Origin of the sequence: Hydrogenophaga sp. UC242_53, from assembly GCF_042696965.1 — a bacterium.
Classification (GTDB): Bacteria; Pseudomonadota; Gammaproteobacteria; order Burkholderiales; family Burkholderiaceae_C; genus Hydrogenophaga.
The window spans coordinates 1,448,039-1,900,222 of the sequence record NZ_CP170552.1 but is presented as its reverse complement, the minus strand read 5'-3'; the positions used below and the strand labels follow the sequence as shown (position 1 = coordinate 1,900,222).

At 68.0% G+C, this 452,184-nt stretch carries 386 protein-coding genes, 5 tRNA genes, 68 pseudogenes and 4 riboswitches (2 of these 463 only partly in view); of the genes and pseudogenes, 226 read left to right on the top strand and 233 right to left on the bottom strand.

What is annotated here, in order from left to right:
* The 11 genes and pseudogenes from ACFJI0_RS09750 to ACFJI0_RS09700 all read right to left on the bottom strand — a co-directional run.
* A pseudogene (locus tag ACFJI0_RS09750) lies at positions 1–859 on the bottom strand (XrtA/PEP-CTERM system amidotransferase); it reaches 990 nt to the left of the window's first position.
* Positions 760–2,157, bottom strand: a complete 1,398-nt coding sequence (locus ACFJI0_RS09745; protein WP_382324567.1) for a TIGR03087 family PEP-CTERM/XrtA system glycosyltransferase — start codon at positions 2,155–2,157, stop codon at positions 760–762. The pseudogene ACFJI0_RS09750 and the gene ACFJI0_RS09745 overlap by 100 nt, the downstream one beginning before the upstream one ends.
* Positions 2,158–2,178: 21 nt before the next feature.
* Positions 2,179–3,232: pseudogene (locus ACFJI0_RS09740) on the bottom strand (FemAB family XrtA/PEP-CTERM system-associated protein).
* A complete protein-coding gene (locus ACFJI0_RS09735) occupies positions 3,225–4,094 on the bottom strand; it encodes an XrtA system polysaccharide deacetylase (RefSeq protein WP_382324565.1) in 870 nt (289 codons plus the stop codon). Before ACFJI0_RS09735 ends, ACFJI0_RS09740 begins: the two are co-directional and overlap by 8 nt.
* Positions 4,095–4,110: 16 nt before the next feature.
* Positions 4,111–5,229 (bottom strand): XrtA/PEP-CTERM system-associated ATPase, encoded by a 1,119-nt coding sequence (locus ACFJI0_RS09730; protein ID WP_382158260.1) that lies wholly within the window; start codon positions 5,227–5,229, stop codon positions 4,111–4,113.
* A gap of 3 nt (positions 5,230–5,232) precedes the next feature.
* Positions 5,233–6,762, bottom strand: a complete 1,530-nt coding sequence (locus ACFJI0_RS09725) for a TIGR03016 family PEP-CTERM system-associated outer membrane protein (protein ID WP_382324563.1) — start codon at positions 6,760–6,762, stop codon at positions 5,233–5,235.
* A 48-nt stretch (positions 6,763–6,810) separates the two neighbouring features.
* Positions 6,811–7,785: an XrtA-associated tyrosine autokinase gene (locus tag ACFJI0_RS09720; RefSeq protein ID WP_382324561.1), complete on the bottom strand. Its 975-nt coding sequence runs from the start codon at positions 7,783–7,785 to the stop codon at positions 6,811–6,813.
* Positions 7,786–7,800: 15 nt separating this feature from the next.
* A complete protein-coding gene (locus ACFJI0_RS09715; protein WP_382324559.1) occupies positions 7,801–8,499 on the bottom strand; it encodes a GNVR domain-containing protein in 699 nt (232 codons plus the stop codon).
* Positions 8,438–9,130, bottom strand: coding sequence for a hypothetical protein (locus tag ACFJI0_RS09710; protein WP_382324557.1), 693 nt, complete (start codon positions 9,128–9,130; stop codon positions 8,438–8,440). Before ACFJI0_RS09710 ends, ACFJI0_RS09715 begins: the two co-directional genes overlap by 62 nt.
* Positions 9,112–9,360 (bottom strand): hypothetical protein, encoded by a 249-nt coding sequence (locus ACFJI0_RS09705; RefSeq protein ID WP_382324555.1) that lies wholly within the window; start codon positions 9,358–9,360, stop codon positions 9,112–9,114. The genes ACFJI0_RS09710 and ACFJI0_RS09705 overlap by 19 nt, the downstream gene beginning before the upstream one ends.
* 81 nt (positions 9,361–9,441) lie before the next feature.
* A pseudogene (locus tag ACFJI0_RS09700) lies at positions 9,442–10,078 on the bottom strand (XrtA/PEP-CTERM system exopolysaccharide export protein).
* 255 nt (positions 10,079–10,333) lie between these two features.
* Here ACFJI0_RS09700 and ACFJI0_RS09695 point away from each other — a divergent pair.
* A pseudogene (locus ACFJI0_RS09695) lies at positions 10,334–11,531 on the top strand (amino acid aminotransferase).
* Between the two features lie 60 nt (positions 11,532–11,591).
* Here ACFJI0_RS09695 and ygiD read toward each other — a convergent pair.
* Positions 11,592–12,473, bottom strand: coding sequence for a 4,5-DOPA dioxygenase extradiol (ygiD, locus tag ACFJI0_RS09690; RefSeq protein WP_382324553.1), 882 nt, complete (start codon positions 12,471–12,473; stop codon positions 11,592–11,594).
* A 232-nt stretch (positions 12,474–12,705) separates the two neighbouring features.
* On the opposite strand from ygiD, the gene ACFJI0_RS09685 reads away from it, so the two are divergent.
* Positions 12,706–14,100: a polyhydroxyalkanoate depolymerase gene (locus ACFJI0_RS09685; protein WP_382324551.1), complete on the top strand. Its 1,395-nt coding sequence runs from the start codon at positions 12,706–12,708 to the stop codon at positions 14,098–14,100.
* 46 nt (positions 14,101–14,146) lie between these two features.
* On the top strand, positions 14,147–14,809 hold the full coding sequence (gene rsxB, locus ACFJI0_RS09680; protein ID WP_382324549.1) for an electron transport complex subunit RsxB: 663 nt from the start codon (positions 14,147–14,149) through the stop codon (positions 14,807–14,809).
* 9 nt (positions 14,810–14,818) lie between these two features.
* Here rsxB and ACFJI0_RS09675 read toward each other — a convergent pair whose 3' ends face one another.
* The 8 genes and pseudogenes from ACFJI0_RS09675 to scpA all read right to left on the bottom strand — a co-directional run bounded on the left by ACFJI0_RS09675 (position 14,819) and on the right by scpA (position 24,925).
* A complete protein-coding gene (locus ACFJI0_RS09675; protein WP_382324547.1) occupies positions 14,819–16,339 on the bottom strand; it encodes a methyl-accepting chemotaxis protein in 1,521 nt (506 codons plus the stop codon).
* A 78-nt stretch (positions 16,340–16,417) separates the two neighbouring features.
* Positions 16,418–16,705, bottom strand: a complete 288-nt coding sequence (locus ACFJI0_RS09670; RefSeq protein WP_382324545.1) for a hypothetical protein — start codon at positions 16,703–16,705, stop codon at positions 16,418–16,420.
* Between the two features lie 149 nt (positions 16,706–16,854).
* Positions 16,855–17,346, bottom strand: a complete 492-nt coding sequence (locus ACFJI0_RS09665) for a VOC family protein (protein ID WP_382324543.1) — start codon at positions 17,344–17,346, stop codon at positions 16,855–16,857.
* Positions 17,347–17,349: 3 nt separating this feature from the next.
* Complete coding sequence (locus ACFJI0_RS09660; RefSeq protein WP_382324541.1) at positions 17,350–17,886, bottom strand: class I SAM-dependent methyltransferase; 537 nt, start codon at positions 17,884–17,886, stop codon at positions 17,350–17,352.
* A gap of 134 nt (positions 17,887–18,020) precedes the next feature.
* Positions 18,021–20,069 (bottom strand): acetyl-CoA carboxylase biotin carboxylase subunit, encoded by a 2,049-nt coding sequence (locus ACFJI0_RS09655; RefSeq protein WP_382324539.1) that lies wholly within the window; start codon positions 20,067–20,069, stop codon positions 18,021–18,023.
* 137 nt (positions 20,070–20,206) lie between these two features.
* Positions 20,207–21,740, bottom strand: a pseudogene (locus ACFJI0_RS09650) (acyl-CoA carboxylase subunit beta).
* A gap of 26 nt (positions 21,741–21,766) precedes the next feature.
* Complete coding sequence (gene meaB / locus ACFJI0_RS09645; RefSeq protein WP_382325593.1) at positions 21,767–22,741, bottom strand: methylmalonyl Co-A mutase-associated GTPase MeaB; 975 nt, start codon at positions 22,739–22,741, stop codon at positions 21,767–21,769.
* A 26-nt stretch (positions 22,742–22,767) separates the two neighbouring features.
* A pseudogene (gene scpA, locus ACFJI0_RS09640) lies at positions 22,768–24,925 on the bottom strand (methylmalonyl-CoA mutase).
* Between the two features lie 131 nt (positions 24,926–25,056).
* On the opposite strand from scpA, the gene ACFJI0_RS09635 reads away from it, so the two are divergent.
* Both ACFJI0_RS09635 and ACFJI0_RS09630 read left to right on the top strand, forming a co-directional pair.
* The gene (locus tag ACFJI0_RS09635) at positions 25,057–25,692 is read left to right on the top strand and encodes a GntR family transcriptional regulator (protein ID WP_382324537.1); all 636 of its coding nucleotides are present in this window, start codon (positions 25,057–25,059) and stop codon (positions 25,690–25,692) included.
* A 103-nt stretch (positions 25,693–25,795) separates the two neighbouring features.
* Entirely contained in the window at positions 25,796–26,680 is an 885-nt protein-coding gene (locus ACFJI0_RS09630; protein ID WP_382324535.1) for a Dyp-type peroxidase, read from the top strand.
* A gap of 3 nt (positions 26,681–26,683) precedes the next feature.
* Here ACFJI0_RS09630 and dusA read toward each other — a convergent pair whose 3' ends face one another.
* Positions 26,684–27,709, bottom strand: coding sequence for a tRNA dihydrouridine(20/20a) synthase DusA (dusA, locus tag ACFJI0_RS09625; protein WP_382324533.1), 1,026 nt, complete (start codon positions 27,707–27,709; stop codon positions 26,684–26,686).
* 271 nt (positions 27,710–27,980) lie between these two features.
* Here dusA and ACFJI0_RS09620 point away from each other — a divergent pair, with 271 nt between their 5' ends.
* Complete coding sequence (locus ACFJI0_RS09620; protein ID WP_382324531.1) at positions 27,981–28,454, top strand: hypothetical protein; 474 nt, start codon at positions 27,981–27,983, stop codon at positions 28,452–28,454.
* 140 nt (positions 28,455–28,594) lie between these two features.
* On the opposite strand, the gene ACFJI0_RS09615 is transcribed toward ACFJI0_RS09620, so the two are convergent.
* The 5 genes and pseudogenes from ACFJI0_RS09615 to ACFJI0_RS09595 all read right to left on the bottom strand — a co-directional run bounded on the left by ACFJI0_RS09615 (position 28,595) and on the right by ACFJI0_RS09595 (position 35,354).
* Positions 28,595–29,524, bottom strand: coding sequence for a hypothetical protein (locus ACFJI0_RS09615; RefSeq protein WP_382324529.1), 930 nt, complete (start codon positions 29,522–29,524; stop codon positions 28,595–28,597).
* 108 nt (positions 29,525–29,632) lie between these two features.
* The gene (gene ybaL, locus ACFJI0_RS09610; RefSeq protein ID WP_382324527.1) at positions 29,633–31,351 is read right to left on the bottom strand and encodes a YbaL family putative K(+) efflux transporter; all 1,719 of its coding nucleotides are present in this window, start codon (positions 31,349–31,351) and stop codon (positions 29,633–29,635) included.
* A gap of 126 nt (positions 31,352–31,477) precedes the next feature.
* Positions 31,478–32,214 (bottom strand): annotated as a pseudogene (phbB, locus tag ACFJI0_RS09605) (acetoacetyl-CoA reductase).
* 80 nt (positions 32,215–32,294) lie between these two features.
* Complete coding sequence (locus tag ACFJI0_RS09600; protein WP_382158302.1) at positions 32,295–33,473, bottom strand: acetyl-CoA C-acetyltransferase; 1,179 nt, start codon at positions 33,471–33,473, stop codon at positions 32,295–32,297.
* Positions 33,474–33,509: 36 nt separating this feature from the next.
* A pseudogene (locus ACFJI0_RS09595) lies at positions 33,510–35,354 on the bottom strand (PHA/PHB synthase family protein).
* Positions 35,355–35,485: 131 nt separating this feature from the next.
* On the opposite strand from ACFJI0_RS09595, the gene ACFJI0_RS09590 reads away from it, so the two are divergent.
* Positions 35,486–35,800, top strand: a complete 315-nt coding sequence (locus tag ACFJI0_RS09590; RefSeq protein WP_382158306.1) for a hypothetical protein — start codon at positions 35,486–35,488, stop codon at positions 35,798–35,800.
* Here ACFJI0_RS09590 and pgeF read toward each other — a convergent pair.
* From pgeF to ACFJI0_RS09570, 4 genes are all read right to left on the bottom strand, one after another.
* Positions 35,720–36,493: a peptidoglycan editing factor PgeF gene (gene pgeF / locus ACFJI0_RS09585; RefSeq protein WP_382324525.1), complete on the bottom strand. Its 774-nt coding sequence runs from the start codon at positions 36,491–36,493 to the stop codon at positions 35,720–35,722. The two genes, ACFJI0_RS09590 and pgeF, sit on opposite strands and share 81 nt — an antisense overlap.
* Positions 36,493–37,134: a maleylacetoacetate isomerase gene (gene maiA, locus ACFJI0_RS09580; RefSeq protein WP_382324523.1), complete on the bottom strand. Its 642-nt coding sequence runs from the start codon at positions 37,132–37,134 to the stop codon at positions 36,493–36,495. The genes pgeF and maiA overlap by 1 nt, the downstream gene beginning before the upstream one ends.
* A gap of 35 nt (positions 37,135–37,169) precedes the next feature.
* Positions 37,170–38,273, bottom strand: coding sequence for an alkene reductase (locus tag ACFJI0_RS09575; protein WP_382324521.1), 1,104 nt, complete (start codon positions 38,271–38,273; stop codon positions 37,170–37,172).
* A gap of 140 nt (positions 38,274–38,413) precedes the next feature.
* Positions 38,414–39,133 carry a GntR family transcriptional regulator gene (locus ACFJI0_RS09570; protein WP_291116596.1) on the bottom strand — a complete coding sequence of 240 codons (720 nt, stop codon included), beginning with the start codon at positions 39,131–39,133 and terminating at the stop codon, positions 38,414–38,416.
* A gap of 80 nt (positions 39,134–39,213) precedes the next feature.
* Between ACFJI0_RS09570 and ACFJI0_RS09565 the strand changes: the two genes are divergently transcribed.
* The 7 genes and pseudogenes from ACFJI0_RS09565 to ACFJI0_RS09535 all read left to right on the top strand — a co-directional run bounded on the left by ACFJI0_RS09565 (position 39,214) and on the right by ACFJI0_RS09535 (position 46,142).
* Entirely contained in the window at positions 39,214–40,593 is a 1,380-nt protein-coding gene (locus ACFJI0_RS09565; RefSeq protein WP_382324519.1) for a Rieske 2Fe-2S domain-containing protein, read from the top strand.
* The gene (locus ACFJI0_RS09560; protein ID WP_382324517.1) at positions 40,590–42,068 is read left to right on the top strand and encodes a glutamine synthetase family protein; all 1,479 of its coding nucleotides are present in this window, start codon (positions 40,590–40,592) and stop codon (positions 42,066–42,068) included. Before ACFJI0_RS09565 ends, ACFJI0_RS09560 begins: the two co-directional genes overlap by 4 nt.
* Before the next feature lie 8 nt (positions 42,069–42,076).
* Complete coding sequence (locus ACFJI0_RS09555) at positions 42,077–42,400, top strand: 2Fe-2S iron-sulfur cluster-binding protein (RefSeq protein WP_382324515.1); 324 nt, start codon at positions 42,077–42,079, stop codon at positions 42,398–42,400.
* A gap of 69 nt (positions 42,401–42,469) precedes the next feature.
* Positions 42,470–43,174: a fumarylacetoacetate hydrolase family protein gene (locus tag ACFJI0_RS09550; protein ID WP_382324513.1), complete on the top strand. Its 705-nt coding sequence runs from the start codon at positions 42,470–42,472 to the stop codon at positions 43,172–43,174.
* Between the two features lie 106 nt (positions 43,175–43,280).
* On the top strand, positions 43,281–44,327 hold the full coding sequence (locus ACFJI0_RS09545; RefSeq protein ID WP_382324511.1) for a TRAP transporter substrate-binding protein: 1,047 nt from the start codon (positions 43,281–43,283) through the stop codon (positions 44,325–44,327).
* 72 nt (positions 44,328–44,399) lie between these two features.
* Positions 44,400–44,954, top strand: coding sequence for an NUDIX hydrolase (locus ACFJI0_RS09540; RefSeq protein WP_291116575.1), 555 nt, complete (start codon positions 44,400–44,402; stop codon positions 44,952–44,954).
* 8 nt (positions 44,955–44,962) lie between these two features.
* Positions 44,963–46,142 (top strand): annotated as a pseudogene (locus ACFJI0_RS09535) (MFS transporter).
* A gap of 10 nt (positions 46,143–46,152) precedes the next feature.
* Here the strand turns inward: ACFJI0_RS09535 and ACFJI0_RS09530 are convergent.
* Genes ACFJI0_RS09530 through ACFJI0_RS09520 form a run of 3 tightly spaced genes read right to left on the bottom strand, consistent with a single transcriptional unit; the run spans position 46,153 to position 47,474 of the window.
* On the bottom strand, positions 46,153–46,476 hold the full coding sequence (locus ACFJI0_RS09530) for an ATPase with chaperone activity (protein ID WP_100054371.1): 324 nt from the start codon (positions 46,474–46,476) through the stop codon (positions 46,153–46,155).
* Between the two features lie 12 nt (positions 46,477–46,488).
* Complete coding sequence (locus tag ACFJI0_RS09525) at positions 46,489–47,127, bottom strand: AAA family ATPase (RefSeq protein WP_382324509.1); 639 nt, start codon at positions 47,125–47,127, stop codon at positions 46,489–46,491.
* Positions 47,124–47,474, bottom strand: coding sequence for a hypothetical protein (locus ACFJI0_RS09520; RefSeq protein ID WP_382158332.1), 351 nt, complete (start codon positions 47,472–47,474; stop codon positions 47,124–47,126). Before ACFJI0_RS09520 ends, ACFJI0_RS09525 begins: the two co-directional genes overlap by 4 nt.
* A gap of 88 nt (positions 47,475–47,562) precedes the next feature.
* Between ACFJI0_RS09520 and ACFJI0_RS09515 the strand changes: the two genes are divergently transcribed.
* Positions 47,563–48,252: a DUF1294 domain-containing protein gene (locus ACFJI0_RS09515; RefSeq protein WP_382324507.1), complete on the top strand. Its 690-nt coding sequence runs from the start codon at positions 47,563–47,565 to the stop codon at positions 48,250–48,252.
* A 3-nt stretch (positions 48,253–48,255) separates the two neighbouring features.
* Here ACFJI0_RS09515 and ACFJI0_RS09510 read toward each other — a convergent pair whose 3' ends face one another.
* The 5 genes from ACFJI0_RS09510 to ACFJI0_RS09490 all read right to left on the bottom strand — a co-directional run bounded on the left by ACFJI0_RS09510 (position 48,256) and on the right by ACFJI0_RS09490 (position 53,510).
* A complete protein-coding gene (locus ACFJI0_RS09510) occupies positions 48,256–50,598 on the bottom strand; it encodes a YgiQ family radical SAM protein (protein WP_382324505.1) in 2,343 nt (780 codons plus the stop codon).
* A gap of 92 nt (positions 50,599–50,690) precedes the next feature.
* Positions 50,691–51,269, bottom strand: a complete 579-nt coding sequence (locus tag ACFJI0_RS09505; protein WP_382324503.1) for a GAF domain-containing protein — start codon at positions 51,267–51,269, stop codon at positions 50,691–50,693.
* Between the two features lie 24 nt (positions 51,270–51,293).
* Positions 51,294–51,746: a MarR family winged helix-turn-helix transcriptional regulator gene (locus ACFJI0_RS09500; RefSeq protein ID WP_382158340.1), complete on the bottom strand. Its 453-nt coding sequence runs from the start codon at positions 51,744–51,746 to the stop codon at positions 51,294–51,296.
* A complete protein-coding gene (locus tag ACFJI0_RS09495; RefSeq protein ID WP_382324501.1) occupies positions 51,736–51,933 on the bottom strand; it encodes a hypothetical protein in 198 nt (65 codons plus the stop codon). The genes ACFJI0_RS09500 and ACFJI0_RS09495 overlap by 11 nt, the downstream gene beginning before the upstream one ends.
* Entirely contained in the window at positions 51,930–53,510 is a 1,581-nt protein-coding gene (locus tag ACFJI0_RS09490; protein ID WP_382324499.1) for an FAD-dependent monooxygenase, read from the bottom strand. Before ACFJI0_RS09490 ends, ACFJI0_RS09495 begins: the two co-directional genes overlap by 4 nt.
* Positions 53,511–53,645: 135 nt before the next feature.
* Here ACFJI0_RS09490 and ACFJI0_RS09485 point away from each other — a divergent pair, with 135 nt between their 5' ends.
* The 5 genes from ACFJI0_RS09485 to ACFJI0_RS09465 all read left to right on the top strand — a co-directional run bounded on the left by ACFJI0_RS09485 (position 53,646) and on the right by ACFJI0_RS09465 (position 58,470).
* Entirely contained in the window at positions 53,646–54,560 is a 915-nt protein-coding gene (locus ACFJI0_RS09485; RefSeq protein ID WP_382324497.1) for a crotonase/enoyl-CoA hydratase family protein, read from the top strand.
* 102 nt (positions 54,561–54,662) lie between these two features.
* Positions 54,663–55,241 carry a polymer-forming cytoskeletal protein gene (locus ACFJI0_RS09480; protein WP_382324495.1) on the top strand — a complete coding sequence of 193 codons (579 nt, stop codon included), beginning with the start codon at positions 54,663–54,665 and terminating at the stop codon, positions 55,239–55,241.
* 86 nt (positions 55,242–55,327) lie between these two features.
* Positions 55,328–57,040: an ExeA family protein gene (locus ACFJI0_RS09475; protein ID WP_382324493.1), complete on the top strand. Its 1,713-nt coding sequence runs from the start codon at positions 55,328–55,330 to the stop codon at positions 57,038–57,040.
* Between the two features lie 13 nt (positions 57,041–57,053).
* Positions 57,054–57,836 (top strand): general secretion pathway protein GspB, encoded by a 783-nt coding sequence (locus tag ACFJI0_RS09470; protein WP_382324491.1) that lies wholly within the window; start codon positions 57,054–57,056, stop codon positions 57,834–57,836.
* Between the two features lie 4 nt (positions 57,837–57,840).
* Positions 57,841–58,470: an ATP-binding cassette domain-containing protein gene (locus ACFJI0_RS09465; RefSeq protein ID WP_382324489.1), complete on the top strand. Its 630-nt coding sequence runs from the start codon at positions 57,841–57,843 to the stop codon at positions 58,468–58,470.
* Here the strand turns inward: ACFJI0_RS09465 and ACFJI0_RS09460 are convergent.
* Positions 58,467–59,630, bottom strand: coding sequence for an acyl-CoA dehydrogenase family protein (locus ACFJI0_RS09460; protein ID WP_382324487.1), 1,164 nt, complete (start codon positions 59,628–59,630; stop codon positions 58,467–58,469). The two genes, ACFJI0_RS09465 and ACFJI0_RS09460, sit on opposite strands and share 4 nt — an antisense overlap.
* Before the next feature lie 98 nt (positions 59,631–59,728).
* Between ACFJI0_RS09460 and ACFJI0_RS09455 the strand changes: the two genes are divergently transcribed.
* From ACFJI0_RS09455 to ACFJI0_RS09405, 11 genes and pseudogenes are all read left to right on the top strand, one after another.
* Positions 59,729–60,934: an acetyl-CoA C-acetyltransferase gene (locus ACFJI0_RS09455; protein ID WP_382324485.1), complete on the top strand. Its 1,206-nt coding sequence runs from the start codon at positions 59,729–59,731 to the stop codon at positions 60,932–60,934.
* A 3-nt stretch (positions 60,935–60,937) separates the two neighbouring features.
* Complete coding sequence (locus ACFJI0_RS09450; RefSeq protein ID WP_382324483.1) at positions 60,938–63,091, top strand: 3-hydroxyacyl-CoA dehydrogenase NAD-binding domain-containing protein; 2,154 nt, start codon at positions 60,938–60,940, stop codon at positions 63,089–63,091.
* Positions 63,092–63,161: 70 nt separating this feature from the next.
* The gene (gene fabG / locus ACFJI0_RS09445) at positions 63,162–63,905 is read left to right on the top strand and encodes a 3-oxoacyl-ACP reductase FabG (RefSeq protein WP_382324481.1); all 744 of its coding nucleotides are present in this window, start codon (positions 63,162–63,164) and stop codon (positions 63,903–63,905) included.
* 206 nt (positions 63,906–64,111) lie between these two features.
* Positions 64,112–65,746 carry an ATP-binding protein gene (locus tag ACFJI0_RS09440; RefSeq protein ID WP_382324479.1) on the top strand — a complete coding sequence of 545 codons (1,635 nt, stop codon included), beginning with the start codon at positions 64,112–64,114 and terminating at the stop codon, positions 65,744–65,746.
* A complete protein-coding gene (locus tag ACFJI0_RS09435) occupies positions 65,743–66,129 on the top strand; it encodes a response regulator (RefSeq protein ID WP_382324477.1) in 387 nt (128 codons plus the stop codon). Before ACFJI0_RS09440 ends, ACFJI0_RS09435 begins: the two co-directional genes overlap by 4 nt.
* A gap of 59 nt (positions 66,130–66,188) precedes the next feature.
* A complete protein-coding gene (locus ACFJI0_RS09430) occupies positions 66,189–67,118 on the top strand; it encodes a GNAT family N-acetyltransferase (protein ID WP_382324475.1) in 930 nt (309 codons plus the stop codon).
* Positions 67,119–67,204: 86 nt separating this feature from the next.
* Positions 67,205–67,666, top strand: coding sequence for a GyrI-like domain-containing protein (locus ACFJI0_RS09425; RefSeq protein ID WP_382324473.1), 462 nt, complete (start codon positions 67,205–67,207; stop codon positions 67,664–67,666).
* Positions 67,663–67,944: pseudogene (locus ACFJI0_RS09420) on the top strand (helix-turn-helix domain-containing protein); the annotation flags it as partial. The gene ACFJI0_RS09425 and the pseudogene ACFJI0_RS09420, both read left to right, overlap by 4 nt.
* Positions 67,945–68,153: 209 nt before the next feature.
* Positions 68,154–68,534 carry a GyrI-like domain-containing protein gene (locus ACFJI0_RS09415; RefSeq protein ID WP_382324471.1) on the top strand — a complete coding sequence of 127 codons (381 nt, stop codon included), beginning with the start codon at positions 68,154–68,156 and terminating at the stop codon, positions 68,532–68,534.
* Positions 68,535–68,541: 7 nt separating this feature from the next.
* Positions 68,542–69,162 carry a chromate transporter gene (locus ACFJI0_RS09410; RefSeq protein WP_382324469.1) on the top strand — a complete coding sequence of 207 codons (621 nt, stop codon included), beginning with the start codon at positions 68,542–68,544 and terminating at the stop codon, positions 69,160–69,162.
* A 2-nt stretch (positions 69,163–69,164) separates the two neighbouring features.
* Positions 69,165–69,758: a chromate transporter gene (locus tag ACFJI0_RS09405; RefSeq protein WP_382158369.1), complete on the top strand. Its 594-nt coding sequence runs from the start codon at positions 69,165–69,167 to the stop codon at positions 69,756–69,758.
* A 34-nt stretch (positions 69,759–69,792) separates the two neighbouring features.
* Here the strand turns inward: ACFJI0_RS09405 and ACFJI0_RS09400 are convergent, their stop codons facing one another.
* Both ACFJI0_RS09400 and ACFJI0_RS09395 read right to left on the bottom strand, forming a co-directional pair.
* Positions 69,793–70,452, bottom strand: coding sequence for an alpha/beta fold hydrolase (locus tag ACFJI0_RS09400; RefSeq protein ID WP_382325592.1), 660 nt, complete (start codon positions 70,450–70,452; stop codon positions 69,793–69,795).
* Positions 70,453–70,592: 140 nt separating this feature from the next.
* The gene (locus ACFJI0_RS09395) at positions 70,593–72,149 is read right to left on the bottom strand and encodes a long-chain fatty acid--CoA ligase (RefSeq protein WP_382324467.1); all 1,557 of its coding nucleotides are present in this window, start codon (positions 72,147–72,149) and stop codon (positions 70,593–70,595) included.
* Positions 72,150–72,353: 204 nt separating this feature from the next.
* Between ACFJI0_RS09395 and ACFJI0_RS09390 the strand changes: the two genes are divergently transcribed.
* The gene (locus ACFJI0_RS09390; protein WP_382324465.1) at positions 72,354–73,331 is read left to right on the top strand and encodes a Bug family tripartite tricarboxylate transporter substrate binding protein; all 978 of its coding nucleotides are present in this window, start codon (positions 72,354–72,356) and stop codon (positions 73,329–73,331) included.
* An 8-nt stretch (positions 73,332–73,339) separates the two neighbouring features.
* On the opposite strand, the gene ACFJI0_RS09385 is transcribed toward ACFJI0_RS09390, so the two are convergent.
* On the bottom strand, positions 73,340–74,233 hold the full coding sequence (locus ACFJI0_RS09385) for a LysR family transcriptional regulator (RefSeq protein WP_382324463.1): 894 nt from the start codon (positions 74,231–74,233) through the stop codon (positions 73,340–73,342).
* 100 nt (positions 74,234–74,333) lie between these two features.
* Here ACFJI0_RS09385 and ACFJI0_RS09380 point away from each other — a divergent pair, with 100 nt between their 5' ends.
* Positions 74,334–75,494, top strand: a complete 1,161-nt coding sequence (locus ACFJI0_RS09380) for an acyl-CoA dehydrogenase family protein (protein ID WP_382324461.1) — start codon at positions 74,334–74,336, stop codon at positions 75,492–75,494.
* On the top strand, positions 75,491–76,645 hold the full coding sequence (locus tag ACFJI0_RS09375) for a CaiB/BaiF CoA transferase family protein (RefSeq protein ID WP_382324459.1): 1,155 nt from the start codon (positions 75,491–75,493) through the stop codon (positions 76,643–76,645). The genes ACFJI0_RS09380 and ACFJI0_RS09375 overlap by 4 nt, the downstream gene beginning before the upstream one ends.
* An 8-nt stretch (positions 76,646–76,653) precedes the next feature.
* On the opposite strand, the gene ACFJI0_RS09370 is transcribed toward ACFJI0_RS09375, so the two are convergent.
* The 7 genes and pseudogenes from ACFJI0_RS09370 to ACFJI0_RS09340 all read right to left on the bottom strand — a co-directional run bounded on the left by ACFJI0_RS09370 (position 76,654) and on the right by ACFJI0_RS09340 (position 81,098).
* Positions 76,654–77,043, bottom strand: coding sequence for a nuclear transport factor 2 family protein (locus ACFJI0_RS09370; protein WP_382324457.1), 390 nt, complete (start codon positions 77,041–77,043; stop codon positions 76,654–76,656).
* Positions 77,044–77,097: 54 nt separating this feature from the next.
* Positions 77,098–77,802, bottom strand: a pseudogene (locus tag ACFJI0_RS09365) (NAD-dependent deacetylase); the annotation flags it as partial.
* Between the two features lie 23 nt (positions 77,803–77,825).
* Positions 77,826–78,570 (bottom strand): annotated as a pseudogene (gene rlmB / locus ACFJI0_RS09360) (23S rRNA (guanosine(2251)-2'-O)-methyltransferase RlmB).
* Positions 78,571–78,596: 26 nt separating this feature from the next.
* Positions 78,597–80,022: pseudogene (locus ACFJI0_RS09355) on the bottom strand (PLP-dependent aminotransferase family protein).
* 56 nt (positions 80,023–80,078) lie between these two features.
* Positions 80,079–80,267: an LrgB family protein gene (locus tag ACFJI0_RS09350; RefSeq protein WP_382325590.1), complete on the bottom strand. Its 189-nt coding sequence runs from the start codon at positions 80,265–80,267 to the stop codon at positions 80,079–80,081.
* Positions 80,268–80,361: 94 nt separating this feature from the next.
* Positions 80,362–80,733, bottom strand: a pseudogene (locus ACFJI0_RS09345) (LrgB family protein); the annotation flags it as partial.
* Between the two features lie 23 nt (positions 80,734–80,756).
* Positions 80,757–81,098, bottom strand: a complete 342-nt coding sequence (locus ACFJI0_RS09340) for a CidA/LrgA family protein (RefSeq protein WP_382324455.1) — start codon at positions 81,096–81,098, stop codon at positions 80,757–80,759.
* Positions 81,099–81,308: 210 nt separating this feature from the next.
* Between ACFJI0_RS09340 and ACFJI0_RS09335 the strand changes: the two genes are divergently transcribed.
* Genes ACFJI0_RS09335 through ACFJI0_RS09320 form a run of 4 tightly spaced genes read left to right on the top strand, consistent with a single transcriptional unit; the run spans position 81,309 to position 84,373 of the window.
* On the top strand, positions 81,309–82,001 hold the full coding sequence (locus ACFJI0_RS09335) for an acyl-CoA dehydrogenase family protein (RefSeq protein ID WP_382324453.1): 693 nt from the start codon (positions 81,309–81,311) through the stop codon (positions 81,999–82,001).
* A complete protein-coding gene (locus ACFJI0_RS09330) occupies positions 81,998–82,741 on the top strand; it encodes a c-type cytochrome (protein WP_382324451.1) in 744 nt (247 codons plus the stop codon). Before ACFJI0_RS09335 ends, ACFJI0_RS09330 begins: the two co-directional genes overlap by 4 nt.
* A complete protein-coding gene (locus tag ACFJI0_RS09325) occupies positions 82,738–84,036 on the top strand; it encodes a c-type cytochrome (RefSeq protein WP_382324449.1) in 1,299 nt (432 codons plus the stop codon). Before ACFJI0_RS09330 ends, ACFJI0_RS09325 begins: the two co-directional genes overlap by 4 nt.
* A complete protein-coding gene (locus ACFJI0_RS09320) occupies positions 84,026–84,373 on the top strand; it encodes a thioredoxin family protein (RefSeq protein WP_382324447.1) in 348 nt (115 codons plus the stop codon). Before ACFJI0_RS09325 ends, ACFJI0_RS09320 begins: the two co-directional genes overlap by 11 nt.
* Positions 84,374–84,380: 7 nt before the next feature.
* On the opposite strand, the gene ACFJI0_RS09315 is transcribed toward ACFJI0_RS09320, so the two are convergent.
* Positions 84,381–85,067, bottom strand: a complete 687-nt coding sequence (locus ACFJI0_RS09315) for an ABC transporter ATP-binding protein (protein ID WP_291113326.1) — start codon at positions 85,065–85,067, stop codon at positions 84,381–84,383.
* Here ACFJI0_RS09315 and ACFJI0_RS09310 point away from each other — a divergent pair.
* Together ACFJI0_RS09310 and mnmH are read left to right on the top strand one after the other, a co-directional pair.
* A complete protein-coding gene (locus ACFJI0_RS09310; protein WP_382324445.1) occupies positions 85,066–85,746 on the top strand; it encodes an arylesterase in 681 nt (226 codons plus the stop codon). The two genes, ACFJI0_RS09315 and ACFJI0_RS09310, sit on opposite strands and share 2 nt — an antisense overlap.
* A 6-nt stretch (positions 85,747–85,752) precedes the next feature.
* Positions 85,753–86,832, top strand: coding sequence for a tRNA 2-selenouridine(34) synthase MnmH (mnmH, locus tag ACFJI0_RS09305; RefSeq protein WP_382324444.1), 1,080 nt, complete (start codon positions 85,753–85,755; stop codon positions 86,830–86,832).
* Between the two features lie 36 nt (positions 86,833–86,868).
* On the opposite strand, the pseudogene ACFJI0_RS09300 reads toward mnmH, so the two are convergent.
* The 22 genes and pseudogenes from ACFJI0_RS09300 to ACFJI0_RS09195 form a co-directional block, all read right to left on the bottom strand.
* Positions 86,869–87,057: pseudogene (locus ACFJI0_RS09300) on the bottom strand (hypothetical protein); the annotation flags it as partial.
* Between the two features lie 37 nt (positions 87,058–87,094).
* Complete coding sequence (locus ACFJI0_RS09295) at positions 87,095–88,291, bottom strand: PLP-dependent transferase (RefSeq protein WP_382324443.1); 1,197 nt, start codon at positions 88,289–88,291, stop codon at positions 87,095–87,097.
* Between the two features lie 5 nt (positions 88,292–88,296).
* On the bottom strand, positions 88,297–88,821 hold the full coding sequence (locus ACFJI0_RS09290) for a phosphoribosyltransferase (protein ID WP_291113316.1): 525 nt from the start codon (positions 88,819–88,821) through the stop codon (positions 88,297–88,299).
* Between the two features lie 66 nt (positions 88,822–88,887).
* Positions 88,888–90,276, bottom strand: a complete 1,389-nt coding sequence (locus ACFJI0_RS09285) for an adenylosuccinate synthase (RefSeq protein ID WP_382158409.1) — start codon at positions 90,274–90,276, stop codon at positions 88,888–88,890.
* Positions 90,273–91,466 (bottom strand): ATP phosphoribosyltransferase regulatory subunit, encoded by a 1,194-nt coding sequence (locus ACFJI0_RS09280; RefSeq protein WP_382324441.1) that lies wholly within the window; start codon positions 91,464–91,466, stop codon positions 90,273–90,275. Before ACFJI0_RS09280 ends, ACFJI0_RS09285 begins: the two co-directional genes overlap by 4 nt.
* Positions 91,467–91,570: 104 nt before the next feature.
* Positions 91,571–91,756 carry a DUF2065 domain-containing protein gene (locus ACFJI0_RS09275; RefSeq protein WP_382158413.1) on the bottom strand — a complete coding sequence of 62 codons (186 nt, stop codon included), beginning with the start codon at positions 91,754–91,756 and terminating at the stop codon, positions 91,571–91,573.
* A 30-nt stretch (positions 91,757–91,786) separates the two neighbouring features.
* Positions 91,787–92,680 carry a protease modulator HflC gene (hflC, locus tag ACFJI0_RS09270; protein ID WP_291113308.1) on the bottom strand — a complete coding sequence of 298 codons (894 nt, stop codon included), beginning with the start codon at positions 92,678–92,680 and terminating at the stop codon, positions 91,787–91,789.
* A 26-nt stretch (positions 92,681–92,706) separates the two neighbouring features.
* Positions 92,707–94,020 (bottom strand): FtsH protease activity modulator HflK, encoded by a 1,314-nt coding sequence (gene hflK / locus ACFJI0_RS09265; RefSeq protein ID WP_382324439.1) that lies wholly within the window; start codon positions 94,018–94,020, stop codon positions 92,707–92,709.
* A gap of 134 nt (positions 94,021–94,154) precedes the next feature.
* Positions 94,155–95,339, bottom strand: coding sequence for a GTPase HflX (gene hflX / locus ACFJI0_RS09260; RefSeq protein WP_382158417.1), 1,185 nt, complete (start codon positions 95,337–95,339; stop codon positions 94,155–94,157).
* Between the two features lie 79 nt (positions 95,340–95,418).
* Positions 95,419–95,688, bottom strand: a complete 270-nt coding sequence (gene hfq, locus ACFJI0_RS09255) for an RNA chaperone Hfq (RefSeq protein ID WP_084360358.1) — start codon at positions 95,686–95,688, stop codon at positions 95,419–95,421.
* A gap of 65 nt (positions 95,689–95,753) precedes the next feature.
* Positions 95,754–97,088, bottom strand: a complete 1,335-nt coding sequence (der, locus tag ACFJI0_RS09250; RefSeq protein ID WP_382324437.1) for a ribosome biogenesis GTPase Der — start codon at positions 97,086–97,088, stop codon at positions 95,754–95,756.
* A gap of 50 nt (positions 97,089–97,138) precedes the next feature.
* Positions 97,139–98,295, bottom strand: a pseudogene (bamB, locus tag ACFJI0_RS09245) (outer membrane protein assembly factor BamB).
* Between the two features lie 5 nt (positions 98,296–98,300).
* The gene (locus ACFJI0_RS09240; protein WP_291113297.1) at positions 98,301–98,966 is read right to left on the bottom strand and encodes a tetratricopeptide repeat protein; all 666 of its coding nucleotides are present in this window, start codon (positions 98,964–98,966) and stop codon (positions 98,301–98,303) included.
* A 91-nt stretch (positions 98,967–99,057) separates the two neighbouring features.
* The gene (hisS, locus tag ACFJI0_RS09235) at positions 99,058–100,362 is read right to left on the bottom strand and encodes a histidine--tRNA ligase (RefSeq protein WP_382324435.1); all 1,305 of its coding nucleotides are present in this window, start codon (positions 100,360–100,362) and stop codon (positions 99,058–99,060) included.
* A gap of 49 nt (positions 100,363–100,411) precedes the next feature.
* Entirely contained in the window at positions 100,412–101,692 is a 1,281-nt protein-coding gene (gene ispG / locus ACFJI0_RS09230) for a flavodoxin-dependent (E)-4-hydroxy-3-methylbut-2-enyl-diphosphate synthase (RefSeq protein WP_382163996.1), read from the bottom strand.
* Positions 101,693–101,694: 2 nt separating this feature from the next.
* On the bottom strand, positions 101,695–102,639 hold the full coding sequence (locus ACFJI0_RS09225) for a helix-turn-helix domain-containing protein (RefSeq protein WP_382324433.1): 945 nt from the start codon (positions 102,637–102,639) through the stop codon (positions 101,695–101,697).
* On the bottom strand, positions 102,632–103,492 hold the full coding sequence (gene pilW / locus ACFJI0_RS09220) for a type IV pilus biogenesis/stability protein PilW (RefSeq protein ID WP_382324431.1): 861 nt from the start codon (positions 103,490–103,492) through the stop codon (positions 102,632–102,634). Before pilW ends, ACFJI0_RS09225 begins: the two co-directional genes overlap by 8 nt.
* Positions 103,489–104,637 carry a 23S rRNA (adenine(2503)-C(2))-methyltransferase RlmN gene (rlmN, locus tag ACFJI0_RS09215; protein WP_382158427.1) on the bottom strand — a complete coding sequence of 383 codons (1,149 nt, stop codon included), beginning with the start codon at positions 104,635–104,637 and terminating at the stop codon, positions 103,489–103,491. Before rlmN ends, pilW begins: the two co-directional genes overlap by 4 nt.
* A gap of 7 nt (positions 104,638–104,644) precedes the next feature.
* A complete protein-coding gene (gene ndk, locus ACFJI0_RS09210; RefSeq protein ID WP_086123506.1) occupies positions 104,645–105,070 on the bottom strand; it encodes a nucleoside-diphosphate kinase in 426 nt (141 codons plus the stop codon).
* Positions 105,071–105,184: 114 nt separating this feature from the next.
* Positions 105,185–106,525, bottom strand: a complete 1,341-nt coding sequence (locus ACFJI0_RS09205; RefSeq protein WP_382324429.1) for a pseudouridine synthase — start codon at positions 106,523–106,525, stop codon at positions 105,185–105,187.
* Entirely contained in the window at positions 106,491–107,237 is a 747-nt protein-coding gene (gene scpB / locus ACFJI0_RS09200; RefSeq protein WP_382324427.1) for an SMC-Scp complex subunit ScpB, read from the bottom strand. Before scpB ends, ACFJI0_RS09205 begins: the two co-directional genes overlap by 35 nt.
* A gap of 200 nt (positions 107,238–107,437) precedes the next feature.
* A complete protein-coding gene (locus ACFJI0_RS09195) occupies positions 107,438–108,448 on the bottom strand; it encodes an RluA family pseudouridine synthase (protein ID WP_382324425.1) in 1,011 nt (336 codons plus the stop codon).
* A gap of 116 nt (positions 108,449–108,564) precedes the next feature.
* Between ACFJI0_RS09195 and ACFJI0_RS09190 the strand changes: the two genes are divergently transcribed.
* Positions 108,565–109,329 carry an outer membrane protein assembly factor BamD gene (locus ACFJI0_RS09190; protein WP_382324423.1) on the top strand — a complete coding sequence of 255 codons (765 nt, stop codon included), beginning with the start codon at positions 108,565–108,567 and terminating at the stop codon, positions 109,327–109,329.
* Here ACFJI0_RS09190 and ACFJI0_RS09185 read toward each other — a convergent pair.
* Positions 109,292–111,325, bottom strand: a complete 2,034-nt coding sequence (locus ACFJI0_RS09185; protein ID WP_382324421.1) for an ATP-dependent DNA helicase — start codon at positions 111,323–111,325, stop codon at positions 109,292–109,294. The genes ACFJI0_RS09190 and ACFJI0_RS09185 overlap by 38 nt on opposite strands.
* A gap of 164 nt (positions 111,326–111,489) precedes the next feature.
* Here ACFJI0_RS09185 and ACFJI0_RS09180 point away from each other — a divergent pair, with 164 nt between their 5' ends.
* Entirely contained in the window at positions 111,490–112,248 is a 759-nt protein-coding gene (locus tag ACFJI0_RS09180; RefSeq protein WP_291119577.1) for a PP2C family serine/threonine-protein phosphatase, read from the top strand.
* A gap of 8 nt (positions 112,249–112,256) precedes the next feature.
* On the opposite strand, the gene zapE is transcribed toward ACFJI0_RS09180, so the two are convergent.
* The 8 genes and pseudogenes from zapE to ACFJI0_RS09140 all read right to left on the bottom strand — a co-directional run bounded on the left by zapE (position 112,257) and on the right by ACFJI0_RS09140 (position 123,188).
* A complete protein-coding gene (zapE, locus tag ACFJI0_RS09175; protein WP_291119574.1) occupies positions 112,257–113,354 on the bottom strand; it encodes a cell division protein ZapE in 1,098 nt (365 codons plus the stop codon).
* Between the two features lie 9 nt (positions 113,355–113,363).
* Positions 113,364–114,791: a dihydrolipoyl dehydrogenase gene (gene lpdA, locus ACFJI0_RS09170; RefSeq protein ID WP_382324419.1), complete on the bottom strand. Its 1,428-nt coding sequence runs from the start codon at positions 114,789–114,791 to the stop codon at positions 113,364–113,366.
* Between the two features lie 62 nt (positions 114,792–114,853).
* On the bottom strand, positions 114,854–116,134 hold the full coding sequence (odhB, locus tag ACFJI0_RS09165; protein WP_382324417.1) for a 2-oxoglutarate dehydrogenase complex dihydrolipoyllysine-residue succinyltransferase: 1,281 nt from the start codon (positions 116,132–116,134) through the stop codon (positions 114,854–114,856).
* A gap of 89 nt (positions 116,135–116,223) precedes the next feature.
* Positions 116,224–119,115: a 2-oxoglutarate dehydrogenase E1 component gene (locus tag ACFJI0_RS09160; protein ID WP_382158437.1), complete on the bottom strand. Its 2,892-nt coding sequence runs from the start codon at positions 119,113–119,115 to the stop codon at positions 116,224–116,226.
* 178 nt (positions 119,116–119,293) lie between these two features.
* A complete protein-coding gene (locus ACFJI0_RS09155; protein ID WP_204731485.1) occupies positions 119,294–119,668 on the bottom strand; it encodes a helix-turn-helix transcriptional regulator in 375 nt (124 codons plus the stop codon).
* Positions 119,669–119,775: 107 nt separating this feature from the next.
* Positions 119,776–121,670: pseudogene (locus ACFJI0_RS09150) on the bottom strand (propionate--CoA ligase).
* A 126-nt stretch (positions 121,671–121,796) separates the two neighbouring features.
* Positions 121,797–122,405 (bottom strand): isochorismatase family protein, encoded by a 609-nt coding sequence (locus ACFJI0_RS09145; RefSeq protein WP_382325588.1) that lies wholly within the window; start codon positions 122,403–122,405, stop codon positions 121,797–121,799.
* 78 nt (positions 122,406–122,483) lie between these two features.
* A complete protein-coding gene (locus ACFJI0_RS09140) occupies positions 122,484–123,188 on the bottom strand; it encodes a TetR/AcrR family transcriptional regulator (protein WP_382324415.1) in 705 nt (234 codons plus the stop codon).
* Between the two features lie 167 nt (positions 123,189–123,355).
* Between ACFJI0_RS09140 and ACFJI0_RS09135 the strand changes: the two are divergent.
* Together ACFJI0_RS09135 and ACFJI0_RS09130 are read left to right on the top strand one after the other, a co-directional pair.
* A pseudogene (locus ACFJI0_RS09135) lies at positions 123,356–125,016 on the top strand (4-hydroxyphenylacetate 3-hydroxylase family protein).
* Between the two features lie 82 nt (positions 125,017–125,098).
* Complete coding sequence (locus ACFJI0_RS09130) at positions 125,099–125,653, top strand: C40 family peptidase (RefSeq protein ID WP_382158445.1); 555 nt, start codon at positions 125,099–125,101, stop codon at positions 125,651–125,653.
* Between the two features lie 42 nt (positions 125,654–125,695).
* Here ACFJI0_RS09130 and ACFJI0_RS09125 read toward each other — a convergent pair whose 3' ends face one another.
* Together ACFJI0_RS09125 and ACFJI0_RS09120 are read right to left on the bottom strand one after the other, a co-directional pair.
* Positions 125,696–126,682, bottom strand: coding sequence for a Bug family tripartite tricarboxylate transporter substrate binding protein (locus ACFJI0_RS09125; RefSeq protein WP_382324413.1), 987 nt, complete (start codon positions 126,680–126,682; stop codon positions 125,696–125,698).
* The gene (locus ACFJI0_RS09120; protein ID WP_382324411.1) at positions 126,679–127,614 is read right to left on the bottom strand and encodes a LysR family transcriptional regulator; all 936 of its coding nucleotides are present in this window, start codon (positions 127,612–127,614) and stop codon (positions 126,679–126,681) included. The genes ACFJI0_RS09125 and ACFJI0_RS09120 overlap by 4 nt, the downstream gene beginning before the upstream one ends.
* A 98-nt stretch (positions 127,615–127,712) precedes the next feature.
* Here ACFJI0_RS09120 and ACFJI0_RS09115 point away from each other — a divergent pair.
* Positions 127,713–129,066, top strand: a pseudogene (locus ACFJI0_RS09115) (hypothetical protein).
* Between the two features lie 70 nt (positions 129,067–129,136).
* Here the strand turns inward: ACFJI0_RS09115 and lpdA (ACFJI0_RS09110) are convergent.
* Genes lpdA (ACFJI0_RS09110) through aceE form a run of 3 tightly spaced genes read right to left on the bottom strand, consistent with a single transcriptional unit; the run spans position 129,137 to position 135,388 of the window.
* Positions 129,137–130,978: a dihydrolipoyl dehydrogenase gene (gene lpdA / locus ACFJI0_RS09110; RefSeq protein WP_382324409.1), complete on the bottom strand. Its 1,842-nt coding sequence runs from the start codon at positions 130,976–130,978 to the stop codon at positions 129,137–129,139.
* Between the two features lie 12 nt (positions 130,979–130,990).
* Positions 130,991–132,661 carry a dihydrolipoyllysine-residue acetyltransferase gene (gene aceF / locus ACFJI0_RS09105; protein ID WP_382324407.1) on the bottom strand — a complete coding sequence of 557 codons (1,671 nt, stop codon included), beginning with the start codon at positions 132,659–132,661 and terminating at the stop codon, positions 130,991–130,993.
* Between the two features lie 15 nt (positions 132,662–132,676).
* Positions 132,677–135,388, bottom strand: coding sequence for a pyruvate dehydrogenase (acetyl-transferring), homodimeric type (gene aceE, locus ACFJI0_RS09100; protein WP_382324405.1), 2,712 nt, complete (start codon positions 135,386–135,388; stop codon positions 132,677–132,679).
* 216 nt (positions 135,389–135,604) lie between these two features.
* Here aceE and ACFJI0_RS09095 point away from each other — a divergent pair.
* The 3 genes and pseudogenes from ACFJI0_RS09095 (at position 135,605) to folD (ending at position 139,724) form a co-directional block, all read left to right on the top strand.
* Positions 135,605–138,161, top strand: a pseudogene (locus tag ACFJI0_RS09095) (PAS domain S-box protein).
* Positions 138,158–138,784 carry a response regulator transcription factor gene (locus ACFJI0_RS09090; protein ID WP_291119523.1) on the top strand — a complete coding sequence of 209 codons (627 nt, stop codon included), beginning with the start codon at positions 138,158–138,160 and terminating at the stop codon, positions 138,782–138,784. The pseudogene ACFJI0_RS09095 and the gene ACFJI0_RS09090 overlap by 4 nt, the downstream one beginning before the upstream one ends.
* Before the next feature lie 87 nt (positions 138,785–138,871).
* Positions 138,872–139,724 (top strand): annotated as a pseudogene (folD, locus tag ACFJI0_RS09085) (bifunctional methylenetetrahydrofolate dehydrogenase/methenyltetrahydrofolate cyclohydrolase FolD).
* A gap of 4 nt (positions 139,725–139,728) precedes the next feature.
* On the opposite strand, the gene ACFJI0_RS09080 reads toward folD, so the two are convergent.
* From ACFJI0_RS09080 to rpsB, 20 genes and pseudogenes are all read right to left on the bottom strand, one after another.
* Positions 139,729–140,166 (bottom strand): DUF4149 domain-containing protein, encoded by a 438-nt coding sequence (locus tag ACFJI0_RS09080; protein ID WP_382324403.1) that lies wholly within the window; start codon positions 140,164–140,166, stop codon positions 139,729–139,731.
* A gap of 6 nt (positions 140,167–140,172) precedes the next feature.
* Positions 140,173–140,649, bottom strand: coding sequence for a transcription elongation factor GreA (gene greA / locus ACFJI0_RS09075; RefSeq protein WP_382158465.1), 477 nt, complete (start codon positions 140,647–140,649; stop codon positions 140,173–140,175).
* A 148-nt stretch (positions 140,650–140,797) separates the two neighbouring features.
* Positions 140,798–144,055: a carbamoyl-phosphate synthase large subunit gene (gene carB, locus ACFJI0_RS09070; RefSeq protein WP_291121637.1), complete on the bottom strand. Its 3,258-nt coding sequence runs from the start codon at positions 144,053–144,055 to the stop codon at positions 140,798–140,800.
* Positions 144,056–144,079: 24 nt separating this feature from the next.
* Complete coding sequence (gene carA / locus ACFJI0_RS09065; RefSeq protein ID WP_382324401.1) at positions 144,080–145,246, bottom strand: glutamine-hydrolyzing carbamoyl-phosphate synthase small subunit; 1,167 nt, start codon at positions 145,244–145,246, stop codon at positions 144,080–144,082.
* 197 nt (positions 145,247–145,443) lie between these two features.
* Entirely contained in the window at positions 145,444–146,220 is a 777-nt protein-coding gene (locus tag ACFJI0_RS09060) for a TrmH family RNA methyltransferase (RefSeq protein WP_382324399.1), read from the bottom strand.
* A complete protein-coding gene (rnhB, locus tag ACFJI0_RS09055; RefSeq protein WP_382158471.1) occupies positions 146,217–146,864 on the bottom strand; it encodes a ribonuclease HII in 648 nt (215 codons plus the stop codon). Before rnhB ends, ACFJI0_RS09060 begins: the two co-directional genes overlap by 4 nt.
* Complete coding sequence (lpxB, locus tag ACFJI0_RS09050; RefSeq protein ID WP_382324397.1) at positions 146,836–147,981, bottom strand: lipid-A-disaccharide synthase; 1,146 nt, start codon at positions 147,979–147,981, stop codon at positions 146,836–146,838. Before lpxB ends, rnhB begins: the two co-directional genes overlap by 29 nt.
* Before the next feature lie 7 nt (positions 147,982–147,988).
* Positions 147,989–148,783: an acyl-ACP--UDP-N-acetylglucosamine O-acyltransferase gene (lpxA, locus tag ACFJI0_RS09045; RefSeq protein WP_382324395.1), complete on the bottom strand. Its 795-nt coding sequence runs from the start codon at positions 148,781–148,783 to the stop codon at positions 147,989–147,991.
* A gap of 19 nt (positions 148,784–148,802) precedes the next feature.
* Complete coding sequence (gene fabZ, locus ACFJI0_RS09040) at positions 148,803–149,243, bottom strand: 3-hydroxyacyl-ACP dehydratase FabZ (RefSeq protein WP_291121647.1); 441 nt, start codon at positions 149,241–149,243, stop codon at positions 148,803–148,805.
* A pseudogene (lpxD, locus tag ACFJI0_RS09035) lies at positions 149,240–150,293 on the bottom strand (UDP-3-O-(3-hydroxymyristoyl)glucosamine N-acyltransferase). Before lpxD ends, fabZ begins: the two are co-directional and overlap by 4 nt.
* A gap of 19 nt (positions 150,294–150,312) precedes the next feature.
* Complete coding sequence (locus ACFJI0_RS09030) at positions 150,313–150,831, bottom strand: OmpH family outer membrane protein (RefSeq protein WP_382158478.1); 519 nt, start codon at positions 150,829–150,831, stop codon at positions 150,313–150,315.
* Positions 150,831–153,155, bottom strand: a complete 2,325-nt coding sequence (bamA, locus tag ACFJI0_RS09025; RefSeq protein ID WP_382324393.1) for an outer membrane protein assembly factor BamA — start codon at positions 153,153–153,155, stop codon at positions 150,831–150,833. Before bamA ends, ACFJI0_RS09030 begins: the two co-directional genes overlap by 1 nt.
* A 13-nt stretch (positions 153,156–153,168) precedes the next feature.
* A pseudogene (gene rseP, locus ACFJI0_RS09020) lies at positions 153,169–154,532 on the bottom strand (RIP metalloprotease RseP).
* Positions 154,533–154,581: 49 nt separating this feature from the next.
* A complete protein-coding gene (ispC, locus tag ACFJI0_RS09015) occupies positions 154,582–155,766 on the bottom strand; it encodes a 1-deoxy-D-xylulose-5-phosphate reductoisomerase (RefSeq protein WP_382324391.1) in 1,185 nt (394 codons plus the stop codon).
* A gap of 5 nt (positions 155,767–155,771) precedes the next feature.
* Complete coding sequence (locus ACFJI0_RS09010; RefSeq protein ID WP_382324389.1) at positions 155,772–156,593, bottom strand: phosphatidate cytidylyltransferase; 822 nt, start codon at positions 156,591–156,593, stop codon at positions 155,772–155,774.
* Positions 156,586–157,305 (bottom strand): polyprenyl diphosphate synthase, encoded by a 720-nt coding sequence (gene uppS, locus ACFJI0_RS09005; RefSeq protein WP_382324387.1) that lies wholly within the window; start codon positions 157,303–157,305, stop codon positions 156,586–156,588. The genes ACFJI0_RS09010 and uppS overlap by 8 nt, the downstream gene beginning before the upstream one ends.
* A gap of 74 nt (positions 157,306–157,379) precedes the next feature.
* Positions 157,380–157,940 (bottom strand): ribosome recycling factor, encoded by a 561-nt coding sequence (frr, locus tag ACFJI0_RS09000; RefSeq protein ID WP_382158489.1) that lies wholly within the window; start codon positions 157,938–157,940, stop codon positions 157,380–157,382.
* 43 nt (positions 157,941–157,983) lie between these two features.
* Positions 157,984–158,693: pseudogene (gene pyrH / locus ACFJI0_RS08995) on the bottom strand (UMP kinase).
* A 147-nt stretch (positions 158,694–158,840) separates the two neighbouring features.
* Complete coding sequence (tsf, locus tag ACFJI0_RS08990; RefSeq protein ID WP_291121863.1) at positions 158,841–159,734, bottom strand: translation elongation factor Ts; 894 nt, start codon at positions 159,732–159,734, stop codon at positions 158,841–158,843.
* A gap of 114 nt (positions 159,735–159,848) precedes the next feature.
* Entirely contained in the window at positions 159,849–160,604 is a 756-nt protein-coding gene (gene rpsB, locus ACFJI0_RS08985; RefSeq protein ID WP_291121864.1) for a 30S ribosomal protein S2, read from the bottom strand.
* Between the two features lie 226 nt (positions 160,605–160,830).
* Here rpsB and ACFJI0_RS08980 point away from each other — a divergent pair, with 226 nt between their 5' ends.
* The 3 genes from ACFJI0_RS08980 to ACFJI0_RS08970 all read left to right on the top strand — a co-directional run bounded on the left by ACFJI0_RS08980 (position 160,831) and on the right by ACFJI0_RS08970 (position 163,886).
* Positions 160,831–161,811 carry an FAD-dependent oxidoreductase gene (locus ACFJI0_RS08980; protein ID WP_382324385.1) on the top strand — a complete coding sequence of 327 codons (981 nt, stop codon included), beginning with the start codon at positions 160,831–160,833 and terminating at the stop codon, positions 161,809–161,811.
* Entirely contained in the window at positions 161,723–162,229 is a 507-nt protein-coding gene (locus tag ACFJI0_RS08975) for an FAD-dependent oxidoreductase (protein ID WP_382324383.1), read from the top strand. The genes ACFJI0_RS08980 and ACFJI0_RS08975 overlap by 89 nt, the downstream gene beginning before the upstream one ends.
* A gap of 106 nt (positions 162,230–162,335) precedes the next feature.
* Positions 162,336–163,886 (top strand): NAD(P)H-hydrate dehydratase, encoded by a 1,551-nt coding sequence (locus ACFJI0_RS08970; protein WP_382325586.1) that lies wholly within the window; start codon positions 162,336–162,338, stop codon positions 163,884–163,886.
* Positions 163,887–163,894: 8 nt separating this feature from the next.
* Here ACFJI0_RS08970 and ACFJI0_RS08965 read toward each other — a convergent pair whose 3' ends face one another.
* From ACFJI0_RS08965 to rnr, 3 genes are read right to left on the bottom strand one after another with little or no spacing between them, the layout of a single operon-like run.
* Positions 163,895–164,446 (bottom strand): YggT family protein, encoded by a 552-nt coding sequence (locus tag ACFJI0_RS08965; protein ID WP_382324381.1) that lies wholly within the window; start codon positions 164,444–164,446, stop codon positions 163,895–163,897.
* 41 nt (positions 164,447–164,487) lie between these two features.
* The gene (locus ACFJI0_RS08960; RefSeq protein ID WP_291121867.1) at positions 164,488–165,423 is read right to left on the bottom strand and encodes a type 1 glutamine amidotransferase; all 936 of its coding nucleotides are present in this window, start codon (positions 165,421–165,423) and stop codon (positions 164,488–164,490) included.
* Positions 165,424–165,446: 23 nt separating this feature from the next.
* Positions 165,447–167,729: a ribonuclease R gene (gene rnr, locus ACFJI0_RS08955; RefSeq protein ID WP_382324378.1), complete on the bottom strand. Its 2,283-nt coding sequence runs from the start codon at positions 167,727–167,729 to the stop codon at positions 165,447–165,449.
* 47 nt (positions 167,730–167,776) lie between these two features.
* Between rnr and ACFJI0_RS08950 the strand changes: the two genes are divergently transcribed.
* Positions 167,777–167,861 (top strand) — tRNA-Leu (locus tag ACFJI0_RS08950).
* Between the two features lie 161 nt (positions 167,862–168,022).
* Here ACFJI0_RS08950 and rimO read toward each other — a convergent pair.
* Positions 168,023–169,405 carry a 30S ribosomal protein S12 methylthiotransferase RimO gene (gene rimO / locus ACFJI0_RS08945; protein ID WP_382324376.1) on the bottom strand — a complete coding sequence of 461 codons (1,383 nt, stop codon included), beginning with the start codon at positions 169,403–169,405 and terminating at the stop codon, positions 168,023–168,025.
* Between the two features lie 163 nt (positions 169,406–169,568).
* Here rimO and ACFJI0_RS08940 point away from each other — a divergent pair, with 163 nt between their 5' ends.
* Positions 169,569–170,339 carry a DUF72 domain-containing protein gene (locus ACFJI0_RS08940; RefSeq protein ID WP_382324374.1) on the top strand — a complete coding sequence of 257 codons (771 nt, stop codon included), beginning with the start codon at positions 169,569–169,571 and terminating at the stop codon, positions 170,337–170,339.
* Here the strand turns inward: ACFJI0_RS08940 and phaR are convergent.
* The 4 genes and pseudogenes from phaR to ACFJI0_RS08920 all read right to left on the bottom strand — a co-directional run bounded on the left by phaR (position 170,329) and on the right by ACFJI0_RS08920 (position 174,501).
* Positions 170,329–170,871 carry a polyhydroxyalkanoate synthesis repressor PhaR gene (gene phaR, locus ACFJI0_RS08935; RefSeq protein ID WP_297401674.1) on the bottom strand — a complete coding sequence of 181 codons (543 nt, stop codon included), beginning with the start codon at positions 170,869–170,871 and terminating at the stop codon, positions 170,329–170,331. The genes ACFJI0_RS08940 and phaR overlap by 11 nt on opposite strands.
* 222 nt (positions 170,872–171,093) lie before the next feature.
* Positions 171,094–171,170, bottom strand: a tRNA-Val gene (locus ACFJI0_RS08930).
* Positions 171,171–171,233: 63 nt separating this feature from the next.
* Positions 171,234–173,558, bottom strand: a pseudogene (locus tag ACFJI0_RS08925) (RelA/SpoT family protein).
* Between the two features lie 22 nt (positions 173,559–173,580).
* Entirely contained in the window at positions 173,581–174,501 is a 921-nt protein-coding gene (locus ACFJI0_RS08920; RefSeq protein WP_382324372.1) for an alpha/beta fold hydrolase, read from the bottom strand.
* 91 nt (positions 174,502–174,592) lie between these two features.
* On the opposite strand from ACFJI0_RS08920, the gene ACFJI0_RS08915 reads away from it, so the two are divergent.
* Complete coding sequence (locus ACFJI0_RS08915; protein ID WP_382324370.1) at positions 174,593–175,363, top strand: 3-hydroxybutyrate dehydrogenase; 771 nt, start codon at positions 174,593–174,595, stop codon at positions 175,361–175,363.
* Between the two features lie 114 nt (positions 175,364–175,477).
* Here the strand turns inward: ACFJI0_RS08915 and ACFJI0_RS08910 are convergent, their stop codons facing one another.
* The gene (locus tag ACFJI0_RS08910) at positions 175,478–176,230 is read right to left on the bottom strand and encodes an SIMPL domain-containing protein (protein ID WP_382324368.1); all 753 of its coding nucleotides are present in this window, start codon (positions 176,228–176,230) and stop codon (positions 175,478–175,480) included.
* Complete coding sequence (locus ACFJI0_RS08905; RefSeq protein ID WP_291121875.1) at positions 176,227–176,520, bottom strand: hypothetical protein; 294 nt, start codon at positions 176,518–176,520, stop codon at positions 176,227–176,229. Before ACFJI0_RS08905 ends, ACFJI0_RS08910 begins: the two co-directional genes overlap by 4 nt.
* 169 nt (positions 176,521–176,689) lie before the next feature.
* Here ACFJI0_RS08905 and ompR point away from each other — a divergent pair, with 169 nt between their 5' ends.
* Both ompR and ACFJI0_RS08895 read left to right on the top strand, forming a co-directional pair.
* Positions 176,690–177,421 carry a two-component system response regulator OmpR gene (gene ompR, locus ACFJI0_RS08900; RefSeq protein WP_291121876.1) on the top strand — a complete coding sequence of 244 codons (732 nt, stop codon included), beginning with the start codon at positions 176,690–176,692 and terminating at the stop codon, positions 177,419–177,421.
* A pseudogene (locus ACFJI0_RS08895) lies at positions 177,421–178,825 on the top strand (ATP-binding protein). The gene ompR and the pseudogene ACFJI0_RS08895 overlap by 1 nt, the downstream one beginning before the upstream one ends.
* Here the strand turns inward: ACFJI0_RS08895 and ispF are convergent.
* Together ispF and ispD are read right to left on the bottom strand one after the other, a co-directional pair.
* On the bottom strand, positions 178,809–179,312 hold the full coding sequence (gene ispF, locus ACFJI0_RS08890) for a 2-C-methyl-D-erythritol 2,4-cyclodiphosphate synthase (RefSeq protein ID WP_382324367.1): 504 nt from the start codon (positions 179,310–179,312) through the stop codon (positions 178,809–178,811). The pseudogene ACFJI0_RS08895 and the gene ispF overlap by 17 nt on opposite strands.
* The gene (gene ispD, locus ACFJI0_RS08885; RefSeq protein ID WP_382324365.1) at positions 179,309–180,031 is read right to left on the bottom strand and encodes a 2-C-methyl-D-erythritol 4-phosphate cytidylyltransferase; all 723 of its coding nucleotides are present in this window, start codon (positions 180,029–180,031) and stop codon (positions 179,309–179,311) included. Before ispD ends, ispF begins: the two co-directional genes overlap by 4 nt.
* 119 nt (positions 180,032–180,150) lie before the next feature.
* Between ispD and mfd the strand changes: the two are divergent.
* From mfd to ACFJI0_RS08865, 4 genes and pseudogenes are all read left to right on the top strand, one after another.
* Positions 180,151–183,643: pseudogene (gene mfd, locus ACFJI0_RS08880) on the top strand (transcription-repair coupling factor).
* Between the two features lie 125 nt (positions 183,644–183,768).
* Entirely contained in the window at positions 183,769–184,746 is a 978-nt protein-coding gene (locus ACFJI0_RS08875) for a Bug family tripartite tricarboxylate transporter substrate binding protein (protein WP_382324363.1), read from the top strand.
* Between the two features lie 31 nt (positions 184,747–184,777).
* Positions 184,778–185,515: a phosphoserine phosphatase SerB gene (serB, locus tag ACFJI0_RS08870; protein ID WP_382158516.1), complete on the top strand. Its 738-nt coding sequence runs from the start codon at positions 184,778–184,780 to the stop codon at positions 185,513–185,515.
* A gap of 14 nt (positions 185,516–185,529) precedes the next feature.
* A complete protein-coding gene (locus tag ACFJI0_RS08865; protein WP_382158518.1) occupies positions 185,530–186,081 on the top strand; it encodes a redoxin domain-containing protein in 552 nt (183 codons plus the stop codon).
* A gap of 9 nt (positions 186,082–186,090) precedes the next feature.
* Here ACFJI0_RS08865 and ACFJI0_RS08860 read toward each other — a convergent pair whose 3' ends face one another.
* Positions 186,091–186,456: a translation initiation factor Sui1 gene (locus ACFJI0_RS08860; RefSeq protein WP_382324361.1), complete on the bottom strand. Its 366-nt coding sequence runs from the start codon at positions 186,454–186,456 to the stop codon at positions 186,091–186,093.
* Between the two features lie 40 nt (positions 186,457–186,496).
* Between ACFJI0_RS08860 and ACFJI0_RS08855 the strand changes: the two genes are divergently transcribed.
* Entirely contained in the window at positions 186,497–187,744 is a 1,248-nt protein-coding gene (locus ACFJI0_RS08855; RefSeq protein ID WP_382324359.1) for a DEAD/DEAH box helicase, read from the top strand.
* A 1-nt stretch (position 187,745) separates the two neighbouring features.
* Here the strand turns inward: ACFJI0_RS08855 and ACFJI0_RS08850 are convergent, their stop codons facing one another.
* Positions 187,746–188,666, bottom strand: a complete 921-nt coding sequence (locus tag ACFJI0_RS08850) for a LysR family transcriptional regulator (RefSeq protein WP_382324357.1) — start codon at positions 188,664–188,666, stop codon at positions 187,746–187,748.
* Positions 188,667–188,832: 166 nt separating this feature from the next.
* On the opposite strand from ACFJI0_RS08850, the gene ACFJI0_RS08845 reads away from it, so the two are divergent.
* The 16 genes and pseudogenes from ACFJI0_RS08845 (at position 188,833) to ACFJI0_RS08770 (ending at position 203,759) form a co-directional block, all read left to right on the top strand.
* On the top strand, positions 188,833–190,071 hold the full coding sequence (locus ACFJI0_RS08845) for an NAD(P)/FAD-dependent oxidoreductase (protein WP_382324355.1): 1,239 nt from the start codon (positions 188,833–188,835) through the stop codon (positions 190,069–190,071).
* 9 nt (positions 190,072–190,080) lie between these two features.
* Positions 190,081–192,036: a hydantoinase/oxoprolinase family protein gene (locus ACFJI0_RS08840; RefSeq protein ID WP_382324353.1), complete on the top strand. Its 1,956-nt coding sequence runs from the start codon at positions 190,081–190,083 to the stop codon at positions 192,034–192,036.
* A pseudogene (locus ACFJI0_RS08835) lies at positions 191,976–193,070 on the top strand (hydantoinase B/oxoprolinase family protein); the annotation flags it as partial. The gene ACFJI0_RS08840 and the pseudogene ACFJI0_RS08835, both read left to right, overlap by 61 nt.
* Positions 193,054–193,635, top strand: a complete 582-nt coding sequence (locus ACFJI0_RS08830) for a hydantoinase B/oxoprolinase family protein (protein WP_382325584.1) — start codon at positions 193,054–193,056, stop codon at positions 193,633–193,635. The pseudogene ACFJI0_RS08835 and the gene ACFJI0_RS08830, both read left to right, overlap by 17 nt.
* 13 nt (positions 193,636–193,648) lie before the next feature.
* Positions 193,649–194,629 (top strand): Bug family tripartite tricarboxylate transporter substrate binding protein, encoded by a 981-nt coding sequence (locus ACFJI0_RS08825; RefSeq protein ID WP_382158532.1) that lies wholly within the window; start codon positions 193,649–193,651, stop codon positions 194,627–194,629.
* A gap of 7 nt (positions 194,630–194,636) precedes the next feature.
* Positions 194,637–195,038: a RidA family protein gene (locus tag ACFJI0_RS08820; protein WP_382324351.1), complete on the top strand. Its 402-nt coding sequence runs from the start codon at positions 194,637–194,639 to the stop codon at positions 195,036–195,038.
* Positions 195,039–195,088: 50 nt separating this feature from the next.
* Positions 195,089–195,505 (top strand): annotated as a pseudogene (locus ACFJI0_RS08815) (TetR family transcriptional regulator); the annotation flags it as partial.
* 43 nt (positions 195,506–195,548) lie between these two features.
* The gene (locus tag ACFJI0_RS08810) at positions 195,549–195,812 is read left to right on the top strand and encodes a TetR family transcriptional regulator C-terminal domain-containing protein (RefSeq protein ID WP_382325582.1); all 264 of its coding nucleotides are present in this window, start codon (positions 195,549–195,551) and stop codon (positions 195,810–195,812) included.
* Positions 195,813–195,934: 122 nt separating this feature from the next.
* Positions 195,935–196,954: a PDR/VanB family oxidoreductase gene (locus tag ACFJI0_RS08805; RefSeq protein ID WP_382325580.1), complete on the top strand. Its 1,020-nt coding sequence runs from the start codon at positions 195,935–195,937 to the stop codon at positions 196,952–196,954.
* Between the two features lie 11 nt (positions 196,955–196,965).
* The gene (locus tag ACFJI0_RS08800) at positions 196,966–198,225 is read left to right on the top strand and encodes an amidohydrolase family protein (RefSeq protein WP_382324349.1); all 1,260 of its coding nucleotides are present in this window, start codon (positions 196,966–196,968) and stop codon (positions 198,223–198,225) included.
* 21 nt (positions 198,226–198,246) lie between these two features.
* Positions 198,247–199,104: a creatininase family protein gene (locus tag ACFJI0_RS08795; protein WP_382324347.1), complete on the top strand. Its 858-nt coding sequence runs from the start codon at positions 198,247–198,249 to the stop codon at positions 199,102–199,104.
* Positions 199,105–199,174: 70 nt separating this feature from the next.
* Positions 199,175–200,173 (top strand): ABC transporter substrate-binding protein, encoded by a 999-nt coding sequence (locus ACFJI0_RS08790; RefSeq protein WP_382158540.1) that lies wholly within the window; start codon positions 199,175–199,177, stop codon positions 200,171–200,173.
* A gap of 98 nt (positions 200,174–200,271) precedes the next feature.
* Positions 200,272–201,081 (top strand): ABC transporter ATP-binding protein, encoded by an 810-nt coding sequence (locus ACFJI0_RS08785; RefSeq protein ID WP_382158542.1) that lies wholly within the window; start codon positions 200,272–200,274, stop codon positions 201,079–201,081.
* Positions 201,078–201,889: pseudogene (locus ACFJI0_RS08780) on the top strand (ABC transporter permease). Before ACFJI0_RS08785 ends, ACFJI0_RS08780 begins: the two are co-directional and overlap by 4 nt.
* 26 nt (positions 201,890–201,915) lie before the next feature.
* A complete protein-coding gene (locus ACFJI0_RS08775) occupies positions 201,916–203,274 on the top strand; it encodes an FAD-binding oxidoreductase (protein WP_382324345.1) in 1,359 nt (452 codons plus the stop codon).
* Between the two features lie 29 nt (positions 203,275–203,303).
* Complete coding sequence (locus tag ACFJI0_RS08770; RefSeq protein WP_382324343.1) at positions 203,304–203,759, top strand: RidA family protein; 456 nt, start codon at positions 203,304–203,306, stop codon at positions 203,757–203,759.
* Between the two features lie 168 nt (positions 203,760–203,927).
* On the opposite strand, the gene ACFJI0_RS08765 is transcribed toward ACFJI0_RS08770, so the two are convergent.
* Together ACFJI0_RS08765 and ACFJI0_RS08760 are read right to left on the bottom strand one after the other, a co-directional pair.
* Entirely contained in the window at positions 203,928–205,130 is a 1,203-nt protein-coding gene (locus ACFJI0_RS08765) for an HD-GYP domain-containing protein (protein ID WP_382324341.1), read from the bottom strand.
* Positions 205,131–205,232: 102 nt separating this feature from the next.
* Entirely contained in the window at positions 205,233–205,913 is a 681-nt protein-coding gene (locus ACFJI0_RS08760) for a TetR/AcrR family transcriptional regulator (protein WP_382324339.1), read from the bottom strand.
* A 169-nt stretch (positions 205,914–206,082) separates the two neighbouring features.
* Here ACFJI0_RS08760 and ACFJI0_RS08755 point away from each other — a divergent pair, with 169 nt between their 5' ends.
* The 3 genes from ACFJI0_RS08755 (at position 206,083) to ACFJI0_RS08745 (ending at position 210,553) form a co-directional block, all read left to right on the top strand.
* The gene (locus tag ACFJI0_RS08755) at positions 206,083–208,206 is read left to right on the top strand and encodes a gamma-glutamyltransferase (protein WP_382324337.1); all 2,124 of its coding nucleotides are present in this window, start codon (positions 206,083–206,085) and stop codon (positions 208,204–208,206) included.
* 36 nt (positions 208,207–208,242) lie between these two features.
* Complete coding sequence (locus tag ACFJI0_RS08750; protein WP_382324336.1) at positions 208,243–209,217, top strand: Bug family tripartite tricarboxylate transporter substrate binding protein; 975 nt, start codon at positions 208,243–208,245, stop codon at positions 209,215–209,217.
* A 64-nt stretch (positions 209,218–209,281) separates the two neighbouring features.
* A complete protein-coding gene (locus ACFJI0_RS08745; protein WP_382324335.1) occupies positions 209,282–210,553 on the top strand; it encodes an amidase in 1,272 nt (423 codons plus the stop codon).
* A 59-nt stretch (positions 210,554–210,612) separates the two neighbouring features.
* Here the strand turns inward: ACFJI0_RS08745 and ACFJI0_RS08740 are convergent.
* The 11 genes from ACFJI0_RS08740 to ACFJI0_RS08690 form a co-directional block, all read right to left on the bottom strand.
* Positions 210,613–210,687 (bottom strand) — tRNA-Val (locus ACFJI0_RS08740).
* A gap of 56 nt (positions 210,688–210,743) precedes the next feature.
* Positions 210,744–211,451, bottom strand: a complete 708-nt coding sequence (dnaQ, locus tag ACFJI0_RS08735; RefSeq protein WP_382158552.1) for a DNA polymerase III subunit epsilon — start codon at positions 211,449–211,451, stop codon at positions 210,744–210,746.
* Entirely contained in the window at positions 211,451–211,789 is a 339-nt protein-coding gene (gene fdx, locus ACFJI0_RS08730; RefSeq protein WP_382158553.1) for an ISC system 2Fe-2S type ferredoxin, read from the bottom strand. The genes dnaQ and fdx overlap by 1 nt, the downstream gene beginning before the upstream one ends.
* 15 nt (positions 211,790–211,804) lie before the next feature.
* Positions 211,805–213,676: a Fe-S protein assembly chaperone HscA gene (hscA, locus tag ACFJI0_RS08725; RefSeq protein ID WP_382324334.1), complete on the bottom strand. Its 1,872-nt coding sequence runs from the start codon at positions 213,674–213,676 to the stop codon at positions 211,805–211,807.
* Between the two features lie 31 nt (positions 213,677–213,707).
* Complete coding sequence (gene hscB / locus ACFJI0_RS08720) at positions 213,708–214,226, bottom strand: Fe-S protein assembly co-chaperone HscB (protein WP_382325578.1); 519 nt, start codon at positions 214,224–214,226, stop codon at positions 213,708–213,710.
* A gap of 64 nt (positions 214,227–214,290) precedes the next feature.
* Positions 214,291–214,614 carry an iron-sulfur cluster assembly protein IscA gene (gene iscA / locus ACFJI0_RS08715; RefSeq protein ID WP_066272849.1) on the bottom strand — a complete coding sequence of 108 codons (324 nt, stop codon included), beginning with the start codon at positions 214,612–214,614 and terminating at the stop codon, positions 214,291–214,293.
* Between the two features lie 16 nt (positions 214,615–214,630).
* Entirely contained in the window at positions 214,631–215,017 is a 387-nt protein-coding gene (gene iscU, locus ACFJI0_RS08710) for a Fe-S cluster assembly scaffold IscU (protein ID WP_382324333.1), read from the bottom strand.
* Between the two features lie 13 nt (positions 215,018–215,030).
* Entirely contained in the window at positions 215,031–216,248 is a 1,218-nt protein-coding gene (locus ACFJI0_RS08705) for an IscS subfamily cysteine desulfurase (RefSeq protein WP_382158559.1), read from the bottom strand.
* A gap of 71 nt (positions 216,249–216,319) precedes the next feature.
* The gene (gene iscR, locus ACFJI0_RS08700; RefSeq protein ID WP_066272853.1) at positions 216,320–216,856 is read right to left on the bottom strand and encodes a Fe-S cluster assembly transcriptional regulator IscR; all 537 of its coding nucleotides are present in this window, start codon (positions 216,854–216,856) and stop codon (positions 216,320–216,322) included.
* A gap of 217 nt (positions 216,857–217,073) precedes the next feature.
* Complete coding sequence (uvrB, locus tag ACFJI0_RS08695; protein ID WP_382324332.1) at positions 217,074–219,194, bottom strand: excinuclease ABC subunit UvrB; 2,121 nt, start codon at positions 219,192–219,194, stop codon at positions 217,074–217,076.
* A complete protein-coding gene (locus tag ACFJI0_RS08690; RefSeq protein ID WP_382324330.1) occupies positions 219,152–219,523 on the bottom strand; it encodes a DUF6172 family protein in 372 nt (123 codons plus the stop codon). Before ACFJI0_RS08690 ends, uvrB begins: the two co-directional genes overlap by 43 nt.
* 40 nt (positions 219,524–219,563) lie before the next feature.
* On the opposite strand from ACFJI0_RS08690, the gene ACFJI0_RS08685 reads away from it, so the two are divergent.
* Positions 219,564–220,166 (top strand): 3'-5' exonuclease, encoded by a 603-nt coding sequence (locus ACFJI0_RS08685; protein ID WP_382324328.1) that lies wholly within the window; start codon positions 219,564–219,566, stop codon positions 220,164–220,166.
* 3 nt (positions 220,167–220,169) lie between these two features.
* On the opposite strand, the gene ACFJI0_RS08680 is transcribed toward ACFJI0_RS08685, so the two are convergent.
* On the bottom strand, positions 220,170–220,382 hold the full coding sequence (locus tag ACFJI0_RS08680; protein ID WP_291118552.1) for a DUF3820 family protein: 213 nt from the start codon (positions 220,380–220,382) through the stop codon (positions 220,170–220,172).
* Positions 220,379–220,999, bottom strand: coding sequence for an alpha/beta fold hydrolase (locus ACFJI0_RS08675; protein WP_382324326.1), 621 nt, complete (start codon positions 220,997–220,999; stop codon positions 220,379–220,381). Before ACFJI0_RS08675 ends, ACFJI0_RS08680 begins: the two co-directional genes overlap by 4 nt.
* Positions 221,000–221,362: 363 nt before the next feature.
* On the opposite strand from ACFJI0_RS08675, the pseudogene ACFJI0_RS08670 reads away from it, so the two are divergent.
* Positions 221,363–223,067: pseudogene (locus ACFJI0_RS08670) on the top strand (AMP-binding protein).
* On the opposite strand, the pseudogene chrA reads toward ACFJI0_RS08670, so the two are convergent.
* Both chrA and ACFJI0_RS08660 read right to left on the bottom strand, forming a co-directional pair.
* Positions 223,068–224,412 (bottom strand): annotated as a pseudogene (chrA, locus tag ACFJI0_RS08665) (chromate efflux transporter).
* A gap of 68 nt (positions 224,413–224,480) precedes the next feature.
* Complete coding sequence (locus tag ACFJI0_RS08660) at positions 224,481–224,687, bottom strand: hypothetical protein (protein ID WP_382324324.1); 207 nt, start codon at positions 224,685–224,687, stop codon at positions 224,481–224,483.
* A gap of 258 nt (positions 224,688–224,945) precedes the next feature.
* Here ACFJI0_RS08660 and ACFJI0_RS08655 point away from each other — a divergent pair, with 258 nt between their 5' ends.
* From ACFJI0_RS08655 to ACFJI0_RS08640, 4 genes and pseudogenes are all read left to right on the top strand, one after another.
* Entirely contained in the window at positions 224,946–227,030 is a 2,085-nt protein-coding gene (locus ACFJI0_RS08655; RefSeq protein WP_382324322.1) for a PAS domain S-box protein, read from the top strand.
* Positions 227,031–227,051: 21 nt separating this feature from the next.
* A complete protein-coding gene (locus ACFJI0_RS08650; RefSeq protein ID WP_382158573.1) occupies positions 227,052–227,693 on the top strand; it encodes a response regulator in 642 nt (213 codons plus the stop codon).
* A gap of 142 nt (positions 227,694–227,835) precedes the next feature.
* A complete protein-coding gene (locus tag ACFJI0_RS08645; RefSeq protein ID WP_382324320.1) occupies positions 227,836–228,234 on the top strand; it encodes a hypothetical protein in 399 nt (132 codons plus the stop codon).
* A gap of 25 nt (positions 228,235–228,259) precedes the next feature.
* A pseudogene (locus ACFJI0_RS08640) lies at positions 228,260–229,376 on the top strand (saccharopine dehydrogenase NADP-binding domain-containing protein).
* A gap of 11 nt (positions 229,377–229,387) precedes the next feature.
* Here ACFJI0_RS08640 and ACFJI0_RS08635 read toward each other — a convergent pair.
* A complete protein-coding gene (locus tag ACFJI0_RS08635; RefSeq protein WP_382324318.1) occupies positions 229,388–230,932 on the bottom strand; it encodes a methyl-accepting chemotaxis protein in 1,545 nt (514 codons plus the stop codon).
* Between the two features lie 161 nt (positions 230,933–231,093).
* On the opposite strand from ACFJI0_RS08635, the gene ACFJI0_RS08630 reads away from it, so the two are divergent.
* Entirely contained in the window at positions 231,094–231,345 is a 252-nt protein-coding gene (locus ACFJI0_RS08630; protein ID WP_382324316.1) for a hypothetical protein, read from the top strand.
* A gap of 29 nt (positions 231,346–231,374) precedes the next feature.
* Positions 231,375–232,003, top strand: a pseudogene (locus ACFJI0_RS08625) (LysE family translocator).
* A 30-nt stretch (positions 232,004–232,033) separates the two neighbouring features.
* Here ACFJI0_RS08625 and ACFJI0_RS08620 read toward each other — a convergent pair.
* Complete coding sequence (locus tag ACFJI0_RS08620) at positions 232,034–232,450, bottom strand: NYN domain-containing protein (RefSeq protein ID WP_382324315.1); 417 nt, start codon at positions 232,448–232,450, stop codon at positions 232,034–232,036.
* A 443-nt stretch (positions 232,451–232,893) separates the two neighbouring features.
* Between ACFJI0_RS08620 and ACFJI0_RS08615 the strand changes: the two genes are divergently transcribed.
* The gene (locus tag ACFJI0_RS08615; protein WP_382324313.1) at positions 232,894–233,667 is read left to right on the top strand and encodes a hypothetical protein; all 774 of its coding nucleotides are present in this window, start codon (positions 232,894–232,896) and stop codon (positions 233,665–233,667) included.
* A 75-nt stretch (positions 233,668–233,742) separates the two neighbouring features.
* Here the strand turns inward: ACFJI0_RS08615 and ACFJI0_RS08610 are convergent, their stop codons facing one another.
* Positions 233,743–233,916, bottom strand: coding sequence for a hypothetical protein (locus tag ACFJI0_RS08610; RefSeq protein WP_382324311.1), 174 nt, complete (start codon positions 233,914–233,916; stop codon positions 233,743–233,745).
* A gap of 198 nt (positions 233,917–234,114) precedes the next feature.
* On the bottom strand, positions 234,115–234,807 hold the full coding sequence (locus tag ACFJI0_RS08605; RefSeq protein WP_382324309.1) for a hypothetical protein: 693 nt from the start codon (positions 234,805–234,807) through the stop codon (positions 234,115–234,117).
* Between the two features lie 119 nt (positions 234,808–234,926).
* Here ACFJI0_RS08605 and ACFJI0_RS08600 point away from each other — a divergent pair, with 119 nt between their 5' ends.
* Positions 234,927–235,916 (top strand): phosphotransferase enzyme family protein, encoded by a 990-nt coding sequence (locus tag ACFJI0_RS08600; protein ID WP_382324307.1) that lies wholly within the window; start codon positions 234,927–234,929, stop codon positions 235,914–235,916.
* 160 nt (positions 235,917–236,076) lie between these two features.
* The gene (locus ACFJI0_RS08595) at positions 236,077–237,072 is read left to right on the top strand and encodes an alpha/beta hydrolase family protein (protein WP_382324305.1); all 996 of its coding nucleotides are present in this window, start codon (positions 236,077–236,079) and stop codon (positions 237,070–237,072) included.
* A gap of 24 nt (positions 237,073–237,096) precedes the next feature.
* Here the strand turns inward: ACFJI0_RS08595 and ACFJI0_RS08590 are convergent, their stop codons facing one another.
* The 5 genes from ACFJI0_RS08590 to ACFJI0_RS08570 form a co-directional block, all read right to left on the bottom strand.
* The gene (locus ACFJI0_RS08590; RefSeq protein ID WP_382158590.1) at positions 237,097–237,678 is read right to left on the bottom strand and encodes a malonic semialdehyde reductase; all 582 of its coding nucleotides are present in this window, start codon (positions 237,676–237,678) and stop codon (positions 237,097–237,099) included.
* 31 nt (positions 237,679–237,709) lie between these two features.
* Positions 237,710–238,729, bottom strand: a complete 1,020-nt coding sequence (locus tag ACFJI0_RS08585) for a Bug family tripartite tricarboxylate transporter substrate binding protein (RefSeq protein WP_382324303.1) — start codon at positions 238,727–238,729, stop codon at positions 237,710–237,712.
* Positions 238,730–238,793: 64 nt separating this feature from the next.
* Positions 238,794–239,237 carry a nuclear transport factor 2 family protein gene (locus tag ACFJI0_RS08580; RefSeq protein ID WP_382324301.1) on the bottom strand — a complete coding sequence of 148 codons (444 nt, stop codon included), beginning with the start codon at positions 239,235–239,237 and terminating at the stop codon, positions 238,794–238,796.
* A 222-nt stretch (positions 239,238–239,459) separates the two neighbouring features.
* The gene (locus tag ACFJI0_RS08575) at positions 239,460–239,762 is read right to left on the bottom strand and encodes a Dabb family protein (protein ID WP_382158596.1); all 303 of its coding nucleotides are present in this window, start codon (positions 239,760–239,762) and stop codon (positions 239,460–239,462) included.
* A complete protein-coding gene (locus ACFJI0_RS08570; RefSeq protein WP_382158598.1) occupies positions 239,759–240,613 on the bottom strand; it encodes an intradiol ring-cleavage dioxygenase in 855 nt (284 codons plus the stop codon). Before ACFJI0_RS08570 ends, ACFJI0_RS08575 begins: the two co-directional genes overlap by 4 nt.
* 103 nt (positions 240,614–240,716) lie before the next feature.
* On the opposite strand from ACFJI0_RS08570, the gene ACFJI0_RS08565 reads away from it, so the two are divergent.
* The 3 genes from ACFJI0_RS08565 to ACFJI0_RS08555 are packed head-to-tail and all read left to right on the top strand — an operon-like array spanning position 240,717 to position 242,695.
* Positions 240,717–241,646 carry a LysR family transcriptional regulator gene (locus ACFJI0_RS08565; RefSeq protein WP_382158600.1) on the top strand — a complete coding sequence of 310 codons (930 nt, stop codon included), beginning with the start codon at positions 240,717–240,719 and terminating at the stop codon, positions 241,644–241,646.
* Positions 241,647–241,671: 25 nt separating this feature from the next.
* Entirely contained in the window at positions 241,672–242,154 is a 483-nt protein-coding gene (locus ACFJI0_RS08560; protein WP_382324299.1) for a GNAT family N-acetyltransferase, read from the top strand.
* A gap of 22 nt (positions 242,155–242,176) precedes the next feature.
* Positions 242,177–242,695 carry a class IV adenylate cyclase gene (locus ACFJI0_RS08555; RefSeq protein ID WP_382324297.1) on the top strand — a complete coding sequence of 173 codons (519 nt, stop codon included), beginning with the start codon at positions 242,177–242,179 and terminating at the stop codon, positions 242,693–242,695.
* 2 nt (positions 242,696–242,697) lie between these two features.
* Here ACFJI0_RS08555 and ACFJI0_RS08550 read toward each other — a convergent pair whose 3' ends face one another.
* Entirely contained in the window at positions 242,698–243,756 is a 1,059-nt protein-coding gene (locus ACFJI0_RS08550) for a maleylacetate reductase (protein ID WP_382324295.1), read from the bottom strand.
* A 172-nt stretch (positions 243,757–243,928) separates the two neighbouring features.
* Between ACFJI0_RS08550 and ACFJI0_RS08545 the strand changes: the two are divergent.
* A pseudogene (locus ACFJI0_RS08545) lies at positions 243,929–244,646 on the top strand (3-oxoacid CoA-transferase subunit A).
* A pseudogene (locus ACFJI0_RS08540) lies at positions 244,643–245,286 on the top strand (3-oxoacid CoA-transferase subunit B). Before ACFJI0_RS08545 ends, ACFJI0_RS08540 begins: the two co-directional pseudogenes overlap by 4 nt.
* Positions 245,287–245,293: 7 nt before the next feature.
* Here the strand turns inward: ACFJI0_RS08540 and ACFJI0_RS08535 are convergent.
* Positions 245,294–246,217, bottom strand: coding sequence for a LysR family transcriptional regulator (locus tag ACFJI0_RS08535; protein WP_382324293.1), 924 nt, complete (start codon positions 246,215–246,217; stop codon positions 245,294–245,296).
* 131 nt (positions 246,218–246,348) lie between these two features.
* Here ACFJI0_RS08535 and ACFJI0_RS08530 point away from each other — a divergent pair, with 131 nt between their 5' ends.
* Positions 246,349–247,341, top strand: a complete 993-nt coding sequence (locus tag ACFJI0_RS08530; protein WP_382324291.1) for a tripartite tricarboxylate transporter substrate-binding protein — start codon at positions 246,349–246,351, stop codon at positions 247,339–247,341.
* A gap of 2 nt (positions 247,342–247,343) precedes the next feature.
* Positions 247,344–248,981, top strand: a complete 1,638-nt coding sequence (locus tag ACFJI0_RS08525) for an FAD-dependent oxidoreductase (protein WP_382324289.1) — start codon at positions 247,344–247,346, stop codon at positions 248,979–248,981.
* A 10-nt stretch (positions 248,982–248,991) separates the two neighbouring features.
* Here ACFJI0_RS08525 and ACFJI0_RS08520 read toward each other — a convergent pair.
* From ACFJI0_RS08520 to ACFJI0_RS08510, 3 genes and pseudogenes are all read right to left on the bottom strand, one after another.
* Positions 248,992–249,829, bottom strand: a pseudogene (locus tag ACFJI0_RS08520) (shikimate dehydrogenase family protein).
* A 2-nt stretch (positions 249,830–249,831) separates the two neighbouring features.
* Positions 249,832–251,136: an FAD-dependent oxidoreductase gene (locus tag ACFJI0_RS08515; protein WP_382324287.1), complete on the bottom strand. Its 1,305-nt coding sequence runs from the start codon at positions 251,134–251,136 to the stop codon at positions 249,832–249,834.
* 2 nt (positions 251,137–251,138) lie between these two features.
* On the bottom strand, positions 251,139–252,152 hold the full coding sequence (locus tag ACFJI0_RS08510; RefSeq protein ID WP_382324285.1) for a Bug family tripartite tricarboxylate transporter substrate binding protein: 1,014 nt from the start codon (positions 252,150–252,152) through the stop codon (positions 251,139–251,141).
* 73 nt (positions 252,153–252,225) lie between these two features.
* On the opposite strand from ACFJI0_RS08510, the pseudogene ACFJI0_RS08505 reads away from it, so the two are divergent.
* From ACFJI0_RS08505 to ACFJI0_RS08405, 21 genes and pseudogenes are all read left to right on the top strand, one after another.
* Positions 252,226–252,390, top strand: a pseudogene (locus ACFJI0_RS08505) (LysR family transcriptional regulator); the annotation flags it as partial.
* Positions 252,391–252,595: 205 nt separating this feature from the next.
* Positions 252,596–253,192, top strand: a complete 597-nt coding sequence (locus ACFJI0_RS08500; protein ID WP_382324283.1) for a LysR substrate-binding domain-containing protein — start codon at positions 252,596–252,598, stop codon at positions 253,190–253,192.
* A gap of 91 nt (positions 253,193–253,283) precedes the next feature.
* Positions 253,284–254,297, top strand: a complete 1,014-nt coding sequence (locus tag ACFJI0_RS08495; protein ID WP_382324281.1) for a sulfate ABC transporter substrate-binding protein — start codon at positions 253,284–253,286, stop codon at positions 254,295–254,297.
* A 57-nt stretch (positions 254,298–254,354) separates the two neighbouring features.
* Positions 254,355–254,941, top strand: a pseudogene (ssuE, locus tag ACFJI0_RS08490) (NADPH-dependent FMN reductase).
* Positions 254,942–255,064: 123 nt separating this feature from the next.
* The gene (locus tag ACFJI0_RS08485; protein WP_382158630.1) at positions 255,065–256,099 is read left to right on the top strand and encodes a sulfonate ABC transporter substrate-binding protein; all 1,035 of its coding nucleotides are present in this window, start codon (positions 255,065–255,067) and stop codon (positions 256,097–256,099) included.
* 142 nt (positions 256,100–256,241) lie between these two features.
* Positions 256,242–257,204 (top strand): sulfonate ABC transporter substrate-binding protein, encoded by a 963-nt coding sequence (locus tag ACFJI0_RS08480; RefSeq protein WP_382325576.1) that lies wholly within the window; start codon positions 256,242–256,244, stop codon positions 257,202–257,204.
* Between the two features lie 14 nt (positions 257,205–257,218).
* A pseudogene (gene ssuD / locus ACFJI0_RS08475) lies at positions 257,219–258,485 on the top strand (FMNH2-dependent alkanesulfonate monooxygenase).
* Positions 258,482–258,862, top strand: a complete 381-nt coding sequence (locus tag ACFJI0_RS08470) for a VOC family protein (protein WP_382324279.1) — start codon at positions 258,482–258,484, stop codon at positions 258,860–258,862. The pseudogene ssuD and the gene ACFJI0_RS08470 overlap by 4 nt, the downstream one beginning before the upstream one ends.
* Positions 258,859–259,749, top strand: a complete 891-nt coding sequence (gene ssuC, locus ACFJI0_RS08465; protein WP_291115351.1) for an aliphatic sulfonate ABC transporter permease SsuC — start codon at positions 258,859–258,861, stop codon at positions 259,747–259,749. The genes ACFJI0_RS08470 and ssuC overlap by 4 nt, the downstream gene beginning before the upstream one ends.
* 25 nt (positions 259,750–259,774) lie before the next feature.
* Positions 259,775–260,737 carry an aliphatic sulfonate ABC transporter substrate-binding protein gene (locus ACFJI0_RS08460; RefSeq protein ID WP_382324276.1) on the top strand — a complete coding sequence of 321 codons (963 nt, stop codon included), beginning with the start codon at positions 259,775–259,777 and terminating at the stop codon, positions 260,735–260,737.
* Between the two features lie 4 nt (positions 260,738–260,741).
* Positions 260,742–261,578, top strand: a complete 837-nt coding sequence (locus tag ACFJI0_RS08455; protein ID WP_382324274.1) for an ATP-binding cassette domain-containing protein — start codon at positions 260,742–260,744, stop codon at positions 261,576–261,578.
* Positions 261,579–261,612: 34 nt separating this feature from the next.
* The gene (locus tag ACFJI0_RS08450) at positions 261,613–261,828 is read left to right on the top strand and encodes a molybdopterin-binding protein (protein ID WP_382158642.1); all 216 of its coding nucleotides are present in this window, start codon (positions 261,613–261,615) and stop codon (positions 261,826–261,828) included.
* A gap of 14 nt (positions 261,829–261,842) precedes the next feature.
* Positions 261,843–262,883 (top strand): methionine ABC transporter ATP-binding protein, encoded by a 1,041-nt coding sequence (locus tag ACFJI0_RS08445; protein ID WP_382324272.1) that lies wholly within the window; start codon positions 261,843–261,845, stop codon positions 262,881–262,883.
* Complete coding sequence (locus tag ACFJI0_RS08440) at positions 262,876–263,553, top strand: methionine ABC transporter permease (RefSeq protein ID WP_382324270.1); 678 nt, start codon at positions 262,876–262,878, stop codon at positions 263,551–263,553. Before ACFJI0_RS08445 ends, ACFJI0_RS08440 begins: the two co-directional genes overlap by 8 nt.
* Positions 263,554–263,614: 61 nt before the next feature.
* Positions 263,615–264,424, top strand: a complete 810-nt coding sequence (locus ACFJI0_RS08435; protein ID WP_382324268.1) for a MetQ/NlpA family ABC transporter substrate-binding protein — start codon at positions 263,615–263,617, stop codon at positions 264,422–264,424.
* A 1-nt stretch (position 264,425) separates the two neighbouring features.
* On the top strand, positions 264,426–265,787 hold the full coding sequence (locus tag ACFJI0_RS08430) for an LLM class flavin-dependent oxidoreductase (RefSeq protein ID WP_382324266.1): 1,362 nt from the start codon (positions 264,426–264,428) through the stop codon (positions 265,785–265,787).
* Between the two features lie 26 nt (positions 265,788–265,813).
* Entirely contained in the window at positions 265,814–267,109 is a 1,296-nt protein-coding gene (locus ACFJI0_RS08425) for an O-acetylhomoserine aminocarboxypropyltransferase/cysteine synthase family protein (RefSeq protein WP_382324264.1), read from the top strand.
* A 35-nt stretch (positions 267,110–267,144) separates the two neighbouring features.
* A complete protein-coding gene (locus ACFJI0_RS08420; protein WP_382324262.1) occupies positions 267,145–267,453 on the top strand; it encodes a c-type cytochrome in 309 nt (102 codons plus the stop codon).
* A 29-nt stretch (positions 267,454–267,482) separates the two neighbouring features.
* Positions 267,483–268,750: pseudogene (locus ACFJI0_RS08415) on the top strand (FCSD flavin-binding domain-containing protein).
* A gap of 10 nt (positions 268,751–268,760) precedes the next feature.
* Entirely contained in the window at positions 268,761–269,699 is a 939-nt protein-coding gene (locus ACFJI0_RS08410; protein WP_382158650.1) for a CysB family HTH-type transcriptional regulator, read from the top strand.
* 70 nt (positions 269,700–269,769) lie between these two features.
* Entirely contained in the window at positions 269,770–270,612 is an 843-nt protein-coding gene (locus ACFJI0_RS08405) for a phosphodiesterase (RefSeq protein ID WP_382324260.1), read from the top strand.
* Between the two features lie 574 nt (positions 270,613–271,186).
* Here the strand turns inward: ACFJI0_RS08405 and ACFJI0_RS08400 are convergent.
* Positions 271,187–272,746, bottom strand: coding sequence for a tetratricopeptide repeat protein (locus tag ACFJI0_RS08400; protein ID WP_382324258.1), 1,560 nt, complete (start codon positions 272,744–272,746; stop codon positions 271,187–271,189).
* A gap of 1,077 nt (positions 272,747–273,823) precedes the next feature.
* On the opposite strand from ACFJI0_RS08400, the gene ACFJI0_RS08395 reads away from it, so the two are divergent.
* From ACFJI0_RS08395 to ACFJI0_RS08370, 6 genes are all read left to right on the top strand, one after another.
* The gene (locus tag ACFJI0_RS08395) at positions 273,824–274,711 is read left to right on the top strand and encodes an AAA family ATPase (RefSeq protein ID WP_382324256.1); all 888 of its coding nucleotides are present in this window, start codon (positions 273,824–273,826) and stop codon (positions 274,709–274,711) included.
* A complete protein-coding gene (locus ACFJI0_RS08390) occupies positions 274,641–275,780 on the top strand; it encodes a hypothetical protein (protein WP_382324254.1) in 1,140 nt (379 codons plus the stop codon). Before ACFJI0_RS08395 ends, ACFJI0_RS08390 begins: the two co-directional genes overlap by 71 nt.
* Positions 275,704–276,465, top strand: a complete 762-nt coding sequence (locus ACFJI0_RS08385) for an AAA family ATPase (protein WP_382324252.1) — start codon at positions 275,704–275,706, stop codon at positions 276,463–276,465. Before ACFJI0_RS08390 ends, ACFJI0_RS08385 begins: the two co-directional genes overlap by 77 nt.
* Before the next feature lie 461 nt (positions 276,466–276,926).
* The gene (locus tag ACFJI0_RS08380) at positions 276,927–277,205 is read left to right on the top strand and encodes a hypothetical protein (protein ID WP_382324250.1); all 279 of its coding nucleotides are present in this window, start codon (positions 276,927–276,929) and stop codon (positions 277,203–277,205) included.
* Between the two features lie 26 nt (positions 277,206–277,231).
* The gene (locus tag ACFJI0_RS08375) at positions 277,232–277,594 is read left to right on the top strand and encodes a hypothetical protein (protein WP_382324248.1); all 363 of its coding nucleotides are present in this window, start codon (positions 277,232–277,234) and stop codon (positions 277,592–277,594) included.
* A 539-nt stretch (positions 277,595–278,133) separates the two neighbouring features.
* The gene (locus ACFJI0_RS08370) at positions 278,134–278,304 is read left to right on the top strand and encodes a hypothetical protein (RefSeq protein ID WP_382324246.1); all 171 of its coding nucleotides are present in this window, start codon (positions 278,134–278,136) and stop codon (positions 278,302–278,304) included.
* 12 nt (positions 278,305–278,316) lie between these two features.
* On the opposite strand, the gene ACFJI0_RS08365 is transcribed toward ACFJI0_RS08370, so the two are convergent.
* The 3 genes from ACFJI0_RS08365 to ACFJI0_RS08355 are packed head-to-tail and all read right to left on the bottom strand — an operon-like array spanning position 278,317 to position 280,939.
* Positions 278,317–279,261: a hydroxyacid dehydrogenase gene (locus tag ACFJI0_RS08365; RefSeq protein WP_382324244.1), complete on the bottom strand. Its 945-nt coding sequence runs from the start codon at positions 279,259–279,261 to the stop codon at positions 278,317–278,319.
* Complete coding sequence (locus ACFJI0_RS08360) at positions 279,258–279,944, bottom strand: RraA family protein (RefSeq protein WP_382158670.1); 687 nt, start codon at positions 279,942–279,944, stop codon at positions 279,258–279,260. Before ACFJI0_RS08360 ends, ACFJI0_RS08365 begins: the two co-directional genes overlap by 4 nt.
* A 23-nt stretch (positions 279,945–279,967) precedes the next feature.
* Positions 279,968–280,939, bottom strand: coding sequence for a Bug family tripartite tricarboxylate transporter substrate binding protein (locus tag ACFJI0_RS08355; protein WP_382324242.1), 972 nt, complete (start codon positions 280,937–280,939; stop codon positions 279,968–279,970).
* 105 nt (positions 280,940–281,044) lie between these two features.
* On the opposite strand from ACFJI0_RS08355, the gene ACFJI0_RS08350 reads away from it, so the two are divergent.
* Positions 281,045–281,803, top strand: coding sequence for an IclR family transcriptional regulator (locus ACFJI0_RS08350; RefSeq protein WP_382324240.1), 759 nt, complete (start codon positions 281,045–281,047; stop codon positions 281,801–281,803).
* Positions 281,803–282,978: a putative sulfate/molybdate transporter gene (locus ACFJI0_RS08345; protein ID WP_382324238.1), complete on the top strand. Its 1,176-nt coding sequence runs from the start codon at positions 281,803–281,805 to the stop codon at positions 282,976–282,978. Before ACFJI0_RS08350 ends, ACFJI0_RS08345 begins: the two co-directional genes overlap by 1 nt.
* Positions 282,979–282,988: 10 nt before the next feature.
* Here ACFJI0_RS08345 and ACFJI0_RS08340 read toward each other — a convergent pair whose 3' ends face one another.
* Positions 282,989–283,627, bottom strand: coding sequence for a response regulator transcription factor (locus ACFJI0_RS08340; RefSeq protein WP_382324236.1), 639 nt, complete (start codon positions 283,625–283,627; stop codon positions 282,989–282,991).
* Between the two features lie 90 nt (positions 283,628–283,717).
* Entirely contained in the window at positions 283,718–284,614 is an 897-nt protein-coding gene (locus ACFJI0_RS08335; RefSeq protein WP_382324234.1) for a LysR family transcriptional regulator ArgP, read from the bottom strand.
* 72 nt (positions 284,615–284,686) lie between these two features.
* Between ACFJI0_RS08335 and ACFJI0_RS08330 the strand changes: the two genes are divergently transcribed.
* From ACFJI0_RS08330 to ACFJI0_RS08320, 3 genes are all read left to right on the top strand, one after another.
* Positions 284,687–285,307 (top strand): LysE/ArgO family amino acid transporter, encoded by a 621-nt coding sequence (locus ACFJI0_RS08330; RefSeq protein WP_382324232.1) that lies wholly within the window; start codon positions 284,687–284,689, stop codon positions 285,305–285,307.
* Positions 285,308–285,316: 9 nt separating this feature from the next.
* Complete coding sequence (locus tag ACFJI0_RS08325) at positions 285,317–285,958, top strand: FMN-binding negative transcriptional regulator (RefSeq protein ID WP_382324230.1); 642 nt, start codon at positions 285,317–285,319, stop codon at positions 285,956–285,958.
* 64 nt (positions 285,959–286,022) lie between these two features.
* Positions 286,023–286,316 (top strand): DUF1330 domain-containing protein, encoded by a 294-nt coding sequence (locus ACFJI0_RS08320; protein WP_382324228.1) that lies wholly within the window; start codon positions 286,023–286,025, stop codon positions 286,314–286,316.
* Between the two features lie 15 nt (positions 286,317–286,331).
* Here ACFJI0_RS08320 and ACFJI0_RS08315 read toward each other — a convergent pair whose 3' ends face one another.
* Positions 286,332–287,201: a hypothetical protein gene (locus ACFJI0_RS08315; RefSeq protein WP_382324226.1), complete on the bottom strand. Its 870-nt coding sequence runs from the start codon at positions 287,199–287,201 to the stop codon at positions 286,332–286,334.
* Between the two features lie 414 nt (positions 287,202–287,615).
* Between ACFJI0_RS08315 and ACFJI0_RS08310 the strand changes: the two genes are divergently transcribed.
* Positions 287,616–289,130 (top strand): ATPase domain-containing protein, encoded by a 1,515-nt coding sequence (locus ACFJI0_RS08310; RefSeq protein WP_382324224.1) that lies wholly within the window; start codon positions 287,616–287,618, stop codon positions 289,128–289,130.
* On the opposite strand, the gene ACFJI0_RS08305 is transcribed toward ACFJI0_RS08310, so the two are convergent.
* The gene (locus ACFJI0_RS08305) at positions 289,072–289,551 is read right to left on the bottom strand and encodes a hypothetical protein (RefSeq protein ID WP_382324223.1); all 480 of its coding nucleotides are present in this window, start codon (positions 289,549–289,551) and stop codon (positions 289,072–289,074) included. The genes ACFJI0_RS08310 and ACFJI0_RS08305 overlap by 59 nt on opposite strands.
* A gap of 98 nt (positions 289,552–289,649) precedes the next feature.
* On the opposite strand from ACFJI0_RS08305, the gene ACFJI0_RS08300 reads away from it, so the two are divergent.
* The 12 genes from ACFJI0_RS08300 to ACFJI0_RS08245 all read left to right on the top strand — a co-directional run bounded on the left by ACFJI0_RS08300 (position 289,650) and on the right by ACFJI0_RS08245 (position 303,349).
* Positions 289,650–290,675 carry an ATP-binding protein gene (locus ACFJI0_RS08300; RefSeq protein ID WP_382324221.1) on the top strand — a complete coding sequence of 342 codons (1,026 nt, stop codon included), beginning with the start codon at positions 289,650–289,652 and terminating at the stop codon, positions 290,673–290,675.
* An 81-nt stretch (positions 290,676–290,756) separates the two neighbouring features.
* Positions 290,757–291,800, top strand: coding sequence for a phosphatidylserine/phosphatidylglycerophosphate/cardiolipin synthase family protein (locus ACFJI0_RS08295; protein WP_382324219.1), 1,044 nt, complete (start codon positions 290,757–290,759; stop codon positions 291,798–291,800).
* A 60-nt stretch (positions 291,801–291,860) separates the two neighbouring features.
* Positions 291,861–292,097 (top strand): hypothetical protein, encoded by a 237-nt coding sequence (locus ACFJI0_RS08290; RefSeq protein ID WP_382324217.1) that lies wholly within the window; start codon positions 291,861–291,863, stop codon positions 292,095–292,097.
* Positions 292,098–292,128: 31 nt separating this feature from the next.
* Entirely contained in the window at positions 292,129–293,412 is a 1,284-nt protein-coding gene (locus ACFJI0_RS08285) for a PQQ-dependent sugar dehydrogenase (RefSeq protein WP_382324215.1), read from the top strand.
* Positions 293,413–293,432: 20 nt separating this feature from the next.
* Positions 293,433–294,911, top strand: coding sequence for a superoxide dismutase family protein (locus ACFJI0_RS08280; RefSeq protein WP_382324213.1), 1,479 nt, complete (start codon positions 293,433–293,435; stop codon positions 294,909–294,911).
* The gene (locus ACFJI0_RS08275) at positions 294,902–297,370 is read left to right on the top strand and encodes a ligase-associated DNA damage response DEXH box helicase (protein WP_382324211.1); all 2,469 of its coding nucleotides are present in this window, start codon (positions 294,902–294,904) and stop codon (positions 297,368–297,370) included. The genes ACFJI0_RS08280 and ACFJI0_RS08275 overlap by 10 nt, the downstream gene beginning before the upstream one ends.
* Positions 297,363–298,028, top strand: a complete 666-nt coding sequence (pdeM, locus tag ACFJI0_RS08270; RefSeq protein WP_382324209.1) for a ligase-associated DNA damage response endonuclease PdeM — start codon at positions 297,363–297,365, stop codon at positions 298,026–298,028. Before ACFJI0_RS08275 ends, pdeM begins: the two co-directional genes overlap by 8 nt.
* Before the next feature lie 130 nt (positions 298,029–298,158).
* Positions 298,159–299,040, top strand: coding sequence for a TauD/TfdA dioxygenase family protein (locus ACFJI0_RS08265; RefSeq protein ID WP_382324207.1), 882 nt, complete (start codon positions 298,159–298,161; stop codon positions 299,038–299,040).
* Positions 299,041–299,051: 11 nt separating this feature from the next.
* Positions 299,052–300,059, top strand: coding sequence for an ABC transporter substrate-binding protein (locus tag ACFJI0_RS08260; protein WP_382158706.1), 1,008 nt, complete (start codon positions 299,052–299,054; stop codon positions 300,057–300,059).
* A gap of 1 nt (position 300,060) precedes the next feature.
* A complete protein-coding gene (locus ACFJI0_RS08255) occupies positions 300,061–300,957 on the top strand; it encodes an ABC transporter ATP-binding protein (RefSeq protein WP_382324205.1) in 897 nt (298 codons plus the stop codon).
* A complete protein-coding gene (locus ACFJI0_RS08250; protein ID WP_382324203.1) occupies positions 300,954–301,829 on the top strand; it encodes an ABC transporter permease in 876 nt (291 codons plus the stop codon). The genes ACFJI0_RS08255 and ACFJI0_RS08250 overlap by 4 nt, the downstream gene beginning before the upstream one ends.
* On the top strand, positions 301,826–303,349 hold the full coding sequence (locus ACFJI0_RS08245; protein ID WP_382324201.1) for an FAD/NAD(P)-binding protein: 1,524 nt from the start codon (positions 301,826–301,828) through the stop codon (positions 303,347–303,349). Before ACFJI0_RS08250 ends, ACFJI0_RS08245 begins: the two co-directional genes overlap by 4 nt.
* On the opposite strand, the gene ACFJI0_RS08240 is transcribed toward ACFJI0_RS08245, so the two are convergent.
* The 4 genes and pseudogenes from ACFJI0_RS08240 to ACFJI0_RS08225 all read right to left on the bottom strand — a co-directional run bounded on the left by ACFJI0_RS08240 (position 303,268) and on the right by ACFJI0_RS08225 (position 306,442).
* Complete coding sequence (locus ACFJI0_RS08240; protein ID WP_382324199.1) at positions 303,268–303,702, bottom strand: tetratricopeptide repeat protein; 435 nt, start codon at positions 303,700–303,702, stop codon at positions 303,268–303,270. The genes ACFJI0_RS08245 and ACFJI0_RS08240 overlap by 82 nt on opposite strands.
* Positions 303,671–304,498 (bottom strand): annotated as a pseudogene (locus ACFJI0_RS08235) (ABC transporter ATP-binding protein); the annotation flags it as partial. The gene ACFJI0_RS08240 and the pseudogene ACFJI0_RS08235, both read right to left, overlap by 32 nt.
* Positions 304,499–304,503: 5 nt before the next feature.
* Positions 304,504–305,343, bottom strand: a complete 840-nt coding sequence (locus tag ACFJI0_RS08230) for an ABC transporter permease (RefSeq protein WP_382324197.1) — start codon at positions 305,341–305,343, stop codon at positions 304,504–304,506.
* Between the two features lie 7 nt (positions 305,344–305,350).
* Positions 305,351–306,442: an ABC transporter substrate-binding protein gene (locus tag ACFJI0_RS08225; protein WP_382324195.1), complete on the bottom strand. Its 1,092-nt coding sequence runs from the start codon at positions 306,440–306,442 to the stop codon at positions 305,351–305,353.
* 176 nt (positions 306,443–306,618) lie between these two features.
* Here ACFJI0_RS08225 and ACFJI0_RS08220 point away from each other — a divergent pair.
* From ACFJI0_RS08220 to ACFJI0_RS08195, 6 genes and pseudogenes are all read left to right on the top strand, one after another.
* A pseudogene (locus ACFJI0_RS08220) lies at positions 306,619–306,897 on the top strand (hypothetical protein); the annotation flags it as partial.
* A gap of 136 nt (positions 306,898–307,033) precedes the next feature.
* Complete coding sequence (locus ACFJI0_RS08215) at positions 307,034–307,465, top strand: hypothetical protein (RefSeq protein ID WP_382324193.1); 432 nt, start codon at positions 307,034–307,036, stop codon at positions 307,463–307,465.
* A pseudogene (locus ACFJI0_RS08210) lies at positions 307,405–307,809 on the top strand (cytochrome-c peroxidase); the annotation flags it as partial. The gene ACFJI0_RS08215 and the pseudogene ACFJI0_RS08210, both read left to right, overlap by 61 nt.
* 130 nt (positions 307,810–307,939) lie before the next feature.
* The gene (locus tag ACFJI0_RS08205; RefSeq protein WP_382324191.1) at positions 307,940–308,473 is read left to right on the top strand and encodes a cytochrome-c peroxidase; all 534 of its coding nucleotides are present in this window, start codon (positions 307,940–307,942) and stop codon (positions 308,471–308,473) included.
* Positions 308,474–308,590: 117 nt separating this feature from the next.
* Complete coding sequence (locus tag ACFJI0_RS08200) at positions 308,591–309,364, top strand: SDR family oxidoreductase (protein WP_382324189.1); 774 nt, start codon at positions 308,591–308,593, stop codon at positions 309,362–309,364.
* 148 nt (positions 309,365–309,512) lie between these two features.
* Positions 309,513–310,412, top strand: a complete 900-nt coding sequence (locus ACFJI0_RS08195; protein ID WP_382324187.1) for a LysR family transcriptional regulator — start codon at positions 309,513–309,515, stop codon at positions 310,410–310,412.
* Here the strand turns inward: ACFJI0_RS08195 and ACFJI0_RS08190 are convergent, their stop codons facing one another.
* Complete coding sequence (locus ACFJI0_RS08190; RefSeq protein WP_382324185.1) at positions 310,413–311,765, bottom strand: LLM class flavin-dependent oxidoreductase; 1,353 nt, start codon at positions 311,763–311,765, stop codon at positions 310,413–310,415.
* 339 nt (positions 311,766–312,104) lie between these two features.
* On the opposite strand from ACFJI0_RS08190, the gene ACFJI0_RS08185 reads away from it, so the two are divergent.
* From ACFJI0_RS08185 to ACFJI0_RS08170, 4 genes are all read left to right on the top strand, one after another.
* The gene (locus tag ACFJI0_RS08185) at positions 312,105–312,572 is read left to right on the top strand and encodes a rhodanese-like domain-containing protein (RefSeq protein WP_382324183.1); all 468 of its coding nucleotides are present in this window, start codon (positions 312,105–312,107) and stop codon (positions 312,570–312,572) included.
* A gap of 115 nt (positions 312,573–312,687) precedes the next feature.
* Complete coding sequence (epsC, locus tag ACFJI0_RS08180; protein ID WP_382324181.1) at positions 312,688–313,635, top strand: serine O-acetyltransferase EpsC; 948 nt, start codon at positions 312,688–312,690, stop codon at positions 313,633–313,635.
* A 108-nt stretch (positions 313,636–313,743) separates the two neighbouring features.
* Entirely contained in the window at positions 313,744–314,673 is a 930-nt protein-coding gene (locus ACFJI0_RS08175; RefSeq protein WP_291112362.1) for a family 2A encapsulin nanocompartment shell protein, read from the top strand.
* Positions 314,648–316,462, top strand: a complete 1,815-nt coding sequence (locus ACFJI0_RS08170; RefSeq protein ID WP_382324179.1) for a family 2A encapsulin nanocompartment cargo protein cysteine desulfurase — start codon at positions 314,648–314,650, stop codon at positions 316,460–316,462. The genes ACFJI0_RS08175 and ACFJI0_RS08170 overlap by 26 nt, the downstream gene beginning before the upstream one ends.
* A gap of 9 nt (positions 316,463–316,471) precedes the next feature.
* Here the strand turns inward: ACFJI0_RS08170 and tam are convergent, their stop codons facing one another.
* The gene (tam, locus tag ACFJI0_RS08165) at positions 316,472–317,236 is read right to left on the bottom strand and encodes a trans-aconitate 2-methyltransferase (protein ID WP_382324177.1); all 765 of its coding nucleotides are present in this window, start codon (positions 317,234–317,236) and stop codon (positions 316,472–316,474) included.
* A gap of 169 nt (positions 317,237–317,405) precedes the next feature.
* Here tam and ACFJI0_RS08160 point away from each other — a divergent pair, with 169 nt between their 5' ends.
* Positions 317,406–318,368: a tripartite tricarboxylate transporter substrate-binding protein gene (locus ACFJI0_RS08160; RefSeq protein WP_382324176.1), complete on the top strand. Its 963-nt coding sequence runs from the start codon at positions 317,406–317,408 to the stop codon at positions 318,366–318,368.
* A gap of 3 nt (positions 318,369–318,371) precedes the next feature.
* Here ACFJI0_RS08160 and ACFJI0_RS08155 read toward each other — a convergent pair whose 3' ends face one another.
* From ACFJI0_RS08155 to ACFJI0_RS08145, 3 genes are all read right to left on the bottom strand, one after another.
* On the bottom strand, positions 318,372–319,292 hold the full coding sequence (locus ACFJI0_RS08155) for an MBL fold metallo-hydrolase (RefSeq protein ID WP_382324174.1): 921 nt from the start codon (positions 319,290–319,292) through the stop codon (positions 318,372–318,374).
* 82 nt (positions 319,293–319,374) lie between these two features.
* Positions 319,375–320,712, bottom strand: coding sequence for an LLM class flavin-dependent oxidoreductase (locus tag ACFJI0_RS08150; protein WP_382324172.1), 1,338 nt, complete (start codon positions 320,710–320,712; stop codon positions 319,375–319,377).
* Positions 320,709–321,275: a hypothetical protein gene (locus tag ACFJI0_RS08145; protein ID WP_382158744.1), complete on the bottom strand. Its 567-nt coding sequence runs from the start codon at positions 321,273–321,275 to the stop codon at positions 320,709–320,711. The genes ACFJI0_RS08150 and ACFJI0_RS08145 overlap by 4 nt, the downstream gene beginning before the upstream one ends.
* 183 nt (positions 321,276–321,458) lie before the next feature.
* Between ACFJI0_RS08145 and ACFJI0_RS08140 the strand changes: the two are divergent.
* The 7 genes and pseudogenes from ACFJI0_RS08140 (at position 321,459) to ACFJI0_RS08110 (ending at position 328,092) form a co-directional block, all read left to right on the top strand.
* Positions 321,459–322,107: pseudogene (locus tag ACFJI0_RS08140) on the top strand (peroxiredoxin).
* 11 nt (positions 322,108–322,118) lie between these two features.
* Positions 322,119–322,685, top strand: a complete 567-nt coding sequence (locus tag ACFJI0_RS08135; RefSeq protein WP_382324170.1) for an RBBP9/YdeN family alpha/beta hydrolase — start codon at positions 322,119–322,121, stop codon at positions 322,683–322,685.
* Between the two features lie 155 nt (positions 322,686–322,840).
* Positions 322,841–324,052: a response regulator gene (locus ACFJI0_RS08130; protein WP_382324168.1), complete on the top strand. Its 1,212-nt coding sequence runs from the start codon at positions 322,841–322,843 to the stop codon at positions 324,050–324,052.
* 30 nt (positions 324,053–324,082) lie between these two features.
* Positions 324,083–325,081 (top strand): sulfate ABC transporter substrate-binding protein, encoded by a 999-nt coding sequence (locus ACFJI0_RS08125; protein ID WP_382324166.1) that lies wholly within the window; start codon positions 324,083–324,085, stop codon positions 325,079–325,081.
* Between the two features lie 130 nt (positions 325,082–325,211).
* Entirely contained in the window at positions 325,212–326,093 is an 882-nt protein-coding gene (cysT, locus tag ACFJI0_RS08120; protein ID WP_382158758.1) for a sulfate ABC transporter permease subunit CysT, read from the top strand.
* On the top strand, positions 326,090–327,007 hold the full coding sequence (gene cysW / locus ACFJI0_RS08115) for a sulfate ABC transporter permease subunit CysW (protein ID WP_382158760.1): 918 nt from the start codon (positions 326,090–326,092) through the stop codon (positions 327,005–327,007). Before cysT ends, cysW begins: the two co-directional genes overlap by 4 nt.
* Entirely contained in the window at positions 327,004–328,092 is a 1,089-nt protein-coding gene (locus tag ACFJI0_RS08110; protein WP_382158762.1) for a sulfate/molybdate ABC transporter ATP-binding protein, read from the top strand. Before cysW ends, ACFJI0_RS08110 begins: the two co-directional genes overlap by 4 nt.
* Positions 328,093–328,152: 60 nt before the next feature.
* Here the strand turns inward: ACFJI0_RS08110 and ACFJI0_RS08105 are convergent, their stop codons facing one another.
* On the bottom strand, positions 328,153–328,365 hold the full coding sequence (locus ACFJI0_RS08105; RefSeq protein WP_382158764.1) for a hypothetical protein: 213 nt from the start codon (positions 328,363–328,365) through the stop codon (positions 328,153–328,155).
* A 163-nt stretch (positions 328,366–328,528) separates the two neighbouring features.
* Here ACFJI0_RS08105 and ACFJI0_RS08100 point away from each other — a divergent pair, with 163 nt between their 5' ends.
* Together ACFJI0_RS08100 and ACFJI0_RS08095 are read left to right on the top strand one after the other, a co-directional pair.
* The gene (locus ACFJI0_RS08100; protein ID WP_382324164.1) at positions 328,529–328,777 is read left to right on the top strand and encodes a hypothetical protein; all 249 of its coding nucleotides are present in this window, start codon (positions 328,529–328,531) and stop codon (positions 328,775–328,777) included.
* A 71-nt stretch (positions 328,778–328,848) separates the two neighbouring features.
* Positions 328,849–329,622 carry a hypothetical protein gene (locus ACFJI0_RS08095; RefSeq protein ID WP_382324162.1) on the top strand — a complete coding sequence of 258 codons (774 nt, stop codon included), beginning with the start codon at positions 328,849–328,851 and terminating at the stop codon, positions 329,620–329,622.
* On the opposite strand, the gene ACFJI0_RS08090 is transcribed toward ACFJI0_RS08095, so the two are convergent.
* From ACFJI0_RS08090 to cadR, 3 genes are all read right to left on the bottom strand, one after another.
* A complete protein-coding gene (locus tag ACFJI0_RS08090; RefSeq protein WP_382158768.1) occupies positions 329,597–330,361 on the bottom strand; it encodes a Crp/Fnr family transcriptional regulator in 765 nt (254 codons plus the stop codon). The two genes, ACFJI0_RS08095 and ACFJI0_RS08090, sit on opposite strands and share 26 nt — an antisense overlap.
* A gap of 133 nt (positions 330,362–330,494) precedes the next feature.
* Entirely contained in the window at positions 330,495–330,827 is a 333-nt protein-coding gene (locus ACFJI0_RS08085) for a YnfA family protein (protein ID WP_382158770.1), read from the bottom strand.
* A gap of 35 nt (positions 330,828–330,862) precedes the next feature.
* On the bottom strand, positions 330,863–331,294 hold the full coding sequence (cadR, locus tag ACFJI0_RS08080; protein ID WP_382324160.1) for a Cd(II)/Pb(II)-responsive transcriptional regulator: 432 nt from the start codon (positions 331,292–331,294) through the stop codon (positions 330,863–330,865).
* 67 nt (positions 331,295–331,361) lie between these two features.
* On the opposite strand from cadR, the gene ACFJI0_RS08075 reads away from it, so the two are divergent.
* The 6 genes from ACFJI0_RS08075 to ACFJI0_RS08050 all read left to right on the top strand — a co-directional run bounded on the left by ACFJI0_RS08075 (position 331,362) and on the right by ACFJI0_RS08050 (position 334,443).
* On the top strand, positions 331,362–332,018 hold the full coding sequence (locus ACFJI0_RS08075; RefSeq protein ID WP_382324158.1) for a cation transporter: 657 nt from the start codon (positions 331,362–331,364) through the stop codon (positions 332,016–332,018).
* A complete protein-coding gene (locus tag ACFJI0_RS08070; RefSeq protein ID WP_382324156.1) occupies positions 332,008–332,385 on the top strand; it encodes a DUF3703 domain-containing protein in 378 nt (125 codons plus the stop codon). The genes ACFJI0_RS08075 and ACFJI0_RS08070 overlap by 11 nt, the downstream gene beginning before the upstream one ends.
* The gene (locus tag ACFJI0_RS08065) at positions 332,385–332,720 is read left to right on the top strand and encodes a hypothetical protein (RefSeq protein ID WP_382324155.1); all 336 of its coding nucleotides are present in this window, start codon (positions 332,385–332,387) and stop codon (positions 332,718–332,720) included. The genes ACFJI0_RS08070 and ACFJI0_RS08065 overlap by 1 nt, the downstream gene beginning before the upstream one ends.
* A 141-nt stretch (positions 332,721–332,861) precedes the next feature.
* The gene (gene lspA, locus ACFJI0_RS08060) at positions 332,862–333,377 is read left to right on the top strand and encodes a signal peptidase II (RefSeq protein ID WP_382324154.1); all 516 of its coding nucleotides are present in this window, start codon (positions 332,862–332,864) and stop codon (positions 333,375–333,377) included.
* Positions 333,374–333,790, top strand: a complete 417-nt coding sequence (locus ACFJI0_RS08055; protein WP_382324153.1) for a disulfide bond formation protein B — start codon at positions 333,374–333,376, stop codon at positions 333,788–333,790. The genes lspA and ACFJI0_RS08055 overlap by 4 nt, the downstream gene beginning before the upstream one ends.
* Positions 333,787–334,443 (top strand): DsbA family protein, encoded by a 657-nt coding sequence (locus ACFJI0_RS08050; RefSeq protein ID WP_382158783.1) that lies wholly within the window; start codon positions 333,787–333,789, stop codon positions 334,441–334,443. The genes ACFJI0_RS08055 and ACFJI0_RS08050 overlap by 4 nt, the downstream gene beginning before the upstream one ends.
* 18 nt (positions 334,444–334,461) lie before the next feature.
* Here the strand turns inward: ACFJI0_RS08050 and ACFJI0_RS08045 are convergent, their stop codons facing one another.
* Entirely contained in the window at positions 334,462–334,773 is a 312-nt protein-coding gene (locus ACFJI0_RS08045) for a high-potential iron-sulfur protein (protein ID WP_382324152.1), read from the bottom strand.
* 96 nt (positions 334,774–334,869) lie between these two features.
* Between ACFJI0_RS08045 and hpnD the strand changes: the two genes are divergently transcribed.
* The 3 genes from hpnD (at position 334,870) to ACFJI0_RS08030 (ending at position 337,683) form a co-directional block, all read left to right on the top strand.
* Positions 334,870–335,736, top strand: coding sequence for a presqualene diphosphate synthase HpnD (gene hpnD, locus ACFJI0_RS08040; RefSeq protein ID WP_382324151.1), 867 nt, complete (start codon positions 334,870–334,872; stop codon positions 335,734–335,736).
* A gap of 37 nt (positions 335,737–335,773) precedes the next feature.
* Positions 335,774–337,135: a hydroxysqualene dehydroxylase HpnE gene (hpnE, locus tag ACFJI0_RS08035; protein ID WP_382324149.1), complete on the top strand. Its 1,362-nt coding sequence runs from the start codon at positions 335,774–335,776 to the stop codon at positions 337,133–337,135.
* Positions 337,136–337,221: 86 nt separating this feature from the next.
* Positions 337,222–337,683 carry an SH3 domain-containing protein gene (locus ACFJI0_RS08030; RefSeq protein ID WP_382324147.1) on the top strand — a complete coding sequence of 154 codons (462 nt, stop codon included), beginning with the start codon at positions 337,222–337,224 and terminating at the stop codon, positions 337,681–337,683.
* 476 nt (positions 337,684–338,159) lie between these two features.
* On the opposite strand, the pseudogene ACFJI0_RS08025 reads toward ACFJI0_RS08030, so the two are convergent.
* Both ACFJI0_RS08025 and ACFJI0_RS08020 read right to left on the bottom strand, forming a co-directional pair.
* Positions 338,160–338,345: pseudogene (locus ACFJI0_RS08025) on the bottom strand (glutathione S-transferase N-terminal domain-containing protein); the annotation flags it as partial.
* Positions 338,346–338,347: 2 nt separating this feature from the next.
* On the bottom strand, positions 338,348–339,064 hold the full coding sequence (locus tag ACFJI0_RS08020; RefSeq protein ID WP_382324145.1) for an HAD family hydrolase: 717 nt from the start codon (positions 339,062–339,064) through the stop codon (positions 338,348–338,350).
* A gap of 12 nt (positions 339,065–339,076) precedes the next feature.
* Here ACFJI0_RS08020 and hemH point away from each other — a divergent pair.
* From hemH to ACFJI0_RS08005, 3 genes and pseudogenes are all read left to right on the top strand, one after another.
* Positions 339,077–340,175 (top strand): annotated as a pseudogene (hemH, locus tag ACFJI0_RS08015) (ferrochelatase).
* Positions 340,176–340,202: 27 nt separating this feature from the next.
* Positions 340,203–340,553, top strand: coding sequence for a DUF2200 domain-containing protein (locus ACFJI0_RS08010; protein WP_382324143.1), 351 nt, complete (start codon positions 340,203–340,205; stop codon positions 340,551–340,553).
* Positions 340,554–340,659: 106 nt separating this feature from the next.
* A complete protein-coding gene (locus tag ACFJI0_RS08005; protein WP_382324141.1) occupies positions 340,660–340,923 on the top strand; it encodes a hypothetical protein in 264 nt (87 codons plus the stop codon).
* Here ACFJI0_RS08005 and ACFJI0_RS08000 read toward each other — a convergent pair.
* Complete coding sequence (locus ACFJI0_RS08000) at positions 340,920–341,813, bottom strand: YihY/virulence factor BrkB family protein (protein ID WP_382324139.1); 894 nt, start codon at positions 341,811–341,813, stop codon at positions 340,920–340,922. The genes ACFJI0_RS08005 and ACFJI0_RS08000 overlap by 4 nt on opposite strands.
* A gap of 134 nt (positions 341,814–341,947) precedes the next feature.
* Between ACFJI0_RS08000 and ACFJI0_RS07995 the strand changes: the two genes are divergently transcribed.
* Positions 341,948–342,406, top strand: coding sequence for a nuclear transport factor 2 family protein (locus ACFJI0_RS07995; protein WP_382324137.1), 459 nt, complete (start codon positions 341,948–341,950; stop codon positions 342,404–342,406).
* A gap of 9 nt (positions 342,407–342,415) precedes the next feature.
* On the opposite strand, the gene ACFJI0_RS07990 is transcribed toward ACFJI0_RS07995, so the two are convergent.
* From ACFJI0_RS07990 to ACFJI0_RS07960, 7 genes and pseudogenes are all read right to left on the bottom strand, one after another.
* On the bottom strand, positions 342,416–343,303 hold the full coding sequence (locus ACFJI0_RS07990; protein WP_382324135.1) for an alpha/beta fold hydrolase: 888 nt from the start codon (positions 343,301–343,303) through the stop codon (positions 342,416–342,418).
* The gene (locus tag ACFJI0_RS07985) at positions 343,300–344,403 is read right to left on the bottom strand and encodes a branched-chain amino acid ABC transporter permease (protein ID WP_291112288.1); all 1,104 of its coding nucleotides are present in this window, start codon (positions 344,401–344,403) and stop codon (positions 343,300–343,302) included. Before ACFJI0_RS07985 ends, ACFJI0_RS07990 begins: the two co-directional genes overlap by 4 nt.
* Positions 344,404–344,417: 14 nt before the next feature.
* A pseudogene (locus ACFJI0_RS07980) lies at positions 344,418–345,405 on the bottom strand (branched-chain amino acid ABC transporter permease).
* Positions 345,402–346,139, bottom strand: a complete 738-nt coding sequence (locus ACFJI0_RS07975) for an ABC transporter ATP-binding protein (RefSeq protein ID WP_382158814.1) — start codon at positions 346,137–346,139, stop codon at positions 345,402–345,404. Before ACFJI0_RS07975 ends, ACFJI0_RS07980 begins: the two are co-directional and overlap by 4 nt.
* Complete coding sequence (locus ACFJI0_RS07970; protein ID WP_291112282.1) at positions 346,136–346,897, bottom strand: ABC transporter ATP-binding protein; 762 nt, start codon at positions 346,895–346,897, stop codon at positions 346,136–346,138. The genes ACFJI0_RS07975 and ACFJI0_RS07970 overlap by 4 nt, the downstream gene beginning before the upstream one ends.
* 141 nt (positions 346,898–347,038) lie before the next feature.
* On the bottom strand, positions 347,039–348,247 hold the full coding sequence (locus ACFJI0_RS07965; protein ID WP_382324133.1) for a substrate-binding domain-containing protein: 1,209 nt from the start codon (positions 348,245–348,247) through the stop codon (positions 347,039–347,041).
* Between the two features lie 167 nt (positions 348,248–348,414).
* A pseudogene (locus tag ACFJI0_RS07960) lies at positions 348,415–349,903 on the bottom strand (sigma-54 interaction domain-containing protein).
* A 300-nt stretch (positions 349,904–350,203) separates the two neighbouring features.
* Here ACFJI0_RS07960 and ACFJI0_RS07955 point away from each other — a divergent pair.
* Positions 350,204–351,418: a hypothetical protein gene (locus ACFJI0_RS07955; RefSeq protein WP_382324131.1), complete on the top strand. Its 1,215-nt coding sequence runs from the start codon at positions 350,204–350,206 to the stop codon at positions 351,416–351,418.
* A gap of 19 nt (positions 351,419–351,437) precedes the next feature.
* Here ACFJI0_RS07955 and ACFJI0_RS07950 read toward each other — a convergent pair whose 3' ends face one another.
* From ACFJI0_RS07950 to ACFJI0_RS07925, 6 genes are all read right to left on the bottom strand, one after another.
* Positions 351,438–352,307: a DUF6882 domain-containing protein gene (locus tag ACFJI0_RS07950; RefSeq protein WP_382324129.1), complete on the bottom strand. Its 870-nt coding sequence runs from the start codon at positions 352,305–352,307 to the stop codon at positions 351,438–351,440.
* A gap of 348 nt (positions 352,308–352,655) precedes the next feature.
* A complete protein-coding gene (locus ACFJI0_RS07945) occupies positions 352,656–354,155 on the bottom strand; it encodes a tripartite tricarboxylate transporter permease (protein WP_382325574.1) in 1,500 nt (499 codons plus the stop codon).
* A gap of 22 nt (positions 354,156–354,177) precedes the next feature.
* A complete protein-coding gene (locus ACFJI0_RS07940) occupies positions 354,178–354,708 on the bottom strand; it encodes a tripartite tricarboxylate transporter TctB family protein (RefSeq protein ID WP_291112259.1) in 531 nt (176 codons plus the stop codon).
* 93 nt (positions 354,709–354,801) lie between these two features.
* A complete protein-coding gene (locus tag ACFJI0_RS07935) occupies positions 354,802–355,761 on the bottom strand; it encodes a tripartite tricarboxylate transporter substrate binding protein (RefSeq protein WP_382158825.1) in 960 nt (319 codons plus the stop codon).
* Between the two features lie 116 nt (positions 355,762–355,877).
* Positions 355,878–356,417: a porin gene (locus ACFJI0_RS07930; protein ID WP_382324127.1), complete on the bottom strand. Its 540-nt coding sequence runs from the start codon at positions 356,415–356,417 to the stop codon at positions 355,878–355,880.
* The gene (locus ACFJI0_RS07925; protein WP_382324125.1) at positions 356,389–356,895 is read right to left on the bottom strand and encodes a porin; all 507 of its coding nucleotides are present in this window, start codon (positions 356,893–356,895) and stop codon (positions 356,389–356,391) included. Before ACFJI0_RS07925 ends, ACFJI0_RS07930 begins: the two co-directional genes overlap by 29 nt.
* 140 nt (positions 356,896–357,035) lie before the next feature.
* Here ACFJI0_RS07925 and ACFJI0_RS07920 point away from each other — a divergent pair, with 140 nt between their 5' ends.
* The 3 genes from ACFJI0_RS07920 to ACFJI0_RS07910 are packed head-to-tail and all read left to right on the top strand — an operon-like array spanning position 357,036 to position 359,613.
* Positions 357,036–357,710 carry a response regulator transcription factor gene (locus ACFJI0_RS07920; RefSeq protein ID WP_382158829.1) on the top strand — a complete coding sequence of 225 codons (675 nt, stop codon included), beginning with the start codon at positions 357,036–357,038 and terminating at the stop codon, positions 357,708–357,710.
* A gap of 56 nt (positions 357,711–357,766) precedes the next feature.
* Complete coding sequence (locus tag ACFJI0_RS07915) at positions 357,767–359,158, top strand: sensor histidine kinase (RefSeq protein WP_382325572.1); 1,392 nt, start codon at positions 357,767–357,769, stop codon at positions 359,156–359,158.
* Positions 359,155–359,613, top strand: a complete 459-nt coding sequence (locus ACFJI0_RS07910) for an RNA-binding S4 domain-containing protein (RefSeq protein WP_382324123.1) — start codon at positions 359,155–359,157, stop codon at positions 359,611–359,613. The genes ACFJI0_RS07915 and ACFJI0_RS07910 overlap by 4 nt, the downstream gene beginning before the upstream one ends.
* 100 nt (positions 359,614–359,713) lie before the next feature.
* On the opposite strand, the pseudogene ACFJI0_RS07905 reads toward ACFJI0_RS07910, so the two are convergent.
* The 10 genes and pseudogenes from ACFJI0_RS07905 to cysS form a co-directional block, all read right to left on the bottom strand.
* Positions 359,714–360,364: pseudogene (locus ACFJI0_RS07905) on the bottom strand (EamA family transporter); the annotation flags it as partial.
* 197 nt (positions 360,365–360,561) lie between these two features.
* The gene (locus ACFJI0_RS07900; protein ID WP_382325931.1) at positions 360,562–361,227 is read right to left on the bottom strand and encodes a hypothetical protein; all 666 of its coding nucleotides are present in this window, start codon (positions 361,225–361,227) and stop codon (positions 360,562–360,564) included.
* A 376-nt stretch (positions 361,228–361,603) separates the two neighbouring features.
* Positions 361,604–362,284 (bottom strand): annotated as a pseudogene (locus ACFJI0_RS07895) (tetratricopeptide repeat protein); the annotation flags it as partial.
* Between the two features lie 151 nt (positions 362,285–362,435).
* Positions 362,436–362,528, bottom strand: a tRNA-Ser gene (locus ACFJI0_RS07890).
* A gap of 53 nt (positions 362,529–362,581) precedes the next feature.
* Entirely contained in the window at positions 362,582–362,704 is a 123-nt protein-coding gene (locus ACFJI0_RS07885; RefSeq protein WP_382325570.1) for an ACT domain-containing protein, read from the bottom strand.
* A 91-nt stretch (positions 362,705–362,795) separates the two neighbouring features.
* A pseudogene (locus ACFJI0_RS07880) lies at positions 362,796–363,650 on the bottom strand (aspartate kinase); the annotation flags it as partial.
* A complete protein-coding gene (gene tilS / locus ACFJI0_RS07875) occupies positions 363,572–364,936 on the bottom strand; it encodes a tRNA lysidine(34) synthetase TilS (RefSeq protein WP_382324121.1) in 1,365 nt (454 codons plus the stop codon). The pseudogene ACFJI0_RS07880 and the gene tilS, both read right to left, overlap by 79 nt.
* Position 364,937: 1 nt before the next feature.
* Positions 364,938–365,924, bottom strand: coding sequence for an acetyl-CoA carboxylase carboxyltransferase subunit alpha (locus ACFJI0_RS07870; protein ID WP_382324119.1), 987 nt, complete (start codon positions 365,922–365,924; stop codon positions 364,938–364,940).
* A gap of 52 nt (positions 365,925–365,976) precedes the next feature.
* A complete protein-coding gene (locus ACFJI0_RS07865; protein WP_382324117.1) occupies positions 365,977–366,555 on the bottom strand; it encodes a DNA-3-methyladenine glycosylase family protein in 579 nt (192 codons plus the stop codon).
* 72 nt (positions 366,556–366,627) lie between these two features.
* A complete protein-coding gene (gene cysS, locus ACFJI0_RS07860) occupies positions 366,628–368,013 on the bottom strand; it encodes a cysteine--tRNA ligase (RefSeq protein ID WP_382324115.1) in 1,386 nt (461 codons plus the stop codon).
* 341 nt (positions 368,014–368,354) lie between these two features.
* Between cysS and ACFJI0_RS07855 the strand changes: the two genes are divergently transcribed.
* The 6 genes from ACFJI0_RS07855 to ACFJI0_RS07830 all read left to right on the top strand — a co-directional run bounded on the left by ACFJI0_RS07855 (position 368,355) and on the right by ACFJI0_RS07830 (position 373,708).
* Entirely contained in the window at positions 368,355–369,392 is a 1,038-nt protein-coding gene (locus ACFJI0_RS07855) for a tetratricopeptide repeat protein (RefSeq protein WP_382324113.1), read from the top strand.
* Positions 369,393–369,475: 83 nt separating this feature from the next.
* Complete coding sequence (locus ACFJI0_RS07850) at positions 369,476–370,876, top strand: murein L,D-transpeptidase family protein (protein WP_382324111.1); 1,401 nt, start codon at positions 369,476–369,478, stop codon at positions 370,874–370,876.
* Positions 370,876–371,478, top strand: coding sequence for a peptidylprolyl isomerase (locus ACFJI0_RS07845; RefSeq protein WP_291112228.1), 603 nt, complete (start codon positions 370,876–370,878; stop codon positions 371,476–371,478). Before ACFJI0_RS07850 ends, ACFJI0_RS07845 begins: the two co-directional genes overlap by 1 nt.
* Positions 371,479–371,502: 24 nt before the next feature.
* Complete coding sequence (locus tag ACFJI0_RS07840; RefSeq protein WP_382325568.1) at positions 371,503–371,988, top strand: peptidylprolyl isomerase; 486 nt, start codon at positions 371,503–371,505, stop codon at positions 371,986–371,988.
* 30 nt (positions 371,989–372,018) lie between these two features.
* Entirely contained in the window at positions 372,019–372,837 is an 819-nt protein-coding gene (locus tag ACFJI0_RS07835) for a UDP-2,3-diacylglucosamine diphosphatase (protein WP_382324109.1), read from the top strand.
* A 22-nt stretch (positions 372,838–372,859) separates the two neighbouring features.
* Entirely contained in the window at positions 372,860–373,708 is an 849-nt protein-coding gene (locus tag ACFJI0_RS07830; protein ID WP_382324107.1) for a zinc-dependent peptidase, read from the top strand.
* A gap of 3 nt (positions 373,709–373,711) precedes the next feature.
* Here ACFJI0_RS07830 and ACFJI0_RS07825 read toward each other — a convergent pair.
* A pseudogene (locus ACFJI0_RS07825) lies at positions 373,712–376,445 on the bottom strand (DUF349 domain-containing protein).
* 112 nt (positions 376,446–376,557) lie between these two features.
* Complete coding sequence (locus ACFJI0_RS07820) at positions 376,558–380,244, bottom strand: DUF748 domain-containing protein (protein WP_382324105.1); 3,687 nt, start codon at positions 380,242–380,244, stop codon at positions 376,558–376,560.
* A gap of 709 nt (positions 380,245–380,953) precedes the next feature.
* On the opposite strand from ACFJI0_RS07820, the gene ACFJI0_RS07815 reads away from it, so the two are divergent.
* The 23 genes and pseudogenes from ACFJI0_RS07815 to tolA all read left to right on the top strand — a co-directional run bounded on the left by ACFJI0_RS07815 (position 380,954) and on the right by tolA (position 401,702).
* The gene (locus ACFJI0_RS07815) at positions 380,954–381,850 is read left to right on the top strand and encodes a transglycosylase SLT domain-containing protein (RefSeq protein WP_382324103.1); all 897 of its coding nucleotides are present in this window, start codon (positions 380,954–380,956) and stop codon (positions 381,848–381,850) included.
* A gap of 34 nt (positions 381,851–381,884) precedes the next feature.
* A riboswitch (ZMP/ZTP riboswitch) is annotated at positions 381,885–382,056 on the top strand.
* 36 nt (positions 382,057–382,092) lie between these two features.
* On the top strand, positions 382,093–383,337 hold the full coding sequence (glyA, locus tag ACFJI0_RS07810) for a serine hydroxymethyltransferase (RefSeq protein WP_382324101.1): 1,245 nt from the start codon (positions 382,093–382,095) through the stop codon (positions 383,335–383,337).
* 34 nt (positions 383,338–383,371) lie between these two features.
* Positions 383,372–383,822: pseudogene (nrdR, locus tag ACFJI0_RS07805) on the top strand (transcriptional regulator NrdR).
* 150 nt (positions 383,823–383,972) lie between these two features.
* A complete protein-coding gene (locus tag ACFJI0_RS07800; RefSeq protein ID WP_382325566.1) occupies positions 383,973–384,500 on the top strand; it encodes a GspH/FimT family pseudopilin in 528 nt (175 codons plus the stop codon).
* A gap of 27 nt (positions 384,501–384,527) precedes the next feature.
* Positions 384,528–385,112, top strand: coding sequence for a type IV pilus modification protein PilV (pilV, locus tag ACFJI0_RS07795; RefSeq protein WP_382324099.1), 585 nt, complete (start codon positions 384,528–384,530; stop codon positions 385,110–385,112).
* The gene (locus ACFJI0_RS07790; RefSeq protein ID WP_382324097.1) at positions 385,109–385,918 is read left to right on the top strand and encodes a PilW family protein; all 810 of its coding nucleotides are present in this window, start codon (positions 385,109–385,111) and stop codon (positions 385,916–385,918) included. The genes pilV (ACFJI0_RS07795) and ACFJI0_RS07790 overlap by 4 nt, the downstream gene beginning before the upstream one ends.
* Positions 385,915–386,676: a PilX N-terminal domain-containing pilus assembly protein gene (locus tag ACFJI0_RS07785; protein WP_382324095.1), complete on the top strand. Its 762-nt coding sequence runs from the start codon at positions 385,915–385,917 to the stop codon at positions 386,674–386,676. Before ACFJI0_RS07790 ends, ACFJI0_RS07785 begins: the two co-directional genes overlap by 4 nt.
* Before the next feature lie 216 nt (positions 386,677–386,892).
* Positions 386,893–390,003, top strand: coding sequence for a pilus assembly protein (locus tag ACFJI0_RS07780; RefSeq protein WP_382324093.1), 3,111 nt, complete (start codon positions 386,893–386,895; stop codon positions 390,001–390,003).
* A 29-nt stretch (positions 390,004–390,032) separates the two neighbouring features.
* On the top strand, positions 390,033–390,470 hold the full coding sequence (locus tag ACFJI0_RS07775; protein WP_382324091.1) for a type IV pilin protein: 438 nt from the start codon (positions 390,033–390,035) through the stop codon (positions 390,468–390,470).
* A gap of 12 nt (positions 390,471–390,482) precedes the next feature.
* Positions 390,483–391,641 (top strand): annotated as a pseudogene (gene ribD, locus ACFJI0_RS07770) (bifunctional diaminohydroxyphosphoribosylaminopyrimidine deaminase/5-amino-6-(5-phosphoribosylamino)uracil reductase RibD).
* A gap of 107 nt (positions 391,642–391,748) precedes the next feature.
* Positions 391,749–392,324 carry a GspH/FimT family pseudopilin gene (locus ACFJI0_RS07765; protein WP_382324089.1) on the top strand — a complete coding sequence of 192 codons (576 nt, stop codon included), beginning with the start codon at positions 391,749–391,751 and terminating at the stop codon, positions 392,322–392,324.
* A complete protein-coding gene (gene pilV, locus ACFJI0_RS07760; RefSeq protein ID WP_382324087.1) occupies positions 392,321–392,908 on the top strand; it encodes a type IV pilus modification protein PilV in 588 nt (195 codons plus the stop codon). The genes ACFJI0_RS07765 and pilV (ACFJI0_RS07760) overlap by 4 nt, the downstream gene beginning before the upstream one ends.
* Complete coding sequence (locus tag ACFJI0_RS07755; RefSeq protein WP_382324085.1) at positions 392,905–394,533, top strand: PilC/PilY family type IV pilus protein; 1,629 nt, start codon at positions 392,905–392,907, stop codon at positions 394,531–394,533. The genes pilV (ACFJI0_RS07760) and ACFJI0_RS07755 overlap by 4 nt, the downstream gene beginning before the upstream one ends.
* Complete coding sequence (locus ACFJI0_RS07750) at positions 394,530–394,982, top strand: type IV pilin protein (RefSeq protein ID WP_382324083.1); 453 nt, start codon at positions 394,530–394,532, stop codon at positions 394,980–394,982. The genes ACFJI0_RS07755 and ACFJI0_RS07750 overlap by 4 nt, the downstream gene beginning before the upstream one ends.
* A gap of 61 nt (positions 394,983–395,043) precedes the next feature.
* Positions 395,044–395,688, top strand: coding sequence for a riboflavin synthase (locus tag ACFJI0_RS07745; RefSeq protein ID WP_382324081.1), 645 nt, complete (start codon positions 395,044–395,046; stop codon positions 395,686–395,688).
* Complete coding sequence (gene ribBA, locus ACFJI0_RS07740) at positions 395,685–396,815, top strand: bifunctional 3,4-dihydroxy-2-butanone-4-phosphate synthase/GTP cyclohydrolase II (RefSeq protein ID WP_382324079.1); 1,131 nt, start codon at positions 395,685–395,687, stop codon at positions 396,813–396,815. Before ACFJI0_RS07745 ends, ribBA begins: the two co-directional genes overlap by 4 nt.
* A 47-nt stretch (positions 396,816–396,862) precedes the next feature.
* A pseudogene (gene ribH / locus ACFJI0_RS07735) lies at positions 396,863–397,328 on the top strand (6,7-dimethyl-8-ribityllumazine synthase).
* Between the two features lie 5 nt (positions 397,329–397,333).
* A complete protein-coding gene (nusB, locus tag ACFJI0_RS07730; protein ID WP_382158889.1) occupies positions 397,334–397,852 on the top strand; it encodes a transcription antitermination factor NusB in 519 nt (172 codons plus the stop codon).
* On the top strand, positions 397,849–399,069 hold the full coding sequence (locus ACFJI0_RS07725; RefSeq protein ID WP_382324077.1) for a pyridoxal phosphate-dependent aminotransferase: 1,221 nt from the start codon (positions 397,849–397,851) through the stop codon (positions 399,067–399,069). The genes nusB and ACFJI0_RS07725 overlap by 4 nt, the downstream gene beginning before the upstream one ends.
* A 95-nt stretch (positions 399,070–399,164) precedes the next feature.
* Positions 399,165–399,593, top strand: coding sequence for a tol-pal system-associated acyl-CoA thioesterase (ybgC, locus tag ACFJI0_RS07720; RefSeq protein ID WP_382324075.1), 429 nt, complete (start codon positions 399,165–399,167; stop codon positions 399,591–399,593).
* Between the two features lie 48 nt (positions 399,594–399,641).
* Positions 399,642–400,341 (top strand): annotated as a pseudogene (tolQ, locus tag ACFJI0_RS07715) (protein TolQ).
* A 1-nt stretch (position 400,342) separates the two neighbouring features.
* Entirely contained in the window at positions 400,343–400,786 is a 444-nt protein-coding gene (locus tag ACFJI0_RS07710) for a biopolymer transporter ExbD (RefSeq protein ID WP_291112118.1), read from the top strand.
* A 16-nt stretch (positions 400,787–400,802) separates the two neighbouring features.
* Positions 400,803–401,702: a cell envelope integrity protein TolA gene (tolA, locus tag ACFJI0_RS07705; RefSeq protein ID WP_382324073.1), complete on the top strand. Its 900-nt coding sequence runs from the start codon at positions 400,803–400,805 to the stop codon at positions 401,700–401,702.
* Between the two features lie 187 nt (positions 401,703–401,889).
* On the opposite strand, the pseudogene dnaE reads toward tolA, so the two are convergent.
* The 5 genes and pseudogenes from dnaE to ACFJI0_RS07680 form a co-directional block, all read right to left on the bottom strand.
* Positions 401,890–405,461, bottom strand: a pseudogene (gene dnaE, locus ACFJI0_RS07700) (DNA polymerase III subunit alpha).
* A gap of 9 nt (positions 405,462–405,470) precedes the next feature.
* Positions 405,471–406,211, bottom strand: a complete 741-nt coding sequence (locus ACFJI0_RS07695) for a DUF599 domain-containing protein (RefSeq protein WP_382324071.1) — start codon at positions 406,209–406,211, stop codon at positions 405,471–405,473.
* Positions 406,212–406,383: 172 nt separating this feature from the next.
* Positions 406,384–406,911 (bottom strand): annotated as a pseudogene (locus tag ACFJI0_RS07690) (flavodoxin family protein); the annotation flags it as partial.
* 59 nt (positions 406,912–406,970) lie between these two features.
* On the bottom strand, positions 406,971–407,381 hold the full coding sequence (locus ACFJI0_RS07685; protein ID WP_382324069.1) for a DoxX family protein: 411 nt from the start codon (positions 407,379–407,381) through the stop codon (positions 406,971–406,973).
* Between the two features lie 45 nt (positions 407,382–407,426).
* On the bottom strand, positions 407,427–408,128 hold the full coding sequence (locus ACFJI0_RS07680; RefSeq protein ID WP_382158905.1) for a pirin family protein: 702 nt from the start codon (positions 408,126–408,128) through the stop codon (positions 407,427–407,429).
* A 214-nt stretch (positions 408,129–408,342) separates the two neighbouring features.
* Here ACFJI0_RS07680 and ACFJI0_RS07675 point away from each other — a divergent pair.
* The 7 genes and pseudogenes from ACFJI0_RS07675 to ACFJI0_RS07645 form a co-directional block, all read left to right on the top strand.
* Positions 408,343–408,414, top strand: a pseudogene (locus ACFJI0_RS07675) (hypothetical protein); the annotation flags it as partial.
* Positions 408,415–408,544: 130 nt separating this feature from the next.
* On the top strand, positions 408,545–409,213 hold the full coding sequence (locus ACFJI0_RS07670) for a LysR substrate-binding domain-containing protein (RefSeq protein WP_382325564.1): 669 nt from the start codon (positions 408,545–408,547) through the stop codon (positions 409,211–409,213).
* 23 nt (positions 409,214–409,236) lie between these two features.
* Positions 409,237–409,542: pseudogene (locus tag ACFJI0_RS07665) on the top strand (FAD-dependent oxidoreductase); the annotation flags it as partial.
* 157 nt (positions 409,543–409,699) lie between these two features.
* On the top strand, positions 409,700–410,428 hold the full coding sequence (locus tag ACFJI0_RS07660) for an NAD(P)/FAD-dependent oxidoreductase (RefSeq protein ID WP_382325562.1): 729 nt from the start codon (positions 409,700–409,702) through the stop codon (positions 410,426–410,428).
* A 20-nt stretch (positions 410,429–410,448) separates the two neighbouring features.
* Complete coding sequence (gene gluQRS / locus ACFJI0_RS07655) at positions 410,449–411,330, top strand: tRNA glutamyl-Q(34) synthetase GluQRS (RefSeq protein WP_382325561.1); 882 nt, start codon at positions 410,449–410,451, stop codon at positions 411,328–411,330.
* A 31-nt stretch (positions 411,331–411,361) separates the two neighbouring features.
* Positions 411,362–412,090 (top strand): tRNA (guanosine(46)-N7)-methyltransferase TrmB, encoded by a 729-nt coding sequence (gene trmB, locus ACFJI0_RS07650; RefSeq protein WP_382324067.1) that lies wholly within the window; start codon positions 411,362–411,364, stop codon positions 412,088–412,090.
* A 12-nt stretch (positions 412,091–412,102) separates the two neighbouring features.
* A complete protein-coding gene (locus ACFJI0_RS07645) occupies positions 412,103–413,056 on the top strand; it encodes a pseudouridine synthase (RefSeq protein WP_382324065.1) in 954 nt (317 codons plus the stop codon).
* A 326-nt stretch (positions 413,057–413,382) separates the two neighbouring features.
* Here the strand turns inward: ACFJI0_RS07645 and ACFJI0_RS07640 are convergent.
* The 3 genes and pseudogenes from ACFJI0_RS07640 to alaS form a co-directional block, all read right to left on the bottom strand.
* Positions 413,383–413,862, bottom strand: a pseudogene (locus tag ACFJI0_RS07640) (transglutaminase family protein); the annotation flags it as partial.
* A 351-nt stretch (positions 413,863–414,213) separates the two neighbouring features.
* Positions 414,214–414,741 carry a TlpA disulfide reductase family protein gene (locus tag ACFJI0_RS07635; protein ID WP_382324063.1) on the bottom strand — a complete coding sequence of 176 codons (528 nt, stop codon included), beginning with the start codon at positions 414,739–414,741 and terminating at the stop codon, positions 414,214–414,216.
* Positions 414,738–417,360 (bottom strand): annotated as a pseudogene (gene alaS, locus ACFJI0_RS07630) (alanine--tRNA ligase). Before alaS ends, ACFJI0_RS07635 begins: the two are co-directional and overlap by 4 nt.
* 267 nt (positions 417,361–417,627) lie before the next feature.
* Here alaS and ACFJI0_RS07625 point away from each other — a divergent pair.
* Together ACFJI0_RS07625 and ACFJI0_RS07620 are read left to right on the top strand one after the other, a co-directional pair.
* Positions 417,628–419,120 (top strand): annotated as a pseudogene (locus ACFJI0_RS07625) (NAD-dependent succinate-semialdehyde dehydrogenase).
* A gap of 25 nt (positions 419,121–419,145) precedes the next feature.
* A complete protein-coding gene (locus tag ACFJI0_RS07620; protein WP_382324061.1) occupies positions 419,146–420,753 on the top strand; it encodes a gamma-glutamyltransferase family protein in 1,608 nt (535 codons plus the stop codon).
* Positions 420,754–420,882: 129 nt separating this feature from the next.
* Here ACFJI0_RS07620 and ACFJI0_RS07615 read toward each other — a convergent pair.
* The 11 genes and pseudogenes from ACFJI0_RS07615 to ACFJI0_RS07565 all read right to left on the bottom strand — a co-directional run.
* Positions 420,883–421,602, bottom strand: a pseudogene (locus ACFJI0_RS07615) (tripartite tricarboxylate transporter substrate-binding protein); the annotation flags it as partial.
* A 219-nt stretch (positions 421,603–421,821) separates the two neighbouring features.
* Complete coding sequence (locus tag ACFJI0_RS07610) at positions 421,822–422,481, bottom strand: 4-carboxy-4-hydroxy-2-oxoadipate aldolase/oxaloacetate decarboxylase (RefSeq protein ID WP_382324059.1); 660 nt, start codon at positions 422,479–422,481, stop codon at positions 421,822–421,824.
* Complete coding sequence (locus tag ACFJI0_RS07605; protein ID WP_382324058.1) at positions 422,481–423,137, bottom strand: RraA family protein; 657 nt, start codon at positions 423,135–423,137, stop codon at positions 422,481–422,483. Before ACFJI0_RS07605 ends, ACFJI0_RS07610 begins: the two co-directional genes overlap by 1 nt.
* A complete protein-coding gene (locus tag ACFJI0_RS07600; protein WP_382324056.1) occupies positions 423,134–425,062 on the bottom strand; it encodes a Rieske 2Fe-2S domain-containing protein in 1,929 nt (642 codons plus the stop codon). Before ACFJI0_RS07600 ends, ACFJI0_RS07605 begins: the two co-directional genes overlap by 4 nt.
* 18 nt (positions 425,063–425,080) lie before the next feature.
* Positions 425,081–426,097 carry a protocatechuate 3,4-dioxygenase gene (locus ACFJI0_RS07595; RefSeq protein ID WP_382324054.1) on the bottom strand — a complete coding sequence of 339 codons (1,017 nt, stop codon included), beginning with the start codon at positions 426,095–426,097 and terminating at the stop codon, positions 425,081–425,083.
* A 23-nt stretch (positions 426,098–426,120) separates the two neighbouring features.
* Positions 426,121–427,200, bottom strand: a complete 1,080-nt coding sequence (locus ACFJI0_RS07590; RefSeq protein ID WP_382324052.1) for an amidohydrolase family protein — start codon at positions 427,198–427,200, stop codon at positions 426,121–426,123.
* Positions 427,201–427,346: 146 nt separating this feature from the next.
* On the bottom strand, positions 427,347–428,144 hold the full coding sequence (locus ACFJI0_RS07585; protein ID WP_382324050.1) for a FadR/GntR family transcriptional regulator: 798 nt from the start codon (positions 428,142–428,144) through the stop codon (positions 427,347–427,349).
* A gap of 37 nt (positions 428,145–428,181) precedes the next feature.
* Positions 428,182–428,255, bottom strand: a tRNA-Gly gene (locus ACFJI0_RS07580).
* A 35-nt stretch (positions 428,256–428,290) separates the two neighbouring features.
* On the bottom strand, positions 428,291–428,869 hold the full coding sequence (locus tag ACFJI0_RS07575) for a TMEM165/GDT1 family protein (RefSeq protein WP_382324048.1): 579 nt from the start codon (positions 428,867–428,869) through the stop codon (positions 428,291–428,293).
* Positions 428,870–428,873: 4 nt separating this feature from the next.
* Positions 428,874–429,049: riboswitch (yybP-ykoY riboswitch) on the bottom strand.
* A gap of 26 nt (positions 429,050–429,075) precedes the next feature.
* Positions 429,076–429,712: pseudogene (locus ACFJI0_RS07570) on the bottom strand (3-oxoacid CoA-transferase subunit B).
* 2 nt (positions 429,713–429,714) lie between these two features.
* A complete protein-coding gene (locus ACFJI0_RS07565; protein WP_382324046.1) occupies positions 429,715–430,422 on the bottom strand; it encodes a CoA transferase subunit A in 708 nt (235 codons plus the stop codon).
* Between the two features lie 96 nt (positions 430,423–430,518).
* Between ACFJI0_RS07565 and ACFJI0_RS07560 the strand changes: the two genes are divergently transcribed.
* Entirely contained in the window at positions 430,519–431,073 is a 555-nt protein-coding gene (locus tag ACFJI0_RS07560; RefSeq protein WP_382158943.1) for a LuxR C-terminal-related transcriptional regulator, read from the top strand.
* Positions 431,074–431,091: 18 nt separating this feature from the next.
* Here ACFJI0_RS07560 and ACFJI0_RS07555 read toward each other — a convergent pair whose 3' ends face one another.
* The gene (locus tag ACFJI0_RS07555; RefSeq protein WP_382158945.1) at positions 431,092–432,063 is read right to left on the bottom strand and encodes a Bug family tripartite tricarboxylate transporter substrate binding protein; all 972 of its coding nucleotides are present in this window, start codon (positions 432,061–432,063) and stop codon (positions 431,092–431,094) included.
* A 57-nt stretch (positions 432,064–432,120) separates the two neighbouring features.
* Positions 432,121–432,506, bottom strand: a pseudogene (pcaC, locus tag ACFJI0_RS07550) (4-carboxymuconolactone decarboxylase).
* Between the two features lie 283 nt (positions 432,507–432,789).
* Here pcaC and ACFJI0_RS07545 point away from each other — a divergent pair.
* From ACFJI0_RS07545 to ACFJI0_RS07530, 4 genes are all read left to right on the top strand, one after another.
* On the top strand, positions 432,790–436,737 hold the full coding sequence (locus tag ACFJI0_RS07545) for a filamentous hemagglutinin N-terminal domain-containing protein (protein ID WP_382324044.1): 3,948 nt from the start codon (positions 432,790–432,792) through the stop codon (positions 436,735–436,737).
* A gap of 89 nt (positions 436,738–436,826) precedes the next feature.
* The gene (locus tag ACFJI0_RS07540) at positions 436,827–438,497 is read left to right on the top strand and encodes a ShlB/FhaC/HecB family hemolysin secretion/activation protein (RefSeq protein ID WP_382324042.1); all 1,671 of its coding nucleotides are present in this window, start codon (positions 436,827–436,829) and stop codon (positions 438,495–438,497) included.
* Positions 438,498–438,551: 54 nt separating this feature from the next.
* Positions 438,552–439,136, top strand: coding sequence for a peroxidase-related enzyme (locus ACFJI0_RS07535; protein ID WP_291115254.1), 585 nt, complete (start codon positions 438,552–438,554; stop codon positions 439,134–439,136).
* A gap of 95 nt (positions 439,137–439,231) precedes the next feature.
* Positions 439,232–439,537 (top strand): DUF5666 domain-containing protein, encoded by a 306-nt coding sequence (locus ACFJI0_RS07530; protein WP_291115256.1) that lies wholly within the window; start codon positions 439,232–439,234, stop codon positions 439,535–439,537.
* Positions 439,538–439,552: 15 nt separating this feature from the next.
* Here ACFJI0_RS07530 and ACFJI0_RS07525 read toward each other — a convergent pair whose 3' ends face one another.
* The 4 genes from ACFJI0_RS07525 to ACFJI0_RS07510 all read right to left on the bottom strand — a co-directional run bounded on the left by ACFJI0_RS07525 (position 439,553) and on the right by ACFJI0_RS07510 (position 443,004).
* Complete coding sequence (locus tag ACFJI0_RS07525) at positions 439,553–440,767, bottom strand: PQQ-dependent sugar dehydrogenase (RefSeq protein WP_382324040.1); 1,215 nt, start codon at positions 440,765–440,767, stop codon at positions 439,553–439,555.
* Positions 440,768–440,837: 70 nt separating this feature from the next.
* Positions 440,838–441,257, bottom strand: coding sequence for an acyl-CoA thioesterase (locus ACFJI0_RS07520; RefSeq protein WP_382158955.1), 420 nt, complete (start codon positions 441,255–441,257; stop codon positions 440,838–440,840).
* A 16-nt stretch (positions 441,258–441,273) separates the two neighbouring features.
* Positions 441,274–442,176, bottom strand: coding sequence for a DMT family transporter (locus tag ACFJI0_RS07515; protein WP_382324038.1), 903 nt, complete (start codon positions 442,174–442,176; stop codon positions 441,274–441,276).
* Positions 442,177–442,221: 45 nt separating this feature from the next.
* On the bottom strand, positions 442,222–443,004 hold the full coding sequence (locus ACFJI0_RS07510; protein ID WP_382158959.1) for an SDR family oxidoreductase: 783 nt from the start codon (positions 443,002–443,004) through the stop codon (positions 442,222–442,224).
* Positions 443,005–443,194: 190 nt separating this feature from the next.
* On the opposite strand from ACFJI0_RS07510, the pseudogene ACFJI0_RS07505 reads away from it, so the two are divergent.
* A pseudogene (locus tag ACFJI0_RS07505) lies at positions 443,195–444,881 on the top strand (electron transfer flavoprotein-ubiquinone oxidoreductase).
* Positions 444,882–444,887: 6 nt separating this feature from the next.
* On the opposite strand, the gene ACFJI0_RS07500 reads toward ACFJI0_RS07505, so the two are convergent.
* Genes ACFJI0_RS07500 through ACFJI0_RS07475 form a run of 6 tightly spaced genes read right to left on the bottom strand, consistent with a single transcriptional unit; the run spans position 444,888 to position 449,566 of the window.
* Positions 444,888–445,865 carry a Bug family tripartite tricarboxylate transporter substrate binding protein gene (locus ACFJI0_RS07500; protein WP_382324036.1) on the bottom strand — a complete coding sequence of 326 codons (978 nt, stop codon included), beginning with the start codon at positions 445,863–445,865 and terminating at the stop codon, positions 444,888–444,890.
* Positions 445,866–445,890: 25 nt separating this feature from the next.
* Entirely contained in the window at positions 445,891–446,538 is a 648-nt protein-coding gene (locus tag ACFJI0_RS07495) for a 2-dehydro-3-deoxy-6-phosphogalactonate aldolase (RefSeq protein ID WP_382324034.1), read from the bottom strand.
* Positions 446,535–447,455 (bottom strand): 2-dehydro-3-deoxygalactonokinase, encoded by a 921-nt coding sequence (locus tag ACFJI0_RS07490; RefSeq protein WP_382324032.1) that lies wholly within the window; start codon positions 447,453–447,455, stop codon positions 446,535–446,537. Before ACFJI0_RS07490 ends, ACFJI0_RS07495 begins: the two co-directional genes overlap by 4 nt.
* Positions 447,452–448,636, bottom strand: coding sequence for a mandelate racemase/muconate lactonizing enzyme family protein (locus ACFJI0_RS07485; protein ID WP_382324030.1), 1,185 nt, complete (start codon positions 448,634–448,636; stop codon positions 447,452–447,454). Before ACFJI0_RS07485 ends, ACFJI0_RS07490 begins: the two co-directional genes overlap by 4 nt.
* A complete protein-coding gene (locus ACFJI0_RS07480) occupies positions 448,633–449,442 on the bottom strand; it encodes a dihydrodipicolinate synthase family protein (protein ID WP_382324028.1) in 810 nt (269 codons plus the stop codon). Before ACFJI0_RS07480 ends, ACFJI0_RS07485 begins: the two co-directional genes overlap by 4 nt.
* Positions 449,411–449,566, bottom strand: coding sequence for a dihydrodipicolinate synthase family protein (locus ACFJI0_RS07475; RefSeq protein WP_382324027.1), 156 nt, complete (start codon positions 449,564–449,566; stop codon positions 449,411–449,413). The genes ACFJI0_RS07480 and ACFJI0_RS07475 overlap by 32 nt, the downstream gene beginning before the upstream one ends.
* A 124-nt stretch (positions 449,567–449,690) precedes the next feature.
* Here ACFJI0_RS07475 and ACFJI0_RS07470 point away from each other — a divergent pair, with 124 nt between their 5' ends.
* A complete protein-coding gene (locus ACFJI0_RS07470; protein WP_382324025.1) occupies positions 449,691–451,403 on the top strand; it encodes an SMP-30/gluconolactonase/LRE family protein in 1,713 nt (570 codons plus the stop codon).
* Positions 451,404–451,435: 32 nt separating this feature from the next.
* Here the strand turns inward: ACFJI0_RS07470 and ACFJI0_RS07465 are convergent, their stop codons facing one another.
* Positions 451,436–451,777: a hypothetical protein gene (locus ACFJI0_RS07465; protein WP_382324023.1), complete on the bottom strand. Its 342-nt coding sequence runs from the start codon at positions 451,775–451,777 to the stop codon at positions 451,436–451,438.
* Between ACFJI0_RS07465 and ACFJI0_RS07460 the strand changes: the two genes are divergently transcribed.
* Positions 451,776–452,000 (top strand): hypothetical protein, encoded by a 225-nt coding sequence (locus tag ACFJI0_RS07460; RefSeq protein ID WP_382324021.1) that lies wholly within the window; start codon positions 451,776–451,778, stop codon positions 451,998–452,000. The genes ACFJI0_RS07465 and ACFJI0_RS07460 overlap by 2 nt on opposite strands.
* A gap of 31 nt (positions 452,001–452,031) precedes the next feature.
* Positions 452,032–452,146, top strand: a riboswitch (glycine riboswitch).
* Positions 452,147–452,158: 12 nt separating this feature from the next.
* A riboswitch (glycine riboswitch) is annotated at positions 452,159–452,184 on the top strand; it runs 79 nt beyond the window's last position.

The window sequence follows — 452,184 nt, the reverse complement described above, 5'->3', positions numbered from 1 at the left end:
GCTGGGCGAACTCGGACTCGTTGAAGCGCGGGTCGTCGAAACCGATCGCGCAGGTCTGCACCGGTGTGTCGGACAGGCCGGCCATGGTCGCGACCACGGCGCTGGAATCGACCCCACCCGAGAGGAAGGCACCCAGCGGCACGTCGGCGATCAGACGCAGCTTGACGGACTCGCGCACGCGGTCGCGCAACTCGACCTCGGCATCGGCCTGCTCGATCGGGTTGTCGTTGGTGAACTGCACGTCCCAGTACGGCACGGGCGCGGGTTGGTCGGCTTCGCCCCGGCGCAGCAGCAGCGTGTGCGCCGCCGGCAGTTTGTGGGCGTTGCGGTAGATGCAGCGCGGGTCGGGCACGTAGCCGAACGAGAAATAGTCTTCCACCGCCTTCGGATCGATCTCGCGCACGAAGCCCGGGTGGGCCGTGATCACCTTGAGTTCGGAGCCGAAGATGAAACTGCCGTCGGGCAACCAGGCGTAGTGCATGGGCTTGACGCCCATGCGGTCGCGCGCGAGGAACAAGGACTGCTGCGCGCGGTCCCAGATGGCGAAGGCGAACATGCCACGCAGGCGGTGCACGCAGGCCGTGCCCCAGGCCGACCAGGCGTGCACGATCACCTCGGTGTCGCTGCGCGTGCGGAACACGTAGCCCAGGGCCTTGAGCTCGGGCACGAGTTCCTGGAAGTTGTAGATCTCGCCGTTGAACACGATGCCCACGCTGGCGTCGGCGTTGAACTGCGGCTGCTGGCCCGTGGCCAGGTCGATCACCGACAGGCGCCGGTGGCCCAGCGCCAGGCCGGGTTCGAGGTGCAGGTCGTCTTCGTCCGGCCCCCGGTGGGCTTGGATGTCGTTGATGCGGGACACCAGCGCGCGGTCGTAGCTGCGCAGACCCTGGGTGTCGAACAGGCCGGAAATGCCGCACATGTCAGTGGGCCTCCTGAACGGTGGCGTTGAGTTGGTGGGGGTCGTCCAGGCAGGCGTCGATGCCGCTCAGGTGGGCCTGCCAGCTGAAACCCTGCAGCACGAAGCGGCGGGCCTCGCGGCCGAGCGCGGCGGCCTGGGCTGGCGGCGCATCGAGCAGTTGCTGCAGCGCCTGCAGGAAACCGTCGGCATCCTCGGCTCGCAGCAGGCCCTGCGCGCTGCTGGCGCCGATGGCTTCGGCGCAGGAAGGCACGGTGATCACCGCCTGCTCCATGGCCGATGGCTTCGAGGATCTTGTTCTGGATGCCGCGCGCCACGCGCAGCGGCGCCACGACCGCGGCGGCGTGCTGCAGGTAGGGCCGCACATCGGGCACGGTGCCGGTGACCACCACGTGCTGGCCGGCCAGGGCCTGCACCTGCGGCGAGGGGCTGCGGCCCACGATGTAGAAGCGCGCCCGCGGCCAGTGCGCGCGCAGGCGCGGCAGCATGTCCGAGACGAACCAGCTCACGCCGTCGATGTTGGGCCAGTAGTCCATGGCACCGGTGAACACGATCGCCTGCTCGTTCGCCGCGAACGGGTTGGCGCGCGCGGGATCGGGGGTGAAGAAATCGGCGTCCACGCCATTGCTGAGGGACTGCACATGGCCTTGGGCCTCGGGCGCGTGCGAGAGAAACAGCGCGGTCTCGTTCGGCGTGACGAAGAAGGAGCGGCGCGCCTGCGAGGCCACCTCGCGTTCGTAGGCCAGCAGGCGTTCGCCTTCGCGCCGGTACACAGCCGACATCGGCCAGCGGTGCGCGGGGGCGTATTGCGTCCACTTGGCCGAATCCACATCGACAAAATCAACCAGCATGGGCACGGCCGGCGCCAGCGGCTGCGCGTACTGCGCCATGGCGCCCGAGAACACCACGCTGGCCTGCAGCTCATGGGCCTGGGCCACCTGCTCGACCCAGCGCCGCATGCCGGCGTTGCGGTAGTAGGCCAGCGTCAGCGCCTCGCCGCGCAGCAGGCCGGTGGCGCTCATCAGCTTGGCCCGGCGCGGCGCGATGCGCTCGACGTGCAGGTCCGGACACAGGGCCTTCAGCGTGGGCAGGTGCTGCTCGTCGTCAGGGTCGTCGATGAAGGTGCCCAGGAACACGCGGTGTTTCTGCAGCAGGTGGCGCAACAGGTGGTACGAGCGCACCTTGTCGCCCTTGTTGGGCGGATACGGAAGGCGGTGAACGAGGTACAGCAGGTTGGCCATGGTGCGTCAAGGTGGCGTCGCTCAGCCCAGATTGCGCACGATGAACGGGCCCAGCCAATTGGCGACGCCAATGGGCAGGCGCCGCCAGGTCGCGATCAGCAGCTTGTACTTGGCGTTGGCCGGGTTGTTCTGCGGAATGCCCTCGCGCTTGTACAGGCGGTACTCGTAGTTCAGCGGCGTGGGCTCGAAGCCCCAGTTCTTCTTGAACGCGTAGGGGCCGGTGCCCTCCTTGCTGCGCCCGTAGTCGAACACCTTGAGTCCGCGCGCGCAGGCCAGGCGCATGAGTTCCCAGTACTTGAAGTCGTTGGCAGCGAGGTCGCGGGCGGCCTCGTCGTCGCCCGCGTAGTACGGCAGCACCTCGTCGCGGAAGTAGAAACTGAGCACGCTGGACAGCGGCGTGCCTTCGGCCGAACACACGGTCAGCACCTCGGCGTCGGCACCGAAGGTCTTGAGCAGGGTCTGGAAGTAGCGCTTGGGCATGGCCGGCGTGCCGTGGCGGTGCACGTTGTCGGCGTACAGGGCGAAGAAGCGGTCGACGGTCGGGTCGATGTGCGAGGTCAGGCCGTTCTTGATGCCCTTGCGCACCATCGCGCGCTGCTTGCGCGGGATGGCCAGGCATGTTGTCCTCTTCCTTGGGCAGGATGGCCTTGCGGAAGGTGACGTAGAGCTCCTGCACCGGCCAGTCGGTGTGGCGGCGCTCGATGTGGCGCAGCTCCAGGTGGTCGGTGCCGAGCTCGACGGCCAGGCGCTGGGCCTCGGCTTCGAGCGCCGTGGCGGCCTCGGGGGTCGCGGCGGCCGCGCCGCCGTACACCGCGAACGGCAGGCCGGTCAGCGCGTTGCCGAACAGGCGGCTGTTGACATGGGCCAACGGCAGCACGCCCTGGATCTCGCCGCCGGACTCGGCGTAGAGAAAGTAGGTGTCGTGGCGGAAGACGTCGCGGATGACCGTCTGCCAGCCCGCGCGGTGGAAGAACGTGGCCTGCGGTTGCGCCAGGACGAAGGCGTCCCAGCGGGCGATCTGGTCGGCTTGGGCGCTGTCGAGGCGGTGGATGCGAAGAAGAGCAGGCTCAGACAACGGACACCTCTTTCTTCACGCGGCTGCCGATGAAGATGTTGTCCATGCGGTCCCATTGGAAATCGTCCAGCAGGCGCGCGAGGCGCTGTTCCGTGCGGCCGATGTTGACGTAGTGGCGAAAGCGGGTCTTGAGGTCGATGCCGGCCACGCGCGGTTGCCCGGGGTCGATCTCCCAGGGGTGGAAGTAGAAGATGGCGGATTGCTCGTCCTGCCTGTTCACCTGCTGCAGCATCCAGCGCGAGAGCGCATAGGGCATGAGGCGGAAATAACCACCGCCGCTGGACGGCAGGTTGCGGTTGAACATGCGCAGCGTGGTCGGCGGCACTTCCATCATGCCGCCCGAGGTCTCGTAGGCGAAGCGCGGCGCATCGGGCATGCCGTAGTGGTCGTGCTTGACCGGGTAGATGCTGGAGCTGTAGCGGTAGCCCGCGCGCTGCAGGGTGTCGAGCGCCCACAGGTTCTTCGCACCGATGGAGAAGCTCGGCGCCCGATAGCCCCAGACCGCCTGGCCGCCCAGGTCTTCCAACAGGCCCTTGGAGCGCGTGATGTCGTCGAAGAACTCGGCCTCGGTGAGGTCGCTCACCCGCTGGTGCCCATAACCATGGCTGGCGAGTTCATGGCCTTCGCGCACGATGCGGCGCACCATGTCGGGGTAGCGCTCGGCGATCCAGCCCAGGGTGAAGAAGGTGGCGTGGGTGTTCTTCGCCGCGAGCAGCTGCAGGATGCGGTCGATGTTGTGTTCGACCCGGCACTCGCAGCGGTCCCGATCGGCGCGGTCGATGTAGGGCGCCATGGCCGAGACCTGGAAGTAGTCTTCGACGTCGATGGTCAGCGCGTTTTCGATGGGTGCGTTGGATGGCATGGGAACCCCCTTGGGATCAGTTGCTGCCGTTGTTGCGCGACTTGCGGGTGGCCGCGACGATCTTCCTCAAGGCACCGAGGATCTCCAGGCTCACCCGCTCCTGGCGCAGCACGCTGCGCTCCATGCGCAGCAGGCGGGTGCTGAGCTGCTCGGCCGTCACGCGGGTGAGCTCTTCGCCGATGCCGTCCACCACGCCCGGGTCCAGGTCGAGGTCTTCGGGGCCGATGCCATCGACCAGCGAAGGGCGGGCCTCGGCGCCCTCGCCCGCCTTGGGCAGGTGGGCCCAGCGGTCGTCGCTGCCCTGGTGGTCCGGCGCGGGCACCGCGCTCTCGGCGTGCATCTCCGCGACCACCTCGTTGAGCGCATCCAGCGTCAGGGTCGGCGATTCGGACAGGTAGCCCTGCAGCAGCAGGCGGTCGCACAGGGTGTTGATGCGGCGCGGAATGCCGCCGCTGTGCTGGAAGATGCCGGCGAACACCGCCGGCTCGAAGACCGGCTTGTCCACCGCGCCGGCGCACTTGAGCCGGTGCTCGATGTAGGCGCGGGTGTCCTCCTCGTCCAGCGGGCCGAGGTGGCAGCGCGCGGTGACGCGCTGGCGCAGTTGCAGCATGCCCGGGCCCTGCAGGATGGTGCGGAACTCGGGCTGCCCGACCAGGAAGGTCTGCAGCAGGGCCTGTTCGCCGAACTGGAAGTTCGACAGCATGCGCAGCTCTTCCACCGCCAGCGGTTGCAGGTTCTGCGCTTCGTCCACGATCAGCAGGCAGCGCTTGCCCTGGGTCGTCTGGGTGATGAAGAAGGCTTCCAGCGCCATCAGCATGTCGGCCTTGCCGGTCCCGCGCACGGGCACGCCGAAGGCCGCGCAGACCAGTTTCAGCGCGTCTTCGGCGCCCAGCTGGGTGCTCACAAGATGGGCCGCCACCACCGAGCCGTTTTCCAGGCTGTCGAGCAGGTCGCGCACGATGGTGGTCTTGCCGGCGCCCACCTCACCGGTGATGACGATGAAGCCCTCGCCGCGCATGACGCCGTACACCAGGTACGAGCGCGCGCGCCGGTGCGGCTTGCTGCTGTAATAGAAACGCGGGTCGGGGTTGAGTTGGAAGGGTTTGCTGGTCAACCCGTAATAGGCTTCGTACATGTATCAGAACCGGTGGGTGACCACGCCCAGGATGGCGGTTTCCTTGTAGGGGAAGGTGCCGCTGTAGAGCGAACGCCGGAGCTGCACGCTGCCGCTGGTGCGAGCGGCCAGGCGCGTGCTGACGCCGAACGTCAAGGTCTTGAGGGTGTTGCTGAACGAGGTGTTGATGCCTTCGTTCGTCTGCCGCGTGAAGGACACGTTGGCCGAGGTCAGCCGCGTCAGGCGGTGGGCGTAGGTGACCCGCCAGGCCTTCTCGACAATGTCGGAGGCGATGTTGAAGTCGTCGCTGAGCGTGATCACCGGATTGAGGCGGCGCCCCGTGTTGCGGGCCACGGCCACCACAAAGGCATCGCGGGGACCGAACAGGCCCAGCGAAAGCTCCTGCAGGCGTTGCACCGACGCCGACGAGGTGAGGAAGCCCGGGTTGAGCTGGAAATCGGCCGGCAGGCCCAGGCGCTGCAACTCGGCATTCACCTGCTGCGCCCGCCGCACCGGGTCGGACTCGTTGGACAGCGCGTCGATCAGGCCATAGAGCGAACCCTGGGACGCGCCCGCGGCATCCAGCTGGCTGGTGACCACGTCGCGGGTGTCCACATAGCGCCAGATCGCGCGCCGGCTGCGGTACTCGACCTCGACGTTGTGGCCGTTGCCGAAATAGCGGTTGGACCGCTCGGCGAAGACGCGCGTGCGATCGGAGGGCCGCCATTCGACACCCAGCCCGGTGGAGCGGTACGACTTCATGTCGGGGGTCAGCAGGTCGTTGGACTCCACGCCGACCAGCGCCGACAGGGTCAGCGTCGGGTTCAGCGCGTAGAACAGGCGGCCATTCACCGCGTCCAGGGTCTGCCGCTGTCCGAAGCTGTAGTCGAGCTGCGTGCGACCCGCTTCGAGCGTCCAGCCCAGCGATTGCCCGGTCACCTGGCGCGACAGCCGCGCCAGGCCCTCTTCGGAGCTGATGTCGGAACGCAGCCGCGTGTCGGTGCGGGTGGTCTGGTAGGCGTAGCGCAGCTCGTAGTCCACCGAACCCATCAGGCTGCCGCGCAGGTAGGGCGAGAACCGGAAACTCGAGGTCTCCGACAGGTTGTCGTTGCCCAGGGCGTCGATGCTCGGCGACTCGAATGCCGAGATGGCCTGCTGGCCGATGATCCCGGAGAAATCGATGAAGGCGCGGTTGTCCCAGGCCTCGAAGGTGCCATTGGTGTTCAGGGACTGCTGGATGTTGTCCTGCACCGTGTTGCGCGCGTCGTAGATGCCGCGCAGCGAGTAGTCGAAGAAGCCCTTGAGGCGCGGCTTGTTGACCACCACGCCAATGCCCGGGCTGATTTCGGTGATCTGCTCGCTCTGGCGGTTCTGCGTGGAGAGATCGCCGTTGTTGGAAAAGCCCTGGCTCACGGAGATGCGGGGCGTCACCCAGATGGCAGGGGGCGGGGCCACCGGCGTCTCCACCTCCACCAGATCCCCTGCGGGAGCGACTTCCTGCGCCCTCACCTGGGCATGCAGCGACAGCACGAGCAGGCCCGACAAGGCCTGCACCAGCGTGCGCCACCGGGAACGATGTGGGCCGGCGGGATGATCGATGTGTCACTGGGAAACCTCCGTGAACCGATTCAAGCCGGCGTGGTCTCTGAGACCTGGGCGTCGCTCGACGCCCCGTGCCCGTAGCCGTAGCCGTACCCATAGGCATCCTGATCGCCACCATGCACCTGGTTGAGCACCATGAGCTTGATCGGGCACGACTCGATCGTCGTCAGCGCGTGCCGGACCTGGGACTGCAGGGTCTTCTCGGCCTGCACCACCACCACGATCTGGCCCATGTGCGTTGCGCAGCACGCGGGATTCGGTGGTCAGCAGCAGGGGTGGCGAATCAAAGATGATGATGCGGTCGGGGTAACGGTGGCCCATCTCTTCAATCAGATCGGTCATCGCGTCGCTGGCCAGCAGCTCCGTGGCGCGCGGATGCGGCGTGCCGCTGGGCAGCAGGCTGAGCTTGTCGATGTTGGTGCGCAGCAGCGTGTCCGACATCTCCATCTGCTTGTTCGTCAGCAGGTCCAGCAGGCCGGGGCCGGGCGGCAGGCCCAGCGTTTTCATGATCGAAGGGCGGGACACGTCGGCATCGACCAGCAGGACCGTGTAGTCCAGCTCCATGGCGATGCTCATCGCCAGGTTGATGGCGGTGAAGCTCTTGCCTTCGCCGGGCATGGCGCTGGTCACCATGATGCGGTTGCCATGCTGCACGACCGAGGCCCCCTTGCCGGTTGCATTGGCGATCAGGGGGCGTTTGATGACACGGTACTGGTCGGCGATGGCGGCGCGCGGCGCGTTCGGCGTGACGAAGCCCGCCTCGGTGAGCCCGGCCAGATCGAGGCGCACGCTCTTGGAGACGGTCTTGGCGGCCTCTTTCATCACGGGCGCAGGCTTGGCGGCAGCGGCCACAGGCGCCGTGGTTTCGGGTGCGCTGGTGGGCGCCGCGGCGGCATCGGGCACCGCCGGCATGTCGGCGCCGGCCTGTCGCAGTTGCTCAAGCCGTTGGGCTGCTTTTTCAATCAAGCTGGACATGTTTTCAGATCACCTTCAAAGGCTCGATCGGTACGACAAGGTCACCATACCGATGAGGAACAACACGACCAAGGCCATGATGGCCAGCAGGAAACGCCGCAGGCTTCGGGATTCGCGCCGGCGCATGGCGTCGTTCTTGACCAGGGTCACCACGCCCAGCAGGGGCAGCTCGGTGGCACCACGCAAGGCCGAGGCATCGAAGAACACCGGGCGCAGCTGACTGACCAGGAAGGTCACGCCAACACCCGCGGCCAGCGCGGCCAGCAGGGCCACGGGCAACAGCAGTGCGCGGTTGGGGGCCACCGGGCGGCGCGAGACCTGCGGCGGTTCGACCACGCGGAAGTCGGCCAGGTTGGAGGTGCTTTCCAGCTCGCCGCTCATCAACACGGTCTCGCGGCGCGACACCAGGTCCTGGTAGTTCTTGCGGTGGATTTCGTAGTCGCGGTTGAGCTGGGCCAGCTCGGCTTCCATCTGCGGCGCCACCTTGAGCTGCTCGCGCAGGCGGGCCGAGCGGCCTTCGTATTCGCCGACGCGGGCGCGCAAGGACGCCACCTGCACTTCGGCCGAGGCCAGCGTGCGCGTGATTTCCACGATGGCCGGGTTGTTCTCCACCACCGGCGAGGCGGGCGAGGCCGCGGCGGCGCGGCGCATTTCAGCGATCTCGCGGCGCTTCTGGTCTTCCAGTTCCTTGATCAGGCGGCGCGTGTTGAGCACGTCCGGGTGCTGGTCCGTGAAGCGTTGCAGCAGGGCGTCCAGGCTGCGCTTGAGCGCATCGATGCGGGAATCCAGGTCGGGCGTTGCGCAAGTTCAGCGACGAGGTGTCGGGCGCGGTCCGCGCCATGCTGCGCGCCTGCTCCAGCTGCTTGCGCGCGGCCTCGCGGGCGCTCTCGGCTTCGCGCAGCTCCAGGCGGGCCTGGCTGAGCGTGCTCAGCATCTCGGCCATGCGGCCGGCCACATCGAGACCCCCCTGCCCTTGCATGTCCAGGTTGCGCAGGCGGAAATCCTTCAGGCGGGACTCGGCTTCGGACAGCTTGTTCTCGTAGTTCTTGATCTGCTCTTCGATGAACTTGCGGGCGTTGTCGGAATCGGTGCCGGCGGCGCCCTTGCCCGACTCGACAAAGATCGTCAGCAGCGACTTGACCACCTGCAGCGAACGCTCCGGGTTCTCGTCGCGGTACGACAGGGTGTAGAGGTTGTCGCGCCCCGTCGAGCGGATGGCGAGCGACTTGAACAGGTTGTCCACCAGGGCATCGCGCTGCGCCTTGGTTTGGCCCGCGGTTTCCAGCTGGGCCATCTGCATGAGCTTTTCCACCGTCGGCCGGTTGATCAGCGTGCGGCTGAGCATTGCGCAGCCTGCTGCTCCACATCGGGCTGGATTGCCAGACCGGTCATGAGCGGGCGCAGGATCGACTGGGTGTCGACGTACACCCGCGACGTCGCCTCGTAGCGATCGGGGATCATCAACACGCCGGCGGCGCCCACGGCGGCCACGATCCAGGCGATCAGCACCCCGAGTCGGCGGTATTTCCACATGCCCCGCAGGGTGGTGGAGATTTGGTTCAGGAGATCGTGCATGCAGAAATCTGTGTGTGACAGCAGAACAGCGAGGGACTGGCTGGTCGCCCGACCAACCCCGAGGCCGACCGGACGGCGGCCTTAGAACCAGCCCTGCGGGATGATGAGAATGTCGCCGGGCAGCATTTCCACGTTGGCGGAAATGTCGCCGCGCTTGACCAGGTCCTGCAGCCGCACGCTGTAGCGCTTGTTGCTCTCAGCGGCGCGCACGATGGTGGCCTTGTTGCCGTCGGCGAAGTCGGTCAGCCCGCCCACCGCGATCATCACGTCCATGACCGTCATCTTCTGCTTGTAGGGCAGGAACTGCGGCTTGGTGGCTTCACCCACCACACGGATCTGCTCGCTGTAGGGGCCGACGAAGTTGGTGACGATCACCGTCACGACGGGATCGCGCACGAACTTGCCCAGCGCCTTCTCGACGTCGCGGGCGATTTCGGAGGACGTCTTGCCCTGCGCGACGAGTTCGTCGACCAGCGGCGCGGACACCTTGCCATCGGGGCGCACGGGCACCGTCAGCGAAAGCTCGGGGTTGCGCCACACGGTGATGTTCAGCGTGTCGCCCGGTCCCACCAGGTAGTTGTAGTTGGCGGTGCTGCGCCACCACCGGCGCGGCCGGCAGGTTGCTGTTGCTCGCGCAGCCACTGACACCCACCAACAACGCGGTTGCAGCGGCGCCAATGGCGAGAACACGAACGAGACCGGAAGTATGTTTTCGCATGACCCATTTCCTCCATGGAACGGTGAAATGTTAATAAAAGTTAACGCCCTTTTGAATATACCGCAGACATGCGGCAATGGAACGCTTGTAAACGGTAACGAATACCCAAACCCTCCTCTGTCATGAGGAAGCGCACGCTTGTGGCGAAAACATGCATGCGAAGGCCACAACGGGCACACCATTTGGCATCAGGAACGCAACACGCCCGGCCGCTAAAATGCCGGTTGCTCCCGACCTCAACCCAGGAAACCCAGCATGTCCCTCTTCTCCGCCGTCGAAATGGCGCCGCGCGACCCGATTCTGGGTCTGAACGAACAGTTTGCCGCCGACACCAACCCCAACAAAGTCAACCTCGGCGTCGGTGTCTACTTCGACGACAACGGCAAGCTGCCCCTGCTGCAATGCGTGCAGGCGGCCGAGAAGACCATGATGGACAAGCCTGCCGCGCGCGGCTACCTGCCCATCGACGGCATCGCGGCCTACGACGCCGCCGTCAAGAGCCTGGTGTTCGGCAGCGATTCGGAGCCGGTGAAGTCCGGCCGCGTTGCGCACGGTGCAAGCCATCGGCGGCACCGGCGGCCTCAAGATCGGCGCTGACTTCCTCAAGCGCCTCAATCCGAACGCCAAGGTCCTGATCAGCGACCCGAGCTGGGAAAACCACCGCGCCCTCTTCACCAACGCGGGCTTCACGGTCGACAGCTACGCCTACTACGACGCCGACAAGCGCGGCGTCAACTTCGACGGCATGCTGGCCAGCCTGAACGCCGCGCAGCCCGGCACCATCGCCGTGCTGCACGCCTGCTGCCACAACCCGACCGGCTACGACATCACCCCGGCCCAATGGGACCAGGTGATCGCCGCCGTCAAGGCCCGCGGCCTCACGCCTTTCCTGGACATGGCCTACCAGGGCTTTGGCCACGGCATTGCCGAAGACGGCGCGGTCATCGGCAAGTTTGTCGCCGCCGGCCTGACCTTCTTCGTCTCGACCTCGTTCTCCAAGAGCTTCAGCCTGTACGGCGAGCGCGTGGGGGCCCTGTCGGTGCTGTGCGAAAACGCCGAGGAAGCCTCGCGCGTGCTGTCGCAGCTCAAGATCGTGATCCGCACCAACTACTCCAACCCGCCCATCCACGGCGGCGCGGTGGTGGCCGCCGTCCTGAACAACCCGGAGCTGCGCGCCCTGTGGGAAAAGGAACTCGGCGAGATGCGCGTGCGCATCAAGGCCATGCGCCAGAAGCTGGTGGACGGCCTCAAGGCCGCCGGCGTGAAGCAGGACATGGGCTTCATCACCAGCCAGATCGGCATGTTCAGCTACTCCGGCCTGAACAAGGACCAGATGGTGCGCCTGCGCAGCGAGTTCGGCGTCTATGGCACCGACACCGGCCGCATGTGCGTGGCCGCGCTCAACAGCAAGAACATCGACTACGTCTGCCAGGCCATCGCCAAGGTGGTCTGAGTCGGGTCTGACGCAAAAAAGCCGCTCGATGAGCGGCTTTTTTCATGGGCCGTCCCGGGTTCAGCTCCAGATGACCGAGCGCATGGAGATGGAGGCGCCCTGGAAACCGTCGTTGAAAAAGCGCGGCTCCTCCTTGTCGGTGACCGCACCCGCCGTGTACAGCAGCGGCAGGTAGTGCTCCCAGCTGGGGTGCGCCATCTGCGCCACGGTGCCCAGCTGCTGGAAGTCGTTGAGCGCCTCCAGCCGCCCCTGAGCGAGGTGCTCGGCCGTGATGCGGTCGAACTCGATCGCCCATTCGTAGGCCTGGTTGTCGGCCGCGTCCCGGCGCATGGTGCGCAGGTTGTGCACGATGTTGCCGCTGCCCACGATCAGCACACCGCGCTCGCGCAACTGGGCGAGCTGGCGGCCGACAGCGAAATGCTCGGCCGCGGGCCGGCGGTAGTCCATGCTGAGCTGGATGACCGGGATCTCCGCGGCCGGGAACATGGGCTTGAGCACCGACCAGGTGCCGTGGTCCAGGCCCCACTCGCGCTCGTCCAGGTCCAGCGCGCGGCCAGAGCCGGGCTGCCTGACCACCCCACTGATGGCACGGGCCATGGCTGGCGAGCCCGGCGCGGGGTACTGCTGGTCGAACAGGGCCTGCGGAAAGCCGCCGAAGTCGTGGATGGTGGGGGGCTGGCTCATGGCCGTGAGCTGCCAGCCCGGGGTCAGCCAATGCGCCGAAACGCACAGGATCAGGCTGGGCTGCGTGCCCCGCGCGCGCAGTTCCTGGCCCAGGGCCTGCCAGCTGCGGCGCCAGGCGTTGTCCTCGATCGCATTCATGGGGCTGCCATGCCCCAGGAACAGCACCGGCAGGCGCTCGGTGGCAGGCAGCGCGGCGGCCAGGTCGGCCAGACCGGCGGCGGCGGACGTGGGTGAAGGGACGGAGGCCGAAGTGCTCATGTAGGTTCCGAGGGCGGTGGCCGCGAGGGCCCCGCCGGCGATCAATAGGGGGCGACGTTGCATGGGGGGTGGCGATCGGCGGAAAAGCCATGGAGCCCGCCGCCGCGCACGAAGTTCCGGCAGGATTCTTTCACGAAGGTGACAACAACACCCGGGGGTATAGTGTTTTCACCCTTATAGGGACTTGCACATGCTGCTATATTGCACTGCAACATAACCAGATTCGACGCCCATGCTGTACCAGATTTACGAAACCCAGCGCTCGATCATGGAGCCGTTCGCTGACCTGGCCGAGGTCGCGTCCAAGCTCTTCACCAACCCCATGCTGCCGCTGGCCCAACTGCCGGGTGCCCAGCGCATCTCCGCCGGTTACGACCTGATGCACCGGCTGGGCAAGGACTACGAGAAGCCGGTGTTCGGCATCCACACGGTGGATGTGGACGGTGTGGACATCGCGATCCACGAGCGCATCGAGATCGACAAGCCATTCTGCGAGCTGCGCCGCTTCAAGCGTTTCTCCGACGACACCGAGACGCTGGCCAAGCTCAAGGGGCAGCCGGTGGTGCTCATCGTCGCCCCGCTCTCGGGCCACTACGCCACGCTGCTGCGCGACACCGTGCGCACCATGCTCAAGGACCACAAGGTCTACATCACCGACTGGAAGAACGCCCGCCTCGTGCCGATGGCCGATGGCGAGTTCCATCTGGACGACTACGTGAACTACATCCAGGAGTTCATCCGTTACCTGCAGCAGGGCTACGGCAACTGCCACGTGATGAGCGTCTGCCAGCCCACCGTGCCGGTGCTCGCGGCGGTCTCGCTGATGGCCAGCCGGGGCGAGACCACGCCGCTGTCCATGACCATGATGGGCGGCCCCATCGACGCGCGCAAGTCGCCCACGGCGGTGAACAACCTGGCCACCCAGCGCAGCTACGAGTGGTTCGAGAACAACGTGATCTACCGCGTGCCCGACAACTTCCCTGGCGCCGGCCGCCGCGTGTACCCGGGCTTCCTGCAGCACACCGGTTTCGTGGCCATGAACCCCGACCGCCACGCGTCGAGCCACTACGACTACTTCAAGGACCTGATCAAGGGCGACAACTCCAGCGCCGAGAGCCACCGCAAGTTCTACGACGAGTACAACGCCGTGCTCGACATGGACGCCGACTACTACCTCGAAACGATCGAGACGGTGTTCCAGGAATTCAAGCTGGTCAACGGCACCTGGGACGTGAAGAACGAACAGGGTGAGCTGGAGCGCGTGCGTCCGCAGGACATCAAGCGCACCGCCCTGCTCACGGTGGAAGGCGAGCTCGACGACATTTCCGGCTCCGGGCAGACGGCCGCCGCGCACGACCTGTGCACCGGCATCCCGAAGACGCACCAGATGCACTACGAGGCGCAGGGCGCTGGCGACTACGGCATTTTCAGCGGCCGGCGCTGGCGCGACATGGTGCACCCGGTGGTCAAGACCTTCATCCGCGCGCACCAGCCCGCCGCGGATGCCGCGCCTGCCGCAGCGAAGCCGGCCGTGAAAGCGGCCCCCAAGGCCGTGGCGCGCAAACCGGCCGCCAAGGCACCGGCAGCGGCCCGCAAGACGGCCAGCCGCAAGACCACCAAGGCCTGAGCGGCGAAGCCCACGGCGCCCTGGCGGCGCCGGTATATTCGCGGGCATGAACGACCTCGCCCGGCGCATCGACGCCGCCCTGCCGCAGACCCAGTGCACGCGTTGCGGTTACCCCGACTGCGCGAGCTATGCGCAGGCCATCGCGGACGGCGAAGCGGGCATCAACCAGTGTCCCCCCGGCGGGGCCGAAGGCATCGAGCGGCTCTCCGCCCTCACCGGCCAGCCCGTGCAGGCGCTGGACCACCGCTTCGGCATCGAAGGCCCGGTCACCGTGGCGGTGATCGACGAGGCCTGGTGCATCGGCTGCACGCTGTGCATCCAGGCCTGCCCCACCGACGCCATCCTCGGCATCCACAAGCGCATGCACACCGTGGTGGAGCCCTATTGCACCGGCTGCGAGCTGTGCCTGCCGGTCTGCCCCGTGGACTGCATCTCGCTGGAAATCGTGAGCGGTGAACGCACCGGCTGGCAGGCCTGGTCGTCCGAACAGGCCGCGCAGGGGCGCGAGCGCTACAGCCTGCGGCAACAGCGCCTGGCGCGCGAGAAGCGGGAACACGAAGTGCGGCTGGAAACGAAGGCGCGCGAGAAACTGGCCGATCTGGCCGCGCACTCGAAGATCAGCGACGAGGCCGTGCTGGACAAGAAGCGCGCCGTGATCGAAGCCGCGCTGGCCCGTTCCCGAGCCAGGCGCGGGCAGACCGGCGGCTGACCCGCCCCTTCAGGCGCCCTGGCGCGCGGCCACGGTCTTGTAGACGCCGCAGCCCACGTAGAGATCGTCGATCTTCATCACGTAGGACATCTTGGCCTGGATGGCGCCGGTGACCGGGTTGGCGATGTCGTACTCCACCCAGCCCTCACCCGCCTCACCCTGCGCGACGATGGCGTTGAGCAAGGCCTGCCCGTCGACACCCGCGATGTCCTGCACCCGGCTGCCCACCTTCTCCGGCTTGCCGCCGAAGGCGCGGTAGACGCCCGTGCTGTCGAGCGCGAACACGTACATGTCGCGGTCGTGAAAGCCACTGGAGGGCTCGGTGATCGAGCGCGAAAACGCCTCGCGCCCACCTTGTTTGCGCTGCGCCAAGGCACGGCTCACCAGTTGCATGGCCTCATCGGCCGTGCCTTGCTGCAGCATGAAGGAGGACACCGCTTTCGACAGGTGGGCCGCGCGCTGCTCCAGCTGGTTGGCCTGCTGCACCGCGCGTTCCACCATCTGGGCGTTGTGCTGGGTGATCTGATCGAGCTGGGTCACGGCCGCCGAGATCTCGCTCAGGCCGGTGCTCTGCTCGGCGCTCGACGCGGAGATCAGCGACATGTTGGCCGCCACGCCGCGCACGCCGGTGACGATCTGACCGATGCTGTTGCCGGCCGTGCGGATCTGGGCCACGCCCGCCTCCACCTGGCTGCGCGAGGCTTCGATCAGCTCGCGGATTTCCTTGGCCGAGGCGGACGAGCGCTGGGCCAGCGTGCGCACCTCGGCGGCCACCACCGCGAAACCCCGGCCCTGTTCACCGGCCCGAGCGGCTTCCACCGCCGCGTTCAGCGCGAGGATGTTGGTCTGGAACGCGATGCTGTCGATCACGCCGATGATCTCGTTCATCTGCTGCGCGCTCTTCTGGATGCCTTCGACCGACTCGACCGCATGGCCCATGTACTTCGCACCCGACTCGGCCACGTCGCGCACCTGCGCGGCCTGCTGGTCGGACTCGCCCGCGGTGCGGGCGTTCTGCTGCACCGTGCCCGAGAGCTCGTGCACGCTGGCCGCCGTCTGCTCCAGGTTCGCGGCCTGCTGCTCCGTGCGGTCGGCGAGGTCGCGGTTGCCCATCGCCAGGCTCTTGCCGGCGTGGGCGACGAGCGCGGAATTGCTGCGCACCTCGGCCACCATGGCCGAGAGGTTGCCGATCGTGCGGTCCAGCAGGCGCGCCAGCTCGGCCAGTTCGTCGCTGCCCTGCACGCGAATGGTGGACCGCAGGTTGCCCGACACCGTCTGCCCCATGGCGCCGAGCACCTGCTGGAAGTCCGCGGTGAAGCTGACGTAGAACGAGACCATGAGGTAGGCCAGCAGGGCCAGGCCTGCGATCGCGACCATCAGGGCGCCGCCGTGCAGCCCGTCAGGGCCTTGCAGGCCCCAGGCGAGCAGCAGGGGCAGGACCGACGAGGCCGCGAGCAGCAGAAGCTTGCCGCGCAGGCGGAACCGGCGCATCAGGGCGATGCCGGGCAACAGCGGATGGAATCCGGACATGGGTGTACCGCTCCTCGGTGTGAATGGGTTCTTATCGGTGCCGCGCCATCCGCCTTGAGCCGGGGAAACCCCGTGGGCTCAGTGCAGACCGGCGATGGCGGACTGGCGGGCTTCGAAATGCCGGAACAGCTGCACGGCCATCATCCGCAGCGTGTCGTCGGCCATGTTGTGGGCATGCGCAAGTTGTTCCAGCGCGTAGCGGCGGTCGCAGATCATCAGCGCCCGGCTCACGCACATGCCCTGGGACGACATGCGCAGGCAGAAGTGCTCCAGCAGTTCGGCGGGCCAGGCGGGCGCCATGCCCCGCCCCAGCCAGCTGGACGCGCTGGCAAGGTCGTTCGAATCTTGGCCGGGTGACGGGTTCATGCGGAACTCCTGCGACAAGGGGTGGGCCGCGCCACCCTTGGCACAGCCTTCACAGGTCACAAGATTAAGTTCGCGGCCCGGGCCGCGGTGCGCCGAACAGCGCCCGAAAAGCCGCCCTGCTCCGGGCGCTCGGCCGCTCGTCCCGGGAATCAGGCCGGCTGGGCGGCCAGGCGCGCGAACGCGTCCACCACTTCGGGGGGCGCCTGCACCAGTTCGATCAGCACGCCCTCGCCCGCGATGGGGAATTCCTCATTCGCCTTGGGGTGCAGGAAGGTGATGTCGAAGCCCGCCGCGCCCTGGCGGATGCCGCCCGGCGCAAAGCGCACGCCCTGGGCGCCGAGCCACTGCACGGCGGTGGGCAGGTCGTCGATCCACAGGCCGATGTGGTTGAGCGGCGTGGTGTGCACCGCCGGCTTCTTCTCGGGGTCCAGCGGCTGCATCAGGTCGACCTCGACCTTGAACGGGCCGGCGCCGATGGCGCAGATGTCCTCGTCCACGTTCTCGCGTTCGCTGCGGAAGGTGCCCGTGACCTCCAGGCCCAGCATGTCGACCCAGAGCTTCTGCAGGCGCTGCTTGTCGGGCCCGCCGATGGCGATCTGCTGGATGCCCAGCACCTTGAAAGGACGTGAGGAGGAAGGCATGTCTCAATGAACTCCGTTGAGGGAAACGGGCGCGCGCTCCAGCGCCCAGACCGTGGCCGGTGGCAGGTTGGCCCAGACCGAGGCCGAGCGCCGCCAGTGCCAGCCCGGGGGAATGCCGTTGAAGGGCCGCAGGTGCGGCGCCGCGTAGGTGTACTGGATCAGGCGCGAGCCCGGCTGGCGGCCGATCAAGCTCAGCATGGCGTTCACGCACTCGCGGGCTTCGTCACGCGGCATGGACAGCAGCGGCAGGGACGACACCAGCGTGACGGGCGAGCGCGCCTCGATCGTGAGCTGGTTCACGTCGGAGGCACAGTGGTTGAGCACCTCGGCCAGCGGGAAGGCGTGGCGCAGCAGGCGGGCGAAGTCGGGGTCGCGCTCGATCACCACGAAACGCTCCAGCGCCGCGAACGACATGGCCAGCTCGCGCGTGATGGCACCGGTGCCCGCGCCCACCTCGATCAGCACGCCAGGCTGGCTGCGCCAGACCTCGCTCACGATGGCCCGGGCCAGTGCCCGGGAAGCCGGTGCGATGGCACCCATGCGGCGCGGATCGCGCAAACATCCCAGGGCGAAAGCCAGACCATGCTTCATGCGAATCCTTCAGAGCCGGGTGGCTTTGCAGGTTAGCGCATTTCACGGCCCGCTGTCCGTATCCAAAGGTGCCCACCCGCGCCTCAACCGAATTCGACGATCGGCTGGTCCACCACCAGCGACTCGCCCATCTTCGCCAGCACCTTGGAGACCACGCCGTCGGCGGCGGCGAACAGCACGTTTTCCATCTTCATGGCCTCGATCACGGCCACGCGCTCGCCGGCCTGCACCTTCTGGCCCGGCTGCACCGCCACCTCGACCAGCAGGCCCGGCATGGGCGAGAGCACGTATTTGCTCATGTCGGCCGGCGCCTTGAACGGCATGAGGGCGTGCAGCTCGGCCATGCGCGGCGACACCACCATGGTCTCGATGCGCGTGCCGTTGTGCTGCACCACCAGGGCCAGCGGGTTGCGCGGCGTGCCGCGCTCGATCTGCGCCGTGTAGGGCTGGCCGTTGCAGGTGCCGGTCACGCAGATGTCGTTCAGGCGCGAGGGGCTGGACATCGCGTAGCGCTTGCCGTCCACGGTCACCACGGCCGAGCCGAGCTGGCCCACCACCTCGTCCACATGCACGGACTTGTAGGCGTGTTCGCCCTGGGCGTCGAGCACGATCACCGAGTAGTCGTGGCCCACCTTCACGCCATAGCCGGGCAACTGGCCCGACAGGCCAGCCGCGCGCTCGCGCGACTTGCGCCGCACGAAGGCGGCCAGGGCGACGAGGAAGTCCGGGTCGCTGTGCGGCACGTCTTCGGCGCGGAAACCCTGGCCATAGTGCTCGGCGATGAAACCGGTGTTGAAGTCGCCCGCGACGAATTTCGGGTGCGCCAGCAGCGCGGCCTGGAAGGGAATGTTGCTGCTGATGCCCCGGATCACGAAGCCATTGAGCGCCTCGCGCATCTTGGCAATCGCGTCCAGCCGGTCCTTGCCGTGCACGATGAGCTTGGCGATCATCGAGTCGTAGAACATCGGAATCTCGCCACCGTCCTGCACACCGGTGTCCACGCGCACGCCGAGCAGATCGGCGGTGTTGCCCTGGAACATGGTCTGCGCCGGCGGCGCGAAACGCACCAGACGGCCGGTGCTGGGCAGGAAGTTGCGGAACGGGTCCTCGGCGTTGATGCGGCATTCGATGGCCCAGCCGTTGCGCTGCACCTGGGCCTGCGTCAGCGGCAGCTTCTCGCCGGCCGCCACGCGGATCATCAGCTCCACCAGGTCCAGCCCGGTGATGCACTCCGTCACCGGGTGCTCGACCTGCAGGCGCGTGTTCATCTCCAGGAAGTAGAAGTCCTGGTTCTTGCCGACCACGAACTCCACCGTGCCCGCGCTCTGGTACTTCACCGCCTTGGCCAGGGCCACGGCCTGCTCGCCCATGGCCTTGCGCGTGGCCTCCGAGATGAAGGGCGATGGCGCCTCTTCGATCACCTTCTGGTGGCGGCGCTGGATGGAGCATTCACGCTCGTTGAGGTAGATCACGTTGCCGTGCGAATCGCCCAGCACCTGGATCTCGATGTGGCGCGGCTCCTGCACGAACTTCTCGATGAAGATGCGGTCGTCGCCGAAGCTGTTGCGCGCCTCGTTGCGGCAACTGGTGAAGCCCTCCAGCGCTTCCTTGTCGTTGAAGGCCACGCGCAGGCCCTTGCCGCCGCCGCCCGCGCTGGCCTTGATCATCACGGGGTAGCCGATGTCGCGGGCGATCTCCACCGCGCGGTCGGCGGATTCGATCGCGTCGTTCCAGCCCGGGATGGTGTTGACCTTGGCGGCGTTGGCCAGCTTCTTCGAAGCGATCTTGTCGCCCATGGCCGCGATGCTGAAGTGCTTGGGACCGATGAAGGCCATGCCCTCGTCTTCCACGCGCTTGGCGAAGGCCTCGTTCTCCGACAGGAAGCCATAGCCCGGGTGGATGGCCTGGGCGCCGGTGCGCTTGGCGGCCTCGATGATCTTGTCCGCGACCAGGTAGGACTCGCGCGAGGGCGCGGGGCCGAGCAGCACGGCCTCGTCGGCCAGCTGCACGTGGCGCGCCTCCTTGTCGGCCTCGGAATACACCGCCACCGTGGCGATGCCCATCTTCTTCGCGGTGGCGATCACGCGGCAGGCGATCTCGCCGCGGTTGGCAATCAGGATCTTGGTAAACATCATTTGTCCAATCTGTTCTTTACCGACTCATGTCCGGAGCAACATTCCAGAAGTGCCGCGGAACCGGCTTTGCCGGGCCGCTGGCGCTGCCCCCTTGAGGGGGTGACGCGCGAAGCGCGGCGCGGTGGTGGGCCTGTTCACAGCGGAATGTTGCCGTGCTTGCGCCACGGGTTCTCGAGCTTCTTGTCCTTCAGCATCACCAGGCTGCGGCAGATGCGCTTGCGCGTCTCGTGCGGCAGGATGACGTCGTCGATGAAGCCGCGCGCGCCCGCCACGAAGGGGTTGGCGAAGCGGGCCTTGTACTCGGCCTCGCGCTGCGCGAGCTTGACCGGGTCCTTCTTCTCTTCGCGGAAGATGATCTCCACCGCGCCCTTGGCGCCCATCACCGCGATCTCGGCGTTGGGCCAGGCGAAATTCACGTCGCCGCGCAGGTGCTTGGAGCTCATCACGTCGTAGGCGCCGCCGTAGGCCTTGCGCGTGATCACGGTGATCTTGGGCACTGTGCACTCGGCGTACGCGTAGAGCAGCTTGGCGCCGTGCTTGATGATGCCGCCGTACTCCTGCGAGGTGCCGGGCATGAAGCCGGGCACGTCCACGAAGGTAACCACCGGGATGTTGAAGGCATCGCAGAAGCGCACGAAGCGCGCGGCCTTGATCGAGCTCTTGATGTCCAGGCAGCCGGCCAGCACCAGCGGCTGGTTGGCCAGCGATGCCCACGGTCTGGCCGTCCATGCGGGCGAAGCCGATCAGGATGTTCTTGGCGTACTCGGGCTGCAGCTCGAAGAAGTCGCCGTCGTCCACCGTCTTGACGATGAGCTCCTTCATGTCGTACGGCTTGTTCGGGTTCTCGGGCACCAGCGAGTCCAGGCTCAGTTCCATGCGGTCGATCGGGTCGCCGCTGGGGCGCACCGGCGCCTTCTCGCGGTTGTTGAGCGGCAGGTAGTTGTAGAGGCGGCGCAGCATCAGCAGCGCCTCCACGTCGTTCTCGAAGGCCAGGTCGGCCACACCGCTCTTGGTGGTGTGCGTGATGGCACCGCCCAGTTCCTCGGAGGTCACCTCCTCGTGCGTCACCGTCTTCACCACCTCGGGGCCGGTGACGAACATGTAGCTCGAGTCCTTGACCATGAAGATGAAGTCGGTCATGGCGGGTGAGTACACCGCGCCGCCGGCCGAGGGGCCCATGATCATGCTGATCTGCGGCACCACGCCCGAGGCCATCACGTTGCGCTGGAACACGTCGGCATAACCGCCGAGCGAGGCCACGCCTTCCTGGATGCGCGCGCCGCCCGAGTCGTTCAGGCCGATCACCGGCGCGCCGACCTTCATCGCCTGGTCCATCACCTTGCAGATCTTCTCCGCGTGCGCTTCGGACAGCGCGCCGCCGAAGACGGTGAAGTCCTGGCTGAACACGAACACCAGGCGGCCGTTGATCATGCCGTAGCCCGTCACCACGCCGTCGCCGGGGATCTTGTTGTCCTGCATGCCGAAGTCAGTGCAGCGGTGCTCGACGAACATGTCCCACTCTTCGAAAGTGCCCTCGTCGAGCAGCACCTCCAGCCGCTCGCGCGCGCTCAGCTTGCCCTTGGCGTGCTGCGCGGCGATGCGCTTCTCGCCACCGCCCAGCCGCGCCGCGGCGCGCTTGCGTTCGAGTTGTTCAAGGATGTCCTGCATGGTGGTTCTCCGGAGGAAACGGTCGGTCAGTCAAAGAGGTCGAGCAGCTGGCGCGCCGCGGTGGACGGCGGCAGTTCGCCCGCCAGCACCCGGCGGGTGGTCTCGTCGAGGTCGGCGCGCACCTGGGGGTGCGCGCGGAAGCGTTGTTTGAGGCCGGCGTCGATGCGTTCCCACATCCAGGCGCGGGCCTGTTGCTGGCGGCGCTGGGCGAGCTGGCCGTTGCCGGTCTGCAGCGCGCGAAAACGCGAGACTTCGGCCCAGAAGGCGTCCACGCCCCGGCCTTGCAGCGCGCTGAGCTGGATCACCTGCGGGTGCCAGAGGCCGTCGTTGTGGTGCGCGTGCTCGGGGTGGCGATGCAGGCCGAGCAGGCGCAGCGAGGAGGTGATCTGCGCGCGCGCGCGCGTGGCGGCGTCGGGGTCCAGGTCGGCCTTGTTGATGACCACCAGGTCGGCCAGCTCCATCACGCCCTTCTTGATCGCCTGCAGGTCGTCGCCCGCGTTGGGCAGCTGCATCAGCACGAACATGTCCGTCATGCCGCTCACCGCGGTCTCGCTCTGGCCCACGCCCACGGTCTCGACGATCACGATGTCGTGGCCGGCCGCTTCGCAGACCATCATGGCCTCGCGCGTCTTTTCGGCCACGCCGCCCAGCGTGCCGCTGCTCGGGCTGGGCCGGATGTAGGCCTGGTCGTGCACCGAGAGTTTTTCCATGCGCGTCTTGTCGCCCAGGATCGAGCCGCCCGAGACGGAAGAGGACGGGTCGATGGTCAGCACCGCCACGCGGTGCCCCTTCCCGATCAGGTACAGGCCCAGCGCCTCGATGAAGGTGCTCTTGCCCACGCCCGGCACGCCGCTGATGCCCAGGCGCAATGCGTTCCCGGTGTGCGGCAGCAAGGCGGTGAGCAGCTCGTCGCCCTGGGCACGGTGGTCCGCGCGGGTGGACTCCAGCAGCGTGATGGCCTTGGCCATGGCGCGGCGCTGCGTGGCAGGCGCGCCACGCACGATGCCTTCCAGCAATGCCTGAGGGGTCACCCCAAAGCCTTCCGGATCTGCTCCAGCACGTCTTTCGCGCTCGCCGGGATCGGCGTGCCCGGGCCGTAGATGCCCTTGACGCCCGACTCGTACAGGAAGTCGTAGTCCTGGCGCGGGATCACGCCGCCCACGAACACGATGATGTCGTCCGCGCCCTGCTTCTTCAGCTCGGCGATGATGGCCGGCACCAGGGTCTTGTGGCCGGCGGCCAGGGTGGACACGCCCACCGCGTGCACGTCGTTCTCGATCGCCTGGCGCGCGCATTCTTCGGGCGTCTGGAACAGCGGACCCATGTCGACGTCGAAGCCGAGGTCGGCGAACGCCGTGCGCCACCACCTTGGCGCCCCGGTCGTGGCCGTCCTGCCCGAGCTTGCTGATCATCACGCGCGGCCGGCGGCCCTGCTCCTCGGCGAAGGTGTTGATCTCGGTCTTGAGGGCTTCCCAGCCCTCGGCGGAATCGTAGGCAGCTGCGTACACACCGGTCACCTTTTGCGTATCGGCGCGGTGGCGCCCGTAAATCTTCTCCAGCGCATCGCTCACCTCGCCCACCGTGGCGCGCAGGCGGATGGCCTGGATCGACAGGTCCAGCAGGTTGCCCTCGCCGCTGTCGGCCGCAGCGGTCAGCGCCTCCAGCGCGGCCTGCACCTTCGCCGCGTCGCGCGTGGCCTTGATCTGTTTCAGGCGGGCGATCTGCCCGTCGCGCACCGCCACGTTGTCGATGTCGCGCGCCTCGATCGGGTCTTCCTGCTTGAGCTTGTACTTGTTGACGCCGACGATCACGTCCTTGCCGGAGTCGATGCGCGCCTGCTTCTCGGCGGCGGCGGCTTCGATCTTGAGCTTGGCCCAGCCGCTGTCCACCGCCTTGGTCATGCCGCCCATGGCCTCGACCTCCTCGATGATGGCCCAGGCCTTGTCGGCCATCTCCTGCGTGAGGCTCTCCATCATGTAGCTGCCGGCCCAGGGATCCACCACGTTGGTGATGTGCGTCTCTTCCTGGATGATGAGCTGCGTGTTGCGCGCGATGCGCGCGCTGAACTCGGTGGGCAGCGCGATGGCTTCGTCGAACGAGTTGGTGTGCAGCGACTGCGTGCCGCCGAACACCGCGGCCATGGCCTCGATGGCGGTGCGCACCACGTTGTTGTAAGGGTCCTGTTCGGTGAGCGACCAGCCCGAGGTCTGGCAGTGCGTGCGCAGCATCAGGCTCTTGGGGTTCCTGGCGTTGAAGCCCTTCATGATGCGCGTCCACAGCAGGCGGGCGGCGCGCATCTTGGCGATCTCCAGGTAGAAGTTCATGCCGATCGCCCAGAAGAAGGACAGGCGCCCGGCGAAGTCGTCCACGTCCATGCCCTTGGCGATCGCGGTCTTCACATACTCCTTGCCATCGGCCAGCGTGAAGGCCAGCTCCAGCGCCTGGTTGGCGCCGGCTTCCTGCATGTGGTAGCCCGAGATCGAGATCGAGTTGAACTTCGGCATGTGCTGCGCCGTGTACTCGATGATGTCGCCGATGATCTTCATCGACGGCTCGGGCGGGAAGATGTAGGTGTTGCGGACCATGAACTCCTTGAGGATGTCGTTCTGGATGGTGCCGCTGAGCTGGTCCTGCCCCACCCCCTGCTCCTCCGCCGCCACCACATAACCCGCCAGCACCGGCAGCACCGCGCCGTTCATGGTCATGGACACGCTCACCTTGTCCAGCGGGATCTGGTCGAACAGGATCTTCATGTCCTCCACGCTGTCGATCGCCACGCCGGCCTTGCCCACGTCGCCGGTGACGCGCGGGTGGTCGCTGTCGTAGCCCCGGTGCGTCGCCAGGTCGAACGCGACCGAGACGCCCTGCCCGCCCGCGGCCAGGGCCTTGCGGTAGAAGGCGTTGCTCTCTTCGGCGGTGGAGAAGCCCGCGTATTGGCGGATCGTCCACGGCCGCACCGCGTACATGGTGGCCTGCGGGCCACGGATGAAGGGCTCGAAGCCCGGCAGGGTGTTGGTGTGCGGCAGCCCGGCCGTGTCTTCGGCGGTGTACAGCGGCTTGACGCGAATGCCGTCGGGCGTGACCCAGTCCAACGCCGAGACATCGCCACCGGGCGCGGATTTGCGGGCCGCCTGAGCCCAGGCTTCCAAGGTGGCTGCGTTGAATTCGGGCTGTTTCTGGCTCATGGCAAAACTCGGTTTGGACGGGATCAGGACCGCCGAGATTCTACATGATTCATAATTATTGATGCAAAATATTCCTATTGGCTTACAATGCCGGCCTGTGTCCCACACCCCCGATTGACCCCTCCCTGACCATGTCCGCTTTGTCGCTTTCGCCCCGCGCCCTGTACGAAGAAGTCGCCGAGCTGCTGCGCCAGCGCATCTTCCGCCGCGAGCTCGAGCCCGGCAGCTGGATCGACGAGCTCAAGCTCGCCGAGGAATACGGCATCAGCCGCACCCCGCTGCGCGAAGCGCTCAAGGTGCTGGCCGCCGAAGGCCTGGTCACGATGAAGGTGCGGCGCGGCGCCTACGTCACCGAAGTGTCCGAGAAAGACCTTGCGGATGTCTACCACCTGCTGGCCCTGCTGGAGTCGGACGCGGCCGGCGTGGTGGCCGCGCGCGCCAGCGACGAGGAGCTGGCCAGCCTGCAGGCCTTGCACCAGGAACTGGAAGCCGCCGTGGGCGAGCGCGACCGCTTCTTCGCGCTCAACGAGCAGTTCCACATGCGCGTGCTCGAACTCGCGCGCAACCGCTGGCGCGAGCAGATGGTGGCCGACCTGCGCAAGGTGATGAAGCTCAACCGCCACAACTCGCTGCTCAAGAGCGGGCGCATCGAAGAGTCGCTGGCCGAGCACCGCGCCATCGTGGCCGCGCTCACGCAGCGCGACGCCGCGTTGACGGTGCAGCGCATGCGCGAGCACTTCGAGAACGGCCTGGAAGCCGCGGCCTGACCGGTCCCGGCCCACGGGCCGCTGGTAAAGTCCCGCCTGCCTTTCTGCCGCGCGGCTTGCGCCCGCGCGGCGCGCCGCCATCGCCCCATTCCCAGAACAACCCATGTCCGTTCCACTCCCTGCCCAACCCGGCATCCTCCAGCCCATTCCCACCCAGGCCCGCTACCTCAGTTGCCAATTGCGCATCGGCGCCACCCCCCAGGCCGTGCTGCGCGAACTCGCTGCTTTCGCCGATGGCGAAGCGACCGTCGTCGGCCTGGGCGAGTCGCTGGTGCGTGCGCTCGGCACGCAGGTCCCTGGGCTCAAAAGCTTCCCTCAGATCGAGGGCGCGCTCGTCAAACTGCCGGCCACGCCCATCGACCTCCTGATCTGGTTGCGTGGCAGCGACCGCGGGGAACTGTTGCTGCGCAGCCGCCAGCTGGAGGCCTTGCTGGCGCCGGCCTTCGAGCTGCGCGCCATCACCGACGCCTTCAGCCACCGCACCAACCACGACCTCAGCGGCTACGAAGACGGCACGGAAAACCCGCAGGGCGAGGACGCGCTCGCCGCGGCCCTGGTGGCCCAGGGCCCGCTCGCGGGCAGCAGCTTCCTGGCGGTGCAGCGCTGGCGCCACCAGTTGAGCCATTTCGCCGCCATGCCCGAGCTGCAACGCGACCACGTCTTCGGCCGCGCCCACCACAACAACGAAGAACTCGACGACGCACCGGCCTCGGCGCACGTGAAGCGCACGGCCCAGGAAGACTTCGAGCCGCCGGCGTTCGTGCTGCGCCGTGCCATGCCCTGGGCGGAGGGCAACGAAGGCGGCTCCATGTTCACCGCCTTCGGCCACTCGTTCGATGCCTACGAAGCCCTGCTGCGCCGCATGTCGGGCGCGGAGGACGGCGTGGTCGACGCCCTCTTCTCCTTCACGGAACCGGAAACCGGGGCCTACTTCTGGTGCCCGCCCCTGCACCAGGGCCGCATCGACCTGCGCGCCGTGGGGCTCTGAGCCTCAGGCGCCCACCAGGCCGTCGGTTTCGGCTTCCTGGCCCACGTGGGCCTGGGCCATGGCCCACACCTCGCGCGGAGGCAGTGGTTTCAGGCGGTGGTCGCTCCAGACCTGGCGCCAGCGGCGCGCGCCGCGAAACCCGTGGCGCAGGCCCAGCATGTGGCGCGCGATCGCGTACCAGGGGCAACCGTCTTCCAGGAAGGCTCGCTCCATGTAGGCCACCATCTGCTCTTCCACCGCTTCGCGCGTCACGGTGGACGGCGCGGCGCCGAAGAAGGCCTCGTCCCAGCCGGTGAGCACCCAGGGGTTGTGGTACGCCTCGCGGCCGACCATCACGCCATCGACCGCACTCAGGTGCTCGGCGATCTGCGCGTTGGTGGTGAAGCCGCCATTGATGGCAAAGGTGAGTTGCGGAAAGTCCTGCTTGAGGCGGTGCGCGAGTTCGTAGCGCAGCGGCGGAATCTCGCGGTTCTCTTTCGGCGAGAGGCCGTCCAGCCAGGCGTTGCGCGCGTGCACCAGGAACACGCCGCAGCCGGCCTCGCTCACGGTCCCGACGAAATCGCGCACGAAGTCGTAGCTCTCGACCCGGTCGATACCGATGCGGTGTTTGACGGTGACGGGAATCGAGACCGCGTCCACCATGGCCTTGACCCCGTCGGCCACGGTTTGCGGCTCGGCCATCAGGCAGGCGCCGAAGGCCCCGCGCTGCACGCGGTCGCTCGGGCAGCCGCAGTTGAGGTTGATTTCGTCGTAGCCCCATTGCTCGCCCAGGCGCGCGGCGCTTGCCAGCTCGGCGGCGTCGCTGCCCCCCAGCTGCAAGGCCACCGGGTGTTCCTCGGCGTTGAAACGCAGGTGGCGTTGCACGCTGCCGTGGGTGAGCGCGCCCGTGGTCACCATCTCGGTGTACAGCAGGGTGTGCTTCGAGAGCAGGCGATGCAGGTAGCGGCAGTGGCGGTCGGTCCAGTCCATCATGGGCGCGACGGACAGGCGCCAGGGACTCGGAGCTTGCAGGGTGGGATGTGGTTGCACCCCGGTATTTTCTCACCCCGGCGAGCAGGCAAAAGAAAACCCGCCGAAGCGGGTTGAACCTCCTGGCGGAGGGAAGCTCGGGGGGGAGGGAGCTTCGGAGACTTGGTGTGACAGTCACGCCAGTATTCCGGCGCTGCCGCAGGCCCCTTGTCGGAGAGTTGCCGACGCGCTTGTAGGACGGGAGGAGATTCGCCGCGCCAGGGGTGGAAGCGGCCGGGTTGCACCACCACAATGGGCCATGCATACACCAACACGACCCCATCTGAACCTCTTGGCTTGCGCCCTCGCCGCGCTGGCGCTGGCCGGCTGTGCCGCCGCAGAACAAAGGGTGGATCTGCAACCGCCTGTGGCCAGCGGTGCCGGTGTGCAGGTGCAGGACTCGCGGCATGACACCGATCTGAAACTCAAGACGGACACCGGCACCCTGCCTGTCGAGATCCGGCCCCCGGTCGCCGAGGCCCTGCGGAACTGGGTGGCCGCCAGCTACACCGGGCCTCAACCCTTTTACGTGGGCTTGCAGCGCCTGGAGCTGCAGCACCAGGGCGGCCTGGCCTCGGGAGACGAACTGTCCTGCACCGTGGAATCGCAGGTGCGCGTGGGTGGTGAGGTGGGGCGGCCCGTGCGCACCCGGGTGCACAACAACGCCCGGCTGACACCCGATGCCACCAGCGCGGTCCAGCTCATCGTCTCGCAATGCCTGGAAGCCCACGCCAGGGACATCAACGCGCCGACGGGCAGCCGCTAGGCTGCCCGCCTTCGTGATCGTCCGATCAGAACATCAGGGCGATCAGGATGATGATGGGAATGGGGACACCGAGGAAAAACAGCAGCAGGGATTGCATGGAAGGCTCCTTGGAAAGGTAAAAGGGTGTGCAGGGCGGGAACTCAGGCCCGATCGCGCTGGCGGCCACCGAAGGTCGCGGCCAGGCTGGCAAAGAAGGCGCCGATCAGCAAGGAGACGAACAGCCACAGCGCGCCATAGGCCGACGCCTTGCGCGCCTTGTCGGCCGCCTCGCGCGCGGCGGTTTCGGCTTCGCGGGCCTTGATCTGCATCCGCCCGAAGGTGTCGGTCACGCGCTTCTGTGCGTCCTGCGCGCTGACGCCGGTGCGCAAGGCCACCTGCTGGCCGAGGTAGCTGGCGTCCTCGGGCGGCAAGGCGCCGTTCTTCAGGGCCGTGAGGAAGATGCCCGAAGCATCGGCAGCGATCGCGGCAGGCGACGGGTTCACCATCAGCAAGCCCGGGGCGCCGGCCGTCGACGCCGCCGCCGCGTCGGTCCGGAACAGCGTGCCGACAAAGTAGTCCAGATCGGCCTCGCCGTCCTTTTCACCATCGGCCTTGTCCGCCACCTGGGCCACCGCCGCACCCGCGCCACCGGCCGCCACCGTGGCGCCGGCGTTCACACCGGTGCCCACGATCGCACCGATCACCGAGGTGAGCAGCGTTGCCGTGGCCAGGGTCGCCACCGCCCAGGCCAGGAAGCCGTGCGCGGTGTCGCGGAAGTAGACCTCGTCGGCCTGCGTGCCGGCCCAGCGCGTGCGCAGCCGACCGGCCAGATAGCCGCCCATGCCAGAGGCCACCAGTTGGGTGAAGGAAATCCAGAGGATGGTCGAGACGCCGAAGGTGGCGGCACCGATGCCCTGCTGCACCCAGGGCGAGACCGATGCCAGCCCCAGGCCCGTGCCCAGGATGAGCAGGATCAGCGAGAGCGCGGCCGCGCCGGCCGCGCCGGCGAACACCGCGGGCCAGGACACCGCGTGCTCGGATGCCGGCGCCACGGCGATGTCGTCGAATGTGGGCGAATGGGTCAATGCCATGATGGGCCTCCTGTTGGAATGTCAGGCCATCATGGGTGGCGTCCTCATGGGCGCCTGTCGGACGGGTGCGCGAAGGCGTGTAGGACCGGCCCTGGTGCCGATCCGAGGTCAGGCCGCGGCGCGCGCGCCCGGGTTCGCGAGCTTGGAATGCTCGATCACGTAGCGCGTCATCGACTGCGCCAGCTCTTCCTCACCCAGGAAGACCTTGCCGGCGACTTCTTTCTCGAGCAGGCCGGCCTCTTCCTCGCTGTGCGTGCGCACCACGGTCTGAATCTCGGGATTGAGGGCGCGGGCGGTGGCGATCATCTGCCGCACGTTGAGCGTGTCGGGCGTGGCGATCACCAGCATGCCGGCGCGCGCGATGTGGGCCTGGATCAGCACCGCCGGGTCCGCCGCGTCGCCGAACACGGCGGCAATGCCGCGCTCGCGCAGCCGCTCGACGATGTCGCGGTTCTCTTCGGCCACCACATAGGGCAAATGCTGTTCATCCAGCGCGGCGGCGATGCGCCGCCCCACCCGGCCGTAACCCACCAACACCACCTGGCGCGAGAGAAATTTCTCGTGCGTGGTCATGGGCAGTTCGGCCAACGGGTCGTCGCGCTGTTCCAGCTTGCGCGCGAACTCGGAGTTCTTGCGCAGCCATTCCTGCAGCGGGTTGATGGCCTTGAACCACAGCGGGTTGGTGGCGATGGAGATGAGCGCACCCGCCAGCACCAGGCTCTGCCCCTCGGGCGGCAGCAGGCCCAGCGATGCCCCCAGGCCGACCAGGATGAAGGAGAACTCGCCGATCTGCGCCAGGCTGGCGGAGACGGTGAGCGCGGTGTTGAGCGGGTAGCGCATCGCCACCACCAGGGCGGCGGCGGCCACCGACTTGCCCACGATGATGATCAGCACCACGCCGAGCACCTGCAGCGGACGCTCGATCAACACGGCGGGGTTGAACAGCATGCCCACCGAGACGAAGAACAGCACCGCGAAGGCGTCGCGCAACGGCAGCGACTCTTCGGCCGCGCGGTGGCTGAACTCCGATTCGCGCAGCACCATGCCGGCGAAGAAGGCACCCAGCGCGAACGACACGCCGAACAGCGCCGCCGAGGCGAACGCGATGCTCACCGCCGCCGCCACCACGCACAGCGTGAACAGCTCGCGCGAACCGGTGCGCGTGACCTGCCACAGCAGCCAGGGGAACACCCGGCGCCCCACCACCAGCATCAGCGCCACGAAGCCACCCACCTGCAGCAGGGTGAAGCCCAGCGTGCGCCAGATCGAATCGAGATCGCCGTCCGAGCCCTTGCCGCCCAGAAAGCCCGCCAGCGGCGGCAGCAGCACCAGCACCAGCACCATCGCCAGGTCTTCCACCACCAGCCAGCCCACCGCGATGCGGCCCGTGAAGGAATCGAGAATGCCCAGGCTCTCCAGCGCCCGCAGCAGCACCACGGTGCTGGCCACCGAGAGCGACACGCCGAAGACCAGCGCCGAGCCGAAGCTCCAGTCCCACCACCACATGGCCATGCCGATGCCCATCAGCGTGGCGACCGCCATCTGCACCACCGCGCCGGGCAAGGCGATCTTGCGCACCGAGAGCAGGTCTTCCAGGGAAAAATGCAGGCCCACGCCGAACATCAGCAGCATCACACCGATCTCGGCGAGCTGGGCGGCGATGCCGGCGTCGGCCACGAAGCCCGGCGTGAACGGTCCGATGATCACACCCGCCAGCAGGTAGCCCACCAGCGCGGGCAGGCGCACCTTGGCCGCCAGGAAGCCGAGGATCAGTGCCAGACCCAGGCCCGCAGCAATGGTGTTGATCAGTGAAACGCTGTGCGGCATGGGCCGGAAACTCCTTGGCGGAAAGGGGGTGGGGGTGCGGTCGAATTTACACCACGCTTTCGCAGGAACCATGCCCGCAACAAAAAACCCGCCGAAGCGGGTTTCTCTTGGAGCGCGTGAGAGTGTTCAGCCCATGTGCAGGCCGCCGTTGACAGAGAAGTCCGCACCGGTGGCGTAGCCGCCCTCCTCGCTGGCCAGCCAGGCGATGATGGACGCGATCTCGCTCGGCTCACCCAGGCGCTTGACGGGCACGGTGCCACGATCTTCTCCAGCACGTCGGGCCGGATGGCCTTGACCATGTCAGTGCCGATGTAGCCCGGGCTCACGGTGTTGACCGTGACACCCTTGGTCGCCAGCTCCTGCGCCAGCGCCATCGAGAAGCCGTGCATGCCGGCCTTGGCGGCCGAGTAGTTGGTCTGCCCAGCCTGGCCCTTCTCGCCGTTGACCGACGAGATGTTGATGATGCGGCCCCAGCCCTTTTCCACCATGTCGGCCACGACCTGCTTGGTCACGTTGAACATGGAGTTCAGGTTGGTCTCGATCACCGCATCCCAGTCGTCGCGCGACATTTTCAGGAACATGCGATCGCGCGTGATGCCGGCGTTGTTCACCAGCACGTCGATCGTGCCGTGCTCCGCCTTGGTCTTGGTGAAGGCTTCCACGGTGGAATCCCAGTCGCCGACATTGCCGACCGAGGCGTGGAAGCTGTAGCCCTGAGCCTTCTGCTCGTCGAGCCACTTCTTGAAGTCGCGCGTGGGGCCGCAGCCCGCAATGACCGTGAAACCTTCCTTGTGCAGGCGCTGGCAGATGGCCGTTCCGATGCCACCCATGCCGCCTGTGACGTACGCGACTTTCTTGCTCATTTCTTGTGCTCCTTGTGCCTTTGGCGATGGTGACCGGAAGGCCCTCCCTCCGGTCATCCGTTGTTGATTTAACCGTGAATTCAGCGTTCGACCGCGAGGGAAACCCCCATGCCGCCACCGATGCACAGGGCCGCGAGACCTTTCTTTGCATCGCGGCGCTGCATTTCATGCAGCAGCGTCACGAGGATGCGGCAGCCGGACGCACCGATGGGGTGGCCGATGGCGATCGCACCGCCGTTGACGTTGACGCGCGCCGGATCGATGTCCAGCGCCTTGTTGACGGCGCAAGCCTGGGCCGCGAAGGCTTCGTTGAGCTCGAACAGGTCCACGTCGCTGGCCTTCCAGCCAGCGCGCGCCAGGGCCTTCTTCGATGCCGGCACCGGGCCCATGCCCATGGTGGCCGGGTCCAGGCCGCTGGTGCCGAAGGCGGCGATGCGCGCCAGCGGCTTGAGGCCCAGCGCCGCGGCCTTCTTGGCGGTCATCACCACCACCGCGGCGGCGCCGTCGTTGATGCCCGAGGCGTTGCCCGCCGTCACCGAGCCGGCCTTGTCGAACGCGGGGCGCAGGCCGGCCAGGGCTTCGGCGCTGGTCTTCTTGTTGATGAACTCGTCGGCATTGAAGAGGATGGGGTCACCCTTGCGCTGCGCAATGCTCACGCCCACGATCTCGTCCTTGAACTTGCCAGCGTCCTGCGCGGCGCTGGCCTTCTGCTGGCTGCCCAGCGCGAGCGCGTCCTGCGCGTCGCGGCTGATGCCGTGCTCCTTGGCCACGTTCTCGGCGGTGATGCCCATGTGGTACTGGTTGTACACGTCCCACAGGCCGTCGACGATCATGGTGTCGGTCATCTTCCAGTCGCCCATGCGCTGGCCGTCGCGGCTGCCGTTGAGCACATGCGGCGAGGCGCTCATGTTCTCCTGGCCACCAGCGATCACGATCTCGCTGTCGCCCCAGGCCACGGCCTGCGCGGCCAGCATCACGGCCTTGAGGCCGGAGCCGCACACGGCGTTGATGGTGAGCGCCGGCGTTTCCTTGGCGACGCCGGCCTTCATCATGGCCTGACGGGCCGGGTTCTGACCCACGCCAGCGGCCAGCACCTGGCCCATGATCACTTCACCGATGGCGTCGGCCGGCAGGCCGGTGCGCTCCAGCAGCGCCTTGATGACGATGCTGCCCAGCTCCGTGGCCGGTGTCTTGGCGAGCGTGCCGCCGAACTTGCCCACGGCGGTGCGGGCGGCTGAAACGATGACGATGTCTTCCATGCAATGTCTCCTGGGGGTGCGGATGAAAAAAAATGTTCAGGCTTTGGCTTTGACGTAACGGCCGGGTGCGGGCTCGATGGCGGTGTAGCGCTTGGCCTTGCCATACGCCTTGGGCGCAGCAATTTGCTTGCCAGCCAGCGGCTTGAGCCAGGCGGACCAGTCGGTCCACCAGCTGCCGGGGTGTTCGGTGGCGCTGGCGATCCAGTCCTTCACGTCGGCCGGGAACTTGCCCGCCGGGCCGATCCAGTGGCTGCGCTTGTTCTTCGACGCGGGGTTGATCACGCCCGCGATGTGACCCGAGGCGCCCATCACGAAGCGCTTCTTGCCCGGGAAGATCTGCGTGCTGCCGTAGGACCCGCCGATGGGCACGATGTGGTCTTCGCGCGAGCCGTAGATGTAGACGGGGAGCTTGACCTGGCGGAAGTCGATCTTCTCGCCGCACACCGTGGTCTTGCCCGGCTTCACCAGGTTGTTCTCCAGGTACATCTGGCGCAGGTACCAGGCGTAGTACGGGCCCGGCAGGTTGGTGCTGTCGGAGTTCCAGTACAGCAGGTCGAATGGCGGTGGCGTCTCGCCCTTGAGGTAGTTGCCCACCACGTAGTTCCACACCAGGTCGTTCGGGCGCAGGAAGCTGAAGGTGGTGGCGAGGTCGCGCCCGGGCATGAGGCCGCCATCGGCGAACTGCATCTCGCGGAACTTCACGAAGTTCTCGTCGATGAACACGTCGAGGATGCCGGTGTCGGTGAAGTCGAGCAGCGTGGTGAGGAAGGTCGCGCTGTTCACCGGCGTCTCGCCCCGCGCGGCCAGCACGGCCAGCGCGGTGCCCAGCATGGTGCCGCCCACGCAGAAGCCCAAGGCGTTGATGGTCTTGGCGCCGGTGATGTCCTGCGTGACCGCGATGGCCTTGACGACCGCGTCTTCGATGTACTCGTCCCAGGTCTTCTTCGACAGCGATTCGTCGGGATTGCGCCAGCTCACCACGAAGGTGCGGTGGCCCTGCTCCACGCAGTAGCGGATCAGCGAGTTCTCGGGCTGCAGGTCGAGGATGTAGAACTTGTTGATGCAAGGCGGCACCAGCAGGAAAGGCCGCTCGTACACCTTGGCGGTCAAGGGCTTGTACTCGATGAGTTGGAACAGCTCGTTCTCGAACACCACGGCGCCTTCGGTGGTGGCGACGTTCTTGCCGACCTCGAACACGCTCTCGTCGGTCATGGACACGTGGCCCTGCTTCATGTCGTGCAGCAGGTTCGCCACGCCCTTGGCAATGCTCTCGCCCTGCGTCTCGATCGCCTTCTTCTGCGCTTCCGCATTGAACGCCAGGAAGTTGCTGGGCGCGCTGGCGTCGATCCACTGCTGCACGGCGAAACGGACGCGCGTTCGCGCCTTGGCGTCGCCCTGCATCGCCTCGGCCATCGCATGAGGGTGCGGGCGTTGAGCAGGTAGGTCGCGGCCGCGAAGGCCGCCATGGGGTTGCTGGCCCAGGCGTCGGACGCGAAGCGCCGATCGCCCGCGGGCTTCACGTTCGGCCCCTGGTTCCACAGCCCGGCCAGTTCCTGGAGGTAGGTGTTCTGGATCTCCAGCAGCTGGGCCGGGTCGAAGCTGACCGCCTGGCCCTGGCTGGCCTGGCTGAAGATGTCGCCCACGGCCGGCATGCCGGGGAAGCCGGCGGCGCCCGTGGGCATGGCCGATCCCGAAGGGGCTGGCCGCGCCCGCTTTCGGCATGAACGCCTTGAACGCGGCAAAGGGGTCGCTGGCGGCGGATGGGGGGGCAGAGGCGCCGGGGAAAGCCTGGGCCATCTGCGTCCACTGTTGAACGAGGTTCTGCTGGAACTGTTGCGCGGTTTCCAGCCAGTCTGAAGAAGGGTTCTTGCCCGATGTCATGCTGGTCTCCTAGGGTGTTGCCTGCGACTTATCATGGGCAGCCCTCGGGGGAGAGATTCCGGATCTTCCCCAGGTTTTTCGTATCAGCATCCAGCAGGCTGACACGGGTGGTCCGGGCTGCAAGGAATGTTGTGTATCTGGTGGTGATCGGTTGGATGTACGTGGTGCTCATGATGTCGGTGGCCGAAGCGACCAACACCACAGGCTCTGTGCTGGGAGCCATTGTGACCTTTTTTCTTTACGGTTTGCTGCCGGTCGCACTGGTGGTTTACCTGATGCTCACGCCACAAAGGCGCAAAGCGATCAAGGCACGCGAGGCCGCGGAGCTCGAAGCACAGCGGGCCGCGACGACCTCGACCACAGCCTCAGTCGATCCAGACGCAGGCGGCCATGCGCCCGGTGCTGCCGAGGCGGACGGCATCGCGCCGGTGCGAAAAGAACCGTGAGGCCTGCGTGACGGTGCACCACGCGGCGCTGCCGTCGTTGCCGTGCACCTGTGCCACGCCCGCGGCCTGAAGCCGGCGCCGCGCGAGCGCGGGCAGGTCCGCCAAAGATTTGCCGTCTCGCCCATGAGACCGAAAACAGGAAGCGGCTTCGACATCGGCCGACACGAAGGCGCCCTTCACTTCCGCGCCGACTTCGAACGCCGACGGACCGATGCAGGGGCCGAGCCAGGCCACCACCTCACCCTCGCCCGCCGCTTCGCGCAAGGCGCGCAGCGTGGCCTCGAGCACACCGTTCGCCAGCCCGCGCCAGCCCGCGTGCGCGGCGGCCACCACCTGGCCCGAGGCATGGGCGAACAGCACCGGCAGGCAATCGGCCACCATGATGGTGGCGGCCAGGCCGGGCCCTTGCACCACACAGCCATCGGCCTCGGCGCCGTCCGGCGTCGCGCGGTCCAGCCGCACCACCCCGGTGCCATGCACCTGCTGAAGAAACACGGGACGTGCGGGCGCGGTCAGCGAGGCCAGGCGGGCGCGGTTGGCGGCCACCGCAAGCGGGTCGTCGCGCACGTGGTCGCCCAAGTTGAAGCGGTCGAACGGCGGGGCCGACACACCACCATCGCGCGTGGTGAACAGCGCCCGCACGCCCGGTGGTGCGGGCCAGTCGGGAACCAGGCTGTCCGGGGACTGGGGCATCAGGCCTCGGCGTCCGGGCAGGCCGATGGCTGGGCCTGCTGAAACGCGGGCAAGGCCATGCAGGCCTCGAACGCGGCCATGGTGCGCGGCAGGCCGCTGAAGTCGGTGTTGAAGCGCTGGCCGTTGAAGATCTGCGGCACCAGGCAGCAATCGGCCATGGTGGGCGTGTCGCCCGCGCAGTAGGTGGACTGGGGCTGCAGCGCGAGCTGGCGCTCGAAGGACTCCAGACCGCTGCGCACCCAGTGGCGGTACCAGACGTTCTTGGGCTCCTCTTCCACCTTCAGTTCCTTGGTCAGGTACTTGAGCACGCGCAGGTTGTTGATGGGGTGGATCTCGCAGGCCACGATCTGCGAGAGCGCGCGCACGCGCGCGCGGCCCAGTGCATCGGCCGGCAGCAGCGCGGGCGCGGGCTGCACCTCGTCCAGGTACTCGATGATCGCCATCGACTGCGTCAGGCGCGTGCCATCGTCGAGCTCGAGCAGGGGCACCAGGCCTTCGACCGCCTTGTCGGTGAAGGCCGGCAGCTTGTGGTCGCCGCGCGCGATGTGCACGGGCACGTAGTCGTAGGCAATGCCCTTGAGCGCGAGCGCGATGCGCACGCGGAACGAGGCCGAGGAGCGGAAGTAGTTGTAGAGCTTCATGGGCTCCAAGGATAAACCCGCAGCGGCCAGGCCCCTCAGGCCGTCAACGCCGGGTAGTCCGTGTAGCCCTTTTCGCCGCCGCCGTAGAAGGTGGTCTTGTCGGGCTGGTTGAACGGGCCACCCTGCTGGAGCCGGGCCACGAGGTCGGGGTTGGCGATGTAGCTCTTGCCAAAGGCCACGAGGTCGGCGCCGTCGTCCAGGGCGTTTTGCGCCAGCGAGAGGTCGTAGCCGTTGTTGACCATCCAGGCCGCACGGCCGCCGGCCTCGCGGTAGGCGGCGCGCAGCGCGGCGTAGTCGAACGGGCGATCGGGAATCTCGCGCGGGCCACCCGTGGCGCCTTCGATGACATGCACATAAGCCAGATCGAAACGCGCCAGCTCGCGCACCACGCAGGTGAAGAGCGGCTGCGGGTCGGCGTCGACCACGTCGTTGGCCGGCGTCACGGGCGAGAGGCGGATGCCAGTGCGCGCCGCGCCGATCGCATCGGTCACGGCCTGGACCACTTCCAGCAGCAGGCGCGCCCGGTTCTCGATACTGCCTCCGTAGGCGTCGGTGCGCTGGTTGCTGCCGGTCTTCAGGAACTGGTCGATCAGGTAGCCATTGGCCGCGTGGATTTCCACCCCGTCGAAGCCAGCCTCGATGGCGGCCAGCGCGGCCTTGCGGTAGTCCTCGACGATGCCAGGCAATTCGGCCGCGTCGAGCGCGCGCGGCACGGAGGTTTCCACGAAGGTGGGCACACCGTCCTTGATCAGCACCGTCTTGGTCTTGGCGGCAATGGCCGAGGGCGCCACGGGGGCACCGCCCTTGGGTTGCAGCTCGGTGTGCGAAACGCGGCCCACGTGCCAGAGCTGGGTGACGATCTTGCCGCCGGCGGCGTGCACGGCCGCGGTCACGCGTTTCCAGCCTTCGATCTGTTCGGCCGCGTACAGGCCCGGCACATCGGCATAACCCTGGCCTTGGTGGCTGATGGCGGTTGCTTCGGTGATCAACAGGCCGGCGCTGGCGCGCTGCTGGTAATAGGTGCGCATGAGCGGCGTGGGCACGGCGTTGGGCGCGCGGTTGCGCGTGAGCGGTGCCATGACGATGCGGTTCGCCAGCGACAGCTGGCCGGCGGTGGTGGGTTCGAAAAGGCGGGTCATGCGGATGGGTCAGCGGGGTTGAACGATGGCCCATTGTGCGCAGCCACCCCCGTCGACTCCTCGGGATGGCGCAAATCCCCACGGCCGCAAGGTCGTTGCGGCCGTCCCTGCAAACCCGCCGCGCTTGTGCTGCTGAACGCTCAGCCCACCACCAGGCGGATGCCGGGCAGCACCTGCTCGGACTCGGCGCGCCGCTCCAGCGCCAGGCGCATGTTCATCTGCGCCACTTCGGTGTGTTCCACCGCGAGCGCCTGGGCGCGCGCGCTTTCGCCGCGCCGCAGGGCATCGAACAGCATGTGGTGCTGGCGGTGCGCGTACAGCATCCAGTCGCGGTCCATGGTCACCGTGCCCTGCATGGGCAGCATGGCCGAGGCCGGCGCGAACGGCAGCTTGTCGTTGAGTTCCACCGAGCGTTGCAGGGCCCGGTTGCCGCAGGCATCGAGGATCAGCGCGTGGAAGCGGTCGTTCATCAGGGCGTAGGCCGCGTAGCTTTCGATGGTCAGCGGGTTGTCCGCGAGCAGGCGGTCTCCCTCATCGAGCACGGTCTGCAACTGGCCCTGCAACTGGCGCGACACGCCGTGTTCGGCCACCAGCCGTGCGGCCATGCCTTCGAGGTGGCCGCGCACCGCGATGGCGTCGATCACCTCCTGCGCGGTGAACTGGCGCACCAGGTATTTGCCGGTCTCGTTGGCCTGCACGAGCCCCTCCTGCTCCAGCGTGACCAGCGCGGCGCGCACCGGCGTGCGCGAGGCGCCCAGGCGTTCGGCCAGCTGTTGCTCGGCCAGGCGCTGGCCGGGTTCGAACTGACCGCTCAGGATCAGGTCGCGCAATTGCATCAAAACGGTTTCTTGCAGGCTCATGGCACAAAATGTACACCGAAATCAAAAAACGGTATACCATTTCGATACCCCACCCCGTTTTATTGCCGGAGATTCCCCACATGAAAGCCGAACTCAATCAACGCATGACCCAGGTCGGACCGGGCACGCCCGGTGGCGAGCTGCTGCGCCGCTACTGGCAGCCGGTGGCGCTGATGGACGAATTCAACCCCGCGCTGGACCCCCAGATGGCCGTGCGCCCCGTGAAGGCGGTGCGCGTGCTGGGCCAGAACTTCGTGCTGTTCCGCGACGCCCTGGGCGAGTTCGGCCTGCTCGATCGCGACTGCCCGCACCGCGGCGCCGACCTCGCCTTCGGCCGCAACGAAGGCGATGGCATCCGCTGCCCCTTCCACGGCTGGAAGTTCGACACCACGGGCCAGTGCATCGACACCCCGGCCGAGCCCGCCGGCAGCAAGATGTGCACGCGCATCAAGCAGCGCAGCTACCCGCTGGTGCAGCGCAGCGGCGTGCTGTTCGGCTGGTTCGGTCCCGAGGACCAGACGCCCCCGCCCTTCCCCGAGCTGGACTGCTTCACCGCGCCCGAAAGCCACACCTTCGCCTTCAAGGGCCTGTGGCACTGCAACTGGCTGCAGTCGCTGGAAGTGGGCATCGATCCGGCGCACGCCTCCTACCTGCACCGCTTCTTCAACGACGGCTCGCTGGAAGACAGCTACGGCAAGCAGTTCCGCGGCGCCAGCGCCGGTGACGTGGGCGGCGAGCGCTGGCCCATGACGCGCGTGATGCGCGAATTCGGCCAGCCCCTCATCAGCTTCGAGCCCAAGCCCTATGGCCTGCAGCTCACCGCGCTGCGCCCCATGACCGACGAGCTGACCCACGTGCGCGTGACCAATGCCGTGTTCCCGCAGACCTTCGTGATCCCGCTGTCGGAGACCATGACGATCACGCAGATGCACGTGCCGGTGGACGACACCCACAACTACTGGTACGCCTTCTTCACCAGCTTCACCGGCCCGGTGGACAAGGACGCCATGCGCACGCCGCGCCTGCAGGCCGTGACCCTGCCCGACTACATCCCGAAGTCGGGCCGCCACAACAACTGGGGCTTCAACGCCGAAGAGCAGCAGACCCGCACCTACCTCGGCATGGGCGAGGACGACATCAACGTGCACGACCAGTGGGCCTGCGAGAGCATGGGCCCGATCCAGGACCGCACGCGCGAACACCTGGGCACCACCGACAAGGTGGTGATGGCCAACCGCCGCATGCTGCTGCAGGCCATCGACGCCGTGGAGCAAGGCGGCACGGCCCCCGGCGTGGCCGACCCGGCCTTGCACGGCGCCATTGCAGGCCCCGACACGGTGGACGGCATCGCCCCCGCGCAGGGCTGGGAAACCTGGTGGCAGGACGCGGTGCGCGACAAGCGCGAAGGTGCGCCCTGGCACGCGAAAGCCTCCGCCGAGGAAACGGCGGGCGCCAAATGACGTCGTTCGCCCAACGCTGCGGCCTCGAATCCCCCGAACGCGACGCCGAATGCCGGCGCGTGGCCCAACTCATCGAAGCCAGCGGCATCGAGCTGGTGCGCTTTGGCTGGTGCGACGCCCACGGCATGCTGCGCGGCAAAACGCTCACCGCCAAGGCAGCGCTGCGCGCGCTGAACGACGGCGTGGGCATGGTGGGCACGCTGATGCTCAAGGACACGGCCGACCGCACGGCCTGGAAGGTGTTCGAGCCCGGTGGCGCCGACGGCCTGCCCGGCTTCGCCGGCGCGGCCAACCTCATGCTCATGCCCGATCCGCAGAGCTTCACCGTGCTGCCCTGGCTGGAGCGCACCGGCTGGCTGCGCTGCCAGCCCTGGTTCGCCGACGGCACGCCCGTGCCGCTGGACGCGCGCGGCATGCTGCAGACCGCGCTGGCGAAACTGGGCCAGGCCGGCTACGGCCTCAAGACCGGGCTGGAGGTGGAGTTCCACATCTACCGCATCACCGACACCCGCCCCCAACTCGACCCCGAACTCGCGGCCTGGCCCGGCCTGCCGCCCACGGTGGAGATGATCCACCCCGGCTACAACCTGCAGGCCGAAGCCATGGGCGACATGAGCGACGAGCCGCTGCGCATCGTGCAGCGCACCGCGCAGGCGTTGGGCCTGCCGCTGCAGTCGCTGGAAATCGAACTCGGCCCGAGCCAGGTGGAGGCGGTGTTCGACGCCACCGACGCCCTGACCGCCGCCGACCAGATGGTGCTGTTCCGCAACGGCGTGCGCCAGGCGCTGCGGCGCGCGGGCTACCACGCCACCTTCATGTGCCGCCCGCCGTTCCCCAACATCATGTCCAGCGGCTGGCACCTGCACCAGTCGCTGGTGGACCTGAAGACCGGCCGCAACGCCTGCGTGCGCGACACGCCCGCACCCGGCACCACCCGCACCGACGCCACGCACACGCTGTCCGAGGCCGGTGCGCACTGGCTCGCCGGCCTGCTGTCACACGCGCGCGGCATGACGGTGCTGTGCACGCCCACCATCAACGGCTTTGCCCGCTTCCGGCCCAACGCGCTGGCACCGCAGGCCGCGCTGTGGGGACAGGACAACCGGGGCGCCATGCTGCGCGTGGTGGGTGCGGCCGGCGACAACGCCACCCGCATCGAGAACCGCGTGGGTGAGCCCGCCGCCAACCCCTACCTCTACATGGCCGCGCAGATCCACGCGGGGCTCGACGGCCTGGCGCGCGCCACGCTGCCGCCGCCCGCGAGCGAATCGCCCTACGCGGCCGACAACCAGAAGCTGCCCTCTTCGCTGGGTGAAGGCCTGGATGCGCTGCGCGCCGACAGCGCGCTGTGCGCCGCGCTGGGTGAGGACTTCGTGCGCTACTTCTGCCGCATCAAGCAAAGCGAGATCGACCGCCACGCGCAAGCCGAGGACAAGACCGACTTCGAGCGCCGCGAGTACTTCGCCAGGACTTGAGCCCGCCCATGATCTCGATCCGATTCCTCAACGCCGATGGCACGGTGCAGGCCATCCAGACCGAGCCGGGCCAGAGCCTGATGAAGGCCGCGGTGGACGCGAACATCCAGGGCATCGAGGCCGACTGCGGCGGCAGCCTCACCTGCGCCACCTGCCACGTGATGATCGGGGCGCCCTGGGCCGCGATGCTGAGCGCCCCGGTGCCTGACGAGATCGACATGCTGGACTTCGCGTCCAGCCCGGTGGAGGCCGACAGCCGCCTGAGTTGCCAGGTCAAGCTCACGCCGGAGATGGATGGCATGGAGGTCCGGCTGCCCGCGTCCCAGCACTGAGGACGCACCGAAAAGCGGTCTGCGCCCATGGCACACTGGTGATCTTCGATTCCAACGAAACCACCTGCCATGCCAGACACCACCTACCTCTTCGCCCCCCCGGCCACCGTGAGCGTGCCCGTGGTGGGGCGCGCCGAGCGCTTCCCCGTGCACCGCATCTACTGCGTGGGCCGCAACTACGAAGAGCACGCCAAGGAGATGGGCTTCACCGGCCGCGAGCCGCCCTTCTTCTTCCTCAAGCCGGCCGATGCCATCGTGGTCGCCGAGGCAGGCCAGACCGCTTCCATGCCCTACCCCAGCCTCACCGGCAACCTGCACCACGAGATCGAACTCGTGGTCGCCATCGGCGTGGGCGGCAAGAACATCCAGGCCGCCGACGCCGCGAAGCACATCTGGGGTTATGCCGTGGGCCTGGACATGACGCGCCGCGACCTGCAGAACGACATGAAGAAGCAGGGCCGCCCCTGGTGCATCGGCAAGGCCTACGACCAGTCCGCGCCCATCGGCCCCATCACCCCGGCCGCGCAGGCCGGCAACGTGAACGAGGCGCCGATCTGGTTGCAGGTCAATGGCGCGGACCGCCAGCGCAGCACCGTCGCCAAGCTGATCTGGAACGTGGCCGAGACCATCGAACACCTGTCGGCCGCCTGGGAACTGCAACCCGGCGACCTGATCTACACCGGCACGCCCGAAGGCGTGGCGGCCGTGGTGAAGGGCGACACCCTGCACGGCGGCGTGGACGGCCTCACACCCATTTCGGTGCGCGTGGCCTGAACGAGAACGTGACGCAGGTCGCATCCGAGGGTTAGACCTCTCACGAAAACGACCTGGCCTGACATATGCTTTTCCCGTTTTTCTTTGACCCCAGGAGACTTTCAACATGATTCAACGCAGAACCCTGCTCCAGTCCGGTGCGGCCGTGGCCCTCGGCGCACCCGCGCTCACAGGCTTCGCCCAACAAAGCGTCACGCTCAAGTTCCACACGTTCATGGCACCTCAGTCCAACGTGTACATCAACATGCACAAGGCATGGATGGACAAGGTCGAGAAGGACTCCGGCGGCCGGATCAAGTTCGAAGGTTATCCCGCCATGCAGCTGGGCGGCACGCCCGTGCAGCTGTTCGACCAGGCGCGCGACGGCGTGGTCGACATCGTCTGGACGCTGCCGGGCAACACCCCGGGCCGCTTCCCGCGCACCGAAGTGTTCGAGCTGCCGTTCATGATGAACAACGCCGAAGCCACTTCCAAGGCGTTCTGGGAGTACATCACCACGATGGCCCCCGACGAGTACAAGGAAGTGCAGCCCATCGCCCTGCAGGTGCACGGCCCGGGCATGTTCCACATGCGCAGCAAGCAGATCAAGACCGCGGAAGACCTGCGCGGCTCCAAGGTGCGCGGCCCGACCCGCCAGATCACCAAGATGCTGGGCTACCTCGGCGCCATCCCCGTGGGCATGCCGCTGCCGCAGATCCCCGATGCGCTCTCCAAGGGCGTGATCGACGGCTGCGTGATCCCCTGGGAAGTGGTGCCCTCGGTCAAGGTGCACGAGCTCACCAAGTTCCACAGCGAGTTCGACCCCGCTGGCGGCGCGCTCTACACCACCACCTTCGTGATGGGCATGAACCGCAACAAGTACGCCTCGCTGCCGCCCGACCTCAAGGCCGTCATCGACAAGAACTCGGGCATCGAGACCTCCGGCTGGCTGGGCAAGGTGCAGCAGGCCGGCGATGCGCCCGGCCGTGAAGCCGCCGTCAAGCAGGGCAACACCATCTACACCATCCCCTCGGCCGAAGCGCAGGAATTCAAGCGCAAGGCGCGCCTGGTGGAAGTGGAGTGGGTGCAGGACATGGACAAGCGCGGCTTCAAGGGCCAGGAGCTGTTGAACGCAGCCAAGGCCCTGATCGCCAAGCACGGCAAGAAGGCCTGAGTCTCCCCTCCTCGAAAAGCCGGGCCCAGCCCGGCTTTTTTTCGCCCTGTGACGGCCCGCTAAACTGCGCTGATGCTGCGCACACCCCCCAAACACTGCCGCAACTGCGGCACCGCCGTCGACATGCGCCTGCCCGACGACGGCGATACCAAGATCCGCGCCGTCTGCCCCACCTGCCACACGGTGCATTACGAGAACCCGCTCAACGTCGTCGGCACCGTGCCGGTGTGGGGCGAGACGGGCGAGTACGTGCTGCTCTGCAAGCGCAACATCGAACCGCGCTGGGGCAAATGGACGCTGCCGGCCGGCTTCATGGAGCTCGGTGAAACCACCGCCGAAGGCGCGGCCCGCGAGACCGATGAAGAAGCCGGCGCGCAGTTCGAACTCGGCGACATCTTCACGCTGATGAACGTGGCGCGCGTGGGCCAGGTGCACATCTACTACCGCGCCCGGCTGCTCAGCGACCGCTTCGACCCCGGCCACGAAACCATCGAGGCACGGCTGTTCACCGAAGACCAGATTCCCTGGGACGAGATCGCCTTTCGCACCGTCAAGGAAACCCTGGAACACTACTTCGCCGATCGCCGGCAAGGCCGCTTCGGCTTCCACGCCTTCGACATCGCCTGAGCAGCGGCATGGGCTCGGCACGCGACTGGCCCCTGGTGCTGCGCCTGGGCACGGCGCAGACGCTGGCCTGGGCCTCCACCTACTACCTGCCGGCCCTGCTGGCCGCGCCGATGGCCCGGGGCCTGGGCGTGCCGGCGTCCCACGTCTGGGGCGCGGTCACGGCCGCGATGCTGCTGGCGGCGGCACTGGGCCCCTGGGCCGGCCGCGCCATCGACCGCTGGGGCGGTCGCCCGGTGCTCACGGGCACCAGCCTGCTCGCCGCCGCGGGCCTGGCGGTGCTGTCGCAAGCGCAGGGCACGGCAGGGCTGGTGCTGGGCTGGCTGCTGCTGGGCATCGTCATGGGCAGCGGCCTCTACGAAGCCGCCTTTGCCGCGCTGGTGCGGCTCAAGGGACATGACGCCCGCGCGTCCATCACCGGCATCACCCTGCTGGCCGGCTTCGCCAGCACCGTGGGTTCGCCGACTCAGCGGCTGGATGGAAACTGCCTGGGGCTGGCGCGGTGCCTGCCTGGGCTGGGCCGGCCTGCACCTGTTGCTCGGCCTGCCGCTGAACGCCAGCCTGCCCCGCGCCTCCCCCTTGCCCGAGCCAGCCCGCAACGCGGCGCCACCCTCCCCCGATGCGCCCGCACCGCAGGCACCGCCGCACCGCTGGACGGCCGGTGTGCTGGCCTATGTGTTCGCCGCCACCTGGTTCGTGAGCACGGCCATGGCGGCGCACCTGCCGGCCCTGCTGATGGCCGGGGGTGCCACCCTGGCCGGCGCGGTTGCCATCGGCGCCCTGGTCGGGCCCGCGCAGGTGGCGGGCCGGCTGCTGGAGTTCGGCCTGCTGCGGCGGCTGCACCCGGTGTTCGCCGCGCGCGCCGCGGCCCTGGGCCATCCCCTGGGGGTCGCCTGCTGGATGCTGCTGGGCCCGGTGGCCGGGCCGCTGTTCGCCATCCTGCACGGCGCGGGCAACGGCATCATGACCATCGCCAAGGGCACGCTGCCACTGGTGTACTTCGGCCCCGCGGGCTATGGCCGGCGGCAAGGCCTCATCATGCTGCCCTCGCGCCTGGCGCAGGCTTTTGCGCCGCTGGTGTTCGGCGCCTGCCTCGAGCGCTGGGGCGAAGGCGCGCTGTGGATCTCCAGCGCACTGGGCCTGAGCGCCTTCGCCTGCCTGGTGTGCCTGCGCGCCACCAAGTCGCGCTGAGTCGCGGCCGTCAGGCCACGGGCGCACCGCCCTCGGGTGCTCGCCAATCCAGCAGTTCGGCCAGGCGGTGCACCACCCACACCGACTCGGCCTCGCTCACCACCGTGGGCTCCACCCGCAAACCCTGCAGGCAGCGCGCGAGCACGTCGGCCTCGGTGATGCCGAGGCCGAATTCCATGTTGCGCGCGGTCTCGGTGAGCATCTGCGCCATGTCCTCGCACAGCTCATAGCGCGCGGCCAGCTCGTCGCGCGGCAGGCTGGGTTTCTGGCGCCCGGGCGCCACATACAGCGCCAGGAAGGACGGGGGAATTTCGATCTGCGATTCGTCGGACATGCCGCACTGTAATCAATGGGCGGCGGCCGGCGGGCCTTCGGGCACCTCGGCCAGCAGTTGCTCGGCCCAGGCCGGCCAGCGCACCGGGTTCTTCCACAGCGCGCGCCCGGCACGGCAGCGCGCCACCAGGCGCGGTGGCTGCACCACGCGGTTGCGCGGGCCGGAGGTGTCGTACAGCAAGGCCAGGTCGGCGAGCGCGACCGCCTTCGCCAGGTTCGCCAGCGTGCGCGGGTAACGCGCCAGGATGCGCTCGGGCGGCACGCTGTGGCCGCCCTCGCTTTCGCGCTGCTGCACGCGCGCGAGCAGTTGCCGCGGTTCGTCCACGCAGACCACCAGCAACACGACCGCGAAACCGGCCGCCTTCGCCGCCGCCAGCAGATCGAGCTTGGACGGGTGCGAGAAGACAGTTTCGCTCACGAAGGACTCACCCGCCGCCAGGCAGGCCGCGCGCTGCTGGTCGGCCCATTGCCGCGCCATCTGCGAACGCTTCAACGGGTGGCTGATGTGCTGCAGGTGCGCGGCCTCGTGCAGGTCGGCGTTGACGAACTCGGCCTCGGGCGGGATCAGCCCGGTGGCCAGCGCGGCCCGGTACAGCGTGGACTTGCCGGCACCGTTGGGGCCGGCGAGCAGGTAGAAAACCGGCTGGGTCACGCGGCGCGGCGAGCGGCCGGTGCCTTGCTGCGGTTGTCGAGCACGGTCTGGCGCACGGCCTGGGCCAGGCGGCCGCTGGATTCGGCGGCCAGGAAGCGGGCCTCGATCGCATCGACCGGATCGGCCGCCGCCTCGGCGTGGCGGGCGGCGGCGTCGTACCGGGCGATGGCTTCGCGGGCTTCCTGCACCGTCAGGCCCGTTTCTTCGGCGATGCGGCCCAGCGTGGCCCAGTATTCGATCTGGCCCGCCACCGAGCGGCGCTGGGGCTGCGCGGCCTCACGCGCCTGCCGGACCAGGCCGGCGGGCAACTTGACCGAGGAAAATGCGCTGCTGCTGGAAGACGACATGGAAATCTCCTGGATGGCGCATTTTGCGCCATTTCGGATACCATGGCAACCGAGCGGATTTTCCACCCGACACCTTTCACACGCGATCATGAAAAAACAGGGAACCGTGGTGCGCTGGGACAGCGAGAAGGCCTTCGGCTTCATCCGCTGCCCACAGATCCCCGCCGACGTCTTCTTTCACCTGCGCGATTACAGCGGCCCGTCCAAGCCGCGCGAAGGCATGCAGGTGATGTTCGACGACATCCACGTGGGCGGCAAAGGCCCGCGCGCGCTGTCGGTGGAGCCGGCCCGCAACGCCATCGTCACCGAGGCGCCCGCGCCGCCTCCGCCGCCGGCCGGCGCCGAGCTGCTGCCACCCCGCCAGCCGGCGGCCCGCTCGCGCTCGCAATGGCAGAAGCGGCGCGAGGAACGCCCCTTGTGGATCGGCCTGGGCCTGATCGCCTTCTGGCTGCTGCTGTGGCTGGTCGGCATCGGCATGGGGCGCTTCCCCTGGGTGATCCTGACCGCCGTGGTGCTGATCAACCTGGTCACGTTCTACATGTACTGGCGCGACAAGCACGCGGCCATCAACGAAGTCCAGCGCACGCCCGAAGACTGGCTGCACGGCCTGGCCGTGGCCGGCGGCTGGCCGGGCGCGTGGTTCGCCCAGCAGATCCTGCGCCACAAGACGAGCAAGCGGCCGTTCCGCCTGATCTACTGGGGCACGGTGGCGGTCAACATGCTGGCCCTGCTGGCCTGGATCCTGTGGCCGGCGTTCCTCGGCGCGCCGGCCGCCTGAGTTTCAGCGCGGCTTGCGCTTGCCCGCACCGGCCGGCGCGGAACCGGTGACACGCGGCGGCAGGCCGGTGTGCTGCGTGAGCAGGCGGCCCTTGCCCGGCTGGGCGCCCGGCACCTTGTTGCCCACCGGCGTGCTGTTCTTGCGGCGCGCGCTCTGGTAGCTGCCGTCCGTCATCGGCTGGAAGGTGGGGATGAGGTGGTGCTTGCCGTTGCCGATGAGGTCGGCGCGGCCCATGGTCTTGAGCGCTTCGCGCAGCAGCGGCCAGTTGTTCGGGTCGTGGTAGCGCAGGAAGGCCTTGTGCAACCGGCGGCGCTTGTCGCCGCGCACGATGTCCACGCGCTCGGCGCGGTCGTCGCGGTGGATGCCCTTGAGCGGGTTCAGGTTGGTGTGGTACATGGCCGTCGCGGTGGCGATGGGGCTGGGGTAGAAGGTCTGCACCTGGTCGGCGCGGAACCCGTTCTTCTTGAGCCAGATCGCGAGGTTCATCATGTCCTCGTCGCTGGTGCCCGGGTGGGCCGCGATGAAATACGGGATGAGGAACTGCTTCTTGCCCGCCTCTTCGCTGAACTTCTCGAACAGCTGCTTGAAGCGGTCGTAGCTGCCGATGCCGGGCTTCATCATCTTCGACAGCGGCCCGCCCTCGGTGTGCTCGGGCGCGATCTTGAGGTAACCCCCCACGTGGTGCTGCACCAGCTCCTTCACGTACTCGGGGCTCTTGACCGCAAGGTCGTAGCGCAGGCCCGAGCCGATCAGGATCTTCTTGATGCCGCGCAACTCGCGCGCGCGGCGGTAGATCTTGATCAGCGGGCCGTGGTCGGTGTGCAGGTTGGAGCAGATGCCGGGGTAGACGCAGCTGGGCTTGCGGCAGGCGGCCTCGATCTCGGGCGACTTGCAGCCCAGGCGGTACATGTTGGCCGTGGGGCCGCCGAGATCGGACACCACGCCGGTGAAGCCTTCCACCTTGTCGCGGATGTCCTCCACCTCCTTGATGATGGACTCCTCGGAACGGCTCTGGATGATGCGGCCCTCGTGCTCGGTGATCGAGCAGAAGGTGCAGCCGCCGAAACAGCCGCGCATGATGTTCACGCTGAAGCGGATCATTTCCCAGGCCGGGATCTTGGTCGCGCCGTCGTGCCTGCCGTGTTCGTCGGCGTAGGCCGGGTGCGGGCTGCGCCCGTACGGCAGATCGAACACGTGATCCATCTCGGCCGTGGTCAGCGGGATCGGCGGCGGGTTGATCCACACGTCGCGCGCGGTCGTGCCTTCGCCGTGCGCCTGCACGAGCGCGCGCGCATTGCCGGGGTTGGTCTCGAGGTGCAGCACGCGGTTGGCGTGGGCGTAGAGCACGGCGTCGCTCTTGACCTGCTCGTAGCTGGGCAGGCGGATCACCGAGCGCTCGCGCGGAGGCACCTTGAGCCGGCCCTTGCCTTGCAGCGCGGGGTTGGGCACGAACTTCAGCGTCTGGATGGCCGGGTTGACCTCGGCCGGCGCCGCGGCGGCCTCGCCCTCTTCCTTGGCGCAGCTCTGCCCCTGGGCCTGGGCCTGTTCGCTGGTGGTCTGGTAGGGGTTGATGTGGCTTTCCACGCGCCCGGGCGTGTCGACCTCGCTCGAATCGATCTCGATCCAGCCCGCGGCCGTCGGGTCGCCGGGCCGGCGCACGAAGGCGGTGCCGCGCACGTCGGTGATCTGCTCGATCGGTTCGCGCGCCGCGATGCGGTGCGCCACCTCGACCAGCGCGCGCTCGGCGTTGCCGTACAGCAGCAGGTCGCACTTGCTGTCGACCACCACGCTGCGGCGCACCTTGTCGCTCCAGTAGTCGTAGTGGGCGATGCGGCGCAGGCTGCCTTCGATGCCGCCGAGCACGATGGGCACGTCCTTGAAGGCCTCGCGGCAGCGCTGGCTGTAGACGATGGCGGCACGATCGGGCCGCTTGCCGCCCACGTCGCCCGGCGTGTAGGCGTCGTCGCTGCGGATCTTGCGGTCCGCCGTGTAGCGGTTGATCATGGAATCCATGTTCCCGGCGGTCACGCCCCAGAACAGGTTGGGCTTGCCCAGGGCCTTGAAGGCCTCGGCGCTGGTCCAGTCGGGCTGGGCGATGATGCCCACGCGAAAGCCCTGCGCCTCCAGCACACGCCCCACCACGGCCATGCCGAAGCTGGGGTGGTCCACATAGGCGTCGCCCGTCACCAGGATGATGTCGCAGCTGTCCCAGCCCAGCTGCTCAATTTCGGCGCGGCTCATCGGCAGGAACGGCGCCACGCCGAACCGCTTGGCCCAGTAGGGGCGGTAGCTGGTGATCGGCTTGGCGGCGCGCGCGAAGAAGGAGACGTCGATGGGGGCGTTCATGGGGCTGGCACAGACCCGGAGCGCGGGCGGCTGGAAAACCCCTGATTTTACGTGCCCACCCCCTTTTCAGGGGCCTTCAACCCCATTCCCCTTCATTTGGGCCTGAGCTGCCATTCCGGCACCGACTCGGGCGCCTTGCGCACCACGCGCCGCTGATCGAGCTTCTGGGCCGCCAGCCGGGCCGTGAACTCCAGTTTCTTCAGGTCTTCCGTGTTGGGCTTGTCCTGGGGATGGAAGCTGAAGCAGCACAGCGTGCCGTAGATGTCGCCGTTCTCCAGCACGATGGGCGTGCTGATGTGCGTGCCGATGGGAAAAGGCACGCTCCTGAGCAATTCCGAGGCGAGCGGATGGGCGGAGGCGTCGGCGATGAACCTGGGCAGGCGGCCATCGACCACACGCTGGCACCAGGAGCGCTCCAGCGGCTCCGAGCCGCCTTCGCCGATCACGGGCGAGTCGGGCGCCTGGGACACATGGCGGAACACGCGCTGGCCATCGGTGAATTCGGAGACGAACACCACGTCCATCTTCATGCGTTCGCGCAGCAGGCGCAGCACGTCGGAGACGGCGTTGTCGATGAGTTCGTCGGAGCCGTCGGAGGTGCGCCCCAGCAGTTCGGTGACCTGGACCAGAAGGTCGTCGGCCTTGTAGCCGAGATCGTTGAGCGGATTCATGCCGCTTTTATAAACCGCGTCAGGTCACTCGCTGGCGCAGTCCTTCCGGGAATGGGCAATCAGTCGGTCAAAAAATGTTTCCAACTGTCGCTGCTCGTGCGCGGACAAGCAACCAAAGATGTCGGCATTGCGTTGCGCGATCAGGCGCATCACCTTCTTCCACAGGGCCCGCCCGCTGCGCGTGGGCACCAGCACCACACCGCGCGCGTCCGCGTCGCTGGTGGACTTGAGCACCAGTTCGCGGTCCACCAGCATCTGCGCCGCCCGGCTGGCCTGGGCCTTGTTCAGGTTGGCGCGCGCCGCGAGGTCGTTCACCGACAACGGCGCGAATTCACCGATGGCGGCCAGGCAGCGCGCCTCGCTCACACCCAGGCCCATCGCCGCGTAGGCCTCGCTGCTGTGGCGGTCGGTGATCTTGTTGAGCTTGTGCAGGCGGTAGGTGAGGAAGTCCTGCAGCGAGGTGGTTTCAGCGCCCATGGTCCGTCCCCTCCCCGCTTTGCGCCAACGCGTTCGCGATCAGCGGCAACACCTGCTCGGCGCGCTCGAATCGGCTCATGAGCGAGAGGCTGAGCATGGCGAGGAACAGCGGCGCGCGCGCCTCGCCGACTTGCGAGAGCGCCTCGCAGACGGCGCTGTAACTCTGGTCGAGATCGGTATCGGTCATGCGAACACTCCGGTGTCTTTCAGGGCGGCGCGCAGGGGCGCGGGGTCCAGGCCGTGCCAGCGGCCCATCACATAGCCGTCGGGCCGCACGAGCACCAGCGCGGGTTCATCCGGACGGCGCAGGCCGTAGCGCCGCCAGGCCTGGCCGAGGGTGTCGATGTCGGGTGGTATCTCCAGCACCGTGACACCGGCGTCGCTCAGGCCAGGGCCCGCGCCCCCGAAAGCCAGGCACACGAAACCCTGGCCGAACCGTCCACTCAGATGCCAGGGTGCGGCCCCCTGGCCCTGCAGCAGGGCTTCGGGGGCGGGCGCGCCGGGCCGCGCGCGGTCGTCCGCCCATTCGCCGGCCTGCGCCGCGTTCAGCGGCGAGCCCACGTAGGTGATGGGAGAGGACTGGCGCGGGTTGATCAGCGAGCGCACCTGCTCGTCGCTCACCGCCAGGCGCAGCGTGGCCTCGCGCATGAGCTGGTAGGCGAAGTTCGGCGGTGCCATGAACTCGGTGCTCTTGGCGCCGTAGGCGATGTTCTCGCGCGTGGCGTGCACGCGCTCGGTGGAGTAGGAGTCGAGCAAGGCGTCGGGCGATTCGCCGCGCAGCACGCGGGCCAGCTTCCAGGCCAGGTTGGCCGCATCGTCCAGGCCTGAATTGAGTCCTCGCACACCGAAGATGGGCACCAGGTGCGCGGCATCGCCGGCGAAGAACACACGGCCCTGGCGGTAGCTCGGCAGCGTCAGGCACTTGGCGTTGTAGATCGAGATCCACAACGGTTCCCAGGGCTCGTTCTCGCCGATCATGGCCAGGTGGCTGCGCACACGCGGCAACACGTTCTCGGGCTTGACCGCCTCCACCGGGTCTTCGTCGTCGCGGATCTGGTAGTCGATGCGCCAGACGTCGTCGGGCTGGCGGTGCATGAGGATGGTGGAGCCGGGGTTGGACGGCGGATCGAACCAGGCCAGGCGCTCCACCGGGCGCTGCGTCTTCTGCACCACGTCGACGATCACGTACTTGCCGTCGTACTGCGTGCCTTCGAGCTGCAGGCCGAGCTGCTCGCGCACCGTGCTGCGGCCGCCGTCGCAGGCGACGACAAAGCCGGCCTGCACCGTCTGCCGCCCCTGCGGCGTGTCCACCTCCACCTGCACGCCATCGGTCTGCGGGCGCACCGCCACCACGCGGCTGGCCCAGAGCACGCGCGATGCCTCGCCTTGTGCCTGGGCGGCCTGGTGGGCGAACGCTTCCACATGGAACTGCTGGATGTTGACCATGGGCGCGAAGCGCTGGCTGGGTTCGGCGGGCATCTCGAAGTGCAGCACCTCGGTGTCGCGCCAGTGGCTGCGGCCGCCCGTCCAGCTCAGGCCCTTGGCCACCAGCGGCGCATCGGCACCCACCCAGCCCAGGATTTCCTGCGACCGCCGCGAGATGCAGATGGCGCGGCTGCCGGTGCAGTAGCCCTCGTCGGCTTCGATCACGAGGTGGGCGATGCCCTCTCGCGCGAGCAGGGCCGAAAGGGTCAGGCCCACGGGACCGCCGCCAGCGATCAGCACGGGAATGGAAGAAGGCAATTCTGGGTTCATGGCGTTCATATGGTTGCGTGCGCAACTTTATCCATTTTCGGTTGCGTGCGCAACCATATGAAATCGATACCACTGTCTCCGAGGCAACTGCGGCAGGCCCGGGTGCTGCCTATCATGGGGAAAACAACCCCAGGAGACATGACCATGCCCAGCTTCAACACCCTGCGCATCGAGAAGGATGCGAACCAGCCGCGCGTCGCGCGCCTGCTGCTCAACCGCCCCGAGCGCCTCAACGCCATCAACGACGAAACGCCGCGCGAGATCCGCGCGGCGGTGGAATGGGCCAATGCCGACGACGAGGTGCACGTGATCGTGGTCGAAGGTGCCGGCAAGGGCTTCTGCGGCGGCTACGACCTCTCGATGTTCGGCGAGGGCGAAATCGACCACCCCTGCCAGCAGGAACGCCACCCCTGGGACCCGATGGACGACTACGCCTTCATGAAGCGCAACACCGAAGACTTCATGGCGCTGTGGCGCAGCCCCAAGCCCACCATCGCCAAGGTGCACGGCGCGGCGGTGGCCGGCGGCAGCGACATCGCGCTGTGCTGCGACCTGCTGCTGATGGCCGATGATGCGCGCATCGGCTACATGCCCACGCGCGTCTGGGGTTGTCCCACCACCGCGATGTGGACCTACCGCCTCGGCGCCGCGCGCGCCAAGCAGATGATGTTCACCGGCAACGTGATCGACGGCCGCACCGCCGCGGCCTGGGGCCTGGCCAACGAGGCCGTGCCGGCCGACCAGCTGGAGGCCACCACCATGCAACTGGCCGAGCGCATCGCGGGCGTGCCGCGCTCGCACCTGGCCATGCACAAGATGGTGGTGAACCAGGTCATGCTCACCATGGGCCTGGAACAGACGCAGCAGATCGCCGCGCTGTTCGACGGCATCACGCGCCACAACCCCGAGGGCCTGTGGTTCCGCCGTCATGCGCAGGAAGCGGGCTTCAAGGACGCGGTGCAATGGCGCGACAGCGGCCGGCCGATTCCCGAAGGCGACGAAGCGCGCGCCTTGATCCGCGAGATGGAAAACCGCAAGAGGTCATCCCCGAAAAAATGAAACCGCATGTACGGTTCATCTCGTTACCCCTCTTACGGGACGGCCGAGAATGTAATCGGCCTGCCGCTTAGCATGACCGCTTCATTTACAGAAGGAGCTGGCATGGCACTGCATTTTGGCAAACGAGACGATCAACCCAAGACCCTGAACACCGGCATCGCGCGCAACGTTACGGCCAGCCCGCGAGCAGCAGCACCAGCGCCTCGCAGGCCCAGCCGCAGACCCCGGCCCCCTCCACCCCCGACCTGGACCTGGCAGCCCCCCGCCGCCACGAGCAGCGCCAGCGCCTCGTCGTCCACCCCCGAAGGCGGCAGCAAGCTCACCGTCGGCCCGAACATCAAGCTCAAGGGCGTGGAGATCACCGACTGCGACACGCTCGTGGTGGAAGGCCTGGTCGAGGCGACCATGGATTCGCGCGTGATCCAGATCGCGGAACAGGGCGAATTCAAGGGCTCGGCCGAGATCGACATCGCCGAAATCCGCGGCGTGTTCGATGGCAACCTCACGGTGCGCCAGAAGCTGGTGATCTACGCCACGGGCAAGGTCACCGGCAAGATCCGCTACGGCAAGGTCGTGATCGAGGAAGGCGGCCAGCTCTCCGGCGACATCGAATGCTCGTCCTCGGCCAGCGCGAAGTACCCGGCCTCGTCGTCGCAGCGCTCCATGGCCCTGGCGGCCTGACCGTCCGCTAGCACCGCGGCACACGCCCGGCCCGGCTCGGCCGGGCGTCGTTGCCCGCCCTCGGCGGCCCCGTTATGCTCGGGGCCATGTACGCCGAATTCTTCGGGTTGAAGCAGGACCCCTTCTCCATCGCGCCCGACCCGCGCTACCTCTTCATGAGCGAGCGCCATCGGGAGGCCCTGGCGCACCTGCTCTATGGCATCCGCGGCGGCGGCGGCTTCGTGCTGCTCAGCGGCGAGATCGGTGCCGGCAAGACCACCATCTGCCGCTGCTTCCTGGAGCAGATCCCCGAGCAGTGCCGGGTGGCGTACATCTTCAACCCCAAGCTCACGGTCGGCGACCTGCTCAAGACGATCTGCCGCGAGTTCCACATCGAGGTCCAGCACGAAGGCATCGGCCCGGCCACGATCAAGGACTACCTGGACCCGCTCAACGAGTACCTGTTGCAAAGCCACGCCAAGGGCGAGCGCAACGTGCTCATCATCGACGAAGCGCAGAACCTCACGCCCCACGTGCTGGAGCAGCTTCGCCTGCTGACCAACCTGGAAACCAGCGAGCGCAAGCTGCTGCAGGTCATCCTGATCGGCCAGCCCGAGCTGCGCGAGGTGCTCGCGCGGCCCGAGCTGGAACAGCTGGCGCAGCGCGTGATCGCGCGCTTTCACCTGGGCACGCTCAACGAAGCCGAAACCCGCCAATACATCCAGCACCGCATGCAGGTGGCCGGTCTGCGCGGGCCACTGCCCTTCTCCAACCAGGCGATCCAGCGCATCCACGAGATCACGCGGGGCGTGCCCCGGCGCGTGAACCTGCTGTGCGACCGTGCCCTGCTCGGCGCCTACGCCACCCACCAGGCCCGTGTGGAGCGCGCCGTGGTCGAAAAGGCGGCGAGCGAAGTGTTCGAGACCGATGCGCCCATGCCCAAGCTCCGCCGTGGGCAGGCCGCCGCGCCGCTGGCCGCCTGGGCTTCGCCGCTGGGCACTCTGGGCATCGGCCTGGTGGTGGGCGCGCTGGTGACCGGCGCGCTGTTCTGGTTCTGGAGCCACAGTGCGCCCAGAACGGCCGCGGCGACACCGGCCCCCGCCGCCCCTCTGCCCGCCCCCGCCGCGGTGGCCGCCCCACCCGCGCCAACGCCCGGCGCAGCAGCCCCGGCCGACACGCCCGCACCGGCGCCTGTCGCGGCGCCCCGCCCCGACCCCTTGCCCGGCCCACCCGAGGCGTCGGCCCTGCTCAAGAACGAAACCGAGGCCTGGCGCGAACTGGGCCCGCTCTGGGGACAGCCACTGGCCTCGGGCGAGCCCTGCACCGCCGCACAACAAGCCCAGTTGCAGTGCTACCGCACCGACCGCATGACCCTCAACGGCCTGCGCCAGCTCGACCGGCCCGGCATCATCACCCTGCGCCAGGCAGGCCAAGGGTCGGGCCTGGCGCTGGTGACCGCGCTCACCAACGACACCGCCACGCTGCAGGCGGGCGACCAGCGCTGGCGCATGCCGCTCAGCGCCCTGGCCGAGAGCTGGCGCGGCGACTTCGCCACCCTGTGGCGCACGCCGCCGGGCCAGACCACCCGCCTGGTGGACGGCCGCACCGGCCCGGCCGCTGACTGGCTGGGTGAGCGCATCGCCGGCCTGCAGACGGCGGGCAAGGTGCCGCCTTCGGCCCACCAGCTCTCCGCCCGCATCCAGGCCTTCCAGCGCGCCAACGGCATCGACGCCGCCGGGCTGGCCGGCCCCATCACCTTCATGCAGGTCAACCTGGCCAGCGGCGTGGACGAGCCCCGGCTCTCGCGCCCCGGCTCCTGAGGGCCATTCCACGATGTCCTACATCCTCGATGCCCTTCAACGCGCCGAAGCGGAGCGCGAGCGCGGCCACGTGCCCGGCCTCAACAGCCAGATCGTGCCGCCCCCCAGCCGCAAGGCCAGACCCGTGCGCCGTCGCGGCGTCTCCCGCGCCGCCGTGGCGGGGGCGGTGCTGGCCGCGCTGCTGATCGCCGCCGGCCTGTGGTGGTGGCTGGGTCAGGCCGACGAAACGCCGGTCGCCGCACCAGCGCCGGCATCCGCCGTGCCACCGCCACCCGCCACGCCCCCGGTGGCCGCCGTGACCCCAGTCCCTGCGGCCCCCAGCCCCGCCATGCCCGCGCCCGAACCGGTGCAGCCCATCCTGGCGCCGCCCCGCGTGGAACCCGCACCCAAGCGGCCCCAGGCCAGCAACCCGCCGGCGCCCGCGCCGGCCGCCACCCCTGCCGCGTCATCACCGGCCAACGCGCCGCCTGTGGCGGCCACGCCAGCCCCCGCCGCGACGGCCAAGGCGCCCGCCGTGGCACCGCCTGCGGCCCCGGCCGCCGCCAGCCCCCCGGAGGCCAACGCCGCACCCGTGCGCAGCTTTGCCGAGCTCTCGCCCGAAGCCCGCGCGCAGTTGCCGGCCGTCAACGTGAGCGGCTCGACCTACTCCAAGAACCCGGCCCTGCGCATGCTGATCGTCAACGGCAAGGTGCTGCAGGAGGGCCAGGAAATCTCGCCCGGCTTCAAGCTGGAGACCATCGGCCAGCGCAGCGCGGTGCTCAACCACAACGGCTTGCGTTACTCCATCGGCTACTGACGACATGAACGCCGACCCGGAAGAACCCGTCCTGCAGGTCAAGGGCCTGCGCTTCGGCTGGGCCGAGCCGCCCCTGTTCGATCGGCTGTCGTTCGACATCCCGCCCGGCGTCAGCCTGGTGCGTGGCGACGACGGCAGCGGCAAGAGCACCCTGCTGCGGCTGCTGGCAGGTGCCCAGAACGCCGATGCCGGCTCGCTGGTGATCCACGGCATCCACCTCGATGAGCACCACGATGCTTACCGCCACCAGGTGTTCTGGATCGACCCGCAGACCGAGGCGCACGACGCACTGGCGGCCAAGGGCTACCTGGACAGCCTGAGCCACCACTACCCGAACTTCGACGCCGATTCCATGGCCGAACTGGTGCAGGGCTTCGGGCTGGGGCCGCACCTGGCCAAGCCGATGTACATGCTCTCCACCGGCAGCCGGCGCAAGGTCTGGCTCACTGCGGCGTTCGCGTCGGGCACACCGCTCACGCTGATCGACCAGCCCTTCGCCGCGCTCGACGCGCCCTCGATCCGCTTCCTGCGCGAGTTGCTGCAGGACGCCGCCGACCACCCCAGCCGGGCCTGGCTGCTGGCGGACCACGAGGCGCCCGAAGGCATCGCTCTGAAGAAGACGGTCTCGCTCTAGCGCCCGCCCAGCCCCATCCCGCGCGAGATCACCTCTTTCATGATCTCGTTCGTGCCGCCGTAGATGCGCTGCACGCGCGCGTCGGCGTAGGCACGGGTGATGGGGTACTCCCACATGTAGCCGTAGCCGCCGTGCAGCTGCAGGCACTCGTCCATCACCTTGCACTGCAGGTCGGAGCACCAGTACTTGGCAATGCTCGCGGTGGCGGTGTCGAGCTTGCCGTCCACGATGAGCTCGCAGCACTTGTCGACGAACACGCGCGCCACCTGCACCTCGGTCTGCAACTCGGCCAGGGTGTAGCGCGTGTTCTGGTACTGGGCCACGGCCTGGCCGAAGACCTTGCGGTCCTTGGTGTACTGCACCGTCCAGTCGATCGCGGCCTGCGCCGACGCCACCGCGCCGATGGCGATCTGCAGCCGCTCCCAGGGCAGTTGCTCCATGAGGCAGATGAAGCCCCGGCCTTCCATGGCCGGGCCACCCAGCAGGTTCTCGGCCGGCACCTTCACGTTGTCGAAGAACAGCTCGGAGGTGTCCTGCGCCTTCATGCCCAGCTTCTTCAGGCGCTTGCCTTTTTCGAAACCCGGCATGCCGCGCTCGACCAGCAGCAGGCTGGTGCCCTTGGCGCCCGCGCTCGGGTCGGTCTTGGCGACCACGATCACGAGGTCGGCGTGCCAGCCGTTGGTGATGAAGGTCTTGCTGCCGTTGAGCAGGTAGCTGCCGTCAGGCTGCTTGATGGCGGTGCTCTTGACCCCCTGCAGGTCGCTGCCGGCGGCGGGCTCGCTCATCGCGATCGCGCCGACCATCTCGCCCGTGGCGAGCCGGGGCAGGTATTTTTTCTTCTGTTCCTCGGTGCCGTAGTGCAGGATGTACGGCGCCACGATCTCGCTGTGCAGGCCGAAGCCGATCCCGCTGAAGCCGCTGCGCGCGATCTCCTCCATCTGCACCACCGAATAGAGCTTGTCGGCTTCCGAGCCACCATAGGCCTCGGGCAAGGTCATGCAGAGAAAACCGTTCTCGCCGGCCTTGCTCCAGACCGCGCGGTCCACGTAGCCCTGCTCCTCCCAGGCCTCGTGGTGTGGCGCGACCTCTTTCTCCACGAACTTGCGGAAACTGTCGCGAAAGGCCTCGTGGTCGGCGTTGAACAGGGTGCGTTCGATCATGGTGTCACCTATCAGACTGCGGCGAAGAATTACAGAAAGCAAATGCTTGGCAAAAGTCTATACTGATTCGCGGCATCCGCCTTCCCCCAGGAGACACCATGAGCGAAGCATTCGTATTCGATGCCGTGCGCACGCCGCGCGGCAAGGGCAAGAAAGACGGCAGCCTGCACGAGGTCAAGCCGATCGACCTGCTGGCCGGCGTGCTCACCCAGCTGCAGCAACGCAATGGCTTCGACACCGGCGCGGTGGACGACGTGGTCATGGGCGTGGTCTCGCCCATCGGCGAGCAGGGTTCGGTGATCGCCAAGGTGGCCGCGCTCAAGGCCGGCTGGGACTGGCGCTGCTCGGGCGTGCAGCTCAACCGCTTCTGCGCTTCCGGCCTCGAGGCGGTGAACATGGCGGCGATGAAGGTGCGCAGCGGCTGGGAAGACCTGGTGGTGGCCGGCGGCGTGGAGAGCATGAGCCGCGTGCCCATCGGCTCCGACGGCGGCGCCTGGGCGCAAGACCCGCAGACCAACAGCGACACCCTGTTCGTGCCGCAGGGCGTTGGTGCCGACCTGATCGCCACGCTCGAAGGTTTCACGCGCGAGGACGTGGACGCCTTCGCCCTCGAATCGCAGAAGCGCGCGGCGGCGGCGCGCGCAGCCGGGTACTTCAAAGGCTCGGTGGTGCCCGTCACCGACTTCCTGGGCCAGACCATCCTGGACGAGGACGAGTTCATCAAGCCGCAGACCACGATGGACGGCCTGGCCTCGCTCAAGCCCGCGTTCGAACACCTCGGCGGCATGGGCTTCGACGCCGTGGCGCTGCAGCGCTACCCGCAGGTCGAGCGCATCCACCACGTGCATCACGCGGGCAACTCCTCGGGCATCGTCGACGGCGCGACCGCCGTGCTGATCGGCAGCGACAGCGCGGGCAAGGCGCACGGCCTCACGCCGCGCGCGCGCATCGTCTCGGTGGCGCTCTCGGGCGCCGACCCCACCATCATGCTGACCGGCCCCATGCCGGCGGCGCGCAAAGCCCTGGCGAAAGCCGGCCTGACCATCGAGCAGATCGACCTGTTCGAGGTCAACGAGGCCTTCGCGGCCGTGCCCATGAAGTTCATGAAGGAGATGGGCGTGCCCCACGAGAAGGTGAACGTGAACGGTGGCGCCATTGCCATGGGCCACCCGCTGGGCGCCACCGGCGCCATGATCCTGGGCACGCTGATCGACGAATTGCACCGCCGCCAGTTGCGCTACGGCCTGGCCACGCTGTGCGTGGGCGGCGGCATGGGCATCGCCACGATCGTCGAAAGGATCTGAGGCATGAAAACCATCCGCTACGAACTCGCCGACGGCATCGCCACCATCACCTTCGACGAGGAAGGCTCGCCCGTCAACACCATGTGCGCCGACTGGCAGCAGGACCTCACCGAGGTCACGGCGCAGGTGATGCGCGACTGCGCCGACATCAAGGGCATCATCCTGGCCTCGGCCAAGAGCACCTTCTTCGCCGGCGCCGACCTCAAGGGCACGATGCGCCTGCAGCCCAGCGACGCGCCGCGCGTGTTCGCCGAGATCGAGCAGACCAAGAAGAACTTCCGCACGCTGGAGACGCTGGGCGTGCCGGTGGTGAGCTGCATCAACGGCACGGCGCTGGGCGGTGGCTGGGAGGTGGCGCTCGTGGGCCACCACCGCATCGCGGTGAACGATCCCAAGATCCAGCTCGGCCTGCCCGAGATCACGCTGGGCCTCATCCCCGGCGCCAGCGGCATCACGAAGATGGTGCGCCTGCTCGGCCTGATGGGCGCGCAGCCCTACATCCTGGAGAGCAAGCTGTTCAACCCGCGCGAAGCGCAGGAGCTCGGTCTGGTGCACGAACTCGTCTCGCCCGAGGGCGACGTGGCCCATGCGCTGCGCAACGCCGCGCTGGACTGGATCGCGGCGCACCCGCAGTCGCGCCAGCCCTGGGACGACAAGAACCACAAGATTCCCGGCGGCACGCCGAGCAGCCCCAAGGTCGCCGGCATGCTCACCGTGGCGCCGGCCATGCTCAAGCAGAAGACGCGCGGGCTCTACCCGGCGCCCGAGGCGGCGCTCGCCGCCATGGCCGAAGGCGCCATGGTGGACTTCGACACCGCGCTGCGCATCGAGAGCCGCTACCTCGCGAAGCTCATCGTGAGCCCGGTGGCGAAGAACATGATCAACACGTTCTTCTTCAACCTCAACGCGATCAAGAGCGGCCAGTCGCGTCCCAAGGGGATCTCGCGCTACAAGCCGAAGAAGGTGGGCGTGCTCGGTGCCGGCATGATGGGCGCGGGCATCGCCTACGTGCAGGCCAGCCGGGGCATCCGCACCGTGCTGGAGGACGTGAGCATCGAAACCGCCGAGCGCGGCAAGTCCTACAGCTTCAAGCTCACCCAGACCCGCGTGGACCAGGGCCGCATGAGCCCCTACGACCAGCGCGAGCTGCTCGACCACATCCTGCCCACCGACCACCCTAGCGACCTCAAGGGCTGCGACCTGATCATCGAGGCGGTGTTCGAGAACCGCGAGGTCAAGGCCGCCGTCACCAAGGAAACCGAGCCCATGCTGGCCGCCGGCGGCTTCTTCGCGAGCAACACCTCCACCCTGCCCATCTCCGGCCTGGCACAGGCCAGCAGCCGGCCGCAGCGCTTCGTCGGCATCCACTTCTTCAGCCCGGTGGACAAGATGAAGCTGGTGGAGATCATCCGCGGCAAGGAGACCGACGACGAGACCATCGCGCGCGCCTTCGACTACGTGCAGGCCCTGGGCAAGCTGCCCATCGTGGTGAACGACTCGCGCGGCTTCTACACCAGCCGCACCTTCGGCACCTTCGTGATGGAAGGCGCGGCCATGCTGGGCGAAGGCATTCCGGCGCCGGTGATCGAGAACGCCGCCATGCAGGCGGGCATGCCGGTGGGGCCGCTGGCCGTGCTGGATGAGACCGCGCTCTCGCTCTCGGTGCACGTGATGGACCAGACCCGCGCCGATTTCGAGAAGGAAGGCCGCCGCTACGCCGCCACGCCGGGCGAGCTGCTGGTCGAGCGCATGGTCAAGGAATTCAAGCGGCCGGGCCGCGCCGCCGGCGGCGGCTTCTACGACTACCCCGCGGGCCAGAAGAAGCAGCTCTGGCCCGAACTCAAGGCGCGCTTCGAGAAGCCCGGCGCCGCCTGGGACCTGCAGGACGTCAAGGACCGCCTGATCTACCGCCAGTCGGTGGAGACCGCGCGTTGCCTCGCCGAAGGCGTGCTCACCACCGTGCACGACGGCAACATCGGCTCGATCTTCGGCATCGGCTTCCCGGCCTGGACGGGCGGTGCGCTGCAGTTCATCTACGGCATGGGCATCGAGGCCTTCGAACGGCGCTGCGCCGAGCTGGCGGCGCGCCACGGCGCGGGCTTCGCGCTCGACGAGGCGGCGAAGAACGCGATCCGCCAGCACCAGCCGGTGTACTGAACACGTCCGCTCCCACGCGCCGGCGGCCACCCCGCCGGCGTTTTTTTGAACCACCCTCCCCCTCTTCCCCATGAAACGACTCGAAGGAAAAGTCAGCCTCATCACCGGTGCGGCGCAAGGCATCGGCCTGGCCACCGCGCTCAAGTTCGCGCAGGAAGGCGCCACCGTCATCGTGTGCGACGTGAAGCAGGCCGCGGTGGACAGCGCCGTGCGGCAGTGCGAGGCGCTGGGCGCCACCGCCCTGGGCTTGGTGATGGACGTGACCCAGCGCGAGATGGTCGACGCGGTGGTGGCCCAGGTGAAGGCGCGCTTCGGCCGCATCGACGTGTTGGTGAACAACGCCGGCATCACGCAGGACGCGCGCCTGCAGAAGATGACGCTCGAGCAGTTCGACCGCGTGATCGACGTCAACCTGCGCGGCGTGTTCCATTGCGCGCAGGCCGTGGCCGACACCATGACCGCGCAAGGCAGTGGCGTGATCCTCAACGCCTCGTCGGTGGTCGGCATCTATGGCAACTTCGGGCAGACCAACTACGCCGCGAGCAAGTTCGGCGTGATCGGCTTCACCAAGACCTGGAGCCGCGAACTCGGCCCCAAGGGCGTGCGCGTGAACGCGGTGGCACCCGGCTTCATCGCCACGCCCATCCTGGACACCATCCCGGCCAAGGTCATCGCCGAGATGGAGCACCGCGTGCCGCTGCACCGCCTGGGCCGGCCGGAGGAGATCGCCAACGTCTACGCCTTCCTGGCCAGCGACGAAGCCAGCTACATCAACGGCGCCGTGATCGAGGTCTCGGGCGGCATGTCGGTGTAGAGGAGCCGCCCTGCGCCGCCACGTGCTCTGGAGGCTGGCGCCGTTCGCCTGGTTTTTTTGGTCTGGCGGCGAATTGCGTCAGGAACGTGACGAAATCACGTGCGGGACTGCCCCAGTGCCGCCGCAGGCCGCCTGCCGGCGGCTCACATCCCTGGCGGGTATGCAATCATCGGGGCCTCGCTCCGTCCCGTTCCGTTCCGGCCCGCATGCAGACTGCTCCCCTTCCCTCCAACGAGGAACAACGCCTGGCCCGGTTGCGGGGCCTGGGCGTGCTCGACACCCTGCCCCAGAAAGCGTTTGACGACATCTCCGCCCTGGCGCAGGTGATCTGCGGCACGCCGGTGGCGTTGATCACCCTCATCGACCGCGATCGCCAGTGGTTCAAGTCCCGCGTCGGCGTTGACGTGAGCGAAACCCCGCGCGAGGTGGCGTTCTGCTCTCATGCCATCCTCGACCCGGAGCACGTCATGGTGGTCGAGGACATGAGCCAGGACACGCGCTTCCAATGCAACCCGCTGGTGACCGGCCCGACCAACGTGCGTTTCTACGCCGGTGCGCCCATCGTCACCAGCGACGGCTTCGCGCTGGGCACGGTGTGCGTCATCGACCAGATGGCGCGCACGCTGCATTCGGTGCAACTCAGCGCCCTGAGCCGCCTCTCGGCCCTGGTTGCCACGCTGCTCGAACACGAGCGGGCGCGCCAGCTCGAGACCCGGCGCTCCGCCAACGAGGCCCAGCAGGCGCACGAGGAGCTCACCGCGATGGCCGCCGCCGGGCTGGACCTGCAGGCCTACATCGATGCCGACGGCGTCTACCGCCACGTCAACCAGACCTACCTGAACTACATCGGCAGCACGCGCAGCGAAGTCATCGGGGTGGCCGTGAAGGACCGCCTGGGTGAGGCGACCTACAACAACATGGTCGGCTCCAAGATGGCGCGCGCCATGGCCGGCGAGACCGTGATCTACCAGCGCGTCTCGCATTTCAAGGTCGCCGGCAACCGCCACATGGAGATCGCCCTGCTGCCCGTGCGCGGCGCGGACGGGAAGGTCAGCGGCGTGGTCATGCGCGGGCGCGACATCCAGGAACTCAAGAACAAGGAACGCCAGCTCGGCGAAACCATCGTCCAGCTCGAGAAGAAGACGCTGGAGCAGGAGCGCTTCATCCACATCCTGTCGCACGACCTGCGCGAGCCCATCAACGCCATCAACAACTTCACCTCGCTGCTGGAGGCCGACCACCAGCACGAACTCTCGCCCGATGCGCGGCGCTACCTGGGCTTCGTGCGCACGGGCGGCCAGCACATGGCCTGCCTGCTGGACAGCCTGCTGAAGTACGTGCGCCTGGACCGCCACCCGCTCGACAGCGGGCCGGTGGACGTGACCGTGCTGGTCGGCCAGGTGGGCGACGACCTCGGCGACGCGCTGACGAAGACCCAGGGCCAACTGCAATGCGATTCGCTGCCCACCGTGCAGGCCGATCCGTCCCTGCTTCGCATCGCGCTGCAGAACCTGGTGGCCAACGGCCTGGCCTTCGCGCGGCCCGGCGTGCCGCCGCACGTGCGCGTGAGCGCCACGCGCGAGCATGGCTTCGACCAGATCCACGTGCTCGACAACGGCCTGGGCATCGCCCCCGAGCATCAGGCCAGCATCTTCGACATGTTCAAGCGCCTGCACCCGCGCAAGACGCACGCCGGCTCGGGCCTGGGCCTGCCGATCTGCCGGCGCATCGCGGCGCTGCACGGCGGCCACCTCTCGGTGCAGTCGGTGCCGGGTGAAGGCAGCCGCTTCACGCTGCACCTGCCGGTGCCGCACGGCACGCCGTCCCGAGGCGCCCCATGACCATTCCACAACGTTTCATCCTGGTCGACGACAACGAGGCCGACAACGTCTACCACGAGATCATGATCCGCCGCGCCGGCTTCACCGGCGAGGTGCGGGTGTTCGAAAGCGGCGCCGAGGCGCTGGACTTCCTGCGCAGCGACCCGCTGGCCATGCCCACCTGCCTGTTTCTCGACATCAACATGCCGCAGATGGACGGCTTCGAGTTCGCGCGCCAGGCCCAGCCGCTGCTGCAGGACAAACCCACCATGCTGGTGATGATGCTCACCTCGTCCGACGCACCGCAGGACCGCCTGCGCGCCAGCGGCATGCCGGTGATCCAGGGCTTCGTCACCAAGCCGCTCACCCGGGAGCGCGTGCGGGAGATGCTGCAGCGGGGTTGATATTGCCACCGTCAAATAGTTTCTTGCCAAAGTCAAATAACTGAACCAGAATCGGGGGCATGACATCCCCCGTTGACCCCGCCCAGGTGCGCGCGCTGCGCGCCTTCAACCGCTTCTACACCCAGCGCACCGGCCTGCTCGACCCCTACCTGGGCAGCGCGTTCTCGCTCACCGAGGTGCGCGTGCTTTACGAGCTGGCGCACCACGCGCCCTGCACCGCCAGCGAGCTCGGGCGCCGACTGGTGCTCGACGCCGGTTACCTCAGCCGCATCGTGCGCCGCTTCACCAGCGCCGGCTGGATCACGCGCACCCCGCTGCCCAACGACGCCCGGCAGCACGCGCTGAGCCTGACCGCCGAGGGCCGCACCGCCTTCGAGCCCCTGCAGCAACGTTCGCGCGACGAGGCCGCCCACCTGCTGGCCCCGCTGGCGCCCGATCAGCGCCAGGCGCTCATGGCCGCGCTCGCGCGCGCGCAAGGCCTGCTCGACGCCGGCAGCGCCCCCGCCGCCCGCACCGCCGTGCTGCGCGACGTGCGCCCCGGCGACATGGGCTGGGTGGTGCAGCAGCACGGCGAGATCTACGCCCGCGAGTACGGCTGGAACAGCGAGTTCGAGGCCCTGGTCGCCGAGATCGCGGCGGGCATGATCCGCCGGCACGACCCGGCCTGGGAACGCGGCTGGATCGCCGAGCTCGACGGCGAGCGCGTGGGTTCGGTCTTCGTGGTGCGCAAGAGCGAGACCGAGGCCCAGCTGCGCCTGCTCATCCTGAGCCCCGCCGCGCGCGGCCTGGGCCTGGGCGGGCGCCTCACCGACGAATGCCTGGCCTTCGCGCGCGCCAAGGGCTACCGCAAAATGGTGCTGTGGACCAACAGCATCCTGAGCGCCGCGCGCGCCATCTATGCCAGGCGCGGCTTCACGCTGGTGCACAGCGAGGCGCACCACGGCTATGGCAAGGACCTGGTGGGCGAGACCTGGGAATTGACGCTGTGAGGGCCTGCGGCGCAACTCCGCAAGAAATGTCAGCCCGGCGCGGCTAGATTGAAGGCCTCGACCCCGATCCCTTTCAGGAGCCTTCCATGCACCTCGAACAGCAAGACCGCGCCGTGCGCATCATCGGCATCGAACTCAGGACCGACAACCACGAGGCCATGCGGACCATCCCGCCGCACTGGCAGCGCTTCACCGAGGAAGGCGTGCTCGCGCGCATCCCGGGCAAGCTCTCCGACGAGGTGTACGCGGTCTACACGCACTTCGAGAACGCGGGCGTGAACAACGAGGGCGTCTATTCGCTCATCATCGGCGCGCCGGTGAGCAGCACGCAGGCCGTGCCACCCGGCATGAGCCACGCCGTGCTGCCGGCCTCGCCGCGCGCGGTCTTCCCCGTGCCCCAGGGCCGCTTCGACCAGGTGGGCCCCGCGTGGCAGGCGGTCTGGCAGCGCGACGACCTGCCCAAGGCCTACGTGGCCGACTGCGAACGCTACCGCGCCGACGGGCAGATCGACATCCTCATCGGCCTGCGGCACGGCGCCAACGCATGAACCCGGGCCACGGCTGGACCGACTACCAGCAGCGCCTGGGCCGCGTGATCGCCTACCTGCACGACCACCTGGACGAGCCGCTCGACCTGCACCGGCTGGCCGAGGTGGCGCACCTCTCGCCCTACCACTGGCACCGCGTCTACCACGCGCTGCACGGCGAGACCATCGCGGTCACCGTTCGGCGGCTGCGCCTGCACTGGGCCACGGGCTACCTGGCCAACACCAGCCTGCCGGTGGAGCAGCTCGCGCGCCGCTGCGGCTACCCCAATGCCCAGTCCTTCGCGCGCGCCTTCCGCACGGCCTACGGCATGAGCCCGCTGCAGTACCGCCAGCATGGCAACCACGTGGCCTTTCGCACGGCGCAGGCGGCGAGCGCCGCGCCCGCGGGCTACGAGGTGAGCGTGCGGGAGATCCCGCGCGTGCGCCTGGCCGGCCTGGACCACAAGGGCTCGTACATGCCATCGGCAAGGCGTTCGAGCGCAGCTACGTGCAACTGGCCGCGCGCGGCCAGGTGGGGCCAGCCTCGCGCTGGATCGCCGAGTATTTCGACGACCCGTCCTCGGTGCCCGAGCGCCAGCTGTGCTCGCGCGCCGGCCTGTCCGTGCCCGACAGCGCCGAGGTGGTGCCGCCCCTCGTCGCCTTCGAGGTGGGTGGCGGACCCTGCGCCGTGCTGCGCCACCGCGGGCCCTACGCCACCATGCGCGCGGCCTACCAGTGGCTGTACGGCCACTGGCTCGTGAACAGCGGCCACGAGGTGGGCGACGCGCCGGTGTTCGAGGAGTACCTCAACAACCCGCGCGACACCGCGCCGGCCGACCTGCTCACCGACATCTGCCTGCCCCTGGCCCGGGCCACCGCGGCCCGATAATCCGGGCATGCCGCCCGCCCAGACCGCCCCCGACACCCTCCCTCTCCAGCACCCGCAGTCGAAAACCGACCTGTTCGTCTCCTTCACCTGGTTGGCCCTGCAGGGTTTTGGCGGTGTGCTGGCGGTGGTGCAGCGCGAGCTGGTGGAGAAGAAGCGCTGGATGAGCCGCGAGCAGTTCGTGGAGGACTGGGCCGTCGCGCAGATCATGCCGGGCCCCAACGTGGTCAACCTCTCCATGATGATCGGCGGGCGCTATTTCGGCCTGCCGGGCGCCCTGGCGGCGCTGGCCGGCATGTTGACCGCGCCCATGGTGCTGGTGCTGCTGCTGGCCGCGCTCTACGGCAGCGTGGCCGACAGCGCCGTGGCGCAGAACGCGCTGCGCGGCATGGGCGCGGTGGCGGCCGGCCTGGTCGCCGCCACCGGCATCAAACTCATCGGGGCGCTGAACAAGAACGCCCTGGGCATGGGCATGTGCGTCTTCCTGGCGGTGCTCACCTTCATCGCCATCGGGCTGCTGCGCTGGCCCCTGCTGTGGGTGCTGCTCAGCATCGGCGGGGGGGCCTGCCTGTGGGCCTACCGGGTGTTGAGCGACGTCGACGCCGACCGCGCCAGGAAGGGAGACGCCTGAGCATGATGCTGCCCACCCCGGCCAACTGGCTCGACCTCTTCACCCACTTTGCCTCGCTCTCGCTGCTGGCCGTGGGCGGCGCGATCACCACCGCGCCCGACATGCACCGCTACCTCGTCCTGCAGAACGGCTGGCTGAGCGAGGCGCAGTTCACCTCGTCCATCGCCATCTCGCAGGCCGCGCCCGGACCGAACGTGCTGTTCGTCGCCGTGCTGGGCTGGAACGTGGGCCTCAACGCGGGCGGTGGCCCGTCGGCCGGCTGGCTGGCCTGGGCCCTCGGCCTGTTCGGCGTGCTGGTCACCATGGTGGCGATCCTGCTGCCTTCGTCGGTGCTGACCTACACCGCCACGCGCTGGGCGCACCAGAACCGCGAGCTGCGCGCGGTGCGCGCCTTCAAGACCGGCATGGCCCCGATCGTGATCGCGCTGCTGATCGCCACCGGCTGGCTGCTCACCGGCTCGCACGAGCACCCCGCGCGCGACTGGCCGCTGTGGCTGCTCACCGCCGTCACCACCGTGCTGGTGTGGCGCACGAAGATGCACCTGCTGTGGATGATCGGCGCGGGCGGCTTGCTGGGCGCGCTAGGCCTGGTCTGAAGGCGCAAACCAGTTCAGCAGCAGGTCGTTGACCTCATCGGGCCGCTGGTATTGCACCCAGTGGCCCGCCCCTTCCACCACGGCCCAGGGCCGTTCGGCCGTGCCCAGGCCCAGGGTCGATGCCACGCGCTCGGCCAGGCCGGTCGCGTCCTCCCGTCCCCAGACGCCGAGCACCGGCGCATCGAAGGCCGCCAGAGCGGTGGGCAGGTGCGCCGACTGCGAGAAGTGCCGGCTCTGAAAGCGCGCGGCCCTGCAGGCGCGCTCGTGGATGTCCAGGGCCATCGCGTCGATGTCGCTGGCCGGGGCGATCATGAGTTCGGCCAGATTGCGCCAAAGCAGGTCGCGGGTGCGCGCCGCGCCGTCCGCCTGGCGCCAGTCCACGAGCCTGATCTCGCGCTGGCGCCCGGACCCATGGCCCGCTGGCCCCACCAGCGCCAGGCGCCGGACCCGCCCGGTGCGCTCGGCCACGCCCATGCGCCACCAGCGACCCGAACGAAAACCCCGCGAGACCGAACCGGGCCTCCGGCCCGAGCAAGGCGTCCAGGGCGGCCGTCAGGTGCACCACCAGCGCCTCCAGCCGTGCGGCCCTCGGCACCTCGGGCGGCAAGGCGCCGGATTCGCCGAAGCCCGGCATGTCGGGCACCCACAGCTCGTGCGCCGCCGACAGCGCCTCCACATTGCGGATCCAGTGCATCCAGTTCCCATATCCGCCATGCAGCAGGACCAGCGGCGGGCCGCCGCGACCGAAGCGGCGCCAGCACACGCGCACGCCCAGGGCGTCCACCGTGTGGCGCTCGGCCAGCGCGGCCACGCGCTCGATCTGCGCGGCCGGCATCACGCGACGCGCCGGGCCTGCCCATCCCAGTAGCGCTCCTTCAGCTCCTTGCGCGAGAGCTTGCCGTTCGCGTTCTTGGGCAGCTCCGACACGAAGTCGACCGAACGGGGCTTCTTGAAGTCCGCCAGGAACTGGCGGCAGTGGTCCACCAGCTCGTCGGCGGTCACCTCGTGCCCCTCGCGCTTGACGACCACCGCCTTGATCGCTTCGCCCCAGGTGGCATCGGGCACCCCCACCACGCAGACTTCGTAGACCGCGGGGTGCCGGTACAAGGCCAGCTCCACTTCACTGGGGTACACGTTGAAGCCGCCGGAGATGATCATCTCCTTCTTGCGATCGACGATCGAGAGGTAGCCGAGTTCGTCCATGCGGGCCAGGTCCCCGGTGTGCAGCCACCCGTTCTTCAAGGTGTCGGCGGTGATCTCGGGCTCGCGCCAGTAGCCGGCGAACACATCGGGGCCCTGGATCACGATCTCGCCAACCTCGCCCAGCGGCACCTCCTGACCGGCGTCGTCCACCAGGCGCACACGGGATTCACCGAACGCGCGGCCACAGGAGAGCAGCAGTTCTTCGCGGCCTTCTTCGATCGCGATGCGGTGGTCCTCCGCCGTCAGGATCACCAGCCCGCCCGTGGTCTCGCCCGCGCCATAACCTTGCGACAGGACCGGCCCGAAGGCCTTCCACGCCTCCTTGATGCGCGAGGGCGCGATCGGGGCCGAGCCGTAGGTGACATCGCGCAGCGAGCTGAGGTCGAACGCCTTCAGGCGCGGGTGCGCGAGGATCATGTTGATCATGGTCGGCACCAGGAAGCAGGCGGTCACGCGGTGCTTTTGCACGGAGGCCATGAACACCTCGGCATCGAAGCGGTCGTGCAGCAGGATGGTGCCGCCCTGGAACAGGAAGGGCTGGATGAACATGCCGCTGGCGTGCGTGACGGGCCCGGCCAGCGCCAGCACGTCGCCGGGCTTGGCCCGCAGCCGGCCCATGACGACCTTGCGCAGCGACGCCAGGCGGTTGCCCACCGTCTGCATCGAGGCCTTGACCTTGCCGGTCGAGCCCGAGGTGAAATGCAGCACCGCGAGATCGGAGGCCTCCATCTCCACGTCGGGCGACACCGGCGAGGCTGCCGCCAGCAGCGCCTCGTAGTCCAGAAAGCCTTGCGGCCCGTTCTCCAGCGCCACCAGGGTGCGGATGTCCGTCAACCGGCCGGCCTGCTGCACCACCGAAGCCACGTGCTCGGGCCCGACGAGCATGATCTTCGCCTGCGAGCTGTTGGCGGACTCCACCATCTCTTCGGGCGAGAGGCGCGCATTGAGGGCAACCTTCACCAGACCGGCCTTGTACATGGCGCACTCGAACTCGATCAGCTCCGGGCGGTTGAACGACTGGACGAGCACCCGATCGCCCTTCTGCGCGCCCAGGGCGATCAGCGCGTTGGCGAGCCGGCTGGAGCGCTCGTCGAGTTCGCGGTAGGTGATCACCCGGTCGTGAAAAAGAATGGCGGGGCGCTGCGGCCAGTAGCGGGCGCTGCGGGTCAAAAATCGGCCTTGGTTCACGGGGATTCCTCGCAAAGAATGAAAGTGAACGGATCGTAGGATCGGCCACAGGCCCGACCGATAAGGCCCCGAGCGATCCCGATGCCCGCCGGGAATGGCCGCGCTCATGCCGCTGGGGCATCGATATCGCCCGCCGCGGAATCGCGCCATGGGCCCTGGCGCCAGAGAATCGAGCCAGATCAAAATTCTCTGGAGACCTCACGCATGCTGACCAAACGCACTCTTCTTCTGGGCGGCCTCGCCGGCGGACTGCTGGCCCTGGGACTGCCCGCGCACGCCCAGGGGCGCTACCCGGACCGCCCCATCAAACTCATCATCCCGTTCAGCGCGGGCGGCCAATTCGACATCGTCGCGCGCATGCTGGCGCAGTTCGCCAGCACGGAACTGCAGCAGCCGGTGGTGGTTGAAAACGTGGCGGGCAGCGGCGGCAACATCGGCGCGGCGCGGGTCGCCAACGCGGCGCCCGACGGCTACACCTTGCTCGTGCTGGGCGGCAACCACGCGATCGCGAAGTCCCTCTACGCCAAGCCGGGCTACGACGTGACCAAGGACTTTTCACCCATCTCCATGGTCAGCATCACGCCCCACGTGGTGCTGGTGAACGCCGCCATGCCGATCCACAGCATGGCCGAGCTGGTGGCCTATGCCAAGAAAAACCCCGGCAAGCTGAACTACGCGACGCCGGGCATGGGCACCTCGATGCACCTCACCTTCGAGATGATCAAGGCGCACTACGGCGTGGACATCACCCACATCCCCTACCGGGGCGGCGCCAACGCGCTGACCGACCTCTCCGGTGGGCAGGTCAACCTGGGCATCATCGGCATCGCCCCCGCCCAGGAATTCCTGAACGCGGGCCGCATCCGCGCCCTGGCGGTCACGAGCAAGGGCCGTTCACGCGCCCTGCCCAACGTGCCCGCGCTGTCCGAAGTGGGCTACCCGGAACTCAACGCCGGCAGCTGGCTGGGGATTGCGGGTCAGCGCCAGATGCCGGCCGAGATCGTGGCGCGCTGGCACGGCGTGGTGCGGGCCTTCCAGGACAGCCCGGCCAACCGGCAGCGGATGGAGGAAATGGGGTTCCGGATCGAATCCACCACCGCCGAACAGTTCCAGAAGTTCATCGCGTCCGAAGTCGAGGCCTACGGCAAGATCGTGCGCGACAACAAGATCACCGCCGACTGAGGCGCCACTCAGACGGGGCCGTGCGCCTTCAACAGCTCGACCAGGCGCTCGGCCAGCGGAGAAAGGTAGGCGGCCTTGCGCATCGAGATGCCGATCGTGCGGGGCCACACCGCCTGCGCCAAGGCCAGGGGCTTGAGGCCCGTCCCCTGGGGCCGTGACAGGACCGACGCCGGGATCACGCTCAACAGGTCGGTGGTGCGCACCACGCTGGCCAGCGCGGTGACCGACGAGTTGGACTCCACCACCACGTTGGGCTCCGGCAGGCCGTGCTCGGCGAAGCGCGCTTCCAGGGACCGCCGGGCCGCGACGTTGCGGCCGGGCAGGACCCACGAGGCGTCCGCCAGGTCCTTCAACCGGAGGGAGGTCGACTCCAGCATCGGGTGATCGGCGCGCGCGACCACGTGGATGTCGTCGCGGAACAGCGGCAGCTGCGTGAACTCCGGTGTCTCGTGCGCGGGCAGCGCGCTGATGGCCATGTCCAGGTCACCGAACTGCAGGGCCGCGAGCAGCTGATCGTTCAGGCCGATCATGACCTGCACCCGCGCCGCCGGCCGCTGCCGCAGCAGCTCGGCACAGGCCTGGCCGAAGAACATCTCCGAGTAGGTCGGTGCCACGCCCACGCGCACCAGGCCCTTCTTGCCCAGGTGGAGGTCGTTGGCCTCCTTGATGGCGTCGTCCAGGCTCACCCGCACATGGCGCGCGCGCTGGAAAAACGCCGTGCCCGCCGTGGTGAGCTCCATGCCGCGCGCGGTGCGCTCGAACAGCTGCAGCTTGAGTTCGCGCTCCAGCCGCTGGATGCCCTTGGTCAGCGCCGGCTGGCTCTGGCCCAGCCGCTGCGAAGCGCGCCCCACATGGCCGGTTTCCGCGACCGCAATGAAGTAGTTGAGATCTTCGATTCGCACGTTATTCCCGAAGGTTATCGAACCCAGGCACTTGCGGATCGCCGCGCCCGATCCGCGCGACATGATCCACCCGACACCCACTTTTCACGGGCACACCACCATGACGACAGCGACCTATCCCGACCTCGCCAGCCTTCGCGAACGGCTCAACGCCTACCTGAACGAAGAGCTGATCCCCTTCGAAAAATCGGCCGGCATCGCCTACGAGGACAAGCTCTCGAGAGACTTCGCCAAGACCATCTGGAAGCGCTCGCGCGAACTCGGATTTTATGGGCTGCAGTTGCCGCCGGAGCTGGGCGGCCTGGGTCTGAGCGTGCGCGATCTGGCCATCCTCAAGGCCGACGTGGCGGCCTCGGGCGCCGTGCTCTTCCCTCACGTCCTGGGTGACTGGGGCGGCCCCTCGCGCATCGGCAACCTCGTGAAGTACGCCTCGCCCTACCAGCTGGAGCACTACATGCTGCCGGTGGCGCGCGGCGAAAAAGGCGCCTGTTTCGCGATGACGGAAACCCAGTCCGGCTCCGACGCCGCCAGCATCCAGACCCGCGCCGTGCGCGACGGCGACGACTACATCATCACGGGGCACAAGCACTACATCACCGCGTCCGCGTTCGCCGACTTCGCCGTGGTGATGTGCGTGACCGACCCGGACGCCGGCGCCCAGGGCATCTCGGCCATCCTGGTCGACCTCGACGCACTCGGCGTCTCGCTCACCTACGACTACCTGCCGATGACGGGCCAGCATGTCGATGCCGACATCCATTTCGACCAGGTGCGGGTGCCGCGCGCCAACCTGATCGGTGAAGAAGGCGGTGGTTTCAAGATCGCGATGGCGCGCGTCAACGTCAACCGCCTGCTGCACTGCCCCAACATGATCGGCCTGGCGCGCCTGTGCCTGCGCCTCTCGCTCGAATACGCCCAGCAACGCCGCCAGTTCGGCGGCCCCATCAGCCGCTTCCAGGCCATCCAGCACATGCTCGCCGACATGGCGACCGGGCTGTACGCCTGCGAAGGCATGGTGCTGGCCGCGGCACAGAAGGCCGACGAAGGCGGCGACGTGCGCATGGAGGGCGCGATGTGCAAGCTCTTCGTGTCGGAGAAGTGTTTCGAGATCGCCGACAAGGCGGTGCAGATCCACGGCAACGTGGGCGTCACCAAGAACCACCCGGTGGAGTTCGCCTTTCGCCGGCTGCGGCTGTACCGCATCCTCACCGGCACCAGCGAGATCCAGCGCAACACCATCGCGAAAGCGATCCTGGCATGAACACCGCTGTCCCTCCCACCTGCCTGACGGGCCAGGTCGTGCTCGACCTCGGCCAGCTCCACCCGGGCCCTCACACCGCCATGTTGCTGCAGCAACTGGGCGCCACCGTCATCAAGGTCGAGCGCCCGCAGGGCGGCGATTCGGGCCGCGCGCTGGGTGCCGACACCTTCGCCAAGTACAACCGGGGCAAGCTCTCCATCGCGCTGGACCTGAAAAATGCGGATGACCAGGCCGTGCTCAAGGGCCTGGCGCGGCGCAGCCAAGCCTTGATCGAAGGGTTTCGCCCCGGCGTGATGGACCGCCTGGGCGTGGGCTATGAGGCCTTGCGCGAAATGAACCCGGCCCTGGTGCTGTGCTCGATCTCGGGCTTCGGCCAGACCGGCCCCTATGCGCAGCGCGCGGGGCACGACCTGAACTACCTGGCGCTGGCCGGCTACTGGGCCGTGCCCTCGCAGGTGGACAACCACACCGGGCGGCCCAACGTGCGCCTGTCGGACTACTGCGGTTCGATGTACGCGGCCTTGTCGCTGGTGGTGGCCATGATGACGGCGCGCCTGAGCGGCCAGGGCCAGCACCTGGACGTGTCGCTGCACGACGCCATGACCGCCTGGACCATCCCAGGCATCGACAGCATGGTGCGCAAAACCGGCAAGGACATCGAGAAGATGGGCCATGTGATGCCCGACAACGACCTCTTCGCCACCGCGGACGGCCGCTTCATCGCGCTCGGCATCCTGGAGGAGAAGTTCTGGGACAACCTGCGCGACGCCCTGGCGCCGGACTGCCCTGCCCTGGGCGCCGCGGACTTTGCCTCGAGGCCCGACAGGCTTCGCCACAAACGCCGACTCAACGGCCTGTTGAAAGCGCTCTTCGCCACGAAGACCCTGGGGCAGTGGGCGGAACAGTTCGGCACCCGCGACATCCCCTGGTCACCGGTGCTGGCATACGACGAGCTGCTGGACGATCCGCACGTCGTGGCGCGCGGCGTGTCGCGCCCCTGCGACGATGGTGGCAGCCGCGTCGTGGACTTCCCTGTGAAATTCTCCGGCGGCATTGCGCCGCACAGCGGCCCGGCACCGGTGCTCGACGGCCACAGAGATCAGGTGCTGCGCTGGCTGGCAACGGGAGACCTCGCCGAGCTCGCCCCTTGAGGCCCGGCCTACTGGTTCGCCTGCAGCATCGCCGCCATCTTCTGGTGGATCAGGTTGATGGCCTTGAGCGGGCGGATCATGACCTTGAAATCGGTGATGCGGCCCTCGTCGTTCCAGCGGATCATGTCCACGCCGTTGACGGTGATGCCGTCGATCTCCACCTGGAACTCCAGCACCGCGTCGCGCGGCCCGACGACCTCGCGCACGTAGCGGAACGAGGCATTGAAGAAAACCTGGAACGCCGCCGCGAGGTACTGCGTCGTCACCGCCTTGCCGGCCTGCGGCGTGTGCACGACCGGCGAATGGAACACCACCTCATCGGCCAGCAGCTCGCGCAGGCCTCTGGCGTTGCGGGTCTGCACCAGGTTGTGCCATGTGTCGAGGACGGGGTGGGTCATGGGTCGTCTCCTGTGCGGGTGAGGTGGGAGGGGTGAACGACAGCGTAACCCGGTTCAGGCCAGCAAGGCCGGCAGGCACGCCGCCGCCGTCTCCCGCAGACAGGTCTCGGCCACCACGTCCAGCGGGGTCGGCTCGGGGTTGACGATGACCACCCGCGCGCCGCTCTGGTGGGCCGTGAAGGCCAGGCCCGCCGCCGGGTAGACCTCGCCGGAGGTGCCCACGACCAGCATCAGGTCGCAGTGGCGCGCGGCGTGTTCGGCGGCTTCGAGCGCATCGGCCGGCAGGTTTTCACCGAACCAGACCACGGCCGGGCGCCGCAGGTTGCCGCACACCGGGCAGCGCGGCGGATGGCCGGCCTGGATGGCGTCGGGCTGGCAGCAGGCGCGCGGCGCATCGAGCCAGCGGTCTTCGGCGATGCTGCCGTGCAGGGCCAGGGCGTCGGTGTTCCCGGCGCGCTGGTGCAGTCCGTCCACGTTCTGGGTGATCAGGGTCAGGCGCCCCGGGTGCTGCCGCGCGAAAGCCGCCAGCGCCGCATGGCCTGCGTTGGGCGACACGGCGCGGATCATCTCGCGGCGGTGCGCGTACCAGTCCCACACGCGCTGCGGGTGGGTCCGGAAGGCCGACTCGGTGGCGAGTTCCTGCGGATCGAAATGCGCCCACAGGCCGGTCTGCGCGTCGCGAAAGGTGGGCACACCGGATTCGGCGCTCATGCCCGCGCCGGTGAGCACGGCGATGTGGCGCGCGTCCCGAACCCAGCCGCGCACCGTGTCCCGCATGGTGTTCAGCTGCGCTGGCGCAGGGCTTCGTAGAGGCACACGCCGCTGGCGCACCGAGACGTTCAGGCTCTCGACGGCGCCGGCCATGGGGATGCTCACCAGCTCGTCGCAGGTCTTGCGCGTGAGCTGGCGCATGCCCGCGCCTTCGGCGCCGAGCACGAGCGCCACCGGGCCCTTGAGGTCGACTTGGTAGAGCGTCTTGGGTGCGTCGTCGCTGGTGCCGATGACCCAGATGTTGCGTTCCTTGAGCTCACCCAGCGTGCGCGCGAGGTTGGTGACCATGAAGTACGGCATGGTCTCGGCCGCGCCGCTGCGCACCTTGGCCACGGTGGCGTTGATGCCGGCCGCGTGGTCCTTGGGCGCGATCACGGCGTGCGCGCCGGCCCCGTCGGCCACGCGAAGGCAGGCACCCAGGTTGTGCGGGTCGGTGATGCCGTCGAGCACCAGCAGCAGCGGCGGGATGCCGGTGGGCTCGAGCTGTTCGAGCAGGTCGTCGAGCGAACGCACCTGGGCCACGGCTTCCACGCGCGCGGCCACGCCCTGGTGCCCATGGCTGCCGGCCAGCTTGGCGATGCGCAGGCCGTCGGCCTCGATCAGCCGGGCGTTGGCTTCGCGCGCCTTGTCCAGGAACTGGCGCATGCGCGCGTCGCGCCGGGTCGGCTCGTAGTAGATCTCGATGATGGATTGCGGCGCGGTTTTCAGGCGCACACCCACGGCGTGAAAGCCGAACAGCACTTTGGGGGAAGACATCCGGGGATTATCGACGCTGGCCGTCCTCAGGCGGTTTGCGCCAGCTCGCCCAGCAGGCGCAGCGCCGCATCGAAACGGGGATCGCCGGGGTGGCCGACGTTGAGCCGCAGGTGGTGCGTGAAGCGCCGGTCGGCCGAAAACAGCACACCCGGCGCGGTGCTGATGTTGCGTTCTCGCGCGCGGTGGTGCAGCGCGAGCGCGTCCACCGTGGGCGGCAGCTCCAGCCAGAGAAAGTAGCCGCCCAGCGGGCGCGTGACGCGCGTGCCGGCCGGAAAGTGGCGCTCCACCAGGCGCAGCGCGTGCTGCTGCTGGCCCGCGAGCGCCTCGCGCAAGCGGCGCAGGTGGCGGTCGTAGCCGCCCTGCGCGAGGTAGTCCACCAGCGCGAGCTGGGGCGGGATGGCGGTGGCGCAGCGAGCTCGACATCTTCAGTCGCTCCACCGCCCCGGCGTAGCGCCCGGCCGCGGCCCAGCCCACGCGGTAGCCCGGCGCGAGGCACTTGGAAAACGACGAGCAGTGCAGCACACCGCCTTCGCGGTCGAAGGCCTTGGCCGGCGGCGGGCGGCGCGCCCCGGCGTGCAGCTCGCCGTACACGTCGTCCTCGATCAGCGGCACGCGGTGGCGCGCCAGCAGGGCCACCAGCGCCTGCTTGCGCTCGGGGGGCATCAGCGCGCCCAGCGGATTCTGGAAGCTGGGCATGAACCAGCATGCCGCCACCGACTGGCGCTCCAGCAGCGCGGCCAGGGCGTCCAGGTCCACGCCTTCGCGCGGATCGGTGGCGACCTCCACCGCCTTGAGGTGCAGGCGCTCGAGCGCCTGCAGCGCGGCGTAGAAGGTGGGTGACTCCACCACCACCACGTCGCCGGGCTGGGTCACCGCCTGCAGGCACAGGTTGAGCGCTTCCATGGCGCCATTGGTGATGACCAGTTCGTCCTCGGCCAGCGGCACGCCGTGCAGCGCGTAGCGCCGCCGCACCGCCTGGCGCAGGCCCACGTCGCCCGCGGTCAGCGCGCCGGTGATGCGGGCCGCCGGCAGCCGGCGCATGGCGCGCGCGCCGCTGCGCGCCAGCGCGTCGAAGGGGAACAGGTGCGGCGCCGGAAAGGCCGAGCCCAGCGGCACCACGTCGGCGTCGCGCGTGGAGCCCAGCAGCTCGAACACCAGTTCGCTGATGGCCACCGGCGTGGCCTCGCCACTGGGCCGTGCGGCCTGCGGTGCGGAGCGCGCGGGGCGGCGCGTCGCGCGCACGAAGAAGCCCGACCGGGCCCGCGCCTCCACCAGCCCCTGCGACTCCAGCTGCCCATAGGCCTGGAACACGGTGGACGGGCTCACGCCGCGCTGCTCGCAGGTCTGGCGCACCGAGGGCAGGCGCTCGCCGGGGCGCAGCAGGCCGGCGCGGATGCCATCGGCGATTTCTTCGGCCAGTTGCTGGTAGCGGGTGAGGCGGGCGCCACTCATCGGATCGGCATCGTGAAGGGGGTCGGCCGATCTTAGCGGCCGCATCGTCGGGTCTGTCACAACCAGCGCGCCAGCAGCGCGATCACCAGTGCGGTGCACACGCCGTTCAGGCCCATCGCCAGCGCGGCGAAGGCCACGCTGCCGGGGTGCGTCTGCAGGGCGCGCGCGGTGCCGATGGCGTGCGCCACCAGGCCCAGCGCGAAGCTGCGCGTGGTCGCATCGTCCAGCCGCAGCAACCGCAGCACCGGGCCCGCGAACAGGGTGCCCAACACGCCGGCTGCGCACCACGGCCAGGGCCGCGACCGCGGGCAGACCGCCGGCCCGCTCCGCCGCCTGCATGGCGATCGGCATGGTCGCGGCCTTGGGAGCGATCGACAGCGCAAAAGGCATCGGCGAGCCCAGGCCCTGGGCCAGCAGCAGCGTGCCCAGCACCGAGGCCAGGCACCCGGCCAGCAAGGCGCCCAGCAGCGGCAGCGCCATGCGCCGCAACAGCGCAGCCTGCTGGTACAGCGGCACGGCCAGCGCGATGATGGCCGGCCCGGTGAGCCAGCGCAGCAGGCGGGTGCCCTCGGCGTAAACGGGATAGCCCGTGCCCGCCAGCGCCAGCGCGCCCAGCACCAGGGCCGTGCCAGTGAGCACCGGCAGACACAGCAGGTGGTGGCCGCTGCGCCGGTACAGCCACAGCGCCGCCGCGTAGGCCGCGAGCGTCACCAGCGTCCAGAGCACGGCCGCGCTCACGGTTGCCGCCGGCGCATCAGCCGGTGCAGGGTCCAGCCGGTGACAGCAAGGGTGCACGCCGTCACCAGCGTGGCCGCCAGCGCGAACAGCGCCGCGTGCTGCCACAGCAGGTGGCCGTACAGCCCGACGGCCGCGACCGAGGGGATCAGGAACAGCATCAGGTGGCGCAGCAGCGGCGCGGTGACCTCGTCCAGGCCGCGCGGCACGCCACCGCGCAGCGCCAGCAGGCCCAGCAGCATCAGCAAGCCCAGCAACGAACCGGGCAAGGGCCAACCCAGCAAGGCCACCAGGGCGTCGCCCAGCCACTGCAGGCCGGCCAGCAGCGCAGCGGCGGCCACACACCCAGCCACGCGCCTGGCGCGCGGCCCAAGATCATCAGGGAATGGGAACATCATCGGGCCAGTATCGCCCGGTGCGCCGCATCTGCCACGGCTCAGATGCGGCGCAATGCAAGCGGATCAGAACAGATCAGCAGGCGCTTCTGATCTGGTATTTTTTCAATAAAACTGCATCTTGCGAATCAGATGAGCATGGGCCACGATGGCGGCATGTCCCTGGAACCCACGAAACCACCACCGGCCCCACCCGGCCTCGACGCGCTGCGCGAGGTGGTGGACAGCGGCCTGCTGCGCTGCGGCGTGCCCGCCCACCTGGGCGGTGCGGGCGAAGGGCTGGCCGCGCTGGCGGCCGGCGCGGCCGAACTGGCGCGGCACGACCCGGCCGCGGCCTGGCTGCTGTGGGCCCAGCGCCTGGCGATCGAGGCGCTGCTCCAGTCACCCAACGTCGCCCTGCGCGAGCACTGGCTGGCCGACTTCCTGAGCGGCGAGCGGGCGGCCACCGTGGCCCCTTCGTTCGACGCGCTGTACGCGCACGACACCGGCCGGGGCTGGCTGCTGCGCGGTGAACTCCAACCGGTGCCCAACCTGCAGTGGGCCGGCTTCTCCCTGATCGCGCCGGTGCGCCTGAACGGCCCGGTGGACCACTGGGTGCTGCTGCGCAGCGAGGAAGACGGCCTGTCGGTCGTGCCCGATACTGGCGCAAACTGGCCCGCGAAAGCCCTCGCTGGCACGCTGCGCCTCGAACACGTGTTCTTCCGCGAAGACGAATGGCTGTTCGGCCCCGACCTGCCCCAGCGCCTGGCCCCCGTGGCGGCGGCGCTGGCCCCGGGCCTGCCCTGCCCGACCGACTGGAACCGAACCGCCCTGTCCACGCTCTCACCCTCAACGTTCCCCACGACATGACCCTGTTCTCCCGCTTGACCTTGCCACCGCACTGGCGCCCCTCCCTGCTGCTCGCCCTGGCCTGCGTGGGGCTCCCGGCCGCCGCGCAGCCACCCACCTTCGAAGACACCATGGCCCAGCGCATGGTGGCCTGCACCGCCTGCCACGGCAACCAGGGCCGCGCCGCGCCCGATGGCTACTACCCGCGCCTGGCGGGCAAGCCGGCGGGCTACCTCTACAACCAGTTGCTGCATTTCCGCGATGGCCGGCGCACCTACCGCCTCATGACACAGATGGTGGACCCGCTGAGCGACGCCTACCTGCTGGAGATCGCCGAGCACTTCGCCGCCATGGACGTGCCCTACCCCGCGCCGGCCAAGGCGGAAGCCACGCCGCAGGAACTGCAGCGCGGTGAACAGCTGGCCCTGCATGGCGATGCCGCGCGCCGCCTGCCCGCCTGCGTCGCCTGCCACGGCGCGGCCCTCACCGGCGTGCAGCCCGCCACGCCCGGCCTGCTGGGGCTGCCGCGCGACTACCTCAACGCGCAGCTCGGCGCCTGGCGCACCGGCCAGCGCAAGGCCCACGCGCCCGACTGCATGGCCGACATCGCCCAGCGCCTGGACATCCGCGACATCGCGGCCGTGAGCGCCTGGCTCTCCACCCAGCGCCTGCCGGCGAACACCCACGCCGTGGCGCCCGGTGCTGCGCCCCTGCCCCTGCAATGCGGCAGTGCCATGCCGCCCAAGGGAGGCCGCCCATGAGCCGCATCGCCTTGCGCGCGTTCGCCGTGCTGCTGCTGATCGGCGGGGCCGTGCTGGCCTGGCTGGCCTGGCCCGCACGCCCCATCGCCGTGTCGCCCGCGGCGGCGGCCCCCGACCTGCGCGATCCGAACACCATCGAGCGGGGTCGCTACCTCTCGGTGCTGGGCAACTGCCAGGCCTGCCACACCCCCCGCGGCGGCGAGCCGTTCGCCGGCGGTTATGCCCTGCCCACGCCGTTCGGCACCGTGTACGGCAGCAACCTCACCCCCAGCGAGAGTGGCCTGGGCCCCTGGAGCGCCGACGATTTCTGGCGCGCCATGCACCATCGCCAGGGTCCGGACGGCCGCTGGCTCAACCCGGCCTTCCCTTACAACAACACCACCCAGGTCACGCGCGAAGACAGCGACGCGCTCTACGCCTACTTCCGCAGCCTGCCCCCGGTGGACGCGCCGGTGCCGCCGCACGACATCCGCTGGCCCTACAACACGCAGCTCGCGCTCAAGGCCTGGCGCACGCTGTACTTCGAGGCCGGCCCCGAGGAGCCGCCGACCTCGGCCGCGCGCGCACCCGAGATGCTGCGCGGCGCCTACCTCGTCAACGGCCTGGGCCATTGCAGCGCCTGCCATGTGCCGCGCGATGCGCTGGGCGGCCAGGGCGACATGCTCGGCCTCTCCGGCGGGCTGATCCCCATGCAACGCTGGTACGCCCCCTCGCTGCTCGATCCGGCGGAGGCCGGGTTGCAGGACTGGTCCGTCGACGAGATCGTCGCCCTGTTCAAGGACGGCCGCGCCCGCGACGCGCTGGTCTCCGGCCCCATGGCCGAGGTGGTGCAGCACAGCACGCAGCACTGGGCACCGGCCGACCTGCGGGCCATCGCCAGCTACCTCCAGCAGTTGCCCAAGCCGCCCGCGTCGCGCAGCGAGAAGCCGCCCGCCGCCGACAGCCGCGCGCTCAGCGTGGGTGGCAAGCGCTACGAGCAGCATTGCGCCCAATGCCACGGCAACCAGGGCGAAGGCATCACCAGCCAGGGCACCACGGCCTACCCGGCCCTGGCCGGCAACCGCGCGGTGACCATGGCCTCCCCCGCCAACCTGGTGCAGATCGTCCTCAACGGCGGCTTCGGCCCGGCCACCGAGGGTCATCCGCGCCCCTTCGGCATGCCCCCGTTCGTGCTGCAGCTCAACGACCAGGAACTGGCCGACGTGCTGACCTATGTGCGCACCCAATGGGGCAACCAGGCACCGCCGGTCAGCGCGCTGGACGTGCAGCAGCTCAGGGGACCGCTTGGTCGCTGAACCCCTCCATGTCGTCAGCCTGTGCGCCCAGTGGTGCGGCACCTGCCGCGACTGGAAACCGGTGATCGACGAGACGGCCAGCAGCCTCCCGCACCTGCGCTGGCGCTGGCTGGACATCGAGGACGAGGCCGCGCTGCTGGGCGACCTCGACGTGGAAACCCTGCCCACGGTCCTGGTGGGCCGGGGCGATCGGGTGCTGTTCTTCGGGCCGGTGCTGCCCCGGGTGGAGCTGCTGACGCGCCTGCTGGAAACCCTGAGTGAGCCGGAACACCCGGCCGCACAGGTCGACGACGAAGTCGCCGAACTCTGGCAGCGGCTGCGCCCGGCCTCCCCCTGAAGGCGCCTCAGGCCGCTTCGGCCTCGGCGGCCACCTGGCCGGCTTCGATGGTGATGCGACGCTCGCAGCGCTGGGCGATGGCGCGGTCGTGCGTCACGAGCACCAGCGTGGTGCCCTGCTCGCGGTTGAGCTCGAACATGAGTTCCATGATCCGGGCGCCGGTGGCGAAATCCAGGCTGCCGGTGGGCTCGTCGGCCAGCAGCACCGAGGGCTGCACCACGAAGGCGCGCGCCAGGGCCACGCGCTGCTGTTCACCGCCCGAGAGCACCTTGGGGTAGCTCGACAGGCGCTCGCCCAGGCCCACCCGCTGCAGCATCTGGGTGGCGGTGGCACGCGCATCGCGCTGGCCGGCCAGTTCCAGCGGCAGCATCACGTTCTCCAGCGCGGTGAGGTTGCCCAGCAGCTGGAAGCTCTGGAACACGAAACCGACCTTCTGCGCGCGCAGCGCGGCACGCTGGTCTTCGTCCAGGGCGAACAAATCGACGCCGTCGATGTGAACTGTGCCGCTGCTGGGCGTGTCCAAACCCGCAACGATCGACAGCAGCGTGCTCTTGCCCGACCCGGACGCGCCCACGATGGCGGCGGTTTCCCCTTTGTTCAGGGTGAAATCGATATCGCGCAGAATCGTCAGGGAGCCGGTGGAGTCGGTCACGGACTTGAACACATGCTGGACCGCAATCATCACATCGGACATGGAAGGACTTCTCAAGTTGAAACGCCGTCACTTTAACGTGCTGGCCAGCGCGCTGTGCGCCCTGGCCGCCGCGGGGTCTTCTGGCTTCACCCATGCTCAGGCCACCGCTTCCGCCGATCCGCTCATCCTCGTGGTGGGAGATTCGCTCAGCGCCGAATACGGCCTCAAGCGCGGTACCGGCTGGGTGGCCCTGCTGGATGAGCGTCTGAAACAGGAAAAAGTTCGCGCCCGTGTGGTCAACGCCAGCATCAGCGGCGACACCACCTCGGGCGGGCGCTCGCGCATCGCCCCCCTGCTCAAGCAGCACCAGCCCGCCCTGGTGGTGATCGAACTGGGCGGCAACGACGCCTTGCGCGGCCTGCCGCTGAACATGACGCGCGACAACATCGCGACCATGGCCCGCCTCTCGCGCGAGGCCGGTGCCAAGGTGCTGCTGCTGGGCATGGAGATGCCGCCCAATTACGGCGCGAAGTACGGGCAGGAATTCCGCGAGGTGTTCACCACCGTCGCCAAGGCCGAAAAGACCGCGCTCGTGCCCTTCTTCCTCAAGGGCGTGGCCGACACCAAAGACCCCACCGCGCTGTTCCAGGCCGACCGCATCCACCCCAACGAATCTGCCCAGGCCACGATGCGCGACAACGTCTGGCCCGAACTGCGCAAGCTGCTCGCCGCCCGATAATCGGGCATGCCCGTCCACATCCTGAGCGCCGCCGAGGCGATGGCCCGCCTCGCCGATTTCGACACCCTCATCGACGCGCGCACCGAAGACGAGTACGCGCTCGACCACGTGCCCGGCGCGGTGAACTGGCCCACGCTGAACAACCAGCAGCGCATCGACATCGGCACGATGTACAAGCAGGTCAACCCCTTCGAGGCCAAGAAGCGCGGCGCGGCGCTGTCGGCGCGCAACATCGCGGCCCACATCGAACGCGAGGTGATCGACAAGCCCAAGGGCTGGAAGCCGCTGGCCTACTGCTGGCGCGGCGGCAACCGCAGCGGCGCGCTCGCAACCATCCTGGGCGCGATCGGCTTTCGCGTGACGTTGATCGAAGGCGGCTACAAGGCCTGGCGCGCCGCGCTGGTGGAAGCGCTGCCTGTCCTGGCCCAGGGCCTGTCGTACCGCGTGGTCTGCGGCCCCACCGGCAGCGGCAAGACGCGCCTGCTGCATGCCCTGGCCGCCCAGGGCGCTCAGGTGCTCGACCTCGAGGCCCTGGCCAGCCACCGCAGCTCGGTGCTGGGCCACATCCCCGGCCAGCCGCAACCCAGCCAGAAGCGCTTCGACTCCCTGGTCTGGGCGGCCCTGCGGGGCTTCGACCCGGGCCGGGTGGTGTACGTCGAGAGCGAGAGCAAAAAGGTGGGCAATGTGCGCGTGAACGAAGCGCTGATCGACGCCATGCGCGCCAGCCCCTGCATCGACCTGCGCCTGGGCGACGAGGAGCGGGTGGCCCTGCTGCTGGAGGACTACGACTTCTTCGTGAAGGACCCGGCGGCGTTCTGCGAACGCCTGGAGGCGCTCACGGAACTGCGGGGCAAGCAAGTGGTGTCGGGCTGGACGGGGAAGGTGCGTGCGGGCCACACACCGGAGGTGGTGCTGGAACTGCTCACCGGCCACTACGACCCGATGTACGCCCAGTCGATCGCCCGCAATTTCACGCGGTTTGCGCAGGCCCGGCCGCTGGTGCTGCGGGACCGGTCGCCCGACGCCCTGGCGCAGGCGGCGCGGACGCTGATGGCCGACGAGGCCACAGCCACCCACCCGGCCTGAGCGCCCAAGCGCCGGCCGACGTGGGAACCAGCGGGCTCAGTCGGCCGCGCTGTCGCCGCCCGCCGGTGCGTCACCGGGCGCGTCAGGCGATCCGGCACCCGGCTCTTCGGGCGCATCGGTGTCCTGGTGCTGGCGACCAGCGGCCTTGGCTTTGAGCTTTTCCTCTTTCTTTTTCTTCTTGGCGAGCTCGCGCTGGCGCTTTTCGTATCCGTAATTGGGAGTGGCGAAGTCAGTCTTTCAGGTCGGTGGAAAAGGGGGAGGGTCAGGGGTTCAATGCGGTCAAGGCCTGCGCCAGGTCGGCGCGGAGGTCGTGCACGGATTCCAGGCCCACGGCAAAGCGTACCAGACCGCCCGCGTGGGGCCAGCCCTGGCTGCGGCTGGAGCCGATGTCATAAGGCGCGCACAGGCTGATCGGGCCGGCCCAGCTCCAGCCCAGCTTGAACAGGCGCAGGCTGTCGCAGAACGCGTCGATGCGCGCCTGGGAAATGGAGGCGTCGAACACCGCGCTGAACAGACAGGCCGCGGCGGTCGCATCGCGTTGCCAGGTGGCGTGGCCGGGCGAGCCCGGCAGCGCCGGGTGCAGCACCTGCACCACGCCTGCCTGACCCTGCATCCAGGTGGCGAGTTCGCGGGTGCAGGCGTCCTGGGCGTGGTAACGCAGCGCCATGCTGGACAGGCCGCGCAAGACCAATTCGGCGTCGTTCACGCCAATGTTCAACCCCAGGCGCATGTGCGTGAGCAAGACCTGGCGGTGCAGCGCCAGATCGCGCGTGACGACCGAGCCCATGAGCACGTCGGCACCGCCGCTGGGGTACTTGGTGAGGGCCTGCACCGAGATGTCCACGCCCAGATCAAACGGCGCGAAGGCGATGCCGGCGCCCCAGGTGTTGTCGAGCGCGGTGACGACGGGGCGCTGGTCGGCGCCGCGCTGGGCGTTGACCTCGCGCACCCGGGCCACCAGGGCCGGCAGATCGGGAAATTCCAGCGTGACCGAACCGGGCGCCTCCAGCCAGACCAGGCGCGTGGCCGGGCCGATCTTGCGCGCGAGATCGGCCGGGTCCATGGCATCGAAATAGCGGTGCGTGATGCCCCAGGCCGCGAGCTCGACCGAAGCAAAGGACTTGCCCGGTCCGTAGGCGTTGTCGGGAATCAGCACCTCATCGCCCTGGCGCAGCAGGGCCATGTCCACCAGCGACACCGCCGCCAGGCCGCTGGGCGCGAGCACGCAATGCAGACCACCTTCGATGGTGGCGATGCGCTCTTCCAGCGTGAAGGTGGTCGGCGTGCCGTGCAGGCCGTAGGTGTAGCCGCTCTTGTCTTTCCAGTCGGTCGTGCGCAGGGCCTCGACGTTGGGAAAGAACACGGTGGACGCCTTGTACACCCCCGGGGCCACCCCCTCGAAGCCCTCGGGGGGTTTGTAGGGGTGGTGGATCAGGCGGGTGGACAGGTCGTCACGCATTCAGGTCAGAGCTTCCACTTTTCGAGGAGTTGCGCGGGACGCAGGCTGTCGTAGCCTTCGAAAGGCTGGTGGATCCACGGGTTCGTGGGCAGGAACTCCACCGAGTAGTCGGCCGTGAAGGTCGAGAGCTGCTTGGTCCAGATCACGGCGCTGCGCATCTCGGTGATCGGCTTGTAGTTGTTCTTGAGCAGGTCGATGACCGCCTTGAGCGTGTGGCCCGAGTCGGCGAGGTCGTCCACCAGCAGCACCTTGCCCGCGATCTCGCCCTTGGGCGTGGTGATGTAGCGCGCGATGTCCAGGTTACCCTGCTCGGTGCCGGCGGCGGCGCGGTAGGAGCTGGTGGACATGATTGCCAGCGGCTTGTCGAAGATGCGCGAGAGGATGTCGCCCGGTCGCATGCCGCCCCGTGCCAGGCACAGGATGGTGTCGAACTCCCAGCCCGACTGGTAGACCTTGAGCGCGAGCTTCTCGATCAGGTTGTGGTACTCGTCGTAGGAGACGTAGAGGTGTTTGCCGTCTTCGGTCAGCATGCGGGCTCCGGATGGGGATGTCGATGGGAATTTTGCACGAAGGGCCGCACCCGGCCCCCGGTGGTTTCACCCATGGTAGGGGTTGTGCACCAGGATGGTGTGGTCGCGGTCCGGGCTGGTGGAGACGATGTGGATCGGCACCCCGGTGGTCTGCGCGATGCGCGTGAGGTAGCGCTGGGCGTTGACCGGCAGGTCTTCATACCGCGTGGCACCCACCGACGATTCGCTCCATCCGGGCAGCGTTTCGTAGATGGGCTTGCAGCGCGCGATGTCTTCCGCGCTCATCGGCAGGATGTCGATGACCTGGCCATCCAGCTCGTAGCCGGTGCACAGCTGAAGCTCCTTGAGCCCGTCCAGCACGTCGAGCTTGGTGATGCACAGCCCCGAAAGGCCATTGACCTGGGCCGAGCGCTTGAGCAGCGCGGCATCGAACCAGCCACAGCGGCGGCTGCGGCCCGTGGTCACGCCCTTCTCGGCCCCCACGGTGGCCATGTGCCAGCCGGGTGTGCCTTCCTTTTCCCATTCCAGTTCGGTGGGGAACGGGCCACCGCCCACACGGGTGCAGTACGCCTTGGTGATGCCCAGCACGTAGTGCAACAGGCCCGGACCCACGCCCGAACCGGCGGCGGCGTTGCCGGCCACGCAGTTGCTGGAGGTGACGAAGGGATAGGTGCCGTGGTCGATGTCGAGCAGCGTGCCTTGCGCGCCTTCGAACAGCAGGTTGGCACCGGCCTGATGCGCCTCGTTGAGTTCGCGCGAGACGTCGGCGATCATGGGCTTGAGCAGTTCGGCCTGCTGCATGGCCTCGGTGTACACCGCGTCGAACTGGATCGCGCCGTCCTTCATGTACGAGGCGATCTTGTCGTCCCAGGCCATGTCGGCGGAATGCAGGTAGGTGGTGAGCACGTGGTTGTGCAGGTCCAGCAACTCGCGCAGCTTGGCTGCGAAACGATCGGGGTACTTCAGGTCCTGCACGCGCAGCGCACGGCGCGCGATCTTGTCTTCGTAGGCCGGCCCGATGCCACGGCCGGTGGTGCCGATCTTCTCGGTGCCGGCCTTCACCTTGGCGGCTTCGCGCGCGATGTCGATCGCGGCGTGGAACGGCAGGATCAGCGGACAGCCTTCGCTCACGCGCAGGCGCGAGCGCACCTCGACACCGGCTTTCTCCAGGCCGGCAATTTCCTCGAACAGCTTGCCCACCGAAAGCACCACGCCGTTGCCGATGTAGCACTTCACGCCGGCGCGCATGATGCCGCTGGGGATCAGGTGCAGCGCCGTCTTCACGCCGTTGATGACCAGCGTGTGGCCCGCGTTGTGCCCACCCTGGAAGCGCACCACGCCCGTGGCGGTCTCGGTCAGCCAGTCGACCAGCTTGCCCTTGCCTTCGTCACCCCACTGGGTGCCCACCACCACGACGTTGCGCCCGGGGGTCACGGCGCTGCTGCTGTTCTTCATTTGCTGGTTTCCGTTTGAAGGGTTTGTACTGTCCAGGCGCCGCGACGGGCCGCATCGGGCACCAGTTCGCGGTCGCAGTGAAATTCATCGACCTGGTGGTCGTGGCCTGGCAAGGCACACACCACGGTGTGGCCCTGCGCGCGCAGTTCGGCAATGGCCTGGCGCAGGCCGGCGTCCATGCCCCAGGGTGCGCGGATGGCCGCCACCAGAGGACGCGGCGCCACCGCCGCCACCAGTTCCTTGAGGTCCAGGCTGAAGCCCACCGCGGGGCGGTTGCGGCCGAACACGGCGCCCACCTCGTCGTAGCGGCCGCCCCGTGCCAGTTCGAGCGTCTGCCCTGCCCGGCCTTCCGGCGTGTGGGCAAAGAGCGCGAAACGCATGCCGGTGTAGTAGGCGTAACCGCGGAGGTCGGCCAGGTCGATCGACACGTCCATGCCCTGCGCGTGCGAGGCCAGCCAGCGCAGGCTGTCCAGCGCGGCGTGCAGGGCCGCAGATGGTTGCAGGATGCGCTGCGCCTCGTCGAGCACCGCCATACCACCGAACAGGCGCGGCAGCGCGACCAGATCGCGGCGCACGGCGGCCGGCAGGTCGCGCGCGAGCACCTCGAGTTCGGCCACGTCCTTGGCGTTGAGCGCGGCGTGGATGCGGGCTTCCTGCGCGGCAGTGAGCGACACCGGTGCGAGCACGGCATCGATCACGCGCACGTCGGCCATGTCCAGTTGCAGGCCTTTCACGCCAGCATTTCGCAGGCAGGCCTGCGCGAGTTCGATGATCTCCAGGTCGGCCTCCTGGCCGGCGTGGCCGTAGATCTCGGCCCCGAACTGCAGCGGCTCACGGCTGGCCAGCGGGCGGTCGATGCGGGTGTGCACCACCGGGCCGCAGTAGCTCAGGCGGGCCACGCCCTGGCGGTTGAGCAGGTGGGCGTCGATGCGGGCGACCTGCGGCGTGCTGTCCGCGCGCAAACCCAAGGTGCGGCCGGAGAGCTGATCGACCAGCTTGAAGGTCTGCAGACCGAGGGCTTCACCGGTGCCGGTGAGCAAGGACTCCAGGTGCTCCAGCAGCGGCGGCATGACCAGCTCGTAGCCGTAGCCCCGGGCCGTGTCCAACAAGCCCCTGCGAAGTTCTTCGATGTGACGGGCCTCGGAAGGCAGGACATCGGCAATGTGATCCGGGAGGACCCAGGCAGACATGGATATTTTCAGGCGCTGTTAAAAACGTGATTCTACCGGCCCCCCGGGAGCTACTCCGGCGGGTATCGCTCAGCGCGGGGAGGCGCTGGAAAAGAAGCGCGGGGTCAGGTCAGCGACCACCAGAGCAGCACGCCGCTGCCCAGGCAGATCAGGCCGAAGAAGCGCAACTGCCCGTCGCGCAGGCTCAGCATGTCGGTGAAGACGCGGCGCCACAGTTTGGGCGCCAGCAGGGGCAGCAGCCCCTCGAAGATCAGCACCAGGGCCAGCGCTGGCCAGATCGCGTCGGACATGTCGTGCCCCGGCCTGTCAGCGCTCTAGGCTCATCGAGCCGGCGCCACGTTGCTGCTGCGCATGCCCTTGAAGAAGTCGGACGAAGGGTCGACCACCAGCACATCGGACTTGCTGGCGAAGCTCGACTTGTACGCTTCCAGGCTGCGGTAGAACTGGGCGAATGCCGGATCGCGGCCGAAGGCATCGGAGAACGAGGCCGCGGCCTTGGCGTCGCCCGCGCCCTTGATCGCCTGCGCGTCGCGGTAGGCCTCGGAGACGATCACCTCGCGCTGGCGGTCGGCATCGGCACGGATCTTTTCGCCTTCGGCAAAGCCGGTGGAGCGCAGCTCGTTCGCAACACGCTTGCGTTCAGCTTCCATGCGCTGGTAGACCGAGGCGGTGATGCTCTCGGCGTAATCGACGCGCGTGATGCGCACGTCGACCACGTCCATGCCCCAGGGTTTGTCGGCGCCGCGCACGGCCGCCAGCACTTCACGCTTGACGTCGGCCATGAGCTGCTCGCGCCGGGTCGACAGCAGTTCGTTCACCGTGCGCTTGTTGACTTCCTGCTGGAAGGAGTTGCGCACCACGCGGTTGAGCTGCAGCGCGCCGGCGCGCTCGTTCACGCCGACGTTGCGGATGTACTCCTGCGGCTCGCTGATGCGCCAACGCACATACCAGTCGATCACCACACGCTGCTTCTCGGCGGTGAGCGTCGGCTCGGTGTCGGTGCTCTCCAGGGTGAGCAGGCGCTTGTCGATGTAGGACACGTTCTGGAACGGCGGCGGCAGCTTGAAGTTCAGGCCAGGTTCGGTGACGACCTGCTTGATCTGACCCAGCTGGAAGACCACGCCGAACTGGCGCTGGTCCACCACGAACAGCATGGAACTGGCGATCGCCAGAACCACGATGAAGGATGTGATGATGAAACCGAGTTTGTTCATGTTGTTTCTCTGGTCGCTGGCGCTGTTCAGCGGCTCTCGCGCTCGCGCGAACGCGCGGCGTTGTCCGTGCTGCGGCTGGTGGGCACCGGGATCGTGCTCTGCGTGGGCGCGCTGGGCTGGGTGCTGCTGCTGGGCGTGGACGCGGGCTGTCCCGTCATCTGCATGATCTTGTCCAGCGGCAGGTACAGCAGGTTGGAGCCCGACTTGGAATCCACCAGCACCTTGGTCACGTTGCTGTAGATCTCCTGCATGGCGTCGGTGTACATGCGTTCGCGGGTCACCTGCGGCGCCTTCTGGTACTCGGTCAACACCGCGCGGAAGCGCTGCGAATCACCCTCGGCCTGCGCCACGATGCGGGCGCGGTAGCCTTCGGCCTCTTCGGTCAGGCGCGAGGCCGCACCACGGGCACGCGGCACCACGTCGTTCGCGTAGGCCTGGGCCTCGTTCTTGGCGCGTTCGCGCTCCTGGCCGGCCTTGAGCACGTCGTCGAACGATGCCTGCACCTGCTCGGGCGGGCGCACCCCGCCCTGCTGCAGGTTGATGCCCACGACCTCGATGCCGACCTTGTAGCGGTCGAGAATGCTCTGCATCAGCGTGCGCACGCGCGGGGCGATCTGATCGCGCTCTTCGGCGAGCGCGGCATCCATCTTCATCTTGCCGACCACCTCACGCACCGCGGTTTCCGCGACCTTCACGACGGCGGCGTCAGGGTCCCGGCTCTCGAACAGGAAGGCGCGGGCGTCGTTCAGGCGGTACTGCACCGCGAACTTGATCTCCACGATGTTCTCGTCTTCGGTGAGCATGGCCGATTCGCGCAGGCCGGTGGCGGGCACGACGTTGTCGCGACCCACGTCCACCGAGCGGATCTGCGTGACGAACACGGTTTCGTGGCGCTGGATCGGGTACGGGAGGCGCCAGTTGAAGCCGGCGCCCACGGAGCTGTGGTACTTGCCGAACTGGGTGATCACGGCCTGCTGACCTTCTTGCACGATGAAGAAGCCCGTGCCCATCCAGATGAGCAAGGCCACGCCGGCGATGAGGCCGAAGCCGATGCCGGTGGCCTTGGGGTTCGGGTTGAAGCCCTGCATGCCGCCGTTGCCGCCGGAACCATTGCCACCACCATGATTACCGCCCCGACCCTTGTTGCCGAGCAAGCCACCGAGCTTGCGGTTGAAATCGCGCCAGAGTTCGTCCAGGTCCGGCGGGCCCTGGTTCGGGCCTTGGCCGCGCGGGGGTTGGCGCTGCGGGTTGCGATCCTCGTCGCGGCCCGGGTCCTGCCCACCGTCGTTGCGGGGCTCGTCGTCACCCCGGCCCCAACGGGGGTCGTTCAGATTGAACATGCCCCACAGCCCTTGCCAACCACGGCGGCGGACAGGGCGGGTCGCTCGATCAGCGCCGCGGGCAGGGGTTTGCAGATTCACATCCATGGGTTGCCAACTCTTTTGTCGATTCAAAACCATCACATTGTGCCCAATCAGGACACGGGTTCGCCGATTTCCGGGAGCGCCCCGGGAAGCATGGGGTCAGACCCCGGCTTTTGCGCGATCACGTGTGCCGCCAACAAGGCCCGCAACTCGGGCAGGCCCACGCCGGTGCGCGCACTGACGAAGATTCGAGGGACCGACTGGCCTTCCAGTTCCATCGCATCGCTCAAAACATTCGGCACCGTGGCTGGGTCCATCGCATCGAGCTTGTTGAACAGCAGGATCTGCGGCACCTGATCGGCGCCGATGTCCTTGAGCACGCCGAGCACCGAGGCGATCTGCTCAGGGTGGGACGGGTTGGAGGCATCGACGACGTGCAGCAGCAGGTCGGCGTCGGCGGCCTCCTGCAGCGTGGCGGCAAAGGCGTCGACCAGGCCGTGCGGCAGGTCGCGGATGAAACCCACGGTGTCCGAGAGCGAGACCGAGCGCCCTGCTTCGCCGAGGTAGAGCTGGCGCGTGGTGGTGTCCAGCGTGGCGAAGAGCTGGTCGGCCGCGTAGGCGCGCGCCTTGACCAGACCGTTGAACAGCGAGGACTTGCCGGCGTTGGTGTAGCCCACGAGCGAGATCGAGAAGGTGTCGCGGCGCTCGCGTTGGCGGCGCTGGGTGGAGCGCTGCTTCTTCACCTTTTCGAGCCGCTCCTTGGTGCGCTTGATGGCCTCGCCGATCATGCGCCGGTCCAGTTCGATCTGCGTTTCACCCGGGCCACCGCGCATACCGATGCCCCCGCTTTGCCGCTCCAGGTGCGACCAGCGCCGCACCAGGCGCGTCGACAGGTACTGCAGTCGAGCCAGTTCGACCTGCAGCTTGCCTTCGTGGCTGCGCGCCCGCTGGGCAAAGATTTCCAGAATCAACAGGGTGCGGTCATTGACCGGCAGACCCAGGTGGCGCTCCAGGTTGCGCTGCTGCGCCGGGCTGAGCGACTGGTCGAACAGCACCTCGGAAGCACCGGTGGACTGCGCCAGCATCTTGATCTCGTCGGCCTTGCCCGAGCCCACGAACAAGGCAGGATCGGGTGCGCGGCGCTTGCAGCTGACGCGCTCGGCCACGGTGTACCCCGCGGTCTGGGCCAGCAGGCCCAGCTCCTCGAGTCCAGCGTCGAAATGAGGCACACCAAAGTCCACGCCAACCAGGATGACGGAGGGCGTGGAGGATGGGGTGGAAGCGGGTGAATTCAAGTCGGTAGAGCGACAACGCGCACGGCGTTGCGGGCCCGGCAGGTCGGCTGCACGGGCCGGATGCGATTCAGGCGCTGAATCAGGACGCTGCCGGCTCGTCCGTGCCGACGGCCGAGAACTGCACCGGACGACCCGGCACGATGGTGGAAATGGCGTGTTTGTAGACCATCTGCGTGACCGTGTTGCGCAGCAACACGACGTATTGGTCGAACGACTCGATCTGACCCTGCAATTTGATGCCGTTGACCAGATAGATCGACACGGGCACATGCTCCCGGCGAAGCTGGTTCAGGAAAGGGTCTTGCAAGAGCTGGCCTTTGTTATTGCTCACGATATGCTCCGTGTTCAATGAAAGTTAATGAGGAATGGACCATACCACAGCCGTGCGGCCGGGCCGAGGTTGAGTCGAAATTCCTACTCCTTGAAGGGATTGGCCGAGGTCTTGAACTCGATTCGCAGGGGGGTGCCGACCAGATCGAAGGCCTTGCGGAAGCGCCCTTCGAGGAAGCGCTTGTACGCGTCCGGCACGTTTTCCAGGGAGTTGCCGTGGATCACGATCACCGGGGGGTTCATGCCGCCTTGGTGGGCGTAACGCATCTTGGGCCGGAACATGCCGCTGCGGGTCGGCGCCTGGAAGGCCACCGCCTCCATCAGCAGGCGGGTCAGCACCGGGGTTGACATTTTCCGCATGGCGGAAGCGTGGGCCTGGGTGATGGACTTCCAGACCGGGCCCAGGCCCTGGCGCTTCTGGGCGGAAATCAGGTGCAGCGAGGCGAACTTCAGGAAAGCAAGCCGGGTTTCAACCTGGCGCTCGATCTGGTCGCGCTGGTAGGCGTCCACCGCGTCCCACTTATTGATCGCGAGCACCACGGCGCGGCCGCTCTCCAGGATGTAGCCGGCGATGTGGGCATCCTGGTCGGTCACGCCCTGCGTGGCGTCCAGCAGCAGCAGAACCACGTGGGCGTTTTCGATCGCCTGAAGGGTCTTGACCACCGAGAACTTCTCGATCGCCTCGAACACGCGGCCCTTGCGGCGGATCCCGGCGGTGTCGATCAGCTCGAACTTCTGGCCCGAGCGCTCGAACGGCACGGAAATGGCATCGCGCGTGGTGCCCGGCAGATCGAAGGCCACCAGGCGTTCCTCGCCCAGCCAGGCGTTGATGAGGGTGGACTTGCCCACATTGGGACGGCCCGCCACGGCCAGGCGGATCACCCCGGTCTCGACCTCGGGATCCTCCTCGTCCTCCGGCGGCAGGCCGGGGATGAGCCCCAGGGCGCCGTCGAGCATGGAGCGAACGCCCTGCCCGTGCGCACCGGACACCGCCATCACCTCACCCAACCCGAGTTCGTAGAACTCGACCAGTTGCAGGCCTTGCGTCATGCCTTCGGCCTTGTTGGCCACCAGCAGCGTGGGCTTGCCCAGGCGGCGCAGGTAGCCTGCGATCTCGTGGTCCTGGGCGCTGATGCCAGCGCGGGCATCGACCACGAAGATCACCACATCGGACTCGGCCACAGCTTGCCGCGTCTGCTTGGCCATCTCTTTGTAGATGCCTTCGCTGGCCTCGGGTTCGAAGCCGCCGGTATCGATGACGATGTACTCGCGCCGGCCCTGACGGCCGTTGCCGTAGTGGCGGTCCCGGGTGAGGCCGGCAAAGTCGGCCACGATGGCGTCGCGTGAACTCGTCAAGCGGTTGAACAGGGTGGACTTGCCCACATTGGGCCGGCCCACCAGGGCGATGACGGGTTTCACGGAAAGAGCTTTCGTTCAGGCGGTCACGAACACGGTGTTCGTGGCGGGCATTACTGGGGACGCCAGGCGAACACGCCGCCGTTGCGTGTCTGCACCACCAACGCATCGCCAGCGAGCACCGGCGGGGCCAGGATGGGCGAGCCGTCGGTGGTCAGGCGAGTCATTTCGCTGCCGTCTTCGCGGGAGATCAGGTGCACGAGGCCACGGCTGTCGGCCACCGCCACCACACGGCCCAGGGCCAGCGGTGCGGTCAGGCCACGGTATTTCAGGCGGTCGATGCTCCAGGCGGGCTCGCCGGTGGCGCGCTGCCAGGCCTGGAAGCGGCCATCGCTCTCGCTGCCGAAGACCAGGCGGTCGTCGCCGTGCACGCCGGTCGTGCCTTGCGCGGCGCGCGTCCACACCACGGCGCCTCGGCTCGCGTCCACGCAGCCCACGGCGGCCGAATAGGCCCGCGCGCAGACGCTGTTGCGGATGCGGCTGACCGGCCCCACGATGTCGACCAGGCGCTCGACTTCGTTGGTGCCCCGGGATGTGGCGCACCGGTGCCTCCCAGCGCACGGATCCGTTGTCGGGGTTGAGACCCGTGAGGCGTCCCGCCAGGCCCACCACCAGGGTATCGCCCACCGCCAGCAGCGCGCCTGTCTGGCTCAGCACCAGCGGCTCTGCGGGACGGCTCTGGCTCCACAGCCGGGCGCCAGTCTTGCCATCGAAAGCCGTGACCACGCGATCGGCCGTGAGAACGAACACCCGCTCGCCCGCCACAAGGGGGGCGGTGAACGAGCGCGCGGGCAGGCGCACGCGCCAGCGCTCGGCCCCATCGGCGATCGCCGACCAACTGGTTGTTGCGGGTCACGACGGCAGCGGTCTGGCCATCGGCACCCACCCCGGCGGCGATCGGCGTGCCCAGGTTCAGGCGCCAGACATCCTTGCCGGTGGCGGCATCCAATGCGGCCACGTTGCCCGCACCGCCGGCAACGAAAACGCGTCCGCCCGCCACGAGCGGCGCCAGCGAGGCATGGCCTTCGCCGACCTGGGCCGACCACACGAGCTGGGTGCCCATCAGGGCGGCCACAGCGGGCAACTCGGCCGGCTGCGGCTTCTTCGAACTCGAGCCACAGGCCGACAGCAAGGCGACGGCGACCAGCCCGATGACGGGCAAGGCCCGGCGCCAGGGCGCCGTGGATGAACGGGGTGTGCAGGTGACCATGGATTTCAACGTGCGGTGGAAGACAGGCTGGCGGTGTCCACGCCCAGGGCGGCGAGCTTCACCTCGACCAGCCGGCGGTACTCGGTGCGCGCGCCCAGGGCCTGCCAGGCGCTCTGATATTGCGCCTTGGCTTCATCGGCCTTGCCCTGGGCCATGAAGACATCGCCACGGCGGTCGGCCACCAGGGGTTCGAAAGACTTGGGCACGGACGCTTCCAGCGTCTTGAGGGCCTGGTCGAAGGCCTTGCCTTCCACGTCCAGCGCGGCCAGGCGCAAGCGCGCCACGGCCTGGTAGGAAGCGTCGCCGGATTTCTCGACCACCCAGGTCAGTGCGGCACGGGCCTTGTCGACCTGACCGGCTTCGAACAGGGTTTTGCCCGCCAGCAGCGCCGCCTGGCTGGCGAAGGTGGTGCCGCCAAACTGCGCCTGCATGTCGGCCAGGGCGCGCTCCACGCGCTCGTTGTCGCGCGCCAGCACCGCGCGGTCGACTTCGTCGTACAGCGCGGCGGCTTTCACGCCCTGCGTGCGCTGCCAGTAGTTCCAGCCGTTCCAGGCCGCGAACGAACCGAAGACGACGATCAACACCCAGCTGATGAGGTTGCCGTACTGGGCCCAGAAGTGCTTGATCTGATCGATCTGTTCCTGTTCTTCGAGGTCGAGGTGTTTGGCGATGGTGGATGCGGGTCTGGATTTCGTGCGCCGGTTGCGCAACGGGGGATTGTAGGCGGGTGGCCCCAGGCCACCCCGTGCGGATGCGCGAACGTCAGTCGCCGCGCAGGCGGCCTGCCCAATCGGCGACGGCGTCGAGGGCCAGCAGGCTTTGCGCGGCTTCCGCGGGCGCGTCGGTGCGGGGGCCGCGCAGGGACTTGAGCGCCACCGTGCCTTGCTGCATTTCCTGTTCGCCAAAGATGAGCGCAAAGCGCGCGCCGCTGGCATCGGCCTTCTTGAACTGCGACTTCATGCTGCCCATGCCATCGGCACCGGCGGCATGCATCTGCACGTTCACGCCCTGCAGGCGCAGCGCCCGCAGCACCGGCATCACCTGGGGCACGCGGGCCGCGTCCGGCACGATCGCGTAGGCATCGGGCGCGGGCTGCTCGGGCAGGCGGCCCTGCTCTTTCAGCAATTCCAGGATGCGTTCCATGCCCATGGCCCAGCCGACCGCCGGGGCGGCCTTGCCACCGATCTGTTCGAACAGGCCGTCGTACCGGCCGCCCGCGCACACCGTGCCCTGCGAGCCCAGTTGGGTGGTGACGAACTCGAACACCGAAAGGTTGTAGTAGTCCATGCCGCGCACCAGGCGCGGGTTGATGCGGTAGGTGATGCCGTGCGCATCGAGCAGGCCGCGCAGGTGGTTGAAGTGGTCGAGCGACTCGGCACCCAGGTGGTCCATGAGGCGCGGCGCGGCGTTGACCAGGTCCTGCATGGCCGGGTTCTTGGTGTCCAGGATGCGCAAGGGGTTGCTGTGCAGGCGGCGCTTGGCTTCTTCGTCGAGCTGGTCGGCGTGCGCCTCCAGGTAGGCAATCAGGGCCTGGCGATGGGCCAGGCGCTCGGGCGGCTGGCCCAGGCTGTTGATCTCGAGCTCGATGCCCGTGAGGCCGAGTTCGGCCCAGAGGTCGCAGGCCAGCACGATGAGCTCGGCATCCACGTCCGGGCCCGCGAAGCCCAGAGCCTCGGCACCGAACTGATGGAACTGCCGGTAGCGCCCTCGCTGCGGCCGCTCGTGCCGGAACATCGGGCCCATGTAGTACAGGCGTTTGCCACCGTCGTACAGCAGCGAATGCTCCAGCGCGGCGCGCACCACACCGGCGGTGTTCTCGGGCCGCAGCGTGAGCTGCTCGCCGTTGAGCCGGTCTTCGAAGGAGTACATCTCCTTCTCGACGATGTCGGTCACTTCGCCCAGCCCCCGCACGAACAGCGCCGTGGGCTCGACGATGGGCGTGCGCAGGTTGCGATAGCCGTAGCGGCGCATCAGCGTGCGAAGGGTGTCTTCGAGCCACTCCCAGTGCGCGGACGCGGGAGGCGCGATGTCGTTCATGCCTTTGACGGCGCTCAGTTTGTCTGCCATGCAATCTCTCGTTCAGCCATGCGCCAGAGGCATCGGGTGGTCCCGATGCTCAGGACGTTGCGCCGAATTTCTTCTCGATGTAGTTTTCAACGACCTGCTGGAACTCGCGCGCGATGCCCTCGCCCCGCAGGGTCATGGCCTTCTGCCCGTCGATGAAGATCGGGGCAGCGGGCGCCTCGCCGGTGCCGGGCAGGCTGATGCCGATGTCGGCGTGCTTGCTTTCACCCGGGCCATTGACGATGCAGCCCATCACGGCCACCTTGAGGTTCTCCACCCCGGGATAGCGCGCGCGCCACAGTGGCATGGAGCTGCGCAGGTAGTCGTCGATCTGCTTGGCCAGTTCCTGAAAGGTGGTGCTGGTGGTGCGGCCACAGCCCGGGCAGGCGGTGACCGACGGCACGAAAGCGCGCATGCCCAGGGCCTGCAGGATCTCCAGCGCGATCACCACCTCCTGCGTGCGCGCTTCGCCGGGCTGCGGCGTGAGCGAGACGCGGATCGTGTCGCCAATGCCTTGCTGCAGCAGCACCGACAGCGCCGCCGCCGAGGCCACGGCGCCCTTGGTGCCCATGCCAGCCTCGGTCAGGCCCAGGTGCAGCGCGTAGTCGCAGCGCTGCGCCAAGGCCTGGTAGACCGCAATGAGGTCCTGCACGCCACTGACCTTGCAGGACAGCACGATGTTGTTGCCATTCAGGCCGATCTCTTCGGCCTTGCGGGCGGATTCGAGCGCCGAGGTGATCAGCGCCTCGTACATCACCTGCCGCGCTTCCCAGGGCACGCTGCGGTTCGCGTTTTCGTCCATCAGGCGCGCGAGCAGGTCCTGGTCCAGGCTGCCCCAGTTCACACCGATGCGGATGGCCTTGTCGTGGCGCGCCGCGATTTCCACCATCTGCGCGAACTGGCGGTCGCCCTTGTCGCCTCGGCCCACGTTGCCGGGGTTGATGCGGTACTTGGACAGTGCCTCGGCACAGGCCGGGTGGTCGGTGAGCAGGCGGTGGCCGTTGTAGTGGAAGTCCCCGATCAGCGGCACGTTCACGCCCATGCGGTCGAGCTGCTCGCGGATGTAGGGCACGGCCTTGGCGGCCTCGTCGTTGTTGACCGTGATGCGCACCAGCTCGGAGCCGGCCAGCGCCAGTTCCTTGACCTGGATCGCCGTGCCCACGGCATCGGCGGTGTCGGTGTTGGTCATGGACTGCACGCGCACCGGCGCATCGCCGCCCACCGTGACGCGGTGGTCACCCCAGGCCACCACCCCCTGGCGGGTGCGGCGCGTTCGCGCCGCCGACAGCGGAATCGGTTCACACGACGCGGCGGGGCGCACCAGGGTGTCCATGTTCATTTCACCTCGAATCGGGCGACGTTGTTGCGCGCGTAGCGCGTCACGTCGAACGGCTTGCCACGCACAGTAACCTGAGCGACCTCGGCACGGCCAAGCACCACGGTGTAAGGCGGCGCGCTGGAAAAATCGACGGCGTCACCGGCTTGCAACACGCGCTGGATGACGACACTGCCCGAGCCATTGACGACCTCCACCCAGGATTCGCCGGTGGCGGCAATGGTGAGCAGGCTGCCCGATGCGGGTGCGGCAGGCGCCGCGGCAGCCGGGGCCACGGGCGGCACCGCAGCCACGGCCGGAGCAGCCGCAGGCGACGCGGACACCGGTGCGGGTGCCGCCACAGGCGCCGCGGGTGTCGCGCCTCCTGGCGCGGGCGCCACAGGCGCACCCGCCGCAGCGGGTTCCTGAACAGGCTCGGGCTCCACCGCCGCCACCGGTTCCGCCGGTTGCTCCAGCGGCGTGACCACGTTGCCCGCCTCGGCCTGCGCAGGCTCCTGCGCGGACTCTTCCGCGCGCGGCAGGAACACGATCACCAGCGCGCCCAGCAGCAGCACGATCGCAGCCAGCAGCGCGGGGCGCGAGAGCCAGCTCAAGGGGTTGATGGGGGCCGGGTCGTGCGCGGGCTGGAAAGGGGCGTTGATCGCATGGCGCGAACCACCCAGTTCAGGGATGCCTCCCTGCGGAATCTGTTCGAGGATCGGCGCCGGATCCACCTTGAGGTGGCGGCATGCGCTGGACGCCAGCGCGCGCGCGAAGGTCAGGTCGGGCAGTTCGCTGTAGCGCCCTGCTTCCAGGGCTTCGAGTTTTTTCACCGGGACCTTGAGGGCCGCAGCGAGCGCTGCAATGTGCAAGCCCGCCGCCTCGCGCGCCGCGCGCAGCAGCACCGGGCGCGAAGCACCCTCCCCGGCCGCCGTGGCGCCCTCGTTGGCATACACCTCATTCATCAAATGCTCTCCGCTGATACGACGCCCACTCACGCGAGTCCGGATAACGCCGGCTCAGTTGCTGGGCCAGTTGGGCCATGGCTTCGGCGTTGCCCATGCGGTGCTCCACCTTGATGCCCAGCCACAGGGTTTCGGCATTGGCCAGCTCGCTGTTGTTCAGCCGGCGAATGGTGAACTGCGCCTTCGCGTTCTCGCCGCGGCGGAACTGCAAGGCCGCCAGGTTGTAGGCCGTGATGGGGTTGCCAGGATCGAGCTCGTAGGAGCGCGCCAGACTGCCCTCTGCTTCTTCAAACTGCGCCGCCCGCACCTGGCAGATGCCCTTGACCATCAGGGTCTTGGCCTGGCCGCCGTACACCGGGCTGGCCAGCGCCTGCTGGAACAGCTCGATCGCCTGCGGGTAGCGGCCTTGCTGGCACGCGAACAGGCCGTAGTGGTGCAGCACGTCCGGATCGCGCGGGCTGAGCAGTTGCGCGCGCTTGAAGCTGTCTTCCGCGAGCCGCAGTTCGTTCAGCCGCGCGTACACCAGGCCGCGCAGCGTGTAGGCCGGCGCATAGTTCGGATCAGCGGCCAACGCCAGCTTGATCTCGTCGAGCGCCACCGTGGTCTGGCCCTGCTCGAAGTAGCCCGAAGCCAGCTCCACCCGGATGCGCGCGCGCTTGCGCGCTTCGGGCTCGTCCGACTCGGTGACCGGTTCGGCACCGGCTGCCACGGCAGCGGCCGTGGTGGCGGGCAGGCCGCGCGTTTGCGCACAGCCGGCCAGCAACACCAGCAGCACACCCAGCCAGAAGCTGGCCACCATGCCACGCGAGCGCGTGCCATGCGCCCCAAAACCGGTGCGGGTCGGATGTGTCATGCCTGCCTTTCCTTTTGAACGAAACGAATGGGGCGCTCGCTGGCATTGCTGCGCCGTTGCGCCAGGCGCTTGGCCGCGTTGGTGCGGTCCAGCACATCGCCCGCGAGCTGACCGCAGGCGGCATCGATGTCGTCCCCACGCGTCTTGCGCACCGTGGTGACCACACCGGCTTCATTGAGCATCTGCCCGAAGCGCTGCACCACCGCGCGTGGAGAGCAGGTCAGCCCCGAGTCCGGGAAAGGGTTGAAAGGAATCAGGTTGATCTTGCACGGCACACCGCGCTCGCCATGCTGCTTGAGCAGGGCCAGCAATTCGCGGGCGTGCTCGGGCTGGTCGTTCACCCCGTCGAGCATGCAGTACTCGAAAGTGATGAAGTCGCGTGGCGCCGCCGGCAGGTAGCGCAGGCAGGCGTCCAGCAGTTCGGCGATGGGGTACTTGCGGTTCAAGGGCACGAGGTCGTCGCGCAGGGGGTCGTTGGGGGCGTGCAGCGACACCGCCAGGGCCACTGGACAATCCTGCGCCAGGCGATCGATCATCGGCACCACGCCCGAGGTGGACACCGTCACGCGGCGGCGCGACAGGCCGTAGCCATGGTCATCGAGCATGGCGCGCAGCGCCGGCACCAGCGCGTGGTAGTTCTGCAAGGGTTCGCCCATGCCCATCATGACCACGTTCGTGATCACGCGTTCCCCGCGTTTCAGGTGACGGCGAAGAAAATGCTCGGCATGCCACAGCTGGGCCAGGATCTCACCGGTGGTGAGGTTGCGCGAAAAGCCCTGGTGGCCGGTGGAGCAGAAGCGGCAGCCCACGGCGCAACCGGCCTGGGAGGAAATGCACAGCGTGCCGCGGTCTTCCTCGGGGATGAACACGGTTTCCACCGCGTTGCCATCGCCCACATCGAAGAGCCATTTGATGGTGCCGTCGGCCGAATCCTGGCGCGAGAGCACGGGCAGGTCGGTGATGGTGCAGACGCCGGGCAGCTTGTCGCGCAGGCTGCGCGCCAAGTCCGTCATCTGGGCGAAGTCCGAGGCCCCTTTTTGATGGATCCAGCGAAACAGCTGGACGGCGCGAAAGCGCTTCTCGCCCAGCTGCTCGCAAAAGGCGGCCAAACCCTCGAGATCGAAGTCGAGCAGATTGGCCGTCATACCATGATCAACGCGAGTAGACGTTGAGGCCGGCAAAGAAGAATGCCACTTCGGCGGCAGCCGTCTCGGGCGCGTCCGAGCCGTGCACGGCGTTGGCGTCGATGCTGTCGGCGAAGTCGGCGCGGATGGTGCCGGCAGCGGCCTTCTTGGGATCGGTGGCGCCCATCAGGTCGCGGTTCTTGGCAATGGCGCCTTCGCCTTCGAGCGCCTGGATCATCACGGGGCCGGAGATCATGAAGTCGACCAGGTCCTTGAAGAAGGGACGGGCCTTGTGCACGGCGTAAAAGGCTTCGGCTTCGCCGCGCGAGAGGTGAGCCATGCGAGCGGCCACGACCTTCAGGCCAGCAGCTTCAAAGCGGGCGTAAATCTGGCCGATGACGTTCTTGGCGACGGCGTCGGGCTTGATGATCGAGAGGGTGCGTTCGATCGCCATAGGAATCCTGAAGTTTCTTGGTTGAATTTGCCGAAGCCACAAGGCCTCACAAAGCCCACGATTCTACATTGCTCGGGTGTCCGTGCCGTGGAACGTGGGCGTGGGAAGCGCCATTCAGCGCCCGCCCGAACGTCCGCCACCCCGGCGCCGGCCACCGCCCGGCGGGCCTCCGCGGCCGGCGTCCTGCTCGCGCCGGCGCTGCAGGGCGTCCTGACCGATGTAACCGAAGGAGGTTTTCATCGGGTCCGGCTGCGAACCCGCACTCCCCTGCCCCTTGCCCGGGCCCTTGGCGCCGCGCGGCTTGGCGCCACCCGGCGCCCCGCCCATGCCGTAGCCGCTGTTGGTCCGGCGATCGCCGAAACCGGGGCCGTCCGCACGGCTGCCTGGCGGTTTGCCCTCGGTGCGGCCTCCCTTGCCGCCTTGTTTGCCCCGCTGGGCAGGGTGCCGGCCGCCGGGGCGCGGGCCACGCGGCTCGTCGGCCTCCACCAGCCCTGCCGCGGCGGTCAACCGGGCGATGTCGCGGTCGTCGAGTTCCAGCCACACGCCGCGCTTGAGCCCGCGCGGCAGCATCACCGCGCCATAACGGATGCGGATCAGCCGGCTGACCGCATGGCCAACGGCTTCGAACATGCGGCGCACCTCGCGGTTGCGGCCCTCGCCGATCGTCACGCGGTACCAGCAGTTGGCGCCCTCGCCGCCGCCATCCTCGATGGAGGCGAACTGGGCCACGCCGTCGTCCAGGCGCACGCCGTCCAGCAGCCGCTGTTTCTCCTCGTTGGACAAGGCACCCAGCACGCGCACGGCGTATTCCCGCTGCAAACCGAAACGGGGGTGCATCAGCCGATTGGCCAGTTCGCCCGAGTTGGTCAGCAACAGCAGGCCTTCGGTGTTGAGGTCGAGTCGGCCCACCGACTGCCACTTGCCCTGCATCAGCTTGGGCAGGCGGCGGAACACGGTCGGGCGGTTCTGCGGGTCGTCGTGAGAGACCACCTCCCCGGCGGGCTTGTGGTAGGCCAGCACGCGCGGCGGCGGCGGCGTCATGCGCACGCGCACCGGCTTGCCGTTGACCTTGATGACGTCCCCGAACTGGATGCGCTGCCCGATGTGGGCTGGCTCGCCGTTGACCGAGATGCGGCCTTCCAGGATGAGTTGCTCCATCTCCAGCCGCGAGCCCATGCCGGCCTGCGCCAGCACCTTGTGCAGCTTGGGCGACTCGGCCTGCGGCGCGAGCACGCGCTTGGTCGGCAGCGGCAGGGCTTGCTCCTGTTCTGCATCGAAGGCCCCGCTGACCACGTCGTCGAAACGCAGGGCTTCTGCATCGGCGGCCTCTCGAGGGCCCGCGACAGGGGCCGGTTCCATGCCCGCGGCCTGAGGCGGCACCGTGTTCTCGGCGGGCGGCAACGTCGCGTCGGGGGTCGACTCAGGCGTCGCTGGGGGGGTGTTCGCCGGGTTCATGGTGTTCCTGGGTGGAGGGATCGGCTCTCTGCAGATCGGGGGTGGGGGTCTCGGCTTCGGCCGGCAAGTCGGCGGTCGCCGTTGCTTCGGGCGCATCCGCCACGGCAATCTCGGTATCGATCGCGACCTCTGCCACTTCGGGCGACAGGTTGGACGACAGTGCTTCGAAGTCCAGCCGGTCCAGGGCCGACTCCTGGATTTCATTGCCCTCGAGCGGGGGCAACTGATCGAGCGACGACAGGCCCAGGTCGTCGAGAAACTGGCGCGTGGTGGCGAACAGCGCGGGACGGCCCACGGTTTCGCGGTGGCCGATGACCTCGACCCAACCCCGGTCCTCCAACTGCTTGATGATGAGCGAGTTGATGGTCACGCCGCGGATGTCTTCCATGTCGCCCCGCGTCACCGGCTGGCGGTAGGCAATGATGGCCAGCGTCTCCATGGTGGCGCGGCTGTAACGAGGCGGCTTTTCGGGGTGCAAACGGTCCAGGTAGGGGCGCAGTTCGGGCCGGCTCTGGAAACGCCAGCCACTCGCGACTTGCACCAGTTCGACGCCGCGGCCGGTCCATTCCAGCTGAAGGTCGGCCAGCAAGGTCTTGAGCGTGTCCGCCGAGACTTCGGCGTCGAACAGCGTGCCCAGTTCCCGCACAGACAGGGGCTGGGGCGCGCAGATCAACGCCGTCTCGAGGACGCGCTTGGCATCCGTGGTGTTCATGGTGTCAGTCTGTCAAAAACCGGCATGGACCGGGACGGTACAGGGGTGGGCACGGGGCCCGTTGCTCAAACCGGCGAGGACGGCGGTGGCCGTCGGCTCGGAACGCCGGGGAAGAACCTGTTGCCTGGCAGGGCAAAAATTGGGGGGATCGTGAGGTCAGGACCTCGACACGCCGCGCAGCGGGGGTCGCACGGTAGCGCTCACTCGAGGAATCCGCTGCCCAGACCCGGCTCATTGTACCGGAGGCCGCTGCCATCGATGGCGGCCAGCAGGTCCGGCGGCGGGGCCGATTGAAACGCCAGCGGCTCGCCGGTGATCGGATGCCGCAGCGACAGGCGCGCCGCATGCAGGGCCTGGCGGCCCATGCCCCAGAGCGGGCGACCACCGTAGAGCGCATCCCCGACCAGGGGATGGCCCAACCAGGCCATGTGCACGCGAATCTGGTGCGTGCGCCCCGTGTGCAGCTTGCAGGCCACCAGGCAGGCCTGGTCAGACCCATCGAGCAGGCGAATGGTGGTCTGCGCCGTTTTCCCGATGCCGGTGTCGGCGCGCACGACGGCCATGCGCAGGCGGTTGTGCACGTCGCGCCCGATGGGCTGGTCCACGCCCTTCTCGGCCGTGCCCTGCCAGCGGCCATGGGCCAGGGCAAGGTACTGGCGATTCACCTCGCGCGCGGCGATGGCTCGCACCAGCGCCTCCACGGCCTGGCGCGATTTGCCCACGAGCATGAGGCCCGAGGTGTCCTTGTCCAGGCGGTGCACGATACCGGCGCGCGGCAACGCCGCGGCGCCGGCGTGGTGAGCCAGCAGACCGTTGAGCAACGTGCCGGTCCAGTGACCCGCCGCCGGGTGCACCACCAGGCCGGCGGGCTTCTGGATCACCAGCAGGTCGGCGTCCTCGAACACCACGTCCAGCGCCATGGCCTGCGCCACGAAGGCCTGCGCCTGCTGCGTGGGGCGCAGTTCCACCGCCAACCGGTCGCCCACGGCGATGCGGGCCGACGGCTTGCGCAGGGCTGTGCCGCGCATCACGACAGCGCCGTCGGCCATCAGTTGCTGCAGGTAGGAACGGGAGAATTCGGGAATCAGCTGCGCCAGCGCGCGATCGATGCGCCAGCCATGCATGGCAGCGGGTACTTCGCAGATCCGCGTTTCCATTTCCGCCGTGAGTTCGTCGAGCACGGCGCCCGCCTCCGATTCGAGACCCGGCATGGAACCTCCTGTCACATCCCCCGTCGATATAATTTGCGAAGCCAAGTCCATTGTTCCGTTGTAAAGGTGCACCCGTGAAGTTGACGTCCAGATTATCGGCTGTGCCCCTGTGCGCGATGGCCTCGGCGCTGGTGCTCAGCGCATGCAGCACCACGCCCGTGGATGAAACGGCCGGCTGGAGCCCGAACCGAATCTACAGCGAAGCGACCGAAGAGCGTGCCGCCGGCAACTACGAGAAGTCGGTGACGCTGTACGAAAAGCTCGAAGGCCGTGCCGCCGGCACCCCCCTGGCCCAGCAGGCCCAGCTCGACAAGGCTTACGCGCAGTACAAGGCCGGCGAACAAGCCCAGGCGCTGCGCACCCTCGACCGCTTTCAGAAGCTCCATCCCACCAGCCCGGCGATGGACTATGCCCTGTACCTCAAGGGGCTGGTGAATTTCAACGACAACCTCGGCCTCTTCGGCTCGCTGGCGCGTCAGGATCTGTCCGAACGCGATCAGAAAGCCGCCAAGGAATCGTTCGAAGCGTTCCGCGAGCTCGTCTCGCGGTTCCCGGATTCCCGCTACAGCCCCGATGCCCGGGACCGCATGACGTACATCGTCAACTCGCTGGCGCAGTACGAGGTCCATGTCGCGCGCTACTACCACAGCCGAGGCGCCTACGTGGCGGCCATCAACCGCGCCCAGACGGCCTTGACCGACTACGTCAACGCGCCGGCCCTCGAAGAAGCCCTCTTCATCATGCTGCAGTCCTATGAGGCGCTGGGCCTGACGCAGCTGCGCGACGACACCCGCCGCGTGATGCAGGCCAGCTACCCGAACAGCGAGTACCTGAGCCAGGGTTTCAAGTCCAAAGACGATCCCTGGTGGAAGATCTGGTAAGCACCAGCGCATCGAGGCGGGCGACCATGTCCGCCTCGTCCACCAGCCGGCTCATGGCTGGCAACGCCCCCAGTAGACGGTTGCCATAAGACCGGGTGACCAGGCGCCGGTCGCCGATCACCAGAATCCCCTGGTCGGTCTCGGAGCGGATCAAACGCCCTGCCCCCTGCTTGAGCGCCATGGCGGCTTCGGGCAGAAAGGCATCGTTGAAAGCGCTCAAGCCCCGCGCCTCGAGGCGCTGGCCGCGCGCCTGCATCAAGGGATCGTCCGGTGGTGGAAAAGGCAGCTTGTCGATGACCAACAGCTGCAGTGCGTCGCCGGGCAGATCCACGCCCTCCCAGAACGACGCCGACGCCACCAGCACGGACGGTTCGCTCGCTTGGCGAAACCGCGCCAACAGCGCGCGCTTGGACAAGCGCCCCTGCGCCAACACCTGAAGCGGCGCGCAACGCCCTTGCGCCACCAGGCCCTGCAGATGGTCGGCCATGCGCGATGCGGCGCGCAAGGTGGTGGTCAACACCAGGGTGCGGCCACCCAGTCGGGATGCCCAGCGCGCCACCGCGTCGGCGAGCGCCGGCGTGTGAGAGGCGTCGGCGGGCTCGGGCAGGTCGTGGGGCACATACAGCGCCGCCTGGGCCGCGTGATCGAACGGGCTGGGCACGCGCAGGGTGCGCAAACCCGGCAGCGCATCCAGGCCGAGGCCCCGGGTGAACCAGCTCAGCCCGTCGTCGCTGCCCAAGGTCGCCGACGAGAACACCCAGCTGCGCCGGCCCGCCGATTCGTCCAGCAAGGGCTGGAACAGACGGGCGCTGTCGGACGGCGCGCACACGGCGCGCCAATGCCGGGCCTCTCCCCACTCCACCCACCGAACCATGTCGGTCGCCGGCATGTCGGTCGGCATGCCTCGCCACACCGACAGCAAAGCCTGCACCCGCGCCTGCAGGCGCTCCAGTTCCGCCGAGGCTTGCGCGGTGGCGGTCAGCGCCTCCTGGCTGGCCGTCAACGCCTGGCTCAGTTCGATGGCGCAGCGCTGCCAGGCGGCCGCGTCAACACCTTCGGGCGCCATGCCTTGCCAACGGTAGCGGCCACCACTGCCACCGGCCTGGCGGGGCAAGGCGGCCATCGCGCGCGCGGCCTGTTCGATCGCCAGTGCCAGGTGGGCCCACGGCCGCTGGCCCCGCGCCCACTGCGGCCCCTGGGTGCGCAGATCGCGCGCCAGTTCCCGCAACTGCCCCGTCCCGAGCGTGTGCCCCAGAAACGGAATGCCGGTGTCGTTCAGCTGATGCGCTTCGTCGAACACCACCACCTCGGCGGCCGGCAGCAACGAGGCCACGCCCGACTCCAGCAACAGCTGATCCGAAAAGAACAGGTGGTGGTTGATCACCACCCACTCGGCCTGCAAGGCCTCGCCGCGCGCGCGGTTGACATGGCAATCGCCGTGGCGCGGGCAGCTCGCGCCCAGGCAGTTGTCCCGGGTGGATGTGACCATCGGGCGCAGCGGCGAGCGTTCGTCCAGGGCCTCCAGTTCGGCCAGGTCGCCGCTGCGCGAGCGGTTCGCCCAGCTCAGCACCTGGGCCAACACGGCCGTGATGGCAGGGTCGCGCAGGCCGACCGACGCCGGCCCATGCAAGGCCTGCTCCAGTCGATGCAGGCAGACGTAACTCGACCGCCCCTTGAGCAGGGCCACGCGCACCGGCAGACCGAGTGCGCGAACCACGGCGGGAATGTCGCGCGTGAACAGCTGGTCCTGCAAGGCCTGGGTGGCGGTGGACAGCAGAGCACGCCGGCCACTGAGCAGCAAGGGCACGAGGTAGGCGAAGGTCTTGCCCACCCCGGTGCCCGCTTCGACGGCCAGGCCATGGCCGTCTTCGATGGCGCGGGACACGGCGGCGGCCATGTCGAGCTGCCCCTGACGCGGGCGCAGACTGCCGTGCGCGCGCGCCAAGGGTCCGTCGGCGGCAAACGCGGCTGCCACGCCGTTTTCAAGCGCGCTCAAGCCGCCTCCAGGCCCTGCCAGGCACCGTTGAGCAGGCCCACGCCGCCGGACGGCGGACCGGCGCGCAAGGGTTCACGGTTTCGGCCTTTGCCGGGCTTCGCGCAGCGCATATGTGGATACCATTGCACCCATTTCCCCACCCGCACAGACCGATCAGCACCTTCATGTCCAAAGGCTACCGCATCCAGGCCTCCACCGGCATCCACCGGGGCGACCGCGATTACCAGCAAGACCAGGTCAGCCTGCTGCACCATCCGCGCCACGGCACCTGCCTGCTCGCGGTGCTGGCCGACGGGATGGGGGGTCGCAGCGGCGGACGCAAAGCCTCCGACCAGGTGATGCTCACGGCGCGGCAGCTGTTCGAGCGCTACGACCCCGAGACGGACGATGCCGCCGCGCTGCTGCGCCAGATCGTCGAAGAGTCGCACCTGGTGATCAAGCTCACGGCTGTCTCGGCCGAACAGGAGCCGCACAGCACCATCGCCGCCTTCCTCATCAACCCGGGTGGCGACAGCCACTGGGTGCACGCAGGCGACTCGCGCATCTACCACTTCCGCAATGGCCGGATGGTCTTTCGCACGATGGACCATTCCTACGTGCAGACCCTGGTCAACCAGGGCGAGATCAGCGAGGAAGAGGCGTTGGACCACCCGCATGCCAACATCCTGATGGGCTGCCTGGGCACGGAGAACGATCCGCCAGTGGACCTGCATGTGGTGCCCCAGCTGAGCGCGGGTGACGCGATCATGGCCTGCAGCGACGGCATCTGGCACTACTTCACCCCGGAAGAACTCTCCAGCACGATCGCCATGCTCTCGCCCCGCGAGGCTTGCGAGTTCCTGATCCAGAAGGCGCGCTCGCGCGCCAAGGGCATGGGCGACAACCTGTCGCTGACGATCGTCAAACTCGACCCGCTCGGCTGAAGCGGGGTTCAAGTCAGCCCGGTGTCCACCAACCGGTGCTCCAGCGACAGGAATTCCTGCGACTGCATCTCGGTCAGGCGCGAGACGGTGCGCGGGAATTCGTGCGACATCGGCCCTTCCACGTACAGATCCTCGGGAGGCACGGCGGCGGACATCACCAGCTTGACCCGCCGGTCGTAGAGCACATCCACCAGCCAGGTGAAGCGCCGCGCTTCCGACGCCTGGCGCACCGACATCTGCGGCACGTTCGACAGCATGAGCGTGTGGAACTGGGAAGCGATCTCGAGGTAGTCGTTCTGCGAACGGGGTCCACCGCACAGGGTGCGGAAGTCGAACCAGATCACGCCGCCTGAGCGCCGCAGCGCCTGGATCTGCCGCGCTTCGATGTGCATGACCGCATCGTGGTCGCCCATCTCGGCCAACTCATTGAAGGTGGCCTCCATCGCGGCATCGGCCTGCGGCCCCAGCGGGCAGTGGTAGAGCTGGATGTGGTTGAGCGTGCGCTGGCGGTAGTCGGTGCCGTTGTCCACGCTCAGCACCTCCAGCCGCTGCTTGAGCAATTCGATCGCGGGCAGGATGCGATCGCGGTGCAGCCCGTCGGGGTACAGGTCGTCCGGGCGGAAGTTGGACGTGGTGACGAACCCCACGCCCGCCTTGAACAGCGCGTCCAGCAAACGGTGCAGGATCATCGCGTCGGTCACGTCGGCCACGTGAAACTCATCGAAGCAGATGAGCTTGTAGCGCTTGGCGATGCGCGCGCCGAGCTCGTCCAGCGGATTGACCGTGCCCTGCAACTCGCGCAGTTCGCGGTGCACCTCGCGCATGAACTCGTGGAAATGCAGCCGCGTCTTGCGACGCAGCGGCACCGCCTCGAAAAAGCACTCCATGAGGAAACTCTTGCCCCGGCCCACGCCGCCGTACATGTAGACGCCGCGCGGGATCTCGGGATTGACGAAGAGCTTCTTCAGCGAGTTCGAGCGCTTCTGCTTGTAAACCGCCCACTCGGCCGCGCACCGCTCCAGCGCGTCGATGGCGCGCTGTTGGGCGGGGTCCGTCGTGTAGCCGCGCTCCTTGAGCGCGGCCTCGTACGTGCTGCGGACGCTCAAGATCGGCGCTTAGAAGTTCAGCGTGCGCTTGTCCACCGCCAGCGCGGCTTCCTTCGTCGCTTCCGACAGCGAAGGGTGGGCGTGGCAGATGCGCGCGATGTCCTCGGCACTGGCCTTGAACTCCATCGCCACCACGGCTTCGGCGATCAGTTCGCTGGCAATGGGGCCCACGATGTGCACGCCGAGGATCTCGTCGGTGGTCGCGTCGGCCAGGAACTTCACCATGCCGGTGGTGTCGCCCAGCGCCCGCGCACGGCCGTTCGCCAGGAACGGGAAGGTGCCGGCCTTGTACTTCACGCCGTCGGCCTTGAGCTGCTGCTCGGTGCGGCCCACCCAGGCGATCTCGGGGCTGGTGTAGATCACCCAGGGGATGGTGTTGAAGTTGACGTGTCCGTGCTGGCCGGCGATGCGCTCGGCCACGGCCACGCCCTCTTCTTCCGCCTTGTGCGCCAGCATGGGGCCACGCACCACGTCGCCCACGGCCCACACACCCTTGAGGCTGGTGCGGCATTCGCCGTCCACCACGATGGCGCCGCGCTCGTCGAGCTGCAGGCCCACGGCCTCGGCATTCAGGCCGATGGTGTTGGGCACACGGCCGATGGAGACGATCAGCTTGTCGGCGTCAATGCTCTGCGCTTCGCCCTTGGCGTTCGTGTAGGCCACGCTCACGCCCTTCTTGCCGGTCTTGACCTCGCCGACCTTCACGCCCAGTTCGATCTTCAGGCCTTGCTTGTCGAAGGCCTTCTTGGCTTCCTTGGCGATCTGCTCGTCCACCGCGCCCAGGAAGGTCGGCAGACCTTCGAGGATGATCACGTCCGAGCCCAGGCGGCGCCAGACCGAGCCCATTTCCAGGCCGATCACGCCGGAGCCGATCAGCACCAGCTTCTTGGGCACGGCGCCGAGGCGCAGCGCGCCGTCGTTGGACAGCACGCTCTCTTCGTCGAACGGCACACCCGGCAGCGCGCGGGCGTTGGAGCCCGTGGCCAGGATGATCTGCTGGCCCGTGATGAGCTCTTCCTTCGCGCCGGTCACCTGGATCTCGTAGCCGGCTTCGACGGCCTTCACGAACGAGCCGCGGCCATGGAAGAAGGTGACCTTGTTCTTCTTGAACAGGTACAGGATGCCGTCGTTGTTCTGCTTCACCACCGTGTCCTTGCGGCCGATCATCTTGGCGATGTCGATCTTCACGTTGGTGGCGCTGATGCCATGGTCGGCGAAGTGGTGGTTGGCGTGATCGAAGTGTTCGGACGACTGCAGCAGCGCCTTGCTGGGAATGCAGCCGACGTTGGTGCAGGTGCCACCCGGTGCCGGGCCGCCAGCGGCGTTCTTCCACTCGTCGATGCAGGCGACCTTGAAGCCGAGCTGCGCCGCACGGATGGCGGCGATGTAGCCACCGGGGCCGCCGCCGATCACGACGACGTCAAAGGATTGGGACATGTTGTTTTCCTGAAGTCAAAGGGCCAACGCCCCTGTCGGGGCGTTGGCGAGAGGAGGATCGATCAGATGTCGAACAGGATGCGGGCCGGGTCTTCCAGCGCTTCCTTCATCGCCACCAGCCCCAGCACGGCTTCGCGGCCGTCGATGATGCGGTGGTCGTACGACATGGCGAGGTAGTTGATCGGGCGGATCACGATCTGGCCGTTCTCCACCACCGCGCGGTCCTTGGTAGCGTGCACGCCCAGGATGGCCGACTGCGGCGGGTTGATGATGGGCGTGGACAGCATGGAGCCGAAGGTGCCGCCGTTGGAGATCGAGAACGTGCCACCGGTGAGGTCGTCCAGGCCCAGCTTGCCATCCTTGGCTTTCTGGCCGAACTCGGCGATCTTCTTCTCGATGTCGGCAAAGCTCATCTGGTCGGCGTTGCGCAGGATGGGCACCACCAGGCCGCGGGGCGAACCGACAGCGATGCCGATGTCGAAGTAGCCGTGGTAGACGATGTCGCTGCCGTCCACCGAGGCATTGATGATCGGGTACTTCTTGAGCGCATGCACCGCGGCCTTCACGAAGAAGCTCATGAAGCCCAGCTTGACGCCGTGTTCCTTCTCGAACTTTTCCTGGAACTTCTTGCGCATCTCCATCACCGGCGCCATGTTCACCTCGTTGAACGTGGTCAGGATGGCGTTGGTGGATTGCGATTGCAGCAGACGCTCGGCCACGCGCGCGCGCAGGCGGGTCATCGCCACGCGCTCTTCGGGGCGGTCGCCCAGGTCGGGCGCGACCACGGGCACCTGCGGCAGCACCTTGGAAGGCGCGCCGGTGGGGATCGCCACGGGGGCGGCCACGGCGGCCTTGGGCGCGGCCACGGCCGACAGCACGTCGCCCTTGGTCACGCGGCCGTCCTTGCCGGTGCCGGCCACCGAGCCAGCGGCCAGGTTGTTGTCGGCCATCAGCTTGGCGGCGGCGGGCATCGCGACACCGGCCTTGGATTGGGATGTTGCAGCAGCAGCGGCAGCAGCCGGTGCGGCGGCGGGAGCGGCAGCGGCAGGCACCGCAGCAGCGGGTGCGGGCGCCGCGGCACCGGCGACGGCACCGGCGACGGCAGCGGTGTCGATGCGAGCGATCAGCTGGTCGGCGGCCACGGTGGCGCCGTCGCCCTGGACCAGCTCCACCAGCACGCCGGCGGCGGGCGCGGGCACTTCGAGCACGACCTTGTCGGTTTCGATCTCGATCAGGATTTCATCGGCCGCGACGGCTTCGCCGGCCTTCTTCTTCCATGCCAGCAAGGTGGCTTCGGCCACGGATTCGGACAGTTGCGGAACTTTGACTTCTACGATTGCCATGAGTGTTCTACCTGGGGGTTTTGTGGGGTGCGCCGGACGGGCCAGTCACAGGACGTCAACGTCGGGTGACCGGCTCGGGTCCGTTCAGTTCACTTGGTGAGGATGAAGCCTTTGAGCTTGCCGAAAGCGGCTTCGATCAACGTCTTCTGCTGCTCCTGGTGGAGGTGGGCATAACCCACGGCCGGCGATGCGGAGGCCGCACGCCCGGCGTAACCCAGCTTCTGGCCCTCGAGCATGTTCTCGTGGATGTAGTGCTGCACGAAGAACCAGGCGCCCTGGTTCTGCGGCTCGTCCTGGCACCACACGATGTCGGTCGCGTTGGGGTACTTGCGCAGCTCCGCGCCGAACACTTTGTGCGGGAACGGGTACAGCTGCTCCACGCGCACGATCGCCACGTCGTCCGAGCCGCGCTCTTCGCGCTTCTTGACGAGGTCGTAGTACACCTTGCCCGAGCAGCAGATGACGCGCTTGACCTTCTCGGCCTTCTTCACGACGTCGGCGTTCTGCTCCGGGATCACGGTCTGGAAACCGCCCTTGGTGAACTCGGACAGCGGCGAGGTCGCGTCCTTGTTGCGCAGCAGCGACTTGGGCGTGAAGATGATCAGCGGCTTGCGCAGGCCGCGAATCATCTGGCGGCGCAGCACGTGGAAGATCTGGCTCGCGGTGGTGGGCTGCACGACCTGCATGTTGGTGTCGGCGGCCAGCTGCATGAAGCGCTCCAGGCGCGCCGAGCTGTGCTCCGGACCCTGGCCTTCGTAGCCGTGCGGCAGCATCATCGTGATGCCGTTGACGCGGCCCCACTTCACTTCGCCGGAGGCGATGAACTGGTCGATCACGACCTGCGCGCCGTTGACGAAGTCGCCGAACTGGGCTTCCCAGATCACCAGCGTGTTCGGGTCGTTCGAGGCATAGCCGTATTCGAAACCGAGCACGGCCTCTTCGGACAGGATCGAGTCGATCACCACGAACGGGGCCTGGTTGTCGGCCACGTTCTGCAGCGGCACGTAGATGCCTTCGTCGTACTTCTCACGGTTCTGGTCGTGGATGACGGCGTGGCGGTGGGTGAACGTGCCGCGGCCGCAATCCTCACCCGAGAGGCGCACGGGGAAACCGCTGGCCACCAGCGAGGCAAAAGCCATGTGCTCGCCCATGCCCCAGTCCACCGGAATGTCGCCACGGCCCATGGCCGCGCGATCGGCGTACACCTTCTTCACCAGTTGGTGCGGGGTGACGTTGTCCGGAATCGTGGTCAGGCGATCCGACAGTCGCTTCCACTCGGCCATGGGGATGGCGGAGTCCGCGCTGTCGGTCCACTTCTTGCCCAGGTACGGGCTCCAGTCGACCGCGAACTTGCTCTTGAAGTTGGTCAGCACCGGGTCCACCGTGTGGCGACCGGCGTCCAGCGCGGCACGGTAGGCCTTGACCATGTCGTCGCCCAGCGTCTCGCCCAGGCCCTGCGCGGCCAGCTTGTCGGCGTACAGCTTGCGCGTGCCGGGGTGGGCCGCGATCTTCTTGTACATGAGCGGCTGCGTCAGGCTCGGGGTGTCCTGTTCGTTGTGGCCCAGCTTGCGGAAGCAAACAATGTCGACCACCACGTCCTTCTGGAAGGTCATGCGGAAATCGAGCGCCAGCTGGGTGGCGAACACCACCGCTTCGGGATCGTCGCCGTTCACGTGCAGCACCGGCGCCTCGATCATCTTCACGACGTCGGAGCAGTACAGCGTGGAGCGGCTGTCGCGCGGGTCGGAGGTGGTGAAGCCGATCTGGTTGTTGATCACCAGGTGCACCGTGCCGCCCGTGGAATAGCCACGGGTTTCGGCCAGCGCCAGGGTTTCCATCACCACGCCCTGGCCGGCAAAGGCGGCATCACCGTGCACCAGCACCGGCAGCACCTGCTTGCCCAGCGGGTCGCCACGGCGGTCCATGCGGGCGCGCACCGAACCTTCCACGACCGGGTTCACGATTTCCAGGTGCGAGGGGTTGAATGCCAGCGACAGGTGCACCGGGCCCCCGGGGGTGGTCACGTCGGAGCTGAAGCCCTGGTGGTACTTCACGTCACCGGCGGGCAGTTCTTCGGGCGCGGTGTGGTCGAACTCGGCAAACAGGTCCTTGGGCATCTTGCCCAGGGTGTTGACCAGCACGTTCAGGCGACCGCGGTGGGCCATGCCGATCACGATTTCCTGCACGCCGATCTGGCCGGCCTGGTTGATCAGCTCGTCCATCGAAGCGATGAAGCTCTCGCCACCTTCCAGCGAGAAGCGCTTCTGGCCCACGTACTTGGTGTGCAGGAAACGCTCCAGGCCTTCGGCGGCCGTCAGGCGGTCGAGGATGTGCTTTTTCTTCTCGGCGTTGAAGGCGGGCTTGGTGCGCGTGGCTTCCAGGCGCTCCTGCCACCAGCGCTTCTGGCTCTGGTCGGTGATGTACATGTACTCGGCACCGATGGAGCCGCAGTACGTCTCGCGCAAGGCGTTGAGCAACTCGCGCAAGGACATGGTTTCCTTGCCGAAGAACGTGTTGCTGGTGTTGAACACGGTCTCGAGGTCGGCGTCGGTGAAACCGTAGAACGAGAGTTCGAGTTCGGGAATGTGGTCGCGCTCGGCGCGCTTGAGCGGATCCAGATCGGCCCAGCGGGCACCGACGTTGCGGTAGGCGGCAATCAGCTGCTGGACGGCGGTGCGCTTGCGGGCGAGCTCGGAGTCGGCACCAGCGGCCACGACGACCTTGGTGCCACCCTGCTTGGCGCGCTCGGCGAAGGCGTTGATGACGGGCAGATGGGGTACGTCGCGGGCGTCGGTGCCATCACCGGCGGGGACGTTCTGCAGCGCGTCGAAGTAACCGCGCCAGTTGTCGGGGACGCTACCGGGATTGTCCAGGTAGTTTTCGTACATCTCTTCCACGTACGGCGCGTTGCCGCCGAAGAGGTACGAGTTGCCTTTGTAGGCAACATAGACGTTGCCCCCGTTCGATTGGGAATCGCTCATAAATCCGCTGACCTCCGTTTCCCTTCGGGAAACATAAGCTGGTTAAGACAACCTTCCGCGGCACGGCTGAACCGTTAGGCGGATGCGACAGTGACTGTGGAAGGACCTGACTGCAGCCCGCGATTGTGCCACCGCGGGAACAGCCCTGTGTAAAAAGATGCGATGCGGGGGCCGTTCGTCAGGACGCGACGCGGGGCGAGAGACGCTCGGAGGCCGGCACCGAGCTCGGTTCGTCCATCTCGATCGCGATCTGGGTGCACACCGTGCGGCACAGGGTAACGGCCTTTTCGCTCTGCACGCGGTAGATCACCTGCGTGCCGTCCTTGCGCTTGGCCAGCACGCCTGCGCGGTAGAGCAGGTTCAGGTGCTGCGACAGATTGGGCTGGGTGGTGTCGATTTCCTGCAACAGCTGGGAAACCGACTTCTCCTTGTCGCAAAGCGCACTGAGGATGCGCAGCCGCATGGGGGTGGCGAGCACGCCGAAGAGTTCGGCCGCGAGTTCAAACACGCGGACTTTTTCCACTTGGCCTTCGGACGCGATCATCTGTTCCATGGCGGTCGTTGCTCGTGTAAATATAAGCATGAATTGTACTTACAAACACCCCGAACCACCATGCCCTGCCAACGCGACCGGAACGCCGGCAGGGCCTCCCCTGCGTTTCAGGCCAGCAGATCCTTGATCTGCTGCAGCGCGGCGGGATCGTCCATGGTCGTGAGGTCGCCCGGATCGCGCCCTTCGCAGACCGCCTGGATGGCCCGGCGCAGCAGCTTGCCGCTGCGCGTCTTGGGCAGCACGGTCACGAAACGCACCCGGGCCGGGCGGGCCACGGCACCGAGCTGCTCGTCCACCCGCTTCATGATCTCGCCCTCCAGCTTGAGCTTCGAGGCCTCGTCACCGAGCGCCGAGGTGTCCTTGGCGACCACGAAGGCCATCGCACCTGCCCCTTGAGCTGGTCGGCCACGCCCACCACCGCCACCTCCGCCACGTTGGCGTGGCTGGAGATGCTCTCCTCGATCTCCCGCGTGCCCAGCCGGTGGCCCGCCACGTTGATCACGTCGTCGGTGCGGCCCAGGATGTAGAAGTACCCGTCCTGGTCGCGGATGCCCCAGTCGAAGGTGCTGTAGACCAGCTTGCCCGGGATGCTCTTCCAGTAGGTGTTGACGAAGCGCGCGTCGTCCTTCCACACAGTCTGCATGAAGCCGGGCGGCGTCGGCCCCTCGATCACCACCACGCCCTTCTCATCGGCACCGGTGAGCTCTTCACCGGTGGACTCGTGCAGGAGCTTGACGCTGTAGCCGTACATCGGCACCCCCGGGCTGCCGAACTTGCTGGGCTTCTTCTCGACCCCGTTGGCGATGGTGAGAATGGGCCAGCCGCTCTCGGTCTGCCAGTAGTTGTCGATGATGGGCACGCCCAGACCGTCGCTGATCCAGCGCGCCGTGGGCTCGTCCAGCGGTTCGCCGGCGAGGAACAGCGCCTTGAGGCTGGAGAGGTCGTACTGCTTCAGGTAGGCCGGGTCCTGCTTCTTGAGCACGCGCACCGCGGTGGGCGCGCTGAACATCACCGTCACCTTGTACTTCTCGACCAGCCGCCACCAGATGCCGCCATCGGGCCGGATCGGCAGGCCTTCGTACAGGATGGTCGCCATGCCGGCGATCAGCGGACCGTAGACGATGTAGCTGTGGCCCACCACCCAGCCAATGTCGCTGGTGGAGAAATAGGTCTCACCGGGTTCGCCCATGAAGATGTGCTTCATGCTCGCCGCCAGCGCCACCAGGTAGCCCCCGGTATCGCGCTGCACGCCCTTGGGCTTGCCGGTGGTGCCGCTGGTGTAGATCGTGTAGCTGATGGCGGTCGACTCCATCCATTCGCAGGACACCTGCGCGTTCAGGTGCTGCTCGCGCAGAGCGGTGTAGTCGTGGTCGCGCCCGGGCACCAGGGACATCGGCGCCAGGCCCCGATTGACCAGGACCACCGACGCCGGCTTGTGGCTGGACAGGCGAAGGGCTTCGTCCAGCAGCGGCTTGTACTCGACCACCTTGCCACCGCGCGACCCTGCATCGGCGCTCACGATGGCCACGGGGGATGCATCGTCAATGCGGTTGGCCAGCGAATGGCTCGCGAAACCGCCGAACACTACCGAGTGAATGGCGCCGATGCGCGCGCAGGCCAGCATGGCGAAGGTGGCTTCGGGAATCATGGGCATGTAGATCAACACCCGATCGCCCTTCTTCACGCCCTGCCCCAGCAGCACCGCCGCCATGCGCTGCACCTCGGCGTGCAATTCGCGAAAGCTGTAGGTGCGCTCGGTGTCGGTCTCGGTCGACACGTAGATCAGCGCGTTCTGATCGGCGCGATCCCGAAGGTGGCGGTCCACCGCGTTGTGGCACAGGTTGGTCAGCCCGCCCTCGAACCAGTGCGCGAACGGCGGGTGGTCGTGGTTGCAGACCCGGTCGAAGGGCTTGTGCCAGTCCACCAGCGCGGCCTGTTCGGTCCAGAAGGCATCGCGGTCCTCGATGGAGCGGCGGTAGAACTCGGCGTAGCCCTGACTCATATGAATGTCTCCTGCAGCTGATGGACCTAAAGTCGCGCACTAAAGTGAATTCATAATTATGCTGAGCCCGCTTGCGCGAGGCTGACACGGCGCAAGGCCGCCGCCCTGCGCCGCTGCACGCTTCTCTTATTTGATCAAGGCCTGGATCTCGCGGAACGCGGGGTGCTCGGCCGTGCGCAGCCACTCGAAGGCCACCATCTCCGTGGTCACCAGCTCGGCGCCCGCGCCGGCCAGGCGGTCGAAGGCGGCGTCTCGGTTGCGCTCGGTGCGCGAGCTGCAGGCATCCGTCACCACCCAGACGTCGAACTCCTGCTCGATCAGCTCCAGCGCGGTCTGCAGCAGGCACACATGGGCCTCGCAGCCCGCCACGACGACAGTCTGGCGCTCCGAGGCTGGTGCCGCCGCCGGCTTCTGCAGGTGCTTGGGCAGGCTGCGCGCATTGCCGGACGCCTGCTGACGCGCGGGAGGGCGCAACCAGTCGGCCAGGCCATCGGAGACGGCGCCGAAGTGCATCTTGGACAGGGTCTTCTGGCACAGCTCGCGCAGCTCGGGCGGGTTGGGTCCCAGTTTTTCGGGGTTCTGCTCGGTGCCCCAGGTGGGCACCCGCAGGGCCTGGGCCATGCGCGCCAGGCGCAGGGCATTGGCAAGCACTTGAGGGCCTTCGAAGATGGCGGGCATCAGGCGGGCCTGGTAGTCCACCAGCACCAGTTGGGAATCGGAGGCGTCCAGCAGCATCGGTTTGTCTTTCACGTCTAAGGCTTCGGGGAGAAGCGGGGATTTTCGCAGGGCCGGTCGGGGTGGCCGCGAATGCCCTCAACCCCCGAACAGATCGGCCTGCCCCGGTTCACCAGCTGAAGCGCCATCGCCCGGGCTCAACCGGGCCACGAGCTGGTCCACATAGGCCTGGAACAGCGCATCAGGGGACTGCCCGAACATGCGGATGCGGCCGGTGTGCTGCAACAGCAGCAAACCCACCCCATGGGCGAAGAGCGCGGTGTTCTCGCGCAGCGCGGCTTCGGGCGAGAGCCCCATGGCCTGCAAGGCCTGTTCGCAAGGATGCAGGGCGTCGTGCAGGCGGCTGTTGAGCTGCTGGTTCAGTTCGCTGGTCAGGCCCCGTGGGGCCAGCCCCTGCACCAGGTAGAAGCCCAGATCCAGATCGCGAGGGTTGCGGGCGTAGAAGCCGAACCAGGCCTGCGCCTTGGCCGCGAGCACCGCCTGGGGTTGGGGTTTGGGCGGCTTGGCGGCAGCCACCTCCTGGTTCAGCCGCTCCAGCGATTCGGCCAGCAACGCGGCGTAGATCGCCTCCTTGCTCTCGAAGTAGCTGTAGATCGCCCCTGGTGTGTACGCCGCCCGCTTGGCGATTTCCCGGATGCTGGCGCCTTCCACGCCCTTTTCGGCGAAGACACTGCGCGCCGCTTCCAACACCAGGGCGCGGCGGGAATCCGACTGCGCCGCCTGGCGCAGCTGCCGTTGGCGTTGTTGTTCTCGCGCGGCCTCTGCCTCGGCCTCCGAGGGCACGGGGGATCAGTTCATGCAAATGGACGTCCATGCGCGCAGTTTATCGCCCTGACGAACATGGATCGCTGAAATTAAACATTTGCACAAATTATTGAACATTGTTTAAATCAATGCTCGAGAGGCAAAAAATACGTCGACCGTCAATCTATCCACGAGGCATCCATCCCATGAACAACTCACTGGCTCACCCACCCACGCTCATGAGCGGCGAGGATTTCCGCGAATCCCTGCGCGAGCGCAAGCCGCGCGTGTTCGTGGACGGGCGCGCGGTGGACAGCGTGGCCGATGAACCGGGTTTGCAACCCGGGATCAACGCCATTGCCCTCACCTATGACTTGGCCCTCCAAGCCCGGTACGCGCCGCTGATGACGGCGGTCCAGCAGACCAGCGGCCGCCGGGTGAACCGCCTCAGCCACATCAACACCAGCAGCGGCGACCTGCTCAACAAGCTGGAAGCCGTGCGCCTGGTGTGCCAGGAGACCGGTTGCGCCCAGCGCTACCTCACCCACGACGCGCTCAACGCCATCGGCCAGGTCTCGGCCCGCATCGACGATGCCCGTGGGACCACCGAGCACACCCAGCGCTTCCTGAACTACCTGCACCGCGTGCAGGATCAGGACCTGACCCTGGGCGTTGCGCGTGACCGATGCCAAGGGCGACCGCAGCCGCCGTCCGCATGAGCAGGCCAACGTGGACAGCTACGTGCACGTGGTGGAGAGAAACGCACGCGGCATCGTCATCAGCGGCACCAAGGCCATCGTCACCGGCGCGCCCTATGTGCACGAGCTGCTGGTGATGCCGTGCCGCCACATGGGCCGCGAGGACGCCGACTTCGCCGTCTGCTGCGCCGTGCCCATCGACGCACCGGGCCTGACCATCGTCGCCCGACCCGCCGGCCGGCCCGGCGAAAAGGTCGAACATGGCGAGGCCCTGTTCAGCCGCAAGTACGGGCAGAGCACCGGCGTCTGCATCTTCGACCGGGTGTTCGTGCCCTGGGACAGCGTGTTCTACGCCGGCGAGTGGGAGCACTCCAGCCACCTCACCTACAGCTACGCCACCCACCACCGCCACACCTGCATCGGCGCGCGCGCCGGCTTTGGCGATCTGCTCATCGGCGCCGGGGCGCTCATGTGCGAAGCCAACGGCTTCGACCCGGGCCGGGAAACCCACCTGCGCGAACAAATGGTGGAACTGATCACCATCACCGAGGGCTTCTACGCCTGCGGTGTGGCGGCCAGCGTCTATGGCAAGGCCGACCCGCACAGCCAGACCTTCATGCCCGACCCCGTGTTCTCCAACATCGGCAAGCTGCTGCTGCGCAACGCAGATCTACGACATGCACCGCATCGCCCACTACGTGAGCGGCGGCCTGATCGTCACCCTGCCCGGCCCGGACGAAGACCACAACCCCGAAACCGGCGCGAAACTCTCGGACGTGCTGCGCGCCAACCCCGACGTGCCTTACGAGCAGCGGATCCAGACGGCGCGTTTCCTGGAAGACCTGACCGCCGGCTACCAGGGCGGCTGGTACAGCGTGATCAGCCTGCACGGCGGTGGTTCACCGGCCGCCATGAAGCAGGAAATCTGGCGCAACTACCCGGTGGGCAACAAGGTCGAGCTGGTCGAACGCCTGCTGGAACGCGGCGTGGCGGCCGACGGCAGCGCTGCCGCATCGCCTCACGACCCGGCACGCGCCATCACGAAAAACCGCCAACCCGGCAAGTGCTGCGACACCGGCTGCACCGCGCCCGGCCAGCCCGTGATGGTGAATCTTCCGTCGGTCACCAGCAGCCTTCCGTCGCGAGCCGCCCCGCTGGCCAGGAAGTGAATACGAAAGTGGTTGTAAATCAAGGGGTTGGCGCTCGATTCTCGCTTGACTTCCAGCAGCAGCGCCGATACCCTCACGCCCTATGTCGCGTTGGCTCCCCATTCTTCTGCTGTGCGGTTCGGCCGTGGCCCACGCCGCGCCGGGCACCACCAACGGCTATGAAGACATGGACTCGCTGCTCAACGACAAGGGCCTGATGGCCCGCATCGGCCAACAAGTGCAGCATGCCCGCGAGACGGTGAGCGACCAGGCCTCCAGCCTCGTGATCAACGCCATGGCCTTCCTCGACGTGCCGTACCGCTACGGCGGCAACAGCGCCGAAACGGGCTTCGATTGCAGCGGCTTCGTGCGCGCGGTGTACGAACAATCGCTGGGCAAGATCCTGCCCCGCCGTTCCGACGAACAGGCCGCGGCCACACAGACCATCGACCGCAGCGAACTCAAGCCGGGCGACCTGGTGTTCTTCAACACCATGCGCCGGGCCTTCAGCCACGTCGGCATCTATGTGGGCGACGGCAAGTTCATCCACTCCCCGCGCAGCGGTGCCCAGGTGCGCATGGAAGACATGCGCATGGCCTACTGGAACAAGCGCTTCAATGGCGCGCGCCGCGTGCCGGTGGCCGACAAGGCTCCCTGAGCCATCCTGGCCATCACGGCCACCGCGTCGCCGCCCCGACGCTCACTCCATCTTGATGTTCGCGCCCTTGAGCTGGCGATTGCTGCGCCATTCCTCGGCAATGCGGCGCGCGAAGGAAGGCCGGTCGCCGAGCGCGGGCAGGTTGTCCGACGCCAGCAGCCGCTCGCGAATGGGGGGCGTCTGCACCGCCGCGTTGATTTCCGCATTCAGCCGGTCCAGCACCTGCGGCGGCGTCCCACCCGGCGCGAACAGGCCGAACAGCGAAGTGACATTGGCCTGGGGCAACCCCAGCTCGGCAAACGTGGGCACCTGCGGCAAGACCCCCAGGCGCTGCGGCGCGCCCACGGCCAGGGGCTTGAAACGACCGGCCTCGATGTGGGCCAGCTGCGCCGGAGCCACGTTGGTCGACAGCAACTCGAACTGCCCGCCCAGCGCGTCGGTGAGCTGCTGGCCACCGCCCTTGTACGGAATGTGCGTGACCACCACGCTGCTGCCCAGCTGCACCTGTTCCAGCACCAGATGGCCGGCGGTGGCCAGGCCGGAGGTGGCCCAGCGCAGCGCGCCTGGATGGGCTTTGGCTTGCGCGAGCAAGTCCGCAAAGCCCCGGCCGGTGAAGGTCGGCGTGCCCACCAGCAGCACGGGCGTGTACATCACGCTGGCCACCGGCTCGATGTCTCGAAACGGGTCGTAGCCCACCGCACCGAGGTGCGGGCGCAGGGTCAAGGGGCTGACCGCCGAGAAGGCCAGCGTGTGTCCGTCGGCCGGCGCGCGCGCCAGCGCCTGCAGCCCCACGCTGCCGCCCCCACCACCCCGGTTTTCCACCCGCACCGCCACGCCGAGTTGCCACGACAGGCGCTCGGCCAGCGCACGCGCGACGCCATCGCTGAGCCCGCCCGGTGGGTACACGACGATGATGCGCAAGGGCTGAGAAGGCCACGCGGGCTGCGCATGGCTGGCCCGTGGACCGACGACGCCCGCCAGCGCCAGCAGCGCCGGGATCGCTTGCCGACGCGACAGCCCTTCTCTCATGCCACGGTGCGCCCCCGTCGCGCGCGCGCCTGGGCCTTGCGCGCCGTGTCCCGGGCGATCTTGAGGAAATGCGAGGCCGGGCCGGAGGCTTCGGCCGAGCGGTACACCAGGGTCAACGGCGCATCCAGCGGCGTGCCTTCGCGCAAGGGCAGATAGACCACCGCGTGGGGATGCAGCCCGCTCATGGAGGTCGGCACGACCGCGATGCCCGCGCCCGCGGCCACCAGGTTCAGGCTGGTCACCATGCGCTCGACCTCGGCGGCGATGCGCGGACGAAAACCATGGGCTTCGCACAGCGCCAGCAGGTTGGCGTACAGCCCCGGGGCACCGGGTTGCCGCACCAGGATGAAGCCCTCCTCGCGCAGGTCCGCCAACGCCAGCGCGCCCGACCGGCGTCGCGCCAAGGCGTGGTCGCCGGGCAGCGCCACCAGCACCGGCTCGCGCAGCAGCACCTCGAAGGTCAGGCTCTCGGGCTGCGACACCGGCACGCGGATCAGGCCGCAATGCAGCCGCCCCGCCTCCACCGCCTCGGTGATGCCGGCCGCGTGGTCTTCGCGGATCGACAGTGCGATGCCGGGCCAGGCCCGCCGGCAGGCGCGCAAGGCCTCGGGGGTGAAAGCATGCGCGGCGGCGGAGCTGGTGAAGCCGACATGGAGCACACCGAGTTCGCCGCGCGCCACGCGCGCCATGCGCTGCTCCATGGCCGCCATGTCGTCCACCAGCTGGCGCGCTTCCCGCTCGAACAGGCGCCCGGCGTCCGACAACGCCACGCCCTTGGGATGGCGGTGGAACAAGGCAACGCCCAGCTCCTTTTCCAGTGCCTTGATCTGCAGGCTCAGTGGCGGCTGCTGGATGCCCAGGCGCTCGGCCGCGCGGGTCATGTGGCCGGCCTCGGCGACGGCCAGGAAGTAGCGCAGGTGCCTGATTTCCATATCTGAAAGGTATTGAAATTCGGGTTTCAGTATATTTGACATGGGGTGGCGGCGCACCTATCGTCCGCGTGGATTCGAACAACCACAGGAGACCTTTCATGCCCCTTCGCCCCATCGCGCTGCTGGCGCTGGCGGCCCTCGCCGGCCACAGCGGCGGCGCCATCGCCCAGGTGCCCACCGACCCTCAGCCCCGCGCCTGCCCCGCCGAAGTGCCGGCCGGTGCCACCTGCCACACCGGCGAGGACGGGCTGGGCGGCTTCTACTGGATCGCCCTGCCCGCCGGGTGGAAACCTGAGACCGGCGTGCTCGTGGTGCATGCCCATGGCGGCCCCGCCGACACCGGCCCGGCCACGCTGGCGCGCGGCGAGGAAGACCTCAAACGCTGGGCCGTGACCGTCAAGGCCGGCCACGCCTGGGCGGGCGCCACCTACCGCCGGGGCGGCTTTGGCGTGAGCATGGCGGCCGAGGACACCGAGCGCGTGCGCCGCGTCTTCGTGAAGCATTTCGGCCCGCCCCGCCGCACCATCCTGCACGGGCAAAGCTACGGCGGCTCGGTCGCCGCCAAGGGCGCCGAGCTGTACGCCATGGTGGACGGCCCCAACGGACCCGTCAAAGGCCCTTACGACGGCATGCTGCTCACCAGCGGCATGCTGGGCGGCGGCACCCGCGCTTACGACTTCCGGATCGACTTGCGCGTGGTCTACCAGTACGTGTGCAAGAACCACCCGAAGGCAGACGAGCCCCAGTACGCGCTGTGGCAGGGCCTGCCCATGGACGCCAAGCTCACGCGCGCCGAACTGGCGAACCGCGTGGACGAATGCACCGGCGTGCGCAAGCCCGCCGCGCAACGCACCGAACAGCAGAAGACCAACCTCGCCAACATCGTCAACGTCATCAAGATCCCCGAGCGCTCGCTGATCGCCCACCTCAACTGGGCGACCTGGCTGTTCCGCGATCTGACGCAGCTGCGCCTGGGCAACCGCAACCCGTTCAACAACGCCAACGTGCGGTACACCGGCTCCACGGACGACGCGGCCCTGAACGCGGGCGTGCTGCGCTACACCGCCGACCCGGCGGCCGTGGCCGAGCTGGCGAAGGACAGCGACCCCGAAGGCCGGATCAACATGCCCGTGCTCTCGCTGCACGCCGTCAACGACCCGACCGCGTTCGTCGAACTCTCTTCCGCCTACCGCGAGACACTGGATCGCGCGGGCAAGGGCAACCTGCTGGTGCAGACCTTCAGCGACGAGTCCGAGCACAGCTACCTGAGCGATCCGCAGTACCCCGCGCTGTTCACCGCGCTGCTCAACTGGATCGACAAGAACGAGAAGCCCACGCCCCAGACGGTGCGCAGCACTCTGCAAGGGCTACGAGGCCGCGTATGGCGACACCTGCAAGCTGCTGCCCGACTACCGGAGCGCGCCGCTGGCCAGCCGCGTCCCGGCTCGCTGAACGCGGCCCATGAAAAAAGCCGCCGACCCGTGAGGGCTGGCGGCTTCTTCTTTGGCCGGCGTCCCGGCGCTTACTTGCGCTGCGGCGGCACGTCCGTGCAGGAGCCGTGGGCGATCTCGGCCGCCATGCCGATGCTCTCACCCAGCGTGGGGTGGGGGTGGATGGTCTTGCCGATGTCCACCGCGTCCGCGCCCATCTCGATGGCGAGGGCGATCTCGCCGATCATGTCGCCTGCATGCGTGCCCACCATGCCGCCGCCCAGGATCTTGCCGTGGCCATGGGCCTCGGGCGAGTCGTCGAACAACAGCTTGGTCACGCCTTCGTCGCGGCCATTGGCGATGGCGCGGCCCGAGGCCGTCCAGGGGAACAGGCCCTTCTTGACCTTGATGCCCTGCGCCTTGGCCTGGTCCTCGGTCAGGCCCACCCAGGCCACCTCGGGGTCGGTGTAGGCCACGCTCGGAATGACGCGCGCGTTGAACGCCGCGCTGGCCAGTTCCTTGTTGCCCTGCAGTTCACCCGCGATCACCTCGGCCGCCACGTGCGCCTCATGCACCGCCTTGTGCGCCAGCATGGGCTGGCCCACGATGTCGCCAATGGCGAAGATGTTGGGCACGTTGGTGCGCATCTGGATGTCGACGTTGATGAAGCCGCGATCCGTCACCGCCACACCGGCCTTCTCGGCGCCAATCTTCTTGCCGTTGGGCGTGCGGCCCACGGCCTGCAGCACCAGGTCGTAGGTCTGCGGCGCGGGCGCCGTGCCACCCGGCTCAGCGCTCTCGAACGTCACCTCGATGCCGGCCGGCGTGGCCTTGGCCGACACCGTCTTGGTCTTGAGCATGATGTTGTCGAAGCGCGGCGCATTCATCTTCTGCCAGATCTTCACCAGGTCGCGGTCGGCGCCCTGCATCAGGCCGTCGAGCATCTCCACCACGTCCAGGCGAGCGCCCAGGGTGCTGTAGACCGTGCCCATTTCCAGGCCGATGATGCCGCCGCCCAGGATCAGCATGCGCTTGGGCACTTCCTTGAGCGCGAGCGCACCGGTGCTGTCCACCACGCGCGGATCGTCCGGCATGAAGGGCAGGCGCACGGCCTGCGAACCGGCGGCGATGATGGCCTTCTTGAAGCCGATCACCTGCTTCTTGCCCGTCTTCTCCTGGCCGGTGGCCCCCGTGGTCTCTTCCACTTCCAGGTGGTTGGCGCCCACGAAGGAACCGACACCGCGAACGGTCGTGACCTTGCGCATCTTGGCCATGGCGGCCAGGCCACCGGTGAGCTTGCCGATCACCTTTTCCTTGTGGCCGCGCAGCTTCTCGATGTTGACCACCGGGCGGCCGAACTCCACGCCCAGCGCCGCCATGTGGCTGACCTCGTCCATCACCGCCGCCACGTGCAGCAGCGCCTTGGAAGGAATGCAGCCCACGTTCAGGCACACGCCACCCAGGGTGGCGTAGCGCTCGACGATGACGACCTTCAGGCCCAGGTCGGCCGCGCGGAAGGCCGCGCTGTAGCCGCCAGGACCACCGCCGAGCACGACCACGTCGCACTCGAGATCGGCGCTGCCGCCGAAGCTGGCGGCGGTCGGCGCAGCCACCGGGGCCGCAGCCGGCGCCGCGGCGGGTGCCGCTTGTGGCGCGGGTGCCGGTGCGCTGGCGGCGGACGCGGCGGCGGCCTCACCCGCGGCTTCCAGCGTCAGCACCACGCTGCCCTGCTTGACCTTGTCGCCCAGCTTGACCTTGAGCTCCTTGACCACGCCCGCCTGGGAAGACGGAATCTCCATCGAGGCCTTGTCGGACTCGACCGTGATCAGGCTTTGTTCGGCCTTGACCGTGTCGCCGGGCTTGACCAGCAACTCGATCACCGCCACTTCGTCGAAGTCGCCGATGTCGGGGACTTGAATATCGATGAGTGCCATCTGCGTGGTCCTTTACAGCAACACGCGACGGAAGTCGCTGAGGATCTGGCCGAGGTACACGTTGAAGCGGGCGGCGGCGGCGCCGTCGATCACGCGGTGGTCCCAGGTCAGCGAGAGCGGCAGCATCAGGCGCGGCTGGAAGGCCTTGCCGTCCCACACCGGCTCCATGGTGCTCTTGCACACGCCGAGGATGCGCGCTTCGGGCGCGTTGATGATGGGCGTGAAATAACGCCCGCCAATGCCACCCAGGCTGGAGATGGTGAAGGTCGCCCCGCTCATCTCGGCCGGGCTCAGCTTGCCCTCGCGCGCCTTCTTGGCGAGTTCGCCCATTTCCTGGCTGATCTGCAGCACGCCCTTCTTGTCGGCGTCCTTGATCACCGGGACCATCAGGCCGTTGGGCGTGTCGGCCGCGAAGCCGATGTGCCAGAACTGCTTGTAGATCAGGGCATCGCCGTCGATCGAGCTGTTGAACTCGGGGAATTTCTTGAGCGCGGCCACGCAGGCCTTGATCAGGAAGGCGAGCATGGTGACTTTCACGCCGCTCTTCTCGTTTTCCTTGTTGGTGGACACGCGGAAGGCTTCGAGGTCGGTGATGTCGGCGTCGTCGTGGTTGGTGACCGCCGGGATCATGACCGCGTTGCGCAGCAGGTTGGCACCACTGATCTTCTTGATGCGGCCCATCTCCTTGCGCTCGATCGGGCCGAACTTGGCGAAGTCGACCTTGGGCCAGGGGATCAGGCCCAGGCCCGCGCCGTCGCCACCACCGCCGGCCGGGGCCTTGGCCGCCTGCGCCTTGGTCTGCATGGCGCCGGCCATCACGGCCTTGGTGAAGCCTTGCACGTCGTCCAGCACGATGCGGCCCTTGGGACCGCTGCCCTTGACCTCTTCCAGCGGCACACCGAGTTCACGGGCGAACTTGCGCACCGAGGGCGAGGCGTGGGGCAGGCCCAGCGGGGCCGTGGCGGTGGGGTTGTGGGCCGGTGCGGCGGCGGCGGGCGCCGATGCCGTGGCGGCCTGGGGTGCTGCCGCTGCGGCAGCAGGTGCCGCGGGCGCGGCCGTCGGTGCGGCGGCGGGCGCCGGCGCTGCGGCGGCAGCGGCGCCTTCCAGAATCGCCAGCAGGTCACCGATGTTCACGGTGTCGCCGATCTTGACCTTGAGCTCCTTGAGCACGCCAGCGGCCGAGGACGGGATTTCCATCGAGGCCTTGTCGGACTCGACCGTGATCAGGCTCTGCTCCACCGAGATCTTGTCGCCGGGCTTGACCAGCACCTCGATCACCGCGACGTCCTTGAAGTCGCCGATGTCGGGCACACGCACCTCCACCGGGCCGGCGGCCGCAGCGGGCGCCGCCGCAGGCGCGGCAGCCGGTGCCGCAGGGGCCGAGGCCGGTGCAGCGGCTGCCGCCGGTGCGGCCGCCGCCGGGGCCGAAGCGGCTGCGGCCTCTCCCGCCGCCTCCAGCACCAGCACCACCGAACCCTGCTTGACCTTGTCGCCCAGCGCGACCTTGAGTTCCTTGACCACGCCGGCCGTGCTGGAAGGGATCTCCATCGAGGCCTTGTCGGACTCGACCGTGATCAGCGACTGCTCGGCCTTGACCGTGTCACCCACCTTTACCAGCAGTTCGATGACCGCCACTTCATCAAAATCCCCGATGTCCGGGACCTTCACATCAATCAGTGCCATGTTCTTGTCTCCGGATTACGCGTACAGCGGGTTCACTTTGTCGGCGTTGATGCCGTACTTCTTGATCGCCTCGGCCACCTTGGCCACCGGCAGCTTGCCCTCTTCGCTCAAGGCTTTGAGCGCGGCGACCACGATGTAGTGGCGGTTGATCTCGAAGTGCTCGCGCAGCTTGCTGCGGAAATCGCTGCGGCCGAAACCGTCCGTGCCCAGCACCTTGTACGTGCGCTCCTTGGGAATGAAGGGGCGGATCTGCTCCGCGTAGTTCTTCATGTAGTCGGTGGACGCGATCACCGGGCCGGTGGTGGCGCTCAGCTGCTGCGCCACGAAGGGCACGCGCGGCGTTTCGGCCGGGTGCAGCAGGTTCCAGCGGTCGGCGTCCTGGCCGTCGCGGGCCAGTTCGTTGAAGCTCGGGCAGCTCCACACACCAGCGCTCACGCCCCAGTCCTTCTCCAGCAGTTCCTGCGCGGCGATGCTTTCGCGCAGGATGGTGCCGCTGCCCAGCAGTTGCACGCTGGGCGCGTCCTTCTTGAGGGCCGGCGCCTGCTTGCAGTAGTACATGCCCTTGATGATCTGCTCCTCCGTGCCGGGCTGCAGGCCGGGCATGGGGTAGTTCTCGTTGAGCAGCGTCAGGTAGTAGAAGACGTTGTCCTGCTTCTCCACCATGCGCTTCAAGCCGTGGTGCAGGATCACCGCCACTTCGTGCGCGAAGGTCGGGTCGTAGCTGATGCAGTTCGGGATCGTGCCGGCCAGGATGTGGCTGTGGCCGTCTTCGTGCTGCAGGCCTTCGCCGTTGAGCGTGGTGCGGCCCGAGGTGCCGCCCAGCAGGAAGCCGCGCGCCTGCATGTCGCCCGCCGCCCAGGCGAGGTCGCCGATGCGCTGGAAGCCGAACATGGAGTAGTACACGTAGAACGGCACCATGATGCGGTTGCTCGTGCTGTAGCTCGTGGCCGCCGCGATCCAGCTGCTCATGCCGCCGGCTTCGTTGATGCCTTCCTGCAGGATCTGGCCGGCCTTGTCTTCCTTGTAGTACATCACCTGGTCCTTGTCGACCGGGGTGTACTGCTGACCGTGCGGGTTGTAGATGCCGACCTGGCGGAACAGGCCTTCCATGCCGAAGGTGCGGGCTTCATCCACCAGGATGGGCACGACGCGCGGGCCCAGGGCCTGGTCGCGCAGCAGCTGGGTGAGGAAACGCACATAGGCCTGCGTGGTCGAGATCTCGCGGCCTTCGGCCGTCGGGTCGAGCACGGCCTTGAAGGTGTCGAGCGAAGGCACGGTGAAGCTTTCGTCGGCCTTCACGCGGCGCTTGGGCAGGTAGCCGCCCAGGGCCTGGCGGCGCTCGTGCAGGTACTTCATTTCCGGCGTGTCTTCGGCCGGCTTGTAGAACGGGATCTTGGAGAGTTCGCTGTCCGGGATCGGCAGGTTGAAGCGGTCGCGGAAGATCTTGATGTCCTCGTCCGTGAGCTTCTTGGTCTGGTGGACCGTGTTCTTGCCCTCGCCCGCCTTGCCCATGCCAAAACCCTTGACGGTCTTGATCAGCAGCACGGTGGGCTGGCCCTTGTGGTTGACCGCCTTGTGATAAGCCGCATAGACCTTCTGGGGGTCGTGGCCGCCACGCTTGAGGTTCCAGATGTCGTTGTCGCTCAGGTGGGCGACCATCTCCAGCGTCTTGGGATCGCGGCCGAAGAAGTGCTTGCGCACATAGGCGCCGTCGTTGGCCTTGAACGACTGGTAGTCGCCGTCGACCGTGTCCATCATGATCTTGCGCAGCGCGCCGTCCTTGTCGCGCGCCAGCAGCGAGTCCCACTCGCTGCCCCACAGCAGCTTGATCACGTTCCAGCCGGAGCCGCGGAACTCGCCTTCGAGTTCCTGGATGATCTTGCCGTTGCCGCGCACCGGGCCGTCCAGGCGCTGCAGGTTGCAGTTCACCACGAAGATCAGGTTGTCCAGGTTTTCACGGGCGGCCAGGCTGATGGCGCCAAGCGACTCGACTTCGTCCATCTCGCCGTCGCCGCAGAACACCCAGACCTTCCGGTTCTCGGTGTTGGCGATGCCACGGGCATGCAGGTACTTCAGGAAACGCGCCTGGTAGATCGCCATCAGCGGGCCCAGGCCCATGGACACCGTGGGGAACTGCCAGAACTCGGGCATGAGCTTGGGGTGCGGGTAGCTGGAGAGCCCCTTGCCGTTGACTTCCTGGCGGAAGTTGAGCAACTGCTCTTCGGTCAGGCGGCCTTCCAGGTAGGCGCGGGCGTACACACCGGGGGACACGTGGCCCTGGATGTAGAGGCAATCGCCGCCGTGGTTCTCGCTCTCGGCATGCCAGAAGTGGTTGAAGCCGGCGCCGAACATGTGGGCCAGCGAGGCGAACGAACCAATGTGACCGCCCAGGTCGCCCCCGTCCTCGGGGTTGTGGCGGTTGGCCTTGACCACCATGGCCATGGCGTTCCAGCGCATGTAGGCGCGCAGGCGTTCTTCGATCTCGATGTTGCCCGGGCAGCGCTCTTCCTGGTTGGGCTCGATGGTGTTGACGTAACCGGTGGTGGCCGAGAACGGCAGGTCGATGCTGTGCTGGCGGGCTTCTTCCAGCAGCTGTTCGAGCAGGAAGTGCGCGCGCTCGGGGCCCTCACGCTCGATGACGGCGGCCAGCGCCTCCATCCACTCACGGGTTTCCTGGGAATCCGCATCGGCGGCACCACGGGCATTGAGAGCGTCATTCGCTGACATTGTTGTCTCCTGTTGGTTTGAATCGAGCTTACGGAGGTCCATCCGCACTGTCACTGATTTTTCCACAAAAGCTTTTCATTTTCAACATATGCTTTATGTTTTTATATTGTGAAAATTTAAACGGTTGACGAGACGGGCCTTGGGCGCGACAAAACACGCGTTTCTCCAGCCCCTCCGAAGGGCGTGGAGCACCCACTCACGTAGACTCTCGGGTTCATGATTCCCCTGCCCCAAACCACGCCACCCAACAGCCCGCCTGCCCAGGCCGTCTGGTGGAAGCGCTGGTGGCGCCGCCTGCCGCCGTCCCGCCAGGATCGCTTCGCCACCCTCGGCCCCTTGCTGGCCGTGCTCCTGTTCCTCTCGGCCATCGTGGTCGCCATCACCTACCTGCGTTACGAGGAACTCGAACGCGAACAGGAGGCCGTCACGCGCGACGTGGAGTACGCCCAGCAGCGCCTGCGCCTGCGCCTGCTCGAACGGCAGGAGCAGCTCATGCGACTGGCCCGTGAAGTAGGCAACAAGGAGATCGAGAGCGAGGAGTTCGAGTTCCAGGTCGAATCCCTGGTGAGCCAGTTCCCCGAGATGCTGGCCATCAGCTGGATCGATGGCCGTCGCAACGTGCTGCGCAGCCTACGCCTCGCCCAGCGCGCCTGCGGCGCTGGTGCGCCCCGTGGGCACGGTGCTCTCGGCCGGCGAAACCGACGGCTCCTTCGACCTGGCCCGGGACCTGCGCCAACCCATCTACTCGCGCCCGCTGGGCGAGGACGCGCGCAATTCCACGCTGATGCTGCACGTGCCGCTGAGCGAGCAAGGCCGCTTCTCCGGCACCATCATGGGCGAGTACTCGGTCGACGGGCTGATGCGTTTCGGCATCCCGCCGGAAATCATGGCCCGCTATGCCGTGGCCTTGGTGGACGACCGCGGCCGCGTGCTGGCCGGCAGCCTGCAGACACCCACCAGCGTGCTGCGCCTGCTGCCGTGGTCCAACCCGCCGCTGGAGCACGAGGTGCCCGTCTCGCCGGTGGGCAACGGCCTGATCCTGAAAGCCCAGGGCTACCGCACCTCGCAGGACATCGTGGGCAGTGGTTTCTTCTGGGTCATCGGCGCACTCTCCGCGCTCACGGTCTGGATGCTGCTCGGCACCTGGCGCCACACCCGCCGCCGCGTGCAGGCGCAGCAGGCGCTGGTGGCCGAGACCAACTTCCGCCGCGCGATGGAAAACTCCATGCTCACCGGCATGCGCGCCCTCGATATGCAGGGGCGCATCACCTACGTCAACCCGGCCTTCTGCTCGATGACCGGCTGGACCGAAGGCGAGCTTGTCGGCCGCACCGCGCCCTTCCCCTACTGGCCGGAAGAGGAACATGATCAACTCGCCGCGCGCCTGGAAGACGAGCTGCGTGGCCGCTCCACGCCCGGTGGCTTCGAGGTGCATGTGAAGCGCCGCGACGGCAGCATCTTCGACGCGCGCATGTACGTCTCGCCCCTGATCGACCCCAAGGGTCACCAGACCGGCTGGATGACGTCCATGACCGACATCACCGAGCCCAAGCGCATCCGGGAGGAGCTTTCGGCCTCCTACGAACGCTTCACCACGGTGCTGGAGTCTTTGGACTCCGCGGTCTCGGTCGCGCCCCTGGGCAGCGACGAGATGCTGTTCGCCAACAAGATGTACCGCCTGTGGTTCGGTACCCGCGGCCAGGGGCACCGCCACCTGGTTGATCTGGCCGGCAACCAGCCCTCCCCCAGCCCCGACGACGGGGATGCCGTGGACGCCTTCGCCGGCATGCCCACCGAAACGCTGACCGACGCTGGCGCGGAGAACGCGGAAGTGTTCGTGGAAGAACTGGACCGCTGGCTGGAGGTGCGCACGCGTTACCTCACTTGGGTCGACGGCCGGCTCGCCCAGATGGTGATCGCCAGCGACATCACGCCCCGCCGCTACGCGGAAGAACAAGCCTCTCGCCAGGCCGAGCGCGCGCAGACCGCGAGCCGCTTGATCACCATGGGAGAGATGGCATCGAGCGTGGCGCACGAACTCAACCAGCCGCTGACCGCGATCACCAACTATTGCAACGGCATGATCTCGCGCGTGACCGAGCAGCGCATCACCACCGACGAGTTGCTGGGCGCGCTGGAGAAGACCTCGCGCCAGGCCCAGCGCGCGGGGCAGATCATCCAGCGCATCCGGGCCTTCGTGAAGCGCAGCGAACCCGATCCCACGCTGTCCGACGTGGCACAGATGGTGAGCAACGCGATCGAACTCGCCGACATCGAGTTGCGCCGGCATCAGGTGCGCCTCTCACCCTACGTGGCCGCGCGCTTGCCGAATCTCATGGTCGATCCCATCCTGATTGAGCAGGTGTTGATCAATCTCCTCAAGAACGCGGGCGAAGCCATCGCCCAAGCGGGGCGCGCACCGGGCGAACGCTATGTGGAGCTGCGCGTCGGGCCACGCCGCCTGGACGACGTGGACGTGGTGGAGTTCTCGGTGCGCGACTCGGGCAATGGCGTGCCCGACGAAATGATCGAGCGCATCTACGAAGCCTTCTACAGCACCAAGAGCGAAGGCATGGGCATCGGCCTCAAACTGTGCCGCAGCATCGTCGAATCGCACCACGGCCGGATGCAGGTTCAGAACATCTACAATGGTGAAGAGGTGGTGGGCTGCTGCTTCAGCTTCTGGATCCCCGTGATCTCTCGGCTGCAGAATCTCAGCGCCGCGGCCGGGCCCGCCACAGAGCCGCTGACGGACACTGAAAGAGCGAGATGAGTTTGATCCCCAAAAAAGGCAGCGTCTACGTGGTCGATGACGACGAGGCGGTGCGCGACTCTCTGCAATGGCTGCTCGAAGGCAAGGACTTCCGGGTCCGATGTTTCGAATCGGCCGAAGCCTTTCTGAGCCGCTACGACGCACGCGAAGTGGCCTGCCTGATCGCCGACATCCGCATGGGCGGCATGACCGGCATGGAACTGCAGGAACGCCTGATCGAGCGCCAGTCGCCCCTGCCCATCGTCTTCATCACCGGCCACGGCGATGTGCCCATGGCGGTGGAATCGATGAAGCGCGGCGCGCTCGACTTCATCCAGAAACCCTTCAAGGAAGACCAGCTCGTGGCCCTGGTCGAGCGCATGCTCGAACACGCGCGCGAAGCCTTCGCCACCCACCAGCAGGCGGTCAGCCGCGATGCCCTGCTCTCCAAGCTCACCAGCCGCGAGGCGCAGGTGCTCGAACGCATCGTCGCCGGCCGGCTGAACAAGCAGATCGCCGACGACCTGGGCATCAGCATCAAGACGGTGGAGGCGCACCGCGCCAACATCATGGAAAAGCTCGGCGCCAACACCGTGGCCGACCTGCTCAAGATCGCGCTGGGGCAGACCCCGGCCAAGGCCTGAACCCCTTCATCAGCCACACCCATTCCCCCTAACGCCCGCCGCTCTCCCGGCGGGCGTTTGCATTTCAACCGTAGACACTCTCCAGCCATGACCGCCCAACTCATCGACGGCAATGCCCTCTCCCGCCAACTGCGCGCCGACGTCAGCGCCCGCGTCACCGCCCTCAAGGCCAAAGGCATCACGCCGGGCCTGGCCGTGATCCTGGTCGGCGAGAACCCGGCCTCGCAGGTCTATGTGCGCAACAAGGTCAAGGCCTGCGAAGACACCGGCATGCACTCGGTGCTGGAGCGCTGGCCCGCCACCCTCAGCGAAGCGGAGTTGCTGGCGCGGGTCGATGCGCTCAACCACGACGCGACGGTTCACGGCATCCTGGTCCAGCTGCCCCTGCCCGCCCACATCGACGCCCAGAAGGTGATTGAAGCGATCTCTCCGGCCAAGGACGTGGACGGCTTCCACATCGCCAGCGCGGGCGCTCTGATGACCGGCATGCCCGGCTTCTGGCCCTGCACGCCCTATGGCTGCATGAAGATGCTGGAGAGCATCAGCTGCGAGCTCAAGGGCAAGCACGCGGTGGTGATCGGGCGCAGCAACATCGTGGGCAAACCGATGGCCCTGATGCTGCTGCAACAGAACGCCACCGTGACCATCTGCCACAGCGGCACCAAGGACCTGAAAGCCCTGACCCTGCAGGCCGACGTGATCGTGGCGGCCGTGGGCAAGCGCAATGTGCTCACGGCCGACATGGTCAAACCCGGCGCCGTCGTGCTCGACGTGGGCATGAACCGCAACGACGAAGGCAAGCTCTGCGGTGACGTGGATTTCGACGGCGTGAAGGAAGCTGCGCAGCTGGATCACGCCCGTGCCCGGCGGGGTGGGCCCCATGACCATCACCATGCTGATGGTCAATACGCTGGAGTCGGCCGAGCGTCTGGCGGCCTGAGGCCTCAGCGAGCCGGTGCCGTGCTCAAGCGCCAGAGCACGGCACCGGCACACAGCCACTGGCCCAGCACCATGGCGGTGCCCACGCCATGCCACAGGCGCAGGTTGCCGCCGCTGGCGCGCGCGGTGACGATGTTCTGCGCCACACCGAATTCCTGCAGCAGCGCCAGCAACATGCCCAACACCACGATGCCCAGCGTGGTCATGGTGGCACCATTGGGCGGGCCACCCTGCTCATTGCCGCGCCGCAACATCACCAGCAGCGCCAGGCCCAGCAACAGGCCTGCGTAACACTGCAGGGAAAAGAGCTTGGCGGCGACCGGCCCCGCCACGGCGGGATTGCCCAATTGGGCGAACAGCGTCGGCACCGCGAGAAAACTCAGCGCCGTGATGCCACCCCACCACAGCGCGGCGATGAAGATGGAAACACGGTGCAGTGGCATGGCCTATCAGGCGTAACGCACCGCGACGATTTCGAAGCGCTTGGTGCCACCCGGCGCCTGCACTTCGGCCACATCGCCCTCTTCCTTGCCGATCAGCGCGCGCGCGATCGGGCTGCTGATGTTCACCAGGCCCAGCTTGAGATCGGCCTCGTCCTCGCCCACGATCTGGTAGGTCACGGCCGCGCCGCTGTCTTCGTCTTCCAGCTCCACCGTGGCGCCGAACACCACACGGCCGCCCGCATCGAGTGCGGCCGGGTCGATGATCTGCGCGGCCGAGAGCTTGCCTTCGATTTCGGCGATGCGGCCTTCGATGAAGCCTTGGCGGTCTTTCGCGGCGTCGTACTCGGCGTTCTCGCTCAGGTCCCCCTGCGCGCGCGCCTCGGCGATCGCGTTGATCACCCAGGGGCGATCCACGGTTTTCAAGCGCTGCAACTCTTCCTTGAGTTTTTCGGCGCCGCGTTTGGTGATCGGAATGGTGGCCACTGTGATGTTCTCCTACTGCTTCCGGCTCTGCGCCGGCACAAAAGCAAACCGCCGGGCGTTGCCGCTCGGCGGTGTTCATGAAAGGGCATTATGCCGCGAAAGAAAGCGGTGTCCACACGCATCGGCCGAGCCGATGCGCGGGCCAGCCTCAGAGTTGCGCGTGCATCTCCTGCACCGAGATCACACCCAGCTTGTCCAGGTACTGCATGCCCTCCACCGCGGCTTCAGCGCCAGCGATGGTGGTGAACGTGGTCACGCGCGCCAGCAAGGCCGAGGTGCGGATGGCCCGTGAGTCGGCGATGGCGTTGCGGCGCTCTTCCACGGTGTTGATGACGAGCACGATGTCGCCGTTCTTGATCGCGTCGACGATGTGAGGGCGGCCCTCGGTGACCTTGTTCACCGTCTGCACCGCGACCCCAGCGGCGGCGATGGCCGCCGCCGTGCCGCGCGTGGCGACCAGCGAGAAGCCCATCTCGACGAGCTGGCGCGCGATCTCCACCGCGCGCGGCTTGTCGCTGTTCTTCACGGTCAGGAAGACCTTGCCCGAGGTCGGCAGCTTGGTGCCGGCGCCGAGCTGGCTCTTCACGAAGGCCTCGCCAAAGGTCTTGCCCACGCCCATCACCTCGCCGGTGGACTTCATCTCGGGGCCGAGGATGGTGTCCACACCGGGGAACTTCACGAACGGGAACACCGCTTCCTTGACGCTGAAGTACGGCGGCGTCACTTCGGCGCCGATGCCCTGCTGGTCGAGCGACTGGCCGGCCATGCAACGCGCCGCCACCTTGGCCAGCTGGATGCCCGTGGCCTTGGACACGAAGGGTACGGTGCGCGAGGCACGCGGGTTCACTTCGAGCACGAAGATCACGTCCTTCTTCACGCCGTTCTCTTCCACCTCCTGGATCGCGAACTGCACGTTCATCAGGCCGACCACGTTCAGGCCTTCGGCCATGGCGGCGGTCTGGCGCTTGAGCTCATCGACCGTCGCCTTGCTCAGGTAGTACGGCGGCAGCGAGCAGGCGGAGTCACCGCTGTGCACGCCGGCCTGTTCGATGTGTTCCATGACGCCGCCGATGAAGACGCGGCCGGTGGCATCGCGCACCGCGTCCACGTCGCACTCGATGGCATCGTTCAGGAAGCGGTCCAGCAGCACGGGCGAGTCGTTGCTGACCTTGACGGCCTCGCGCATGTAGCGCTCGAGGTCGCGCTGCTCGTGCACGATCTCCATGGCGCGGCCACCGAGCACATAGCTCGGGCGCACCACCAGCGGGTAGCCCAGGGCAGCCGCCTTCTCCAGCGCCTCCGGTTCGGCGCGGGCGGTGGCGTTGGGCGGCTGGCGCAGGCCCAGGGTGTGCAGCAGCTGCTGGAAGCGCTCGCGGTCTTCGGCCGCGTCGATCATGTCCGGGCTGGTGCCGATGATGGGCACACCTGCGGCCTCCAGGCCCAGCGCGAGCTTGAGCGGCGTCTGGCCACCGTACTGCACGATCACGCCCACCGGCTTCTCCTTGTCCACGATCTCCAGCACGTCTTCCAGCGTGAGGGGTTCGAAGTACAGGCGGTCGCTGGTGTCGTAGTCGGTCGACACGGTCTCGGGGTTGCAGTTGACCATGATGGTCTCGTAGCCGTCCTCGCGCATGGCGAGCGCGGCGTGCACGCAGCAGTAGTCGAACTCGATGCCCTGGCCGATGCGGTTGGGACCACCACCCAGCACCATGATCTTCTTCTTGTTGGTCGGCTCGGCCTCGCACTCACCGTCGCCATGGCCTTCGTAGGTGGAATACAGGTAGGCGGTGTCGGTCGCGAATTCGGCCGCGCAGGTGTCCACGCGCTTGTAGACCGGGCGGATGTTCTCGGCGATGCGGCGCTCGCGCACGGCCTGGTCGTTGGTCTTGAGCAGCTTGGCCAGGCGGCGGTCGGAGAAGCCCTTCTTCTTCAGGCCACGCAGCGTGTCGGCGTCGATCGCGTCGAGGCTGGTCTTTTCCAGCGCGAGTTCGATCTTCACGATCTCTTCGATCTGCACCAGGAACCAGGGATCGATCTTGGTGAACTGGTGCACTTCTTCGAGCGTCCAGCCGGCGGCGAACGCGTCGCCCACGTACCAGATGCGGTCCGGGCCGGGTTCGCCGAGTTCGCGCTCCAGCGTCTCGCGGTCCTGCGTCTTCTCGTTCATGCCGTCCACGCCCACTTCCAGGCCACGCAGGGCTTTCTGGAACGACTCCTGGAAGGTGCGGCCCATCGCCATGACCTCGCCCACGCTCTTCATCTGCGTGGTCAGGCGGCTGTCGGCGGTGGGGAATTTCTCGAACGCGAAACGTGGGATCTTGGTGACCACGTAGTCGATGCTGGGCTCGAAGCTCGCGGGCGTGGCGCCGCCCGTGATCTCGTTGCGCAGTTCGTCCAGCGTGTAGCCGATGGCCAGCTTGGCGGCCACCTTGGCGATCGGGAAGCCGGTGGCCTTGGACGCCAGCGCCGAAGACCGCGAGACGCGCGGGTTCATCTCGATGACGACCATACGGCCGTCCTTCGGGTTGATGGAGAACTGCACATTGGAGCCACCGGTGTCCACGCCGATCTCGCGCAGCACGGCCAGCGAAGCGTTGCGCAGGATCTGGTATTCCTTGTCGGTCAGCGTCTGGGCAGGCGCCACGGTGATCGAATCACCGGTGTGCACACCCATGGGGTCCAGGTTCTCGATCGAGCAGACGATGATGCAGTTGTCCGCCTTGTCGCGCACCACTTCCATCTCGTACTCTTTCCAGCCGAGCAGCGACTCTTCGATCAGCAGCTCGTTGGTGGGCGAGGCTTCCAGGCCGCGCTTGCAGATGGTCTCGAACTCTTCCGGGTTGTAGGCAATGCCGCCGCCCGTGCCGCCCAGCGTGAAGCTGGGGCGGATCACCACCGGGAAGCCGACGGTCTTCTGCACGCCCCAGGCCTCTTCCATGCTGTGCGCGATGCCCGAGCGCGCCGACCCCAGACCGATCTTGGTCATGGCGTCCTTGAACTTCAGGCGGTCTTCGGCCTTGTCGATGGCCTCGGGCGTGGCGCCGATCAGCTCCACGTCGTATTTGGCGAGCACGCCGTTGCGCCAGAGGTCGAGCGCGCAGTTCAGCGCGGTCTGACCGCCCATGGTCGGCAAGATGGCGAAGCCACCCTGGGCCAGCGGGCGTTCCTTGGCGATGATCTTCTCGACCGTCTGCCAGGTGATGGGCTCGATGTAGGTGACGTCGGCCGTGGCCGGGTCGGTCATGATGGTCGCGGGGTTGCTGTTGATCAGCACGACCCGGTAGCCCTCTTCGCGCAGGGCCTTGCAGGCCTGCACGCCAGAGTAGTCGAACTCACAGGCCTGGCCGATGATGATCGGGCCGGCGCCGATGATGAGGACGGTTTGAATGTCGGTTCTTTTGGGCATGGTTCGCTGGGGATGTGCGCCGGCTCAGGCGGTGGCGGGCACGCGGGCCTGCATCAGGTCGATGAAACGGTCGAACAGGTAACCGATGTCGTGCGGGCCGGGCGATGCCTCGGGGTGGCCCTGAAAGCAGAAGGCCGGCTGGTCGGTGCGTGCCAGGCCTTGCAGCGTGCCGTCGAACAGGCTCACGTGCGTGGCGCGCAGCGTGGCGGGCAAGGTCTTTTCGTCGACCGCGAAGCCGTGGTTCTGGCTGGTGATGCTCACGCGGCCGTTGTCGAGGTCCTTCACCGGGTGGTTGGCACCGTGGTGGCCGAACTTCATCTTGAAGGTCTTGGCCCCACTGGCCAGCGCCAGGATCTGGTGGCCCAGGCAGATGCCGAAGGTCGGCACGCCCGCTTCGATGATCTCGCGCGTGGCGGCGACGGCGTAGTCGCAAGGCTCCGGGTCGCCAGGGCCGTTGGACAGGAACACGCCGTTGGGCTTGAGCTTGAACACGTCGGAGGCTGGCGTCTGCGCCGGCACCACGGTGATCTTGCAGCCCCGCTCGCTGAGCATGCGCAGGATGTTGTACTTCACGCCGAAGTCGTAGGCCACCACGTGGAAGCGCGGCGCGATCTGCTCGCCATAGCCGAAGCCGAGTTGCCACTCGGTCTGCGTCCAGGCGTAAGGCGCCGTGGCCGAGACCACCTTGGCAAGGTCGGTGCCGGCCATGTTCGGCGCAGCCTTGGCCGCAGCCAGGGCCTGGGCGCGGTGCGCCTCGGTGATGGCTTCGCCGGCCGGCAGGGCCAGGATGCAGCCGTTCTGCGCGCCATGCGTGCGCAGGCGGCGCGTGAGCGCCCGGGTGTCGAGGTCGGCGATGGCCACGGTGCCTTCGCGCTGAAGGTACTGCGAGAGCGTTTCGTTGCTGCGGAAGTTGGAGGCCAGCAGAGGCAGGTCTTTGATGATCAGGCCAGCGGCGTGGACGCGGCTGGCTTCCACGTCTTCGGCATTGACGCCGGTATTGCCAATGTGCGGATACGTCAGCGTGACGATCTGCTGGCAGTAGCTGGGATCGGTGAGGATTTCCTGGTAGCCGGTGAGCGAGGTGTTGAACACCACCTCGCCCGTGGTCTGACCGGTGGCGCCAATGGAAACGCCTGTAAAGACCGTGCCGTCGGCGAGCGCGAGAAGGGCTTTCGGGTGGACGGGAAGCACGGAATTCTCCAGAGTGGGGCGGCAACGTCTTCGCGCCGGCGGCAGGTGCCGCGCAGGCCTCGCACCCGCCTCGCGCCGGCCGGAGCCGGGGCAGAAACGGAGCAAAAACCTGGGGTGGTGAGCCGGGGCGCGCAGGGTTGCGCTGATTGCGGGTAAACCGTGGAATTATAGCCCGGGTCGGTCAATCGACCGACGGGTCACGAAGCCAATCCGGCTGCGCTGGCGTGCAGGCAAATGGCGGCGGCGGCGGCCACGTTGAGCGACTCTTCTCCGCCGGGCTGGGCAATGCGCACGAAAGCCCCGGCACGGGCCATCAGGGCCTCGCCCACGCCCTGCCCTTCGTGACCCAGGACCCAGGCGCAGGGCCACGGCAGCCGGGCCTGATGCAGCCAGTCGCCCTGGTGGGAACTGGTCACCAGCATCGGCACGTCCAGCGCCGCGAGATCGTCCGCTGCCAGGCCTTCGATCAAGCGCAGCCCGAAATGCGCCCCCATGCCGGCACGCACCACTTTGGGCGACCACAGCGCGGCAGTGCCCTTGAGGGCCAGCACCTGACCAAAACCGAAAGCCGAGGCGCTGCGCAGGATGGAGCCCACATTGCCCGCGTCCTGCAGGCGGTCCAGCACCACGGTGGCCGTGCCGCCCTGCACCGCCAAGCCGGGCGGCAAGGACCAGACAAAGCCCACGCCGGCGGGCGACTCCAGCCCGCTGATGCCTGCCATCAGGGCGTCGGGCAGGGTGACCACGTGATCGGTGGCATCGCGCAGGTCGTGCGGGGCCTGCGGCCAGAAGGATTCGGTGAACACCGCGGTGAGCGGACGCTGCCCGCGCGCCAGCAAGGCCCGGCAAAGGTGATCCCCCTCCAGCCAGACCTGGCCTTGCTTTCGGTAGGCGGTGCCATCCTGCACCAGCAGGCGCAGGCGTTTGAGCAGAGGGTTGTCGCGCGAAGTGATGGCCAGGGGCGATGCCGTCATGGCTCACCGCCCTCGTCCGCTGCGGGCACCACCAAGGCACGCGCGACCGGCGCGAACGAGCGCCGATGCACAGCCAGGGCGCCATGCACCCGCAAGGCCTGCATGTGTTGCGCCGTTCCGTAGCCCTTGTGCTGGTCGAATCCGTACTCGGGGTGCTGCAGGTGCAGCTCGCACAACAGGCGGTCACGCGTGACCTTGGCCAGGATGGACGCGGCCGAAATCGACGGCACCAGCGCATCGCCCGACACGATGGCCTCGGCCAGCACGTCCAGTGTCGGCAGCCGGTTGCCGTCCACCAGCACCTTGGCCGGCTTCAGGCGCAGGCCCATGACCGCCCGGCGCATGGCCAGCATGGTGGCCTGGAGAATGTTGAGCTGGTCGATCTCCTCCACCGAGGCCTGCGCCACACTGCAGCACAGCGCCTTGGCGCGGATTTCGTCATACAGTTTTTCGCGGCGCAATGCGGTCAGTTGCTTGGAGTCCGCCAGACCCTTGATGGGCGAGCGGTCGTCCAGGATCACGGCGGCGGCCACCACCGGCCCGGCCAGGGGGCCGCGCCCGGCCTCGTCCACGCCCGCGAGCAGTCCGGGCACGTCCCAGATCAGCGGGGCCTGTTCAGCCTTCAAGAACTTGTTCGATCGCATCGGTGGCCAGTTGGGCGGTGTCTCGTCTCAGTGTGTGGTGCAGGTCGGTGAATCGCTGCTGGAGTGATGCGATTTTCGCAGGTGCGTCGAGCCAGTCCAGCACCGCCCGCGACAGCGCCTGGGGTGTGGCCGCGTCCTGCAGCAGCTCGGGCACCACGAATTCGCCACACAGGATGTTGGGCAGGCCCACCCAGGGCTGCAGCTGCTTGCGCCGCATGATCTGCCACGAGAGCCAGTTCATGTTGTAGGCGATCACCATGGGCCGCTTGAACAGCGCGGCCTCCAGCGTGGCGGTGCCGCTGGCGATCAGCGTCACATCGCAGGCGGCCAGCGCGGTGTGCGACTGACCTGGGATCACCGTCAACGCGCCATCCAGCCCGGCGGCACGGGCCGCGGCCTCGATGCGCTCGCGCAGCGCTGGCACCGCCGGCACCACGAATCGAATCCCCGGGCGCTCGCGCCGAAGCCGCACGGCCGCTTCAAAAAAACGGGCGACCAGGTACTGCACCTCCGACGCGCGACTGCCCGGCAGGATGGCGACCACCGCGTCCTCCTCGCGCAGGCCCAACTGGGCGCGCGCTGCCGCGCGGTCTGGCTCCATGGGGATCACATTGGCCAGCGGATGGCCGACGTAGGTCGCCGCAATGCCATGCCGCGCCAGCAGCTCGGGCTCGAACGGAAAAATACAGAGCACGTGGTCGGCGCTGCGCCGGATCTTGTCGACCCGGTCCGCGCGCCAGGCCCAGATGGACGGGCAGACGAAGTGCACGGTGCGAATGCCCCCCGACTTCAGGTTGGCTTCCAGATCCAGATTGAAATCGGGTGCGTCCACGCCGATGAACACATCGGGGCGCGTCGATGTCAGCAAGCGCTGCTGCAACTCGGCACGGATGCCCACGATCTCGCGGTAATGGCGCAGCACCTCGACATACCCACGCACCGCGAGCTTCTCGCTGGGCCACCAGGGGTCGAAGCCCTGCGCCACCATCTGCGGGCCACCGATGCCGAACGAGTGAAGATCGGGCCAGCGCTGCCGGACACCACCCAGCAACAGACCGGCGAGCAGGTCGCCCGACGTCTCACCCGCCACGAGGGCAAAACGCTTGGACGGATTCATCAAGGCCTCAGCGGACGATGCCGCGCTGGGGCGACACCTGCCCGAGGAAGTCCAGCATCATCGCCACATCGGGCGCCGCCTCGGGCGTCTTGTCGGTCAGCCCGTGAATGCGCGCCACGGCCTCTTCCAGCTTGAGATCGTCCCGGTACAACGCCTTGTGCATGGCCTTCACGGCCGAAATGCGCTCGGGCGAAAAGCCCCGGCGGCGCAGGCCTTCGAAATTCATCGAACGCGCCTGGGCGGGCTGGCCCTGGCACATCACAAACGGGGGCAAGTCGGCAAACAGCAGCGAGCACATGGCGGTCATGGCATGCGCACCGATGCGCACGAACTGATGCGCCACGGTGAAACCGCCGAGGATCACCCAGTCATCCACCACCACGTGGCCGGCGAGCTGCGAGTTGTTGGCAAAGATGGTGTGATTGCCTACCACGCAGTCGTGCGCCAAATGCACATAGGCCATGATCCAGTTGTCGTTGCCGACCTGGGTCACCGCACGGTCGCCCGGCGAGCCGATGTTGAAGGTGCAGAACTCGCGGATCGTGTTGCGGTCACCGATGACCAGTTCGCAGGGCTCGCCCGCGTACTTCTTGTCCTGTGGAATCGCCCCCAGCGAGTTGAACTGGAAGATGCGGTTGTCGCGGCCGATGGTGGTGTGACCTTCGATCACGCAGTGGGCGCCGACCGTGGTGCCGGCACCGATCTTCACGTGTGGCCCGATCACGGTGTACGGCCCCACGCTCACCGAGCTGTCGAGTTCGGCGGCAGGGTCGACCAGCGCAGTGGGATGAATCAGAGACACGAGGCGCGCTCTCCCACGTTCAGGCGATGGTGCGCATGGTGCACATCAGTTCGGCTTCACACGCAATCTGATCGCCCACGCGCGTCACACCCTTGAACTTGAAGATGCCGGCCTTGGCGCGCTCCAGGGTCACGTCCATGATGAGCTGGTCGCCGGGTTCAACGGGGCGCTTGAAACGCGCGCCATCGATGCCCGCAAAGTAGTACACCGTCTTGTCGTCGGGCGTGACGCCCATGGTGTCGAAGGACAGCAGCGCCGCGGCCTGGGCCATGGCTTCGAGCATCAGCACCCCCGGCATGACCGGGCGATGCGGAAAGTGGCCCACGAAAAACGGCTCGTTGATGGTCACGTTCTTCAGTGCCTTGATGCTCTTGCCCTTGTCCAGCTCCAGCACGCGATCCACCAGCAAAATGGGGTATCGGTGCGGCAACTGCTTGAGAATCTGGTGGATGTCCATCATGGCTTTGAATTGTTTTGAAGGGCTTGTTCGATCGCCTGCTCCGCGGCCTTGAGGCGCTCGCGCAGGCGGTTGAGCTGCTTGAGGGAGGCAGCGTTCTTTTCCCAGCTGGCATTGTCGTCGATGGGGAACATGCCGGTGTAATGTCCTGGCTTGAGCAGGGAGCGCGTGACCACCGAGGCCGCCGAGACGTGCACACCATCAGCCAGCCGGAGGTGCCCCAGCACCACCGCGCCCCCGCCAATGGTGCAATGCGCTCCGATGGTCGCACTGCCCGCCACGCCGACACAACCGGCCATGGCGGTGTGCGCTCCCACATGCACGTTGTGGCCGATCTGGATCAGGTTGTCCAGCTTCACGCCGTCCTCGATCACGGTATCGTCCAGCGCGCCACGGTCGATGCAGGTGTTCGCACCGATCTCCACGTCGTTGCCGATGCGCACCGCACCCAGTTGCTCGATCTTGATCCATTCGCCCTGATGAGGCGCGAAACCGAAACCATCGGCCCCGATCACCGCACCGGAATGCACCACACCACGCGCGCCGATGGTGCACCGCTCACCCAGGGTGACCCGCGGATGCAACCAGGTGCCTTCGCCCACGCGTGCGCCGTCACCCAGCACGGCATGGGCGCCCACCCGGACACCGCGCGACAAATGAACATCGCGCCCCACGACTGCAAACGGCCCCACGCTCACCCCCTCGTCCACACGGGCCGAAGGATGGATGCTGGCCAGTGGATCAATGCCCTGCGCAGGCGCAGCATCGTGCTGCTGCTTCCACCACTGGGTCAGCCTGGCGAAATAGAGGTAGGGGTCGTCCGTGACGATGCAGGCGCCACGGGCCATGGCCTGGTCCTGCAAGGCCGGAGGAACGATCAGCACCTCGGCCGCCGTGCTGGCAATCTGGCCTGCGTAGCGTGCCTGTGCCACGAAGGCCAGCTCGCCCGGGCCGGCCGTGCGCAGCGGGGGCCAGGCGGTGAATCAGCAGGTCGGGTGAGCCGTGCCGCGCGCCGCCCAGGGCTTCAACGATGTCGCCCAGTGGCCTCGACACGGGTCGCCCTGGCGTGAACTTACTTGCCGCCGTTCAAGCCGCTCAGCACCTTGTCGGTGATGTCGTGCTTGGGGTTGATGTAGACGGCTTCCTGGATCACCAGGTCGTATTTCTCGGCCTCGGCCACCTGCTTGATCACGCGGTTGGCGCGTTCGAGCACGCTTTGCAGCTCCTCGTTCTTGCGCAGGTTGAGGTCTTCCTGGAACTCGCGCTGCTTGCGCTGGAAGTCGCGGTCCTGCTCGACGAGCTGGCGCTGGCGCGCCGCGCGCTGGGCATCCGGCAACGTGGGGGACTCACGTTCGAATTTCTCCGAAGCGGTCTTGAGCTGGGCTGCCAGACCCTGGACTTCCTTCTCGCGCCGCGAGAACTCCTGCTCCAGCTTGGTCTGTGCCGCCTTGGCCAGGTTGGCCTCGCGGAAGATGCGGTCGGTGTTCACGAAGCCGATGCGGAAGTCCTGCGCCGTGGCGGCAAAGGCCAGCAGGCCCAGCCCAGCGGCCAGCAGGAGGCGTCGGTTGAAAAGTCGGGAGAAAGTCTTCATCAAAAGGAGGTTCCGATCTGAAACTGGAATTTCTGGATTCTATCGCCAGGGAATTTCCGGATGGGGTTGGCGATGGCGAAGCGCAAGGGGCCGACGGGCGAGATCCAGCTCAGGCCCACACCCACGGAAGCGCGCAAATCGGTGGCATTTGCTCGGGTGTCATTTTCGCCGTACACGTTGCCGACGTCGATGAACCCGAACATGCGCAGGGTACGGTCATTGCCCGCGCCTGGGAAAGGCGTGATGAACTCGGCGCTGAAAGCCATGCTGCGATTGCCACCGATGTTGACCAGCTCGCCGGCCTGAACGCCCGACATGATGGGCGAGGTCGGACCCAGGGTGCCTTGGTCGAAGCCGCGCACCGAACCCAGGCCCCCCCCGTAGAAGTTCTTGAACAGCGGGAACGGACGGCCGCCCAGGCCCTTGCCATAGCCCAACTCACCGTTGAACGCGAGGGTGTACTGCTTGGTCAGCGGAATGTACTGCTGGATCTGGTAGTTGGCCTTGAGGTAGCGGGTGTCGCCGCCCACCCCGATCTCGGTGTTGAAGCGCTGCAACCGGCCCTGGGTCGGCACCAGCGCGCTGTCGCGACCGTCCCGTGACCAACCGATGGTCAGGGGCACCGAGGAGCTGGTTTCCCCGAACGTGTTCGAGTACTGCTGGTAGGCCTGTGGCAGACCCGTACCGGGTTCGATCTTGGTCTGCTCGATGCCAATGCCGAAGAACACCGTGTCCTGCTCGGTGAAGGGCACGCCGAACTTCACGCTCACACCCGGCGTGATGAGGCGGTAGTCACCACCCTGCTCGGTGTACGGCTGGGTCGTGCGGTAGTAGACGTCGAAGCTGCGCGACACGCCGTCCGGCGTGAAATACGGGTCCACCGTGCTGATCACGACCTGGCGGTTGTAGTCGCTGGTGTTGACGTCCACCCCCAGGTAGTTGCCCGAGCCGAACACGTTTTCCTGGCGGATGCCGGCAATGATCGAGAGCTTGTCGGCCTGTGAGTAGCCCGCACCCAGCGTCAGGTTGCCGGTGGGTTTTTCGGCCACGGTGATGGTCATGTCCACCTGGTCGGGCGTGCCCGGCACCGGCTGGGTATCGACCTCCACGGACGTGAAGAAGCCCAACCGGTCGACCCGGTCGCGCGACAGGCGGATGCGATCGCTGTCGTACCAAGCCGATTCCAGCTGGCGGAACTCGCGACGGATGACTTCGTCGCGGGTGCGGTTGTTGCCTTCGACGTTGATGCGGCGCACGTACACGCGGCGTGCGGGCTGCGCCCGCAGCACGAAGGCCACCTGTTTGTTCACCCGATCGATGTCGCGGCTGGCCTCGACCTGGGCGAAGGCATAACCGAAGGCGCCGAAGTAGTCGGTGAAGGCCTTCACCGTGCTGGTTTCGTCTTCCGCGTTGTAGGCCTCGCCAGCGCGCAGCGTCACGAGCGACTTGAACTCCTCTTCCCGCCCCAGGTACTCGCCCTCGAGCGCCACCGACTTGACCACGTAGCGGTCGCCTTCGGTGATGTTCAGGGTGATGGACATGCTCTCCTTGTCCGGCGCGATCGCGACCTGGGTGGAGTCGATGCGGAATTCGAGGTAGCCGCGCGTGAGGTAGTAGGAACGCAGGGTTTCGATGTCGGCGTTGAGCTTGGCACGCGAATAGCGGTCGGACTTGGTGTACCAGCTCAGCCAGCCACCGGTGTCGAGGTCGAACAGGTTGCGCAGCGTCGACTCCGAGAACGCGCGGTTGCCGACGATGCGAATCTCCCGGATCTTGGCGACGTCGCCTTCGACCACGCTGAAATTGAGGTTGACGCGGTTGCGCTCGCTCGGGGTCACGGTGGTGACGATCTGCGCGGCGTACATGCTGCGGTTGATGTACTGGCGCTTGAGCTCCTGCTCGGCGCGATCCGCCAGCGCCTTGTCGAACGGCCGGCCATCGGTCAGGCCGATGTCTCGCAGGGCCTTCTTCAGCACGGTGTCGTCAAACTCCTTGATGCCAGAGAAGCTGATGTCCGCGACCGTCGGCCGCTCTTCGACGATCACCACCAGCACGTCGCCATTGACCTGCAGGCGCACGTCGCTGAACAGGCCCAGGCCGAACAGCGAACGGATGGCGGTCGAACCCCTGTCGTCGTTGTACTGGTCACCGATGCGGAACGGCAAGGAAGCGAACACCGTACCGGGCTCGACACGCTGCAGGCCTTCGACACGGATGTCGCGCAAGGTGAAGGGGTCGACAGCCCAGGCAGGCAGGGCCGCAAGAAGGGTCGTCGCGAGCGCCGAAAGGGTCAGGCCGCGAAGTCCGAAGGATTTTATTTTCATGGAAAAGAAGCGTTCAGCCAGCCAGGCGGGCCACATCATTGAACAAGGCGACGGACATGAGCGCCATGAGAACCACGACACCCCCTCGCTGCAGGCGCTCCATCCAGACATCAGACACGCTGCGCCCAGTGACACCCTCCCAAAGATAATACATCAGGTGCCCCCCATCGAGGACCGGCAGCGGCAGCAGGTTGAGCACGCCCAGACTCACGCTGATCAGAGCGAGAAACAGCAGGTAAGAGGTGATACCGAGGCTGGCCGATTTGCCGGCGTAGTCGGCAATCGTGAGCGGGCCGCTGAGGTTCTTCACAGACGCTTCGCCGATGAGCATCCGCCCCATCATCTTGAGCGTCAGCCAGGACACCTCCCAGGTCCGGACAACCCCGTTGACCAGGCCATCGACCGCGCCGTGGCGCACGGTCGTCATCTCCGGCATGGCGCCGATGTACGCCCCGACACGCCCCACCCAGATGCCGGCCTGCTGCTCGGGCATGGGTTTGACCACCAGATGCACGACCTGCCCTGCGCGCAGCACCTCCCAGCGCTGCTCGACGGGCTGCCCGGCCGGGCCGACGGCTGCCCGGATCAGGGCCCGCAGGCTTTGCCCGTCACCCAGGGCCTGGTCGTTGACCTTGCGCACGGTGTCGCCTTCCCTCAGTCCGGCAGCGGCCGCCGCCCCACCCTCCATGACCTCGCCCACCACCGGCGCGCTCCACGGGCTGGTGATGCCGATGCGCTGGAACAGCGCAGCGTCGGCTTCCCGCACGTCCAGCTCGCTCAAGGGAAGCGTCACGGGGCGCGTCGCATCGCCTTCGCGCGACGACACCCACAGGGTCAAGTCCTCGCTCGACAGAGCGGCCTGCGTCAGGCGCCAGCGCAGGTCCTCGAAAGACGCCACCGCACTGGCTTCGGCGTCGGCCACGGCGGTCTGCGCCACCCACTCACCGCCGCGCAGGCCCGCACGCTCGGCGATCGAACCCGCCACCGGACTGGCCAGCACCGGCTTGGGCTCTTCCACACCGGTCCAGTTGACGACGGCATAAATCGCGATCGCCAGCAGCAGGTTCGCCGCAGGGCCGGCCGCGACGATGGCGGCACGCGAGCGCAGCGGCTGGGTGTTGAAGGCCAGATGGCGCTCGGCCGGGTCGACCGGTGCCTCGCGCTCATCGAGCATGCGCACATAGCCGCCCAGGGGCAACGCGCAGAGCACGAACTCGGTGGGACTGCCCTTTTGCGCCAGGTCAGCAGCGGTTTGCCAAAACCGACCGAAAAACGCAGCACCTTCACGCCGCAGGCCACGGCCACCCGATAGTGGCCGTACTCGTGCACGGCGATCAGCAGACCGAGGGCCACGACGAAGGCAACGAGTGTGAGCATGGCGAATTCGGTTGAGAGGTGAACGGACGGGGTGGCGGCCGTCGGGCCGTCAAGCCGCCAACCGGTCGATCTGGACTTGCGCGATGGCGCGCGTTTCCGCGTCGATCGCCAGCAGGTCGTCCAGGCCCTGGGGCTTCGAGGGGGTCAGGGCCTGCAAAGTTGCATGGTTGACGACGTGGATCTGGTCGAACCGCAGCCGATGGTCCAGAAAGGCCGCCACGGCGACCTCGTTGGCGGCATTGAGCACCGCCGTCGTGCCCGCCGGGCCGCCCAGGGCATCCCAGGCGAGGCGCAGACCGGGAAAACGCCGGTCGTCCGGCTTTTCGAAACTCAGAGCCCCCAGTGAAGCGAAGTCCAGTGCGGCCGCACCCGAGACGATGCGCTCCGGCCAGGACAGGCCATAGGCGATGGGCCCCCGCATGTCGGGGGTACCCAGCTGGGCCACCACGGATCTGTCGGCGTACTGCACCATCGAATGGATCACGCTTTGCGGATGGATCACCACTTCGATCCGCGAAGCGGGCAATCCAAACAGATAGCAGGCCTCGATGACTTCCAGCGCCTTGTTCATCATGGTCGCCGAGTCGACCGAGATCTTGCGGCCCATCACCCAATTGGGATGCGCACAGGCCTGCTCCGGCGTCACCTCGTGCAAGGTCTGCGGATCGCGCGTGCGGAAAGGACCACCGGAAGCCGTGAGCACGATCTTGTCGACCCGGCGCGACCAGGTCGTGGGGTCTTCGGGCAGCGACTGAAAGACCGCCGAATGTTCGCTGTCGATGGGCAGCAGCGTCGCACCGCCTTCGCGCACCGCCCGCATGAACAGCTCGCCGCCGACCACCAGCGCCTCCTTGTTCGCCAGCAGCAGCTTCTTGCCCGCCTGCGCGGCCGCCAAGCTGGGCGAAAGACCGGCGGCTCCGACGATGGCGGCCATCACGGCATCCACCTCCGGATCGCGGCTGACGTCGCACAAGGCCTGCGCGCCCGACAGCACCTCGACCGACAGGCCGAGCTCGCGCACGCGGCCGGCCAGTTGCTGCGCATGCGCCGGGCTGGCCATGACGGCGTAGCGGGGAGCAAAGCGCTGGCATTGCGCCAGGATGGCCTCCACCTGCGTGGCGGCAGTCAGCGCAAACACGGTGTAGCGCTCAGGGTGGCGGGCGATCACGTCCAGCGTGCTGACCCCGATCGAGCCTGTGGAGCCCAGAATGGTGATGGCTTGGGGGCGGGTCATGGCAATCAGACGGTGATGAGCATCATCGCCAGCGGCAACACGGGCAGCAAGGCGTCGACGCGATCGAGCACGCCGCCATGGCCGGGGAGCAGCTGGCTGGAATCCTTGGCTCCGGCACTGCGCTTGACCAGCGACTCCACCAGATCACCGACCACGCTCATGGTGACGAGAAACACCAGCGACAGCACCGCCAGCGCCGGCCCCAGAGCCCAGAGCCGCGCATACAGGCTGGTGCCTTGCGCATCGGCCCAGAGCCAGCAGGCCGCCAACACAAAGACCCCCAGCAATCCACTGATGGCGCCCTCCCAGCTCTTGCCCGGGCTGATGGTGGGAGCGAGCTTGCGCCGCCCCAGGGCCTTGCCACCAAAATAGGCGGCGATGTCGGCCGTCCAGACCAGCAGCAGCACGGAGAGCAGAAAGCCCAGACCTTCCAGGCGCGCGTGCACCATGGCCAGCCAGGCACAGGCGATGAGTGCCAGCCCCACCCAGAGGCGCAGGCCGACCGGCCATGCGCTCCAGCCTTTCACGCCACGGCCCAGCATCACGACAGCGAGCAACACCCAGGCGGCCCCCACGGCCAGCCAGAGCGGGCGCAGCGACAGGTTCAGGCCACCGGCCCACCAGACCACCGCCATCAGGACACCCAGACCCAGACCCAGACCCAGCGAGAGCGAAGAGCCGCAGCCATTGAGGCGAGCCCATTCCCAGCCGCCCGCCACGATCAGCAGCAGGGTCAGGGCGGCAAAAGGCTCGATCGAGGGGTTAAACAGCGCGGGCAGCAGAACGGCCAGCAACAGCACAGCCGTGATGATGCGCTGCTTAAGCATGTCGCTGGCCCACCGCGACCACCTCGGGCTCGACCTCGGCCCGTTGCTCGGCGGTCTGGCCGAAGCGGCGCTCGCGCCGGGCGAATTCGGCCAATGCGCGGTCCAGTTCGGCCGCATCGAAATCGGGCCAGAGGCAGTCGGTGAACAGCAGCTCCGTGTAGGCCGACTGCCAGAGAAGGAAGTTGCTGATGCGCAGCTCACCACCGGTGCGGATCAACAGATCCGGGTCGTCCACGTGGGCCAGCGCCATCGCACCTGACAAGCTTTGCTCGGTGATCTCCACGCCTTGCTGGGCGAGGCGCCGGGCGGCCTGGGCGATGTCCCAGCGCCCGCCATAGTTGAAGCACACGTTCAAGACCAGGGTGTGGTTGTGCGCGGTCTCGCGCTCGGCCGCCTCCAGGCCTTGCACCACCCGCGTCGACAGGCCTTCCCGGTTGCCTGGGAAATGCAGTTGCACGCCACTCTTTTTCAGGCTGGGAACCTCGCGCGACAACGCCATGGCGAGCAAATCCATGAGGCCCGAGACCTCTTCCACCGGGCGGTTCCAGTTTTCGGACGAGAACGCGAAGACGGAGAGCACGGGCACGCCTCGCTCGATGCACGCCTTGACCACCCCGCGCAGCGCGTCCACGCCCTGCTTGTGCCCGGCCGCGCGCGGCAGCCAGCGCTTCTGCGCCCAGCGGCCATTGCCGTCCATGACGATGGCCGACATGGCCAGGCAGTTTCGCCGGCACGGAGGGGTGAGTTGCAGCAGATGCCATGGCCAGGGTCGATGGAAGGGGCGGATCAGACCGCCATGATGTCCTGCTCTTTGGAGGCCACCAGCCGGTCCACCTCGGCAATCATGCGGTCGGTGAGCTTCTGGATGTCTTCCTGCGAGCGGCGGTCGTCGTCTTCGGACGCCAGCTTTTCCTTGACCAGCTTCTTCACCGATTCGTTGGCGTCGCGCCGGAGGTTGCGCACCGCGATCTTGGCGGCTTCGCCCTCACCCCGGACCACCTTGGTGAGCTCCTTGCGGCGCTCCTCGGTCATGGGAGGCATGGGAACGCGGATCAGGTCGCCCTGGCTGGAAGGATTCAGGCCCAGATCCGACTCGCGAATGGCCTTCTCGATCTTGGCGCCCATGCCTTTTTCCCACGGCGACACGCCGATGGTGCGCGCGTCGAGCAACGTCAGGTTGGCGACCTGGGACAGCGGCAGCATGGAGCCGTAATACTCCACGTGCACGGTGTCCAGCAGGGCGGGGTTGGGCCGGCCGGTGCGGACCTTGGTCAAACTGTTCTTGAGCGCTTCCACCGATTGAAGCATCTTGTGCTCAGCGGTTTTGCGGATGTCGTCGGTGCTCATGAAAACTCCTCAATGCAGCAGAAAATGGAATGCCGTGTGGGCATCAGACGTGAACCAGCGTGCCCTCATCGCCTCCCAGCACCACCTTGCGCAGCGCGCCGGGCTTGAAGATCGAGAACACCTTCACGGGCAGTTTCTGGTCGCGGCACAGGGCAAAGGCGGTGGCGTCCATCACCTGCAGGTTCTTGCTCATGGCCTCGTCGAAGGAAATGGTGGTGTAGCGCGTGGCGCTGGGGTCCTTGTTCGGATCGGCGGTATAGACGCCATCGACCTTGGTGGCCTTGAGCACGATCTCGGCACCGATCTCGGCTCCGCGCAGCGCCGCGGCGGTGTCGGTGGTGAAGAAGGGGTTGCCGGTGCCGGCGGCGAAGACCACGACCTTGCCCTCTTCGAGGTATTGCAAGGCCTTGGGGCGAACGTAGGGCTCGACCACCTGCTCGATGGCAATGGCCGACATCACGCGGGCAACCAGGCCGGCCTTGTCCATGGTGTCGGCGAGAGCCAGCGAATTCATCACGGTCGCAAGCATGCCCATGTAATCGGCGGTGGCGCGGTCCATGCCGACCGAGCCCCCGGCAACGCCGCGGAAGATGTTGCCGCCACCGATGACGATCGCACCTGGACGCCCAGGCGGGTGACTTCGGCGATTTCTTCCACCATGCGCACGATGGTGGCTCGGTTGATGCCGAAAGCGTCATCGCCCATGAGGGCCTCTCCCGACAGTTTCAACAGAATCCGTTTGTAGGCTGGCATGAGGCAACTTTCAGGAAATCGATAAACAAAGATTCAACCGGCAAGTGTAGCGAGGAGCCCGCATTCACCTGCCGCTTCGGGGCGTAAATAAGCCCCATACGGCACAACGGGCCTTGCGGCCCGTTGTCTCGTCCAGTCTCGGCAGGATCAGGCGCCCTTGGCGGCAGCCACTTGCGCGGCCACTTCCGCCGCGAAGTCGTCGACCTTCTTCTCGATGCCTTCGCCCACCACGAACAGGGTGAAGCCCTTCACGTTGGTGCCAGCGGCCTTGAGCATCGCGCCCACGGTCTGCTTGCCATCGGCGGCCTTCACGAAAACCTGGTCGAACAGCGACACTTCCTTGAGGTACTTCTGCACCGAGCCTTCCACCATCTTGGCGACGATGTCGGCAGGCTTGCCCGATTCGGCGGCCTTGGCGGCGGCCACCGAGCGCTCGCGCTCGATCAGCTCCGCAGGCACGTCGGCCGAGGTCAGCGACACCGGCTTCATCGCGGCCACGTGCATGGCGACGTCCTTGGCCGCCACGGCATCGCCTTCGAACTCCACCACCACGCCGATGCGGGTGCCGTGCAGGTAACCAGCGAGCTGGCCGCCGTTGGCCCAGTGCTTGAAGCGGCGGAACGACATGTTTTCGCCGATCTTGCCGATCAGGCCCTTGCGCACGTCTTCCAGCGTGGGGCCGAAGCCGTCCTGGCTGTAGGGCAGCGCGCCCAGGGCTTCCAGGTCGGCGGGGTTGTGTGCCGCCACCAGCTGGGCGGCCGCGTTGGCCAGCGCCAGGAAGCTGTCGTTCTTGGTGACGAAGTCGGTTTCGCAGTTGACTTCGATCAGCGCGCCGGTGGTGCCGTTGATGGAACTGGCCACGACGCCTTCGGCGGTGACGCGGCTGGCGGCCTTGCCGGCCTTGGTGCCGAGCTTGACGCGCAGCAGCTCTTCCGCCTTGGCCATGTCGCCGTCGGCTTCGGTCAGGGCTTTCTTGCACTCCATCATGGGTGCGTCGGTCTTGGCGCGCAGTTCGGCGACCATGCTTGCGGTAATTGCCATTTCAGTTTCTCCGTTCGCCGTTGTGCCCCGGCGGGCAGAACGGTCTGTTTCAATGATCGGGTGGCCTTATGAAAAAGGGGCTACAGGAGCCCCTCTTTCATGCAAGAGTCAGGCTCAGGCGGAAGCGTCTTCCTTGACTTCCACGAATTCGTCAGCGCCTTCGGCGGCCACGGCCTTGACGACATCGTTCACCGCGTTGCTGCGGCCTTCGATGATGGCGTCGGCGATGCCACGGGCGTACAGGGCCACGGCACGGGCCGAGTCGTCGTTGCCGGGGATGACGTAGTCAATGCCCACGGGCGAGTGGTTGGTGTCGACCACGCCCACCAGCGGGATGCCCAGCTTCTGGGCTTCGAGCACGGCGATCTTGTGGAAGCCCACGTCGATGACGAAGATGGCATCGGGCAGCGCATTCATGTCCTGAATGCCGCCGATGTCCTTCTCGAGCTTTTCCATTTCGCGAGCAAACATCAGCTGCTCTTTCTTGGTCATGCTGTCCAGACCGGCTTCCTTCTGGGCTTGCATGTCCTTCAGGCGCTTGATGGAGGTCTTGACCGTCTTGAAGTTGGTCAGCATGCCGCCCAGCCAGCGCTGGTCCACGAAAGGCACGCCGGCGCGGCGGGCTTCCTGGGCCACGATGTCGCGCGACTGGCGCTTGGTGCCCACCATCAGGATGGTGCCGCGGTTGGCGGAGAGCTGGCGCACGAACTTGGCGGCCTCTTCGAACAGGGGCAGCGTCTTTTCGAGGTTGACGATGTGGATTTTGTTGCGATGGCCGAAGATGTACGGTGCCATCTTGGGGTTCCAGAAGCGGGTCTGGTGTCCAAAGTGGACACCGGCTTCCAGCATTTCGCGCATGGAGATAGACATGAGTTAACTTTCCAGAGGTTGAGTCTAAAATCCAGCCCCGATCACCTGTGCATTGAACGGACCGCTGACGGTCCTGGTGCTTCAGGCAACACCCGGTTGGGCTGGTTTGCGATTTCGCCCTGCAAAGGCGGCAAGAACGGTGTTCGAGCCAGCCATCTGCAAAGCCCGTCGATTATAGCAGCCCGACCGATCCCGTCCTACTTTCGCTCTCTGGACCGCGCTCCGAATGGAATCGCGGCCGGGGTGTTTCTGCGCCACAACCCATGCCCGATGTCCCGTTGACCGTCGATTGCCCACCCCCTTCCCACCCAGGGGCGCCCTCTGCACCCGTCGGGGGCGCATCTTGAGGGTCGCGGTGGTGGGCGCGGGTGTGATCGGCACCACAACCGCGTTCGAACTGACGCGCGACGGCCATGAAGTCACGGTGTTCGAGCGCCGCAGCACCGTGGCCGAAGAAGCCAGCTTTGCCAGCGGCGCGCTCGTCGCCGCAGGTTGGACGGCCGCCTGGAACCGGCCGGAACGTAGCCTGCGCATGCCCTGGGCCTCGCGCCCGGGAGGACTGAAGCTGGCCCGGTTGCCACGCGGCGGAGAGTGGCGCTGGATCTGGCGCTGGCTGCAGGCGGGCCAAGGCCCACGCCAGGCCGAACACCACCGGCAGATGCACCAATGGGTGCAGTACAGCCAGCAGCGCCTGCTGGAAATCACCGAGGAACGGGACCTCGACCATGACCGCAGCCAGGGCATGCTGGTGCTCTGGCGCCATCCGCGGGAGGCGGAGCAAGCCCAGCCCGCCTTGCAACAGATGAAGGACCTCGGGATCGCCTGCCGTGAACTCTCGGCCGATCAGGCCCGCGCGCTCGAACCCGCCCTGAATCCTGAAACGCCGTTGCACGGTGCGGTCGAACTGGGCGGGGAAGCCGCGGCCAATTGCCGGGAATTCGCGCTGTCGATCCGCGTCGAGGCCCAGCAACTCGGTTGCCGCTTCGTGTTCAGCACGTCGGTGGACGCCATCGAAACCCTGGGCCCCACGGGTGGTGTGAACCTGCGGCTCTCGAGCGCGGGCACCCCGGATGCCAACGACGTGCAACGCTTCGACGCGGTGGTGGTGTGCGCGGGGGGTGCACAGCGCGCGCCTGCTGCACCCACTCGGGCTGCGCCTGCCTTTGCAGCCCGTCTACAGCCACTCGCTCAGTGCTGCGGTGCGTGAGCCGCTGGACGCCCCGCAGTCGGCGGTGCTGGACGCCGGCCATGGCATCTCGATCGCCCGGCTGGGCCAGCGCATTCGCGTGGCCGGCGGCAGTGAGTTCGGCGCCACGCCCGGCCAGCCCTCCAAAGCCACGCTGAAACGGCTTTACGGCGTGCTGGCGGACTGGTTCCCCGGTGCTGTGCGTCTGGGTGGCCCCCGGGGCAGCGTGCAGGAATGGCAAGGCGCCCAGGCCACACTGCCCGATGGCCCTCCAGTGCTGGGTGCCACGCGCCAACCCGGCGTGTGGCTGAACCTGGGCCACGGCGGCGCCGGCTGGGCCATGGCCTGCGGCACCGCCCGGGCGCTGGCCGATCAGCTGTCAGGGCGTTCTGCCGAGATCGACATCACCGGCAGCTCGCCCCAGCGCTTCGGTCTCTGAAACCATCCGCGGGCGGTCAGCGCCTGCGCGCAAACATGTTGAAATGCGCCCATTCCTTGAGAGGAGCGAGACCTTGGACACGCGCAGCTTCAACACAGGCACCCGCCTGCACCCGGTGTCCGGCACCGGCCGCGCTGCCTTGTACGGCAGCGCCGCCACGCGGCAGATCGAGCAGCAGGCCGCTTCCACCCTCCCCCACCACACCTTGATGTCGCGCGCCGGCCTGGCGGTGGCGCGGCTCGCACGCGCGCTGCAACCGCACGCGCGGTGCATCTGGGTCGCCTGCGGGCCCGGCAACAACGGGGGCGACGGCCTGGTCGCGGCCACCCACCTGCACCAGTGGGCGCAGGAACGGGGTGGCTTTCCCGAAGTGGTCGTGACACATGCGGTGCGGGATGAGACCCGGATGCCGGCCGACGCCCGTCAGGCCCTGCAGGCCGCGCGCGCCGCCGGCGTGCCGTTCAGCGACGGGCCGCCGACGCGCTTCGATCTCGCCATCGATGCCCTGTTCGGCATCGGCCCGCAAAGGGCGTTGGAGGGAGCTCTCGCCCCATGGCTGGACCTGCTTCGCTCCTGCGCCCAGCCCGTGCTCTGCGTCGATGTCCCCAGTGGGCTGGACGCCGACACAGGCGTCCTGGCGGCCCTGAACGCCCCGTCCCTGGCACCGCCGGGGCCGCGCCACACGCTGTCGCTGCTCACCCTGAAACCCGGTTTGTTCACCGGCACCGGACGCGATGCCGCCGGCAGCGTCTGGTTCGACGACCTGGAGGTCCCGCCAGCGACCGCCGTGCCTGTGACCGCCTGGCTGGCCGGGCAGCCCCAGACCACGGGCACACGGCCGCATGCCAGTCACAAGGGCAGCTTCGGCGACGTGCTGGTGCTCGGTGGCCAAGGCATCGCCGTGCAGGGCGCGGGCATGACCGGTGCCGCCGTGCTCGCCGCTCGGGCCGCGCTGCACGCCGGCGCGGGCCGCGTGTTCGTCGGTCTGCTCGAAGGTGATGCAAGCAGCCCGACGCCTTGGGACCCCGGCTGCCCCGAACTCATGTTCCGCCGTCCGCAGCGGCTACTGGAGCCCGGCGTCCTCGAAACCGCGAGTGTCGTCTGCGGTTGCGGCGGCGGTGCCTCGGTGGCTGCTCTGCTGCCGCGCGTGCTCTCGGGCGCCCGAACGCTGGTGCTCGACGCCGACGCGCTCAATGCCATCGCCACCGACACCGCGCTGCAAACCCTGCTCGGCCGCCGCCACGGCCGGGGCAGGACAACGGTGCTCACCCCGCATCCCCTGGAAGCCGCGCGCCTGCTGGGCACCACGACCCCCGAGGTCATGGCCCATCGATTGAAGGCTGCACAGGCGCTGGCCGATCGCTTCGGCGCGTTGTGCGTGCTCAAGGGCTCGGGCTCGGTGTTGGCCTCGCCCGGCGAAGTGCCGCTCATCAACGCCAGCGGAAACGCCGCCCTGCGCACCGCCGGCACGGGCGATGTGCTCGCCGGCATGATCGGCAGCGCGATCGCGCCAGCCGGGCTTTCGGGCGAAGGGGTGCGGGACAGGGTCGCTGCGGCCGTGCATCAGCACGGCTGGCTGGCCGACCGCTGGGACGATGGCGCTGCCCCTGGGCTCACGGCCGGGCGCCTGGCGGCGCGGGTGCGGCCACCGGGCTGAAAGCCCGATCAGCCCAGCAGCATCAGGCCGACCTGCAGCAGGATGATCACCACCAGCACCGACAGGTCCACCCCGCCGATCAAGGGCACGACCCGGCGCACCGGGCGCAGGATGGGCGCGCACAGGCGGTCGAGCGTGCCCATCACCGGCGATTGCGGCTGCACCCACGACAGGATGGCGTAGCCGATCAGCAGGATCATCAAGCCCTGCAGCAAGGTGCGCACCAGCAGGCGCACCGCCATGGTGAAGACGATCGTCACCACTCCGGCGGCCGAGCCGGGGGCCGCAGACACGCTCGCCGCCAGCAACCACCACAAGACGCCGAACGCCAACGAAAGCAGCACGGCCGCACCCAGGCTGCCCCAGTCGATGCGGCTCTGTGCCAGCGAGCGTGGCAGCACCCGGCGAAGGGGTGCCACCAGCCAATCGGTCACCGCGATCGCGAAGCGCCCCGGCTGGCCCGACATGTTGATGCGCAGGTGGTTCATCCACGCCCTCAACAGCGCCGCCGCCACGAGGAAGAAGAAGAAGGTTTCGAGCAGGAAGAAAACAATGCGCATGGCGTGAGAGCAGCGGAAGACGGAGGGGACAGAGTGTAGGCTCAGGCGCCCAATCGCAAGGGCGCCCGCGGCGTGCGCGGATCGGGTTCGTGCCCGCTGGCCAGCCGCTCCAACGCGGCGGCCCGCGAGGCCTCCAGAAAGTCCAACATGATGGGCGAGCTGTCGGCCAGCGCATCGCGCCCATGGTGGAACTCGGGATGCCATTGCACGCCGCGCGCATAGGTCCCGCCGGTCCAGCGAATGGCCTCGACCATGCCGTCCAGCGTGGACACGGCCTCCACCACCACGCCCTTGCCCAGTTCCGCCACCGCCTGGTGATGGATGCTGGTCACTCGCAGCTGCGAGGCATTCGGATACAGCTTGGTCAGTGCCGTGCCCTGGAGAAAGGTCACGTCGTGCTCCAGTTGGTCGTACAGATCGGTGTCGACGTGGGCATGGGCCGCCGGGCATTGCGTCGGGATGTCCTGGTACAGCGTCCCGCCGAAGGCCACGTTGAGCAGTTGCGCGCCCCGGCAAACCCCCAGCACCGGCTTCTTCTGAGCGAGAAAGGTGCGCAGCAAGGCCAGCTCATAGCGGTCGCGCACCACGTCGCCCTGCCAGCGTGGGTCCATCGGGGTCTGCCCGTAACTCTGGGGCGCCACGTCGGCGCCACCCTGCAGCACCAGGGCATCCAGCTCCTGCACCACCTGCTCCACCTTGAGATGGCGCGCCGCGTGTTTGCTGTCGTGCGCCACGGCCGGCACCATGAAGGCCACCGCCCCGTGCTCCATGATCCAGTGGGCCAGCGACTGTTCGATGTACTGCAGGATCTTGTTTCGAAACCCCAGTTCCTGCGGCGCCTGGTGCAGCAGGCGCGCCGAGACGCCGATGCGCAAGGCCCGGTCGGTGGGCACGGCCGCAGGCTCGCGCCGGCGCACCACGGTGGCCTTGGCTGGCTTGGCCGCGGGGCTTTTGGTCAGGGCGGCGGAGTTGGGCATGGCGAAGTCGGGTAACGACCGGTTCAGCGCCGGCTCTTGCGAGACTGGCTCGCGGTGCTGCGGGCACCGCCCCGCTCGCCCTTCTTGCCCGCCGCCTTGCGCACGGCGGCCTTGACGTCCATGGCGGGCGCCTGGCGCCCCTGCGGCGCGCCCTCGCTCCGGTTGCGGCGCGACTTGCCCCCCCGGGCAGGCTGCGCCTGATGGTCGGGAGAGGAAGGCAAACCGGTCTTGTCGCGCATGGCCCGCAACACGAGGTCGTCTTCACCGCTGACCAGCCGGAAGTCGATGCGTCGGCCATCCAGGTCCACCCGGCTCACCTGCACCTGCACCCGGGTGCCCAATGCATAGCGAATGCCGGTGCGCTCGCCACGCAGCTCCTGGCGCGCCTCGTCGAACCGGAAGTACTCCCCGCCGAGTTCGGTGATGTGCACCAGCCCCTCGACGTACATCGCATCGAGCGTGACAAAGAGGCCGAAGCTCGTGACCGCGGTCACCACACCGCTGAACTCTTCGCCCAGGTGTTCGCGCATGTACTTGCACTTGAGCCAGGCCTCCACATCGCGGCTGGCCTCGTCGGCGCGGCGCTCGTTGGCGCTGCAGTGCAAGCCTGCGGCTTGCCAGGCCAGCGTGTCGGCCGACGGTTTCTTCACCACCTCGCCCGCCACCGGCGGCTTCACACGGCTCGCCAGCCGCTTGCTCAACTTGGCGTGCGCCTCGCCCGGCGTGGGCAGGTTCGGCAGCTCATAGCGCTTGCGCGCCAAGATGGCCTTGATCACGCGGTGCACCAGCAGGTCGGGGTAGCGCCGGATCGGGCTCGTGAAGTGCGTATAGGCCTCGAACGCCAGACCAAAGTGCCCGCTGTTGATGGGCGTGTAGATCGCCTGCTGCATGGAGCGCAGCAGCATGGTGTGGATCTGCTGGGCCTCGGGGCGGTCCTTGGTGGCGTTGGCGATCGCCTGGAAATCGCCCGGTTTGGGGTTGTCGCCGATCGTCTGCGACACACCCATGGCCTTGAGGTAGTTGCGCAGGATTTCCTGCTTCTCCGGCGTGGGGCCTTCGTGCACGCGGAACAGACCGGTGTGCTTGCCCTCCTGGATGAAATCGGCCGAGCACACGTTGGCCGCGAGCATGGCTTCCTCGATCAGCTTGTGCGCGTCGTTGCGCGTGCGCGGCACGATCTTCTCGATGCGGCCCGACTCGTCGCAGACGATCTGCGTCTCGGTGGTTTCGAAATCCACCGCACCGCGCTCGCCGCGCGCCATCAGCAGGGCGCGGTACACATCGTGCAGATTGAGCAGGTAAGGCACCAGCGCCTTGCGTTGCGCGGCCTCCGGCCCCCGGGTGTTCTGCAGGATCGCGGCCACCTCGGTGTAGGTGAAGCGCGCGTGGCTGAACATCACCGCCGGGTAGAACTGGTAGGCGTGCACCTCGCCCTTGGCATTGACCAGCATGTCGCACACCATGCACAGGCGTTCGACACCGGGGTTCAGCGAGCACAGGCCGTTGGAGAGCTTCTCCGGCAGCATGGGAATCACGCGGCGCGGGAAATAGACCGAGGTGGCGCGGTCATACGCATCGACGTCGATCGGTGAACCGGTCTCCACGTAGTGGCTCACGTCGGCAATCGCCACCAGCAGGCGCCAGCCCTTGCCCTTGCCGACCTTCGCCGGCTCGCAATACACGGCGTCGTCGAAGTCGCGCGCGTCTTCGCCGTCGATCGTCACCAGCGGCACGTCGCGCAGGTCGACGCGGTGCTTGTGGTCGGCGGCGCGCACGTGGTCCGGCAGCGCGCGCGCCTGGGCGAGTGCGGCATCGGAAAACTCGTGCGGCACGCCGTACTTGCGCACCGCGATCTCGATCTCCATGCCGGGGTCGTCGATCTCACCCAGCACCTCCTTCACGCGCCCCACCGGTTGACCGTACAGCGCCGGCGGCTCCGTCAGTTGCACCACCACCACCTGGCCGGGCTTGGCCGATCCGGTGGCGCCCTTGGGGATCAGCACGTCCTGCCCGTAGCGCTTGTCCTCGGGGGCGACGAGCCACACACCGCTTTCCTGCAACAGGCGCCCGATGATGGGGGAGTCGGAGCGTTCGACGATTTCGGTCACGCGCCCTTCGGGGCGCCCCTTGCGGTCCAGCCGCACGATGCGGGCCTTGACCCGGTCCTTGTGCAACACCGCGCGCATCTCGTTGGAGGGCAGGTAAATGTCGGCCTGGCCATCGTCGCGGATCACAAAACCGTGTCCATCGCGATGTCCGGAAACGACACCTTCATATTCGGCCAACAGGCTGTTTTTTTCGTTCACTTTTTGGATCGCTTTTTTTCTCTGCTATACTTCTGGTTTTCCTGAAAGCCCAGGTGGCGGAATTGGTAGACGCACTAGTTTCAGGTACTAGCGAGTAACATCGTGGAGGTTCGAGTCCTCTCCTGGGCACCAATCATAAAGGGCTTGCAAACGTGATGTTTGCAAGCCCTTTTCTTTTGCCTTATCAAGATGCAAAGCCTGCAAGCAGGCTTTGCGCATACGGTTGAGTTGCTTCACATTCTGAAGCACCCGATGTGGCCGGCGAGTGTGCAGTCCGGCCATCGCAGTCACCGTCAAACCGGGACCGCCAACAGGTCGTGTCCCTGTGCCGCGACCACACGGGCCTTGGTGAATTCGCCGACCTTCATGGTCTTGCTGATCTTCTCTGGCGGCAGCAGCCGCACCACACCATCGATCTCCGGCGCATCGGCGTAACTGCGTCCGATGCCGCCCTTCTTGCCCAGGCTCGGCGCGGAATCCACCAGCACCTGCATGGTCGCGCCCACGCGCTGCTGCAGCTTCTCGGCCGACACGGCCTCGGCCACCGCCATGAAGCGCGCCCGGCGTTCTTCCCGCACGGCATCGGGCACGGCGTCCGGCAGCTCGTTGGCCGTGGCACCCGGCACCGGCGAATAGGCGAAGCAGCCGGCGCGGTCGATGCGCGCCTCGCGCACGAACTCCAGCAAGTGGTCGAACTCGGCCTCGGTCTCGCCAGGGAAGCCGGCAATGAAGGTGCTGCGCACCACGATCTGCGGGCAGAGCTCGCGCCAGCGCGCGATGCGCTCCAGGTTCTTCTCACCACTGGCGGGCCGCTTCATGCGGCGCAGCACGTCCGGATGGCTGTGCTGCAACGGCACGTCCAGGTAAGGCAGGCACAGGCCGTCGGCCATCAGCGGAATGATCTCGTCCACGTGCGGATACGGGTACACATAGTGCAGCCGCACCCAGGCGCCATAGCCCTGGGCCAGTTCACCCAGCGAGCGCACGAGATCGAACATGCGCGTCTTCACCGGCTTGCCATCCCAGAAGCCGGTGCGGTACTTCACATCGACGCCATAGGCCGAGGTGTCCTGGCTCACCACCAACAACTCCTTCACGCCAGACTCGAACAGCTTGCGCGCTTCGGTCAGCACGTCGCCGATCGGTCGGCTCACCAGATCGCCGCGCATGGACGGGATGATGCAGAACGTGCAGCGGTGGTTGCAGCCCTCACTGATCTTCAGGTAAGCGTAATGGCGCGGCGTGAGCTTGATGCCCTGCGGCGGCACCAGGTCCACAAAGGGGTCGTGCGGCTTGGGCAGGTGCTCGTGCACCGCCGTCATCACCTCGTGCGTGGCATGCGGGCCGGTCACGGCGAGCACGCTGGGGTGCATCTGCCGCACCAAGTTGCCGCCGCCCTCGCCTTCGCGCGCGCCCAGGCACCCGGTCACGATCACCTTGCCGTTCTCGGCCAGGGCTTCGCCAATGGTGTCCAGGCTCTCACGAACGGCGTCGTCGATGAAGCCGCAGGTGTTGACGATCACCAGATCGGCACCGGCAAAGGTTTTGGAGGTTTGGTAACCCTCGGCGCTGAGTTGCGTGAGGATCAGTTCGGAGTCGGTCAGCGCCTTGGGGCAACCCAGGCTGACGAACCCGACTTTGGGTGTTTTGGCGGCGGAGGCGGTGTCGTAAGTCATTGTTTCCATTTGAATTCCGCCGGGCTACCTGGCTGAAGAGCGTGGTCCGTTATTGTAAGGCGGCGCGTCGATTTGGCTGACAGCACATTCCTTGGCCCCTCGCCGGCAGCGGTCGGCCAGACAGGCACGGGCACCGGCACGCGGATTGCCACACACCAGCGGCATGACACGGACCACACCTTCCCTCCACATCGGCACCGCAGGCTGGGGCCTACCGCGAGCGGTGGCCGAGGCATTTCCGGGCGACGGAGCGCTGCTGGAGCGCTATGCACGGGTGCTGGGCTGCACGGAAATCAACACCACCTTCAGCCGCACCCACCGCGCGGACACCTTCGAGCGCTGGGCGATGCAGACACCGACCGGTTTCCGCTTCTCGGTGAAGCTGCCCAAGGCTTTCACGCACGTGGCGCGGCTGAAGGTTCCACCCCGGGAGGTGGGCGCCTTCGTTTCGTCGCTGGCGGGACTCGGCGAGCGCCTGGCGGTGTTGCTGGTGCAACTGCCGCCGTCGTTGGGATTCGATCCCGAGGTGGCACGCGACTTCTTTCGCTCGGTGCGCGCGGAATACCCGGGTGCGGTCGTCTGCGAACCGAGGCATCCCACCTGGTTCACGGCGGTGGCCGAGCGCTTGCTGGTGGAGCAGGGCATCGGTCGCGTGGTCGCGGATCCGCCCAAACCTGCCGGCGCCGGGGAGCCAGGCGGCTGGCTCGGCGAGCGCGGAGACGGCCAGGGTGCCGTCGTCTACTGCCGTTGGCACGGCTCGCCACGCATGTATTGGTCGGCTTACGACGACGACTGGCTTGAGGCCAGGGCGCGGGAGTTGTTGAACTGGCCAGCGACCACCCAAGTCTGGTGCATCTTCGACAACACTGCGGCGGGCGCAGCAGCCGACGACGCGCTGCGGCTGGCAGCGAGAATGGCGAGACTCAGCGCTTGAGCCCCAGCGCCGCCAGCATCTGCTCACTGTTCTTCTGCATCTGCTCCTGCATCTGCGTGAAGGCGGTGCGCGACTGCTCCAGGTAGGTGCCCATCATGCCCTGCATCATGGGCGACTGCACGTTCATGAACTGCTTCCAGGCTTCCGGGTTGACGCCCGTGGACTGCTCGGCCATCTTGTGCTGCAGATCCATGAAGATCTGGACGTTCTTTTCGAGGTAGGCGCCCATGAAATCCTGCATGGCATGGCCATAGAACCGAATGATGTTGGCCAGCACCTGCTCGGTGAAGATCGGCACGCCCGCCGTCTCTTCTTCCAGGATGATCTGCAGCAGGATGCTGCGCGTGAGGTCGTCGTTGGTCTTGGCGTCCCGAACCACGAAGGGCTCGTTGTCCATGACCAGCGACTTCACTTCGGCCAGCGTGATGTACGACGAGGTGTCGGTGTCGTAGAGACGCCGGTTCGGGTACTTCTTGATCACACGCACGGCGGGCGCACGTTCGCTGCCGCTACCGGCCTTGGTTTTTTGCACTGCGGGACTTTCTGGAAGGAACGGGCGAACAAGGCCCGTCGTCTGCGGGAAGGATACGGCACATTCTAAAAACCCGCCCCTGGGCCGCAAGCATGGGTTTTCCCTGTGCGGGGAGCCTTGCGAGACAGCGTCCGGCGATGCCCTGGCGCCGGACAGACGAAAAAAAAGCAGACTGCGGGGTCTGCTTTCTGTTTCCGGGGCCTGGTTGACCCCGAAGAAGTTTGGTAGGCGCGATTGGACTCGAACCAACGACCCCCACCATGTCAAGGTGGTGCTCTAACCAGCTGAGCTACGCGCCTACAAACGATTCGAAGCCTCGCAGTATAGCAGTGTTCCGGGGCACTTCTGGCCGACCCATCACATCATTTGCGGCGCACCACCCGCACACCCGGCACATCGCCCACCACGGACATGGCCCGCAGCACCTGCCGGGCGTCCGACACCTCGATGGTGAAGGTCATCCAGGCCACGTCCTTGACCGACTGGGTCTGCACCCCGATCACGTTCATCTTCTCGCGGGCGAACACGTCCGAAATGTCACGCAGCAGGCCCTGGCGGTCCTGCGCCTCGATGGCCACGTCCACCGGGTACACGGCCGCGCGGCCATCCCGATCCGGGGCGACCTGACCGCTCCACTGCACCTCGATCACGCGGTCTGGGTTCTTGCGCTGCAGGTGGGCGAAATCGCTGCAATCGGCTCGGTGGATGCTCACGCCCTTGCCGCGCGTCACGAAACCGCCAATGTCGTCCGGCGGCGCCGGCTTGCAGCACTTGCCAGTTGCGTCATGAGCGAATCCACCCCGACCACCAGCACCCCACCGCTGGGCTGGCTGGAGGACTTGCGCGGCTTCTTGAGCCACACGGGAATTTCGGACGGCGCCTCGGGCTCGGGCGGGCGCAGGTGCATCTCGATGGCCCGCAGCGACAGTTCGTCCTTGCCCACCTGCTCGAAGAGCTCCTGCGCAGAAGCCAGTCCCATGGACACGGCAAGGTCGTCGAACTTCAGCGCGGTCTTGCCCTCGCGCTGCAGCAGTTTTTCCACCGCCTCGCGCCCGCGCGCCATGGTCTCCTCCATGGCCTGCGCGTTGAACCATGCGCGCACCTTGCTCTTGGCCCGGTGGCTGACGAGGTAGCCCAGTTCGGCATTGAGCCAGTCGCGCGACGGCCCGCCCTCTTTCGCGGCGGTGATTTCCACCGTCTGCCCGTTCTGCAGGGGCGTGTTGAGCGTGACCATGGCGCCATCGACGCGCGCCCCCCGGCAGCGGTGGCCGAGGTCGGTGTGCACGCTGTAGGCAAAGTCCACCGCCGTGGCGCCCTGGGGCAGTTCGACGATGGCCGCATCGGGCGTGAGCACGTAGATGCGATCGTCGAACAGCCCCTGCGCGGTGCCGCTCAGGTCGCGCTCCCAGGCCAGCAGCTGGCGCAGCACCGCGATCTTGGCGTCGTACTCCGAGCTGGCCGAGACGCCGGCATAACCCTTGGCTCCCGCCTCCTTGTACGCCCAATGCGCGGCCACGCCGTGTTCGGCATGGTCGTGCATGGCCTGGGTGCGGATCTGGATCTCGAAGGCCCGGCCCTGCTCATCGCGCACCACCGTGTGCAGCGACTGGTAGCCGTTCGGTTTGGGTTTGGCGATGTAGTCGTCGAATTCGTCGGCCACCGGCACATAGTTCGCATGCACATGGGCCAGCGCGGTGTAGCAATCATCGCGGCCGGGCACGATCACGCGCAGCGCGCGGATGTCGAACACCTGGTCGAAGTCCAGCGACTTGCCGCGCATCTTCTTGACGATGCTGTAGATGTGCTTGGGCCGTCCCTGCACGGAAGCGGCCACGCCCTGGCGTTGCAGCTCGGCCTCGAGCTGCTGGCGCACCTGCTCCACATGGGCTTCGCGTTCGGCGCGTTTCTCGTCCAGCAGCCGGGCCACGTGCTTGTAGGTCTGCGGCTCCAGGAAACGGAAGGCCAGGTCCTCCATTTCCCACTTGATCTGCCAGATGCCCAGGCGGTTGGCCAGCGGCGCGAAGACGTGCAGCGACTCGCTGGCGAGCGCGTCACCAGGCTCTCCCTTGCAGGCGGCGAAGTAGCGCAGGGTCTGCAGCCGGGACGCCAGGCGCAGCATGACCACGCGCAGGTCGCGCGAGAAGGCCAGCAGCATCTTGCGCACGTTCTCGGTCTGGCTCGCGGCCAGCTCGGACACCGGCGCCTTGCCGGGCGTTGCGCACGGGCAGGGCCTGTTCCTGCGCCGCCTGGCGTTCCTCTTCCTTCTTGGCCAGCACCTCGGCCGACTTGATCCGGGCCTGGCGCTGCAACTGCACCAGCTTGGTGGTCTCCAGCGCCAGCGCCGCGAAGTTGTCGCCAAACGCCTTGGCGATCACCTCTTGCGGGCGGTTCAGGTGCTGGCAGGCGTACACCAGATACGCCGCCGCCTGCATCGCCTCGGAGCCGCCGATGTCGTGCAGCACGCCGGCCACGGCATCGGCGTGCGCCAGGGTGTTCTCGCCGGTGTCGAGCTGTTCGCTGCCCAGCAAGGGTTCCGCGAACGCGCGCGCGCGGGCCAGTGCGTTGGCCTGCTTGGGCAGGCTGTCGGAAGTGGCCGCCACGATCGCCGAGGGCACGGCCGGCGCGCGCTCGATGAGGGTGGCCGCATGGGAGGCCTCGGACGAGGTCGGGGAAATCACACGTTTCATGAATCGCTCAACAACCAACCGCTCAGTTGGACCAGAGGAAGTCCCGGACGGCGGCCACCTGATCATCGGCCACCAGCGTCGGCGCGTGGCCCACGCCCTCAAAAACCACACAGCGCGCCCTGGGACCGCGCCGCCCCATCTCGGCGGCGGTGGCCTCGGAGAGCAGGTCCGACTGCCCGCCGCGCAGCAGCAGGGTGGGCGCGGTGATGGCGTCGTACAGCTGCCAAAGGGTGGCCTCGCCGTCGCGGGCGATCTGCCGGGCCTGTGCCTCGTCGGCCATGCCGGTCAGGGCCTTGACCGGCATGGCGATGGCCGGGTCGTAGTGCAGCCACCAGCGCCCGTCGCGCTCGCGCAGCAGCGGCAGGGACAGCGCCCGCCATTGCGCCGGCGTGTGGGGACCGAAGCCGGCGGAAATCGAGGCCAGGTAATCCAGGGCCGCCTGCTCGCTGTCGAACGAGGGGTTCTGGCCCAGGTAGGTGCTGATGCGCTGCAGTGCCTCCCACTGGATGGCCGGCCCCACATCGTTGAGCACCAGGCGGCGTGGTGCCAGGGCGGGCTGGGCCGCGATCGCCATGCCGATCAGTCCGCCCATGCTGGTGCCGACCCAGTCGATCACGGCCTTCGGGTTCGCTGCGCGCACATGCATCAGCAGCGCCGCCAGGTCGGCCGCGTAGGTGGGCACTTGGTAGGCCATGGGATCGGCCAGCCAGTCGCTATGGCCGCGCCCGGTCACGTCGACCGCGATCACGCGACAGCGGCCGACCAGGGCGCGCGCCAGGGTGTCGAAGTCGCGCCCCTGGCGCGAGAGACCGTGCACGCAGACCACGACATGGCGGTGGTCGCCCGAGGCGCTGGCCCAGTCCCAATAGGCCATGCGGCGCGGTTCGCCGGTGCGGGCCACGGGCCCGGTGACGGGAAGGTATTGGAGGTTCGGTTCTTGCATGGTGTGACAGTGCGAAGCGGGCGCCTGGAGGCGTCCGTGATAATGCCTTGAGCGCTTTTCAACCCATCGTACTGGAACTGGAGTTCACTTCATGCTTGCCAACAAGACCGCCCTCGTCACCGGCTCCACCAGCGGCATCGGCCTGGGCATTGCCAAGGCCCTGGCGCGCCAGGGTGCCAACATCGTGCTCAACGGTTTCGGCGATGCCGAAGGCCCCAAGGCGGAGATCGCTGCGCTGGGGGCCAAGGTCGCCTACCACGGCGCCGACATGAGCAAACCGGCGGAGATCGAGGCCATGATGGCCTTCGCGGCCAGCACCTTCGGCCAGGTGGACATCCTGGTGAACAACGCGGGCATCCAGCACGTCGCGCGCGTGGAAGACTTTCCCGTCGAGCGCTGGGACGCGGTCATCGCCATCAACCTCAGCAGCGCCTTCCACGCCAGCCGCCTGGCCCTGCCCGCGATGCTCAAGTCCAACTGGGGCCGCATCATCAACGTGGCGTCGGTGCATGGGCTGGTGGGTTCGGCCGAGAAGTCGGCCTACGTCGCGGCCAAGCACGGCATCGTGGGCCTGACCAAGGTCACGGCGCTGGAGAACGCCACCACCGGCGTCACCTGCAACGCTATCTGCCCGGGCTGGGTGCTCACCCCGCTGGTGCAGAAACAGGTGGACGCCAAGGCCGCGGCGCAAGGCATTTCCAACGCGGACGCCACCAAACAGCTGCTGGGCGAAAAAGAGCCGTCCATGCAGTTCACCACCCCGGAAGAACTGGGCGAGCTGGCGGTGTTCTTCTGCTCGGCGGCCGGCAACAACGTGCGGGGCGTGGCCTGGAACATGGACGGCGGCTGGGCCGCCCAGTAACAGCAGCACCCCCGCCGCGCTTCGCGCGTCCCCCTCCAGGGGGCGGCGCCAGCGGCCCGGCAAAGCCGGTTCCGCGGCACCTCTGGACCGCGCCGTCTCAGGCGCAGAAGTTGTCTATTTCAGCTGGATCGAGCCCGACACGGTGACGTTGACCGTGGACTTGCCGGCTTCCACCGGCACGGCGGCGTCCGACATCGCGGCCTTGGCTTCCATGGCCATGGCGCGCGGCTGGAACGGGCGCACTTCCTGGTCGGCCGAACTCACATTGATTTCGCGCAGGCTGTAGCCGGAGAAACCGAAGCCCTTGCTGACTTCATCGGCCCGGGCCTTGAAGCGCTCGATGGCCAGCGCCTGCACATCGGACTCGAGCTTGCGGCGTGCGTCGCGCGAGAGCGAGAAGCTGGTGCCCGACATGGTCAGGGTCTGGATCTTGCCGGCCGTGGCGCTGATGAGGGCGAAGTCGCGCCCTTCGAGCACCAGTTCGGTGCTGCCCTGCCAGCCGTTGATCTTGCCGTTGCTGCTGTAGCGCGGATACAGGCTGAACTGGCCGGTACGGACCTCCAGCTGCTGCGGCTTGGCGTTGGCGCGGGCCACGGCCAGCGCGGCGTCGAGTGCCTGCTTGAGCTGGTTCTGCACCGTCACGGCGTCGCTGCCCTCGCGCGTGGTGTTCAGGCTCATGCTCAGCCAGTCCTGGGGCACCTCCAGGAAACCGCTGGCGGCGATGTTCACCACGTTGGCGGGCACGGGCACCGTGACCTGGGCCATCGCCGAAGCGCTCAAGCCCAGCCCGAGGGCCAGCACGGAGGAGAGAAGAAAGCGGGAAGAAGAAGAGGGACCGGAGAAACGACGCGAGGAAGACAGGGTCATGGTTTGAACTTGAAGTCGTGATGCGGCTGGTCGCGAAGCTGTTCGCGCAGACGCTGGCGCTCTTCCACCGAAAGTCGGTAGGGTTTGCGGCTGTCGTCCATGTCATCGAAGGGCTGTCGCAGCGCATCGCGCAAGCGCATCGTGCTGCGTGGGTCGCTTTCGTCGGCCGAGATCGGCATGACGGCCACCGGCGCATCCGAGGGCATCGGATGCACGCGCTGGTCGCCCGGCGCGGCATAGGCCGAACCCAGGGTGACTAGCAACAAACCACTCGACAGATACGATTTCATGGTGCACTCAAGTATGGTCAATTCGCCGATTGTGTGATGTGGGCGAGGTGAAGCGGCGGAGTATGCGGGCAACATCTGTAACAGCGTGTCATAAAAATAAAAAATGAGTGCTGACAAGCACTTGGCGCTGCCACAATCGAGTTTGTTACATTTAACGGAAGTTGCTCCCATGCCACAAACCACTGTCCGTCCCAACAAAGTGCTGGTCGTCGACGACGACGTCCGCATCCGCGACCTGCTGCGCCGCTACCTCATGCAGGAAGGCTTCGAGGTCATGCTGGCCGAAGACGGCAAGGCCCTCAACCGGGTTCTGCAACGCGACTCGGTCGACATCATCGTGCTCGACCTGATGATGCCCGGCGAAGACGGCCTGTCGATCTGCCGCCGCCTGCGCGCCAATGGCGACCGCACGCCCATCATCATGCTCACCGCCAAGAGTGAGGATGTGGACCGCATCGTGGGCCTGGAAGTCGGCGCCGACGATTACCTGGGCAAACCCTTCAACCCGCGCGAGCTGCTGGCCCGCATCCACGCCGTGCTGCGCCGCCGCCCGCCCACCGAGGTGCCGGGTGCACCGTCGCAGGACCAGGAAGTGGTGAAGTTCGGCCCGTTCGAGTTCGACCTGAGCCTGCGCACCCTGCGCAAGGAAGGCGCCGACCTGCCGCTGACCACCGGCGAATTCGCCATGCTCAAGGCCCTGGTGCGCCACCCGCGCCAGCCCCTGTCGCGCGAAAAACTGGCCCAGCTGGCGCGCGGCCGCGAGTTCGAGCCCTTTGACCGCAGCCTGGACGTGCAGGTCTCCCGCCTGCGCAAGCTGATCGAAGAGGACGCCGCGTCGCCGCGTTACCTGCAGACCGTCTGGGGCGTGGGTTATGTCTTCGTGCCCGATGGCAATGCCTGATGTCCGACGAGTCACGCGTTCCGTTCGAGACCCAGCCGGCCTCGCTGGAGACAGCGCCGGCCCCGCTGGACATGCGTCCTTCGCGGGGCGTGAGCCTGTTCTGGCGCACGTTTTTCTTCCTTGCCCTGCTGCTGGTCGGCTGCACCGTCGCCTGGCTGCAGACCTTCCGCGCGCTGGAGTACGAGCCGCGGGCGCTGCAGAGCGCGAACCAGCTGGCCTCGCTGGTCAACCTCAGCCGCGCCGCCCTGGTGCACTCGGACGCCATCGCCCGGGTCTCGCTGATCAAGACCCTGGCCAGCGAGGAAGGCCTGCGCATCGCGCCGCGTGAGCCCACCGACACCTTCCGCCTCTACAACACCGACGCACTGAGCCGCAACGTGGCCGAGCGCCTGCGGGGCCGGCTCGGGCCCGACACGCTGGTGGCGCGCGAAGTCAATGGCGCGCCAGGCCTGTGGATCGGCTTCACCATCGACGGCGACCCCTACTGGCTGCTCACCGACCCCTCGCGCATCGGCCCGGTGGCGGGCACCACCTGGCTGATCTGGCTGGGCACCGCCGCCCTGCTCTCGCTCACGGGCGCGGCGCTGATCGCGCGCCTGATCAACCGGCCACTGAAGAAGCTCTCGTTCGCGGCCAGCCGCGTGCGCGAAGGCGATTTCAACGCGAGCCAGCTCAACGAAGCCGTGCGCCACCAGCGAGATCCGCGAGGTCAACATCGGCTTCAACCGCATGGCCCAGCGGCTCTCCAAGATCGAGCAGGACCGGGCCCTGATGCTCGCCGGCATCTCGCACGACCTGCGCACGCCGCTGGCCCGCCTGCGCCTGGAAACCGAGATGAGCGTGGACGACGCGCAGGCGCGCGAGCACATGGCGGCCGACATCGACCAGGTCAACGCCATCATCGACAAGTTCCTCGACTACGCCCGCCCCGACCACCTCAAGCCCGAGCGCGTGAGCCTCAACCAGGTGGTGGACGCCGCGATCTTCTCGGTCGGCCAGGACCCGAACACCTACATCACCACCAACATCCCGCGCGACACCGCCGTGATGGGCGACGCGGTGGAACTGCAGCGCGTGTTCTCCAACCTGATCGAGAACGCCATGCGTTACGGGCGCGACCCGGAAACCGGCATCGCCAAGATCGACATCGCGGCCAAGGCCAAGGACGACGACGTGCTGGTCAAGCTGCGCGACCACGGGCAAGGCGTCAACCCGGAGCAGCTCGAACAGCTGACCCAGCCGTTCTACCGGGGCGACGTCTCGCGCAGCGCGGCCACCGGCACCGGCCTGGGCCTGGCGATCGTGGACCGCGCCATCGCGCGCATGGGCGGCCGTTTCGCGCTGGCCAACAGCAGCACCGGGGGCCTCGCGGCCCACATGAAACTGGTCAAGGCGCCGTCTTGACGAGCAGCGCCACCGCGCGCGCCTCGATCGACAGGCCCTGCCCCACGGGGCCGATCTTCTCGGCCGTCTTGGCCTTCACGTTGACCTGACCGGTCGCCAGCCCCAGCGTGCGGGCGATGCCTTCGCACATGGCGGCGATGTGGGGCGCGAGCTTGGGCGCCTGCGCGATCACGGTGCTGTCGATGTTGCCGATCTCGAAACCCGCCTCGCGCACCCGGCGCGCCGCCTCGGCCAGCAACACGCTGGAGTCGGCGCCTTTGAAACGTTCGTCGGTGTCGGGGAAATGGCGGCCGATGTCGCCAAGCGCCGCCGCGCCCAGCAGCGCGTCGGTGATGGCGTGCAGCAGCACGTCGGCATCGGAATGGCCGAGCAGCCCCTGGCTGTGGGGAATGCGCACGCCGCCGATGATGAGCGGCCGCCCGGGCACCAGCGCGTGCACGTCCCAGCCCTCGCCGATGCGGAACGACGGAACGGTGTTGGGGTTCATGAACGGCTCCTGAGCACGGCTTCGGCGAGCGCGAAGTCTTCGGGGTAGGTGACTTTGAAGTTCTGCGCGCTGCCACGCACCAGCAGCGGCCGGTGGCCCGCCATCTCCATGGCGCTGGCCTCGTCGGTCACACCGGCGAAGCCACCGGGCGCCGTGGCCGCCAGCGCGGCCTGCAAGGCGCCCAGGCGGAACATCTGCGGCGTCTGCGCCAGCCACTTGTCGGCGCGCTCCACCGTGGCCGCCACGCGCCCACCGGTTTCGGCCTTGAGCGTGTCCGGCAAGGGCAGCGCCAGCAGGCCACCCACGGCGTCGTTCCTGCAGGCGTCGATCAGGGCATCCACCTGGGCCGGCGTGACGAGGCAGCGCGCGGCGTCGTGCACCAGCACCCAGTCGTCCACCCCCGCGCCCTGCTCGCGCAAGGCCTGCAGGCCGTTGAACACGCTCTCCGCGCGCGTGGCCCCGCCGCAGCGCGCCAACGTGGTGCCCACGGGCTGCGAGGTCCAGAAGCTATCGTCGGGCGCGATGACGACCACGCAGCCTTGCAGGCGCGCCACGGCGCGCAAGGCCGCCAGGGTGTGCATCACCATGGGCTGGCCGGCGATCGGCTGGTACTGCTTGGGGATGTCGGTGCCGGCCCGGGTGCCGGTGCCCGCACAGGGCAGCAGCGCATGGCATCGGGGAGCGCCCGGGCGGGTCAATTCGGTGTCGGCATGGGGCATGGTGTGCCTGCATTCTAAAATCAGCCCTCACACCCCCGCCCTCCCGGTCGGGGGTGTTCGTCATGGCCGCATTGGCCCACCACGCACTCAAGTCCACCCCGCACGCCCCTCCATCTCCCATGGACTTGCCCAAACTCACCCCCGGCAAACGCCACACCGTGCCGCATCCCGGCGGCTCGGCCGATGCCCTGATGCTGGCCCAGCTGGGCGAGCGCGAAAAAGCCGCCGGCCGACTCACCGCCATCGTCACCGCCGACGCCAACGACGCGCAGCGGCTGATCGACGAGATGGCGTTCTTCGCGCCCGGCCTGCGCTGCGCCCTCTTCCCCGACTGGGAAACGCTGCCCTACGACACCTTCTCGCCGCACCAGGACCTGATCAGCGAACGCTTGGCGACGCTCTGGCGCATCTCGCAGCGCGACAAGGACACCGGCGCCGACGTGGTGCTCGTCCCCGCCACCACCGCGCTGTACCGGCTCGCGCCGCCGTCCTTTCTGGCCGGCTACACCTTCCACTTCAAGGTCAAGCAGAAGCTCGACGAAGCCAGGCTCAAGGGCCAGCTGACCCTGGCGGGTTACCAGCACGTGACGCAGGTCGTGAGCCCCGGCGAGTACGCGGTGCGCGGCGGCCTGATCGACCTCTTCCCCATGGGCAGCCTGGTGCCCTACCGGGTGGACCTGTTCGACGACGAGATCGACAGCATCCGCACCTTCGACCCCGACAGCCAGCGCAGCCTCTACCCGGTGAACGAGGTGCGGCTGCTGCCCGGGCGCGAGTTCCCGATGGACGACGCGGCGCGCGCCAAATTCCGCAGCCGCTGGCGCGAGCTGCTCGAAGGCGACCCGACCAAGAGCCGCATCTACAAGGACATCGGCAACGGCGTTGCGCACCGCCGGCATCGAGTACTACCTGCCGCTGTTCTTCGACGACACCGCCACCGTGTTCGACTACCTCGGCGCGGACGCGACCGTGGTGCTGCATGGCGACCTGGAGCCCGCCTTCCAGCGCTTCTGGCAGGACACCAAGGACCGCCACCGCCTGCTGCGCGGCGACACCGAGCGGCCGGTGCTGCCGCCCGAAGCCCTGTTCCTGGGCACCGAGCAGTTCTACACCCGCGCCAACCAGCACGCGCAGTACGTGGTGCGCCCGGCGCAGCAGGAGATCGAACACGGCGCGCACGTGCAGAAGCTGGGCGACCTGTCCGTGGTGCGCGGCGCCGAAGACCCGCTCTCGCGCCTGCAGGCCCACATCCGCAACACCGCGCACCGCGTGCTGCTGCTGGCCGAAAGCGATGGCCGGCGCGAGAGCCTGCTGGACTTCCTGCGCGCCAGCGGCGTCCACCCGCCGGCCTTCGACTCGCTCGCCGAGTTCCAGGCCAGCGAAGAAAAGACCGGCATCGCCACCGCCGCGCTCGCGGTCGGCTTCTCCTGGCTGGACGACGGCATCGACTTCGTCACCGAGACCGAGCTCTTCGCCGCCGGCCCCACCACGCGCCGGCGCAAGAAGCAGGAACAGGTCAGCGACGTCGACGCGCTGATCAAGGACCTGTCCGAGCTCAACCTGGGCGACCCCGTGGTGCACAACGCGCACGGCATCGGCCGCTACCGCGGCCTGGTGAACATGGACATGGGGGAGAAAAACCCCGACGGCAGCCCCGCGCTGCAGGAATTCCTGCACCTGGAGTACGCCGACAAGGCCGTGCTCTATGTGCCGGTGAGCCAGTTGCAGCTGATCGGCCGCTACACCGGCGTGAGCGCCGACGAGGCGCCGCTGCACAAGCTGGGCAGCGGCCAGTGGGAAAAGGCCAAGCGCAAGGCGGCCGAGCAGGTGCGCGACGCCGCCGCCGAGCTGCTCAACATCTACGCCCGCCGCGCCGCGCGCCAGGGCCATGCGTTCCGCTACTCGGCGCAGGACTACGAGGTGTTCGCCAACGACTTCGGCTTCGAGGAGACCGCCGACCAGCGTGGCGCCATCCACGCCGTGATCCAGGACATGATCAGCCCGCGCCCCATGGACCGCCTGGTCTGCGGCGACGTGGGCTTCGGCAAGACCGAGGTCGCCCTGCGCGCCGCCTTCGTGGCCGTCACCGGTGGGCGCCAGGTGGCCTTCCTCGCGCCCACCACGCTGCTGGCCGAACAGCACTTCCAGACCCTGTCCGACCGCTTCTCCAAGTGGCCGGTGAAGGTGGCCGAGATGAGCCGCTTCCGCTCGGCCAAGGAAATCACCGCCGCCGCCAAGGGCCTGGCCGACGGCTCGGTGGACATCGTGGTCGGCACGCACAAGCTGCTCAGCGAAAGCGTGAAGTTCAAGGACCTGGGCCTGCTCATCATCGACGAGGAACACCGCTTCGGCGTGCGCCACAAGGAGGCGATGAAGGCCTTGCGCGCCGAGGTCGACGTGCTCACGCTCACCGCCACGCCGATCCCGCGCACGCTGGGCATGGCGCTCGAAGGCCTGCGCGATCTCTCCGTGATCGCCACCGCGCCGCAGCGCCGCCTGGCCATCAAGACCTTCGTGCGCAACGAGGGCAACGGCGTGATCCGCGAGGCCGTGCTGCGCGAACTCAAGCGCGGCGGGCAGGTCTACTTCCTGCACAACGAGGTCGAGACCATCGAGAACCGGCGCCAGAAGCTGGAGGAGATATTGCCCGAGGCGCGCATCGCCATCGCGCACGGCCAGATGCCCGAACGCGACCTGGAGCGCGTGATGCGCGACTTCGTGGCGCAGCGCTTCAACGTGCTGCTGTGCTCCACCATCATCGAGACCGGCATCGACGTGCCCACGGCCAACACCATCGTGATGAGCCGCGCCGACAAGTTCGGCCTGGCACAGCTGCACCAGCTGCGCGGCCGCGTGGGCCGCAGCCACCACCAGGCCTACGCCTACCTCATGGTCCCCGACATCGAAGGCCTGACCAAGCAGGCGGCGCAGCGACTGGACGCGATCCAGCAGATGGAGGAACTTGGCAGCGGCTTCTACCTGGCGATGCACGACCTGGAGATCCGCGGCGCGGGCGAGGTGCTGGGCGAGAACCAGAGCGGCAACATGCTGGAGGTGGGCTTCCAGCTCTACAACGAGATGCTGTCCGAAGCGGTGAGCTCGCTCAAGGCCGGGCGCGAGCCCGACCTGCTCTCGCCGCTGTCGGTCACCACCGACATCAACCTGCACGCCCCGGCCTTGCTGCCCAACGACTACTGCGGCGACGTGCACCTGCGCCTGTCGTTCTACAAGAAGCTGGCCACCGCGAAGAACACCGACCAAGTCGATGCGCTGCTCGAGGAAATCGTGGACCGCTTCGGCAAGCTGCCACCCCAGGCGCAGACGCTGATCGACGTGCACCGCCTGCGCTGCATCAGCACGCCCTACGGTGTCGTCAAGGTCGATGCGGCACCGGGCGTGACGAACATCACCTTCCGCGCCAACCCGCCGTTCGAGCCGATGCGCATCATCGAACTGATCCAGAAGAACCGCCACATCAAGCTCGCCGGCAACGACAAGCTGCGCATCGAGCGCGCCCTGCCCGAGGTGAAGGACCGCGTGCAGCTGGTGCGCGACGTGCTGCGCAGCCTGGGCCAGCCGCTGCAGGCGAAGACCCCCGCGCCGGCCCCGTAGGTCCCCACCGAGGGTGGGCCGGGCCCGATACCCAACGGCATGGTTTTTGCGTAAAACGGCATGCGCAGCCTTCCCTGGTGGCCCTGTCCCTTTCACCGCACAAACACACCGATACGGAGCCCACCATGCCGACCCGACGCACCGCGCTGCACATCGCCAGCGCCCTTCTTGCGCTCGCCCTCTCTGGCCCCACGCTGGCGCAGGGCAGCTACCCGGACCACGTGGTGAAGGTCATCGTCGGCCTGCCGGCCGGCGGCAGCGCCGACATGATCGCGCGCATGCTGGGCCAGAAGCTCAACGCCCAGTTCGGCCAGCCCTTCGTGATCGAGAACCGCGCGGGCGGCTCGGGCCAGATCGGCATGCCGGCGGTTGCCAGGGCCGCGGCCGACGGCTACACCCTCACCGTGTCGCCCGCCTCCTTCCTGACCACGAACAAGAGCATCTTCAAGACCCTGCCCTACGACCCCGAGGCCGACTTCATGCCGATCTCGCGGCTGGTGAACCAGCCCATGGTGCTGGTGGTCAAGGACAGGCAGAAGTACCCGACCGCCGCCGCCTTCCTCGCCGCCGCCAAGGCCGCGCCGGGCAAGATCAGCTACGCCTCGTCGGGCGACGGCAGCCCGCAGCACCTGGGTGGGCTGATGTTCGAGACCCGCAGCCAGGCCCGCATGCTGCATGTGCCCTACAAGGGCGGCGCGCTCGCGGTCAACGACACCCTCGCCGGCAACGTGGACGCGATGTTCGCCGTGCTGCCCGAGGCCCTGCCGCACATCCAGGCCGGCAAGCTCCATGCGCTGGGCCTGATGAGCCCCCAACGCTCGCCCGTCCTGCCGGACGTGCCCACCATGGCCGAAGGCGGTCTGGCGAACCTCAACCTCTCGGCCTGGGTCGCCATCCTGGCGCCCGCCAAGACCCCGCGCCCCATCATCGACCAGCTCAACCGCGCGGTGAACACCGCCATGGACGCCGAATTCAAGGCCAAGCTGGCAGCCAGCGGCATCGAGGTGGCCCCCAGCACGCCGGAAGAATTGCAGCGCATCATCTCGGCCGACATCAAGCTGCACGCCGAACTGGTCAAGGCCGCCGGCCTCACGCCACAGTAAGGGCTTGTGCATGGCTGGGATAATCCCGGCCATGACACAAGCTCCCGCCACCGCCACCGAATTCGCCCCCGGCCTCACCGTCCAGGGCTTCACCCCTCCGCTCAAACTCAGCGACTTCAAGCTCATCGCCTTCGACATGGACTCCACGCTCATCAGCATCGAGTGCGTGGACGAGATCGCCGACGCCGTGGGCAAGAAGGCCGAGGTGGCCGCCATCACCGAGGCCGCCATGCGCGGCGAGATCACCGACTACAAGGACAGCCTGCGCAAGCGCGTGGCGCTGCTGCGCGGCGTGACCATCGCCGACATGGAGCAGATCTACACCGAGCGCCTGCGCATCAACCCCGGCGCGGCCGAGCTGGTGCGCGCCTGCAAGGCCGCCGGCTTGAAGGTGCTGCTGGTCTCGGGCGGTTTCACCTTCTTCAGCGAGCGCGTGCGCCAGACGCTGGGCATCGACTTCACGCGCGCCAACGTGCTCGAAGTGGAAAGCGGCCCGAACTGCGGCCAGCTCACGGGTTACATGGTGGACCAGCCCTGGGGCGACATCTGCGACGGTGCCGAGAAACGCCGCACGCTGCTCGAAGTGGCGTCGCTGCTGGGCATCGAGCCCTCGCAGTGCATCGCCATGGGCGACGGCGCCAACGACCTGCCCATGATGGGCGTGGCCGGCCTCTCGGTGGCGTACCACGCCAAACCCGCCGTGCGCGCGCAGGCCATGGTGGCCATCAACGAAGGCGGGCTCGACCGCCTGCTCGAAGTCCTGCGCTGAACACGCTGATGCCCATGACGTCACGCCTTGCCCGCTTCGCGCAGTCGCTGCGCCGGCGGTGGAAAAGCCACCTCGTCACCCTGGGCCTGGTGCTCGCGGTGCTGCTGGGCGTGCAGGCCTGGCAGACGCGCGATGTGCCGCGCGGCCCCGCGCCCGATCTGGCCCTCACCCTGGTTCAGCCCGACGGCAGCGAGCGCCGCACGACCCTGGCGCAATGGCGCGCTGACCACCCCGGCCAGCCCGTGGCCCTGCACGTGTGGGCAGAGTGGTGCCCCATCTGCCGCACGGAAGAACACAGCGTGACCCGGCTCTCGGCGGACTGGCCGGTGCTCACCATCGCCATGCAATCCGGTCAGGCCGGCCCCGTGGCCCGCGTGCTGGCGCAGCGGCAGTTGCCCTGGGCCACGGCGATCGATCCGCGCGGCGAGATCGCCCGCCAGCTCGGCTTCAAGGCCGTGCCGGCCTTCGTGGTGGTGGATGCCCAGGGCCGGCTGCGCACGCCCACGGCCGGCTACACCAGCGAGATCGGCATGCGGCTTCGGCTGTGGTGGGCGCGGCTGTTCTGAGCCCGGGCCTCAGCCGCCCACGCGTTTGACGGCGTGACCCTGGGATTTCAGCGCGGCCATCACCTTCTCGATGTGATCGCCCTGGATCTCGATCACGCCGTCCTTCACCGTGCCACCGGTTCCGCAGGCCGCCTTGAGCTGCTTGCCCAGCGCGGCCAAAGCCACCGCGTCCAGCGCCAGACCCTTGACCAGCGTGACCCCCTTGCCACCCCGGCCCTTGGTCTCGCGCGAGACGCGCACCACGCCATCGCCCGCCGGCACGGCGCTGGCCCGTTGCTTGCACACGCATTGCGCCACCGGCTGGCGGCAGTCGGGGCACATGCGGCCCGCATCGGTGGAGTAGACCAGGCCACCGGTCGAAAGCTTGTTCTTCATGGGGCCGCATCCTACCCGGGCCGGTACACTGCCCCGATCCATGCCATTCACCGCCCTGGGCCTCGCGCCCGCCCTCGCCCAAGCCGCCGCCGAACTCGGTTTCACCACGCCCACCCCGATCCAGCGTGAAGCCATTCCGGCCGTGCTGGCCGGCCATGACCTGCTCGCCACCGCGCAGACCGGCTCCGGCAAGACCGCGGCCTACGCCCTGCCCCTGCTGCAACGGCTCACCCAGGCCGCCACCCATTCGCCGCGCCGCGTGCGCGCGCTGGTGGTCGTGCCCACGCGCGAACTCGCGGCGCAGGCCGGCGAGGTGGTGCGCGCGCTGGCGCAGCATCTGCCGCGCCCGCCCAAGGTGGCCGTGGTGTTCGGCGGCGTGTCGATCAACCCGCAGATGATGGCGCTGCGCGGCGGCGCCGACGTGGTGGTCGCCACGCCCGGGCGCCTGCTCGACCTGGTGGAACACAACGCGCTGCGCCTGTCGGCCGTGGAGCTGCTGGTGCTCGACGAAGCCGACCGCCTGCTGGACCTGGGCTTCGCCGACGAACTCGCGCGCGTGCTCGCCTTGCTGCCCGTCCAGCGGCAGAACCTCTTCTTCTCGGCCACCTTCCCCTCGCCGGTGCAGGCACTGGCCGACGCGCTGCTGCACGACCCCTTGCGCATCGACGTGCCCGCCGCGCCGGCCGAGGCCGCGGTGATCCTGCAGCAGGCCTTTCTGGTCGACAGCACGCGCCGCACGCAGTTGCTGCGCCAGCTCATCAAGGACCAGGGCTGGCAGCGCGTGCTGGTGTTCGTGGTCACGCAGTACGCGGCCGAGCGCGTGGCCGCCAAGCTGCACCACGGTGACCTGTACGCCACCTCCTTCCACGGCGGCCTGAGCCAGGGCGCGCGCCAGCAGGCGCTGGGCGAGTTCAAGGAAAAACGCTGGGACGTGGTGGTCACCACCGACCTGGCCGCGCGCGGCATCGACATCGAGCAACTGCCGGTGGTGGTGAACTACGACCTGCCGCGCTCGGCGGTGGACTACGTGCACCGCATCGGCCGCACCGGCCGCGCCGGTGCGAGCGGCCTGGCGGTGAGCTTCGTGAGCCCGACCACCGAAGCCCACTGGCGCCTGATCGAGAAACGCCAGGGCCTCTCCCTGCCGCTCGAGGTCCTGCCCGGTTTCGAGCCCACCGAAACCGCGCCACCGCCTTCGCCGGGCGACGGTGGCATCAAGGGCAAACGGCCGAGCAAGAAGGACAAGCTGCGCGCAGCCGCTGCTGCCGCCGCCCGCAAGCCGGACTGATTCAGCCCTGAGCCCCCTTGCCCGCGCGCCGGGCGCCCCCACCGCGCTGCCGCAACAGATCGAGAAAAGTGGCCGCCGCCGGCGACAGCGACTGCCCCTTGCGCTGGTACACGAAGTACTCGCGCTGGATCGCCGGCGCGCGCAGCGGCACGAAGCGCACGCCGAAGTTGTCGGCGAACGAGCGCGCGTACTCCGGTGCGAGCAGCACGCCCATGCCGTGGCCGGCCAGCGCCATCGCCGTGGTGAGAAAGCCCACGTCGCTCGCCGTGTCCAGCGAGAAGTCGTGGCCGTGCGTGTGCAGCGCGCGCTCCACGTGGCGGCCGAACTCGTGGGAGTAACTGATCCAGCGCTCGTCGCGCAGCTCTTTCCACGACACGCTGGCGCGCTCGTAGGCCGGGTGCCCCTTCGGGCACACCAGGCGGATCGGTACGTTCATGAGGAAGCTGCGCGTCACGTCCTCGCCCGTCAGGCGCTCGGGGCCGATGCCCAGCTCCACCGCCCCGTGGCGCACGGTGTCCACCACGTCGTCGGCCACCGCGTCCTTCAGGCGCAGGCTGATGCCGGGGTGCTGCTGGCCGAACTCGGTGAGCACCGAGGCCACCCAGGTGCAGGCCATCATCTGCGAGGTGGACACGCGCAGGAAGCCCCGGCGCAAGGCGCGGATTTCGGAAGCGCCCTCGACCACCTGGCGCACGTCCTCCAGGATGCGCTGCGCCAGCGGCAGCAGGTTCTTGCCGGCCTCGGTGAGCGTGATGGCCGTGCGGCTGCGGTCGAACAGCTGCAGGTGCAGCTCCTGCTCCAGCTGCTGGACCAGCATGCTCACCGCCGACTGCGTGAGGCTGAGCTGGCGCGCCGCGCCGGTGAAGCTGCCGCTTTGCGTCACGGCCGCGAAGGCCCGCATCTGTCTCAAGCTGATGTTCATCGCGTGCACCCATCTGGTTCAGAAGCGGTGCCCGCGGGCGTGCATGCACCATCATCAGATTTCATGATGAATGTATCAAAAGAATTCGCTTGTTTGATGCATCGCACGGTTCATAGAATGCCGCGAGACACCCCACCCCTCCCCCTCACAAGAATCCGTTGATCCCATGCATATCGCCGTTGTAGGCACAGGCATCGTCGGCGCCTGCACAGCCGCCTGGCTGCAGCGCGACGGCCACCAGATCACCTTCGTCGATCCGCTGGAACCGGGCGAAGCCTGTTCGTTCGGCAACGCCGGCTCCCTCTCGCCCAGCGCCTGCCTGCCGGTGGGCATGCCCAACATGTGGAAGAAAGTGCCCAGCTGGCTGCTCGACCCGCTGGGCCCGCTGACCATCCGCACCACCTACCTGCCGCGCGTGATGCCCTGGCTGCTGCGCATGCTGCAGCACTCCACGCCGCAGGAGGTCACGCGCATCGCCACCGCGCTGCAGACCCTGCTGCGCCCGATCTTCGACTGCTACGGCCCCCTGCTCGACCACGCCGACGCGAACGCCCTGGTGCGCCGCAGCGGTTGCCTGTACGTCTACTCCTCGCGCGAGGCCGCCGACCAGTGGAAGTGGGGCATGGCCCTGCGCAAGTCCCTCGGCGTGAACCTCGTCAACGTCGAGCGCGATGAGCTGGAAGAACTCGAACCCGACCTGAAGGGGCGCTTCCGCTTCGGCATCCTCGCGCCCGACAACGGCTCCACGCTGGACCCCTCGCAACTGGTCAAGGCCCTGGTCGCGCAAAGCGTGCGCGACGGCGCCCGCCACGACCACCGCTCGGTCACCGGCTTCGAACGCGAAGGCCGGCGCGTCTCCGGCCTGCGCATGGACCGCGGCGAACCGCTCGCGGTCGATGGCGTGGTGGTGGCCGCCGGCGCCTGGTCCGGCCAGCTCGCGAAACAGCTCGGCGACCGCGTGCCACTCGAAACCCAGCGCGGCTACCACGTGACCGTGCGCAGCTCCAATCTGAAGCTGCGCCACACCGTGATGGCCTCGGAGAACAACATCATGGTCAACCCCATGGCCATGGGCCTGCGGCTGGCCGGCACGGTGGAATTCGCCGGCCTCAAGCGCGCGCCCAACTACGAGCGCGCTCAGGCGCTGCTGCGCCAGGGCCAGCTGCTGTTCCCGCACCTGGACACCTCGGAAGTGACGCAGTGGATGGGCCACCGCCCCTGCATGCCCGACAGCCTGCCGGTGATCGACCGCAGCCGCGACGCCGACAACGCCTGGCTCGCCTTCGGCCACGGCCACATGGGCATGTGCATGGGCGCCAGCACCGGCCGCGAGGTGGCCCACCTGGTGGCGGGCCGCGCCACGCAGGTGGACCTGTCGCCGTTCAGCGCGCGGCGCTTCCGCTGAAAGGCCGGCATGAGCACACCGAGCTGGGCCATCGGCATCGACATGGGTGGCACCTTCATCGACGTGGTGGCCTGCGCCTCGGACGGCACACTGCGCAGCCTCAAGCACCCGCGCGAAGCGGGCCAGCTGGTGCAGCCGATCCTGCAGGCCGTGCAGCGCATGCTCGATGAAAACGGCATCGCGCCCACCCAGGTCGCGCGCATCGTGCACGGCTCCACCGTGGTCACCAACCTGCTGCTGGAGCAGAACGACGGCCCGGTGGCCGTGATCACCAACACCGGCATGCGCGACATCCTCGCGCTGGCGCGCCAGGACCGGCGCGACCTGTACACCGCCGCCGTGCTGCCGCCCACGCCCGAGCGCCGCCTGTTTCCCGCCGCGCACCGCGTCGAGATCGCCGGGCGCGTGGACGCGCACGGCGACGAGATCGAGCCGCTGGACCGCGAACAGCTCACCGCCCTGGCCCACCGCATCGCCGCCTCGGGCCTGCGCTCGGTCGCGGTCTGCCTGCTGTTCTCGCACCTGCGACCGGCGCACGAGCAGCAGGTGCGCGCCTGGCTGCTCGAAGCGCAACCTGAACTGATGGTCTCGCTCTCCAGCGAGGTCGACCCCAAGCCGCGCGAGTTCGAGCGTTTCCTCGCCACCGCCTTCGACGCCTACAGCAAGCCCATGGTGCAGCAGTACCTGCGGTCGCTGGGCGGCGCGCTGGCCGAACGCGGCCTGCCCGCGCCCGCGCTGATGCGCTCCGAAGGCGGCATCGCGCCCTGGCAGGATGCCGTGGCGCGCCCCATCGGCCTGGCGATGTCCGGCCCCTGCGCCGCGCTGCAGGGCGTGGCCGCGAGCCTGCCCGACAGCGATGCCGCCCAGGTGGTGATGTCCATCGACGTCGGCGGCACCAGCACCGACATCGGCATCCTCGAAACCGGACGCCCCCTGTTCACCGACACCCTGCTCTGCGGCGACCTCACACTGCGGCTGCGCTGCGCCGACGTGGAATCGCTCTCCATCGGCGGCGGCAGCCTGGCCAGCGTGAACGCCGGTGGCGGTCTGCGCCTGGGCCCGCGCTCGCAAGGCGCCTGGCCCGGCCCCGCGGCCTACGGCCTGGGCGGCACGAACGCCACGCTGACCGACGCCCTGCTGCTGCTCGGCCGCCTGCCGCGCCAGCTCTCCGGCGGCGTGGCGCTGGACGTGGCGCTGGCCGAAGCGGCCGTGGCGCGCGACGTCGCGTTGCCCCTGGGCATCGCCACCATCGACGCGGCGAAAGCCATCGTCGCCACCGCCGCCACGGCCATGGCCGAGAGCGTGAAGATGCGCGCCTTCCAGCGCGACATCCACCCCGCCGACTGCCTGCTCGTCGCGGCGGGTGGCGGTGGCGCCCAGCACGTGGCCGAGGTGGCCGAGCTCGCGGGCGTGTCACAGGTGCGCGTGATCGCGCACGCCGGCGTGGTCGCCGCGCTGGGCCTGCTGGCCTCGCCGCCCACGCAGACGGTGGAGAAGGCCTGTTCGCTGCCGCTGAATGCCGATGGCCTGGCCGCGCTCACCGCCTTGCGCGGTGACTTGCATCCCTCCATCGAATGCGCGTCCATCCGCTGGAGCCTGGAGATCCTGCACCGGGGGCAAGGCAGCCCGGTGGAAGTGGCCTGGCTGCCCGAAGACAACCTGCCCGCGCTGCAGGCGCGCTTCGCCGCGCGCTACGAAGCCCTGCGTCGCCAGATGCCCGCGCGCAGCGACGCGCTGGTGGGCCTGCTGCGCGGTGTGTTCGAACAGGCCGTGCCCCAGCCCGGCGTCAACGCCCACCACCTGCGGCCCGACCCCGCGCTGTGGGCCGGCTGCGCCGCCACGGGCCAGGGCCCGCAGGCCCTGTTCGCGGCCACCACCACCGTGTGGGTGCCGGCGGGCTGGCAATGGGCGCAGGAGGCCGACGGCTCCCTGCTGCTGACGCAGGCCGAGGAGGCGCGCGCATGAACGAACACCTGATCCTGATGGAGCCCGTGCGGCTGGCGCTGCAGGGCATCGTCGACCGCATGCAAAGCCGCATGATGCGCGCGGCCTACTCGTCGATCGCGCGCGAGGGCGGCGACTGCGCCGCCGCCGTCTTCCTGCCCGACGGCCGCCTGCTCGCGCAGGCGCGCTCGCTGCCGCTGCTGCTGGGTTCGCTGATCCCCGCCGTGGCCGGCGTCCTGAAGCGTTTTCCCGCGCCGCAGATGGCCGAGGGCGACGCCTACCTCATGAACGATCCCTGGTCGGGCGGCACGCACCTGCCCGACCTGATCGTGGTGCGGCCCATCGTCCGCGAGGGCGTTACCATCGCGCTGGCCGCCGCCATCCTGCACCACCAGGACGTGGGCGGCATGGCGGCCGGCTCGATCCCGCCGAACGCCACCGACATCCACCAGGAAGGCCTGCGCATTCCGCCGGTGCGCTGGCGCGCGGCCGGCGTGGTGGACAGCAACGTCGAGACCCTGCTCACCGCCAACAGCCGCACACCGGGCAACCTGGTCGGCGACCTGAACGCGCAGTGGTCCGCCGTGAGCCTGGGCGCGCGCGAAACCGCCGCGCTGCAGGCGCGCACCGGCCCCGCCTTCAACGCCGTGTGCGATGCCCTGCTCGCGCAGTCCGAGCGCATGACGCGCGACGCCCTGCGCCAGGTGCCCGACGGCGCCTGGCAGTGGGAAGACCAGCTCGACGGCGACGGCATCGACGACGCCCCGGTGCGCATCGCGGTGAGCCTGCGCAAGCACGGCGACGCGCTCACGATCGACTTCACGGGTTCGTCGCCGCAGACGCGCGGGCCGGTGAACGCATCGCCCTCGAGCATGATGTCCGCCATCCTGTTCTTCATGCGCTCGCTCGCGCCGCAGGCGCCGAACAACGCGGGCTGCCTCGCGCCCGCCACCTGGGTGCTGCCCGAAGGCAGCGTGGTCAACCCGCGCCTGCCCGCCGCGGTGAACGCGCGCACCGCCACGCTCAAGCTGGCCTGCAATGCCATGCTCAGCGCCTGGTCGCTCGGCGCCTCGCGCGAGCCGCTGGCCTCGAACGCGGGCGTGCGCAGCGGTGCTTTCGCTCGGCGGCACCGGGGCCGGCGGCCAGCGCTGGCTGCTCACCGAGATCATCGCCAGCGGCGCGGGCGCGAGCGCGCAGGCCGATGGCACCAGCGGCATTTCCACCGACGTGGGCAATGCGCGCAACACGCCGGTGGAGGTGATCGAATCCGAAGCGCCGCTGCGCGTGAGCACCTACGCGATCCGCGAAGGCTCGGGCGGCGTGGGCCGCTTCGTGGGCGGCCATGGCGTGCGGCGGGTATACCAATTGCTAGAAGGACAGGGCAGCGTCTCCTACCGGGGCGAACGCCATGTCAGCCGCGCGCGCGGCAGCCAGGGCGGTGGCGATGGTTCACCGTCGGCCGCCCGCATCGAAAGAGCCGATGGACGCATCGACGTGTTGCCCGCCCGGGCGCGCGTCGAGTGGTCGGCGGGGGACAGGCTCGTCATAGAAACGGCCGGAGGAGGCGCTTGGGGTGCACCAGACCACACACTGGTGGCACCGAAAGACCAACCCACATGAAAGTGATCTCGCCATGAACCGCATCACCACCACCTTCGCGCTCGCGGCCACGCTCGCCGTGACCGCGCTCGCGCCCTCGCTCGCTTCGGCGCAGGCCTACCCCAGCAAACTGGTGCGCATCGTCGTGCCCTTCCCGCCCGGCGGCAGCACCGACCTGCTCGCGCGCAAGCTCGGCGAGAAACTCACCGTCACCTGGAAACAGACCGTGGTGGTGGACAACCGCGCGGGCGCCGGCGGCACCGTGGGCGCGGACCACGTCTCCAAGTCCGAGCCGGACGGCCACACGCTGCTGCTGGGCGTGACCGGCAGCAACGGCATCGCCGGCGCGCTCTACCCCAACCTGCCCTACGACATGGTCAAGGGCTTCACGCCCGTCACGGCCGTGGTGAGCGCGCCGCTGCTGATCGTGAAGAACCCCAACCTGCCGGCGAAGAACCTGCAGGAGCTGATCGCGGCCGCGCGCGCCAAGCCCGCCTCGATCACCTACGGCTCGCCCGGCAGCGGCACCTCGATGCACCTGACCGGCGAGATGTTCAAGCTCGCCACCAAGGCGTCGTTCCTGCACATCCCGTACCGCGGCAGCGCCGGCGCGCTCACCGACCTCATGGGCGGCCAGATCGACCTGATGTTCGGCGACGTGCTGGTCGTCATGCCGCAGATCCAGGCCGGCAAACTGGTGCCGCTGGCCGTCACATCCAAAGAACGCCACCCGCTGTTCCCCAACGTGCCCACCGTCGCCGAGAGCGGCTACCCGGGCTTCGAGGCGCTGTCGTGGCAAGGCCTGTTCGCGCCGCCCGGCACGCCGGCGGCCATCGTCGAAAAGATCAACAAGGACGTGAACGCCGCGCTGACCAGCCCCGACATCCAGGAGTACTTCGTCTCGCGCGGCTTCAAGCTCGGCGGCAGCAGCGCCACCGAGTACAAGGCCTTCATCGAATCGGAAACGAAGAAGTGGGCCTCCATCGTCAAGGCCTCCGGTGCCAAACCCGACTGATCCCCGCATGAGCCCCAACCCCGGCATTGAACACATCGGGCCGCCCGTGGAACGGGCCGGCAAGGTCCAGCCCATCTCGCCCGCGGTGGTGGTCGAGGACCGGCTGGTCTTCGTCGCCGGCCAGGTGCCCATGTGCAACGGCCAGGCGGCCGGCGAGGACATCGCGAGCCAGACCCACTACACCCTGGACCTGATCGAGGCCATCCTGCAGCGCGCCGGCTGCACGCTGGCCGACGTGGTCAAGACCACGGTGTGGCTGGTCAACGCCAAGGACTACCCCGGCTTCAACGAGGCCTACGCCGAGCGTTTCCCCGCGGCCACGGCGCCCGCGCGTTCGACCGTCATTTCCGGCCTGATTGCCCCCGTGCTGGTGGAGATCGAGGCGGTGGCCCTGCGCCGCCCCGGCTGAGCCCGTGGCGAGGGGCTGGCCGCGCGCACCAGAATGGCGCGCCTGCTATCATGAAATCCCACTTTTCAGCGCGTCGTGGCCGGCTCCGGCCCACGCGACTCCGGACCATGACAGCTGCAGATTCCCCGGCACGGCGCGAGCCCCGCGCCGCCACCCCCACGCTTGCGCGCCCCGCACGTGCGGTGCGGGAAAGCCGACAGCGCATCCTCGCCGCCATCCGGGAAGCGGCCACCCAGGAGTTCAGCCTGCATGGCCTCAAGGGCACCTCCACCCAGGCCATCGCCGAGCGCGCCGGCCTGACCAAGCCCCAGCTGCACTACTACATCACCGGCAAGGAGGAGCTCTACAACGAGCTGCTGGACTCGGTGATGATGGCCTGGAAGATCGAGTTCGCACCGCCCGGCCTGACCGAGCCGGCCGACATCCTGAGCCACTACATCCGCCAGAAGCTGGACCATGCCTTCGACCAGCCCACGGTCTCGCGCATCTTCACGCGCGAGATCCTGGACGGTGGCGCACAACCTGGGGCGCTACTGGCCCAACGCCCGCACCTGGGTCCAGAAGGAAGTCGGCATCATCAACGGCTGGATCGCGCGCGGTCTGATGAAGCCCATGAACGCGCACCTGCTGCTCATGCACATCTGGGCCATGACGCAGCACCACGCCGATTTCGCGCTGCAGGTGCGCCACATCTGCGGGCCCCTGGACCGCGAGGCCGTGGCGAACGAGCTCATCCCGTTCATCCTGCGCGGCTGCGGCCTGCTGCGCGACTGAGCGCGCTGTGGCGCCAACGACACGCGGCGCCACCTTCCTTCCCTGAATCTGCGGGTTTTCACGGTTTCCCCGGGGATGATTCTTCTTATACTGACCAAATAGTCAAATTAAATGGTCAGAAATTGAGTTCGATCAACACGCCAGCGGGCCAACCGGTCCATGCCAGCCCCCCGAACGGCCCCGCGCCACGCGGTGACCTGACCATCCGCGTCGCCCGCGTCGTGCGCCACACCGACGAGGTCAACAGCTATGTGCTGCAGCGCATCGACGGCCTGCCCCTGCCGGCCTGCGAGGCCGGCGCGCACGTGGACGTGTACCTGCCCGGCGGCCTGGTGCGCAGCTATTCGCTCTGCGGCGATCCGACGCGCACCACGGAGTCGTACGAGATCGCGGTCAAGCGCGAAGACACCGGCCGCGGCGGCTCGCGCGCCCTGCACATGTGGGTGCGCGAAGGCGAGATCCTGCGCATCGGCCTGCCGCGCAACCAGTTCCGCCTGGCGCCGAACGCGGCCCACCACCTGCTGCTGGGCGGTGGCATCGGCGTGACGCCCCTGGTCTCCATGGCGCATGCGCTGCACGCGCTGGGCGCGCCGTTCACGCTCGCGGTGTTCGCGCGCAGTTCCAAGCACCTGGCCTTGTGCAGCACGCTCGACCACGCACCCTGGCGGCGCAACGTGCAGGTGCACTTCGACAGCGTGCCGTCGCCCACCCGCCCCTCTTCCGTGATCGCCCAGGCGCCGGCCGGTTCCCACGTCTACTTCTGTGGGCCCGAGGGCTTCATGACCCACGTGCGCGAGGCCTGCCAGAGCTGGCCGGCCGAGCGCGTGCACTTCGAGTACTTCAGCGCCCCGACCCAGCCCCAGGCCGCCCCGGCCCAGACGTCGGGTTTCGAGGTGCTGCTCGCGCGCCGCCAGCTGCGCCTGCCCGTGGCGCCGGGCAAAAGCATCGCCCACGTGCTGCAAGGCGCGGGCGTGGCGGTGGACACCGTGTGCGAACAAGGCATCTGCGGCTCCTGCCTCACGCCCTACCTCGATGGCACGCCGGACCACCAGGACGCGTGCATGACCGAGGCCGAGCGCGCCACGCACGTGGCGATCTGCTGCGCGCGCAGCCACTCGCCCACCCTGACCCTCGACCTCTGAACCCCACCCCCATGCCGCAGCCGCCCGCCGCCCCCGACTTCATCGCCAACGCGCGGCTGCCGCGCTGGCTGCTGCCGACCGACTGGCCCACCGACCGCGCCGGCCCGGCCCTGGCGCTGCTGGAACTGGCCCAGGGCCGTGTGACCCGCACCTCGCCCATCACCGGCACCGTCAGGGTCACCGGCCAAGGCTGGGACGTGCAGGGCGCGCCGGTGCTGCCCGGGATGGTCGATGCGCACACGCACCTGGACAAGGCCTTCATCCTGCCGCGCATGGGCGCCGTGAAGCCCGGCCTGCTCGGCGCGATCGACGCGGTGATCGGCGACCGCGCCCACTGGACCCACGCCGACCTGCGCGAGCGCGCCGAGCGCGGCCTGCAATGGGCCTGGGAGGCCGGAACCACGCACCTGCGCACCCACATCGACTGGTGGGACCCCAGCACCCCGCCCCTGGCGTGGGAGGTGACCGCCGAACTCGCCGCCGAATGGCGCGGCCGCGTGCGGCTCGAACAGGTCGCCCTGATCAAGCTCGGCCTGTTCCAGGACCGCGACGAGGCGCGGGCCCTGGCGCGCCGCGTCGCCGCCACCGGCCCGCACGCGCTGCTCGGCGGTTTCGTGCACTCCAGCAACTGGGACGCCAACGCCCTGCGCCACCTCGTGCACGCCGCGCAGGCGGTCGATCTGGACCTGGACCTGCACGTGGACGAGGAACTCAATCCCGGCGCGCAAGGCCTGGCCTTCATCGCGCTGCTGCTGCGCGACATCGGCTTCACCGGCCGCGTGGTCTGCGGCCACAACTGCGCGCTCGCGGCCCAGCCCGAGGACCAGGCGCTGGCCACGCTGGACGCCGTGGCGCGCGCGCCGATCACACTGGTGTCGCTGCCCATCACCAACCTGCTGCTGCAGGACGCCGTCACCGGCCGCACGCCGCGCCTGCGCGGCCTCATGCTGGTGAAGGAAGCGCGCGAGCGCGGCATCCCGCTGCTGTTCGCCAGCGACAACGTGCAGGACCCGTTCTGCCGCGTCGGCAGCCTGGACCCGCTCGAAGCCATGCAGGCCGCCACGCTGGCCGGCCAGCTCGACACCCCTTTCGACACCTGGTCCGACGCGCTGTGCCGCGCCGACTGGCTGCAGCGCCAGCCGCTGGCCCGCGCCACGCTGGACGGCGCGAATGCCGACCTCGTGGTGTTCACCGCCTCGGACGCCCATGCCTGGCCCTCGCGCACCACGCCCCGCGTGGTGCTGCGCAACGGCCGCCCCCTCATTCCCTGACTCCCCACAAGGACCCGCCCCATGATGCACGGCTACTTCCCCCCGCACCGTTTCCTGCCCTACCTGGCCTGGACGGAAATCACCGCGCTGCCCGACCGCGAGAACACGGTCATCGTGCTGCCGGTGGGGGCCACCGAACAGCACGGGCCGCACCTGCCCTGCTCGGTCGACACCGTGATCGCCGCGGGCGTCATCGGCAAGGCCTTCGAGCGCCTGCCCGCCGAGATCCGCGCCTTCGGCCTGCCCCCCATCACCTACGGCAAGTCCGAAGAGCACCTGCACTTCGCGGGCACCATGACGCTCACCGGCACCACCCTGCTCTCGACCATGATCGAGCTGGGCGAGTCGGTCTACCGCTCGGGTTTCCGCAAGCTGGTGTTCGCCAACGGCCATGGTGGCCAGCCGCAGGTGCTGGAGATGGCCGCTCGCGAGCTGCGCCTGCGCCATGGCGATTTCGTCGTCGTGCCCTACGGCGTCTCGCGCGTGCCCAACGTCTCGGGCAAGTTCATCAGCGACGAAGAACGCAAGCTCTCCATGCACGCTGGTCATTCGGAAACCGCGCTGATGCTCGCACTGGCGCCCGACACGGTGCACATGGAGCGCGCGGCCGCGTACTTCCCGCCACCCTTCCCGTCCAAGACGCTCTCGGCCGATGGCCGACCGGCCTGCGCCTGGGTGGCGCGCGACTTCGGCCCCAGCGGCGTCATCGGCGACCCCACCACCGCCACGCGCGAACAGGGCGAAGCCATCCTCGACAGCTTGGCCAACAGCTGGGTCCAGGCCATCACCGAACTCTTCACCATGCGCTGGGTCGTTCGCGATGAACCGACCTGGGAGCGTCGCGACTTCACCGGTCACATCCAGCAGACGCTGGGCTGATCGATCCACCGTTCCGTTTCCCTCCCGCGCTCCTCCGTCCCACCCCCACCCTTCGACAGAAAGGCCTGCCATGTCCTCCTCCGCATCCCTGACCCGACTGTGCCGAGCCCTCGGCGCCACCGCCCTGGGCGTCCTGAGCCTGAGCGCCGCCCAGGCGCAGGAAAAGTTCACCTTCATGACCAACTGGTACGCGCAGGCCGAGCACGGCGGCTACTACCAGGCCATCGCGAACGGCATCTACAAGAAGCACGGGCTGGACGTGACCATCAAGATGGGCGGCCCGCAGATCAACATCATCCAGATCATGGCCGCCGGCCAGGCCGACTGCATCATGGGCGCGACCGACACGCAGATGATGGTGGCGCGCGGCAACGGCCTGCCCATCGTCAACGTGGCCGCCATCTTCCAGAAGGACCCACAGGTGCTGATCGCCCACGAGGACGTGAAGTCCTTCGAGGACATGAAGGGCAAGACCATCCTGATCGCGCCCACGGCGATGCGTGGCATGTGGTCCTGGCTCAAGGGCAAGTACGGCTACACCGACGCGCAGGCGCGGCCCTACACCTACAACATCCAGCCCTTCGTGGCCGACAAGAACGTCGTGCAGATGGGCTTCCTCTCGTCCGAGCCGTTCGCGATCCAGAAGGCCGGCGTGAAGGCCAACACCTTCCTGCTGGCCGACCAGGGCTACCCGCCCTACGCCAACCTGATCTCCTGCATGGACAAGACCGTGAAGGAACGCGAGAAGACCGTGGCCGCCTTCGTGAAAGCCACCGCCGAAGGCTACAAGAGCTACCTGGCCGACCCGGCACCCGCCAACGCGCTGATCAAGAAGGACAACCCCAACATGACCGACGACCAGCTCAACTACGGCATCGGCAAGCTCAAGGAGATGGGCATCATCACCAGCGGCGACGCCGCCAAGCAGGGCATCGGCATCATCACGCGCGAGCGCCTGCTCAAGACGCACGCCTTCCTGGTCGAGAACGAGATGATCGACCCGGCCAAGGTCAACATCGACCAGGCCTACCGCTTCGACATCTCCCGCGACGCCAAGGTCCTGCCCTGACGACCGCTGTGCGCCCGCCGCGGCGGGCGCGCACCACGCGCACCGATGCGGGCTCCGCGCCCGCATCGGCCCGCCCCGCCTTCACCCACAAGTACCCCATGAAGACTGACCAACCGTCCGCCACCCTGGCCATTGACATCCAGGGCGTCCAGAAAACCTACCCCAACGGCACCGTGGCCTTGCAGCCGGTGGACCTGACGGTGCGCGAAGGCGAATTCGTCACGCTGCTCGGCCCCTCGGGCTGCGGCAAGAGCACGCTGCTGAAAATGGTGGCCGGCCTGCTCGAACCCAGCAGCGGCAGCCTCAAGCTCTGGGGCCAGGGGGTCAGCCAGCTGGAGAAGTCGGGCCACCGCCTGGCCTTCGTGTTCCAGTCGCCCACGCTGATGCCCTGGGCCAGCGTGCAGACCAATGTGCGCCTGCCGCTGGACCTGGCCGGCGTGCCGCGCGCCGAGGCCGACGCCCGCGTGGCCGATGCACTGGCCCTGGTGGGCCTGTCCAGGTTCGCCAAGGCCTTGCCGCGCGCCCTCTCCGGCGGCATGCAGATGCGCGTGTCGATCGCGCGCGGACTGGTGGTCGAGCCCACGCTGCTGCTCATGGACGAGCCCTTCGGCGCGCTCGATGAAATCACCCGCCACAAGCTCGACGCCGACCTGCTCGAACTCTGGCAGAAGAAGAACCTCAGCGTCGTCTTCGTCACCCATTCCATCCACGAGGCGGTGTTCCTCTCCAGTCGCGTCGTCATGATGGCCGCGCGCCCGGGCCGCATCGTCGAGGAATTCCAGATCGACCAGCCGTACCCGCGCACGCCGGACTTCATGGTCTCCACCGAATTCAGCCACTACGCCAAGCAACTGCAGGACAGCCTGCTGCGCGCCAGCCGCGACACGACCGAAAGCGCACACGCATGAACCCCACCGTCAACACCCCCTTCCTGAAACAGCCTCGCGTGCAGCGCGTGCTGTACCCGGCCCTGGTCGCCATCGTGCTGGTCGCGCTCTGGCACGGCCTGGTGGTCGGCCTCGAACTGCCGCCCTACCTGGTGCCCTCGCCCGGCCTGATGATGGAGACGCTGGTCAAGGACTGGTCCACGCTCTTCAACTCGCTGGTGATCACCATGAAGATCACCGTGCTGTCCTTCGTGGTGGCCGTGGTCGTCGGCGTGCTGATCTCCTTCCTGTTCGTGCAGAGCCGGTTGATCGAGACCGCGCTGTTCCCGTACGCCGTGCTGCTGCAGGTCACGCCCATCGTGGCCATCGCCCCGCTGATCATCATCTGGGTCAAGCAGCCCACCGCCTCGCTGGTGGTGTGCGCGGCCCTGGTGGCCCTGTTTCCCATCATCTCCAACACCACGCTGGGCCTGCGCAGCGTCGACCCGACCTGCAGAGCTACTTCAAGATGAACCGCGCCACGCGCGGTCAGATGCTCTGGCGCCTGCGCATCCCCAGCGCGCTGCCCTACTTCTTCGGCGGCCTGCGCATCTCCTCGGGCCTGGCGCTGATCGGTGCCGTGGTGGCCGAGTTCGTCGCCGGCACCGGCGGCACCAACACCGGCCTGGCCTACCAGATCCTGATGGCCGGCTACCAGCTCGACATCCCGCGCATGTTCGCCGCGCTGCTGCTGATCTCGCTCGCCGGCGTCTTCCTGTTCGTGCTCATGGCCTGGCTGACCAAGGTGTCGCTGGGCTCCTGGCACGCCAGCGAAATCGCGCAGGACTGAACCGCATTGAAAGAAGACCACACGCCATGACCGTTTCCAGCACCTCCATCGAACAAATCCAGCAGGAACTGCCCGGCCTCGACTGGATCACCGATCCCCTCAAGATCGGCCGCCTCTCGCAGGACTTCTCCTGGTTCAGCCCGGTGCTCAAGCGCCAGCTGCTCGGCAAGCGCGCCGACATCGTCGTCAAGCCCCGCACCGAGGACGAGATCCGACAGGTGGCCTCGGCCTGCGCGCGCCACCGCATCCCGCTCACCGTGCGCGGCAGTGGCACCGGCAACTACGGCCAGTCCACCCCGCTGCACGGCGGCGTGATCCTCGACATGAGCGGCTACAACGCCTTCCTGTGGTCGCGCCCCGGCGTGGGCCGCGCGCAGGCCGGCATCCGCCTGGCCGAGTTCGACAACGCCGCGCGCCCCACCGGCTGGGAGCTGCGCTGCATCCCCTCGACCTTCCGCAGCGCCTCGCTCGGCGGCCTGTTCAGCGGCGGCTTCGGCGGCGTGGGCTCGATCAACTACGGCCCGATCGGCGCGGCCGGCAACATCCTCGGCATCCGCGCGATGAGCATCGAGGCCGAGCCGCAGGTGGTGGAACTGCGCGGCCCCGAAGCCCTGCTGATGCACCACCTCTGGGGCACCAACGGCCTGGTGCTGGAAGTGGAGATGGCGCTGGCCCCGGCCCACGACTGGATGGAGATGATCGTCACCTTCGACGACGCCGACCGCGCGCTGGACTTCGGCAACGCGCTGGCGCACGCGCCCGGCATCGTGAAGAAGAACATCGCCCTGCTGGCCGACCCCATCCCCGCCTACATGGTGCCGCTGGCCGAATACCTGCCCAAGGGCTGCCACGCCGCGCTGCTGCTGGTGGCCGAGTTCTCGGAAGCCGCGGCCCTGCAGGTGATCACCGCCAACGGCGGCCAGGTCACCTACCGCCGCACGGCCGACGAGGTGCGGGCCCAGCACCACACGCTGGCCGAGTACTGCTGGAACCACACCACGCTCAACGCCCTCAAGGTGGACAAGGGCCTGACCTACCTGCAGACCACGTTCACGCCGGGCAAGCACCTGGACCAGGTGCGCCGCATCCGCGAGCTGTTCGGCGACGAGGTGCTGATGCACGTCGAGTTCCTGCGCAGCATGGACGGCTTCACCACCTGCACTTCGCTGCCGCTGGTGCGCTTCACGACGGAAGAACGCCTCAACGAGATCATCCAGATCTTCCGCGACAACGGCATCCGCGTGAACAACCCGCACACCTTCATCATCGAGGAAGGCAAGGTCGGAGGCGACCTGCCGCAGAACGTGATCGACATGAAAAAGCGCTTCGATCCGGCCGGCCTTCTCAACCCCGGGAAGATGCGCGCCTGGGGCCTGCCCGACTGAGCCACCCACCCTTGCACCGGAGACACCACATGAGCACAGGCAAACCCATGGCCCACTACGCCGCCGCCAAACGCGTCGGCGACTTCGTGTTCATGAGCGGCGTCGTGGCCGTGGACCCGGCCAAGCGACGCACCGTGAGCAGCTACGAGGACATCCCCACCAAGGCGCTGGCCGCCCTGCGCAAGCAGGGCTTCGTCACCGGCCAGATGTCGGTGGACGTGTTCGAGGCGCCCATCGTGTCGCAGAGCTGGTTCGTGCTGGACCGCATCCGCCAGCTCGCCGAGGAACACGGCGGGAAGATGTCCGACGTGGTCAAGCTGGTGCAGTACTTCCGCCACCTGCCCCACTACGCGCCCTACAACCGGGTGCGCGGCCTGTTCTTTCCGGGGGAGCCGCCGGTGAGCACGGTGGTCGAGGTCTCGCGCTTCCTGCCCGGCGACGAGGTGCTCGTCGAGGTGGAGGCCACGATGTACCTGCCGCAGTGATATGAAACACCCCCCTGCGCCGCTGCGCGGCTTCCCCCCTCCGTGGCGCGCCTTCGGCGCTTCGAGGGGGAACGGCATCTCGGGCCGGCGCAGCCGGACCCTTGATGCCTCTGGAGGGTGCACTTCTTTCGTTGCGGGTCGCGCTGCGACGCGTTGAGGAACTGATCCCTAGCGTCTGCTCAGCAGGCGCGGCACGTTCACCACCACCCGCACGTCGCCCGGCGGCAGGCTGGCCTTGATCTCGTGGGCCGGGTCCTGCGTGTCGCGCCAGGTCGGCTCGCCCAGCGGCATGCCCTGGCGCCCGACGATGGCGAACACCTGCGGCGCATTCGCCTTGGCGCCGCGCCGCGTCACCACGGCCACCTCGCCGCTGGCCAGGCGCACATAGCTGCCCGGCGGATAGAACCCGATGTGTTTGACGAACAGCGCGCCCAGCGCGTCGGGTTGCTGATCGGGCCCGAGGTACAGCTCGCGCGCCACCTGCTGCGAGAGCAGGCCGCCCCGGCCCATGCGCGGACTGATGCAGGCCACGTACACGTCGGCCATCTGCAGCAGGCGCTGCGCGAGGTCGGCCACGGGTTTGCCCGCCGGGTAACCGCTGCCATCGGGCCGCTCGTGCTGCTCTTCCACCAGGCGCAGCCACAGCGCGTCCGCCACACCCAGTTCGCGCAACATCGCCGCGCTGCGCAAGGGGTGCTCGCGCACCGTCTGGCGCTGGGCGTCGGTCAGGGGACCGGTCTGGCGGGCCATCGCGTCGTGCGTGCGCGTCATGCCCATGTTCATGGTCAGCGCGGCGCGGAACAGCGTGGCCTGCTCGGCGGGCGACACCCCCGTGGAGGGCGACACCAGCGCGCACAGGCCCGCGGAAAGCAGCGCGTGCGTCGCGCTGTAGCCCATGCGGGCATCGAAGAGCAATTGCACCAACACCAACAGGCAGTCGTCCGGCGTCGAGTGCCACAGGCGCTGCGCACGCGCGGCCAGCCGCTCGAGCTTGTCGTAGAACTGGGTGGCGGCCGTGCCCTGGTGCAACAGGCTGTTGAGCGACGCGTGCAGGTCGGCCCAGAGCTCCACCGGCCCGGCCTCCTCGCGTGCCTCGACATGGGGCACCTCCACCGCATGGCTCACACCCGCGATGCGGTTGAGCGGCGCGTTGTCGCGCACCATGCGGTCGAGTTCGGTGGTGTAGCTGTACGACCAGGCGCGCCAGTCGGCCTCCAGCACCACGGGCGAGTGCAGCATCAGCAGCCCCCGGTGCTGTTCCGAGGTGATCGCTTCCCCCTTGCGCAGCAACAGCACGCCCTTCGGGTCCCACACGTTCACGGGAACCGGCTGCTGCAGGGCGATGGCATCCAGAGGAAGCGACTTGTACATTCCGGTGAATCTACGCCTCGCCCGGGCCGCCAAAGCCGGGAATAAACGCAGAAAAGCCCGCAAGTTCGGGCGCTCGCCAGGGGCACCGGCGCGCCGTGGCCCTCAGCGCCGCAGACCGGCCAGGACGAATTCAACGACATGCCGGCGGCGCTCAGCCACCGCCTCTGGCGTTGAAAAATCCCGGTCGAACACCGCGCTCAGGGTGTGGTTGTTCGAGAAGAACAGAAAGATGAGCGAGGTCATCGAGATGTAGAACTGATAGGGATCCACGCCCGGGCGGAACAGGCCCGCGCGCTCGCCCCGCTCAAGCATGGCCGCGACCTTCTCGATGAGGGGCGTGTACAGCGCCCGCAGCTTGGTGGACTGCTGGATGTGGCGCCCGTTGTGCATGTTCTCGTCGGACAGCAGCCGGATGAGCTCCTGGTGTTTCTGCACATGGTCGAAGGTGCTCAAAACCAGATGCTCCACCGCCTCGAACGGCCCGCCGCTGGAGAGCTCCACGTCTTCGTCGTGCATCCGGAAGGACAGATAGGCCCGCTCCAGCACCTCGACAAACAGGGCCTCCTTCGACCCGAAATGGTGGGCGAGCATCTGCTTGCTGACGCCGGCGCGTTTGCAGATGGCGTCCACCCGGGCGCCCTGGAAACCGTTCTCGGAGAACTCCACGTAGGCAGCGTTCAGCAGATTGCTCTTGGTTCGCTCCGCGTTCCGCTTGCCATCGGAGGGTTCGCGCGACCGGCTCGCCGAGATGAGCGGCGCTGGGGACTTGTTGGGGCTCTCCATGGTTTCGATTATGCAGATTCGACATCTTGGTTTTTAACCAACCATCCGGATGGTTGACTAAATGGATTTTGTTTTCTAGACTGCGCGTGCCGCGGGTGCTGACCCGTGGCGCTGTCTGCAACTCAACGGGAAGTGTCGAATGTCCAAACGGCGGCTGGAAATCGGTGAAATGAATCAGCACTGGGTGCTGAACAAGCAGGTCAACACCTCGCGCAAGGGCATCGTGGTGGCGGCCAGCGCCCGCGCGGCGGAGATTGGCGCGACCGTGCTCGCGGAAGGCGGCAACGCGGTCGATGCGGCCGTCGCGGCCGCCTGTGCGCTGCATGTGGTCGAGCCCTGGTCCAGCGGGCTGGGCGGGGGTGGCTGCATGCTCGTCCACCAGGCCAGCGAGAACCGCTGCCACGCGATCGACTTCTCGATGAAATCGGCGTCCGACATCGATGCCCGCGACTACCCCCTCCTCCCGGGCAAGGAACGCTTCGGCACCTTCCGCTGGCCCCGGGTCGAGGGCGGCCGCAACATGTCGGGGCCCACGTCGATGCTCATCCCCGGGGCGATCGATGGGCTCGGGCAGGCGCTGGAGCGTTTCGGCACCTGGGAATGGCGCCGCGCCCTGGCGCCGGCGGTTGAACTGGCCGAGCGGGGCTGGCCGGTGAACTGGTACACGACCCTGGCCATCGGCACGGAAGCCCGTGGCCTGGCGCGCTTCCCCGGCACCCGGGACGTGTTCCTGCGCGACGGGCACTACGCACCGACGGTGGAGGAAGCCGATGGCGTCGACGCCATCCGCAACCCGCGCGACGCCGCGATGCTGCGGCGCCTGGCCGAGCGCGGCTACCGCGACTTCTACGAGGGCGAGATCGCCCGCGATCTCCTGGCCGACGTGGCCGCCTGCGGCCGGACCTGGACGGCGGCGGAACTCGCGGCCTACCGCGCGCGCGTGGCCGAACCGATGGCGCTCGACCACGCCGGCGTGCGCCTGATGGTGGTCCCAGGTCTCAATGGCGGACCGACCGCGCTGCGCTTCTTCGAACGCCATCTTCACGATCACGCGCCCGGGCTCGGCCAGCCCACGCCGGACGACTACCTGCGCATCGCCTCGGTGATGCGCGACTGCTGGGCCGAACGCTACGCCAGCCTGGGCGACACCGGCCCGCGCGACAAATGCACCACGCACCTCAACGTCGTCGACGCGCAGGGCAACATGGTCTCGCTGACCAACACCCTGGGTGCGCGATTCGGCTCGCGCGTCATGCTCGAACGCCTCGGGCTCCTGATGAACAACGGCATGTTCTGGTTCGACCCCGAACCAGGCAAGCCCAACTCCATCGGCCCGGGCAAATGGCCGCTGACCAACGCCTGTCCCATGATGGTGGCGCGCGACGGCCAGCCCTGGCTGGCACTCGGCGCCTCGGGCGGGCGGCACATTCCCCCCCGCCGTGATCCAGTTGCTGTCCTTCATGGTCCACCACGGTCTGAGCCTCGCGCAGGCGTTCAACACGCCCCGGATCGATGCCTCGGACCCGGCGCAGGTGCTCTGCGACCACCGCCTCAGCCCGGCGGTGATCGAGCGCATCGCCGGGCACCACGAGGTCACCCTGCTCGAACACACCGCGTACCCCATGCCCTTCGCCGTGCCCTCGGCCGTCATGCGCGTCGACGGCCAGAACAGCGGCATGGCGTCCATCGACGTGCCCTACAGCGTGGCGATCAGCGAAGAACAGCTCGCACGCCCCTCCAACGCAGCAACCTGAAAAGGAAACCAGCCATCATGAGCCACCCCATCGTCACCCGCGAGCAGATGCTCAAACGCGTGGCCTTCTTCAACCAGCTGGTGCCGAGCACGATGCCGCTGATCGACGCGGTGCTGCCCGAGTACCAGCGGGAGAACTACAACATCATCGGCATGGGCGTGTGCGAAGACGCGTCCATGGAGATCCCGATCACCGACGTGGAGAACTTCCATGTCACCCTGGTGAAGGCCCAGCCGGGCAAAGGCTCGGGCCTGCACCTTCACCAGACCGTCGAAGTCTTCATCCCGCTCTCGGGCACCTGGACGCTCATCTGGGGCGACACCGGCGAGCACGAGATGACCCTGGGCCAATGGGATGCCGTGTCGGTGCCGCCGCACATCATGCGCGGCTTCCGCAACGACGGCGACCAGGAGGCCTACATCCTCGCGATCCTCAGTGGCACGGACCCCGGCAAGGTGGAGTGGGCCAAAAACGTGCTCGACACCGCCCGCCAGGCCGGCTTCGAGCTGGACGCGCAAGGCCACATCACCCGCACCTGACGCACAGACCCTCTTTCGTCGAAAGGACATCCCATCATGATCCAGCTGCTTCTCTCCAAGATCCTCGTGGTGGCCTTGACCGCCGCTGCCGCCCATGGCGCGGCGGCGCAGTCGGCCTACCCCAGCAAGCCCATCCGCATCGTCACGCCGATCGCCCCGGGGGGTTATGAGTGGATCGCGCGGCTTCTCGCGCCCAAGCTCATGGCCAGCCTGGGCCAGCCCATCGTCATCGAGAACCGGGTCGGCGCGAACGGCAACATCGCGATGGACCTCGTGGCCAAGGCACCCGCCGACGGCCACACCCTGCTGTTCGCCTCGACGGGCGCGCTCACGATCAACTCGTCCATCTACGAACGCATGCCGATGGACCCGATGAAGGATCTGGAGCCGGTGGCGCTCGCGGGCACGACGGCCATGCTGTGGGTCGCGAACCCCAATGGGCCGATCCGCACGCTGGGCGACTTCGTTCAACAGGCCAAGGCCGCCCCGGGCAAGCTCGATCTGTCGATGGGCGCCAGCGGATCGCTCAACCACCTGGTTTTCGAAGGCATGCGCCAGCGCCATCGCCTCGATGTGACCGTCGTCCCCCACAAGACCGCGCCCGAGGCGCAGCTGGCGGTCATCAGCGGCATGCTGCCCATCATGGTCGATGCGGTGTCCACCGGTGCGCCGCACGTCAAGTCGGGCAAGCTGCTGCCGCTGGCGGTGACCTCCGCGACCCGGGTGGAGGCCCTGCCCAACGTGCCGACCGCGAAGGAGCTGGGGCTGGACGATCGGGAGTACCTCGGCTGGTACGCGTTCATGGCGCCCCGCGGCACGCCGCCCCAGGTCATCGCGCAGCTGAACCAGGCCATCAACGAGGCCTTGAAAGCGCCCGACGTGCAGGAAAAGATGCGCGGCGCCGGCACCGAACCCACGCAGCGCACGCCCGAGGAGTTCCGCCACTTCATGGTGGACGAGCAGAAGAAATGGGGCGGCATTGCCAAGGCCGGCAACGTGAAGGTGCAATGAGTGGACGCATTCGCTCAGGGCATCAAGGGGTTCGGCGAGGCGTTGCGGCGCGGCGCGGTCACGAGTGAGCAGGCGACGCAGCAGGTACCTTGCCCGCATCGCCCAAAGCCAGCCGAAACTCGCGGCATTCCGCCGCGTGAGGGCAGAGGAGGCGCTGGCGGAAGCCCGCGCCCTGGATGCGGCGCTGTCCGAGGGGGACGACCGTGGCCCCCTGATGGGCGTGCCCATCGCCATCAAGGAGATCATCGCCGTCCAGGGACTGGGCTGCAGCGTCAACTCGTCGCTAGCCGTCGCCGACCTGCTGCCGGCGGAGGGCCCTCTCGTCCGCGCGCTTCGCGCCGCGGGCTGCGTCATCCTGGGCACGACGGTCTCCACGGAATTCGCCCTGGCGACGATCAACTGGAACGACCCGGGCCCCTGGAACCCGGTGGATGCCGCCACGCGCCGCCTGTGCGGCGGGTCCAGCCATGGTTCGGCGGTGGCCGTGGCGGCGCGCCTGTGCGCCTTCGCCGTGGGCACGGACACCGGCGGATCGGTCCGGGTGCCGGCGGCGCTGTGCGGCGTGGCCGGGTACAAGAGCACCCGGGGCACCTGGTCGACCGAGGGTGTTTTTCCAGCGGCACCGTCCCTGGACTCGATGGGCGTGCTGGCCACGAGCGTGGCCGATTGCGCCACGGTGGCGAACGCGATCAAGCCTTCGCCACGCGCTCTGGCCATCCCTCTGCTCGGCTTGCGCCTGGGTCTGCTGCGCGAGCGCGATGGCGAGCCCTTGGACGCAGCGGTCCAGGAAGCGCTCGACGACACCGTCGAGTGGCTGCAGAAGGCCGGTGTGGTGGTGTCGCCCATCGAGCCTCCGGCAGCGGAGGACGTCGCGACACTGTTCTCGCGGCTCATGCCGGCGGAGTTCGCGCGGGTGTTGGGCAAAGAGCGGTTGCGCGCCGGCCTCGGTTCGCTCGACCCGGTGACCGCCGCTCGCGCCGCAGCCGAAATCGACATGGACCCGGCGGAGCTGGACGCCTTGCGGCGACACACCGCGCAATGGCGGCGCCAGGCGCAAGCACAGATGGCGGGATTCGACGCCTGGATGGGTGCCACGACCCCGATGTTGCCCGGCCCCCGCAACGCGTTGCGCTCGCTGGAGGAGGCCTTGCAATGGAACCGGCGCGTCGGGCGCCACACCCGGCCCGTCAACGTGTTCGATCAATGCGCGATCAGCATGCCCATCCCGACGCGGGAAGGCTTCCCGGCCGGCTTGCAACTGATTGGCAGGCACGGTGAAGACCCGCACTTGCTGGCCATCGCCCACGCCATCGAAAAGCTGCTCCACCCTGGCTGACAGGCAAGAAAAAAGGACTGGCGATTTCTCGCAAGTCCTTGTTTCTCCAGCGTCTTGTCTGGTGGGCGGTGCAGGGTTCGAACCTGCGACCCCTGCCGTGTGAAGGCAGTGCTCTACCACTGAGCTAACCGCCCGATTGATCTGACCGATCTCTCGGAAGCCTCAAATTATAGCCGGTTTTTGGGCCGTTTCAGGCGGCTTGCACCGAACGCCACAAGGTTTTGCCTTTGCTCGCCTTGTCCAGTTCGGCCAGCACCCCTTCGTGGGCCTGGCTTTCCTGCTCGTTGGCCAGCAGCACCGGCAGCTCGAAGCGGCTCAGGTCCAGCGCCTCGGTCTGCCCGTCCTCGCCCGGCGCATCGCCCAGGTCCATGAGCAGCGCGTCCTGGCCGCGCGTCATGTTGATGTAGACGTCGGCCAGCAGTTCGGCATCGAGCAAGGCGCCGTGCAGCGTGCGGCCCGAGTTGTCCACGCCCAGGCGGTCGCACAGGGCGTCGAGGCCGTTGCGCTTGCCAGGGAACATTTCCTTGGCCATCACCAGGCTGTCGGTCACCTGGCCCAGGATGGTGGTGATGGGCGGGTGGCCCAGGCGCTCCATCTCCTTGTTGAGGAAGCTGATGTCGAACGGTGCGTTGTGGATGATCACTTCCGCGTCGCGCAGGTAGTCCAGCAACTGGTCGGAAATGGCCGCGAACTTGGGCTTGTCGCGCAGGAACTCGTTGCTGATGCCGTGCACCTTGAGCGCGTCCTCGTGGCTGTCGCGCTCGGGGTTCACGTAGAAGTGCAGGTTGTTGCCGGTGAGCTTGCGATTGAGCAGCTCGACGCAACCGATCTCGATGATGCGGTCGCCGTTCTCGGCCGACAGGCCCGTGGTTTCCGTGTCGAGGACGATCTGGCGCATCAGTGGTTTTCCTTCGCGTGGTTGATCGAGTACTTCGGGATCTCCACCGTGAGGTCCTTCTGCGCCACGATGGCCTGGCACGACAGGCGCGAGTTGGGCTCCAGGCCCCAGGCGCGGTCGAGCAGGTCTTCCTCGGTCTCTTCCAGCTCGTTGAGGCTGTTGAAGCCTTCGCGCACGATCACGTGGCAGGTGGTGCAGGCCGCGCTCATGTCGCAGGCGTGTTCGATGTTGATCTTGTTGTCCAGCAGGGCTTCGCAGATCGAGGTGCCCGCGGGCGCCGTGATGCTGGCGCCCTGGGGACAGTATTCGGGATGGGGCAGGATCTTGATCGTGGGCATGGGGACGTTGTGTTTTCAGACTTCTTCGAGTTTCTTGCCAGACAGGGCCTGCTGGATGCCCCGGTTCATGCGCAGCGCGGCGAAGGGCTCGGTGGCCTTGGCAAGTTCGGTCGTGGCGTTCTCGATCGCGTTGGCGTCGTCGCCCTGCGCGGTGGCCGCCAGCGCCGCCATGAGGTCGTCGATCTGTTGGCGCTCGGCGGGTTGCAGCAGGTCGGCGTCGGCGGCCAGCGCGGTGCGCGTGGCGGCGATCATGCGGTCGGCGTCCACGCGGGCCTCGACCAGCGCGCGCGCCTGGATGTCCTGTTGCGCGGTGGCGAAGCTGTCCTGCAGCATGGCGGCGATCTGCTCGTCGCTCAGGCCGTAGGCGGGCTTCACGTCCACGCGGGCTTCCACGCCGCTGCCCTGCTCTTTCGCACTCACCGACAGCAGGCCATCGGCGTCCACGGTGAAGGTCACGCGGATGCGCGCGGCGCCGGCCACCATGGGCGGTATGCCGCGCAGCTCGAAGCGCGCGAGGCTGCGGCAGTCGGCCACCAGATCGCGTTCGCCCTGCACCACGTGCAATGCCAATGCGGTCTGGCCGTCCTGGTAGGTCGTGAAGTCCTGCGCCAGCGCGGTGGGGATGGCGCTGTTGCGCGGCACGATGCGCTCGACCAGGCCACCCATGGTCTCGATGCCCAGCGACAGCGGGATCACGTCCAGCAGCAGCAGGTCGCCGTCGCGGCTGTTGCCGGCAAGCGCGTTGGCCTGGATGGCGGCGCCCAGCGCCACCACTTCGTCCGGGTTGAGGTTGGTCAGCGGCTCGGTGCCGAAGAACTCGCCCACCGTGCGGCGGATCACCGGCATGCGGGTCGAACCACCGACCATCACCACACCTTGCACCTCGTCCTTGGCCGTGCCGGCGTCGCGCAACACCTTGCGCACCGCGGTCATCGTGCGCGCGGTGAGCGCGGCGGTGCAGGCCTCGAAATCGCCCGGCGTGACCGCTTGTTCGATGGCCTGGCCCGCCACGCTGGCGCGGAAGGTCTCGCTCGCGGCCGACGACAGCGCCTCTTTCACGCGACGCGCCTCGGCATGCACGGCGGCCCGCTCGGAGGCATTGAGCTCGGCACTCACGCCCTGCTGGGCCAGCACCCAGGCGGCCAGCGCCTGGTCGTAATCGTCACCGCCCAGGGCCGAATCGCCGCCGGTGGCGATCACCTCGAACACGCCCTTGGTCAGGCGCAGGATGGAGATGTCGAAGGTGCCGCCGCCCAGGTCGTAGATGGCGTAGACGCCTTCGGAGCCGTTGTCCAGGCCATAGGCGATCGCGGCGGCGGTGGGCTCGTTGATCAGGCGCAGCACGTTGATGCCCGCGAGCTGGGCCGCGTCCTTGGTGGCCTGGCGCTGCGCATCGTCGAAGTACGCGGGCACGGTGATCACCGCGCCATACAGGTCGTCGTCGAAGCTGTCCTCGGCGCGAAAGCGCAGCGTCGCCAGGATCTCGGCGCTGACTTCCATCGGCGTCTTGCGGCCGGCCACGGTCTCCACCACGGCCATGCCGTCCTGCTCGACCACGGTGTAGGACAGCTTGTCCACGTCGGCCACCTGCGCACGGCGGCGGCCCATGAGGCGCTTGACCGAACTCACGGTGTTCGCCGGGTCCTGCACCTGCGCGGCCAGTGCCTCGAAGCCGATCTGCCGGCCCGAGCCGCCCTGCGCGGGATCGAGGTAACGCACCACGCTAGGCAGGATCACGCGGCCATCGGCCGCCGGCAGGCATTCGGAGACGCCGTGGCGCACAGCGGCCACCAGCGAATGGGTGGTGCCCAGGTCGATGCCCACCGCCACGCGCCGCTGGTGCGGGTCGAGCGACTGGCCGGGTTCGGAGATCTGCAGAAGCGCCATGGGTCAACGGTCATTCATAAGGGGGAACCGGCTATTGTCCCAGCAGATCGAGCCGGTTCTCCACATCGCTGGCAAAGCGCTCAACGAACATAAGGGCTCTGACCTGTTGGGCCAGCGCGGGCCAGTCCCGCAGGTCGTCGGCCGTGGTCTGCAGTTCCTGCAGCATCGCGCGCCGCGCGGTGGCCACGTCGTCGGCCATGCGCTCCAGATCGTCCTGGCCTTGGGCTTCGTCCAGGTCTTCGCGCCACTGCATCTGCTGCATCAGGAAGGCGGCGGGCATGGCGGTGTTGTTCTCGGCCTGGATCGGCGCGCCGTGCAGTTCGCACAGGTAGGCCGCGCGCTTGAGCGGATCCTTCAGGCGCTGGTAGGCCTCGTTGATGCGCACCGACCACTGCATCGCCTGGCGCTGGGTCTGGGCATCGGCGGTGGCGAAGCGGTCCGGATGGGCTTCGCGCTGCAGGTCTTTCCAGCGCGCGTCGAGCGAGGCGCGGTCCACCGCGAAGCGCGGGCTCAGGCCGAAGATCTCGAAGTCGTTCGATTGCAAATTCAGGTTCATCGCGTGAAAAAGCCGCCAGCACTGGACAGCACGGGCGGCTTGGTGGGGGAACGCAGCATCAGATGCGGAAACTTTCGCCGCAGCCGCAACGGTCGCGCTCGTTCGGGTTGTTGAAGCGGAAGCCCTCGTTGAGGCCTTCGCGCACGAAATCGAGCTGCGTGCCGTCGATGTAGGCCAGGGCCTTGGGATCAACCAGCACCTTCACGCCGTTGTCCTCGAACACCACGTCTTCCGGCGCGATCTCGTCGGCGTACTCCAGCTTGTAGGCCATGCCGGAGCAGCCGGTCGTCTTCACGCCCAGGCGCACACCCACGCCCTTGCCGCGTTTGGCGATGTAGCGGTTGACGTGCCTGGCGGCGGCTTCAGAAATCGAGATGGCCATGGGAACGCGGTGCTCCTCAGTTGACGTGTTTCTTGCGGTAGTCGTCCACCGCCGCCTTGATGGCGTCTTCGGCCAGGATCGAGCAGTGGATCTTCACCGGCGGCAGGGCCAGTTCTTCGGCGATCTGGCTGTTCTTGAGCGCGGCGGCCTGGTCGAGCGTCTTGCCCTTGACCCACTCGGTCACCAGCGACGACGAGGCGATCGCCGAGCCGCAGCCGTAGGTCTTGAAGCGCGCGTCCTCGATCACGCCCGTGGTCGGGTTGACCTTGATCTGCAGCTTCATCACGTCGCCGCAGGCAGGGGCCCCCACCATGCCGGTGCCCACCGAGTCGTCGCCCTTTTCGAAGGAGCCGACGTTGCGGGGGTTTTCATAGTGGTCAACAACTTTTTCTGAATAAGCCATGGTGTCTTCTCCTTCAATGCGCTGACCACTGGATGGTGGACAGGTCGATACCGTCTTTGAACATTTCCCACAGCGGGGACAACTCGCGCAGCTTGGCCACGTTTTCCTTGATGGTGGCGATCGCGTAGTCGATTTCTTCTTCGGTCGTCCAGCGGCCGATGGTCATGCGCAGGCTGCTGTGCGCCAGTTCGTCGCTGCGGCCCAGGGCGCGCAGCACGTAGCTGGGCTCCAGGCTGGCCGAGGTGCAGGCCGAGCCCGACGACACCGCCAGACCCTTGATGCCCATGATGAGCGACTCGCCTTCGACGTAGTTGAAGCTCATGTTGAGGTTGTGCGGCACACGGCGCGTTTCATGGCCGTTGATGAACACCTCTTCCACGTCCTTGAGACCCGCGACCATGCGGTCGTGCAGGGCCTTGATGCGCTGGTTCTCTTCGTGCATCTCGGCCTTGGCGATGCGGTAGGCCTCACCCATGCCCACGATCTGGTGGGTGGGCAGCGTGCCCGAGCGCATGCCGCGCTCGTGGCCCCCGCCGTGCATCTGCGCCTCGATGCGGATGCGCGGCTTGCGGCGCACGTAGAGAGCACCGATGCCCTTGGGGCCGTAGGTCTTGTGCGAGGTCAGGCTCATCAGGTCGACGGGCAGCGTCTGGAGGTCGATGTCGACCCGGCCGGTGGCCTGCGCGGCGTCCACGTGGAAGACCACGCCCTTCTCGCGGCAGATCGCGCCCAGGGCCGCGATGTCCTGGATCACGCCGATCTCGTTGTTCACGAACATGACCGAGGCCAGGATGGTGTCGGGGCGGATCGCGGCCTTGAAGGCTTCCAGGTCGACCAGGCCATCGGCCTGCACGTCGAGGTAAGTGACTTCGAAGCCCTGGCGCTCCAGCTCGCGCATGGTGTCGAGCACGGCCTTGTGCTCGGTCTTCACCGTGATGAGGTGCTTGCCCTTGGTCTTGTAGAACTGCGCCGCGCCCTTGAGCGCGAGGTTGTTGGACTCGGTCGCGCCGCTGGTCCAGACGATTTCGCGCGGGTCGGCGTTGATGAGGGCGGCGACCTGCTCGCGCGCGGTCTCCACGGCCTTCTCGGCCTCCCAGCCCCAGGCATGGCTGCGCGACGCCGGGTTGCCGAAATGTTCACGCAGCCAGGGAATCATGGCGTCCACCACCCGCGGATCGCAGGGGTTGGTGGCGCTGTAGTCCATGTAGATGGGGAAGTGCGGAGTGCTCATGGAAGGACGGTTCGTGGGCTTGTCGGTGAAAAGAGGTGGCGGCGGGGTCGAGCGCCCCGGTCAGGCCGGGTTCATTTCGAGAACGCGGCGCCTCCGAGGGCAAAGACCGAGTTGGGGGCGTTCACGCGGATCGGCTTGACCACCGGCGCGCTGGAAATCGCCCGCTTGATCAGGGGTGCGTTCTCCACCACCACGCCCTTGGCGAGCTGCTCGTCCACCAGCGACTGCAGGGACACCGAGTCGAGGAAATCGACCATCTTGGCGTTGAGCTGCGCCCACAGTTCGTGCGTCATGCAGCGGTGGCCTTCGCCCAGGCAGTTTTCCTTGCCGCCGCACTGGGTGGCGTCGATGGGCTCGTCCACGGACACGATGATGTCGGCCACGGTGATGTCGGCCGCCTTGCGGCCCAGCGTGTAGCCGCCGCCGGGGCCACGGGTGGATTCCACCAGTTCGTGGCGGCGCAGCTTGCCGAACAGCTGTTCCAGATAGGACAGCGAAATCTGTTGCCGCTGGCTGATAGCCGCGAGCGTGACGGGACCATTGTTCTGGCGCAGGGCCAGATCGATCATGGCGGTGACCGCGAAGCGGCCTTTGGTCGTGAGGCGCATATTCAAGCTCCTTGAGATGTTGGCTTGACCGTCGTGGCATGGTCCAACGGGTAAGAACCCCCCTGAACCCCTTCTCCACCCACCCCGATCCGTTGCGGATCTGTTATCGAAGGCTTTCCCGACTGTTTTCGTCGAGTATACCTCAAAAGCCTAGTGTTTTGCTCAGCATTTTACTGGTAAACCCTTCCCCCGTTCCCCGGGGGCACCAGTTCGGTGCTCAGGGAATGTTGTCGGTACCCGGGGCACCGAACACCTGGGCCTTGAGGTGGGCGAGTTGGTCGCGCACGCCGGCGGCCTTTTCGAACTCCAGGTTGCGGGCGTGTTCGAGCATGAGCTTTTCCAGCCGCTTGATCTCGCGCGCCACGTCCTTTTCGCTCATCTCCTCGACGCTGGCGCGCTGGGCGCTCTCGGCAGCCAGGCGATCGGCCTCCCGGCCCGCCTTCTCGCTGTAGACCCCGTCGATCAGGTCCTTGATGCGCTTGTTGATGCTGCGCGGCTCGATGCCCATGGCCAGGTTGTGGGCGATCTGCTTGTCGCGCCGGCGCTGGGTCTCGTCCATCGCCCGCTTCATCGAGTCGGTGATGCGGTCGGCGTACAGGATGGCCTTGCCGCCCAGGTTGCGCGCGGCGCGGCCGATGGTCTGGATCAGGCTGCGCTCCGAGCGCAGGAAACCTTCCTTGTCGGCGTCCAGGATGCGCACCAGCGACACCTCGGGAATGTCCAGCCCTTCGCGCAGCAGGTTGATGCCCACCAGCACGTCGAAGGCGCCCAGGCGCAGGTCGCGGATGATCTCCACACGCTCCACGGTATCGACATCGCTGTGCAGATAGCGAACCTTGACGCCGTTTTCCGTCAGGTAGTCGGTGAGCTGCTCGGCCATGCGCTTGGTCAGCGTGGTGATCAGCACGCGTTCGTTTTTCTCGACGCGGATGCGGATCTCCTGCAGCACGTCGTCCACCTGGTGGGTGGCCGGGCGCACCTCCAGCTCCGGGTCCACCAGACCGGTGGGGCGCACCAGTTGCTCCACCACCTGACCGGCGTGGGTTTTCTCGTAGTCGGCCGGCGTGGCGGAGACGAACACCACCTGCCGCATGCGCTGTTCGAACTCCTCCAGCTTGAGCGGGCGGTTGTCCAGCGCGCTGGGCAGGCGGAAACCGTATTCCACCAGTGTGGTCTTGCGAGCGCGGTCGCCGTTGTACATGCCGCCGAACTGGCCCATGAGCACGTGGCTCTCGTCCAGGAACATCACCGCGTCCTTGGGCAGGTAGTCGGTCAGGGTGGACGGCGGCTCGCCCGGGGCGCTGCCCGCGAGGTGGCGCGAGTAGTTCTCGATGCCCTTGCAATGGCCCACCTCGCTGAGCATCTCCACGTCGAAACGGGTGCGCTGCTCCAGCCGCTGGGCCTCCACCAGCTTGCCCTCGCCCACCAGCTGCTTGAGCCGGTCGGCCAGCTCCAGCTTGATGGCCTCTACCGCGTGCAGCACCTGCTCGCGCGGCGTCACGTAGTGGCTGCTGGGGTAGACGGTGAAGCGCGGGATCTTCTGGCGCACCTTGCCGGTGAGCGGGTCGAACAGCTGCAGCGTCTCCACCTCGTCGTCGAACAGCTCGATGCGGATCGCCATTTCCGAGTGCTCGGCGGGAAACACGTCGATGGTGTCGCCGCGCACGCGGAACTTGCCGCGCGAGAAGTCCTGCTCGTTGCGCGCGTACTGCATGCGCACCAGCTGGGCGATCAGGTCGCGCTGGCCGATCTTGTCGCCGGTGCGCAGCGTCATCACCATCTGGTGGTAGCTCTCGGGCTTGCCGATGCCGTAGATGGCCGAGACCGTGGCGACGATCACCACGTCGCGCCGCTCCAGGATGCTCTTGGTGCAGCTGAGCCGCATCTGCTCGATGTGCTCGTTGATCGCGCTGTCCTTCTCGATGAACAGGTCGCGCTGCGGCACATAGGCCTCGGGCTGGTAGTAGTCGTAGTAGCTGACGAAGTACTCCACCGCGTTCTTCGGGAAGAACTCCCGGAACTCGCTGTAGAGCTGCGCGGCCAGCGTCTTGTTGGGCGCGAACACGATCGCCGGGCGGCCCAGCCGCGCGATCACGTTGGCCATGGTGAAGGTCTTGCCCGAGCCGGTCACGCCCAGCAGGGTCTGGAACACCTCGCCGTCGTTCACCCCCTCCACCAGCTGGCGGATGGCCTCGGGCTGGTCACCCGCTGGCGGGTAGGGCAGGAAGAGCTCGAACGGGGAACCGGGAAACGTGAGGAACTCGCCCTCGGGGGGCGCGTCGCTCACCCCTTCAATCAGCGGGTCTTTCGGCGTCGGAGGCAGGGTCGTCTGGGGCATCGGACGATTGTGCCGGATGGTCGCTTTCGGCGCTGGCGCCCGGGGGGCGCGGGCGGCGCACGCCGGGTTTCGGCCAGGATTTCCACGTAGGCCTGCGCCCCACCCTCGCGCGCCACGGCGTCCAGCTGGCCGATCAGGGCGGAGAGGTGCACCACCTCGGCGGTTTCCTTGGTGGCGCCGAGGCGGCAGTCGAAGTCCAGGAAATCGGCACCCTCGGGCAACTCGCGGCGGCGCTCGCGCTTGAGGTATTTGCGGATCTCGTGCTTCACGGCTTCCAGCACGCGATCGCGGTGACGGCCTTCTTGGGTCAGGGGGAAGATTTTTCTCATGGAGGGCGCGATTATGCGCGCCGGGGTATCCTGCCCCGCGATGACCTCCCGAGAACACCACCCCACCCCCAGCAAGGACGAGATCGCCCTGCTCGCCCCGTTCGAGCAGTTGCGGCTCGACCGCATCACATTGGTGAACACCGCCGCCCAGGCCCGAGAGGCCTGCGCCGCCCTGCGCGACCACCGCGCCTGGGGCTTCGACACCGAGTCCAAGCCCACCTTCTTCAAGGACCAGGTGTCCGACGGGCCGCACATCGTGCAGCTCGCCACGATGCAGCACGCCTGGGTGTTCCAGCTGCACGAACCCGACTGCCGCGCCCAGGTGGCCGCGCTGCTGGCCGACGGCGGCCACACCAAGGCCGGCTTCGGCCTGGGCGACGACACCCGGCGCATCGTGGCCAAGCTCGGCGTGGAGCCCGGCGGCGTGCTGGAACTCAACACCGTGTTCCGCGAACGCGGCTACCGCAAGGACATGGGCGTCAAAGGCGCGATCGCGGTGCTGTTCAACCAGCGCTTCATCAAATCCAAGAAGGCGGCCACGTCCAACTGGGCCAACCCGCGGCTGACGGAAGCCCAACTCATCTACGCCGCCAACGACGCCTGGGGCGCCATGCGCGTGCACCACGCGCTGGGTCTGGGCTGAGTTTCAGCGCCGCCGCAATGGCGTGAGCAGCTCGCTCAGCCCGTTGTGGTCGATCTCCCGCATCAGCGCCAGCAGGCGGCCGATCTCGCCGGGCGGAAAGCCTTCGCGCGCGAACCAGTGCAGGTAGTTGCCCGGCAGGTCCGCGATCACGTGGCCCTTGTATTTGCCAAAGGGCATTTCCACGGTGACGAGGCGTTCGAGGTCTTCGGGTTTCATACCAGGGAAGTGGATCGGTCCAGCCAGGCGCGCACGCAGGCGTTGAATTCGGCCGGCTTCTGGCGCATCACCCAGTGGCCGGTGTCCAGCGCGAGCACCTCGCAACCCGGCGCGCGGGTGAGCTGGTCCAGCCAGCGCTCGGAATGGAACATGAAGGGCTTGCGCCGCCCATAGATGAACAGCGCGGGCATGCCCACGCCCAGCAGCTTGTCCACACGGCCCACGCCGCGCAGGCCGCCATGGGCGCCGAACCAGCCCATGGCATACGGGTAGTTCATCTGCCAGCCGATCCGGGACGGTTCGTTGCGGCAGCCGATGGTGCGCGCCATGTAGCGCGTCATGCGGTTCGCCAGCCAGGGCCACCACGGCCCGATCTTCCAGGCCACCGCGAGCCAGATCTGGTAGCCCGCGATCATCCGTTTTTCCTTGCCACTCAAGCCCCTGAGGTAGGCGCCCGAGCTGGTGTCGCCGATGTCCACGCCCACCACGCGGGCGACCCGGTCCGGGTGGCGCGCGGCGAACTCGTAGCCGAAGAAACAGCCCCAATCGTGCACCAGCAGCGTGACCGACTGGTGCGGGCTGACCGCGTCGACGATCTTGCGGATCAGGCCGGTCATGGCGTCCACCGACGCCGCCCTGGGGCGGTTCTGCCAGGTCGTAGCCCGGCAGGCAGAAGCGCACACAGCGGTAGCCCTCGCGCAAGGCCACCACGGTGCTGTCCCACAGGGCCGGGGTGTCGGGCCAGCCGTGCAGCATCACCACCGTGTGCGGGCCCTCGCCTTCCACCACCACATCCACGTCATCGATCTGCAAAGCTTCCTTCATGAGCGAGAGCCTCCGGCGGTTGGGTGATGAATGGGCAGCGCGCATCGTACTGGAATGGAACACATGGCGTCAGGGAAATCCCGGGCGTGCGGGCGGCGCGGCGGGCGTTCATGATGGCCGGCGAACCTTTGCACCCCCGCACCGCCGAGACCGACATGAACCCAGCATCCGCCCCCACCTCTTCCTACGCCCAGGGCCCGCAGAGCCCGGCCCTGCACGACATCACCATCGGCGAGGCGCTGGCCCGCGCCGCCCACCAGTGGGGCGAGCGCGAAGCCCTGGTGATCCCGCACCAGAACGTGCGCTGGAGCTGGCGCGAGCTGCTGCAACGCAGCGACGCCGTGGCCGCCGGCCTGCTCGCGCTGGACCTGCAACCCGGCGACCGCGTGGGCATCTGGGCACCCAACTGCGCCGAATGGACGCTGATGCAGTTCGCCACCGCGCGCGCCGGCCTGATCCTGGTCAACATCAACCCCGCCTACCGCGCCAGCGAACTGGCCTACGCGCTCAACAAGGTCTCGTGCAAGGCCCTGGTGCTCGCGCCCGCGCTCAAGACCAGCAACTACATCGAGATCCTGCGCAGCCTCGCCCCCGAGCTCGACGCCGCCGCCCCCGGCCAGCTCCATGCCCAGGCCCTGCCGCACCTGCGCTGGGCGATCCGGCTCGGCCAGGAAAAAACCGCGGGCATGCTCAATTTCGACGACCTGCCCGCGAAAGCCGGCGACGCCCAGCGCGAGCAACTCGCGGCCATCGGCCCCCGGCTCGCGCCCACCGACCCGATCAACATCCAGTTCACCTCGGGCACCACTGGCTTCCCCAAAGGTGCCACGCTGACCCACCGCAACATCCTGAACAACGGCTTCTTCGTCGGCGAGGCCATCCGCCTCACGCCGGAAGACCGCCTGTGCATCCCCGTGCCGCTGTACCACTGCTTCGGCATGGTCATGGGCAACCTCGCCTGCGTCACGCACGGCTGCGCCATGGTCTACCCCTCCGAGGCCTTCGACCCCGCCGCCGTGCTGCAGGCCGTGCAGGCCGAGCGCTGCACCGCGCTCTATGGCGTGCCCACCATGTTCATCGCCGTGCTCGACCACCCGCAGTTCGGCGCCACCAACCTCTCCAGCCTGCGCACCGGCATCATGGCCGGCTCGCCCTGCCCCATCGAGGTCATGAAGCGCGTGCAATCGCTGATGAACATGCGCGAAGTCACCATCGCCTACGGCATGACGGAAACCTCCCCCGGTCTCCACCCAGAGCGCGGTGGACGACCCGGTGGACCGCCGCGTGTCCACCGTGGGACGGGTACAGCCCCACCTGGAGGTGCAGATCGTCGACACCGACAACCGCGCCGTGGCGCGCGGCCTGGTGGGCGAACTCTGCACGCGCGGCTACTCGGTGATGCAGGGCTACTGGGACGACGCCGAAAAAACCCGCGAAGCGATCGACCCCGAGGGCTGGATGCACACCGGCGACCTCGCCACCATGGACGCCGAGGGCTACGTCAACATCGTCGGCCGCCTGAAAGACATGGTGATCCGCGGCGGCGAGAACGTGTACCCGCGCGAGATCGAGGAGTTCTACTACCGCCACCCCAAGGTGCAGGACGTGCAGGTGGTCGGCGTGCCCGACCCGCGCTTTGGCGAGGTGCTCTGTGCCTGCGTGGTGCTCAAGGCCGGCGAGAAGGCCACGGTGCAGGAACTGCAGGACTTCGCGCGCGGCCAGATCGCCCACTACAAGGTGCCGGCCTACATCGAGTTCGTCGACGCCTTCCCCATGACCATCACCGGCAAGATCCAGAAGTTCCTGCTGCGCGAGGCCATGGTCAAGAAACTCGGCCTCAAGGCGGCAGCAACGGCCTGACTAGCGCAGCAGGGTCAGCGCCAGCCCGGCCAAGGCGCACACCCCCAGCAGCGGCATCACGCCCCACTTGAGGCGGAACAGCGCCACCAGCGCCAGCAGCGTGATGACCGCCGAAGCAAGGTCGAACGGCCCGCCGAAGCCCTTGGGCCACCACACGTGGTACGCGAAGAACAGCGCGAGGTTGAGGATCACCCCCACCACGGCGGCGGTGATGGCCGAGAGCGGCGCGGTGAAGCCCAGCCTGCCGTGCGTGGCCTCCACCAGCGGGCCACCCGCCAGGATGAACACGAACGACGGCAGGAAGGTGAAGAAGGTCACCACCGTCGCCGCGAGCGCCGCGCCGAGGAACAGCGCGTCCGGCCCCAGCACGGACTTTGTCCATCCACCGACAAACCCCACGAAGGCCACCACCATGATGAGCGGGCCGGGCGTGGTCTCGCCCAGCGCCAGGCCGTCGATCATCTGAGCGCCGGTGAGCCACTGGTGCGTGTCCACCGCGCCCTGGTACACGTAGGGCAGCACCGCGTAGGCCCCGCCAAAGGTGAGCAGCGCCGCCTTGGTGAAGAACCAGGCCATCCGGGCCAGCGTGCCCTCCCAACCCTGCGTCGCCACCAGCGCGGCCATGCCCAGCAGCCACAGCGCCAGCCCCGCGCCCAGGACGTTCGCCAGATGGCGTTTCGAGAAACGCGCGTGCGCCGGCGTGGGCGTGTGGTCGTCGATCAAGGCCGGCCCATGGCCCGCCGCCTGGGCACCATCGCCACCGCCCAGCGCGAAGACCTGGGGCCAACGCCGCGCGCCGAAGTGGCCGATCAGGCCGGCGGCCAGCACGATGGCGGGGAACGGTGTGTCGAACCCGAAGATGCGCCACGAAGGCGGCGGCGGCGATGCCCCACATCCAGGGGTTGCGCAACGCGCGCGTGCCGATGCGGTGCGCCGCGTGCAACACCAGCGCCGTCACGGCCGGCTTGATGCCGTAGAAAATGCCCGCCACCACCGGCACGTCGCCAAAGCGCAGGTACACCCAGGACAGGCCGATCAGGATGAACAGGGAGGGCAGCACGAACAGCGCGCCGGCCACGATGCCGCCCCAGGTGCGGTGCATCAGCCAGCCGATGTAGGTGGCGAGCTGCTGCGCCTCGGGGCCGGGCAGCAGCATGCAGTAGTTCAGCGCGTGCAGGAAGCGGCGTTCGCTGATCCAGCGGCGGCGCTCCACCAGCTCGGTGTGCATGATCGCGATCTGCCCGGCCGGCCCGCCGAAGCTGATGAAACCCAGCTTGAGCCAGAAGCGCAGGGCCTCGCCAAAGCCGACGGCGGCGGGGGGTTCGGGGGTGGCGGGTTCGGGCATGGGAACTGGGGTGAAGCAACCGCCCGCAATGTAGCCCATCCCCTTGAAACCGCGGTGACGGACCGCCTCTATTTCGCCAGCATCCACGCCACCGTCTGGCCCACCACCTCGGCCTCGATGCCGTTGAAGCCGTGGTGGCTCTGCGTCCGGCTCCTGGGGCGCGACCAGGCGATGACGGCCTGAACATCGACCACATGGTCAGCTAGCTGGCGAAACCCGCTCAGGTACGGAGGGCGCTGCTTCTCCGAAGGCGCGTCCACCACCGCGACCGTCACGCCCTGCTGCGCAAACAGGGCGCGAGATCGCACCAGGGAGTTGCCGCCACCCCAACCACCCGCTCGACCACCTGCGCATGCAAATCTGTGTGCCACAGAACAGCGCCAATGATCAACAAGGGGATGCGCATGAAGGGCCTCGTGCAAGTGAAGTCATATTCGCCACGGACAGGCCCGTTGTCGAGTGATATTTCACACGAAAGACCTCGCAAGCTCTGATACGCTGGCAGGGCGCCACCCAAAAGAAGAGGGAGCCCCTTGACGACCGCTGCACCCCGCGACCGAGTTCTGACCTGGATACTGCCGCTGCTGCCCGCGGTGGTGGCCTTGGTGTTGCTGGTTCTCTCGCTGCTGCTGGCCGAGATCATCGTGGCCAAGGAACTGGAACAGCGCGCGGGCACCCGTGTCGAGCAATCCGCCCAGCTGTACGCGGACCAGATTTCGCGCTCGCTGGCCCGCCGCACCGTCGAACTCCAGCTGCTCGGCGAAATGGCCCGGGCCGACATCCACACCGACACCTGGCGCGATCAGATACAGCGCCTGAAGATCAGCACCAACAGCTACGTGTGGATCGGTGTGACCAATGAGCACGGCGAAGTGGAAGTGGCCAGCGATCGCCTGCTCGAAGGCACTTCGATCGCCCATCGCGGGGTGTTCACCAACGGCCGGGACGGCCTGTGGTTCGGCAGCCTGCATCCGCCGGTGGCGCTGCGCGACCCCCTGAGCAAACGGGGTCTGCAGGTGCCGGAAGAGCTCGCCGACATCGCCATGCCCGTCTACGACACCCAGGGGCTGACCCGTGGGGTGATCGCCGCGCACCTCGACGCCCGCTTCTTCGACCAGTTGCGCCAGCAGGTGCTGGGGCCGCCAGAGGTCCGCCGGTCCCTGAACCTGGCCCTGGTCGACGCCGACGGGCGCGTGCTGATCGGGGAGCGGCCGACGGTGACCGACAGCGAATGGAACGTTCTGCTGACCGGCCCTGAAGAAGACGCCCACACCGTGCAGGACGACAAAGGCAGGCACTACCTCCTCTCGCACGTCGCCATTCAGCCCCGGGACTCGGAACTGCGCACCCCATGGCAGGTGGTCGGCTACCAGCCGCTGAGCGCCGCGGTCGAGCCCGTGCGCCAGCTCGAGCGCAGCCTGCTGACCTGGGGCGGCATCACCACGCTGCTGCTGGGCCTGGCCGGTTTCGCGATCTCGCGCCACCTGGCGCGGCCTTACAGCCAGTCCGAGCAGCACCTGCGCGAACAGGGCGAGGTGCTGAGCGCGGTGATCAACTCCGCGAGCGATGCGGTGATCAGCGTGGATCTGCAGGGGCGCATCAGCCTCTTCAACCCCGCCGCCGCCCGCATCTTCGGCCACCCCGAGAGCAGCATGATCGGGCAGCCACTGGACGTCCTGCTGCCGGAGATGCAACGCGCCCAGCACCTCGGCCACCTGCAGCGTTTTGCGGAATCCCACACCACCACACGCCCCATGGGTGTGGGGCGCGTGACCGGCCTGCGGGCCGACGGCCAGACGCTGAATCTCGAAGCCTCGATCTCGCAGATCACCGTGCGCGGCAACAAGGTGCTCACCGCCATCCTGCGCGACGTGACCGAGCGCGTGCGCGCCGAGCGCGCCGTGGCGCAGTACCAGCTCGAGCTCTCCGAACTCACGCGCCGCCTGCTGCATCAGGAAAAACAGACCACGCGCCGGCTGGCCCAGATCCTGCACGACCAGCTCGGACAGACGCTGGGCGCGATCCGGCTGTCGTTCGACGCGCTCACGGGCATGATCCCGCTCGGCCTGCCCGACAAGGCCAAAGAGCGCGCCTTCAAGCTGGGCAACATGATCGACACCGCCAACACCGAGGTGCGCCAGGTGCTGGTGGAGCTGCGTCCACCGCTGCTGGATGAACTCGGCCTGCAGGCGGCGCTGGAAAACGAGGTGCACACGCGCACCCCCGATGCCGAGCCGGTGGCGCTGCTGCTGAAAATCTCGCCCACCGCAAGCGACGTGCGCTGGCCCGCCGACGTGGAATACGCCGCCTTCATGGTGGCCCGGGAAGCCCTGGCCAACGCCGTGATGCACGCCAACGCGAGCCAGGTGGTGGTGCGTGTCGATGGCGAAGCCGAGTGGTTGCACCTTCAGGTGACCGACGATGGCAAAGGCCTGACGCCCAAGATGGCCGCTGGCCGGCCCGGGCACCTCGGCATCGTGGGCATGCGCGAACGCGCGCTGGCCATCGGTGCGCGCATGGAAGCCAAGGGCCTGCCCAAAGGCGGCACCGTCATCTCTCTCACCTGGGGAACCCCACCGGCCATCCCCCCCGGAGAACCGTCACCCGCAAGACCCTGATTGCGCCACCTTGAGACTGCCATGAGCGACATATACCTGGTAGACGACCACGCGATGATGAGGGACGGCCTGCGCGCGGTGCTCGAAGGCGCCGGGCACCACGTGGTCGGCGAATCGGATCAGCCCACCCCCGCGCTCGCGGACATCGTGCGCCTGGTGCCCACCGTGCTGCTGCTCGACCTGCACCTGTCCCACCGCTCCGGCTTCGAACTGCTCGAACAGCTGCAGCGGCGCAAACTCAGCACCCGCACCATCCTGCTGACCATGTCGGCCCAGCCCAGGCACGTGGCCGAAGCGATGCGCCTGGGCGCCTTCGGCTACGTGCTCAAGGGCTCGCCTTCGCGGGACGTGATCGACGCGGTGGCGGCGGTGAGCGAGGGCCGCAAGTACCTGGGCATCGGCGTGGCCGAACTGGCGGTCGAAGGGCTCATGGGCGACGCCCCGCCCAGCAGCATCGAATCGCTCTCGGCGCGCGAACAGCAGGTCATCCTGCTCGTGGTGCGCGGCCTGACCAGCGTGGCCATCGGCGAACAGCTGCACCTCTCGCCCAAGACGGTCGAGTCCTACCGCAGCCGGCTCATGGCCAAGCTCGGCGTGAGCGACCTGCCCGCGCTCGTGCGCCTGGCCATCCGCGAAGGCCTGATCAGCGCCGAAGACGACTGAGGACTTTCGCACAGGCGCCCTGGGCTTGCGGGTGATTCCGCCCCGCACCGTCCAGTTTTCCCCGCAGGCACGCGCCCCCGATGCGCTGCACAGTCTCTGCATGGCGGCGCGGCTTCTCGCGTCCAGCCGACAGGAGCCTGAGATGACCGTTTCCCTCCCCGCGCCGCTCGACACCCAGCCCCTGCAGGTGCTGGTGGTCTGCCCGCGTGGCGAATACCTGGACACGGTGCGGGGCCTCGTCGGCGACTGGGTGCGCAGCACCCAGATCTACTGGACGGTTGACCCCGTCGCCGCCCTGCGGCGCGCGCAGCAATCGCCCCCGGCCCTGGCGGTCCTGGACGCCCGCATCGACCGCGCCAGCGGCTGCATGCTCAGCCGCGAACTCGCGCTCGCCCACACCGACTTCGACGTGTTGAGCTTCGACGACCCCGGCGCCAACTGCGTGCAGTGCCAGCCCAGCACCTGGCACTGGTCCGAACTGCCCCGCGCCATCGGCTGGTGGGTGCAACGCCACCTGGTGCTCGCGCCCCCGGCCCACTGAACCTGCGCCCGCACTAGACTCCGGTATGCACAGCGGCTACCGGGTGTTGGTGACAGGGGGATACGGCTTCTTCGGCAGCCGCCTCGTCGAGCGCCTGGCGCGGCTTGAAGGCCTGAGCATCGTGGTCGCTGGCCGGCACGCGGCCTCCGCGCAAGCCCTGGTTCAAACGCTCCAGGCCTCCGCCGCCGCGGAGCTTCATGCCGCGGCGCTGGACGTCCATACCCCCTCTCTCGAACAGACCCTGGCGCAGTGGACCCCGGATGTGGTGGTGCACACCTCGGGCCCCTTCCAGGGCCAGAACCACCACGTGGCCGAGACCTGCATCCGCCACGGCACGCACTACATCGATCTGGCCGACGGCCGTGACTTCGTCGCCGGCATCGGCGCCCTGGACGCCTCGGCCAAAGCGGCCGGTGTGCTGGTGCTCAGCGGCGCCAGCTCCGTCCCCGCGCTGTCGGCTGCGGCCGCGGACCACCTCAGCCGAGGCATGGCGCTGGTGCGCTCCATCGACATCGGCATCAGCCCGGGCAACCGCACCGAGCGTGGGCTCTCCACCGTGCAAGGCATCCTGAGCTATTGCGGGCAAACCATCGCGCACGCCGACGGCCGCAGCGAACTCGGCTGGGGGCGGTCGTACCGCCATCGGTATGGCGCACCGGTCGGGGCGCGGCTGCTCTCACCCTGTGAGGTGCCCGACCTGAGCCTCCTCCCCGCGCGCTACCCGGGCGCACCCACGGTGCGGTTCGGCGCGGGCCTGGAACTGGCCTTCCTGCACCGGGGCATGAACCTCATGGCGCTGGCCCGGCGCCTGGGCCTGGTGCGCGACTGGTCGGCCCACGCCAGGCTGCTCACCCGCGCGGCGGACCTGTTCAAGACCTGGGGCAGCGATGCCGGGGCCATGCACGTGCGGGCCAAAGGGGTGGACCACCGCGACCAACCCATCGCGCGCACCTGGGAACTGATCGCTACCGAGGGCCACGGGCCCTGTGCCCACCCTCGCGGCCTGGGCCCTGGTGAAGAAACTGGCGGCCGGCGAGCCCTTGCCGAGCGGCGCCCGGCCGTGCACCGGCCTGCTGTCCCTGGAGGACTTTGATGAAGCCGCCACCGGCCTGCGCATCACCACGCGGGTCGAGGAGGCATGACGGCGCCGGTTTCAGCGGAACACGCTCACCGCCTCCACCAGCCGCTTCGTCTGCTGCTGCAGGCTTTGTGAGGCGGCGGCACCCTGCTCCACCAGGGCCGAGTTCTGCTGCGTCACCTGGTCGAGGTGGCCCACGGCCTGGCTCACCTGCTGGATGCCGCCGCTCTGCTCGATCGTGGCCGCGCTGATCTCGCTGATGAGGTCCGACACGCGCTGCACCTGCTGCACGATCTCGTCCATCGTCTTGCCCGCGTCGTCCACCAGTCGCGTGCCGGCCTCCACCTTGCCCGCGCTGGCGCCGATCAGCTGCTTGATTTCCTTGGCCGCCTCGGCGCTGCGCTGCGCCAGGCTGCGCACCTCACCGGCCACCACCGCGAAGCCCCGACCCTGCTCACCGGCCCGAGCGGCTTCCACCGCCGCGTTCAACGCCAGGATGTTGGTCTGGAAGGCGATGCCGTCGATCACGCCGATGATGTCGCTGATCTTGCGCGAGCTCTCGGTGATCTCGCTCATGGTGTGCACCACCTGGGACACCGCATGGCCGCCGCGCGAAGCCGCGTCGCTGGCCGTGCCCGAGAGCTGGTTGGCCTGGCTGGAGGTCTCGGCGTTCTGGCGCACGGTGGCGGTCATCTGCTCCATGGACGCCGCCGTCTGCTGCAGGCTGGACGCCGCCTGCTCGGTGCGCTGGCTCAGGTCGTTGTTGCCCTGGGCGATCTCCGTCACCGCCGTCTGCACCGTCAGCACCTGCTGGCTCACGTCGTCGATCAACCAGCGGAACATCAGGCCCAGCTGGCTGATGGTGCGCATGGTCATGCCGATTTCGTCCACCCGGTCCATATGCGCCACCTTGTGGGTGTCGCCCGTGGCCACGCGCAGGGCCTGCTCGCGCAGGTACTCCAGCGGGCCGGCCAGCTGTGATTCGAGGAACCAGCCCGCCAGGCCCACGCCCACGGCGGACAGGCCGGCGAACTGCGCCCACTCCATGCCATGCAGCCCCAGCGCCCAGGCGCCGCCAGCAAGAGCGGCCAGCAACACCGCCAGCGGCAGGCGGATGCGGCTGCGCACGCCCATGGTCTTGAACACGGTCGTCAGCCCCATCAGCCCGGTGCGCAGCAGCAGGCCCTTGTGCAGCTTCAGGTGGCGGGCGCGGCCCTCGCGCATGTCGGCGTAGAGCCGCTCGGCGCCGGCAATCTCTTCGCGGCTGGCCTTGGTGCGCACCGACATGTAGCCCACGGTCTGGCCGTTGCGGATCACCGGCGTGGCGTTGGCCCGCACCCAGTAATGGTCACCGTTCTTGCGGCGGTTCTTCACCAGGGCCGTCCAGGGCTCACCGCCCTTGAGCGTGGCCCACATGTCGGCGAACGCCTCCTTGGGCATGTCCGGGTGCCGCACCAGGTTGTGCGGCTGGCGCTGGATCTCCTCCAGCGTGAAACCGCTCACGTCCACGAACGCTGCGTTGGCGTAGGTGATGTGGCTCTGGGTGTCGGTGGTCGACATCAGCGTGGCATTGTCGGGGAACTCGTATTCACGCTGGGTAACGGGAGAGTTGACGCGCATGGCGGATACCTTGAATGTGTGGACAGATGTCTGCTGTATCGACGCCCCCGGGGCCGTCTTGTGTGGGGAAACCATGTCTTTTTTGCTCACCCCGGCCCGCCCGCTTGCGCTAAGCTCCCGTTCATCGGCCCCCCAAAGCCAGCCAGCCCAAGGAGACACCCATGAGCCCATCGAGCTTGCGCACGGTCCTGGTGTTCAGCGCGGAAGACCAGGCCTGGATCCGCCGCACCCCCATCACCGTGCCCGCCTTCTGGCAAGGCCACTCGGTGCAACCGGCCCAGGGCGACCTGGTCCGCCTGGGTGGCCGGCAATTCCTCATCCGTGGCCGCGTGTGGGAACACGACGGCGAAGGCCCCATCCTCAAGCTCTACATGGGCGACGCCCACGCCCAGAGCGACACCACCCTCGGCTAAACCACGCTCGGACCAACCGGAACGCTTCCATGCCCATCGAACTCTGGCTCGCCTTCGTCGCCGCATCGGCCGTCATGCTGATCATTCCCGGCCCGACCATCCTCACCGTCATCAGCTACTCCATGGCCCACGGCCGGCGCGCCAACGTGCCGCTGGTGGCGGCCGTGGCGCTGGGCGACTCCACCGCGCTGGCGGTCTCGCTGCTCGGCCTGGGCGCGCTGCTCGCCACCTCGGCCTTCTGGTTCACCCTCATCAAATGGGCCGGCGGCCTGTACCTCATCTACCTGGGCGTCAAGCTGCTGCGCGCGGGCATCTCGTCCACCGAACTGGCCGCCCCACCCGCGCCGCAATCGCGCTGGCGCCTGTTCGCCAACACCTACCTGGTGACCGCGCTCAACCCCAAAGGCATCGTGTTCTTCGTGGCCTTCCTGCCCCAGTTCATCAGCCCCTCGGTGCCGGTGGCCCCGCAGCTGTGGGTGCTGGCCGATCACCTTCGTGGTGCTGGCCAGCGCTCAACGCCACGCTGTACGCCGTGTTCGCGGCCTCGGCGCGCCGGGTGCTCACCTCGCCGCGCGCGCAGCGGCGCTTTCACCTCGCGGGCGGCTCGCTGCTGACGGCGGCGGGCGTGTGGGCCCTGATGGCCCGGCGCGCGGCCTGAATCAACGAACGAACGAACGAGCGGGCAGGCTCAGGCCGCGATGGCGATCGACTCCGTGTAGATGAAGCTGTTGCACGCCGCCACGAAGGCCCGCGGCGTCTGGCGCGCGCCAAAGCCGTAAACGCGCAGACCCTCGCGCCGCAGGCAGAAGGCCAGTGGTGTGAGGTCGCTGTCCGACGACGCGAGGCACACCCCGTCGAACTGGCCCGTGTTCGCCAGCGACATCGCGTCCAGGCTGAGCACGATGTCGGCGGCGTTCTTGCCCATGGCGTAGGGAAAGAGTTGCACCGGCTCGATCGCGTTGTGCAGCAGCACGTTCTTGCAGCGGCTCATGCCCGGCCGGGACCAGTCCGCATACGCGCGCTTGACCGCCAGCACGCCATAACTCGCGGCGCGCAGCAGGATGGGACGGGTGAGTGTGTAGGAGACGTTTTCCGCGTCAAACAAGACGGCGAGTCTCTGTTGCTTGTGCTGCAGCCGGGGCATGTGGTGGCTTCCCTGTTCGTTGGTGAACAGCCGCCGCCCTGGATAAGGGCGGCGGCCTGAACGGGGTGAGAACCGGGATCCACGGAAAACCGGTAGGCCTCGCGGCCTCCCGTCCAGGCCGCCAAAAAAACATCGGTCTGGATCGACAGAGGCCGCATTCCTTGTCGGTATTTACGGCCTCTGCCGTGGATATACAGGTTCTCACACCCGGCTCACCTTTTTCGTGAGCGGAAAAGACTTTATGCCAATCCCCGCAGGTGCAGCGGACTGTTTCATTGTCAGATCAGCTGCAACTGGACGTTCGACGAGCGGTCCGCAGCAAGCCCTTTCTTCCGGGCCGCAGACCAGGACATACGCCTGCGCAGCAACGCAAGACTCCTTCGAACACAGGCCGCCTGCATAGAATGGCCGCCATCGGCCACACCCCGGAGAACCTTTCTCCTTTCTACCCCTTCTCTACCATGCGCCTGCTTCGTGCCCTGCTGATCGCGGCCCTTTTCGCCACCTCCTTCGTGGCCCGCGCGGCCGACACCTTTCCGGTGCGCAGCGTCGCCCTCGTTCCCGCTGCCGATCCCATCGAGTACACGCTCACCAGCCGCACAGCCGCCGTCTTCATCTTCCCGATAGCCTCTGCGGGCGCATGGGCCGACTCACGCGACAAGACCCGCGCTTTCACCGCCCTCACGAAGTCTCGCCAGCCCGCTTACGGGGCCTACCTCAGCAAGCTGGTGGCCGACCGGCTGCGCGCGGCGGGCTACCAGGTTCGGCTGATCGAGCCTGAACACCGCGACCCGGCCGACCCGGATGGGGTGGACCTCGAAGCCCTGGTGTTCGATGAAGACATCGGCATGCAACTGCAGTTCGACACCATGGGCTTCTTCTCCGACATGGGGACCATGGGCTTCGCGCCCAAGGTCAACGTCGACGCGCACTCCTTTCTGCGCAGCGGTGCCGAAAACCCGTTCAGCACCACGATCTACTACGGGGTGGATGCCCGACCCAACAAGGACTGGGCGATCATGGCCCCCGACACCGCGAACATCCCCTCGTTCGAGGTCTTGATGGGCGAGCCCGAGCGTGTCGACGCGGTCTACCGCGGCGCCTTGAACCTGCTGGCCGAACGCATCGCCACCCAGTTCATGGCGTCCTCCCCGCTCAAGGCCGCTGCAGCGCCCTGACACAGGCACGCCGATTGCGCCCTGCGGCCTCCGTTTCCAGGACATGCCTGCCACAGCGGACGAGCGTGTTCGGTTTCATTCGAGCAACAGCGCAATGCCGAAGACGATGGCAGCCAAACCGGCGATACAGAAAACAATCGCCATCAGTTGCGCGAGCGATGAGCCTTGAATCAGCGCTCGGGTTCTAGCGTAGTGCTCCGCCTGCTCGGACAGATCTGGAGCACCCGGTCCGAACACCCTCTCCGCCACTTCACGTCTCGTCAACTGGCGAGTGACAAGTGACCCGAGAGCATCCCATCCAACCCATGGGAGGGAAGCGCCGAGCACGATCCAAAACCACCCCATAAACGTTCTCCACGAATGCCTGCTTATGGCAGAAAAGAGCCATCGTTGCCCCGCAGGAACGGCCTAAAAAAGCCTGTCGCCGACCAACCACTGCCATCGGAATCACTTCGCGCACTGCCTGAGTTTCTCAATCACCGCCGCGCCGCCCGTCCATTGAATGCCCATCAGCGTTTTCCCATCCAACGACAGTTTGAAGCTCTGTTGATCGCGCATGCCATCGAGCGCCGCAGCCAGCCCGGGCACAGCGAACATCACCGTGCCCACCTCCCTGGACTCCCTGTAATTGAATACCTGAAGGGTCTGGGCAGGTTCGTCGTCTTGCTGAAGGGTGATTCTCAATTTCTCGACTTTCTGGGGTTTGGGCAGCCCTGCACCCTGAAAAATCAGCCATGCATCGGTCTTGGGCTTCTGGAACCCCACGATGGTCACGACGCCACCTTCGTCGAGCTTGTATTTGGAAAACACCGCCGCGCACAGGTTGCCCTCGGGCGTGGCTTTCGTCTCCACATGCCATAGGCCTTTGGCATGCGCCCGCCGTTTTTCCTGTTGCTCTTTTTCCTGCTCCGCCAGTCCTTTTTGCAAGGCGCGGCTTTCCTCCAGCGTGAGGCCTTGAGCGGGAGGCCCCTTCGGCCCGAGGGAATCCACGTAGTCTCTTTGCTGACGGATCCAGTCGTCCATGCTGTATTGGTACGGCGGACTGCAGCCATTCCCGTTGAACTGCATACCAATCGGGCAAGCCGTTGCGGTGAGCGGCAACGAAAGTGCAAGGAAAAACAGGATCGCTGGTGTTTTCATGGGGTGTTCTCCCGCATCGGCAAGCTGGTGAAGTGCTGACTGCTCTGGCGCCTTGCATTCTGCTTCATCGTGCAGCGACGGGTGCTTTGCGAGGCGCCGCCCCGCGCAGACAATGCGCCATGGCCCACGATCCCGACCTGATCCCCACCCACACGACCACAGCCCCCTCCTCCATCGCGCGCTGGGTGGCGCGGCACCACGGGCTGGAGGTGCGGCAATGCCACCTGATCCGCCGGGGCCTGAACGACAACTACGCCCTGCGGTCCACCGACGGCAGCCGCTGCGTGGCGCGCCTCTATTCCATCCGCCCGCGCGGCGACTTCAACGTCGAATTCGAAGCCTCGCTGCTCATGCACCTGAACGCCCAAGGCGTGGGCGTGGCCGCGCCGATGCTCACGGCGGACGGGCAAACGCACATCCCGCTTCAGTTCCCGGAAGGGCCGCGCGCGCTGGCGCTGTTCCGCCATGCCGAAGGCACCGTCCCCGACACACTGGAAGACATCGAGCTGACCGGCCGCACGCTGGCCCACATCCACGGGGTGGCTCGCGAATACGCAGGCCCGCCCAGCCGCTATACGCTGGACGGCCACCACCTCGCCGGCCGAACCCTGGGCTACCTGCAGGCCTACCCGGACCTGGACGCCGGTTTGCTCGAAACCTACAGCCAGGTGGTGCACCGCCTGCTGGACGAGCTGGCCGCCGCCGAAGGCGGGCTCACGCGCGTCGTCTGCCACGGCGACACGCACGGTTTCAACAACCACGTGCACACCGACGCGGCCGGCACCCGCAAGACGGTGTTCTTCGACTTCGACGATGCCGGCCCCGGCTTCCTGGCCTACGACCTGAGCGTGCTGCCCTGGTCGCACATGGTCCGCAAAAACCTCAAGGAGCCCGACGACACCCTGCGCGAGCGCTGGACGCACTACCTGCGCGGCTACCGCGAAGGCGGCGGCGAGGTGAGCGAGGCGGACCTGGCGGCATTGCCGCTGTTCCTGCAGCTGCGGCACCTCTGGAACCTGGGCGAGGCCGCCGGGCGGCTGCACCACTGGGGAACGAATTCGATGCCGGTGGACTGGATGCAGAAGCAGGGAGAGGTGTTCGAGGCCTGACGAGGGCTGGACATGCGCACCTGATGGACTGCGCTGGTTCCGCTGGCGCAGCACCGAGGGTGTTTGGCGAAGAGAATCCGCACTTCGTCGCAAGACGCGAGACCCGTGGACGCCCCGTCCAGATAATCGCGAACGTCATTCCAACCGAGGCTCGCGCCACATGAAAACGCTCAACACAAAACGGTTCTCCGTGGTCCTCACCCTGGCGCTGACCGGTGCCTGCGCCCACGCCGCCGGTTTTCAGCATGGATTCGCCGCGGACCCGGACGGCAAGCCACTCGAAATCGGCATCTGGTACCCGAGTTCGGCCGCGGTCCTGCCCGTGGCGATGGGCCCGACAACGATGAGCGTGGCCGTCAAAGGGCCGGTGCAAGGCAAGGCACTGCCGCTGGTGTTGATCTCGCATGGCACTGGCGGCTCGTTTCTCGGGCACTTCGATACGGCCATGGCGCTGGCCGACGCCGGCTTCGTGGTGGCGGCCGTCACGCACACGGGCGACAACTACGCGGATCAGAGTCGCGCCGTCGACATCATGGACCGGCCCCGACAGATCAGCCGGGTGATCGATCACATGCTGGCGAGCTGGGATGGTCGTGCGGCGATCGACCCGGCGCGCGTCGGCATGTTTGGCTTCTCCGCCGGCGGCTTCACCACGCTCGCGAACATCGGTGGGGTGCCCGACTTTTCAAAGATCGAACCGGTGTGCCGCCAATACCCCGGCGACTTTGCATGCCAGCTCCTGGCGAAAAACGGCGGCAGCAACGTCACCCCGCCCGCCGCGTCCGCCATCGCCAACGCGGCGGACCCTCGGATCAAGGCCGCAGTGGTGGCCGCACCAGCGCTCGGCTTCAGCTTCGCACCCGATGGGCTCAAGAACGTCAAGGTCCCCGTGCAGCTCTGGCGCGCCGAGGACGATGCCATCCTTCCACATCCGCGCTACGCCGAAGCGGTGCGGCTCGCATTGCCGCAGGCACCGGAGTACCACCTTGTCCCCAAGGCCGGACACTTTGACTTCCTGGCACCGTGCAGCAGCGCGCTGGCGTCGATCGCACCCCCCATTTGCACCAGCGCTCCAGGTTTCGATCGGGTCGAGTTTCATGCCCGCTTCAATGCAGCGGTCGTCGGATTTTTCAGCATGACACTGCGGGCGCATTGATCCCGTGCGCGACGACCGCCGCGCTCAAAGCACCTGACAAGCCTGCTCGAAACTCAAGCGAGCATTGCGGTCGAACACCTTGCCATCCCCGTACCCGAGGTTGATCAGGAAGTTCGCGCGCCAGCGCCCGTCGGGGAAGAACTCGGCGTTCACCTTGGCCAGGTCCACGCCGCTCATGGGTCCGCAGTCCAGACCCAGCGCGCGCGCCGCGATGATGAAGTACGCCCCGCCCAGCGTGCTGTTGCGGGTGGCCGTGGCTTCGCTCAGCGCGGGGTTGCTCTCGAAGTTTTCCTTCGCGCCTTCACGGTGCCACACCTGGGGCATGAACTCGTGGAAGCGGGTGTCGGCACACACGATGACCGTGACCGGTGCCACGCGCGTCTTGTCGAGGTTGCCCGGCGAGAGCGCGGGCAGCAGGCGCGCGCGCGCCTCGGGCGTCTTGAGGAACACGTAGCGCGCCGGCTGCGTGTTCATCGAGGTCGGCCCCATGCGGGCAATGTCGTACACCTGCTTGAGCAGCTCGTCGGGCACGGGCTTGTCGAGGAAGGTGTTGGCGGTGCGCGCCTTGAGGAAGATCTGGTCGAGGGCTAACGCGTCGAGGGTCATGGTGTGAGGCAGAAAGTAGAAGAAGGAAAACTCAGTCCAAACTGATGTTGGCGGCCCTGATGAGGCCGGTCCAGCGCTGCACGTCCCGTGCCAGCATGGTCTTGGTGTCGGCCACGCTGATTTTCATGGGCGAACCGCCCGCCTTGCGGAAGGTTTCCTGAAGCTCGGGCGTGGCGATGATTTTCGCCAGTTCGGTGCGCAGCCGCGCCAGCACCTCGGGCGGGGTCCTGCTGGGCGCGAAGTAACCGAACCACGATTCCAGCTCCAGCTTGACGGTGCCGGACTCGTTGATGGTCTGCACCGTGGGCTGCATGGGGTTGCGTTCGGCGCTGGAGACCGCGATGGCCTTGAGCTTGCCGGTGTCCACGTGCGCGCGGGTGGTGGGCGTGAGGTCGAAGAACAGGTCCACGCGGTCGCCGAGCAGGTCGGCGTACGCCGGCTGCGCGCCCCGGTAGGGCACGTGCACGATGTCCACGCCCGCCAGGCTCCAGAGCGCGGCGGCGATGACGTGCTGGCCCGAGCCGTTGCCGGCCGAGGCGTAGGTGAGCTTGCCGGGGTTGGCCTTGGCGTAGGCCACCAGGCCGGCCAGGTTGTTGAACGGCAGGCTGTTGCGGCCGAGCAGCGTGTAGCTGTAGCTCACGGCCAGGCCCACGGGTTCGAAGTCCTTGAGGCTGTCGTACGAGAGGTTCTTGTACAGGCCCATGTTCAGGACCATGTTCGACACCGAGCCGGTGAGCAGGGTGTAGCCGTCGGGCGCGGCCTTGGCGGCGGCGTCGGTGCCCACCACGGTGCCCGAGCCGGTGCGGTTCTCCACCACCACGGGCTGGCCGAGCGGCTGGGCGAGGCGGTCGGCGAGCGCGCGGCCCACGAAGTCGAAGCCACCACCGGGCGGTTGCGGCACGATCACGCGCAGGGGCCGGTTGGGGTAGTCGGCCTGCGCCCAGGCGGCGGCCGGGGCCAGGGAAGCGAGGGCGGCGGCCGGCACGGCGGCGAGCAGTTGGCGGCGAAGCGGCGAAGCCGGTCCCCCGCACGTCGGATCGAGTGCGTTCATGTCTTGTCTCCTTGTTGTGGTGTCTGACGCGGTTGGACAGCGGCCCGCGCCCGCCGCATGAAACTCAGCCCGGGTTCACTTCGCGCTCCAGCTCGCCGCCGGCCAGCCAGCGCGCGCCACGGCGGTAGAGCTCGTCCACCTCGAGGCCCTTGAGCATGGGCATGTCCATCTTCACCGTGTAGCCGATGCGGGTCTGGATGTAGGCCAGGTGGCGGTAGCCCTCGGGCATCCTGGCCAGGGATTCCTGGTCGAGCGCGAGCACGGCGGTGGAATCGATCGGGTCGATGCGGTCTTTTTCGTAGATGGGCTGGCGGTGCAGCAGCTTCCACTCGCCTTTTTCGCGCACCACGAAGTCGTAGAAGCGGCCGGTGCAGACCACGTCGCACATCACGGGGCCGTTGGCGCCGTCGACCATGCCGCGCTGCGAGATGGTCATCTTGGTCTGCGCGATGGCGCGGTCGCCCGCCACCTCGATCGCCGAGCCGCCCAGGAAGTGCAGGATGCTCACGCCCTTGGCCCAGCCTTCCTGCGTGACGCGGATGAAGTCGGCGAACGGTCCCTGGAACCAGGTCGGCCATCATCACGCCCCGGGGGTGCCACACGGTGGCGAAGCGCTCCCAGTCGCCGGCGTCGCGCCACACGGCCCAGCGCTCCACCATCTGCCGGATCAGCAGTTCGTCTTTGAGTTGTTGTTCGATCATGGCTTGTCTCCTCGGGGGGTTGCGGTGATTCAAAGGGTTTCGAAGTCGACCTGGTGGCGCGCGGTGCGCACGCCCTCCAGTTCGTGGCGCACGCGGGTGTGCGCGGGGTGGTGGGCGTAGTCGTCGAGGGCCTGGCGCGACTCGAATTCGGCGTAGAGCACGGCGTCGCAGGCGTAGTCCACGCCGCTTTCGTCCAGGCCGATCTCCAGCCGCAGCAGGCCGGGGATCTGCTCGCGCAGGCCTTCGAAGGCGCGTTTGAGCCGCTGCGCGTTGTGCGCCTTGGCCACGGCGGTCTCGCCGTGCACGTTCCACATGACGATGTGTTTGATCATGTGGCGCGTGCGGCGGTGGCGGGCTGGGCCCGGTTGAGCACGAAGTCGAAGTCCAGCGTGTGGGTGCCATCGGGCTGCCGCACCCAGTCGGCCACCAGGGACTGGCGCACGCCGAACACCACATCCGAGTCGAGGTACTCGCCACCGTCGCGGAACACGTGCGTCACCAGCGTTTCGTAGCCGGGCGCCTGGATCATGAAATGCAGGTGCGCCGGGCGCCAGGGGTGGCGGCCGGTGGCGCGCAGCATGTCGCCCACCGGGCCGTCGTCGGGAATCGGGTACGGCTCGGCCACCACGCTCTGGAAGTGGAAACGCCCGTCGGGGCCGCTGCGCAGCACGCCCCGGCCCTGGGCCTCGGGCAGGTCGGTGCGCTGCACGTCGTACATGCCGTCGGCGTCGGCCTGCCACACGTCGATCACGGCATCGGCCACCGGCGTGCCGTCGAGCCCGCGCACGCTGCCGCGCACCAGGCAGGGCGTGCCGGCCGCGCCGTTGGCCACGTCGGCGCCGTGCTCGTAGTGCGGCGCGCCTTCCACGTGGAAGGGCCCGAACACCGTGGCCTCGGTGCAGCCGGCGGGCTTGTCGTTGTTCTGCGCCACCGTCAGCATGGACAGGCCGAGCACGTCCGAGAGCAGGATGAATTCCTGCCGCTGGTTGGTGCATTTGTGGCCGGTGGCGGTGAGGAAGTCGATGCCGGCCTTCCACTCGGCCTCGGTCAGCTTCACTTCGCGCGCGAAGGCGTGCAGGTGCTGCACCAGGCTGGTCATGATCTGTTTGAGGCGCGGGTCTGGCGTGTTCGCCATGCGCGCGAGCACCGCCTGGGTGATGTTGTACTGGTCGAGGTTTCTCAAGCGTGGTCTCCGGGAGTGCCGGCACAATGTACGGCCTTGGGAGACCCCGAAAAAGACCTGAGACAAAAATGACTTTTTCGTCAGGCGCAACAAAGAGGAGACCATGGACCGCTGGACCGAGATCGAACTGTTCGTGCAGGTGGCCGAGACCGGCAGCCTGAGCCGCGCGGCCGAGCTGCTCAATTTGTCCAACGCCAGCGCGAGCCGCCACCTGGCCGCGCTGGAGACGCGCCTGGGCGTGCGCCTGGTGGAGCGCAACACGCGCCGCCTCTACCTCACCGACACGGGGCAGGAGTTCTTCCAGCGCTCGCGCGCCATCCTGGCCGACCTGCGCGACGCCGAGTCCACCGTGAACGCGGCCGCGCTCAACCCCACCGGCGTGCTGCGCGTCACCGCCTCGCTCTCGTTCTCCATGCACCACATCGCGCCGCTGCTGCGCGAGTACACCGAGCGCTACCCCAATGTGTCGGTGCACGTGGAGGCGGCCAACCGCTACCTGGACATCATCGACAACAACATCGATGTGGCGATCCGCAACCGCGAATACGAGCCCGACTCCAACATCACCATCCGCCGGCTCGCGGGCACGCGGCGCATCCTCACGGCGTCGCCAGCCTACCTGTCGCGCCACGGCGTGCCGCGCACCATCGACGACCTGCACCGGCACAAGCTGCTGATCTACACGCACGCCAACAACCCCAACGAACTGCGCTTCACGCGCGGCGACGAGCAGCAGACCGTCAACGTGAAGGGCCTGCTGGAGAGCAACGACGGCCAGATCCTGCGCGCCGCCGCGCTCGACGGCATGGGCATCCTGGTCCAGCCCAGCTACATCGTCTACGACGACATCGTCGCCGGCCGCCTGGTGCCCATGCTCGACGACTGGGATCTGCCCCGCCTCACCGTCAACCTGGCCTACCCCAGCCGCAAGCACCTCAGCGCCAAGGTGCGCACCTTCATCGACTTCATGGCCGCGCACTTCGAGAAGATGGACTACGAGCGCAAGTGGACGGGCCGCTTCTCCGTCTACTGACCGTCTCTCAGAGCGCCATCGAACGATGAACATCCGCCCTTTCCAGCCCGGCGACGAAGCGGCCCTCTACCGCGTGCACCGCGAGGCCATCCACCGCGTGGCTTCGCGCGACTACACGCCCGAGCAGGTCCAGGCCTGGGCGCCGGACCGGCAGGACCCGGGGCCGTGGGCCATCAAGATGCGCCGCCTTCGGCCCTTCGTGGCCGAGGTCGATGGCGTGATCGCCGGCTACGCGGACCTGCAACCCAGCGGCTACATCGATCACTTCTTCGTGTCCGCCGACTTTCCTCGCCAGGGGGTGGGCCGCCGCCTCATGGAGCGCATTCACGAAGAGGCGGCCCGCCAGGGCCTCACCGAACTCACGGCGGACGTCAGCCGAACCGCGCAGCCCTTCTTCGCCCGCTTCGGGTTCGAGGTCGTGGAGCAGCGCTTTCCCGTGCGCGCGGGTGTCATCATCCCGAACGCCTTGATGCGCAAACTCCTTGCACCACCCCAGGCCGCGGCCTGACCACCCCGCCATCGCCCCCACCATGCCGAGAAACGTCGAGATCAAAGCCCGCCTGGACAACTTCAGCGCCGTCGCCGCCAAGGCCGCCGCCATGGCCGACCACGGCCCCATCGCCATCGCGCAGGACGACACTTTCTTCCGCTGCGACAACGGCCGCCTCAAGCTGCGCGTGTTTTCAGAAACGGAAGGCGAGCTGATCTTCTACCGCCGCACCGACCGGCAAGGCCCCAAGGAATCGTTCTACGTGCGCTCACCCACCGCCAGCCCGGCCAGCCTGCGCGAAGCCCTCGCGCTGGCGCACGGCGAGATCGGCCGCGTCATCAAGGACCGCACGCTGTACCTGCTGGGGCGCACCCGCATCCACCTCGACAAGGTGCAAGGCCTGGGCGACTTCCTCGAACTGGAGGTGGTGCTCGAAGACGGCGAACCGCTGGAAGCCGGCGTGCGCGAAGCGCACCGGCTGATGACCGACCTCGGCATCGCGCCCTCGCAGCTGGTGTGTGGGGCGTATGTGGATCTGCTGGCGCAGGGCCAGCGCTAGCCTCAGGAAGGCCGCGTGCCCTCGAACGCATCCTGCAGCAAGCGCCGGATCGCCCCCGCCTCCAGCGGCCTCGGGTTCGGGTACTGGTTGCTCATCGCGATCTCGCAGGCCTTGTCCAGGTCTTGTGCCTTCATGCCGATATCCTTCAGCGCCACCGGCGCGCCGTTGGCCTTGGCGAGGTCGTGCACCGCCTGCGCCGCGCTCGCGCCGCCCAGGGCGCGGCGGATGCGTTCCATGGCTTGCGGGGCCGCCGCCGCGTTGTAGGCCAGGGCGTGCGGCAGCACGATGGTGTGCGTCTCGGCGTGCGGCAGGTTGAAGCTGCCGCCCAGGGTGTGGCAGAGCTTGTGGTGCAGGGCCATGCCCACCGCGCCGAGCACGGTGCCGCAGAGCCAGGCGCCGTACAGTGCGTCGGACCGCGCCTCGGCGTCCGCCGGCTGCGCGCGGATGCGCGGCAGCGCGCGGCCCAGCGCGGCGATGCCCTCTTCGGCCATGAGGTCGATGATGGGGTTGGCGTCGGTCGCGTACAGGCCTTCGGCCGCGTGCGCGATGGCGTTGATGCCGCTGGTCACGCTCATTGCCACGGGCAGGCCCAAAGAGAGTTCGGGGTCGTAGATCACCGTGCGCGGCAGCACGCGCGGGTCCTTGCCGGTTTTCTTCAGGCCGGCTTCGGTGATGCCGTAGATGGGCGTCATCTCCGAGCCCGCGTAGGTGGTGGGGATGGCGACGATGGGCAGGCCCGAGTCGAGCGCGATGGCCTTGCCCAGGCCGGTGGTGGAGCCGCCGCCGATGGCCACGGCGCAGTCCGCGCCCAGCTGGCGCGCCACCTCGCGGGCTTCGCGCGCGGTCTCGATCGGCACGTGCATCACCGCGCGGTCGAAGATGCCGGCGGCGCGCGCGCCGAGCAGTTCGGCCACGCGTTCGGCCGAGGCGCGTTGCTCGGGCGTGCTGAGCACCAGCGCGCGCGCCGCGCCCAGGGCGTCCATTTCGCGCGGCAGCTGGGCCAGCGAGCCGGCACCGAAGACCACGCGCGCCGGCAGGTTCTGGTAGACGAATGATTTCATGCCTTTTTGTCCCTATCTTGATGCGTCGTTCCCCGCGATGATCGCAGCCTATCCGGGCCCGGGTGCCTTTCGGGTCACCTGAAAATCAGTTTTCCGCAGAGGGAAATGTGGACACGAAATGGCGGGCCTTTCGCTGACAAAATGCGCGGGCACCCCCTGAAGGAGAACTTCCGTGATCAACAAGATCGCCGCCTCGGTCGCCGAGGCGCTCACCGGCATCGAAGACGGCGCCACCGTGCTCATCGGTGGTTTCGGCACCGCTGGCATTCCCGGTGAACTCATCGACGGCCTGATCGACCAGGGCGCGCGCGAGCTCACCGTGGTCAACAACAACGCCGGCAACGGCGACACCGGCCTGGCCGCGCTGCTCAAGGCCGGGCGCGTGCGCAAGGTCATCTGCAGCTTCCCGCGCCAGGCCGACAGCCATGTGTTCGACGCGCTCTACCGCAGCGGCCAGCTCGAACTCGAGCTGGTGCCGCAAGGCAACCTGGCCGAGCGCCTGCGCGCCGCCGGCGCCGGCATCGGCGCCTTCTTCACGCCCACCGGCTTCGGCACCGAACTCGCGAAGAACGCCGACGGCAGCGCGAAGGAAACGCGCGTGATCAACGGCAAGCCCTATGTGCTGGAGTACCCGATCTTCGGCGACGTGGCGCTCATCAAGGCCGAGCGCGGCGACCGCTGGGGCAACCTCACTTACCGAAAGGCCGCGCGCAACTTCGGCCCGGTGATCGCCACCGCCGCGAAGCGCACCATCGCCAGCGTCTACGGGATCGCCGAACTCGGCAGCTTCGACCCCGAAGGGGTGGTAACGCCCGGCATCCACGTGAGCGCCATCGTGCAGATCCCCCCGCGTGCGCACGCAGGCCGGTGGTTTCAAGGAGGCCGCATGAGCTACACGAGAAGAACCAAAGACGAACTCGCGCGCCGCGTGGCGCAGGACATCCACGACGGCGCCTACGTGAACCTGGGCATCGGCCAGCCCACGCTGGTGGCCAACCGCCTGCCCCCGGGCATCGAGGTGGTGCTGCACAGCGAGAACGGCATCCTGGGCATGGGCCCGGCGCCGGCCGCGGGCGAGGAAGACTACGACCTGATCAACGCCGGCAAGCAGCCGGTGACGCTGCTGCCCGGCGGCGTGTTCTTCCACCACGCCGACAGCTTCGCCATGATGCGTGGCGGCCACCTGGACATCTGCGTGCTCGGCGCCTTCCAGGTCTCGGCCACCGGCGACCTCGCCAACTGGAGCACCGGCGAAGCGGGCTCCATCCCGGCCGTGGGCGGCGCGATGGACCTGGCATCGGCGCCAAGCAGACCTGGGTGATGATGGACCTGCTCACCAAGCAGGGCGCGAGCAAGGTGGTGGCGCAGTGCAGCTACCCGCTCACCGGCATCGGCTGCGTCAAGCGCATCTACAGCGACCTCGCCACGCTGGCGTGCACGCCGCAAGGTCTGAAGCTGATCGACAAGGTCGAGGGCCTGGACCACGCCGAACTCGAAAAGCTCGTGGGCCTGCCGATCGCGGCGGCCTGAACGTCCTTCAGCGCAGCGCGGCCTTGTGCAGCGGCAGGGGCGCCGCGCGCAGGGCCTCCAGCTGCTCGCGCGCGATCTGCAGGAACGCGGTGCCCAGGCGCGAGAGCGGACGGTGCCGGTTGCGCACCGCGAAGATCGGAAACGTGGGTGAACCCGGCAGCGCCGTGAACACCAGGCCTTCGGGCCGGTGGGCGCGGGCCGAGAGGTCGTCCACGAAGGCCACGGCCGCGCCGGTGGCCGCCACCGAACACGCGGCCAGGCCCGAGCGCACCTCGGCCGCCACGTTGCGCGCCACGCCGTGCGATTCGATCCAGTGGTCGATCACCGCGCTTTGCGGTGCCTCCGGGCTGTAGACCACGAGGCGGCCGGCCAGCACCTCGGCCAACGACGGCTTGGCCCTCTTCAGCAGCGCATGGTCGGCGGGCAAGGCGCAGAGCAGCTCCCAGCGGCCGATCTCCTCGATGTCCAGCGCCGGGTGGTCCAGCGGCGCGCTGGAGATGGCCACGTCGGCCTCCTCCGTCACCAGCAGCTTGACGATCTCGCGCGTGGGCAGCGACTCGAACAGCACGCGCGCGGTGGTGGCCTGGCCGACCAGCGCGGCGATGCAGCGCGGCACCAGCTGCAGTGCGGTGTTGGCGCTGGAGAGCACGCGCAACGTGGTGCGCGTGCCGAAGCGCAGGTGAGCCGCCACGTCGCGCACGTGCTGCACGCCCCGGTAGACCTTCTCGATTTCCTCCTGCAGCTCGCGCGCCTCGGCCGTGGGCACCAGCCGGCCGCTGCGGCGCTCGAACAGGGCCACGCCCAGCTGCAGCTCCAGGTGGCGCACCAGGCGGCTGATGCCCGGCTGCGAGACGTGCAGCAGCCGCGCGGCCTCGGTGGTGGAGCCGGTGGTCATGACGGCGCGGAACACCTCGATCTGACGCAGGTTCATGGGCCGCATTGTCGCCCACGCATAACCCCGTGTTATTCAGAACTGGCGGAAAAGTATTGGATCGTATGGAGCGGCCCTCCTAGCATCCCCCCACTCGGCCCGAACACCGGGATTCATTCAGGAGACAAGACATGTTCAAGCTTCACCGGCGCGCCCTGGCGCGCACCGCCCTCGCCACCGCGCTGTGCTCGACCGCCCTGCTGGCCCAGGCCCAGGCACCAGCGGCCTGGCCCAGCAAGCCCGTCACCCTCACCGTGGGCTTCGCCGCCGGCGGCTCGGCCGACATCCTGGCGCGCGCCATCTCGCAGAAACTCACCGGCGCGCTCGGCCAGCCCGTGGTCGTCGACAACAAGCCCGGCGCGGGCGGCACCATCGCCGCCGCCGCGGTGGCCTCGGCCACGCCCGACGGCCACACCCTGCTGCTGGTGACCAGCGGCCACGCCGGCAGCGGCGCGCTCTACCCCACGCTGCGCTACGACCCGATCAAGGCCTTCACCCCGGTGATCAAGCTCGCGGCCACGCCGGTGGTGGTCGTGGTCCCGGCCGCCCAGCCCTGGAAATCGCTCAGCGAACTGCTCGACGCCGCGCGCAAGGCGCCCGGCACGCTGAACTACGCCGCCGGCGGCGGTGGCGCGACCACCACCGCGCTGGCGGCCGAGTTCCTGAAGAAGGACACCGGCACCGACATGGTCCAGGTGCCCTACCGAGGCTCCGGCCCGGCGCTCACCGCGCTGCTCTCGGGCGAGGTGCAGGTCGGCTTCGAGATTCCCTCCAGCGCCCTGCCCCACATCCAGTCGGGCAAGCTGCGCGCGCTGGCCGTGACCACCCGCACCCGCAGCACCGCGCTGCCCGACGTGCCCACGGTGATCGAACAAGGCATCCGCGACTTCGAGGTGATCGGCTGGTTCGGCGTGCTGGCGCCGGCGGGCACCCCCGCCGCCGTGGTGGAGCGCCTGAACCGCGAGCTCAACGCCGCGCTGCAACAGCCCGAGCTGCGCGAGCGCCTGAGCGGTCTGGGCCTGGAGTCCGGCGGCGGCACGCCGGCCGAGTTCCAGAAACTGATCGGCTCGGACACGCAGCGCTACGGCGAAGCGATCCGCCGCATGGGCATCAAGGTGGAATGAGCATGGCGGTGGTGGCAGGCGGTTGGACAACGGAGGTCGCCATCGTCGGTGGTGGCCTGGGTGGGGTGTCGGCGGCGCTGGCCGCGCTGCGGCTGGGCCGGCGCGTGGTGCTGGTGGAGGCGATGCAGTGGCTCGGCGGGCAGCTCACGGCTCAGGCCGTGCCGCCCGACGAGTACCCCTGGATCGAATCGCTGCAGGCCTCGCAGAGCTACGCGCAGCTGCGCCGCGCCATCCGCGAGCACTACCGCCTGCACCTGCCCCTCACCCCCGAGGCCCGGCGCGCGCTGTGCCTCAACCCCGGTCAGGGCAATGTGAGCACCCTGTGCCACGAGCCCTGGGTGGCCGCGAAGGTGATCGACGAACTGCTCGCGCCCTGGGAACACGATGGCCGGTTGCGCGTGCTGCGCCAGCACCGCGTGCAACGCGCGCACAGCGAAGGCGACCGGCTCAGGGCGCTGGAACTGCGCGACCTGCGAACGGGCCGCGAGAGCGTGCTGCAGGCGCCGCTGTTCATCGACGCCACCGAAACCGGCGAGCTGCTGCAACAGGCCGGCGTGGAACACGTGCTGGGCGCCGAGGCGCAGTCGGCCACGCAGGAGCCCCATGCCCTGGCGCAGGCCGACCCCATGGACCAGCAGGCCGTGACCTGGTGCTTCGCCATGGAGCACCGCCCGGGCGAGCACCACGTGATCGACCAACCCGAAGGTTACGAGCGCTTCCGCACCCTGCAGCTCGACTGCTGGCCCAACGCCCAGTACAGCTGGACGCTGTCGGACTTCGTCACCCACCAGCCGCGCACCCGCGCCCTGTTCGCGGGCGACACCGACGCGCCCGGCGTGTACGACCTCTGGCACGCGCGCCGCATCGCCTGGCGCGGCCACTTCCAGCCGGGGGCCTACGAGAGCGACATCACGCTGGCCAACTGGCCGCAGATGGACTATTGGGAGAAGCCGCTGATCGGCGTGTCCGAGGCCGAGGAGCAGCACGCGCTGCGGCAGGCCAAGCAGTTCAGCCTGGGCTTCTTCTACTGGATGCAGACCGAGGCCCCGCGCCACGACGGCGGCGTGGGCTACCCGGGCCTGCGCCTGCGCGGCGACGTGCTGGGCACCGAAGACGGCATGGCCCAGCAGGTCTACTGGCGCGAAGGCCGGCGCATCCAGGCCGAGTTCACCGTGCTCGAACAGCACATCGGCGTGGCCGCGCGGCCGGGGCAGGACGGCGCGGAGCGCTTCTTCGACAGCGTGGGCATCGGTGCCTACCGCATCGACCTGCACCCCAGCACGCGCGGGCGCAACACGGTGGACATCGACGCGTACCCGTTCCAGATCCCGCTGGGCGCCCTGCTGCCGCAGCGGGTGGACAACCTGCTGCCGGCCTGCAAGAACCTCGGCACCACGCGCGTCACCAACGGCGCCTACCGCGAACACGCCACCGAATGGAGCATCGGCGAAGCCGCCGGCTCGCTCGCCGCCTTCGCCTTGCAACGGGCCGAGCCACCGCGCGCGGTGCGCGCCAAGCCGGAGCTGCTGCAGGACTTCCAGCGGCTGCTGCAAGCGCAAGGTGTGCTGCTGGAGTGGCCGCGCTTCGGCGCCCTCACCCCGCTGCTGCGCACCGGCTACCAGCACGCCGCCCGCGCGTGAGCGGCGGGCCTCAGTAGGCCAGCCGCGCGGTCGCGCGCAGCTGGTCCGCCGTCGCCGTGGGCAGGCCGAAGAATTCCAGGTAGGCCGGGATCTGCTCGAACAGCATGTCGGTGCCGATCTGCACCGGGCAGCCCCGGGCCCGCGCGGCCTGCAGCAGCGACGTCATCTCGGCTTTCATCACCACCTCGCCCACCAGCGTGTCGGGCGAGAGGCGGTCCACGTCCAGCGGCAAGGGGTCGCCCGCGTTCATGCCCAGCGGCGTGGCGTTGACCACGAGGTCGAAGCCTTGGGGGTCCTTGCTGCCCACACGCACCCGCAACGCCGGGTGGTGCTGGCGCAAGCGATCGGCCAGGGCCTGGGCCGAGGCGGCGTTCGCGTCGAACAAGGCCAGCGTTGCGCACGCCCGCGCCGGCCAGCGAGGCCGCGATGGCGCAGCCCACGCCGCCGCTGCCCACCACCAGCGCGCTCGCGCCCGCCAGCGGCAGCCCCTTGCGGCGCACGCCGCGCACGAAGCCTTCGCCGTCGAACATGTCGCCCACCAGGCGGCCGTCCTCGGTGCGTTTGACCGCGTTGCAGGAGCCCGCCACCTTCACGGCCACGCTGGCCTCGTCCAGCAGCGCCAGGGTGGCGACCTTGTGCGGCATGGTGATGAGCGCGCCGCGCGTGTTCTCCAGCGCGAACAGGCCGCGCATCAGCACGCTGAAATACTCGGGCCGGCAGTCCATGGGCATCACCAGGGCGTTGATGCCGACTGCTTCGAAATGCGGGTTGTAGATCATCGGCGACTTGACCGTGTGGGTCGGGTGGCCGATGAGGGCGATCAGCTCGGTGCGGCCATCGATGCGCACGCTCAACCGCCCACCAGGGAACCCTGCGCGACCAGGCTGGCGCGCAGCGCCGCCGCGTCCACCGCGCGCACGTCGGGCGCGCCCTCGGCCTGGCAGGCCATGGCGGCGGCGGTGCCGGCCGCCTGGCCGACCGCCATCGAGATCGTCATCACGCGGATGGCGGCCAGCGCCGCGTGCGTGGCCGAGATGCCGCGCCCCGCCACCAGCGCGTTCGACAGGCCGGTGGGGATCAGGCTGCGGTAGGGAATCTGGTATGCGTGGTCTTCGCCCAGGCCCGAATAGATCAGCTCGCCGCCCGCGGCGGGGTGGATGTCGATCGGGTAGGCGCCACAGGCGATGCCGTCGGCGAAGCTCGTGGGCTGCAGCAACTCCTCGGCGGTGAGCACGTGGTCGCCCTGCACGCGCCGCGTCTCGCGGATGCCGACCTGGGTGGCGAAGGCCTGCAGGCGGCCGCCCTCGCAGCCGGGCACGGCGCGGCGCAGGTAGGCCGCGGCCTTCCAGGCCTGGCGGCGGCCGTCGATCTCGGCGCGGCTGAGCGCGCTGGCGTCGGTGGCGTCGATGCCCAGGCGGCTGATGTTGAACCAGCCGTCGTGGGAGTACGGGTCGCGCGACGAGTGCAGCGCGGCCCGCGCCAGCTCGCCGCTTTCATAACCCTGGCGCGCCAGGGCCTGCACCTCGGCCGGCGCCAGCGCGTCGAAGCGCGCGAAGTCGATCGGGCCAAAGCGGAACATCATGGTGGCCGGCTGCAGGGCATCGCCCGCGTCCAGCTCCAGGAAGTCCGCGCCCGCGCGGTGCAGCACGTCGATGTCGCCCGAGGTGTCGATCACCACGCGCGGGTTCACCTCGATCACGCCGCTCTTGGTGAGCAGGCGCACGGCCTGGATGCGATCGCCTTCGCGCACCACGTCGCACACCTGGGCGTGCAGCATGGGCTGCACGCCGGCTTCGGTCACGAGGTCGTCGAGCACCAGCTTGAGCACCTCGGGCGCGTACTCCACCCGGTCCATGCGGTGGCCGGTGGACATCACGAAGACCTCGTGCTCGCCGGCCGCCTGGTAGGCGCGCAACCGCTCCACCACCTCGCTGGCCAGCCCGGCGATCACGCGGCGGCCGTTCTCGGTCTGCCAGCTGTTGAACTGGGCCACGGCCCCGCCGGTGGCGTTGCCGCCCAGGAAGCCGTAGCGCTCCACCAGCAGCACCGAAGCGCCCTGGCGCGCCGCGGCCACGGCCGCCATGGTGCCGGCGACACCGCCGCCGCACACCAGCACATCCACCGTCATCGGTGCCCGTCCGTTGGCAGGGCTCACGTTCACTCCGCCTTGATGCCACGCGCCTTGATCACGGCGGCGTAGCGCTCGGTCTCGGCCTTCATGAACTTCACGGTCTCCGCGCGGCTCTGGCTCACCGGCGACACGGCCAGCGTGGCGAAGCGGCTCTTCACCGCGTCCGAGGCCAGCGCCTGGGCCAGCAGCTTCTCGAGCTTGGTCAGGCCGTCGGCGGGGATCGAGTCCTTGGGCGCGAACAGCGCGGCCCAGCCCTGCACTTCCAGGCTGGGCTGGTTGAGCGAGCGGAAGGTGGGCACGCCCGGCAGCTCCGGCACTTCCTTCGGCGAGGACACGGCCAGCGCGCGCAGGCGGCCCGAGCGGATGTTCGCGATCACGCTGGGCAGGTTCAGGAAGCCCAGCGAGACCAGGCCGCCCATCAGGTCGGGCATGAGCGCGCTCTCACCCTTGTAGGGCACGGGGGTGATCGTGGTGCCGGTCTGGCTGGCGAAGATTTCCGAAGCCAGGTGGGCCAGCGTGCCGTTGCCGCTGTTGCCCGCCATGAGCTGGCCGGGCTTGGCCTTCGCTTCGGCGACCACGTCGGCGAAGCTCTTGAGCGGCGAGTTGGCCGGCACCACCAGCACCAGCGGCTGGGCCGAGACCATGCCCACGGCGTCGAAATCGCGCGCCACGTCGTAGCCGATGTTGGGGATCAGCGAGGGATTGATCACCATGCTGTTGCTGCCCATCAGCAGGGTGTGGCCGTCCTTGCTCTGCGCGGCGGCGTTCACGCCCACGGCGCTGCCCGCGCCGGGCTTGTTCTCCACGATCACGCCCTGGCCCAGCTGGGCGGCGAACAGCTCGGCCAGCACGCGCGCCGAGCTGTCGGCACCGCCACCGGGGGCGAAGGGCACGATGATGCGCACGGGGCGCGAAGGCCAGGCCGACTGCGCGAGCACGCCCTGTGGCCAGACGGCGGCGGCACAGCCCAGGGCGGCGGCGCCCGAGAGCAGCGTGCGGCGGCGGACGAGGGGCGAGGAAGAAGCGGAAGGCGAGGTCATGTGTTGTCTCCAGGATCGGTGTCGGAAGCCGGCATCGTAGAAACGGACCCCCTAACAGGCAAATACCAATTCGATGGCATGCAATAACATGCTGTTATCGATTGGAAGGAAGGCCATGAACCTGCGACAGATTGAGGTGTTCCGAGCCACCATGTTGACCGGATCCACCGCCGACGCGGCCCGGCTGCTGCACGTCTCGCAACCCGGCATCAGCCGCATGATCGGCCACATCGAGCTGCAGCTCGGCGTGAGCCTGTTCGAGCGCGGCAAGGGCCGGCTCAAGCCCACGCCCGAGGCCCACGCGCTGTACGCCGAGGTGGAGCAGGTCTACCGGGGCGTGCAGCGCATCGACGCGCGAGCCCAGGCCCTGAAGTCCGGCGGCGGCCTGGCCGTGCGCGTGCTGCGCCACGCCCAGCCTGCTGCTGGAAATCATTCCCGAGGCGGTGTCCTCGCTCTCGGCCCGCTACCCGGACTCGCGCTTCTATGTGGAATCGCAGCTGGTGCGCGAGATGGTGCGCCTGCTCTCCATCGGCGAGGCCGACGTGGGCTTCAGCAGCCTGCCCATCGACCACCCGCCCCTGGTCACCGAAGCCATCGGTTCGTGGTCGCTCAGTTGCGTGTTCCAGAAAGGCCACCGCTTCGAGCAGGAAAGCGCGGTCTCGCTGCGCGAGATCGTGAAGGAGCCGCTGATCGCCTTCAGCCCCGACACGCCGCAGGGCCGCATGGTGGCCCAGGCCTACCCGCGCGCGATCGACCCGGGCCGTCAGCGCATCGAGGTGCGCTCGGGCCAGGTGGCCTGCGCGCTGGCGGCGGCCGGCGCGGGCGTGGCGGTGGTCGACAGCCTGACCGCGCGCGCCTGGCCGCACGACCGGCTGGCCTTCCGCCCGGTGCGCAAGGCGCCGTCGACCCAGGTCTTCATGGTGCGCAACCCCCACTTCCCGGCCTCCACGCTGGAGCAGGCCCTGGTCGAGCGCGTCCGCCAGGGCTTTCGCGCGCTCCGGCGCGGCCCGGCGGAAGGAAAAACCGGCTCAGATGTTTAAGTAATAAACAACCAAAAAACCATTCGTTCCTTATCCGTGGCTTTGAAAGGATCATCCGGCATCCCTTCAACGCATCCCCATGAGGAACGACATGACCACCCGCCGCCAACTGATCCAGGCCTTCGCCGCCACCGCCCTCACCGCCAGCGCGCTTTCCGCCGTGGCCCAGCCGGCGCCGGTGACGCTGCTCAACGTGTCGTACGACCCGACGCGCGAGCTCTACGTCGAGTACAACGCCGCCTTCGCCAAGGCCTGGAAGGCCAAGACCGGTCAGGACGTGACCATCAAGCAAAGCCACGGCGGCTCGGGCAAGCAGGCCCGCTCCATCATCGACGGCCTGGACGCCGACGTCGCCACCCTGGCCCTGGCCGGTGACACCGACGCCCTGCACGACAACGGCAACTGGATCCCCAAGGACTGGCAGAAGCGCCTGCCGCTCAACAGCTCGCCCTACACCTCCACCATCGTGCTGGTGACCCGCGCGGGCAACCCCAAGAACATCAAGGACTGGGACGACCTGATCCGCCCCGACGTCAAGGTCATCACCCCCAACCCCAAGACCTCCGGCGGCGCGCGCTGGAACTACCTGGCCGCCTGGGAATTCGCCAAGCGCAAGTACGGCAGCGACGACAAGGCCAAGGAGTTCGTGGGCAAGCTGTACGCCAACGTGCCCGTGCTCGACACCGGCGCGCGCGGCTCGTCCATCACCTTCGCGCAGCGCAACCAGGGCGACGTGTTCATCTCCTGGGAAAACGAGGCCTACCTGCTGGAGAAGGAATTCGGCAACAAGGTGGACTTCGTCTACCCCTCGCTGTCCATCCTGGCCGAGCCCGCCGTGACGGTCGTGGACAAGAACGTGGACAAGAAGGGCACGCGCGCCGTGGCCCAGGCCTACCTGGAGTTCCTGTACACCGAAGAGGCGCAGGACATCATCGGCAAGCACTTCTACCGCCCGACCTCGGCCAAGGCCCAGGCCAAGTACGCCAAGCAGCTGCCCAAGCTCAACCTGTTCAAGATCGAAGACGCCTTCGGCGGCTGGGACAAAGCGGCCAAGGTGCACTTCGCCGACGGTGGCAGCTTCGACCAGATCTACACCAAGAAGTAAGAAGAAGCCTTCGCGCTGCCACCCACAAGAACGAACGACCCTTCAGGGAAACACACCGTGTCCATTCTCTTGATCGCAGGCAGCCCGTCCGAGCACTCGCGCTCGGCGGCGCTGCTCGATGCGGTGTCCCAACGGCTGGGCCTGCGCCACGCGCTGATCGAACGCCTGCACATCCGGGACCTGTCTCCCCAGGCCCTGCTGCTGGCGGACGTGGGCCACAAGTCCATCCGCTCCGCGCTGAGCCAGGTGGAGACCGCGCGCGCCGTGGTCGTGGCGCACCCCGGTCTACAAGGCCGCCTACAGCGGCGTGCTCAAGGTCTTCCTGGACCTGCTGCCGCAATCCGCCCTCAAGGGCAAGGTGGTGCTGCCGCTGCGCCACCGGCGGCAGCCCGCACCACATGCTCGCGCTCGACTACGCGCTGCGCCCCGTGCTGCAGTCGCTCGCGGCGCGGCACATCCTCCCCGGGGTCTACGCCACCGATGCGCAGATCCCGAAGGACACCGAAGGCCAGTACCACGTCGGCACCGAAATCGGTGACCGGCTGGACGACGCCGTGAACACCCTCCTCCACGAAGGCCTGCGAATGCCGGTCACGGCCGGGTTCGCGCCCGTGCCGTTCGCCCAGGTGCGATGTAGCGTCTGAGCCGCCGCGAGCCGGGACCACCCGGCCGATCTCGCCCGCATCCCCATTCGTTTTTTTCAGCCACCGCGCGGGTGGCCTTGACGGCCGTTGCCTGCGCCTTCGTCACAGACAGAGGAATTGATCATGAGTGAACTGTTTCAACACCACCCCGAGGCCGGCGTGCCGGTCGAGCCCACGCGTTTCAGCCGCCTGAAGCAATGGGCCATCGGCTTCCTGGTCTTCGTCATCGCCGCCTTCGGCCTGGCCCTGCTGTTGCTGCCGGTGCCCGAAGCGAAAGCGCAGACCAAGGGCGAGCTGCGCATCGGCTACCAGAAGTCGGCCAGCCTGTTCGTGCTGCAGAAGGCGCAAGGCACGCTGGAGAAGAAGCTCGCCCCGCTGGGCTTCGGCGTGAAGTGGGTCGAGTTCCCGGCCGGCCCGCAGCTGCTCGAAGGCCTCAACGTCGGCGCGGTGGACGTGGGCTACGTGGGTGAAGCCCCGCCCATCTTCGCGCAGGCCGCCGGCGCGCAGTTCGTCTACTTCGGCTACGACCCGGCCGCGCCGCGCGCCGAAGCCATCCTCGTCACCAAGGACTCGCCCATCAAGTCGGTCGCCGACCTCAAGGGCAAGAAGGTCGCGCTCAACAAGGGCAGCAACGTGCACTACCTGCTGGTGAAGCAACTGGAAAAACACGGCCTGAAGATCACCGACATCACGCCGGTCTACCTCGCCCCGGCCGATGGCCGCGCCGCCTTCGAAAGCAAGAACGTGGACGCCTGGGTGATCTGGGACCCGTTCCAGGCCGCCGCCGAAAAAGCCACCGGCGCCCGCGTGCTGGCCGACGGCACGGGCAACGTGGTCAACAACTACCAGTACTACCTGGGCGCGCGCAACTTCGTCAGCAAGAACCCCAAGGTGATCGAAGCCCTGTTCGAGGACTCCGTGGCGCAAGGCATCTGGCTCAAGAAGAACCTGCGCCAGGCCGCCGAACTCATCGCGCCGCTGCAAGGCCTGCCGGTCGAAGTGGTCGAACTCGCGCTGCAGCGCTACGAGTTCAACGTCAAGCCGATCACGCCCGCCGTGGCCGCCGACCAGCAAAAGATCGCCGACACCTTCTTCGAACTCAAGCTGATCCCCAAGGCGATCAAGGTCAACGAAGCCGTCGTCGTCGCCCAGCCCTGAGACCTGCGCCATGTCCAAGCCCTTCAGTGCGGCCGACCTGCGCCGCCACATCGCCCAGCTGCTGGCCGTCACCGCGGCCTCCTGGAGCATCGCCGCCGCGAAAGCGCGCAGCGTCCTGACCCCTTCAACGAACACCACCGCCATGACCTTCGATGTCTCCAACCGCCGCCGCTTCGTCCTCTCGGGCGTGGGCGCCGCCGCCCTCGCCTCACTGCCCAGCCTGCCCGCGCAGGCCCAGCAGACCAACCGCGTGTTCCGCGTCGGCCACCAGAAAGGTTTCCTCAGCCTGCTCAAAGGCCGGGGCACGCTGGAACAGCGTCTCGCCCCCCTGGGCGTGAAGATCAGCTGGACCGAATTCACCGCCGGCCCGGTGCAGCTCGAAGCGCTCAACGTCGGCTCGATCGACTTCGGCGACGTGGGCGAAGCCCCGCCCATCTTCGCGCAGGCCGCCGGCGCGCCGCTGGCCTACGTGGCCGCCACCGTGCCGCGCCCCGCCACCGAAGCCGTGCTCGTGCCCAAGGACTCGGCCATCAAGAGCGTGGCCGATCTCAAGGGCAAGAAGGTCGCCTACAACAAGGGCTCCAACGTGCACTACTTCCTGGTCAAGCTGCTGGAGAAGAACGGCCTGAAGTACGAGGACGTGCAGTCCGTCTTCCTGCCGCCGGCCGATGCGCGCGCCGCCTTCGAGAAAGGCGCCGTGGACGCCTGGGTGATCTGGGACCCGTTCCTGGCCGCCGCCGAAGTGGGCCTGAACGGCCGCATCCTGGCCGACGCCACCGGCGTGGTGAACAACCGCGCCTACTACTTCTCCACGCTGGACTACGCGGCGAAGAACGCCGACGTGATCAAGATCGTGATCGAGGAGATCAACAAGCTCGACCAGTGGGGCAGCGCCAACCGCGACGCGCTGGCCGCCGAGTTCGCGCCGCTGTGGGGCCTGCCCAAGCCGGTGGTGGACCGCTCGGTGACCCGCCAGGTCTACGGCACCGGCCCGATCACCAAGGCCATCCTGCAGGAACAGCAGGTCATCGCCGACACCTTCTTCAACCTCAAGCTGATCCCCAAAAAGATCAACGTGCTCGAGGCTGCGGTCAACGCAAGTTAAGGAGCAACACGGTCATGGGTCTCAACATCTTCTGGTTCATCCCTACCCACGGCGACAGCCGTTACCTCGGCACGGCGCAGGGCGGGCGGCAGCTCAACCACGACTACCTCAAGCAGGTGGCGCAGGCGGCAGACAGCCTGGGCTACGAAGGCGTGTTGATTCCCACCGGCCGTTCCTGCGAAGACCCCTGGGTCGTCGCCGCCAGCCTGCTGCCGGTGACGCAGCGGCTCAAGTTCCTGGTGGCCGTGCGCCCCGGCCTGCACCAGCCGGCGCTGGCCGCGCGCATGGCCGCCAGCTTCGACCGCCTCTCCAACGGCCGCCTGCTCATCAACCTCGTCACCGGCGGCGACCGCGCCGAGCTCGAAGGCGATGGCGTGTTTCTGGACCACGCGCAGCGCTACGAGCAGTCGGCCGAGTTCATCCGCATCTGGCGCGAGATCCTCACCCGCAGCCACGAAGGCGAGACCTACGACTTCGACGGCCAGCACCTGCAGGTCAAAGGCGCCAAGCTGTTCTTCCCGCCGCTGCAGCACCCCCACCCGCCGGTGTACTTCGGCGGTTCCTCGGAAGCCGCGCACGAACTCGCGGGCGAACAGGTGGACACCTACCTCACCTGGGGCGAGCCGCCGGCCGAGGTGGCGAAGAAGGTGGCCGACGTGCGCGCCCGCGCCGCGAAACACGGCCGCACGGTGAAGTTCGGCATCCGCCTGCACGTGATCGTGCGCGAGACCGACGCCGAGGCCTGGGCCGCCGCCGATGCGCTCATCAGCAAGCTCGACGACGACGTGGTGAACCGCGCGCAGGCCGCGTTCGCCAAGATGGATTCCGAAGGCCAGCGCCGCATGGCCGCATTGCATGCCGGTGGGGCCAAGCGCACCCGCGCCGACCTGGAGATCAGCCCCAACCTGTGGGCCGGCGTAGGCCTGGTGCGCGGCGGTGCCGGCACCGCCCTGGTGGGCGACCCCGAGACCGTGGCCGCGCGCATCCAGGAGTACGCCGAGCTGGGCCTGGAGAACTTCATCTTCTCGGGCTACCCGCACCTCGAAGAAGCCTACCGCTTCGCCGAACTCGTGTTCCCGCTGCTGCCGCGCAAGCTGCGCGAGAAGCTGCCTGGCCCCGCGCTCACCGGCCCGTTCGGCGAAACCGTGCGCCAACGTATTCGTTCCCACCCCTGCGGCGCTGCGCGCCACCCCCTCCAGGGGGCAACACCAGCGGCCCGGCGAAGCCGGTTCCGCGGTGTCTCTGGAAGAGACCTCTGCAAGCGTCACGGAGTTGCCATGACCATCCATTCCATCCACCACGTGCAGCTTGGCTTCCCCGCCGGCCAGCAGTCGCTGGTGCGGCACTTCTACGGCGAACTGCTGGGCTTGAAGGAATTCCGCCTGGGCGGCACCGGCAACGCGCTGCGCTTCTACGCCGCCTCGCAGCGCGTGGACCTCGTGCCCGTGCCGAACTGGGCCCCGCCGCCCTCGCCTTCGCGCCTGGCCTTCGAAGTGCAGAACCTGCCCGGCTTTCGCGCCAAGCTGCTCGACGCCGGGCTGGAGCTGGACGAAACCCGTCCGCTGCCCGGCCACCTGCGCTTCTTCGTCAACGACCCCGCGGGCAACCCGCTGGAGTTCCTCGAACCCGACCATTCGCCACAAGGGAGCGCCGCATGACGCAGGCCCAGGCCCAAACCCTCCGCGAGGCCCCGGTGACGCCGGTGCCCGACACCATCGACGCGCCCGGCTGGGGCCTGCTGCCCGGCCGTGGCGCCGGTGCCTTCCTCGGCCCGCTGCTGCGCGGCCTCTGGCAGCGCTTCCTGCCCTGGCTGGTGCCAGTGCTGCTGGTGGTGCTGTGGCAGCTCTCGTCCTCGCTGGGCTGGTTGTCCACGCGCGTGCTGCCCGCGCCGCTGGACGTGGTCGCCGCGTTCTGGACACTGGCCGTCTCGGGCGAACTCTGGACCCATGTGAAGGTGAGCGCCGGCCGCGCCCTGATCGGCCTGGCCGTCGGCGGCGGCCTGGGCCTGGCGCTGGGCCTGCTCACCGGCTCGGTGCGCTTCTTCGAAACGCTGCTGGACTCCAGCATCCAGATGGTGCGCAACATCCCGGCGCTCGCGCTGATCCCGCTGGTGATCCTGTGGTTCGGCATCGACGAGGTCGCGAAGCTCTTCCTCATCGCAGTGGCCGTGTTCTTCCCGATCTACCTCAACACTTTCCACGGCATCCGCAACGTGGACCCGGGCCTGATCGAGATGGGCCGCACCTACGGCCTCTCGCGTTGGGGCCTGTACACGCAGATCATCCTGCCCGGCGCGCTGTCCTCCATCCTGGTCGGCCTGCGCTTCTCGCTCGGCCTGATGTGGGTGATCCTGATCGTGGCCGAGACCATCTCGGCGCAGGCCGGCATCGGCTACCTCACGATGAACGCCCGCGAGTTCCTGCAGACCGACATCGTGCTCGTCGGCATCCTGCTCTACGCCGCGCTCGGCAAGCTGGCCGATGTCTTCGCGCGCGGCCTCGAACGTTACTGGCTGCGCTGGCACCCCGGTTACCAGAACCCCTGAACCCCATCCAACGAGAACGACCACCATGACGCACTCCCTCTTCAACCGCCGCGCCGCGCTGGGCGCCCTGGGTTCCCTCGCCGCCGGTGCCGCCCTGGCCCAGGGCAACGCGCCGCGCGCCGTGCGCCTGGGTTACCAGAAATCGTCCACGCTGATCGCCGTGCTGCGCCTGCAGGGCACGCTGGAACAGCGCCTGGAGCCGCTGGGCGTGAAGCTCAGCTGGCACGAGTTCACCAGCGGCCTGCCGCTGCTCGAAGCGCTCAACCTCGACAACCTGGACTTCAGCGCCGACGTGGCCGACACCGTGCCGGTGTTCGCCCAGGCCGCGGGCGCCCAGCTCACCTTCGTGGCGCAGGAAGCGCCTTCGCCCACGGCCCAGGCCATCGTGGTGCGCGCGGACTCGCCGCTCAAGAGCGTGGCCGAGCTCAAGGGCAAGCGCGTGGCCTTCGCCAAAGCCGCCGGCGCGCACTACCTGCTGATCGCCGCGCTGGAAAAAGCCGGCCTGTCCTTCGCCGACATCGAACCCGCCTACCTCACGCCGGCCGATGGCCGCGCCGCCTTCGAGAAAGGCGCGGTGGACGCCTGGGTGGTCTGGGACCCGTTCCTCTCCGCCGCTCAGAAGCAGGCCGGCGCGCGCGTGCTCGCCGACGGCACGGGCCTGGCCTCGTACCAGCGCTACTACCTGGCCAGCACCCGCTTCGCCCAGGCCCGGCCCGACGTGCTCGGCGTGATCTACGCCGAGCTGGAGAAGACCGGCCGCTGGGTCAAGCAGAACCCCAAGGACGCCGCCGCCCTGCTCGCGCCCTTCTGGGGCCTGGACGCGGCCATCGTCGAACAGGCCAACGGCCGCCGCAGCTACGCGGTGCGCCCGGTCACGCCGCAGAACATCACCGAGCAGCAGAAGATCGCCGACGCCTTCCTGGCCGAGAAGCTGCTGCCGCGCCGCGTCAACGCGGTGGACGTGGCGCTGTTCAAGCCGCAGGGGTGAACGCATGAGCGAGAAGACCGACACCCACGGCGTGCGCGTGCAGCTGCGCCACCTGAGCAAGCGCTACGGCGCGCGCGAGGTGCTGCGCGACAACCAGCTCACCATCGAACCCGGCGAGTTCGTCGCCATCGTGGGCCGCAGCGGCTGCGGCAAGAGCACGCTGCTGCGCCTCATCGCCGGCCTGGAGCCGGCCAGCGGCGGCGAGCTGCTGCTCGACGGCAAGAACGTGGACGGCCTGCACGACGACACCCGCATCATGTTCCAGGACGCGCGCCTGCTGCCCTGGAAGCGCGTGGTCGACAACGTGGCCCTGGGCCTGCCCAAGGACCGCCGGGCCGACGCCGAGGCCGTGCTCGGCCAGGTGGGCCTGGGCGACCGTCTGAACGACTGGCCGGCCAAGCTCTCGGGCGGCCAGCGCCAGCGCGTCTCGCTGGCCCGCGCGCTGGTGCACCGGCCCCAGCTGCTGCTGCTCGACGAGCCGCTGGGCGCGCTCGACGCGCTCACCCGCATCGAGATGCACGAACTCATCGAAGGCCTGTGGAAACGCCACGGCTTCACCGCCCTGCTCGTCACGCACGACGTGCAGGAGGCCGTGGCCCTGGCCGACCGCGTGATCCTGATCGAGGACGGCGCCATCGCGCTCGACGAGCGCGTGCCGCTGGCCCGCCCGCGTTCGCGCGGCGATGCCACCTTCGCCGCGATCGAGAAACGCATCCTCGACCGCGTGTTGAACACAACTCCCCCCCGCGTCGCCTACGGCGCCACCCCCCAAGGGGGGCAACGCCAGCGGCCCGGCGAAGCCGGTTCCGCGGCGTTCCCCGCCTGGCATTGGGCCATCTAAGTCATCTCCTCCACTTCAAACCAAGGAAAACACCATGTCCATCCAAGCCATCAACGTGCGCAACCAGTTCAAGGGCAAAGTCAAGGAAATCATCAAGGGCGATGTCGTCTCCGAAGTCGATGTCGAAACGCCCTGGGGCATCGTCACCTCCGTCATCACCACCCGCTCGGTGAACGACCTGGACCTGCAGATCGGCTCCGAGGTGGTCGCGCTCGTGAAGTCGACCGAAGTGTCGATCGCCAAGCTCTGAAGGCCGGCGCCGACGTGATCCTTCTCGACAACATCCACCAGACCTACCGCGGCCCGAAAGGGCCGGTGCACGCCCTGCGCGGCGTGGACCTGCAGATCCGCGGCGGTGAGGTCTTCGGCGTGATCGGGCGCAGCGGCGCGGGCAAGAGCTCGCTGGTGCGCACCATCAACCTGCTCAACCGGCCCAGCCAGGGCACGGTGACGGTCGCCGGCCGCTCCCTCACCACGCTGAACGCCGCCGGCCTGCGCGAAGCCCGGCGCGACATCGGCATGATCTTCCAGCACTTCAACCTGCTGACCTCGCGCACGGTGTTCGACAACGTGGCGTTGCCGCTCGAACTCGCCGGCCTCTCGCGCCACCAGATCCGCGCGCGCGTGAACCCGCTGCTCGAACTCGTGGGCCTGGGCGCGCTGGCCGACCGCTACCCGGCCCAGATCAGCGGCGGGCAGAAACAGCGCGTGGGCATTGCCCGCGCCCTGGCCAGCCAACCCAAGGTGCTGCTGTCGGACGAAGCCACCTCCGCGCTCGACCCCGAAACCACCCGCTCCATCCTCGCGCTGCTGCAGCAGATCAACCGCGAGCTGGGCCTGACCATCGTGCTCATCACGCACCAGATGCAGGTCATCAAACAGGTCGCCGACCGCCTCGCGGTGATGGAGGCCGGCCAGATCGTCGAACAGGGCGAGGCCCTGCAGGTGTTCAGCCACCCGGCGCACGAGGTCACGCGCAGCCTGCTCGACGATGTGGTGCCGCGCGAACTGCCGGCCAACGTGCTGGAGCGCGTGCGCGCGCTGCTCGGCGCGCCGGGCCAGCCGCCGGCCAGCCTGCTGCGCCTGGTGTTCGCCGGCGTCGAGTCCGACCAGCCCCTGCTCTCCGACCTGGTGCGCCGCTTCGGCCTCGACCTGAACATCGTGCACGGCCAGATCGACGAGGTGCAGGGCCACCCTTTCGGCACCCTCGCCGTGCTCGCCAGCGGAGCGCGCGAACAGCTCACCGCCGCCATCGGCCACCTGCGTGGCGTGGGCGTGCAGGTGCAGGAGGTGGCCTATGCTTGAACAGCTGCAAACCTGGTTCCCGCCGGCCCTGCTCGACCTCTTCGTGCTCTCCTTCTGGGAGACGCTGGTGATGGTCGGCATCTCGGGCTTCGTGGGCGCGCTCATCGGCGTGCCGCTGGGGGTGCTGCTGCGCCTCACCGACCACGGCGGCGTGCTGCAGAACGCGGCCTTCAACCGCACCGTGGGCGGCATCGTCAACGCGGTGCGCTCCACGCCGTTCATCATCCTGCTGGTCGCGATCATCCCGTTCACGCGCCTCATCACCGGCTCGTCCATCGGCACGGCCGCCGCCGTGGTGCCGCTGACGATCGCCGCCGCGCCCTTCATCGCGCGCCTGGTGGAAACCTCGCTGCGCGAGGTGGACAGCGGGCTGGTCGAGGCCGCGCAGGCCATGGGCGCCACCACCTCGCAGATCGTCTTCAAGGTGCTGCTGCCCGAGGCCTTCCCCGGCATCGTGGCCGGTTTCACCATCACCCTCGTCAGCCTCACCGGCTACTCGGCCATGGCCGGCGCCATCGGCGGCGGCGGCCTGGGCGACCTCGGCATCCGCTACGGCTACCAGCGCTTCCTGCCCGAGGTGATGCTGGCCGTGGTGCTGCTGCTCATCGTCTTCGTGCAGGCCGTGCAAAGCCTGGGCGACTGGCTGGTGCGCCGCCTCAGCCACAAGTGATCCCCCTTTCGTTTCCTCCCCTACCCCTCACCACTTCAACTTCCCACAAGGACTTTTCATCATGACCAACAAGTTCAACAAACGGCAACTGCTGCAATCCACCCTGGCCCTCACGCTGGCCGCCGCCTTCGCCGCGCCCGCGCTCGCGCAGGACAAGCCGCTCAAGATCGGCGTCACCGCCGGGCCGCACGCGCAGATCTTCGAGCAGGTTAAGAAGATCGCCGAGAAGGACGGCCTGAAGATCCAGATCGTCGAGTTCAGCGACTACGTGCAGCCCAACGCCGCGCTCGCCGCCGGCGACCTCGACGCCAACAGCTACCAGCACAAGCCCTACCTGGACAACCAGATCAAGGACCGCGGCTACAAATTCACCGCCGTCGGCTACACGGTGAACTTCCCCATCGGCATCTACAGCAAGAAGGTCAAGAGCCTGAAAGACCTGCCCGAAGGCGGCAAGGTCGGCATTCCGAACGACCCCACCAACGGCGGGCGCGTGCTGCTGGTGCTGCAGGACCAGGGCCTCATCAAGCTCAAGCCCGAAGCCGGCCTGAAGGCCACGCCGCTGGACGTGGTGAGCAACCCCAAGAAGCTCAAGTTCGTGGAGCTCGACGCCGCGCAACTGCCGCGCTCGCTCGATGACCTCGACGCCTCGGCCATCAACACCAACTACGCGCTCTCCGCCGGCCTGAACCCGGGCAAGGACGCCATCGCCCAGGAAAACGCCAAGAGCCCGTACGTGAACCTGATCGCCGTGCGCGAAGCCGACAAGGACAAGCCCTGGGTCGCCAAACTCGTGAAGGCCTACCAGTCGGCCGAGGTCAAGGCTTTCATCCAGACCGAGTTCAAGGGCTCCGTGCTCGCCGGGTTCTGACATGACCACCCCTCGCCAGATGCACCTCGGTGCCTTCTTCTTCGGCGCCGGCCACCACCTGGCCGCCTGGCGGCACCCGGACGTGGTGCCCTCGGCCGGCGGGCAGATCGCCGCGCTCACCGAATGGACGCAGCTGGCCGAGGCGGCGAAGTTCGACGCCATCTTCTTCGCCGACAACGTGGGCCTGCCCGGCCCGCCCGACGAGGTGGTGGCGAAGAACGCGCTCTGGTACCCGCTGGACCCGCTGCTCACCCTGGCCGCGCTGTCGCAGCACACCACGCACATCGGCCTGGTGGCCACGGTCTCCAGCACCTACCTGCCCCCCTACCACCTGGCCCGCAAATACGCCTCGCTCGACCAGCTGAGCGGCGGCCGGGCGGGCTGGAACCTCGTCACCTCCGGCAGCGACTTCGAGGCCCGCAGCTTCGGGCTGGACCAGCAGATCGCCCACGCCCAGCGCTACGAGCGCGCGCGCGAGTACGTGCAGGTCGTCAAAGGCCTGTGGAACACCTGGGAAGACGACGCCTTCATCGAAGACAAGGCCCGCAACCGCTTCTTCGACCCCACCAAGCTGCACCGCGTGGCGCACGACGGCGCGCACTACAAGGTGCACGGCGGCCTGCAGACCCGGCGCTCGCCGCAAGGCCACCCGGTGCTGGTGCAGGCCGGTTCGTCCGGCGACGGGCAGGACCTCGCCGCCGCCAGCGCCGAGGTGGTGTTCACCGCGCAGCAGACGGCCGACGAGGCGCGCAAGTTCTACAACAGCCTCAAGGGCCAGCTGGCCGGGTATGGCCGCTCCACCGACGCGCTGAAGATCCTGCCCGGCATCTCGCCCTTCGTGGGCCGCAGCGAGGCCGAAGCGCGCGAGAAGTTCGAGGAACTGCAATCCCTCATCGACCCGGTGCTCGGCGTCGGCCTGCTCTCCACCTTCCTCGGCAACGTGGACCTCTCGAAGTACCCGGTGGACGGCCCCTTCCCGCAAGGCCTGCCGGTGACCGAAGGCTGGCAAAGCCGCCAGGAACTGTTCGCCGGCCTCGCGCGCCGCGAAGGCCTGAGCATCCGCCAGCTCTACGAGCGCGTGGCCGGCGCGCGCGGCCACTGGACGGTGGTGGGCACGCCCGAATCCATCGCCGACCAGCTCGAACACTGGTTCACCACCGGCGCGGCCGACGGCTTCAACGTGCTCGCGCCCACGCTGCCGCACGGCCTGAAGGATTTCGCGCAGCTCGTCGTGCCCGAGCTGCAGCGGCGCGGCCTGTTCCGCACCGAATACACCGGCCGCACCCTGCGCGACCACCTGGGCCTGCCTCGCCCCGCGCACCCGGCCACCGTGCAAGCCTCGCGCGAGCTCGCCACGGCCTGATCAACCACAACAAGGAGAAGACCCTCATGTCCGCCCACTGGAAATTCGAAACCCGCTCGGTGCACGCCGGCTACAAGCCCGACCCGACCACCAAGGCCGTGGCCGTGCCGATCTACCAGACCGCCGCCTACGCCTTCGACAACGCGCAGCACGGCGCCGACCTGTTCGACCTGAAGGTGCCGGGCAACATCTACACGCGCATCATGAACCCGACGCAGGACGTGCTGGAACAGCGCATCGCCTCGCTCGAAGGCGGCATCGCCGCGCTGGCGCTGGCGTCGGGCCAGGCTGCCGTGACCTACGCCATCCAGACCATCGCCGAGTCGGGCGACAACATCGTCTCCAGCACCGCGCTCTACGGCGGCACCTACAACCTCTTCGCGCACACGCTGCCGCAGTTCGGCATCACCACGCGCTTCGCCGACCACCGCGACCCGGCCAGCTTCGAGCCGCTGATCGACGCGCGCACCAAAGCCATCTTCGTCGAGTCCATCGGCAACCCACAGGGCAACATCACCGACATCGCGGCCGTCGCCGCCATCGCGCACAAGCACGGCGTGCCGCTGATCGTGGACAACACCGTCGCCTCGCCCTACCTGTTGCGCCCGATCGAACACGGCGCCGACATCGTGGTGCAGTCGCTCACCAAATACCTCGGCGGCCACGGCACCAGCATCGGCGGCGCCATCATCGATTCCGGCAAGTTCCCCTGGGCGGAGCACAAGGCCCGCTTCAAGCGCCTGAACGAACCCGACCCGAGCTACCACGGCGTGGTCTACACCGAGGCCCTGGGCCCGGCGGCCTACATCGGGCGGGCGCGCGTCGTGCCGCTGCGCAACACCGGCGCGGCCATCTCGCCCTTCAACGCCTTCCTGATCCTGCAAGGCATCGAAACCCTCTCTCTGCGGCTGGACCGCATCAACAGCAACACGCTGCGCGTCGCCAAGCACCTGGAGCAGCACGCCAAGGTGGGCTGGGTGAACTACGCCGGCCTGCCCAACCACCCGGACCACGCGCTCGCCCTGAAATACCTGGGCGGCCACGCCTCGGGCCTGCTCACCTTCGGCGTGAAAGCCGCCGCCGGCGAAGGTCGCGCGGCCGGCGCGCGCTTCCTCGATGCGCTGCAACTCTTCACCCGCCTGGTGAACATCGGCGACGCCAAATCGCTCGCCACCCACCCCGCCTCCACCACGCACCGCCAGCTCTCGCCCGAGGAACTGGCGAAGTCCGGCGTGCCCGAAGACGCGGTGCGCCTGTCCATCGGCATCGAACACATCGACGACCTGCTGGCCGACCTCGACCAGGCCCTGGCCGCCGTCTGAACGAACGAACGAACCCATCACAACAAGAGACCACGATGAACCAGAAGAGACTCCTCGGCATCGCCGCCACCCTGATGCTGGGCGGCGCCGCGCAGGCGCAGACCGCGCCCGACCTCCAGGCCCGCGCCTGGGCCGCCTCGTGCGCGGCCTGCCACGGCACCGACGGCAAGAGCAACAGCGCGATTCCCGCCATTGCAGGGCAGGACAAGACCGTGCTGCTGCAGAAGCTGCTGGCCTACAAGCAAGGCACGCTGCCCGCCACCGTGATGCACCAGCACGCCAAGGGCTACACCGACGCCGAGCTCGAACGCCTGGCCGCCCACTTCGCGCGCCAACCCAAATAACAACAAGGAGACCTCCCATGAAGCAACTGCTGCAACGCCGCCACTTCCTCGCCGCCGCCGGCGGCACCGTGGCCGCCCTGGCCCTGCCGGGCTGCGCCTCGGTCTCGTCCGCGCCCAAGGCCCGCGTCGTCGTCATCGGCGGCGGTTTCGGTGGCGCCACCGCCGCCAAGTACATCCGCCAATGGGCGCCCGAGATCGAGGTGGTGCTGGTCGAGCGCGAAGCCGCGTTTGTTCCTGCCCGCTGAGCAACCTCGTGCTCGGCGGCACGGAAAAGATCGAGAACCTCACCACCGGCTACGACGCGCTGCAGAAAAAGCACGGCGTGCGCGTGGTGCGCGACGAGGCCACCGCCATCGACGCGGCCAGGAAAGAAGTGCGCCTGGCGCGCGGCGACACACTGAAGTACGACCGCCTCATCGTCTCACCCGGTGTGGACTTCCAGTTCGACCAGGTGCCCGGCCTGCAAAGCGCCGAAGCGCAAAACCAGGTGCTGCACGCCTGGAAAGCCGGCCCGCAGACCGTGGCCCTGCGCAAACAGCTCGAAGCCCTGCCCGACGGCGGCGTGTACGCCCTGCACATTCCCAAGGCACCCTACCGCTGCCCGCCCGGCCCCTACGAACGCGCCGCGCAAGTGGCCTTCTACTTCAAACAGCACAAGCCGCGCAGCAAGGTGCTGGTGCTCGACGCCAACCCCGACATCACCTCCAAGAAAGCCCTCTTCCTCAAGGCCTGGAACGAGCTCTACCCCGGCATCGTCGAATACAAGCCCAACAGCGAGATCGTGCGCGTGGACGCGGCCAACCGCACCGTGGAACTGCAGTTCGAAACCGTGCGCGCGGGCGTGCTCAACGTGGTGCCGCCGCAGCAGGCCGGGCGCATCGCGCAGACCGCCGGGCTCATCACCGCCAACAACAAGTGGTGCGGCGTCAACTTCCAGACCTTCGAATCCACCGTGGCCCCGGGCATCCACGTGCTGGGCGACGCCACGCTCTCGGCACCGGGCATGCCCAAGTCCGGCTTCATGGCCAACAACCACGCCAAGGTGGCGGCCGACGCGGTGATCGCGCTCATCCAGGGCCGGCCGGTGAACACCGAACCCATCATCGCCAACACCTGCTACAGCTTCGTGAGCGACACCGACGTGGTGCACGTGGCCAGCGTGCACAAATGGAACACTGAACAGAAAACACTCGTGGCCGTGAACGGCGCGGGCGGCCTCACGCCGACCGCCAATGCGCTCGAAGGCCAGTACGCCCGGTCCTGGGCACGCAACATCTGGGCAGACGCCTTGCTTTGACGACAACGCCATGAACTTCCAGCAACTCAGATCGGTTCGAGAGACAGCGCGCAGCGGCTTCAACCTCACCGAGGTTGCCGCCATGCTCTACACCTCGCAACCCGGCGTGAGCCGGCAGATCCGCGAGCTGGAAGACGAGCTGGGCGTGACCATCTTCGCCCGCGCGGGCAAGCGCCTCACCGGCCTCACCGGGCCGGGGCAGACGCTGCTGCCCATCGTGGAACGCCTGCTGCAGGAAGCCGACAACCTCAAGCAGGCCGGCAAGGAATTCGTCTCGCGCCTCGAAGGCGGCCTCTCCATCGCTGCCACCCACTCGCAGGCGCGCTACGCCTTGCCGCACGCCGTGCGCGACTTCCGCGCGCTGTTCCCGCAAGTCACGCTCAACCTGCACCAGGGCTCACCCAAACAGGTGGCCGAGATGCTGATCGCGGGCGAAGCCGACATCGGCATCGCCACCGAAGCACTCGCCAACTACCCGCAACTCGTCACGCTGCCCTGCTACCGCTGGACGCACAGCGTCGTGGTGCCGCACGGCCACCCGCTGCTGCGCGTGGAGGGCCCGCTGTCGCTGCAACAGCTGGCCGAACACCCCATCATCACCTACGACCAGGGCTACACCGGCCGATCGCACATCGACGACGCGTTCGACAAGGAAGGCGTGCGGCCCAACGTGGTCATCACCGCCATGGACGCGGACGTGATCAAGACCTATGTGGAACTGGGCATGGGCGTGGGCATCGTCGCCAGCATCGCGGTGGACCCCGACCGCGACCGCCACCTGCACGCGCTGGACGCGCGGCACCTGTTCGAAATCAACGTGACCCGCCTCGCGGTGCGGCGCGGCACCTGGCTGCGGGGGTATGCGTACAGCTTCATCGAGAACTTCGCGCCGAGCCTCACGCGGCAGATCGTGGAAGAGGCGCTGAATGATGAGATCGTGACGGTGTAGCCGGGCGTCATCTTGCGTGAGAATGAGCGCGTGTTTCGCCAGCACCGCCACCCCACCCGAGCCCCACGCCATGAACCCGGAAGCACCGCGCCTGAACCTTGTGCAACTCTCCGACCCCCATGTGGTGGCGCGGGGCAAGCGCCTGATGGGGCGCATCGACACAGCGAAGTACCTCGCCCAGGCCGTCGAGCGGGTCAACCAGATCACACCACGCCCGAGCCATGTGCTGATCACCGGCGACCTGGTGGATCAGGGATCGCTCGGCGAATACCAGCACCTGCGCGAGTTGCTCAAGCCACTGCCGTGTCCCTACTGGCTGATGCCCGGCAACCACGACTCGGTGCCCCAACTGCGCGAAGCGTTTCCCGACCATGCGTACCTGCAAGGCAACCCCGAAGACAACGGCACGATCGCGGCGTTCGTGCTCTATGAGCTTGACCTCGGCAGCCATCGCCTGCTCTCAATCGACACGACCGTGCCGGGAAAGCCGTTCGGCACCCTGTGCGCCGCGAGGTTGAACTGGCTGAGCAAGCGCCTGGACGCCCAGCCCGAAATGCCCACCCTCGTCGCCCTGCACCACCCGCCCTTCACCACCGGCATCGCCTTCATGGACGGCATGGGTCTGCGCGAAGGCGCCGAGGAACTCGAACGCATCGTCTCGCAGCACCCACAGGTGGAGCGCTTGCTGTGCGGTCATCTGCACCGCACGATCCTGCGGCGCTTCGGCGGCACGCTGGCGATGACCGCACCATCCACCGCCCACCAGATCGCCATGGGGTTGCTGCCGCAGAGCGAACCCGCCTTCATCTTCGAGCCGCCGGGCTTCTACCTTCATGGCGTGCAAGCCGATGGCAGCCTCGTCAGCCATTTGCAGCCGATCGGCGATTTCGGATCTGCCCAGCGGTTCGGCTGAGGCCTGCCACTTGCCTCCTGACCGCGCCGGACGCGCGGAATCAGGCTGCGCGGGTATGCCTGCAGCTTCATTGAGAACTTCCACCTGGCCTCATGCGGCAGATTTTGGAAAAAGCGCTGAATGATGAGATCGTGACGGTGTGACGTGTGCCGCGCCGGCTGGTGCAGTTCACCGGCAAGGAGTCGCCATGAGGCTTGCCCCAATGAACGGCCGTTTCAGACTGCGAGCGGACGTCTAAAGTGCAGTCCGCCAAAGACTGCTTGTGCCGATAGCAGTCGTCGAGGTTGCTCGGCTTCTTCCCGTAGCGGTACCTGAAAGGCGGTTCACTCTCTGGTTCGCGCATAAGCTTCTGCAGCGGCCGTTCGAATGGGTGCTCCTCAGTACGGTCCAGCCCGGCGCGATCGCGGCGAGCGTCGCTGACTTCCTCAGCGGCCCTTCAAAACCATCATTGAAGCACGAGCGGCCTTGCTCGCAAGAGAGCGGCAGGTAGACTCCTGATTCCCCTCTTCTTAAGTATCCCGGGAGGTGCCCTACCCGAAGAAGCTTACTCCTTAAGTTGACCGGTGGCGTCCAGTTAAGGAAACGTGTCTGGGTCAGCAGAAAACTCTGCTACCACTCGTTGGCAAGCTTCACCTGTGAGCTTGCTCCCTTCGGTGCGCGCCTTATCAGCAGCAGCTTGCGCCTCAGGAGAAATCTTGCCTCCACGATTCTGCGCAACATAGTTCTCGCAGCCCTGCTTCAGGCCCAACTTGCAACTGCGATCAAAGAACGTCAACGCTCGCCGCTTGTCAGCAGGAACTCCTGGACTTCCATCCGTGTACACACCACCAAGGATATTCAGCGCTCGAGCTTTTGCTCCGCTTTCAGCGTCCGCAGACTCCGCGATCAGGCTCAACTCCGCAACCCAATTTGGCATTTGCTCTAAGCCAACGCAGCCTTGTTTGATAAGCGTAGCCTGGTTAACTTTTCCTTGAACGATGCCTGCGTCGAAAGCCTTCCCGTACCAGCGAAATGCTTCATGGACATTCTGCCGGACACCTATCCCAAGTTCATAGTACAAGCCCAACATCAGTGCGGAGCTTGCATCCCCCCCGTCCACAGCCTTGCGCGCATAGTAAAAAGCTTTTCCCACATCGGTGCGGCCTTCCGAATTGGACAGTCCTTTGACAAACAGCCAAGACAGCATCCCGTCCGCGTAAGGCGTCCCCGCCATCAGATAGAAACGTTCGGCCGATGCATAGTCACGGTCCTTCGCGGCGCCGAAGTGATGCATGCGACCCGCTTGGTTGGCGCTGTCGCTGTCGCCAGCATGTGCGCCCTTTTCGAACCAGTTCAACGCTTCCGCTTTATCCACAGGTAGGCACCGCGTCTGGCTCTCCCGTTCAAAGCCAAGTGTCCGCATCGATTCAGGGCTACCTAGCGCTGCGGCCTGAGCCATGTAACGAATTCCTAAACATTCGTCCTTAGGCACCGCCGTCCCTTGCAAGTACCGGTTCCCTAAGTAGGTTGCATGCTCAGCGCGCGTCTGACGCAGAGCGTTCTCGTTGTTGACCAACTTCACAAGATATTGATTTGCTCGAACCGGATCCTTGGGAAAGCCATTCGCACCATTCCAAAGATTGTCTCCGACAAAAATTTGACCGCCTGGTGAGCCCCTCTCGGCGGCTTGCTCAAATAACCGACGCCCCCGATTTCGGTCTTGCGCTCTTCCCCACCAGCCATTCCAATAGGACACCGCACTAACCATTGAAGCCATGGAGCTGCCCTTCTCGGCCGCGACGTCTAGCTGCTTTAGAGCATTGTCTACGTGCAACGTTCCAGTAGCTCCAGTCAACAGCATAAGAAAGGAAGAGAACTCTCGATCATTCAACAGCTGTTTGTTGAGTAGCTCGACGGAAGAAGCCGTCTCCTGCCAAGTTTGCTGATGCACTTGGGACTGACGCACAACGGGCGCACGATTGATATCCCACCCGTGATTGATGGTGAGATGTAAGTTACCTCCGACATTGTTATTGGTCACCACAGGTCCGCTGTTACCCGTGACTGCTGGCCCTCTCTCTTGCGCCACCCCCAGTGAGTGCGCGGCAAAAGCCGACAACATCACCGCGCAAAAGCGTGCGCTCCAATATTTCATTTGCTGGTGCTGTTAATGTTGAGATCTCCCTTGACCTCGTTGCCTATGACAACGGTTCCAGTGTTCCCCAACACCGAAGTGGTTGGTTTGCTCGCTAACGGCGTCTGAGGGGGGGCACTTGCGCGTGGCGCCTGGGGCTTTACAGCAGGTGCCTGTGGACGATCAGACAAGGCACTAGCTGGTCTCAGCGCACGCCCGTAGTCTGAAATCAGTCGCCCTTTTTCGCGCTCCGGCATGAAACGGTCGTCTCTCAATGCGGTACACAGGGTGTACAGATATGTCAGTTCGACTAGGGTCTTGTCTGCATTCGGCAACTTTTCCAGCAAGCTCCTCGATTGAGACTGGACTGCGCTGGTGGCGCTAGGCCCGCGTAGCTTCAGTACTTGCAGCGTAGCCACCTCAAAATCCGCACGATAGTCTCTTAAGGTCGTGCTAGGAGGCGGGCTGCACTCGATAGCCCAAGCATTCGCTGCAAATACGGCTTGCAAAAACATGGCTACATTTACCTGAGCCGACTTAGAACACATGCTTTAAACCCTCGATTCGGTTACGAACACCCCTCTGCGCTTTGCCACCATTCCTAGAGCCTCTTAATGCTGAAGCATTGTCAGATAACTTCGGCTTGGTGGTTACCCATACTCTAGGTGAGCTGTGAGCAAATTTCAAGTTCAGACATGGTGTCGTCTCTGACTTGCTGCCGGCGCCCAATGGGAGTTCGTGCGCACAAATCAGCAATGCCACCTGAATCTAAGTCAGGCAAAGATTACTAAAACATTCCAGTCGCTTCGAAGCAGATCTTGGCAGCTAGACGACGAGTCAGGCTGAGTACGGTCCGTCAACTTTGGCAAATAAAGGACGGTTGCGTAGCCCTAGCAGTCGTCCATCGCCGCCTCTAGTTCACACGGTTCTTGGTACTTTTCCTACACTGCGCAGTCCTGCAATCACTGGCATGCCGCAACACGGTTCAGGCAAGGTCGGGGAATTGGACCCTCGCTTCGAAACAGGTAGCAACCCAAGCAGTGGTTCATCATCCAGATTTGTTGAAAAAGTGGGAATGATTTAAAACTGGGGGTCTTCATGTCGCAAGCGGCATTCAATGTCTTCGATGCACTATCCGCTTGGAGCAGGACGCTCTCCAACTGGCAACGGTGCCTGCTGGTCAAACTCGTCGGCGCCGTCGATTTCCCGGACGAGGCTTTGGATGACGTCTACCGCGAGTACTTGATGGACCAGCAACTGGCCCCGGCGGAGGTGCCACGTGCGACATGGGACATAGCCTTGCCACAGATTCAGGGCGGCCCCACAACGGCCACGAGCGTAGTTACAGCTATGACCGCGCTGACCGGCGTCAACGCTCTGGCGCAGGGTGAAACACTGACTTTCGGCCGCAAGCTCACTGTGATCTATGGCCCCAACGGTGCAGGCAAGTCCGGCTATGCGCGAGTGCTGAAAGCCGCATGCTTTACCCGTTCCAAGCAAACCGCGATTCTTGGCGACGTGAAGTTGGCCAAGCACAAGCAACCCACGCCGAGCGCGACGTTTGCCTTCGACGACGGTTCCAACACGACTTTCGTCTACAAGGAGCCTTGCCAGCGGCTGCGCGACAACTTCGCGGTGTTCGACTCGACCTGCGTGCGTGTCCACCTGGATGAGCGCAATGCTTTCCAGGTCATGCCCTATTTGTTCGATGTCTTTCCCCGCATGGTGGAGGTCTTCGGAAAGCTGCAGCGCAGGCTGCGCGATGACATCGCTCTGCGTTCCCATGCAACGGACAAGTTCGCAGTTCCAAGCAGCACGTCCGAAGTCGCTACGCTGTTGCGCAGCCCTGACGGCACAGACGAACCTCATTCGCCTGAAGGCGTTGGCCGTCTTTGGCAACGAGGAGCTCGCGCGCTTGGAATCGGTTGTCCGGCAACTTGCGACACTCAGGACTACCGATCCCAAGGAGATCATTCGCCAGAATGAGCAGCGCATCACCGACCTGGACGCACTGAAGGTATCGCTCTCCGCTTTGCACCTGACTTTATCGCCTGCACTTGCGGAACAAATCATCAATGCCGTCAAGCGGATTCAGACGTTGACGGAAAAGGCAGCGGCGCTCTCAGTGGCACAGTTGGGCGAGGAGCCGGTGCAGCCTATCGGCACAGCAGCATGGCGTGACCTGCTAACTGCGGCCATCGCCTATAACACCGAAGCCTACCCTGACGAGGCGTTTCCACCGAAAGCAGATGCGGCCCGATGCGTGCTTTGCCATCAGGTTCTTGACGAAGACGGGGTGGCACGATTGACCCGCTTCTATCAGTTCGCAACTAGCGATGTGGAAGCGCAGCTGGGCCAGGCCAAGACCGCGCTCGTAGGGTATGGCATGAAGCTGTCCAAGTTCAGTCTCGCCTTTTTTGATGAGGGCAGTGTTGCGCACCGGACCTTGACCGAGGTGGATGCCGCGATGGCCGCAGCGGTTTCCAGTCATGTCGAAGGCTATCGGGAAGTCATCGGAGCATTGGTGCACGCAGTTGCCGGTGCCTTTGACCCTGGCTTGAGCATGTTGGATCATGACCCGGTTTCGATACGCATCACGGAGTTGGTTGAACGCCTGAAATCCGACAACGATGCCTTGCGACAGAAGGACCTGAAGGTACTGATGGAGTCGTTGATGGCCGAAGAGCGGTTGTTACTCGATCGCCAGGTCCTCGCCGACCAGTACGATGCTATCGCCGCGGCGGTAGCGGACCTCAAGTGGGTAGGAAAGGCAAATGCGTGTATCCGCGGCTTTTCCGCGACCCAACGCGAAGTGACGAGTAAGCAGAAAGCGCTGCGCCACGGAACTGGTCGCGCAGGGCTTCATCGCGCGATTCACGGACAATTGCGCCGCCCTGCAACTCAAACTACCGGTGCAGTTCCGCTTCGCGGGCGATGCCGGAACGACCGATCGAAAAATCGAGATTGCCAACGCCAGCGTGGCTGGCATCGACCCTTCTTCGGTGCTGAGCGAGGGCGAACAGACAGTGGCAGCGCTGGCCGACTTTCTCACTGAAGTGGAACTCAATGGCTCCTGCTTGGGCGTGGTGTTCGATGACCCCGTGACCTCAATGGACCATGTTCGCAAAGAGGCGATCGCGCAGCGTCTTGTGGACGAAGCCGCCAAGCGGCAGGTGATCGTCTTTACGCATGACATCCTGTTTACGAACTATCTGGCGACGGCTGCGGTGGACAAGGGTGTAGATTTTGCGGGCAGGACCGTGTGGCGTGGCGTGGCAGATGAGCCAGGTGTCATCGACAGCCTGGCCTTCCCACACGAACATTACGAAGGTGCTGCACACGATCGCGCACTAAATCATCTCGCCCTGGCCCGTACGCTAGACGGCGAGAAGCAGCGCGACAGCTTGGAGAAGGCGTGTGGCAGCCTGCGTACCGCTTATGAGGACTTCATCCAGCGAAAGCTGTTTGGCAATGTCGTCCGCCGCTGGCGGGAGAACATCACCTTCACGCTCAGTCAGGTGTATTTCGATGAAGGCATTGCTGCCCAGGTTCACACGCGCATGGCGATGCTGTCTCGCTACATCGATGCTCACTCCCATTCGCCAGACTTCCACGAAGTGCCGTTGACGATTGATTTCGTGGTTGACGAGTTGGCTCAAATGGACCGAATCAAGGCTGAGTACAGCGCAGCGCGCAAGGCATGGGAGAAAGCGAAACCCGAGGCGGCGACCTTTAGTTGATCGGGTCCGTCGCCCGCCAGCTGTCGATTTGCCGACCGCGCACACTGGAATGTCCGCCATGTGACGCAGATCGCCCATTCGGGGCGTGGGAGCGGCTGACGGCAATCGCTGCAGACCGGCCATCCCCTGCAACCATGCGATGGCGCAAGGCCAAACTCGGCCATTTGCCTTACATGTCCCTAGCTATACTTCGCCGGTCACGCCCAAAAAAGGCGTGATGAGGTTTGGAAGCCTGAAACGAAACCGAGAGCGCTGCAAGCCGCACCGCTCCATGTGAAACCCAACGCACGAGGCGTTGCGGCTTGCCTGTTCGTGCCCCTTTATGGCGGCCCGAATGGGGTGATCGCAAGGTCCGCCGGTTTTCCGCTTTCGGTTTCGCCGGTCTTCCAACCTGTTCGGGCCGCCGCCCCTCCACAAGAGGGGCGGCGGTTGTAGCAAACCGAATCCGGGGGAGCCCCTACATGGCCATCAACCTTCGTCTCTCTTTCCAACACGCGCTCGCTCGCCTGCGCCCCAAGAGCTTCGCCCACGAAGTCTCCGACCTCACCGCTCAAGCCTTCCACCGGCTCAACCGGCTGGGCCTGTCCCTGGAAAGCCAGGTCGATGACGACATCGTCCATGCCGTCCACGACGAGCGACGCAAGGCGCTTCACGACGAGGCGAGCCGCCGCTATATCGACCTGTTCGACACGTTGCTGGCGCTGCAGGCGCTGGCCGACAAGAACAACGGCCGCCGCTGAAGCGCCTGCCATTCAGGCAAGCCCTCATGGCAGAACAACGCACCATCCCCACCAGAAAGCCGCGCGGCGTGCGCGTTCTTGGCGCTGCCGCATCGGCCGATGCGACCGAGGCGCGGGTCTCGTCGCTCGCGCTGCAGGCGGCCAACCAGGTGACCGAGCTGTCGATCACCTTCAAGGCCTATCAGGCGCTGGAGCGCTTCATCTCGCCGGAGTACGAGCACGAGGTGGACGACGCTGTGCCACCTTCGCGCTCGGAGCTGGGCTCGCTGCTGCACACGCTGAATGCCGAGATGCAGCGGCAGCTCGGCGCGCTGGCGGACACCACCACGGTGCTGCAGGCGCAGGTGGAGAGGAAGTCAGCGGCGGTGTCTTCTTCTTCGCCGCCGTAGCGCCACCTACAACCCGGCGGCCATGTCGATGAACCGTGCGTTCACTGCCGCGCTGCTGTCTTTGCTGGTTCTTCTGGGTGTTTCCCTGGGGAACCCGGCGGCGCGCCTGAGCGAGCACGCGCCCCACACCTACGCCCAGGGCGATGGCACGCCGTTGCGTCAGGCGGTGATGACGGCGGCGGGGCGGTCTGCGATGGCGGCCCTGCGCCCCTTTGCCAAGAAGATGGGGGCGAAGGGGGCCGATGGCGCGCTGCCGGTGGTTAGCGTCACGTTCACCACGCTCGACACCCCCGGGGGGCGAGGCCCCCGACCGCCATGGCCCGAGGCTGCCCGAGCCCGCGCCCCACGGCTACCTGGCCCGCGCGCCACCTGCCGCCCTGGCGTGACGCCTGGCGCACCGGTTGGTGCGCCACCCCCCCTCTTCCTCGCCTGACGACGCCGCTGCCGCGTTGCTTCGCCGTGCCCTCCTGGCCCAGGAGGCCGCGGGGCGCGCCGCAGCCGCGCGTGCCCTTCCCTATTTCTCTATCGGACGCATCTTCATGACTTCATTGGATTACGCCTTGACCATCGGCGCCATCGCCGCCCTGCTGCTGTGGCTGGCCTGGAACGAGCGCAAGGCCGACAACGCCCGCGATGCCGGGCTGCTGTTCACGCTCGGCTCCATCGTGGGGGTGGTGGCCGGCGCGGTGGCGCTGTTTCTTCCGGCTTGAACCCGATCGGGCTCAGCGGTCCGCCGAGACCTCTGCCTCGCGCAGCACGGCGAGCAGGTTTTCGCTGGCCGCCAGGCCCATCTTCACGTAGGCGTCAGCCGTGACGCCGCCGATGTGCGGGCTGAGGATGATGCGGTCTTCGTCGCGGAACGGGTGGTCGGCCACCATGGGCTCCATGGCGAAGCTGTCCAGCCCGGCCGAGGCCACGTGGCCCGAGCGCACGGCGTCCAGCAGCGCGGCTTCGTCCACCAGGCCGCCGCGCGCGGTGTTGACGATGAGCACGCCGGGCTTGCAGCGCGCCAGGGTGTCGCGGTTGAGCAGGCCCCGGTTGTCGTCGGTCAATGGGCAGTGCAGCGAGATCGCGTCGGACTCGCGCCAGAGCGTGTCGAGGTCCACCACCTCGATGTCGGCCGGCACCTTGCTGGCGTAAGGGTCGAAGCCGATCACCCGCATGTCCAGCGCCTTGGCCATGCGCGCGAAGCGCTGGCCGATGGCGCCCAGGCCGATGAGGCCGATGGTGCGGCCGGCCAGTTCCACGCTCTTGTGCGTGGCCTTGTCCCAGTGGCCCGAGTGCATGCGGGCGTTCAGGGCCGGCACGGACTTGGCGCAGGCCAGCAGCAGCGCCATGGCCTGCTCGGCCACGGCCGCCGCGTTGGCGCCCACGGCGGCGCGCACTTCCACGTGGCGCGCTGTCGCGGCCACCTTGTCGATGGTGTCGGTGCCGCTGCCGTGCTTGGAGATCACGCGCAGCGAGGGCGCGGCGTGGATGGCCTCTGCCCCCACCTTGCCGTAGCGCACGATGATGGCGACGGGGTCGTGTTGCTGGCAGAGCGAAACGATGTCCTGCTCGCTGGGGGTCTTGCCGGCATAGACGATGTCGAAATCGGTCAGCAGCGCGAGCGCTTGTGGGGCCAGGTCGGCGGCGGTGACGAGGATGGCGGGCCTGGTGGAGCTCACAGCCGCTCCCCTTCCTTGAGCACGCCGGCCGAGCGCAGCGCGGCGTCCAGCCATTTGGCGGCCGTGTCGCCCTGCTGGATGGCGGCGATGCGCGCGGCTTCGTCTTTCACCTTTTTCTCGGCCAGGGGCAGCAGGGCTTCGATCTTCTCGCGCTCGACGATCACCACGCCGTCGGCATCGCCGAGCACGAGGTCGCCGGGGTGCACGGTGACGCCACCGATGGAGATGGGGTGGCCGATGCGGCCGGGCACGAGCTTGGTGGGGCCGTTGGGGTTGGTGCCCACGCTGAACACGGGAAAGCCCATTTCCTCGAGTTCGAGCGAGTCGCGCACGGCGCCGTCGAGCACCACGCCGGCAATGCCGAGTTTCTGGCACGCGGTCATCATGATGGTGCCCATGAGCGCGGCGGTCTGGTCGCCTTTGCCGTCCACCACCAGCACGTCGCCGGGTTGGGCGAGCGACATGGCGGCGTGGATCATGAGGTTGTCGCCGGGACGCACTTCCACGGTGAATGCGGTGCCCACCACTTTCATGCTGGGGCGAAGGGCGGTGATGCGGCCGTGCAGCGCGCCGCGCCGGCCGGCCACGTCGGCCAGGATGGCCGCCTGGTAGGCGCCGGCCTGCTGCACGATGTGCGGGGGAACGCGCTCGAAGTCGCGGAGGATGTCGGGGGTGGTGGTCACGGTGAGGTCCTGAAGGAAGTGAATCAGTCGAGCTTGGCGCCGGAGTCCTTGACGACCTTGCCCCAGCGCACGATGTCGTCGCCGATGAGCTTGGCGAAGGCTTCGGGGGTGCTGCCGGCCACGTCAGCGCCCTGGTCGCTCAGCTGTTTCTGCAGGGCGGGCAGTTGCAGGGCCTTGTTGATCTCGGTGTTGAGGCGGGCCGTGACGTCCTTGGGCAGGTTGGCCGGGCCGAGGATGCCGAACCAGGTGACGGCCTCGAAGCCCTTGTAGCCGGACTCGGCGATGGTGGGCGTCTGCGGCAGGTCGTCCACGCGCTTGAGCGAGGTGACGGCCAGGGCGCGCATCTTGCCGTTCTTGATGTGGCCGATGAGCGTGGGGATGGACGACACATAGACCTCCACGCGCTCGCTGATCACGTCGTTGATGCCCTGGGCCGCGCCTTTGTAGGGCACGTGCATGAGCTTCACGCCGGCTTCTTTCTGGAACATCTCCATGGCCAGGTGGGCCACGGTGCCGTTGCCCGAGGTGGCGAAGTTCAGCGCGCCGGGTTTGGCCTTGGCCGCCGCGACGAGGTCGGCAAACGTCTTGTAGGGCGAGGTGGCCGAGACCACGAGCGCCAGCGGCGCGCTGGCCACCATGGAGATCGGCGTGAGGTCCTTGACGGGGTCGTAGGGCAGCTTGCTGTACAGGCTGAGGTTGATGGCGAGGTTGCTGGTCTGGCCGAGCACCAGGCTGTAGCCGTCGGCGGGCGACTTGGCCACGTTGTCGATGCCGATGTTGCCGCCCGAGCCGGGCTTGTTGTCGATGATGAAGGACCACTTGGTGGTCTCGCTGATCTTCTGCGTGACCTCGCGGCCGATCAGGTCGGTGCCGCCGCCCGCGGGAAAGGGCACGACCAGGCGCACCGGCTTGTTGGGCCAGGCCTGGGCATGGGCGGTGGTGACGAAAACGGATGCCAGCGCGAGGCCGGCGAGGATGCGGCGGGAAATGATCACGGTGCTTGTCTCCAGTTGTTCAGCCAACCACGTTGGCCGTGGGACCGGACTGTAGGGAGGAGTTGCGTTCAGTACAATGCCGTTTCACGGAACGAAACGAGGTGCATGGTGCGCAATCCTCCCAAAGACGATGATGAACCCGCTGCCGGGGGTGTCAACGCGGTGACGCGGGCACTCTCGCTGATGGAGACTTTCCAGGCCGGCGAGGCCACGCTGTCGCTCGCGGAAATGAGCCGGCGCGCGGGCATGCACAAGACCACGGCGCTGCGGCTGGCGCGCACGCTCGCGCTCTCCAGCTACATGGTGCAGGCCGAGGACGGCCAGTGGCGCCTGGGGCCGGCCACGGGCTGGCTGGGCGCGCGCTACCAGCGCGGCTTCGACGTGAACTTCGCGGTCGAGCCGGTGTTGCGCGAACTCGTGCAACTCACCGGCGAGAGCGCGACCTTCTACGTGCGCGAGGGCAACATCCGCGCCTGCATCGCCCGTGTGGAAGGCGCGCAGGCGGTGCGCCACCACGTGCGCATCGGCGAGCGCCTGCCGCTGGACAAGGGCTCGCCCGGCCGCGTGATCCTGGCGTTCAGCGGGCAGCGCGGCGAGCCCTACGAAGAGATCCGCAAGCGCGGCTACCACCTCTCGCTGGGCGAGCGCGAGCCCGAGGTGTCGAGCGTGTCGGCGCCGGTGTTCGGCCTGAACTGGCGGCTGCTGGGTTCCATGTGCATCTCGGGGCCGGGCTCGCGGCTCACGAAGCCCAAGCTGGAGAAATACGCCAAGCACGTGATCCGCGCGGCCAACGAACTGTCGTATGCGCTCGCGGGCAGCCGCTCGGCGAACACGCCACCGGTGGTGTCAAACTGGCACCCCTGATGAGCACCGAACCTTCCGCCAACACCACCGCGCCGCTGGCACGACCGGCCAACCGATTCGACCGCATGGAATGGGCCGGTGCGTTCGGCGACCTGGGCACGCTCATTCCCTTTCTGGCGGCCTACATCGGCGTGCTGAAGATGGACCCGACGGGCGTGCTGTTCGCGTTCGGCGTTGGCATGCTGGTCTGCGGTCTGTACTACCGCACGCCGTTCCCGGTGCAGCCCATGAAGGCCATTGGCGCGGTGGCGGTGGCGCAGGCGGCGCAGACGGCGGTGATCACACCCGGCACCGTGGTGGCGGCGGCGCTGGTGACGGGCGCGGTGTGGCTCGTGCTCGGGCTCACGGGCGCGGCGCGCACCCTCTCGCGCCTGGTGCCGCCCACGGTGGTGGCGGGCATCGTGCTCGGGCTGGGCCTGGGCTTCATGCTCGAAGGCGTGCGCATGATGCAGACGGCCTGGGTGCTGGCCGCCGTGGCGGGCGCCGTCACCCTGGCGCTGATGTGCACCCGGGCCATTCCCGCCATGTTCGTGCTGCTGGCCCTGGGCGCGGCGGTGGGCCTGTACCAGAACCCGGCCCTGGGCTCGGCGCTGGCGAATGCGAGCGTGCAACTGACCACGCCCACCTTCGCACTGGGCTCGCTCTCGTGGAACGACCTGTTCATCGGCGTCGTGTTTCTCGCCTTGCCGCAGATCCCGCTGACGCTGGGCAATGCGGTGATCGCGATCAAGGAGGAGAACAACCGCCTGTTCCCTCACGCGCCGGTGACGGAGAAGAAGGTGGCGGTGTCGACCGGCCTCATGAACGTGTTCAGCTCAACCGTGGGCGGCGTGCCCATGTGCCATGGCGCGGGCGGCATGGCCGGCCACGTGGCCTTCGGCGCGCGCACCGGCGGGGCCGTGGTCATTCTGGGCGCCGTGCTGCTGGCGCTGGCGCTGTTCTTCAGCGACTCGGTGCACGTGCTGTTCCAGCTCTTCCCGCCGGCGGTGCTGGGCGTCATCCTGTTCTTCACCGGCGCGCAGCTGGCCCTGGGCGCGGGCGCGCTGGGCGCGGCCAGAAACGACCGCCTGGTGGTGCTGGCCACGGCCGGCCTGTGCCTGTGGAACGTGGCCATCGGCCTGGCCGTGGGGCTGGTGCTGCACCACCTCGCGCGGCGCGGGTGGTTGCGGTTCTGAGCGCGCAGGCTCAGTCCTCGACGCCGATCAAGCCCTCGCGCACCGCCAGGCGCACCAGGGCGGGCACGTCGTCCACGCCCAGCTTGGCCATGATGCGGGCGCGGTAGGACTCCACGGTCTTGGGCGAGAGGTCCAGCTTCGTGCTGATGACGGCGCTGGTGAGGCCCCGAACCACCATGAGGATGACCTGCCTTTCCCGCGCCGACAGGGAGAGCACGGCGGCCGATCGGGATTCGGCCATCAGGCCTTCCACCGCCAGCGTGGATGCCCGCCGGCAAAGGTACCGGTGGCCGTTGGCGACCACCTCCACGGCGTTGAGCAGCTCGAGGGATGCCGAGTCTTTCAGCACGTAGCCCAGGGCGCCGCGCCGCAAGGCTTCGACCACGTGCCGGGGGTTGGCCGACATGGTGAGCATGACCACGCGCGACGGCAGCTTGCGGCGCTGCACCTCCTCCAGCACGTCAAAGCCCGAGTCGGGCTCGAGGTGCAGATCGAGCAGCACCACCGAAGGCTGGAGGCGGGCGATGTCGGCGATGGCCGCCGCCGGGTGGCCGGCTTCGCCCACGACGCGGTGCCCGGCTTTCTCCAGCACATTGCGCAGGCCTTCACGCAACATCACGTGGTCATCGACCAGGAAGATGTCAGCCATGGTGGCAACCGGTTGAGGCGTCCATCAGACCAGTATTGGCCTGGGTGACCAGGTCGTCTGTTGGGTAGCGAACACAGCCCCAGGGGTTGGTCAGTGGGGCAACAGCGCTGCCGCGGCGGCGCGCGTGAGGTGCCGCGTGAGTTCGTCGAGCAAGGTGGAGGCCGCGCGCGCCTGCTGCCAGTGCAACGGCACATCGAGCGGGGTGCCGGGCACCAGTTCAACGAGGTGGCCGGCCTTGAGATGGGCACGCACCATCACCTCGGGCTGCAGGCCCCAGCCCATGCCCGCGAGGGCCGCCGTGACAAACGCATGCGGCGACGGCAAGGTGTGCCGGGGCAGCTCCACGTGCCGGTGGCACTGGCGGCGCGCCCAGCGCGCCTGCAGCTGGTCCTTGGTGTTGAAGACGAGGCTGGGCGCCTTGCCCAGGCTGCCGGCCCCCACGCCCTGGGGAAAGTGGCGCTGCACGAATGCGGGGCTGGCGGTGGCGAGGTAGCGCATGGTGCCCAGCGGGCGGCTGTTGCAGCCCACGGCCGGGCGCGCGGTGGCCGTGACGGCGGCGAGCACCGCGCCGCTGCGCAGCCAGTCCGAGGTGTGGTCTTCGTCGTCCACGGCCACCTGCATGAGCACGGGCGCCTGGGCCGCGAACGCGGCCACGGCGGGGGCGAACCAGGTGGCCAGGCTGTCGGCGTTCACCGCCACGGGCAGCGCCACGCGCGCGACGCCTTCGGGTGCGAGCGCGGGCAGCGTGCCTTGCAGTTCCTGTTCCAGCAGGCTCACGCGGTCCACGTGCTGGCACAGGCGCCGGCCGGTTTCGGTGGCTTCGCAGGGTTGGCCGCGCACCACCAGCGCGCAGCCCACGCGCTCTTCCAGCAGCCGGATGCGCTGCGAGACGGCCGAGGGCGTCACATGGAGCGCGCGCGCGGCGCGCTCGAAGCTGCCTTCGCGCACGACGGCGGCCAGGGCGGACAAGGAGGCGTAGTCCAGCATGATTCAGTTTTGCTTCATCGGATGTAGTGAAGACAGTTTGCCTTCACAACCCCGCACTGGCAATCTCGGGGCATGACGACAACTTTCATTCAAGGCCTGGTGCTGAGCCTGGGCCTGATCGTGGCGATTGGCGCGCAGAACGCGTTTGTGCTGCGGCAGGGCCTGCGCCGGGAGCACGTGGGCAGCGTGGTGCTGTTCTGCGCCGTGGCGGACGCGGTGCTGATCACGGCCGGTGTGCTGGGCATGGCGCAGGCGCTGGGCGAAAGCCCCGGCCTGGCGCGGGCGCTGGCGCTGGCGGGCGCGGCCTTCCTCGCGGTGTACGGCTGGCGGGCCTTGCGGCGCGCGCGCCTGCCGCAGCAGCTGACTGCCGCCGATGGGGGTGAGGGTTTGAGCCGAGGCGCGGCCGTGGCGCAGGCGGCGGCGTTCACGCTGCTCAACCCGCATGTGTACCTGGACACGGTGCTGCTGGTGGGCAGCATCGGCGCCCAGCAGCCGGCCGCGCTGCGCGGCTGGTTCGTGGCCGGGGCGAGCACGGCCAGCCTGTGCTGGTTCGGGCTGCTGGGCTTTGGCGCGCGCTGGCTGGCGCCCTGGTTCGCGCGGCCGCGCGCGTGGCAGGTGCTGGACGGGCTGATCGGCATCACCATGTGGGTGCTCGCGGCGCTGCTGGTGCGCCATGCATTCACCACTTCCTGAGGATGGACCATGTACGTTTCAAAGCACCACGCCCTCGATGACAGCGAGGCGATCTTCGGCCTGGTGGAGGCACACCCGCTGGGCGCCTGGGTGTGCCATACCGCGGGCGGCCTGGTGGCGAACCATGTGCCCTTCTTGCTGGACCGCAGCCGAGGCGAATTCGGCACGCTGGTGGGCCATGTCTCGCGGGCCAACCCGATCTGGCGCGCGCTGGGCGCGGCCGCGCCTTCGGTGGTGATGTTCCAGGGGCCGCAGGCCTACATCTCGCCCGGGTGGTACCCGGGCAAGGCGGCCCACGGCAAGGTCGTGCCCACCTGGAACTACACAGTGGCGCATGCGCACGGCGTCGCGCGCGCGGTGGACGACCGGGACTGGCTGCTGGACATGCTGAACCGGCTCACGGCCACGCACGAGGCCGACCGGCCCGCACCGTGGCGCGTGGACGATGCGCCCGCGGACTACGTCGACCGCATGCTGCGCGCCATCGTCGGGGTGGAGCTGCCCATCCAACGTCTCGAAGGCAAGCTCAAGGCCAGCCAGGACGAAGACCTGCCCGACCGGCTGGGCACCGTGTGCGCCTTGCGAGCGGACCCGAGCGACGAAGCTCAGGCCCTGGCCGGGCTGGTCGAAAAGGCCCTGGGTGGCATGTGAAAAAGACGCGGCCTGTACATTGCGGGCTTCATCCCTGCTCTCAACAACCACACGAGGAAATCACATGCCCAAGGCTTACTGGATCGCCACCTACCGTTCGATCAGCGACCCCGCCGCCCTGGCGGAATACGCCAAGCTGGCCGGCCCTGCCATTCAGGCGGCGGGCGGGCGCTTCCTGGCGCGCGGCATGCCCGCGCAGGTGTACGAAGCGGCGGTCCACCAGCGCGCCGTGCTGATCGAATTCGACAGCGTGGCGCAGGCCACCGGGGCGCACGACAGCCCGCAGTACCAGCTGGCGCTCAAGGCCCTGGGCAATGGCGCGGAGCGCGACATCCGCATCGTGGAAGCGGTCGAATAAAAAGCCCTGAGCCGGTCAGTGCGTGAGTTGACGAACGCAGCTGACCGCAGTGGGAACGCCTTTGAACATCCCGGCGGAACCACCACCGGGGGGCGCGAACGCATGGAACCAGGCGAGGGCCACCGGGCCCACGCTCCATTGCGTGGAACTCCAGCTCGTGGGAAAGCTGACATGGCCGGGCCTGTGCAGCCTCTCCTGCACCGACTCCCCGCTGGTGCATCCGGTGGAAGCGCTGTCGCTGAGCTCGCAGATGGCGGGCAGGTACCAGTCGGCATAGCCATTGATGGTGGCGCGGCAGGCGCCCGCCGCGTAACCCGTCAAGGGAACACCCACATGCTCGGGTGCCGACACGATCCGCTGCGTGTTGCAGGCGCCGTCGAACTTGCCGTTGCAGAAGGGCAGCGGCCCCGCCGAGTTGTCGGTCACGCCGGGGATTTCGAACACGGCGCCGGGCGCGACGTTGTGCTGGCTCCAGTTGTAGAGCGCGGTGCTGTCGCCGGCAATGGCGACCTTGCCGCCGATGCTCGCGCTGGGGGGCGTGGCGTCGTCGAGGGCAAAGACATGACCACCCTGGTAGACGCTGCCGTAGTCAAGCACATGGACCTGAACCGTTGGCGTGTTGGTGTTGCTGCCCCGCACGGCCATGGACACCGGAACCGGCGCCAGGGCACCGGGCGGCGCGCTGGCCACCGCACCGGGCGTGATGGTGATGGTGCACGTGGCGCCGGGTGCCAGCGTGGCGCAGTGGTTGAGGTAGGTGGTGCCCGCCGGGAACACCACCGCCGGATCGACCTCCACCAGCGTCGCGGGGTGGGCACCGGTGTTCACCACGCTGACGCTGCGCGAGGCGCCAGAGACCTTGAGCGCCAGGACGCTGAGGCTCACGCTCAGGGTGGTCGCGGCGGCGGGCGAGGTGAGAACGGGTGGTGGGGGTGGCGGGGGCACGGGCGGCGGGGCTGCCTCGGGAGAGCCTCCGGAACCACCGCCGCAAGCGGTGAGAAGTGCCAACAGATTCAGGACGCAGAATTTCCGATTCGTGATGGCAGACAGCATGGATGGCTAGGGTGATTGGATTTTGTAACTGGCAGTGGACCTTAGCAGTTTCGGTAGTCGTCCTTCGCACGATCAGGCCATGGAAAACCGGCCATTCCGTTGGTATGGCGCCCAATTCAACTTTCGTTTCTTCAAGGCGTTGTCCGGTGGTGCCACCGCCTGATGGGCGCGGTGGCTTGGTGCATCCGGGCGCCTGTGGGAAGATGGGTTAAGCCCCCCTCCCCCCCTCTCTTCACGCGGCCCGCCATGACCCGACCCTCACTGCCTATCGACGACACCACCACCTCCCCGTTGCTGCGCACCGGCGTGCCCGGCCTGGACGACGTGCTCGGTGGCGGATTGACGCCGGGCCGCCTGTACCTGGCCGAGGGTTCGCCGGGTTCGGGCAAGACCACCATCGCGATGCAGTTCCTCATGGAAGGGGTTCGCATGGGTGAGGCCGTGTTGTACGTCACCCTCTCGGAAACCGCCGACGAACTGCAGGGCGTGGCCCGCTCCCACGGCTGGGATCTCAATGGCGTGGAAATCCGCGAGATGCTGCCCGCGCAGGAATCGCTCTCGCCCGAGGAGCAGTACACGGTGTTCCACCCCTCCGAGGTGGAGCTGGGCGAGACGACCATCCGCATCCTGGAGGACGTCAAGCGCATCAACCCTTCCCGGGTGGTGTTCGACTCCCTGTCCGAACTGCGGCTGCTGGCCGGCAATTCGCTGCGGTATCGGCGACAGATCCTGGCGCTCAAGCAGTTCTTCGCGGGGCGCAACTGCACCGTGGTGCTGCTGGACGACATGACCGCCGTGGAACACGACCTGCAGGTGCAGAGCATTTCGCACGCGGTGCTGCGCCTGGAACAGCTCAACCCCGACTACGGCGACGCCCGGCGCCGGCTGGTGGTGCTCAAGTACCGGGGCCAGTCGTTCCGGGGTGGGTACCACGACTACAAGATCACGCGCGGCGGCCTGATCGTCTTTCCCCGGCTGGTGGCGGCCGAACACGTCGAACCCGTGAGCCAGACCAAGATGCCCAGCGGCCTCAAGGAGCTGGACGACCTGCTGGGCGGCGGCATCGAGCGCGGCACCAGCACGCTGCTGGTGGGCGCACCGGGCACCGGCAAGTCCAGCGTGGCGGTGCAGTTCGCCATGGCGGCGGCCGAGCGCGGCGAGTGCACGGCCCTGTTCATCTTCGACGAGAGCATCGCGACCATGCGCACGCGCTCGGAGGGCATGGGTCTGCCGGTGTCCAAACACATGGCGTCGGGCCGCATCCGCGTGCGGCAGATCGATCCGGCCGAACTCTCGCCCGGCGAGTTCGTGCACGAGATCCGGCAGGCGGTCAAAGAACACGGTGCCAGCGTGGTCGTGATCGACAGCCTCAACGGCTACCTCAACGCCATGCCGGACGAGCGTTTCCTCATCGTGCAACTGCACGAGCTGCTCACCTTCCTCGGTCAGGCCGGCGTGCGCACCTTGCTCATCGGCGCGCAGCACGGTTTGATCGGCATGCAGATGCACTCGCCGGTGGACGCGAGCTACCTGGCCGATGCCGTGGTGCTGCTGCGCTACTTCGAGGCCGAGGGCGAGGTGCGGCAGGCGATTTCCGTGATGAAAAAGCGTGGCGGCCAGCACGAGCGCAGCATCCGCAGTTTCAAGATCACTGCAGAGGGGCTGTCCCTCGGCCCGCCCTTGCGCCAGTTCCGCGGCATTCTCACGGGCGTTCCGATTCCCCTGGAAGGCGTGGTCGCACCCGACACGCCCACTGCATGACCGAGGTGTCAACGCGGTCGCACGATGTGCGTGTGCTGCTCAGGATGGTCACGGCGAAGGACGCCGCGATGACCATCCAGCTCCTGGAGCGCGCTGGCATCGCGGCCGAATCCTGCGCGGATGCCGCCGAGTTGGCGAAAGAGATGGCGGTGGGCGCCGGGGCCGTGCTGATCGCGGAGGAGGTCCTGGCCGACCAGGGCTTCGGGCGCGTCATGCTGGCCTTGCGGGCACAGCCCGCCTGGTCCGACATGCCGATCATCGTGCTGGCACGCTCGGGCCTGGATTCGGTGGCGATCACCGAGGCCCTGGAGCAGTTGGCGAACCTCACGGTGCTGGAGCGGCCGATGCGGGTGTCTTCGCTGGTGAGTTCGGTGCGCACGGCGCTGGCCGCGCGCAGGCGGCAGTACCAGCTGAGGACCACGCTGGAAGGCCTGCGCGAGGCGGACCAGCGGAAAACCGAATTCCTGGCGCACGCTCGCGCACGAGCTGCGCAACCCCCTGGCGCCGCTGCGCACGTCCTTGAGCATCCTCACGGAAAAGCAACCGGACGAAGCCACCGCCCAGCGCCTCTACGCCATGATGGACCGGCAGGTGACGCACATGGTGCGGCTGATCGACGACCTCATGGAGGTGTCGCGCATCACGCGCGGCAAGATCGAGTTGCGCCTGGCGCCCATCTCGCTGGACCGTGTGGTGCGCGATGCCGCCGAACTCAGCAAACCCCTGCTCGCGGCGGGCCGCCACGAGCTGGAGCTGGACCTGCCCCCGATGCCCTGCACCGTGCAGGGCGACGGCGTGCGACTGACCCAGGTGTTCGCCAACCTGCTCAACAACGCCGCCAAATTCACCCCGCCGCAAGGCCGCATCGTGGTGAGCCTGCGGTCGGACGGGCGCACCGCGCGCGTGCAGGTCCGCGATTCGGGCGTGGGCATTCCGCCGGCCATGCTGGGCTCGGTGTTCGACATGTTCGTGCAGATCAGCGACACGTCCCGCGTGGCGCAGGGCGGCCTGGGCATCGGTCTCACGCTGGTGCGCAGCCTGGTCGAACTGCATGGCGGGCGGGTGACGGCGAGCAGCCCTGGCGTCAACGAGGGGACCACGATGATGGTCGAACTCCCGTTGGTGTCCGATGAAGCACAGCAGGTGACCGCCGATACCCTGGCGGCCCATCGGCGCGCCGGCCAGGGCCACCGCGTCCTGGTGGTGGACGACAACCGCGACGCGGCCGACTCCCTGGCGGAGCTGCTCGGTCTGATGGGCGCGAGCACCTCGGTGGCCTATGGCGTCGACGAGGCTCTGGCCGCGATGGAGGCGTGTCCACCGACCATCGCGTTCGTCGACATCGGCATGCCCGTGCGCGACGGGTACGAGCTGGCTGGCCTGGTGCGCGCGGACAGCGCGCTGGCCGACACGGTGCTGGTCGCGCTCACCGGCTGGGGACAGGCCACGGACCGCGAACGCATCATGGCCGCGGGCTTCGACCACCACCTCATCAAACCTGCGGACCTTGAACAGCTGACCGAGCTGCTGGCCACCCGCCGCTGAAGAGGCGGTCGGGAACGCCGCTTGCCCTGGGGGGGCATGAAACAGCCTGCCTTCACGCCATTTGGCCCTGAGCGTGCCTCCGTGGCCGCCACCGACGCGGACGACGAGCCGGGCGAGCGGCTGCTGGAGGGCAACCAGGCCGACCTCTTCGACCACACCGAAGACGTCCGGGCCGCGCTGATCGGCACGCTGGAGCGCGCGGTGGACCACATCAACCTGGACGCCGCGCTGCTGCACACACCCGGGCTGGGCGCCGACATCATCGGCTGCCTGGGCGAACAATGCCGCAAGGGCGTGCGCGTGCAGGTCATCGCGCACACGCTGGACATGGCGCGCGCGACCGACGAGCTCTCTCGCCTGTGCGAGGCGGGCATCACCCTGAACGAAGACCACCCCCGGCGCGGCTGGCGCGGCTGGCTGGACCGCCGTCTGCGCGCCACGCACCGCCAGCTGGCGGTGGTGGATGGCGAGGTAGCCTGGTGCGGGCCGGGCATCCGCTCCCCGGACCTCTGCAGTTTCGGTCCCCACGTGCGGATGCGCGGGCCGGTGGTGCAGCGCCTGCAGCGGCTCTTTCTGGAGGCCTGGCACGCCTCCAGCTCCGCCGCCCGCCTGCCCCAGGCGAACTACTTTCCGCCCTTGATCGCGGTCGGGCGCGCGCACATGGGTCTGTCGGCCGCGCCCGCCACGGGCGGTGTGCCGCTGCAGGCAGGCCACTCCCTCGTCGAGCAGATCGAGAAAGCGCGCGCCCAGGTGTTCGTGAGCATGGTCGAGCGAGCGCCCTCGCGCCGCCTGATGAAGGCCCTGCTCGCGGCGAGCGCCAGCGGCGTGGGTGTGACCGTCGTGGTGCACCGGCATGCGCTGGGTTGGCGGTGGCAGGAACGCTGCGCCGACCTTCTGAGCGTCGGGGCCCGCGTGTACCGTGTGGACGACAGCTGCCCCTTCCCCTGCCACGCCGTCGTGGATCGCCACTGGTCGAGCCTGGCGGTCGACGGGCCGCGCGCCAAGGTGGGCGAAGGCGCCGAGCTGATCGTGATGGACACCGAGTTCGCCGCGTCGCTGGAAGCGGTCTTCCACCAGGCGACGGGGCACGCGGTGCAACTGCACGAAGCGACCGTGCCCGCTTGAAGGCACGGCGCGGGTACGCGCCTTGCCCCCGCCTTTGCACACCAACGGAAAGGACCGACCATGACCCGACTCGAAGACAGCAAGCGCCCCGCCGCCGTGCGGGCCTCCTCGCGCCAGCCCCAGGGCGACTTTGGCCGGGGCCGCGACCACGCGCCGCTGGGCAGCAGCGACGCCCCCCACCTCGAACAGAACCAGCGCGGCGCCTACCGCGACGCGGAAAAGCCCGAAGAAGACCACGCGCCGGCCGAGGTGCCGTACCGCCCCGCGCCCGACAAGCCAGAGCCGAGCGGCGACTGATGCCCCCTGGCGCAACCCTTTGGAGATTTTCATGAACCCTTGGCGCTCCGCCGTGCTGACAGTGACCCTGGGCGGCGCGCTGCCCGCCCTTCTGCTGGCCCCGTCGATGGTCCACGCGCAGCTGCCACCAGGCGATGGCCCCCTCACCACGACGGTGACGGTGCTCGAGCCCAGCCCGGTGAAGTTCCAGGACGAGCTGCTCTCGCGGCTCACGGTGCCGCCGGGTTTCCGCATCACGGTTTTCGCCAAGGACCTGCAGAACGTGCGCTGGCTCCTGCCCATGCCCAATGGCGATGTGTACGCCAGCCGCCGCGAACAGGGCGACGTGCTGCTGCTGCGCGACAGCAACCGCGATGGCACGGTGGATGAGCGAAAGATCGTCGCGCAGAACCTCAAGGCCGCGCACGGCCTGGCGCTGCGGGGCAACCAGCTCTACATCACCGCCGACAAGAAGGTGCTGGTGGCCGACATCCAGCCCGACGGCTCGCTCTCGACCCCGCGCGTGCTCATCGACGACCTGCCCGACGCGGGCCAGCACCCGAACCGCACGCTGGCCTTCGGGCCGGACGGCATGCTCTACATCACCGTGGGCTCCACCTGCAACGACTGCCGCGACGCCAACCCGGAAAACGCCACACTGCTGCGCGCCCTGCCCGATGGCAGCGCGCGCGCCGTGTACGCGAGCGGCCTGCGCAACACCATCGGCTTCGGCTGGCACCCGGGCAGCGGCCTGCTTTACGGCTTCGACCACGGCTCGGACTACCACGGCGACGACACGCCGCCCGAGGAGCTCAACCAGCTGCGGGCCAACAAGCACTACGGCTGGCCGTACTGCTACGGCACCCGCCAACCCGACCCCCAGGTGTTCAACGATCCGCCGGGCACCACCAAGGCCGACTTCTGCCCGGGCACCGAAGCCCCCGTGCTCACCTACACGGCGCACGCCGCCCCGATCGGCTTCGCGTTCTACACCGGCAGCCAGTTCCCGGCGGAGTTCCGCAACGACGCCTTCGTCGCGTTTCGCGGTTCGTGGAACCGCGCCCAGCCCAGCGGCTACCGCGTCGCGCGCGTGCGCTTCGACGCGGCCGGGCGCGCCACCGCGGTGCAGGACTTCGCCACCGGCTGGCTCATGGACACGCCGCCGCCCAGCTTCACGCAAGTGGGCCCGAACGCGCCGCCTTCCGAGCAGAACCGGGCCAGGCGCCCGGCGCAGTTCGGCCGGCTGGCCGGGCTGGCCATGGCGGCCGACGGCTCGCTGCTGGTGGCGGAAGACCAGAACGGGGTGATCTACCGCATCACCCACACCGGCCGTTGAACCCTTTGAAGGATCCCTCCATGCCACGCCATTTGTCTTCCTGTGTGTCGCTCGCCGCCGTCCTTGTGCTGGGCGCCGTGGCGGGCTGCAGGACCACCCCCTCGCCCGCCGATCCGGGCGGGCCCACGCAGAGCGGGCCTGAGCGCCAACCCGCCGTGGCCCAGCTGGTCACGGCCTCGGGCCAGTCAGCGGGCCGGGCCGAGCTCGTGCAGACACCCGCCGGGGTGGAGATCGCCATCACCGTGCAGGGCCTCACACCCGGCCTGCATGGTTTCCACATCCACGCCCACGGCGCCTGCGCCCCGGGACCGGACCCGGCCACAGGCCAGACCGTGGCCTTCGGCGCGGCGGGCCGCCATTTCGACCCTGGCCAGTCGCACAACCATGGGCAGCCGGGGCAACCCGCGCACCAGGCGCACGCCGGTGAACTGCCCAACATCACCGTGGGCGCGGACGGCACGGGATCGCTGCGTTACCTGAACCCCAACGTCACCCTCTCGCGCGGGCCCGACTCGGCGTTCGGCCGCGCGCTGGTGGTGCACCAGAACCCCGACGACCACGCCACCGACCCGGCCGGCAACTCCGGCGCGCGCGTGTTGTGCGGCGTGATCCAGGCGGCCCGGCCCAGTGCCGCGACCGCTCGCACCACCTTCGATGGCGCGAGCGTGTTTCCCGAAGGCATCGCCATCGATCAGCGCACGGGCGATGCCTACGTGGGCTCGACCAACGACGGCAACATCTGGCGCCTGCCAGCGGGCGCGAACAAGGCGGAGCTGTTCCAGGCCGGTGGCGCCGTGGGGCGGCAGGCGGCGTTCGGCATGAAGGTGGACGTGGCCGGGCGCCTGTGGGTGGCGGGCGGGCCGCAGGGCAACGTGGCGGTGATCGACCTCAACACCGGCATGACCGTGGCCGACCTCAAGAGCCCGAAGGACTCGCACACCTTCCTCAACGACCTGGTGCTCGCGCCCGACAACCATGTCTATGTGACCGACTCGTTCCGCCCCGTGCTGTTCCGCGCCCGGCAGGTGATGGACGGGCCGCCCCTGCTCGACCCCTGGCTGGACCTCTCCACCACGCCCATCCGCTACCAGCCCAACCAGATCAACCTCAACGGCATCGTCGCCTCGCCCGATGGCCGCTGGCTGATGGTGGTGCAGCTGATCACGGGACAGCTCTGGCGCATCGACATCGCCTCCAAGGCGGTCACGCCGGTGGCGGTGGACGGCGGCGACCTGCGCTACGGCGACGGCCTGGCGCTGCGGGGGGCGAATGAACTCTACGTGGTGCGCAACCAGGCCAACGAGGTCGCCCGGCTCACCCTCAGCGACGACTGGAGCCGCGCGCGCGTGACGCAGCGCATCGCCGAGCCTGGCTTCAACTTCCCCACCACCGCCGCCGTGGGCCCGCGCGGGCTGATGGTGGTGAACGCGCAGCTGGACAAGGTGAAGCAGCCGCCGCCGTTGCTGCCGTTCGACGTCCTGACGATCGGGTGGCCCTGACCCAGCGGGTTCCGGTTGCTCGCGCCCGCGCGGCGGACGCGGCGCTGCTCGCGTGGTTCGCTGCCCAGGGTTGGTCCCCCGCCCCCTTCCAGCGGCAGGTGTGGCGCCATTGGCAGCGCGGAGAGTCGGGCCTGCTCGTCACGCCCACCGGCAGCGGCAAGACCTTGGCGGCGCTGGGCGGCGCCTTGCTCGACGGCCTGCGCGAGGCGGCCCCCGCGTCCCCCACCTCGCGCCTGCGCCTGCTCTGGGTGACGCCGCTGCGCGCGCTGGCCACCGACACCACCCAGGCCCTGAGCGCGCCACTGGAAGCCCTGGGCCTGCCCTGGACGGTGGCCAAGCGCACGGGCGACGCCAGCTCGCGCGACCGGCGCCTGGCCCGCCAGGGCCTGGCCGAGGTGCTGGTGATCACGCCCGAGTCGCTGGCCCTGATGCTGTCCTATCCCGAGACGGTGGCCCTGCTCGCGGGGCTGCGGGGCGTGATCGTGGACGAGTGGCACGAGCTGCTGGGCAACAAGCGCGGCGTGCTGCTGCAACTCACGCTGGCGCGCATCCGCGCGCTGGCGCCCACGGCCGTGACCTGGGGCCTCTCGGCCACGCTGGGCAACCTGGACGAGGCGCGCGACGTGCTGCTGCCGCACCGGCCCGGCGCGCCGGTGGTGCGCGGCGCGCGGCGCCGGGGCCTGGTGCTCCAGACGCTGCTGCCCGAGCACGGCGAGCGCTTCGCCTGGGCCGGCCACCTGGGCCTGTCGCAGCTGGAGCGGGTGATGCAGCTGATTGCCGGCGCGCGCAGCGCCATTCTGTTCACCAACACGCGCGCGCAGGCCGAGCTGTGGCACCGCGCGCTGTCGTCGATCTGGCTGGAAGCGCCGGGCACCCTGGCCCTGCACCACGGCTCGCTGGACACGGCACTGCGCCTGGCCGCCGAGCAGGGCTTGCGCGACGGCAGCGTGCGTTGCGTGGTGCGCACCTCCAGCCTGGACCTGGGCGTGGACTTTCCCGCCGTGGAGCTGGTGATGCAGGTGGGCAGCCCCAAGGGCCTGGCGCGCCTGCTGCAGCGCGCCGGCCGCGCCAACCACCGGCCCGGCGAGGCCGGCGTGGTCCACGGCGTGCCCACGCACGCGCTGGAACTGGCCGAGTTCGCCGCCGCACGCAAAGCCATCGCGGCCGGGGAGATCGAGGCCCGGCGGCCGCCACGCCTGTCGCTGGACGTGCTGTCGCAGCACTGCGTGACGCTGGCGCTGGGCGGCGGCTTCGAGCCGGACGCGCTGCTCGCCGAGGTGCGCGGCACACACGCCTTCGCCGCCTTGAGCGACACGCAATGGGCCGGCGTGCTGCGCTTCATCGAACGCGGCGGCCAGGCGCTGGAGAACTACCCCGACTTCCACCGCGCCGTGCGCGGCGACGACGGCGTGTACCGCGTGACGGACCGGCGCGTGGCGCTGCGCCACCGGCTCTCCATCGGCACCATCACGGCCGACGGCGCGGTGGCGGTGCGCTTTCTGCGCGGCGCCTCGCTGGGTTCGGTGGAGGAGAGCTTCATCAGCCGGCTGCGCCCGCGCGACCGTTTCCAGTTCGCCGGCCGCACGCTGGAGCTGGTGGCGGTGGACCAGATGACGGCCTACGTGCGCATGGCCAAAGGCCTGAGCGCCGCCGTGCCGCGCTGGCAGGGTGGGCGCATGCCGCTGTCCACCGAACTGGGCGCGGCCATGGAGTCGGTGCTCGACGGCCCGCGCGACAGCCCGGAACTGCGCGCCCTGGCCCCCTTGCTGGACCTGCAGGCGCGTGTCTCGGCCCTGCCCACGCCGCGGACCCTGTTGGTGGAGACGGTGCGCACGCGTGGGCGCGCGTCGCTGTTCGTCTACCCCTTCGCCGGGCGCACCGTGCACGAAGGCATGGCCGCGCTGTTTGCCCTGCGCTGGGGGCGCCTGGCGCCCAACACCTTCCTGTACGCGGTCAACGACTACGGCTTCGTGCTCAACGCCTCGCAGCCCACGCCGGTGGACCCGGACCTCATCGCCCGGCTGCTCGCACCGGCGGATCTGCTGGACGACCTGCACGAAGGCCTGAACCTCACCGAGATGGCGCGCCGCCAGTTCCGCGAGATCGCGCGCGTGGCCGGCATGCTGGTGCCTTCGCTGCCCGGCGGCGCGCAGCGCAGCGCGCGGCAACTGCAGGCTTCCAGCGGCCTGCTGTTCGACGTGCTCCAGCGCTACGACCCCGATCACCTGCTGCTGGCCCAGGCGGTGCGCGAGGTGTTCGAGGCGCAGATGGACGTGCAGGCCCTCACGGCCGCGTTCAAGCGCTGCGCGGCGCGCACGATCGATCTGCGCCAGCCCCGCACGCTGACCCCGCTGTCGTTTCCGCTGTGGGCGGAGACGGTGCGCGGCGAGCTGAGCACGGAAGACTGGTCGGCCCGGGTGCGGCGCGCGGCCGAGCAACTGCAGGCGCGCCATGGCTGAGGCCATCGACCTGGTGCTGGCCGGCGAGCCCGTTCGCCTGTTCGCCGACCGCGCGCTGTACTGGCCGGCGCGGCGGCGCCTGCTGGTGGCCGACGTGCACCTGGGCAAGGACGACGCGTTCCGCGCCGCCGGCATCGCCCTGCCCACCGGCGGCACGCGCCACGACCTGGAGCGACTGACGGCGCTCATCGAACGCAGCGGCGCGGATTCGCTGTGGGTGCTGGGCGACCTGCTGCATGGCCCGCGCGTGGATGCGCGCTGGCGCGAGGAATGGGCGCGCTTTCGCGCTCGCCACGCGGGCGTGCGCATGCTGCTGGTGGAGGGCAATCACGACCGCGCGGCGGCGCGCGCGGGGCTGGACATCGAGCACCGCCGCGAACCCGTGGACGACGGCCCGTTCGGCTTCGCGCACGCTCCGCGCCCCGCACCCGAAACCACCGGTGCCCGGTTCGTCGTCTGCGGCCATGTGCACCCGGTGGTGAGCGTGCCGGGCTTCCGGGGCCGGTTTCCGGCCTTCGCCCTGACGGAACGGCAGCTGGTGCTGCCCGCCTTCTCCCTCTTCACCGGCGGCTGGCTGGTGCGGGAGGCGCAGGCGCGCTTCGCCTGCATGGGTCCGCAGCTGCTGGACATGGGGCCCACACCCACCCGGAATCGGTAAAAACGTCGGTCAGATTCACCAGGGGGCGGCGGTTTTTCCCTCCACCGGGTGCCGATATCCGTTTTCCGCATATCGCTGCTCGATAAGGATCGTTCCCTGCGCGCGATGGGCTGCCTAGCATGGGCGGACCATGATTCTTGTAGAGCTTCCCCCCGTGCGGCAGGACTTTCACATCCAGCCCCTGAGCGACGCGCTCGGCGCCGAGGTGCTGGGCCTGGACCTCGCCGCGCCCCTGTCCGACGAGGATTTCGCCCGCCTGCACCGCGCCCACCTCAGGCACCACGTGCTGGTGTTCCGCGACCAGCGCATCACCCCCGCGCAACAGGTCGCCTTCAGCGCGCGCTGGGGCCCGCTGCAGCGCCATGTGCTGCACCAGTTCGCCCACCCCGAACAGCCCGAGGTGCTGATCGTCAGCAACATCGTGGAGAACGGCAAACCCATCGGCCTGGGCGATGCGGGTGTGTTCTGGCACTCGGACCTGTCGTACAAGGAGCGGCCCAGCCTGGGCTCCTTCCTGCACGCGCAGGAACTGCCCGCCGAGGGCGGTGACACCCTGTTCGCCAACCAGCACCTGGCCTGGGACGAACTGCCCGAGCGGCTGCGCGGCGCGGTGCAGGGCGAGCGCGCCGAGCACAGCTACCTCAAGGTGTACGCCGAGCTGCAACGCCGCAGCCCCTGGCGGCCCAACCTCTCGCCCGAGCAGATCGCCGCCGTGCCCACCGTGAGCCACCCCATCGTGCGCACGCACCCGGAAACCGGCCGCCAGGCGCTGTTCGTCAGCGAACACTTCACCACCCGCGTGGTCGGCCTGCCCGACGACGAAAGCGAGGCGCTGCTGCAGGCCCTGTACGCCCACAGCACGCAGGAGCGCTACATCTACCGCCACCGCTGGCTGCCAGGCGACATGGTGTTCTGGGACAACCGCTCGGTGCTGCACCTGGCCGCGGGTTGCCCGCCCGACCAGCGCCGCCGCCTGTTCCGCACCACGATCGAAGGCCACGTGCCGTTCTAGAAGGAAACACCATGAAAAAACACACGTTCATCCACGGCCTGCTGGCCGCCGCGCTGACCGCTGGCGCGTCGTTCGCGGCCCACGCCGAAGGCCAGATCCGCATCGCCCAGCAGTTCGGCGTGGTCTACCTGCTGCTCAACGTGGCGGAAGAACAGAAACTGATCGAGAAACACGGCAAGGCCGCCGGGCTGGACGTGAAGGTGGAATTCGTGCGCCTCTCGGGCGGCAGCGCGGTCAACGACGCGCTGCTCTCGGGCCAGATCGACATCGCCGGCGCGGGCGTGGGCCCGCTGCTGACCATCTGGGACCGCACCAAGGACAAGCAGAACGTGCGCGGCGTCGCCTCGCTGGGCAACTTCCCGTATTACCTGGTGAGCAACAACCCGGCCGTGAAGACGATTGCCGACTTCAGCGACAAGGACCGCATCGCCCTGCCCGCCGTGGGCGTGTCGGTGCAGTCGCGCGTGCTGCAGCTGGCCTCGGCCCAGCGCTGGGGCAACGACCAGTACAACAAGCTCGACAAGCTGCAGGTGGCCGTGCCCCACCCGGACGCGACGGCCGCGATCATCAAGGGCGGCACCGAGATCACGGCGCACTTCGGCAACCCGCCGTTCCAGAACCAGGCGCTGGCCGGCAACCCGAACGCGCGCATCGTGCTCAACAGCTACGACGTGCTCGGCGGCCCCTCGTCGGCCACGGTGCTGTACGCGACCGAGAAATTCCGCAACGACAACCCCAAGACCTACCGCGCCTTCACCGCCGCGCTGCAGGAAGCCGCGCAGTACATCACCGCCAACCCCGAGGGCGCGGCCGACATCTACCTGCGCACCGGCCAGGGCGCGATCGACCGCCAGCTGCTGCTCTCCATCATCAAGAACCCCGAAGTGCAGTTCAAGCTCGCGCCGCAGAACACCTTCAAGCTCGCGACCTTCATGCACGGCATCGGCGCGATCAAGAACAAGCCCGCCTCGGCGAAGGACTACTTCTTCGACGACGCCCACAGCGCGGCCGCGAACTGACATGAACCCGGCCCACGTGCTGCAGCGCCACGCCATCGGCACGCCGATGCAGGACCTGCTGCGCGCCACGCGCGAGCAGGAGGGCGGCGCGGTGTTCGGCCCCGAGAAAGTGCCCACGGCCGCCCTGCCCCGGCCGCTGCTGGACTTCGATGGCGTCTCGCTGGAGTACGCGACCGACCAGCAGGTGGTGCGCGCCACGCACCGCGTGAGCCTGTCGGTGTTCGAGGCCGAGCGTTATGTGCTGCTCGGGCCTTCGGGCTGCGGCAAGAGCACGCTGCTGAAGGCGGCGGCCGGTTTCATCGCACCGCGCGAGGGCCAGATCCGGCTCGACGGCCAGGCCATCACCGGCCCGGGGCCGGACCGCATCGTGGTGTTCCAGGAATTCGACCAGTTGCCGCCCTGGAAGACGGTGCTGGGCAATGTGATGTTCCCGCTGCGCGCCACCGGGCGCCTGGCCCGCGCCGAGGCGCTGGAGCGCGCGCACGCGGTGCTCGAACAGGTGGGCCTGGCCGATTTCGCGAACGCCTACCCGCACCAGCTCTCGGGCGGCATGAAGCAGCGCGTGGCGATCGCTCGCGCCCTGGCCATGCAGCCGCGCGTGCTGCTGATGGACGAGCCCTTCGCCTCGCTGGACGCCCTCACGCGCCGCCGCATGCAGGAAGAGCTGCTCGCGCTGTGGGAGACGGTGCGCTTCACGCTGCTGTTCGTCACGCACTCCATTGAAGAAGCCCTGGTGGTGGGCAGCCGCATCGGTGTGCTCTCGCCGCACCCGGGCCGCCTGCGCGCCGAGATCCAGGCGCACGCATTCGGCCTGGGCAGCAGCGGCGGCCCCGCCTTCCAGGCCGCCACCCAACGCATCCACGGCCTGCTGTTCGGGCCCGAGACCCCCCACCCATGAGCCTGGCCGACGCCCTGCCCCCGATCCGGCCCGAGGCCGAATACCCGCTGCCCGCGCTGGGCGACACCCCGGCCGAGCGCCCCCTGCCCTGGCAGCGCCGCGTGTGGCAGCAGGCCTGGGTGCGAAAGACCCTGATCCTGCTCGCGCTGGCGCTGCTGTGGGAAGTGCTCGCGCGCTGGCAGGACAACGATCTGCTGCTGCCCACCTTCGCGCAGACCGCGCGCGCCTTCGCCGAGGGCCTGGCGGGCGGCGAGCTGCTGCTGCGCGCCCGCGCTTCCTTGGCCGTGCTGCTGCAGGGCTACCTGCTCGGCATCGTGGCCGCCTTCGTGCTCACCACGCTGGCCGTGTCCACCCAGATCGGGCGCGACCTGCTGGCCACGCTCACGTCCATGTTCAACCCGCTGCCGGCGATCGCGCTGCTGCCGCTGGCGCTGCTGTGGTTCGGTCTGGGCAACGGCAGCCTGGTCTTCGTGCTGGTGCACTCGGTGCTGTGGCCGCTGGCCCTGCGCACCTTCGCGGGCTTCCAGGCCGTGCCCGAGACCCTGCGCATGGCCGGGCGCAACTACGGGCTGCGCGGTGTGCGCTACGTGCTGCTGATCCTGGTGCCCTCGGCCCTGCCGGCCATCCTCTCGGGCCTGAAGATCGGCTGGGCCTTTGCCTGGCGCACGCTGATCGCCGCCGAGCTCGTGTTCGGCGTGTCCTCCGGCAAAGGCGGCCTGGGCTGGTACATCTTCCAGAACCGCAACGAGCTCTACACCGACAAGGTGTTCGCCGGCCTGGTGATGGTGATCCTCATCGGCCTGCTGGTGGAGAACGTGGTGTTCCAGACGGTCGAAAAACTCACCATCCGCCGCTGGGGTGTGGCGCGATGAGCGCGCCGCGCCGCATCACCATCGTCGGCGGTGGTTTCTCGGGCGTGAGCGCGGCCGTGCAGCTGGTGCGCCACAGCCCGGTGCCGCTGGCGGTCACGCTGATCGAATCGCGCGACCGCGTCGGCCCCGGCCTGGCCTATGCCACGCACGACCCCGACCACCGCCTCAACGGACCGACCTGGGTGCACGCGGTCGACCCCGTCGACGGCGAGCACTTCACGCGCTGGTGCGAAACGCACGGCGTGTTCGAGGCAGACCCGCAGGCCGTTCAGGCCAATGGCACGGCCTTCGTGCGCCGCGCGGTGCTGGGTGCCTACCTCGAAGCCATGGTGCGCGGCCACGCCACCTGGGCGGCCACGGGCTCGACCATCCGCACCCTGCAGGACCGCGCCGTGCACGCCTGGGAGGCCGACGGCGAGGTCACCACCGTCACAGAACACGGGCAGACGCTGACGGCCGACCTGCTGGTGCTCGCCACCGGCAACGCCGAGCCGCGCCTGCAGGCCCCGCTGGACCCGGCGCTGGCGCAACACCCGGGCGTGATCGAGAACCCACTGGTGACCGCTCGGCTGCTGGGCATTCCGCGCGAGGCGCGCGTGCTCATCATCGGCAGCGGCCTGACCTCGCTGGACGTGGTCTCCACGCTGCAGCGGCAAGGGCACGCGGGTGGCGTCACGGTGGTCTCGCGCCGGGGCCTGCGCCCACGCGCGCAACCGCTGGCCAGCGGCGTGGTGGCCCACCCGGTCGGGCGCCAGAACCTGGACCGCCTGCTCGGCCCCGCGCCCGCTTTCCTCACCGAGGTGAAGCCCGAGCTGCGCACCTGGATCAAGACCCTGCGCGCGCGCATCCGCGACAGCGTGGCGCGCGGCGAGAACTGGAATGTGCCCTTCGACGAGCTGCGCGACGCCGTGTGGCAACTCTGGCCCACGCTGCCGCCGGCGCAGCAGCGCCGCTTCCTGCGCAGCGTGCGCCCCTGGTACGACGTGCACCGCTTCCGTTCGCCACCGCAGACGGAAGCCATCCACCGCGAAGCCCTGGCCGCCGGCCGGGTGGTGCACCTGGCCGCGCGGCTGCGCTCGCTGGCGGTGCAGGCCGGCACGCACCGCATCGACGCCATGCTGCAGCCCTCGGGCGGCGGCGCGCCGCGCACCGAGGCCTTCGACGTGGTGGTGAACTGCACCGGCCTGGACGCCGCCGCGCGCACCGCCGGCAACCCCCTGCTGCAGGCCCTGGTGTCGCACGGCACGCTGCGCGCCGACGCCTGCGGCATCGGCTACGCGGTGGATGCGAACTGCCGCGTGATCGACAGCGAAGGCGAAGCGCTGTCGCGCATCCGCCTGATCGGCCCGCCCACGCTGGGCACCTTCGGCGACCCGGGCGGGGCCATGTTCATCGCGGCGCAGATCCACCGCATGCTGCCGGACGTGTTCGGGACGCTTCAGCGCCCGGCCTTGTCGACCGCCTTCTTGAGCAGCTCGTATTCCGCGCAGGGCTTGGCGGTGCAGAGCAATTCCAGGTAACGCAGGTTCTTGCGCGCGCCGGCCACGTCGCCCAGCGCCAGGAACAGCTCGCCCTGGTACTCCAGCGCCGGCCGGTGCTCGGGGTCGTACAGCAGGGCTTCGCGGTACCAGCGCCCCGCTTCCTCGTAGCGCTTGAGCTGGCGCAGGCTGTAGCCGAGCAGGTTGTAGACCTCGGCGTGCTGCACGGTCTCGCTCAGCGCCGTGAGCCGCTGCACCGCCTTGGTGTACTCGCCGGCGTACACCAGCGCGCGCACGGCGGAGAGGTCGGGCAGGTCGGACGACGGCGGAGTGCCCGCCGCGCCCAGCGCCAGCGGCGCGGCCGCCAGGGCGGCGGTGATGAGCCACCGCCTCATTCAGGCCTCCGCCAGTTGCGCGGCCGCGTGCGGCACCGCCTCGCCCATGCGCCACCAGGATCTCGCGCTTGAGCGCCGCGAACGCCGGGCTCACGCGGTCGCGCGGGCCGGGTGGCAGGTCCACCTTCACCTGTTTGACGATGCGGCCGGGGTTGGCGTTCATCACGATCACGGTGTCGCTCAGGAAGATGGCCTCGTCCACGTCGTGCGTCACCAGGATCATGGTCACGCCCTCGGCGCGCCAGATGCGCAGCAGCTCTTCCTGCAGGCGCACGCGCGTGAGCGCGTCCAGCGCGCCCAGGGGTTCGTCGAGCAGCAGGATCTCGGGCTGGCCGACCAGGCCGCGCGCGATCGCGCCGCGCTGCGCCATGCCGCCCGAGAGCTCGTGCGGGTAGGCCTTCTCGAAGCCCTGCAGGCCCACCAGATCGATGTGCGACTGGATGGTGCGGCGCTGCTGCTCGGGCGGGAGCGTGGAATTGGTCAGCGCCAGGCCGATGTTCTGCTCCAGCGTCATCCAGGGCAGCAGGCGGTGGTCCTGGAACACGATGCCGCGCGAGAGGCTGGTGCCGGCGATGCGCTCGCCGTGCAGCAGGATGTCGCCCTCGTAGTCCTTGTCCAGACCGAGGATGAGCCGCAGCAGCGTGGACTTGCCGCAGCCGCTGGGGCCGACCAGCGTCACGAAGGCGCCGGGCTCGACGTTGAAGCTGGCGTTGACCAGCGCGTCCAGGCGCGGGCGGCCGGGCACGGCATAGCTTTTGGAGACGGCCTTGACTTCAAGGCGACCGGGTTCTGCCATGGTGTTTATCCTTCAAAGCCTTGTTTCCAGCGCAGCACGCGGCGCTGCAGCAGGTACATGGTGCGGTCGATGCCGAAGCCCACCAGGCCGATGATCACCATGCAGACCAGCAGCTGGTCGGTGAGCAGCAGGCCCTGCGCGCGAAAGATCAGGAAGCCCAGGCCTTCGAGGCCGCTCAGGCCTTCGGCCACCACCACCAGCGCCCAGGCCAGGCCGGCCGCGTAGCGCAGCGAGACCATGATGGTCGGCGTGGCGGCCGGCAGGATGATCTTGCGCACCAGCTGCCAGCGGGTGAGCGTCATCACCTCGGCCAGCTCGATGTAGCTCTTGTCCACGCTGCGAATGCCCTGCAGCGTGTTGAGAAAGACCGGGAAGAACACGGTCTTGGCGATCACCAGGATCTTGGCCGGCGCGCCCAGGCCCAGCCACAGCACGATCAGCGGAAACCAGGCGATGCCGGGGATGTGGCGGATGGTGTCGAAGGTGGGCGAGAGGAATTGTTCGAAGCGCTTGGAGAGGCCCGCGCCCACGCCCAGCACCACGGCGGCGAAGGCGCCGTACAGGAAACCCTGCGCGACGAGGGACAGGCTGACGGCGAAGTCCCAGAGCAGCTTCTGCTCCGTCAGCATCTTGAAGAAAGCCTCCACCACCTTGATGGGGGCGGGCAGGAAGACCGGGTCGATCCATTCCAGGCTGGCCGCCGTCTGCCACAGCAGCAGCACCCCGGCCGGCAGCAGGAAGCCGATCGCGCGGCTGGGCGCCAGCCATTGCTGGAGCTTCGTCGCGAAGGACGAAGCTTCCGACGCTGGCGCCGTGGAGGGAAGGTTGTGCGTCAGCGTGTTCATGGCGCGCTCAGTGGTAGATCGAGTGCGAGCCGCCGGCGAAGAAGCGGCCGTCCACGAAGGCGTCCACCTGCGCGTCGGTCAGGCGGCGTTCGCTCAGGATGTCGTCGCCCTGCTTCACGTACCAGTCGATGAAGGTCTTGATGGAGTTGCGCGCGCGCTGGGCATTGGGCTCGCCGGCCATGAACTCCCATTGGCCCAGGTGGGTGATCTGGAACTTCGCCACTTCCACCGGCACGCGGGTTTCGCGCGAGACGATCTTGGCGGCCTCGTCCACGTTGTCCAGCGTCCAGGCCATGGCGCGTTCGCGCGAGGCCAGGAAGGCTTTGACCGCGTCGGGGTACTTGTTGACGAACTCGCGCTTGGCGAAGTAGGTCACGCGGCCTGCGTGGTTCACGTACACGCCGTCGTCCGGCACGTGGCCGATCACCTTGAGCTTGCCCGAGAGCCAGGCGCCGGTGGCGTTGCCCGCGGCCAGGTGGGTGGTGGTGGCATCGAGCGCGCCGGAGATCACCGCCGAGATCGCCACGGTGGGGTTGTCGATCGATTCGTAGCGCACGCGGCCCTTGGTCTGGCGCGTGTCCAGCGGCAGGCCCACCGAGTTCAAGGCCTCGGTGGGGGCGGACCAGTAGCAGCTGATGCGGCTGCTGCCGAACTTCTTGCCGTCCAGATCGGCCAGCGTGTTCACCGACTTGTTCGACACGGCGGCGAGCACCGGCGCGCGGTAGCGGTTGGAGGTCTCGGAGGCCCAGATGATCACGCCGTCCAGGCCGTTGGCGCGGTGCACCGTGGCCGGGTAGATCATGCGCTGCGCGATCGAGATCGCGCCCTTGCTGAGGGCGCCCGTTTCGGCGCCCACCAGCTCCGCACCGCCCGAGGCGATGAGGTTGACTTCCTTGGTGCCGACCTTGCTGAACTCTTCCTTGAAGATGCCCTTCTCGCGGGCGATCACCGTCCACGGTGTGAGCTGCAGGTTGATCGCCGGCAGCACCTCGGCGGCGGCGGTGCCGGCCTGGCCGATCAGGCCCAGGGCCAGGGCGGCGGCGCTGCTCAGGGCGCGCAAGCGGTTGCGGGGGCTTCTGTGTTTCGTCACGACGGTCATGAGGTTCTCCAAGGGTTCGTCTGTCAGGTGGTGTGAATGACGCGCCGATTCTTGGGGCGGAGCGCGCGCCGGCCAACGAAGGAAAACGGACACCGATATGCGGCCGCAAATGGCGCAGATGCTTATGCGCATTTCGAGCCACACGAACGCGGGGGCGCGCCCAGAATGCCCTTCCCATGAGTTTCCTCGACGCTTCCCCCGAACGCCCGCTGCGCCCGCTGGCCTGGCTCACCGCGCTGGGCATCGGCGCGCTGTGCGCGGCGGTGTTCATGGCGATCGAATCGCGCGCCGCCGCGGCCGCGCCCTTGCCGCTGAAGCAGCTGCGCATCGGCGTGGCGCCCACCACCCTGCCCGTGAGCACCGGCGAGCGCGACTACACCAACGCCGGCTTCGAGGCGGTCTACGCGCAGGAACTGGCGCGGCACCTGGGCGTGGACGCGCTCATCGTGCCGCTGCCGCCCGGCGCGCAGGCGCAGGCCTTGCGCCAGGGCGACGTGGACCTGGTGCTGACGCGCGCCGACGAGGCGCGCCAGAAGGAAGACGGTCTGCGCGTGCTTGCGCACGGGCTACCAGTCGGGCCTGAGCGTTTCGATGCGCTCGGACACCGACGTGCGCGCCTGGACCGACCTGGCCGGGCGCGTGGTGTGCGTGACGGCCGACAATCCGCGCGCCCACGCGCAGGCGGCGCGCATCCAGGGACAACTCAAGGTCTTCGACGCGCCGGCCCAGGCCCTGGTGCAGGTGCGCACCGGCGAGTGCGCGGCGGCCATCCTCGACGGCTCGCAGCTGGAGCCGCTGCTGGCGCAGAAGGAATGGCGCAAGTTCTCCGCCACCCTGCCCGCCACGCGCGACAGCGCGCTGCAGGCCTGGCTGGCCGAGGGCCGCGACGAACTGGCCGCGCCCATCCGCGCCGCGGTGCAGGAGATCGGCTCGACGGCCGCCTGGGCGCAGCGGCGCCAGAAGTGGGCGGCCAACGTCGCGTTCGAGGTCTACTTCGACCAGACGGGGCCGGACTGCCATTGAGCCGGCGGTGGCTCACGGCGCTGGCGATCGCGCTCGGCCTGAGCGGCCCGGTGGTCGCGGGCGAGCCGCTGCGCGCCTTGTACGAGAAACCGGCCAACCAATGGCCTGCGCCCTGGGTCGATGAAGGTGTGGCCTTCGTGGAGCTGGGGGCCTTGCCGCCACCGCCCGCGCCACCCAACCACCTCGTGCAACTGGGCCAGCGCCTGTTCTTCGACGCCCGCCTCTCCGCGAGCGGCCACGTGGCCTGCGCCAGCTGCCACCGGCCCGACCAGGGCTGGACCGTGCGCACGCCCACGGCCACCGGTGTGAGGGGCGCGCCGGGCCGGCGCAACCCGCCCGGCCTGCAGGACGTGCGCAGCGCGGGCGCACTGGGCCTGGGACGGCGCGGCCCGCTCGCTCGCGGAACAATCGCTGCGGCCCCTGACCGACCCGCGCGAGATCGCCAACGCCTCTCTCCACGCTGTCGGCCGGCGCATGGCCCTGTCACCCGCCCGGATCGGCGAGGCCCTCGCGGCCTTCCAGCACACGCTGCACGAACGCAGCCGCTTCGACCGCTTCGCGCAGGGCGAACACCGCGCGCTGACCGACCTGGAACTCCAGGGCCTGCACCTGTTCCGCACCAGCGCGCGCTGCGCCAACTGCCACTTCGGCCCCACCCTGAGCGACGGCCGCTTCCACAACCTCGGCATCGCCTTCGTCGGCGAGCCTTCGCAAGACCTCGGCCGTTTCGAGGTGACGCGGCGGTGCGAGGACGTGGGCCGCTTTCGCACCGCCAGCCTGCGCGGGGTCTCGCGCACCGCGCCCTACATGCACCACGGCCTGTTCGATTCGCTGCAAGGCGTATTGAACCTCTATGCTCGCGGCGGCGGCGACCCGCGCAATGGCCGCGCGGGCGTGGCGGCCGACCCGCTGTACGCCTGCGCGCAGCGCCGCTCGCCCCACCTGAAGCCGCTGCCGCTGAGCGCGGCGGACATCGTCGCGCTGCAGGCCTTTCTGCGGACCCTGTGACCCCGGCATTGGACCGGTTTCCTGAACAATGCATCCAGCCAGCACGGGCTGATCTCCCGCCTGCCGCTGCCTAGACTGGGTGTTCCTTCCATCCATCCTTCACAGGGAAACATGACCATGGCACAGCACTCCATCGACGGCAAGGTGGTCCTCATCGCCGGCGGCGCCAAGAACCTCGGCGGCCTGATCGCCCGCGACCTCGCCCAGCACGGCGCCCGCGCGGTCGCCATCCACTACAACAGCGCCGCCAGCAAGGCCGATGCCGACGCCACGGTGGGCGCCATCCGCGCCGCGGGCGCGCAGGCGGTCGCGATCCAGGCGGACCTCACCACGGCGGGCGCGGTCGAGAAACTGTTCGCCGACACCATCGCGGCCGTGGGCCGGCCCGACATCGCCATCAACACGGTGGGCAAGGTGCTCAAGAAGCCGTTCGCCGAGATCAGCGAGGCCGAGTACGACGAGATGGCCGCCGTCAATGCCAAGTCCGCCTTTTTCTTCCTCAAGGAAGCGGGCCGGCACGTCAACGACAACGGCAAGGTCTGCACCCTGGTGACCTCGCTGCTGGGGGCCTTCACGCCCTTCTACGCGGCGTACGCGGGCACCAAGGCACCGGTGGAGCACTACACCCGCGCGGCGGCCAAGGAATTCGGCGCGCGCGGCATCTCGGTGACGGCCGTGGGCCCGGGCCCGATGGACACGCCCTTCTTCTACGGCCAGGAAGGCAGCGACGCGGTGGCGTACCACAGGACCGCCGCCGCCCTCTCGCCCCGTTCGAAGACGGGCCTGACCGACATCGAGGACGTGGTGCCCTTCATCCGCCATCTCGTGAGCGACGGCTGGTGGATCACGGGCCAGACGATCCTGATCAACGGCGGCTACACCACGAAGTAATGACACCCCCCTGCGCCGCTGCGCGGCTTCCCCCCTCCGTGGCGCGCCTTCGGCGCTTCGAGGGGGGACGGCATCTCGGGCCGGCGCAGCCGGACCCTGGATGCCTCTGGACGATACCAACCCCGCTGCCGTGGGCTAAATTCGGTCCATGGACAAGCTTGAGCAGTACCGGGTGTTCGTTCAGGTCGCGGAGATGAGCAGCTTCATCAAGGCCGCGCACGCGCTGGAGCTGCCGCGCGCCTCGGTGTCGGCGGCCATCCAGCAGCTCGAGGCCACCCTGGGCACGCGCCTGCTGCACCGCACGACCCGGCAGGTGCGGCCCACGGCCGATGGCCTGCAGCTGCTGGAGCGTGCGCGAGCGCTGCTGGCCGAGGCCGAGGACATCGACCAGCTGTTCCAGGCCGGCCAGCGCAAGGTCTCGGGGCGGCTCAAGGTGGATGTGCCCAGCCGCATCGCGCGCCGGCTGGTCGCGCCGGCCCTGCCGGGCTTCCTGCGCCGCTACCCCCGGCTGCAGGTGGCGCTGGGTTCGACCGACCGCGCCATCGATCTGGTGCAGGAAGGGGTGGACTGCGCGGTGCGCTTCGGCACCCTGCAGGACAGCAGCCTCGTGGTGCGCCCGCTCGGGCAAGTGGCGCTGATCAACTGCGCCAGCCCCGACTACCTGGCCGAGCATGGCGTGCCGGCGCAGCCCGACGATCTGGCGCGAGGGCACTGGGCGGTGGGCTACGCCTCCGCCTCCAACGGGCGCGAGCTGGCCTGGGAGCTCCCGCCCTCGGCCCGGGCGCTGCAGGTGCCCAGCCGCGTGCTCGTCAACAACGCCGAGAGCTACATCGCCTGCTGCGCGGCGGGCTTGGGCCTGATCCAGATCCCGCGCTTCGACGTGCAGCACCTGCTGGACCGGGGCCAGCTGGTCGAGGTGCTGCCCGGGTTCCGCGCGGCGGCCATGCCGGTGTCGCTGGTCTACCCGCACCGGCGGCAGCGCTCGCGCCGGCTCATCGCGTTCATCGAGTGGTTCGAGGCGCTGATGCAGCCGCACCTCGACCGCTGATCAGGCCGCCAGGCGCGCGGCCGCCGCGTGGCGGCCGACCGGGCGCTCCAGACCGAGGTTCTCGCGCAGCGTGCGGCCTTCGTAGGCGGTGCGGAACAGGCCGCGGCGCTGCAGCTCGGGCACCACCAGGTCCACGAACTCGTTGAGCGAGGCGGGCAGCACCGGCGGCATCACGTTGAAGCCATCGGCCGCGCCGTTCTCGAACCATTCCTGCATGCGGTCGGCGATGGTCTGTGGCGTGCCGATCACCACCCAGTGCCCGCGCGCACCCGCCAGGTATTCGTAGAGCTGGCGCACGGTGAAGCGCTCGCGGCGCGCGAGCTCGATCACCACGTGCGCGCGGCTGTTGATGCCCTTGGGCGGCTCGGGGTAGTACGGCGGCGGCGCATCCAGGTTCCAGCGGCGCAGGTCTTCGCCGGGCCAGAACGGCACCAGGGTGGAGAGGCCCACCGAGGGGTGGATCAGCGCCTGCAGCTCGGCCCATTTGGCCTGCGCCTCGGCCTCGGTGCGGCCGATCACGGGCGAGATGCCGGGCAGCACCAGCAGCTGCTCGGGCCGGCGGCCGTACTTGGCCATGCGGCCCTTCACGTCCTGGTAGAAGGCCTGGGCTTCGGCCAGGCTGGTCCAGGCGGTGAAGATGGCCTCGGCGGTGGCGGCCGCGAGTTCCTTGCCGTCTTCGGACGAACCGGCCTGCACGATCACCGGGTGGCCCTGCGGCGAGCGCTCCAGGTTGAGCGGCCCCTTGACCTTGAGGTGCTTGCCGATGTGGTTGAGCTCGTGCAGCTTGGCCGGGTCGAAGTACACGCCGGACTCGCGGTCGCGCACGAAGGCGTCGTCCTCGAAGCTGTCCCACAGGCCCTTGACCACGTCCACGAACTCGGTGGCCTTGGCGTAGCGCTCGCCGGGCGAGGGGTGCGCGTCCAGGCCGAAGTTGCCGTGCACGCTGTCGTTGCTGGTGGTCACCACGTTCCAGGCCGCGCGGCCCTTGCTGATGTGATCCAGCGAGGCGAACTTGCGCGCGAGCAGGTAGGGGTCTTCGTAGGTGGTGGACGCGGTGGCGACGAAGCCGATGTGTTTCGTCACCGCCGAGAGCGCGGCCCACAGCGTGACCGGTTCGAAGTGCGAGATGCGGCCCTGGCGGCTGAAGGACTCGTCGTCGCCCGTGCCCCAGATGCCCGGGCTGTCGGCGACGAAGACCTGGTCGAACAGGCCGCGCTCGGCCGTCTGCGCGACCTCGATGTAGTGGTCGATGTTGGTGCCCGAGTCGATCTGCGAGCCCGGGTGGCGCCAGGCGGCGACGTGGTGGCCGGTGGCCATGATGAAGGCGCCAAGGCGCAGTTGTCGTTTGCTCATGCGGGTGTGCTCCCAGTGGATCGAGCCCGCCAATCTAGGCGCGCATGCGGCCCCGAGGAAGGAAACAAACCGCATATCCATAGCCGTTCTGATTCGTTGCGGCAACGCAGCATGCGGCCTAGCATTCATGCACCGGTGTTGGAAACGACTGGTCCGGCCGATGCGGGGATGCAGAGAACCCTGGTTGTCTCCTGGGGGGAGGATTGCATCGGCCGGTTTTTTTTTGGAGCGTGACCCTGGCTCAGATGTTTGGGCAATTAAGAAACAAAAAAACAATGGTTTGTGTGTTGAAGCGGCGCTTTTAGAGTGCATTCCAACTTCACACCAAGGGTCTCCAACATGACGGTTGCCATCGAATCCCCCACGCTGCTCGACGCCCTGGACGCCATCGGGCGCGACGCCCAGGCCCGGGGCCTGCCCTACGCGGGTGGCATCCCGCCCGAACTCGCCTGGTCGCTGGTCTCGGCCGGCGAAGCCCGGCTGGTGGATGTGCGCAGCGCGGAAGAGCGCAAGTTCGTGGGCCATGTGCCCGACAGCCTGCACGTGCCCTGGGCCACGGGCACCAGCCTCACGCGCAACCCGCGCTTCGTGCGCGAGCTCGAAGCCAAGGTCGGCAAGGAAGCGCGCGTGCTGCTGCTGTGCCGCAGCGGCAAGCGCTCGGCGCTGGCGGCCGAGGCCGCCACCAAGGCCGGCTTCACGCAGGTGTTCAACGTGCTCGAAGGTTTCGAGGGCGAGATCGACGCGCAGCAGCACCGCGGCGGTCAGGACGGTTGGCGCTTCCACCAACTCCCATGGGTGCAAGATTGAACACCCCTGCCGCGCTTCGCGCGTCCCCCTCAAGGGGGCAACGCCAGCCGACCGGCAAAGCCGGATCTGCGGCATTTCTGGTTGGGCCACGGCGCGCCAACAGGGTGGTGGTCTCATGAGCGATTCCCGGAAATCGTCTGTGGACGTGCGCTCGCACCTGTTCGACCTGCAGCAGGTCGTGCGCGACCTTGCCGACGTGCGCCAACGCTGGCGCACCGCGCAGAAGCGCTCGCGCGAACCGGGCGGGCGCGAGCTGCCGTCGCGCGACGCGCTTGGCAATATCCTCGACGGGCTGCGCGGCGCCCTGTTTCCCATGCGCCTGGGCCCGCCCGACCTGCGCCAGGAGAGCGAGGACTTCTACATCGGCCACACGCTGGATGCCACGCTGCATGCGCTGCTGGGCCAGGTGCGGCTGGAGCTGCGCTACCAGCACCGCCACGCGGGCGGCACCGACGAAGCGGCCACCGAACAGCAGGCGCGCGAACTGGTGCGCGACTTCGCGCACTCGCTGCCCCGGCTGCGCGAGCTGCTCGACAGCGACGTGGTGGCGGCCTACGAGGGCGACCCCGCCGCGCGCAGCGTGGACGAGGTGCTGCTGTGTTACCCCGGCATCCAGGCCATGATCCACCACCGTGTGGCGCACCGCTTCTACCAGCTGGGTGTGCCGCTGCTCGCGCGCATCGTGGCCGAGCTCGCGCACGGCGCGACAGGCATCGACATCCACCCCGGCGCGTCCATCGGCGCGGGCTTCTTCATCGACCACGGCACCGGCGTCGTGATCGGCGAGACCGCCGTCATCGGCCAGCGCGTGCGCGTGTACCAGGCGGTCACGCTGGGCGCCAAGCGTTTCCCCACCGATGAGAACGGCCACCTGAGCAAGGGCCTGGCGCGCCACCCCGTGGTGGAGGACGACGTGGTGATCTACGCCGGCGCCACCGTGCTCGGGCGCGTGACCATCGGCCGCGGCGCCACCATCGGCGGCAACCTGTGGGTCACGCACGACGTGGCCGCCGGCGCCAACCTGAGCCAGGCCCGATCGCGGGAGGTCACCGCCAGCCCCTGATCGACCGCCACCGAGCTTTCCCCGCCCTTCCCCCTTCGCCGCGTCGCTTCGGCCGCACGCGTGGGGCCTTCTTTTGCCTTTTTTCAACCACCGAGCCACGGAGCCTTCATGTCTGACCCAACCCCCTCGCAACTGGCGCTGAGCGACAACGCCGCGCGCCAACTGGCCAATGCCACCAAGACGGCCCCCGTGCTGTCGACCATCAGCCCGCGCTGGCTCACGCATCTGCTGCAATGGCAGCCGGTGGAGGCCGGCATCTACCGCCTCAACAAGGTGAAGAACCCGCAGGACGTGGAGGTGCTGTGCGCCAAGCGCGACGAGAGCGAGCTGCCCTCGACCTACGTGGACTACGAAGACCAGCCGCGCGAGTACTTCCTGAACGCCGTCTCCACGGTGCTGGACGTGCACACCCGCGTGTCCGACCTCTACAGCAGCCCGCACGACCAGATCAAGGAACAGCTGCGCCTGACCATCGAGACCATCAAGGAAAAGCAGGAAAGCGAGCTGATCAACAACGCCGACTACGGCCTGCTGGCCAGCGTGCACCCGGACCAGATCGTCTACCCGCTCACCGGCGCGCCCACGCCCGACGACCTGGACGAACTGCTCACCAAGGTGTGGAAGGAGCCGGCCTTCTTCCTCACGCACCCGCTGGCCATCGCCGCCTTCGGCCGCGAGTGCACGCGCCGGGGCGTGCCGCCGCCCACCGTGAGCCTGTTCGGCTCGCAGTTCCTCACCTGGCGCGGCATCCCGCTGATTCCGAGCGACAAGGTGCCCGTGGCCGATGGCAAGACCAAGATCCTGCTGCTGCGCGTGGGCGACAAGCGCCAGGGCGTGGTGGGCCTGTACCAGCCGGGTCTGGCCGGCGAGCAGAGCCCGGGCCTGTCGGTGCGCTTCATGGGCATCAACCGCAGCGCCATCGCCTCGTACCTGATCTCGCTGTACTGCTCGCTCGCGGTGCAGACCGAGGACGCACTGGCCGTGCTGGAAGACGTTGAAGTGGGCAAGTTCCATGACTATCCAGACACCTACAAGTGAGCGGCCGCCGGCCGGCCTGCCCGACCTGGCGGCGCTGAACCAGCTCGCGGGCGCGTTCTTCGCCGCCCTGCCCGGCTCGCCGCCCACGCTGCCCACCACCCCATTGGGTGGCGTGCCGGCACCGGTGAACGTGTTGCCTGGCGGCAGCTCGCTCGGGCCTTTGGCCCAGGGCCCGCAGCTGCCCGGCACGCTGGCGCCCGGCGCGAACCTGGCGCCCACCTCGCCACAGAGCGTGCTCTCGCTGGGCGCGTCCGCGCCTTCGCTGGTGCCGCACTCGACCGCGCCCAACGGCCTGCCCGACCACGCCGCGATCGTGCCGCCCGCACTCGACGGCCGCGTGGGCACGCAGGCCCTGGGCGTGCCGCCCTCGGACCGCGTGACCGCGCAGTCCTTCGGCCTGCCGGGCGCGGACGACCTGCGCGAGCTGCTCGCCACGCCACCGCGCCACAGCGCGGCACCAGGCAACGCCCCCACCGACACGGCGGGCGCGTTCTACTTCACGCAGGGCCTGCAGACGCCGCAAGGCTTCGCCACCCAGGCGCCGCAGGCCGACGCGGCGCGCCACCCGCCGTTCGACGTGAACGCGGTGCGACGTGACTTCCCCATCCTGCAGGAGCGCGTGAACGGCCGGCAGCTGGTGTGGTTCGACAACGCGGCCACCACGCACAAGCCGCAGTCGGTGATCGACCGCATCGCCCACTTCTACGAGCACGAGAACTCCAACATCCACCGCGCCGCGCACGCGCTGGCGGCCCGCGCGACCGACGCCTACGAGAGCGCGCGCGAGAAGGTGCGCGCCTTCCTGGGCGCGTCGTCGGTGGAGGAAATCATCTTCGTGCGCGGCGCCACCGAGGCCATCAACCTGGTGGCGAAAACCTGGGGCGCGAAAAACGTGGGCGCAGGCGACGAGATCATCGTCTCGCACCTGGAGCACCACGCCAACATCGTGCCCTGGCAGCAGCTCGCGGCCGAGAAGGGCGCGGTGATCCGCGTGATCCCGGTGGACGACAGCGGCCAGGTGCGGCTGGACGAGTACCAGAAGCTGCTCAACAGCCGCACGAAGATCGTGGCCGTCACCCAGGTCTCGAACGCGCTGGGCACGGTGGTGCCGGTGCGGGAGATCGTGGCGCTGGCGCACCGCGCGGGCGCGAAAGCGCTGGTGGACGGCGCGCAGTCGGTGAGCCACCTGCGCGTGGACGTGCAGGCGATCGACGCCGACTTCTTCGTGTTCTCCGGCCACAAGGTGTTCGGCCCGACCGGCATCGGCGTGGTCTACGGCAAGCGCGAACTGCTGGACGACATGCCGCCCTGGCAAGGCGGCGGCAACATGATCGCGGACGTGACTTTCGAGCGCACCGTGTTCCAGCCGCCGCCCAACAAGTTCGAGGCCGGCACCGGCAACATCGCCGACGCGGTGGGCCTGGGCGCGGCGATCGACTACGTGCAGCGCATCGGGCTGGAGAACATCGCGCGCTACGAGCACGACCTGCTGGCCTACGCCACGCACCACCTGCAACCCATTCCGGGCGTGCGCCTGATCGGCACCGCGCGGGACAAGGCCAGCGTGCTGTCCTTCGTGCTGCAGGGCCACAGCACGGAGGAAGTGGGCCAGGCGCTGAACGAGGAAGGCATCGCGGTGCGTTCGGGCCACCACTGCGCGCAACCCATCCTGCGGCGCTTCGGCGTGGAGGCCACGGTGCGGCCCTCGCTGGCGTTCTACAACACCTGCGAAGAGGTGGACCGCTTCATCGCGGTGGTGCGGCGGCTCAGCTCGGGCCGGCGGCGGTAGCCCGAAGCCTCAGCGGCTGGCGACGATGAACAGCCGGGGGAAAGGCAGCAGCACCGTGCCATCGGCCAGCGCGGGATAGGCCTGGGTGATGGCGGCGAGGTAGCGGGCGAGGAAGGCCGCTTTCTCGCCGCCGTCCAGCGGCGCCAGGTAGGGCCGCAGGGCCGAGCCCTTGAACCACTCCACCACCGCCTCGGGGCCGCCCGAGAGCGGGTGGAAGTAGGTGGTGCGCCAGACATCGACCGCCGCGCAGCGCGGCTTGAGCAACTGGTAATAGAACGCGGCGTCGTGCCGCGCGGGGTGCTTCACGCTCCCGATCTTGCTCGCCCAGGGCCCTTGCGCCGCGACCTCGCGCGCGAGGCGGTGCGCCGGCTCTTCAAGGTTGTCGGGCGTCTGCACGGCCAGGCTGCCGCCGGGCGCCAGCCGGCTCAGCAGGCGCGGGTAGAGCGTGGCGTGGTCGGGCAGCCATTGCAGCGAGGCGTTGGCCAGGATCACGTCGAACGACTCGACCGGGTTCCAGGCCTCGATGTCGGCGAGTTCGAAGCGGATGCCGGGCAGGCGCTCGCGCGCCGCGGCCAGCATGTCGTCGGAGCTGTCCAGACCCGTCACCCGGGCCTGCGGAAACCGGTCGGCCAGCACCTCGGTGGAATTGCCCGGGCCGCAGCCCAGGTCGATCGCGACCTGCACGCCGCGCGCCGGCAAGGCGGCCACCAGGTCGCGCACCGGGCGCGTGCGCTCTTGTTCAAAGGCCGAGTAGGTGCGGGCGGACCACGTCATCGTGTGTGCTCTCCATGGGTGGGATCGGCCTCCATTGTGCGCAGGAAGCCATGCCCCTGGCGAAGACCGAGTATCGATCTGCGAAAAGCGCATTGGCGCGGATGCGGGCGCCTGCCTACGCTGCCGGGTTCGCCGTCATTCGACGGCCTTTCAACCCAAGGATGTTTGCATGAACTCGAAGGTGCTCCAAGTCACCGCCCTCTCGCTGGTTTCCCTGGTCGCCGCGGTGGCTCCCGCCCTGGCGCAGACGCCGGCCTACCCCACCAAACCCATCACCCTGGTGGTGCCCTACCCGCCCGGCGGGCCGAACGACACGATCGCCCGCGCCCTCGGGCCGGAGCTGGCCAAGGCGCTCGCGGTGCCGGTGGTGATCGAGAACAAGCCGGGCGCCGCCGGCAACATCGGCACCGGCCACACCGCCCGCGCCGCGGCGGACGGCTACACCATCGCCCTGCCCGGCTCCGCGCTGTCGATCAACACCGTGATCTTCGACAACGCGCCTTACAAGATCGGCGACTTCCGCGCGGTCGGCATGGTGGCGCAGGGCCCGGTGGTGGCCGTGGCCCACCCGTCGCTGAACATCAAGACCATCGCGCAGCTGGTGGCCCACGCCAAGGCGAACCCGGGCAAGCTGTCTTTCCCCTCGGGTGGCAAGGGCACCTCGCCCTACCTGGCGGGCGAGCTGCTCAAGAACACCGCGAACATCGACATGGTGCACGTGCCCTACAAGGGCACGGGCGAGTTCATTCCCGACCTGCTCGCGGGCCGGGTGCCGGTGGCCTTCGTGAGCCCGCTGATCGCGCGCCAGCACGTGGACACGGGCGCCCTGGTGCCACTGGCCACCACCGGCACCAAGCGCCTGCGCGGCTGGGAGACCCTGCCCACGGTCGAAGAAGCGGGCGTCGCCGGGTTCCGCGTGCTGCCCTGGTACGCCGTGGTCGTGCCCGCGGCCACGCCCACCCCCGTGGTGAACAAGCTCAACGCCGCGCTGCAGCAGGCCCTGGCCTCGGCCGAGATCCAGAAGAAGCTGGTGGACCTGGGCCTGGACGCGCTGCCCGGCACCGCCGACGACGCGCAGGCCGTGGTGGTGCAGGAAGTACAGCTCTGGAAGAACGTGAAACTCAGCGACTGACCGTCAACGCTGGACCACCTGGCCGCCCGGCAGCACCGAGAAGGTCTCGAAATGCCGGGGCAGCACCTGCGCCGCCGCGGGTGCCACCCGGCGCACCTCTTTCTGGAAGATCTCGGCGTGCGCCAGCGCGCTGCTCTGGTCCGCGCCGTAGGGGAAGGTCTGCACGTCCCAGTGCGTGCGCACCACCACCTTGGGCAGGCCGGTGGCGCGCAGCAGGCGCTCGGTGTAGCGGAAGATCTGCAGACGCGGCCGGGCCGAGGGCACCAGCACGATGGACGGTGTGAGGCCCTGCACCTCGCGCTCGATGTAGTTCATGGAGCCGAACATCAGGATCTCGTGGTGCCGGAAGCGCACCAGGTAGCCGAAGGTGCCGCCTTCGGAAAACGCCTTCAGCGGCAGCGGCCCCTGAAGGCCCTCGGGCACGATGCCGGCGTCGAAATAGCACTTGTCGCACAGGGCGGAATGCAGGCTGGGAATGACGCGGATCGAGAGCTCGCCGAAGTCGTAGTCCTCGCCACCGCGCACCGGCACCAGCTGCGGTTCGGCCACGCCGTAGGCGCGGGCGATGTTGGTGGCGCTGTAGGAGCCGACCACGTGCGCGCCGGTTTTCTTCGCGATGTGCGGCATGTCCATGCAATGGTTGAAGTGCGCATGCGACAGCAGGATGTGCGTGGCTTCGTGGATGTGCCGGTCGATGGTCTCGGCGTCGCTGGGCACGATCTCGTCGAAGCTGTAGGCGGGGCGCTCGTCGCCCGGCGCGGCGTTCGCGGGCAGCATGCCGAAGCGGTTGCCACTGTAGCGCAGGCGGGTGAAGTACGGGTCCAGCAAGACGGTGTGTTTGCCGTCGGTGATCTTCCAGGCCGCTGATCCGTAGTGGGTCAGCTCGATTCTTCCATCCTCGAAATAGGTGCGGTCAACGCTCACGAACAATCCTCGGCTTCTTGGGTTAAACCGGCCATCATGCGAGGCCGGCCCCTCGGTGCGCAAAGAAGGTTTTCGCGATTGCTTATGCGTTCGACGGCGATGGGAAGAAGCGGTTGTCGGGCCGGGGCAGGCCCAGGTTCTCGCGCAGGGTGCTGCCTTCGTACTCGCGGCGCAGCAGGCCGCGCCGCTGCAGCTCGGGCACCACGTGGTCCACGAAGGCGTCCAGCCCGCCGGGCAGCCAGGGGAACATCACGTTGAAGCCGTCGCTGCCCTCGGTGTCCAGCCATTCCTGCATCTCGTCGGCAATGGTCTGCGCCGTGCCCACGAAGGCCAGGCCAGCGTAGCCGCCCAGCCGCTGGGCCAGCTGGCGCACCGTGAGGTTCTCGCGCCGGGCCAGCTCGATGGTGCGCTCGCGCGTGCTCTGGCTCGCGTTGGTGGGCGGCACCTCGGGCAGCGGCGCATCGAGATCAAAACCCGAGACATCGTGGCCCAGCGCGATGGACAACGAGGCGATCGCGCTGTCGGTGTGCACCAGGCCGTCGAGCCGCGCGCGGATCGCTTTCGCCTCGGCCACGGAATCGGCCACCACCACGAAGGCGCCGGGCAGCACCTTGAGGTGGTCGCGGTCGCGGCCGATCTTTTCCATGCGGCCTTTCACGTCCGCATAGAAGTGCCGCGCGTTGTCCAGCGTGCCCGGGGCGGAGAACACCACCTCGGCCGTTTCGGCCGCGAGCTGGCGCCCAGCTTCCGAGGCGCCGGCCTGCACGATCACCGGCCAGCCCTGCACCGGCCGCGCGATGTGCAGCGGGCCGCGCACCGAGAAATACGGCCCCTTGTGGTTGAGCACGTGCAGGCGCTCGGGGTCGAAGAAGCGACCACTCTGCGCATCGCGGACGAACGCGTCGTCGGCCCAGCTGTCCCACAGGCCGGTGACCACGTCGTGGAACTCGCGGGCGCGCACGTAGCGCTGGTCGTGCTCCATGTGATCTTCAAGACCGAAGTTGCGCGCCGCGTCCGGGTTGCTGGTGGTCACGATGTTCCAGCCCGCGCGGCCGTGGCTCAGGTGGTCCAGCGACGCGAAGCGCCGGGCGATGTGAAACGGTTCCTCGAACGTGGTGGAGGCCGTGCGCACCAGCCCGATGTGGCGCGTGTGCTGCGCCAGGGCCGAGAGCAGCGTGAAGGGCTCGAACGAGGTCACCGTGTGGCTGCGCTGCAGGGCCTCGATCGGCATGTTCAGCACGGCCAGGTGATCGGCCATGAAGAAGGCGTCGAAGCGCGCGGCCTCCAGGCGCTTGATGAGGTACTTCAGGCGCTCGAAGTTGAAGTTCGCGTCGGCCCAGGCGCCGGGGTAGCGCCAGGCACCGGTGTGAATGCTGACGGGGCGCATGAACGCGCCCAGCCGCAGCTGGCGCCGGCTCATGCCTCGCTGCCTTCGATGTCCTCGCCCAGCTCGTGCAGCAGGTGTTCGACGAAGGCCTCCATCGGCGGCAGACCCGGTGGCAGGGAGCGGCCGGTGTGCAGCGGAAACCAGCCGCGCCGGCCCGCGCTCAGCCGCAGGAAGACCACGTCGGGCGACTCGCCCGCGTCGAACACATGCGGCACGCCCGCCGGCAGCCACACCCAGTCCCCAGCCTCGCACAACACACCGGTGAAACCGGCCGAGGTGCGCACGCTCAGCAGCGCCGTGCCCTTCAGGAAGACGCAGGCCACGGCGTCCTCGCTGGTGAGCTCCTGAGGGCGCGGGTGCGCGCCGTCGTAACCCGGGTGGCTGAAGCGCACGCGCTCCGACACGTGCGCGCCGAGTTGCCGCCGCAACTCGACCAGCGCTTTCGCATGATCCACCACGGCATCGCCCGGCTCGGGCCCGTCCACCCAGCGCCCCCAGCGCACGCCCACCGACGCGGCGGCCGGGCAGGCAGCACCTTCGCACACCGAAGTGGACAACCAGAGACCGTCGGCATCGAACGTCGCAACAGCAGCCATGCGGTCCAGTGTCCGCGCGCTCCGCCACCCACACAACGACGCATTCGGACTTAGCTCATGCGCTCAGCGTCTATGCGCACCCATATGCCCACAAGCCATAAACAAACTACTTCATAGTCGTTTGGTTATTTGGACGGCGTCAACAGAATGCAGTTTTGCATTTGAACAACCAGGAGCCCTCTCATGAGCAACACCACCCTTCGACTCGGCGACACCGCTCCCGACTTCACGCAAGACTCCACCGCCGGCCCCATCCACTTCCACGACTGGGCGGGCGACAGCTGGGTCGTGCTCTTCTCGCACCCGGCCGACTTCACACCCGTGTGCACCACCGAACTCGGCAAGACCGCCGCGCTCTCGGGCGAATTCGCCAAGCGCAACGTCAAACCCATCGCCGTCAGCGTCGACCCGCTGGACTCGCACGGCAAATGGGTGCTCGACATCAACGAGACCCAGAACACCACGGTGAACTTCCCCATCCTCGCCGATGCGGACAAGAAAGTCGCCACGCTCTACGACATGATCCACCCCAACGCATCGGCCACCGCCACCGTGCGCAGCGTGTTCATCATCGACCCCAAGAAAGTGATCCGCACCACGCTGACCTACCCCGCCAGCACCGGCCGCAACTTCGACGAGATCCTGCGCGTCATCGACTCGCTGCAACTCACCGACAGCCACAAGGTGCGCAGCGCCCGCCAACTGGAAAGACGGCGACGACGTGGTGATCGTGCCCAGCCTGCAAGACCCGGCCGAGATCGCACAACGCTTCCCCAAGGGCTTCAAGGCCGTGCGGCCCTACCTGCGCCTCACCCCGCAGCCCAACCGCTGAGGGTTCGCCGCATGTCGTCCTCACCCACCGTCATCATCATTCCCGGCTGGCGCAACTCCGGCCCGGGCCACTGGCAGACGCTGTGGTCCGACAGCCTGCCCTCGGTGCTGCGGGTGGAGCAGGACGACTGGGTGGCGCCGGTGCGCCAGTCGTGGGTGGCGCGGCTGAGCGAAACCATCGAACGCGCGCCCGGCCCGGTGGTCGTGGTCGCGCACAGCCTGGGCTGCATCACCACCACCCACCTGCCGCCCGAGATCACGCAGCGCATCCAGGGCGCGCTGCTCGTGGCCCCGGCCGACCCGGAGCGCCGAGGCGTGCTCGCCGACTTCGCGCCCGTGCCCTACCAGCGCCTGCCGTACCGCAGCATCCTCGTGGCCAGCAACAACGACCCGTATTGCCCGGTGCGCACGGCCGGCGCGTATGCCCGGGCCTGGGGCAGCGAATTCGTGCGGCTCAACGACGCGGGACACATCAACGTGGATTCGGGCCATGGGGCATGGCCGCTGGGGTTGGCGTTGCTGCAGTCGCTGGGGGCGGAGGTGCCGGTGGGGGTGCGGCAGGTGGAAGTGGTCAACTGACACTTCAAGTCAGTCGCAAACCTGACCAAAGCCAAGTGCCAAAAGATGCCGTTGGCTGGCTCAGGATGTAGTCATCGATCGTCGGTCTCAAGGCTGGTGATGGCTTGGTTCCGATACAGGCCTTGAGTGCTGGGTGCAGCCTGTTCTGGCACGTCGTGTTCAAGACGGGCGCTGGACGGAGCTTCGCCACTGCTGACCCTGAGGGTGCGCCCCTGGCCGCCGAACGACACGACGCGATGCTGCTGGACCTGTGCATGCCCGAGCTGGACGGCTACGCCACGGCCGAAAGGGTGCGCCGTGGTGCCATCCCCGGGTTGGAGAACCTGACCATCGTGGCCCATTCATCGGAGTCTCCACATGCGGCCAGGGTCAGGCTGGACCGGATCGGGGTGAAGGAATTCCTTTCGAAGGGTTGTTCGCCACTGGAGTTGATCGAGGTGCTGTGTCGCGCCCACGCCTCGTCGAAAAGCCAGGCGAAAACCATGGAGGCTTGCGCGAAGCACTCAGGCAAGACCATCCTGCTGGTCGACGACGAGGACTTCAGCCGCAAGTACGTGCGCACGGTGTTGATGACGCAGGGGTTTCAGGTGCTCGAGGCCCCCAACGGACAGATCGCCCTGAGCTTTTTGAACGATGCCTCGATGCATGTCGACGCGGTGATCACGGACATTCACATGCCCGACCTGAGCGGGATCGAGATCGCGCACACCCTGCGTGCACGCCCCCGCCCTCGGGGCACCATGCCCGTGATCGCGCTGAGCGCCCGTTCCGATGAGGCCATGATGTCGGAGGCACGCGAGGCGGGCATCAACGACTTTCTCATCAAGCCGGTGCAGTCGATAAAACTCCTTGAGTCGCTGAGCCGGCAACTGGGTATCGCCATCAAGGATGTGAGGGTGGATGCCTTGCCGACCCCACAGGCGTCAGCGGCGGTGCACGCGCTCATCGATGTCGCCAGGCTGGACAGCTTGCGCCGGTTGGGCCTGATCAAGGCGGATCTCGCCCATGCGCTGGAGGACATGCGCACCAAGTTTGGCCAGTTGGCCGGCTATGTCGCGGCCAACGACATGGGGCGGGCGAAGACGCTGATGCATGCTTTGATGGGTCTGGCCGGGCATTTGGGGGCCAGGGCGTTTCACGATGAATTGCGGGCGAGGTACGCCCTGATGGTGGAGACGGGGCAGTGGCGCAGCAGATGGAGACTGGCTGCTCAAGCTGCGCCAGCTGTTCACCGACACAGACCGTCTGCTGCGAGCCCGCACGGGTGTCTAAACGCGAGAAAGGCCCGAGCCTTCTTTATTCCCATCTGGAATAAAGAAACAAGAACAAAGTCGTTTGGATTCTCAGGGTGGGCACCCAGAATCTGACACATCCTGTTTCTTGCTTGGAGCTTTCCCATGAAAAACACCTTGCGCGCGGCGCTTGCCGCCGTCGCCCTGTCCACTTCTGCCCTGGCGGGCGCACAGACCACGCTGCTGAACGTCTCTTACGACGTGGCCCGTGAGTTCTACAAGGACATCAACGTGGCGTTCGCCGCGAGCTACAAGAAATCGACCGGCAAGGACATCAAGGTGGACCAGTCGCACGCCGGCTCGAGCGCTCAAGCGCGTGCCGTGGCGGATGGCCTGGAAGCCGATGTGGTGACCTTCAACACGACGACGGACGTGGACTTCCTGGCGGAAAAGGGTGTGGTGGCCAAGGACTGGCGCCAGAAATTCCCGAATGGCGCCGCCCCCACGACCTCGACCATGCTGTTCCTGGTGCGCAACGGCAACCCCAAGGGCATCAAGGACTGGGACGATCTGATCAAGCCTGGCGTGCAGGTGGTGGTGGTCAACCCCAAGACCGGTGGCAATGGCCGCCTGGCTTACCTGGCCGCCTGGGGCTATGTGCGCAGCAAGGGCGGCAGCGATGCCGACGCCGCCGAGTTCGTGGGCAAGCTTTACAAGAACGTGCCGGTGCTGGCGCGTGGTGGCCGTGACGCCACGGGCGTGTTCCTGCAACGCAATATTGGTGACGTGCTGATCACCTTCGAATCCGAGGTCGTGTCGGTGGACGCCGAGTTCGGCGCCGGCAAGGTCGATGCGATCCACCCCAGCGCGTCCATCGTGGCGGAGAACCCGGTGGCGATTGTGGAGCGCACGGTGAACAAGAAGGGCTCGGCCGCCGAGGCCAAGGCCTACCTCGATTTCCTCTACAGCCCGGAAGGCCAGGAGATCGCGGCCAAGCACAACATCCGCCCGCGCAACGAAGCGGTGCTGAAGAAGTACGCCTCGGCTTTCAAGCCGATCAAGCTGTTCAACGTGAGCGACTATTTCGGTTCGCTGGCTGAGGCGCAGAAGGTGCACTTCAACGACGGCGGTCAGTTCGACAAGCTGTACACGGTCGGCAAGTAACAAGGAAACACCCCCCGCCACGCTGCGCGCGTCCCCCTCGAGGGGGCGGTGCCTGCGGCCCGGCAAAGCCGGTTCCGCGGCACCTCTTGAACAAGCCACTTCTCGCGTTGCAGCGACCTGGACCCACGACATGACCACCGCCACGCTGCCAACCGCAGCCGCTCCAACTGAAACCCGTCGCCGCACGCGCCGCCGCGTGCTGCCGGGCTTCAACATCACGCTGGGTTTCACGGTTTTCTACCTGAGCCTGATCGTGCTGATCCCGTTGTCGGCCCTGTTCTTCAAGACGTTTTCGCTGACCTGGCCGCAGTTCTGGGAAGCCGTTACCGCGCCCCGCGTGCTGGCGTCGTACAAGCTGACCTTCGGCGCTTCGCTGATCGCCGCCACGGTGAATGCCGTGTTCGGCCTGTTGGTGGCCTGGGTGCTGGTGCGCTACAGCTTCCCCGGCAAGAAGATCGTGGACGCCTTGGTGGACTTGCCGTTTGCGCTGCCCACCGCCGTGGCGGGCATCTCGCTCACCGCGATCCTGGCGGGCAACGGCTGGATCGGCCAGTACACGGAGCCGCTGGGTCTCCAACTGGCCTTCAACCCGAATGGCGTGGTGATCGCGCTGATCTTCATCGGCCTGCCCTTCGTGGTGCGCACGGTGCAGCCGGTGCTCGAAGACTCCGAAAAGGAACTCGAAGAGGCCGCCACCTGCCTGGGCGCCACGCGCTGGCAGACCTTCAGCCGCGTGATCTTCCCGAGCATCGCGCCTGCCCTGCTCACCGGTTTCGCGATGGCGTTCGCCCGCGCGGTGGGTGAGTACGGTTCGGTGATCTTCATCGCGGGCAACATGCCCATGGTGTCGGAGATCACGCCGCTGATCATCATCAGCAAGCTGGAGCAGTACGACTACGCGGGTGCCACCGCCGTGGCGCTGGTGATGCTGCTGTTCTCGTTCGTGCTGCTGTTGCTCATCAACGGCCTGCAGACTTGGCAACGCAAGCGCTCCGGGGGGAACCTGCAATGAGCACCGCCACCTCCCCGCGCACCGCGCGCAAGGGCACGACCGAAGCGGCCTGGGTGCGCCGCACGCTGATCGGCATCGCGCTGCTGTTCATGGCGCTGTTCCTGGTGTTGCCGCTGGCCGCGGTGTTCACCGAGGCGCTGCGCAAGGGCTTCGACGCGTATTGGGAAGCGCTGAAGGACCCGGACGCGTGGTCGGCCATCCGCCTCACGCTGCTCACGGCCGCGATCGCCGTGCCGCTGAACCTGGTGTTCGGCGTGGCGGCGGCCTGGGCCGTGGCGAAGTACGAGTTCCGGGGCAAGTCCTTCCTCACGACGCTGATCGACCTGCCGTTCTCGGTGTCGCCGGTGGTGGCGGGCCTGATCTACGTGCTGGTGTTCGGCGCGCAGGGCTGGCTGGGCCCCTGGCTGGCCGAGCACGACATCAAGATCGTGTTCGCCGTGCCCGGCATCATCCTGGCCACGATTTTCGTCACCTTCCCCTTCATCGCGCGCGAACTCATTCCGCTGATGCAGGCGCAGGGCAATGACGAGGAGCAGGCCGCGATCGTGCTCGGCGCCTCGGGCTGGCAGACCTTCTGGCACGTGACCCTGCCCAACATCAAGTGGGGCCTGATCTACGGCGTGATTCTCTGCAACGCGCGCGCCATGGGCGAGTTCGGCGCGGTGTCGGTGGTGTCGGGCCACATCCGGGGGCAGACCAACACCATGCCGCTGCACGTGGAGATTCTCTACAACGAGTACCAGTCCGTCGCCGCCTTCGCCGTGGCGTCGCTGCTGGCTTTGCTGGCCTTGGTCACGCTGGTGATCAAGTCGGTCGCCGAATGGCAGATGGAGCGCGAATTGAAGGCGCTGGCCGAGCTGCCCCCCGAACGGCCCACGCCCGCCCACCCAACCCTGCTGGGACAGACACCATGAGCATTGAGATCCGCGACATCAACAAGAACTTCGGCACCTTCCAGGCGCTGAAGAACGTCAACCTGGACATCCACTCGGGCGAGCTGCTGGCCCTGCTCGGCCCTTCGGGCTGCGGCAAGACCACGCTGCTGCGCATCATCGCGGGGCTGGAGACGCCGGACACGGGCAGCATCCTGTTCAGCGGCGAGGACACCACCGACGTGCACGTGCGCGAGCGCAACGTGGGCTTCGTGTTCCAGCACTACGCGCTGTTCCGCCACATGACGGTGTTCGAGAACGTGGCCTTCGGCCTGCGCGTGAAGCCGCGCGGCCAGCGCCCGAGCGACGCGCAGATCAAGACCAAGGTGCTCGATCTGCTCAAGCTGGTGCAGCTGGATTGGCTGGCGGACCGCTACCCTTCGCAGCTCTCGGGCGGCCAGCGCCAGCGCATCGCCCTGGCGCGCGCGCTCGCGGTGGAGCCCAAGGTGCTGCTGCTCGACGAGCCTTTCGGCGCGCTCGATGCCAAGGTTCGCAAGGAACTGCGCCGCTGGCTGCGCCGCCTGCACGACGAGCTGCACGTGACCAGCGTGTTCGTCACCCACGACCAGGAAGAAGCCCTGGAAGTGGCGGACCGCGTGGTGCTGATGAACCAGGGCCAGGTGGAACAGATCGGCGCGCCGCAGGAGGTGTGGGAACACCCGGCGAGCCCGTTCGTGTACGGTTTCCTGGGCGACGTGAACCTGTTCCATGGCCGCGCCAACGAAGGCCAGTTGCACCTGCAAGGCGTGTCCATCGATTCGCCCGAACACGCCGGTGCCCAAGACGCCAAGGCCTTTGCCTATGTGCGCCCGCACGACCTGGACGTGCAGCGTTACGCGGCCGGTCTGCCTGGCATCGTGGCCAAGCTGGAGCGTGCGGTGGTGGTGGGCCCGATCGCCCGGCTCGAACTGCTGCCGGTGGACGCACAGGCCCCGGGTGGGTACGACCCGCTGATCGAGGCGCGCATGTCGTCGGAGCGTTTCCGCGAACTGGGTTTCAAGGAAGGCGACACGCTGGTGGTCTCGCCGAAGAAGGCCCGGGTGTTCCTGCAGCCGCAGGCAGCCTGAAGCACAAGATTTACGCCGCTTACATCGGGTATCACAGCCCGGTGCAGGCGGCGTTTTTCATCATGCGGCGAGCTTGATCTTGCCCTCCGTCACGTAGCGCTTGAAGTCGGTCAGCGGCATGGCCGCCGAGCCGCGCACTTCCTCGTCCACCCAGCTGAGAGTGGCGTCGTTCAAACCCGTTTCCACCTTCACGGGACCGGGGCGAATGACGATGTTGGGGCCATCGCCTTCGCGGTACTCGACCTTGCCAACAATGTGTGCGGTTTGTGCCATGGCGTGCTCCTCGATATGGAGTCTTCAGGATCGCGGGCATGCGCCCAGGGGTCTGTGCGTTGACGTACAGAACTTCGCCCACGTGAGGCTTAGTCTGGACTCAGCCGCTTTTTCCGGCTGTTGTCTCCCCCCTGCCCCGTGCAGCTTTCCAAAGGACCCCATCATGAAGACTTCCAAACTCCTCACCACCTCCGTGGCCGCGCTGACCGTCGTTGGCGCTGGCCTCGTGTACGCGCAGACCACCACCCCGAGCACGCCAGCGCCCATGACGCAGGACTCGACCACCCAGGCACAGCCTGCCACGCCCACCGCGCCCGCACCGTCGACCACGATGCCTGCGACGCCCAGCCAGGACACCACGCAACGCAGCACCGTGCCGATGACCACGGATGCCCAGGCTGATCGCAACTGACCCTTGATGAAACAGGCCCCCATGAGCCCGATGAGGCTCCGGGTGCCGCCCATTTCCAGAACACGACCGTCATGCGCATCCCCTCTTCCCTCGCGCAGGACATCCGCAACGGCGTGCTGATCGGCGCGGCGGTGCTCACCTTGCTCATGCCGCCGGCCAAGCTGGTGCAGGGCCCCGACGGCCCACAGGCTGGTGCCGCCATCGCGGTGCCGCTCGCGCCCCTGTCTGCGCCGGAGCCGGACTTCGGCGGCGTCGAGGCCACCGCCAACGCGCACGAACTCGTGCAGTGGATCGCCCGCACGGGCGACAACGCGGGCATGCCTTTCGTGCTGGTGGACAAGCCAGCCGCCCGGTTGCATGTTTTCAATGCCAACGCGAGCCTGCGAGACAGCACCCCGGTGCTGCTCGGATTTGCGCCTGGCGACGACACCGTGCCAGGCATCGGCAACAGGCCGGTGGAACAAGTGAAACCGCATGAGCGCACGACACCAGCCGGCCGCTTTGTCGGGCATCTGGGCCACAACCTCACGGGCGAAGACGTGGTGTGGGTCGACTACGACGCCGCCGTGTCGATGCACCGCGTGCGGCCCACGCTGCAGCCCAAGGAACGGCGCGCCGAGCGGCTCGCGTCAGCGACCATCGACGACAACCGGATTTCCTATGGGTGCATTAATGTGCCGGCCGCGTTCTACGAAGCGCAGCTGAAGCCGGTGTTCTCGACCATGTCGGCCGTGGTGTACGTGTTGCCCGAGCACAAGAGCCTGAGCGAAGTGTTCGGCCTGACCACGGCGCCCGCACCGTTGCCGCAGGAGGCGCGGGTCAGGCGCTCTGCAGGGTCCGTTTGACGATCCGCGTGGGAAGCGAAGGTGTGCCGTGGCCGCAGGAGAGCTTGTCGTACGCGCGGCGCACCACACCGTAGCATTCGCAGCTGCGCGCTTCGAGCCCGTCGCGGTCCAGGATGGAGATATGACCCCGGTGGTACTCGATCAAACCGGCTTTCTGCAGCTTCAGCGCGCCGCTGGTGACGCCTTCGCGCCGCACGCCGAGCAGGCTGGCGATGCGCTCCTGCGTGGCCTGCATGTCGCTGTTGTCCTGCCGGTCCAGGTGCTGGAGCAGCCAGCGGCAGAGTTGCTGGTCGAGCGCGTGGTGGCGGTTGCAGGCCGACGACTGCGCCATGTGCGTGAACAGCGCCTGGGTGTAGGCCAGCAGGTGCTGCAGCAGTTCGGGCGAGCGGCGAGTGTGGTGCAGCAGCGCCTGCACACCCATGCGGCCAGCGTGGCCGGGGCGTTGCACGACGGCGTCGCACAGGGCGCTGGTGTCGCCCATGAAGGCGCACACACCCACCATGCCCTCGTTGCCGACCACCGCCACTTCGGACGATGCGCCGTCTTCCAGCGAGGACACCAGCGACACGGTGGCGCTGACGGGAAAGTACACGTGCCGCACTTCGGCGCCGGCCTGGTGCAGCAAGGCGCCGGCCCGCAGCTCTTCCCATTCGAGGTCGGGCTCCAGAAGCTCCCATTCGGCGCTCGACAGCATCGCCAGCAAGTGGTTGCTGGGCAGCGGAGACGGATTGGTGGTCATGGCAGTTCCCTTTCAACAGGTCGTTCGATTCGCGGGCCCACCCGGGGGGTGAGCCGAGCCCAAATTAGGCCGGGGATCGCACGAACACCGTGTCAGACGAAGTGCCCTTTTCGCCGTAGGAGAACGAGAGGGATCAGGCGCCCTGAGGCTGCAGTGCGATCACCGCCATCCCGGTCAGGGCAATTACCGCTCCCGCCACGTCCCAGCGGGTGAGGGAGACGCCGTCCACCAGCCGCAGCCAGACCAGGGCCACGGCGATGTACATGCCGCCATAGGCCGCGTAGGTGCGGCCGGCGGCGGCGGGATGCAGGGTGAGCAGCCAGGCGAACAGGCCCAGCGCCAGCGCCGCCGGCAGCAGAAGCCAGGCGACTTTTTCCTGTTTGAACACCAGCCAGGTGAGGTAACAACCCACGATCTCGGCGAGCGCGGTGACGGCGAAGAGGAAGGTGATGCGCAGGGCGTCCATGGGAGTGAACCGGTAAAAAACGGCGTCAAAAGGCATCAATGGCCGGGATGGCAGGCGCAGGCTTCCCCGTGCGCGGCCGAGACCAGCTCGGTCAGGATGCCGCAGGGCGCCCCGCCCTCGTGCTCGCCGTCGCATCGCGAACGAAGTTGCAGCAATTGTTTCTCCAGCGCCCGCATGCTCTTGAGGCGGGCGCGCACGCGGCTGAGCTGTTCGTCCACCAGTTGGTCCACATTGAGGCAATGGCCTTCGGGGTCGTCCACGAAGCCGAGCAGGCGTTTCACGTCGGCCAGGGGCATGTCCAGCGCGCGGCAATGGCGGATGAACGACAGCCGCTCAAGGTGTGGCTGGTCGTAGTTGCGGTAGCCGTTGTCCAGCCGCGCGGGCTCGGGCAGCAGGCCTTCCTTCTCGTAGAAGCGGATGGTTTCCACGTCCACGCCCGTGGCACGGGCCAGTTCCTTGATCTGCATGGTTTTTCTCCTTGTTGACACTGTAGCCGCTTTAGGGTTTTCAATACAGGCATCGAAAGGAAAAACCATGTCAGCCCATTGCCATACCCACGACACCCCCAAACCCACCGAGGTCGCCAACCTGGGCCGCTACCGCCGCATTCTCTGGATCGCACTGCTGGTCAACGCGGCCATGTTCCTGGTCGAGATCGTCGCCGGCTGGCGCGCCGGCTCGCTCGCGCTGCTGGCCGACGCGATCGACTTCGCGGGCGACGCGCTGAACTACGCCATCTCGCTCGCGGTGCTCGCCTCCGCGCTGGCCTGGCGGGCCCGCGCGGCCGTGCTCAAGGCGGTGAGCATGATCGGCTTCGGCCTGTACATCCTGGGCAGCGCGGCGTGGGCGGCCTGGAACGGCCAGGTGCCCGATGCCACCACCATGGGCGTGATCGGGGTGCTGGCGCTGGTGTCCAACGTGGCCGTGGCCTGGATGCTCTACGCCTTCCGCGAGGGCGACGCCAACATGCGCAGCGTGTGGCTGTGCTCGCGCAACGATGCCATCGGCAACGTGGCCGTGATGCTGGCCGCGCTCGGCGTGTTCGGCACCGGCAGCGCCTGGCCCGACCTGATGGTGGCCAGCCTGATGGCCGCGCTGGCCCTGCACGGCGGCTGGCAGGTGCTGCGCCAGGCGCGCGGCGAGCTCGCCGGTGAAAGCGAAGCCCACGGGCACCACGACCATGCGCACTGAGCCCACCGCCGTGCCGGGCTTCGACCCGGTGATCTACGCCCGCCTGCTGTCGCGCTTGCACGCACTGCCCGCCACCGCGACCCGCGAGCGCTGGCTGCTGCTGGAGGCGGCCCATGTGGTCGGCCAGACCCGTTTCCGGCCCCACCTGGAGACCCATTGGCTGATGCTCGGCCAGGCCTGGCGCACCCGGGATGCGAGTGAGGGGGCCGGGCAGGTGCTGCGGCTGCTGCTCGTGCCCCTGGGCCACCTCACAGGGCGCCTGCCGATCGGCAACCCGGGCCGGTCGCAGGTCAGCGCCTTCCGGCCCATGGCCGTGCACGCGGACATCGCCGATGCCATCGCCCAGGCCACTCCTACAATCCCCTGATGCGTTCGTGGCTCGCCGTCCTCCTGTTGGTGCTCTTGCCGTTGCAGTTCTCCTGGGCTGCGATGGGCACGCCCGCCCCGCATGAACGCGAGCCCGTGGCGGGGGCGCACTGCCCCCATCCCCATTGCGCCACCCGCACGCCGGGGCTGGATGCCAGCACGGCGCACCACGCCGATTGCGGCACCTGCCACAACGGCTGTCCCATGGCCCTGTTCCACGAACCGCGCCGCCCCTTCGCGAGCGCACCGGCCTTCCCGCTGACGGGGGCCGCCATGGTGCCGGCGTCGAGGCCGGCCGACCTGCCCGACCGGCCTCAGTGGAGCGCCCGGGGCTGACCCCGGGCAGCGGCCTCATCCGCCTGTGGCAGCGCCGTTCGCGGCGCCGCGCCCGCGTCTCCCCCTCCTCACGCAGCGGCGAGCGGCCTTCCGGGTCGCCCGCTCTTCTCTATTCCTGCGCTCTTCGAAGAGGTGCACCCCATGTCACTCCATTGGCTCCGCCGATCCCCCCGTTGGGCCTGGCTGGTTCTCGTCGTCGCGCTGGTGGGCGCGGACCAGGCCACCAAGGCCCACTTCGCCGCCACGATCCCGCTGGGCACGGGCATCGAACTCACCCCCTGGCTGAACCTGGTCCATGTGCTCAACACCGGCGCGGCGTTTTCGCTGCTGGCCGATGCCGACGGCTGGCAGCGCCCGTTCCTCATCGCCGTCGGCCTGATCGTGGTCGTGGCCATCAGCTTCGTGAGCATGACGCGCCACGTCGAGCCGATGGAGCGCTGGCTCGGCGCGGTGATCGTGGCCGGCGGCGCGGGCAACCTCATCGACCGCGTGCAGACCAGCGCGGTGGTGGACTTTCTCGACCTCCACTGGCGCGGCCTGCATTGGCCGGCCTTCAACCTGGCCGACGTGTTCGTCGTGACCGCCGTCGTCGCCTGGGCCCTGCTCTCGCTGCGGCGGCCTGCCGCGCCCGTCGCCACACCGGACGCCCGACCATGAAGAACCCCTGGACGCTTCTGCTCCTGGCCTGGCTGGTGGCGCTCGCCGCGACGGCCGGCGCGCTGTTCATCGGCGAGGTCATGTTGATGGTGCCCTGCCAGCTCTGCTGGTACCAGCGCATCTTCATGTTTCCCCTGGCCCTCATCCTGGGCATGGCCTGCTTCAGCGAAGACCGGCGCGGCGCGGTCTACGCGCTGCCGCTGGCGCTGGGCGGCACCGCCATGGCGGGTTACCACACGCTGCTGGTGGCCGGCCTCATCCCCAAGGCCTGGCTGCCGTGCAGCGCCGGTGTCTCGTGCGCGGACCAGCGGCTCGAGATCCTCAACGGCATCCAGATTCCCTGGCTCTCCCTGGCCGCCTTCGCGGCCATCAGCCTTCTGCTCACCCTGTTCCTTCGAAAGACCTCCCGATGACCTCCAAGAAAATCACCGTGATCGCGCTCGTCGCCGTCGTGCTCGCCGCGTTCGGCCTGGGCGCCTACCTGTACCAGCAGCGTGTGCAGAACTCGCAGATGGACAAGGTCACCCAGCAACAGGCGCGCCTCGTGCGCATGCATTCGCCGGTGTTCGGCCCGCAGGGCGCGCCGGTGACCATCGTCGAGTTCTTCGACCCGGCCTGCGAGACCTGCCGCGCCTTCCACCCCGTGGTCAAGGGCCTGCTGGCGCAGTACCCCAACGAAGTGCGTGTGGTGATCCGCTATGCGCCCTTCCACCAGGGCTCGGACCAGATCGTCCTGCTGCTGGAAGCGGCCAAGCGGCAGAACAAGTACGCGCCCGTGCTCGACGCCGTGCTGGCCGCGCAACCGCAGTGGGCCGACCACGCCCAGCCCAACTTGCGCGTGGCCTTCCAGGCCGCGGAACAGGCCGGGCTGGACATCAACCAGGCCATCGAGGACGCCCAGCGGCCCGAACTCGCGGCCGCGCTGCGGCAGGACATCGAAGACCTCACCGCGCTGGAAGTGACCAAGACGCCCACCTTCTTCGTCAATGGCCGGGGCCTGCCCAGCTTCGGGCGCGAGCAGCTCCTCGCACTGGTGGCCGAGGAAGTCGCGAAGGCCCGCAAGTGAGCCCGGGCGGCGCCCGCGTCAACCCTTGGGCACGTGGGCGCTGCACCAGCCGTTCGCCACCACCATCTTGCCGGTGAAGATGGTGCAACCCCCCACCGCGTCACCGGGCTTGCCGGTGTAGAGCTGGCAGTTGCGGCAGGTCTGCGCCGGGGTGTGCCTGGGGAACTTGCGCGGATCCACCTTCTGGGTGTCGGGCGTGTAGCCCAGGGCCAGGGCGGTGGGGTCCTTGTCGCCCACCATGGCCGGCTGGGCCACCGCCGAGGCGGCCCAGCCGGCCGCGCCGGTGGCGGCCGCTCGCAACAGAAAGACGCGACGGTTCGAATCGTTCATGGGGCACCTCGTGGGGGACGCGCTGGATCGCCGGCCCATCCTACCCGCAGGCGGTGGGCCCGGGTGCGTACACTTGGGCCCCGGATCGCACCACGCATGAGCCCTCAAGACTACGTCCAGCAAAAAGCCGCTGCCTCAGGCAGCAGCTTCTACTACGCCTTCCTGTTCCTGCCGGCCGAGCGCCGCGCGGCCATCACCGCCTTCTACGCCTTCTGCCGCGAGGTGGACGACGTGGTGGACGAGGTCAGCGACCCCGCCGTGGCCCAGACCAAGCTGGCCTGGTGGCGCCGCGAGGTGGCGCAAGCCTATGCCGGCGAGCCCAGCCACCCGGTGATGCAGGCGCTGATGCCGCTGGCCAAGACCTACGAGATCGAGATCCGCCACCTGCTGGCCGTGATCGACGGCTGCCAGATGGACCTGGAGCAGAACCGCTACCTCGACTTCGCCAACCTGCAGCGCTACTGCCACCTGGTGGCCGGCGTGGTGGGGGAAGTGGCGGCGCGCATCTTCGGCCAGACGCAGATCGCCACCACCGAATACGCCCACCGCCTGGGCCTGGCCTTCCAGCTCACCAACATCATCCGCGACGTGGGCGAGGACGCCACTCGCGGGCGCATCTACCTGCCTGTGAACGAGCTGCAGAGCTTCAACGTGCGGGCCCACGAGCTGCTGCAGCGCGGCGCCGCGCCCGGCACCGATGTGACCGACTTCCAGCGCCGCTTCCACGCGCTGATGCAGTTCCAGTGCACGCGCGCCCTGCAGACCTACGACGATGCCCTGGCCCTGTTGCCCGCGGCCGACCGCCGTGCCCAGAAACCGGGCCTGATGATGGCCAGCATCTACCGCACCCTGCTCAAGGAAATCGCGGCCGACCCGCTGCTGGTGCTGACCCAGCGCGTGAGCCTGACGCCTTTGCGCAAGTTCTGGCTGGCCTGGAAAGTCCAGGCCCTGGGCAGGCTATGAGCCCCACGCTGCGCCGCCGCGCGGGTCTTCGCGTCCTATGAGGCTCGCCGTCGTCGGTGCCGGCTGGGCCGGCATGGCCGCCGCGGTGGAAGCCGCCTCGCGCGGCATCGATGTGACGGTGTTCGAATCGGCGCGCACGCTCGGGGGCCGCGCGCGCGCCCTGCCCGCGCAGTTGCCCGACGGCACGCCGCTCACGATCGACAACGGACAACACATCCTCATCGGCGCCTACAGCGACACGCTGGCGCTGATGCAGCGCGTGGGGCTGGACCTGTCCCAGGCGCTGCTGGCCCTGCCCCTCGCCCTGCCGCACACCGACGGCTCGGGCCTGCAGACGCCGGCCTGGGCCGCGCACTGGCCCGCGCCGCTGGACGCGCTCGCCGCCATCGCCACCACGCGCAGCTGGCGCTGGCGCGAGCGGCTCGCGCTCGTCAACGCCTCGCTGCGCTGGCAGCGCCAGGGCTTCCAATGCGATCCCCAGCTCACCGTGGCCGAGCTCTGCGCCCGCCTGCCCGCGCGCGTGGTGCAGGAGCTCATCGAACCGCTGTGCGTGTCCGCGCTCAACACGCCCACGGTGGACGCGAGCGCGGCCGTGTTCCTGCGCGTGCTGCGCGATGCCCTGTTCGGCAAGGGCTTCGCGGGCTTCAGCGCGTCCAGCCTGCTGCTGCCGCGCACCGACCTCTCGCGCCTGTTCCCCGATGCGGCGGCCGAGTGGCTGCTGCGCCATGGCGGCTCGACCCAGATGCGCATCGGCACCCGCGTGAGCACCCTGCGCCCGCTGGCCACGCAATGGATGCTGGGCCACGAAGGTGGCGAAGAGGCCTTTGACCGCGTGATCTGGGCCACCGCCGCGAGCCCCGCCGAAAAGGCCATCCGCCAGGCCGCCGACGCCTGCGACGAAAGCACCGAGCCCATCCTCAAGGCCTGGGCGCGCTCGGCCCGCGCGCTGCCCTTCACGGCCATCACGACCGTGTATGCCTGGGCATCCGGCGCGCGCCTGGCCTCGCCCATGCTGGCCCTGCGCGCCGAGCCCGACGCCCAGACCGCCCCCGCGCAGTTCGTGTTCGACCGGGGCCAGCTCAGCCCCGCGGACCCGGCCGCGCAAGGCCTGCTGGCCTTCGTGGTGAGCACCAGCGGCGAGGACCGCGACGACCTGCAGACCCAGGTGCTCGAACAAGGCCGGCGCCAGCTCGGCCTGCCCGCGCTGCAGGCCGTGCAGACCGTGGTGGAAAAGCGCGCCACCTTTGCCTGCACGCCCGGCCTGGTGCGGCCGGTGCAGGCCATCGCCCCCGGGCTCTGGGCCGCGGGCGACTACGTGGAAGGGCCCTACCCCGCCACGCTCGAAGGCGCGGTGCGCAGCGGCCTCGCGGCGGCCCGGCTCGCCACCGAAGCCCACTGATCCACGCATCTGCGGAACCTCTGGGGCGCACGGGGTTCACACCGTGTGACATTTTTTTCAACCCCGACCCGAAGGAGACCTCGCGGATGAACGCCCCCCACCCCGCCCGACACCTCATCGCCGCCGCCGGCCTGTGCCTGCTCGCGCTCAGCACGAGCGTGGCGCAGGCGCAAAGCATGGTCAGTGTGCAGGGCAGCACGCTCAACATGCGCGAAGGCCCGAGCACCAAGGCCGCCGTGCTGTGGGAACTCAAGCGGGGCTACCCGCTGCAGATCACCGAGCGCAAGGGCAGCTGGGTCAAGGTGCGCGACTTCGAGGGCGACACGGGCTGGGTCGCGCGCTCGCTCACCGGCAACACGCCGCACCATGTCGTGAAGGCGAAGGTCGCCAACATCCGCAGCGGCCCGGGCGCACAGCACCGCATCGTGGGCAAGGCGGAATACGGCGAGTTGCTGCGCACGCGCGAGAAGCGGGCCGACTGGGTGCGCGTGGAACGCGAAGAAGGCGTGGGCGGCTGGATCGCCAAACAGCTGCTCTGGGGCTTCTGAGCCCCGGCGCTCAGCCGTTCTCGCGCACCGCGAGGTAGGCCGGGCGCGCCATGCAGCGCCGGATCCATTCGTGCGTGAGCGGGTGGGCGTCCATCAGCGCCCTGGACGGGCGCGCCCAGTTCAAGACGCTGGCGCACGCACAGGTCGGCCACGGTGAAGCGCGCGGCGGCGAGGTGGGCCTGGTCCGCCTCTTTCTGGCGCTGCAGGTGCCGCTCGATCACGCGCAGCGGCACCGCCAGGCGGCGCTCGGCCGCGTCGGCCAGCTCGGGCTTGCGCCGCTCCATGGGCATCACCAGCCGGTGCATCAGCACCGTGAGCGCATCGGCCTCGGTTTCGGTCATGGCCCAGAAGCTCCAGCGCAGGGCTTCGGCGTCTTCGTGCGGTGTGGCCGGCGTGATGCTTGCGCCGTCGGCCGGGCCGTGGTGGCGCGCGATGTACAGCGCGCAGGCCATGCTCTCCCACACCACCACATCGCCTTCGGGCCGGGCATCCACCACCGCCGGCACGCGGCCGTTGGGGTTGATCGCGAGGAACTCGGGCGTGCGCGTGCCGCGGTCCTGGTAGGCCAGCTCGACGTGCTTGAAATCCAGGCCCAGTTCGGTGGCGGCCCAGAGCGGGCGGACAGCGCGGGAAGCGGGAATGCCGTAGATCGTGAGGCCCATGCTCAGCCCAGCTGGCGGCACAGGGCCATCAGGTCGGCCACGGTGACATGGGGTTGCAGCGGCGCGTGCTCCCAGGCGTGGCCGGCGCGGTTGAGCCAGGCCACCTGCATGCCCGCGCCCAGCGCCCCCACCACGTCGAGCTGCGCGTCGTCACCGATGTGCAGCACCTCGGCGGCGCCCACGCCCGCGCTGCCGGCGGCCGCGTGGAAGATCCGCGCATCGGGCTTGCCCACGCCGAACTCGTGCGCGCTGAACGCCGCATGGAAATGCTGGCCCAGGCCCACCGTGTGCACGTTGGCATTGCCATTGGACAGGGCCACCACCGGGTAGCGCTTCGCCAGAAACTCCAGCGCCGGCAAGGCGTCCTCGAACAGCTCCACGCGCTGGCGCTCGGCAAAGAAGATGTCGAAGGCCGGCTCGGCCAGCGCCGGGTCGTCGCCCGCGCGCGTCAGCACCAGGCGGATCGCCTCGCGGCGCAAGGCACTCATGTCGTGCGCCAGGTCGGGCCGCAGGGCGTGCATTTCGTTGCGCACCGCGCGCAGGGCTTTGGGGTCGCCCCACTGCGCGGCGGTGGCCGGCGCGTGCTCCAGCAGCCAGGCGGCCAGCACGGCCTCGGCGCGCTCGATGATGGGCCAGATCGGCCACAGCGTGTCGTCCAGATCGATGGTGATGGCGCGGATGCGGCTGACGTCCAGCGCAGTGGGGAGGGGGGTATTCATGTCTGCGGGAGAATAGCGCATGCCCTTCCGCCCGAACCGACGATCCCCCATGGCCAACCTGCGCGCACGGCCATCGTCTATTGCAACCTCGGCACGCCCGACGAAGCCAGCGCCCCCGCCCTGCGCCGCTACCTCGCCGAGTTCCTCGGCGACCCCCGCGTGGTGGAGATTCCCCCCGCTGGTCTGGTGGCCCATCCTGCACGGCATCATCCTGCGCACGCGACCGAAGAAGTCCGCCGCCAAATACGCCAGCGTCTGGCTGCCCGAGGGCTCGCCGCTGAAGGTGTGGACCGAAAAACAGGCCACGCTGCTGCGCGGCTACCTGGGCGAGCGCGGCCACCAGGTGACGGTGCGCTATGCCATGCGCTACGGCAACCCGTCCATCGCGTCCGTGCTCGACGAGCTCAAGGCCCAGGGCGTGGCCCGCGTGCTGGTGCTGCCGGCCTATCCGCAGTACAGCGGCACCACCACCGCCAGCGTGATCGACGCGGTGACGGCCTGGAGCCAGCCCGTGCGCAGCCTGCCCGAGCTGCGCTTCGTCAACCGCTACCACGACGACCCGGGCTACATCAAGGCGCTGGCCCGGACCATCCGCGCGCACTGGACGGCGCACGGCCAGGGCGACCACCTGGTGATGAGCTTCCACGGCGTGCCCGAGCGCACCCTGCACCTGGGCGACCCCTACCACTGCGAATGCCGCAAGACCGCGCGCCTGCTGGCCGAGCAACTGGGCCTGGCGCCCGAGCGCTACACCCTCACCTTCCAGTCGCGCTTCGGCAAGGCCAAATGGCTGGAGCCCTACACCGAGCCCACGCTGGTGGCAATGGCGAAGAAGGGTTTGAAGAACGTGGACGTGGTCTGCCCCGGCTTCACCAGCGATTGCCTGGAGACGCTGGAAGAAATCAACATGGAGGCGCGCGAAGCCTTTCTGCACGCGGGCGGCCAGCAGTTCCAGTACATCCCCTGCGTGAACGACTCGCCCGAGTGGATTCGCGCACTGGCCGATCTGGCCGAGCGGCACCTGCAAGGCTGGCCCACCAAGACAGCGGACAACCCGATGGAGCTGCAGGCCAGTCGCGAACGGGCCCTGGCGCTGGGCGCGAAAGACTGATCCTGCTGGTTCACACGAGGGAAGACCATGCCCGCCCACCCCATCTTCAAGACGGCGTTTGCCAAGGTCTACCCGCTGTATGTGCAGAAAGCGGAGCGCAAGCACCGGACGAAAGCGGAAGTGGACGACGTCATCCGCTGGCTGACGGGCTACGACCAGGCGGGCCTGGAGCGGCAGATCGCGCAGGGGCACGACTTTGAAACCTTCTTCGCCCAGGCCCCGGCGATGAACCCGAAGACCTCACTGATCACCGGCGTCGTCTGTGGCGTGCGCGTCGAGGCGGTGGAAGACCCACTGATGCAGCGCATCCGCTATCTGGACAAGCTGATCGACGAGCTGGCCAAGGGCAGGACGATGGAGAAGATCCTGCGGCAATAGCGCCGCCGGGAGCGGCCCGCGCGGCCATGAGGACGCGAAGTCGTCCTACATCGCCTCGTGTCCTGGCGCGATAAGGTGGAGCCTCGATCACTGTAGGAGATGCACCGTGGTGACCAGAAGAAAAACCCAAGGCTCGCTCGTCGAGCGAGCCAAAGCGCAAGACGGCGCCCGCGACAGTTTTCCCGGCGAGCACTGGCTGGTGCTGGGCGCGGGCATTGCGGCATGGGCGCTCACGCGCACGAGCCCTTCGGTGGTCGTGCGCACGGCAGGTATGCTGGCGGCCACCGCCCTCGTGGGCCGAGCCGCCAGCGGCCGCGATGGCTTGAGCAAGCTGCTGCGCTACACGCCGTTGGGCCGGCGCATCCGCTAAGGCGGGGAGGTCTTGCCGTCTGGCTCCACCGAGCCGCGCAGCACCCCATTGATCTCGGCACCGAAGATCAGCGTGGTGGCGCTGATGTACAGGAACACCAGCGTCGCCACCACGCCCGCGAAGCTGCCGTAGAGCAAGGCCAGCTTGCCCGCGGTGCGCAAGGTGTACGACAGGCTCGCGGCCGCCCCCACCCAGAGGGCCGCCCCCACCACGGCACCTGGGATCACGGTGTAGAGCCGCTGGCGAATGTCCGGCAGCCAGCCGTACATCAAGGCATACAACATCACCAGCACCAGGAACGCCGAGCCATAGCGCACGCTGTTGCGCGCCCACAAGGTCTCCCGCCCCACGCCCACGTTCTCGGCCAACAATAGCCACACATACGGCATCACCACCACCGAACTGAAAGCCAGCAGCACGCCCGAGCCCACCACCACCGTGAACAGCGTGACCTTGATGCGCGCCTTCCAGAACGGCAGCCCGCGCTCGATGCCATAGGCGCGGTTCAGCGCCGAGCGGATCGCCTGCATGCCCGACGAGGCGGTCCACAGCGTCACCAGCACGCCCACGGCCAGCAAGGCCTGGTTGCGCTGGGCCAGCACCTGCTCGATGACCGGCTGCATCACGTCGCGCACCACTTGCGGCGTGTACCCCACCACGCGGCCCACCAGCGCCGCCGCGTCGCCAGGCTTGCCAAGGTAGCCGGCCGAAGCGGACAACAGGATCAGGAGCGGAAACATTGCCAGCACCGACGAGAACGCGAGGCTGCCGGCCTGGTTGGCGCTCTGGTGCAGGACGTAATTGCGGATGGCCAGCAGGATCACGCGCAACCCTGGTGTGTTCAGCGCGGCGTGCCGAATGCGGCGCCCGGCTTCGCGAAGGCGGCTCATGGGTGCAGAAGGAAAATGCCGAACTCAAGACGCATCACGCCACTCCAAGGTTCACGGCCAAACGACAGTCGCCATGGTAGTTGAACCCCATCGATCGGGTGCGATGCCCTTTTTCTCCCTGCAGCGAGGAGCCCATGACCCACCAGACCGGATCTCCATCCATGGAATCGTTGGTGAATGAATTGTTCCAGCGCTATGAGCGCGAGTTCAACCGATCCCTCCGCGGTGATTCAGACCTCGTGGCGGTCGCGAATCTCTACGCCAAGGCATTCATCGCGGCGACCCCGTCGGGCGTGGTCACGGGGCAGAACGACGACCAGTTGAAGCGGGTGATGGCCGACGGCTTCGAGCGCTACCGGCAGATCGGCATGAGCGGCATGAAGCTCCAGCGCCTGGACATCTCCGGCATCGACGATCTTCACGCGCTGGCGCGCGTGGACTGGACGGCGACCTATGCCATCGGCAACGAGAAGAAGACCATCGACTTCACCAACGCGTACCTCGTCCGCCGGGAAGGCGACACGGCCACGGTGTTTGGCTGGATCACGGGCGACGAGGAAGCCGTGATGAAGGCGCATGGGATCGTTCCGTGAGTGCCCGGCTCAGTGCCCCGCCAGAAACCGCTGCACCAGCTCGAACTGCTCGGGCACGTTGAGCGCGGGCGCGTGTCCGCAGCCGGCAATCGTCACCACCAGCGCGCGCGGCCCGCGGTCGCGCATGGCCTCGGCCGTGTCGGCCAGCAGCAGGTCCGACTCCGCGCCGCGCAGGCACAGCACGGGCACGTCGATGCGGTCGTAGGTGGGCCAGAGGTCGTAGTCCGCGGGGTGGTGGCTGAACTGCATCACCATGGCCGGGTCGTAGTGTGGCGTGACGCGGCCATTGGCCAGTCGGCGCGCCGAGCTTTCGGTGAGCAGGCGCCACTGCGCGTCGCTCAGGTAGCCGTAGGGCTTGTAGACGGTGCGGAAGTACTGTTCCAGCTCGCTCATGGTGTGGAACGCGGCCGGGTTGCCCGCGTAGCTGCGGATGCGCTGCACCGCCGCGTCGGCCAGCTTGGGGCCGATGTCGTTGAGCACCAACCGCTCGATGCGCCCGTGCAGCGGGCCGGCGGCGCACACCATGCCGATGGCGCCGCCCATGGAGGTGCCCACCCAATGGAAGCGTTTGATGACGAGCTGGTCCACCAACGCGGTGGCGATGCGCGAATAGAAGTCCAGGCAGTACTCGGCTTCGGGCTCGGGGCTCCATTCCGAGAGGCCGCGCCCGATCGTGTCGGGGCAGATCACGCGCCAGCCCTGCGCGCTGAGGTGCGCGGCCAGCGGGTCCATGTCGCGCCCGGTGCGGGCCAGGCCGTGCCAGGCGACCACCGTCTGACCGTTGGGCGTCTCGGGCTCCCAGTCCATGAAGTGGATTTCGCGGCCTGCGCAGATGAGGTAGCGCGAGCGCGGGGTCACGGCGGTGGCCGCGGGCGCGAGGGTGGTGGCGGTGTTCATGGCCGGCCTCCTTTCAGGCGCGCGAGCGAGGCCCGCTCTCGCAGCTTGCCCACGATACCCGTGGGGAAGTAATACACCGACAGGACGAAGAGCACACCCAGCCAGAGCAGCCAGCGGTCGGGCGTGAGCAGCGCGGGCAACAGCGGCAGGCCTTCGGTGGCGCTGCCGGCCATGCGCAGCAGGTCCTGCAGGTAACTTTGCGCCACCACGAAAAGCACGCTGCCGATGAAGGCGCCGTAGAGCGTGCCCATGCCGCCGATGACGACGATGAGCAGGATGTCCAGCATGATCTCGAACGAGAGCGAGGTGTCCGGTCCGTTGTAGCGCAGCCAGAGCGCGAGCAGGCAGCCCGCGAGCGTGGCGAAGGAGGCGGAGAGCACGTTGGACAGCGTGCGGTAGACGACGGTGCGGTAGCCCAGGGCCTCGGCACGGAAGTCGTTCTCGCGGATGGCCTGCAGCACGCGGCCGAAGGGCGAGTTCACGATGCGCAGGATGGTGAGGAAGATCGCGGTGACGGCCAGGAAGATCAGGTAGTAGGTGATCAGCCGGCCGTTGAGGTCCACCTCGCCCAGCGGCGTCTGCAGCGGTTCTTCGGTCAGCGTGAAGCCGGGCGAGAGCAGCTCGGGCACGCGGAAGGTCAGGCCGTCTTCACCACCGGTGAAATCCGACAGCTGCGAGGCCAGCGTGAGAAAGGCCGAGGCCACCGCGAGCGTGATCATGGCGAAGAAGATCGCGCGCACCCGCAGCGAGAACAGGCCGATGAGCAGCGAGAGCACCAGCGAGACCAGCAGCGCGCAGAGCACACCCAGTGCAATTGCGCCCCAGGACGGTGACTCCGCCGCGTTGAGCGCGATGGCCACGCCGTAGGCCCCGATGCCGAAGAACATGGTGTGCGCGAAGCTCACGATGCCGGTGTAGCCCAGCAGCAGGTCGAAGCTCGCCACCAGCGCCACGAAGATGAGCACCTTGGCGGCCACGTTGAGCGCCTTCACGCCCGGGAACAGGAAGGGCGCGAAGGCCAGGCCCAGGAAGAGCACGATCAGCAAGGCGACCAGCCAGCGGCTGCGCGGCAGGTCGTTGGAGAGGAGACGGGACAACATGCTTCGGCTCCTTCTTATCGGTTCGTGACCGGGTACACGCCCTGGGGCCGCCACAGCAGGATGGCGACCATGAGCGCGATGTTGGAGAACAGCGCGACCTTGGGTGCCAGGAAGCCGGTGTAGTTGGCGATCAGCCCCACCAGCAGCGCGCCGATGAGCGCGCCCAGCGTGGAGCCCAGGCCGCCGATGATGATGACGATGAAGATCAGCACGTTGACCTGCGCGCCCATCTGCGGCAGCACGGTCTGCTGGTACAGGCCCCACATCACGCCGCCCAGGCCGGCGAGCGCACTGCCCACCACGAACACGCCGATGAAGAGCTGCCGGATGCGGTAGCCGAGGGACTCGACCATCTCGCGGTCCTGCACACCGGCGCGCACCAACAGGCCGACCTTGGTGCGGTTGAGCGTCCACACCATGGCCGCGAACACGGCCGCGCCCACCAGCACGGCGAGCAGGCGGTACTTCTCCACCGCGGCATCGCCGAAGATGAAGGAGCCGCGCAGGCTCTCGGGCAGCGGCAGCGCGATCTGCTCCGGGCCCCAGATGACCTTGATCATCTCCTCGCCGATGATCATGCCGCCCATGGTGATGAGGATCTGCTTGAGGTGCATGCCGTACACCGGGCGGATGATGAGCCGCTCGAACACCCAGCCCAGCGCGCCGGCCACGGCCATGGCCACCAGCATGGCGGGCAGCAAGGCCACGAGGTTGAGCCAGAGGCTGTTGGCCGTGGTGTAGCTGCCCATGCTGGCCAGCACGGTGGTGCGCGACGAAAGCGCCCAGCGCGATGAACACGCCGTGGCCGAAGTTGAGCACGTCCATGAGGCCGAAGACCAGCGTGAGGCCGGAGGCGATGATGAAGACGATCATGCCCATCGCCAGGCCGGCCACGGTGAGCGTGATCCAGGTGGACGGGCTGCCCACGGCGGGCAGCGCGAGCAGCGCCAGCGCGGGCACCAGGGCCAGCGGCTTCCAGTCGAAGTCGGCGTTGAGTTTCATTGGTGTGCTCCGAGGGACAGGCCCAGCAGCTTGGATTGCAGCGATTCGTCGGCCGCGAGTTCGGCCATGGAGCCGCTGTGCACGACGCGGCCGTCGTCCATCACGGCCACGGTGTCGCCGAGCTGGCGCGCGAAGTTGAAGTTCTGCTCGACGAGCAGGATGGTGGTCTTGGCGGCCTTGAGTTCGCGGAAGGCCGCGATCATGTTCTGGATGATCGCGGGCGCCAGGCCTTTGCTGGGCTCGTCGATCAGCAGCAGCTTGCGCGGCTCGACGATGGCGCGCGAGACGGCGAGCATCTGCTTCTGCCCGCCGCTCAACTTGCCGGCCGGGTGCAGCCAGAATTTCTTCATGGCCGGGAACAGGCCGAAGATCCATTCGAGGCGGTTGGTGTCGATGTCGTCCAGGCTGCGCGCGCCGCGCGCGGCCAGCAGCATGTTCTCGCGCACCGAGAGGTCCGCGAAGATGCCCATGCTCTCGGGCACGTAGGCCACGCCGCTGCGCGCGATGTCGGGCGTGGGGCGCTGGGTGATGTCCTGGCCGTCGAGCGTCACCGTGCCCTGGCTGGCGTGCCACAGGCCCATGATGGTGCGCAGCGTGGTGGTCTTGCCCGCGCCGTTGCGGCCCAGCAGCATGGTGAGCTGGTTGGCCGGCACGGCGAGGTCCACGCCGTGGAGGATGTGGTACGCGCCGATGTGGGTGTGAACCCCTTTCAGCGTCAACAGGTCCTGGCTCATGCGCTCACCTCTTCTTCCGGGTTGATGCCAAGGTAGGCCTGCTGCACCACGGGCGAGGCAATCACGGTGGCGGGTTCGCCATCGGCCACGAGCTCACCGTTGTGCAGCACGATGATGCGGTCCGAGAGTTCGCGCACCACGTCCATCTTGTGTTCGACCAGCAGGATGGTCTTGCGCTTGTCTTCCTTGAGCTTGCGGATGAGGTTGAGGATCACGGGCACCTCGTCCACGCTCATGCCGGCCGTGGGTTCATCGAACATGAAAACCTGCGGCTCCAGCGCCATGAGGATGCCGACCTCCAGCTTGCGCTGGTCGCCGTGCGGCAGGCTGGAGGCGAGCGCGTCGCGCTTGTCGGCCAGGGCCACGGTTTCCAGCACCTCGTCGGCGCGCTGCAGCAGGTCGCGCCGGTCGCTCCAGATGCGCCACAGGTTCAGCCCCGCGCCCGCCCTCGCCTGCACCGCCAGCCGCACGTTCTCCTGCACCGTGAGGTTGGGGAACAGGTTGGTCAGCTGGAACGCCCGGCCCAGCCCGGCCTGCGCGCGCGCCGGCGCGCCCAGCGCCGAGATGTCCTTGCCACCGAGCCGCACACGGCCCGCGCTGGCCTTGATCTGGCCCGAGATGAGGTTGAAGTAGGTCGTCTTGCCCGCGCCGTTGGGGCCGACGATGGCGGTGAGCGTGCCCGGCGCGAACGCGCACGAGACGGCATTCACCGCCACGTGCCCGCCGAAGCGGACCGTGAGGTCTTGGGTTTCAAGCATGGGAGATCCGGAGAGCATGGACACCGGTCGCCGCCAGTGCGGCGACCTTCCAGAAACACGGCGGAACTGGCTTCGCCAGGCCGCACGTGTTGTCCCCCTTTCATGGGGGAAGCCGCGTCAGCGGCGCAGGGGGTCAAGCGCTCAGCGCTTGTTCCTGATCGGAATGTCGAGATCAGAAGGTTTGATCTCGCGCACCAGCTCGGGCACACCCCAGGCAAACGCCGGGTCGGCCTTGATCTTGAAGTGGTACATGCTCTGCATGGCCTGGTGGTCTTCCTTGCGGAAGGTCATCGTGCCCTTGGGCGTGTCGAAGCTCATGCCTTCCATGGTCTTGATGAGCGTGTCGGTCTTGGTGTCGCCGTTGGTCTTCTTCAGCGCGGTCACCACGGCCATCGCGGCCGAGAAACCACCGGCGGTGAAGAAGTCCGGCGGCGTCTTGAACTGCTTGTAGTGCTCGGCCACCATCGCGTCGTTCACCGGGTTCTTGGGGATGCCGAAGTAGTAGTACAGCGCGCCCTCCATGCCCGGGAACTGCTTGTAGGCCACCATCGCGGGCAGGATGTTGCCGCCGGTGGCGAGCTTGATGCCGTAGCGCTTGTCCAGCTCCATCTCGGCGATCTTGCCGAAGGGCGTGGGCGCGCCCGACCAGCCCACCGAGATGTACTTGGTGCCCGGCTGGTCCTTGAGCTTGTCGACGATGCGCAGCAGGCCGGCGGTGAAGTCCGTCGTGCCCACAGGCAGGTATTCCTCGTGAACGATCTTGGCCTTCTTGGTGAAGTCCTTGGCGGCCTTCACGCCGTCGCGGCCGAAGGCGTTGTCGTTGGCCAGCATGGCGATCACGTTGCCCGGCTGGTCCAGCGCCACGGCGTTGGCGGCGGCGTCCTGGCTGCTGTTGCGGCCGGTGCGGAAGATGTACTTGTTCCACTTGTCGCCGGTGATCGAGTCGGCCACGGCGGGCTCGACCAGCAGGATCTTCTTGTACTCCTCGGCCACGGGCAGCATTGCCAGGGCCACGGGCGAAGCGGTCGGGCCGATGGCCAGATCCACCTTGTCGTCGGCGTAGGCGGCGGCCAGCAGGCTCTTGCCCACATCGGGCTTGCCCTGATCGTCCTTCTCGATCACGACGATCTTCTTGCCACCCACCATCATGGTGCCGCCGGTGGCGTAGCTCAGGCCCATCATCAGGCCGGCCTGGGTCTGCTTGGCATAGGCCTCGAGCGGGCCGGTCTTGCTGTGGATGTGGGCGATGCGGATCTCGCCCTTGTTGGCCTGGGCCGAAACGAGCGAGGTGCCGAGCGCCGCAGAGCAGGCGAGCGCGATGACCGCCAGGCGGCGGGTGGTGTGAGTCATGTCTTGTCTCCTGGTTGGAAGGATCGTGACAGCGCGGTGCGCCGTGCCTTCCTTATCGCAGACTTCGTGCCAGCGGTACAGGCCTTTGATTTCAAAGGGTTTTGTTCAGAACGCCCTGGCGATTGTCCAGATTTCAGACAATCTCGAATCGTGAAATTGTCTGAAATTCAGACAATCGTCTGAATTTCAGACGCATCGCCCAGGGCCGCCAAACGGTCGTACAGACTGGCACGCGAGATGCCGAGCAGCTTCGCGGCGGCGGTGCGGTTGCCACCGGTGCGGGCCAGGGCCTGCGCGATCGCGCGCTGCTCCAGCTCGGCGATCTGCTCGGGCAGCGGGCGCAGGTCGTCGCCCTCTTCCATCGCACGCGCCACGGCCTTGGGCAAGGCGACCGCCGGCGCCAGGGCGGGCAGGCCGGCTTCCTGCAGCACCGCCCCCACCTGCGCGGCGGCGATGTGGTGCGAGTCGCTGCGCAGCGCAAGCTGTTCCAGCACGTTGCGCAGTTCGCGGATGTTGCCGCGCCAGGGCTGTGCGGCCAGCAGGGCCTGGGCGTCGGCGGTCAGCTCCAGCTGTGCGCCGCCGCCGCGCGCGGCGATGTCTTCGCACAGGGCCTCGATCAGCAGCGCGATGTCGTCCTGCCGCTCGCGCAGCGGCGGCACGCGGATGGGCAACACGTTGAGGCGGTAGTAGAGGTCTTCCCTGAAGCTGCCTTCGCGCACCATCTGCTGCAGGTCGCGCGAGGTGGCGGCGACCACGCGCACGTCGAAGCGCACCAGCTTGTTCGAACCCAGCGGCTCGATCTCGCCTTCCTGCAGCGCGCGCAGCAGCTTGACCTGAACCGACATCGGCATGTCGCCGAGTTCGTCCAGGAACAGCGTGCCGCCATCGGCCAGCTTGAACTTGCCGTCGCGCCCTTTCTTGTCGGCGCCGGTGTAGGCCCCGGGGGCCACGCCGAAGAACTCGGCTTCGAGCAGCGTGTCGGGCACGGCCGCCATGTTCACGCTCACGAACGAGCGGCCCGCGCGCGGCGAGGCCGCGTGGATGGCGTGCGCGAGCAACTCCTTGCCGGTGCCGGTCTCGCCCAGCAACAGCACCGGGCTGGCCGACTGCGCGGCGCGCCGGGCCTGGCGCTTGACCTCCAGCGCGGCGGCGCTGCTGCCCACGAAGCTGGCGAAGGTGTACTTGCTGCGGCGCTGGCTCGCGAGTTCGCGCCGGGCTTCGCTCAGGTCCTGCTCCAGCCGCGCGAACTTGCTGATGAGGGGTTGCAGCGTGGTCTCGGGGTGGTCGAACAGCACGATGCCCAGCACCCCGATCACCTCCCCCGCGTCGTCGCGCAGCGGGATGCGGCTCACCACGAAGGTGCCGGCGCGGTTGGTCAGCAGGTCGATGAGGATGGGCTTGCCGGTGCGCCAGCACCTGGTGCATCTGCGTGTTCTGCACCACGCGCGAGACCGGGTGGCCGACGAAGTCTTCCTCGCGCTCGAAGCCCAGCGCGGGCAGGAAGCGGCGGTACTGGTCGTTGATCCAGACCACGCGCGCGTCGCGGTCCACCAGCATCATGCCCTCGCTGGCGTTGGCGAACAGATCGAACATCGACCTCGCGGCGAGTTCGAGGATGCTTTGCGCGTCACGCGGCAGGCGGTTGTCCCGGGTCATGGCGGGATGGTAACCCTGCACTTCTCCGCGCCTGCGCTGTCATTGAAGAGTAATAAGTAAGAACTACGATTCGCCGCGATGACGCACATGGTTCTTTCCTCTGTCCTTGGTTTTCCGACCCGCCCGCCCTCTTCCCGTAGCGAAATGAATGGGCCGACGGGCAGCCCACGCCACCACGGCCACGCGCACGCAGACGTGTGGGTGCTCAGGGACACCCCACTCGCCTCCACGGACCCGGGGCACCTGGAGGGGGCGGTGACAGCCCGACGGCTGCACTCCCAACTCGATGCCGTGTGCGGCATGGCCTACCTCACCCGTGCGCCGCAAGGCGTGGCCTCGGGGTTGAGCAAGGCGCCCCTGGAAAAAACCGGGCACGAGAACAGCGCACCGATCGGGGATGGTTTTCCTTTGGAAGCGCTGGGCGCCTTCCAGGCCCTCCAGGGTGCGGGCGGTGCCATCGAAACGGGCGCGGCGATCAAAAACCTGTCCAACACCTGCCAGGCTTTGTCGCACCGACAGGCGACCCACGCCGCATTCGCACAGGGCCAACTGGCGATGGACGAGGCCCACCGCCGGTGGGCGCATTCAGAGGCACATCCCTCTCAGGCGCGGCGACTGTGCGACGCCGCCAAGAAGGCCTGGCAGGCGCGCGCCTCCAAGGTGCAGCTGGAGACGGCCATGCGGCACGCGCCGGAGCAGATCGTGGATGTGGTTCGCTACACCGTCGTGTCGTGGACATCGCGCCTGTTTTCCGCCCTGAAGCTGGCCTTCACGGCCAGTGCGTGGCTCTCGTTGGCCGCCAGCATCGTCGGCATCGTGGGCTCGGCGTTTCAAGCCTTGGCGGGCATCTTCAAATGGCATTCGTCGAGCAAGCTGGTCGAACAGGCCAAGCGCGCGCTGCGCTTGATCGAAAGCGGCTCACCCGCCGCCAGCCCGACATCGCTGCAAGCCCATGTGATCCGACACGCCCGCAGCCAACGCAAGGACGCGCTGCAACAAGCCCGAGACAAGCGGACCAAGGCAAGGATAGAAACCATCACCGGCATCGCGGCCACCCTCTTCAGCGCCTTGGCATTCCTCTTTCCCCCGCTGGCGTTCATCGCCATCGCCACAGGCCTGGCCTATGCCGGCTACCGGGTGTACCGAGGCATCCGATCGTTTTTCTCGACGCGCGAACTGAACCGGCGAGAGACGGCCTGGCGCGTCGACTTCCATTCCCCCGCGTTCGTCGAGACCCTGAACCGCTCTGCCCGCTCGGAGGGATGGACGGCCGCCAAGCTGAAGATGGCGGCGGAAAACCCCTGCTACGCCATCCATTGCCTGATCGAACGGATTCAGCAGGATGACGCGGCATGGCTGCACGGCCTGTTGGAGCAACTCGGTGTCTCGCGACCGGATCGAGACGCCGTCTTCTTGCTGGCCCAGACCCATGACGTGCCGCAGGCCAGCCACTGCCTGGAGAGGATGCTCTTCGGGGGCGAGTGGTCCCCGTCCGAGCGAACGGGCACCACCTGAGGTCACGCCACCTGAGGCATCACAGCGTCACGGCCCTGGGCTCATCGAAACTCAGGTACGTCCACGTCCCATCGTTGTCGCCCCGGTAGGCCCCGGCGGCCCCGTCGTGCTGTGCGGCCATGGCGGCGAATTGCCAGGCCTCATCCTGCGAGCAGTTCACGACGCGCGTGACCCACCGATCAAAGCCGAGGGTGCGCACCTGCTGTGCGGCCCGTTGCAAGGCGTCGGGCACCGAAGGGTGTTCCCAACCCCAGGTGAAGCGGCTCTCCTTCGTGCAGTAGACCCCCACCACCTGCGCGGCGGCCTGCATCACGCGGCCGTCGGCGAAACTCCAGCGCAACCAGCCTTCGTCCATGTCGAGGTGCCATTGCGTTTCGCTGCCCAGGCCCCATGCCTGGCGGTGCTTCGTCGTCTGCTGCTCCAGCCAGGTCATGGCGGTGACGAGCCATTGGTCTTCGAAGGATTGGTGAGCGGACAGCGCCGCAGCCATCCTGTCCCAGGCCTGAGGCAGTCTCTCGGCGACAGACAAGGCTTCGCCTGGCGTGGATGCGGCTTCGTGGCCCTTGGGCTGGTGGCAGTCGAACTCGATGTTGAACCTGCCGTCGGGATACAGCGTGAAAGTCAGGCCCCACATGCGCTCCCCGGTGGTGCTCAAAAGATCGTCGCGCAGGAACAGCACGGCGTCTTCGGGTGCCGTGAAAGCCCCAGTCGCTGCGAGCCTTTTTCTTTCGATCTGGTTCTCGTGAACCAGATAGATGCTGATTCGGGCCATCTTGTTCAGGATGACCGCATGGCAAGTGACCGAGTCCCACGGCCGCCCACGAATGAAGGCGAGACAGGCGTCTTTCAATTCTTGATGCGCCTGTTCAACAGATCTGGAAGTGTTCATTGCAGAAACCCGAACCTCACGAAGTTGGCATGACTCAACGGGCGAAGACGGGCTCGCCGCCCCACGCTTTTCATGGGCGGCCATGCTGTCTTGGGGGAAAAGCGGCGTCCAACGCCTGTCAAGGCTGACAGGCTTGACGACTCGGGAGGACTTTGACCTCAGGGCCGGACGCGCTTCGTTGCCGCCATCCGGCTTTTCATTCCAGATACCTGCACCTGACTCCTGCGCGGGCAGGAATCGTGGTGGGCCTGCCGGGAAACTGGGTGCTTGCCGCGTTGTATGCAGGTGACAACCCAGGCCTTCCAGGCCAGGGATTCCCCCTAGCCGAGAGACGGTTTCGGATCGAGGCTAGGCCCCCGCAGGCCCTTTGAGCCGTGCCAACAGGCGCGGCAACACCAGCACCACGAGCACCACGGCCAGCAGCGTGGCCGACATGGGGCGCTGCAGGAACACCATGAAGCTGCCTTCCCCGATGGACAAGGCGTTGCGCATCTGCGCTTCGGCCATCGGGCCGAGGATGAGGCCCACGATCACGGGTGCGGTGGGGAAGTCGTAGCGGCGCATCACCACACCGAGCAGGCCCAGGCCGTACATGAGGAAAAGGTCGAACGCGCTCTGGCGCATGCCGTACACACCCACGGTGGCGAAGATCAGGATGCCGGCGTAGAGCTGCGGGCGCGGAATCTTCAGCAGCTTGACCCACAGGCCCACCATGGGCAGGTTGAGCACCAGCAGCATGACGTTGCCGATGTAGAGCGAGGCGATCAGCGCCCACACGAGCGCGGACGAGGTCTGGAACAGCTGCGGGCCGGCGTTGATGCCGTAGTTCTGCAGCGCGCTCAGCAGGATGGCGGCCGTCACCGAGGTCGGAATACCCAGCGTGAGCAGTGGCACCAGCGTGCCGGTGACGGCCGCGTTGTTCGCGGCCTCGGGCCCTGCGACGCCTTCGATGGCGCCGACGGTGCCGAAGTCGGCCTTGTGCTCGGGTGCGGCCAGTTTGCGCTCGGTGGCGTAGCTCAGGAAGGTGGGGATTTCGGTGCCGCCGGCGGGGATGGTGCCGAAGGGGAAACCGATGGCGGTGCCGCGCAGCCAGGCGGGCCAGGAGCGGCGCCATTCGCTGCGCGTCATGTGGGCCTTGTTCATCTTGTTCATGCTGGCCTCGCTGCGGCCTTCGTAGAGCGCGTTGTAGAGCGCTTCGGCCACGGCGAACAGGCCCACGGCAACCAGCACCACCTCGATGCCGTCCATGAACTCCAGGATGCCGCCGGTGTAACGCACCTGCGCGGTGATCTGGTCGATGCCGATGAGGCCCAGCGCCAGACCGAAGAACAGCGCGGTGAGGCCGCGCAAGGTGCTCTGGCCGAGCACCGCGCTCACGGTCGTGAAGGCCAGCAGCATCAGGCAGAAATACTCGGGCGGGCCGAGCTTCACGGCGAATTCGGCCAGCATGGGCGCGAACAGCGTCACCAGGATGGTGGCGATGGTGCCGGCCACGAAGGAGCCGATGGCGGCGGTGGCCAGGGCCGCGCCCGCGCGCCCGCTCTTGCGCATCTTGAAGCCTTCGAGCGCGGTGACCATGGTGCCGGTCTCGCCCGGCGTGTTGAGCAGGATGGAGGTGGTGGAGCCCCCGTACATGGCGCCGTAGTAGATGCCGGCGAAGAAGATCATGGAGGCCGTGGGTTCGACCTGGCCGGTGATGGGCAGCAGCATGGCGACCGTCACGGCCGGGCCCAGGCCGGGCAGCACGCCGATGGCGGTGCCCAGGGCACAGCCCGCGAAGGCCCACAGCAGGTTGATGGGGGTGCCGGCGGTGGCGAAGCCCGCGAGCAGTTGGTTGAGGGTGTCCATCATGTCGGTTCCGCCTTCCGATTCAGATCCAGCCGCTGGCGGTGACGCCGGGCAGGTTCACGGCCAGCAGCTTGGTGAACAGCCAGTACACGGGCGCCGCGATGACGATGCCGGTGACCGCGTCCTTCACGGTCTGGCGCAGATCGCCGATGGGCTTGCCCTCGCTGGCGCGCAGACCGCGCACGGCCAGCGCGAAGCACAGCGCACAGCTCAGGATGAAACCGATGGTGGTGATGAGTGCCGCGTTGAGCAGCACGCCGGCCGAGACCCAGGCCAGCGCGCGCCAGTCGCCGCGCGCCGCGCCCGAAGGCTCTTCCATGTGCCGGTAGCCGCCGGTGCGCACTTCCCAGATGAGCATCACGCCGCAGATGGCGAGCGCCGCGCTCACCACCCAGGGCAGAAAGTCGGGGCCGACGCCGGCGTAACCCGCGTCGGAAGGAATCGCTGCCGCGCCATAGGCAAGCACGGCGGCCACGATCAGTGCGCCGATGCCCATGGCCAGTTGGCCGGGGCGGTGGTCGGGCGCGGCGGCGGCCTGGGGAGTGGGGTTCATGACGGGTCCTTATCAAAACGAATCACCCTGGCGCGCGAACACACCAGGGTGAGGGCATGGCGCTCCCGGCGGGAGCGCACCGAGAAGGCAGGCTCAGACCATGCCGGCACGCACCATGGTCGCGCGCAAGGAGGAGAAGTCCTTGTCGACGAACTCGTCGAAAGCCTTGCCGGTCAGCAGCGCGGGCGTCCAGTTGTTTTTCTCGACGGCGGCCGCCCACGACTTGCTCTGCGTGGCCTTGACGATCATGGCGGTGAGCGCGTCGCGCTGGGCCTGGGTGATGCCGGCCGCGCCGTAGACGCCGCGCCAGTTGCCGATCTCCACGTCGATGCCCTGCTCTTTCAGCGTGGGCACATCGATGCCCTTGACGCGCTGGGCCGAGGTGATGGCGATGGCGCGCATCTTGCCGCTCTCGATGTACTGCTGGAATTCGCTGTAGCCGCTGCCACCCACGGTGACGTTGCCACCCAGGATGGCGGCCGTGGCTTCGCCACCGCCCCGGAACGGCACGTAGTTGATCTTGGATGCGGGCACGCCCACCAGCTGCGCGATCTGCGCCGCGGCGATGTGCTCGGTGGCGCCGCGCGAACCGCCGCCCCACTTGATGCTGCCCGGGTCCTTCTTGAGCTGCTCGACCACGTCCTTCATGGTCTTGAACGGCGAGTTGGAAGGCAGCACGAACACGTTGTACTCGGTACTCAGGCGCGCAATGGGCGTGAGCTGCGTGATGGACACCGGCGGCTTGCCGGTGATGATGCCGCCGAGCATGACGGCGCCCATGACCATCAGCGCGTTCGGGTCGCCCTTGCTCGCGTTGTAGAACTGGGCCAGGCCGATGGCACCGGCCGCACCGCCCTTGTTCTCGTAGGTCACCGAGGCGGCCACGCCGGCATCGCGCATGGCGTCGCCCAGCGCGCGGCCGGTGCCGTCCCAGCCACCGCCGGGGTTGGCGGGGATCATCATCTTGATGTTGGCACTGGCCCACGCGGCGTTGGGCAGCGCGCCGGCGGCGGCGAGGGCCGCAAGGGATTTGAGGAAGGTGTCGCGACGCATGGCTTGTCTCCTAGGGAATGGCTGAACCGATGTGCGTATCTTCTGCCCGCACGCTGTCAGTTCGCTGTCCTTCTGATTGGGGGAAACCCTAGGAGACAGACCGGCGCCGCGCGGGCTCAGAAGCGGTGGCGAATGCCCACCTGGATGCCGTTGGAGCTCGAACCGGCCACCGGGCTGTTGAAGCCGAGCGCCGCCGCCGTGTCGTTGGAGACGGCGGTAAGGTGGCCATAGAGCGCCGTGCGCTTGGACAGGTTGTGGGTGGCCTGCAGGGTGTAGATCTTCGCGTCGTCGCTGGCCGCGGCGGCCGAGCCGTTGACGTTCTTGGCCTGCGCCGCGCCCACCGACACCGTGGTCTCGCCGAACTTGAAGGCCGCCGCCAGGCCGAACAGCTTGAGCTTCTCCACGGCCTTGTCTTCCACGTCGTAGTAGCCGGTGAGCTTGACCGGGCCGAAGTCGTACGCCCCCACGAACAGCAGCGCGTCCTTGCCCTGCTTGCCGGCCAGCACGCCGTCGGCATCGGCCACCTGCATCAGCGACAGGCCCAGCGTCCAGGGGCCTTGCGCGTAGAGCGCGTGCGCGCTGACCTGTTTGCCGAAGTCCGCGCTGGCGTTGTTGCTGGCGCGCTCCTCACCCAGGCTGTACTGCAGCTGGAACACGGTGTTGGCGCACGGTGGGCGACACGTAGGTGATGGCGTTGTCCACACGGTTGTAGTCCCCGTTGCCGATGATGGGCACCACGCTCACCACGTCGTAGACCTTGGTGCCGATGATGCTGGCGATGTCGTCCATCGGCGTGTACTGGCGGCCCAGGCGCACCGTGCCCCAGTTGCCGCCCAGACCCACATAGCCCTGGCGCCCGAACAGCCGGCCACCCTGGCCGAGCGTGCCCACGTCGGCGTTGAAGCCGGACTCCAGCAGGAAGGTGGCCTTGAGCCCGCCGCCCAGGTCCTCCGTGCCGCGCAGGCCCCAGCGCGAACCCTGCTGCTGCCCCGAGGTCACGCGCGTGACCGAGGTGGCGCCCTTGACGCGCTCAAGCGCCACGTCCACCACACCGTACAGCGTCACGGACGACTGCGCGCTCGCGTAACCGCTGACCAGACCCAGTGCCGCCAAGGCGATGGCATGTTTTTTCATGATGACTTTCAGAAGTGAATGGGAGAGGCCATGCTCGTTTTGGCGGCTGTCAGTTCGCTGTCCAACCGATCGGGACAAACCCTAGGCCGGGCGCGGACGCGGACCGGCGGGCGTTCACCCCACGCCCATAATCGGAGGCCATGAAGCTGCTCCTGATCGAAGACAACGCCACGATGCAGACCACCTTGCGGCGCAGCTTCGAGCGGCGCGGCATGCAGGTGCTGGGTTGCGAAGACGGCGCCCGTGCCCTGGCGCTGTGGCAGGCCAGCCTGCCCGACGCGGTGCTGCTCGACCTGAGCCTGCCGGGCGTGGACGGACTGGAGGTGTTGAGCCAGGCGCGCGCCGCCGGCCTGAGCACCCCGGTGATCGTGCTGACCGCGCGTGGCACGGTGGGCGACCGCATCCTCGGCCTGAACACGGGCGCCGACGACTACATGCCCAAGCCCTTCGACCTCGACGAACTCGAAGCCCGCGTGCGGGCCCTGGTGCGGCGCTCCAGCAACGCCGACCAGGCCGCGCGCGGGCCCGTGTGGTGCGGCATGCACGTGGAGAAGGACAGCGGCGCGGTCTACTTCGATGGCCGGCCGATGGAGCTCGCCCCGCGCGAACTGGCGCTGCTGCAAGCCCTGCTGGGCAAGCCGGGCCACGCCATCGCCAAGGAGCGGCTGTTCGAGCTGGTGTTCCCGGGCGAGAGCCAGGTGCAGCCGGAGGCCATCGAGGTGGTGGCCTACCGCCTGCGCAAGAAGATCGCCCACACCGGCGCGCAACTGGTCACGCTGCGCGGCCTGGGTTATCTGCTGAAGGCCACGGCGTGAACCCCACCACCGAGACCCCACGCCCGCGCGCGGTGTCGCTGCGCCGCACACTGCTCATGGGCATCCTGCTGCCGGTGTTCGCGTTCGTGATCATCAACACCGTCGTGCTGTACCGGCAGGCCCTCGACGCCGCCGACACCGCCTACGACCGCACCCTGCTGGCCACCGCGAAGTCGCTCGGCGAACAGCTGCGGGTGACGGGCGCGGGCGACGAGGTGCGGGTCGAATCCACCCTGCTCTACTCGGCGCTCGAAGCCTTCGAGGCCGACAACCGCAGCCGCATCTTCTACCGCGTGAGCGGCCTCAAGGGCGAGATGGTCTCGGGCTTTCGCGACATGCCCGACTGGCGCCGCGACATCCCGCAGAAGAACCTCTACGCCGCCCTGGTCAACTTCTACGACGACGAATACCGCGGCGTGCCGGTGCGCATGGCGGTGCTGCTGCAACCAGTGTCCGGTGTGTACGAGCAGGGCATCGCCACCATCCAGGTGGCGGAAACGCTGGAGCTGCGCGAGACGCTGGCACGGCAGATCCTGCTCGACACGCTGTGGCGGCAGGCCGCGCTGGTGGTGGTGATTGCGCTCGTGGTGGTCTTCGTGGTGCAGCGCGCCACGCGCCCGGTGCGCGCGCTCAGCCAGGCGCTGGGCATGCGCAGCGAGAACGACCTCTCGCCGCTGTCCACCGAAGGCGCGCCGCGCGAGCTGCTGCCACTGCTGGACGCCACCAACCAGCACATGCAACGGCTCTCGCACCTGCTGGAGCACCAGAAGCGCTTCGTTCGCGACACCTCGCACCAGTTGCGCACGCCACTGGCGGTGCTCAAAACCCAGGTGCAGTCGGCGCGGCGCGGCGACGTCCCGCCCCAGCAGGCGCTGGAGGAGATCGGCCACACGGTCGAGCGCGCCACGGAACTGGCCAACCAGATGCTGGCGCTGGCCAAGGTGGAGCAGTTGCGCCAGGATGGCAAGCCGCCGGTGATCGACTGGTCCCAGGTGGTGCGCGCGGTGGCGCTGGACCTCTCGGCGCTGATTGCGGAGCGTTCGATCGACTTCTCGATCGACACCCAGGCCGCGCCGGTGCAGGCACACGAATGGGCCTTGCGCGAACTCAGCCGCAACCTGCTGCACAACGCGATCAAGAACACACCCGCGGGCTCCAGCCTGTCGGTGGTGCTGGTGGTGGACCTGCAAACCGCGGCGCTCACCGTGCGCGACGAGGGCCCGGGCATCTCGCCCGCGCTGCGCGAACGCCTGTTCCAGCCCTTCGTCACCGACCAGCAGCATGCGCCCGGCGTGTCGGGCTCCGGCCTGGGCCTGGCGATCTGCCGGGAAATCGTGCTGTCCCTGGACGGCCGCATCGAACTCAACAACCGCACCCACCAGGGCCAGGTCATCGGGCTGGAAGCGATCGTGCGCCTGCCCCTGGCGACACCTGCCAGCCACTCATGAAACCCGACACCGACGACGCCACCGGCAAGGTCCGCCTGGACAAATGGCTCTGGGCCGCGCGCTTCTACAAGACCCGAAGCCTGAGCAGCGAAGCCATCGACAAAGGCCATGTGCGGCTCAACGGCCTGCCGGTCAAACCCTCGCGCGACGTGAAACCGGGCGACACCCTGGAGCTGCGCATCGGGCCGGACACGCGCACCGTGGTCGTGAAGGGCCTGAGCGGCGTTCGCGGCCCCGCGCCGGTGGCCGCCCTGCTCTACGAAGAAACCGCGGCCTCGCTCCTGCGGCGCAGCCAGGCCGCCGAGCAGCGGCGCCTGGCGCCCGAGCCGGCCCACAGCCAGCCGATGGGCCGCCCCACCAAACGCGACCGGCGCCAGATCGAGGACCTGCGCGACGCGCCGCCGCGAGGGGAATGGAACGAGCGCTGGAGCGCGTCGCTCGACGACGGGGAATAAGGCCTAGGCCTTGCGCAGGCCCAGCCACATCACCGTGCGCCACCACCACCAGGCCGCCCACCACCTGCACGGCGGCGATGGACTGGCCCAGGATCGCCCAGGCCAGCACCAGCGCGAAGATGGGTTCGATGTTCATGATGGCCGAATTGCCCACCACCCCGAGCTTGGGCAGCACGGTGAACATGATGGTGAAAGCGGTGCCGTAGAGGAAGGTCAGGCCCAGCAAGCCCCACCAGCCCGTGGGCGCGGTGGGCAGGGACAGGCCGCCCTGCGCGGTGGCCGCGATCATCGCCATCACGGCGACGATGGCCATGGTGGTGGCCGTGCGCAGCCGGCCATCGAGTTCACTGGTTTCGTGCTGCGTCAACACCAGCGCCATGCCGAAGGTGGCGGCCGCGGCCAGCGCGAACGCCACGCCCACACCGATCTGTGCCCAATGGCCCGAAGCGCCCAGGCCCGATGCCGCGCCGAACACGTCGAGCGCGAGCGCCAGACCAAGGAGCATCACCGGCATGGCCTTCAGCACGCGCGGCTGCGGCCGCTGGCCGTAGACCAGGCGCGCCCAGAGCGCCGTCCACAAGGGGTAGGTGTTGAACGCGAGCAGCGCCAGCGCCACGGGCAGGCGCGCCACGGCGGCGTACAGGCACAGGCTTTGCACACCCACCAGCAGGCCGATCGCGGGCAAGGCCTTGCGATGCCGCGCCTGAAGGCGCATGGGCACGCGGTAGACCAGCAGGATGGCCGCGACCACCAACGCCGTCACGCTGCTGCGGAAGGCCACGGCCGTGGCGCACGCTCACGCCGTGGTCGAACGCGAGCCGCGCGGCGACGTGGTTGGCGCCCATCATGAATGCGATGAGCAACAGGGTGGCGAAGGCGGCGCGGCTCAGGGCCGCAGGGGAATGGGCGGAGGACGTCATGCCTCGATTGTCGGTCAGGCCTTGCTTGCTATCGCAACTGCTGGCCGAACAGGTAGGTCATGTTGACCCGCCGGGCTTCGTAGCGGTCCACGAAGCGAATGGTGTCGGTCTCGTGGAACAGCGCCGAGTTGAACAGCACCGCGCGGTTGCAGCGGTGCGGCACCGTCACGCAACCCGCCTTGTGTTGCGCCAGGAACTCGTAGATGCGGGCACTGTCTGCGTTGTACTGCTCGAAGGTCCAGTCGGCCGGCGCCGGCACGTCGTAGACCTTGAGGCCGCCGCTCTCGGGATCGAGGTTGTGTTCGCTCGGTGCGATCCAGAAGTTCAGGTTGACCTTGGCGAAGTCGGCGTGCACGTTGATGCCGCGCGTCACGGCCGGCTCGTACTTGAAACCCCAGAGCTGGGTCAGCAGGTAGTCCTTGAACACACGCGGCATGCGCTGCTTGAGCTCGCGCGCGAGCTGCAGGTGCAGCGGGCTGTTGAAGCCCCGGTTGGCGAAGGCCCCCAGGTAGCTGTTGGCGTACTCGCCGTGCCACACGCGCGAGGCGTGGGCAAAGTCCTGAAAGGCCTTGAGCGCCGGCTCGGACAGGAAGTGGTCGATGGTCAGGATTTCGGGCGTGCCCGCAAGGTAGGCCTCTTCCAGCGCGAGCCAGTCGTTCTCCGAGTTGAGCACGTCGGGCATGGCATCGGGCATGGCATGCAGCCAGGGCGTGCGCCAGAAATTCCTGCAGGCTCGACAGCTCCTTGGCCGAGGCGCGCAGCGTGCCGCCGGGCGGCCAATCTTTCGCCTGTTGCAGCAGCGCGCTGCCGGTCTTGAGAAATGGCGCCAGGCCGGGCACAGCGTGGCCGTGCGCCTGCAGCCACTGCGCCTGCTGCACATCGTGTTTGAGGCGGAAGGCACTGAGCGCCAGACCCGCGTGCCGCAAGGCCGGCGCGCGGTACACGCTCTGAAGGAACACCTCGAGGCTCCTGCGGCCGGCGGCGATGACGCGGGGCGTGTCCACGCTGTCGCTGAGCACCGTGGCCGCCAGGTTGGTGTGCGCCTGGACCATGGCCGGATCCAGCGCGATGGCCTTCTCGCAACTGGCGACGGCCTCGGGGATGCGGCCCAGTTGCTTGAGCGCATTGCCGCGCTCCACCCAGGCCTGGGCGTGTTTCGGGTGCGCCTCGGTGGCGCGCTCGGCGCGGGCCAGGGCCTCGTCGTACCGGGCCAGTTCGTTGAGCGCGTTGCTGAGGTTGCACAGCACCACGGGGTTGTCGGACTCGACCGCCAGCGCCCGCTCGTAGCTGCTCAGCGCCTCCGGCTGGCGCCCCAGGCGTTGCAACACATTGCCCTGGTTGCACAGCAGCGCGGTGTGCGCCGGATGGGCCTGCAAGGCCCGTTCGAAGCAGGCCAGGGCCTCGGGCAACTGCTGCAGCTTCTTGTGCAACAGACCGAGGTTGATCGCGATGTCCGCATCGTCGGGCAGCAGCGCCCGCGCCTGCTCATACGTGGCCAGCGCCTCGGTGTCACGGCCCAGCTGCTGCAGCGTGAACGCCAGGTTGTTCAGCGCATCGGCATTCTGCGGCGAGGACTGCACGGCACGGCCGAAATAGCCCGCTGCGCGTTCAGGATGGCCGGCCTGCGACTCCAGCAGGCCCAGGTGGTACAGCACCGCGAATTCGGTCGGGAACTGCTTGAGCACGCCTTCGTACAGCGAACGGGCCGCGTCCAGCAGGCCTTGCGAGTGGTAGTGCACCGCCAGCTGCATCTGCTGGGCGGGCGCGAGGGAAGCGTTCATCGCGGCTCCTTGACGATCAAAACGGCCACGGCCGCCACGCGGCGGGACGTGAAAAAGCCCCACGGCCATGGGCGGTGGGGCTTGGTGTTCAGAAGCCCGCGTCTGGGGCGCCTGGCATAACTGGCGGAGCGAGAGGGATTCGAACCCTCGATGAGGCTCTACACCCCATACTCCCTTAGCAGGGGAGCACCTTCGGCCACTCGGTCATCGCTCCGGAAGCTGCGTATTATGCCTCAACTCGGGAGGCATTTCCCTCTGGTGGAGGGTTCAACCGGTGATGGTGTCGGCGGTCTGGTCGAGATCGAACTCGCGGTGCAGCGAACGCACGGCCAGCTCCATGTATTTCTCGTCGATGACCACCGAGGTCTTGATCTCGGAGGTGGAGATCATCTGGATGTTGATGCCCTCCACGCTCAGGCACTTGAACATGCGGCTGGCGCACGCCGACGTGGCTGCGCATGCCGATGCCGACGATGCTCACCTTGCAGATGCGTGCATCGCCCACCACCTCGGCCGCACCCAGCGCGGGCACGACCTTGGTCTTGAGCAGGTCCAGCGTCTTCTGGAATTCGTTGCGGTGCACCGTGAAGCTGAAGTCGGTCTTGCCGTCCTTGCTCAGGTTCTGGATGATCACATCGACCTCGATGTTGGCATCGGCCACAGCACCCAGGATCTGGTAGGCGATGCCGGGGGTGTCGGGCACGCCGAGCACCGAAATCTTGGCTTCGTCGCGGTTGAAGGCAATGCCGGAAACGACGGCTTGTTCCATGTCTTCGTCTTCCTCAAAAGTGATCAGGGTGCCGGAGGCGGCTTCTTCATTCAGGTCGATGTCCCAGGGCGTGAAGCTGGAGAGCACGCGCAAGGGCACTTTGTACTTGCCGGCGAATTCCACCGAACGGATCTGCAGCACCTTGCTGCCCATGCTGGCCATCTCCAGCATTTCCTCGAAGCTCACGCGCTGGAGGCGACGTGCTTCGGGCACCACGCGCGGGTCGGTCGTGTACACGCCGTCCACGTCGGTGTAGATCAGGCACTCGGCCGCCTTGAGCGCCGCGGCCACGGCCACGGCAGAGGTATCGCTGCCGCCACGGCCCAGCGTGGTGATGTGGCCTTCGGGGTCCACGCCCTGGAAACCGGTGACGATGACCACCTTGCTGGCGGCCAGGTCGGCGCGGATGCGCGCGTCGTCGATCGACTCGATGCGCGCCTTGGTGAAGGAGCTGTTGGTCTTGATCGGCACCTGCCAGCCGGCGTAGCTCACCGAGCCAACGCCCTCGGCCTGCAGCGCGATCGCCAGCAGGGCCGACGAGGCCTGCTCGCCGGTGGCGGCGAGCATGTCGAGTTCGCGGTTGTAGGCGCTGTCGGTCTTGCCCGGGGCCAGCTCCTTGCCAGACCGAGCAGGCGGTTGGTTTCACCGCTCATGGCGCTGGGCACCACGACGAGCTGGTGGCCGGCACGGTGCCATTTGGCGACGCGTCGGGCCACATTGCGGATGCGCTCGGTCGACCCCATGGAGGTGCCGCCGTACTTGTGAACTATCAAGGCCATCGGGAGGGATTGGATTGGGTTGATTGCGGCCGCGCAACCGGTGTTCCACGCGGCATGCCAGGCCCCAAAGGGCCGTTCAGGGCAACCGGGAATTATATCGGCGCCACGAAAACGCAGATCCCCACCCTCGCGAGTGACCAAGCCGCTGCGCACCTTGAGGCGGATGCGGTGGCCGCGCGTGGTGCAGGCCGCGATCTGATCGAGCAGTTCGTCCAGCTGGGCCGCGCTGGCCGCCACGTTCGCTTCGGCGCGCAACCAGTGGCGAAGCACGTTGGCCTGGCGATCGCGCGACAGCGACTGCAGCCCCGCGATCGCGGGAGGCGTGCCCACCTGTGCGAGATCGATGCGGGCCAGGTCGTCGAGCAGCCGCTGCCCCTGGGCGGCGTGGGCCGCGCTGCGCGCAAGCATGGGCCGAAAGCCGGGAAAACAGGCCTCCCACGCGGGCATCAGCACCGCACGGATGCGGTTGCGCGTGAAGCGCTGGTCGGCGTTGCTGGGATCGTCCACAAAGGCGTGACCAGTGGACGCCAGCCAGGCGCGCAAGGCGGTGGACGGCACGTCGAGCAAGGGCCGGCCAAACACCTGACCATGGCGTTCGAAGCGCTCGCCCATGGCAGCCAGCCCCGGCAGGCCCGCACCGCGGCTGAGCGCGAGCAGGACGGTTTCGGCCTGGTCGTCCGCGTGCTGGCCCAGCAGCACACAGGCCGCACCGGCCTCTTCGGCCATGCGCGCCAGGGCGGTGTAACGGGCTTGGCGGGCGGCGTCTTCCGGGCTATCGCCCGGCGCATGCGCAGCCCGCACACGCTCGGCGCGCAAGACGATGCCGTGCAGAGCGCAGAACGCCTGGGCGTGGTTCTGAAAGGAGTCGGCCGCCGCCTGCAAACCGTGATTCACATGCAAGGCGATCACTTGGCCCGGCCAACGCCGATGCGCCGCAAGCAACAAGGCCGTGGAATCGGCACCGGCACTGAAGGCCACCGCCATGGGCCCGGCTGGCTGCAGGAAGCCCCAGCGCTCGCACCACGCGGCCAACGCCCGATCGCAGGGGTTGGCCGGGGTTGGCGAGGCATTCACCTCAGCGCTTGTCCTTGCTCTCGGCCTTGGTGTCGGTGAAGCGGCCGTAGCTGTTGAGGCGCGCGTAGCGCCGATCGAGCAGCTCCTTGGCCTTGAGGTCCGTCACCTGGCGCCAGGCGTCGCCCAGGGCGCGCTTGAGGAAGGCGGCCATCTGCTTGTGGTCGCGGTGCGCGCCACCCACGGGCTCGTTGACGATCTTGTCCACCAGGCCCAGCGCCTTGAGGCGGTGCGCGGTGATGCCCAGGGCATCGGCGGCATCGCTGGCGCGGTCGCTGGTCTTCCAGAGGATGGAGGCGCAACCTTCGGGGCTGATGACCGAGTACACCGAGTACTGCAGCATGAGCACCTGGTCGGCCACCGAAATGGCCAGCGCGCCGCCCGAGCCGCCTTCACCAATGATGGTGGAGATGATGGGCACTTCCAGCTGCGCCATCTCGAAGATGTTGCGGCCGATCGCTTCGGACTGGCCGCGCTCTTCGGCATCGATGCCGGGGTAGGCGCCGGGCGTGTCCACGAAGGTGAAGACCGGCAGCTTGAACTTCTCGGCCAGCTTCATCAGGCGCAGGGCCTTGCGATAGCCTTCGGGCTTGGTCATGCCGAAGTTGCGCAGGCCGCGCTCTTTCGTGTCGCGCCCCTTCTGGTGGCCCAGCACCATGCAGGGCTGGCCGTTGAAGCGCGCCAGACCGCCCACGATGCTCAGGTCGTCCGAGAAGTGCCGATCGCCATGCAACTCCTGGAAGTGCGTGAAGATCTCGCGCACGTAGTCCAGCGTATAGGGGCGGTCGGCGTGGCGGGCGATCTTGGTGATCTGCCACGGCGTGAGGTTGCTGTAGATGTCCTTGGTGAGCTGCAGGCTCTTGCCAGCCAGCTGTTCAATCTCTTCGGAGATGTCCACCGCGGATTCGGTCTGCACATAACGCAGTTCTTCGATCTTGGTTTCGAGCTCGGCAATCGGTTGCTCGAAATCGAGAAAATTCTTTTTGGCCAAGGTGTGCTCCTTTGGTCTTGTTTGCCACGACGTCCCGGCGAAGCCGGTGCGCTCAGTAACTGACCGGCAGCGGATCGAGCGACCGCCAAATATACCAAGTTGCCACGCTGCAGAACGGTGCCCAGGAGTTCGCAACCTCCCGGATCTCGCTGCGGCTGACCGGTTCACCCGAAAAATACGCCAGGCTGATGCCATTCTGCAAACCAAGGTCGTCCAGGGGTAGTACGTTGGGCCGCATCAGGTGGAAGATCAGGAACATCTCGGCCGTCCATCGGCCAATGCCACGAATGGCCACCAGCTCGGCAATGATGGCCTCGTCGTCCATGTCGGCCCATTGGCTGACGTGGACTTGGTCGTTGGCGAAGTGCAGGGCAAGGTCCACCAGGTACTCGACCTTGCGGGCCGACAGGCCGGCCGCGCGCATGTCGTCCACCTTCAGCTTGAGCACCTGGGCGGGCACCATCTTCCGTGGCAATTGCTCGAAACGGTCCCAGACCGACTGGGCCGCCTTCACCGAGATCTGCTGGCCGACGATGCTGCGCGCCAGCGTGACGAAGGCATCTCCGCGCGACTGCAGGCAGGCACCCCCATGCTGGGGGATCAGCTTCTTCATCACCCGGTCGCGCTTCATGAGATGGCGACAGGCATCCACCCAATAGCCGGGCGCCTCCGTGTTGAGCTCGGGCAGGACGGTGGTGGCGCATCAGTTGCGCTCCCAGGTGGTGCCCGTGGGGCTGTCCTTGAGCACGATGCCCTGGTCCAGCAGCTGCTGCCGGATGCGATCGGCCCCAGCGAAATCCTTGGCCTGCTTGGCCGCGCTGCGTTGGGCGATCAGGTCCAGAATGGCCGCCTCGTCCAGCCCGCCTTCGGCCCCACCGCCCTGCAGGTAGGTGGCCGGGTCGGCCTGCAGCAGGCCCAGCGTGGCGCCCAGGGCGCGCAGCAGCCCGGCCAATGCCGCGTCCTTGCTCCGGTTGACTTCACCCGCCAGTTCGAACAACACGGCAACGGCCTCGGGCGTGCCGAAGTCCTCGTCCATGGCCGCGCGGAAGCGCTGAGCGTGCGGTTGGGACCAGTCGATCTGCGTCGAAGCCGCCGGCGGCACGTGCGACAGCGCGGTGTACAGGCGCTTGAGCGCACCCCGGGCGTCGTCCAGGTGGGCATCGCTGTAGTTCAACGCGCTGCGGTAGTGCGCCCTCAGGATGAAGAAGCGCACGGTCTCGGGGTCGTACTTCGCCAGCACCTCGCGGATGGTGAAGAAGTTGCCCAGGCTCTTGGACATCTTCTCGTTGTCGACCCGCACGAAGCCGTTGTGCACCCAGAAGCGCGCCAGCGGTTTGCCGGTGGCGCCTTCGCTCTGCGCGATCTCGTTCTCGTGGTGCGGGAACTGCAGGTCGGCACCACCGCCGTGGATGTCGAAGGTCTCGCCCAGGGTGCTGCAGCTCATGGCCGAGCACTCGATGTGCCAGCCCGGCCGGCCCGCGCCATAGGCGCTGTCCCACTTGGCTTCGGCTGGTTCGTCGGGTTTGGCCGATTTCCAGAGCACGAAGTCCAGCGGGTCGTTCTTGTCGCTGTCCACCGCCACGCGCTCGCCCGCGCGCAGGTCGTCGAGCGATTTGCCGGAGAGCTTGCCGTAGCCAGGGAACTTGCGCACCGCGTAGTTCACATCACCGTTGTCGGCCTGGTACGCCAGGCCCTTGCGTTGCAAGGTGTTGATCAGCGACAGCATCTGCGGCACGTACTCGGTGGCCCGGGGTTCGAGGCTGGGCGGTTCAATGCCCAGTGCGCCGATGTCCTGGTGCATGGCGGCGGTCATCTCGTCGGTCAACGCGCGCAGCGTGATGCCGCGCTCGAGCGCGCGCTTGATGATCTTGTCGTCGATGTCGGTGATGTTGCGCACGTAGGTGACGCGCAGGCCGCTGACCTTGAGCCAGCGCTGCACCACATCGAAGGCCATCATCATGCGGGCGTGGCCGATGTGGCACAGGTCGTAGATCGTCATGCCGCAGACGTACATGCGCACATGCCCAGGCTCAATGGGCTGGAAGTCCTCCAGTCGGCGCGACAAGGTGTTGTAGATTTTCAGGGTCATGGAACGGGAACGGGAACGGGATTCCGGAGGGCAGCCGGAGGGTGAAAAACGGGGCTTCCACAGGCCGTGCGTGGCACCATCCGAAGAGCGGGCCCGTCGGCGTTCCATGCGGTCTGGCGCAACCGTCGGAACGGGACCCCTCAGATACAATCCATCGGTGTCAGTATATCCAGCCCGGTGACACTCCACAGCACGCCGCCGGGCATTCGATCAACGTGTCACTGGCCCCTTCATGAGAGGGAGCCCAGGTTTGTTTTCGAGGTGCCATGTCTCGCCACGTTCCATCACACCCCCACTGCAGCGGCCCATCCTCCCCCATCATCACCAGAAACGGTTTTTCCATGCGACTGCGCCAACTGGCCCTCGTGGCCCTGACCGCCGCCAGCCTCGGCACCTCGCTGGCCTGGGCGCAAGGCGACGACTATGCCGAGGTCAACCGGCTGGTGCGCGCCGGCCAGCTCAACGAAGCCCTGGTCAAGGTGGACCAATACCTGGTGGGCAAGCCACGCGATCCGCAGATGCGTTTCCTCAAGGGTGTGATCCAGACCGAGAGCGGCAAGTCGACGGACGCAATTGCCACCTTCGCCAAGCTCACGGAAGACTACCCGGAGCTGCCCGAGCCCTACAACAACCTGGCGGTGCTGTACGCCGGCCAGAGCCAGTTCGACAAGGCCCGCGCCGCGCTCGAAATGGCGATCCGCACCAACCCGAGCTACGCCACCGCCCACGAAAACCTGGGCGACGTCTATGCCAAGCTGGCCAGCCAGGCCTACAGCAAGGCGCTGCAACTCGATTCGAACAACCCCGCTGTCGCACCCAAGCTGAGCCTGATCCGCAACCTGTTCGCGGCCGATCCGCGCGGTGCCCGCCCGGCCACCTCCGTCGCCGCCGCGCCCCCGACGGCCGCACCGGCTCCATCGGCTCCATCGGCTCCGGTGCGCACACCTCCCGCCGCGAAGCCTCCTGTCGCGGCTGCGCCGGCCCCTGCGGCCCCTGCGGCGCCCGCCGCTCCGGCAGCGCCCGCCCCGGCCGCCGCCGATGCCCAGGTTGACGTGGAAGCGGCTGTGGCAGCCTGGGCCAAGGCTTGGTCCTCGAAGAACGTGTCCGCCTACCTGGGTGCCTACGGCCCGGCGTTCACGCCACCGGGCGGCCAGTCGCGCGCCGCCTGGGAGGCCGAGCGCCGCTCGCGCATCGAACCCCGCTCGCGCATCGGCGTCGGCATCAACGACCTCAACGTCACGGTCAACGGCGACCGCGCTTCGGCGCGCTTTCGCCAGGACTACACCTCCGACAACCTGAACGTCACCAGCCGCAAGACGCTGGATCTGGTCAAGAGCGGCAACCGCTGGCTGATCGTTCGGGAATCCACGGGCTCTTGATGGTCAGTCGGCGGTTCGCGCAACGGGGCCATGCCAGCCTCACGACCGAGCTGCTGGGGCCGGGGCCGAACAACGCTCAACGCGTGACACCGAGACATCGCACGCTCGTGGTCGCCACGGCCGTGGCGGTGGCCGCCCTGCTCGCTCTGTCGCTGCACAAGCGCCAGGCGGCCGACGCCAACACCGTCGCCGAGCCGGTCAGCGAGGCCCCTGCCGTCTCACTGATCAACAGCGCCCTCACCCGCGTGCAGGATGCCGTTCAGGGAACGGCCAGTCCGCCCTCCTCGGGTCTGACGCCCGTGAGCCTCACAGGCGAACAGCTCCAGCACGTCAAGCCCATGATGGGCCGGGCCGAGGCCCGTCTGATCGAGATCTATCAGCTCATCGGGAACGCGCAACACCGGGAGGCCCTGAAACAGGCCGAGAGCCTGGTGCGCGACCACCCCAACTTCCAGCTGGCCCACCTTGTGCACGGCGACCTGCTCAGCCAGCAGACCCGCCCGGTGCGCCGGCTCGGCGACGTGCCCGACACGCAGGCCTTGGCCGCGTCGGCACAGCTCAGCGCCCTGCGCGAGGAGTCGCGCCGCCGGCTGCTGGCGCTGACCGAGCGCCCGCCCGAAGGGGCCGTGCCAACGCAGTTCCTCACCCTCGCCCCACAGAGCCGCCACGCGATCGCGATCGACGCCTCGCGCTCCCGCCTCTACCTGTTCGAAAACCTGAACCCGGCCCGTGGCAGCGCCAGCGAAGCCGATCGCGCGCCGCGCCTGAAGCTGCTGGGCGATTTCTACATCTCGGTCGGCCTCTCGGGCATCGAGAAGACCGCGGAGGGCGACAAGCGCACCCCCCTGGGCGTCTACTACATCACCAGCACCCTCAACCCGGCGGACCTGCCCGACCTGTATGGCGTGGGTGCCTTGCCGATCAACTACCCCAATGCGCTCGATGTGCAGCGCGGCAAGACCGGTAGCGGCATCTGGCTGCACGGCACGCCCACCGAGCAGTTCGTGCGCGCGCCGCAAGCGTCCGACGGCTGTGTGGTGCTGTCCAACCCCGACCTGCAGCGCCTGCTGGGCACGGTGCAGATCCGCACCACGCCGGTGGTGATCGCGCCCTCGCTGCAATGGGTGCAGCCCGAAACCCTGGCCAGCGAGCGGACGCAGTTCGAAGCCGTGCTGGAAGCCTGGCGGCAGACCCGCAGTGCGGGCCACCTCGCCGAACTCAAAACGTTTTATTCCAACCGGTTCATGAACCAGGGCCGCGATCTGGCCCAATGGTGGCCCCGCGTCGAAAGCGAGCTGCGGGCCAATGGCTCGCGCGAGCTGCAGATGAAAGACCTGTCGGTGCTGCGCTGGCGCGACCAGGACGACACCATGGTCGTCACCTTCGGTGAAGTCGCCGCAGGCCAGAGCCGGGGAGTGACCAAGCGCCAGTACTGGGTGCGCGAGCAAGACCGCTGGACCATCTTTTTTGAAGGAACGATCTGATGACACTGTCCTCTTTGCCCCTGCGCCGACGCGCGGCCCTCTGGCTCACGGCCCTGGCGGCCGGCGCCGCCCTGCTGCCTCTGGCCGCCCAGGCCCAGGCCACCGCCGCGCCCCGCGTGAAACTGGCCACATCCCAGGGCGACATCGTGGTCGAGCTGTACCCCGACAAGGCCCCGAAAACGGTGGAGAACTTCCTGCAGTACGTGCGCGACCAGCACTACGACGGCACGGTGTTCCACCGCGTGATGAGCAACTTCATGATCCAGGGCGGCGGTTTCACGCCCGACCTGCAGCAAAAGCCCACCAAGGCGCCGATTCCGCTGGAAGCCACCAACGGCCTGAAGAACGACCGCGGTGCCATCGCGATGGCACGCACCTCCAACCCCAATTCGGCCACGTCGCAGTTCTTCATCAACACCGTGAACAACCCGAACCTGAACGCCCCCAGCCCCGACGGCTACGGTTACACCGTCTTCGGCAAGGTCGTGGCGGGGCTGGATGTCGTGGACAAGATCCGCGCCGTGCCCGTCGGCGACCAGGGCATGCACCAGAACGTGCCCAAAACCCCCATCACCATCCTCAAAGCCACCCTGGAGAAATGACCATCGGCCAACCCCCAAGTCGAACTGCACATTGCCGGATACGGCGTCGTCACGCTGGAACTCGACGCTGAAAAAGCACCGCTGTCCACCAGCAACTTCCTGGCCTATGTGAACAAGGGCCACTACAACAACACCGTGTTCCACCGCGTCATCCCCGGCTTCATGGTGCAAGGCGGCGGCTTCGAACCCGGCATGACCCAGAAGCCCACCGACGCCCCCATTTCCAACGAGGCCAACAACGGCCTGAAGAACGACACCTACACCGTGGCCATGGCGCGCACCAGCGACCCGCACTCGGCCACCGCGCAGTTCTTCATCAACGTGTCGAACAACGGCTTCCTGAACCACACCGCGCCCAGCGCACAGGGCTGGGGCTACGCCGTCTTCGGCAAGGTGGTCTCGGGCAGCGAGATCGTGAAGAAGATCGAGGGCACGCCCACCGGCCGCAAGGGCTTCCACGACGACGTGCCCAAGGACGACGTCGTGATCGAAAAGGCCGTCGCGCTCTGATCGCCAGGGGCGGCAACGCCCCTGCTCCGCATGACCGCCCAACCCGTCGACCGCTTCGCCGAATGCATCGCTCCCGCGAACTGGCAAGCGGTCGATGTCATTTCAGACCTGCATCTGCAGGCCGGTGAGCCCGAGACCTTCGAGGCGTGGGCCGCCTACCTGCGCCGCCCCGCGCACGAGCGCGCCGACGCGCTGTTCATCCTGGGCGATCTGTTCGAGGTGTGGGTCGGCGACGACGTGCTCTCCACCCACACATCCCCGTCGGCCGATCACGCGTTCTGGCGCGCCTGTGCCGAGGCCTTGCAGGCCTACAGCGCGCACGCACCGGTCTACTTCATGCGCGGCAACCGCGACTTCCTCCTGGGACCGGCCGGACTCGACGCCTGCGGCATGCAAGGCCTGAGCGATCCCACCGTGCTGGTCTTTCTGGACCAGCGCTGGCTGCTCAGCCATGGCGACGCCCTGTGCCTGGCCGACACCGACTACATGCGCTTTCGTGCCGAGGTGCGCGAGCCCGCCTGGCAACACCGCTTTCTGGCACAACCCCTGGCCCAACGCGAAGCGATCGCGCGCGAGCTGCGCGCCCAGAGCGAGGCGCGCAAGCGCAGCACCGGCAACGACCCCAGCCTCTGGGCCGACGTGGACACCCAGGCCGCCAAGGCCTGGCTGCGGCACGCCGAGGCCCACACGCTGATCCATCGCCACACGCACCGGCCCGCGACCCACGACCTGGGTGACGGCCTTCAACGCGTCGTGCTCAGCGACTGGGAGCTGAGCGCGCAGCCGGCCCGCGCCGAGGTGTTGCGGCTGGACGCGAAGGGCCTGCACCGCCGGCCCTTGCGACCCTGAGCCACCGCCGCCTTCCTCCTCCATGATCCACCTGCTCCAACGCTGGCTGCCCCGCGCGCTGCGCCGCCCCACCTCCATCCCGGATGCCCTTTGGCGCCAGACCGTGGCGCACCACCCCTTTCTGGCGGCACTCGATGGGCCCGAGCTGCAGCGCCTTCGCCTGCTCTGCACGCACTTCCTGATGGAGAAGGAGTTCCACGGCGCCAACGGCCTGGCCGTGACGGACGCCATGGCGCTGGCCATCGCGGCGCAGGCCTGCCTGCCGCTGCTCCACATGCATGGCGTGTCAGGCGAACCGGTGCGCGACCCGCTCAAGCTGTTGGACTGGTACGGCGACTTCGTCGGCATCGTCGTGCAACCCGGCGCCGTGGTGGCGCGGCGCAAGACCACCGACGGCGCGGGCGTGGTGCACCATTACGACGAGGTCCTGGCCGGTGAAGCCATGGACCGGGGCCCCCTCATGCTCAGCTGGGAGGACGTCGCCCACGCTGGCGAGCGCGCGCAACACGGACACAACGTGGTGATCCACGAGTTCGTGCACAAGATGGACATGCACGACATGCAGATGGGCGAAGCGCCCGACGGGGCCCCGCCCCTCCCCTCGGGCTTCCTGGGTGCGCGCCAGCGCAGCGAGGCGCGCGCGATCTGGCAACGCACCATGCAGGACAGCTTCGAGCGTTTTCGCGAAGCGGTGGCGATGGCCGAGCGCTTCGGCGGCGAGCCGCCCTGGCTGGACGACTACGCCGCGAAGGACGCGGCCGAGTTCTTCGCCGTGACCTGCGAGGCCTACTTCGTCAACCGGCCACGTTTCGAGACCGAGTTCCCCGAGCTGATGCCGCTGTACGACGGCTTCTTCCGCCCGGGGCGTTGACGCTCAACGCTTGAGGAGCGCCTTCAGCACGTTCTGCAGGCGGCGCTCTGCCGTGGCATCGAAGCTCGAGCCCAACACCGCGGCCACATCCTCCGCCCAGGTGTCGACCGGTGCGGCGGCGTGGCGGCGCGTGAGCAATTGCAGTTGCAACATGCGGCGCTCGCTCAGGTGCTCGGCCGGCGTGGGCACTTCGGCGGCCATTTCCAGGCGCAGCAAGGTTTCACCCGGCAAGGGGGCCGCCGGCTTGGACACCGCCGACGCCCACGCACCGCGCTGGGCCGTGCTCACCCGCGGGCCCAGGGCCTGCGCGGTGGGCAGTTGCTCGGCATCGCGCTGCTGCCAGGCCGTCATGAGCTGCGTGAGCACCTCGCCGTGGGCCTGGGCCGCGAGCTTGCGCAGGCTGGACTGAGCCGCCTCGATCGCCTGGCGCTGCGCGCGGAACGCCGCATCGCCCAGCCTTGGGCCGCGCGGCTCGCGCTCTTCACGCCAGGACGGTGCGCCCGGTCCACGGGCATCGCGTCCACCGCGCGCATCGGGGCGACCCGGTGCACCGTCGCGCCGCCCCTCCGGGCGATCGCCGCGGCGACCATCGCGGCCGGCCGGCTCGGCTTTCTTCATACCGGGTCGGTCGTCACCCCGCACCGCCACCAGCTTCTTCGGCGGCGCGGCGGGTTTGGCAGGTGCAGGTGCCGTCGGCGCCGAGGCCTCGGCCTCCTCGGTGGCGGAGGCCTCTTCTGCGGCATCGGCAGGCGCCGCTTCGGCAGCGGATGCGGCTGGCTCGACGGATGCCGGCGCGGCCACAGTTGCTGGCGCAGGCGCGGGGGCCTGACCCGCCAGGGCCGCTTCCAGCTCGTTCATGGCCGCGCGGATGCGCTGCGCGTCGCCACTGGCGCTCGCCGCTTCCAGCGCGCGCGAGGCGTCAAGCACGCGCTGGTCGTGTGCGTTCAGGGCCGTGGCGGCCTTCTCACGCTCGGTGCTCTTGCGGGCGAAGGCCTCGTCGATCGGCTGGCGGAAGGCTTCCCACAGTTTCTGTTCGTGCTTGCGCTCCAGCGGCACGGCATGGGCTTCGGCCTGCCAACGTTGCTGCAGGGCCTTGACCGCATCGATGCGCAGCATGGGCGCCGCGCCCAGGGCGGTGGCTTCTTCGATCAGCGCCTTGCGCCGGGCGGTGCTCTCGGCCTGCGCCGTCTCCAGGCGCTCGTGCGCCTTGTGCATGGCGTCTTTCCAGACCGGCTGGATGTCGGCAAACGCCTTCTCGCTCAGGTGGCCGGCTTCGCGCCAGCGCTCGGAGAACGCATGCAGTTCACGCACCTGGGCTTTCCAGTCGCTGCTGTCGGCGTGCGCCAGCGTCCAGGCCTTGAGTTCTTCGATGATGGCCAGGCGCTGCGCCTTGTGCGCCTCGCTCTGCTGGCGCACCTGCGCCAGCCAGGTCTCGACCACCTTGTGCGCCTCGGTGCAGGCTTCGTCGAAGCGCTTCCACAGCGCATGGTTGGGTTGGCCGCCCTGGTCGGTGGTCTTCCACTGGTCGCGCAGGCTGCGCAGGGTTTCCTGCATCTTGCGCCCGCCCAGGCGTTGACCCTCGGGGGCTTGCAGCAAGGCCTCTGCCTTCGCCGACGAGTTCTTCGCGCAGCTGGTCGGCGCGCCAGCGCTGCCAGCCTTCAAGTTCACCGGCCTGCCCCAAAGCCGCCTGGGCGCGCGCATCGAGCGCGGCCGGGACCAGCCGGCCATGGCTCTTGAGCAGGCCGCGCACGTCGGCCGCCGCCTTGGGCGTGGCCTTGCCGTGCCCTTCGGCGAGCTCGCGCTCGAGCACGCTCAGCGCCTGTTCGAGTTCGGCCGCCACGCGGGCGCGTTTTTCCTGCTGGGCCTGCGTGTCCTGCGGTGCCTTGTCGGCCAGGGCGCTCACGTCCTGGCCCCGCGCGGCGCGCAGCTCGTCGGCCCACACGGGCACGGCGGGCAATGGCGCCTGGGGGTTGGCATCGGCCGCCACGGTCTGTGTCAGCGCGGCTTCGAAGGCGTCCCACACCAGTTGCAGCTGCTGGCGCGAGGCGTCGAGCATGGGCGGGAACTTCACGTCCACGCTGGGCCATTGGGGGTCTTGCGCCAAGGCGCTCGCCTGCTGCTGCCACTGGGCCACATCGGTGCGCAGCGTCTCGGCAATCTGCTGGGCGTCGCGCCAGGGTTTGGTGGACAGCACCTCGATGCGCTGCGCGATCAGCACGGCGGCCTCACGTTCGACCTGCACCCGGTGCTGCAGATCTTCGATGGCCTTGACGCGCTCGGCCAGCGCCTGGCGCAAGGTGGCCAGCGGCTCGCGCGACAGCGGTGCGCCTGCGCGTGCCGCATCGCGTTGCCAGGCCAGTGCGTCGGCCAGGTTCAGGCGCGGCTGGTCGATCAGGCCCTGGGCCTTCTGCGCCCACTCCACCGACATCTGTTCCTGCGACTTCTGGCGCTTGAGTTCGTCGAGCTTTTCCTTCAAGGGCTTGGCGGCTCCGCGGTCGCGGTGCGAGAGCTCCTTGAACACTTCGTTCATCTGCTCGAGCGCGGGACCGGTGGCCAGCCAGTCGCGGATGCGCGCAGCGCGCTCACCCGACGTCGGCGCGGAGAACGCACCACCGGTGACGGCATCCAGGGGGTGGGCGGCGTTGGGGCTGGCCGGCTTGGGGGAGGTGGGCGTGTTCACGGCAGACTCGGAAGCGTTGGACGAAGACGGGGCTTTGCGCAGGGAAAACAGCGACATGAAGTGGGGGGCTCAATCGATTCGGTTGTCGGCACCACGACGGCGCGACCAAGGCGTATTGTCGCCGCAGTTGGCGCGCGCCCGCCTCCCCCTGCGCGCGCACGCGGAATGCTCAGCGCGGCGCCAGCTTGAGTTCGGCCTGCGGGCGCCACTTCTCACCCTGGCGGCCCAGTTGGGGCGCGCCCAGGAACATGCGGTCTTCCGGCAACTGCCGGCCTGCAAGGTAGTCCTTGACGACCACGCCGCGCGCCACCGCGAGTTCGCGGATGGCATCCGACGTGACCGGTATGGACGCCAGCAGCAAGGCTTCCATCTCGGCCTGCGGGATGTCCTTGGCCAGGCCGACCAGGTTGCGGGGTTTCGGGATGTCGGTCCGCCGGTACACCTCCTTGAGCAGGGCCGGGTACTCGGCGGGCGTCATCGCAAGCGTGTCGCTGATGGCGGCGCCATCCCGTGCCAATTGGCGGCGTTTCTCGGCCAACACACGCTCGTCCAGCCGGGCACGCTGGTAACCGCTGCGCTCGGCCTCCAGGTCGCCATGTCCCACCACGGTGATCTGCAGAGTCGGCCGATCGGCCAGGGCCTTGGCCACAGCGTCCAGCCGCTGCCTGGCCTCACCGTCCAGTGCCTTGCTGCCCGGTGTGAAGACCACCTGGCTCATTTCCTCCCCGCCCCCGCCGAAGGCCCCGGCGATCAGGGAGAACGGTGAGGTGATGGCCTTGCCGATCAGATTGAAGATGAGCCGGAAGATGAGGGGCGCCAGCTTGAACTGCGGGTCGTTGAGCGAGCCGCTGACCGGCAGGTTGATGTCGATCACCCCGTTGCGGTCGGCCAGCAAGGCCACTGCCAGCTTCACCGGCAGGTTGGGCGCCTCGCTCCCGGCCACGCGGTCGCCGAAACTGAGCTGGTTGAGGATGATCTGGTTGCTGGCCGTCAGCTGGCCGTTGGGCTCGATCTTGTAGGCCACGTCCATGCTGAGCTTGCCGCGCTCGATGCCATAGCCGGCGTACTTCACGGTGTAAGGCGACAGCGGCGGCAACTCCAGGTTGCGCACCAGCGCGCGGATGTCGAGTGCCAGTGGCTGGGCCAGCGGGTTGAGCTTGCCATCGATCTCCAGCGCCGCCGTGCCCTCGGCGCGCCCGCGCAATGTCAGGTCGGCCATCTGTGGCGCGCCGCCCGGCGGCACGCTGGCGAAAGCGCTCAGGCTGCCGGTGAGTTCACTGAGGTTGGCGGAATAGTTGGGCTTGATGAAACGGTCGGAGAACAGCACGCGGCCATTGACCAGACTGATCGGTCCGAAACGGATGTCCGGGTCGGGCACGGCGCTCGCGTTTGCAGGAGACGGCGGTGGCGGAGTGGTGGCCGCCGGCGCGGCGGCGCCCGTGGGTGCGGGAGCCGCTTCATCGTGCTTCACGAGGCCTTGCAGGTTGATGCGCCCCGCCTCGTCGATGATCACGCGGGCAAAGTAGTCGCTGAGCACGGTCTCCTGCACCGCCACCCGGGTGACCTGTCCGGGCGCCATGGCGAGCCGCAGACCCCGCACCTGCAGGGACTTCCAGGCCAGCAGCTCTTCGGCGGGCGACAGCGTGTTGGCGGCGAAATCGTCCAGCCCCACGTTGCCGGCGACCGTCAACCGCAAACCCGCCGGGGGCAATGCCGCCTCGACCGTGCCACGGTAGCTGGTGTCCGCGCGCAGCAAGTCCAGGTTCAGGCGGTCGCCGAAATACGGCTCCAGGGCATGCAGCGGCAGCTTGTCCGCTTGCACCTTCAGCTGGGTGCGCAGGCTGTCGGCGTCGCGCTCGCCCTTGCCGGGCAGGCGCAGCGCGCCGTCGAGGGCGAGCCGGCCGGGCTCGGCGCGGTTGCCTCGCGCCGCGCCCATGCGCAGCTGCAGCGAGACCGGCATGTCGGGCTGGCTGCGAGCCATGGGCTGCAGGTTCTTGACCTGCATCTTGATCTGACTGAGGTCGAGCCTGACCGGGCGCGCCAGCGCGAGGTCTTCGAGCGCGACGGCACCCGCATCGATCTGCACGTCGGCCAGCGTCAGCTGCCACGGGGAGGGCTCGGCCGGTTTCGACGGGGGTGCTGCAGCGGGCGCCTCCGATGCCTTCATCCAGCCATCCACCATCCAGCGCCCCGCCTTGTCGCGCTGCGCGCGCACCTGTGGCCGATCAAGCACGACCTTGCCCACGGCCACGGTGCTGCTGGCCAGATCCACGCGCGCGTCCTGCACCTGGAGGCGGCGCAGGCTGACCTGTGGCTGACGAGCCGTCCCCAGGTGCACCTCGCTCAGCTCGAGCCGGGAAGCGTTGACCAGCAGCCCCATGGGCTGATCGGCCTTGGCCGCCCGCCATTCCACATCGAGGTCGGCGGCGAGCCGCCCGTCGAGTTCGTGCGTCAGCACGCCGGCGGCGTAGGGCGCGAACGTCGACAAGGGCAGTTCGCCCACCGAGACCTTCGCCTTGGCCTCGGCGTCGGTGGCCGTACCCTTGAGCGACAGCGGCGTCTGGCCCAGGCGCGCGGACACCTCGAAGGGCACCGGTGCCTGCATCGGCCAACTCAGCGCCTGGGCCTGCACGCTCAAGGCCTCCAGCGCCAGCTGAGCGGCCGGCTTGGTGCCGGCATCGCGCCATCGCACGGTACCGCCCTCCAGGTTCAGGCGCGCCACACTCACTTTCCACGGCGAGGCGGGCGCGGTGGATGCGCCCGGTGCCACGGGCGCAGGGGCGGGAGGAGATGCAGCACGTCGGGACTGGTCGGCCCAGGCTTGCGCCGCACGTTGCAAGTTGAGCAACCCAGCCGCATCGCGCGAGATCGACACTGTGGGCGACGTCCAGTCAATGGCGGCCAGATCCACCTGACCCGCCAGCGGCTCCACCCGATTGAGCGTCACGCCCAGGCGTTCCCAGGCCAGCAGTTCGGCCGTGGTGGACGGCCCGGTTCGCTCAACGACGCGCAGATCCGACAGGGCAGCCGTGCCGGAGAGGGAGAGGCGCGGCGTGTCCTGCTGTTCGAATGCCAGCTTGAGCGCGAGCTGGAGCACACCGGCTTCGGGCTTGACGGGCCAAGTCGCCGGCCAGTAGGGCAGGTAAGGCGCGAGATCCAGGGTGGGAATGTCCACGCTGGCATCGGTGTCCCGGGTCTGGGCGAACGGCGTGGTGCTGGCGCTCGAATCGAAAGCGCTCCCATTGAGCACGAAAGCCAGCTTGGGCTGGGTCACCACATCCCGTCGGGACGGCAGGTTGCTCAGGAAGGGCACGCCCACCGACAAGCCGCTCAGCTGGTGCGTAACGCCCACGCTGTCGTCGACGAACGTGAGTTCGCCCCCGGACAGGTTGATGTTGAACAGGGCGAACTGCGCTGTGTCGGACGGGGGCTCATCGTCTTTCGGGCGCAAGCGCTGCAGCACGTCGTCCACGTCGTACCGCCCTTCACCCAGGTGGCGCAGCTTCAACTTGGGCTGCTCCAGCACCAGGGCATCGAGCACCGGCGCGAGCCGAAACAGCGACTGCAGCTCGGCGTTGGCATAGAGGCGATCCAGCGTGAACTGCTCGCCCTCGCCTGTGGCATCGGCCACGCGCAACCCCTCGATCGCCACTTCCAGCGACCACGGCTGGAAATCAACCCGTTCCACCGTCACCTGGCGTCCCAGCGCGGCCGTGGCCTGCTTCGCCAATTGCCATTTCAGCAAGGGCGGCATGCCCATCCAGGTCACCAGCCAGAGCAGAAGGAGCCCCAGCAGACCCAGCATCAGGCGCCGAGCCCACCGACCTTGGGACCACTGGGGAAAAAAGCTGTTCATTCGTGCGTTCGCTAACCAACGGATGCACGAGTGTCGTCGAACTGAGGGGATGCGGCAGCGCACACCTATATAGAGTCCCCCAGAAACAAGAAACCCCGGCAAGCAGGGCCTGCCGGGGTTGACGGCGGGCTAGATGCTCATGCCGTCGGTTTTGGCGGAGGGAGTTGGATGTCTCTCCAGCCTGGAAGCAACAGATTGCTCCCGTTGGAAGCTGACTTGCGGTTCGCCGCGTCGTCAGCTGATGCCAGTCTTCAGACAGGCCACTGCAGGTTACTCCCCTTGCCGCCTCGGATCAAGGCCGCATGGCCCGTTCTTCATGCAGATTTTCAATCGCGCCCGAAACGACCATTTGACGACCCCAAAATCACGTTTTGGAACATGAAAGGTGGTCACTGCCCGACAAACGGTCGTCGGCGCGACATTTACCCGCAAGCCTTGCAGGCTCAAGGCTTCCCGCTAGCAAAGCCCTTTTGCTTACGTTTACTCACACCTGTTTATATCAAAAAGTAGGCTTGAATCGATTCATAAACATTGACTCGATATTAATAAGCCCATAGGATGCGCCAGCTTTGCCCGCCGAAGGGTAAACCCGAACCGCTACCACCCAGGCTAACTCGACCGCTCCACCCTCTGGATAGGGCCGTCGATGGCGACCAATCCAGTCGGCCCAGCTCCCACGAGCGAGGCCGGCGCAGAAAGGAGCGATGACATGACCGCGCAAGACGCAACGCCACCCAAGAGCACCTCAGGTGCCGTGGCATCCTTCAAAACCGCTGTTGGCGACGCCTACCAGGGCTTCTTCGACATCACCCACAACAGCTTGGCCCTGCTGGGCACCCTGGCGGCCGTGGCACTGATCACCCTGAGTGCCCGTGCGGATCTGCGCGCCAGCGCAGAAGAGCAACTGCTCGGCTGGCTGCTGGAACGCCAGGAAGCCGCCAGCGTGGATGCGGTGTACGCCGCCGAGCCCAGCGCGGTCGACCGCGTGACCGCTGCTCAACCCGGCGACCTGCCCAAGCAGCAGGCCAATGTGACCTACTGGCTCAGCCGCAAGTACCGCGTGGCGCCCGAGCCCCTGAGCGCGCTGGTGGCGGAGGCCTTCGAGGTGGGCGAGAAAGCCAAACTCGATCCCACGCTCATCCTGGCCGTGATGGCGATCGAGTCCCGCTTCAATCCGTTTGCGCAGAGCCCGGTGGGCGCGCAAGGCCTGATGCAAGTGCTGACCCGCGTTCATACCGACAAGTACAACGACTTCGGCGGGCAGCTGGCCGCGTTCGATCCGGTGTCCAACCTCCGGGTGGGGGCGCGCGTGCTGCAGGACGCGGTCAAGCGCGCCGGCTCGGTCGAGGGTGGTTTGCGCCTGTACGTCGGTGCGGTGACCACGGACGGCAACTGGTACATCGACAAGGTGATGGCCGAGCACATGCGGATCCAGAGCGTGGCGCTGGGCAAGCCGATGCAGCGCTATGTGCCGCAAGCGCGCCCGACCACGGTGGTGGCGCCCGTCACACCGGCCCCGGTGGCCGCCCCGGCAGCCGAAATCGAGGCCGAGGGCCCGGCCGCGCCGAACGCCCTCCCCCCTGGCGCGCCGCTCACCCGTTCCTGACCTCGCCAACCGGCCTCTCGGCCTCGGCTAAACTAGCCGGGTACGCAACTGGCGATAGGCGCGCACCCCGACACATCTGCGTCGGCGGCTGCCGCTGACGTGGCCCCCCTGCCCGATCTGTGATCGTCTTCAGGGACAACCACTGGGAAGCGTACCGCCCGGCCTCAAGGGGTTCGGGTGTTCAGCCGTTCGCCTGGGCAGCCCTTGTCACCGCGCAAGGTTCCACGTCTTGAAGGACTGCCATGTACGACCGCAACATCCTCATCCAGCAAACCGACCCCGAGCTGTTTGCCGCCATCCAGGCCGAGAACGCCCGCCAGGAACACCACATCGAGCTGATCGCCAGCGAGAACTACGCCTCGCCGGCCGTGATGGCCGCACAAGGCACGCAACTCACGAACAAGTACGCCGAAGGCTATCCCGGCAAGCGCTATTACGGCGGCTGCGAGTACGTGGACGTGGCCGAGCAGCTCGCAATCGACCGCGTCAAGCAGCTCTTCGGCGCCGAAGCCGCCAACGTGCAGCCGCACTGCGGCGCCTCCGCCAACGAAGCCGTCTTTCTGGCCTTCCTCAAGCCCGGCGACACCATCATGGGCATGAGCCTGGCCGAAGGCGGCCACCTCACCCACGGCATGGCGCTCAACATGAGCGGCAAATGGTTCAACGTGGTCTCCTACGGTCTCAACGACAAGGAAGAGATCGACTACGACGCCATGGAGCGCAAGGCACACGAGACCAAGCCCAAGCTGATCATCGCGGGCGCCTCGGCCTACAGCCTGCGCATCGACTTCGAGCGCTTCGCCAATGTCGCCAGGGACGTCGGCGCCATCTTCATGGTGGACATGGCCCACTACGCCGGCCTGATCGCCGCGGGTGTCTACCCCAACCCGGTTCCCCACGCCGATGTGGTGACCTCCACCACCCACAAGAGCCTGCGCGGCCCGCGCGGCGGCATCATCCTGATGAAGGCCCAACACGAAAAGGCCCTCAACAGCGCGATCTTCCCGGGCCTGCAGGGTGGCCCGCTGATGCACGTCATCGCGGCCAAGGCCGTTGCTTTCAAGGAAGCGCTTTCACCCGATTTCACCGCCTACCAGCAACAAGTGCTGACAAATGCCAGCATCGTCGCCGAAACACTGACCTCGCGTGGCCTGCGCATCGTCAGCGGCCGCACCGAGAGCCACGTGATGCTGGTCGATCTGCGCGCCAAGGGGATCACCGGCAAGGAAGCCGAAGCGGTGCTGGGCAGCGCGCACATGACGATCAACAAGAACGCCATCCCCAACGACCCGGAAAAGCCCATGGTCACCAGCGGCGTGCGCATTGGCACGCCGGCGATGACCACCCGGGGCTTCAAGGACGACGAAGCGCGACTGACCGCCAACCTGATTGCCGACGTGCTCGACAATCCGCGCGACCCGGCCAACATCGACGCCGTGCGCGCCAAGGTCAACGCCCTGACCGCCCGCTTCCCGGTCTACAAGTGATGTTCTCAGGCCGTACAACGGGAGTGCCCTCCGCATGAAATGCCCGTTCTGCGGCCATCTTGAAACCCAGGTGGTCGAAACCCGCGTCTCGGAAGACGCGGATTTCATCCGACGCCGCCGCCAGTGTTGCGCACTGCGAGAAGCGGTTCACCACCTACGAACGGCCGGAAGTGAGCTTCCCGGCCGTCGTCAAGAAGGACGGCCGCCGGGTGGACTACGTGCCGGCCAAGTTGCGGGCCTCGTTCGCGCTGGCCCTGCGCAAGCGGCCGGTCAGCACCGAACAGGTCGACGCGGCCATCGAGCGCATCGAGGAAAAGCTGCTGAACCTGGGTGCCCGCGAAGTGCCCGCCGCCCGACTGGGCGAGATGGTGATGCGGGAACTGAAGAAGCTCGACAAGGTGGCTTACATCCGGTTCGCCAGCGTGTACCGGAGCTTCGAGGACATCGACGAATTCAGGGCCTTGGTGGACGAAGTCCGGCGCTGAAAGTGCCCGACCTCACGGGGCAGAAATACCCCCGTTCCGCCCGTCGGACCATTCACTAGCCCGGTCGGCCCAGCCCGGACTCTGCGACTTCCATCGATAGAGTAAGCATATGTACATTGCTGCGGCGCCCAGAGAGCCACGCCTGCCCCCCTGCGGGCGGAAGGCGGCTTCACGATCATCGAGCTGATGGTCGTGGTCGCGCTCATCGCCATTCTGGCGGGCCTTGCTGCACCCAGCTTCACCGACCTGTTTCGCCGATTCCGGGTGGACTCGGTGCGAGAAACATTCACCTCTTCCGTGACACTGGCCCGGGAAGAGGCGATCCGGCTGGGTACGCCCGTGGTCATCCGGCGCATCACGGGCTGTGGCCTGGCCCTCGCGGACAACCAGGACTGGAGCTGCGGCTGGCGCGTGTTCGCGGATCTCGACGGCAACAACGCCATGAACGCAGCGGAAACCCCCACCCAGGAGGTGTCCTTGACGCCCGCCGTCACGGTCCGAAAAGGCAACAACACCAACCCCGAATTCATCGTGATCAACCGGTTTGGTCAGGTCACGCAGGTGGATCAGCGGTTCGAGGTTTTCCCGACGGGCATGGCGGCGGCCAATCGCCAGTTGATCTGCTTCACGGCGGGCACCCGCTTGCGCACGGTCAAGAACGCTTCCGCCTGCCCCTGACGACGGCCGAACCATGCAATTCGCACGATGAACAACAAGGCATCCTCCCAACGCGGCGTCAGCTTGATCGAAGCCCTGGTCGCCCTTCTGGTGCTCGCCCTCGGCATCATGGGCATGGCGGGCATCCAGACCCGAACGCTGGTCGAGTCCCGCACCACGAACTCCCGCGCCCTCGCTCTGCAGATGGCGGACGATCTGCTGGATCGCATGCAGGCCAACTCAGCCCTCCGGATCAATCCCCCCGCCGTCAGCCCCTATCTGGCGGCATGGGGGGCACTCGCGGCTGCGCCGGTTAACTGCTTCACCACCGGCTGCAATGGCGCCCAGCTGGCGGCCTTCGACCTCGTCCAATGGAAGGCCTCCCTGGCCCGGGTGCTGCCGGGTGGCGACGCCCGGGTGTTCCGGTCCAACACCGACGCCACCCAGTTTGGCATCCTGATCGGCTGGACCGAGACCCAGGCGAAGAACCAGGGGGAAGCGGCTGGCGCCCAGGCCACCTTGTTCACCAATGCCATTGCCATCCGCGACGCCGCCAATGCGGTGGGGACGGGTGTGGCGGGCGTTGCCTGCCCGGCAGGGCTTATCTGCCACTTGGTCTACATCCGGCCATGAGGAAGCACGGCATGGCTGTTTCACCCCGCCCCCCTTCGCGTCGTGCACGCCGTCGCCAATCGGGCGTCAGCTTGATGGAACTGCTGATCGGCATCAGCATTGGCTTGCTGGTGGTGGTGGCCGCCATCGGCAGCCTGGTGTATACCCGCACGTCAACCATCGCGGTGGGCGACAGTTCGCGACTGCAGCAGGATGCGTCCAACGCATTCCGCACGCTGGGTCACCACATCCGCCAGAGTGGTGCGCGCCGCATCGTCAACCCGACGGTAGGCGACACCAACGTGGCATTCAACGATGCCTACCTGGGCTTTGGCACGAACTCCAACACCAGTGCGCCGCTCGTGCTGCAAGGCACCGAAGGAGCCGACAACGCGCCCGACACCTTGCAGGTCAGCTACGACACAGATCCCGTGCTGCAAAGCATGGATTGCCTGGGTGCGCCGACGCTGGTCGCGAACAACATCTCCAGCACCTTCTCGGTGGTCGGCAACGAACTGCGCTGTCTGGGTTCTGGCTCGGTCACCCCTTTCGCGCTGCTCCAGGGCGTGGAGGATTTTCAGGTTCTGTATGGTTTCAGGATCGCCGATGACAGCTTCCAGTACCGGACGGCAGCGGCGATCAATGTCATGGTTCCCGCGCCTTGGGAGCAGGTGGAAACCGTTCAGGTGTGCCTGCGCCTTGTGGGTGAAATGAGCAACAACCCGGGCGCGGACATGACGGGATGCAATGGGGAAAACGTCGTCAACGACGGGCGCATCCGCCGTGTCTTTTTCCGCGTCTTCAAGGTCCGCAATCAAGGCATATGAAACACCACTCGTCTCCATCGCGGCAACACCCGCAGCGGGGCATCTCGCTCATCGTGGTGATGGTGATGCTGCTGCTCGGAACCATCGTGGTGCTGAGCAGCACGCGCCTGGGCTGGCTCAATGAGCGACTGGTGGGCGGCGAGAGCGACTACCAGCGGGCATTCGCCGCGGCTGAAGCGCTGGTCCGCGATGCGGAGCGCGACATCCGGGGGCTGCGGATCGACAACGTCACGCCCTGCAACATCACGGCGGGTTTTCTCGGATGCCGCAACTTTGCGGGCAACCAGCCCTATTTCCCTCAGGACGACGACGATCTGGATCTGCTTCAACCACGCCTGCGCACTGGCGCCAACGGCTGCCTCCAGGGCATCTGCCTCCCCGCCACGGTGACGACCCTGAACGCAGCCAACTGGACCACCAATCTGGCCGCGATGACCGCCACGGTCGGCAATGCCTCTGTGGCCGCGCGGTACGGGGAGTTCACGGGCGCCGACCCGGCCGCCGCAGGCAACCCCCTGCTGTCGTGGTCGCGCCCCGGTGTGGCTCCGGTCGTTGCGCCGCGTGCGTGGTATTGGGTGGAGGTATTCAGATACACGCCAGGGGCTGGTGTCATCACGGCCGCAGGCAACGTACCCATCCCGGACATGAAGCACCCCTTCGTGTACCGCATCACGGCTTTTGCCCAGGGCATGAAGCCCGGCACGCGGGTTTGGTTGCGTTCCATCTTCGTGCCCCGGCCACAAAACCAGATCAAATGATTTTCAGTGAGGTCACCATGACGCTGCGTCCCCCACCTTGGTTCTCCTGCACTGCCGTGGCGCTGGCATGTCTGCACGGCCCCCTGGGTGCTGCCCAGCTCAATCTGACCCAATCCCCGCCCGGCGCCGGCCGTGAGCCTTCGCCCAACATCATCGTGTCGGTCGACGATTCCGGCAGCATGGGCGCGACGGGGATCGCGACCCTGAAAATCTGCCTTGCAGCAGACCTTTGCGGAAACCAACGTGCCAGACGACCGGATCCGCCTGGCCTGGCAGTCCATGAACCGCTGCCGCGGAATTCCCAGCAACAGCACAGCGTGTGGCAGTCTGAACGGCATGCGCCCACTCCTGGGCACACACCGCACCAACTTCATGACCTGGGTGAGCACGCTGACACCCAACAACGGCACACCTTCCCACCTGATGATCGACGAGGCCGGCAAGTACCTGAGCCGCACCGATCTGGGCGTCAACAGTCCGTGGGCGGCCAATCCCGGGACACAGGAAACACCGCTGCTGTCGTGCCGAAAATCCTTTCACATCTTCATGACCGATGGCGGCTGGAACAGCGCTGAGGCGAGCAACACCAACAACCATGTGGACACCTCGGGCCCGGACTACCAACGCATCACGCGCGGTGGCAACGCCGACGGCAGCGCCTTCACACTGCCCGACGGCGTGCAGTACGCCATCACATCGGATCAGACCCGGCTCTACAGGGACAACTGGGGCCACGCAAACCTGAGCACGCTGTCGGACCTGGCCTTCTACTACTGGTCACGCGACCTGCAGCCCGGGCTCACCAACAACGTGAGAAAGAGCCCCAAGGATCAGCTCCCCGCCGAGAACTTTGGCACCACTGCCAACCCCGCTTCGCTCGACTCTTACTGGAACCCGCGCAACAACCCGGCTACCTGGCAACACATGGTGAACTACACCATCGGCTTCAACGATGCCGCCACCTGGACGGGCGCCCCCACTTTCAGTGGCGACACCTTCGCTGGCCTGGGCCCACTGATCCGCGGTACCACCAACTGGCCATCGCCGTTCTGCGGCACAAGCAGCAACTCGGCCTGCGACGGCAGCTCCGGCTACAACGCCCGCGAGAACGAACGGAAAGTGGAACTCTGGCACGCCGCCCTCAACAGCCGCGGCCGTTTCGTGCCCGCCCCCAATGCCGCAGCACTGGTCTCCGCCTTTCAAGGCATTCTGGACGACATCCTGACGCAGACGGCCAACCCGATGGTCAGCATCGCCAGCAGTTCCAGCCGTTTGCGCACGGATGGCTTCGCCTATCTCGCGGAATTCAACTCCGAGCGCTGGAGTGGTGACCTGGGGGCGTACACGATCGCCGCGAACACCAATGTCGTGAATTCAACGCCCAGCTGGACCGTCGCCAGCCTGCTCGACGCGGCCACCTTCAACGTCACGAACCGGCTGGTGCTGACCAGCAACACGACCGAAGGCACCCCGTTCCTGTTCGCCAATCTTTCGGATGCCCAGAAAACCGCGATCCGCGGCGGCGATTCCGTCACCGTGGGAACGAACCGGGTGAACTACCTGCGGGGTGATCGCACGCAAGAGGTGCAGAACGGCGGCTCCCTGCGGCGACGCGATTCCCGCCTGGGCGACATCGTCAACTCCAACATCTGGCACACGGGCCGGCCCCTGCGCATGTCGGTCGAGCACGCGGGGCATGCTGCCTTCCGCACCACCTATGCCAACCGCACGGCGGTCCTGTACGTGGGCGCCAATGACGGCATGCTGCACGCCTTCAATGCCGCGACCGGCCAGGAGCTCATGGCGTATGTGCCCCTGGGGGTCTATGCCAACCTGCGCAACTACACCCTCACGAACTACGGCCACAGGTTCTTTGTCGATGGACACCCCTTCACGGGAGATGTGGACACCAGCGGCAGCGGCACCGGCAACGGCGCCACGCCCACCTGGAAGACCATGCTGATCGGCGGCCTGGGCGGCGGCGGCAAGGGCTACTTCGTGCTGGATGTGACCAACCCCGTGGCGTTCGCGAGCAATCCATCCACGTTCACGGCGACGGGCGTGGTGATGGACAAGACGGATGGCGCCGACGCCGATGTGGGCCACATCTACGCCGTCCCCGTGGTGGACCCCGTCACAGGCGCGCGTTCAGAGCAAATCGTCAAGCTCAACAATGGGCGATGGGCCGCGGTCATGGGCAACGGGGTCAACAGCACCAACGAACGCCCCGTGCTGTTGATCCAGTACCTGGATGGCGGCAAGGAGTTGCTGAAAATCGTCGCAAATTCCACAACTGGACAATCCAACGGCCTCTCCGCTCCTCGCTTGGTGGATGTCAACGGCGATGGCACGATGGACGTCGCTTATGCGGGTGATCTGCAAGGCAACCTTTGGAAATTCAACCTGACGCAGACCACCGCTTCGCAGTGGGGCGTGAGCAACTGGTCGGGAGGCACCACGACCTGCAAGAACGCCACGAACTGCGTCCCCCTCTACGTGGCGCAGGACGGTTCGTCCACGCGGCAACCCATCACCGCCGCCCCGCTCTGGATGGCGCATCCCCTGGGTGGGGTGCAAGTGCTGTTCGGGACAGGCCGGAATCTCCAGGACGCGGACCGCACCAGCACCGCCACCCAGACCATTTATTCCGTCTGGGATAAGGGCACGTATTCGTTCCCCGATGGCGTGCTGACCGCCGCAGACAGCGGCAACATCACCACGGGGCGGTCGGCGCTGGTGCAGCAGACCGTGCTGGGCGCAGTCACCAGCACGGCCAGCGGCAGCGAGGCCGCCACGGACTACTACAACACCTCTGAGAACAGCGTGGCCTATTCCCGAGCCGACAACACCGCCAAGCGCGGCTGGTACATGGATCTCCCACTTTCTCGCGAAAGGGTGCTGGCGCAACCCCCAACTCTTCGAGGGCCAGAAAGTGATCATTCCCTCGACCGCACCGAAAACGGGGGTTTCCGGAGAAACCTGCGACTTCGACGCCGTGACCGAAGACAACCTGATCAACGTCTTCAACATGATCTCGGGCTCCCCCCCGCGACCCCCGTGTTCTCCACCACGGACACGTCGATGAACATCGCCAAAGCCAGCCGCACGCGCTTTGGCAGTGGCGAGTACATCAGCATCAACAAGTCCGACGGCAACCTGGAGCTCATCTCGTTCATCAACAGTGGTGGATCAGGTGGCGGAGGTGGTGGCGGCGGAGGTGGCGGTGGTACCGCCTGCAATCCGACCACCCAGACTTGCATGGTGAACAAGACCCTGACCACGGGACGGTACCCTGGCGCCCGGGCCGACTGGCGAGAAGCCCGATAACCTCCTCAATGAACAAGGGAAACGACTTCATGAAACACGGTCACGCACGCTCCCGGACATTGGGCTTCACGCTGATCGAGGTGATGATCGTGGTCGGCGTCATCGGCATTCTTTCTGCCATCGCGTTCCCCAGCTACAACCAGTACGTGCAGCGAACACACAGGGCCAACGCGCGAGCTGCACTGCTACAAGCAGCCCAGTGGCTGGAACGTGCAGCGACCGCGCAAGGCAGCTACCCGGCCGCAGCCGCCATTCCCGCCGGCGTGCTGCAAGTGGAAGGTGGCCGCTATGCGATCACGCTTCCTGTGCTGACCGCCGGGACTTTCACCTTGCGGGCCACACCCAATGGTGCGCAAGCCACCGACCAATGCGCGATCTTCCAGATGACCCACGCCGGCGTGCGAACCCAGGTTGTCACGGCGGCCGTGCCCGCGCCCTTGACCGCGCAGGAGTGCTGGAACCGCTGATAAGCTCGGCGCATGACTGCGCCCGCCTCCAAGCATCCGCTCGATCAAGCCCTGGCCCTAGCGGGACAGGCCACGCGCTCCAGCAACCCCAACCCCCGCGTCGGCTGCGTCATCACCACGCCTGATGGCCGTGAAATCGGGGTTGGGCACACCCAACCCGTGGGCGGCCCCCATGCCGAGGTGATGGCCTTGCGCGATGCACAGGCGCGCGGCGAATCGGTGGCCGGTGCCACCGTCTACGTCACACTGGAGCCCTGCTCCCACCACGGACGCACTCCACCCTGCTGCGACGCATTGATCGCAGCGCAAGTCGGCAAGGTCGTGGTCTCCACGGGGGATCCGAACCCCCCAGGTGTCTGGCCGTGGCATGGACCGCCTGCGCGCGGCCGGCATTCTGGTCGAACTGCTGCCAGACGACCACGATGCAGCCAGAGCCGCTCGCGAACTCAACATCGGATTCTTCAGCCGCATGATCCGTCGCACACCGTGGGTGCGCATGAAGGCCGCTGCGTCGCTTGACGGCATCACCGCGCTGGACAACGGTGCCAGCCAATGGATCACGGGCGAGGCCGCGCGCACGGACGGCCATGCCTGGCGCGCACGTGCCTGCGCGGTGCTCACGGGCATCGGCACGGTGCTGGAGGACGATCCCCTGCTGGACGTCCGCCTCGTGGACACCCCTCGCCAACCGCATCTGGTGGTGATCGACAGCCGCCTGCAAACGCCACCGGCCGCGCGCCTCTTCCAGACGCCCGCCAACGGCCAGGCACGTCAGATCTGGATCTATCACGCCAGCCGCGACGCCGACAAGGAAATCGCCTTGCAGCGCTTGGGCGCGGCCCTGGTCCACATGCCGGGTGCCCACGGCAAGGTGGATCTGCCCGGCATGCTCGCCGATCTGGCCCGACGCGAGGTGAATGAGCTGCACATCGAGGCCGGTCACAAGCTCAATGGCTCGTTCGTGCGCGAGGGCCTGGTCGACGAGATGCTGCTCTACCAGGCGCCTCAACTGCTTGGGCGTGGCGCCGGCCTGGCCGACTTCGGGCCGCTGCAGCAGCTGACGGAAGGCCCTCTGCTCCGCTATGTGTCGGTGGATCCGGTGGGCACCGATCTGCGCATCCTGGCACGGGTGCAAGGCCGCGATGCCTTCCTCCTGCCCTCTGCGAGCTGATCGATCACCACGAAGATACAAAAAGTCATACAAAGCAACTATCCACTGAATTCCGCCGCTCATCCATATGGTGCTTTAGTTGTATTTTTGGCTGATAGAGTGCCGCCATGCAAAAAGCGCGGCATCTCTTCATCGCTGGACCGAATAGGCCTCTGGGCGTCTCCCTGATCGAACTGCTGGTGGTGATCGCGGTGCTGGCGGTCCTGGCATCGATCGCCATTCCGTCGTTTGCCGGTATCGCCCGCCAGTACCGCGTGAATGCGGCCGTGGACGAATTCATGGCGTCGGTCCAGCTGGCCCGGGTGGACGCCATGCGCCTGGGCCAAGACATCTTGATCCAGCGCCAAACCTCGTGCGACGTGGCCTTGCCCACCACCGCCGATTGGGATTGTGGGTGGCGCGTGTTCGTCGATCTCAATGGCAATCAACTGCCGGACCCGGCCGAGGCCGAGCTGCAGTCCGTTGCGCTTCCCACCGGCATCCGCCTCGTCAAGGCGAAGGGTGGCGGCAGCCCGCAGTACATCACCATCAACCGGTACGGCCAGGTCACCGCCATAGGCCAGCGTTTCGCGGCCTTCCCCGCAGGCATGGACGAACTGAGTGGCCAGCTGATCTGCTTCTCCACGGGCACGCGCCTGCGCACGGTCAAGGGTGCAAAAACCTGCCCCGATGAAGGCAAATGATGAGGAGACCGCACCACCGCCAACGTGGCACCAGCCTGATCGAAGCGCTGGTGGCCCTGCTCGTGCTGGCCCTGGGCGTCATGGGCATGGCGGCGGTTCAGACGCGCGCCCTGACCACGGCCCGCACCACCAACCAACGGGCGGTCGCCATCCAAGCCGCCGAAGACCTGCAGGACCGCATCCAGGCCAACGCCGACCTCCGGCACAGGCCAGCCCTGGTCAACCCGTATGTGACCACCTGGGGCCCACCACCCGCCGCCGGGACCGACTGTTCCTCCACACCGTGCGGAGGAACACCACTCGCCACCTTCGATCTGATGCAGTGGAAGAAAGACCTGGCCCGAGTCCTGCCCGCGGGCGACGGACGGGTGTTTGCTTCCACGAAGGACGCCACCCAGTTGGGCATTCTGGTGAGGTGGACGGAAGCCAAGGCCAGAAACGAGGCTCAGGCCGGCAAAGAAGAGGCCGCCCTCTTCCGCCAGGCCGTCGCCGTGCGAGGTGCGGCCGATCAACCGGGCGTCGGCGTGTCGGGCGAGCTTTGCCCTGACACCTTCACCTGCCACCTGATCTTCGTCCGGCCATGACGACATCACGCCAGTCGGGCGTGAGCCTGGTCGAGCTCATGGTCGCGCTGGCCGTCGGCCTCATGGTGGTGATCACCGCCATGGGCAGCCTGGTGTACACGCGCAAACACCCGGCGGAGCTCGACGCGTACTGGAACCCGCGCAACGATCCCGCCACCTGGCAACACATGGTCACTTACACCGTCGGGTTCAAGGACGCCGCCGGATGGACGGGGCAGCCAGTCTGGAACGGCAACACCTTCAACAACCTGGGCGGCCTCATCAACGGCGACACCAGTTGGCCTTCACCGTTCTGCCTCGTCTTTTCCGACAACAACCGGCCCTGCGACAGTGCGTTCAACCTGAGTTGGCTCACCCGCGAGAACGAACGCAAGGTGGAGCTGTGGCACGCCGCTTTGAACAGCCGCGGACGCTTCGTGCCCGCGATCAACAACACAGCGCTGCTCGACGCCTTCCAGGGCATCCTGGACGACATCCTCCATCAGACGTCACAACCCCTCGTCAGCATCGCGAGCAGCTCCATGGGCAATGGCGTTAACAGCGTCAACGAGCGCCCGGTGCTGCTCATCCAGTACCTGGACGGACCACGGGAACTGCTCAGCATCGTGGCCCACGCCACCACCCACCAAGGCAATGGCCTGTCCGCGCCTCGACTGCTCGATGTCAACGGCGACGGCAGGATGGATGTGGCCTACGCCGGCGACCTGCAAGGCAACCTCTGGAAATTCAACCTGACCGATACCGACGCCACGAAATGGGGTGTCAGCGACTGGAGCGGCGGTGGCATGCCCTGCAAGAGCGCTTCCTGCACCCCCCTTTTCACGGCCCGCGACGCGGCCTCGTCCGCCAACCTCCAGCCCATCACCACGGCACCGCTGTGGATGGCCCATCCGCTGGGTGGCGTCCAAATCCTGTTCGGCACCGGCCGCAGCCTGGAAGAGGCCGATCGCGCAAGTGCGAAAGTGCAGACCATCTACTCGGTCTGGGACTTCAGCCAATACACAGTCGACAAGGGGCGGCTGTCCGAGAGCACGGACGCGCGCTCCACGATTCCCGGCCGCAGCGCACTCGTCCAGCAATCCGTCACCGGGGCCGTGACCAGCCGCACCTCGGGCACCGAGCTGCCAACCCTGTTTTTCAACAGCTCCCGCCAGCCGGTCGCGTACGCCCGAACCAACCCAAGCTCACCGCGCGGCTGGTACATGGACCTGCCCGACGCCGGTGAGCGCGTGTTGAGCAACCCCCAACCGTTCGAGGGCCAGAAGGTGATCGTGACCACCACCGTCCCTGCGCAGGGCAGCAACGAAGAAACCTGCGCGTTCGAACAGGCCCAGGAAGGGGGTGCGATCACCGTCCTCAACATGATCACGGGGCAGCCTGGCAAAGCGCCGGCATTCGCCAGCACCGATGCCACCATGTCCATGATCAACGCCTCGCGCGCGCGCTTTGGCAGCGGTGAATTCGCCAGCATCCACACATCCGGTGGTGACCTCAACCTGCTGTCGCTTTCCAATGCGTCGGGCGACCCGACCTGCGATCCCGCCAAAGCGACGTGCATCAGGAAGCTGACCTTGACAGCCGGCAAGGTCGAGGGCCGGCGCGCGGACTGGCGGGAATTCGAATGAGCACGCGGCTTTCCCCAGGCGTGCGGCGGCCGCTGGCGCAGCGGGCTTTCACGCTGATCGAAATCATGATCGTGCTGGCGATCGTCGCCGTGCTCGCCACCATCGCATTGCCGCAATACACCTCGCATGTGCAGCGAACCCACCGGGCCCACGCCCGGGCCGCCCTGCTGCAGGCCGCCCAATGGTTGGAGCGCGCGGCCACCGCGCAGGGCACCTACCCCGCACGGGCGGCCATTCCCGCCGGCGTGCTGGCGGTGGAAGGCGATCGGTACACGGTCGGCTTCAAAACGCTGAACGCCAGCGCCTTTGTGCTGCAAGCCACCCCGCGCGCCGCGCAAAGCGCGGACGAATGCGGCGTTTTCGAACTCAGCGAGGCGGGGCTGAGAACCCAGTCCGCCTCGGCGCTCGTGACGGCCCCCTTGTCGGCTCAGACCTGCTGGAACCGCTAGCGCCAGAGCCCACCAAAGAGGGCTCCAGGCCCGGTTTCCGAAACCCTGCGAAAATAGCGGGATGTTTACCGGCATCATCACCGGCGTGGGGCGCATCGCCGCCCTCCACGACCTGGGCAGCTCTTTGGACCATGGCAAGCGACTCACCCTGGAGGCGCCGCCTGGCTACCTCGACGACGTCGGTCTGGGCGACAGCATCGCCCTCAACGGCGCCTGCATGACCGTCACCTCGCTGGACCTGCCCCAGCACCGCTTCACGATCGACATTTCCGCAGAATCGCTGGCCCGCACCACCGGCCTGGCGCAAACGGGCCGTCGCATCAACCTGGAGAAGGCGCTTCGCGCCCATGACCGGCTGGGTGGGCACATCGTCGCGGGCCATGTGGACGGCGTGGGCACGGTCACCCGCTTCGCCCGGGTGGGCGAAAGCTGGGAGCTGCGCGTGATGGCGCCCGCCGAACTCGGCAAATACCTCGCCTACAAGGGCTCGATCACGGTCAACGGCGTCAGCCTCACCGTCAACGAGGTGGCCGACAGCGCCGCAGGTTGCGAATTCAGCATCAACCTCATCCCCCACACGGTGGACAACACTTCATTGGGCGAGCTGGCCGAGGCAAGCACGGTCAATCTCGAAATCGACACCGTCGCGCGCTATGTCGAGCGCATGCTCAGCGCCGGCACGCACCCCACCAAGGAACCCGCATGAACGCCCCTGAAACCCTGGCCCCGGTGGCAGTCTCGCCGGTCGAGGACATCGTTGCCGACATGCGCGCCGGGCGCATCGTCATCCTGGTCGACGAAGAAGACCGCGAAAACGAAGGTGATCTGGTGCTGGCCGCCGACCACGTCACGCCTGAAGCGATCAACTTCATGGCCCGCTTCGGCCGCGGCCTGATCTGCCTCACCCTCACGCGCGAGCGCTGCGAGCGCCTGCGCCTGCCGCCCATGGTGCCGCGCAACGGCACCAAGATGGGCACGGCCTTCACCATCTCCATCGAAGCCGCCGAAGGCGTCACCACCGGCATTTCGGCCGCCGACCGCGCGCGCACCGTGCAGGCCGCCGTGGCGCCCGACGCGCAGGCCGGCGATCTGGTTCAGCCCGGCCACATCTTTCCCCTGCAGGCGGTCGAAGGCGGCGTGCTCATGCGCGCCGGCCACACCGAAGCGGGTTGCGACCTCGCCGCCATGGCCGGTTGCAGCCCCGCGTCGGTGATCTGCGAGATCATGAAGGACGACGGCACCATGGCGCGCCTGCCCGACCTGCAGGTCTTCGCCGCCGAGCATGGTCTGAAGATCGGCACCATCGCCGACCTGATCGAACACCGCAGCCGCACCGAATGCCTGGTGAAGAAGCTGGGCACGCGCAGCATGAACACCGCCTTCGGTGAATTCCAGGTCACGGCCTTCAGCGACCAGCCCAGCGGCGCCCTGCACCTGGCTCTGGTGAAGGGCGAGTGGAAGCCCGAAGACAGCGTGGCCGTGCGCGTGCACGAACCGCTGTCGGTGCTGGACGCGCTGGAAGTCGGCCGCTCCATGCACTCCTGGAGCCTGGAAGCCAGCCTGCGCCACATCGCCCAGGCCGGCGCGGGCGTGGCCGTGCTGCTCAATTGCGGTGAAACCGCCAGCCAGCTGCTGGCCCAGTTCGAAGGCACGGCGCGCTCCGCCCAGGCGCCCGAGCGCGGTCGCATGGACCTGCGCACCTACGGCGTGGGCGCGCAGATCCTGCGCGACTGCGGCGTGCACCGCATGCAACTCATGGGCAACCCGCGCCGCATGCCCAGCATGACCGGCTACGGCCTCGAGATCACCGGCTACCTCAGCCGCAACGGCTGATCCCTTTTTCCCCCTTCCCTCCTCCATCCCAAGAAACGGACCCCCACATGTTCGGCGCAGACAAAGGCACCCCCCAGCGTGCTCGACGGCAGAAAACTCAGCATCGGCATCGTCCAGGCCCGCTTCAACGAATCCATCACCGACGCCTTGTTCAACGCCTGCCTGGCCGAGCTGCTCGCCCTGGGCGTGCAGGACAAGAACATCGCCCACGTGAAGGTGCCCGGCGCGCTGGAAGTGCCGGTGGCCCTGCAGGCCATGGCCGAGCGCGACGACTTCGACGCGCTGATCGCCCTGGGCTGCATCATCCGCGGCGAGACCTACCACTTCGAACTGGTGGCCAACGAATCGGGCGCCGGTGTCACGCGCCTCTCGCTGGACTACCAGATCCCCATTGCCAACGCCATCCTGACCACCGAAAACCTGGACCAGGCCGTGGCCCGCCAGACCGACAAGGGCCGCGATGCGGCCCGCGTGGCGGTGGAAATGGCGCACCTGCTGCAAGAGATCGGTTGAACACCATGTCCGCTGACACCCCCACCCCGGCCACCGCCAAGAGCGGCGGCACCGCGCGCAAGGCGGCCGACAAGTCCGCCCGCACCCGCGCCCGCGAATTCGCGCTGCAGGGGATCTACCAATACCTGGTGGGCCGCAACGCCGCCATCGACATCGACACCTTCACGCGCGACCTGGCCGGCTTCCACAAGGCCGACAGCGTGCACTTCGACGCCCTGCTGCACGGCTGCATCGCCGAGGCCACGGCGCTGGACGCGCTGATCACGCCGCGCCTGGACCGCCCGCTGGCGGAACTCTCGCCGATCGAACACGGTGTGCTCTGGATCGGCGCCTACGAATTCCAGCACTGCCTGGACGTGCCCTGGCGTGTGGTGCTCAACGAGTGCATCGAACTGGCGAAGTCCTTCGGCGGCACCGACGGCCACAAATACGTCAATGGTGTGATGCACCAGCTGGCCTCGCAGCTGCGCCCCGCGGAAGTGGCCGCATCACCGGCGCCGGCCGCGCGCAAGCCCGCTCCATGAGGATTGCCCAGCGCGCGCAGCGCGTCGAACCGTTCTACGTGATGGAGCTGGCCAAGGCCGCCTCCGCCATGGCGGCCCAGGCCGGCGCCGGCGACCGGTCGATGATCTACCTCAACATCGGTGAACCCGACTTCACCGCACCGCCGCTGGTCACCGCCGCCGCCGAACGCGCCATCCATGCCGGCCGCAGCCAGTACACGCAGGCCACGGGCCTGCCTCCATTGCGTGAAGCCATCAGCGGCTGGTACGCCTCGCGCTTCGGCCTGCGCATCGACCCGGCTCGCATCGTGGTCACCGCCGGCGCCTCGGCCGCGCTGCAGCTGGCCTGCCTGGCGCTCATCGAAGCCGGCGACGAAGTGCTGATGCCCGACCCGAGCTACCCGTGCAACCGGCAGTTCGTGCAGGCCGCCGAAGGCCGCGCGGTGCTGATCCCCTCCGGCCCCGAACAGCGCTTCCAGCTCAGCGCCGAACAGGTCGAAGCCGCCTGGGGCCCCGCCACGCGCGGTGTCCTGCTGGCCTCGCCCTCCAACCCCACGGGCACCAGCATCGCCCGCGAAGAGCTCGAACGCATCGCGCGCTTGGTGCGTGGCCGCGGTGGCATCACCCTGGTGGACGAGATCTACCTCGGCCTGAGCTTCGAAGACGAGTACGGCCACAGCGCGCTGGGCCTGCCCGATGGCCTCGGCGACGAGGTCATCAGCATCAACAGCTTCTCGAAGTACTTCAACATGACCGGCTGGCGCCTGGGCTGGCTGGTGCTGCCGCCCGCCCTTGTTCCGGCGGTGGAGCGCCTGGCGCAGAACCTGTTCATCTGCGCCAGCACCATCGCGCAACACGCCGCGTTGGCCTGCTTCGAGCCCGACAGCCTGGCCGAGTACGAGCGCCGCCGCGCCGCCTTCAAGGCCCGGCGCGACTTTTTCATCCCCGAACTCAACCGCCTGGGCCTGAACGTCCCCGTGATGCCCGACGGTGCCTTCTACGCCTGGGCCGACGTGCGCAGCCTGTGCGAGCGCTGGGGCATCGCGCCGCAAGGCACACGGCCCGACGAGGGCGGCAGCTGGGCGCTGGCGTTCGAACTCATGAAGCGCTGCCAGCTCGCCACCACACCGGGGCGCGATTTCGGCCAGGCCGAGCCCGGCCGCTACCTGCGCTTCTCCACCGCCAACTCGATGGCCCAGCTCCAGGAAGCCGTGGCCCGCCTGGAGCAGGCCCTGTGAGCGCGCCCCCCACCACAGCGCCGACCCCGCCGCCGGGCCGCCCCAAGGCGGGGGCAGCCCCCACGGGGGGCAGCGAACCACGCGCAGCGGGGAGCGTGGGGGCGCCATTCACCTGGCCGGTGCGCGTGTACTGGGAAGACACCGACGCGGGCGGCATCGTCTTCTACGCCAACTACCTCAAGTTCTTCGAGCGCGCGCGCACCGAGTGGCTGCGCCACCTGGGCCTGGGACAGCAGGCCTTGCGCGACGAGGTCGGCGGCATGTTCGTCGTGAGCGAAACCCAGGTGCAATACCACCGCCCGGCCCGCCTGGATGATTTGCTTCTGGTTACAGCCCGCGTGCGGGAAGCGGGCCGGGCCTCCCTGACAATCGAGCAGCGCGCGCTCCTGCAGCCCCCGCTGGCTGGCGAGGCCCCCCTGCTGCTGTGCGAGGGCACGATCCGGATCGGCTGGGTCGATGCCCAAAGCCTGCGCCCCCAGCGCATCCCGGTTCAGGTGCAGAGCGCGCTGCAAGGCCCGGCCTGAGCGGCCGCCTACCGAAACTTTTTTCCCACCTACCGCATCCGAACACCCATGACCCAAGATCTCTCCATCGTTCAATTGATGCTCAACGCGAGCTGGGTGGTCCAGGCCGTCGTGGCGCTGCTGGTGGTGGTTTCCGTGGTGAGCTGGGCCGCCATCTTCCGCAAGGTGTTCGCCCTGAGGCGCGTGCGCAGCTACAACGAAGACTTCGAACGCGAATTCTGGTCGGGCACCAACCTCAACGACCTGTATGCCTCCGCCGCCCAGAACGCCAAGCACGGCGGCCCGATGGAACGCATCTTCGCCAGCGGCATGCGCGAGTACCAGAAGCTGCGCGAGCGCCGCATCACCGACAGCGGCGCCCTGCTCGACGGCGCGCGGCGCGCCATGCGGGCCAGCTTCCAGCGCGAGCTCGATGCCCTGGAAACCAACCTCTCCTTCCTCGGCTCGGTCGGCTCGGTCTCGCCCTATGTGGGCCTGTTCGGCACCGTCTGGGGCATCATGCACGCCTTCACCGGCCTGGCCGCGCTGGCCCAGGTGACCCTGGCCACGGTGGCCCCCGGCATCGCCGAAGCCCTGGTGCGCCACCGCCATCGGCCTGTTCGCCGCCATCCCGGCGGTGGTGTTCTACAACCGCTTCTCGCACGACATCGACCGCGTGGCCAACGCCATGGAGACCTTCATGGAAGAGTTCTCCAACATCCTGCAGCGCAACCTCGGCGTGCACACCCAGACGCCGTCGGGACACTGACATGCCAGCCGTCTCCTCCCGCGGCCGGGGCCGCCGCACCATCAACGAGATCAACATGGTGCCCTTCATCGACGTGATGCTGGTGCTGCTGATCATCTTCATGGTCACCGCGCCGCTGATCACGCCGAGCCAGATCGCCCTGCCCAGCGTGGGCCAGGCGGGGCGCCAGCCCGACCGCTTCGTGGCCGTGGTGATCGACAAGGACGAGCAGATCAAGGTGCGCGAAGGCTCCTCCAGCGCCGAACCGCAACCGGTCTCCATGGGCCAATTGGTCGCGCGCGTGCAGCAGCTGCAGGCCAGCCGGGGCAGCCCGCCCGAAGGCGGCGTGCCGGTGGTGATCAGCGCCGACAAGAACGTCAAGTACGAAGCCGTTGTTCGCGTGATGGATACCTTGCAGCGCGCGGGCATTGCGCGCGTCGGCCTCTCCGTGCAAACCTCGCGCTGAGCCCCGTCCACGCCCCATGCAATCGACTGCCGACCACCTCGACCTCGCCCCGCCCCAGAATGGGCGCTGGCTCGGCCCCATGGGGCTGGCCCTGGTTGCCCATGGCCTGCTCGTGATCGCCCTGACCCTGGGCGTGCAGTGGCAGAACGACGGCGAACCGGTCACCGTGGAGGCCGAACTCTGGTCCCGCACCCCGCAGCAGGCCGCGCCGCGCGCGGTGGAACCGCCGCCACCCCCGCCCGCGCCCACCCCGGCGCCCACGCCGGCACCGGCCCCGAAACCGGCACCCGCGCCCACCCCCGCACCGCCGCCCCCGGGCCCGACCCAGGCCGAGATCGCCACCGCGCAGGCCAAGAAGAAGGCCGAGGCGGAAAAGAAGGAGCGAGAGGAAGAGGCGAAGAAAGTCGCCGCCGCGAAGGCCGCGGAAAAGGCGGCCGCCGAGAAAAAGGCCGCAGCGGACAAAGCCGCCGCCGAGAAGGAGCGCCAGCAGAAACTGGCGGCCGAGAAGCGCGAACAGGAACGCAAGGAAGCCGCCGAGGAAAAACGCCTGGCGCAGATCCGCGAAGACCAGATCAAACGCATGATGGGCCAGGCCGGCGCCAGCGGCGGGCCGCAGAGCACCGGCACGGCCCAGCAGTCCAGCGGTCCGACACCGGGCTACGCCGGGCGCGTGGCCGCGCGCATCAAGCCCAACGTGGTGTTCACCGACGTGGCACCGGGCAACCCGCGCGCCGAGGTCGAGGTTCGCACCTCGCCCGATGGCAGCATTGTCTCGCGCCGGCTCGTCAAGAGCAGCGGCAACCCGGAGTGGGACGAGGCGGTGCTGCGCGCGATCGACCGCACCGCGACCCTGCCCAAGGACACCAACGGCACCGTGCCGTCGCCGCTGGTGATCGGGCTTCGACCCCTGGACTAAGCCCCCCTGCGCCGCTGCGCGGCTTCCCCCAAGCGGACAGCGCCTACGGCCCGGCAAAGCCGGTTCCGTAGCACTCCTGGATCAAGCACGCTCGCCGGAGAGGTTTCCAGAAACGCCGAGGAACCGGCTTTGCCGGGCCTCAGGCGTTGTCCCCCTTCAGGGGGAAGCCGCACAGCGGCGCAGGGGGTCAATCGAAGACTATCTCGGCCCGCTGCTCGTGGGCCTGCGCCATCCAGCTCGCCAGCGCGGCGTCCGTGGGGAAGAACAGCGCCCGGTCGTCCAGCTGCAGCTCGCACTGCGCGCCCTCGCGCAGCAAGGCCAGCCGCACCGGCAGGCCGCGCACCAGCTCGCCCTGCTCGGTGATCTCACGCTTGGGTGGGAACTCGCGCACCAGCTCGGCGATCGATGGCGCCGTGCCGTTCACCGCCACGCGCAAATACTTGCCGAAACGGCAGCGCGCCGCCGCCAGGTCCCAGATCTGCTGGATCTTCAGCCGCACACCGCCTGAGAAACGGTCGGGCTGCGCCACCGCCTGCACGATGATGAGCTCGTCGTCCTTGAGCAGGTTGCGATGTTGGTTGATGAGGTTCTCGTCCGCGCTGGTCTCGAACACCCCGGTCTTGTCGTCCAGCTTGAACAGCGCGAGCTTGCCTCGCTGGCCGTTGATCACGCGGAAGTCGGTCACGATGCCGGCGAGGATCACCGGGTCGCGGCTCTCCACCACATCCCCCAGCGGCGTGCGCGCGAAGCGGCGCACCTCGCGCTGCACCTCGTCGAACAGGTGGCCCGAGAAGTAGAAGCCCATCGCGGTCTTCTCCAGCGTGAGCCGCTCCTTCACGCCCCAGGGCATGGTGGCCACGAGGTCGGGCTCCTGCTTGCTCGAACCGTGGTCGTCGTCGCCCATCATGTCGAACAGCCCGCCCTGGTTGGCGTTGGCCAGGGTGGCGGCGGCGAACTCGAAGGCGCGGTCCACCGAGGCCAGCATCTCGGCGCGGTTGAGGTTCAGCGAATCGAAGGCACCGGCCTTGATCAGCGCTTCCACCGTGCGTTTGTTCAGGCGCGTGCGGTCCACGCGCACGCAGAAGTCGAAGAGGCTCTTGAACGGACCCTTCTCGTCGCCGCGTGGGCCTTCGCCCCGGCCTTCACGGGCCGCCACGATGGCCTCGATCGCCTGTTGGCCCGTGCCCTTGATGGCGCCCAGGCCGTAGCGGATGGACTTGTTGGTGATCGGCTCGAAGCGGTGGAAGCCCCGGTTCACGTCCGGCGCTTCGAAAGCGATGCCCATCTTCTGCGCGTCTTCGAACAGCACCTTGAGCTTGTCGGTGTCGTCCATTTCCACCGTCATGTTGGCGCAGAAGAACTCGGCGGTGTAGTGCACCTTGAGCCAACCAGTGTGGTATGCGAGCAGCGAGTAGGCGGCGGCGTGCGACTTGTTGAAGCCGTAGCCCGCGAACTTCTCCATCAGGTCGAAGACCTCGTCGGCCTTGTCCTGGGGGATGTTGTGCGTGGCAAGCGCACCGGCGCGGAACTTCTCGCGGTGCTCGGCCATCTCCTCGGCCTTCTTCTTGCCCATGGCGCGGCGCAACAGGTCGGCACCGCCGAGTGAGTAGCCGCCCAGGATCTGCGCGGTCTGCATCACCTGTTCCTGGTAGACCATGATCCCGTAGGTCTCGGACAGCATCTCCGCCACCGCCGGGTGCGGGTACTCCACCTCCTCGCGCCCATGCTTGCGGTTCACGAAGCTGGGAATCAGGTCCATCGGGCCCGGGCGGTACAGCGCGTTGAGCGCGATCAGGTCTTCCAGGCGCGAGGGCTTGGCGTCCTTCAGCATGCCCTGCATGCCGCGGCTTTCAAACTGGAACACGGCTTCGGTCTGACCGCGCGAGAACAGCGCGTACACGCGCGCGTCGTTCAGCGGCACGTCCTCGAAACGGAAGTTCTCCTGCCCCGGGTGGCGCTTCATGATGAGCTCGCGCGCGATCTCCAGGATGGTCAGCGTCGCGCAGTCCCAAGAAGTCGAACTTCACCAGGCCGATGGCCTCCACGTCGTCCTTGTCGTACTGGCTCACCGCCGATTCGCTGCCGGGCTGCGCGTACAGCGGGCAGAAGTCGGTGAGCTTGCCCGGTGCGATGAGCACGCCCCCGGCGTGCATGCCGATGTTGCGCGTCATGCCTTCGAGCTTCTGCGCCAGCTCGATCAGGGTCTTGACGTCGTCTTCCTTCTGGATGCGATCGGCCAGCACCGGCTCCATCTCGATCGCGTAGTTGTTCTTGTCGCCTTCCTTCTTCTGCGCCGGCGGGTACTGCAGCGTGACCGACATGCCCGGCTTGTTCGGGATCAGCTTGGAGATGCCGTCGCAGAAGCCGTAGGAGAAGTCGAGCACGCGGCCCACGTCGCGGATGGCCGCGCGCGCGGCCAGCGTGCCGAAGGTGGCGATCTGGCTCACCGCTTCCTTGCCGTACTTGTCCTTCACGTAGTCGATCACGCGATCGCGGTTGGTCTGGCAGAAGTCGATGTCGAAGTCGGGCATGGACACCCGCTCCGGGTTCAGGAAGCGCTCGAACAGCAGGTTGTATTGCAGCGGGTCGAGGTCGGTGATCTTCAGCGCGTAGGCCACCAGCGAGCCGGCGCCCGAGCCCCGGCCCGGTCCCACCGGGCAGCCGTTGTTCTTGGCCCAGTTGATGAAGTCGCCCACGATCAGGAAGTAGCCCGGGAACCCCATGTTCAGGATGGTGTTGATCTCGAACTCGAGGCGCTCCACGTAGCGCGGGCGCTCGGCGTCGCGCTTGGCAGTTTCGGGGTACAGGTGCGCCAGGCGCTCTTCCAGGCCTTCGAACGACGACTGCCGGAAGAAATCGGCCATCGGCATCGGCACGCCATCGATCAGCGGTGTGGGGAAGTTGGGCAGCTGCGGCTTGCCCAGCACGAGCGTGAGGTTGCAGCGTTTGGCGATCTCCACCGAGTTCGCCAGCGCGGACGGGATGTCGGCGAACAGCGCCTGCATCTGCGCCGTGCTCTTGAAATACTGCTCGCGCGTGAAGCGGCGCACGCGCCGGTTGTTGCCCAGGATCTCGCCCTCGGCGATGCAGACGCGGGCCTCGTGCGCCTCGTAGTCGTCGGGCTCGAGAAACTGCACCGGGTGCGTTGCGCACCACCGGCAGGTGCAGGCGCGCGGCCAGTTGCACGGCCTGCGCCACGTGGCGTTCATCGTCCACGCGCCCGGCGCGCTGCAGCTCGATGTAGAAACGGTGCGTGAAGATGCTGGAGAGCTGCAGCGCCACGTCGGCCGCGCGCTGCGCATCGCCCTGCATCAGCGCCTGGCCCACCGGGCCGGCCTGCGCGCCCGAGATCAGGATCAGGCCCGCATTGCATTCCTGCAGCCAGTCGCGCTGCACCAGCGCCTGGCCCCGGCCGTCGTTGCGCGTCCAGGCGCGGGCGAGCAGCTCGCTCAGGTTCAGGTAGCCCTGTTTGTCCTGCACCAGCAGCAGCGCACGCGGTACCGGCGCCTGCTGGCTGCCCGGCATGGCACCGGGCGTTTCTTCGGTGAAGCCCTGCAGCAGCACCTCGGCGCCGATGATGGGCTTGACGCCCGCGCCACGGGCTTCCTTGTAGAACTTGACGGCGCCGAACAGGTTGCTGAGATCGGTGATGGCCAGCGCGGGCTGGCCGTCGGCGGCGGCCGCGGCCACCACGTCATCGATGCGGTTGGTGCCGTCGACGACGGAGAATTCGGTGTGCAGGCGCAGATGAGTGAACATCGGGCCATTTTAGAAGGCGCGGGGCCTTCTTCCTCTCAAGCGGGCGGTGGCATTTCGTCCTTGAGGATGCTCAGCACCTCGGAGCGGAACTCCCGGCTGTAAAGAATCCGCCACCACGGCCAGCGTGGCGACCACCATCGCCACCGGAGAGATGAACCAGGCCAGCGCAGCGAACGAAAAGTAATAAGCGCGCAGGCCGTCGTTGAAGGTGTCGGCCGCGGCGCCCACCATGGCTGCGGCGCGGTCCGCGAAGGCCCGGCGGTCGTGCTTGCCGGCCTCGAAGTCCTCGGCCGGCGGCATGGCGCCGATCACCAGCGCCACGAAGGTGTACTGCCGCATGCACCAGGAAAAGCGGAAAAACGCGTAGACGAAGATCGCCACCATCACCAGGATCTTGAACTCGAAGACGATCAGCGAGGTGGTCTGGGCGAACGGGATCTCGCTCATCAACTCCGTCGCCTTGTCGGTCGTGCCGAGCAAGGCGAACAGACCACCGATGACCAGGATGGAGGTGGATGAGAAAAACGTCGGCGTGGCCGACAAGGCCTGGGTGATGAGGCCGTCGAGCATGCGCGGGTCGCGCGCCGTGGTCTGCGTCATCCAGTAGCCGCGGTAGCGGTTGGTGGTGTGGAGCAGCGAACCCATCTTGCGGCCCCATTCGCGGGCGAACCAGGCGTAGCCGACCCACAGGGCCAGAAAGCAGACCAGGGCCAGCCAGTCGGCCCAGGGGATGATGCTGAGGAACTTCATGGAGCTGGATGGTACGCCCCCACTGCGCCGCTGACGCGCCGTCCCCCCTCGGCGTGCCGTCGGCGCTGGGAGGGGGAACGGCATCTCGGGCCGGCGGAGCCGGGCCCTGGATGCCTCTGGACCGCGGCACGCTCGCCGGATCGCTCAGCCCGTGAATCGCGCCGCCACGCTGCGCCACGCGCTCGCCGAAAAGGCGCGCGGTCTCCAGGTCGCCCGGCAGCATGTCCTGCGCACCGGCATCGGACGGCGACTGGGCGATCGCGCCGCTGTAGCTCACGAGGTAGTTCACGTCGTTGCGCTGGGCGCCCTTGGTGTTGCTGGGCATCAGGCCCTGGCTGACCCAGATCATGCCGTGCTGCATGGCCAGGGTGAACATCGTGTTCAGCGTGGCGAGCTTGTCGCCGTTCATGCCGGCGCTGTTGGTGAAGCCGGCGGCGATCTTGTCCTTCCATTTCTGGGCGAACCAGGGCTTGCTGGAGGCGTCCGCGAACTTCTTGAACTGCCAGCTCACGCTGCCCATGTAGGTGGGCGAGCCCATGATGATGGCATCGGCCGCATCGAGGGTGTCCCAGCCGCCGTCGGGCAGGTTGCCGTCGGCGTCGATGGCGAGCAGTTCGGCGTCGGCGCCCTGGGCGACCGCTTGCGCCATGCGCTGGGTGTGACCGTAACCGGAGTGGTAGACCACGACAACTTTGGACATCTTGTGTTCCTGAAAAAAAAGCGGCGCCCAGGCGCCGCGAAGGAGAAACCCAATGAAGCTCAGGCGGCCGGGCGGCGCGCGTCGAGGCTGAAGGCACCGGCGCCGAAGGCGGCGAAGGCGAGCAGGCCACCGGTGATGGCGATGTTCTTGAAGAACAACAGCTGCTGCATCATCTGCTGCTCGGCCGGCACGGCCCAGTAGGCGTGGAAGAAGAAGCTGGCCACCAGCGTGAACACGGCCAGGGCAATGGCGGCAACGCGGGTGCGGTAGCCGATCAGCAGCGCCAGGCCACCGAACAGCTCGATCACCAGGGCGATCGCCACGCCCACTTGCGGCGCAGGCAGGCCCATGGCCGTGGCGTAGCCGACCGTGCCGGCAAAGCCGGCGATCTTGCCAAAGCCTGCCGGCACGAAAAGGATCGCCAGCAGGATGCGGCCGATCAGGGCCAGGGGGTTTTGCAGAGCGTTCATGGTGAGTCCTTGAAAAAATGGAAGTTGAAAGGATGGAAAAAACGTTCAGGGAGCAAGATCGAACACAAGCACCTCGGCATCATCGCCGTTCGAGAGCTGCAGGCGGCTTTCGCCGGCCAGCACGGCAGCGTCCCCCGCCTTGAGGTGTTGGCCGTTCACGTCGAGCGCGCCACGCACCAGGTGCACATAGGCCTTGCGGGCCGGGTCGAGCGCCAGCTCGGCGGCTTCCTGGCCATCGAGCAGGCCGGCGTACATGGCCGCGTCGGCATGAATGGTCACCGAGCCCTCGGCCCCGTCGGGGGATGCCACCAGACGAAGTTGACCACGCTTCTCGGCCTCGGCAAACCCCTTCTGCTCATAGCCCGGCTCGATGCCCGTCACATTGGGCTCGATCCAGATCTGCAGGAAATGCGTGGTGGCGTCGGGTGCGTGGTTGAACTCGCTGTGGCGCACGCCGCTGCCCGCGCTCATGCGCTGCACGTCGCCGGGCGGAATGCCCTTGACGTTGCCCATGCTGTCCTTGTGTGCCAGGTTGCCCTGCAGCACGTAGCTGATGATTTCCATGTCGCGGTGGCCGTGCGTGCCGAAACCGGTGCCCGGGGCAATGCGGTCTTCGTTGATCACGCGCAGGTTGCCCCAGCCCATCCAGGCAGGGTCGAAGTACTCGGCGAAGGAGAACGAGTGGTGGCTCTTGAGCCAGCCGTGGTCGGCATAGCCGCGGGCATCGGAGCGTCGAATCTGAAGCATGGTGTATTCCTTTCCATCTTCCGTGGGGCCGGCCCGAATGGCTGGCATGGGGTGAATTCTGAGCGGACCAGCCCCCTTTGTGACTGCACGGTTTTGATGGCATCATTCAAATCATTTGAACGATCAGAGTCACCGCCATCGCACTTCCAGCCCCCGGGCCGCCCTCTCTCCTGAAAACCTCGGCCTGCTCGATGCCGTCGCCCGCCTGGGTAGCATGGCGGCCGCCGCGCGCGAACTCGGCATGGTGCCCAGCGCCCTGACCTACCGCATCCGCCAGATCGAGGACGCGCTGGACGTGCTGCTGTTCGACCGCAGCGCGCGCCGCGCCGTGCTCACCCCCGCCGGGGCCGAGCTGCTGCGTTCCGGGCAATACCTGCTGAGCGAACTCGACGCCGTGGCCCAGCGCGTCAAGCGCGCTGCGCACGGGTTGGGAACCGCAACTCACCATCGCCGCCGACGCCATCATCGCGCGCGCCACCCTGTTCGAGCTCTGCGAGGCCTTCTATGCCGAAGGCGCGCCCACCCGGCTCAAGCTGCGGGCCGAAACGCTCTCGGGCACGGTGGAAGCCTTGCAGAGCGGCCAGGCCGACCTCGCCCTGGGCGTGCCCAGCGAGATGGCGCTCACCGAGTTCCAGTCCGCGCCCATGGGCACGCTGAGCTTCGTCTACGCGGTCGCACCGCACCACGCCCTGGCCGCCGCCACCCACAGCCTGTGCGACGAGGAACTGCGCGAACACCGCGCCGTGGCCGTGGCCGACAGCACGCAGCGCGGGCGCGGTGTCACGCACAACCTGCTGCCGGGGCAAGATGTGCTCACCGTGCCGACCATGCAGCACAAGCTCGAAGCGCAGTTGCGCGGCCTCGGTGGGGGTTTCCTGCCGCTGTCCCTCGCACAGCCTTTCATCAACGCCGGGCGGCTGGTGGTGAAAACCGTGCAGCGGCCCAACCGCACGCTGCGCGTCTCGTATGCCTGGCGCCAGCCCCGCAGCTCGGGCGACACCGGCCGCGCGCTGCGGTGGTGGCTGGACCGCCTGCAGCATCCCAAGACGCGCGGCGCGCTGCTGAACAACCACCATCAGATCTGATCCATGGGAAAGCGGCGCGAACGATGAAGCAACTGATACAGTCAGCCACACACCCATCACCCAACGCGCCAAGAGACATGACGAACACCAGAAGCCCACGCGCAGCCCCAGCCACGAAGAACACCCGCTCCAAGGCCCGCGGCGCGGCGGCCACGCCTCTGCACTTCGCCGTGGTCGGCGGTGGCATGGCGGGCGTGGTGTGCGCGCGCACGCTGGTGCAGGCGGGTCACCGCGTCACCCTGCTCGAGAGAAGCCGTGAGTTCGGTGGCCGCATCGCCAACGCGGCGCACCGAGTTCGGCGGTTTCGACCACGGTGCCCAGTACTTCACCGTGCGCGACGCGCGTTTCGAGACCGCGCTGCGCAGCAACGCCACCGCCGTCGTGCGCCCCTGGAGCGCCAGCACCGTGCGCGTGCTCGACGAACTCGGCCGCGTGCTGGCCAGCGCGCCGCCCCCCACCGAACCGCATTTCGTGGCCTCGCCCGGCATGAGCGCCCTGGTCAACCTCTGGGCGCAGCCCCTGGCGCATCCCGAGCTGCACGGCGGCCTGCTGGCCCGCACGCTGCTGGACACCTGCGTGACCCGCATCGAGCGCGATGCGCTGCATCCCGAACAATGGCAGCTGCGCGCCGAAGACGCCCAGGGCGGCCAGCAGGTGCTGGGCGGCTTCGACCGCGTGGTCCTCGCCATGCCGCACCCGCAGATCCACGACCTGCTGCTGGCCTCCGGCCTCGCGCCCGAGTTGCGCAAGGCACTCACCCCCGTGCACGTGGCGCCCTGCTGGACGCTGATGGTCGCCTACCCCCAGGCCATGCAGCCCGGCCTGCCGCACCTCGGCCCGCAGTGGAACGCCGCGCGCAGCACGCACCACCGCATCAGCTGGCTGGCGCGCGAATCCAGCAAGCCCGGGCGCGACCCCATCGAGCGCTGGACCGTGCAGGCCAGCCCCGCCTGGTCCACCAAGCACCTGGAAGACGACGCCGAGCGCGCCAAGGCCAAGCTGCTCAAGGGCTTTGCCGAAATCACCGGCATCCGCGCCACGCCCACCCATGCCGTGGCGCACCGCTGGCGCTTTGCCCAGACGCAGACGCCGCTGGGCCAGAGCCACCTGCTCGACAAGGCACTGGGCATCGGCGCCTGCGGCGACTGGTGCCTGGGCCACCGCGTCGAAGACGCCTTCGTCTCCGGCCTGGAAATGGCGCTCGCCATCGCCTGAGTCTTCCGCGTCTGCGGGCCATGGCGGCCATGTACAGAGGACGTTTCGCCCCTTCGCCCACCGGCCCGCTGCATGCGGGCTCGCTGGTCGCCGCACTCGCCAGCTGGTTGGATGCGCGCGCCCACGGCGGCGTCTGGCTGGTGCGCATGGAAGACGTGGACACGCCACGCTGCGTGCCCGGTGCCGACGGCACCATCCTGAGGCAGCTTGAAACCTGCGGCCTGGTCAGCGACGAGCCCGTGCTCTGGCAATCGCAGCGCGGCGCCCATTACCAGCAGGCGCTGGACCGGCTGGTGGCCGCGGGCCGCGCCTACCCGTGCGCCTGCTCGCGCAAGGACATCGAGGCCGCGCTGCAGGCCCAGGGTGTGGTGCGCGAGCGCCACCACAGCGCCGTCTACCCCGGCACCTGCCGGCCCGAGCGTGGCGGCCTGCGCGGCAAGCCCGCCAGAGCCTGGCGATTCGCCGTGCAGCCCCTGCGCAGCGAAGTGCGCTGGACCGATCGCCAGCTCGGCCCGCAGGCGCAGGACGTGCGCCCCGAGGTGGGCGACTTCGTGCTCAAGCGCGCCGACGGCCTCTGGGCCTACCAGCTCGCCGTGGTGGTGGACGACGCAGCGCAAGGCATCACCCACGTGGTGCGTGGCGAAGATCTGGTCGACAATACGGCGCGCCAGATCCTGCTGCAACAGGCACTGGACCTGCCCACGCCGGCCTACCGACACACCCCGCTGGTGCTCGGTGACCACGGTGAAAAGCTCAGCAAACAGAACGGCGCACAGGCCCTGGACCTGAGCGATCCCCCCGCCGCGCTGATGCAGGCCGCCCAAGTGCTCGGCCTGCCCACGCCAGCGCGCGACACGGTGACCAACCTGCTGGCGGCGTGGACGAAGGCCTGGCCCGCCTAAAATCCACCCCTTCCCCGACCGACCGCTCCCGATGACCGATCCCCGCCACGCCCAACCGCGCCCAGCCCCCGCCGACACCACCTTCATGCGGGAGGTGAAGAGTTATGTGCTGCGCGCGGGCCGCATGGGCCCGGGCCAGGCTCGAGCCTTCGAACAGCATGGTCCCCGCTTCCTGCTGAACTACGCCCCCGGCGCGTTCGACGCGGCTGCGGCTTTCGGGCGCGCCGCGCCGCTCATCATGGAGATCGGCTTCGGCATGGGCGGCGCCACCGCCCACATCGCCGCCGTGCGCCCGCAGGACAACTTCCTCTGCTGCGAAGTGCACGAGCCCGGCGTGGGCGCCCTGCTCAAGCTCGTGGGTGAGCAAGGCCTGGAGAACATCCGCATCTTCCGCCACGACGCGGTGGAGGTGCTGGACCACATGCTGGGCGAAGCCAGCCTCGATGGCGTGCACATTTTCTTCCCCGATCCCTGGCACAAGAGCCGCCACCACAAGCGCCGCCTGATCCAGGGCCCGTTCGTGAACCGCCTCGCGCGCCACCTCAAGCCAGGCGGCTACCTGCACCTCGCCACCGACTGGGAACCCTACGCCCAGCAGATGCTGGAGGTGCTCCAGGCCGAGCCCCTGCTGAGCAACACCGCCGAAGCGGGTGGCGACGGCTTCGTGCCCAAGCCCGACTACCGGCCGCTCACCAAGTTCGAGAACCGCGGGCTCAAGCTCGGCCACGGCGTCTGGGACCTGGTGTTCCGCCGGGTCTGACGCGCGGCCACCATGGGCCGCCCGCCGAAGAACCCCGCGATTCCCTCGCGCCACGGCGTGTCGGCCAGTTGCATCGCCCTGCCCTACGACAAGGCCGCGCCCTGGCCGAAACTGATCGACTTCCTGGCCGAGCGCCTGAGCGCCGTGAGCCGCGAGGCCTGGGGCCAGCGGCTCGCGCGCGGCGAGGTGCTTGACGACGCGGGCCAGGCCCTGCCACCCGATGCGGCTTTCACGCCGGGGGTGCGGGTCTACTACTACCGCGAACTCGACCACGAACCCGTGGTGCCGTTCGAGGAAACCGTGCTGCACCTGGACGAGCACCTGCTGGTGGCGGACAAACCGCATTTCCTGCCGGTGACACCCGGTGGGCGCTACGTGCAGCAAAGCCTGCTGGTGCGGCTGAAGAACCGGCTGGGCATCGACACGCTGAGCCCCATCCACCGCATCGACCGCGAGACAGCGGGCCTGGTGGTGTTCAGCCTGCGCCCGCAGGACCGCGACGCCTACCAGTCGCTGTTCCGCGACCGCGCGGTGCACAAGGTGTACGAAGCGCTCGCCCCCTCCGGCGATGCGTCCCAGGCCTGGCCCGTGGTGCGGCGCAGCCGCATCGAGGAAGCGCACGACGCCTTCTTCCGCATGAACGAGGCCGAAGGCGAGCCCAACAGCGAGACGCGCATCGAGCGGCTGGAGATGCACGGCCCGTGGGCGCGCTACCGCCTGGAGCCCGTCACCGGCAAGCGGCACCAGCTGCGCGTGCACATGAACGCGCTGGGCCGACCCATCGTGGGCGATCAGTTCTACCCGAGTGTGCAGCGCGGGCCACACGAAGCCGAGGATTTCTCGAACCCGCTGCGCCTGCTGGCCCGAGCCATCGCCTTCACCGACCCCGTGACAGGCGAAGCACGGGCCTTTTCCAGCCAGCAATCGCTGAGCTGGCCCGAGCCGCAGGAAACGGTCAGGCCTTGATCTCGCGCGCCGTGATCTGGTACTTGAAGTCGTCCGGCGCGTAGGAATCCAGACGCTGGCCGCCGGTCTCGCCCACGGGGTACATGAAGAAGCCCAGCTGCGGGCCCTGTGCCTGCGGCAGCTTCACGTCGTGCGCCATGTTCCAGGCCATCCAGTTGCCCTCCCAGCCGCCGAACAGCGCGCGGTTCACCGGCGTGACCACCGGGTGCTGCGTGGTCTTGATCCACTCGGGCGTCTCCAGGCGCATGACCTTGGCCGACATCGGCCGGGTCCATCGCCACCCAGCCGTGGCCGGCCAGGTGCACCTCGGCGCGGCAGTGCTGCGCGCCCTTGAGGCTGGCGGAATTGCCGCTGAGCTCCTTGTAGCCGAAGGCCGAGGGCGCCAGGCGGATGCCGTACACGTCGCGCGCCGGCAGGCCGGCCGAGCGGCACAGGCCGACGAAGATGGCGTTGAGGTCGGCGCACTTGCCGCCCAGGTTGCCGGTCTCCAGCATGGTCTTGATGTCGCCTTCGCCGCAGCCGCGCACCTTGGGCTCGCGGTAGGTGTTCGCCACCACCCAGTCGTAGATCTGGCGCGCCTTCTGCGCGTCGGTGCGCGCACCGCGCGTGGCCTTGAGCGCGGTCTCGCGCACGATGCCGTCGGTGGGCAGCAGGGCCGTGGGCTGGGTCCAGAAGCGCAGGCTGGCGGCGTCTTCGGTGCTGGCCGTTTTCTGCGAAAGATCCGCCGCGCGGTTGCGCGTCTGCACGCGGCTGGTGAGTTCCACGTAAGGCGTGCCACCACCTTCGGCGAACGTCACGTGCAGCATGCGGGCACCGTAGTGCCGCTCTTCGGTCAGCTGCGCGGTGCCGTTGGTGCGGAAGTCGCTGGTGAAGGACTTCTGCCAGTCGCTCTCGACCGAGGGCAGCGGCAACCAGACCTGGGAAGCGCCCCGGGGCAACTCGATGTCCACCCGGGTGGTCACATCGAAGGTGCGCCAGGCGCCGGGCTGGGGGTTGAACTCGCGCGGTGGTGCCGGGTTGGCCTGGGCCAGGGCCCCTGTGGCATGGAACAGCGGTGATGCGGCGGCCACGGAGGTGGCGGCGCGCTGCAGGAAGCGGCGGCGATCGGGGGTCATGAAGGGCACTCCGGAAGGGGGGACAGGAATTATGGGACGGGGTCAGAGCATGAGCAAACGATCCACCCAGCCCAGCGCCTCGCGGCCGCTCCAGTCGACCTCGCCCCGCACGCGCTGGCGCGCGCGGCCCTGGCGATCGATCAGCACCGTGGTCGGAAACACCCGCACGCCCCAGGCGCGCGCGTGTTCACCCAGCGGGTCCAGCCACACCGGCAGGCTCAGCTGGGTCTGCTCCACGAAACGCAGGGCGCGTTGCGGCGGCTCCTTGAAGTTGAGCGCGATCACCGCCAGGCGGTCCTCGCCAATCAGCGGGGGCAGGTCCTGCAGCATGGGCATTTCGGTGCGGCAGGGCTCGCACCAGCTGGCCCAGAAGTTGAGCAGCACGGCGCGGCCTTTGAAATCGGCGAGCTTCACGGCCCGGCCTTGCAGGTCCAGGGTCGTCAGCGCCGGCGTGGGCATGCCGCGCGGCCAGTCGCTCAGTTCGAAAGCCGGCTGTGCGCCGACCGCCACCGGCCCCAGGGCCACGGCCAGCCCGCTGGCCAGGACCTGCCGGCGGCTCAGCGTGCTCACACGCGCTCGGCCACCCAGCCCTGCACCGACTGCAGCGCCTTGCGCAGACCGCTCGCGTCGGTGCCGCCGGCCATGGCGATGTCGGGCTTGCCGCCGCCTTTGCCGCCCACCTGCTGGGCCACGAAGTTCACCAGCTCGCCGGCCTTGACCTTGCCCATGCTGTCGGCGGTGACACCGGCGGCCAGTTGCACCTTGGCGCCGTCCACGGCGGCCAGCACGATGGCGGCGGTCTTGAGCTTGTCCTTGAGCTTGTCCAGCGTGTCGCGCAGGGTCTTGGCGTCGGCGCCGTTGAGCACGGCGGCCAGCACCTTGATGCCCTTGACGTCCACCGCCTGCGCCACCAGCTCGTCGCCCTGGCTCGAAGCCAGCTTGCCCTTGAGCGCGGCCACTTCCTTCTCCAGCGCCTTGACCTGCTCCAGCGTCTGGCCGATGCGCGCGTTCAGCTCGACCGTGGGCGCCTTGAGCACGCCCGCCGCCTGCGCCACCGTGTCTTCCAGCGACTGCAGGTAGGCCAGCGCGTTCGTGCCGGTGATGGCTTCGATGCGGCGCACGCCCGCGGCCACGCCGCTTTCGCCCACCACCTTGAAGAGGCCAATGTCGCCCGTGCGCTGCACGTGCGTGCCGCCGCAGAGCTCGCGGCTGCTGCCGATGTCGAGCACGCGCACGGTCTCGCCGTACTTCTCGCCGAACAGCATCATCGCGCCGGTCTTCTGCGCCGACTCGATGTCCATCAGGCGCGCCTGCGTGGCGTGGTTGTCGAGGATCTCGGCGTTCACCTTGGCCTCGATCTGGCGGATCTGCGCGTCCGTGACGGGCGCGTTGTGCGCGAAGTCGAAGCGCGTGCGCTCGGCGTTCACCAGCGAGCCCTTCTGCTGCACGTGCTCACCCAGCACCTCGCGCAAGGCCTTGTGCATCAGGTGGGTGGCGCTGTGGTTGCGCACGGTGGCGGCGCGCAGCGCGGTGTTCACCTGGGCGTTCACGTGGTCGCCCACGTTGAGCGTGCCCTGCTCCACGCTGCCGTGGTGGCCGAACACGTCGGCCTTGATCTTCTGCGTATCGCCCACGGCGAAACGCGCCGAGCCACTGGTGATGACGCCCTCGTCGCCGACCTGGCCACCGCTCTCGGCGTAGAACGGCGTGTTGTCCAGCACCACCACACCGGTCTGGCCGGCGTTCAGCGCGGCGACCGGCGTGCCTTCGAAGTAGAGCGCGACGATCTTGCCGGGCGCTTCCAGCTGTTCGTAGCCCACGAACTGGTTGCCCGCGCCGGTGTAGTCCAGCGCCTTGTCCATCTTGAACTTGCCGGCCGCGCGACCTGCGGCCTTCTGCTTTTCCATCGCGGCGTGGAAACCCGCCTCGTCCACCGACAGGCCGCGCTCGCGGCAGACGTCGGCCGACAGGTCGAGCGGGAAGCCGTAGGTGTCGTGCAGCTTGAAGGCCACGTCGCCCGGCAGCACCTTCTCGCCGCCGGCCAGCGCCGCGTCGAGGATTTCCATGCCGTTGGCCAGCGTTTCGTAGAAGCGCTCTTCCTCGGCCTTGAGCACCTCGGTGATGCGCTGCTCCTGGCGCGCCAGGTTCGGGTAGGCCGCGCCCATCAGCTTCACCAGGTCGGGCACCAGCTTGTGGAAGAACGGCGTCTTCTGGCCCAGCTTGTAGCCGTGGCGGATGGCGCGGCGCACGATGCGGCGCTGCACATAGCCCCGGCCTTCGTTGCTGGGGATCACGCCGTCGCTCACCAGGAAGGCGGTGGCGCGGATGTGGTCGGCGATCACCTTGAGCGAGGGGTTGTCCAGGTCGCTGATGTGCGTCTCGCGCGCGGCGGCCTTGATGAGCGCGTCGAAGATGTCGATCTCGTAGTTGCTGTGCACGTGCTGCAGGATCGCGGCCAGGCGTTCCAGGCCCATGCCGGTGTCCACGCAGGGGGCGGGCAGCGGCGTGACGGCGCCAGTCTCGTCCATGTTGAACTGCATGAACACGTTGTTCCAGATCTCGATGAAGCGGTCGCCGTCTTCATCGGGACTGCCCGGAGGGCCGCCGGGGATCTCGGGGCCGTGGTCGTAGAAGATCTCGCTGCACGGACCGCAAGGGCCGGTGTCGGCCATCATCCAGAAGTTGTCGGACTTGTAGCGGCCGCCCTTGTTGTCGCCGATGCGGATCACGCGCTCGGGCGGCAGGCCGATCTCTTTCGTCCAGATGTCGTAGGCCTCGTCGTCCTCTTCGTACACCGTGCGCCAGCAGGCGCTCCTTGGGCAACTGGTAGACCTCGGTCAGCAGCTCCCAGGCCCATTTCAGGCTCTCGCGCTTGAAGTAGTCGCCGAACGACCAGTTGCCCAGCATCTCGAAGAAGGTGTGGTGGCGCGCGGTGTAGCCCACGTTCTCCAGGTCGTTGTGCTTGCCGCCGGCGCGCAGGCAGGCCTGCACCGAGGCCGCGCGCACATAGGGGCGCTTGTCGGTGCCGAGGAACACGTCCTTGAACTGCACCATGCCGGAGTTGGTGAACATGAGCGTCGGGTCGTTGCCGGGCACCAGGGGGCTGGACGCGACCACGGTGTGGCCCTTGGAAGCGAAAAAGTCCAGGAAGCTCTTGCGGATGTCGGCAACGGAGGCGGGGCGGGTCATGTTGGCCTTGTGGGTGGTCGTCGTTGAATGCGGGGCAGCGCTCGCGCGCGCGGAACCCGCTATTTTCCAACATGCGGGCCGACCCCGGCGCGCGGGCGGCGAAATCGGGTGGATCGGCCCGCCGCGTCGCGGGCGGCACCGCCCCGGAAAAGACCGGGGGCTATGCTGGAACGCCTTTCGGCGGCACAATCGGCGGCGATTAATTTAACAAGTTAAATAAATCCCGATCACCCCTTCCCGCGCACCGCACCGACGGAGACAACACCCATGGACATGAAGACCTCCCCCCTGGCCCTGCTCAAGGACCCGAGCCTGCTCAAGACCGACGCCCTGATCAACGGCCAGTGGGTTGCCGGCAACCGCCGTTTCGACGTGCACGACCCGGCCACCGGCCACAAGCTGGCCGACGTCGGCGAACCTGGGCCCCGCAGATGCCGAAGCCGCGATCGCCGCCGCCAACGCCGCCTGGCCGGCCTGGAAGGCCAAGACCGCCAAGGAACGCAGCCACATCCTGCGCAAGTGGTACGACCTGCTGATGGCGAACCAGGACGACCTGGGCACCCTCATGACCGCCGAACAGGGCAAGCCCCTGGCCGAGGCCAAGGGCGAGGTGGCCTATGGTGCGAGCTTCGTGGAATGGTTCGCCGAGGAGGCCAAGCGCGTCAACGGCGAAACCCTGCCCACCTTCGACAACAACCGCCGCCTGATGGTGCTCAAGCAGCCCATCGGCGTGTGCGCGGCCATCACGCCCTGGAACTTCCCGCTGGCCATGATCACGCGCAAGGTGGCGCCCGCGCTGGCCGCCGGCTGCCCCGTGATCATCAAGCCGGCCGAACTCACGCCGCTGACCGCGCTGGCCGCGGCCGAACTGGCCATCCGCGCCGGCATCCCGGCCGGGGTGTTCAACATCCTCACCGCCGACGCCGAACAGTCCATCGCCGTGGGCAAGGTGCTGTGCGCGAGCGACGTGGTGCGCCACATCAGCTTCACCGGCTCCACCGAGGTCGGCCGCATCCTCATGGCGCAGTGCGCGCCCACGGTCAAGAAGATGTCGCTCGAACTGGGTGGCAACGCGCCCTTCATCGTGTTCGACGACGCCGACATCGACAGCGCGGTGGAAGGCGCCTTCGCCAGCAAGTACCGCAACGCCGGCCAGACCTGCGTCTGCACCAACCGCTTCTACGTGCAGGCCGGCGTCTACGACGCCTTCGTGGCCAGAGTTCGCCGCCAAGGTGAAGACCGCCAAGGTCGGCAACGGCTTTGGCGAGGGCGTGAGCCAGGGCCCGCTGATCGAGGAAGCGGCTCTCGTGAAGGTGCAGCGCCACGTGGACGATGCCGTGGCCAAGGGTGGGCGCGTGGTGGCCGGTGGCCAGCGCCTCGCCAGCCTGGGCAGCGGCCAGTTCTTCGAACCCACCGTGGTGGCCGACGCGACGGCCGACATGCTGTGCGCGAAGGAGGAAACCTTCGGCCCCTTCGCGCCGGTGTTCAGGTTCCACACCGAGCAGGAAGCCATCGACGCGGCCAACGCCACCGAGTTCGGCCTGGCGAGCTACTTCTACAGCCGCGACGTCGGCCGCATCTTCCGCGTGAGCGAGGCGCTGGAGTACGGCATGGTCGGCATCAACGTCGGCATCCTGGCCACCGAACACGTGCCCTTCGGCGGCGTGAAGCAGTCCGGCCTGGGCCGAGAGGGCTCGCACCACGGCATGGACGACTACGTGGAAATCAAGTACCTCTGCGTCGGCGATATCCTCAAGTGATTCCCACCTGAGAGACCCCCACCCCATGCAGTTCGACTGGAGCCACCCCTACCCCACCATCCGCAGCCCGCTCATGGCGCGCAACGTGGTCGCCACCTCGCAGCCCCTGGCCGCGCAGGCCGGTCTGCGCATGCTGCTCAAGGGCGGCAACGCGGTGGACGCCGCGATCGCGGCCGCCGCCGCCCTCACCGTGGTGGAGCCCATCTCCAACGGCCTGGGCAGCGACAACTTCGCGATCGTCTGGGACGGTCAGCAACTGCACGGCATGAACTCCTCGGGCGTGGCGCCCGCGGGCTGGAGCAAGGCCTATTTCGAGAACAAGCACAACGGCCAGATCCCGCTGCGCGGCTTCGATGCCGTGACCGTGCCCGGCGCGGTGGCCGGCTGGGCCGCCTTGTCCGAGCGCTTCGGCGCCCTGCCCTTCGCCGACCTGATGGCGCCGGCCATCGAGCTGGCCGAAAGCGGCTTCGCGGTGGCGCCCGTCATCGCGCACAAATGGGCCCTGGCCGTGCCTCTGCTGCAGGACAAGCCCGGTTTCGCGCAGGCCTTCATGCCCCGTGGCCGTGCGCCGCTGCCCGGTGAGCGCTTCGGCTTCGCCGAGGCTGGCCGCGCGCTGCGCCGCATCGCCGAGACGCGCGGCGAAGCCTTCTACCGGGGCGAGATCGCCGCCGCCATCGATGCCTTCGCGCGCGAACACGGCGCGCAACTGCGCGCCAGCGACCTCTCCGCGCACGAGGTGCAGTGGGTCAAGCCCATCGAGATGGCGTTCGCCGGCCACACGGTGCACGAACTGCCGCCCAACGGCCAGGGCATCGCCGCGCTCATGGCGCTGGGCATGCTCGAACAGCTCGACATCGGCCGCTACGGGCCGGACAGCATCGAAGGCCAGCACCTGCAGATCGAGGCCGTCAAGCTCGCCTTCGCCGATACCTACCGCTGGGTCGCCGACGAGCGCTTCATGACCGAGGTGCGCGCCGCCGACCTGCTGGACCCGGGCTACCTGCGCGACCGCGCCAGGCTCATCGACCCGAAACGCGCCATTCACCCCGGCGCGGGCCACCCGCCGCGCGGTGGCACGGTCTACCTCACCGCCGCCGATGCGCAAGGCCGCATGGTCAGCCTGATCCAGTCCAACTACCTGGGTTTCGGCAGCGGCGTGGTCGTGCCCGGCTGGGGCATCAGCCTGCAGAACCGGGGCCACGGCTTCACGATGCAGGATGCGCACCCCAACCAGGTCGCACCGGGCAAGCGGCCCTTCCACACCATCATCCCGGGCTTCCTCACGCGGCAGGGCCAGGGTGTGATGAGCTTTGGCGTGATGGGCGCCAACATGCAGCCGCAAGGCCATGTGCAGACGCTGGTGCGCATGCTGGTGCACGGCCAGCAGCCCCAGGCCGCGTGCGACGCACCGCGCTGGAAATGGGGCAAAGGCCTGGACGTGGATTTCGAATCCACCATGGCGCCCGCGCTGCGCGACGGCCTCAAGGCGCTGGGCCACCGCTTCGAGCCGACCGCCGACACCTACCTCGACTTCGGCAGCGGCCAGTTCATCGCGCGCCTGAGCGACGACATGGCCGACGGCTACGTGGCCGCGAGCGATGCGCGGCGCGACGGGCAGGCGGTGGGGTTCTGAGCGTCGTCCTGCGGAGGCGCCACGCGTCAGTCGGCCTTGATGCCGTTGCGCTTGACCACGTCGGTCCACATCGCGAGCTCGCTGCGGCACAGCGCCGCCAGTTGCTCGGGTGACCCCCCCCACCGGCTCCGTGCCGGCCGTGAGGAGCTGCGTCTTCACCTCCGGCATGGCGAGCACCGCGGCGACTTCCCTGTTCAGCTTCGCCAGGATGGGCTTGGGTGTGCCCGCAGGCAGAAAGAGGCCGTACCAGAGTTCGCTGTGAACGCTGGAGAGGCCGGCCTCGGCAAACGTCGGCACATCGGGAATCTCGGCGAAGCGCGATTTGCCGGTTTGCGCCATCGCCTTGAGGTGGCCGCTCTTGATCAGGCGAACGGCGTTCTCCATCGGGGCGAGCACCACCGTGACGCTGTTCTGAACCACGTCCATGATGGCGCCGGGCACGCCCTTGCTCGGGACGTGCCGCATGCTGGTGCCCAGCACCTGTTGCAGCTGGGCGGTGTAGAGGTGCAGGGTCGAGGCCTGCCCCGCCGAAGCGTAGGTGGCGTTGTCGCCCTGCGCCTTCAGATAGCTCACCAACTCCTTCAGGTTGTTCGCCGGTGTCGCGGCGTTCACCACCAGCACCAGGTTCGAGCGGGCGATCTGGATGACCGGATCGAAATTCTTGATCGGGTCGTAAGGCATCTTGCGCAGCACCGAGTTGATGATGTGCGTGGGTGGCGCCAGCATCATGGTGTACCCGTCCGGCGCGGCGGCGGCGACCGCCGCGGTGCCGATCTGTCCGCTCGCACCGGGGCGGTTCTCGACGATGACCGGCTGCCCCAGGCGTTGCGACAGCCGCTCCGACACCATGCGGGCCAGGGTGTCCGTCACGGACCCCGGGCTGTAGGGCACGACCATCTTGAGGGTCTTGGCGGGATAGTTGCCCGCTGTCTCGGCCTGGGCCATCGCCCATGGGGTGGTGGCGGCGGCCAGCAGGCCGATGACCGCGGTGCGTCGGTCGAGTCGAGGGATGTTCATGGGGTTTGTCTCCTGGTTTTACCGTCCATCTGCCTGGGCTTGCGCGGGCGCCTAACGCCATCCGTAAATCGACAAGGTACTCTCTCCTCGTTGGAGCCGCTGGACGAACTCGGCTTCTTCGGCATCGCGTTGCGCCCCCGCGTCCAGGACCGCCCCGGCCATGTAATGAGGAATGGAGACGACCCCATCGCCGTCACCGACGATCAGATCGCCAGCGTTCACGACCACGTCGCCGATCAGAACCGGGTGATTGATCCAGCCGACGGCGCCGAAATCCTTGCCCGTCCCCCGGATGCAGAGACCGCGGCTGAACGTGGGCACGCCGATCTCCCGCAGCAGATGGCCATCGCGCACGCAGCCGTCGATCACCAGGCCGGCCAGGCCTCGGGCCTTGGCCATCGTCGCCATGATCTCGCCCCAATAACCATGCTCGTGGGCACCGCCCGCGAACACCACCATCACATCGCCGGGCTGGACCCGCTCGAGCGCGCGATGCAGCCAGAGGTTGTCCCCCGGCGGGGAATGCACGGTGAGGGCCGATCCCGCGCAGCGAAACCCGGGCGCGAGCGCCTGGATCTGGGAAGGCAGGGCACCGATCTTTCGCGCGGCCTCGTGCAGCGTGGCCGACGATGCGGCCTGCGCTCGCGCGAGGACGGGCGCCGGCAGCCGGACCGCGTCCCGCGTCGTGGTGGAAGGGTCGTGCCGCTGCATCACGATGCCCTCGTCTGCAACTGGTGGTACCCATGGGCCTTGCGCGCCTCGTCCAGGCGCATGCCACCCCGCACCGCCGCGCGCACGCGCGCCTCGGCCGAGTCGATGGCTTCGGCGGTGTCCAGGACCCGTGCCTCGTGCTCCTTCGGAATGATCACGACGCCATCCGCGTCGCCTTTCACGATGTCACCCGGGCTCACACGGGCATCGCCGACATTGACGGGAACGCCCGTGGCCTCGACCTGCACACGGTCCTTGCCGGTGCGCATCCAGTGGTCCTTGGAGAAGACCGGGTAGTTCAGTTCCAGACAGAGCGCGACATCGCGGCAGATGCCGTCGATCACGGTCCCGGCGATGCCCCGCCGATGCGCAATCTCGGTCAGGATGTCGCCCCACACGGTGGCGTTGTCGCGGCCGCCGTTGTCCAGCACGATCACGCTGCCAGGGGGCACATCGTCGATGTAGTCTCCGACGGTGCCAGGTGGGCTGCCCGCAGGGCCGTACAGCAGGGTCCACGCCCGGCCGGCCATGCGAAAGGAAGGGTCTCGCGGCTTGACGCGATGGCACTGGCGGACGATGCCCAGCTTGTCGAGAGCGTCACTGAGGGCGGCCGTGTCCAGCCGGGCCGCGCGTTGCACATGGGGATCGTCGTTCATCGCTTGTTCTCCAGCATCTGTTCGTAGTCGCGATTCATCACCTGGCTGATCGGGGTTCCCCCCTGGAGGGCCTTGGCCATGCCGCCCTCGCGCCGCGCGATGGCTTCGGCGGTGTCGAGCACCTCCTCGATGCTTGCCGCCGCAATGACGACCACACCACTGCGATCGGCCACCACGTAGTCACCCGGCTGGACCGAGACATTCCCCAGCGCCACCGGCAGCTGAGTGCCCAGCTCGACGACGCGCGACCGGGCCGTCAGGCAGGTCAGGCTGCGGCTGAAGATGGGGAAACCGTAGGCGATGGCCTCGTCCACGTCCCGAAGTGGGCCATCGGCAATGACGCCCTCGACGCCGCGCACCTTGGCGCCCAGCGTGAGCAGCCCGCCCCAGCAGCCGGCCTCGACGCCGGAACGCTGCTCGACCACGATCACCTGGTCCGGCCCCGAGAGTTCGATGGCGGTGCAACCCAGATGCCGTGGCTCACCCGGGGGTGGCTGGCCTGGACCGACCTTCATCGTGACAGCGACCCCGGCGATGCGCCCCTGACCACTGCGCTGCGGGATGCCGGTGACGGCGCCCGCGCGCCCCAGCTTGTCGAGGGCGTCGGACAGCGCGCAGACGTCGATGCGCCGCAGGCGCGCCACGCATGCCTTCTGGATGGTGCTCAGCGTGTTCATAGGCCTGCCGCCTCCCGGAAAGCCTGGCGGACCGACTCGGGCTGCGCCATAGGCAAAGCGGAACCCTTCGTAGTGCTGCCGCCAGATGGGGTGCGCCAGAAGCACTTGCCTCGGAAGGCCCCGCAGCAGAAACTCGCGTTCCGCGATGGGCAGCTGAACCCGGACGTTTTTCGCCGGATCACGGATGACGCCTTTCGGATCCTCGCCCCGTTCAACCGCCGCGATGTCCTGCTCGAACCGCCGACGCAGCATCACGATGCCGCGGTCGCTGAGCCCGAGGGTCTCCTTCGTCCGGTCGGCGATGACCCCCTGGCCCACCCAGGCCACCATGTCCTGGTTGATCACGTGACTCGTCACCCAGCGCCCGGTGGCGTCGTCCTTGACCGGGCTGCGCCAGGTCGGCACCGAGGGCTGTGAATACGACTCGACCTCCTGCGGCAGGCGCGTGAAGATCCACGAGATGCTGAGCGTGTTCTCGTCGTCGATCGGCACCCGGTACTCGAAGTGGTCCCCGAGGAAGAACGCGTTGGGCCACAGGCACACCCGGCCGACGGTCCACATCGCATCGGCCTTCGTGGCCTCGCCGCGGATGCGCTTGTAGACCAGCCCGTGGTCGAACTCTTCGAAAGCGACTTCCTTGTGTTCCGCCGAGTAGGGGCCGGTCTGCCCGCTCAGGCGGGTGCTCCAGTTGTTGTGCATCCATTCGAAGTGCACGGGGTCGATGGAGTTCTCCTGGCACTGCAACCAGTTGCAGGGCACGTCGGATACCACGATCTGGACGAAACCGTTCTCGAAGCTGAAAGGCTCCCAGTCGGGCAGCTCCGGTGCGGGAGCGGGCCCCAGGTAGGCCCACAGAAGCCCGGCCTTCTCCTTCACCGGATAGCCCTGGATGCAAATCCGCCCGCGCTTCGTGATGTCGGGGTTGACGGTGTCCTCGTACGGGCGGCTCACGCACTTGCCCGAGGCATTGAAGGCCCATCCGTGGTAGCTGCAGCGAATGCCGTCGGCCTCGACGAAACCATAGGACAGGTCGGCGCGGCGGTGCGCACAGGCCCGCTCGACCAGGCCATGGTTGCCGCTCAGGTCGCGGTAGAGGACGAGGTCCTCGCCCATCAGCCGCAGCGGCTTGATGGGGTTCTCATCGAGTTCCGAGGCACCCGCGATCGGCATCCAGTGCCTTCGCAGCACCTCGCCCATGGGCGTTCCGCGGCCGACCTGCGTCAGCCTGCGGTTCTGTTCTTCATTCATTGCTTCTGTTTCCTTCTTTCACACTGACAAGGACCACGCCACGAAACCCATGCCGCTGCCGGTGCCGGCCGGCGTCCGGTAGCACGGCGTGTAGTCCCGCATGTCGATGCGCAGCCCCGCTTCGTTCATGGCCGCAGCCACCGCCATCCAGCTCTTGATCTCGCCGCTGTTCCCGTTGAACCAGCTCTCCGGGATCGACTGGAGCGATGCGGCATCGAATGGGCTCAGGGCCTGGAGGACTTTCTGATCCAGCGATTCGTCGACCACGAAGTGGCTCAGCCCCCCCGAGGCGATGAGCACCACACGCGAGGCATCGGGCAGATCGCGCACCGCCCGGGCCAATGCCGCGCCGAAGGCGAGCGCCCTCCCCGTTCTGACCTGGTTGGGGGCGACACCCACGTTGACAAAGACGGGCACGCTCGGCGGCGGCGCATCGTTCAGGATGCGCCGGTACACGAAACCGAACGCGTGGGGAATGCCGTGCTGTCCATCGGCGGTCGACGGCAGGCGGGCGGAGGTCGCCACATCGAAACCCGCGTCGCTCAGGCTCTCCACGATGCGCGTCGCCTGGGCCGCATGACCGGGGTACACCGCCCCCTCCGGTGGACAGTGCCCCACCTCCGCTTCGGCGATGCCGGGCGGCAGCTTGGCCAGCTGCGCCGGGGTCAGGGGAATGTTGGGAATCGACTCGCCGGTGTACACCAGCAACGCGGGTGACATGTCGTCATGGAAGACCTCTCGCTGGTCGTTGCCCACGACGATCACCCAGTCCGCCCTCATCGCCTTGAACTTGTCCGCCAGCTGGTCCAGCGACGACTGGCATTGGGCGTAGGCGCGCGCCTGATGCGCTGCCTGCACGGCCATGCCGAATCCCGGCGCTCTGGCGGCGAGCAGCTCATCGTAGTGATGGCGCCGGCCCTGATACCAGTGGTTCACATTCTTCTGATCGGCTCCCGCTCGCAGGTGCCAGATCGAAGGAGGCGTGCACAACAGGGGGCCATGGGAGACCGCAATGCCCCCAACGATGTTTGCCATGTCTGGTGTCTCCCGCAGAGGATCTACAGCTTGAAGACCTGCTTCGCGTTGCCACTGAAGATCGCCTGCTTCGCGTCTTCAGAGAGCCAGTCGAAACCCTCGATGAGCGGCTGGATGTCGTCCATCCAGCGCCCGGTCGCGGGGTCTTTCACCGTGCCGACGCCAGGGCGCTCGGCGCCGAAGATGCAGCGCTCGGGGCCGACGGTCTTGATCAGCAGGCGCAAGGCCTCTTCCGAATAGAGCACGGTGTCGAAGTAGAGGCGGCGCAGCGCATCGAGGAAGGGCTCGGGTGCCCGACCCGGGCGCAGCGATGGCGCATGGAAGCGCCCGACCTGATACGGCATCGCGCCACCGCCATGCGACACGACGATGCGCAGTCGCGGGAAATCCTTGAACACGCGCGAGTTGCACAGCGCCATGACAGCGATCGTCTCTTCGTTGATGAAGTGGACCGAGTAGCTGTTGCGCTCCGAACGAAAGCCCGCGGAGTGCAGGTAGGCGGGCACGTCGAGTTCGACCAGGCGCTCCCACAGCGGGTACCAGTATTCGCTGCCGAGATTCGGCACCGCCTGGGTGTCCAGCCCCTCGCTGGGATCGGTGTTCACCATCGCCGCCACCATGCCGAGCTCCTTGACGCAACGGTCCAGCTCCGGCAGGCAGTTCTGGATCGGCTCGCCCCAGGCCTGCGGCAGGCCACATACCCCCCGGAAGGTGCCCGGCACCAACCGGGCCTGCTGCCCGATCATGCTGTTCACCTCTTCCGTGTACCAGTGAACCAGCTTGGCCGGCCTTTCGCTGTGCATGCTCTGGTAGGGCCGGGGCGAGATCAGCTGCATGTCCGTGCCGAGCTCTTTCAACTGTTCCAGGTGGGACTTGGTGCCGAAGGTCGGCGTGTGGAGGACGGCCAGCATCTCGTCGTCACTCACCTTCGGCGATCCGCGTCCGTGGTTGCCGCGGTGCGACAGCAATCCGGCCTTCCACACATACAGCGAATCGGGCGCAGTCACGTGCGCGTGTGCATCAATGAGCATGTCTTTTTCCGTGGGCATTGCGGGCGATCGGGACCAACGCGGCACCTCGACCTCTGGCGCCGGACACCCCATGGGCGTCTCTCGGCTTGGGTCGAACTGTAATCTGTATATCTGTAATATACATTAGGGTTTTCACGATGGTGCCGGCGCAGGCGCACCAAAGAGAACGGGCGCCCAAGGCGCCCGTTCTGGCAAAAAAGAAGAAAAAGCGCCCGGCGCTAGGGGGCCGGGGCTTGAGCCGCCGGCTCGGCCGTGGCGGCCGGACCCGAGCCCAGGATGCGCATCCGGATGCCGGACTCGCGCTCGCGCATCAGCTCACCTGCGGCCACCGCATCCCCATTGACGATGGCCTGAAGCAGGCGGGCGTTGGACTGGATGATCCGGCGGGTGGCCGCCGCGGTCGTGTTGGCTTCGAGCAAGGGGCCGAGCACCGATCCGAAGGCCCGGTACTGGGCGATGAGGACGCGGTTCTTGGAGGCGTTGACGATGGCCTCGCGGAACCGCATGGACGCTTCCGTGAACGCGTGCGGGTCACCCGCGGCCGCCTCGGTGGCCTGCGCCGCCTCTTCCATCCGCGCGGCATCCTCCGGGGTCACGCGGCCTGCGGCCAGCTCGGCCGAGGCGATGCTCGTGATGCTCTGCGCTTCGAGCATCTCCGCCGCGGTCAAACCGATGAGATGGAGCTGAACGGCCAGCGAATCGACCAGGCGATCGGAGTTGCCCATCGCAACCCAGGCACCACCCCGGGAACCCATGCGGACTTCCACCACGCCCATGGCGATCAGCGAACGCAGCGCATCGCGCGCCGCGATCCGGCTCACGCCGAACTGCTGAGCCAGGGTGATTTCGCTGCCGATGAACTCGCCGGCCTTGAGCTTTCCCGAGAAGAGCGCATCGCGGATCTGCCGCACGATCGACCACGAGAGGCTTTCGGCTCGCGCGGCGGGCTCCCATTGGGGGGCGGTGTGGGCTGATGGCTCGTTCATGATGAAACCGCGCCGCCACAGGCGCCGCACGCGCAGCGATGGTGCCGGTGAAGGGGGAGTCCAGAGGTGGAGCGGGTGAAGGGAATCGAACCCTCGTATGAAGCTTGGGAAGCTGCCGTTCTACCATTGAACTACACCCGCAGCAGGCCGCCATTCTAGCGCCCCGGCCGGACCGGTCAGCCGGTCATCGACGCGCCCACGCCCATCAGGGCCAGCACGCCCAGCACCGCGAAGATCAGCGCGGCGATGATGTGCACGATCTTGATCGGCACGCGCCGCGTGATCGCCTCGCCGAAGAACACCACCGGCGCGTTGGCCAGCATCATGCCGAAGGTGGTGCCGATCACCACCGCGATCAGGGGTTCGTACTGCGCGCCCAGCGCCACGGTGGCGATCTGTGTCTTGTCGCCCATCTCGGCCAGGAAGAAGGCCCACAGCGTCGCGACGAACACGCCCATCTGCCGCTTGGGCACGGCGTCTTCGTCGTCCAGTTTGTCGGGAATCAGCATCCACCCCGCCATGGCGATGAAGGAGACCCCCAGCACCCAGCGCATCACGTTCGGGCCCACGGCGGCCATGATCCAGGCGCCGGCAGCGCCCGCGAGGGCGTGGTTGAGCAGGGTGCGCACCAGGATGCCCCAGACGATGGGCCAGGGGCGCTTGAAGCGGGCGGCGAGGACGAGGGACAACAACTGGGTCTTGTCGCCCATTTCGGCGAGGGCGACGATGCCCGTCGAGATCAGGAATGCTTCCAAGAGAATGCTCCGAGGGCCGGCAAAAGACAGAAGACCACACGGCATCCCCGGCCCATCCGGAGGCAGTGTGGTCAAAGGTCTTGCCAGGCTGGAAGCTGTCTGCGCCATGGCCGTGGGGGCCAAGTGTGTTGACGCGGACCTCTGCAGGGCGCAGAGCGGCTACTCCCCAATGACGGGTGCAGGCGGGAGTATACCCGCCAGGGGTATCAGACCAGCGTGACGCCGGTCTTGGACTGGATGAACTCGCGCGTGACGCCCGGGGCCATTTCCACCAGCTTGAGGCCTTGCGGCGTCACGTCCATCACGCCCAGGTCGGTGATGATGCGATCGACCACGCCCACGCCGGTCAGCGGCAGGGTGCAGGACGGAATGATCTTCAGGTCCTCGGTGCCATCCTTCTTCTTCGCGACGTGCTCCATCAGCACGATCACGCGCTTGACGCCGGCCACGAGGTCCATCGCGCCCCCCATGCCCTTGACCATCTTGCCCGGGATCATCCAGTTGGCCAGATCGCCCTTCTCGCTGACCTGCATCGCGCCCAGGATGGAGAGGTTGATCTTGCCCCCGCGGATCATCGCGAAGCTGTCGTGGCTGCCGAAGATGCTGGAGCCCGGGAGCGTGGTCACGGTCTGTTTGCCGGCGTTGATCAGGTCGGCGTCGACTTGGTCTTCGGTCGGGAACGGGCCGATGCCCAGCATGCCGTTCTCGCTCTGCAGCCAGACTTCCTTGGTGCCGGTGTGGTTGCGCCACCAGCGTCGGGATGCCGATGCCGAGGTTCACGTAGAAACCGTCTTCGAGTTCTTGCGCCGCGCGCGCGGCCATTTGGTCTTGGGTCCAGGGCATGGTCAGGCTCCAGCTTTCTCGGTGATGGTGCGCTTCTCGATGCGCTTCTCGGGGTGGGCGTTGTGCACGATGCGGTGCACGTAGATGCCGGGCAGGTGGATCTGGTCCGGGTCGATCGCGCCGGTCTCGACGATTTCCTCCACCTCGACCACGCAGATCTTGCCGGCCATGGCCGCGGCGGGGTTGAAGTTGCGCGCGGTCAGGCGGAACTGCAGGTTGCCGGACTTGTCGGCGCGGTGCGCCTTCACCAAGGCCACGTCGGGCACCAGCGCGCGCTCCATCACGTAGGTCTCGCCGTCGAACTCGCGCAGCTCCTTGCCCTCGGCCACCAGGGTGCCCACACCGGTCTTGGTGAAGAAGGCCGGGATGCCCGCGCCGCCGGCACGCAGCTTCTCGGCCAGCGTGCCCTGCGGCGTGAATTCGAGTTGCAGTTCACCGGCCAGGTACTGGCGCTCGAACTCCTTGTTCTCACCGACGTAGCTCGAGATCATCTTGCTGATCTGGCGCGTCTCCAGCAGCTTGCCCAGGCCGAAGCCGTCCACGCCCGCGTTGTTGGAGATCACGGTGAGGTTCTTCGCGCCGCTGTCGCGCAGCGCATCGATCAGGGCCTCGGGAATGCCGCAAAGGCCGAAGCCTCCGACGGCAAGCAACTGGCCATCGGCCACGATGCCTTTGAGCGCGGCGTCCGCGTTCGGGAAAATCTTGTTCACGTCGGTGTCTCCTGGGTTGGACCGTGGAAGCCGCTACGATACTACGTAACCACATACGTAGTATTTCGTAAAGCCAAACCCGAAGCCTGATACGCCATGGAGATCGACTACCGCCTCGCCTTCGACCTCGCCCCCGTGGGCCTGGCCCTGTCCCGGCAGCGCATCATGGTCGACTGCAACCAGGTGCTGTGCGAGATGTTCGGCGCCACGCGCGAGCAGCTCGTGGGCCAGAGCTTCCAGATCCTCTATCCCAGCGCCGACGAGTACGAGCGCATCGGCGAGCGCATGGCGCCCCTGCTGGGCCGCAGCGGCACCTACTCGGACAACCGCATCATGAAGCGCGTGGGCGGGCAGTTGCAGGGCGAGACCTTCTGGTGCCACGTGACCGGCCGCGCGCTGAACCGCGACGCGCCGCACGCCGCCGGCATCTGGAGCTTCGAAGACCTCAGCTCCACGCGCACCGTGAAGGCCGAGCTGACACCGCGCGAGCGCGAGGTGGCGGCCTTTCTCATGGATGGCCTGACCAGCAAGCAGATCGGCAAGGCGCTGGACATCAGCCACCGCACGGTGGAGATCTACCGCGCGCGGCTCATGCGCAAGTACCAGGCCCACAGCACGCCGGACCTGATGCAGCGCCTGCTGGCGGGCTAAGCCCGATCCGGCGCCAGATCACTGTGGCTGGAAGCCGCTGTCCTGGATGATCTTCGCCCACACCTTGCCATAGGCCTGCTCGCGCGCGCCCAGCTGTTCGCCGGTCATGAAACCCACGGTGAGGCCCATGGCGGTGAGCTTCTCGCGCACGTCGGGCTGGGCGATCGCCTTCTGCACCGCCTGGGCAATGCGGTCCAGCGCGGCCTTGGGTGTGCCGGCCGGCGCGAACAGACCGTAGTACGGCACGTCCTCGAAACCCTTGAGGCCGAGTTCGGAGAAGGTGGGCACCTCGGGCATGGCGGCCTGGCGCTGCGAACCCATCACCGCCACCACGCGCAGCTTGCCGGCCTTGTGGTTTTCGATGAAGTCGGGAATGGAGGCCACGCCGGCGGGGATCTGGTTGCCCAGCATGTCCGACATCATGGGCGCGCTGCCCCGGTAGGGCGCGGCCACGAGGTCCAGGCCGTTCTGCTTGGCGATCACCTGCACCAGGAACTGCGGCACCGAGGCGGGCGCGGGAATGCCCACCGAGCCCTTGCCACCCGCCGCTTTCACGCCATCCACATAGGCCTTGAACGATTGCGCGGGCGTGCCGTTGGAGACGGCGAAGGCGTTGACGAAGGTCGCGAAGCCCGCCACCGGCACGAAGTCCTTGGCCGAGTCGTAACCCGGGTTCCTGGTCACCATGGGCAGGATGGTGATGCTGTGGTCGTGGCTGAGGAACAGGGTGTGGCCGTCGGCCGGCGCGGCTTTCAGCGCCTGAGCGGCCAGCTGCCCGCCCGCGCCGGGCTTGTTGTCCACCACCACCGGGCTGCCCAGGTCCTGCTGCAGGCGCTCGCCCAGGATGCGGGCGATGGCGTCGGTGCCGCCGCCGGGCGGGAAGCCCACCAGGATGCGGGTGGTGGACTGCGCCTGGGCCAGGCCGAGGGAGCAGACCAGGCCGGCGGCCAACAGGGCGCGGCGGACCAGCGAGAGACGGTAAGCGGTCATGACGGAACTCCGTAGGGGATGGTGAAGAAACCCCCGATCGTAGCGCCGCATCGGCACTCAGGCCTTCTCGCCGTCCACCACGCTGGCCGCCGTGCGAAACGCCTCCACCGCCGCCGGCACGCCGCAGTACACGGCGGCGTGCAGCAGCACCTCCTGCAGCTCGGTGGGCGTGGCGCCGTTGTTCAGCGCGCCGCGCACATGGCCCTTGAGCTCGTGCTGCTTGCCCAGCGCCGTGAGCATGGCCACGGTGATGAGGCTGCGGGTCTTCAGATCGAGCCCCTCGCGCTGCCACACGTCCCCCCAGGCCTTGCGGGTGATGTGCTGCTGCATCGGTTCGGTGAAGGCCGTCATGTCGCCGAAGGCCTTGTCCACGAAGGCATCGCCCATGACCTGCCTGCGCGTGCCAGGCCGCGCTCGAATTCGGAATCGGGATGAGATGGCATAGGTGCTCCATGGCAAGAAAAACAGGGTTCGTGTGAACGATAGCGCAGCGAACCGAACAAGCACCCCAATCCCCCGTTATTCGGGCCTCAAGAACATCAAGGCCCGGTCGATACTGCCCCGAGAGCAATTTCTATAGCAACAGCTCCATCATCCGCGCGGCCTGCTCGACAGACCGCAATCCATATCCATCGGCGTCCCCCGGCATGCAAGGTGTCCGGGCCGCACCGGCCCTCTCACGGTCTTCGAACCGAGGGCGACTGAAGAAGAAAACAAGACAACGCCATGAACCGCATCTACACCACCATCTGGAACCACGCCATCAACGCATGGACCGTTGTGAGCGAGGTCGCCAGCGCGCGCGGCAAGCGCGGCGCCTCCCGCGTGGCCGGCGCCCTGTTGCTCGCGCCCCTGGCCGCCGTGGCCGGCGGCCTGCCCACCGGCGGCACCGTCACCGCCGGCCAGGGCAGCCTGCAGCAGGCCGGCAACGTGCTCACCATCCAGCAGGCCAGCGACAAGCTCGCCATCGACTGGAACAGCTTCTCCATCGGCCAGGGTCACAGCGTCAACTTCGTGCAACCCGGCGCGGCCTCGGTCGCGCTCAACCGCGTGCTCGGACCCGACGTGTCGGTGATCCAGGGCGCGCTGAACGCCAATGGCCAGGTGTTCCTGGTCAACCCCAACGGCGTGCTCTTCTCGCCCACCGCGCAGGTGAACGTGGGCTCTCTGGTGGCCTCCACGCTGAACATCAGCACCGAAGACTTCCTCGCGGGCCGCTACCACTTCAGCGGCGACAGCGCCGCCGCCATCGTGAACCAGGGCCAGATCTCGGCCGCCTCGGGTGGCGACGTCGCGCTGGTCGCGGCGCGCATCGTGAACGACGGCCAACTCTCGGCCGAACGCGGCAGCGTGGTGCTCGCCGCAGGCAGCACCGTGCGGCTCGACCTGGGCGGCCCGGTGCAGGTCGAGGTCGACGGCGGCGCGCTGGGCGCGCTGATCGACAACGGCGGCGCCATCCACGCCAACGGCGGCACCGTGCTCATGACCGCGCGCGCCATCGACAGCCTCACCGCCACCGTGATCAACAGCAGCGGCCTGATCGAGGCGCGCTCGCTCGGCGTCGGCGCCGACGGCGTGGTGAGCCTGGTCGCCGAACAGGGCGGCGTGCATGTCTCGGGCCGCATCGACGTCTCCGCGCCGCAAGGCCAGGCCGGCAAGGCCATCGTCACCGGCGACACGGTCACCATCGCCGACGGCGCGGTGATCGACGCCACCGGCGCCACCGGCGGCGGCCAGATCTATGTCGGCGGCAGTTGGCAAGGCAAGGACAACCGCATCAAGCAGGCACGCCACACCGTGGTGGCTTCGGGCGCCCTGCTCGACGCCTCCGCCACGCAGAACGGCCACGGTGGCACCGTGGTCGCCTGGTCCGACATCCACGCGGCCGGCGGCCGCACCGAGGTCGCGGGCGTGCTCAAGGCGCGCGGCGGCGCGCAAGGCGGCAACGGTGGCCGCATCGAAACCAGCGGCGCCACGCTCTCGGTGAGCCGCGCGGCCGATGCCGCCGCCCCCAAGGGCAACGGCGGCCTGTGGCTGATCGACCCCACCAACGTCACCATCGCCGCCGGCGCAGGCGCGATCGGCGGCACCAACGTGGGCCTCGACGACATCGAGACCGCGCTCGCGGGCGGCACCAACGTCAGCATCCAGGCCGACGACACCATCACCTGGACCAGCGACTACATCAACACCGGCGGCAGCGGCCGCTCGCTGATCCTCAGCGCGGACCAGCTGGTGCTGCAGGGCAACATCGGCTCCACCTCGGACCTGAGCTTCATCTTCAATGGCGACGTCAAGCTCGACGGCCACATCACCATCGCCAGCCAGGGCGGCGAGATCTACTTCGCCAAGTACGTGGACTCGGCCACCGCGGGCGCGGGCAACGCCAGCCGCCTCACGCTGACCAACACCGGTACGGGCAGCATCGTCTTCGGTGACCAGGTGGGTGGCACCAACCCGCTTGCTTCGTTGTACGTCACCACCGCCCCCACCGGCGCCACGCACATCAACGGCGGCATCGTGCGCACCTTCGGCGAGCAGGTGTACGACTCGCCCGTGGTGCTGGGCGCGGCCGAGTTCCTGAACGCCGGCTTCGAGAACGGCACCACCGGCTGGAGCATCCACGACCAGCGCGTCTACATGAACGGTGGCTCCACCGTGCGCGGCCACCTCACGCCGAACGACCCGAGCGGCCCCGCCACCTCCAGCGGCGAAAACGTCAGCTCCTCCGGCACCTTCACCTCCGGCGTCTCCAACAACGGTGCCAACCGCACCCAGGGCCTGCAACTCAGCAGCACCCAGCAGTGCGCCACCGGCTACTGCATCGTGCGCGGCGGCTACGTCACCAGCGACAGCACCATCGCCCTGGCCAAGGGCGACGTGGTCAGCTTCCAGTGGAACGCGGCCGGCAGCTCGGACGCCTACGACGTGTTCGGCTACCTGCTCAACGTGAAGACCGGCGAGACGCAGGTGATTCTCAACGCCACCGGCGCCAACGCCTGGTCCTCCACCGGCTGGCAGACGGCCAGCACGACCGTGGAGACCGCCGGCACCTACGCCTTCGTCTTCGTCTCGGGCAGCTGGGATGCCAGCGGCGGCCGGGCGCTGGGCGCGACGCTGACGCTGGACAACATTTCCACCACGTCCCTGTTCAATGGCAAGACGCTCGAAGGCAGCTCGCTGAGCTTCCTCCAGGGCATGAACGCGGCCGACAACAAGCTCACGCTCAAGGCCGAAGAGGTGAACTTCGGCGGCACCGTCTCCGGCACCGGTCAGATCGGTTTCGAGGCCCTCAACCCCGGCCACGACATCCACGTCGGCGGTGGCGCGGGCACACCGGGCGACGGCGTGCTGAACGTCTCTTCCGCCACGCTGGCCTCGCTCGCCGACGGCTTCTCCTCCATCAACATCGGCGGCGCGGCCATGCAGGGCAATATCGTGGTCGTGACCGACACCCGACTGCAGGACAGCGTCGCCCTCGATGCCGGCACCGGCCACATCCGGCTCGACGCCGTGCTGGGCTCCACCGACATGGTGACGCTGCAGACCGATGGCGGCACCGTGACCCAGGCCGGCAACGCCACCCTCGAAGCCAGCACGCTCGCCCTCGTCGGCAACGGCGGCCAGTTCACGCTGGGCAACGCGGGCAACACCGTGGGCACGCTGGTCACCGACACGCAGGACGTGCACTTCGTCAACAGCGGCGCGCTCGCCATCGGCAGCGCCACGCTGGCCGACGGCAGCACCCTCAACGGCATCCACAACACGGGTCTGGTGAACGTGAGCACCGTCAGCGGCGACATCGCGCTCGGCAAGAGCGTTCAGACCAGCAGCACCGCCAGCAACGCCATCGTGCTCAACGCCGGCGCCAGCCAGTCGGCCGGCCAGGCCACGGGCGGCAACGTGACGGTGGGCGCGGGCGCGACCGTGGGCACCGGCGCGGGCGGCCGCGCGGTGATCTACACCGGCAGCGTGGCCGGCAGCACCGGCGTGACCGGCGCCGTGGGCAGTGGCTCGGGCCGCTTCCGCTACAACAGCGACGAAAGCACCAGCAACTTCACCAAGGCCCTGGGCGACAGCGGCGTGCACGCGGTCTACCGCGAACAACCCGTGCTCACCGTGAGCACCAACGGTTCGACCAAGCTCGAAGCGGACAACTCCGGTGTCAATGGCTTCGATGGCGGTGGCGCCGGGGGCTACGACGTGCAAGGCCTGCTCAACGGCGACACCAAGGCCATGCTCGGCGATCCGCGCTACACCACCGACGCGGCCGGCCCGGGCAAGCACGCCATCCGGATTTCGCTGCTCAACGAGCTGGGCTACGCCGTGGTCAACAGCACGGAGAACGCCGAGGTCGAGGTGACCCTGCCCTTCAACCCGGCTTCGGTGACCGACAGCATCCAGCGCCCCAGCCTCACGGCCGTGCCGGCGCAAGTGCATGTGCCACAGGTCAGCGAGCCGGCATCCGCGCCCGATGCGACCGGCGGCCTGCAACTGGTGCAACTGGCGGCCGAGGGTGACTCCACCACGGGTGCCGGTACCCAGAGCGCCAGCGCAACGGATGCCGCACCGGAAGACTGCGCCGCCAGCGGCTGGACCGGCAGCGGTTGCGGCGCCTCGGCCCAGGTCCTCGTCAGGGGCAGCGGCCTGCGCCTGCCCAACGGCGGCCACTGACGCGCACACCACCGCGGCTCCTTTTTTTTGATCGCTCCCGCCAGGGCCCAACGGCCCTGGCGCGGGCATCCACGAACGATTCACCTCCCATGCACAAGACCTTTCGCCTCTCGCCGCTCACGCTGGCCCTCTCCGCGCTCGCCCTGAGCAGCGCCTCTTCCGCCTTCGCCCAACAGGCCCCCGATGCCGGCCGCATCCTGCAAGACCTGCAACTGCCCCAGCAGGTGCTGCCCGAATCGCTGAACCTTCAGCTCGACGTGCCGCCGGCGGACAGCGCCGGCCGCGACGAAGGACCCGCGGTCGCGCTCAAGACCGTCCGCATCAACGGCGCCAGCCGAATCGAGACCGCGCGGTTGCAAACCCTCATCGCGCCCGCCACCGGACGCAGCCACACCCTGGCCGGCCTGCGCGGCCTGGCGGACCAGATCACGCGCTTCTACCGCGAGCAGGGCTACCCCTTCGCCCGCGCCTACGTGCCTGCCCAGCGCATGGCCGACGGCGAACTCACCATCGAAGTCATCGAAGGCCGCTACGGCCAGGTGAACGCCACCTCGCAGGACGCCGACCTGGCCACCGAAGCCGGGCGTTTCCTCGGCGACCTGCGCAGCGGCGACGTGATCGCCATGGACGCACTCGAACGCTCGGTGCTCGTGCTGTCCGATCTGCCGGGCATCCGCGTGCGCCCGGTGGTGCGCCCCGGCCAGGCCGTGGGCACGGGCGACCTCGCCGTCGAGGTCGAACGCACCAAGGCCTTGGAAGGCCGCGTCTCCGTCGACAACCACGGCAACCGCTACTCGGGCCAGCACCGCGTGCTGGTCGAAGGCGCGTGGAACAACCCGTTCAGCTTCGGCGACCGCCTCAACGCAGCCGTGATCGCCACCGACGAAGACCTGTTCTTCGGCAACCTCGCCTACTCGCGCGCCCTGGGCACCAGCGGCCTGCGCGGCGACGTCGGCTACGCCGTCTCCGACTACAGCCTCGGTGGCGAGTTCAGCAGCCTGCAGGCCTCCGGCACGGCCCGCGTGGCCAGCCTCGGCGTGAGCTACCCGCTGGTGCGCAGCAACCGCGCGAACCTGCTGCTCACCGCGCAGGCACAACACAAGACCATGGTGGACGAATACCGCGCCACCGGCATGCGCAACGAAAAAACCAGCAACGTGCTGCCGGTCGCGGTGCAGTTCGACCTGCGAGACGCGCTGCTCGGCGGCGGCATCACCTACGGCACGCTGGGCTGGACGCACGGCAGCGTTTCGCTCAAGGGCGATGTGCAGCGCCTGCTCGACCGCCTCACCGCCAAGACCCACGGCTCGTTCAACAAGGTCAACCTCGACGTCACCCGCCTGCAGGCCCTGCCAGGCGGCTGGACGCTGTCGGCCCGCGTCGCGGCGCAATGGAGCGGCAAGAACCTGGACTCCTCCGAAGACTTCGTGCTCGGCGGCGCCAGCGGCGTGCGCGCCTACCCGCGCGGCGAAGGCGCGGGCGACGAAGGCGTGCTCGGCCAGGTGGAGCTGCGCTACGGCCAGGGCGCGGTCGTGCCCTACGCCTTCTGGGACGCCGGCCAGAGCACGCTCAACCGCCGGCCCTGGGCCGTGGGCGACAACCACCGCAGCCTCGCCGGCGGCGGCGTGGGCGTGCGCGCTCAGCACGGCAACTGGTCGGTGGACGGCACGCTGGCCTGGCGCCACGCCGGCGGCCCCTCGCAATCGGACAGCCAGCAGCGCAACCCGCGCGTTTGGGTGACCGGGGCCTACCGCTTCTGACCCTCGGCGGGGGGCGGTACGATCGCCAGACATTCCACCACGCCGGAGACCCGCATGAGCCGCTACCCCGCCCCCGACATCAACGACCTGCCCGAGGACATCAAGGCCAAGGTGCTCGAAGTGCAGGAAAAGGCGGGCTTCGTGCCCAACGTGTTCCTGGCCCTGGCGCGCCGGCCCGCCGAGTGGCGGGCCTTCTTCGCGTACCACGACGCGCTGATGCTCAAGGAAGAAGGTTCGCTCACCAAGGGCGACCGCGAAATGATCGTCACCACCACCAGCGCGGCCAACCAGTGCCTGTACTGCGTGGTGGCGCACGGCGCCATCCTGCGCATCCACGAGAAGAAACCACTGGTGGCCGATCAGGTCGCGGTGAACTACCGCAAGGCCGACATCACGCCGCGCCAGAAGGCCATGCTGGACTTCGCCATGAAGGTCTGCCAGCGCTCGCACGAAATCAACGACGACGACTTCGCCCCCCTGCACGCCCACGGCTTCTCCGACGAGGACATCTGGGACATCGCCGCCATCACCGCCTTCTTCGGCCTGTCCAACCGGCTGGCGAGCTTCAGCAACATGTTGCCCAACCCGGAGTTCTACCTGATGGGCCGCGTGCCCAAGGCCAAGCCGCCGAAGGACTGAACGGCACAGCCGCCAAATCAGACAAGGCTTACAGCACTTTTTGTCGGCGCGCGATTCAATCGATACCGCCACACAACAACACAAGGAGTGCTTCCATGCCGATCAAACCATCCGTCAAGCGAGCCTTCCTGCTCACCGCCGTCCTCGCCCTGGGCACAGGCGCGGCCTGCGCAGAAGACATCAAGGGACGCATCACGGCCGTCGACACCACCGCGAAGACCTTCACCGTCAACAGCGAAGTGATCTATGTGACCGACAAGACCGACTACGAAAACGACTACAAGCGCTTCGAGGATCTGCGCCAGGGCCACTATGTGGAAGTCGACATCGACCGCAGAGACGGCCGCCTGTACGCAGACGACGTCGAGTACAAGAAGGACGCTCGCGAGAACAAGCAGTAAGCCGCCGCGCCGGCTTCAGCCCCCGATGCGCAGCAGCTTGCCGCTGCCGCCATCGGTGAGCAGGTAAAGCCGGCCGTCGGGGCCCTGCCGCACATCGCGGATGCGCTCGTTGCGGTTCGCCAGCAGGCGCTCGCGCCCCACCACCCGCGTGCCATCGAGCTGCAGGCGCCACAGCGCCGTGCCGGCCAACGCGCCCACGAACAGGCTGCGGTTCCAGTTCATGGGAATGGTGCCGGTGAAGAAGGCCATGCCGCTGGGCGCGATGGACGACTTCTGTCCGCCGGTCCAGGCGCTGCCGTCGATGGTCTCCCAGTACGCCACCGGTTGCTCCATGCCGGCCTTGGCCGTGCCCTCGCCCACCTGCTGCGTCGTGCCGTACTCCTGCCCATAGCTGATGATGGGCCAGCCGTAGTTGCGCCCCGCCTGCGTGAGGTTGACCTCGTCGCCACCCTGTGGGCCGTGTTCGCTGGTCCACAGCTCACCGGTCTCCGGGTGCAGCGCCGCGCCCTGCGGGTTGCGGTGGCCGTAGCTCCAGATACCGGCCTGCGCGCCCGCCAGCACAGGGTTGCCCGGTGCCGCCGCGCCCGAGGTGGTGATGCGCACCACCTTGCCGTTGCCGCGGCTCAGGTCCTGCGCGTACCCACGCTGGTCGTTGCTCTGCCGGTCGCCCAGCGTCACGAACAGGTGGCCCTCGCGGTCGAACACGAGGCGCGAACCGAAGTGCCCACTGCTCGCCACCTTGGGCAACTGCCGGTAGATCACCTGCAGGTTCACCAGCGCCATCGCGCCCGTGTCGAGCTCGGCCCGCGCCACGGCGGTGCCGTTGTTGTTCGCGTTGCCGCTGTCGGTTTCCGAGAAGCTGAAGTAGATGCGCCGGTTGCTGCCGAAGGCCGGGTCCAGCACCACGTCGAGCAGACCGCCCTGCCCGCCGGTGTCCAGCGCGGGCAGGCCGCTGATGAGGTTGAACGACTGCGCGTTCGCCGCGTACAGGCGCAGGCTGCCCGTGCGTCCCGTGATCAGCATGCGGCCATCGGGCAGGAAGGCCAGGCTCCAGGGACTGGGCAGGTTGGTCGCGAGTTCGGTGACCGCGACCGGCCCGGTCGTGGGCACGAAGCTGGGGTTGCCAGGCGCGGGCGAGCCATCGTCACCGTCACGACCACCACCGCCGCCGCACGACAACAGCAGACCCATCGATAGGGCCCCGCCGATGAGCGCAGAGAGGTGGCGCATGTCGGACATGCTAGGCACGCGCGCGCCGCCTGTGTGCAAGCATTTGTGTGTGCGCCAGCGCACACAGCGATCAGCTCAGATGCGCGCGCAGCCAGTCGGGAATCGGGGCCGACTTCTTCAGCGGGAAGTTCACCCACACGGTGGTCGCACCGCCGGCCGCGTACACGGTGTCGGGGTCGTCGCTGCGCGAGAGCGTGCACCAGCTCTCGAAGCTGCTGCGACCCACATCGCTCACGTACATGGTGGCGATCACATCGCCCGGGTATTCGAGCTGCCGGTAGAAGTTGCAGAAGGCGTTGGCGATCACCGGCCCTTCGCCGCCCGGATCGGGCGGGCAGCCGATGGAGTGCATCCAGTCGATGCGGATGATCTCCAGGTAGCGGAAATAGATCGTGTTGTTCACGTGGTTCATGCCGTCCATGTCGCCCCAGCGGATGGGGATGGTCATGCTGAACACGCGCTTCTTCTGTTCGGGGATGTCGAGTTTCATGGGGTTGGGGTGGTCGTCAGCGGTGCGCCTTGATCGACGCGAGGATGCCGAGCACGAACAGCACGCAGGCCGTCCATTGCAGGGCAGCGGGCCACTGGGCGCTCCAGGCGAAGGTGTAGATCAGGCCGAACACGGTCTCGCTCACGATGAGCTGGCCCGCCAGGCTCGGGCTCAGGCGGCGGCTGGCCATGTTCCAGAGCACCGAGGCGATCCAGGCCGAGCCGATGCCGGTGACCGCGCAGACGATCAGGAACATGCCGAAGCCCGGGCGCTGCACCAGGGTGTCCACCTCGGTCCCGGCCACGGCCCAGATGCCCAGCGCGCCCAGGCCCGCCGCCACGCCCAGCCAGTTGGCCCACACGGTGGAGTTCACTTCCGGGTGGCGGCTCAGCCAGCGCGCGTTCAGCAGACCGAACGCGGTCCACGAGGCCATGGCCAGCACGGCATAGAAGATGCCGAGCCAGAGGTTCGCACCGCCGCCCGCCTCGCCACCGCCATGCGCCGTCACCCGCATCATCAGCGCCAGGCCCGCCAGGGTCAGCAGCAGCCCCGGCACCAGCGCGCGCCAGCGCAGGCCCTGCGGCTTGCCCAGCAACATGATCCAGATCGGGATGGTGCCGATGATCAGCACCGGCAGCGCCGCGCCCGCCGCCTGGATCGCCAGCACCAGCAGCAGGTAGTAGCCGGTGTAACCCAGCAGGCTCAACCACAGCGCGGCGCCCGCCTGGCGCCAGGTCGGCAGGTGCGCCTCGCCGCGCAGCCCGGCCCACGCCAGCAGCAGCACCGACAACAGGCCGCAGGCCAGGAAACGGCCCACCGTGAGATCGATCGAGCTGAAGCCCGGCGTGAGCAGGGGCGCCAGAAAGGCCGTGCCCCAGAAAGCCCCCGCGCCCAGCCCTGCCAGAATGCCGGTCACCATGCCCGGCGGCCAGCCCGAAGGCCGGCCCAACACCGCTGCCGTCATCTAAGCCCCGAAACCGTCGTCGGCGGCAATGACCGCACCGTTCACGAAATGGCTTTCGCTCGAACACAGCATGACCAGCAGCGCGTCCAGGTCGGCCGGCGAGCCGACGCGCTTGCGCGGCAGCATGTTGATGAGTTTCTGTCCCTGCTCGGTCTGCCAGTGGTGGTGGTTGAGTTCGGTGTCGATGTAGCCCGGGCAGATCGCGTTCACGTTGATGCCGAAGCGGCCCCACTCGATCGCCATCGCCTTGGTCATCTGCACCACGGCGGCCTTGCTCATGCAGTACACGCCGATCTGTGGCAGCACCTTGAGCCCGGCCATGGACGCGATGTTGACGATGCGCCCGCCCACGTAGGTGCCCGGCGCCGCGCCGTTGGCGCGCGCCAGCATGCGCCGGCCCACTTCCTGCGCCACGAAGAACGCGCCCTTGGTGTTGGTGTCGAAGACGAAGTCGTAGTCTTCCTCCGTCACGTCCTGCAGGCGCTGCGTGGTGCTCACGCCCGAGTTGTTGACCAGGATGTCGATCGCGCCGACCTCGGTCTCGGCGTGCGCCACCGCCGCCTTGATCGACGCCGTGTCGGTCACATCCATCGCCACCACGTGCGCGTCGCCGCCGGCGGCCTCGATGTGCGCGCGCAGCGCCATCAGGCGGTCGGTGCGGCGGCTGGCCAGCACCACGGCCGCGCCCGCGCGCGCCAGCGTCTTGGCGAACTGTTCACCGAGCCCACCGGACGCCCCGGTGATCAGGGCCACGCGACCCGACAAGTCCAGGCTGTATGCCATGAGAGAACCTCCTCTAAAGTGGTTGGATTCTGCGGGCATTCGCGCACCGCGCGGGCCAACGAGGCCCTATGCGACAGGATTGTGCGCCCTGGGCCACTAAAATCGGTCTCGACCACGACACCGGCATGACTCCATGCATTGCCGTCATGAAAATCCCCGGGCGCCCGCCCGACAGAGTGAGACCCTCGACATGACCCCCGAAGAAATCCTCAGCACCTACGGCCCGCGCGAAGCCATGGAGTACGACGTGGTCGTGGTCGGTGGCGGCCCCGGCGGCCTGGCCACGGCGATCCGGCTCAAGCAGATCGCCGCCGAAAAAGGCGGCGAGATCAACGTCTGCGTGCTCGAAAAAGGCTCGGAGCCCGGCGCGCACATCCTCAGCGGCGCGGTGATGGACCCCAAGGCCCTCAACGAGCTGCTGCCCAACTGGAAGGCCGACGGCGCGCCGCTCAACCAGCCTGTCACCGACGACAAGCTGCTCTGGCTGACCGAAAAAGGCGCCATCGACACGCCCAAGTTCCTGATCCCCAACAACTTCCACAACGAAGGCAACTACGTCGTCGGCCTGGGCAACGTGGTCAAGTGGATGGCCCAGCAGGCCGAGAACCTCGGCGTGGAGATCTTCCCCGGCTTCGCGGCCGCCGAGGTGCTGTACAACGACGACGGCTCCGTCAAGGGCGTTGCGCACCGGCAACCTGGGCGTGGGCAAGGACGGCGAGCCGACCGACAACTTCCAGCTCGGCATGGAGCTGCACGCGAAGTACACCGTCTTCGCCGAAGGCTCGCGCGGTCACCTGGGCAAGCGCCTGATCGCCCAATTCCACCTCGACGAAGGCAAGGACCCGCAGGCCTACGCCATCGGCGTGAAGGAACTGTGGGAAATCGACCCCGCCAGGCACCAGCCCGGCCTGGTGATCCACACCGCCGGCTGGCCCATGAAGGACGACACCTACGGTGGAGGCTTCATGTACCACCTGGAAGACAACAAGGTCACGCTGGGCCTGGTCACCGGCCTGAACTACAGCAACCCCTGGCTCAGCCCGTTCGAGGAAATGCAGCGCTGGAAGACGCACCCGCGCATCCGCGCCTTCCTCGAAGGCGGCAAGCGCATCAGCTACGGCGCGCGCGCCATCACCACCGGTGGCCTCATGAGCCTGCCGCAGACCACCTTCCCCGGTGGCGCCCTGGTCGGTTGTGACGCGGGCTACCTCAACGGCGCGCGCATCAAGGGCAGCCACGCCGCCATCAAGAGCGGCATGCTCTGCGCCGAAGCCGCCTTCGAGGCCGTGCAGGCCGGCCGCCAGCACGACGAACTCAAGGCCTACCCGGTCGCCTTCGGCAAGAGCTGGCTGCGCGAAGAGCTGGACGCCTCGCGCAACTTCAAGTCCTGGTTCAAGTACGGCAACATCGTCGGCGGCCTCATGGTCGGCATCGAACACTGGCTGCTGCCCCGCCTGGGCTTCAAGGCCCCGCCGTGGTCGCTGCACCGCGAGAAGGCCGACCACCTCTACCTCAAGCCGGCCGCCGAGTGCGAGCAGATCGTCTACCCCAAGCCCGATGGCAAGCTCACCTTCGACCGCCTGGGCAGCGTCTTCGTCAGCAACACCAACCACGAAGAGCACCAGCCGGCCCACCTCACGCTGAAAGACGCCAGCGTGCCGGTGAGGATCAACCTCGCCAAGTACGCCGGCCCCGAAGCCCGCTACTGCCCGGCCGGCGTGTACGAGTTCGTGAAGAACCCCGACAACACCGACCGCCTGCAGATCAACGCGCAGAACTGCGTGCACTGCAAGACCTGCGACATCAAGGACCCGACGCAGAACATCGTCTGGGTCACGCCCGAAGGCGGCGGCGGTCCGAACTACGCCGGCATGTAAGCCAGCTCACTCCAGCTTGATGCCGCGGCTCTTGACCACGTCGCCCCAGCGCGCGGTCTCGGAAGCGATGAAGTCGCGCAGTTGCGCCGGCGTGGCGATCTCGGGCGTGACGCCAAAACCCGCGAAGCGCTCGCGCACGCTTTCCTGCTGCAAGGCCGCGCGCAGTTGCGTGCCCAGGCGCTCCACCCCGGCCGCGGGCACATTGCGCGCCGCGAACAGCGCGGCCCAGCCGGTGATCACGAACTCGGGGCCCTGGGTGTTGAGGGTCTTCACACCGGGCAGCGAGGCCACCGGCTTGCTCGATGTCACGGCAATGGCGCGCAGGCGGCCGTCCTGGATCAACGGCAGCGCCACCGGCAGGTTCATCACACCCATCGAGATGGTCCCGGCCACCACGTCGGGGATCAGCTGCGCGTCGCCCTTGTAGGGCACCGCCAGCAGCTTCAGACCCAGTTTTCGGTTGAGCAGTTCGGTGGTCAGGTGCGACAGCGTGCCCACGCCGCTGTTGCCGGCCGTGAGCTCGCCACCCTTGCCACGCGCGACCAGGTCGTCCAGCGACTTCAGCGGCGAATTGGCGGGCACGGCGAACACCAGGGGCTGCGAGGAGATCATGCCCACGGGCTGCAGGTCGCGCTGCACGTCGTAGCCCAGGTCGCTGCGCAGCGCGGGCAGGATGGTCATCGTCGTGCTGCCCATCAGCAGCATGTGGTCGTCGTTGCTGTGCGTCACCACCTGCGTGCCCGGGATGCCGCCGCCACCGGCGCGGTTCTCCACCACGAGCGGCTGGCCGATCTGCGGGCCGATGATCTCCGCCAGGATGCGCACCGAGCCGTTGCCCGCGCCGCCCGGCGCAAAAGGCACGATGACGGTCACGGGCTTGGTGGGCCAGCTCGCCTGAGCCCAGGCACGGGCGGGCAGCACACCCGAGGCCACCACGGCGGCCGAGGCCGCGAGCAGCGTGCGGCGGTTGAATCGTTGGTTCATCACTTCATCTCCTGGTTGTGTTGTATCAGTCCGGCTGGCCCTGCCAGCGCGCGACAAACTCGCGCGCGCGTTGAGCGGCCTCGGCCGCCGGTGTGCCCGGCGCATAGAGCGCCGAGCCGATGCCCGCGCCGCTGGCGCCCGCAGCCTTGAAGGCCGGCAGGTTCTCCAGGTTGACGCCGCCCACGCTGAACATCGGGGTGGCGCGCGGGAACACCGCGCGCCAGGCCTTGATGACCGCAGGACCGAGCAGCTCACCCGGGAACAGCTTGAGCGCGTCGGCACCTGCATCGAGCGCGTCGAAGCCCTCGCTGACCGTGCCCACGCCCGGCATCGAATAGAGGGCGTGCGCCCGGGTGCGCCGCACCACGGGCGCGTGGAAGTTGGGCGAGAGCACGAGTTGCGCGCCCGCCGCCGCGACAGCGTCGACATCCTGTTCGCGCAGCACGGTGCCCGCGCCGATCACCGCCTCGCCCGCGAGCGCCTGGACCAGCAGGCGGATGCTCTCCAGCGGCTCGGGCGAGTTGAGCGGCACTTCGATCACGCCGATGCCCGCGGCGTGCAGCGCACGGCCGACCGCCACCGCCTCGGGCGGTGTGATGCCGCGCAGGATGGCGACCAGCGGTCGGGCCGCGAGCGCCTGTGCGACCCGTTCGCTCGCGCTGCGCGCGCTCATGGCGCGCGCTCCAGCAGACCGGCCTGCCGCGCCACGCGCCACTGGCCGCGCGTGGTCGCACCGTCGGCGGCGCGCGTGCTCGCGATGCCCGCGAGTGCAAGCGCCTTCGCATAGCGTTCGCACAGGCCGTCGTCGCCCAGCAGCACCACCTCGAGCGGGCGCTCGGTGCGCGTGGCGCTCGCGATCTCGATGCCCATGAGGATGCCCGACAGATAGTCAGGCAGGCCCTCGGGCGCGATGCGGCCCATCAGGCCAGCGGTGCGCGCGGCAAAGATCACGTGGGTGGCGTTGTCGCTCTGCGCCAGGCCGAGCCGAACGCCGGCCTCGAAAGCCTGCGGCGCGGCATGGCCGAACGCCATGAGGCGGCCCAGGATGCCGTGCTGGGTCAGCAGGCCGTAGAGCTCGCCGGTCATGTAGGTGGAAAAGCGCGTGACCTGGCCGGCCTCGCCAAGCCAGGCCCACTTGGCGTGGGTGCCAGGCAGCACGCAGCAGCTGCCGGCGGCGAGGTCGGCGCCCCACATCTGCGTCTCTTCGCCGCGCATCACGTCGTCCTGGCCGTCGGCGTTGCGGCAGGTCAGGCCCGGCACGATGTGCAGCGACACCCCCGGCAGCACGTCCACACGCGTGAGGCGTGCGGCGGCCTCGCCGATGCCCGCAGGGCAGCCGAGGTAGTCGGCCTCTTTCCAGCCCTGGCGGCTGCCGATCATGCCGCTGGCGATCAGCGCGCCCGCGCGCTGCCCGATCCAGTCGCCGCACAGCGACAGCAGGGCATCGGCGAAACGGCCGTCCTTCACGGCCATGACGCCGCCAGGCGCGGCGCGCGTCTCGATCGCTTCGCCGGCCGCATCGAGCAGGCTGGCGCGCAGGTTGGAGGTACCCCAGTCGATGGCGATGAGGGCGGAGGGGGAAGCGGTCATGAAATGGGGGCTTTCTTGCGCAGGAAGGACCAGAGCGTGGCATTGGGTTCGATGCCCAGCCCCGGCCCGTCGGGAACGATGAACGCGCCGCTTTCGCAGCGCATGGTGGTGTCGACGAACCGCAGGTTGCGATCGAACACCGAGTGCTGGTACTCGTGCATGGGCACGTTGGGCAGCGACGCCGAGGCGTGCAGGCTCGCGGCCTGGAAGATGCCCACGCCAATGCTCGCGTGCGGAATCACGCGCATGTGGAAAGCGTGCGCCATGCGGCCGATCTGCATGAACTGGCTCACGCCCGTGTGGCCCATCTCGGGCTGCACGATCGACATCGCGCGGCGCTCGAAGCGCGGCAGCGCCTCGTGCACCGAGCGCCACTCCTCGCCCAGCGCCACCGGCACGCGCACGGCGGCGGCCACACGCGCCTGGCCTTCGAGATCCTCGGCGGCGCACGGCGCCTCGACAAAGTACGGAGCGAAGGGCGCGAGCCGATCGATGAGCTGGATCGCCTCGCCCGCATCGAACTTCCAGTGCAGATCGACCATCAGCTTCGCGCGCGGCCCCAGCGCTTCGCGCAGCGCGCGCATCTCATCGACGATGCCCTCGAACGACACCGCCGCCGCGTACTTGAACGCGGTGAACCCGCGCGCCGCGAAATCGCGCGCCAGCGCCACCTTGTCGGCGAGTGTCCTGCCCGGCAGGCCTGAAACGTAGGCCGGCACGCGCACCGTGCGCTGGCCGCCCAGCAGCTTGCGCACGGGCAGGCCAGAGAGCTTGCCGGCGAGGTCCCACAACGCGATGTCGATGCCCGCGATGGCGTCGCCCCAGAAGCCGCCCGAGGCCCCACGCACGCGCATGAGGTCGTAGAGGTCCTCGTGGATGGCGGTCGCATCGCGCGGGTCGCGCCCGAGGATCACCGGCCCGAGCACGTCGTCGATCAGGGCCGTGACCGCCTCGGGTGCGACGATGCCGTAGGTCTCGCCCCAACCCCAGGTGCCCTCCTCGGCCGTCACCTTGATCAGCACCGACATGTCGGTGCTCGGGTAGATCGTGCGGTTGCCCTGGCGCACCAGGTAGCCGCGCGCGTTGACCTGCTCGCCCTCACCCAGCGGGCCGAGGTAGGGCGTGTCGCGCGGCAGCGAGACCACGAAAGTCTCGACCGCAGCGATGCGCGGCCCACTCATCCCGCGCGCCTCCGCAGCGGGTGCGTGGGCAACAACAGGTCCTGCAAGTCACCCAGGAAGGCGTCCACGTCGGCCTTGTCCAGCGCGTCCAGGCGCGGGCCGGCCGCGCGCTGGTGCTCGCACGGCAGCAGGCCGCGGGCACTCAGCACGTACTTGGTGAGCGACCAGCGGAACACCGCCTGCACGTTGAGGATGGGCAGCATCCGCGTGAACAGTTCGCGCACACGCGCCGCGTCGCCCGCGCGGTGGGCCTTGAACAGCGCCACATGCACTTCGGCCAGCTCGATCGCCGGCATGGTGCCGGCCGCGCCGCGCCGCAGTTCGTCGGTGATGTAGCGCCCACCCGCGCCGCCGAACACCCCCACCAGGCTGGCCGGGCCGCGCTCGCGCAGCACCGTCAGGCGCTGGCCGCTGGGCAGGGTCTCTTCCTTCACGTAGCGGATCGCCTGAACGACGGCCGCCACTTCCACGATCGCCTCGGGGTCGAGGCCGGCCCCCACTGGCTGCGGCACGTTCTGCAGCACCAGCACCGCGCCCGGCACGGCCGCCGACACCTCGCGGAAGTACTCGACCTGGGTGCGCACCGTCGGGCGGTCCGGCGGTACGGCCACCATCAGCGCGGCCGCGCCCTGCGCGATCGCGGCCCGCGCCAGCTCGATCGTGGTGGCCGCCTGGGCGCTGGACACCCCCGCCACCACCGGCACCCGGCCCGCCACTTCCTCCAGCACGGCGGCAGTCAGCGACAGGCGCTCGGGCACGCTGAGCTGGCCAACTTCACTGCGCGACGCCCGGGTAGGTGATGCCATCCACACCCGCTTCAAGCAGGTAGCGCACCAGGCCGCGCAGGGCCTGCGCGTCCGGTTGGCCGGCGGCGTCGAAAGGCGTGGGGAGAACGGGGTAGACCCCGGCAAGCGATGCAGGTGATGTCACGTCGTGAATCCAATTTGTTCCGTTGAATGGAACTTCAATTGTAGATCTCGCGGTGTTTCACAAACAAGTTCCATTCATTGGTACTTACCCTGGGTTGACCTCCCCTAGAATTCCCGCACCCGCCATGTCAGAAACCGCTCACCCCGCCTCGACCTCCGCCACCACCGCCCCGGGCCTGGGGGTGCTGGAGAAAGCCATGGCCGTGCTCAATCTGGTGTCGGCGGCGCGCGCGCCCATGACGTTCACGCAACTGCAGCGCGCCTCGGCCCTGCCCAAAGCCACGCTGCACCGCATGCTGGGCACGCTGGTGCGCGAAGGCCTGCTGCGCCACGACAGCTACAACAAGACCTTCCTGCTCGGGTTCCGGTTGCTGGAACTGGCGCACGAGGTCTGGAGCGATTTCGATCTGCGCGTGGCGGCCCAGGACGAACTGGTGCGCCTGCGCAACGCGTTCGACGAAAGCGTGCAACTGGTGGTGCTCAGTGGCGAACAGATGGTGGTGGTGGCAAGCGAGGACGCTGGCCGCGAACCGCAGGTCGCCTCCAAGGTGGGCATGCGCCTGCCCCTACACGCCAGCGCGGCCGGCAAGGCGATCGCGGCCTGCCTGGCGCCCGCGCAGCAGGCCCAGCTGTTGGCCGCCTCGCTGCTGGAGCGCTTCACCGAGCACACCATCGTGGACAACGAGGCGCTGCGGGCCGAGCTCGACCTCACCCGCGCACGCGGCTACGCGCTGGAAGTGGGTGAATACGACGCCGAGCGCGTGAGCGTGGCCGCGCCGGTGTTCGACTACGAGGGCCGCGCCATCGGGGCCGTGGCCGTGACGGCCAGCGCGGCGCAGCTGGATGCGCGGCGCGCGCACAGCCTGTCGGCCGAGCTGATCGGCGCGGCCCGCACCATCACGCACAGCGCGGCGGGCCAGCCGATGTCGCTGCTGGCGCACACCGAGCCCCCCGCGGCGCCCACGCCCGAGGTGCATGCCATCGGCGAGGCGCGGGCGCTGCTGGGCGAAGGCCCGGTCTGGTCGCCCCGCGACAACGCGCTGTACTGGGTGGACATCCTCGCGCCGGCCATCCACCAGCTCGACGCCGCCAGCGGGGTGCCGCGCGAAACACCGCTGGGCGCCATGGTGAGCATGGTCGTGCCCATGGCCTCCGGTGGTCTGCTGCTCGCCACGCCCTCGGGCCTGATGGCCATGGCGCCCGACTCGGGCCGCATGACCCTGTTCGCCCACCCCGAATCCGCCCGCCCGGGCAACCGCTACAACGACGGCAAGTGCGACCGGCGCGGCCGGCTGTGGGTCAGCTCCATGGACATGGGCGCCATGGCCAACCGGGGCAACCTCTTTCGCGTCGATCCGGATGGCAGCTGGGAGAAGGTCGACAGCGGCTTCACCGTGCCCAACGGCCTGGGTTTCAGCCCCGACAACACGCGGATGTATTTCACCGACACCTTCCGCAAGACCATCTACGAATACGACTTCGACCTCGCGGCCGGCCGCATCGCGAACCGCCGCCCCCTCGTGGTCTTCGGCGCGGGCGAAGGCAAACCCGACGGCCTGACGGTGGATGCCGAGGGCTGCCTCTGGGTGGCCGTGTGGGACGGCTGGGAACTGGCGCGCTTCGGCCCCGACGGCCGCGAGCTGATGCGGGTGCGCCTGCCGGTGCCACGGCCCACCAGCTGCTGCTTTGGCGGCGCCGACCTCGGCACGCTCTATGTGACCAGCGCTTCGGTGCGGCTGGGCTCGCAGGCGCTGGCCAGCGCACCGCTGTCGGGCGCGCTGTTTGCCCTGGAAGTGCCGGGCGTGCGCGGCCTGCCGGAAACCACGTTCGCCGGCTGAAACCGACCGCAGGCCGGTTACCTGCGCGGTGTTCACCGCGCCGTCACATGGGCTGTCCACAGTGCAGGCTCCGTGAACGACGCCGAGATGCCATGCTGAACAAGACCCAGAAGGGCCGCGCCGAGCTGCGACCCGGGCAACGCCAACTCGCGCAGCGCGAGCGCGCCCTGCTGCTGCTGGCCGATGGCCGCAAACCCGATGCCGAGCTGTTCGCCCTGTTCGAGGGCCAGGGCCCCACGCTCGCGGCCGACCTGATCTCGCGCGGCTACCTTGTGGACGAAGCACCACCGCCGCCCCGCACGCCGGCCAACACCCCCGCCCACCGTCTCCGCCGACGCCTTTTCCGGCCCCCGCTCGCTCGCCAGCGCGCGCATGTTCCTGTTCGACCTGAGCGAGCGCATGTTCGCCCCGCGCGACAAGGCCATGGCCCAGCGCTACCGCGACGCCCTGCGCGAAGCGCGCGACGTGGGCGACATGCTGGCCGTCAGCCGGGCCATGATGGCCGACGTGGAGCGCCTGGCCGGCAGCGAACGCGCCGACGGCATCCGCGAGCGGCTGGCCCGCCTGCTGCCCGAATCGGCCCTGGAAACGCCCTGAAACACCGGCCCGCCGGACGCCGTGCGATACACTCGCCGGGTCAGGAGAGAAGCCGATCCGGTCCCCGGAGAAGGCTCGCCGAAGGCGCAGGCGGCACCGCACACCGGGTGCCCTGAACGCTCAGGCAAAAGGACTGGCAAACACGGGCCGCGAGGCCGGTGTACCCCCCTGGAGAGAGGCCGTT

Excerpts from the sequence above, each read along its gene's own strand:
- ACFJI0_RS09745 (WP_382324567.1), bottom strand. The coding sequence starts at position 2,157 with ATGGCCAACCTGCTGTACCTCGTTCACCGCCTTCCGTATCCGCCCAAC.
- ACFJI0_RS09735 (WP_382324565.1), bottom strand. The coding sequence starts at position 4,094 with ATGCCATCCAACGCACCCATCGAAAACGCGCTGACCATCGACGTCGAA.
- ACFJI0_RS09730 (WP_382158260.1), bottom strand. The coding sequence starts at position 5,229 with ATGTACGAAGCCTATTACGGGTTGACCAGCAAACCCTTCCAACTCAAC.
- ACFJI0_RS09720 (WP_382324561.1), bottom strand. The coding sequence starts at position 7,785 with ATGTCCAGCTTGATTGAAAAAGCAGCCCAACGGCTTGAGCAACTGCGA.
- ACFJI0_RS09710 (WP_382324557.1), bottom strand. The coding sequence starts at position 9,130 with ATGCTCAGCCGCACGCTGATCAACCGGCCGACGGTGGAAAAGCTCATG.
- ACFJI0_RS09705 (WP_382324555.1), bottom strand. The coding sequence starts at position 9,360 with ATGCACGATCTCCTGAACCAAATCTCCACCACCCTGCGGGGCATGTGG.
- ygiD (WP_382324553.1), bottom strand. The coding sequence starts at position 12,473 with ATGAGCACTTCGGCCTCCGTCCCTTCACCCACGTCCGCCGCCGCCGGT.
- ACFJI0_RS09685 (WP_382324551.1), top strand. The coding sequence starts at position 12,706 with ATGCTGTACCAGATTTACGAAACCCAGCGCTCGATCATGGAGCCGTTC.
- rsxB (WP_382324549.1), top strand. The coding sequence starts at position 14,147 with ATGAACGACCTCGCCCGGCGCATCGACGCCGCCCTGCCGCAGACCCAG.
- ACFJI0_RS09675 (WP_382324547.1), bottom strand. The coding sequence starts at position 16,339 with ATGTCCGGATTCCATCCGCTGTTGCCCGGCATCGCCCTGATGCGCCGG.
- ACFJI0_RS09670 (WP_382324545.1), bottom strand. The coding sequence starts at position 16,705 with ATGAACCCGTCACCCGGCCAAGATTCGAACGACCTTGCCAGCGCGTCC.
- ACFJI0_RS09665 (WP_382324543.1), bottom strand. The coding sequence starts at position 17,346 with ATGCCTTCCTCCTCACGTCCTTTCAAGGTGCTGGGCATCCAGCAGATC.
- ACFJI0_RS09660 (WP_382324541.1), bottom strand. The coding sequence starts at position 17,886 with ATGGGTGCCATCGCACCGGCTTCCCGGGCACTGGCCCGGGCCATCGTG.
- ACFJI0_RS09655 (WP_382324539.1), bottom strand. The coding sequence starts at position 20,069 with ATGTTTACCAAGATCCTGATTGCCAACCGCGGCGAGATCGCCTGCCGC.
- ACFJI0_RS09635 (WP_382324537.1), top strand. The coding sequence starts at position 25,057 with ATGTCCGCTTTGTCGCTTTCGCCCCGCGCCCTGTACGAAGAAGTCGCC.
- ACFJI0_RS09630 (WP_382324535.1), top strand. The coding sequence starts at position 25,796 with ATGTCCGTTCCACTCCCTGCCCAACCCGGCATCCTCCAGCCCATTCCC.
- ACFJI0_RS09615 (WP_382324529.1), bottom strand. The coding sequence starts at position 29,524 with ATGGCATTGACCCATTCGCCCACATTCGACGACATCGCCGTGGCGCCG.
- ybaL (WP_382324527.1), bottom strand. The coding sequence starts at position 31,351 with ATGCCGCACAGCGTTTCACTGATCAACACCATTGCTGCGGGCCTGGGT.
- ACFJI0_RS09600 (WP_382158302.1), bottom strand. The coding sequence starts at position 33,473 with ATGGAAGACATCGTCATCGTTTCAGCCGCCCGCACCGCCGTGGGCAAG.
- pgeF (WP_382324525.1), bottom strand. The coding sequence starts at position 36,493 with ATGCCCCAGTCCCCGGACAGCCTGGTTCCCGACTGGCCCGCACCACCG.
- maiA (WP_382324523.1), bottom strand. The coding sequence starts at position 37,134 with ATGAAGCTCTACAACTACTTCCGCTCCTCGGCCTCGTTCCGCGTGCGC.
- ACFJI0_RS09575 (WP_382324521.1), bottom strand. The coding sequence starts at position 38,273 with ATGACCCGCCTTTTCGAACCCACCACCGCCGGCCAGCTGTCGCTGGCG.
- ACFJI0_RS09570 (WP_291116596.1), bottom strand. The coding sequence starts at position 39,133 with ATGAGCCTGCAAGAAACCGTTTTGATGCAATTGCGCGACCTGATCCTG.
- ACFJI0_RS09565 (WP_382324519.1), top strand. The coding sequence starts at position 39,214 with ATGAAAGCCGAACTCAATCAACGCATGACCCAGGTCGGACCGGGCACG.
- ACFJI0_RS09560 (WP_382324517.1), top strand. The coding sequence starts at position 40,590 with ATGACGTCGTTCGCCCAACGCTGCGGCCTCGAATCCCCCGAACGCGAC.
- ACFJI0_RS09555 (WP_382324515.1), top strand. The coding sequence starts at position 42,077 with ATGATCTCGATCCGATTCCTCAACGCCGATGGCACGGTGCAGGCCATC.
- ACFJI0_RS09550 (WP_382324513.1), top strand. The coding sequence starts at position 42,470 with ATGCCAGACACCACCTACCTCTTCGCCCCCCCGGCCACCGTGAGCGTG.
- ACFJI0_RS09545 (WP_382324511.1), top strand. The coding sequence starts at position 43,281 with ATGATTCAACGCAGAACCCTGCTCCAGTCCGGTGCGGCCGTGGCCCTC.
- ACFJI0_RS09540 (WP_291116575.1), top strand. The coding sequence starts at position 44,400 with ATGCTGCGCACACCCCCCAAACACTGCCGCAACTGCGGCACCGCCGTC.
- ACFJI0_RS09530 (WP_100054371.1), bottom strand. The coding sequence starts at position 46,476 with ATGTCCGACGAATCGCAGATCGAAATTCCCCCGTCCTTCCTGGCGCTG.
- ACFJI0_RS09520 (WP_382158332.1), bottom strand. The coding sequence starts at position 47,474 with ATGTCGTCTTCCAGCAGCAGCGCATTTTCCTCGGTCAAGTTGCCCGCC.
- ACFJI0_RS09515 (WP_382324507.1), top strand. The coding sequence starts at position 47,563 with ATGAAAAAACAGGGAACCGTGGTGCGCTGGGACAGCGAGAAGGCCTTC.
- ACFJI0_RS09510 (WP_382324505.1), bottom strand. The coding sequence starts at position 50,598 with ATGAACGCCCCCATCGACGTCTCCTTCTTCGCGCGCGCCGCCAAGCCG.
- ACFJI0_RS09505 (WP_382324503.1), bottom strand. The coding sequence starts at position 51,269 with ATGAATCCGCTCAACGATCTCGGCTACAAGGCCGACGACCTTCTGGTC.
- ACFJI0_RS09500 (WP_382158340.1), bottom strand. The coding sequence starts at position 51,746 with ATGGGCGCTGAAACCACCTCGCTGCAGGACTTCCTCACCTACCGCCTG.
- ACFJI0_RS09495 (WP_382324501.1), bottom strand. The coding sequence starts at position 51,933 with ATGACCGATACCGATCTCGACCAGAGTTACAGCGCCGTCTGCGAGGCG.
- ACFJI0_RS09490 (WP_382324499.1), bottom strand. The coding sequence starts at position 53,510 with ATGAACGCCATGAACCCAGAATTGCCTTCTTCCATTCCCGTGCTGATC.
- ACFJI0_RS09485 (WP_382324497.1), top strand. The coding sequence starts at position 53,646 with ATGCCCAGCTTCAACACCCTGCGCATCGAGAAGGATGCGAACCAGCCG.
- ACFJI0_RS09480 (WP_382324495.1), top strand. The coding sequence starts at position 54,663 with ATGGCACTGCATTTTGGCAAACGAGACGATCAACCCAAGACCCTGAAC.
- ACFJI0_RS09475 (WP_382324493.1), top strand. The coding sequence starts at position 55,328 with ATGTACGCCGAATTCTTCGGGTTGAAGCAGGACCCCTTCTCCATCGCG.
- ACFJI0_RS09470 (WP_382324491.1), top strand. The coding sequence starts at position 57,054 with ATGTCCTACATCCTCGATGCCCTTCAACGCGCCGAAGCGGAGCGCGAG.
- ACFJI0_RS09465 (WP_382324489.1), top strand. The coding sequence starts at position 57,841 with ATGAACGCCGACCCGGAAGAACCCGTCCTGCAGGTCAAGGGCCTGCGC.
- ACFJI0_RS09460 (WP_382324487.1), bottom strand. The coding sequence starts at position 59,630 with ATGATCGAACGCACCCTGTTCAACGCCGACCACGAGGCCTTTCGCGAC.
- ACFJI0_RS09455 (WP_382324485.1), top strand. The coding sequence starts at position 59,729 with ATGAGCGAAGCATTCGTATTCGATGCCGTGCGCACGCCGCGCGGCAAG.
- ACFJI0_RS09450 (WP_382324483.1), top strand. The coding sequence starts at position 60,938 with ATGAAAACCATCCGCTACGAACTCGCCGACGGCATCGCCACCATCACC.
- fabG (WP_382324481.1), top strand. The coding sequence starts at position 63,162 with ATGAAACGACTCGAAGGAAAAGTCAGCCTCATCACCGGTGCGGCGCAA.
- ACFJI0_RS09440 (WP_382324479.1), top strand. The coding sequence starts at position 64,112 with ATGCAGACTGCTCCCCTTCCCTCCAACGAGGAACAACGCCTGGCCCGG.
- ACFJI0_RS09435 (WP_382324477.1), top strand. The coding sequence starts at position 65,743 with ATGACCATTCCACAACGTTTCATCCTGGTCGACGACAACGAGGCCGAC.
- ACFJI0_RS09430 (WP_382324475.1), top strand. The coding sequence starts at position 66,189 with ATGACATCCCCCGTTGACCCCGCCCAGGTGCGCGCGCTGCGCGCCTTC.
- ACFJI0_RS09425 (WP_382324473.1), top strand. The coding sequence starts at position 67,205 with ATGCACCTCGAACAGCAAGACCGCGCCGTGCGCATCATCGGCATCGAA.
- ACFJI0_RS09410 (WP_382324469.1), top strand. The coding sequence starts at position 68,542 with ATGCCGCCCGCCCAGACCGCCCCCGACACCCTCCCTCTCCAGCACCCG.
- ACFJI0_RS09405 (WP_382158369.1), top strand. The coding sequence starts at position 69,165 with ATGATGCTGCCCACCCCGGCCAACTGGCTCGACCTCTTCACCCACTTT.
- ACFJI0_RS09400 (WP_382325592.1), bottom strand. The coding sequence starts at position 70,452 with ATGCACTGGATCCGCAATGTGGAGGCGCTGTCGGCGGCGCACGAGCTG.
- ACFJI0_RS09390 (WP_382324465.1), top strand. The coding sequence starts at position 72,354 with ATGCTGACCAAACGCACTCTTCTTCTGGGCGGCCTCGCCGGCGGACTG.
- ACFJI0_RS09380 (WP_382324461.1), top strand. The coding sequence starts at position 74,334 with ATGACGACAGCGACCTATCCCGACCTCGCCAGCCTTCGCGAACGGCTC.
- ACFJI0_RS09375 (WP_382324459.1), top strand. The coding sequence starts at position 75,491 with ATGAACACCGCTGTCCCTCCCACCTGCCTGACGGGCCAGGTCGTGCTC.
- ACFJI0_RS09370 (WP_382324457.1), bottom strand. The coding sequence starts at position 77,043 with ATGACCCACCCCGTCCTCGACACATGGCACAACCTGGTGCAGACCCGC.
- ACFJI0_RS09335 (WP_382324453.1), top strand. The coding sequence starts at position 81,309 with ATGTCCCTGGAACCCACGAAACCACCACCGGCCCCACCCGGCCTCGAC.
- ACFJI0_RS09330 (WP_382324451.1), top strand. The coding sequence starts at position 81,998 with ATGACCCTGTTCTCCCGCTTGACCTTGCCACCGCACTGGCGCCCCTCC.
- ACFJI0_RS09325 (WP_382324449.1), top strand. The coding sequence starts at position 82,738 with ATGAGCCGCATCGCCTTGCGCGCGTTCGCCGTGCTGCTGCTGATCGGC.
- ACFJI0_RS09310 (WP_382324445.1), top strand. The coding sequence starts at position 85,066 with ATGGAAGGACTTCTCAAGTTGAAACGCCGTCACTTTAACGTGCTGGCC.
- ACFJI0_RS09315 (WP_291113326.1), bottom strand. The coding sequence starts at position 85,067 with ATGTCCGATGTGATGATTGCGGTCCAGCATGTGTTCAAGTCCGTGACC.
- mnmH (WP_382324444.1), top strand. The coding sequence starts at position 85,753 with ATGCCCGTCCACATCCTGAGCGCCGCCGAGGCGATGGCCCGCCTCGCC.
- ACFJI0_RS09295 (WP_382324443.1), bottom strand. The coding sequence starts at position 88,291 with ATGCGTGACGACCTGTCCACCCGCCTGATCCACCACCCCTACAAACCC.
- ACFJI0_RS09290 (WP_291113316.1), bottom strand. The coding sequence starts at position 88,821 with ATGCTGACCGAAGACGGCAAACACCTCTACGTCTCCTACGACGAGTAC.
- ACFJI0_RS09285 (WP_382158409.1), bottom strand. The coding sequence starts at position 90,276 with ATGAAGAACAGCAGCAGCGCCGTGACCCCCGGGCGCAACGTCGTGGTG.
- ACFJI0_RS09280 (WP_382324441.1), bottom strand. The coding sequence starts at position 91,466 with ATGTCTGCCTGGGTCCTCCCGGATCACATTGCCGATGTCCTGCCTTCC.
- ACFJI0_RS09275 (WP_382158413.1), bottom strand. The coding sequence starts at position 91,756 with ATGTCCGACGCGATCTGGCCAGCGCTGGCCCTGGTGCTGATCTTCGAG.
- hflC (WP_291113308.1), bottom strand. The coding sequence starts at position 92,680 with ATGAACAAACTCGGTTTCATCATCACATCCTTCATCGTGGTTCTGGCG.
- hflK (WP_382324439.1), bottom strand. The coding sequence starts at position 94,020 with ATGTTCAATCTGAACGACCCCCGTTGGGGCCGGGGTGACGACGAGCCC.
- hisS (WP_382324435.1), bottom strand. The coding sequence starts at position 100,362 with ATGGCAGACAAACTGAGCGCCGTCAAAGGCATGAACGACATCGCGCCT.
- ispG (WP_382163996.1), bottom strand. The coding sequence starts at position 101,692 with ATGGACACCCTGGTGCGCCCCGCCGCGTCGTGTGAACCGATTCCGCTG.
- ACFJI0_RS09225 (WP_382324433.1), bottom strand. The coding sequence starts at position 102,639 with ATGAATGAGGTGTATGCCAACGAGGGCGCCACGGCGGCCGGGGAGGGT.
- pilW (WP_382324431.1), bottom strand. The coding sequence starts at position 103,492 with ATGACACATCCGACCCGCACCGGTTTTGGGGCGCATGGCACGCGCTCG.
- rlmN (WP_382158427.1), bottom strand. The coding sequence starts at position 104,637 with ATGACGGCCAATCTGCTCGACTTCGATCTCGAGGGTTTGGCCGCCTTT.
- ndk (WP_086123506.1), bottom strand. The coding sequence starts at position 105,070 with ATGGCGATCGAACGCACCCTCTCGATCATCAAGCCCGACGCCGTCGCC.
- ACFJI0_RS09205 (WP_382324429.1), bottom strand. The coding sequence starts at position 106,525 with ATGAACCCGGCGAACACCCCCCCAGCGACGCCTGAGTCGACCCCCGAC.
- scpB (WP_382324427.1), bottom strand. The coding sequence starts at position 107,237 with ATGAACACCACGGATGCCAAGCGCGTCCTCGAGACGGCGTTGATCTGC.
- ACFJI0_RS09195 (WP_382324425.1), bottom strand. The coding sequence starts at position 108,448 with ATGCCGGGTCTCGAATCGGAGGCGGGCGCCGTGCTCGACGAACTCACG.
- ACFJI0_RS09190 (WP_382324423.1), top strand. The coding sequence starts at position 108,565 with ATGGCCTCGGCGCTGGTGCTCAGCGCATGCAGCACCACGCCCGTGGAT.
- ACFJI0_RS09180 (WP_291119577.1), top strand. The coding sequence starts at position 111,490 with ATGTCCAAAGGCTACCGCATCCAGGCCTCCACCGGCATCCACCGGGGC.
- lpdA (WP_382324419.1), bottom strand. The coding sequence starts at position 114,791 with ATGTCCCAATCCTTTGACGTCGTCGTGATCGGCGGCGGCCCCGGTGGC.
- odhB (WP_382324417.1), bottom strand. The coding sequence starts at position 116,134 with ATGGCAATCGTAGAAGTCAAAGTTCCGCAACTGTCCGAATCCGTGGCC.
- ACFJI0_RS09160 (WP_382158437.1), bottom strand. The coding sequence starts at position 119,115 with ATGAGCGATTCCCAATCGAACGGGGGCAACGTCTATGTTGCCTACAAA.
- ACFJI0_RS09155 (WP_204731485.1), bottom strand. The coding sequence starts at position 119,668 with ATGGAACAGATGATCGCGTCCGAAGGCCAAGTGGAAAAAGTCCGCGTG.
- ACFJI0_RS09145 (WP_382325588.1), bottom strand. The coding sequence starts at position 122,405 with ATGCTGCTGGACGCCTCCGATTCCCAACTGGTGCTGGTGGACTACCAG.
- ACFJI0_RS09130 (WP_382158445.1), top strand. The coding sequence starts at position 125,099 with ATGTCGCGTTGGCTCCCCATTCTTCTGCTGTGCGGTTCGGCCGTGGCC.
- ACFJI0_RS09125 (WP_382324413.1), bottom strand. The coding sequence starts at position 126,682 with ATGAGAGAAGGGCTGTCGCGTCGGCAAGCGATCCCGGCGCTGCTGGCG.
- ACFJI0_RS09120 (WP_382324411.1), bottom strand. The coding sequence starts at position 127,614 with ATGGAAATCAGGCACCTGCGCTACTTCCTGGCCGTCGCCGAGGCCGGC.
- lpdA (WP_382324409.1), bottom strand. The coding sequence starts at position 130,978 with ATGGCACTCATCGATATTCAAGTCCCCGACATCGGCGACTTCGACGAA.
- aceF (WP_382324407.1), bottom strand. The coding sequence starts at position 132,661 with ATGGCACTGATTGATGTGAAGGTCCCGGACATCGGGGATTTTGATGAA.
- aceE (WP_382324405.1), bottom strand. The coding sequence starts at position 135,388 with ATGTCAGCGAATGACGCTCTCAATGCCCGTGGTGCCGCCGATGCGGAT.
- ACFJI0_RS09090 (WP_291119523.1), top strand. The coding sequence starts at position 138,158 with ATGAGTTTGATCCCCAAAAAAGGCAGCGTCTACGTGGTCGATGACGAC.
- ACFJI0_RS09080 (WP_382324403.1), bottom strand. The coding sequence starts at position 140,166 with ATGCCACTGCACCGTGTTTCCATCTTCATCGCCGCGCTGTGGTGGGGT.
- carB (WP_291121637.1), bottom strand. The coding sequence starts at position 144,055 with ATGCCCAAAAGAACCGACATTCAAACCGTCCTCATCATCGGCGCCGGC.
- ACFJI0_RS09060 (WP_382324399.1), bottom strand. The coding sequence starts at position 146,220 with ATGACGGCATCGCCCCTGGCCATCACTTCGCGCGACAACCCTCTGCTC.
- rnhB (WP_382158471.1), bottom strand. The coding sequence starts at position 146,864 with ATGCGATCGAACAAGTTCTTGAAGGCTGAACAGGCCCCGCTGATCTGG.
- lpxB (WP_382324397.1), bottom strand. The coding sequence starts at position 147,981 with ATGAATCCGTCCAAGCGTTTTGCCCTCGTGGCGGGTGAGACGTCGGGC.
- fabZ (WP_291121647.1), bottom strand. The coding sequence starts at position 149,243 with ATGATGGACATCCACCAGATTCTCAAGCAGTTGCCGCACCGATACCCC.
- ACFJI0_RS09030 (WP_382158478.1), bottom strand. The coding sequence starts at position 150,831 with ATGAAGACTTTCTCCCGACTTTTCAACCGACGCCTCCTGCTGGCCGCT.
- bamA (WP_382324393.1), bottom strand. The coding sequence starts at position 153,155 with ATGAAAATAAAATCCTTCGGACTTCGCGGCCTGACCCTTTCGGCGCTC.
- ispC (WP_382324391.1), bottom strand. The coding sequence starts at position 155,766 with ATGACCCGCCCCCAAGCCATCACCATTCTGGGCTCCACAGGCTCGATC.
- ACFJI0_RS09010 (WP_382324389.1), bottom strand. The coding sequence starts at position 156,593 with ATGCTTAAGCAGCGCATCATCACGGCTGTGCTGTTGCTGGCCGTTCTG.
- uppS (WP_382324387.1), bottom strand. The coding sequence starts at position 157,305 with ATGTCGGCCATCGTCATGGACGGCAATGGCCGCTGGGCGCAGAAGCGC.
- frr (WP_382158489.1), bottom strand. The coding sequence starts at position 157,940 with ATGAGCACCGACGACATCCGCAAAACCGCTGAGCACAAGATGCTTCAA.
- tsf (WP_291121863.1), bottom strand. The coding sequence starts at position 159,734 with ATGGCAATTACCGCAAGCATGGTCGCCGAACTGCGCGCCAAGACCGAC.
- rpsB (WP_291121864.1), bottom strand. The coding sequence starts at position 160,604 with ATGTCTATCTCCATGCGCGAAATGCTGGAAGCCGGTGTCCACTTTGGA.
- ACFJI0_RS08980 (WP_382324385.1), top strand. The coding sequence starts at position 160,831 with ATGGAATCGCGGCCGGGGTGTTTCTGCGCCACAACCCATGCCCGATGT.
- ACFJI0_RS08965 (WP_382324381.1), bottom strand. The coding sequence starts at position 164,446 with ATGCGCATTGTTTTCTTCCTGCTCGAAACCTTCTTCTTCTTCCTCGTG.
- ACFJI0_RS08960 (WP_291121867.1), bottom strand. The coding sequence starts at position 165,423 with ATGCCCAACTCCGCCGCCCTGACCAAAAGCCCCGCGGCCAAGCCAGCC.
- rimO (WP_382324376.1), bottom strand. The coding sequence starts at position 169,405 with ATGACTTACGACACCGCCTCCGCCGCCAAAACACCCAAAGTCGGGTTC.
- ACFJI0_RS08940 (WP_382324374.1), top strand. The coding sequence starts at position 169,569 with ATGACACGGACCACACCTTCCCTCCACATCGGCACCGCAGGCTGGGGC.
- ACFJI0_RS08920 (WP_382324372.1), bottom strand. The coding sequence starts at position 174,501 with ATGCAAGAACCGAACCTCCAATACCTTCCCGTCACCGGGCCCGTGGCC.
- ACFJI0_RS08915 (WP_382324370.1), top strand. The coding sequence starts at position 174,593 with ATGCTTGCCAACAAGACCGCCCTCGTCACCGGCTCCACCAGCGGCATC.
- ACFJI0_RS08910 (WP_382324368.1), bottom strand. The coding sequence starts at position 176,230 with ATGACCCTGTCTTCCTCGCGTCGTTTCTCCGGTCCCTCTTCTTCTTCC.
- ACFJI0_RS08905 (WP_291121875.1), bottom strand. The coding sequence starts at position 176,520 with ATGAAATCGTATCTGTCGAGTGGTTTGTTGCTAGTCACCCTGGGTTCG.
- ompR (WP_291121876.1), top strand. The coding sequence starts at position 176,690 with ATGCCACAAACCACTGTCCGTCCCAACAAAGTGCTGGTCGTCGACGAC.
- ispF (WP_382324367.1), bottom strand. The coding sequence starts at position 179,312 with ATGAACCCCAACACCGTTCCGTCGTTCCGCATCGGCGAGGGCTGGGAC.
- ispD (WP_382324365.1), bottom strand. The coding sequence starts at position 180,031 with ATGCCCCATGCCGACACCGAATTGACCCGCCCGGGCGCTCCCCGATGC.
- ACFJI0_RS08875 (WP_382324363.1), top strand. The coding sequence starts at position 183,769 with ATGCCGACCCGACGCACCGCGCTGCACATCGCCAGCGCCCTTCTTGCG.
- serB (WP_382158516.1), top strand. The coding sequence starts at position 184,778 with ATGACACAAGCTCCCGCCACCGCCACCGAATTCGCCCCCGGCCTCACC.
- ACFJI0_RS08865 (WP_382158518.1), top strand. The coding sequence starts at position 185,530 with ATGACGTCACGCCTTGCCCGCTTCGCGCAGTCGCTGCGCCGGCGGTGG.
- ACFJI0_RS08860 (WP_382324361.1), bottom strand. The coding sequence starts at position 186,456 with ATGAAGAACAAGCTTTCGACCGGTGGCCTGGTCTACTCCACCGATGCG.
- ACFJI0_RS08855 (WP_382324359.1), top strand. The coding sequence starts at position 186,497 with ATGCCATTCACCGCCCTGGGCCTCGCGCCCGCCCTCGCCCAAGCCGCC.
- ACFJI0_RS08850 (WP_382324357.1), bottom strand. The coding sequence starts at position 188,666 with ATGAACATCAGCTTGAGACAGATGCGGGCCTTCGCGGCCGTGACGCAA.
- ACFJI0_RS08845 (WP_382324355.1), top strand. The coding sequence starts at position 188,833 with ATGCATATCGCCGTTGTAGGCACAGGCATCGTCGGCGCCTGCACAGCC.
- ACFJI0_RS08840 (WP_382324353.1), top strand. The coding sequence starts at position 190,081 with ATGAGCACACCGAGCTGGGCCATCGGCATCGACATGGGTGGCACCTTC.
- ACFJI0_RS08830 (WP_382325584.1), top strand. The coding sequence starts at position 193,054 with ATGCCATGCTCAGCGCCTGGTCGCTCGGCGCCTCGCGCGAGCCGCTGG.
- ACFJI0_RS08825 (WP_382158532.1), top strand. The coding sequence starts at position 193,649 with ATGAACCGCATCACCACCACCTTCGCGCTCGCGGCCACGCTCGCCGTG.
- ACFJI0_RS08820 (WP_382324351.1), top strand. The coding sequence starts at position 194,637 with ATGAGCCCCAACCCCGGCATTGAACACATCGGGCCGCCCGTGGAACGG.
- ACFJI0_RS08800 (WP_382324349.1), top strand. The coding sequence starts at position 196,966 with ATGCCGCAGCCGCCCGCCGCCCCCGACTTCATCGCCAACGCGCGGCTG.
- ACFJI0_RS08795 (WP_382324347.1), top strand. The coding sequence starts at position 198,247 with ATGATGCACGGCTACTTCCCCCCGCACCGTTTCCTGCCCTACCTGGCC.
- ACFJI0_RS08790 (WP_382158540.1), top strand. The coding sequence starts at position 199,175 with ATGTCCTCCTCCGCATCCCTGACCCGACTGTGCCGAGCCCTCGGCGCC.
- ACFJI0_RS08785 (WP_382158542.1), top strand. The coding sequence starts at position 200,272 with ATGAAGACTGACCAACCGTCCGCCACCCTGGCCATTGACATCCAGGGC.
- ACFJI0_RS08775 (WP_382324345.1), top strand. The coding sequence starts at position 201,916 with ATGACCGTTTCCAGCACCTCCATCGAACAAATCCAGCAGGAACTGCCC.
- ACFJI0_RS08770 (WP_382324343.1), top strand. The coding sequence starts at position 203,304 with ATGAGCACAGGCAAACCCATGGCCCACTACGCCGCCGCCAAACGCGTC.
- ACFJI0_RS08765 (WP_382324341.1), bottom strand. The coding sequence starts at position 205,130 with ATGTACAAGTCGCTTCCTCTGGATGCCATCGCCCTGCAGCAGCCGGTT.
- ACFJI0_RS08760 (WP_382324339.1), bottom strand. The coding sequence starts at position 205,913 with ATGGAGAGCCCCAACAAGTCCCCAGCGCCGCTCATCTCGGCGAGCCGG.
- ACFJI0_RS08755 (WP_382324337.1), top strand. The coding sequence starts at position 206,083 with ATGAATCAGCACTGGGTGCTGAACAAGCAGGTCAACACCTCGCGCAAG.
- ACFJI0_RS08750 (WP_382324336.1), top strand. The coding sequence starts at position 208,243 with ATGATCCAGCTGCTTCTCTCCAAGATCCTCGTGGTGGCCTTGACCGCC.
- dnaQ (WP_382158552.1), bottom strand. The coding sequence starts at position 211,451 with ATGCGCCAGATCGTCCTCGACACGGAAACCACGGGCCTGTCGGCCGAG.
- fdx (WP_382158553.1), bottom strand. The coding sequence starts at position 211,789 with ATGCCCACGATCAAGATCCTGCCCCATCCCGAATACTGTCCCCAGGGC.
- hscA (WP_382324334.1), bottom strand. The coding sequence starts at position 213,676 with ATGGCGCTTCTGCAGATCTCCGAACCCGGCCAGTCGCTCGACCCGCAC.
- iscA (WP_066272849.1), bottom strand. The coding sequence starts at position 214,614 with ATGGCCATCTCGATTTCTGAAGCCGCCGCCAGGCACGTCAACCGCTAC.
- iscU (WP_382324333.1), bottom strand. The coding sequence starts at position 215,017 with ATGGCTTATTCAGAAAAAGTTGTTGACCACTATGAAAACCCCCGCAAC.
- ACFJI0_RS08705 (WP_382158559.1), bottom strand. The coding sequence starts at position 216,248 with ATGAGCACTCCGCACTTCCCCATCTACATGGACTACAGCGCCACCAAC.
- iscR (WP_066272853.1), bottom strand. The coding sequence starts at position 216,856 with ATGCGCCTCACGACCAAAGGCCGCTTCGCGGTCACCGCCATGATCGAT.
- uvrB (WP_382324332.1), bottom strand. The coding sequence starts at position 219,194 with ATGCCCCAGACGACCCTGCCTCCGACGCCGAAAGACCCGCTGATTGAA.
- ACFJI0_RS08690 (WP_382324330.1), bottom strand. The coding sequence starts at position 219,523 with ATGAGAAAAATCTTCCCCCTGACCCAAGAAGGCCGTCACCGCGATCGC.
- ACFJI0_RS08685 (WP_382324328.1), top strand. The coding sequence starts at position 219,564 with ATGACCTCCCGAGAACACCACCCCACCCCCAGCAAGGACGAGATCGCC.
- ACFJI0_RS08680 (WP_291118552.1), bottom strand. The coding sequence starts at position 220,382 with ATGAAACCCGAAGACCTCGAACGCCTCGTCACCGTGGAAATGCCCTTT.
- ACFJI0_RS08675 (WP_382324326.1), bottom strand. The coding sequence starts at position 220,999 with ATGACCGGCCTGATCCGCAAGATCGTCGACGCGGTCAGCCCGCACCAG.
- ACFJI0_RS08650 (WP_382158573.1), top strand. The coding sequence starts at position 227,052 with ATGAGCGACATATACCTGGTAGACGACCACGCGATGATGAGGGACGGC.
- ACFJI0_RS08645 (WP_382324320.1), top strand. The coding sequence starts at position 227,836 with ATGACCGTTTCCCTCCCCGCGCCGCTCGACACCCAGCCCCTGCAGGTG.
- ACFJI0_RS08635 (WP_382324318.1), bottom strand. The coding sequence starts at position 230,932 with ATGCGCGTCAACTCTCCCGTTACCCAGCGTGAATACGAGTTCCCCGAC.
- ACFJI0_RS08630 (WP_382324316.1), top strand. The coding sequence starts at position 231,094 with ATGAGCCCATCGAGCTTGCGCACGGTCCTGGTGTTCAGCGCGGAAGAC.
- ACFJI0_RS08615 (WP_382324313.1), top strand. The coding sequence starts at position 232,894 with ATGGCCGCCATCGGCCACACCCCGGAGAACCTTTCTCCTTTCTACCCC.
- ACFJI0_RS08605 (WP_382324309.1), bottom strand. The coding sequence starts at position 234,807 with ATGAAAACACCAGCGATCCTGTTTTTCCTTGCACTTTCGTTGCCGCTC.
- ACFJI0_RS08600 (WP_382324307.1), top strand. The coding sequence starts at position 234,927 with ATGGCCCACGATCCCGACCTGATCCCCACCCACACGACCACAGCCCCC.
- ACFJI0_RS08595 (WP_382324305.1), top strand. The coding sequence starts at position 236,077 with ATGAAAACGCTCAACACAAAACGGTTCTCCGTGGTCCTCACCCTGGCG.
- ACFJI0_RS08590 (WP_382158590.1), bottom strand. The coding sequence starts at position 237,678 with ATGACCCTCGACGCGTTAGCCCTCGACCAGATCTTCCTCAAGGCGCGC.
- ACFJI0_RS08585 (WP_382324303.1), bottom strand. The coding sequence starts at position 238,729 with ATGAACGCACTCGATCCGACGTGCGGGGGACCGGCTTCGCCGCTTCGC.
- ACFJI0_RS08575 (WP_382158596.1), bottom strand. The coding sequence starts at position 239,762 with ATGATCAAACACATCGTCATGTGGAACGTGCACGGCGAGACCGCCGTG.
- ACFJI0_RS08565 (WP_382158600.1), top strand. The coding sequence starts at position 240,717 with ATGGACCGCTGGACCGAGATCGAACTGTTCGTGCAGGTGGCCGAGACC.
- ACFJI0_RS08560 (WP_382324299.1), top strand. The coding sequence starts at position 241,672 with ATGAACATCCGCCCTTTCCAGCCCGGCGACGAAGCGGCCCTCTACCGC.
- ACFJI0_RS08555 (WP_382324297.1), top strand. The coding sequence starts at position 242,177 with ATGCCGAGAAACGTCGAGATCAAAGCCCGCCTGGACAACTTCAGCGCC.
- ACFJI0_RS08550 (WP_382324295.1), bottom strand. The coding sequence starts at position 243,756 with ATGAAATCATTCGTCTACCAGAACCTGCCGGCGCGCGTGGTCTTCGGT.
- ACFJI0_RS08535 (WP_382324293.1), bottom strand. The coding sequence starts at position 246,217 with ATGAACCTGCGTCAGATCGAGGTGTTCCGCGCCGTCATGACCACCGGC.
- ACFJI0_RS08530 (WP_382324291.1), top strand. The coding sequence starts at position 246,349 with ATGTTCAAGCTTCACCGGCGCGCCCTGGCGCGCACCGCCCTCGCCACC.
- ACFJI0_RS08525 (WP_382324289.1), top strand. The coding sequence starts at position 247,344 with ATGGCGGTGGTGGCAGGCGGTTGGACAACGGAGGTCGCCATCGTCGGT.
- ACFJI0_RS08510 (WP_382324285.1), bottom strand. The coding sequence starts at position 252,152 with ATGACCTCGCCTTCCGCTTCTTCCTCGCCCCTCGTCCGCCGCCGCACG.
- ACFJI0_RS08495 (WP_382324281.1), top strand. The coding sequence starts at position 253,284 with ATGACCACCCGCCGCCAACTGATCCAGGCCTTCGCCGCCACCGCCCTC.
- ACFJI0_RS08485 (WP_382158630.1), top strand. The coding sequence starts at position 255,065 with ATGAGTGAACTGTTTCAACACCACCCCGAGGCCGGCGTGCCGGTCGAG.
- ACFJI0_RS08480 (WP_382325576.1), top strand. The coding sequence starts at position 256,242 with ATGACCTTCGATGTCTCCAACCGCCGCCGCTTCGTCCTCTCGGGCGTG.
- ACFJI0_RS08470 (WP_382324279.1), top strand. The coding sequence starts at position 258,482 with ATGACCATCCATTCCATCCACCACGTGCAGCTTGGCTTCCCCGCCGGC.
- ssuC (WP_291115351.1), top strand. The coding sequence starts at position 258,859 with ATGACGCAGGCCCAGGCCCAAACCCTCCGCGAGGCCCCGGTGACGCCG.
- ACFJI0_RS08460 (WP_382324276.1), top strand. The coding sequence starts at position 259,775 with ATGACGCACTCCCTCTTCAACCGCCGCGCCGCGCTGGGCGCCCTGGGT.
- ACFJI0_RS08455 (WP_382324274.1), top strand. The coding sequence starts at position 260,742 with ATGAGCGAGAAGACCGACACCCACGGCGTGCGCGTGCAGCTGCGCCAC.
- ACFJI0_RS08450 (WP_382158642.1), top strand. The coding sequence starts at position 261,613 with ATGTCCATCCAAGCCATCAACGTGCGCAACCAGTTCAAGGGCAAAGTC.
- ACFJI0_RS08440 (WP_382324270.1), top strand. The coding sequence starts at position 262,876 with ATGCTTGAACAGCTGCAAACCTGGTTCCCGCCGGCCCTGCTCGACCTC.
- ACFJI0_RS08435 (WP_382324268.1), top strand. The coding sequence starts at position 263,615 with ATGACCAACAAGTTCAACAAACGGCAACTGCTGCAATCCACCCTGGCC.
- ACFJI0_RS08430 (WP_382324266.1), top strand. The coding sequence starts at position 264,426 with ATGACCACCCCTCGCCAGATGCACCTCGGTGCCTTCTTCTTCGGCGCC.
- ACFJI0_RS08425 (WP_382324264.1), top strand. The coding sequence starts at position 265,814 with ATGTCCGCCCACTGGAAATTCGAAACCCGCTCGGTGCACGCCGGCTAC.
- ACFJI0_RS08420 (WP_382324262.1), top strand. The coding sequence starts at position 267,145 with ATGAACCAGAAGAGACTCCTCGGCATCGCCGCCACCCTGATGCTGGGC.
- ACFJI0_RS08410 (WP_382158650.1), top strand. The coding sequence starts at position 268,761 with ATGAACTTCCAGCAACTCAGATCGGTTCGAGAGACAGCGCGCAGCGGC.
- ACFJI0_RS08405 (WP_382324260.1), top strand. The coding sequence starts at position 269,770 with ATGAACCCGGAAGCACCGCGCCTGAACCTTGTGCAACTCTCCGACCCC.
- ACFJI0_RS08400 (WP_382324258.1), bottom strand. The coding sequence starts at position 272,746 with ATGAAATATTGGAGCGCACGCTTTTGCGCGGTGATGTTGTCGGCTTTT.
- ACFJI0_RS08395 (WP_382324256.1), top strand. The coding sequence starts at position 273,824 with ATGTCGCAAGCGGCATTCAATGTCTTCGATGCACTATCCGCTTGGAGC.
- ACFJI0_RS08380 (WP_382324250.1), top strand. The coding sequence starts at position 276,927 with ATGGCCATCAACCTTCGTCTCTCTTTCCAACACGCGCTCGCTCGCCTG.
- ACFJI0_RS08375 (WP_382324248.1), top strand. The coding sequence starts at position 277,232 with ATGGCAGAACAACGCACCATCCCCACCAGAAAGCCGCGCGGCGTGCGC.
- ACFJI0_RS08370 (WP_382324246.1), top strand. The coding sequence starts at position 278,134 with ATGACTTCATTGGATTACGCCTTGACCATCGGCGCCATCGCCGCCCTG.
- ACFJI0_RS08350 (WP_382324240.1), top strand. The coding sequence starts at position 281,045 with ATGGTGCGCAATCCTCCCAAAGACGATGATGAACCCGCTGCCGGGGGT.
- ACFJI0_RS08345 (WP_382324238.1), top strand. The coding sequence starts at position 281,803 with ATGAGCACCGAACCTTCCGCCAACACCACCGCGCCGCTGGCACGACCG.
- ACFJI0_RS08340 (WP_382324236.1), bottom strand. The coding sequence starts at position 283,627 with ATGGCTGACATCTTCCTGGTCGATGACCACGTGATGTTGCGTGAAGGC.
- ACFJI0_RS08335 (WP_382324234.1), bottom strand. The coding sequence starts at position 284,614 with ATGCTGGACTACGCCTCCTTGTCCGCCCTGGCCGCCGTCGTGCGCGAA.
- ACFJI0_RS08330 (WP_382324232.1), top strand. The coding sequence starts at position 284,687 with ATGACGACAACTTTCATTCAAGGCCTGGTGCTGAGCCTGGGCCTGATC.
- ACFJI0_RS08325 (WP_382324230.1), top strand. The coding sequence starts at position 285,317 with ATGTACGTTTCAAAGCACCACGCCCTCGATGACAGCGAGGCGATCTTC.
- ACFJI0_RS08320 (WP_382324228.1), top strand. The coding sequence starts at position 286,023 with ATGCCCAAGGCTTACTGGATCGCCACCTACCGTTCGATCAGCGACCCC.
- ACFJI0_RS08310 (WP_382324224.1), top strand. The coding sequence starts at position 287,616 with ATGACCCGACCCTCACTGCCTATCGACGACACCACCACCTCCCCGTTG.
- ACFJI0_RS08290 (WP_382324217.1), top strand. The coding sequence starts at position 291,861 with ATGACCCGACTCGAAGACAGCAAGCGCCCCGCCGCCGTGCGGGCCTCC.
- ACFJI0_RS08285 (WP_382324215.1), top strand. The coding sequence starts at position 292,129 with ATGAACCCTTGGCGCTCCGCCGTGCTGACAGTGACCCTGGGCGGCGCG.
- ACFJI0_RS08280 (WP_382324213.1), top strand. The coding sequence starts at position 293,433 with ATGCCACGCCATTTGTCTTCCTGTGTGTCGCTCGCCGCCGTCCTTGTG.
- pdeM (WP_382324209.1), top strand. The coding sequence starts at position 297,363 with ATGGCTGAGGCCATCGACCTGGTGCTGGCCGGCGAGCCCGTTCGCCTG.
- ACFJI0_RS08265 (WP_382324207.1), top strand. The coding sequence starts at position 298,159 with ATGATTCTTGTAGAGCTTCCCCCCGTGCGGCAGGACTTTCACATCCAG.
- ACFJI0_RS08260 (WP_382158706.1), top strand. The coding sequence starts at position 299,052 with ATGAAAAAACACACGTTCATCCACGGCCTGCTGGCCGCCGCGCTGACC.
- ACFJI0_RS08255 (WP_382324205.1), top strand. The coding sequence starts at position 300,061 with ATGAACCCGGCCCACGTGCTGCAGCGCCACGCCATCGGCACGCCGATG.
- ACFJI0_RS08250 (WP_382324203.1), top strand. The coding sequence starts at position 300,954 with ATGAGCCTGGCCGACGCCCTGCCCCCGATCCGGCCCGAGGCCGAATAC.
- ACFJI0_RS08245 (WP_382324201.1), top strand. The coding sequence starts at position 301,826 with ATGAGCGCGCCGCGCCGCATCACCATCGTCGGCGGTGGTTTCTCGGGC.
- ACFJI0_RS08240 (WP_382324199.1), bottom strand. The coding sequence starts at position 303,702 with ATGAGGCGGTGGCTCATCACCGCCGCCCTGGCGGCCGCGCCGCTGGCG.
- ACFJI0_RS08230 (WP_382324197.1), bottom strand. The coding sequence starts at position 305,343 with ATGAACACGCTGACGCACAACCTTCCCTCCACGGCGCCAGCGTCGGAA.
- ACFJI0_RS08225 (WP_382324195.1), bottom strand. The coding sequence starts at position 306,442 with ATGACCGTCGTGACGAAACACAGAAGCCCCCGCAACCGCTTGCGCGCC.
- ACFJI0_RS08215 (WP_382324193.1), top strand. The coding sequence starts at position 307,034 with ATGCGCTCGGACACCGACGTGCGCGCCTGGACCGACCTGGCCGGGCGC.
- ACFJI0_RS08205 (WP_382324191.1), top strand. The coding sequence starts at position 307,940 with ATGGCCCTGTCACCCGCCCGGATCGGCGAGGCCCTCGCGGCCTTCCAG.
- ACFJI0_RS08200 (WP_382324189.1), top strand. The coding sequence starts at position 308,591 with ATGGCACAGCACTCCATCGACGGCAAGGTGGTCCTCATCGCCGGCGGC.
- ACFJI0_RS08195 (WP_382324187.1), top strand. The coding sequence starts at position 309,513 with ATGGACAAGCTTGAGCAGTACCGGGTGTTCGTTCAGGTCGCGGAGATG.
- ACFJI0_RS08190 (WP_382324185.1), bottom strand. The coding sequence starts at position 311,765 with ATGAGCAAACGACAACTGCGCCTTGGCGCCTTCATCATGGCCACCGGC.
- ACFJI0_RS08185 (WP_382324183.1), top strand. The coding sequence starts at position 312,105 with ATGACGGTTGCCATCGAATCCCCCACGCTGCTCGACGCCCTGGACGCC.
- epsC (WP_382324181.1), top strand. The coding sequence starts at position 312,688 with ATGAGCGATTCCCGGAAATCGTCTGTGGACGTGCGCTCGCACCTGTTC.
- ACFJI0_RS08175 (WP_291112362.1), top strand. The coding sequence starts at position 313,744 with ATGTCTGACCCAACCCCCTCGCAACTGGCGCTGAGCGACAACGCCGCG.
- ACFJI0_RS08170 (WP_382324179.1), top strand. The coding sequence starts at position 314,648 with ATGACTATCCAGACACCTACAAGTGAGCGGCCGCCGGCCGGCCTGCCC.
- tam (WP_382324177.1), bottom strand. The coding sequence starts at position 317,236 with ATGACGTGGTCCGCCCGCACCTACTCGGCCTTTGAACAAGAGCGCACG.
- ACFJI0_RS08160 (WP_382324176.1), top strand. The coding sequence starts at position 317,406 with ATGAACTCGAAGGTGCTCCAAGTCACCGCCCTCTCGCTGGTTTCCCTG.
- ACFJI0_RS08150 (WP_382324172.1), bottom strand. The coding sequence starts at position 320,712 with ATGAGCCGGCGCCAGCTGCGGCTGGGCGCGTTCATGCGCCCCGTCAGC.
- ACFJI0_RS08145 (WP_382158744.1), bottom strand. The coding sequence starts at position 321,275 with ATGGCTGCTGTTGCGACGTTCGATGCCGACGGTCTCTGGTTGTCCACT.
- ACFJI0_RS08135 (WP_382324170.1), top strand. The coding sequence starts at position 322,119 with ATGTCGTCCTCACCCACCGTCATCATCATTCCCGGCTGGCGCAACTCC.
- ACFJI0_RS08125 (WP_382324166.1), top strand. The coding sequence starts at position 324,083 with ATGAAAAACACCTTGCGCGCGGCGCTTGCCGCCGTCGCCCTGTCCACT.
- cysT (WP_382158758.1), top strand. The coding sequence starts at position 325,212 with ATGACCACCGCCACGCTGCCAACCGCAGCCGCTCCAACTGAAACCCGT.
- cysW (WP_382158760.1), top strand. The coding sequence starts at position 326,090 with ATGAGCACCGCCACCTCCCCGCGCACCGCGCGCAAGGGCACGACCGAA.
- ACFJI0_RS08110 (WP_382158762.1), top strand. The coding sequence starts at position 327,004 with ATGAGCATTGAGATCCGCGACATCAACAAGAACTTCGGCACCTTCCAG.
- ACFJI0_RS08105 (WP_382158764.1), bottom strand. The coding sequence starts at position 328,365 with ATGGCACAAACCGCACACATTGTTGGCAAGGTCGAGTACCGCGAAGGC.
- ACFJI0_RS08100 (WP_382324164.1), top strand. The coding sequence starts at position 328,529 with ATGAAGACTTCCAAACTCCTCACCACCTCCGTGGCCGCGCTGACCGTC.
- ACFJI0_RS08095 (WP_382324162.1), top strand. The coding sequence starts at position 328,849 with ATGCGCATCCCCTCTTCCCTCGCGCAGGACATCCGCAACGGCGTGCTG.
- ACFJI0_RS08090 (WP_382158768.1), bottom strand. The coding sequence starts at position 330,361 with ATGACCACCAATCCGTCTCCGCTGCCCAGCAACCACTTGCTGGCGATG.
- ACFJI0_RS08085 (WP_382158770.1), bottom strand. The coding sequence starts at position 330,827 with ATGGACGCCCTGCGCATCACCTTCCTCTTCGCCGTCACCGCGCTCGCC.
- cadR (WP_382324160.1), bottom strand. The coding sequence starts at position 331,294 with ATGCAGATCAAGGAACTGGCCCGTGCCACGGGCGTGGACGTGGAAACC.
- ACFJI0_RS08075 (WP_382324158.1), top strand. The coding sequence starts at position 331,362 with ATGTCAGCCCATTGCCATACCCACGACACCCCCAAACCCACCGAGGTC.
- ACFJI0_RS08070 (WP_382324156.1), top strand. The coding sequence starts at position 332,008 with ATGCGCACTGAGCCCACCGCCGTGCCGGGCTTCGACCCGGTGATCTAC.
- ACFJI0_RS08065 (WP_382324155.1), top strand. The coding sequence starts at position 332,385 with ATGCGTTCGTGGCTCGCCGTCCTCCTGTTGGTGCTCTTGCCGTTGCAG.
- lspA (WP_382324154.1), top strand. The coding sequence starts at position 332,862 with ATGTCACTCCATTGGCTCCGCCGATCCCCCCGTTGGGCCTGGCTGGTT.
- ACFJI0_RS08055 (WP_382324153.1), top strand. The coding sequence starts at position 333,374 with ATGAAGAACCCCTGGACGCTTCTGCTCCTGGCCTGGCTGGTGGCGCTC.
- ACFJI0_RS08050 (WP_382158783.1), top strand. The coding sequence starts at position 333,787 with ATGACCTCCAAGAAAATCACCGTGATCGCGCTCGTCGCCGTCGTGCTC.
- ACFJI0_RS08045 (WP_382324152.1), bottom strand. The coding sequence starts at position 334,773 with ATGAACGATTCGAACCGTCGCGTCTTTCTGTTGCGAGCGGCCGCCACC.
- hpnD (WP_382324151.1), top strand. The coding sequence starts at position 334,870 with ATGAGCCCTCAAGACTACGTCCAGCAAAAAGCCGCTGCCTCAGGCAGC.
- hpnE (WP_382324149.1), top strand. The coding sequence starts at position 335,774 with ATGAGGCTCGCCGTCGTCGGTGCCGGCTGGGCCGGCATGGCCGCCGCG.
- ACFJI0_RS08030 (WP_382324147.1), top strand. The coding sequence starts at position 337,222 with ATGAACGCCCCCCACCCCGCCCGACACCTCATCGCCGCCGCCGGCCTG.
- ACFJI0_RS08020 (WP_382324145.1), bottom strand. The coding sequence starts at position 339,064 with ATGAATACCCCCCTCCCCACTGCGCTGGACGTCAGCCGCATCCGCGCC.
- ACFJI0_RS08010 (WP_382324143.1), top strand. The coding sequence starts at position 340,203 with ATGCCCGCCCACCCCATCTTCAAGACGGCGTTTGCCAAGGTCTACCCG.
- ACFJI0_RS08000 (WP_382324139.1), bottom strand. The coding sequence starts at position 341,813 with ATGAGCCGCCTTCGCGAAGCCGGGCGCCGCATTCGGCACGCCGCGCTG.
- ACFJI0_RS07995 (WP_382324137.1), top strand. The coding sequence starts at position 341,948 with ATGACCCACCAGACCGGATCTCCATCCATGGAATCGTTGGTGAATGAA.
- ACFJI0_RS07990 (WP_382324135.1), bottom strand. The coding sequence starts at position 343,303 with ATGAACACCGCCACCACCCTCGCGCCCGCGGCCACCGCCGTGACCCCG.
- ACFJI0_RS07985 (WP_291112288.1), bottom strand. The coding sequence starts at position 344,403 with ATGTTGTCCCGTCTCCTCTCCAACGACCTGCCGCGCAGCCGCTGGCTG.
- ACFJI0_RS07975 (WP_382158814.1), bottom strand. The coding sequence starts at position 346,139 with ATGAGCCAGGACCTGTTGACGCTGAAAGGGGTTCACACCCACATCGGC.
- ACFJI0_RS07970 (WP_291112282.1), bottom strand. The coding sequence starts at position 346,897 with ATGCTTGAAACCCAAGACCTCACGGTCCGCTTCGGCGGGCACGTGGCG.
- ACFJI0_RS07965 (WP_382324133.1), bottom strand. The coding sequence starts at position 348,247 with ATGACTCACACCACCCGCCGCCTGGCGGTCATCGCGCTCGCCTGCTCT.
- ACFJI0_RS07955 (WP_382324131.1), top strand. The coding sequence starts at position 350,204 with ATGGCCTACCTCACCCGTGCGCCGCAAGGCGTGGCCTCGGGGTTGAGC.
- ACFJI0_RS07950 (WP_382324129.1), bottom strand. The coding sequence starts at position 352,307 with ATGAACACTTCCAGATCTGTTGAACAGGCGCATCAAGAATTGAAAGAC.
- ACFJI0_RS07945 (WP_382325574.1), bottom strand. The coding sequence starts at position 354,155 with ATGGACACCCTCAACCAACTGCTCGCGGGCTTCGCCACCGCCGGCACC.
- ACFJI0_RS07940 (WP_291112259.1), bottom strand. The coding sequence starts at position 354,708 with ATGAACCCCACTCCCCAGGCCGCCGCCGCGCCCGACCACCGCCCCGGC.
- ACFJI0_RS07935 (WP_382158825.1), bottom strand. The coding sequence starts at position 355,761 with ATGCGTCGCGACACCTTCCTCAAATCCCTTGCGGCCCTCGCCGCCGCC.
- ACFJI0_RS07925 (WP_382324125.1), bottom strand. The coding sequence starts at position 356,895 with ATGAAAAAACATGCCATCGCCTTGGCGGCACTGGGTCTGGTCAGCGGT.
- ACFJI0_RS07920 (WP_382158829.1), top strand. The coding sequence starts at position 357,036 with ATGAAGCTGCTCCTGATCGAAGACAACGCCACGATGCAGACCACCTTG.
- ACFJI0_RS07915 (WP_382325572.1), top strand. The coding sequence starts at position 357,767 with ATGGGCATCCTGCTGCCGGTGTTCGCGTTCGTGATCATCAACACCGTC.
- ACFJI0_RS07910 (WP_382324123.1), top strand. The coding sequence starts at position 359,155 with ATGAAACCCGACACCGACGACGCCACCGGCAAGGTCCGCCTGGACAAA.
- ACFJI0_RS07900 (WP_382325931.1), bottom strand. The coding sequence starts at position 361,227 with ATGCCCGATGCCATGCCCGACGTGCTCAACTCGGAGAACGACTGGCTC.
- ACFJI0_RS07885 (WP_382325570.1), bottom strand. The coding sequence starts at position 362,704 with ATGATCTCCACCTCCGAGATCAAGACCTCGGTGGTCATCGACGAGAAA.
- ACFJI0_RS07865 (WP_382324117.1), bottom strand. The coding sequence starts at position 366,555 with ATGAAGCGCGACCGGGTGATGAAGAAGCTGATCCCCCAGCATGGGGGT.
- cysS (WP_382324115.1), bottom strand. The coding sequence starts at position 368,013 with ATGACCCTGAAAATCTACAACACCTTGTCGCGCCGACTGGAGGACTTC.
- ACFJI0_RS07855 (WP_382324113.1), top strand. The coding sequence starts at position 368,355 with ATGCGACTGCGCCAACTGGCCCTCGTGGCCCTGACCGCCGCCAGCCTC.
- ACFJI0_RS07845 (WP_291112228.1), top strand. The coding sequence starts at position 370,876 with ATGACACTGTCCTCTTTGCCCCTGCGCCGACGCGCGGCCCTCTGGCTC.
- ACFJI0_RS07835 (WP_382324109.1), top strand. The coding sequence starts at position 372,019 with ATGACCGCCCAACCCGTCGACCGCTTCGCCGAATGCATCGCTCCCGCG.
- ACFJI0_RS07830 (WP_382324107.1), top strand. The coding sequence starts at position 372,860 with ATGATCCACCTGCTCCAACGCTGGCTGCCCCGCGCGCTGCGCCGCCCC.
- ACFJI0_RS07820 (WP_382324105.1), bottom strand. The coding sequence starts at position 380,244 with ATGAACAGCTTTTTTCCCCAGTGGTCCCAAGGTCGGTGGGCTCGGCGC.
- ACFJI0_RS07815 (WP_382324103.1), top strand. The coding sequence starts at position 380,954 with ATGACCGCGCAAGACGCAACGCCACCCAAGAGCACCTCAGGTGCCGTG.
- glyA (WP_382324101.1), top strand. The coding sequence starts at position 382,093 with ATGTACGACCGCAACATCCTCATCCAGCAAACCGACCCCGAGCTGTTT.
- pilV (WP_382324099.1), top strand. The coding sequence starts at position 384,528 with ATGAACAACAAGGCATCCTCCCAACGCGGCGTCAGCTTGATCGAAGCC.
- ACFJI0_RS07790 (WP_382324097.1), top strand. The coding sequence starts at position 385,109 with ATGAGGAAGCACGGCATGGCTGTTTCACCCCGCCCCCCTTCGCGTCGT.
- ACFJI0_RS07785 (WP_382324095.1), top strand. The coding sequence starts at position 385,915 with ATGAAACACCACTCGTCTCCATCGCGGCAACACCCGCAGCGGGGCATC.
- ACFJI0_RS07775 (WP_382324091.1), top strand. The coding sequence starts at position 390,033 with ATGAAACACGGTCACGCACGCTCCCGGACATTGGGCTTCACGCTGATC.
- ACFJI0_RS07765 (WP_382324089.1), top strand. The coding sequence starts at position 391,749 with ATGCAAAAAGCGCGGCATCTCTTCATCGCTGGACCGAATAGGCCTCTG.
- pilV (WP_382324087.1), top strand. The coding sequence starts at position 392,321 with ATGATGAGGAGACCGCACCACCGCCAACGTGGCACCAGCCTGATCGAA.
- ACFJI0_RS07755 (WP_382324085.1), top strand. The coding sequence starts at position 392,905 with ATGACGACATCACGCCAGTCGGGCGTGAGCCTGGTCGAGCTCATGGTC.
- ACFJI0_RS07750 (WP_382324083.1), top strand. The coding sequence starts at position 394,530 with ATGAGCACGCGGCTTTCCCCAGGCGTGCGGCGGCCGCTGGCGCAGCGG.
- ACFJI0_RS07745 (WP_382324081.1), top strand. The coding sequence starts at position 395,044 with ATGTTTACCGGCATCATCACCGGCGTGGGGCGCATCGCCGCCCTCCAC.
- ribBA (WP_382324079.1), top strand. The coding sequence starts at position 395,685 with ATGAACGCCCCTGAAACCCTGGCCCCGGTGGCAGTCTCGCCGGTCGAG.
- nusB (WP_382158889.1), top strand. The coding sequence starts at position 397,334 with ATGTCCGCTGACACCCCCACCCCGGCCACCGCCAAGAGCGGCGGCACC.
- ACFJI0_RS07725 (WP_382324077.1), top strand. The coding sequence starts at position 397,849 with ATGAGGATTGCCCAGCGCGCGCAGCGCGTCGAACCGTTCTACGTGATG.
- ACFJI0_RS07710 (WP_291112118.1), top strand. The coding sequence starts at position 400,343 with ATGCCAGCCGTCTCCTCCCGCGGCCGGGGCCGCCGCACCATCAACGAG.
- tolA (WP_382324073.1), top strand. The coding sequence starts at position 400,803 with ATGCAATCGACTGCCGACCACCTCGACCTCGCCCCGCCCCAGAATGGG.
- ACFJI0_RS07695 (WP_382324071.1), bottom strand. The coding sequence starts at position 406,211 with ATGAAGTTCCTCAGCATCATCCCCTGGGCCGACTGGCTGGCCCTGGTC.
- ACFJI0_RS07685 (WP_382324069.1), bottom strand. The coding sequence starts at position 407,381 with ATGAACGCTCTGCAAAACCCCCTGGCCCTGATCGGCCGCATCCTGCTG.
- ACFJI0_RS07680 (WP_382158905.1), bottom strand. The coding sequence starts at position 408,128 with ATGCTTCAGATTCGACGCTCCGATGCCCGCGGCTATGCCGACCACGGC.
- ACFJI0_RS07660 (WP_382325562.1), top strand. The coding sequence starts at position 409,700 with ATGAGCGCCCTGGTCAACCTCTGGGCGCAGCCCCTGGCGCATCCCGAG.
- gluQRS (WP_382325561.1), top strand. The coding sequence starts at position 410,449 with ATGGCGGCCATGTACAGAGGACGTTTCGCCCCTTCGCCCACCGGCCCG.
- trmB (WP_382324067.1), top strand. The coding sequence starts at position 411,362 with ATGACCGATCCCCGCCACGCCCAACCGCGCCCAGCCCCCGCCGACACC.
- ACFJI0_RS07645 (WP_382324065.1), top strand. The coding sequence starts at position 412,103 with ATGGGCCGCCCGCCGAAGAACCCCGCGATTCCCTCGCGCCACGGCGTG.
- ACFJI0_RS07620 (WP_382324061.1), top strand. The coding sequence starts at position 419,146 with ATGCAGTTCGACTGGAGCCACCCCTACCCCACCATCCGCAGCCCGCTC.
- ACFJI0_RS07610 (WP_382324059.1), bottom strand. The coding sequence starts at position 422,481 with ATGCAGCGGCACGACCCTTCCACCACGACGCGGGACGCGGTCCGGCTG.
- ACFJI0_RS07605 (WP_382324058.1), bottom strand. The coding sequence starts at position 423,137 with ATGAACGACGATCCCCATGTGCAACGCGCGGCCCGGCTGGACACGGCC.
- ACFJI0_RS07600 (WP_382324056.1), bottom strand. The coding sequence starts at position 425,062 with ATGAATGAAGAACAGAACCGCAGGCTGACGCAGGTCGGCCGCGGAACG.
- ACFJI0_RS07595 (WP_382324054.1), bottom strand. The coding sequence starts at position 426,097 with ATGGCAAACATCGTTGGGGGCATTGCGGTCTCCCATGGCCCCCTGTTG.
- ACFJI0_RS07590 (WP_382324052.1), bottom strand. The coding sequence starts at position 427,200 with ATGGGGTGTCCGGCGCCAGAGGTCGAGGTGCCGCGTTGGTCCCGATCG.
- ACFJI0_RS07560 (WP_382158943.1), top strand. The coding sequence starts at position 430,519 with ATGGAGATCGACTACCGCCTCGCCTTCGACCTCGCCCCCGTGGGCCTG.
- ACFJI0_RS07555 (WP_382158945.1), bottom strand. The coding sequence starts at position 432,063 with ATGACCGCTTACCGTCTCTCGCTGGTCCGCCGCGCCCTGTTGGCCGCC.
- ACFJI0_RS07545 (WP_382324044.1), top strand. The coding sequence starts at position 432,790 with ATGAACCGCATCTACACCACCATCTGGAACCACGCCATCAACGCATGG.
- ACFJI0_RS07540 (WP_382324042.1), top strand. The coding sequence starts at position 436,827 with ATGCACAAGACCTTTCGCCTCTCGCCGCTCACGCTGGCCCTCTCCGCG.
- ACFJI0_RS07535 (WP_291115254.1), top strand. The coding sequence starts at position 438,552 with ATGAGCCGCTACCCCGCCCCCGACATCAACGACCTGCCCGAGGACATC.
- ACFJI0_RS07530 (WP_291115256.1), top strand. The coding sequence starts at position 439,232 with ATGCCGATCAAACCATCCGTCAAGCGAGCCTTCCTGCTCACCGCCGTC.
- ACFJI0_RS07525 (WP_382324040.1), bottom strand. The coding sequence starts at position 440,767 with ATGCGCCACCTCTCTGCGCTCATCGGCGGGGCCCTATCGATGGGTCTG.
- ACFJI0_RS07520 (WP_382158955.1), bottom strand. The coding sequence starts at position 441,257 with ATGAAACTCGACATCCCCGAACAGAAGAAGCGCGTGTTCAGCATGACC.
- ACFJI0_RS07515 (WP_382324038.1), bottom strand. The coding sequence starts at position 442,176 with ATGGTGACCGGCATTCTGGCAGGGCTGGGCGCGGGGGCTTTCTGGGGC.
- ACFJI0_RS07510 (WP_382158959.1), bottom strand. The coding sequence starts at position 443,004 with ATGGCATACAGCCTGGACTTGTCGGGTCGCGTGGCCCTGATCACCGGG.
- ACFJI0_RS07500 (WP_382324036.1), bottom strand. The coding sequence starts at position 445,865 with ATGAACCAACGATTCAACCGCCGCACGCTGCTCGCGGCCTCGGCCGCC.
- ACFJI0_RS07495 (WP_382324034.1), bottom strand. The coding sequence starts at position 446,538 with ATGAGCGCGCGCAGCGCGAGCGAACGGGTCGCACAGGCGCTCGCGGCC.
- ACFJI0_RS07490 (WP_382324032.1), bottom strand. The coding sequence starts at position 447,455 with ATGACCGCTTCCCCCTCCGCCCTCATCGCCATCGACTGGGGTACCTCC.
- ACFJI0_RS07485 (WP_382324030.1), bottom strand. The coding sequence starts at position 448,636 with ATGAGTGGGCCGCGCATCGCTGCGGTCGAGACTTTCGTGGTCTCGCTG.
- ACFJI0_RS07480 (WP_382324028.1), bottom strand. The coding sequence starts at position 449,442 with ATGGCATCACCTACCCGGGCGTCGCGCAGTGAAGTTGGCCAGCTCAGC.
- ACFJI0_RS07470 (WP_382324025.1), top strand. The coding sequence starts at position 449,691 with ATGTCAGAAACCGCTCACCCCGCCTCGACCTCCGCCACCACCGCCCCG.
- ACFJI0_RS07460 (WP_382324021.1), top strand. The coding sequence starts at position 451,776 with ATGTTCCTGTTCGACCTGAGCGAGCGCATGTTCGCCCCGCGCGACAAG.
- ACFJI0_RS07465 (WP_382324023.1), bottom strand. The coding sequence starts at position 451,777 with ATGCGCGCGCTGGCGAGCGAGCGGGGGCCGGAAAAGGCGTCGGCGGAG.